This is a genomic window from Acidimicrobiales bacterium (assembly GCA_033344915.1).
In the GTDB taxonomy this organism is placed as follows: domain Bacteria; phylum Actinomycetota; class Acidimicrobiia; order Acidimicrobiales; family Aldehydirespiratoraceae; genus JAJRXC01.
Window position 1 is genome coordinate 2,743,438 of record JAWPML010000001.1, and the last position, 461,373, is coordinate 3,204,810.

Here is a 461,373-nt window from a genome sequence, read left to right on the forward strand (position 1 = left end):
AACGTCGCCGCGAGCTGCTCCATCTGGGACTTGCTCATCACCAACATGTCGCCTGCCATTTCTCGTCCTCCTCATCGCACGCTGTCACGCCTTGTGACTGCATTTCATGATGTTGACTCTGACAGGTGACGCGCGGAAAAGCAAGAGATTCACTGAAAAGCATTCAAAGACGGGCGACTCTTTACTGGCCGCGGAATGCGGCTGGGCGCTTCTCGAGGAAGGCCCGGCCGGCCTCGGCGACGTCGGCCGTGGTGAAGTTCACGTTCTGCGCCAACCCCTCCGCTTCGACGGACTGGGCGAGTGACGAGTGCGCGGCATTGTCGAGCAGCCGCTTGGACATCGACAGGGCGAGCGGCGGACCGGCCACGATCCGCTCGACATAGTCGTCGACGGCCGCATCGAGCTCCCCGGCGGGCACGACCCGGTTCACGAAGCCGATCTCGGCCGCCGCGGCGGCGTCGAACTCGTTGGCCGTGAGCGCCATCTCCTTCGCCCGGTGCAGGCCGACGCGCTGGGGAAGGAGATAGGACGTGCCGAAGTCCAGCGACAGCCCGCGCCGCGCGAAGATCAGCGCGAAGCGGGCCCGATCGGTGCACACCATCAGGTCGGCGGACAGGGCCAGACCGAAGCCGGCGCCCACGCACACCCCGTCGACCGCGGCGATCGTCGGCATGGGCAGGTCGTGGAGGGCGATGACCGCGTCGCCGATCCGGCGCATGTTGTGCAGCCCGTGGTCGACGCCCTCGATGCCGTCCGCGCTCTCGCCGCTCACATCGGCCCCCGAGCAGAAGTGATCGCCGCCGCCCCGGACGACGACGACGCGGGGGGCGGCGTTGCGCATGATGATCGCGGCCCGGTGCAACGCATCGAACATCGCGCCCGTGCATGCGTTCATGCGTTCGGGCCGATCGACGGTGATCGTGCCGACGCCGTCCCGGATGGCGACCGTCACGTTCGGATGCGGGTTCTCGGTCATGGTCACTCCTGCACGGTCTTCTTCATGGCGGCCAGGGGGTCGGCCTTGAACGCCTGCACCGACGCCTGATGGCCGGCCAGCGCCTGGAACTCCTGGCCGGCGCGCATGGCGGCGCGGCCTCCCTCGACGTCGAACTGGCGATGGACCATCCGCTTCACGATCTGCGAGAGGTCGGGGGCGACCCCCGCGATGCGTTCCGCGACCGCCAGCACCTCCGCCTCGAGCTGATCCGGCGGATACGAGCGGTTCGCCCAGCCCCGCCGCATCGCCTCGATGCCGTCCATGCCGTCGCCGGTGAGCATCGTCTCCATGGCGTGGCGCATGCCCATCAGTGGCTCGTGGTACTGCCAATCCGGCGGCGACGCGACCCGCACGACCGGGTACGAGATCTGCGCGTCGTCGGCGACGTAGACGAGATCACAGGCCGACGCGAGCTCGGTCGCTCCGGCCATCGCGTAGCCGTGCACCTGGGCGAGGACGGGCTTGGCGAGGTCCCAGATCCGGAACCATCCGTCGGTCGCCTGCCGGGCCCACTGCCCGTCGCCGGGCGCCGACGGGTACGGCGGATCGTCCATCAGCGGACTGCGGAGGTCGTAGCCGGACGAGAAGCACACGCCGGCCCCGCGGATGATGGACACCCGGACGTCGTCGTCGTTGTCGTGGGCGTGGAGGATGTCGAACAGCTGGGCCCGCATCGGGGTGGAGATCGCGTTGCGCTTCTCCGGGCGGTTGAGGGTGACGTAGCGGACGAAGGGGGCAGCCTCCTCGACGGTCACCAGTTGCTCGGCCATCACTCCCCTCCCGTGTCGCGCGTGCCGGCCAACTCGGCGGCGAGCTCGAGACCCTCGTGGGTCTCCGTTCGCACCGTGAGCCCGGTGACGCCCTCCGGGATCACCTCCGCCCAGCGGCTGCGGATGCGATCCGGCGTGCCGAACAGGGAACCGGCATCGATGTATTCGTCGGGTACGGCGGCGATCGCCTCGTCCTTCTTGCCCGCGAGCCACAGGTCCTGGATCCGCTGGGCCTCCTCGGGGAACCCACGCCGGGCCATCGCCTCCTTGTGGAAGTTCTTGGACTCGCTGCCCATCCCCCCGACGTACATGCCGGTGAGGGGCTTCTTCGCGTCGATCGCGGACTGGACGTCGTCGGTGATCTCGATCGTGATGCCGCCCATGATGTCGAAGTCGTCGGGCCGGCCCCCGCGCCGGGCCCACCCCTTCTCGAGTTGCGGCCCGTGGACCTGCCAGCCGTCCTGGCCGTAGCCCATCGGCAGCCAGCCGTCGCACACCTCGGCCGCCAGCGCGGTGTTGAGTGGCGCACCGGCCGCGATCCAGATCTCGATCGGCCCGGCCGGATGCAGGATCGACTTCAGCGCCTTGCCCTGGCCGAGCGCGCCCGGCCCCTCGTAGGGAAGCGAGATCTCGGCGCCGTCGTGGGTGACCGGCTCCTCCCGCGCGATCACCTTGCGCATGATGGCGACATAGTCACGGAGCCGCTTCACCGGCGAACCCCAGGGCACGCCGTACCAGCCCTCGACGATCTGGGGACCGGACACACCGAGCCCCACGATCACGCGCCCGCCGCCGGCCAGGGCGTCGATGGTCATCGCCTGCATCGCGGTGGCCGCCGGGGTGCGGGCCGCGATCTGCACGATGCCGGTCGCGAGCTTGATCCGGTTCGTGTGCGCGGCGATGTAAGCGAGGGGCGTCATCGCGTCACAGCCGTAGGCCTCGGCCGTCCACACGGAGTGGTAGCCGAGGTCCTCGATGAGCTTGATCGTGTCGATCGGGACGTCCAGCTTCGCCGCGCGATAGAGGTCGAGTCCGTAGCCGAGCTTCATGGGCCGGAGGTTACGAGACGGCCGCCGAAACGTCAGATGTCGGGGGCAGCGGCCGGTAGGTTGCCGACGTGATCCCGCCACCGCGCGCAACCCGCGCCGAGTTCGATCGAGCCGACGAGACCCCGCGCGCGTCCGAACGCGAGTACGGCACCGGCGTCTACCGGCGGCGCATCGTGGTGCGCCTCGACGAGCGGCGGGCGTCGGGCGAGTTGGAGGACGATTTCCATCACTTCCGCGTGGCGATCGAGCACGACGGCCGCGCGGTGACGGCCGTCGACGGATCCGGCGTGCGCTCGCCGTGGACGATGTGTCTGTCGGCCGGCGAACCGTTGCAGGCGGTCGTCGGCCGGCCGCTGGTGGTCGGGCCGCTGGCCCTCGGCGGGCTCGACGCCAAGCAGAACTGCACCCACATGTTCGACCTGGCCGGACTCGTGGTCACCCACGCGGCCCGCGGGGTGGACGGCGACCGCCAGTACGACATGGCGATCGACGACCCCGATCCCGACACAGCCGAACGTCATGCCCGCCTGTGGCGCGACGGCACGCTCGTGCTCGACTGGCACCTCCGCGACCGCGAGGTGCTGGCGCCGGACGAATGGCGGGAGGCACCACTGTGGTCGGGGTTCATCCCGTGGGCGGACACCCACCTCGAAGCCGAGGTGGCCGAGGCGGCCGTCGCCCTGCGCCGAGCGTGCGACATCAGCCGGGGTCGCCTCGGTGACCTGGACGAGATGGAAACGGCCGAGCCGTTGCTCGAGATGATGTCCGGCATCTGTCACGCGTTCCAACCGGCCCATGCGCCGCTCGCGATCCGGCGGAAGGGTTCGGGTCGCGACTTCACGGACCGCCCCGAGCTGCTGCTCGCCGACTTCGACGCCCGCAACGGATGACGCCCCAGCGGTTGCTCGCCGACGGCCGGCGGCCCGTCGTGCTCGCGCTGATGGCGACGATCGGCATCGCGTCGTACAACAACCTCTCGGTGGCCGCGGCCCTGCCCGACATCGGTGACGACCTCGGCGACATCTCGCTGCTGCCCTTCGTCATCACGGTCGAGCTGCTGACCTCCGCCGTCGCCGTCCTCGCGGCGGGGCCGATCGTCGACGGTCTCGGCGCCCGTCGCACGTTCCGCGCCGCCACGGTCGGGTTCGTCGCGACGTCGATCCTCGTGGCCGCGGCGCCGACGATGCCGATGCTCGTCGCCGGCCGCGCCATCCAGGGCGTCTTCGCCGGCGCGATCATGACCGTCGGCGTCGCCACCATCGGTCTGGCGATCCCCGAGGCGTTGCGGCCGCGGGCCTTCGCCCTCACGTCCGCGATCTGGGGCGTCATGGGCGTGGCCGGCCCGGCCATCGCCGCGATCCTCGTCTCCACCGTTGGTTGGCGGGGCATCTTCCTCGTCAACGTGCCCGTGACGGCCGTCGCGGCCATCGCCGGCTGGCACCGGATCCCCGACCGCCACGCGGACGCCACCCGACAGCGATTCGACGGCCGCGGCATCGCCCTCATCGCCGCGATCACGACGGCCGCGCTCGCGCTGGCGTCGTATCAGCCCGTGGTGATCGCCGTCGCCCTCGTCGTGATCGTCGTGACCGTGCCGCTCTATGTCCGCCGGAGCCGCCGCACGGCCCACCCGGTCGTGCGCATCCCCCACCTGCTCGACGCCCGCTACCGCACCGTTCACCTCACGTCGATGGCCGTCCTCGCCGGCGGCGTCGGGGCCAACTCCCTCCTCCCGCTCTACCTCCGCACCGTGCGCGGCCAGAGCAACTCGGCCGCCGCCTTCAGCGTGTTGTTCCTGACGATCGGCTGGTCGACCAGCGCGTGGATCTCCAGCCGGCTGCAGGACCGGTTCGCCGCGGAGTGGGTGTCGCTGCTCGGCGCGGTCATCGCGTCGCCCGCCGCCATCGCCACCGCGCTCATGATCCATCTCGAGGCGCCGCTCGGGCTGATCTACGCCGTCTTCTTCTGGCTCGGCGCCGGGGTCGGCATGGTCACCTCGACCGGCGCGGCACTCCTCCAGTCACGCACCCGCGAGGACGAGATGGGGCGGCTGACCGGCGCCCACCAGTTCCTACGCACCCTCGCCATCACCTTCGGGATCGCGATCGTCGGCGCGGTCACGCTCGCGGTCGTCGACGCTCGGGTCGGCGACGTCGAGGTGGTGCGGGACCTGCTCTCCGATGACGACGTCATCGTCAGCCGGGAGATCCTCGAGTCCATCGGCGACGGCTTCGCCATCGCCATCGCCGCGATGGCCGTGCTGGTCGCCACGTCGCTGCTCAGCGCGGTTCACCTCGTGCGCCATCGGGGCCAGGGGGTAGCCTCCGCCCCGTGAAGGCGCTCCGCTTCAGCCGCAAGGAAGGCCGCTACGCCGCGGCGATGGTCGCGTCGCGATTCCGACCCGGCGCGGGTGCATCCGTCGGGCCGCTCGATCTCGTCGACGACGATCCGCCGGACCTGCCTGACGAGGGCTGGCACCGCGTGTGGCCCCGGCTCACCGGCATCTGCGGGAGTGATCTGTCGACCATCGACGGTCATGCCTCGCGCTACTTCGAGGACTTCGTGTCCTTTCCGTTCGTTCCCGGCCACGAGATCGTCGGCGACATGGCCGGTGGACGCCGGGTCGTCATCGAGCCGGTGCTCGGTCACGCCGCCCGCGGTTTCCCGCTCCCCTTCGAGGGCGCAGCCCCGGCCGACGGCAACGACTACCGCCATCTCACGTGCGGCCATCTCGAGCCGGGCATCCAGACCGGATTCTGCGAGAGCACGGGCGGCGGTTGGTCCACGGAGTTCGTGGCCCACGAGAGCCAGCTCCACGACGTGCCCGAGTGGATGAGCGACGAGCTCGCCGTCACCCTCGAACCCGTCGCCGGCGGCATCCACGCCGCACTGCGCGCCGCGGTGAGCGATGGCGACACCGTGGCCGTCATCGGTGCCGGCCCGATGGGCCTCGTCACGGTGGCGGCGCTGCGCCACTTCACCGACCCCGGCTCGATCATGATCGGCGCCAAGTACCCGGTGCAGCGGTCGCTGGCGGAGGAGTTCGGCGCGGACGTCGTCACCGCGCCCGGCGAGTTGGACCGGGCCGTGCGCCGGGCGACCAACTCGTTCATGATCGGCACCCGCCTGTCCGGCGGGGCCGACATCGTGATCGATGCCGTCGGCTCCGAGGAGTCGATCGCCCAGGCGATCGGCCTGTGTCGGCCCCGGGGCCGCGTCGTCATGCTCGGCATGCCCGGCGTGGTGAACGTCGACCTCACGGCGCTCTGGCACCGCGAGACCGAGCTGGTCGGCACCTACACGTACGGCACGGAGACCACGAAGGACGGCCGCACCGCGACGAGCTTCGAGCTGGCGTTCGAGCTGGCGGGCAAGGTGCCGTTCGACAAGATGCTCTCCGCGACCTATCCGCTGGACCGCTATCGCGAGGCGTTGGAACACGCGGCGAGCGCCGGTCCGCGGGGCGGCGTGAAGATCGCCTTCGACCTGCGGGACGAGAAGCGGCGAGGCCTCCCGGAGGAGTAGTGGCGCGGGGAAGTGGACGTGAGGTCGTGTCCGCGGCCCGCACCCGCCAGAATGGTCCGATGCCCGACACCGACTCCGCACCGAAGCTCGACGACGAGACCACCGCTGCGCTGACCCTGTACAACGAGTACGTCGACGCCGATCGCGAGCGCAACCAGCGCGAGAAGCGGATCAAGAAGGCCGAGCGGGCGAAGGACGAGGCCGCCGCGGTCGTCAAGAAGGTGTCCGAGCGCGGATCGGCCGAGGAGAAGGCCGAAGCCGAGGCGGCCTACCGGGAAGCCGCGGACGCGTGGAAGCGGCTGCGCGACGGCGAGGAACCCGAGAAGGCACCCAAGGGTGAAGAAGCCCCGGCCGAGGAACCCCCCGCCGACGAGCCGGACGAGGTCGACGAGGGCGCCCCGACCGAGGAAGCCGCGGCCGAGGCTCCTGCCAACGAGGACGCTGCCGCCGAGGCACCCGCCGCCGAAGAAGAGTGAGCGCGGCGCCGGTGGTCAGCGACACCGACCGGCACCGCTACGCGACCGATGGCGTCGTCGCCCTGCGGGGCGTGCTGCCGATCGCGCTCGTCGAGTCGATGGCTGCGCCGGTCGAACGGGCGCTCGCCGATCCTGACACGACGACCGACATGACCGAGCTCGGCGCCGCGCTGGGCGGCACGACGCCGACGGCCGGGCAGGGGCGATTCCGCAGCGGGGTGGACCACTGGCGCCACGACGCCGAGATGCTCGCCTTCGCCACCGACTCCGCGCTCCCGGCCGCCATCGCGTCCCTGCTCGAGACGCCGACGCTGCACCTTTACGAGGACTCCGTCCTCGCGAAGGAACCGGGCACGCTCGAGCCGACGGTGTTCCATCAGGACCATCCGTACTTCTCGGTCGACGGTGAGCAGGTGTGCACCACCTGGATCCCGCTCGATGTCGTCACGCGCGACACCGGCGGCATGGGCTACGTGCGGGGCAGCCATCTCGACGAGCGGGACTGGCGACCGAACCTGTTCGTCACCCGTGATGCCATTCCGGGAGCCGCCGGCGAGGACGTGCCGGACTTCCACACCGATCCTGGCGACGCCGACATCGTGTGGATCGACGCCGAGCCCGGCGACGTGATCGTGCACCACGCCCGCACCCTCCACGGCGCGGGGCCGAACCGATCGACGACCCTGCGTCGACGCGCGATCTCGATCCGCTACTGCGGCGCCGGTGTGACGTTTCGGCGGCGGGCGCTCACCCCGAAGCCGCACCACGAGCCCATGAAGGACGGCGACCCGCTGGGCCCACCCGCATTCCCGCGAGCCTGGCCCTAGCGACGTCAGCAGTCGTCCGGCACCAGCGACTGCGCTTCCGCCGCCGCCTGGGCGATGTCGAACCCGTCCGGCATCGGCATCGCACCCCCACTGCCCGCGGCCTCGATGGCCGTCGCGCCGTCGAGGTGCCACGTCCGGCGCGTCCACGCGAGCTCATCGTCGACCAGCCGCACGACCGCCTGCACGAACTCCTCGGTGCCATCACCGTCGACATCACCGCAGCCCGACGCTCCCCAATCACCCTCCAACGGGCCCGTTCCCTCGTAGCCGTCGCGCAACGTCAGCACGCCGCCGTCGGCCGTGTGCACGAAGACCAGGCGATCGTCCTGCCACACCATCGGATCGCTGTAGGCGGCGCCCACCGAAGTACCACCGGTCCACACGACCGGGGTGTCGGCGGGGCCCTCGCCGACGCCGAAGACCTCCCCCATCCCACCGACCAGCACCTCGTCGGTGATGCCGGACGCGAGGCACACCGCCACCGCCGGCCCACCGAACTCGAACCCGCGGAGGACCTCCGCTCCGTTCGCGTCACGCTGGCGGGCGAGATCGTCGATCCCGTCGCGGTCGAGGTCGATCGGGAGGGCCTCCGACGAGAAGCGGGAGCCGGTCTCGCAGATCGCGGCCGGCGGGCGGATGCGGAGGACATCGACGACCGCGTCGCCGCACGAGAAGGTGCCCGGCACGGCGTCGTCGTCCACCCCTGAGATAAGCTCCACGAGTTCGCGGGCACCGTCGCCGTCGAGATCGAGACAGCTCACGCCGGTGCTGGGGCCGAGCCACACACCGCTCAGGCCTTCGGTCTCCGCCGTGAGGCCATCGCCGGCAGTGTCGATCCGATAGAGCTGCGTGCTCACGATCCCGGGTGCGTCCTCGTGGGCCGCCGCACCGAGGAAGACGTCGTCCACCCCGTCGGGCTCCACGTCGACGACGGCCACGTACCAGACCGCGTATTCGAGCTCGAGGGATCGCGCCCGTTCGTTCCCACAGATCCAGAGGGCCTGGCCGCCCTCGCGTTCGGCGAGCAGCAGGTCCTCGTGTTCGCCGTCGCCGTCGACGTCGGCCCGACCGACCGCCGCGACGGCGGGACAGCCGGTCTCCGGCGCCGCTTCGACCGTGGTCGTGGTCACCGCGGTCGTCGACGGGGCCGACGTCACGGTCGAGGTGGTCGTCGAGTCGACCGGATCCCCGGCGGACGGATCGTCGCCGGAGTCGGCGCAGGCCGCCGCCAGGAGGGCGACGGAGAGAAGCAGCACCGCCGGTCGCACGGCCCCGACACTACCGGCGGCCCGCACCCCGGGAATGACACCCGGCCCACCCGTTGCGGGTGGGCCGGATCGATCACTCCGGCGACTGGTCGCTGATCTCCCAGCTGAGGCCGCCGTCGTCGTTGCCCCAGGCCTCCACGATCCAGAGCGAGCCATCACCCTCGAAGTCGATCTTGGCGACCTCGGCGGGGTTGCCCTGGTTGTAGTCCCAGAAGCCGTAGCCCTCGGCGAGCTCCCACTCCTTGACGTAGACGAGGCCGTCGCTCCAGAGCTTGAACTTCACGGCACCCACCTCGGGCACCTCGACCCACTGGTAGACCGGCTCGAAGGGCGGCTCCTCGTCCCAGAAGTGGAGCTCGACCTCACCGAAGTCGTTGATGAGCGCCTTGCCGTACCAGATCCATTCACCGTTGGTGAAGCCGACGTAGACCTTCCAGCCCTCACCCTTGATGATGTCGTAGTCGTAGCCCTCGTTCGGGGAGACGTTGCCGACCCAGAGCGTCTCGCCTTCGCGCTCGACGATGAAGCTGCCCCGGCCGTCGACGACCACCTCGAAGCGGTCGACGACGGGATCCGGCTCCTCGTACTTGACGGTCGTGGTCGTCGTGGTGGTCGTGGTGGTCGTCGTCGGGATCACGAGGTCGTTGACGTCGACCTGGATCTCGTCGCGCACACCCTCGTAGATCTCGATGATCTTGATGACGTCGCCCTTCGTGATCACGATGCGGATGCCGTCGTCGGTCACGTCGATCGAGTGGATCTCCCAGCCGGCCACGAGGTCCGTGTGGAGCAGTTCGAAGCCGCCTTCGTCGACGGCGACCTCGGCCTCTCCGAGAGGACCGAGGCTCAGCACCTTCGTCCGCTCCTCGGCGACGGGCTCGTCGCCGGCATCGCCGTCGTCGTTGCCGTCACCGTCGTCTCCGTCGGCCTCGTCGGCCTCCGGGGCGTCCTGGACGTCGCCGTCGGCATCGCCGATGTCCGGCAGCTCGACGTCCGGCGCGTCGGCCTCGTCGCCGCCGTCGTGGGCGGTCTCGGTCGCGGGCTGGTCCCCCCCGTCGGCGGCCATCGCGACCGCGCCGAGGCCGAGGACCGGCACCATCGCCAGGCAGGCGATCATGCGACGAACGTGACCGACTCGGGCGGCCTTCATGCGGGGCCGGAGGCCCTCGAGGATCTCATCGGTGTGGGGGTTCATCGCGCTGCTTCCTTGCGGCCGGAGACCGCCGGTTCCTGACGGCCGAGCTTTTCGGCCATGCGTGGCTTGAGGGATCGACGGGCTCGGCTCAGATGGAAACGGAACGCGCCGGGCGAGATGCCCATGCGGTTCGCGGCTTCCTCGGTGCTGAACCCGTCGCCGTAGTAGAGATCGACAGCTCTCCGCTGCTGCGGGGGCAGGAGATCGAGGGCGTCGTCGAGTCCGTCGACGCTCGCGATGTCGGCGACGGCCGGGACCGTCATGGGCTCGGACACGAGCTTCGGCAACGCGTTCTCCCGGGTCGTCCGCTGGCGGTGCTGATCGCGCACGACGTTGACCGCCACGCGCCGCACCCATGCGGCCGGTTCCCGGTAGTGCCCGACCCGCCACCACCGCGCATAGGCCCGGACGTACGCCTCCTGGGCGGCGTCGTGGGCATCGTCGGTTCGGGTGCCGTCGAGCTCCAGGCCCCGGACCGTCTGGTCATAGGAGTCCCGGAAGAAGTCGTCGAAGTGTCGGGCCATGCCCTACCTCTCTGCCTGCTGTTGCTGCCGTGCATCGCCGACGCCTCCCACGCATCTCACGTGCGAGCCATCGGTTTTGTTTGGCCACGCACAGAAATTTCCTGAACGCCCGCCTCCATCGGCGCCAGGTCAGGAAAACCAACGAGAAAGTACAGGGGGTCAGACCCCCGTACTTTCTCAGTGGGGGTGCATGCCGCCGTCGGCGACGAGGACCTGGCCGGTCACGTAGGACGCACCGCGGCCGGCGAGGAACAGGGCGGGGCCGACCATCTCGTCGGGCTGGGCCGGACGGCCGAGCAGGGTGCCGGCTCCCATCGCCTCCGGGGCCCCTTCACCGAGGTTCCGGGTCATGTCGGTGTCGACGGGCCCGGGTGCCAGGGCGTTCACCCGAATCCCCTTGCCCGCGAGCTCGCCGGCGAACGAGCGGGTCACCGAGAGCAACGCCGCCTTCATCGCCGCGTACATCGAGACGCCGCGGGCGAACTGGAACGCGCCGACACTGATCACGTTGACCACCGAAGCGTGTTCGGCGGCCTCCAGGTGGGGCACGGCCGCCTGGATCAGCAGGGCCGGTCCCCGCAGGTTCACCTCGAAGGACTTCTGCCAGGTCGCATCGGTCTGCTCGCCGATCGGCGCGGCGAGGGCGTTCGCCGCGTTGTTGATCACGATGTCGACACCACCGAACCGCTCGACCGTTGCCGCCACCAGCCGCTCGGCGCCATCGGCGTCACCCATGTTGAGCGCGATCCCCAGCGCCTGCGCACCCATCGACTCCAGGTGGGCCTGCGTCTCGGCGCAGGCGTCGGCCTTGCGGCTCGCGACGACGACATCGGCGCCGCCGGCGGCCAGCCCCTCCGCGACCGCCCGACCGATGCCACGGGTGCCGCCCGTGACGATGGCGGTCTGCCCGGTGAAGTCGTGAAAAGTCGAGAGCTGATCAGCGTCCATGGGCGGCGACGCTAGCCGGTTGCCCCGGCGAGCTCGACGGCGTGCTCGTAGAGACGTCGGTCGTACTCGGTGTCCGCGTTGATCTGCTCGATCAGCGCGGGCGGGACCGCACTCGCGGGGTCACCGACGTTGGCGTGCGGCACCGCGCGCAACTCGAGGCCCGTCCGTGCGGCGACCCGTTGCACCACCGCAGGCAGATCCGACGTGACACCGACGCAGTCGTAGCGAGCCAGCGTGGCCTTGGCGGCGTCGAGCTCCGCGGGGCCGACCGTCATCGGCCGGGAGATGCCCGTCCGCCAGAACTTCGAGAGGTCAGCGGCGAGCTGGGCGCGCCCGGACTCGTCCATCGCCTCGACGTCGACGGCCCCCGCCGCCGCAAGCTCCCGAGCTTCGGTGTCCGCGAAGAGCTGCGTCTGGTAGTTCGTGAGCCGGCTCCGCCATCCCTCGTCGGCGTAGATCTCCTCGATGTCGTCGGGCGTGTCCGGCGCGTGGCGCACCTGTCGGAGGTGGGAGATCGTGCGAGCCACCGGCTCGCGCAGGACCGTGAGCTTGAACGCATCCGGGGCGACCGCGAATGCGACCCACGCCGGTTGGTGAACGCTGATCAATCGCAGGGCGGCGCGCTCGTCCGCGCCGAGCTCCCGCAGAACGTGGCTGAACGTCTTCGACGCCACCATCGTCTGTTCCCCTTCGTCCCTCGGGAACACCTCCGTCGCCGTGAAACACGACTGCAGCACCCGCCCGATCGACGTTCCGCCGGTCTTCATCACGTGGGTGTAGAAGATCTGGCGGGTCATCCGAGCAGTGTGGCACAGGCCTCAATCGGCCAGAAGTCCGAACAGCAGCTCGAAGAAGTGCTCGCTCGGATAGTGGCTCACGATGTCGATGTTCGGCTCCGCATCCGTGATTCCGAGCTGATCGACGTCCATCACGCCGCGCTGGGGTCCGTCGCCGACCATCACATCGACCCAGAGCCGACGCATCTCGGAGCGGCTGGGATCGATGGCGTGCGCCATCGCGATCGGGTCGGGAAGGTCGTCGCCCTCCAGCCCGTTCGACATGGCGAACTCCCGGACGACGCGGGCGATCTTGACCGCGAAGTCACCCATCGGCGTGCCGAGCGCCTTCATCGCCTCGTGACGCTCGGCGGTGACGACCGCCGACGCGATCGAGATGTCCCACCCGACCAGCTCGAGCGGCAGACCGGAGCGCGCGACGATCTGCGCCGCCTCGGGGTCGGCCCAGAAGTTGTACTCCGCCATCGCCGAGACGTTGCCCGGCCCGTTCACGCCGGTGCCGCCCATGACGACGACGCGGTCGACGGCGTCCACGATCTCGGGTGCACGCATGACCGCGAGGGCGACGTTGGTGAGGGGGCCGAGGGTCACGAGCGTGATCTCACCCGGCGCACCGAGGATGGTGTCGACGAGGACGTCGCATCCCCGCCCCTCCGCCGGCGTGCGACCGGACAACGGCAGGCCACAGTCACCCATCCCGTCGGCGCCGTGCACATACTGCGCGGTCTCCAACGTGCGCATCATCGGCCGCTGGGCGCCTGCGTGGACGGGCACGTCGGCACCGCAGAACTCGACCGTGTAGAGCGCGTTCTGCACGGCCTGGTCCAGCCCGACGTTGCCGCAGGACACGGTGATGGCTTCGACCTGCACATCCGGATGACGCAATGCCATCACCAGCGCGACGGCGTCATCGGAGGCGGTGTCGGTATCGATCAGGAAGCGACGCATCGGGCGAGCCTAGGACGCGAGGCCTGTGGGGGTGAGCCCGAGCCGGAGGGCGAGTTCGTCGAGAAGCTCGTCCATCGTCGGCCAGTCCTCGTCGGGGTGACGCCCGAGAAGGTCGACCATGCCGTGGATCCAGGTGTGGACCTGGGCAGCGACGAAGCGGGCGTCGCGCCGATCGCCGTTGGCGTCGAGCATGGCGGCGACCATCACGACGAGATAGTCGAACGCCGACGTGCCGGCCGTGCGGTCCACCCCGAGATCGATCTTGTTGGAGAAGAGCACCCGGTACTTGCCCGGCTGACGCGACGCGAAGTCGATGTAGGCGGTGCCTGCGGCTCGGAACGCGACGAACGGATCGTCGGAGGACGCACCCGCGTCGACGAGCGCCCGCTCGAATTCGTCCCAGCAGTGGACGACGGCGGCTCTCAGCAGCTCCAGATGGTCGTCGAAGTGGCGGTAGACCGCCGTGGGACTGACGCCGGCGCGGGCTGCGATGGCCCGCAGCGACACCACGTCGCCCTCCTCGGCGAGCAGATCGGCCGCCGCGTCGAGCAGGTCGACCCGCAACCGGGCGCCCTTCCCCTTCGGGTTCCGTGGTCGCGGTCGATCGGTCACGGCGATGAGCGTATCCGGTCCGAGAATCATGGGTTGACATCCGTACATGTACAGTTGTTAACTTACGACATGCCCGCTCTCACCGAAACCCCCGGCACCATCGAACCCGAACGCGACTATGTCGTCGTCGTGACCCGTCTCACGGTGCGCAATCCGATCACCGCGCTCGCCTTTCTCCGCACGGTTCCCGCCGTGCGGCGCCAACTCCGAGCCGCCGACGGCGTGATCCACCACGGGCTGCTCGCCTCACTGCTCCGACTGCAGTTCTCGACCTTCGCCGTGTTCGAGAGTCGGCGTCATCTGACCGCGTTCGTCGGCGCCGGCGCGCACCGCGACGTGATGCGGAGGCTGCGGGGCCGGTTCCGACTCGTCGAAGCCCGGACCGGAGTCCGTCGTGGCGACCGGATCCCGAGGGACTGGCCGGCGATCCACTCGCTGTTGACCGAATCGGATCCTGTGGCCGTGTAACCACTCCCCGTGATAGAACGAGGACGTGTTCACGCGGCTCGGCAACTTCGCGGTGCGTCGTCGCGGCGTCGCTCTGACCCTGACGACGATCGTCCTCGTCATCGCCGCGATGCTCGGTCCGGGGGTGATCGACCGGCTCGCGGGGAGCGGCTTCGACGACCCCGACGCCGACTCCGTCGCCGCGCGCGCCGAACTCGACCGGATCTTCGACACCGGCTTCCCGGATCTCGTCTTCCTGATGGAGACCAACGTCGGCACCCCGAACTCCGGGGTCGTCGACCGGGCGGTCATGCGCGACGCCGGGCTCGCGTTCACCGAGGAGATCGCCGCGATCGACGGTACCGACGACGTCGTGTCCTACTGGTCGACCGGCGACCCGGCGCTGCGGTCGATCGACGAGCGGTCGGCCCTGCTCCTCCTGCGGCTTCCCGGTGACGAGAACGACCCCGCGCGCGAGGAGCTGTCGATCCGGCTGGTGGAGGACTACGCCCGGGTCCAACGGGGACCGCTCGCCATTCGGATCGCCGGCCGAGACGCCGTCTTCGAACACATCGGCTCGATCGCCGAGAGTGACCTCACCCGCGCCGAGCTGATCGCGATTCCACTCACCCTCCTCCTGCTGATGGTCGTCTTCCGCACGGTCGTGGCGGCGCTCGTTCCCGCCCTCGTCGGCATCGCCACCCTCCTGGGCGCCCTGCTCGTGCTCTACCTGATCACCGCGTTCACCGACGTCTCGATCTTCGCGATCAATCTCGTGACGACACTCGGACTCGGGCTCGCGATCGACTACTCGCTGCTCGTCGTGAGCCGCTTCCGGGAGGAACGCGCGGCCGGCTACACGGTCGACACCGCGGTCCGACGCACCGTCCGCACGGCAGGTCGCACCGTCGCCTTCAGTGGCCTGACCGTCGCCGTGTCGCTGAGCGCCCTGCTGATCTTCCCGATCTACTTCCTGCGCTCGTTCGCCTATGCCGGCATCGGCGTCGTGGCATTCGCCCTGCTGATGTCGCTCATCGCCGTGCCCGCCGCGCTCAGCCTGCTCGGCGACCGCATCGAGTCGCTCACCGTGCGTCGACGGCCCCGCAAGCGCCACGTCATCTCGATCTGGCGGGAGCGGGCCGACCTCGTGGTCGACCACCCGTGGCGCTACCTCCTCGGCGGCACCGCGATCCTGGTCGCCCTCGCCGCGCCGTTCGCCCTCGTCGAGTGGGGCGAGGCCGACCATCGCACGCTGCCCGCCGACGACGCCATCCGTCGCACCACCGAGCAGATCCTCAACCAGTTCGACTCCTCCGAGGCCAACGCCATCCCGATGCTCGCCCTCGGCAACGTCGACAACGCCGCCGTCACCGCGCACGCGCTCGCGGTGAGTCAGCTTCCCGGCGTGACCCGCGTCGACAGCGCCACCGGGTCGTTCACCGCCGGCGCGGCCGTGGTCCCGGCCGACGACGGCGCGCGGGATCGGTTCCTGCGCGAGAGCGAGGACGCCACCTGGTTCAACATCGTGCCCTCGGTCGACCCGATCAGTGCGGCAGGCGAGCGGCTCGTCACCGACCTGCGCACTCTCGACACGCCGTTCGCGGAGACGTTGGTCGGCGGTGGTGCCGCGTCGTTCGTCGACACCAAGGCTGCGATCCTCGACAACCTCCCACTCGCCGCTGCGCTGCTCTTCGGCTCCACCTACGTCCTGCTCTTCCTGACGTTCGGAAGCCTGCTCGTTCCGCTCAAGGCCATCGTGTTGAACATCCTCAGCCTCGGCGCGACGTTCGGCATGCTCGTGGTCGTGTTCCAGGAGGGTGTGGGCGCCGGCTTCCTCGGCGTGACGGCGGCGGGCACGACGGACCTGAGCACCGTCGTACTGATCTTCGGCATCGCCTTCGGTCTGAGCATGGACTACGAGGTGTTCCTCCTGTCGCGCATCAAGGAGGAGTACGACGCGTCGGGCCACCCGCAGGACTCGGTCGTCGAAGGCATCGACCGCACCGGCCCGATCATCAGCGCAGCCGCGCTGTTGCTCACGGTGACCTTCCTCGCGACGGCCACCTCGAGCCTCGCCTTCGTGAAGATGTTCGGCCTCGGCCTCGCAGTCGCCGTCGTGACCGACGCGTTCCTCGTGCGCATCACCGTCGTGCCCGCGCTGATGACGCTCGCCGGGAAGTGGAACTGGTGGGCGCCGGGGCCGTTGCGTCGCCTCCACGATCGCTGGGGTATCCCGGACAGCGACACCGGCGTCGTCATCGACCTGCGTGACGACGAGGCGATGATCGACCTGACCCGTCCGTCGCCGTCGCGCGTCGATCTCGACCTTCGGGAAACCGAGCCGGAGACCGAGCCGCTGTTCGCGGCGTTCCCCCGCGACGACGACTGACGTCGACGCGACCGCGGGGCGCGGCGTTCCTCATGAGCCGCGGCTTCGTGTTCTAGCGTCCTCGCCGGTGCCATGAAGGGGGCAGGAATGGAAGAGTTCTTCGAGACGTTGGGCGACGAAGCGCGGGCGCGCCTCGAACCGTCCGTCAAGGGTGCGATCACCGCAGCCGCCGCCGTGCTCGCGTGGATCGGCCTGATGGCCATCGCCGTGGACAATGTCGAGCCCGACAGCACCAATGTCATGGGCATCTTCCTCGGCCTCCTGGCGCTCGGGGCCGGGCACGGCATCATCGCCGGACTCGATCCGTCGGTGCGGCCGGCCGGGGTCGCCCTCATCGCTCTCGGCACGGTGCAGGCCCTCGGGTTCATGTTCGACGACCTCGACTCGCCGACCGCCCTGCTGTTCCTGCTCGTCCTCGCCTACGGGGCCCAGTACGCATTCGGGCCCGCTCGCGGGGCCACGACCCTGCTCACGCTGGGACTGCTCTCGGGTTGGGCGTTCATCATCGACGCGGCGGCCGGCGATCCCGACGCCCGCTCGATCCGGGACGGATCGGTCTTCCTCGACGATTCATTCGTCAACGTGCCCGACTCGAGCTTCACCCGGGGTGACGACACCGTCGCCTATCTGAGCCTGCTCATCGGCGCGGGCTTGCTGCTCGCAGTGCGCGTCCTCGACCGGCGGGGATGGCGCGGCATCGCGACGTCGGCCGTCATCGTCGGCGACATCGCGTTCGTGGTCGGCGTGTTCGGCGTGCTCGGGACGTTCGACAACGACACGGCCGGTTCGATGCTGGTGCTGGCCGCCGGTGTCGTGCTCGCCCTCTGCGCCGCGCCGGGAGGCCGCCGCTTCTCCACCTGGCTCGGCGGGATCGGCGTGTTCGCCGGGCTCGTCGCGCTGATCACCACCACGATGGAACCCGACGATGCGGTCCAGTTCGGTCTGGTGTGTGTGCTGATCGGCGGATCCATCGTGGTCGCCGGTGCCTACCTCGACCTCGACTCGCTGCGCACCAACCAGCCGGTGGGCACCACCACGACGGACTGGTCGGCCCCCGATCCGGCCGCGGAGCCGGTGCCCGACCCGGCCCCGGCCGCGCCCGACCCGGCCCCGGCGGCGGAAGGCTGGCACCCGGATCCGTCGGGCCGCCACGAGCTGCGCTACCACGACGGCGCCGCCTGGACGGCGCATGTGTCCGACGGCGGCGCGACCTCCACCGACGAAGGGCTCTAGCCCGAGCTGGGTTCCTCATCGGCGGCGGACGTCCCCGCGGGGACGTCGGCCATCGCTCGTACTCGCAGGCAGTGTTCGGCGATCACCGACACCGCGAACCGGAAGTCGAGCGGATCGCGGTGCCAGATCGACTCGATGGCTGACGCCGGCACCGCCTCGCCCCCGCTGTCATTGCGCACCGCCCGTGCGTCGCCTTCCAGCGGCTCCACGGTGGCCGGCGTGCCCTCGGGATCGCTCCAGACCACCGCCCCTTGCGTGAGCGCGACGGACCACCCGCCCTCGTGGACCGCCGAGTGGTGATGACCGCAGAGCAGGACGAGGTTGGCGAGCTCGGTCGGCCCGCCGTCGACCCAGTGGACGATGTGGTGAGCATGGAGCCACGAACCGGCCCCGCACCCGGGAAAGCGGCACATGCCCCGATCCCGACGGTGCAGGGCGCGGCGTAGCCGCCGATTGATCACCCGCGTTTCGCGGCCTTCGTCGCAACCGTGACCCTCGTGATCCACGACCACCGATGCCCGGATGTCACACGCCCACCGGCGGGCCACCTCCGGCGCGATCCGCTCGCCACCCAGCGTGCACTCGCCCGGGTCACCGTCCGCACCGTCGGCGATCTCGGCCAGCGTGTCGGTGTCGACGATCAGTTGGAGCCGCCCGACGTCGCCCCGCTCCGCCGCCGCGGGCTCGGCCGCGAGGGCCTGCTCGGCTATCTGGAGCAGCGCATCGGCCCGCACCGCCGCCAGTCCACCCCGTTCGGCGATCACGTCCCGTCGCGTTCGATCCGACCCGGCCACGGCACCGTCGATCATCCGCGACGCCACCACCTCGATCGCCGCCGCGATCGTCGCCACCGCATCCGTGGGCGCATCCACCTTGATGTGGCTCATCCCACCGTTTCCCGAGACCCGTACCACCCGGCGGCGTTCGTGAGCCACCCGCGCGTCGCGGGTCTCGTTCTCGTCGATCGCCTTGCGAACGCCCGACACGATCCGGTCGAGCTCGGATCCCGTGCTGTGGCGGGCCTGGATCAGCCAGTCCTCGTCGTCGGCCGCCGTCGCCACCCGGGTGACGGCCCGCACCTTCGAGTAGGACAGCTCACCCGCCGCGAACGAGGCCCGGATCGCCGGCAGCGACTCGAGGGCCCGGGCCACCCGCACCTTCTCGCGAGCAGTGTGGAGCGACTCCCCGCACTTCCACGACATCCACTCGGCACACGACCGGCAGCTCCAGGTCTTCCATCCCTCACGTCGGTCGTATTCCGCGATCCACGCCAACAGCCGGGCCGTGGCCGCCGCCAGATTGCCCGACCAGGACATGATCTCGACCTCGATCCGCTCCAGCGGGATGTCGTCGTTGCCCGCCATGATCGGGCCTGCGTCGCTGCTCATCGGATCCTCCGGATTTTCGTCGTCGTTGCACCCCAAAGTACCGACGGGGTATGACACCCTCCGGAGCGTTCGCCGCCCGAAAACGTCCCCGCGGGGACGTCCCCCATCCTGCGAAGGAGCACCCGATGCCCATCCCCTCCGCCGACCTCGACGAGATCCAACGGTGGATCGAGACCAAGAACGGTGGGTCCGGCGACCGGTGCGACGACATACGGCTCGAGGCGGACGTAGGTGCACGGGCGGTCACGATCCTCGAGTCCCGTCCCCGCGGGGACGACTCCGCCGATTCCGAGCCGGACCGGCGACGGATCGCCCGGCTCCGTTTCACGGCGTCGCGCAACGAATGGAGGCTCTACCGGACAGATCATCGCGGGCGCTTCACGGTCCACAAGGAAGCGGCCCCGACTCCGCTGATCGGCCCCCTCCTCGTCGAGATCGACGACGACCCGACCGGCGTGTTCTGGGACTGACGCGGACGTCCCCGCGGGGACGTCGAAACCTGACCCGACCGGCCACCGGCCCCCGGTAGCCTCCATCCCCATGAGTGCAGCCGAGAACGCAGGCGCGGACGCGCCCTACCCGCATGTCGAGAGTCCGGATCTTCCGGGCATCGAGCGGCGCATTCTCGAGCGGTGGGAGACCGCGAAGACGTTCGAGGAATCGGTCGAGCAACGTCCCGTCACCATCGACGGCGCGAACAACGAATACGTCTTCTACGACGGTCCGCCGTTCGCCAACGGCCTCCCCCACCACGGCCATCTGCTCACCGGCTACGTGAAGGACGTCGTCCCCCGCTACCAGACGATGCAGGGCAAGCGGGTCGAGCGCCGTTTCGGCTGGGACTGCCACGGCCTGCCCGCCGAGATGGAGGCCGAGAAGGAGCTCCCGGTCAGCGGCCGGGCGTCGATCATCGAGTACGGCATCGAGCGGTTCAACGAGTACTGCCGCACCTCGGTGCTGAAGTACACGCAGGACTGGGAGGAGACCGTCACCCGTCAGGCTCGCTGGGTCGACTTCGAGAACGACTACAAGACGATGGACATCGACTACATGGAGTCGGTGATGTGGGCGTTCAAGCAGCTCTGGGACAAGGGCCTCGTCTACCAGGCCAACCGGGTGCTGCCCTACAGCTGGGGCGCGGAGACGCCCCTGTCGAACCACGAGATCCGTCTCGACGACGCGACGCGGCCCCGTCAGGACCCCGCGATCACCGTCGCGTTCACGCTCGACGATCCGCACGGCATCCCGGGCAGCGCCGATGTCGACGGCGGCCATCTCCCCGCGGGCAGCCCGGTCGCGATCCTCGCGTGGACCACCACGCCGTGGACCCTGCCGTCGAACCTCGCCCTCGCGGTCGGCCCGGACCTCGACTATGCCGTCATGGCGGACGCGGACGGCACCCGCTACATCCTCGGCGAGGCGGTGCTCGAGCAGTACGACAAGCAGCTCGAGAACGCGGAGCAGGTCGGCACCGTGAAGGGCTCCGACCTCGTCGGACGCACCTACCAACCCCTGCTCCCCTACTTCGCCGACATGGCGGAGGTCGATCCGGCGAAGCCCCACCACGGCACGAACCGAGCGTTCGTCGTGCTCGCCGGCGACTTCATCGACACGTCCGAGGGCACCGGTGTCGTCCACATGGCGCCCGGCTTCGGCGAGGACGACCAGCGGGTCGGCGAGGAGGCCGGCATCGGGATGGTCGTGCCCGTCGACGATTCGGGCCGCTTCACCGACGATGTCGTGGAGTGGGCCGGGCAGAACGTGCTCGAGGCGAACAGCGACATCATCCGCCACCTGCGCGAGACCGGACAGCTCGTCCGCCACGACAGCTACACGCACAACTACCCCCACTGCTGGCGCACGGACACGCCGATCATCTACAAGGCGATGCCGTCCTGGTACGTGGAGGTCACGGCCATCCGGGACCGGCTGCTGGAGACCAACCAGGAGATCAACTGGGTCCCGTCGCACATCCGCGACGGCCGCTTCGGCATGTGGTTGGAGGGCGCCCGCGACTGGTCGATCAGCCGCAACCGCTTCTGGGGTTCGCCGATCCCCGTCTGGGTCAGCGACGACCCGGCCTACCCCCGCACGGACGTCTACGGCAGTCTCGACGAACTCGAGGCCGACTTCGGTGTGCGACCGGACAACCTGCACCGCCCGTTCATCGACGAGCTCACCCGCCCCAACCCGGACGACCCGACGGGGAAGTCCACCATGCGCCGCGTGCCGGAGGTGCTCGACTGCTGGTTCGAGTCCGGCTCCATGCCGTTCGCCCAGGTGCACTATCCGTTCGAGAACAAGGAGTGGTTCGACGAGCACTTCCCGGCGGACTTCATCGTCGAGTACATCAACCAGTCGCGCGGCTGGTTCTACACGATGCACGTCCTGTCCACGGCGCTGTTCGACCGTCACGGCTTCGACAACGCGATCTGCCACGGCATCCTGCTCGCCGACGACGGGGCCAAGCTCTCCAAGAAGCTGCGCAACTACACGGAGCCGTCCGAGATCTTCGAGAAGCAGGGCGCCGACGCGCTGCGGTGGTACTTCATGTCCACCAACATCGTGCGGGGCGGCGACACGCGGATCTCCGACCAGGCGATCGACGACGTCGTCCGCCAGGTGATCCTGCCGATCTGGAACGCGTATTCCTTCTTCACGCTCTACGCAAACGTCGAAGGCCATCGGGCCACCTTCCGGACCGACTCGACCGAGCTGCTCGATCGCTACATCCTCGCCAAGACCCGCGACCTCGTCGCGGCCACCGAGTCGCGCATGGACGCCTACGACCTGCCGGGCGCGGCGATGGAGACCCAGTCGTTCATCGACGCGCTGAACAACTGGTACATCCGACGCTCGCGCGATCGCTTCTGGGGCAGCGCGGGTGGCGGGGCCGACACCGATGGTCTCGACACGCTCTACACCGTGCTGCTCACCCTCGTGCAGGTCGCCGCGCCGCTGCTGCCGATGATCACCGAGGAGATCTGGCTGGGGTTGACGGGCGGCGACGCCGACCAACCCGACTCGGTGCATCTGTGTGACTGGCCGGACGCCGACGCCTATCCGGCGAACTCGGCCCTGGTCGCGGCGATGGACCGTCTGCGTGACGTCGCGTCGACCGGCCTGCGTCTGCGCGAGGACCAGGGGCTGCGGGTGCGCCTCCCCCTCGCGTCGGTCACGGTCGCGGGCCGAGACGCGGGCACGCTCGAGCCCTTCGCCGACCTCCTCGCCGACGAGCTCAACGTGAAGTCCGTCCACCTCACCGAGGAGATCGGGTCGCTGGCAACATTCGTGCTCCGGCCCGACGGCAAGGCCCTCGGGCCCCGACTCGGCAAGGACGTGCAGACCGTCTTCGGCGCGGCGAAGTCGGGCGACTGGTCGCCCAACGACGACGGCACGGTCACCGCGGCGGGCCATGTGCTCGCCGAGGACGAGTACGAGCTCGCGCTCGAGTCGCCTGACGACGTCGTGGCGGCCGCCCTGCGATCGAACGACGCCGTGGTCACCCTCGACACCGAGGTCACCGAGGCACTCGCCGCGGAGGGCCTCGCCCGCGACATCGTGCGGGAGGTGCAGAACGCCCGCAAGGCCGAGGACCTCGTCGTCACCGACCGCATCGAGGTCTGGTTCGAGGTCGAGTCCGCCGCGGCAGCCGAGGCGATCACCGCCCACGACGCCTACATCGCCGACCAGGTGCTCGCGACATCGCTCACCATCGGCGCCGGCCCCGACGACCTCCGCATCCACGAGGCCACCATCGACGGCGAACCCTTCCGCTTCACCCTCCACCCCACGGTCTGACCCCCGCTTCACCTGCGCCGCCCGACAGACCGTGGCGTCCACGAGCGGGGGCGAAGCCCTGCGAGCTACCGTCGTTCGATGCGGGCACAACGGGGCGGACGCGGGAGACGACTGAGCATCGGGGGGTGGCTGGTGGCGCTCGCCGCCACCGTCCTCGCCGTCGCTCCCGTCGCCGCACAGGACACCGACGTCGACGACGACATCGACACGGCGGACGACGTCATCTGGGTCACCGCGGTCCCGCGCCAGGAGGTGGAACCGGCTCGACTGGGCGCGGTCGACGACAGCTCGCCGCAGATCCTGTCCACGGCGAGCGCCTACTTCGACATCGCCGAGTCGCTCGACGCCATGCCCGGCCCCACGATCGGCGAGGGGACACCCGGGTTCTTCGTCCATCGTCCGGCGAACTACGACTACTACCCGGAGGCCGGCTCGTTCGCCGTTCACCAGATGGAGGTCCAGCTCGCGGCCGATTGGGCCACGAGCGGCCAGAATCTCGAGTTCGCCGTCTTCTACAAGCGCGACGACGTGCCCGGCGTCGAGGTCCCGCCGCCCGACCCCGGTGCCGGGGCGTACCAGGTGGGGACGGTGGTCTGGGACGGCGAATCCTGGGACTCACTCGTCGGCCTGAACAACGAGGGCACGATGGAGCTGTTCCAGAACGCCTACGAGGCATGGATCGTGCCGATCGGCGGGGACCGGATCGTCGTCAGCCACGTCTTCGCCGACTCGACGTTCAACCCGACGTTCACGGCTTCGTGGTCGGACGGCGTCGACCCCTCGACGTTCGGCTTCGCCACCGTCATCGGCGAGGCGCCGGGGATGGAGAACCCGATCACGACGATCACCGACGAGATCCGGGCCGCGCTCCCGACCGACTGGATCCTCGTGCCCGGCGAACCGATCACCGAGCAGCCGACGAACGAGGTCGTCGGTTCGGAGGGCAGCGGTTCGGACGATGGCGACGACGGCGGCTTCAACGTGATCCTCGTCCTCATCCCGATCGTCATCGCCGGCGTGGTGTTCCTGTTCGTCGTCAGGGTCCGGCGGAAGGGCGGTGGCCCACCGGCACCCGTCGCCGCGCCGCCGGAGCCGGCGCATCCCTGTGACTGTGGCCTGACCGTCGAGATCTCCGGGCCCCGGGCGTTTCGCGTCTGTTGCATGAAGCCCGAGTTGACGCTGCGGGAGGCGTTCCAGAACACCCAGGTCCATCTCGACGCCGACGTGCGGGATCGACACGGCTGGGACCTGTTCGACGCCATGTACACCGCCGTCGCCACCCCGTCCTGCACCGGCGAGGGCGAGGTGCTGCTCGACGAAGCGGTGTACCGGTGGCACCTCACGGGTGAGAGCGACACGGGGTTCACGTTGCACGTGCGGGCCGCGGCACCGGCTCGCTGCGCCCATGGCGAGCTCGACAACGTCGTCGCCCACGCGTCCTACGAGGTGATCTACGAGGACGCGCCGTGCATCATCCGGGTGCTGATCCAGCGCGACACGGGACTGTCGGTGAGCCATGTCGACGTCCACATCATGTGTGGCACCTACAGCGAGGTGTTCGGGTTCTTCGCCATCGAGGAGGACCGCGGGATCGAGGCGATCGCCGGCGTTCCCGGCGAGGTCGGTCGTCATCGCTCCAACCGGGTCGGCGTCACCACCGGACAGCAACGCCTCACGACCGGTGTGGACGACGGCATCGGCGCCGCCTACGAGATCAGCCACGCGGAGAAGGCGCTCGAGGTATGGGAGATCGGTCCCGTCGACTGCACCGTGTGCGAGGCGCTGCGCAACGAATGGGAACTGCTCGCCGCCAGCCCCGGCACCTACTGGCTCACCGAGAACAATTGCGCGACCCAGGCATACCAAACCCTCTTCACCGCCGGTGCCATTCCGCGCGGCGACATGCGCACGATCACCCCGACCGCCATGAGCGAACGACTACGCAAGCTCCACCGTGACTCCAGCGCACCCTGGCCGATCGCGGAGCCCTACCACATCGATCCACCCCCGTCGGCCGGGGACTAACTTCGCCGACATGATTCTCCTCACCACTCGGCGGACGTTGATGAGCCTCCTCACGGTCGCGGTGATGGCCGCGGCCTGCGGCGACGGTGGCGACGAGGTCGGCGAGCCGCCGGAGTCGACCACGACCACCCTCGACGGCACGACCACCACGACGGCGGCACCGGACGATGCGACCACGACGACAACGACGACCACCACGACGGTGCCGGCGCCGACGGGGGCGGAGCCCCTGCCCCTCGAGGACATCGTCGACCTCGTGCTCGCCTGGGGCGAGGGCGACGGCGATCCGCTCCAACTCGCGAAGGACATCACCGGCTTCCCGCTCGACATCCCCGTTCCCAACGGAACACCGCACGGGATCGGCGTCGACCTGTTCGGTGGCGACACCGACGCGACCTGGGAGTGGGACTGGACCTACGAGGTCCTCTCGACCGAGCCCATGCCCGACATCGACATCCGCGCCGACGACCCGAGCCCGGGCTACGTCGCCCTGAGCGACTTCTACGACCCGATCATGGCCGACCTGGGCTACCGCCGAACCGGCACCACGGGGAGCGATCCCGGTGACGAGGGCGGTCCCCACTCCGTCAACCACGTGTACCAGAGCGACGCCGAGACACTGATCGTCAACGGTCTGGAGGCGATTCCCGAACCGATCTTCGCCTGGGCCGACGAGGAGCAGGTGTTCGGCGAGGGCGTCCCCGGCTACCAGGTCGACGCGCCGTTCGAGTTCGAGGCGGGCGTGGTGCCCGTGCCGCTCTTCCTCACGCTGATCGAACACTTCCCCGCGCTCGACGACGCGACGCTCGTCGACGCCGACATCACCAGTTGGTCACGCCCCGAGGACAGCTTCGACGCCGATCTCGGTCTGCGCTACTTCGACGCGGAACTCGTGTGGGCGATCGACGACCCGGAGGGTGCGCAGGCGCAGGTCCTCGACGAGCTCGACGGCGCCGTCTTCGTCGCCGGCAGCGAGAGCTTCTTCGATCCCGGGTTCCTCGAGCCCGAGGAGCCGAGGATCAACGGCACCGAGTGGCGCCAGACCATCGTGTTCCTCAACCACTACGTGGGCGCGGTCACGATCGACTCCGAGGAGTCGACCCTCGAGCTGTCGATCCGGTTCGAGCCGGGCCGCGTCGAACTGCAGGCGCCCGAGGAGTAGGGCGATCAGTCGACCCGGCGGCCGTCCTCGACCAGATTGATCTCCCACAGCACCTTGTCGAGCGCGTCGGCCGCGCTGATCGTCGGGTAGCGCAGCGGCGTGTCGGGGGTGACGCACGTGCCGATCGGCTCGAGCATCGTCCACGGCGTGGGGTGGGCGAACTGGACGACCGAGTACCGATCACCCTGCTGCCCCGGCGCCGACACGACCTGATGGATGCCCGGCGGGATCACCCCGTTCGTGAGCCGCTCGAGCATGAGCCCGGTGTTGATGATCGCGCGCCCGTCGGGCGGGGCCGCGTCGACCCAGCTGCCGTCGACCTTCACCTGGAGCCCGGCCGCGGTCGCGCGGGGCAGCGCCGTGATCAGGTTGATGTCGGCGTGTTCGCCCGCCCAGACGTGCTGCTCGCCGGGCGCGTTCTCCATCGCGGGGTAGTGGATCGCCCGGGTGAGGGTCGCGCCATCGACCAGCATGTCGTCGAAGAACCGCTCGTCCACACCGAGCCCCACGGCGATGATCCGCAGCACGCGCGCCTGGAGATCGGCGATCGTCTCGTGGAAGTGGAGCAGGAGGTCGTTGATGCCGGGAAGATCGGCCTCCGGAAGCGTGGGCGGGCCGTAGCGGTGCGGATACTTTGCCCGGAGCGGATGCCCGGCGCCGAGCGGCGCGCCCCAGTTGAGCATCTCCTTCCAGTCGGGCACATCGGCGATCGCTGCGGTCTCGACCAACAGCCCCGTGTAGCCGCTCTGCCCGTTCGAGCCGGGCACGACATAGGCGTCCTTGTTCTCCTGCGGCAGGGTGAAGAACGCCTCGAGCTGTCCGTAGACCTCGTCGATCATGTCGACGCTGAGGTCGTGTTCCACATAGACGAAGCCGGTGCGCAGGGATTCGGTGACGCCGTCGACGACGGCGGCCCGCTGCGTGGCATCGCCGTTCTCGAACGCCAGCAGGTCGACATCGAGGATCGCGGGTTCTCCCATTCGCCCACGCTACCCCGTCGCCGCTGCCGTGGATCGGGCCACTCCGAGTGCGATGATCGAAGGCGGTGAAACGGGCTCTGGGCGTCTCGGGCGTCGTCGTGGCGTGGGCATTCGTGGTCGCCGCCTGCGCCGACTCGACCACCGGGGCCGATCCCGTTCCGTCCGACCCGACGACCACGTCCGTCCCGATCCCGACGAGTTCGACGACGACCACGACCACCCTCGCCGAGCCGGCCGGTTGTGCCGCGTCGGTCCCCGATGACGCCGCCCACATCTCGGCCAACCGCACGCCGCTCGATGTCGACCGGGACGGCGTCGCGGACGAAATCCTCGTGAGCGAGACCGACGACGGACACCGCATCCACGTCCGCCTCGCCGACGGGTCGTTGTGGGTCGACGTGCCCGGCACCGACTGGCCCCGGCTCCTCGACCGTCCGGGCGGTGGCGCCGCGGCCCGTGATCTCGACGGCGACGGCCTCCTCGAGTTCTTTCTCCCGCCGACCTCGACGAACGGCGCCGAACTGGTCCGGCTCGGCGAGTGCGGCGGCACGGTCCACGAGATCGGCCCGCACGAGGGCGAGTGGTGCCTGCGTGACGGCGAACTCCGCTGCGATCGCCGTATCGCCTGCGTCGGCCCGGATCTCATCAGCGACATGACATCGGGCGGGGATGTGGAAGGGCTGGACGCCGACGAGTGGCGCTGGGGCCGCACCCTGATCCGGCTCGACGGCGACGAACTCGTCGTCGCCCCGATCACCTCCGTCGAGTACGAGTTGGCGAACCCGCCGCCCGGCGTGCCGACGGCAGCCGACGCGGGAACCGTCGACTGTTCACCGGACGAGGACGCCGAGGTCCCCGCGATCGACGCCGGCCCCGAATGCACTGCGACCGGCGATCGGCCGGCCGATGCGACACTCGTCGCGGAGGTGGATCTCGACGGCGACGGCACGCTCGACCGCATCGTCAGTTGGGAGGCGGGCAGCGGTGCCCCGGAGGGATGGCTCCACATCGAGCTCGCCGGCGGGGCCACCGAGTCGATCGCCATCCCCTACAACTGGGGCGGCGGGCCGGAGCTCATGGCGGCCGCCGATGTCGACGGCGACGGCGTGCTCGAGGTGTTCCTGACCGCACCGTCCAACACCGCCCGCAACGCGTTCGCCGTCCAGCTGACCGGCTGCACGGTCGACGTCATCGACTACGCGGACGAACCGGCCTCGGACCCCTGGTCGCAGGGCCTCCTGCTCCACGGCATCGGGGGCGGCAGTTGTGCGCCGACCGGCTGCGTCGCCCGGGTGACGTGCACCACCACGGGTGTCGTCGTCGAGCAGACCGGCCCCAACGACAACCGCAACGAGCAGTTCGATCCCGACGACCCCGAGATGTACTGGTGGCGGACGGTGTACGCGCTCCGCGACGGCGCCTGGCACATCGTCGACGAGACGACGACGATCTACCGGCACGCCGACCCGCCGGCGGACTCCCCGCAGGTCCTGGGCGAGGGCCTGCACTGCTGATACTTGGTGACAGTCCCATCGTTACCAAGTACGCTGCAACCATGGCGTCCGTCGAGCAGTTCCTCATCTCCACGTCCGGTCAGATGTCGCTTCCGGCTCCGGCACGGCGCCGCTGGGGACTCTCACAGGGCGGGCCCGTCGACGTTCTCGACCTCGGCTTCGGCGTCCTCACCGTCCCCGCGGGGACGGGCCGCGCACTCCTGGATGACCTGCTGAGCGCCGAGGACCATCGCGCCTTCGTCGCGTCGCTCGACGATCCCGAGCTCACCACCACGTGAGCCACGTCGTCCTCGACGATCATCTGCTCCGCGACCTCCTCGCCGACTCGCCGTCACCCGGGCTGCAGCGCATCCTGCGTATGCGATCGCCGGCAACGACGAACCTCTACTACGTGCGCCTCTGCCGCAGCGCCGTGGCCGCCACCGGCGGCGCCCTCACCGGCTCCTGGTCCGCGGACCGCCGCCGGGCGCTCGCCGACGCGCTGACCACGCTTCCGGACGACGTCCGCATCGTGTCGATGCGGACGCTCGCGTTCGACATGGCGACGCTCGCGGCGGACCACGGTCTGTCCAGGCTCGGCGCCGAAGCGATCGCTGCGTGCCGCATGCTCGATGCACCGCTGTACGTGGACGAGTTCGACGACGGTCCGCGGATCCGCGCTGCCGCCGCGGCCAGCCGCATCCGCTACCGCGTCCTCGCCCGCTGAACCGCCTGCGGGTGCGCGAACGGGGTGCGGCTGGCAAGCTGGACGCATGGCCATCACCGATCGTCCCGAAGGAACCGACCTCGACCTGACCACCGTCGACGTCGCCGCTGTCGTCGAGGGCGTGCGCGCCGTGTACGACTCCGGGCGCACCAAGCCGATGGCGTGGCGGCTCGAACAGCTGGACGGACTCGTCCGCATGCTGAGGATGGAGGGCTCCCGCTTCGAGGAGGCGCTGGCGCTGGACCTCGGCAAGCCGGCCATCGAAGGCTTCGCGGCCGATGTCGGCTCGACGGCCAGTGAGATCGCCGGGATGCGCAAGAACGCCCCGAAGTACGCCAAGCCCCGCAGGGCCCGGCTGCCGATGGCCTCCCAGCCGGGCAAGGGCTACATCGTCCCTGAGCCGCTCGGCGTCGCGCTGATCGTCGCCCCCTGGAACTATCCGGTGCAGCTGCTGCTGCTCCCGATGGCCGCGGCCATCGCGGCGGGTAACGCCGTGATCGCCAAGCCATCGGAGGTCGCCGGCGCCACGAGCAACCTGCTCGCCGAGCTGATCCCGCGCTACTGCGACCCCGAGGCCATCGCCGTGATCGAGGGCGACGTGGCCGTGGCCACCGATCTGCTCGAGCAGCGCTTCGACCACATCTTCTACACGGGCTCCACCGACGTCGGCCGCATCGTCTACCAGGCCGCCGCCCGTCACCTCACGCCGGTCACGCTGGAGCTCGGCGGCAAGAGCCCGGTGCTCGTCGACGACTCCGCCAACATCGAGGTCACCGGCCGACGCCTGGCCTGGGGCAAATGGCTCAACGCCGGGCAGACCTGTGTCGCTCCGGACTATGTCCTCGTCACGGAGAAGAACCGTGATGCCCTCGTCGACAGCATGAGGACCGCGTTCGACGAGTTCAGCGGGGGCAAGGGCACCAAGGACAACAAGGACTTCGGTTCGATCGTCACGGATCGCCACGCGAGCCGGCTCGAGGGACTCCTCGCCGACCATGGCGGCACCGTCGCCTTCGGGGGCGAGGTGGACGTCGACGCCAAGTACGTCGAACCGACGGTCATCGTCGACCCGGCGAAGGACTCCAGGATCATGCAGGAGGAGATCTTCGGACCCCTTCTGCCGGTCATCACCGTCGAGTCGATGGCCGAAGCCGTCGAGATCGTGAACGGGCGGGAGAAGCCGCTGGCGCTCTACGTCTTCGCCGAGGACGGCGAGAAGGCCGAGGAGCTCATCGGCTCCACCACGTCCGGTGGCGCCTGCGTCAACCATGTCGTGCTCCACATCACCCCGCCGGACCTGCCCTTCGGCGGCGTCGGCGAGTCCGGCACCGGCCGCTACCACGGTCGTTCGGGCTTCGACACGTTCTCCAACCTGAAGTCGGTGATGAAGAAGCCGACCAAGATGGACCCGAAGATGCTCTACCCGCCGTACACGGCGAAGAAGGAAAAGCTGATCCGGCGGTTCATCTGAGCGCCGACCAGCTCCGTCGACACGAGTCGTCGACGTATTCGCAGAACGGCGAGGACGGGATCCTGGCCGCCCTGTTCGCCGCGATCGGCACCACGAACCGGCGATTCGTGGAGTTCGGCGTCGGCGAACTCGGTGAGGAGTGCAACACCCGGCTCCTGCTGGAGCAGGGTTGGACGGGCCTGCGCATGGACGGCGTGGCGCAGCCCGCCCCGAACGACATCCGGCAGGAGTTCATCACCGCGGAGAACATCAACGAGCTGTTCGCCCGCTACGACGTGCCGGACGACTTCGATCTGCTGTCGATCGACATCGACTCCAACGAGTACTGGGTGTTGCGGGCGCTCGACGGGCGCTACCGGCCCCGGGTCCTCACGATGGAGTACAACGCGTCGCTCGGGCCGGTCGCCCGGAAGACGATCGCATATGACCCGACCCACATCTGGGACGTGTCCTCGTACTTCGGGGCGTCGCTCGCCGCCCTCCACGATCTGGCCTCCCGACGGGGCTACGAGCTGGTCGGCTGCGACTCGATGGGCGTCAACGCGTTCTGGGTGCGAGCCGGTGAGTCCCATGGTCTGCGGGCGCTGACGCCGGCCGAGGCGTGGGTCGAACCCGGCTACGGCATCACCGTCTGGGGACGTCGGATCGGGTTCAGCCCGAGCGCCCGGCCCTTCGTGCGGGTGTGACGGCGTTCGGTTTTTCGCCCGTCCGCCTCGACTCGGTCGGGGCGGGTCGGTAGCGTTTCCGCCCGTGACTCCCGGGGGCGGAATCCGACGATGACCTCACACGACGTTGTCGTCGTCGGCGCCGGCCTTGCCGGGCTCGCCGCGTCGATCCGGCTCCGCGACAAGGGGCACGAACCGCTGGTGCTCGAGCGCTCCGACGGCCCCGGCGGTCGGGTCCGCACCGACATGGTCGACGGCTTCCGGCTCGACCGTGGTTTCCAGCTGCTCCTCACCGCCTATCCGGCGGCGCAGGACCTGCTCGACTACGACGCCCTGGATCTCGAACCGTTCGACGCCGGTGCGCTGGTGCGGATCGACGATGCGTTCCACCGCGTCGCCGACCCGTTCCGCTCGCCGGGTGACGCCTTCGGGACCCTGCGGGCCCCCATCGGAACCCTGAAGGACAAGCGAGCGATCCTGCGGTTCCGCAAGCGGGTGCAGGCCGGCGAGGTCGACGACCTTTTCACCCAGAAGGAGACCACGGCGCTCGACCGACTTCGCGAGGTGGGCTTCTCCGATCGGATGATCGACCGGTTCCTCCGCCCCCTCTTCAGCGGCATCGCCCTCGACGACGCGCTCGGGTTCTCGAGCCGCTCGCTCGAGTTCGTGTTCCGGATGCTGTCCGACGGGGATGCCGCCGTTCCCCGAGCCGGCATGGGCGCCATCTCCGACCAGCTCGCGAGCCGGCTCCCCGCCGGGTCGATCCGCTACGACACCACGGTCACGGGCGTCGGCGATCGCCATGTCGAGATCGGTGACCGTCGGCTCGAGGCCGATGCCGTCGTGGTCGCCACCGACGCCGCCGACGCCGCCCGCCTCACCGACGGCGAGGTCGACGATCCCGGCGCCAACGCCCTCACCACCTGGTGGTTCGCCGCGCCGGAGCCGCCGCTGCGGCGCCCCCTCATCGTGCTCGACGGCAACGGCGACAGCGCCGTCAACAACCTCGCCGTTCTCTCGCAGGTCTCACCCGACTACGCGCCGGACGACCGCGCCCTGGTGGCCGTGTCCTCGCCGCGACTCGGCGTGGACGAATCCGCTGTCCGCACGACCCTCACCGACTGGTACGGCGGGGGCGTCGAGGGGTGGGAGACCCTCCGGGTCGACGCGATCGAGCGGGCCCAGCCGAAGCAGCTCGTCGGCGAGGACCCCGACCAGCGGGTCCGCCTGAACTCGGGCCTCTTCGTGGCCGGCGACCATCGCCAGCACGCCTCGATCAACGGAGCCCTCGTCTCCGGCTGCCGAGCCGCCGACGCCGTCGCCGCCAAGCTATGCCGCGCCGACTGACCCATACCTTCTGGGGTCAGACCCCCATACTTTCTCGCGTTTGTGATTCGCATGCGGCGCGCGCGAACGGCCGAGTTTCGCTCGGACACTGGCGTCCACGGGTCCCGGAAAGTTCCTCTTGACGAGCGTGTAGTTACGCGGCTGTAATTACGAGTCCGCAACTCTTGTCCGAGAGAGTGGCGGCGAGGCGTCGATCCGACCGGGAGTCACGCCTTCGATTCGCACTCCCGGCGCGGGGAAGGGGCCTGGAAATGGCGATCACGGAGGACCGGCTGACCGCCGTCGACAACACGGAGACGGCAGCAGCGACCACGACGAGCATGCGGGTGAAGAAGCGCAGCGGTGCGCTCGAACCCGTCGACGTGAACAAGATCGTCAATGCGGTCGCCCGGGCGAGCGAGGGTCTGCTCGGGGTCGATCCGATGGTGGTGTCGACCCGCACCATCGCCGCGCTGGCCGACGGCGCCACCACCCAGGAGCTCGACGAGCTGTCGATCCGCACCGCGGCGGGGCTCATCGTCGAGGAGCCCCACTACTCGAAGCTCGCGGCCCGCCTGCTGTCGATCTACATCGACAAGGAGGTGCGCAACCAGAACGCCCCGTGGTTCTCGGAGTCGGTGTCGCTCGGCCACAAGCTCGGCCTGATCGGCGACGACGTCCTCGCCTTCGTGGAGGAGCACGCCCCCGAGCTCAACGCCGCCATCAACAGCCAGCGGGACAAGAACTTCGAGTTCTTCGGTCTGCGCACCGTCTACGACCGCTACCTGCTGCGCCACCCGGAGACCCGCGACGTCATCGAGACCCCGCAGTACTTCTTCCTGCGCGTCGCCTGCGGCCTGTCGACCAACCCGACCGAGGCGATCAAGTTCTACGACCTCATGTCGTCGCTCGCCTACCTGCCCTCCTCCCCCACCCTGTTCAACTCGGGCACGACCCACCCGCAGATGTCGAGCTGCTACCTCCTCGACTCGCCGGAGGACAGCCTCGAGGGCATCTACAAGCGCTACACCGACATCGCCCGCCTCTCGAAGTTCGCCGGCGGCATCGGCGTCGCGTGGCACCGCATCCGTTCGAAGAACAGCCTGATCGTCGGCACCAACGGGCTCTCCAACGGCATCGTGCCGTGGCTGAAGACCCTCGACGCGTCCGTCGCCGCGGTGAACCAGGGCGGTCGCCGCAAGGGCGCCGCCTGCGTCTATCTCGAAGCGTGGCACGCCGACATCGACCAGTTCCTCGAGCTGCGCGACAACACCGGCGACCACGCCCGACGCACCCACAACATCAACCTGGCCAACTGGATCCCCGACATGTTCATGGAGCGGGTCGAGAAGGACTGGCAGTGGAGCCTCTTCGATCCGAAGAAGGTGCCGGAGCTGATCGACACGTTCGGCGACGAGTTCCGCTCGATCTACGAACAGGCCGAGGCCGACGGCAAGTACGAAAAGCAGGTCCCGGCCCGCCAGCTCTACCAGCGCATGATGAAGACGCTGGCCGAGACGGGCAACGGTTGGATGACCTTCAAGGACTCCTCCAACGAGAAGTGCAACCAGACCGGTCCGGGCACGGCGGGCGCCGGCAGCGCGAACGCCCGTGACCGGGTCGTGCACCTCTCCAACCTCTGCACCGAGATCCTCGAGGTCACGAGCCAGGCCGAGACCGCGGTGTGCAACCTCGGCTCGGTCAACCTCGGCGAGTTCGTCGTCGAGTCCGAGGGCGTCATCGCGATGGACTACACCCGTCTCGGCGAGGTCGTGCGCCAGGTCGTGCCGTTCCTCGACCGGGTGATCGACATCAACTACTACCCCACCGACGAGTCCGGTGCGTCCAACGCCCGTTGGCGCCCGGTCGGCCTCGGCCTCATGGGCCTGCAGGACGTCTTCTTCAAGATGGGCGTGGCCTTCGACAGTCCGGTCGCACGCGACGTGAGCCGACGGATCTCCGAGGAGATCTACTTCAACGCCCTGTGGGCGTCGACCGAGCTCGCGGAGGCCAGCGGCCCCCACGAGGCGTTCGCCGAGACCCGGGCCGCGGCCGGCGACCTCCAGTTCGACCTGTGGGGCGTGGAGCCGTCCGACCCGGAGCGCTGGGCTCCCCTGCGCGACCGCATCGAGCAGCACGGCCTGCGCAACTCGCTGATGATCGCGATCGCGCCGACGGCGACGATCGCCTCCATCGCCGGCTGCTACGAGTGCATCGAGCCCCAGGTGTCCAACCTGTTCAAGCGCGAGACGCTGTCCGGCGAGTTCATGCAGATCAACCGACACCTGGTCAAGGAGCTCCAGCGCCGCGGCCTGTGGGATGCCGAGATGATCGGCGAGGTCAAGAAGGCCGAGGGCTCGATCCAGGACATCGAGCGCATCCCGGACGACCTCAAGGCGATCTACCGCACCGCCTGGGAGATCCCGATGAAGTCCCTGATCGAGATGGCGGCCGACCGCGGCGCCTTCATCGACCAGAGCCAGTCGCTGAACCTCTTCATGGAGGCCCCGACCATCGGCAAGCTCTCGTCGATGTACATGTACGCCTGGAAGGCCGGTCTGAAGACCACCTACTACCTGCGCAGCCGTCCGGCGACCCGCATCAACAAGACGACCACCTCCGGCACGCCGGGCACCACGCCCGACGGTCCCGGCGGTGGCGGCGAACCCACGAAGACCTTCACCGACGAAGAGGCGGTTGCCTGCTCGTTGGAGAACCCCGAGTCGTGTGAGGCGTGCGACTGATGGCGCTCGCAGACGACCTCAACCTTGCTCTGGGTTCGGCCGGCGCTGCGCCGGTCGCGCCGGAGTCCCCCGGTGACCGTCACGGTCACTTCGCCACCCCGGCGAACGCTCAGTCCAACATCCTGGATCCCGGGTTCAACCTGACGCTCCGGCCGATGCGCTACCCCCAGTTCTTCGAGATGTACAAGGACGCGATCAAGAACACCTGGACGGTCGAGGAGATCGACTTCTCCGACGATCTGACGGATCTCGACCGCAAGCTGATGCCGGCGGAGAAGCACATGATCAGCCGTCTCGTGGCGTTCTTCGCCACCGGCGACTCGATCGTGGCCAACAACCTCGTCCTCAACCTCTACGAGCACATCAACTCGCCCGAGGCCCGGATGTACCTGAGCCGCCAGCTCTACGAAGAGGCGCTCCACGTCCAGTTCTACCTGAACCTGCTCGACAACTACATCCCCGATGCCGACGAGCGGGCCGAGGCGTTCGCGGCCATCGAGAACATCCCGGCGATCCGGGCGAAGGCCGAGTTCTGCTTCAAGTGGATGGGCGACGTCCCCGACGGGCAACTGCAGACGCCCGAGGATCGCAAGCGTTTCCTGATGAACCTCATCTGCTTCGCGACCTGCATCGAGGGGCTGTTCTTCTTCGCCGCCTTCGCCTACGTCTACTTCCTGCGTTCGAAGGGTCTGCTCAACGGGCTCGCGGCCGGCACCAACTGGGTGTTCCGCGACGAGTCGATGCACATGAACTTCGCCCTCGAGGTGATCAACACCGTGCGGGCCGAGGAGCCCGAACTGTTCGACGCCGATCTCGGCGAACGGATCACGGCGATGGTCGAGGAAGCCGTCGATGCCGAGTTCCAGTTCGCCGAGGACCTCCTCGGCGAGGGCGTGCCCGGCATGTCCACCGCCGACACCCGGATGTATCTGGAGTTCGTCGCCGACCAGCGGCTCGCTCAGCTCGGCCTGCCGAAGCGGTTCGGCTCGTCCAACCCGTTCAGCTTCATGGAGCTGCAGGACGTGCAGGAGCTCTCGAACTTCTTCGAGCGCACCGTGTCCGCCTACCAGGTCGGCGTCGAAGGCGACGTCGCCTTCGACGAGGACTTCTAGTCCCACCGTCTCGGCGGCTTCGGCCACCGGTCACCACCACCCCCGGCTCGCGAGGACGGGGCAACCCCCCACGACGGCCGTCCGTCTCGCTCCGAGGAGCGAGCGGGCGGCCGTCCCGCGTTCACCAGTCCAACAGGTCCGCGTGGATGCCCTGCGCCCGGATTGCCTCGAGCACCCGCTCGGCGTGCTCGGCATCGAGGGTGTCGATGCGCAGTTCGAGCACCGTGCTGCGGGCCCCGGTCGACCCGAGGCCGTCGTGGTCGACCTCGACGACGTTGGCCGCCTCCCGGGCGATCAGGTCGGCCACGAGGGCCAGGCGCCCGGGCACGTCGTCGAGTTCGACCCGGAGGCGATTGAGCCGGCCCGCGACGGCAAGGCCGCGCAATGTGACGACGGACAGGGTGCGCGGGTCGATGTTGCCGCCGGACAACACGAGCCCGACCCGCTTGCCCGCAAAGCGCTCCGGGTAGGTCATGAGCGCCGCGAGGCAAGCCGCGCCGGCCCCCTCGACCACCGTCTTCTCGATCTCGAGCAGCATCGCGATCGCCTGTTCGATCGCCGCCTCGGGAACCACGAGAACGTCGACCCCGTGCTCGGCCAGGATCGCGGCGGTGAGCCCGCCCGGCTCGGTGACGGCGATGCCGTCGGCCACCGTGGACCCGGCCCGTGCGGTCGACGCCCGCCCGGCCAGCCGATCGGCCATCGAGGGATAGCGCTCGGTCTGCACGCCGACGATCTCGACCGGGCGGTCATGGCCCGACGCGGCGACGGCGAGTCCGGCCGCGAGTCCGCCGCCGCCGACCGACGTGACGATCATGTCGAGCGCCGGCTCCTGTTCGAGCATTTCCAACCCGACGGTCCCCTGCCCGGCGATCACGGCCGGGTCGTCGAACGGGTGGATGAACTCGAGTCCCCGCTCCTCGGCCAGCTCACGGGCGCGCCCGGCGGCCTCCATGACGTCGGCCCCGGCGAGCACGACCTCGGCGCCCAGATCCCGCGTCCGGGCGACCTTCACGAACGGCGTGTTCTCGGGCATGACGATCGTCGTCGGCAGTCCGAGCAGGGCACCATGGTGGGCGACCCCCTGCGCATGGTTCCCGGCGGACATCGCCACGACGCCTCGACCCGGCGCGACCGTCAACAGCCGGTGACGGGCACCGCGCCCCTTGAACGACCCCGTGTACTGGAGGTTCTCGAACTTGAGATGCACCGTCGCCCCGGTGATCTCGCTGAGTGTGCGGGAGTGGGTCAGCGGTGTGCGTTCGAGCGCGCCATCGATCGCGGCCGCGGCCGCACGAATGGCATCGAGATTGACGGCGTCGGCCGCGGGCGGGGACATCCGGAAAGGGTAGGCCGTTCCGTCAACGACCGAAGCCTCACGCCATCGACGCGAGTTGCTCCGGCTTCAGCAGGATCCAGACGGTCTCGGCCAGCGCGAGTATGTCGCCGGTTTCGTCCCAGATCACCGACCCCGCCATCCGGCGCCGCCCCTCGCTCGCCACCCGCCAGCCCCCGACCACCAGCGACTCGCCTGTGGCGGCCCGACGTAGGACACGGGCGGTCATGGTGCCGAGCACCATCCCCGGCGAACCCGGGTCCGCGTCGACCAGGAAGGCCATGCCCGACGGGCAGTCCAGCGCGGCCCAGAGCACGGCCACGTCGACGAGGCCATCCTCATCGCCGACCGACTCATGGGGCGACCAGGGCCAGGCGACGAGTGCGTCGCGGCCGGCGTCTCCGGGAAAGAGGCGAAGTCCGTCTCGATCATCTCGAGCCGGTCCGCACGCGAAACAGGTCGGGAAGATGTGCGCGTTCGTGTACTCGTCGAGATCGAAGTCCGTGCGGAGGGCGGCCGCCTCGCTCGGCGACACCGCGCTCGGTGCGGCGACTGTCGGGACCCCGGCCGTTGCGGAGACGACGATGCCGTCGGGCCCGACGAGCGCAACCTCGTCAGCGCTTCGCTCGACCTCCAGCGCCGTGTTCAACGGTGGGGGCAGGTGGAGGCGCACGGTCGCGGCAGGCTGGCCGAGCGACTTCGCCGCCAGCCCACAGGCGTATCCGCCGTTGGCGGAGCGCGGTGGCCCGTGAAACCGACTCTCGATGACAACCGTTTCCGCCATGCGCTGCTCCTCGGGCATTGAACCTACGTGACCGCGGCGCGGTCCGCGGGATAGCCGGCGGCCAGGTCGCCCTCGATCACCCGGGCCAGCCGCTCGATCGCCGTGTGGGCGTCGAGGTGCGATGTCGTCAACGGCGACAGTCCGAGCCGGATGTTGTCCGGGGCGCGGAAGTCCGGGATGACGCGGCCGACGTCGATGAGGGCCTGGCAGATCTGCCAGGCCTGCTCGTGGGCGAGCGCCGCGTGCGCGCCGCGCCGGGCCGGGTCGCGCGGCGACACCCATTCCACGCCGAGCGGGGCGAGCCGGCGGTCGGCGAGCGCCTCCACCCGGGCGACCAACGCCCGTCCCTTGGCCGCGATCGCGTCGATCCCCGCGTCACCCACCGCGCCGACGCCCGCCTCGGCCCCGATCAACGACAGGATCGGCGCGGTGCCGGTCTGGAAGCGCGCGATCCCCGGCGCCGGGTCGTGGGCGAGTCCGAACTCGAACGGCTCCGCATCGCCCCACCATCCCGCGATCGGGTTGCGGAGCTCGTCCTGGAGATCGCGGCGCACGTAGAGGAACGCCGGCGAGCCCGGGCCACCGTTGAGGAACTTGTAGGTGCATCCAACCGCGAGGTCCGCGTCGGCCGCGGCGAGATCCAGCTCGACGGCGCCGACACTGTGACTGAGATCCCAGAGGACGAGGGCGCCCACCTCGTGGGCGGCCGCGGTGATCGCCGCGAGGTCGTAGGTGTACCCCGACTTGAAGACCGTGGCCGACAGCGACAGCAGCGCGACGTCCTCGTCGAGCGCGTCGACGATCGCCGCGACCGGACCGTGGACGCCGTCCGACGGCACCACCTGGAGCAGGGCGCCGGCGGCATTCGCCACCGATCGGAGGACGTGGACATCCGACGGGAAGTTCAGATCGTCCGTGACGACCCGGGACCGTCCGACCTGTCGGGTCATGGCTGCGGTCGCGAGCTTGTGCAGGTTCACCGTGGTGGAGTCCGCCACGATCACCTCATCCGCCGCGGCGCCGATGAGCGGGGCAATGCGGCCACCCACGTCGGCGGCCAGCGACCACCAACGCTCGTTCCACGAACGAATCAGTCGGCTCCCCCATTCATGACGCACGGCGGTCGCGACGGCGTCGACCGCCGTGTGCGGCAGCCGCCCGAGCGAGTTGCCGTCCAGATAGATCATCGAGGGATCGTCGTCGACGAAGCGATCCCGGTAGGACCGCAGCGGATCGACAGCATCGGCCGCGACGGCCTCGTCGTAGCCCGCGCTGGAAGGGAACGGACCCAGGTCGAACGCCGCCGTCATGGCGACACCGCCGCGTCCAGCAGCTCGAGGAGGCGAGCGAGGTGGGCTCGTGCCGTGCCTTCGACGCCGATGGAAACGCGCACCATCCAGCGATCGTCGAGCACGGACGGACTGAGGAACGCCTCACCCGAGGTGTTGATCGCACGGACCCAGGCGAGCGTGTGGGTGTCGAGCGCGTCACCGTCGAGTGCCTCACCTTCGAGCGCCTCACCAGGGCAGTGGCGGATGCACACGGTCTGGAGGCGGACGGGAGCCACGACCTCCCATCCCGGCCGGGCCGCGATCTGGGCCGCGAACCATGTCGCGTTGTCCAGGTCCCGGCGCAGGCGCTCCCGGATCGCCTCGATGCCGTCGATGCGCAACTGGTACCAGAGCTTGAGCGAGCGGAACCGGCGGCCCAGCGGGATCCCCCAGTCGCGGTACTGGGTGGCCTCGCCGCCGGCGGTGGCGCGCAGATAGCTCGGGTTCGTCGACATCACCCGGATCAGGTGGTCCGGATCACGCACGTACATGAGCGAACAGTCGAGGATCGTCCCGAACCACTTGTGGGGGTTCCACGCAATGGAGTCGGCCCCTTCGATCCCGGCGAACAGGTGCCGCTGCTCGGGGAGAACCATCGCGGCTCCCGCCATCGCCGCGTCGGCGTGTACCCACACCCCGTGGGCCGCGGCGATCCCCACGATCTCGTCGATCGGGTCGAACGCCGTCGTTCCCGTCGAACCGAGCGAGGCCACGACCGCCATCGGCGTGCGGCCGGCGTCGACGTCGGCCTCGATGAGGGCGCGGAGGTGCTGCGGCACCATGTCCCTCGTCTGGGGGTCGATGTCGACGAGACGGATGTGATCCGCCCCGACACCGGCGAGTAGCGCGGCCTTGCGGACCGAGGAGTGCGCCTCGGTCGTGGTGTAGACGCACAGCGGGGCCGACTCGCCGACGAGCCCGGACGACGCCTGGCCGTGGTCCGTCGCCCGCTCCCGGGCGGCCAGCATCGCCACGAGGCAGGTCGTGGAGGCGGTGTCCTGGATGACACCCTTCCACTCGGGCGGCAGTCCGGTCAGTTGGCGCAGCCAGTCGACGACGACCTCCTCCACCTCGGTCAGCGCGGGCGACGACTCCCAGGAGATGCCGAGCGACGACAGACCCGACGACGCGATGTCACCCAGAATCGACGAGAGGGAGGCGTTCGCCGGAAACCAGCCGAAGTGCATCGGGTGCTGCACCTCCAGCACCCCGGGCGCGACGATGGCATCGAGATCGGCCAACACCGCGGCGGCCGAGTCGACCTCGGTCGGCGGTTGGGCGGGAAGGGCGGCGATCAGGTCGCCGGGTTCGACATCGGGCCGGACACGGCGCTGCTCGACCGAGGCGCGCCGGTCGGCGATCCAGTCGATCAGTTCGTGGCCGGCAGCGCGGAACTCCTCGGGCGTCACGCCGTGACGCTACCCCTCGCCGCGTTCGACGGCCCCGCCGTAGCCGTCCGTGCCCGAGGCGCCCGCGGCCGAGCCGAGCCGGTCGAGCGGCGTCGTGTTCGTGGACGGCGTGGGGGTGAACTCGACGGGCATCTCCTTGACGCCCCCGATGAAGTTCGAGCGCAGGTAGGCCAGCTCACCGGCGAGACGGATGTCCGGCAGCCGCTCGGCGATCCCCTTGAACATCAGGGCGATCTCCATCTTCGCGAGGTTCGACCCCAGGCAGAAGTGGGGACCACCGCCGCCGAACCCGACGTGGTCGTTCGGGCTCCGGGTGATGTCGAACGTCCACGGGTCGTCGAAGGCGCGGGGGTCGCGGTTGGCTGCGATGTGCCACATCACGACCTTGTCACCCGCCTTCATCTTCACCCCGTCGATCTCGTAGTCCTGCATGCACTGGCGGCGGAAGTTGAGCACCGGGGTCGCCCAGCGGACGACCTCGTCGACCATCGTGTCCTCGTACTTCGCGGGGTCGCTCTTGTAGAGCTCCCACTGGTCGGGGAACTCGAAGAAGCCGTGCATCCCGCGGGTGATCGAGTTCCGGGTGGTCTCGTTGCCGGCCACGCAGAGCAGCAGGAAGAACATGTCGAACTCTGTCTCGTCGAGTTGCTCGCCGTCGATGTCGGCCGACAGGAGCGTCGTGATGATGTCGTCGGCCGGCGCGTCCCGCCTCTCCTTCTGCAGGGCGTTGGAGTAGGCGAACAGCTGCGAGAACGCCGTCATCACGTCCTCCTCGCTCTGGGCGAAGTCGGGGTCGTCGGCCCCGATCATCGAGTTGGTCCAGTCGAAGATCTTCGAGCGGTCGTCGAGCGGGATGCCGACCATCTCGGCGATCGCCTGGAGCGGCAGTTCGGCGGAGAGCTCCGTGACGAACTCGGCCGTGCCCCGCTCGCACACGCGATCGATGATCATCTGGGTGCGGTTGTGGAGGTAGTCCTCCAGCAGGTTGATCATGCGGGGCGTGAATCCCCGACTCACGATCCGGCGGTAGCGAGTGTGCTTCGGCGGGTCCATGGAGAGCATCAGGGAGTCGTTCTGGAAGTCGTCCAGACCGTCGGCCCGCTGGCGCTCCTGCATCTGGGTGCCGCCCTCGTTGGACGAGAAGATCTCGGCCTGACGGTTGACCTCCTTGAGGTGGGCCTGGCGGGTGATCGCCCAGAACCCCGGGCCCATGTCACCCTCGTCGACCCAGTGGATGCCCGGATCGGTCTCACGCAGCTGTTCGAGCATCGCGTGGTGTTCCTGGCGCTGGAACGCATCCATGTCCCAGAGATCGACATCTTCAAACGTGGTCATTCGGACCTGCTCCTCACCCCGAACCGGGGAAACCTTCCGTGGAAGACAAACCCTAGGACGCGGCGGGAACCGGGGCGAGTCAGCCCGGCACGGCGACCTGCGGTTCCGGACCGATGTAGCGGGCGCTGGGGCGAACGATCTTGCCGACACCGTGCTGCTCGATCACGTGGGCGGACCAGCCGATCGACCGGCTCACGGAGAACGTCGGGGTGAACATGGCCCGGGGCAGCCCCGCGAGCTCGAGCACGACGGCCGCCCAGAACTCGACGTTGGTCACGATTCGCTGGCCCGGCTTCCACTCGGCGAGCACGGCCAGGATCTCCCGCTCGATGCCGGCCGCCCGTTCGACCAGGTCTCCCCCGAGCCGCTCGGCCGCTTCGCGCAGCACCACACCTCGCGGGTCCTCCGCCCGGTACACCGCGTGGCCGAAGCCCATGATCTTCTCGCCGGTGTCGAGTTGACGGCGGACCCAGTCGGCCGCCCGATCCGGTGTCTCGATCTCGTCGATCATCGCGATGCACCGACTCGGCGCCCCACCGTGCAGCGGACCGGTCAGCGCGCCGACGGCCGCGACGAGCGACCCTGCCATGTCGGCCCCCGTGCTCGCGACGACGCGGCCGGTGAACGTCGAGGCGTTGAAGCCGTGGTCCACTGTCGCGACGAGGTACTGCTCGACCGCTCGCGCCGCCGCGGGATCCGGCATCGAGTCCGTCGCCATGCGGAGATAGTCCGCCGCGTGCCCGAGCTCGGGATCGGGCGGGACCGGTGCCTCGCCCTGGCGAACCCGATGGTGCCGGGCGAGGAGCGTGGGCACGACGGCGACCAGGCGAAGGGCGTCGTCGTCGATCTGCTCGTCGGTGCGATCGAGCATGGACCCGCGGGCCTCGTGGTCGCCGAGTGTCAACAACCCGACCCGCAGCGTGACCATGGGGTCGGCCACCCGGGCCGCCGTCTCGTCGACGAGCTCGGCGACCGAGCCCGGCAGGTGGCGGTAGCGGCCGCCGTCGATCGACTCGGCCGCCGGCGGCAGCTCACCGCGCAGCTGGAGGGTCCAGACGTCCTCGAGCGTGTGGGTACGGGCGAGTTCGGCCGCGTCGTAGTGGCGATAGTGGAAGAAGCCCTCCTGGCCGCGAACGTCGCCGAGCACGGTGTCGGCGACCGCCAGACCCTTCAGACCGGGGGGAGCGATGAGTGGATCAGGGGTGTCGTTGTCGGTCATGTCTCCAACCTGCGCCATCGCGGGTACATTGACAACATTGATCGGCTCAACATTGATCGAATCAATGTATGGGCATCGGGCCAGGGGAGGAGAGAGGAGTGATGGTGAGCGTGCCGGACGACGAACGCATCAGTGCCGCCGAGGCCGCCTCCCGGCTCGGGGTGAAGCGGGAGACGATCTACGCCTACGTGAGCCGCGGCCTCCTGCACTCGAAGCGACACCTCGACGGGAAGTCCTCCACGTTCGACCCGGCCGAGATCGACCGATTCCGGCGTCGCAAGGCCGACGATCGACCCGGTCGGCTGGAGGTGCCGGTCGCCTCCGGGATCACCGAGGTCCTCGACGGGTCGGTCCGTCTCCGCGGCCACTCGATCGGCGATCTCGTCGACGCCGGCCACAGCTATGAGTCGGTCGCGGAGCTGCTGTGGACGTCGACACTCACCGAGCCGGTCCCCTGGACCCCGTCGGCCCCCGTCGCCCGAGCGGTGCGCAAGGCCGGGGCAGCGCTGCCCTCGCACGCGACGCCCACCGACCGCATGATGGCGGGCGTCGTCGCCGCCGGTGCCGTCGACCCGTTCCGCGACGACCGGTCCGTCGCCGGCGCGACAGCCACGGCCCGACAGCTGATCCGGGCGATCGTCGACTCACTGCCGACCGATCACGACGTCGCGACGGACCGGATCGCCCAACGGCTGTGGGTCCGCTTGACCGACGCCGACGAGCGGGCCTGGCCCGCCCTGCAGACCGCGATGGTGATCCTCGCCGATCACGGCATGGCCACATCGACGCTCGCCGCCCGCCTCGCGGCATCGACGCGAGCGGCACCCCACGCGATCGTGCTCGCCGGGCTCGGTGCGGTGGCCGGTCCCCTGCACGGTGCGGCAAGCCGAACCGTGCATCTCCTGTTCGCCGACGCCGAGGCGAGCGGGCCCGACGCGGCGATCGCCGAGGTGATGCGGCGCGACGGTCGGGTTCCCGGCATCGGTCACTTCATCCACAGGGAGCGCGACCCGCGCCACGACATCCTGTTCGACGCGCTCGCGGACCTTCCCCTCGACGGGCCGAGAATGGACGTCGTGGCCTCGGTTGTCGCCCGCACGACCGAGCGCATCCCGGCCGCGCCCAACGTCGACCTCGCGCTCGGCGCGCTCACCTACATCAGCGGCATGAGCCCGAACGCCGGCGAGGTGATCTTCGCGATCGCCCGCACGGCCGGCTGGATCGCCCACGCGCTCGAGGAGTACGAGGAGACGCCGATCCGCTTCCGGCCGGTCGGGCGCTACGTCGATCCGGTCAATCGTCGTCCGCGATGATGACCACACCCAGTCCCCAGAACCCGGGCCAGAGATCGGCATTGGGCGACGGCGAACTGTGGACCACCACACCCCATTCCCCCAACCACGCCGGCGGTTCGTCGGCGGTGTCACCGTGGACCGTGATGTCGATCGAGGTCGTCGTCGTGCCCGGTGCGAACGTGGCGGTGCCCGACCCCGCGCCGATGTCGGAACCCACGGACGCCAGCGGTGCGGCGCCGTCGTGGACCGTCCAGTCGACCGTCACGGGCTGTGACACCGGCTCCGAGAGCGTCAGCGGGAGCGACACCACCTGTGATCCCGCGTCGCCCTCCCAGACGGCGACGACTCCGGGCCGGATCTCCGGGCGGGGGTCGATGATCCAGTCGAAGTCGACATCCGCGGTGTCGGTGCCGTCGTCCGTGGTCACGGTCACGGGGAAGGTGCCCGTCGTCGTCACGGTGCCGGTGATCACCCCGGTCGTCGGGTGGATCGAGGTGCCGGTCGGGAGGCCCGTCGCGGCGAACGTGAACGGGTCGCCATCGGGGTCCGTCGCCCCGATGGGGAGGTTCACGGCGTCGCCGATGGTCGACGCCTGATCACCGGGATCGACCATCACCGGTGCGTTGTTGGGCACCGGATCGATCGTGATGGTGACCTCGTCGTGGATCGACGGGTCGTCGTCGAGCGTCGCTCGGACGATGACGTCGTCCCCCGGCGGCGGGGAGGCCGGCGCGACGTAGAGGCCCCCGGTCGTGATCGTGCCCACGGTGCTGTTGCCGCCACCGACGCCGTCGACCGACCAGGACACGCCGTCGGGCGCGTCGGTGACCGTCGCCGTCAGCTGGGCGGAGGTGCCGGCGATGAGCGAGGCCGGCGCGCCGGAGATCTCGACCGCCGGGTCGAGCGCGGCGCCGACATCGAGCGACACCGAGGCGATGGTCGGGTTGAGCGGATAGGCGCTGGAGTTGTCCCGGGCGATGTACTCGAAGCTGTCGGGACCGTTGTAGCCGGGATCCGGCGTGTAGGTGACGTTGGGCGACGAGAACGAGGCGCCGACCGACCGGCTCAGCGAGCCGTGGGCCGGCGCGGTCACGATCTCGAAACGACGGCTGCCGGGCGAACCGAACGACTCGGACTCGAGCGTGACGCCGACCGCGGTGTTCTCCACCGTCGACACGGGTCCGACGGGAAGGGCGTTGTAGCCGGGGATCGTCGACGCGACCTCGGCGAACCCGATCTGGTTGTTGGTCTCGTCCGACTCGACGATCCGGTTGTGCGGGTCCGCCTCGTTGGCGAGGTAGTAGATGCCGGGAGCCGTCTCGGAGACGTCGACCCACTGGAACGTGAGGTAGGCGCCGTAGACGTCGCGCCACCCCTCGCTGGTGCCCATGATCAGGCTCGTCGTGTTCGGGTTGTTGCTGTCACAGAACTGGGTGACCGACCCCGTGTACTCCCGACTCGGGTGCGAACCGGACCAGTCCTCGGATTCCGCGTGTTCGATGTCGTAGAGGCAGAAGCCGACCTTCTGGCCCGGCGCGGCCTCGGCGGTCTTCGATTCGTTCCACAACGAGTAGCGACCGACCTCCATCAGGTGGAAATGGTTGTGACTGTCGGCCGTCTCGTACTGGACGAGCGGCGTCGCGACGATGTGCCAGGTGCCGGTCGAGTCGATGGCGCGCTGGTGCACGGCGCTCGGGTTCGACGAGTCGGTGATCTGCGGATTACCCGACACCTCGAGCGGCCCGTCACCGACATTGGTCACGTAGCCGTCGAACCGCAGGACCAGCCGCGGTGTCCCGGTGTAGGAGTTCACCTCGAGCGAGACCGGGTCCGGCTGATCGGAGATGAGGTCCGGCAACAGGATCGCCTGCGTGGCGGCCTGAGCCGTGGCCAGCGGAACCGAGACCAGGGCCGCGGCGGAGACGATGGCGATCGCTCGCCGGGGCCGCAGCCGGGGCAGACCGGCGCGGGCGAGGAACACCACGGCGAGCGCCACGGTGGCGGCCACGACCACGCCGAGCGGGATGCCACCCCCGCTCGCCGCGTCGACCGGCAGCGCCTCCGCCGCAGCCTCGGCCGCGCGGAGCTGGTCCGGGTCGTGGTGTGCGCCGGCCGGCGAGGCCGACCACAGCACGGCGGCACCGGCGAGAAGGGCGGCGGCCGTGCGGCGAAGAAGAACAGGGGACGTCAGCATTGCGGGTGGATCTCCGTGGAGTCGGACGGAGGGGCCGGTTTCGCTGTGGCTTCTCCTCAGCGCCGCGACCAGGCCAGCTGAGGGATCATCGCCTCCCCGCAGGCCGAGAGTACGAGACGAATCCGCGTCCGTCGATACCCGACACGGGGAAGGGGGAGGATCGACTCAGTCGCCGAGCAGGCGATCGACAGCCGCAGCCGGGGTCGTCTCGCCGGCCAACACTGCGGCTTCGAGCTCACGTTGGCGACGTCGCAGCGCCGGATCCGCCTCGAATCGCTCGACGAGGCGCTCGCGCACCATCGCCCGCATCCAGGCCAACTGCTGCTCGCGACGCCGTTCGTCGCGCTCACCGGTGGCGGTCAGGGTGGACCGGTGGAGCTCGATCTGCGCCCACACGTCGTCGAGCCCGTCACCGGTGAGGGCGGAACACGTGAGCACCGGTGGCGTCCACGAGGGGCTCGGCGGCTGGAGGAGGTGCAACGCCCGCCGGTAGTCCGCTGCGGCGAGGGTCGCCGGCTGCACATTGTCGCCGTCGGCCTTGTTGACCGCGAGGAGATCCGCGAGTTCGAGCACCCCCTTCTTGATGCCCTGGAGTTCGTCGCCCGCGCCGGCCAGCATCAGCACGACGAAGATGTCGACCATGCCGTGCACGACCGTTTCGCTCTGGCCGACGCCGACCGTCTCGACGATGACGACGTCGTGACCGGCCGCTTCGAGCACCAGGATCGATTCGCGGGTCGCTCGGGTGACGCCGCCGAGCGTGCCGGCCGAGGGCGACGGCCGGATGAAGGCGCCGTCGTCGACCGCGAGCCGGGGCATGCGGGTCTTGTCACCGAGGATCGAACCGCCGGTGCGTGAGCTCGACGGGTCGACCGCGATGACGGCAACCCGATGGCCGGCCGCCGTGAGCCGGGTGCCCAGCGACTCGATGAAGGTGGACTTCCCGACGCCGGGCACACCGGTGATCCCGACCCGATGCGCTCCGCCGGTGTGGGGCAACAGCACGTCGAGCACAGCGGCGGCGCGGGCCCGATCGTCCGGGCGCGTGGACTCGACGAGTGTGATCGCCCGGCCGATGGCGGTGCGATCACCGGCGAGGACGCCGTCGACCAGCGTCCGGTCGTCCTCGCTCATTTCCGTCGCCATCGCCGCGACGTTACCGTCTCGCCATGATCCGACACACCGTCCTCATCGCCTGCGACGGCGCCGCCACCGACGCCGTCGATCGAATCGTCGATGAGCTGCGTGCGCTGCCGCCGCTGATCCCCGAGATCAAGGGCTACACGGTGGGGCGCAACCTGGGGCTGGACGGTTCCACCGCAGACGTCGCAGTGATCGCCGATTTCGCGTCGGTCGAGGACTACGCGATCTACAGCGCTCACCCCGAACACGTCCGCGTCGTGACGGACTTCGTGAAGCCCGTCGCGACCGGACTCACCCGGGCACAGTTCGAGCTCGACTGACGCCGGTCAGCCCGTCGAGCGACTCCGGCGCCCGAGCAGAGCACCCGCGGCGATCAGGCCGACACCCAGTGCGGCCAACGCCCCCGTCTCGACGCCGGTGTACGCGAGTTCACCGTCGTTGGTCTCGGTGGTGCCGAGCACCTGGGTGGGCACCGTCGTGACGACCGGCGGCGCGGTGGAGGTGACCGTGGGTGCCGGCGGCGCGACCGACGTCGGCGACGACAGTTCGATCGTGGTGGTCGTGGTCTGCACCGGCGGCAACTGGGCAATGGTGGTGGTGGACACCGGATCGTCGACGGTGACGGGGTCGTCCTGAGCGGCGACGGGCGCGGCGAGCACTGCGAGCGCCATCGTGATCGCGGCGAGGGCGGAGAGCAGGCGTCGGGTCACAGCAACTCCAGGAGTTCGAGGGCGGCATCGGCGATGACCGTGCCCGGCGGGTAGACGGCGACGGCGCCCATGTCGAGCAGCGTGGGCACGTCGTCGGGCGGGATGACGCCGCCGACCGTGATCCGTATGTCCTCACGCCCGAGGCGGGCCAGTTCGTCGCGGAGTTCGGGCACGAGTGTGAGGTGGCCGGCCGCCAGCGACGACGCGCCGACCACGTGCACGTCGGCCTCGACGGCCTGGCGGGCGACTTCGGCCGGCGTCTGGAAGAGCGGCCCGATGTCGACGTCGAATCCGAGATCGGCGAACGCCGTGGCGATCACCTTCTGGCCCCGGTCGTGGCCGTCCTGGCCCATCTTCGCGATGAGGATGCGGGGGCGGCGCCCGTTGGCCGCGGCGAAGTCGTCGACCTTCGCCCGGACTTCGGTGACGGAATCGGAATCGGCACCCACTTCGGCTCGATACACCCCTTCGATCGTGCGGATCTGCGCGACATGACGACCGTAGACCGTCTCGAGCGCGTCGCTGATCTCCCCGACGCTCGCCTTGGCGCGTGCGGCGTCGATGGCGAGGGCGAGCAGATTGCCGGTGCCGTCACGGGCCGCCGCGGTCAGCGCCGCGAGGGCGGTGTCGACCTCGGCCTGGTCCCGCTCGGCCCGCAGCTGCTCGAGCTTCGCGATCTGGGCGGCGCGCACCTCGGCGTTGTCGATCCGGAGGACGTCGATGTCCTCGTTCTCGTCGAGGCGGTACTTGTTGACGCCGATGACCGCCTGACGACCCGAGTCGATGCGGGCCTGGGTGCGAGCCGCCGCCTCCTCGATGCGCATCTTCGGGATCCCGGCCTCGATGGCGGCGGCCATGCCGCCCATCTCCTCGACCTCGGTGATGTGGTCCCACGCCTTCTTGGCGAGCTCGTGGGTGAGCCGTTCGACATGATGGCTGCCGCCCCACGGGTCGACCGTGCGGGTCGTGCCGCTCTCCTGTTGGAGGAAGAGCTGGGTGTTGCGGGCGATCCGGGCGGAGAAGTCCGTGGGCAGCGCCAGCGCCTCGTCGAGCGCGTTGGTGTGCAGCGACTGGGTGTGGCCCTGCGTTGCGGCCATCGCCTCGACGCAGGTGCGGACGACGTTGTTGTAGACGTCCTGCGCGGTCAGCGACCACCCGCTGGTCTGGCTGTGGGTCCGCAGCGACAGCGACTTCGGGTTCTGCGGCTCGAACTCCTTCATCAGCTTCGACCACAGGAGACGCGCCGCTCGGAGCTTCGCCACCTCCATGAAGAAGTCCATCCCGATCGCCCAGAAGAAGCTGAGGCGGGGGGCGAACGCGTCCACGTCGAGCCCGGCCTCGATGCCGGCCCGGACGTACTCGACACCGTCGGCGAGCGTGTACGCGAGCTCGAGATCGGCCGTCGCCCCCGCTTCCTGCATGTGGTAGCCCGAGATCGAGATCGAGTTGAACTTGGGCATCTCCTCGCTCGTGAAGGCGAAGATGTCCGAGATGATCCGCATGCTCGGGGCCGGCGGGTAGATGTAGGTGTTGCGGACCATGAACTCCTTGAGGATGTCGTTCTGGATGGTCCCCGCGAGCTGTTCCGGCTTCACCCCCTGCTCCTCGGCCGCGACGACGTAGAGGGCGAGGATCGGCAAGACCGCCCCGTTCATCGTCATCGAGACGCTCATCTGATCGAGCGGGATGCCGTCGAACAGCTGGCGCATGTCGAGGATCGAGTCGATGGCGACACCCGCCATCCCGACATCGCCGGACACGCGGGGGTTGTCGGAGTCGTAGCCCCGGTGGGTGGCGAGGTCGAACGCGACGGACAGACCCTTCTGGCCGGCCGCGAGGTTGCGTCGGTAGAAGGCGTTGGACTCCTCGGCGGTCGAGAACCCGGCGTACTGGCGGATCGTCCACGGTTGGTTGACGTACATCGTCGGGTACGGACCCCGCAGGAACGGCGGCAGGCCGGGAAGGGTCTCGAGAAAGTCCAGATCGGCGATGTCGTCGGCCGTCGTGACGGCGGGGATCTCGATCCCCTCGGGAGTCTCCGACACATGGTCCGACGCGGCCGTCGGCGCGGTCGCGGCTTCGAGATCGAGGTCGATCGTCGTGAAGTCCGGGATCACGCTCATGGCTCCACGGTACCGAGGCGACGCGGGTTTTCGAAAAGCGCGCCGCCCCGGTAGATCAGATGTCGAGCTCGACCTCGCCGTCGGTGTTGCCCGACAGGTCCGACGTGGTCACGTTGACGGAGCCGGAGCCACCCGCGGCCTCGACGCCCCATTCACCGTTGCCGGTCAGGGTGGACCTCGCGACGGTCACCAGCACGGTGCCGCCGTCGTCCTCGACCGCCTTGACGCCGGAACCGTCCGCCCCGGTCGACGTGACCCGGGTGACCACGACGGTGACCGTGCCGGTGCCGTCGCCGTCCTCGGACTCGACTTCGATCTGGTCGTTGCCGGCGTCCTCGAAGGTCGACCGCTTGATGTTCGCGGTGTTGTCGCCGCCGTCGGCTTCGGAGGCCTTGTAGCCCTCGTCACCATTGCGGGACGCCTCCGTCCGGGTGACCGTGGCGACGATCGAGCCCTCACCCGCCTCGTCCATGTCCATGCCCTCGTCGAAGTTGTCGCTCACCTCGGAGCGGCGGACGAGCACGATGATGTCGCCGCCGTCCGCCTCGTCGATGTCGAAACCGTCGTCGAGATCCTCGATCGGCTCGCCGAGATCGCCTGCCTCGCAGAGTCCGTCGTCGCCACCGTTGGTCGTCGGCACGGTGCAGAGGATCGAGACCGTGTCGCCATTGGCGTTGAACGTCGAGCGTGCGACGTGGGCATCCACCGAGCCCTCGCCCTTCTCGTCGAGCTCCACTCCGTCGGCGAGGTTTCCGTCGAAGTTCGATCGAGTCAGCGTGGCGGTGAGGTCGCCGTCGCCGCCCTGATCCACGCGCAGACCGTCGAAGTCCTGAGGGCAACCGGTGGCCTGCGTGATGTCATAGCCATCGAGCTGACCGGAGCCGGTGACGGACGAGCGCCTCAACGTGATGTCGATGTTGATGTTCGAGTCGACCGGGTGCGGGTCCACACAGTTCGGATGGATGAAGTCGTCAGTGTTGTAGCCGGTCGTGGACTGGCCATCGATGAGCACGCCGTGGAACTGGGCGCCGGTGACGTTGACCTCGGTGAGGACGATCTCCACGCTGCCCTTGTCCGCCGGGAGGAAGACGGCGAGACCGTTGTTGAAGCTGTCGGCGAAGGTGAGATCGCGGATCGTCAGATCGCCCGTGGACTCCGAGACGAACAGGCCCGAGTCCCAGGTGTCGGTGTCGGCCGCCACGGTGGCGCCCGAGATCGTCGCCCCGCGACCCGCGAGGACCAGATCCTGCGATCCGGTGAACCGAACCTCTTCGGTCAGCTCGATGACCGCGCCGCGCTCGAAGATAATCCTGCTGATCCGCGGGTCCTTGTTGGCCAGGGCCACGGCCGCCCGCAGTTCCTTCTCGTCGGACACCCCTGACGGGTTTGTCCCGGCGAGGACGGGTGACGCGGCGAGGCCGACCACGGCCAGTGCGATCGCCACGAACGCAGCAACGAATCGGATCTTCATGCTTCTCCTTCGAGTGGGTGAACCAGCTACCGGAGACATGGATATCGAGCGGTTCTGAACCCCCCGTGAACGGGCGCGAGCGCGAACTGAACACTCGACGGCCGTCACACGTCAGGTCGCGTGAGCCAGAACGTCGGACGCGCGCTAGAGGACGAGGGTGGTGCCGCCGTCGACCTTCATGATCGTGCCGTTCAGGTAGGTGTTGGTCACACACGCCATGATCGCCTGGGCGCAGTCCTCGGGAGTAGCCGACCGCTTCATGGGATTCATCGCCGCCATCCCGGCGTGGAGATCGTCCCAGTCCTCGGTCCAGGGCGTCGCGACGAGGCCGGGCGCGACCGCGTTGGCCCGTACGGGGCCGCAGTACCGCGCGAGGTCCTCGGTGAAGCTGTTGAGCGCGGCCTTGGCCATGCCGTACGCGAGGGAGGATCCGAGCGGGCGGATTCCCGCGATCGAGGTGACGTTCACGATGCATCCCTCGCTCTCCTGGAGGGCGGGCATTGCCGCCCGAGTGAGCCACCAGGTGCCGTAGACGTTGACCTCGAAGGTCTTGAAGAGGATGTCGTTGGTGAGCGCTTCGTGGTCACGGTGGTCGACGCGGGTCGTCCACCCCGCGTTGTTCACGAGGATGTCGAGGCGGCCGAACCGGTCGAGGGTCTGGGCGACGAGCGCGCGGTCCTGGTCTTCGTCGGCGATGTCGGCCTGGATGTAGATCGAGTCCGTCGGCAACGATGCGGCGACCGCGCTACCGGCCTCGACCGAGCTCGACGAGTTGACGACGACCGACGCACCCACGGCCGCGAGCGCTCTCGCGGTGGCTTCGCCGATCCCACTCGACGACCCCGTGACGATCGCGACCTTCCCGTCCATTGCACCCATGGCTGTTCTCCGATCCCTGTCCGGGGAGAACCGTACCCGCGTCGCTCAGAGGCCGAGCGTGGCGTGGAGACGGGTGAGGGCGTCGAGCACGTCCACACCGACATGCCAGTACTCGTCGACACCGGCGGCATCGAGTTCGGCCCGGAGGTCGCCGGGCGCACCCGCCAGGACGACGTGGAGCGCACCTGCTTCCTTGAGCGCGGTGGCCGTCGCCGCGGCGCGTTCGGCGTAGACCCCGTCCGACGAGCAGATCACCGCGACGGTGCACCCGCTGTCGACGAAGCGGGCCTCGGCCTCGATCGGTGAGGTCGCGCCGTCGGTGTCGCCCCCGTCCGCGGCGATGCCACCGACCGCCAGGAGGTTGGCGATCCATGCGCTGCGGGCGGTGTGGGTGGCGAGGTCGTGGAGCGTCGCCAGGTGCACCGTCGGCCGGGCCCCGGTGTCGGCGAGATGCCGGTCGGCGGCGTCGCGCAGCTCCTCGAACGGGGCCGCCAGTCGGCGGACCGGGAAGCCGGCGGTGCTCGTTGCCGGGGCCGGGCGGGTGAGGAGGGTCTCGTCGAGATCGGGGAACTCCGACACGCCGGTGATCGACTGGCGGCGGGTGCCGAGCGCGTCCAGGCGTGCCGCCCAGGATGCATCGAGGCTGTCCTGGATCCGACCGGATTCGAGTGCGGCTTCCATGCCGCCATCGGCCTCGATGCCCTGGAACACCGACCACGCGGCCGTGGCGAGACGTCCGGTGAGGGACTCGACGAACCAGGATCCGGCGGCCGGGTCGACCACCCGGGCCAGATGGGATTCCTCGACCAGCAGCAGCTGGGTGTTCCGGGCGACCCGGCGGGCGAAGTCGTCCGACTGGCCGACGGCGTCGTCGAAGGGGAGAACGGTGACGGCGTCGGCACCGCCGACACCCGCGGCCAGCGCGGCGGTCGTGCCCCGCAGCATGTTCACCCACGGGTCGCGGCGGCTGTACATCGCGGCGCCGGTGACCGCCTGGACGACGGCGGGGGCGGCGTCGGCGGGAACACCACAGACCTCCAGCACCCGCGCCCAGGCGACTCGCAGCGCCCGCAGCACCGCGATCGTCATGAACTGGTCGGCCCCGATCCCGATCCGGAACGCGATCGTGTTGGCCGCCTCCTCGATCGACATGCCGGCGGACTCGAGGGCGCGCAGGACGGCAACCGCCGACGCGATGCTCCAGCCCAGTTCCTCGGCCTCGGTCGCGCCGGCGTCGCCGTAGCGACTCGAATCCACCGTGATCGTGCGCCCCGCGGGCAGCGTCGGTGCGAGCTCGGCGGCGAGGGCCGCGCAGGCCGCCAGGTCGGCGTGCTCCCCACGGCTGGTCGCGCCCATGGGGTCGAGGCCGAGCCAGCTTCCCGTCGTCTCGAGGTCACCACGGGCGGCGATCACCGCGTGCAACGCCCGCGCCGCGTCGAGGTCCGCGTGGGGGGCCAGGCAGATCGGAGCGAGGTCGAGGAGCACGCCGGCAATGGCCGCGTCGAGCCGCTCCGTCGTCCACCCGTCGGCCGGTGACCGGAGCTCGATCGAGGTGACGCCGCGCTCCAGCTCGGCGACGATCCCGAGCGCGCACCCGGCCGAGCCACCCTCGTGGACCTGCCGGACATCCCACCCGTGCGTGAGTCGTGTCGGGGACGCCGCCGCCGGAACCGGCGTCGGCATGGCGTCGTCCGCGGTGTAGAGCGGTTGGATGTCGAGCCCGTCGCGGGTCGAACCGACGAGTACCTTGTCGAACGGCCGGCCCCGGAGCACCTTCTCCACCGCGGCAATCCATTCGGCCCGGTCAGGTGTCGGAAACTCCGCAGCGAGGTCGAGTTCAGTCACCCCGTGACGGTACCGGCGCGCCTGGGCGAGCGTCGATCCGGGCCGGGCTGTGCCGTCTGGCACATCCGCGAACCCAGCAAGTATCGTCCGTCCTCTGCCGAGCGCCGGATCTCGGCAGCGTGTCTGGGGGCACCATGTCCAGAAAGCTCGTCCTGCGGATCTTCGCCGCATTCCTCGCGATGGGACTCATCGCCTCCGCCTGCGGCGGGCGCGACGACAACGCCACCGACACGGCCACGACGACGACCACGACGACCACCGCCGCACCGGACGACTCCCCGGACCCGGACGAGCCGGCGGACCCGGACGATCCCGCGGAGCCCGACGAGCCGGCGGAGCCGGACCCGTGCGCCGACGTCACGCTCGAAGCCACCGAGATCGGGGTGAGCGAGGACACGATCAAGGTCATCGTCATGGCCGACAGCGAGAACGCGCTCGCGGCCGGCCTCTTCGAAGGCGCCCGCGTCGGCGCCTTCGCGTGGGCGGAGGACGTGAACAGCCGCGGCGGCATCGGCTGCCGCACCGTGGAGATCGAGTTCTGGGATTCCATGCTCAACCCGACGGAGACGGAGAACGGATTCCTCCGCGCCTGCAGCGAGGCCTTGGCCCTCGTCGGCACGACCGTGCTGTTCGGCACGAGCACCGACGACCTCGAGACCTGCGACGACGCCAACGGCGACCCGACCGGCGTGCCGGACCTGGCCTACATCACCACCGAGGTGCCCCATCAGTGCTCCTCGGTGAGCTTCCACCTGAGTCGCCCGGGCGCCGAATGCCCCTACGAGTCCGGTGACCGCAACCACACCGCGGTGAACGGACAGGTCTCGTGGCTGGCCGAACATGTCGGCGAGGATCTGCACGGCCTCTTCCTCGTGCCGGGCGACTTGCCGTCGACCACCGCGTCCGCCGTACCGCAGCTCGCGGCGCACGCCGAGGCGGGCATCGTCTACGAGAAGGCCTACGGCATCAGCGGCGCGGCGCCGCAGGCGTCGTTCACCCCGTACGTCCAGGCGATCCGGGAGAACGGCTCGAACTTCGTCTACAACGGCTCGAACGACGCCACCATGGCGAAGCTGATGAACGAGGCCAACGACCAGGGGCTCGACATGAGTTCGGTCAACTGGTTGTGCACCCTCTCCTGCTACACGCCGGCGTTCCTCGAGAACGGTGACGTGGTCGAGGGCACCTACCTCTGGACCTTCTTCCTCCCGTTCGAGGAAGCGGACACCAACGAGGAACTCGCCCGGTTCCTCGATGCCGTCGGCGACGACTTCCCCGAGGCGTGGGCCGCGGGAGCCTGGGCGGCCGGCATCCTCTTCGAGCAGGCGATCAACGGGATCGTCGAGACCGATGGCCCCAACGCCATCACGCGAGCCCGGCTGCTGGAAGAGCTCCGCAGCATCGATTCGTTCGACGTCAACGGGTGGTGGGGCACGGCGGACTTCGCCAGCTCGAACACCATCTCCGAGTGCTTCATGGTGATGCAGATCCAGGACGGCGAGTACGTCCGGGTCCATCCCGAGGAACGAGGCACGCTCGACTGCGACTCGAGCAACGTCACGGCGGTGACCGTCGACGCGGGGACGTTCACCCCCGACAGCTGATCGACCACACCGTCCCGTGAAACGCTTCGAGCTCCGAACGTCGCAAGCCGCCGCGCTCGTCGGCGGGGCGGCGTTCCTGATCGCCCTGGTGTGGTTGAACTGGGCCGGCAACGCCGTCGCGTTCGACAGCTTCCTCGCGGCGACGATCGCCGGACTCTCGATCGGGTCGCTCTACGCGATCTCGGCGACGGGGATGGTGGTGGTCTACACCACGACGGGCACCTTCAACTTCGCGCACGGCGGCATCGGGGTGTTCTCCGCGTTCTTCTACTGGGAGCTCGTCGAGAACGCCGACGGAGCCGGTCTGCCCAACTGGCTCGGACTCATCCTCGTCGTCCTGGTGGTGGCCCCGGCCATCGGTGTCCTGCTCGACATCGTCCTGATGCGGAGTCTGCGCGACGCGCCGATGGTCGTGCAGCTGATGGTGACGGTCGGCCTGATGGTCTTCCTGCTGACCTTGACGGGCCAACTGTGGCAGGGCGACCGGTCGCGCAAGATCGAGAAGTTCTGGCCCGACAACGGCATCGACATCGGCGAGTTCCGCGTGTCGTGGCATCGCTTCCTCGTCATCATCGTCGCCGCCCTGATCGCCGCGCTGCTGCGGGTCCTGCTCTTCCAGACCCGGCTCGGGGTCGCGATGCGCGCCGTGGTGGACAATCGCGATCTCACGGCGCTCAACGGTGCACGACCGGGCACGCTGTCCTCGTTCGCGTGGGCTCTCGGTGCGTCGCTCGCCGCCCTCGGCGGGATCCTGATCGCACCGGAGTTGGATCCGCTGGATCCCGGCAACCTCAACAACCTGATGCTGATCGCGGCGATCACCGCGGCGGCGATCGGCCAACTCCGGAACCTTCCGATGACCGTGCTCGGCGGGCTCCTGATCGGGCTCATCGCCCAGCACCAGGCCCAATGGTTGAGCTTCGGCAGTGACTGGCCCTTCGTCCGCGACGCCGCCGCGCCGGTGCTGCTGTTCATCGTCGTGCTCGCCCTGCCCCAGTCGCGGCTCGCCGTCGGACGGACCGCCAGCAACCTGCGCCCGATCGAGCGCACGACGAACTGGTGGGAGGGGGCCATCGGCGCGGTGGCGCTGGTCCTGGTCGGCGTCGTGTTCGCGAACGGGTCGCTGAACTTCGGCTTCTGGGATCCGGGGGCATGGGATCAGATCGCCCTCAACAACGGCATCGCCGCTCTCGTCCTCGCCATGATCGGCCTCTCGCTCATCCCGCTGACGGGATGGGCCGGGCAGATCAACTTCGCGCCGCTGGCGTTCGCCGGGTTCGGCGCGTTCATCTTCCTCGAGTTCGGCGGCGACAGCGGCAACCTGCTGTGGCTGCCGCTCGTGGGCCTGCTCTGTGCGCCGCTCGGCGCGCTGGTCGCCCTGTTCGCGGCCCGGCTGAGCGGCCTCTACCTCGCCCTACTGTCCCTGGCGTTCGCGCTGGTCATGGGGCGCCTCGTGCTCCCCCATCCGAAGATCTTCCCCACCATCCATCGCTTCGAGGACCCGACCCTGTTCGGCTACGAGATCGACAGCCGCTATCGCTACTTCATCACCTTGTTGTGCTTCCTGGCGTTCGGCATCTTCGCGCTGGTCATGCTGCGGCGGTCCCGGTTCGGTCGGCGGTGGATCGCCATGCAGGACTCCGAGGCGGCGGCCGCGACCATCGGGGTCAACACGATGCTCACGAAGGTGGTCGTCTATGCCTTCTCCGCATCGCTGGCCGGAACCGCCGGGGTGTTCTGGGCGCTCAGCAAGGGAAGCATCGATTCCGGTCGCGACTTCGAGGTGCTGGCCAACTTCGAGATCGTGCTGCTCATGGCGGCCGCCGGACTCGCGTTCCCCGCGGCGGCGTTGTTCCTGTCATTCCGCTTCGTCATCGAGGCACTGGGCGGCCGCCTCGACGAGTCCGGATCCGTCCCCTGGCTCGTCTGGCTGCTCGACGACTTCCTCGCGAAATTCGGGCCCGGACTCCTCGCGATCGGCATGGTGGTGAACCAGCGGGGCGCGATCTTCGAGATGGGTCGGGGGTTCGCCCCGATCCTGCCGTGGCGCCGGGACGCGCGCGCCGAGCTCGCGCAGGAACGTGCATCCAAGAAGGTGCGCGAGGTCGGTGGCCTCGGGCTGACCGAACCGTTCACCAACGAGTCCGTCATCGCGCTCGACAACGAGCTCGGCATCGTCGATGACGTGACCCCCTCCGGCGGCTACACCCATGGCGTCGAGGCGGAGCCGACATGAGCAGCGCCATCCTCGAAGCCGTGGACGTCGACGTCCGCTTCGGCGGGCTCCAGGCGCTCGCCGGGGCCAACATCGAGGCCCACCCCGGCACGATCACGGGGCTCATCGGCCCGAACGGCGCCGGCAAGACGACACTGTTCAACGTGATCACCGGTCACCAGGCACCCACGGCGGGCGACGTCCGGCTCCTCGGGAAGAGCGTGCGGCGCCTCGGTGTCGCCCGGCGGGCGCAGCTCGGCATGTGCCGCACGTTCCAGAAGCTCGAGGCGTTCAACTCGCTGAGTGCGCGCGACAACGTGCTCGTCGCCGCGGAGATGCACCGCTCGATCCGCAATCCGGCCGGGTTGGCGGACCAGATCCTCGACCGGGTCGGGCTCGGCGACGTGGCCGAGATCACCGTCGGCACCCTGCCCACCGGCACCGCCCGGCTCGTGGAGCTGGCCCGGGCCCTGGCCACGCAGCCCAAGGTCCTGCTGCTCGACGAGGCCTCCTCGGGTCTCACCGAGGAGGAGACGAACGCGGTCGGCGACCTGTTGAAGCAACTCGTCACCGAAGACGACCTGGCCGTGCTCCTGGTCGAGCACGACATGAGCTTCGTGATGAACACCTGCAGCCTGATCCACGTGCTCGACTTCGGCCACATCATCGCCGTCGGCACCCCCGACGAGGTGCAGGGCGATGCGGCCGTCCGGGCCGCCTATCTGGGGGTGGACGAGTGAGCGCCCCCCTCCTCGAGTTGCGCGGCATCCGGGCCGGCTACGGCATCATCGACGTCCTGCACGGCGTGGACCTCGTCCTCGAACGGGGCCAGGTCGTCGCCCTGCTCGGCCCCAACGGCGCCGGGAAGAGCACGACCCTCGCCGTGGCGAGCGGCCAGATCCACCCCAGCGCCGGACAACTGATGATCGGCGGTCGAGAGGTCAACGGCGTGCGCCCCGACTCGCTCGCCCGGGCCGGTGTCTGCCTCGTGCCGGAGGGCCGGGGAATCTTCCCCAACCTCACCGTGGCCGAGAACATCCGCATGATGACCTTCAGCGGCAAGCCGCTCGACGAGGTCCAGGACCGCGCCTACGAGCTGTTCCCGCGGCTCGGCGAGCGACGTCGCCAACTCGCCGGCACGCTTTCCGGCGGTGAGCAGCAGATGCTCGCCATGTCGCGGGCGATGGCGACGGACCCGGCCCTGCTGATGCTGGACGAGCTGTCGATGGGGCTTGCGCCGATCATCGTCGAGGAGCTCTACAGTCAGGTCGCCGAACTGGCCCGAGGTGGCCTGTCGATCCTGATCGTCGAGCAGTTCGCCCAGACCGTTTTGGGCGTCGCCGACCAGGCCGCGATCATGCTCCATGGGCGGGTCACCCGCACCGGCCCACCCGCGGAGATCGCCGAAGAACTCACCGCTGCCTATCTGGGCATCGACGATGGAGGAACGTGAATGTGTCGGAGGACAAGCCATGAGTGACGAGACCAGCCCCCGGCTCCGGGAGTTCCAGGAGCACGTCGACGAACTGAAGCTGCACGGCGGAGGTGCCAATCCCGAGCGCACCGCGGTTCGACTGTCGATCGTGCTCTTCGTCGTCGCGGTCGTGATGGAGGTCGTCGCCTACTCGGGCTCGCGCAACACGTCCAGCAGCCTCGAGCAGAACGACTTCCTCATCCTCGCCATCCTCGGCGTCGTCGTCGCACTCGGTGCGGTGGCGCTGTTCGTGCGGGCCTCGATGACGCGCTACCTGCGCTACTGGCTCGTCCGACTCATCTACGAGGATCGGGCGGGCACGGACCGCATCGTCGAAGCGATCGAGGAGAGCAACTGACATGACGCACCCGATGGACGGCATCGGTGCCGTCGACTGCATGATCTCGTTCCCGGCGGCCGACTTCACCCAGTACGACTTCATCCGCGACCAGCTCAAGGACAGCGAGTCGACCGACTTCGAGTTCCCCGTCGAGTACATGTTCAAGGGCGTCCCCAAGGAGCTCTACGGCAGCGACGACCCGATCTCCCTGACGCTCGGCGAGATGGACAAGTACGGCATCGAGTGGGGGCTGATCGGATGCGAGGGCGAGGTGAGCCAGACGGCGCTGCGCGATCATCCGGACCGGTTCGTGGCGCAGAGCAACTGCGACCCCAACGACGTGGTCGGTGCCGTGCGCAAGATCCGTCGCGAGCACGAGGAGTTCGGCACGCGATCGGTCGGCGCGTTCCCCGCCGGCTGCAACCCGCAGGTGCCGATCGACGATCCGAAGTTCTATCCGATCTACGCGACGTGCTGTGAGCTCGACCTCCCCATCTTCGTGTGTGCGGGCGTGCCCGGACCCCGACTCCCGATGTCGCCCCAGCACGTCGAGCGCATCGACCAGGTGATGTACGACTTCCCCGAACTCACCTTCGTGACCCGCCACGGATGCGAACCGTGGGAGGACCTCGCCGTGAAGCTCATGCTGAAGTGGCCCGGCCTGCACTACTCGACCTCCGCGTTCGCGCCCAAGCACTACCCCCAGGCGGTCATCGACTACGCCAACACCCGCGGGGCCGAGAAGGTGCTCTACGCGGGCTACTTCCCGATGGGCCTGTCGATCGAGCGGATCATGACGGAGATGCGCGACGTCCCCTTCCGTGATCACGTGTGGGAGCCGTTCCTGCGGGGCAACGCGGCCCGTCTGCTGAAGCTCGACTGACCGCCGTCAGAAGTCGCCCAGGCGACCGGCGATCGGCGCATCCTCGGGGTTGATGTCCTCCAGCTCGCGCCGCGCGGTCTCGGGGTAGAGGAACGCGACCATGGCGGCGACGACCAAGGCGCCGATCCCGAGCAACGCGATGCCGCGGCCGAGGCCGCCGTAGCGGTCGTCGAGTCGTCCGGCGATCACGAGCCCGAGCGCCGAACCGGTGACGGTCACCGTCGTGATGATCGCGTTGGCCCGGCCTCGCAGCTGGGTCGGGAAGAGCTCGGGTCCGTAGACACCGAGGGCGGGCACGGCCGCCGCGCTGAAGATGATGGTGATCACCGCCAGCCCCCACATGCCGAGGCCGTCCGTTTGGTACGTCGCCACCATCGCCGCGCCGCCGACGAGGATGCTGACGGCGCCGACCCGTCGCCGACCGAACCCTTCGGCAAGACGTCCGCCGATGACGATCCCGAGGATCCCGGGAAGCGACGTCGCCATGCGAAACAGCGAGATCGTGCCGGCCGAGAATCCCCGCTCGTCCTTGAGGAAGTCGTTCAGCAGCTGGTGGGCCGGGGCCTGGAACGAGGCGTGGATGAAGCCTGCGGTGCCGAGGAGCAGCAGTCGGCTGCGGAAGTGGCGGCGGGCATCGGGTTGGCGACGCAGCTCCTCGTCCTCGTCGCTCGACTCCGCGGCCAGGAACCGGCGCGACTCCGGCAGCGTTCGGGCGATCGAGCGACACGCGGGGAGAAACGCCAGCGGCACCAGGAACAGGAGGCGCCAGGTCCAGTCGGCGAGGCCGGCCACCGGCAGGAGCATGATGGCGAAGAAGCCGCCGGCACCGCCGGTCATCACGAGCATGCCGATCGCGTAGGCACGGCTGCGGGCGCCGACCTCCTCGGCGGCGACCACGCCGAGCAGGATGCTGGCCGTGGTCGCGAGGCCCCGGGTGAGGGTCTGGGAACCGGCCAGCAGGTAGATGTTCGGCGCCACGGCGCCGAGCGCGGCCGTGACGCATCCCGCCGCCACCGTCCCGATGAGGATCCCCCGCCGACCCCGACGATCGGCGATGCCGAGCAGCACGAGCGACATCAGCACGCCGATGCGCACAGAAGCGAGTGCGTTCCCCTGCGCCGAGTCGGACACACCGAAATCGTCGACGGCGAACGTCATCGTCTGGGTCGTCACCGCGGTGGCGTAGCCGATCACGAACGCCAGGGCGCAGAGCAGGCCGAGCATGTGCGACACCCGGGCGTTCTGCCGCTCCGGGGGGATCCACCACGGCCAGCGGGTCGCGTCGGTGGAGATCTCCCCGACCTGGCGACGGATGTTGCGGTGGAACACCGCGCCGAAGAACGGCATGGCGACGCGATAGCGGACCGTCTGCACGACCGGCCACGAGCCGTCGCGCTCCTCTCCGATCTCGACCTGTCGCTCGTACGCGTGGAACGGGCCCTCCACGAGCTCGAAACGCCCCGGCTCGGCCTCGGCTTCCAGGACGAAATCGTCGCGTGGCGTCTCCAGTCGTCGGCGGGTGGCGTCGTCGACGAGGAGTTCGGTGACGACGACGGCCTGACGCATCCGGGCAGCCTGTCAGACCGGCCGGTCACGATCGAAACAGCCATCGCCTCCCGAGCCGACCCAAGGCACGAGGGCCGGCTCGAGGGGTGTGGCGCCCGTCAGCCCAGCGGTGCTTCGCCGGGGTCTGCGTCGTCGCGAACGAGGCGTCGACCGGTGGCGATCGTCGCGAGAGCCAGCGCGCCGCTCACGATGAGTGGGGTCGAGCCGGGCGGAAGTATCGCCAGGATCGTTTGCATGTCGGCACCTCCGATCTCTCTCGAACGTCGTTGTCCCCGAATCGTCGGCGCGCCGAGCGCTGGGGTTGACCCGAAACCGTCGAAGCACCCATGCGGTGGTGACGCGATTCCCGGGACGGAGGTCCCGGGCCGTTCAGCCCACGAAAAAGTGACACTCCCGGGGGTGAGCGTCCCCCGGGAGTGTCCAAGACAGAACGCACCTCGCTGGACAGGAAGGGTCGGAGCGTTCCGCTGCTCAATCGGCGCGTGGCGAACCGATCTGAGGTTTTGCGGGACCGCTCGGTCCTCTCAGATCGAACGGCCCGCCTCGGACCAGTACTCGTCCTTGAGCAGCCGCTTGTAGAGCTTCCCCGTCGGGTGGCGGGGCAACTCCTCACGGAAGTCGATGGTCCGGGGGCACTTCACGTCAGCGAGCTTCTCGCGGCAGTAGGCGACCAGCTCACGCGAGAGAGCGGCCGCAGCGGCATCGTCCGCAGGCATCTCGACCGGCTGGACCACGCCCTTGACCTCTTCGCCGAAGTCGTCGTTCGGCACGCCGAACACCGCCACGTCCTCAACCGCCGGGTGCATGGTGAGCACGTCCTCCGCCTCCTGCGGATAGATGTTCACCCCGCCCGAGATGATCATGTACGCCTTGCGGTCGGTGAGATACAGGAAGCCGTCCTCGTCGAGGCGGCCCACATCGCCGAGCGTCGTCCACCCCTCCGGGTGCCGCGAGTCCGCCGTCTTCTCGGGGTCGCCGTGGTATTCGAACTCGGCTTCGCTGTCGAAGTAGATCGTGCCCTCCTCGCCGACGGGCACCTCCTCGCCGTCGTCGCCCACGATGTGGATCACCCCGAGGATCGCCGTGCCGACGGTGCCCGGATGGGCGAGCCACTGCTCGCTGTTGCAGTACACGAAGCCGTTGCCCTCGGTGCCGGCGTAGTACTCGTGGATGACGGGCCCCCACCACTCGATCATCCGGCGCTTGACGTCCACCGGGCACGGTGCGGCCGCGTGGATGCAGGCCCGCAGGCTCGACACGTCGTAGGCCGCGCGCGTCTCCTCGGGCAGCTTCAGCATCCGGACGAACATCGTCGGCACGACCTGCGACATCGTGATCTGGTACTTCTCGATCAGCCGGAGATAGTCCTCCGGGTCGAACCGCTCCATCACGTAGACCGTGCCACCCGTGATGTGCACGCCCATGCAGAACCGCAGGGGGGCCGCGTGGTACAGCGGGGCGGGCGACAGGTAGCGCTGGTCCTCGTCGAAACCGAACAGCAACGAGCCGAGCCCCGACACCCCGGTGCCGGCCTGGTCGAGCGGGGTCGCACTCACGGTCGGCAGGATGCCCTTCGGGCGTCCGGTCGTGCCCGAGCTGTAGAGCATGTCGGTGCCGGCGACGCGGTTCGACAGGGGCGTCGAGGAGGCATGCTCGATCGCGGCCTCGTAGCTGTCGTAACCGTCGATCGTGGCGTCGACCATGAGCCGGAGTTCGACCGCCGGCATCCGGTCGCGCAGCTCGGCAGCCTGATCCGCCTTGTACGGCGACGTGATGAACACCTTCGCGCCACAGTTCTCGATGATGTACGCCATCTCGTCGGTCGTGAGTCGACTGCTCATCGCCGTGTAGATCAGCCCGGCGTAGTGCGCGCCCCAGCAGATCGCGAGGAACCGGGGGTGGTTCTCCATGCAGAACGCCACATGGTCGCCGGGTTCGAGGCCCATGGATCGAAAGACGTTCGACAGCCGGTTGGCCTCTTCGTCGAGCTCCGCGTAGGTGATGACGTCACCCGTGGCGGCCATGACAACGGCGGGATGATCGGGGCGGGCGGCGGCGTGACTTCCGGGGTACAACGATGCTCCTCAGTCGGGACCTCGGGAAGTTAGCGCCGCTCAGCCGTCGCCGTCGACGCCGAGTCGGCGCATGAGGTCGCGCACGCGCCCCTCGATCACGTCGCGGATCGGACGCACGGCGTCGACCCCTTGACCGGCCGGGTCGTCGAGCGGCCAGTCCTCGTACACCGTCCCCGGTACGTAGGGGCACTCGTCGCCACAGCCCATGGTGATGACGACGTCGACGGCCTCGAGGTCACTGTCGGCCCAGCGCCGGGGCCGGGCGGCGGAGATGTCGATGCCCAGCTCCGCCATCGCCTCGACGGCGGCGGGGTTGACGGCGTCACCGGGGGTGGACCCGGCGCTGAGGACCTCGACGCCGTCGCCGCCGAGGTGGCGCAGGAATCCGGCAGCCATCTGTGACCGGCCTGCGTTGTGGACGCAGAGGAAGAGCACCGCGGGAATCTCACCGGCAACCGGGATCATGTCCGTCATGGGCCGTGACCGTAGCCAGCGTGGGGGTTCGGACGGTGACGTCTGCGGGTACGGACGGTGAAGTCTGCGGGTTCAGACGGTGAAGCCACCGTCGACATCGAGGTGCTGGCCGGTGATGAAGCGAGCCCGGTCCGAGGCGAGGAAGCAGACCGCCTCGGCGATGTCGGCGGCCACGCCGAACCGACGCATCGGGATGTTGGCGCGGGCGGCATCGAGGGCCCGTTCGTCCAGGTCGCCGTCCGCCATGAGCCGCTGCGCCATGCCGTCGGTCAGCATCCCCGGGCCGACCGTGTTGGCCCGCACGCCGAACCGCCCCTCCTCGGCCGCGAAACCGCGCACGGCCGCCTCGACCGCGGCCTTCGGGATGGACGACAGGCCGTCGCGCACGGGGAACCGCCGAGTGGCTGCCGTGGTGACCGCGACGAGATTGCCCTCGACCTCACGAAGGAATGGAAGCGCCGACTGGGCGACGGCGAAGAATCCCGCCGCGTCGTTGTCGAGCTGTTCGCGGACGACGCCGGGATCAACGGTGCTGAGATGCTTCTGGGGGACATGCGGCCCCGCGGCGTACACGAGCGTGTGGATGCCGCCCGCCGCTTCGGCGACCGCGTCCACGGATGCCTTCACCTGGGCGTGGTTGGTCAGGTCGAGGCCGACGGCCCACGCTCGCCGGCCCCACTCGCTGATGTCGGCGGCGAGGGCCTGGGCGGCGTCCTCGTTGCCCCGATACGTGAGCGCGACGTCGCTGCCCCGCACGGCGAGCTCCCGGCAGATCACCGCGCCGAGGCCACCGCTCCCGCCCACGACGAAGGCCGCGCCACTGCGGGCGGCGAAATCGGCGGTGAGGTCGGTGCCGTGCTCGGTCATGGCGAAAGCGTGACCCAAACCCCGCACCGATGCCACCTTCTAGGATCACGCCATGCGCATCGGCGTGTCGATCTCATCCACCCAGTTCGTCGAGAACCACGCCGAGGGCGCGCAGCACATCGTCGACCGGGCCCGCGCGGCACGCGACGCGGGCCTCGACTCGCTCAGCCTCGGCGACCACCACTCGATGGCGATCCCCTACTACCAGAACGTGCCGATGGTCGGCCGGCTGACCGCCGAATGGGCGCCGGATCGACCGCTCGGCTGTCTGTTCCTGCTGCCCCTGTGGAACCCGGTGCTCGTCGCCGAACAGATCGGCACGCTGGCGGCCCTTCACGCGGCGCCGTTCATCGTCCAGACCGGCATCGGCGGCGGCGCCGATCAGTTCGCGGCGATGGGGGCGGAGCTGTCCACGCGTGGCACCGTCCTCGACGAGGCGATCCGGGTGGTCGCCGCACTGCTGGCCGGCGAGACCGCATCGAGCGAACGCTTCGGCATCACCGACGCCCGGGTGAACCCCCGACCGCCGGCCGGCGTGGAGTGGTGGATCGGTGCAGGCGCCGACGGTCCGTTGCGCCGGGCCGCCCGGGTCGGCGATGCGTGGTACGGCGGACCGAACGTCACCGCCGCGGACGCGCCGCGGATGCTGGACGTCTACCGCAGCGAGGCGAACCGCCTCGGCCGGCCCCATCGGGCGATCGTGCGCAAGGACGTGATCATCCTCGAGGACGCGGCCCGGGCCGAGGCGCTCGGCGACGACCTGTTCGCGGCCGGCTATCGGGGCATGCCCCGCGAGGCGATCGTGTACGGCGGCGTCGAACGGGTCACGGCGGAACTCGGCGAGTACGCCGCGCTCGGCTTCGACGACGTGATCATCCGCTGTATGACGATCCCGCAGGCCGACGCGCTGGAGACGCTGACGCTCGCCGGGCAGGTCAGGTCCAGGCTTCTCGCCTGACCTCCCAGATCACCTCGACACCGACCTCGCCGACGGCGCTGATCTCCGCCTCACGACGGACAGCCTCGGTGAAGCCGAGCTTCTCGGCGACCCGACCACTCGCCCCGTTCGCCGCGTCGTGGTGGATCACGACCGCGTCGACGTCCCGCAGCCCGAAGGCCGCGTCGGTGAGCAGCCGGGCGGCCGCGGTGGCGATTCCGGCGGCGGCCCGATCGGACCGCACCCAGTAGCCGACCTCCAGTCGCCCCGGCCCCTGTCGGGTCATCAGGCCGCACCCACCGATGACCTCGCCCGTGACGGGATCGGTCATGACGTAGTTGAACTCCCGTCGCTCCCGCCAGAACACCTGCCATGTCGCCAGGACGTCGAGCGTCACCTCCCGCGATTGCGGCGCGTCGTCCTGCGCCCAGTTCATGAACCGGCGGAGCTCGGCATGGCTCGTCTCGACGGCCGCGTGGAGTCCGTCGATGTGGCTCGGCCGGGCCCGGAGCAGGACGACGACGTCGCCCACGAGGCGATCGGGGGGTTCCAGACGATTCATCGCCGTTCAGGCAGGGACGACCTCGACGGGGATGCCGTTGAGGACCGCGTTGCCCGACAGTGGATCGATGGCCTCCGGGTCCGTGAGCACGTTGCTGTTCACACCGGCATGTTCGGCCGCGATGCCCATGCGGATGCCGGGTTTCGAATGCCCCCAGCCGTGCGGGAGGCTCACGACACCCGGCATGACCGAGTCGGTCACCTCGACCGGTGCGGTCACCTCGCCGACCCGGGACCGGACGATCGCCGCGTCGCCATCGGTCAGGCCGAGGTCCGCCGCGTTGTCCGGATGCAGCTGCAGCGTGCAGCGCGGCTTTCCCTTCACGAGCACCTGGACGTTGTGCATCCAGGAGTTGTTGCTGCGCAGGTGGCGCCGGCCGACGAGCCGGAGGCGATCGTCGTCGGCCCACTCGGGCAGCCGATCGGCGAGGCGCTCCAGGTCCTGCGCGAACGGACCGGCGAACAGGTCGAGACGCTGCTCCGGCGTTCGCAGCAGTGCAGGCAGCCGCGGCTCGAGCGCGCCGAAGTCGATGCCGTGCGGGTTGTCCCGGAGCAGCGCGAGCGACAGCCCGCCCTCGACGGCCCCGAACCCGTCGCCGCGCGGACCGGTACGCAGCATCGCGTCGAGCAACCGCTCACTCCCGCTGTCGCCGTCGACCATCGCCAGCAGCTCGTCGAGGTCGCGACCGGCGACGGGCGACTCGGGGGTGTCGATCTCCGCCTGGAGCAGTCCGGCCAGCACCTGTCCGTGGAGAACGTCCGGATCGGCGTCGGGCCCGAACCCCAGGGCGATGAGCGCGAGCTTGGCGAGGATGTCCTCCTCGGTCGGACCGTCGGCCTCGAAGATCGCGGGCGAGAAGTTCGCCACGTTGCGGATGCTGAGGCCGGTGAAACTGAGGTCGTAGTGGCTCTTCTCGAGCGAGCCCGGAGGCGGGAAGACGACGCTCGCGTGGCGCGTCGTCTCGTTCAGGTAGATGTCGACGCTGATCATCGCGTCGAGCGAGCCGAACGCCTCGTCCATCCGTTCGCCGTCCGGACAGCTCAGCACCGGGTTGCCGGCGACGGTGAACAGCATCCGTAGCTGCCCGTCGCCCTCGGTGAGCACCTCGTCCGGCAGGTCGGCGACCGGGAACTCGCCCTGGATCTCGGGCCGGTTGTTGACCCGACTGTGACGACGGCCGACGCGGTACGGGCGACCGGGGCGTTCGGCGCGGACCCGCTCGTGCGACGCATGGGGGAACATCATCCCGCCCGGTTCGTCGAGGTTGCCGGTGAGGATCGAGATCACGTCGAGCAACCAGGTGGTGAGTGTCCCGAACTCGACCGTGCACACGCCGATGCGGCCGTAGACCGCCGCCGACCGCGCGGCTGCGATCTCGTCGGCCAGCGCCTCGATCGTCACGCCGTCGACGCCCGTCGCCGCCGCGGCGAGCTCGGTCGTGAACGGCGCCACCGCGGCGCGCAACTCGTCGACGCCGTCGACGAATGCCATGAACCGATCGTCCGGCGTCGCGCCACCCTCGAGCAGGCGCCGCACGACGGCCGCGAGGAGCACCGCGTCGGTTCCCGGCTTCACGGGAATGTGGAGATCGGCCTGCTCGGCGGTCCGGGAGCGCCGCGGGTCGATCACGATGACGCGACCTCCGCGTTCCTGCACCGCCTCGATCCGGCCCGGGAAGTCCGGCGCCGTGGCGATGCTGCCGTTGGACGCGTAGGGGTTGGCCCCCATGCAGACGAACAGATCCGTGCGGTCGATGTCGGGCACGGGCATGGACCCGCCGCTGCCGTAGAGATAACCCGATGCGACGTGCCGGGGCATCTGGTCGACGGTGCTCGCCGAGAAGACTGCGCCCCCGCCGAGGGCCTTGATGAGGTGACGGGTGTGCGTCGTCGCCCCGAGCACGTGGGCGCCCGGGTTGCCCAGGTACATGCCGACGGCCTCGTTGCCGTGGGCGGCGCGCACCTCGCCGAGCAGCCGGTCGGCCTCGGCGAACGCCTCGTCCCAGGAGACCTCCTCGAAGATCGGCGCACCCGCGTGGTCGAACCCGCGGCGGATCACCGGCTGGCGGAGTCGATCCGGGTCCTCGTGCAACTGCTTCAGCGTGGAGCCCTTCGGGCAGATGAACCCGTGGGAGAACACATCCTCGCGATCGCCCCGGATGCGGCGGACGGCGCCGTCGGTGATCTCGATCTCGAGGCCACACGTCGCCTCGCAGAGGGGGCAGGTGCGAAAGACGGTGCGATCGGCGGTGTCGGTCATGCGGTCATCGTGGCACGACACCCGGTTGCGGTCACGGCCACGGCTCGCCGGCGACCGCTAACGTCGGGCGATGCGGTCCGGGCGATCCACCGGCGTCGAGCGTTCCCGGGCAACCGAGTTCAGCGCCGACGGGGTCACCAAGTACTACGACGACCTCGCCAAGGCGACGGCGGCCGCCGCGAAATACCAGGCCCTCGCCGCCATCGGCGGGACGCGGTTTCGCAGTCCGGTCGTGCGATCCGTGTCCGACGACCCGCCCCGCATCGAGTTCGAGATCCTTCCCGCCGCCCGCACCGCGGATGCCGCAGTCGTCGCCGCGCTCCGCGACCACGACGAGCCAGACGCCCGCGCGATCGTGGCCGCGGTCGGGACGGCCTTGGCGGGCATCCACGACGATCTCGATCTCCCGACCGCGCAGGAACGGTCGCGGGCCCCAGCCCTGCGCGACGCGCTGCCGCCCGGCGGGTTGAGCCGATTCGCCCCGAGCACGCTAGTCACGCTCCACGGCGATTTCGGCTTCTCGAACGTCTGGCTCGCCGACGACGGCGTGCCCGTCATCTTCGATCCGGAGCCGTCGCGCTACACGAGCAACGCCATCGACGCGGTCGATTTCCCGGAGATGGACCTCGCCACGTACGTCACGTGCCTGGCGGGTCGGGCCGCCCGCCTGTCCGATGCCCGGCTGCTCCGGCGGCACGCCTCCGAGCTGATCCCGGCGTTCCTGTCGGCCTATCGCGAGGCGAGAGCCGACTCGGCCGGCGCCTGCGACGGTGAGCGGCTCGCGTGTCTCGTGCGCGCCCAGGTACGCGCCTATCGGCGCATCGCGACCTGGCGCAGCGGACTCGGCGTGGCCCTCGCCGCCCGGCGAGCCGCGGCGATCAGCGGGCGGGGCTGACGCGGCGGAGCAGGGCCAGCGGCCGCGGACCGCAGATGCCGTCCGCGTGGGTCGACGACTCGAGCACCTCTGCGGACCAGCGCTTCTCCATTGCCGCGAAGTTCTCCGCCGTGACCTTTGGATCCTCGTTCTCCTTGCCCTCGAACACGAGGTACTCCCACGGGATCTCGGCAACCCCGGTCGGGAACGACACGTGGTGCCACGCCGCGAGGAAGAGGCAGACCGAGCCATCGACCGGCAGCCACGTCGGCACGGCGGACGCGAAGTCCGTGTCGTCGTCGATCGACACGCCGTGCACGCTGCTCCGCCCCGCGCCCAGCGAGCCGAGGAGTTCGTCCGCCGCGGCTGCGACGCCCGGCAGATCCCAGCCCACGGCCCATCGAGCGCCGCGGGCGAGGGCTTCGCCCATCATCATGCCGCTGTTGCAGCACACGTCGAAGACCGTGCGACCGGCGAACCCGCCACCGTGGCGGGCGAGCATCGCTTCGATGGCCTCGATGCGTGACGTGGTGTCCCGTCGGCCCGGCGCCGCCCGGCCCGGCACGTCCTGGTAGAGGAAACGTTCGCCGCCGTTCACGACGCTGAGGACGTCGCCGAAGTGCAAGGTCTCCTCGTGGCGGTCGATCACCCGATCGGTCAGCGCGGTCCGCGCCACGCCGCGGGCAACGGCTTCGGAGCCGCCCGCGTCGGTCACGACGACGCCCCCCGATGCCGTGGCGACCGCGTCGTAGGGGCGAGGGCCACCATCGAGCCACGCCGCGGTCACCGCGACCGATCGGGCATCGACGCTCGCTCGATCGCCCGTACCGAGCACCAGGTACTCGGCGTCCGGCGGGAACACCGCGGCCGCGGGCCCGAACACGGACGGGGCCGCGGACCCGGGGGCGACGACGAGTCCGTCGTCCACCTCGGCCACGCCGACGCCGGCAGCGGACGCCCGTGAGCGAACCGCCTCGACGCCGAGGTCGGACCATCCCTCGAGCGGCGCCTGCCAGGCCTCGTCGCCACCGCCGTCACCGTCGCGACGCGCCTTGGCCCGTCGATAGCGGGCGAGCTTCAGCGCGACCACGCCTTCCTTGGCGAGGCGATGCGCGACCGGGACGCGCTTGAGCGACCGCCGCGCCACATTGCGCACGGCGGCGCGTACGCCGGTGGTGCTGACCTCAGCCATCGCGCCGAGGGTACCGGTCGGCCCTGCGCCGAGACAGAGGCGACCGGCTCAATAGTCCAGATAGCCCTTGAGGCTCTCGACGGCCTCGATGAACTCCTCGACCATCTCCATGACGACCTGGGTGGACGACTTGCGCTGGTTCATGTTCCCGACGATCTGCCCGACGAAGTAGTTCGACAGCTTCTCCGCGCCCGACCCGGCGTGGTGCGACGCGCGGTTGATCCGTCGCTGCGCCTCCGCGGTGAGGATGGGCTGGAGCGGCATGCCGAGGGGGTCGGGCGTGTCGGGGCTCTCCCATTCGTCCGTCCAGGCCGACTTGAGCATGCGGGCGTGCTTCCCCGTGAGCGACCGGGAGCGGATCGTGTCGGCCGACGTCGCGGCGAGGAACTTGTCCTTCACGACCGGATGGGTCTCGGCCTCGTCGGTGGTCAGCCAGACCGACCCGCACCACACGCCCTGCGCGCCGAGGGCCATCGCCGCGGCCATCTGCCGCCCGCGGCCGATGCCGCCGGCACCGAGCACCGGTCGTGACGTGGCGTCCACGATCTCGGGGATGAGGACCATCGTGCCGATCTCGCCGGTGTGGCCGCCGGCCTCGGACCCCTGGGCGATGATGATGTCGACGCCGGCCCGCTCGTGGGCCTCGGCATGCGACGGTCGTCCGGCGAGGGCACCGACGACCCGGCCCGCACCCTTCACCGCGTCGATCATGTGTTGGGGGGGCGGGCCGAGTGCGTTGGCGACGAACGCGGTCTTCTTCGCCAGGGCGACGTCGATCTGAGGACCCGCCGCGTTCGCGGAGAACGGCGCCGCACCGCTGCGGTCCATGCCGCCCTGACCGCGGCGCTCGTCGTCGTCGCTCTCCGGCAGCGGCGGCACGTCGTAGCGGGCGAGGATGTCGTCGAGGAACTCGCGGTGCTCCGCGGGGATGAGCTGGATCAGATCCGCGGTGGTGTAGCCGCCCTGGTCGTCGCCCGCGTACTTGGCGGGGATGATCAGATCGACGCCGTAGGGCTTGTCGCCGATCTCGTCCTCGATCCAGTCCAGGTCGATCTCGAGCTGCTCGGGCGAGTGGGCGACCGCGCCCAGCACGCCGAGGCCGCCGGCCTTCGAGACCGCGGCGACCACGTCGCGGCAGTGACTGAACGCGAAGATCGGGAACTCCAGATCCAGCATCTCGGTGACATCGTTCTGCATCGCGCTCTCCCCGGCAGGTCGCTTCCGACGCTATCGGAGCAGTTCGCGATCGTTCACATCTGGACGGACCGTCGCGGGGTCGTCGATTCTCGTGAAGGATTCAGTGGCGCATGACGTCCAAACACTCGTGAGAGGAAAGATGTCGTCGACGAACGGCCTCGAGACCGCAGCGCGACGCGGGGACGAACACTCGTTCACCGCGCTGCTCGAACTCCACGACGAAACGATGCGCCGTCTCGCGTTCCGGCTTCTCGGGTCCGCCGCGTCAATGGACGACGCGCTGCAGGACGCCTATCTGAAGGCCTTCCGGAACATCGGCCGGTTCGAGGGACGATCCGCATTCGGCACGTGGTTGTACCGGATCGTGTACCGCACCTGCGTCGACCATCTGCGGGCGCGGCAACGTCACACCCACCTGGCGCTGGGCGAGGCACCCGTCCTGTCCAGCCCCGATCCCACCGACGCCGCACTCGACGTCCACCACGCGATCCATCTGCTGGCGCAGCTCCCGATCGACCTCCGCGCCGTGGTCGTCCTCGTCGACGGTGAGGGAATGAGCTACGCCGACGCCAGCGCAGTCCTCGATGTGCCCGAGGGAACGGTGGCGAGCCGTCTCCATCGCGCGCACCGCGACCTGCGTCGGATCGCCGACACGGAAGGAGGCCTGAGATGAACATCGAAGAGTTGCTCCGGGACACACCGACTCCGAGCCACGGCGACGGCTTCTGGGATGCGGTTCGCGCCGAAGTCCGTGCCCACGCACGCGAGCCGAACTCCGGTCCTGCCGTGACCGACGAGGTCGCAATCATCGAGCCTGCTGAACTCCATGCCGCGGGACCCGATGGGCGGCCCCAGGGCGCCCGGCCCTCCCGCCGGCGATGGCTCGTCCCCGTGGCGGTCGCGGCGGCGATCGCCCTCGTCTTGTTCGGATTGTCGGCCGAGGACGAGGAACAGCCGGCGGTCACGGACGACCGGCCCGTGCCCGGCGACGCGGAGGTCGGCCCCGAGACGCGATCCGTGCTGAGTCCGCTCGTGCAGCTCGGGAGCCTGCTCCTCGAGCAAGCAGAGCTCGAACTCTTCACCGTTCGGGTCGATCCGGATCATCGCGGCTACTGGCGAATGATGGCGCTCACCGAGTTCGAGGACGGGATCTGGCGCCGCTCCTCCAACTTCGACCCCGCAGTCGGCGCAGTCGAATCCGGCGTCGCCGAGGGCGTCTCGCGCACAACGGTTCGCCAGGAGATCACCGTCTCCGGGCTCGACGGCATCTACCTCCCCGCGGCCTTCGAGGTCAGCCGCATCGTGTTCACGGACGGCGTCGAACTCGAGTACGAGGTCGAAACCGGAGCGCTCGTCGTCGAGCACGGCCTCGCCGAGATACCCGATTCGTTCACCTACGTCATCGAGTCCGCGGTCCCCGACTACGACGTCGACAGCCTGCCCGCGGACGCCGGGGCAGGGGTCGACGACGCCTTCATGGAAGAGCACACGCAGCTCCCGCCCGTCTGCTCGCCGGGCTCGACCGCGGCCGGTCGGGAGTGTTGGCCCGAGGAGATCTCGGCGCTCGCTCGCGAGGTCACCGCCGGCCAGCAGACCGACCTCGCTCGCGCCGTCGCGCTGCAGAGCTTCTTTCGGGATCCCGAACGCTTCGTGTACGACCTGGACGTCGCCCTCGACCAGTCAGCGGCCGACATCGAGAGCTTCCTCGCCATCGGGCGCGGATACAGCGAACAGTTCGCCTCGGCCTTCGCCGCGATGGCTCGCAGCATCGGCATCCCGTCGCGCGTCGCCGTCGGATTCACCTGGGGCGAGTACGACTCGGCCCTCGACGAGTACCTCGTGTCGGGGAAGCACGCCCATGCATGGCCGGAGCTGTACTTCGCCGATGCCGGCTGGATCCCGTTCGAGCCGACTCCGGGGCGGAGCTCGACGGGGGAACAGTCGGTTGCCCCGACCGACCACACCGGACTCAACTGGACCCGAGCCGCGGCACCTCCCGGGAGCGCCGCGACGATCTCGTGGGCCGGTTCGACCTTCGCCGCGGGCACGACCGAAGGGCTCTTCCTCAGCGCCGACGGGGCGAGCTGGTCGAAGGTCGAGAGCGTCGCAGGTGTCTCGATCGAGGGCGCGACGGGCGACGGCGAGTCGATGGTCGCCTGGTCGGATTCCGACGCGAGGCTGTGGTCCAGTGTCGACGGCGGGAACTCGTGGACCGAGATCCCGGCCGGCGACCTTCGGCCCCCGGACCTCCGCGATCCGGCGCTCGGCGCCAGCGTCGAGTTGGCGGCCGCAGCGGTCACCGGACGCACCGTGGTGGTGGTGGCCATCCAGGACGTCGGACTCGACGATGCCCTCGCCGCCCTCCGTAACGGAGGCGTGCCGGTCCCCGACGTCGTCGTGGGCCCGTGGCCCGGACCGTTTCGCGTGGTCCCGGCCGCGGACCCCGCCGACGCGCCGACGATCTCGTACTGCCCGGCGTTCGACACGGATACGGGCGAGTGCCCGACGGAGTCGGACTGGGACTCGTACACGCTCGCCGACTTGGGAATCGATGAGTCCGCGGTGGCTCGCTGGGACCCGCACCCGCTCGTCTATCGGTCGGTCGACGGTGAAGCGTTCCAGCGGGTCGACGGCGCGCCCGAAGCCGCGCTCCTGGGAGTCGCCGACGGGAGCTTCGTCGCTGTGGCGGGTGACGCGTTGGCCGTTTCGTCCGACGGTGTCGAATGGCGCGAGCGGCCCTTCGACGGCTCCCTTCGCTCGGTCACGTTCGCCGACCGTGCCATCTACGCAGGGCGGGGCGCGGGGATCATCCGGTCGGACGACCTTGGGCTCACCTGGGAGTCGGTTCGGGTCGAAGGCGGTCACGCGGGGTTCGGGATCTCGGCCGGCCCGGCCGGCATCATCGCCTATGGCCTGCTCGACACCGACGATCTGAGCGACCCCCGGGTCGTCGCCTGGTCGACGGCCGACGAAGACGAGTTGTCGGACTGGACGCTCACGGAGACGATCCTCGCGTCGGACTTGAGCGTGATGTCAGCAGCGGTCGGGACCGATCGGGTCGTCCTCCAACTCACGTCGGGAGTCAGTGGCTCCTCACCGGAGCCGAGCGGGATCGCCGTTGGCGTCGTGGTCTCTCCCTGAGCCCGCAGACGCTCGCATGGCCGCTCGGCCGCCGGATTTCACGCCACCGGAAGGATGCGCGGCTCGAGTCCGTCTCATGAACGAGACAACGGACGGAGCGGGCAGATGGCTCGAAAGGCGGAAGCGGTGGTCGTCGCGGAGAACGCGGCCGAACGAGTCAGGCGCGCAGCGGCGGTGCCGCTGATGCTGGGCGTCATGGCCCTCCTCGCCACGATCTACGGCCACACCGCGAGCCCCCATCGTGCGGCTCCGGACGACCCCGTTCCCGCGCCGGTGTCGTCTCGCGCGATCGATGACGACCCGCCGGAGGAGGAACCCGAGTACATCGAGGTGACCTACTGGGAGGCTGTGCGCGACGACGCGGCGGGGGCCTCCTTCGAGGGGGTCGCGACGCACCTGGGCCGAGCCTCGGGCGTGACGGTGGAGGGCTCCGTCTCGTGTCCGCAGGACGAGTCGCCGCCGACGCGACAGGTCATCGGAGGAACGATCACGTCGCAGTGGGGCGAGGAGATCCACTACACGGTCGGCACCTGCTCCGGCGATCCGGATGTCCGGGTCGTCACCGGAGGTTCGGGGCGCTTCGAGGGGGCGACGGGAGCCATCTCCACCGCCGCGAGCACGCTGCCCGAGTTCTCGAGCTTCGCGACGGGTCGGCTTCGGGTGCGCGCGGACCTCTGGGAGGACTGGCTGCCCTCGGCCCCGCGTTCGGCACCGCCATCCCCGGCCGGCCTCGTCGAACTGGCGTACTTCGAGGGACTCGTCGCGGTGGAGACCTCGGCGCCGGAGAGCGGCTGCGATCACAGCCTCACCCCGCTCGTCGTCTGCGACTTCCACGAAACGGGCGAGCTGCGCGGTCCGACGATCGGCGAGGCGACCTACGCCGCGACCGGCCATCGCGCCATCGGGACGAGCATGTCGTGCGACAACGACGACGGATCCACCAGCCGACCGGAGCTACGCCTGGCGACGGGCACGATCACCGTCGAGGGAGGCGATCAACTCTTCTACTCGTCGTTGGCCCGGCTCGGCGGGTGCGCCGACCACGGATCAGGCCTCGAGACGACGGTCACGTACCGCCTCATCACCGGGGGCACCGGGCGCTTCGAGCGTGCGCACGGGTTGATCTCCGGCGTCGAGGTCCCCGAACTGGGATTCGCCGCCATCGGCCTCGGAAGATTGTTCGTGCACGACGCCGGCGAGGGAAGGAACGCGGGAGCCGCTTCGTCTACTCGGGAAAGCACCCACACAGGAGCGGCGGAATGACTTCATCGGCGGACATCATCATCGAGGAGGAGCCGGCGGGTTCCCACGACCCGGCACGGCGGCGGATCTGGACGGTCCGAGCCGTCGGCGTGATCACGATCGCAGGCCTGGTCGCACTCGGCTGGCCGCTCGCCGCCCGTTCTCCGGCGAGCATCGAGCCCCTGGAGCTCGGCGCCGGCGGCGACTCGGCCTTCGCTCCCCCGGGACCGCAGGCTCCGGCAGCACCCCCGGCGGTCGCGGCGGCCGTCGAGGAGTCGGCGCCTACCGACGAGCCGGTGCCTGCGGCTCCTCCGGAGGAGTCGAGCGTCGACCCGATCATCGTCCCCGATCCCCGCCCTGGCGACCTCCGGGTGGACGCGAACGCGGACGTGTTGCCCACGGCCTACACCCCGGAGCCCCCACGGGCTCCGCAACTCGACGTCCCCTACGGACCCGATCCGGAGCAGCAGCTCGACGTGTACCTCCCTGCTCGCGACCACGCGCCCGCAGTCGTCTACCTGCACGCCGGCGGTTGGGTCGCGGGCGGCAAGGAACACCTGCCGGACATGGTCCTACGGTTCGCGGAACTCGGCTACGCGGTGGTGTCGGTCGGCTACCGGCTCGCCCCGGATCATCCGTTCCCGGCACCCGTCGAAGACGTCAAGCGCGCCCTTCGCTGGGTCAAGGTGATGGGCGAGGAGACCGGCGCCATCGACGGTGACCGCATCGTGCTCTACGGCGCGTCCGCCGGAGGCCACCTGGCAGCGTTCGTCGCGGCGACACCAGGCGACTTCGAACCGACCGGGTTGACGCCGGCGGAAGAACGCGTCGACTCGACGGTGGCAGGGGTCGTGAGCGTTGTCGGACCGACGGACCTCGTGTCCTTCGCCGACCACCCACACGACTGGGCGCTGACGCTGACCCGGGCGCACCTCGGCTGTGAGCTGTGCACCGACGAGACGCTGGCGCACGCCAGCCCGCTGTGGCGGCTCGGGGACGACGTCCCTCCGGCCTACTGGGCCGTCGGAGCCCAGGATCCGCTCGTCGATCCCGACACCCAGGGCGCCCCGGTCGCGGCCGCATGGGCAGCCGCCGGTGGGCCGCTGTCCTCGTGGTACGACGTCGTGGACGACGCGGGCCACAACATCGACGAGAGCATCATCAACCAGCGTTTCGTGGAGCTCTTCGTCGAGTTCGCCACCCAGGCCGGGTGATGCAGAAGCGGGTGGAAGGATTCATCTCCCTCGTGCGTCTCACCCATTGATGGAACACTCGAGGCGGCGGATCTCGCGAGGGAGGAGGGCGGTGGACCCGGTCACGCCAGCGGCAGATCTCGTTCGCGCTGCCCAGACCGGGGACCACCGCGCCTTCTCCCAGCTGATCCGCGACTGCGACGAGCGGATGCGCCGTCTCGCCTTCCGGCTGATGGGCTCGGCCGCCGCCATGGACGACGCGCTGCAGGACGCCTACCTGAAGGCGTACCGGAAGCTCGACACCTACAACGGGAGTGCCGCCTTCTCGACCTGGCTCTACACGATCGTCTACCGCACGTGCCTGGACCACCTCCGGCGCCGCCGCAACCGACGGGAAACCGACATCGATCTCGTGGCGGAGTCGGTGTCCGTCGGTGCCGACATCTCGAAGCAGGCAGTCGATGCCGATGCATTGGCGGCGGCGCTCGCCGACCTGCCGGCGGACCAGTGTGCCGCGGTGCTGCTCGTGGACGGCGACGGCCTTTCCTACGCCGAGGCCGCCAGCGTTCTCGACGTCCGCGAGGGCACCGTCGCCAGCCGCCTGAACCGGGCCCACGCCCGACTCCGAACCGTTCTCGGCGACCCGGGAGGTGATCTCGGATGAGCGCGCTCGGCGACCTCCTGAACGACCTTCCGGTGCCGGAGCACGGTGACGACTTCTGGGCCCGACTCGAGCGCGACCTCGTGGACGACACCCTCGTCGTCGAGCCCTCGCCCACCACGGTGGGCGAGGGCGGCGCGGACACGACCATCGAGCCCGACGGCGACGAACTTCGACGGCGACGAACGAGGCGATTCCTCCTCGTCGCCGCGGCCGCGGCTGCCGCGGTGATCGCCATCATCATCGGCTACGGCAGCCTGATCGAGGACAGCGGCCCCACCCGTGTCGTCGACGACCCGCCGACGCCGACGCCGACACCCACGGTCCTCGATCCCCCCGATGACGCGACCGTCCGGTCGGTCGGGGCTCTCGAATGGACCGAGACGGCCGCCGCGGTCCCGGAGAATGCGGCGACGGGGATGTTGGGGTTGGTGCCCTGGGGGCCGGCGGGCTTCTCGGCGTTCGACTACACCACCGACCCCGGGACGCTCTTCGTGTCTCGCGACGGCCGCTCGTGGAACGAGGAGGATCGACTGCCGGACGCGTTCGGAGCCCAGTGGATCGGGGGCCGGGACGACGACTGGGTGGCGACCGAATCCGGCAACGAATCCGTGCGGGTGATCGCCAGCCGCGACGCGGGCGACTCGTGGACCGAGCTCCCCGTGCTCGAGCCCGACCTCGTGCTGTCCGAGTCCGTGACCGGGTGGATCCAGGACGCATCGGCGTTGGTCAACGACGGCACGATCCTGCTGACCGTGCGGTTGCAGACCATCGTCGACGACATCGCGGTCATGCGTGCAGCCGGACACCGGGCCGAGGAGCTGATCATCCAGTGGGGATCGTGGAACGAGGCCGGCCACTATGTCGTCACCGCCTGCGATCGAAATGCCGTCGAGCCCGAGGCGAACCAGTTCCCCGCATGCCCGGACGCGGCGACCGACGAGTACGACCTCGGCGACCTCGGCGTCGGCGTCCCCTGGGGCAACGCCGTGAAGTGGTTCGTCTCGGACGACGGCGGGCCCTTCACCGAAACCGAGGGGCCCGGTGTCGCCGCTGCGGTCCAGCTCGTCGTCGGAGGCGAGTTCCTCGTACTCGGCCAGGTCCCGGCCGGGGGCACGTCCGCGTTGCACCGCTCTGCCGACGGAAGGGACTGGACCTCGGGGTCCTTCTCGGCCGAAGGAACCAACGACTTCCAGGCCCTCTCGCTCTTCTCGACGGGCGAGATCCTCTTCGCCATGCGCGACGGAGTCCTGATCCGCTCCCTCGACGTCGGCCGCACGTGGGAGGAGTTGGACACGCCGCCGGGCGAGATCGACCGTGTCGCCGTCGGCCCGGGTGGCATCGCGCTCGCCGGCCGGATCGACGTCGATCCGGCGGTCGCGGAGCCACCGGTGATCGAACGCGACGGCTACACCATCGAGTTCGTGCTCGGTGACGGGATCGTGGTGACCGACGGCGACGGCCGGACGATCCTGCGCACCGCTCATGGGCTCGAGTCCGAGACCCACACCGCCGAACAGGTGGACGACGGGCCGGTGGCCTATCGGCTCGTCGACGAGACGGGCGCGGTCGTCCTCGAGATCACCTATGAGGAGACGTTGGCCCTCGCCTTGCCGGGCAACGGCTCGGAAGGACAGCCGCCGACCGCGGTGATCGCCTGGTCGCCGGACGGCGCCGGACTGGTCTGGACCCCCGTCCACGAGGTCTTCGATCTCGACCCGTCCGGCACGCCGAACCTGAGTGTCCTCGGAGTCGGCGAGACCACGCTGCTCGCAGTCGTCAGCACGAGCGGGCCGACCCGAGAGGTCGACGCCCGAGAACTGCTCGACAACTTCACAGAGGTCGACCCGATTCCGGGCAACGCAACGGTGACCATGGCGGGCGAGTCGACCGTGCGCACCTACGTGGCGGATCTGCAGTGAGCACCGACGGGGCGGCGCGTCTCGGTCTGCACGCACTGCGTCTCCACGACGAGCGGATGCGCCGCTACGCGCACCGGATGGTCGGCTCACCCTCGGACATGGACGCGGTGCTCACGGTCGCGTACGCCGCGGCCCACCGCGAACAGGTCGACCGGGCCACGGCGCCGAGTCCACTGATCCGGCTGTACCGAGCCGTCCACCGTAGTTGCCGCGCCCATCTCAGCAAGCCGATCGAGGGGGACGGGGCCCCGGCACCGGAGGCGAACGCCGGGGTTCTCGGCGCGCTCGCCCTCGTACCGATCGACGACCGCGGTCTGGTCCTGCTCGTCGACGGCGAGGAATTGGCAGTGCCGGACGCGGCTCAGGCGGTGGAGATCGACGAAACCGGTGCGCCGGCTCGGCTCGCGCACGCCCGCGCCGTCATCACCGAAACCCTCGAGCACGATCGGGGGCAAGCATGAGCGATCTCTCCGATCTCCTCCGCGAGCTGTCCGTCCCCGAGCACGCACCGGACTTCTGGACGCGTCTCGAATCGCAGATCGACGCGGTGGACGCGACCGAGTCGGCGCGTCAGCGACGGCTCGCTCCCGTCCCGGAAACGGAACTCGTCGTCGTCGAGCCCGACCCCGGGGAGCCCGCGCCCCATCGGCTCCGACGTCGGGCTCTGCTGATCGCGGCCGCAGCGGCCACCGTGCTCGCGGTCCTGTTCGGATTGGGCGAGCTCGCGGACGACGGCGCCCCCGCGCCGACGATCACCGACGAGGATCTGCCGACGACGACCACGCGTGCGTCGACGACGACCACCACCACGACCGAGGGTCCGCCGGACTCGTCGACGGTCCCGGCGCCGGCCGACGACGGGAGTGCCGAGCTGCGTTCACTCGGCCTCCCCCTCGACTTTTCGAGCGCGACGGGTCTGACCGATCTCCAGCCTGTCGAAGTCGCGGGCTCGGGCTTCGATCCCGGAGCCTCGCTCGCCGTGTTGCAGTGCCACGGCCCGATGGACTCGCCGGACGACGGCAACCTCGTCGCAGCAGTGGACGGCTGCGACCTGAGCGGATATCGGACCCTCGTCGCCGACGAGAACGGCGAGTTCGTCACGACCTATCAACCCCGCCGATTCATGTCGAACGAACACGGGTCGTTCGACTGCGCGAACCCCGGACCGCCCAACGTGTGCGGCATCGCGGCGGGCGACACGCTCGACCTCACGAGCTTCGGGATCCGCGAGGTCACGTTCGCGGCAAGCGCCGACGCGTCGGCTGCCCCCCACCTCGTGGTCGATCGCAGCGTCCCCTTCGCCGCCGGCCAGACCGTGACGGTCACCGGCCGCGGTTTCGCGCCCGGCGAGCCGGTCGAGGTCGCGATCTGCTCGCTCGACGCCCCCGCGTGGAGTACGTGCCGGGGATCGACCGCGGCCTACCGGTTCACGGCCGACGGGAACGGCGAGTTCGTCGCCGAGATGCCGATGCACCGGATCGCCGGCGGAGCCGACTGCACGTCCATCCTTTTCGGGTGTCGCCTCGTCGGCTTCGGGGGCCGGGTGACCCATCCTCTGCTCCTCGAGTTCGACACGACGGAGGCCGCGACCGGTCCGGCCTCGTTGCCGGACGCGCGCGTTCCGGCCGATGCCGCTTCGGCGCGGCTGGAGATACCGACTTCCGAAGCGCCCGCCGGCTCGATGATCGAGGCGAGGGTCTGCACCGACGTCAATCGGCTTCCACCCGAACAGATCTGCGGCCCAGCCGTCTCGGCGACGGGGACGGGCGCGACGACGACCGTGGAGATTCCGGTCGGCACGACCATCGGCGACGGAGAGAGCGTCGCCGACTGCATCGACTGGCGATCGACCGCGACCGACTTGTGCCACCTCGTGGTCACGACCGACTCCTACCGCTATCCGCCCGTGAATCTCGTCTTCGAGCTGTGACGCGGCGCTGCGTGCGAAGCGTCCCAACCGATGGTCGCGCTCAGGTCCCGGCCCGCTGCTCGTCGGCGATCTCGCAGGCGTGCTCGTAGAGCTCACGGTCGAGGGTCGTGTCGTCCTCGATCGCTGCGGTGAGCGCGTCGGACACGACCGCCCGATTCGACGACACACGAACCCGCTCGATCCGCTCGAACGAGATGCCGGCCCGCCGGGCGAGCCGGGTGGCCATCCTGTCGAGCCGTTCGGTGACACCGACCACGTCCACCCGACGCAGCCGGGCGAGCGCCGCGGCAAGGTCCGCGGCGACCATGATCGTCGGGTCGCCGACGCCGGTCGCCAGCGCCGACAGCAACATGGTCTGGACCTCGTCCGGCTCCATGTTCGCTGCGGCGACCGCGGCGGCATCCTTCCCGGCCTGATGCGTCGACGCGTCCGCGGCGAACAGTCGCGTCTGGTAGTTGCGCAGACGGTCGCGCCAGGCGGGAATCTCGTAGATCGCTTCGAGGTCGTCCGGCGTTGCCTCGTAGCCGGCGACCTGGCGCAGGTGCGAGATCGTGCGGGCCGTCGGCTCGCGCAGCACCGTCACGTGCAGGTGATGGGGTGCCACCTCCTCCGCCACCCATGCCGGAACATGCGGCGTCAGGAGATCGAACCCCGTATCGCCGCGCACCCGCTCGAGAAGTGCGTCGATCGAACCCTTCTCCTCGAAGAGCGCGTCCGGCGTCGGATAGCAACGCGATGGCGCATAGGAGCCCTGGAGGGCCCGGATCAGTGCGCTACCGCCGGTCTTCATGACGTGGACGAAGAAGATCGGACTCGGTGGAGAACGGACCTGGCTACCCATGGCCATCGACGGTACCGCCCCCGGCCGCGGCGACCCCCAGACGACGATCTCTCGGATGTTTTCGTGATGTCGGGAACGAAACGGCCGACGGACACGTCATAGGACACAACCACCCCCCATCGCGTGTCCCGGCGGAGACATCCCGGGCATCAGAGGCAGGCACCCCCGTGGGCCCTTCGAGAGCACCTTCCCCCGACGCGCCCCGACGCGGGCGCACCAGCGACCAGCGCGGTGTCCTCGTGCTGCTCGGCGCCATCCTCCTCGTCGCCGCGATGGGCGTTGCGCCGAGCATCGTGTCGGGCGAGCCGGTGGTCGTCGACGATCCGGCCGCCGATGATCCGACGACGCCGACATCCGCGCCTGCCGTCGAGCGCATCAGCGACCCGACGACGACGCTCACTCCTGCGGGTCCCACACAGGTGCAACTCGTCGCCGATCCGCGGCCGGGTGATCTGCGCGTCGACCCGAACGGCGACCTCCTGGCGAACGACTACGAGCCCTGGAGCGGGCGCGAGATCCGACGGGATGTCGAGTACGGACCCGACCCGTACCACCGCTACGACCTGTACCTCCCGGCCGACGACGGCGCGCCGCTGATCGTCTACCTCCACTCCGGCGGTTGGATCGGCGGCGACCGTTCGTACGTGCCGCCGATGGTGTTGCGCTTCGTCGAGCTCGGCTACGCCGTGGCCTCCGTCGAGTACCGGATCGCGCCGTACAGCACGTTCCCCGGCCCCGTCGAGGACGTGAAGCGGGCGATCCGTGAGCTCAAGGCGATGGGGGTCGAGACCGGGCTGATCGATCCCGACCGCGTCGTGGCCTACGGGACGTCCGCCGGCGGCCACCTCGCCACCTTCGCCGCGGCATCGGTCGGCGAATTCGAGCCGACCGACGTCTCCCCGACCGCCCAGGCCTTCGATTCGAGCGTCGCCGCCGTCGTGTCCGCCGTCGGCCCGACCGACCTCGTGCAGATGTACGGCCACCCGAACGCGTGGGCGGCCCCGATGACCGGCACGTTCATGGGCTGCTTCCCGACCTGCACGCCGGATCAGCTGCTGCCCGCCAATCCGGCCGAATACCTGCACGCCGACCTCCCGCCGGCGTATTGGGCCTACGGCGCGCTCGACCCGCTCGTCGATGCGGACGCACAGGGCGTCGTGATCGCCGAGGCGTGGGCGGCCGCCGGGGCCGAGAGCTGGCTCGACGTCGTGGAGAACGGCGACCACAATCTCGACGGCACGCTCGTCAACCAGCGTGCCATCGAGGCGTTCCTCGCGCGGGCGATCGCCGCCGACTGAATGGCGCGAGTGCGCCGAATGTGAACGATCGCTAACTTCTGGGTACGCTGCGTGCATGAGCGAACCCCGTACTTCCGAGCGAGATGTCGTCATCGTCGATGCCGTGCGCAGCCCCATCGGCAAGCGCAACGGCGAGCTGTCCACCATGCACAGCATCAACCTGCTGGGCGACGTCCAGAAGGCGATCTTCGATCGCACCGGCATGGATCCGGCCGAGGTCGGTCAGGTCGTCGGTGGCTGTGTCGGTCAGGTCGGCATGCAGACCATGAACGTCGCCCGCAACGCGTGGCTCGCCGCCGGTCTCCCGCTCGGGGTCGCGGCGACCACCGTCGACGCCCAGTGCGGCTCGAGCCAGCAGGCGACCAACCTCGCCTACTCGCTCGTGAAGTCCGGCGTCGTCGACTCCGCCCTCTCCTGCGGCATCGAACTGATGAGCCAGATCAAGATGGGCGCCACCATCCCCGACGCCGACACCACCGGCGTGCCGGTCAACGCCCGCTACTGGGAGAACTACGAGTGGACCTCGCAGTTCGAGGGAGCCGAGCGCATCGCCGACCAGTGGGGCATCACCCGCCAGGACGCCGACGAGTTCGGTCTCCGCAGTCAGGAGCTCGCCGCGAAGGCGTGGGCCGAGGACGCGTTCAGCACCCAGATCGTCCCGGTCGAGGCGCCGGTGCGCGACGAAGAGGGCAACGTCTCCGAACAGACCACGACCGTCACCCGTGACGGCGGCCTGCGCGACACCACGCTCGAAGGACTGGCGAACCTCAAGCCCGTCGCCCGCGAGGACGGCGTGCACACCGCCGGCTCGTCGAGCCAGATCAGCGACGGCGCCGGTGCCGTGCTGATGATGACCCGCGAGAAAGCCGACGAGCTCGGGCTGAAGCCGCTGGCCAGGATCGTCGACACCTGCCTCGTCGGCACCGACCCGGTCCTCATGCTGACCGGTCCGATCGACGCCACGAAGAAGCTGCTCGACGACAACGGGCTCACGATGGACGACATCGGTGTCGTCGAGATCAACGAGGCGTTCGCCTCGGTCGTGCTCGCCTGGGAGAAGGAGTTCTCCCCGAACATGGACACCGTGAACCCCAACGGCGGCGCCATCGGCCTCGGTCATCCGCTCGGCGGCACCGGCTCGATCCTGGTGACCAAGGCGGTCCACGAGATGCAGCGCTCCGACATCGAGTACGGCCTCGTCACCATGTGCTGCGGCGGCGGCCTCGGCACCGGCACCCTCCTCCAGAAGCTCTGACCCGCGCTTCAACTGGGGTCTGACCCCAGTTGAAGCGGACTAGGCGAACGTCGTGGTGTCGGCGCGGGCGAGTTCGATCCAGGTGGTGCCGGGGGTGAGGGCGACGGGGACGCCGTCGGGGGTCGTCCACGTGGCGACCGAATGGATCGAGGGTTTCGTCCACGTCACCTCGATGACGTGACCGTCGGTGAAGACCCAGCCGCGGCCGGAGCCCAGGAACTGCTGTTCGAACACCGTTGACCCGGCCGTGTCCACCGACCCGGTGGCGACGTCGCGCACCTCGGCGACGACGACGTTCGCGGCGACCACCCGCTCCCCCTGCGCGTCGACGTGTTCGGTGCCGCCCTGGGTGCGGGCCCATCCCTCGAGGGTCGGGTCCCAGTCCCACTGGGCCGTCACCGAGGGGAACGAGACGGTGACGGACGTGGCGGGCTCGGCCGTCTCCGGCAGCCCGACCGCGGCAGTGCGGTACTCGAAGTGGGGGGACGGCGCCGAGCCGTCACGGCCGGCCGCGATCTCGTGCAGCGTCTCGGCCTCGATCATCAGGTCGTAGGTGCCGGGCCGGTCGGCGGCGCGGAAGTACTCGCCGCGACTCTGGGCCCCGAGGTCGATCATGTTCTGGCGACGCAGCAGCGCGGCGTGGACCAGGTTCGCCCCTGACCACGCGAAGATCGGCGTGTTGAGCGAGCCGAGGATGGCGATGTCCGTCGTACGGCCGGACCGGATGGGACCGAGCAGGGGCGCGTGCGAGTGATAGACCGCGGCGAGCCGCGTGAAGCCACCCTCGATCATCTCCTCGTAGACGAGATCCGCCTGGGCCAACGCCTCCTGCGGACGACCTTTGCTCGTGTTGTCGATCTTGACGACGATCGCCGGCCGGGCGGCCACCGAAGCGTCGTCCAACGGCAGACCCGTCAACGGCGCGATGCCGTCCGCGACAGGCGCCGGCGGCAAGGCCACCGCGGCGACGATGTTGCGATCCGGGTCGACCTGGCCGAGCACCCCGCGGTACGCCGGTTCCCCGCTCAGCACCGTCAGGGCGCCGACCGCGCCCAGCGGCTCGACCACGAGGTCCGGCGCGGGGCCGCGCGTCGTCGGTGGACCGACGGGAAGCGTCGAGCTCGATGCCGACGTCGTCGAGGTCTCGTCACCGGCGGGGACGGACGAATCGGTCGTCGACGATGTCTCCGGCTCGTCGGACCCGCCCCCACCGCACGCAGCGGCAAGGAGACCCAGAACGGCAACGGTCGCAAGGAGGCGGCGGGGCATGGCGGGTCACGCTAGACCCGGCGCACCGCGATTCGTCGGCGCGGCGCCGGTCAGTCGGTGGCGGACCCGTCCGTCGACCAGAAGGCGTGCCACGACGCCTCGCTGTAGGGCATGGAGCCGAGCCCGACCTGCCGCTCGGGCCAATCGGCCGGCGCTTGGGCCAACGGCGCCGGGTCGTCGTGCTTCCAACCGAGCCAGAGGAGGTGCTTGCGGCGGGTGAAGCGCCACTCCCCGCCGATGCGGACGTAACGGTCGTCGTACTTGATCAGCTGCTGGATGAAGCCCTCGTCGTGGTCGTCGATGAACCCGTGGGCCCAGACCGTTCCGGTCGCGTTGTCCGCGTCCTCGAACTCGATGAGGTGATTCGCGACGAGGACGACGGCGATGCCGATCTCCCGGAGGGACTCGTCGAAGAACGCCCGGGCCGCGTCCGCACCCTCGCCGTGCTCACCGAAGCGGGCATCGGGTCGGTACAACGCCGCCAGGGCGTCGATGTCGCGCCGATCCAGCGCGTCGCTGTACCGGTAGGCGAGCCGGCGGATGTCCTCCGTCGCGACGACCCGGTCGAGCGGACTCATCTCCTCGGTCATGTCCGGACGCTACCGTTCCCGCCGTGACCGACGCGACCGACGACCCGGCGATCCGCTTCGCGGTGATCGGTGTCGATCACCCCCACGCCCTGGAGCTGACCGGCGAGCTCCTGATTGCCGGCGCCGAATGCGTCGGCTGGGTGGAGACCCCGGGCGAGCCGGACGGCCTGTTCCCCGCGATCTTCCCGGACATTGCGAGCGTCGACGTCGACGATGCGCTGGACGCGGGCATCGACCTCGTCGTCGTCGCCGCCGTCCCGAACCTCCGCCCCGACTACGCCATCGCGGCCATGCGGTCCGGCGCGGATGTCCTGGTCGCCAAGCCCGCCGCCACGGACATGGACCAGCTCGCCGAGATCGAGACGACCGCGGCCTCCACCGGCCGCCGTTGGTGGGTCGCCTTCACCGAGCACTTCACGAGTCGGGCCGTGAACCGGGCCCACTCGCTGATCGCGGACGGGCGGATCGGCACGGTGCGCCACGTCATCGGCCTGGGCCCCCACCGCCGCGGCGATACCCGCCCGGCGTGGTTCTCCGACCCCGCTCGGTCAGGGCCGATGCTCGCCGATCTCGCCAGCCATCAACTCCACCACGCGGCGACGCTGCTCGGCTCCACCGATCTGTCCGTGGTCGCCGCCCGCACCACCGCGGCGCCCGGCGGCACGCATCCCGAGATCCTGGCCGAAGTCATGCTCGAGGGCGGCACCGGCAGTGCGTACTGCCGTGTCGATTGGATGACCCCGGCCGGCCTGCCGACGTGGGGCGATGTCCGCTTGATGATCACGGGGGACACCGGCACGATCGAGGTGCGGTCGAACTGCGATCCCGGCGGCGCCGACGACGGCGACCACCTCATCGTGGTGGACGCGGACGGCGTCGAACGTCTCGATTGCCGCGCCGACCTGCTCACGTGGGCGACACAGCTCTGTGCCGATGTGCGCGACGGGACCGAAGCGCTCGTCACCACCGCCCATTCGTTGGCGGTCAGCCGGCTCGCGCTCGACGCGGCCGCCGTCGCCCGGCGCTAGGACGCGTCCGCCTCCGCGGCCTCGACCAGCCGGTCGAGGAACCCGCCGATGACCCCCAGGGCCAGGTCGACGAACGCCCACCCCGCCTCGGTCGGTTCCGGATCGACGACGAGCCCCCACGACACATGGCACTCGTCGCCGTCGTCGCGGAGCACGAAGGTGCCCTCGTAGAGCTCGAGTCCGTGGTCGCCCTCCACCTTGTAGCTGCGACGCCACGGTGGCTCGAACGACAGCACCGTCTCGACGAGCGCAGTCTCCTCGAGCGCAGTGTCTTCGAGCGCAGTGTCCTCGAGCGCAGTGCCGCCCGTGCCCGCCTCGATCAGATCGAGCAGCACCGTCCACGTGTGTTCCCGCGGTGCCCGCACGTGCCGCTCCAACGACCGGGATGTGTGACGCACCTTCTTCGGCTTGTCGGTCATCGACTCCTCGATCCGTCAGCGGCTCCGCCGCGACATGGCCGCGACGATGTCGTCCACCAGGTCGGCCCGACTGATGATCAGGCCGGGCGACCACGGGTCCTCCTTGTTGAACCACAGTGGCGAGCCGTCGAGGCGGCACGCAACCAGTCCCGCCGCCTCGGCGACCGCGGCGGGGGCGCACGAGTCCCACTCGTAGAGCCCGCCGCCGTGCACGTACGCGTCGACCTCTCCCCGCACGACCGCCATCGCCTTCACCCCGGCGGACCCGACGGCCATCACGTCGGCACCGAGCGCCTCCTGGAGCAGGCGTCCGTCCATGTGCCGTCGCGAGCGGGACACGACGATCCGCGGTCGGTCGCCGACGCGCGACATGATCGGCTGCGGAGTGGGTTCCGTCGCCCACGTCGTGCGCCATCCCGGCACGGCGACGGCACCGGCGGTCACCACGCGGTCCTCCACGAGCGCGACATGGACCGACCAGTGGTCGCTCCACCCGAAGTCGCTCGACCCGTCGAGCGGGTCCACGATCCACACCCGGTCGGCGCTCAGCCGAGCCGGATCGTCCCGTCCCTCTTCGGACAGGACATGGTCCTCGGGCCGCTCCCTGGCGAGCTCGCCGACGATGAAGTTGTGCGCCGAACGGTCGCCCGTGTATTCGATCGAGCTCCACCCCTGTCGGTGCGCGTCGGGGTCGTCGAGGAGCGCGACGAGGAGGTCACCGGTGTCGGAGGCGATGCGCGCCGCGAGCGCGTGATCAGAGGCGTCGGCCACCGGCTGCTCAGGGTTCCCAGCTCGTGGGGGGATCGCCGTCGACGAGGCGCCGGCTCCGCTCGAGGATCTGCTCGGCGAACTCGGGATGGGGAAGGATCGTGAACCGACCGCTCTGGAGCGCCTCGAAGATGCGCTCGGCCACCTCTGCCGGGGGGATGCCACTGGCGACGAGCTCGCGCATCGCGGCCCGCATGAGGTCGTTGTCCTCCCCCATGGCCAGCGGCTCCGCCAGGTGTTCGGGCTTGTTGCGATCGCTGTCGGCGATGTTGGTCGCGACGAATCCGGGGCACAGCACGTGGACCTGCATCGCCGACCCCTGCGTCTCGAGCGACAGGGTCTCGCTCATCGCCACCACCGCGTACTTGGACACAGTGTAGGACCCGAGCATCGGGGTGGGCAGCAGGCCGGCCATGGACGCGGTGCTCACGATGGCGCACGGTTCACCGTGCGCGAGCATCCCGGGCCCGAACGCCTTGATCCCGTGGACCACCCCGAAGAGGTTGACGCCCAGCGTCCAGTTCCAGACGTCCAGCTCGGTGTCGAGCATCGGCCCGCCGCCGCCGACGCCGGCGTTGTTGAAGAGCACATGGACGGGACCGAACCGTTCGACCGCAGCTTCGGCCAGCGCGGTGACCGCGTCGAAGTCGGCGACGTCGGTGGTCACCCCGATGACCGCGTGACCGTCACCTCGGAGGCGGTCGACCTGTTCGTCGAGCACGCGCTCCTCGATGTCGCCGAGGACGAGGTTCATCCCGGCACGGCCGAGTCGCTCCGCGGTGGCGAGTCCGATACCGCTCGCCCCACCCGTGATCACCGCGGTCCGCCCCGTGAATTCCTGCATCACCCGATCCTCGCACGTCGGTCGGCGCGGCCACGAACACGGCCGACCGGCCGGGGGTCACCGGGCACGGTGCACGGAGACGGCATAGTCACCGCCGGCGAAGGGCCGGCGATCCCATGTCGACCAGCGGTCGACCACCTCGAGGCCGGCGGCGCGGCAGTGCGCGTCGTACTCGTCGACGGTGAGCCGGCCACCGCCCGTCTGGAAACCGGCGACCACGAGTCCGCCGGGTCGGGTCTGACGAGCCAGGTTGGACAGGACGGCCGACTCCGTGCCGGGCGCCACGAAGATCATGACGTTGCCGGGCATCACGACGAGGTCGAACGAACGACCGAGATCGACGTCCAGCAGATCACCCACGGTCCAGGCGAGTTCCGGCGCCTTCGACCGAGCCTCGGCCAGCATCGCCTCGTCGAGGTCGACACCCACGACGTCGTAGCCACGATGCGCCAACTCGATCGCGACCCGCCCCGTGCCACAACCGGCGTCGAGGAGGACCGGGTCGGCGAACCCCTCCCGGTCGATCAGCCATTCGACGAGGTCGACCTCACCGTGGATCGACTCCCCCGCCGCCGCCATCGCCTTCCACCGCTCGTCGTACGCCGCCCCGCGCGGCACGTCGTCACGCTCGCGCCATCGTGACATCGCTAGCCGACCGCGACCCGTTGCAGGGCCGTCAGATCGGTGATCCCGATCCGACGCCGGCCGGTGATGACACAACCTCTGTCGCGCAGCGTGCGCAGGGAGCGAGCGGTCGCCTCACGGGTCGCGCCGATCCAACCGGCGACGTCCTCCTGGGACAGCGCGAGATCGATGTTGACCCCGCTGCCGTTCACCTCGCCGTAGCGCTGGGACAGGTCACACAGCAGCATCGCCAGCCGCTGGGTGGTGTCCGCGCTCGCTCGCGCCGTCGTGCGGTGGACCGCGCTCCGCAGATCCTGGCTGACCCGTCGGAGGAGGTCGACCGCCAGCCCCGGTTCCTCCTCGAGGGCGCGGAGGAACTCGTCCACGCTCGCCTGGACGAGCTGCACGTCCTCGACGGCCACGGCGGTCGCCGAGCGCGTCGTGCCGTCGAGCGCACCGAGCTCGCCGAGCAGGTCGCCGGGCTCCTTCACACCGAGCACGAGCCGTCCGCCGGTGGGCGTCGTCACCTCGATCCGGATCCGGCCACCGACGACGCCGTACGCCGCCCCGGACGGGTCGCCCTCGCGAAAGACGATGTCGCCCGCCCGCACCCGCATCGCGGTGCCGTACCCCTCGAGCAACCGTGCCAAGTCCACGCCGGGGAAGTTACCCCCGGTCGTCGACCACGTCTTCTTCGTGTTCGTCGTCGTGTTCGCCTCGCAGCGTGGTCTCGGCCCGCCGGGACCCGAGCAGGAAGAGGAGTCCCACGGCCGCGCTGGTCGCCATCAGCCCGGCGGGTTCCGCGAGGAACGACGTGAGCGCGCTCAGGCCGGTTCCGCTGATCGGCGGACTGGAAGATGGGCTCGAGGGCGGCGATGCCGGTGGGCTGATCGGCGGCTCGTCGTCCTCCCATGCGACGACGGTGACCGGCCGGCAGCCGAAGGCGCGTTCGTCGGAACTGTTGGTGCCGGCGACGCAGAGCTCGGTGTCACCGACGTCGATGTCGAGCTCCGAGGAGAGCCCGCCCCAGTTCGCGTCGGGGTACCCGTTGCCGGTCTGATCGACGACCGTGTCGCCACCGCCGGTCATCTCCGCTTCCAGACCGGTCGGCCCGGCCCAGAACTGCGACCCGAAGAACGTGATCCCCGGCAGGAATCCCTCGGAGCCCTCGAGCACCATGCGGAACGAGATGTCCTCGGTCGCGGGGACGCCCGCGGTGACGACGTCGGGTGTCCCGAACCGCCCCTCGCGGACCGAGTACACGAACACCCGTTGGCAGGTGTCGAACGTGTCGCTCGACGCTGCGCCGTCCGCACAGGTGGCCGCGCTCCACACCGCTCGCGGGTAGCGGGCGGTCGTGATGTCACCATCGGTGAAGTCCGAGAGGACGAAGAGACCGTCGTCGAATCGACCGTGCAGGTACACGCCCTGGGCCGAGGAGCCGATGAAGCGCGAGCCCTCGAAGCCACCGTCGAGGAGCGCGAGGTCGAGGGTCGAACTGATGAACGTCACCGCGCCGGAACCGCCGGTGAAGTCGGCCGCCGTCAGGTCGAGGTTGGCGAAGGTGGCGCCGTCGAGGTTCGCATCGGTGGCCACGATGTCGGACCAGTCACCGTTGACGATCGTCGCCCCGGCGAAGTTCGCCCAGCGCAGGTCGGCGCCGGCGAGATCCTCGCCGACCAGGGTGGCCCCGGAGAAATCACACCACGAGAGGTTCGCGCCGGGGCCGAGTCGGTCGAAGCAGTCCGGGAACGGCTCGTCGTTGAGGACACCGAGGAAGGCGAGGCCGAAGAAGCCGCCCGGTCGTGCGTTCTCCACCCGTGTGATGCCGACGAGAACGAGCTCGTCCTGTTCGGGCACGTCGTCCTCGACGATCTCGACCGGGATCTCGGCCGTCAGCTCGCCGGCAGGGATCGTGGCGGTGCCGGAGGCCGCCACATAGTCCTCGCCCGGGTTGGTGGTGGGGCCGTGGCCGCCGACGACCCAGTCGAACGTGACGTCCTTCGCCGAGTAGTTGTCGAGCGTGAAGGGAACCATCACGGTGGCGTCGTCCTCGAGGACTACGACGTCGCCGGGAATCAACCTCGGCGGCTCGTCGTCGTCGACGATCGTCACGATGGAGAGACCGTAGAAGCCGCCGATCGTCGCGCCGCCGTCGGGGAGCTGGAACCGCACGACCGCGCGCTCGTCGACCTCGTCCAGCAGATCGCCGAACACACGCAGGACGATGTGATCGTCGAGGGAGAGGTCCACCGAGTCGACGAGGAGGTTGATGTCGGTCGGGTCGCTCGTGGGATAGCTCCCACCCTGCGTCTTGGCCTCGACGCCGATGATGTCGAGCTCCGCGTACACCGGCCAATCGACCTCGCGCGACAGGCTCAGGTCGATGTCGAGGGACCGGACACCGACGTCGCCTTCGTCGGTCGACACGCTCGCTTCGATGACCGCCACGGGCAGATCCTCGACGGTGCTCACGGCGACGGCTCGGCGCCAGAGCTCGGCGCCGTTGACGTCGAATCCCGTGATCAGGATCCGGCATGCCACCGGCGCATCGGCATAGCAGGTGGCGCCGTTCGTGAAGTTCTGGTCCCACACGTAGGAGAACGTGTAGTCCGCCCCGTCCACGGGGTTCGGCAGGAGTCCCCGACCGGAGAACGAGTCGCCGTCGGCGATGAGCGGCGGATGCGACCCGCTGTGGCAGTAGGCGTCCGTCTCGGCGAAGTACGGCAGACCGTTCTCGGCGTTGCCGCAGCTCGTGATGACCAGCGCGTCGGCCCCGTCGTAGCCGTTGGAACCGTCGATCACGAGGGCGATGACGTCACCGTCCGCGGGTGCGCCGGTGGGCGCAGGCACGATGATGTCGGGCTCGGCCCCGACCGACGGGACGACGAAGAACGCGACGAAGAGCACGATCGCGCCACCGATGACCGATGCCCGTGTTCGCCTCGCCACGCCCGTCTCCCTCACTCTCCGTGGTCACCGTACCGCACGTCGCGGCTGTTGTCAGCTGCGGCGGGAGATCCGGTAGACGCAGCGTTCATCGCCGGCGAGCAGGTGCTGGCTGCGCTCGACCGCGGCACCCTCACCGAGCGCATCGGCGAACAGGGCGAGCTCGTTGCGACACAGGCTCTGACACTCGGTCGCCGCGGCACACACCGGGCAGTGATGCTCCACGAGCAGCAGTTCGTCACCGTCGGGCACGACCTCCGCCATGTAGCCCTGCCGCGACCGCGCCTCGGCCAGCACCTCGACCCGGGCGCCGAGGTCGTCGGCCGCGAGTCCGTCCATCTGGGCCTCCAGCGCGGCGAGATGCTGTTTGTCGCGGGCGGCCAGGACGGCATCGAGGGCCTCGTCCCCCAGCTCGGCCCGCATCGTCTGGAGCAGCTCGACGGTGAGGTCGGCGTGGCGGTCGGGAAACAACTCGATCGCCAGGTCGGTGAGCGCCCAGCCGACCGGCGGGCGGCCCCGGGTACCCGTGACGAGGGTCTCCGAACGCACGAGACCACGCTCCTCCAGCTCGACGAGTTGGGGTCGCACGGCCTGGGTGGTCACGGCGAGTGCGTCCGCGATGCCCGCCGTGGTGGACGCGCCGGCCCGCTTGAGGAAGTCGACGATGCGACGTTGGGCGTCGCCGATACCGGCGCGATCGGACATGTCCACGAGCGTAGCCGATATTTCACAAGAGTCGTCTTGACAATTGTCGAGTCGCGCCACAATATAACAAGCACATACTTTCCTAAAGGAGCCCTCCATGCCCGGCATGCTCGAACACGCCAACGTCACCGTGACCGATCCGACAGCCTCGGCGGCGATGCTCGAGCGGGTGTTCGACTGGCATGTCCGCTGGGAGGGCCCGTCCATGCTCGGCGGCCGGACGGTGCACGTCGGAACCGACACGCACTATGTCGCGCTCTACACGCCGCCCGAACCTCCCGAGCCGATGGCGGACGCCGACCGGCTCGGCGGCCTGCAACACCTCGGCATCCTCGTCGACGACCTCGACCTGATCGAGACGCGGGTGCGCGCGGAGGGCATCGAGCCGTACAGCTTCATGACGTACGACCCCGGACGGCGCTTCTACTTCAACGACCACGACGGAGTCGAGTACGAGGTCGTCAGCTACCGCTGACGGTCGACACCGGAGAGAACGTCGGCACCGCGCTCCCGACGTGGTTCACTCTCTGGGTGCCGAACCCGAGGGCGAGCAGCATTCCGAAGCCGAGCATGGGCGACGTGATCGCCGGCTTCTCGGTCGCCCTGGTGCTGATCCCCCAGTCGCTCGCCTACGCGGAGATCGCCGGCGTACCCGCCCACATCGGATTGTTCGCGGCCGCGCTGCCCCCACTCATCGCCGCGCCGCTGATGTCCTCGCCGTATCTCCAGACGGGTCCGGTCGCGCTCACCTCACTGCTCACCTTCGGCGCCCTGTCCGGGCTCGCCGCCACCGGTTCCGCCGAATACGTCGAACTCGCCGCGCTGTTGGCGCTCATCGTCGGTGTCACCCGGTTCCTGCTCGGGCTGCTGCGCATGGGGACGCTCGCGTACCTGATGTCGCAACCCGTGCTCCAGGGCTTCACCAGCGCCGCCGCGATCCTGATCGTCTCGTCCCAGCTCCCGTCGATGTTCGCGGTGGACCCCGACACCGACGGCGTCTTGCCCCGCGCCTGGTCGACGATCACCTCACCGGGCGACTGGTCGGGCACCGCGCTGACCCTGACGATCCTCACCACCGTCGTCGTCCTCGGCTCCCGCAAGGTGCACAACCTGTTCCCCGGCGTGCTGCTCATGGTGATCGGCGCGACCGTGTGGAGCGCCGTCACCGACTACGCCGGCCCCACGGTCGGCAATCTCCCGGACGGCTTCATCACGCTCAGCCTCGACCTCCCCTACGACCAGTTCGGCGACCTGATCATCCCCGGCGTCGTGATCGCCCTCGTCGGGTTCGCCGAACCCGCATCGATCAGCCGCACGTTCGCGGCGCTCGACCGGATTCCCTGGAGCGCCAATCGGGAGCTCATCTCCTCGGGCGTGGCCAACGTGACGTCGGCGATCTCCGGCGCGTTCCCGGTCGGCGGCTCGTTCTCGCGCAGTTCGCTCAACCGCTTCGCCGGGGCGAAGAGCAACTGGTCCGGCGCCGTCACCGGCGCGACCGTGATCGCGGCGCTCCCGCTGGCCTCGAACCTCGAGACCCTCCCCCGCGCCGTGCTGGGAGCCGTGGTCTTCACCGCCGTCTACCGACTCATCCAGCCGAAGCCGATCATCCGCATGTGGCGCCAGAGCGCACCCCAGGCGGCGATCGCGACGGGCACCTTCGTCGCCACGCTCATGTTCTCCCCCAACGTCGAGCGGGGCGTCCTGCTCGGCGTCGCTCTCGCGATCGGCTTCCATCTCTACCGCGAGATGCGGGTCGATCACGTCTACGAGAGCGACGGCGACAGCCTCACCGTCCGGCCGGCGGGGGTCGTCTGGTTCGCGTCCACCCCGGCGTTGGAGGATGCGTTCCGCAATGCGGTCGCCGAGCATCCGGAGACCACCCACATCGTCGTCGACCTGGGCCAGTGCGGTCGCCTCGACTACTCGGGCGCCAACACGCTCTCGGAACTGATCGCCGATCTCGAGCGGGACGACATGACCATCGAGTTCGTCAACGTCCCCGACCACGCGGCCCGCGCCCTCGCGGTGTTCCTGGGTGGATCACACGGCGTGCCGTCGATCGAGGATCTCCCCGACGCGGCCCGCTTCCAGTGGGTCGCGCCGTGGCGGCGGTAGGGCCCGGTCGCGGCAGCCCTAGCCCTTCACGACCTCGGCGACCCGCTTGATGTCGTCGGGGGTGCGAGCCGAGACGTTCAGCATCGTGACGGGGCTCTCCTCCCAGGCCTGGAGGCGGTCGCGGATCCGCTCGACCGAGCCGACGAGCGAGATCTCGTCGGCGAAATCAGTGGGCACCGTGGCGATCGCCTCGTCGCGCTTCCCCTCGAAGAACAGATCCTGGATCTTGTAGGCCTCTTCCTCGTAACCCATCCGCGCCATCAGCTTGGTGTGGTAGTTCTGCCCCTTCGCACCCATGCCCCCGATGTAGAAGCCGAGCGACGCCTTCGTGCCGTAGAGGGCCGCCTCGATGTCGTCGGTGATGTTCAACGAGACGTTGACGGCGATCTCGAAACCCGGCTTCGCGTCCTTCAGCTGCTCCGCGTACACCTCGGGTCGGAACGGCGAGTAGTAGAGCGGCAGCCAGCCGTCGGCGATCTCGGCGGTCTGGGTCACGTTCTTCGGACCCTCGGCGCCGATCCAGATCGGGATCTGACGCAGCGGGTGGGTCATGATCTTCAGCGGCTTGCCGAGGCCTTCGGCTCCTTCGCCGGTGTAGGGCATCTGGATGTGCTCGCCGTGGAACTCCGCCGGACCCTCCCGGTCCATGATCTGGCGGAGCACCTGGACGTACTCACGCGTGCGGGCGAGCGGCTTGCGCGAGGGCATGCCGTACCACCCCTCGACGACCTGGGGGCCGGACACGCCGAGGCCGAGGATGACCCGGCCGCCCGAGAGATGGTCGAGCGTGACCGCGTGCATCGCGGTGGCCGCCGCGGTGCGGGCCGACAGCTGCACCACACCGGTGCCGAGCTTGATCCGGTCCGTGTGGGCGGCGATGTAGGCGAGCGGCGAGAACGCGTCACTCCCCCACGACTCGGCCGACCACAAGCAGTCGAACCCGGCGTCCTCGGCGGCCTTGCTCAACTCGATCAGGTTGTCGGGCATCGCCCGCGTCCAGTAGCCCCACGTGAATCCCAGCTGCATGGCGCCGACCGTACTGTCTCGCCTCGTGCAAGCTGTAGTCCGTGCGCCCCGGTCTACCGAGGCCTCGTGGGATCCGACGGCGGGCTCGTTCCCTAGGCCAGGATGCCGGAGGGCGCCGAAGCGGCGATACTGGTCACCATGTTCACGCGCATGGACGAGGGTTCGACCGAAGAGTGGCTGGAGATCCGCGAGCTGACGCTCGCCAGCCAGAAGCAGGTCGCCGACCGGATCATCCCGATGCTCGAGTGGTTGCGCAACAGCGTCGACGGCTACGCGGTCGACCAGTTGACGCATTCGCTGCAGACCGCGGCCCGGGCCGAAGCCGACGGCGCCGACGACGAACTCGTCATCACCGCGTTGTGCCACGACATCGGCAAGTTCGTGTCGACCGCGAACCATGCATCGATGTCGGCCGAGGTACTCGCCCCCTATGTCCGGCCCGAGCTCTACCAGCTGATCCAGCACCACCAGGTCTTCCAGGGGGCGGCCTACAACCACCACTTCGGTTGGGATCCCGATGCCCGCGAGGCGTTTCGCGACGAGCCGTGGTTCGACCTGGCGGTCACGTTCGCCGACGACTGGGACCAGATGTCGTTCGATCCCGGCTACCCCACGCCGCCCCTCTCCCACTTCGAGGAGCGCCTCCGGGCGGTCTTCGCCGAGCCCCGCATCACCAAGTAACGCGTCCGCGATTCACCCGCCCGCGACGACCTCGTCGAGCAGGGCGAGGGTCGCCTCGGCGATCGGCTGCCAGTCGAGGGCGGCCTGCCGTTCGGGCATCGCGGCGCGACAGGCCGCGAGCCGGTCCTCGGTCAGCCCGTCGACACAGGCCGTGAGGTCCTCGGCGGCGTCGCCGTAGTAGATCGCCGCGTCGCCCAGGGCCTCGCGGAGGTACCCCCACGAGGAGGCGAGGGTGGGGATCCCGGCGCCGATCGCGTCGGCCATGGTCCCCGTCGTCAGCATCCCCTCGGTGAACGGCATCACGAGTGCGTCGAGGGTGTGGAGCCGGCGGGCATAGACCGCGTGATCGGTCATCTCGTAGGGCTCGGCGATGATCCGGGGGTCATCGGGGACCGTCTCGCCGTCGAGGCTCCACACCCGCAGCTCGATGTCGTCGCGGGTGCTCGCGTGCACGGCGTCGAGCACGAGCTGCACGTCCTTTTGCACACGCGGCGCGCCGACCACGCCGAGCCGCAACGGCACCGCGTCCATCCCACACGCCTGCTCGGCCTCCGCCTTTCCGCCGGCCGGGCGCAGCGGTTCGAGCATGTGTCCCCAGTGACCGTGGGGGATCACGGCGTGGCGGGTGTGTTCGCCGTAGGTGTACTCCCGCTCCATCACCGCCCGGCCGTATTCGCTGTGGTGCACGACGACGTCGGCGTTCGCCGCCCACACCGCATACATGTCGGCGGCGTCCTGGTGGCGGTGGGGAACGCGGTTGTGCTGCGTCCAGAAGATGGTGACGCCGGCCTCGCGGAGCTTGCCGATCGTGCGCTCGGCCGCCTCCGGGGTCGGGCCGCTCGTCCACTCCGGCCAGTGGATGTGGGCCACGTCGAAGGCGCTCATCGCCGCGGGATCCTCGAGGATCCAACCCGACGAGTGGCGCGTGACCCGGTCGCCGAGCGGATCCCAGAGACTCGAGTCGTACCAGTGACCGTGGGCGGTGCTCGCCACCCGCAGCGCGGGGGTGACCCGGCACCGGTAGGACAGCGAGCGAGCGGGTTCGAGGACGAGTTCGTGGCTGCGGCCGTGCTCGTGCCAGAACGACCGGTGCTTCTGCATGCCTGCGGTGTCGACGACCGTGGCGGTGTGGGGCAGGTCCGTCTCGAACTCGACGGCGAGCGGCCGGACCGTGGTCTCCGGGATCGACACCGAGATCGCGTCGATGGTCGCCGGATCGCGATCCAGCTCGAGCTCCTCCTCGATCACGAGCGAACGCCGCTCGACCCGATAGCGGGTGCGTCGGGTGCCGTCGATCGCGATGTTGGCCGGCTCCTTCGCGCCGAGATCGAACGAGCTGAACCGGTCGAACGACACCGTCACCGCGTTCGGCTCGTGGGCGACCGACGCCGGGGGGCCCTGCGTGGAACGAACGGTGCCGTCGGCGTGGATCAGGGGGAGCCAGCCGATGTGGTGATTGCTGTCGACCGGCGTCTCGAAGGTGCCCGGGAGCCGCGGCGACGCCGCGTAGTCACCCCAGAAACCCCCGACGAACGGCAGGACGAAGTCGACGCCGCCGCCCCGATGGGCCCACACCGCGGCTTCGCGCTCGTCCTCGAACCGGACCAGGCGGTCCACCGGGCCGAAGCTCTGCGCCGGAGACGCGGCCTCGACGTCCGCGCCCCGCCGCAACTCGCCGACGGCCTGCACGAGCTTGCCGAGCAGGTCGAGCGTCATCTGGAGCCGGCGCTCCGGACCGCGGTAACCCATCGTCATCTTGTGCTGATGGGCGGTGACCACGCCATCGACGAACCAGTCCCGCAGCGCCCGCGCCGCCAGCGCCGCCTTGCCCAGCCACGCCCCGGGGTCATCGCTCATGTCGCGACCGACCGCGGTCGCACCCAGCTCGACGTTCATGACCACGCCGAGGGCCCCGGTCGAACGCCCCCACGACACGGCGCCACCCGGGGTCGCGACGTCCGCAAGGTCCCCCAGCACGGCCCGTAGCCCCGTCGCCCAGCTCTCGCCCAGCTCGTCGGCGAAGGGCTCGGCGAACAGGTACACGTCCGGCGTGTACATGTCGTAGTTCGCCCCGCCGAAGTCGTCCCACCAGCCGTAGGGCAGGCCACCGAAGAGTCCGCGGAGCGTGTCGAGCAGTTCGTCGAGGCGGTTGTCGTCCGGCAGTCGACCGAGCGCCCGTCGGGCGATCTCGCACCGGGTCAGCACGACCGCGAAGTTGTTGGGGAGCGTGCCGTCGTCGAGCATCGACAACATCGAGGTCGAGTCGATCGCGGACTCGACGTTCGCGATGTCGTCCGCCGTCCAGTGGGCCAGCCGCGGATTGTCGTCGAGTCCGCCGAGCCGAGCGAGCGTCTCGGCGGCGCGGTACGAGTAGAAGCTGTGCGTCGTCGGGCCGTCGAGTCGGCGCACGATCTCGAGCGCCACATCGTCGCCGCGAACACCAGCCACCTTCTCGACGCCCTCGGCGTGGAGCAACCCGAGCGTGAACGCGAGGTCCGCCCGGGCGTCGGCCCCGACGAGATAGCCACCGAACACCGGCGGGAGTTCGAGGGCGGGCGCGTGGTGCGACTCGAGCTCGGTCAGCACGTCGACGGTCATGTCCAGCAGCTCGTCGGCGAGCTCGGCCGCGGTCGTCACCCCAGCACCTCCTCGGTGGCAGAAGTCGTACGGTAGTTCCCGTGCCCTCGCCGTATGGAATGACCGCCGGTCACCGTCTGCAACCACCCACGCCCGTGCACCGCCACCGCCTCGAGAGCCCGAGCGGCCTCTCGATCGAACTTCTCGACCTCGGCGCCACGCTCTGTCGGATCGAGATCCCCGGCCCCCACGGCCCGATCCCGCTCTCACTCGGTCTCGATTCCGTGGCGGCCTACGAAGACCCGGTTCGCAACCCCTACCTCGGGGTCACCGTCGGGCGTTTCGCGAACCGGATCGGTGGCGCGATGTTCACGATCGACGACATCGCCTACGCCCTCGACGCCAACGAGGGCGACAACCAACTCCACGGCGGGTCGCTCGGGTTCTCACGATTCGTGTGGGACGCCGACGCGACCGATGACGCGGTCACCTTCCGACGCACGAGCCCGGACCGCGAGATGGGGTTCCCCGGAACGCTCCACGCCGCGGTGACCTTCCGGCTCGACGACCGCACGATCCACATCCGCCACGAGGCCACCTGCGATCAAGCGACCATCGTGTCGATGACGAACCACACCTACTGGAACCTCGGCGGGCCGACCGAGGCCGACGTGCGCGAGCACGCCGTGCAGATCGACGCGACGACGGTCGTGCCGGTGGACGACGCGACGCTGCCGAGCGGTCCGCCGCACCCGGTCGCCGGCACGACCCACGATCTGCGCGCGGCGACACGACTCGGTGACCGCCTCGGCTTCGGCCTGCCGAACGGCTACGACGACTGCTTCGTCGTCGACGGCGACGGTCTCCGCCGCCACGCCCGGGTCGACCACCCGTCCGGACGAGCGCTCGAGGTGTGGAGCGACCAGCCGGCCGTGCAGTTCTACACCGGGGCGTTCCTCTCGGGTGGTCCCGGTGCCGACGGCCGCGCCCACGACCCGTTCGCTGCGTTCTGCCTCGAACCGCAACACATCCCCGACGCGCCCAACCTCGACTGGGCACCATCGGCGGCGCTGCGACCGGGCGAGCGCTACGTTCACGAACTCGAGTTCCGCCTCGACTGGGCCGACTGATCGCGAGCGTCATGACCAATCCCCGTCTCACCAGCCGCAGCCGTTCCGTCGCCGGGAAGGTGGTGCTGATCACCGGCGCCGCGTCCGGCATGGGGCGGGCCGAAGCGCACCTCTTCGCGGACGAGGGCGCCACGGTCGCCGTGACCGACCTGCGCGAGGCGGACGTGGACGTCGTCGTCGACGAGATCACCGCCGTCGGCGGCACGGGGGCGGGCTATGTCCTGGACGTCACCGACCCGCAGGCGATCACGACGGTCGTCGACCGGATCCGGGCGGACCTCGGCCCGGTCGACATCCTCGTGAACAACGCGGGCGTCTCCCTGGGGGGACCGGTCGACGCCGACGACTTCGAGGACACCTGGGCGCTCGCCCTCGACGTTCTCCTCACGGCGCACCAGCGCATGGTGCGGGCCTGTCTGCCGGATCTTCGCGCGAGCGGCGAGGGCCGCATCATCAACATCTCGTCGACCGAGGGACTCGGCGCCCAGCGGGGCACGCTGCCCTACACCACGGCCAAGCACGGGGTCATCGGGCTCACCCGGGCGCTCGCGGTCGATCTCGCCACCGACGGCATCACGGTGAACGCGGTCTGCCCCGGCCCGATCCTCACCGGTATGACCGAGTTGATCCCGCCGGAGCACCGCGAGAAGTTCGCCCGCCGCCGAACGGCACTGCGCCGTTACGGCGACCCGGAGGAGGTCGCGCACATGGTGCTCAACCTCGCCCTGCCCGCCTCGTCCTACGTCACCGGCACGGTGATCCCCGTCGACGGCGGCCAGACGATGAAGAACGACTGATCCGCTCGGTTTCCACGGGTCCCGTCGTCGGGTACCGTTGCTCCCCGTTCATTACGTTTCTGTGACGACAGAACGTGTGCACCGCCTCGTCATGACCGTCCGCCGTCGCTTCCGTCGCCCTCGTGCCTTCGTCGTCATCGTCCTGGCGGCGTCCGCCTTCACGGCATCGCTCGCCGGCGCGGCCGACAGCCCGGACGAATTGCGCGAACAACGCCGCGAGGTCCAGGAGGACACGGCCGACATCGAGATCCTCGTCAACGCACTCACCGTCGACGCCGAGACGCTGACGGAGGAGCTCGACAAGCTCCGCGAGTCGATCGACGCGCAGCAGGCCGCGCTCGATGCCGCCCAGCGGCGCGTCGACGCGGCGGTCAGGCAGGAGATCGCGGCCCAGCTCCGCATCGACGATCTCGAACGCGACGTCGGGCGGGTGCAACAGCTGCTCCAGGACACCGCGGTCAACGCGTTCGTCGGGTTCCAGGGTCCGAACTCCGACAACGCCGCCCTCGACGAGAACCCGTGGCAGTACGCCCGCACCGAAGCACTGATCGACTTCGGCACCGGCAACACGACGGAGATCATCGACGAGCTGCGCGCCCTCGGCGCCGAGCTCGACCGCCAGCGAGAGGAAGCGGCAGCCACGAGGGCGGAGCAGGAGGACCAGGCGGCCGAGGTCGCCCGCCACAAGGCAGCCCTCGACGAGGCGTACGCCACGGAGGAAGAGGCGTTGCGCGCGGTCGAGGACCGGCTGGACGCCCGACTCGCCGAGGTCGCCGCCCTCGAAGCGCTCGACGCCGAGCTGGCCGCCGAGATCAAGGCCGAGGAGCAACGGATCGCCGACGCCATCGCCCAGCGCAACCGCGAACGCGGACCCGTCACCATTCCGAACGATGCGCCCGTCGAGCTCACCACGGTGCGGGGCATCGTCGTGAACGCGCTCATCGCCGAGCAGGTCGAGGGGTTCCTCGCGGCCATGGAGGCCCGCGGCTACCCACTGTCCGGGGGCGGCTACCGCAGCTCCGATTCCCAGATCCGTCTCCGCCGCTCCCACTGCGGCACGTCGGACTACGCCATCTGGGAGATGCCCGCCTATCAGTGCAGTCCGCCGACCGCCCGGCCCGGCCGGTCCGCCCACGAACGCGGACTCGCGATCGACTTCACCTACAACGGCTCCATCATCCGCAGTCGTAGCTCGTCGGTGTTCCAGGTCATGAGCGAGGTCGCCGGCGACTTCGGCCTCATCAACCTCCCCAGCGAGCCCTGGCACTGGTCGACCACCGGCGGCTGATGATCCTCGACCTCGCGGCGGCGGAGCCGGACACGCTCGCCCTGACCGACGACCTCGGCGGACAACGGACCCGCGCCGAGTTCGTCGATCGGGCCACCCGGCTCGGCCATGCGTTGCGCGACGAGCTGGCGGTGCCCGCCGGCGGTCACATCGCGCTGCTCACCGACAATCGGGTCGAAGTGTTCGAGGTCTATCTCGCCGCCGTGCTCAGCGGCGTGTGGTTCGTGCCCGTCAACGGCCTGCTCGCGCCCCACGAGGTCGACTATGTCCTGCATGATGCAGAGGCCGCGCTCGTGATCGCGGAACCCGACCTGGCCCACCTCGTGCCCGACGAGATCCCGGTCGTCACCCTCGGCCCCGAACTGGACGCGCTCGTCGCCCGGGCCGATGACACGCCCTTCGCCCTCGACGGCCCGCCGGGCTCGCGCTTCAGCTACACCTCAGGGACGACCGGGCACCCGAAAGGCGTCAAGCGCGCCGTCCCCGCGACGGTCGCAGAGATGCTCTCCCTCCAGGAACGCCTCGGACTCCAGGTCGGTTTCGACGGGACCGGCACCCAACTGATCACCGGACCCGCCTACCACGCCGCGGTCGGCGGCTACGGCTTCTTCGATCTGTGCAACGGGGCCCGGCTGCACCTCATGCGTCGCTTCGACGCGGCCCGCACGCTCGACCTCATCGGGGAGCTCCGGGTGCGCCGCACCCACCTCGTGCCGACGATGATGGTCCGCCTCCTCCGGCTGCCCGACGATGTCCGGGAGGCGTTCGATCCCTCGCCGCTCGACATCGTGCTGCACGGTGCGGCACCGATCAGCCCCACGGTGAAGCGGCAGATGATCGACTGGTTCGGCCCGATCCTCACCGAATACTGGGGCACGTCGGAGGCCGGTGTTTTCACCCGCGTCGACGCCGAGGACTGGCTCGCCAACCCGGGCACCGTCGGCCGCCCCGTGCCCGGCTTCGAGGTCTTCGCCGTCGACGACGAGGGGACGCGGCTTCCCGCCGGCGAGGTGGGCACGCTCTACTGCCACACCCCCGGGAGTGACCGTCCGTTCGAATACTGGAACGCGCCGGAGAAGACGGAGGCGTCCTACCTCGCACCCGGCGTGTTCTCCCTCGGCGACATGGGTTCGGTCGACGCGGCGGGCTGGGTCCATCTCGCCGATCGGGCCACGAACATGATCATCTCGGGCGGCGTGAACATCTATCCGACCGAGGTCGAGCAGGCGCTGCTCGACCATCCGTCGGTCGTCGACGTCGCCGTCTTCGGCATTCCCGACGACGAGTGGGGCGAGCAGGTGAAGGCCGCGGTCGAGTTCACCGCCGACGCCGGACCGGGCGCGGTCGACGAACTCCTGGCCTTCGCCCGGGAGCGGTTGGGCCGCCACAAGGTGCCGCGTTCGGTCGATGTCCACGAGCAGCTACCCCGCCAACCCAACGGCAAGCTCTACACCCGCCAACTGCGTGACCCGTACTGGGCGGGGCGGGACCGGTCGATCTAGACCGGTTCGACCGAGACCGGTTCGAGCTCGCGGTGCTCACCGTCGCCGACATGCCCGGCCGTGCCGGCCGAACGTTCGTTGAGGTAGAGACCGAGGAAGATGCCCGGGATCGCGACGAGACCGAGCATGGCGCCGGACGACACCATCACCAGCGCCGGCGCGGGGCAGGTGCCGGCGATGGCCCACCCGAGCCCGAACAACGCGCCCCCCTGCCAGTGGTGCCGCTCGGGCCGCGAACGCGACAGGCGCACGTCGCCCCCGAAGATCGAACGGGCTCGGCGCCGTTCGAGGACGTACAGCATCGGCGCCGACACGGCGATGGCCGACGCCATGATGAGGAAGACGTCCGCCTCGTCGAGCCGGAGCATCGCGTGGATCGTGTCGTACTCGTGGAGCTGGGCACCGGCGAGCAGGCCGCCGAACAGGGCGCCGAAGAGGAGGCCGACCAGGTTGAGTTTCACAGGTCACCTCCGGTCGCGACGCGGAGGACGAAGGTGGTGGCGATGGCGACGGCCATGAACGTCGCCGTCACGGCCAGGCTGGCCGGCGACCGTTGCGCGGTGCCGCAGAGTCCGTGACCGCTGGTGCAACCCCCGGCGCGGCCGGCACCGAAGCCGAGCACCGTCGCGCCGCCGAAGACCATCGGGACGACGATCCAGAGCGGCCACACGTCGCGCAGGGCGTCGTAGCCGCTGCGGACCTCGGTCCCCTCGCGGAGCACCTGCGTCACCACGACGCCACCGGCGAACATGCCGACGAAGTACCAGACCCGCCAGACGGCGACGTCGGTGCGGCGCCGCAGCAGGCCCGAGGTCTGGACATAGGCGCCGCTCGCGCCGAGTGGCTGGTTGGCGATGAAGAAGAGGCCGACGATCAGGAGACCGAGGCCGGGTCCGACCACGTACCACGGCACGCGATCCGGAAGAACATCGAACATGGAGTCCCCTTTCCCTCCTTGATCGTAGAGGTCAACCCTGGGCGGTCACCCACGCGCCATACCCGCCGAGCAGGTCACTCACGTCACGGAACCCCGCGGCGACGAGTCGGCTCGCGGCGATCGACGACCGGTATCCGCCGGCGCAATAGACCACCGTGGGCTTGGCGGCGTCGAGCGAGGCCAGTCGCTCGTTCAACCGGGTGAGCGGGATCTCGATGGCGCCCTCGATGGTGCCGATCGCCGTCTCACCGGGCTGGCGGACGTCGACCAACTGCACCTCGCCCTCGGCGCGGGCCCGAAGGAGGGCGTCGACATCGAGCCGGGAGCTCCCGACCACGTCGTCCGGGTTCGCCATGAAGGCGGCGAGCGGATCCGCGAGATGTCCGATCACATTGTCGAACCCGATCCGGGCCAGGCGGTTCTTGGCCTCCGTCTCCATCCCGGCGTCGGTCACGAGGACGATCGAGGCGCCCGGCTGGATGACACCACCGGCGAACTCCGCGTAGCGACCCTCGAGCCCGACATTGATCGCGCCGAGCAGGTGGCCCACGGCGAACTCGTTCGGGTCCCGCGTGTCGAGCACCACGGCACCCTGCCGTTGGGCGCGCACGATCTCCTCGATGCTCATCGCCGGCGGCGGCAACTCCTCGTCGAGCAGGGGTCGGTTCTCGCGATTCAGGTTGGCATCGAAGGAGAAGTACGCGGGCGGCGCGCTCTGACCGTCGGTCACCACCGCCACGAACTCCTCCCGGCTCATCGGCGCGACCGCGTAGTTGGTGGCCCGCTGGTCACCGATCGTGGACGTGGTCTCGGTCGAGAGGTTCTTGCCGCACGCCGATCCGGCACCGTGGGCGGGGAACACACGGGTGGCGTCCGGCAGGGTCATCAGCTGCTCGTGGAGTGAGTCGTAGAGCATCGATCCGAGGTCGTCGCTGGTGACCCCGCGCGATGCCAGCAGATCGGGGCGTCCGACGTCACCGATGAAGAGGGTGTCGCCGGTGAGCACGCCGTAGGGCACCTCCCCGCCGTCGTGGACGACGATCGAGATCGACTCCGGCGTGTGCCCGGGGGTGTGGCGGATCTCGAGCTCGACCGAGCCGAGATCGATGCGCTCACCGTGTTCGAGTTTGCGGATGTCGAACTCCGCGTCGGCTCGGGACCCGTAGGCGATCTCCGCGCCCGTCGCAGCGGCGAGCTCCAGATGACCGGACAGGAAGTCGGCGTGGAAGTGGGTCTCGATCACCATCTCGATCGTGAGGCCGTGCTCCGCGGCCGACTCGAGATAGGGGGCGACATCCCGGCGCGGGTCCACGACGACGGCGCGGCCGGTGTCCTCGTCGCCGATCAGGTACGAGGCCTGCGACAGGCACTCGAGATAGTGCTGCTCGAAGATCATCGTCGCCGCTCCTCCAAATGTCCGTACATTCCGCATGTTACACCGCGCCCCGACGGGCGACCGGAGGTGTCTCGTCAGTTTTGGTTGACGAATCGGCGCGCGCGTCAAGCAAAACTGACGAGACACCCCACGCGAGGTCAGGCCCCGGGTCGCGGCGCGCGCTCGAGCACCGTGATCGGATCACGAAGATCGTCGATGTAGCCGAGGGCGTAGGCGCCCATCCGGTAGCCCATCAATCGCTGGAGCTCCTCGGGGAAGGTCGCGGCGACGGGCTGGGGCACCGACAGGTACTGGTTCTCCTCCTGGCGCAGGAAGCTCACGTTGTACGTGATGTTGATCGCGCGCCGGTGGGCGTCGGTCGTGTTGGGTCCGCCGCCGTGGTACACGGAGCCGCTGTAGAACAGCACCGAACCCCGCGTCATCTCCGCCGGGACGGTGTCCTCGATGCCGAACCGGAGTCCGTCCTCGCGGCGACTGCTGCCGACGACGATGCGGGTCGCCCCGTTCGCCTCCGTGAAGTCGTCGCCGGCCCAGATGGTGTTGCACTGCACCTCGTATCCGGACGGGAACGGGAAGAAGTCGAACGCCCACTGGTCGCGGTGGATCTGCTGCTCGGCGGCCCCCGGTCCGATGTCGATGATCTGGGTGAGGTGGAGCTGGTAGCTGGTGACGTGGCCGAGGAAGTCATCACAGGTCGCCAGCACCGTGGGATGCATCACGAACTCCCGGCTCGTGACGGATCGGGCGAGGAGGCCACCGGTGCGGCGGGTCGTGACACCGGTAAACGCGTCGGGGCCGACCGGGGTCGCGTCGACGAACGGCTGCATCTCGTCGAAGAACGCGTCGAGCTGCGCCTCGTCGGCCAGGTCGTCGACGATCACGCCCCCGTCCCGCCGGAGCACCTCGGCGATCTCCGCGCCGGTGGCCGTCGGAGGCAGATGGGTGAGCATGACGGAACGGTAGTCGCGGCGCGATCCATGCGACCATGGCCCGATGCGGATCGTCTTCTTCCTCTACGAGGGCCTGACCACGCTCGACGTGATCGGCCCCCACGACGTCCTCGCCCGGCTCCCGGGGGCAGAGGCGATCTCGGTCTCGAAGGACGGCGGCCCGGTCAACGCCGACACGGGCGCGCTCGGGCTCACCCCGACCCACGCGATGGCCGATGTCGAGGCCTGCGACGTCCTCGTAGTGCCCGGAGGCCTGGAGGGCACGTTCGCCGCCGCGGCCGACGAAGAGATCCTGGACTGGATCCGCGCGGTGACCGCCGAGGCCACCTGGATCACGTCGGTCTGCACCGGCTCGCTCATCCTGGGCGCGGCCGGTCTCCTGGCCGGGAAGCGGGCGACCACCCATTGGGCGGCGATCGACCTGCTCGCGAACTCGGGTGCCGAACCGGTACGCGAGCGGGTGGTGTTCGACGGGAACATCGTGACCGGTGCCGGCGTGTCCGCCGGGATCGACATGGCGCTCACCCTTGCCGCCGCGATCGCCGGCGACGACACCGCGAAAGCGCTCCAGCTCGGGATCGAATACGACCCCCACCCGCCGTTCGACTGCGGCTCGCCCGACAAGGCGTCCGACGAGCTGATCGCCCTCGCCGGTGCCGCGCTGAGCTGAGCTGAGCTGAGCTGAGCCCGACTGAGCCGAGCTACTCCATCGACATCATCTGGCGAGTGCGTTCGAGTGAATCGACGCACTCCTCGACCATCTCGAAGATGACGTCCGCGCTGCGCTTGACCTTGTTCATCGTGCCCACGATCTGACCCACCGGATTGAACGCGACCTGCTGGGCCTTGTCCGGATAGCGGCCGCTGCGCACCATCGCCTCGCGGACGGCCATCATCTGCAACGGCATGCCGAGCGTGTCCGGCGTGTCGGCCCGCTCCCACGATTCCGTCCAGTCGTTGCGCAACATGCGGCACGGCTTGCCGGTGTAGCTCCGGCTGCGGACGGTGTCCTTGCTGGTGGCATCGAGGTACGACTGGATCTGGGCCGGGGTGCCGGCCGCCTCCTCGACCGCGAGCCACAGCGAGCCCGTCCACACGCCGGCCGCCCCCATCGACAGCGCAGCAGCCATCTGGCGCCCGTTGCCGATACCCCCGGCCGCGAGGACCGGGATCGGCGAGACCGCGTCGATGACCTGCGGCCACAGCACCACCGAGCCGATGTCGCCGGTGTGCCCTCCGCCCTCGTAGCCCTGGGCGATCACGAAGTCGAGACCGGCCGCCGCGTGGCGGCTGGCCTGCGCCGGCGTGCCGCACAGCGCGCCCACCGCGCGTCCGGACGCCTGGATCTGCTCGACGAGATCAGGCGGCGGCGTGCCGAGGGCGTTGGCGACCATGACGACGTTGTCGTGGCGGAGGATCTCCTCGACCTGCGGAACCGCGGTGGCCGCGTTCCATCCCATGAGGCCGCTGCCCAGCTCCTCGTCCTCGGGCAGCTCGGGCACCCCGTGCTTGTCGAGCATGTCGCGCACGAAGTCCTTGTGCTCCTCCGGGATCATCCCCTGGAGGTCCTTGGTGAGCTTGCCGAGGTCCATCTCGCCGGCATCGCCGTCGTACTTCTGGGGCAGGACGATGTCGACGGCATAGGGCTTGTCGCCGATGTGCTCGTCGATCCAGTCGAGTTCGACCTTCAGCTGCTCGACGCTGAACCCGACCGCGCCGAGCACGCCGAGACCACCCGCCTTGCTGACCGCCACCACGACATCGCGACAATGGGTGAAGGCGTAGATCGGAAACTCGATACCGAAGCGCTCGGTCAGTTCGTTCTGCATACCGCCGACGCTACGCCTCACCCCGCCCCGCGAGAAAGTACGCCGGGGTCAGACCCCCGTACTTTCTCCGTGCGTGTGGCGGGCGGCGGGCATCCAGTTCTTGCCGGCGGTGGCGTCGATGCGGGCGATGAACGCGTCGTGGTGGGGTTCCAGCAGCTCGCAGAACGCGAGCGTGTTGGCCTCGCCGAACGCCTCCCACAGCTGCGCACAGATCTCGTCGGTCCGCTGCTCGATGTCATGGCGGAGGGTGCGGGCTTCGTCGGTGAACACCCGGTCGACGGCGAGGCCCTTTCGTTCGAGGCGGGCCCATCCTCTCGCGATCTCCTCGTCCGTCGCGCCGCGACTGCGGACGATCCACTCGGCCTCCTCATAGTCGACCATCACGTTGTGGATCAGGCCGACCTCGGCCCCGTTCAGGTCCGCCGAGGCGTTCAGCGCCCAGTGGGTGTCGCCTCGCCACTCGCGGATGCAGTTGAAGGCGAGCCATGCCGACAGCGCGGGATCACCCGCGTGACGTTCGGCGCGGTCGCGATGGGCGGCGAACAACACCCGCGCTCCGTTGTGCAGCCCGTCCACCACCTCCCACGCGTCGACGGCGAGGGGCGCGAGTCCCTCCGCGATCGCAGGCGAGATCTCCGCGAGGCCGGGGAGCACCCGCGCGTCGCGGGCGAGCATCACGGACTCGGGGTCGGTGTGCTCGCGCATGAGGTCCATCCCCATGCCGAGAAACGGCTCGCTGATCGAATACGCCGTCGCCCCGAGGACCCCGTTGCTGGCACCGGCGAGGGGTGCGAACCGGGAGCCCACGTAGTAGCCGATGCCGTCGGGCACGCCGAGCTCGCCGTACATCTCGGCGGCCGTCGGATCGAAGTAGATCCACCCGATCAGGTCGTGGCACGCCCGTGACCCCCGTTGCGCGAGCGCGGCCCAGTCGGTCATCTCAGCCCTCCCCGACTGCGGGCAACACCTTGTCGACCACCATCTCCATCGACGACCACGCGGCATCGATCGGCATCCCGCCGCAGAGCGGATGCAACGACAGGGCGCCGGTCTCCCGGATGCGATCGACGGCCTGCTCGGGGGTGAGGAACTGGTAGATGCCTTCGGCGCGTAGCTCCTCGACGGAGCTCGCATGCGTGTGGACGGCCGAGGTCTGTCCGGGCGGTTGCCACGAGTCGTAGGTCGATGCCTCGAACCAGAAGTGTTCGCCCAACTCGGCCCATGCCTTGTCGGGATCCTCCACCACGTTGACCATCGCGACCTGCTCGGGCGCGATGCAGAACCCGGCGGTGCCGTGCTTCTCGCACTCCTCGTAGTACAGCGCCTCGATCTCCGGCAGGGGCGCGGGCAGCTGCAGCGGGAGTCCGAACCGGGCCGCTCGTTTCGCGGCGGCCGGGCTGGACCCGCCGACCATCACCATCGGGTGCGGGCGGGAGTACGGCATCGGACCCACCTGGATCGTCTCGCCGTTGATCTCGAACGGCTCACCGGACCAGACCTTCAGCATCGTCTCGAGACACTCGTCGAGGATCTTGCCCCGCCGCTTCCACTCGAGCCCGAGCGCCGCGTACTCCGCCGGCCGGTAGCCGATGCCCGTCGTGATCGAGAGCCGTCCCTTCGAGACCAGGTCGATGACGCTCATCTGCTGGGCGAGGCGAACGGGGTCGTGGAGGGGGACGAGCAGCGCCGTGATGGCGACCGACAGGTTCTCGGTGCGGTTCAGGATCATCGCCGCGGTGAGCAGCGGCGTCGGGCTCCAGCCCATCGGCGTGGCCGTGTGTTCCTCGGTGCTGACCATCGCGAATCCGTGCCTGTCCGCGTACTCGGCGAGATCGATGCCGGCCCGGTAGCGGTCGCTCATGTGCTGGGGATCCGTGGGGTCCGGGTGCACGAAGTTCAACCGCATCAACATGAACGCCACAGGAGATCTCCTCGTAATTCCGCACGGCCGGACCCGGCCGTGGCGCGAGACTATGGCTCTCTCGAAGGAGAGTCATCATCCATGCCTGCCCCGCTGATCATCCTCACCGGTCCTCCCGGCACCGGGAAGTCGACGGCCGCGGAGCGACTGTCCGCCACATTCGATCGGTCGGCCCTCGTCGGGGGGGACTTCTTCCTGGAGGCGCTGCGGGCCGGGAAGATCGAGCCGTGGTTACCCGCGTCGCACGATCAGAACACCCGGGTCATGGAGATCACCGCACGTACCGCGCGCGACTACGCCACCGCCGGCTGGACGACGGTGCTCGAGGGCATCGTGGGTCCCTGGTTCCTTCCGACCGTCCTCGCCGAAGTCGGCGCACTCGAGGTGCACTATCTGGTACTGACCGCACCGCTCGACGTGTGCCGGACGCGGGTGCGGATCCGCAGCCGCGGTTCGATGTCGGCCATCGTCGAGAAGATGCACGCGGAGTTCGAGACGCACGCGCCCGACGATCGGCATCTCGTGGACGCGGACCGCCCCCGCGAGGAGATCGTCGCCGACCTCGCCGCCCGCGTCGCATCACGCGACGCGCTGGTGTCAGAAGGGTGACGCGACGCCGGATCGACCGGCCGGGGTGAAGATCACCGGCATCGTCACCACGCCCGTCATCAGGAGGTTGCCGGGATAGGGCCGGAAGCCGTCCGGATCGATCTCGTAGTCGGGCATCCGGTCCAACACGTCGGCGATCATCAGCTCGGACTCGATGCGGGCGATGCTCGAGCCGATGCAGCGGTGGCCGCCGAGGCCGAACGCGAGATGCTTGTTCTCGGGCCGGTCGATCACGACCCGATCGGCCTCGGGGAACGCATCGGGGTCGTGGTTCGCCGCGACCCACGAGATGAACACCACATCGCCCCGCTTGATCTGCCGACCACCGAGCTCGACGTCGCGGGTGGCGGTTCGCGTGAGCGATTCACTGGGGCTGTAGAAGCGGAGGAACTCCTCGACGGCGCCCGGGATCAGCGCGGGGTCCTCGATCAGCCGCCGTCGGTCGTCGGGATGGGTCCCGAGGTGGTGCAGACCCCAGCTCACGAGCGATGTGGTGGTGTCCAGGCCGCCGGCCACGAGGTTCCACAGGATCCCGGCGACCTCATCGTCGGTCAGCAGACGCCCGTCGATCTCGCTGGTGACGATGGCCGACGTGAGGTCGTCGCCCGGGTTCTCACGCCGATGCCGGGCGATCTCACCGAGCTCGCCGAACATGTCACCCACCCGCGCGATCGCCTGCTGGAACTCGTCGTCGCTCGGCTTGAACGACGACGTCGCGTGGAAGAAGTCCGCGTAGTACTTCCAGTTGGTGGACGGCATCCCCATCATCTCGAGGGTCATGACGCCCGGCACCGGCGACGCGTAGTCGTTCACGAGATCGCCGGAGCCGGCCTCGATCATCTCGTCGAGGAACCAGGCGGACACGTGGGCCAGCCGCTCACGCTTCGCCATCACGGCCTTGGTCACCATGTGCGGATTGATGACCCTCCGCAGGTCGGCGTGTTCGGGACCGTCGATCTCGGAGACACCCATGCGGGGGGTGCCCGCCTTGCGGGGAACGCCACAGATGCCGTGGTAGTCGATGCCGTCCGCGGCACCGAGCTCGTACTTGTGGGCGAACGTCTCGTTGTCCCGGGCGACCTCGGCGACCGACGCGTAGTCGGTCACCATCCAGAATCCCCCGTGGGCCTCGTTGAACACCACCGGGCAGCCGGCCCGCAGCTCGGCGTAGTGCTCGTGGCGGTTGCGGACCCAGTCCCGGTCGTGGTGGTCGACGTGGATCGTCTCGGTCATGCGTCCTCCTCGGTCTGCAGCGCGGCGAAGAACTCGAAATCGGCGGCGAGCGTCTCGGCCCGGTTCTCGACGAAACGCCAGGCTCGCGGATGGGTCAGGACCGTGCCCCGGTCGGCCTCGATGCCGGCGACGACATAGCGACCGACGTCCTCCTGCGCCATCGCGTGGGGCATCTGCCCCTTGCTCTCGGGGAACTCCTCGGGGCCGCCGAACCGCTCCGGTCGATTGCGCATCGACGTGGCCATCAGGTTCGAGTCGACCGTGCCGGGGCACAGACACGACACGCCGATCCCCTCCGCCGCCAGCTCGCCCCGCAGCGTGTCGGTGTAGCCGACGACAGCGTGCTTCGTCGTCGTGTAGAGCCCGAGCAGCGCGCCCGAGACCTCCTCGGGCCGCGAGGCCCAGAGACCCGCCATCGAGGCCGTGTTGACGACGTGTCCCCCACCCCCGTGCGCCCGGATCCGGGGAACGATCGTTGCGCACGATCGCACGATCGTCATCAGGTTGAACTCGATGACCCAACCCCACTCGGCCTCGGACGCGTCGAGGAGGCCGCCGATCTGCACGACGCCCACATTGTTCGACAGGATGTGGATCCCGCCGAACCGGCGCTCGGCCTCGTCCGCGAGCGCGGCCAGCGACGCCGCGTCCGTCGCGTCGACCGGCGCGGCGACGGCCTCCACGCCGAGCCCGGCCACCTCGTCCGCGACCGCCGACGCCGTGTCGATCTCGATGTCCGCGATGACACAGCGCACGCCGCGTGACGCGAGCCCGAGGGCGGTGCCGCGGCCGACGCCACCTCCTCCGCCGACGATGACGGCGACGTGCTCGGGACCGAGCTTCATGCGTCCGCCGGGGCCGGGCCGGCGGGCGTGACCTGCTCGCCGAGCCGCCGCCGCAGGTCCATCTCGAAGGCGGCGACCGTGTCGTTGGCGTGCTGCTCCCACAGTTCGGCGAGGCGGGGATGGCCGGCGTCGCGTTGCTCGTCCCACTCGTCGGCGAAGCGACCGGAGGTGATGTCCTCGAGGAGCTCCCCCATCCGGGCATGGAGGTCGATGTCGTCGAACGTGCCCCGCCGACTGAGCTGCCCGTACTGGCTCGTCGGCGAGTGGAATCCGAGTTGGCCGACGAACCCGAGCTTGCGCACGAGCGTGTAGCTCCGCTCGACCTCACCGCTCAGCATCAGCTCGGTGATGATCGCCTCGATCGGGATGTCGTTCTCCATCATGAGCCGGACGAACGCGTTGTTGACATGGGTGAGCGCGGGCGACAAGACCTGCTCGACGGCGAGGTCGAGCACGGCCTCCTGGCGGGGCGACATCTCCAGCCCGCCCTGTTTCAGCCCGCCGATGCCGTGGGCGACGGCGAGGGTCCGGGCGAGCGCGGTGCCGGTCCGGTCTTTGTGCACGCCCACCCCCGTGATGAACCCCCAGCCCTCCTCGTAGCAACTCCGCACTTCCGGGCCGAGCATGCGGGGCGCGACCATCGCCTGGTCGCCGGGCGGATCGAACCGGTCGAACGCGAGCGTGTAGCCGGACGCAACGATCGACAGGGCGTCGTCGCTCGGCGTGATCGGGAGTTCCGGGATCGCGTCGTCGGGCACGAGCAGGCAGAGCACGTCGGCGTCACTCGCGTCCTCCAGCTCGGCCGCGTCGAACCCGTCGTCGATCGCCTGCGCCCGCGATTCGTCGTTGCGGACGCAGACGGTCGGGGCGACACCGCTGTCGCGGAGGTTGAGCGCCCAACTGCGGCCCTGGTTGCCGTAGCCGACGACCGCGACGGTCTGATCGGCGAGTACGGCGAGGTCGGCATCGGCCTCGTAGTGGATCGTCGTCATGAACGTTTTCTAACATCCGTGTCATGTCTCCTCCCAACGGTCCGGTGAGTCGCCGGACGTTCCTCGCCGCGTCGGCCGGGATCGTGGTCGCGGCGTGCAGCGGCGACGACGCCGGCGACACGGCCGAGGCGACGACCACGACGACCGGATCGACGTCGACGTCGCCGCCGACAACGGCATCCACGACGACCACGACGGTGCCGGTTCCGGCGATGACCGGAGACCCCTTCACCCTCGGTGTGGCATCGGGTGACCCGCTGGCCGACGCCGTGGTGATCTGGACGCGCGTGGCGCCGGACCCGTTCGCCGACGATGCCGGCGTCGACGGCGACCAAGTGCCGGTCCAGTGGGCCGTGGCGACCGACGAAGCGTTCACCGAGATCATCGCCGACGGCACCTTCGTGACGACGGCGGCGCACGGTCACTCCGTGCATGTCGACGTCACCGATCTCGACCCGGCGACGAGCTATTGGTACCAGTTCGCCGTCGGCGACTGGGCGAGCCCGGTCGGGCGCACCCGGACGGCACCGGCGCCGGGCGCGCCGACCGAGCAACTGTCGTTCGCCGTCGCCAACTGCGCGGCGTATCTGTCCGGCTACTTCACCGCCTATGCGCATCTCGCCGAGGAGGAAGACCTCGACGCGGTCGTCTTCGTGGGCGACTACATCTACGAATTGGAGGGCGGCACCACCCGCAGCCACGGGCTCGACCTGAACCCGACGACCCTGGCGGAGTACCGGGCGTTCTATGTCGTGGCGAGGCTGGAGGAGCCGCTCGCCCTCGCCCACGCCAACCATCCGTGGATCGTGATGTGGGACGACCACGAGGTGGAGGACAACTACGCGGGCTGGAACCCCGGCGGCATCGGCTTGCTCGTCGACCCGAACGCGGCGGACACGTTCCGGGATCGCCGCACCGCTGCGTACCAGGCGTGGTGGGAGTTCATGCCGGTGCGCACCGGGCCGCCGATCGACGGCGTCCTGCAGGTGTACCGGGACTTCACGTTCGGCGACCTGGCGAAGCTGACGATGATCGACGACCGCCAGTACCGCTCCGCCATCGTGCAGGGCGACGGCGACGGCGACCTCCCCCGCCCGTTCGGCGGCGGGCCCCAACTCGAAGGCACGTTCGACGAGAGTCGCACCATGCTCGGCGAGGAGCAGGAGGCGTGGTTCGAGTCGTCGATCGTCCACGGAGCGACGTGGGCGCTCCTCGGACAGCAGACGATCATGGCCGAGGTCGACCGCGCCCCCGACGACCCGACGAGGGGCTTCTCGATGGACGCGTGGGACGGCTACGCCGCGCCTCGTGAACGTCTGCTCGGCTACGTCCACGATCAGGGGGTCGAGAACTTCGTCGTGCTCGGCGGCGACATCCACACGAGCGCCGTCGCCGACCTGCACGTGTCGTACCGGGAGCCCGGTTCGCCGATGGTCGGCACCGAATTCGTCGCACCCTCGATCACGAGCCTGGAGCTGTTGCTCCCGGAGTTCGTGGAGGGGTCACGGTCGAACCCGCACGTCCACCTCTACGAGAAGGAGCATCGCGGCTACCTGCGGGTCGACATGACCCACGAGGAGCTGCTCGCCCACTACCGCTGGGTGGACACCACGGCCGAGCCGACGTCGCCCATCTCGACCGCGTCGACGTGGCGCGTACGATCGGGCGAGGTCGGGGTCGAGGAGGTGACCGCGTGAACAAGGTCGAGGACTGGTTCACCATGCCGCCCTACGACGAGTGGCCGATCGCCCAGCCCTACCCGATGTGGGGGCGGGCCCGGCGGGAGTGCCCCGTGGTCGAGACACCCGGGAACGAGTGGGCGCCACTGCCGACGTACTCGACGACGAACTTCGCCGACGGTGATCGGGTGCTGCGCGACAGCGCCACGTTCTCCGCATCGATCAACGCCGAGTCGATGGCGCCCTACATGGGCGAGTTGATGCTCGGGATGGACGGCGAGGAGCATCGGCGGTACCGCAGCATCGTCGCCCAGGCGTTCAAGCGGTCGTCGATCGAACGCTGGAAGCCCGAGTTGATCGACGGCGTGCTCGCCCGCCTGCTCGACGACATCGCGCCGCGCGGCCGCGGCGACCTCGTCGCGCTCCTGACAGCGCGCTACCCGGTGCAGGTGATCTGCGGCATCGTCGGCGTGCCGATCGAGGACCACGAGCGCTTCGCGATGTGGGGCGAGCAGATCAGCGCGGGACCGCTCGAGCCCGAGACCGGACTCGCGGCGAGCGCGGCGATGATGGCGTACCTCGAGCCGCTCGTCGCGGCCCGGCGGGCCGAGCCGACGGGCGACCTGCTGAGCGAGCTCGTCCACGCCGAGGTGGACGGGGAGCAGCTCACCGACGGCAAGCTCTACGGCTTCCTGCGCCTTCTCCTCCCCGCCGGGGCCGAGACGACCTATCGCCTCTTCGGGTCGTGTCTGCTCGCGTTGCTCACCCACCCCGACGTGCTGAAGAGGGTGCGGGCGGACCGGTCGTTGATCATGCCGCTCATCGAGGAGACACTGCGCTGGGAGACCGCGGTCACGATGGTGAGCCGGCGCGCCACCACCGACACCGAGATCGGCGGATGCCCCGTGCCGGCCGGCTCGCCGGTCACCGTCTACAACGGCTCGGCCAACCACGACGAGCAACGTTGGGACGATCCCACGACGTGGGACATCGACCGGGAGCCGATGTCGCATCTCGCGTTCGGCACCGGCGCCCACCAGTGCCTCGGCATGCACCTCGCCCGCGTCGAGCTGGACGCGGGCATCAACGCCGTCCTCGACCGGCTTCCCGATCTCCGCCTCGACCGCGACGCCGACCCGCCTGTCGTCTCCGGCTACGCCTTCCGCTCGCCGCTCACCCTCCCCACCACCTGGACCACACCTTCTGGTGCCATACCTTCTGGTGTCTGACACCAGAAGGTATGGGGACCTCAGCTGCGAGGGAGGCCGAGGACGCGTTCGGCGATGATGTTGCGCTGGATCTCCGAACTCCCGGCGCTGATCGTCGAGCCGAACGTCGTGAAGTAGGCCTCCAGTGAGCCGACCGATCCGTGGCGGACCGTGGAGGTCAACAGCGAGTCCGGACCGGCCAACTCCGCGGCGACGCGGGCGAGGTCCTGGCGGATCTCGGTCGAGTACACCTTCATGAGCGCCTGCTCGGGGGCGGATCCAGTCTTCACGTAGCGGGCGAACCCGCGGTAGCCCAGGCAGCGCGACGCGACGGTGTCGACATAGAGACCGGCGATGTCGTCGGCGACGATCGCCTGCTCGGCCTCCGGGAGCGCCTCGAGCCGCGCCGGCGCCGTGTCGAGCAGTTCGCGCATCGACGACTCCATCCCCATCACCCCCATCAGCCAGACCATCGACCGCTCGTGGGCGAGTGAGCCGTTCGCCATCGCCCACCCGTTGTTCTCGTCGCCGACGAGATTGCTCGCGGGCAGGATCACGTCGTCGAGGAACACCTCGTTGAGGTCGGGATGCTCCGGCGACACGATCTCCTTGAGGGGCCGGACGGTGACGCCCGGCGTGTCCATCGGCATGAGGATGATCGAGATGCCCTTGTGCTTGGGCGCGTCCGGATCGGTGCGGCAGAAGAGGAAGCAGAAGTCGGCGAAGTTCGCACCGGACGTCCAGACCTTCTGCCCGTTGATCACATAGTTGTCGCCGTCGCGCACCGCTCGGGTCTTGAGGTTGGCGAGATCGCTCCCGGCATCGGGCTCGCTCATGCCGAGACAGGCCGACGTCTCGCCCCGCAGCAGCGGCATCGCGTACTGCTCGATCTGTTCGGGCGTGCCGAAGTCCAGCAGCGACGGCGCGATGATTCCGAGCCCCTGCGGGTTGGTGGTGCGGGGAATGTCGGCCTTGTTGAGTTCCTCGAGATAGACGAGCGTCTCGATCGGGCCGGCGTTGCGTCCACCGCGCTCCGGCGGCCAGCCGGGCACCAGCCAGCCGTCGTCGAACATGCGCTTGGTGAACGAGCGCGACCACTCCGGCACGTAGGCACTCGAGATCGGCGGGTCGGCCGCGATCTCCTCCGGCGTCGGCCGGTTGACGTCGAGCCACGCCAGGAACTCGGCGCGGAACGCCTCCACCTCGTCGTCGAACCGCAGCTTCATGCCGACGCCCCGAGGAGTCCGAGCCGCCCCGCGAGCTGGGCACGGTGATGGGTGCGTCCGCCGCACAGGACCTCGCCGGCCTTCGCCCGTTTGAGGAGGAAGTGCAGATCGTTCTCCCACGTGAAGCCGATGCCGCCGTGGAGTTGGAGGCCGTCCTCGGCGACGAGCTTCTGGCAGTCGCCGGCCGCGGCCTTGGCGACGTTGACCGCCTCCGCCCTCGCCTCGTCGTCCTCCGCGATCGCGAGCGCCGCGTAGTACCCGACAGCGTTGGCTCGCTCGACGGCCAGGAACATGTCCGCAAACCGGTGCTTGAGCGCCTGGAACGAGCCGATCACCTTGTCGTACTGCTCGCGCACCTTGGCGTATTCGAGGGTCACCTCGAATATCCGGCGGCACGCGCCGACCGTGTGGAGCGCCATGGCGACGGTCGCCTGTTCGATCACCCGGGTCAGCGCCTCGGTGGTGGCCGGACCCGGAGCAAGCAGCAACGTCGCGGGCGCGTCCTCGAACGCCACGTCGGCGAGACCGAGGCCCGGGTCGATCACGTCGGTGATCGTGACGGCGCTGTTCGCCGCATCGACGAGCCAGGCGCCGATGCCCGAGTCGGTCCGGGCGACGACGGCGAACCGGTCGGCGTGCGCACCCGCCAGCACGGCGGCCTTGGTCCCGGACACGCGCCAGCCGCCGTTCGCTTCGGTCGCGGTCGCGTCCACGGCATCGAGATCCCAGCGGCCGTTCTCGGCCAACGCCAACGCGCCGACCGACTCGCCGGCGGCCGCGGCGGCAAGCTCATCCTCCGCGCCCGCCTCGGTGAGCACCGGGATGAACTGGCTGACGACGGCCAGCAGCGGCCCGGGCGCGGCGACCCGTCCGAGCTCCTCCGCCAGCAGGCCGAGTTCGACGAAGCCGAGTCCGAGACCGCCCGCGTCCTCGGCGACCCCGAGGGCCGGCCAGTACAGCTCGACCATCTGCGTCCACAGCGCGTCGGCGCTCCCTCCGCCGTCGTAGATCGACCGGACGAGAGCCGGTTGACACGCCCCCTCGAGCACCGATCGGATGTTGTCGCGGAGGTCGAACTGGTCGTCGGAGAGTTCGAGATCCATACTTCCCTGTCCGTTCCGTTGACAGCTTCTAACAGTGGCGTCACCGTAATCAGCGACCGTCACCGAGAGGAAACCCATGACCATCGATCTGTTCCGATACGAGGGAAAGCGGGTTGTCGTCGTCGGCGGCGCGACCGGCATGGGCGCCGCGACCGCACGCATGGCCGCTGATCTCGGCGCCGAGGTGATCGTGCTCGACGTCGCACCGGTCGAGTACGACTGCGCGCAGTCGATCGAGGTCGACCTGCGGAACCAGGCGAGCGTCGACGCGGCTGCCGATGCGATCGACGGCGGTGTCGACGCGATCTTCGCGTGCGCCGGCGTCGCCGACGGCACCGCCGGGATCATGCTGATCAACTTCACGGCGCAGCGACATTTCATCGACCGCATCCGGTCGCAGGGGAAGTTGAACGCCGGTGGCTCGATCGCGTTCATCTCGTCCACGGCCGGGCTGGGCTGGAAGAACAATCGGGAGCGGGTCGCCGACTTCCTGTCGAACGCGGACTGGGCCTCGGCCGCGGCCTGGACCGAGGAGAACCCCGACACCGACAGCTACGGGTTCAGCAAGGAAGCGATCAACCTCTACGTCGTGCAGCAGGCGTTCCCCATGCTCAAGGCCGGTCATCGCATCAACGCGATCTGCCCCGGTCCGACGGTCACGCCCCTCGCCGAGGCCAACGCCGACATGTGGCTCACGTTCGCCGCCGACTATCGCGAGGAGGCCGGGGTCGACACGCTCCAGCCGGAGCAGATGGCGAGCACGCTGATCTTCCTGTGCAGCGCGGCGGCGAGTGGCATCAACGGCGAGATGCTCCAGGTCGATCAGGGCCACACCAACGCGTCGCTGTACGACGCCTACGACGCTCCCATCGTGAAGATGATCGCCGGCGACATCGAATGGGACTTCGCCGCCCTCGGCTTCGAATAGCCATACTTTCTGGGGTCAGACCCCCGCACTTTCTGGGGTCAGACCCCCGTACGTTCTTGGGCGTCACACCCTCTCCGTAGCTTCGGTCGCATGGCACGAATGCGGAGACGGGAAGTCGGCGGCGGGTGGCACCATGTGCTGAACCGGGGAGCGCGAAGACTCCCGGTCTTCGGCGACGAGGCCGACTACCGAGCCTTCCTGCGCATCCTCGGCCAGTCGCTCGCAGCGTCGGACGCCCGAGCGCACGCCTACGCGCTCATGCCGAACCACTTTCATCTCGTGCTCGAGGCCACGGTGGACCAAATGGCGACGACGATGAAATCGCTGGCGGCGTCGTACACCCGGAGGTTCAACGCGCGCTACGGCTACGACGGCGCTCTCTTCCGCGGTCGCTATCGATCCAAGCCGATCGCTTCGGAGCGACAACTGCGCGAGACCGTCCGCTATGTCCATCGCAACCCCGTCGGCGACGGTCCGCTCGACCCGACGCGGCTCCGTTGGACCAGCCACCTGGCATACACGGGAGTCGTCAGCGGGCCGTCCTGGCTGAAGACGGCGACGGTGCTGCATCGGTTCGCGGACGACGTCGCAACCTTCGACGCCTTCGTCTCCTCCGGCACCGCCGAGGGTCACGGACCACGCCTCCTCGACCCGGTCCTCAACGTCTCCGGCATTCGGCGGATCGAGGCTGCCCTCGGTGTGGAGTCCGACGCCGAGCGTGAAGTCCTTCGAGCCGGTGGACGAGGGGTACGCAACGACGTCCGGCTGGCCGCACTCCTCCTCGGCCACCTCCGCGGCGTCGAAGATGTCGGTTCGCTGGCCGAGCGCTACGGGTACCGCAACATTGCGACGGCTCGCAGCGCCATCGCTCGCGCCCGGGCCCGAGTGGATCGCGATCCCGGCTTCCGCGCGTTGGTGTCCGACGCCGCAGCTCGGCTCGACCAATGGCGCAGAGAAAGTACGGGGGTCTGACCCCTACATACCTTCGCGGAGGACGGTCTTCTTGATCTTGCCCATGGGGGTGCGGGCGAAGCCGTCGACGAAGGTGATGGCATCGGGAACCTTGTAGCGGGCGAGGTGTTGGCCGCACAGGGCGATCAGATCGGCATCGCTCACCGCGCTGTCCTCCATCAGCTCGACGAAGGCGACCACACGCTCACCGAGACGGTCGTCCGGCACGCCGATCACCGCGCAGGCCGCGACGGCCGGACTCTCGTGGAGTACCCGTTCGACCTCGGCCGGGTACACGTTGGCGCCGCCTCGGATGATGAGGTCGTTCTTGCGATCGTGGATGCGCAGGTTGCCGTCGGCATCGAGCGAACCGATGTCACCGGTGTGCAGCAACCCGCCCCGCAGTGCCTCGGCGGTCGCATCCGCCCGGTTCCAGTAGCCGAGCATCGGCCGCCAGACGTCGACGAACTCGCCGTCGGTCGCGGTGCCCACGCACACCTCACCCGGCTCACCCGGCGCGCAGTCGCCACCGTTCTCGTCGAGGATTCGCACCGAGCACTGGGGCAGCGCCTTGCCACACGAGCCCTCGACCGGCGGCTCCGTGACGTCCTCCACCGTCACCGCCGTCGGTGCCTCCGTGAGCCCGTACCCGGTGCCCACCCGCACGCCGAACCGCTCCTCGTACAGCCGACGAAATGCGTCGGGCATGTCCGCGCCGCCCACGCCGATTGCCTGGATCGACGCGAGCATGTCGTCGGTCACTGCCGGATTCGTGAGCAGGTCGTGGACCATCGCGGGGACCGCGGAGAACGTCGTGATCCGCTCCGCCGCGATCCACTCGGCCATGCCGACCCCGTCCACGCGATCCATGCAGACGAGACTGAGCCCGCACTGGTATGACACACAGGGGCCGAGCACGACCAGGTTGAGAATCGTCAGCGGCAGGGCGACACCCATGACACCGCCGTCCGGATGGGTCCCCCGCACCGCACTCACGCGGCCCGGGACGAGCATGTTGTGCTGCGAGTGGACCGCACCCTTCGGGAACCCGGTCGTGCCGGACGTGTACGCGATCGCGGCCGGCGCGAGCGGGTCGATCGTCGCCCGCGTCGCGGCGTCCGCGCTCGCGACGCGCTCGCGCCACTCCCCCACCTCGACGATCTCCCGAAGCTCGGGGACCTCGCCATGTTGTCGCTGCGCGGCGGCCACGTCCGCGTCAGCGAGCAGCACCCCGGCCTGCGCGTCGCGCAGCATGTACGCCTTCTCCGGCGGCGCCAGCGGACGATTGATCCCGAGCCAGATCGCACCGAGTCGCATCGCGGCGAAGAACGCGATGACGATGTCGACGTCGTTCGGCAGCGACATCGCGACCCGGTCACCGGACCCCACACCGAGCGCCACCAACGCGCCCGCCGCACGGTCCACCTCCGCGTCGAGTTCCGCCAGCGTGAAGCGGCCACCCCGCCCGACGAGGGCGAGGGCGTCGGGCGAAGCCACGACCGCATCGTCCAGCAGCGCGGCGACCGTCCCCGGCCCTCCGACATCGCGGGGAGCCGTCGCTGGCGCGATGAGGCCGTGAGCCGCGAGGCCGATCACGCGGGCGCGGCGGCCAGCGAGGCGAGCGTCTCGCCCATGATCAGCGCCTGTTCGTCGTCCGTCAGCCCGGTCAGTCCGTCGCGGAACGTCAGCGGTTCGGCGAGCCCCTCGGCATGCGGGTAATCCGACCCGAACAGCACCTGCGACGCCCCGATGACGTCACACAGCGCCGGGATGTCCTCCTCGTGATACGGCGAGACGAACACCTTGTCCTTCACCACCTCGCTCGGGCGGCCGGACACATACCCGCCGGGCCACGGCCCGTTGCGCCCCATGCCCTTCATCTTGTCCATCGCCGCCAGGAGATAGGGCACCCACAGCGAGCCGTTCTCCACCGACATGATCCGGATGTTCGGGAACCGGCCGAAGAAGTTCATGAACGTCAGGCCCGAGATCGTCTGCATGATCGGCAGGTCGCCGTAGAAGCTCGTCCACTGGAAGGCCGACTGCTGATGCGACGACGGGTTCGCCTCCTCGCCCCACGCCACCGAGAACAGCTCGTTGTAGCCGGACTCGGAGATGTGGAACGTGACGGTCACGCCGGCCTCGTCGACGCGCGACCAGAACGGGTCGAACACGGGGTCGGCGGGATTGCGCCCGCCCTGTGGTCCGGGGCGGAGGTGGATGAAGCGGGCGCCCCGTTCGAGCACGGACTCGAGCTCGGCCACGGCGGCGTCCACGTCGATGAGCGACATCAGCGGCACGCCGTAGATCCGGCCGTCGGCGCCGAAGCCCCAGTCCTCCTCGAGCCAGCGGTTGAACGAGTGCACGTTGAGGTACGTCCGCTCCGGATCGTCCTTCATGAAGTGTTCGACACAGACGGCAACCGTCGGGAAGAGCACCATCGCATCGACTCCCTGCTCGTCCATCCGCGCCAGGCGAGCCTCACGATTCTGGTACTCGGGCTGGACCGGCTCGATCGCGTCGTTCTCCTCGATCGGTAGGCCCGACTTCATGTTGCGCAGCATCTCGCGCAGCGAGCCCGGCTTCGTGTGGACCTCGGAGAACGGCTCGCTCAGGAACGTGAACGGACGGTCGCCGATCAGCACCTCCGAGCGATCGCCCGACTCCACCACCCGAACCGCCTCCTCCATCCGGGACGCCGGCATGAACCGGGTGAAACAGTCCTGCGGCTCGTAGTAGTGGTTGTCGGCGTCGAAGATCACGAACGCTCCGGATCTGCGTTGAGTTGTGGTCGTCCTGCAACCACAACTTGGTTAAGAAGCATCCTGGTCTGGATCGCGGACCTGACGCTGGTGTTAGATTTCCGTCAACGAGACCCGTAGGTCAAGGGGGACCCCCGTGGACAAGAACGACATGATCCTCGTCAGCGTCGATGATCACCTGTGTGAGCCACCCGACATGTTCGATCAGCACCTTCCCGCGAAGTGGAAGGACGAGGCGCCGAAGCTGATCCGCACCGAGACCGGCGACGACGTCTGGACCTTCAACGGCGCGGTGATCCCCAACGTCGGGCTCAACGCGGTCGCCGGTCGCCCCAAGGAGGAGTACGGCCTCGAGCCGACCTGCTTCGAGGAGATGCGGCCCGGTTGCTACAGCGTCGACGACCGCATCAAGGACATGGACGCGGGCGGCGTGCTCGGGTCGATGTGCTTCCCGTCGTTCCCCGGCTTCGCGGGGCGGCTCTTCGCCGACCACCCCGACAAGGAGTTCGCGGCCGACCTGATCCGGGCCTACAACGACTGGCACATCGACGAGTGGTGTGGGGCCCATCCCGGCCGCTTCATCCCGATGATCCTGCCGATGATCTGGTCCGCGGAGGAGACCGCCGCCGAGATCCGCCGGGTCGCCGACAAGGGCTGCCACTCGATCACCTTCACCGAGAACCCCGTGCCCCTCGGGCAGCCGAGCTGGCACGACGAGGACTACTGGGACCCGATGTTCCACGCGCTCGTCGACTGCGACACCGTGCTGTCGATCCACCTCGGGTCGTCGGGCCAGATGGTCGTCACCGCACCGGACGCCCCGATGGACGTCATGATCCAGATGCAGCCGATGAACATCTCCACAGCCGCGGCCGACCTGATCTGGTCGACCATCCCCCGCCGTCATTCCGACATCAAGATCGCGCTCTCCGAGGGTGGCACCGGCTGGGTCCCCTACTTCATGGACCGGGCCGACAAGACCTACGACATGCACCACCTCTGGACCGGTCAGGACTTCGGCGACCTCAAGCCGAGCGACGTGTTCCGCCGCAACTTCCTGACGTGCTTCATCACCGATCCGGTCGGCATCAAGATGCGCCACGAGATCGGCATCGACAACATCACCTGGGAGATGGACTACCCCCACTCCGACTCGAACTGGCCGTGGGCTCCGGAGGAACTCGAGGAGCACCTCGCCGATGTTCCCGACGACGAGATCCACAAGATCACCCATCGCAACGCGATGGAGTGGTTCTCCTACGACCCCTTCTCGGTGATCCCCCGCGAGGAGTGCACGGTGGGTGCGCTCCGGGCCCGAGCCGGCGACCACGACGTGTCGGAGAAGTCGATGCTCACCGGGCGCCACGACCGAGACGACAAGATCTCGCTGGCGGAGTTCGCGGGTCGCACCTCGGCCCGCTGAGGATGTACGACCTCGGCGGGCGCACCGCGCTCGTCACCGGCGCGGCCGGCGGCGGCATCGGCAAGGCCACCGCTCGCCGCCTTCTCCTCGAAGGAGCCAACGTGGTCGTCACCGATCCGCACGAGCGCCGCACCGACGAGACGGTCGCCGCGTTCGCCGACGAGTTCGGGGCCGACCGGGTGATGGGCGCGTACCTCGACGCCGGTGACCGCGACCAGATCGACGAGGTCCTCGCCGCCGCCCGCGACCGGTTCGGCATCGTCGACGTGCTCGTCAACAACGCCGCTGTCAATGCCCTCAATCCGGTGGGCGACATGACGCCCGAGGAGTGGGACTGGGCGATCGGGGTCAACCTCTCCGGCCCCTGGTACCTGTGCCGCGCCGTTCTCCCGGCGATGGCCGAACAGGGCTGGGGTTCGATCGTCAACATCACGTCCGTCGCCGGCTGGATCCACGGCACCAACGAGGGCCCCTACGCCGGGGCCAAGGCCGCGCTGCATCAGCTCACGCGGACGATAGCGACCGAGTACGGACCTCAGGGCATCCGCTGCAACGGCGTCGCCCCGGGAATCATCCACACGTGGTTCGTCGACGCCAAGGCGCCGCAGTTGCTGGACGAAGCGCCGAAGACGCCGGTGCGGCGCCTCGGCACGCCGGAGGACATCGCCAACGTCGTCGCCTGGCTGGTGAGCGACGAGTCGAGCTTCGTCACCGGCGAGACGATCAACGCCAGCGGGGGCTGGTACATGCGGCCCTAGCGGACGGCATCCACGAGCGCTTGGTCGAGACAGGTCGTCGCGGTCTCGTCGGCAGCCCGGACCGTCGTGGCCAGGGTGACGGTGAAGCTGTCCGCCCCCGCGAAGGTCGACAGGGCCGGGAACTCGATCTCGATCGCGCCGTCGACCCACCGCGCCGTCGCGGTTCCTTCGGGGGGCCGCTCGCCCGTGCCGAAGGGGAGGGCGGTGACCGGCGCGCCGTCCCGACGAATGGTCGGGAACGACCACTGCCACTCCGCACCGCCCAGGAACGCCCCGTCGTCGGTCTCGATGAACTCGCCGAACAGAACGGTGAGGCCGAACTCGAGGTCCCAGCCACCCGGGAGCGCGGCCGCGGTCGGGTCGTCGAACTCGATGTCCATGATGCCTCCGGGCGCGAACCCGTCGACCACCGAGTCGAGGTCGGGGCGGAAGTACACCTCCTCGATGTTGACCATGCGGATGGCGTCGACATCGGGCGTCGCGACGTCGCGATCGGTCGCCGTGCACGCGTTCTCCTGGAACTCGTTGCGCACGTCGCTCGCGTCGGACGGCTCCTGCGACGACGCCGCGATGGGTGACGGAGCGGCCTCGACCTCGGGCTCCGTGTGCGAGAAGCCGATCCGCGACCCGTCGGGCCGGTTGCCGAGCGCGTCGACCTGTCGACCCGTGAAGATGACATCGACCTCCTCACCCTCGTCGAGCCGCTCGCAGCGCGTGAAGCCGAAGTCCGGCACCCGTTCGAAGAAGAACCATCGCCCGCTCCCGAACGCATCGAGGTCGTACACGATGTCGCCGACGAAGCTCTCCGCCGTGCGCGAGTTCGCGCCGCCCTGCGGGTCGCCGGTGCACAGCGAGAGTTGACCCCAGAGATCGATTCCCGTGTTGCGCGACGGCGTCACCACCCGCCCGATGATGCGGTCCCCCTCGTAGGCGAACTCGAGCACGCCGTCGCCGATGAGGGTGAACTGCCCGAGCAGATCCGGCGAGATGCCTCCATCGACGGGCGAGGGGGTCATCGTCGGACCGTCGTTGCCGAGCGGGTCGTCGGGCGGCTCACCCGGGATGCCGTCGATCGGTTCGCCGGGCCCGCCGCCATCGTCGGCGCCGGGCACCACATCGTCTCCGGGCAGGTCGCCCACGTCATCGATGACCGCGGGCGGATCGCTGGAGACGCCGTCGTCGCCGCCGATCACGCCCGTGCCGACCAGGACCGCGCCGCCGAGGCCGATGCCGACCCCGATGACCGCGGCCGGGACCCAGCGAGGGAGTCCGTTGCCCGACGAGATGAGGGGCGGCTCGGGCGGGCCGATGTTCTTGCCGAATCGCGGCGTCTCGGCCACGACCGGAGCGGGGGACGCGTGATCGGCGCCACCGGACACGCGGGGCGGTGCCGCGTCGATCGCCACCATCTCACCCAGCGTGTCGCCGACCGCGAGCACGCGTTCCGGCCCGACCTCCGCCCGCGGCCAGTCGAGCGCGGGATCCGCCGGCTGGCGCTGGGGAACGCCACAGACGTCCCGTTCGGGCGGCGCGAGATGTTCCACCGGTCCGATCGTGTCGAACCAGCCCCCGCGCGCCGCATCGGCGTGATCCCGAAGGACTCTCGAGCCGGGGGTGCGGAGCCGAGCGGCGATCAGGCGGTCGAGCCGCCCGGCGTCGAGGTCCGCCACGAACCGGGCGAGACCCGACCGGGGCACGGCCGCGAAGATCCGGTCGTTCCGATCCGCGATCTCCAGAACCGACGCGTCCCAGGTGAGCGCGTACGGCCGGATCCGGAGGTCGGCGCGAACGCGGGTGGCGACGACCGCGCCCTCCGCCACGACCCCGTTCGGACGCGCGGCCGGTGCCGGTGCGCGATCCACGCCGCGCTCGCAGGGCAGCGGGCGCGCCCCGGCGACGATCTCGTCCGCGGCCGCGAGGTCGGGCGCCCCGACCACTCCGTCCAGGCGTTCCCGCGCCGCCGCCCAGGCGCGCTCGAGCAGGTCCTGCGCTCGGAGCCGACCCCGCCGTTCGCCCCGGAGCTTCGCGCGCCGGCCACCTTCGAGGAGATCGATGCCGAAGGCGCCTCGATCCAAATACCAGCCCCATCGATCGACAGCCGGCTCGATCTGCATCCGCGCGGCCCGCGGGAGGTCGGCGAGGAGACGCTCGCCCGACACGATGTCGCGACACAGGAGAACACCGCCGAGCGCGAGTGCCGTGGCCGCCTCGAGGTCGTGCTCACGCACGTACTCCGCTCCGAGCTCGACGCGGCCGGCGCGGGGGCGAACCAGGAGGCCCGGCGAGTCGACGTCGTCCATCAACAGCATCAGGGCCGGCCCGAAGGCGCGGGCGAAGAGGCCACCGACCTCCTCACAGGCGTCGTCGGACACCGAGACGGAGAGATGGGTGGACTCACCGACGAACGAACACTCCGGGTAGAGACCGGCGAGGGTGCCGGCCCCCAACCCCGTCCAGGCGACCACGGTCTCGACGACGCCCCGGAGCACTTCGAGGGGCGGCGTCGCGATCTCGGCCTCCGCCCCGTCGCAGGTGAGCTTCAGGCCGCTGTGCAGGCGATAGGCATGGATGTCGCCCGGATCGAGACGCCGGCCGGGCACCGCCCGGCGGTGAATGAGCCGACGAAAATCGACGCGGGCGCCGTCCCGCCACACCTGGTACTCGTGCTCGACACCGATCTGATCCGCCATGGACTCAGAGGGCCGGTGGCCCGTCGTCGAGCCCCTCGAGCGCAGGAGGCTCCGGAGCATTCGACTGCCCGCCAATGGAGTCCATGGACAGGCTCGTCGGGTCGACCTTCGGCATGGCGCCTTCCTTCCTCTCGCGCCGGCGGTCGCGGTCTTCCTCGCGGCGCTCGCGTGCCTTCTCCTCACGCTCTCGGGCCTTGCGCTTCGCCTCTCGCTCGCCCGCGGCCTTGGCATCCGCGTCGCGTTGTTCCTGTTCGAGACGGTCGGTCTCGCGCTTCAGCTCCTCCCACGACGGCTCGGGCTCCTTCGCCGCGGGATCCCCGGAGGTCGGCGGCGCTTCTTCGGTCGTCTCCGCGGGGCTCGCCGATTCATCCCCGGCGCCCGCGCCGGAGGGCGGCGGCGACATGGTGCGTCGTGCCGTCTCGTTCCCGTCCGCATCGCGTTCGGTCACCTGCGTTCCGTCCGCGGTCGTCTCGTAGTCGGTGGTCGAACCGTCCGGGTTCTCCTTCGTCATCGTCGCCCGACCGCTTCCCTGGGGACGCGCCGCCTCCGGCTGCACCTCGGTCGCGGTCGGCGCGGAAGCACCACCGACGGTCTCGGCCGATCCCGTGCCGGCGGGGACGTTGAACTTCTCGGACATGGTTGGCCCTCTCTCCGTGGTGTGGTCGTCGCTCGCGACCATGCAGGGCGCCCGTCAGCGGCGCGTCAGTCACGGCGCTGGCGGGCCATCGCGAAGCGGGCGATCATGGCCCATGGCCAAGTGGGGCACGGGTGGCGCAACGCCGAGGCGGCCGCGGGTCGAGGAGCTGCTCGTCCAGCGTTGGAACGTCCGCGCGATGCAGCTCGCCGCCGGCGCCGGCTGCGGCAAGACGACCGCGCTCCGCCGCACGATCGAGGCGAATCGCACCGACCCGATGGGCGTCGACCTCTTCGCCTCGGTCGGCGATCACGGCAGCCTGGCGGAGGCGATCGAGCGGCTCGGTAACCAGCTCGCCCAGTCGAGAAGCGACGCGTCGTCCTTGATTCGGGCGATCACGGCCCTCGCACCGCGGCACGTGTGCCTGATCGTGGATGACGCCCACAAGCTCGACGATCCGGCGGCGCTCGCCGCCTTCGGTGCGCAGCTGCCGAGCAACGCCCACCTGCTGGTCGGCACCCGGAGTCGCCTCGACATCGACGGCGCGGTCCTGGTGCTCGAGGACGACCTCGCGTTCGACGACTCGGAGATCGCCGCCCTGGCCGCCGCGACCGGCCGACCCGCGGACGAGCTGGCCCGCGTCGGTCGCTGGCCGGCAGGGGTCGATCTCGCGGCGACCTCCGGTCGCGCGGCTGCGGACCGGGCTGTGGCGGAGACACTCGTCGGCGAGCTCGGCGCCGACACCCGAGCCGCGGTGGAAGCCGTCGCGGTGCTCGGCCGGGCGAGCGATGCCGTGCTGCACTCGCTCGGCGTGCGGATCAGCGCTTCCGCGCTGGCCGAGGCCGTCCCCCTGCTGCGCCGCGAGGACGACGACGTGGTCGCCCACGACCTGCTCCGCGGCGCGCTCACCGATCAGGTGGAGCACGCCACATCGACCCGCCGGACGGCCGCCGCGGCACTCCTCGCGAGCGGGGACATCGAGCCGGCGGCGTCCCATCTCGCCGACGCCGGCGACTGGGACGCGGCGCTCGATGCCCTCGCCACCCGCACCATCGGTGGTCTCAGCGCCAGCGGTCACGCGACGGCCCGGCGCTGGCTCGACCGGGTTCCCCCGACGCACCTCGACCACCCGACCTGCGGGTTGTTCCGCGCCGCGATCGCCCGACGCCAGGATCCGGCGCTCCCCGAGGTCCGTGAGCAGCTCGAGCGCGTCACCCGGGCGTTCGAGGAACGCGGTCACCAGGAGGGCGAACTCGCGGGGCTCACCATGCTCGGCTACATCCACTCTCGGGTGACCGGCGACCTGCTCGGTCTCGCAGGCGTGCATGCCCGGGTGGTCGAGCTCCACGCCGCCGGTTGTGATGCCGCGACCGGACTGGCGATGCTCGGCGATGCCGTCATCGCCCACATCAGTGGCGACGTCGCCGACGCGGCACGGCGCCTGGATGCACTGCCGCGGAGCACGCTCACCGATGAATGGCAGGGGATCGCGGACTGGTACCACGGGATGGCGCTGCTCGACCTCGGCCGCCCGGCCGACGCCCTCGCCGTCCGGGACGCGCCCCGCGAGGAAGCCAAGATCCCGATGGAGGAGTCGCTGCACGGCGCGACATGGGCGCGATGGGCGTCCGGCGACGTGCGGCCCATCACCGCGGCGTTGCGCGCTGCGCTCGACAGCCCGGTGCCCGCCCTTCCGCGCGAGCGGGTGGACACGGGGCTGTACTCCCTCGGCTTCCTGAGCGCCACCGGCGATCTCGAGAGCGCCCGACGCGCCGAGCGGATGGTGCTCGACAACATCGGGCCGGACGACCACACGATTCGCGACAACCTCCTCGTCGCCCAGTCGATGTTCGCGGTTGCGGACGACGACGAAGCGCTCGCGGCGGACCTCCTCCACCGCCGGTTCCCGACCGGCCTCACCACGGCCGCAGAGCGCCGCGCGACCATACGCCTGCTCCCGATCCCCTATGTGGTCGACGCCGAACTCCGCGCCGACATCGATGCGCAGGACTGGCCGGGGGTGTGGGCGGCCGGGCTCACGCTCGCTCGGAGCCTGGTCGCGGCGCGCGACGGCGCGCCGGTCGAGTGGACGACGCTGCCGTGGCACGAGCCGGACATGCTGGTCTCGCATCTCGGGTTGCGATGGGCGATCGAGCTCTGTGCCCGCGCCCATCAGCTCGGCGTCGGTCCGGCGCGCGAGTCCTGTTCCGCGCTGCTCGAGCACTTCCCGACCGCGTCGATCCGGCTTCTCGACGCGATGCGCGAGGGCGGCGATCCCGGTCTCGCGAAGGGGGCTGCGTCGCTGCTCACGGAGCTGCCGGCCCCGCCGCCGGTCGCCGTGCGGGTGGCGATGCTCGGCCCGACGACGATGCATCGCGGGGACACCGAGGTCGCGGACAAGGACTGGCGGCGGGAACGGGTCCGGGCCCTCCTCACCCTGCTGGTGGTCGAACGCCGGGTCACGCGTGAGGTCGCGGCGACTCAGCTGTGGCCCGACCTCGAAGCCGACCGGGCGGCGGCGAATCTGCGGACGACGCTGAACTATCTCCAGCGGGTTCTCGAACCGGATCGACCGCGCAACGCGGCATCGTGGCTACTGCGGACCGACGGCACCCTGTTGCGTATCGTCGACGACGACTGTCTCGCGATCGACGTGTGGGACTTCGAGGCGGCGACGGAACGCGCCGAGGACCTCGAACGAGCCGGCGACGCCGAGGGAGCGGTCACCCACCGGCTGGCCGCCATCGAGCTGTGGCAGGGCGATCCGTTCACCGAATGCCGCTACGAGGACTGGGCGATGCCGGAGATCGAGCGGCTCCGCCTTCTGCTGTTCCGCCAACTCGTGCGAGCGGCGGAGGTGCTCGCGGCGACCGGTCGGGTCGACGAGGCGATCACGCTCGCCGGTCGGGCGCTCACGCTCGAGCCGACGGCCGAGAACGCGGCGCGGGCGCTGGTGACCGCCCACCTCCAGCGCGACGACATCGGGTCGGCGCGGGCCGCGTACCGCCAGGCGCTCACCGGTATCGAGACGATGGGTTTCGCGCCCGAACCGGCCACCCTCGAACTCGGACGCCGTCTCGGCCTGAGCTGATCAGCCCCGCCGAGAAAGTATGACGGTGTCAGACACCAGAACGCGCGGGGTCAGCGCAGGCCGCCGTCCATGCGCAGGATCGCGCCGGTGGTGAATGATGACGCGTCGGTGGCGAAGTAAAGGGCGGCACCGACGACCTCGCCGGGCTCGCCGGCCCGGCCCAGGGAAAGGGCCGAACCGATGCCGGCCAACGCCTGTTCGTCCCACGCCTTCGCGATGTCGGTGAGGAACGGACCGGGCTGGATGCAGTTGACCCGCACCTCCGGGCCGTACGCCTTCGAGAGCATCTCCGTCATGTTGTGGAGACCGGCCTTCGCCATCGCGTAGACCGCCTCCCCCGGCGTGGGCTTCACCGCCGCCGTCGAGCTGACGGAGATGATCGACCCCTTGCCGTTGGCCTTCATGTGGTCGCCCATCAGGATGGACAGGCGGAACGTTCCCTTCAGGTTGACGTCCATCGTCTTGTCGTAGAGCGCCTCGGTGATCTCGGCGAGCGACGGGTAGAGCGGCGACATCCCCGCGTTGTTGACGAGGACGTCGATCGTCCCGAACTCGGCGATGGCCGCCTCGGCGAGCGCGTCCGCCTGCTCCCAGTAGCCGATGTGGCATTCGACCGGGAGCGCCCGCACGCCATGGGCGGCCTCGACCTCGGCGGCCAGCGTCTCGCAGTTGTCGAGCTTGCGGCTCGCGATGACGACGTTGGCTCCCTGGGCCGCGAATGCACGAACCGTCTCGGCGCCGAGGCCGCGGCTTCCCCCCGTGACGATCGCCGTCCGCCCGGAGAGATCGAACAGGTCGGTGGGCGCGGTCATGCGCGGGATCGTAGCCATGTGGACATGGGACCACCCGACGAGAAATACTGACACGACTGTTAGATCCGCTCCGGAGGCCACCATGGCGCGCACGATCGACTACCCCGTCTTCGATGCCGACAACCACATGTACGAAACGGAGGAGGCCTTCACCCGCTACCTCCCCGACGCGCACAAGGGCGCGATCAAGTACGTCCAGGTGAACGGACGCACGAAGATCGCGATCAACAACACCATCTCGGACTACATCCCGAATCCGACCTTCGAGGTCGTCGCCCAACCGGGCGCCCAGGAGGAGTACTTCCGCACCGGCAACCCCGACGGCAAGAGCCTTCGCGAGATCTTCGGCGAACCGATGAAATGCCCGGATTGGGCCCGCAACGCCGCGGCCCGCCTCCCCCACCTCGACGAACTGGGGCTCGACGGCTCGCTCATGTTCCCCACCCTCGCCAGCCTCCTCGAGGAGCGCATGCGCGACGACCCGGACCTCTGCCACGCCGCGATCCACTCGCTCAACCAGTGGATCTACGACGAGTGGACGTTCAACCACGAGGACCGCATCTTCGCCACACCGGTGATCGCTCTGCCGATCGTGGAGAAGGCGATCGAGGAGCTCGAGTGGGTCCTCGATCGAGGCGCCCGCTGCATCCTCATCCGCCCGGCTCCCGCCTGGGGCCTGCGAGGCCCGCGCTCGCCGGGGCTCGAGGAGTTCGACCCGTTCTGGGCCCGCGTACAGGAGGCCGGTGTCTTCGTCGGCATGCATTCGTCCGACTCGGGCTACGCCGATCTGGCGAGCGTCTGGGAAGGCCGGGGCGAGTTCCTCCCGTTCCAGCCGAACCCGTTCCGGAGCCTCGTCATGAGCAATCGGCCGATCACCGACATGATGAACGCGATGATCTGCCATGGCGCGTTCACCCGGTTCCCCGACATGCGGTTCGGCACGATCGAGAACGGCGGCACCTGGGTGAAGCCCCTCGTCGAGGGCCTCGAGGCGATCTACAAGAAGATGCCCCACGAGTTCGACGAGCACCCGGTGAACACCTTCCGGCGCAACGTCTACGTCAACCCGTTCTGGGAGGACGCCATCGAGGGGCTGATCGAGATCATGACGCCGGACCGACTCCTCTTCGGCTCCGACTATCCGCACCCGGAGGGGCTCGCGAACCCGATCTCGTTCGCGGACGATCTCCCCGACAGCCTGTCCGATGCCGACGTGGCGAAGATCATGGGCGGCAACCTCAAGGAACTGCTGAAGGTCTGACGGTGAAGGTCCAACTCGACCGCGACCGCTGCCAGGGGCACGGTCGCTGCTATGTGCTCGCCTCATCCGTCTTCGAATCGGACGACGACGGCTACGGCCTCGTCGTCTCGGACTCGGTGCCGGTGGAGCTCCACGAACCGGCGCGCAAGGGCGCCGGCAACTGTCCGGAAGACGCCATCACCATCATCGAGGATTGACTGTGCCCGACGAGAACACTGTGCCAGACGAGAACGAGATCCCCGAGGCCGGTGCGGCCGGCGACGACAGCATCCAAGCCGTCTACAGGATCCTGCGCGACACGATGCCCGTGATGGCGATCGAGCACGAGATGATGACCGGCACCACCGTCGCGCTCCAGGACGACGTCATGACCGTCCTGCAGAATCCCGACGTCTTCTCGTCGCTCGGCGCCGCGGAGATCGGTCAGATCCGTCCGCTGATCCCGCTCGAGATCGACCCCCCGGAACATTCGAAGTACCGCAAGCTGCTCGACCCCCTCTTCGCGCCCCGCCGGGTCGCGGAGCTCGAGGGTTCGACGCGGTCGCTGGTGAACACCCTCATCGACCGGGTGATCGACGCCGGTGAGGCCAACTTCCATCACGCGATCGCCGAGCCGCTCCCGAGCCAGGTCTTCCTCACGATGTTCGGCCTCGATGTCGGACGCACGCCCGAGTTCATCGAGTTGAAGGACGGCATCATCCGCCCGCCGGTCGAGTCACCGGCCGAGGCGACCGCGTATCGCAACGAGACGGGGCGACGGATCTACGCCGTTCTCGCCGAGGCGATCGAGGAGAAGAAGCAGGCGCGCACCGACGACTTCATCTCACAGTTCCTCGACGCGGAGGTGGACGGCCATCGGCTCACCGAGGAGGACGTGCAGGACATCGGCTACCTCTTCTTCCTCGCCGGGCTCGACACCGTCACCGCCTCGCTCGACTGCATGCTCGCGTACCTCGCCCAGCACCCGAACCAGCGGCAGCGCCTCGTGGACCGTCCCGACGACATCCCGGCCGCGGTCGAGGAGCTCTTGCGGTGGGAGTCGCCGGTCGCCGGGGTTGTCCGCGTCGCGACGCAGGACACCGAGCTGTCCGGCTGCCCGATCAAGGCGGGCGAGACGGTGTCGGTCAACATCGGCTCAGCGAACACCGACGAGCGCTTCTGGGCCGACGCCGACTCGGTCGACTTCGACCGCGAGATCAACAAGCACATCGCCTTCGGCGGCGGCGTGCACCGCTGTCTCGGGTCGCACCTCGCCCGCATGGAGCTGCGGGTGTGTCTCGAGGAATGGCACAAGCGGGTGCCCTCGTATGAACTCAAGCCGGGCACGGTGCCCGAGTACACGATGGGGTTGCGCAGCGTCGACAACCTCGAACTGATCTGGGAGACGTGATGGACCAGAAGCTGCTGATCGACGGCGAACTCGTCGATGCCGAGAACGGCGCGTTGTTCGACAACATCAACCCGGCGACGGAGGAAGTGATCGGCCAGGTCGCCGACGGCAGCAAGGCCGACATGGAGCGGGCCGTCGCCGCGGCTCGTCGCGCCTTCGACACCACCGACTGGTCGACGAACCACGCGTTCCGCAAGGCGTGCCTACTGCAGCTCCAGGAGGCGATCGAGAGCGAGCAGGAGGAGTTCCGCCAGGACCTCGTCGCCGAGGTCGGGTGCCCGCTCCTCATCACCTACGGCCCCCAACTCGACGCACCGCTGCGCGAAGCCCTGCGCTGGCCGGCCGAGATGATCGACACGTTCGAGTGGAAGCGCTCGATCGGCGGGGCGGACGCGATGGGCGTCGGCTACCAGACCGAGCGCGAGGTCTGGAAGGAGCCGATCGGTGTGGTGGGCGTGATCGTGCCGTGGAACTTCCCGATGGAGATCACCCTCAACAAGCTGGGTCCGGTCCTCGCGATGGGAAACACCTGCGTGATCAAGCCCGCGCCCGACACGTCCGCCACGTCCGCACGGCTCGGACGCCTGATCGCCGAGAAGACCGACATTCCCGCGGGCGTCGTCAACATCGTGTCGAGTGAGGACCACCTCACCGGCGAGGTGCTCACGACGTCGCCGGACGTCGACCTAGTCGCGTTCACCGGGTCGAGCGCGACCGGCAAGCGGATCATGGAGGCGGCGGCGGCCACGCTGAAGCCGGTGTTCCTCGAGCTCGGCGGCAAGTCCGCCAACATCTATCTCGACGACGTCGACCTCTCCCAGGCGCTCGCGAGCGCGGTCACCTCGTGCATGCACGGCGGCCAGGGCTGCGCCATCCCGACCCGACTGCTCGTGCCCCGCGATCGCTACGACGAGGCGGTCGCGGCGGCAACGGAGAGCTTCGCCAACTGGAACTACGGCGACCCGACCGATGCCAACAACCTGCAGGGCCCCCAGGTGTCGAAGAAGCAGCACGACCGGGTGCTCGGCTACATCCAGAAGGGCATCGACGAGGGCGCCCGCGTCGCCATCGGTGGCGGTGTCCCGGCCCATCTCGAGAAGGGGTACTACGTCGAGCCGACGCTCTTCGTGGACGTCGACAACTCGATGACGATCGCCCAGGAGGAGATCTTCGGGCCCGTGATCTGTCTCATCGCCTATGACGACGAAGAGGACGCGATCCGGATCGCCAACGACTCGCCGTTCGGGCTGTCCGGCAACATCTTCAGCGCGGACCTCGAGCGGGCCAAGCGCGTCGCGGCGCGCATCCGCACCGGCACGCTCGGCATCAACGGCGGCGTCTGGTACGGCGCGGACGCCCCGTTCGGCGGCTACAAGGGATCCGGCATCGGCCGCCAGTGCGGCATCGAGGGCCTCGAGATCTTCACCGAGACCAAAACCGTCGGCTGGCCCGCCTAGCCGAGCAATCTGCCCAACACGAGGAACCTGCCCAACACGAGCAACCTGCCCAACACGAGGAACCTGCCCAACACGAGGAACCTGCCCAACACGAGGAATCTATGGTCACGAAAGGGTCGCAAATCCCGGCGTTTTCGTGACCCTTTCATGACCAGAGATTCCTCCCTCGGAGGGGGGTCTCGGAGGGAGACGTGCGATGACGAAGCCACTCGAGGGGATTCGGGTCGTCGAACTGGCGAGCTGGATGTTCGTACCGTCGGCGGGGTCGGTCCTGGCGGACTGGGGTGCGGACGTGTTGAAGGTCGAGCCGCCGAACGGAGGTGACCCCCAGCGGGGGCTGATCACCAGCGGACTCGTTCCCGGTGGTCCCGGCGGGGTGAACTTCATGATCGAGCAGCCGAACCGCTCGAAGCGGAGCCTCGCCATCAACCTGACGAACGACGACGGGCGCGAGGTCTTCCTGAAGCTGATCGAGACCGCCGACGTGTTCCTGACGAACTATCTGCCCGACGTCCGCGAGAAGCTCGGCGTCGACACCGACGACATCCGGGCACGGAACGCGAACATCATCATCGCCCGGGGTTCGGGGCAGGGTCCCCTGGGGCCGGACGCGCCGAAGGGCGGCTACGACGGCGCCTCGTTCTGGGCCCGCGGTGGCATGGGGGCCGTCTTCCCGCCCGGCGAGGACGGCTGGCCGGCCAACCAGTCGTCGCCCGCGTTCGGCGACGTGATCGGCGGCCTGTCGGTGGCCGGCGCGATCGCGGCGGCACTCGTGAAGCGCGAACGCACCGGCGAGGGAAGCGTCGTCGACGTCTCCCTGCTCGCCACGGCGATGTGGCAGATCTCGCCACTCGTCGTCGCGTCGAAGCTGTTCGGCATGAGTTCGCTGCCCCGGGGCGACCGCCGCATGTCGCCCAACCCGGGCGTCGGTGTGTACCGCACCAAGGACGACCGCTTCATCAGCCTCATCCTGTTGCAGAGCGACAAGCACTGGGACGATTTCGCGGCCCGGCTCGAGCGTCCTGTCCTCGTGGACGACGAGCGGTTCAACCACTCCTCGGCGCGAGCCCAGAACGGCCCCGAGTGCATCGACATCCTCGACGAGGCCTTCGCCGAGCGGACGCTGGACGAGTGGAAGGAACGGCTCGAGACCTTCGACGGTGTCTGGACTCCGTTCCAGACGCTCGACGAGCTGTACTCCGACCCCCAGGTGATCGCCAACGGATACCTCCCGTCGATGACCCACGGCTCGGGCGACGAGGTCCAGCTCGTCGCGAGCCCGGCCCAGTTCGACGAGCAACCGATCGAGGTGGAGCGGGCGCCGGAACTCGGCGAACACACCGAGTTGGTACTCAACGAACTGGGCATCGATTGGGACGAGATCGGCGCGCTGAAGGAGTCAGGGGCCATCCTGTAACGGATGGAGGAGATCAACTCGTCGCGACGGGCGCCCTTCGGCGCCAATCCTGTGGTCGGCGACGCGGGCCGGGCGACGCAGCAGCGCATCCTGACCGCAGCCGCCGAGGTGTTCGCGTCCGAGGGCTACGCCCGCACGAGTGTCGAAGCGATCACCGACAAGGCCGGCTGTAGTCGGCCGACCTTCTACCAGTACTTCTCGGGCAAGGAGGACCTTCATCGCCGTCTCGCCGCCCGTCTGGGCACCGAACTCGCCGCCCTCGTCGACGACCTCGGGCCCGTCGATGCGGGGCGGGAGGGTCGCGACGCACTCGTCGTCTGGCTGACCGGCCTCGCGGCCACGTACGACCGCTATCGCGCGGTGACCGACAGCTTCTCGGCCTCCGTTCGCACCGACGACCGCATGGTCCGCGGGGCCGCGACCCTCAGCGATCGCTATCGCTCGACACTGGCCGACGCGATCGTGGGGACGCCCGCGGCGGGGGTCGACGTGCCCGCGGTCGCGGCCGTGGTGAACTCGGTCGCGTTCGGCGCGTGCACGTTCCGTCAGCGGATGGGCGGCGTCTCCCCCGAGCGGCTGACCGACGCCCTCGCCGACGCCGTGCACCGCTCGTTCTTCGGCCCGCTCGAGGGCATCAACGTGGGCGCACGGAAGCGATCCCGCATCCCGAAGCGACCGCCGCCGCTCACCACGCAGACCCCGGAACTCCCACCCCGCCGGGGCCTCCAGACGCGGGCCCGACTCCTGACGGCCGCCACCATCGCGTTCGCCACCCTCGGCTACGACGCCGTGCGCGTCGACGACATCGCCCGCGAAGCCGGCGTGTCGCACGGGAGCTTCTACCGCTACTTCGCGGACAAGGAGGCGATCTACGCGGAGCACCTCCTTGCGGCCATCGCCGAGGTCGTCGACCTCGTGGACGAACTCCCGACCGCGCATCCCCACCAGTGGATGGACCGCTACTTCGAGATGTACAGCCGAGCCGGCGGGATCCTCTCCAATCTCCCGGAGGCCTACGCCGCCGGGGTACGCGGCGCGATCGAGGCCCGGGGCGCCGGTGCTGCGGCCCTGGCCCGGGCTCTCGGACGACGCTCCTTCGGCGACACGGACGCGGACATCTACATCGCGTTCGCGCTCCTCGATGTCGTTCCGGCGACCGCGTTTCGTCGCGGCGCGGCCGCATCGGAGAGCACGCTCCACGCCGCCGCCCGCGTCCTCGATCGTGGCCTGTTCGGCCGGACCGGTTGATCCGCCGAGGCGGCGATCAGGCGACCGAGGCGGCAACCGACACGGCGAGCGACTGCAGGCGCTTGCGGAATCGGGTGGTCGTCGGATCGTCGTACTTGAAGCCGATCGGCGCGAGCAGCAACAGGTCGACGGCGGCGCCGGGGTCGTCGGCGCCGGCGGACGACAGATGCTTGTGGAGCGCCTTGCGGATGCGTCCGTTGACCGCGTCCGACACCGGTTTCGCGTACCCGGCCTTGGCCTCCACCAGGTCGCCGCCGTGTTCGGTGGCTCGCAACTGCTCGGTCAGGTCACCGGTCCAGCGCTGGAGGAACCCGTCCAACTGCGCCTCCAAGTCGCTCTCCGACTGCAGTGCGGCGATCGCTTTGTCCGCCGCGGACTCGAGGATCCGGCCGAGCATCGCCCGGAAGATGTCCTCCTTGTTGGCGAAGTGCTGATACAGCGCCGGCCGGGACATCTCGGCCGCTTCGGCGATGTCCGCCATGGACGTGCGAGCGAACCCGTAGGCGGCGAACTTCCCGAGCGCAGCGTCGAGGATCAGGTTGCGCTTCTCGTCGTCCTGTGGCCCGGCCATGACACCGAGTGTACCGATGTCGCCACGGTAGACAAGCTGACACTTTCTGCTTAGAGTGTCACAACGTCAGCGAACGGAGCACCATGACCCGCCTCGGCTACCAGATTCCGAACTTCGACTACCCGGGCGTCGCGCCGTCGGGCATCTTCGACACCGTCGTCGCCCAGGCGAAGGCCGCGGAGGCCTCCGGCTTCGACCGCGTCTTCGTGATGGATCACTTTTACCAATTGCCCGGGATCGGCAATCCGGACGACACCATGTTCGAGTGCTACACGCTGCTCGCGGCGCTGGCCCAGCACACCGAACGGGTGCGGCTCTCGGCCCTCGTCACCGGCAACACCTACCGCAACCCGGCGGTGCTCGCGAAGACGATCACCGCGCTCGACCACGTCTCGCACGGCAGAGCCACGCTCGGGATCGGCTCGGGCTGGTTCGAGCTCGAACACGACTCGTTCGGCATCCCGTTCAACACCTTCTCCGAACGCTTCGAGAAGCTCGAGGAGGCGTTGAACATCATCCTTCCCATGCTGCGGGGCGAGCGGCCGTCACTCGACGGGAAGCACTACACGGTGAGCGACGCGATCAACGAGCCCCAGCCGCTGTCGAAGATTCCGGTCATGATCGGTGGCAGTGGTGAGAAGAAGACGCTGCGGATGGTCGCCCAGTACGCCGACGAGTCGAACCTCACGTGCTCGACCGAGGAGATCCCCCGCAAGCTCGAGGCGCTCGACGCCCATTGCGAACGTCTCGGGCGCGACCGGTCCGAGATCAAGGTCACCAAGCTCGTGATGATGGCGATCGGCGAGACGCACGACCAGTGCGTGGCCGACCTCAAGGCCTTCGCCGAGTTCAAGGGCTGGCCGGAGAGCGTCGTGGACATGATGCTCGGCATGCTCACCTACGGCGGCCCCGACGAGGTCGCCGAGCAGGTCCGCGAGATGATCGACGCGGGCATCGACGGCGTCACGGTGAACCTCGTGAGCAACGGCCACAACCCGGAGATGGTCGAGCTCGCGGGCCGCACGCTCGACGCGGCGATCGGCTGATCAGCCGGCGGCGAACCGCTCGATGGCGTCGACCGTGTCGAGGTCGTCCACCGCCTGCTCCGCCCGATCGACGAACGCCGCCGAGAACGCACGCCGGCCCGGGCTGTCGGTCGGCCTCGCGACGATCGACTGACACGAGGCGACCACCGTGTAGGCGGCCTGGAGCCGGTGCCAGAACCACGCGTCGTCCGGATCGATCGGCGCGGCACCGAGCGCAGTCCGCGCGTCCAGGTACTCGTCGATGAGCGCCCGCTCCGTCGACCGTCGATCCGCCGGCGACAGCGTCATGGCGATCAGGTAGGACACGTCCCGCATCGGGGAGCCGATCGTCATCAACCCGAAGTCGTAGAACCCGAGCCGCGCCGGGTCGACCCGCTCGTCCACGAAGACGTTGCCGATGTGGGCGTCACCGTGCAGGACGGTCGCGGGCCCGAGCTCCCACGCGTCCTGGAGCAGGTCCCGGTCGGCGATGTAGCGCTCGGCCACGGCGACGAACGCCGCACCGAGCCGAGCGCCACTGTCGATGCCCTCGCGCAGGAGGCGCGCCCCGTAGTCGCTCGTCCGGCCGGACGGGGCCAGCCAGGCCGCGGATCGAGCCCGTGCGGACGGGTCCTCGAACCGCGCGTGGAGCTCGGCGAGGTCTCGCACCGCGTCGGCGAGCAGCGCCGGGTCGAGTCCACCGACGAGATCCGGAAGGCGGGTGCCGGCCTCGCCGAGGTGTTCGAGGACGAGCACGAACTCGCCCGACGCGTCGTCGACCTCGGCCACGAACGCGGCCGGCGCCTGCAGGCCGATGTCCGTCGCCATCTCGCGATAGAAGCGCACCTCGCGGGCGCCCATCGACGCCCAGTCCAGTCGCTGCCGTCGCTGCGGATCGAGCGGTGGCAGCTTGACGAACAGGCGGTTCGGGAGTCGGTCCGGGGCGTCGTGGCGGACGGCGATCGTGGCGTTGACGTTCGTTGCGTCCACGACCCGCTCGACCGCCACGTCGTCGACCGCGACGCCGGGGGCCGCCGCCTGGAGTGCCTCGGTCAGCCACGATGCCGAGATGTCGTCGGGGTGACGGGGAATCACACCTTGGGCTCCCGGGGCAAACCGAGCACCCGCTCCCCCACGATGTTCTTGTTCACCTCGGTGGTGCCCCCGGCGATCGTCAACGACCGACTGCCCGCGAGGCGCTCTCCCCACGCACCGGACAAGGCGTCGAGCCCGAGCACGTCCATGGCGCTCTCCGCGACCCGCTGTTCCATCTGCGACCACGCCAGCTTCACCACGCTCGCCTCGGCGCCCGGCGTGCGGCCGTTCATGACGGCCGAGATCGTGCGCTGGGACAGGAGCCGGAGCAGCACCGCATCGGTGTGGCGGGCGGCGAGGAGTTGGCGCACGATCGGGTCCTCGCGCCGGTCGGCACCGGCGTCGGCCAGGAGTCGGTCCACGTTCTCCTGGAGCATCAGCGCGAGCTTCGCGACACCTGCCCGTTCGAAGCCGAGCGTGCGCGTGGCGACATGCCAGCCCGAGCCGACCTCGCCGAGCACGGCCTCCACCGGCACCTCGACATCGGTGAAGAACACGTCCGCGAAGTCGAGTGACCCGCCCATGGTTCGGATCGGCCGCGCGTCCACACCGGCCGAGCGCATGTCGACGAGCAGGCACGTCATCCCCTCGTGCTTCGGCGCGGCCGGGTCGGTGCGCACGTAGAGCTGGCACCAGTCGGCGCGATGACCGAGCGAGTTCCACGTCTTCTGCCCGTTGACGATGAAGCGGTCACCGTCGCGCACGGCACGACACGACAGGGCGGCGAGGTCCGAGCCGGCGTCGGGCTCCGACATGCCCTGGCTCCAGATCTCCTCGCCCCGCAGCATCGGCTTGAGGAAGCGCTCCTTCTGCTCCTGCGTGCCGATGGTCATGATCGCCGGTGCGATGTTGGCAACGCCGATCGCGTTCACCGGACCCGGGGCGCCGGCGCGGGCCATCTCTTCGATGTAGATGAGCTGCTCGAGCACCGAGGCACCGCGACCGCCGTATTCCGTGGGCCAGTCGATCGCGGCCCAGCCGGACTCGAACAGGGTCGCGTTCCAGTCCCGGCGCCGCTCGAACAGGGCGTCGGCGTCGCCGTCGTCCTCGTTCAGGTCGGCCGGGAGGTTGTCCGCGAGCCAGCCGCGGATGACGGATCGAAACGCATCACCCTCCGGTCCGATGGACAGATCCACACAACCTCCGTTCGGCGTCTGGAGCAGTCTCGCGCCCCGCGCTAACGTCGCTTTCTAACACCGGCGTCAGGTGTGCCACCGCATCCGACGCCAACGTCATCCTTGGGGGAACGATGCACCGACGTACGCAGGGCTTCATGGCCGTCCTACTCGCTTTCGGCCTGCTCGCCGCAGCCTGTGGCAACAGCGGTGATTCCGAAACGAGCGACACGACCACGACCACCACGACCGCGGCCCCCGATGACGGCGGCGACGACGGCGACGACCCCGGCACCGACGACGGCGGCGATGACGGAACCGACGACGGCACCGACGGCTCGAGCGATGCCGACGGCACGGACGACACCCCGTCGGAGCCCGACCGCGACACGTTCGTCCCCCTCGACGGCGTGCCCGGCGTGAGCGACGAGGAGATCGCGGTGGCGATCCTCAGTCTCAAGGAGGGCAACATCCTGGGCACCTGCATCCTCGACTGCTACCAGACCGGCATCCAGGCGTACTTCGACTACCAGAACTCGCTGGGAGGCGTGTTCGGTCGCCAGCTGGTGATCGGCGACGTCTTCGACGACGAACTCGTGCAGAACCAGGCGAAGGCGCTCGAGATCATCGCCGACGAGGACACCTTCGTGACGTTCGCCGCGACGCTCAACCCGACGGGGTTCGGCGATCTCGACGACGCCGGCGTGCCGACGTTCAACTGGGGGATCCAGGCACCGAAGAACAACGAGCGCTTCAATCTCTTCCCCCACCTCGGGGTGCTGTGCGGCGACTGCACGGGGCGGGCCGTGCCGTACCAGATGAGCTTGAAGGGAGCGACGACCGCCGTCGCGCTGGGCTACAAGATCTCGCCGGAGTCCCAGACGTGCTCGCGCACCGTCGGTGCCGCGATCGACTTCTACGGTGACGACCTCGGGATCGGTACCGCCCGGGTCTACGACGACCTCGACTTCGGCCTGCCGAACGGCATCGCGCCACAGGTCACGGAGTGGATCGAGCTCGGCGTCGACTTCGTGGCCTCGTGCCTCGACCTCAACGCGATGAAGAAGATCGCGGAGGAGTTGGTGCGCCAAGGGGCGCGGGACCAGATCACCCTGCAGCACCCGAACACCTACGACGCGGCGTTCGTCGCCGAAGCAGGCGACCTGTTCGACGGCGACTTCGTCTCCGCCCAGTTCACGCCCTTCGAGTTCACCGACCACCCGCAGATCCAGCTCTACAACGAGTGGGTCGATGCCCACGGCGGCCAGACCGCGGAGCAGACGATGATCGGCTGGATGAACGCCATGCTCTTCGTCGACGGCCTCATCGCGACCGGCCCGGAGTTCGACCGGGCCTCGCTGGTCGACACCATCAACACCGAGTTCACGGCGCACACCTACGGCGGACTCACGCTGCCGCTCGACTGGAGCCGGCAGCACGTCGCACCGACGAACGACGACCGCCTCACGAACGGTGCCGTGCAGGAGTGCACGACGCTCGTCCAGATGCAGGACGGAGCGTTCGTCACCGTGTCCGACCAACCGTGGTTGTGCTGGCCCCAGGACGACCTCAGCTGGCAGGAGCCGGTCGAGACGACGTTCGACTGACTGACCGACCGGAGCCGCAGGGACATCTGACGTGACGTTCGCGTTCATCGGCGAAGACTTCATCCGCGCCCTGTTGCAGGGAACGCCACCCGGCACGGTCTACGCGTTGATCGGGTTGGGCTTCGTCCTGACGTACAAGACATCGGGCGTCTTCAACCTCGCATTCGGTGCGCAGGCCTACATCTCGGCCGCGATGTTCTTCAAGGCTCGCCAGGACTGGAACTGGAGCATCGTCCCCGCGCTCATCCTGTCGGTGTTCGTGCTGGCACCGGCGATCGGGCTCGTGCTGGAGCGGCTGATCTTCCGCAACCTGCGGACGGCGTCCGCCGTGTCGAAGCTCGTTATCGCGATCGGGCTGAGCGTCGCGCTGCCGGCACTCTTCGAGCTGCTGGCGAGCTACAAGCCGGTGGCCGGACGGTCCCCGACCGGCATCGTGCCGGACGGATCGTCGGTGTTCTACGACCCGATCGGTGTTTACCCCTTCAGCCGCGACGAGCTCGCCCAGATGGCGGTCGCGCTCGTCGGCATGCTGGCGTTGGGTGCGCTCTTCCGGTTCACCGCGATCGGTCTCGCGATGCGAGGCGTCGTGGAGAGTCCCCGCCTCACCGAGCTCGCCGGCATCCCGGCGGACCGCGTCTCGGCGTTCGCCTGGGCCGTCTCCAGCACGTTCGCCGGGATGGCCGGTGTCCTGATCGCTCCTCGACTCCCGACTCTCGTCAACACGGACTTCCTGACCCTGGTCATCGTCGCGATGGCCGCCGCGGCCATCGGGCGCCTCGTGAGTCTCCCCCGCGCGCTCGCCGGCGGTCTCGGACTCGGATGGCTCATCGCCGTCAGCAACACGTACCTCCCTCGGTGGGCCGACGACTACACGTGGCTCGAGCCGTTCAAGGACAACCTGACGCCGGCTCTCCCGTTCCTGGTCCTGTTCGGAATCCTCGTCTTCTGGCCGGCGATCCGGCGATCGATCGATGCCACCGACCCGCTCTCCGGGGTCGATCCGCCGCCGCCGGCGCTCGCCTCCAGCACTCGACATCCGCTCCTGACGCTGCAGACCCGCCTCTTCGGCGTGTTCTTCTTCGCGCTCGTCGGCTTCCTCGCGTTCACGCAAGCCGACATCCGCTGGCTGTTCCTGATCACCCAGGCGGTGATCCTCGCGACGATCTACCTCTCCATCACCGTGATCACCGGTCTCGCCGGCCAGATCTCGCTGTGTCAGGGCGCCTTCGCGGCGATCGGCGGCTTCACCGTCTTCCAGATGGCCGACCGCTACGAGATGTCGGTGCTGCTCGCCGCGGTCATCGGCGCCTTCGTCGCCGCCCTCGTCGGGGCGCTGCTCTCCCTCCCCGTTCTGCGCCTCGGTGGCGTCTGGCTCGCGATCGCGACGTTGGCGTTCGCCTTCTTCTTCGACGCGGTGATGGTGCAGTTCTCCTGGGTCGGCGGTGGCGGCACGGCACTGCTCAGCGGCACGGAGGTGCCCCGACCGGTGCTGGGCCCCTTGGACTTCGGGGCGTCCGAGCGATCGTTCCTCGCGCTCGCGCTGGTCGTCTTCGCCATCGTCTCGGTCGCCGTGATCCAGCTTCGCGAAGGCACCATCGGTCGCTCGCTCCGGGCGCTCCGGGGAAGCGAGGTGGCGGCGGAATCGATCGGCATCTCGCCGGCCCGGGCGCGGATCATCGCCTTTGCCGTGTCCGCCTTCATCGCCGGCCTCGGCGGCGCGATGCTGTCGATTCACCAGGAGAACGTCAACTACGCAACGAACTTCACCCCGTTCGCGGCGATGTTCTGGCTGGTGCTCGTCGTGTCGCTCAGCGCTCGCACGGTCGAGGGTGCGGGCCAAGCCGGCGCGGCGTTCGCCCTGTTCGGACCACTGGTCCTGGAGGGTTCGTTCCTCGCATGGATCCTGCGGTCCGAGGAACGGGTTCCCGGCATCTTCCCCATCTCGGCGAAGTGGCGGTTCGTCCTCTTCGGACTCACCGCCATCCAGTTCGCCCGCCACCCCGAGGGCATGGTCGAGTTCGGCAAGCGACGGGCGACCCGCAAACGCAACGAGCGCTACTTCGCCCGCGACGCGCTCGACGCGGCGTCACCGGACGCGGAGGCGACGACATGAGCACCGTCTTGGAGGCCAGGAACATCACCAAGTCCTTCTCCGGCATCCAGGCACTCAGCGGCGTGAACCTCGATGTCCACGAGGGCGAGCGCGTGGGGCTCATCGGGCCGAACGGCGCGGGCAAGACGACCTTCTTCAACTGCCTGCTCGGCATCCTCACCCCGGATGACGGGGACGTGCGGTTCCTCGGTCGGGACATCTCCACCTTCCCGGTGCACAAGCGGGCACGAGCCGGCATCGGCCGGACATTCCAACGAATCGAGCTCTTCACGGACACGACCGTTCGCGAACACCTGCTCATCGCCGAACGAATCCACAACGGGACCGGTTCGTTCTGGAAGGACCTGATCGGTCGCGGTCGGCCCACCGCAATCGAGATCGACCGCTGCGACAGCGTGCTCGACATGCTCGGACTGCTCGATCTCGCCACCGAACCGATCGAAGCCCTCAGCCTCGGGCAGGGACGCCTCGTCGAGGTCGGACGGGCGTTGATGACCGAGCCGAGCCTCCTGCTGCTCGACGAGCCGTCGTCGGGACTCGATCCCGACGAGACGGAAACCCTCGCGGCGACTCTGCGCAGCATCCAGGCGGAGAAGGAGTTCGCCATCCTCCTCGTCGAGCACGACGTCGAGCTGGTGTCGACGTTCACCGAGCGGTTGTACGTCCTCGACTTCGGTTCCCTGATCGCGCAGGGAGAGACACGCGAGACGCTCGCGCATCCGGCCGTTCGCCACGCCTATCTCGGCACCATGGAGGTGTCCGATGGCTGACACTCCGCTCCTCGAGCTGCGCGACGTGAGTGCCGAGTACGGACCGTTCCGGGCCCTCTTCGGGGTCTCGCTCACGATCATGCCCGGCGGCGCGGTCGCACTGCTCGGCGCGAACGGTGCGGGGAAAACGACGGTTGCCCGTGTCGCGAGCGGGCTCGTCCCGGCGGCGAGCGGCGCCGTCCTCGTCGACGGCGAGGACATGACCTCACGCCGCACGTACGAGTTCGCACGCACCGGCATCGCCCACGCACCGGAGGGCCGCTCCGTGTTCGCGACGTTCACCGTCGAGGAGAACCTCGTCCTCTCGTTTCGCCAGGCCCTCGGCAAGTCACGGGTGTCCGACGCGTTGACGGAGGCGTACGGCCTGTTCCCGCGGTTGGGTGAGCGACGCCGCCAGATCGCCGGCACCCTCTCCGGCGGCGAGCAGCGGATGCTGTCACTCGCTCGGGTTCTCGTCGAGAAGCCACGTCTCCTGATCGCCGATGAGCTCTCACTCGGCCTCGCGCCGATCGTCGTCGACGAGGTGTACGAGACCCTTGCGTCCATCCGCTCCAGCGGCACGGCGCTGCTGATCGTCGAGCAGCATGTGCAGCACGCGCTCGCGCTGTGTGATCGCGTCGCGATCCTCGATCATGGCCGGGTTGCGTGGGAGGGCGACGCCGCCGACGCCGCCGACGTGGTCGTCAACCATCTCTTCGAGACAGGATCGTCGTCGTGAACGAGCCGATCGAGCGTCAGGCGATCATCAGCGGCGCCGCGCAGTCGCAGATCGGACGGCGCCTGTACCGCTCCGGCCTCGATCTCACCATCGAGGCGTCACTGCGGGCGATCGAGGACGCCGGGCTCACCGTCGACGACATCGACGGGATCTCGACCTACCCGGGCTCGGGCGGCCCGTTCGGCGGCATCTCCGGTGCCGAGCTGCACGACGCGCTGCGCTTCTCGCTCAACTGGCGCGACGGCGCGCTCGAGACCAGCGGTCAGCTCGGCGCCGTCCACAAGGCGGTGCTCGCGGTAGCCGCGGGCCTGGCCCGTCATGTGCTCGTCTTCCGCACCGTCGTCGAGGGCAGCGGCGGGCCGGTGCGAGCCGGCGGCGGCGGGGGCATGGGTGGCGGCATGCCGCCGACGTTCCAGTACCTCATCCCCTACGGCGTCACCTCGGCCGCGAACTGGATCGCCTGCTACGCCCAACGCCACATGCACGAGTACGGCACGACCCGCGAGCAGCTCGGGGCGATCGCGATCAACGCCCGCACCAACGCGGCGAGCAACCCCCAGGCGATCTACACCGACCCGATGACGATGGACGACTATCTCGGCATCCGCATGATCAGCGAGCCGTTCGGGCTCTACGACTGCGACGTGCCGTGCGACGGTTCCACGGTCGTCATCGTCTCGCACCGCGACTACGCGCCGGACGCGCCCAACGGCGCCGTGCACGTCAACGCGATGGGCACCGCATTGCGGGGCCGCCCGTCCTGGGACCAGTTCGACGATCTGACGACGATGGCGATGCGCGACTCCGCCGCGTCCATGTGGGAACGCACGGAGCTCAAAGCGGCGGACGTCGACACGGCGCAGCTCTACGACGGGTTCTCGTGGCTCGCGATGGCATGGATCGAAGCGCTCGGGTTCTGCGGCAAGGGCGAAGGCGGCCCGTTCGTCGAGGGCGGCGCCCGCATCGCGCCCGACGGCGAGCTGCCGCTCAACACCTGGGGCGGCCAGCTCTCCGGGGGCAGGCTCCACGGCTTCGGGTTCCTCCACGAAGGCGTGATGCAGCTGCGGGGCACGGCGAACGTCCAGATCGCCGACTGCGAGGTCGCCGCGGTCGGAGCCGGCGGCGGCCCCGAATCGGGATGCCTGCTGCTGACGAAGGAGATCCGATGAGCGACGGCCCACCGCCCCGCTTCATCAGCTCCCACGCCGAGGGGGAGTTCTACTGGACGGCCGGCGCCGACGGCCGGCTCCGGATCCAGCGCTGCGGTGATTGTCGCCGCTGGATCCACCCACCGGGGCCCGTGTGCCCCTACTGCCACTCGCGCGAGCTCGCACCGGAGGCGGTCGCCGGGACCGGCACGATCGCGACCTTCACGATCAACCACAAGGAATGGATCCCCGGGTTCGAGCCGCCCTACGCGTTCGCCCTCGTCGAGCTGGACGAGGATCCGACGATCCGGATCGGCACGAACATCGTCGGCTGCGCGGTGGACGCGGTGCGGATCGGCATGCGGGTCGAGGTCGAGTTCGAGGAGAACGGCGAGTTCTTCGTGCCCCTGTTCCACCCGATCGAGAGCGGCTGACCGTGGCGAAGCGCGGACTCGCCGAGTTCATCCCCCAACGCCCCGAGCACCTCACGAACGAGTGGCTCACCGACACCCTCGGCGACGGGGAGGCTCGCGTCACCGGCTTCACGACCGGCGCGCCGGGCTCGGGCGTCGGCTTCTCCGGCATCACCACCAAGGTGACGCTCGAGTGGGACCGCGACGACCCGGCGCTGCCCCGCCAGATCGTCGCCAAGTTCCCCACCGACTCGGTCCACCGGGGGGTCACCGAGGGGGAAGGCGCCTACGAACGGGAGATCTGGTTCTACCAGGGGCTCGGGACGGACATGCCGCTGCGCATTCCCCGCTGCCACTACGCCGAGATGGACCCGGGGCCGGCTCTGGCGAAGCGCCGCAAGTCGGCCCAGCGGGTCAATCGCACGCCGGCCCCGATCGCCCGGTTCATCGCGAAACGGGCCAACAAGCTCATCCGGCCGACGAAGCGGCGCTACGTCGTGCTGATGGAATACATCCCCGACGCTCGGGTCACCCCGCTCGATCAGGAAGTCCCCCGCGACGACATCGAGGCGATCCTGCGGGCGCTGGCCCGCATGCACGCCAGGTTCTGGCGTGACCCGCGCCTCGCGACCGATCCCGCCACGAGCTACGACACGGCGTCGCAGAACTTCACCTTCCTGCGCGCCGGCTACGACCTGTGGGTCGACGAGACCTTCGCCCGCACACCGGCGTTGCAGGACTCGCATCGCCGGATCATGGACTGGACCCAGGAGCACCTCCCCGCCGTGCTCGACCGCCTCAACGAGCCGTACACACTGCTCCACGGCGACGCCCGCACGGACAACATGCTGTTTCTCGAGGACGGCGAACTCGTCGTGATCGACTTCGGCACGACGAGCAGCGGGCCGCCGGCGTGGGACGTGGGCTACGCGCTGTCCGCTGCGCTCGAACCCGGCCCCGATGCCCGCTCGGTTCTCGCGGACCTCGCCGACGTGTACCACGCCGCGCTCGTCGCCGAGGGGGTCACCGAGTACTCCCGGGAGACGCTCGGCAACGACATCGACGTCGTCCTCGGCTTCCTCGGCCACCGCCAGGTCCTGACCGCGATGGTGATGGAGGGTGGCTACGACACTGAGGGAGCCGGCGCGGAAACGAACATCGGTGACGTGTGGATGCGCAAGATCATCGACCTCCTCCCGCCCGACCCGCCGACCCTGGAGGCCACCGATGGCGCTCGTTGAACTCGACGCCGTCCTCGGCTGCCTCGCCGTCGAACAGACCGGCCCCGCCACCTGGACCGCGCCCAACATCGAGATGGACTATCGCCGCATCTTCGGCGGCCAGCTCCTCGCCCAGGCGATCGCGCTCGGCGCGGCGACAAGCGACGGGAAGACGGTGCGCTCGGTCACCTGCCTGTTCCCCCGCGAGGGTTCGCTCGACGAGGCGCTCGAGTTCGAGGTCGAGGAGACGCAGACCGGCCGGGCGTTCGCGACCCGTCGGATCAGCGCCGCGCAGAACGGCAAGACGTTCTTCGTCGCCCAGCTGTCGATGCACGACAGCTCCGAGGCGAGTCCGCACGACCATCACGACGCGATGCCCGACGTCGGCTCGCCCGACGACGCCGCCCCGGACGAGTCGACGATGATCCCCTGGGACAACCGGGTGGTCGGCGGCGTCGACCTCGCCGACCGGGGCACAGCTGACGCGGACTTCGCCTTCTGGTCACGCATCTCGGACCGCGACCTGCCCGACGACCTCACGACCCATCAGGCGCTCGCCGCCTACGCCACGGACCTCAACGTGATCGCCACGTTGCTCCGACCGATCGACGGGGTGAGCGTCGCCGATGCCCACGTGACGCTGCACACCGCAGTCACGAGCCACTCGCTGTCGTTTCACCGTCCGTTCCGCATGGACGATTGGTGCCTGATCGGTCAGCACGGCGTCAGCCTCTCCGGCGCCCGCGGCTACGGCACCGGCACCGTCCACACGATCGACGGCACCCTCGCCGCCAGCTTCACCCAGGAATCCATGATCCGCCCCCTCCCCCCCGCTCCACCCAACGCTTCTTAACCAAGTTGTGGTCGTCAGACGACCACAACCCAACGCAGATCCGAGGAGGGCATCACGATGACCGTCGAGTTCGATCCGTTCAGCCGTGAGTATTTCGACGACCCGACGGAGATGTACGCCGGGCTCCGGGAGCACGCGCCGTGCTTTCACAGCGAGACTTACGACTTCTACGCGTTCAGCCGGTTCGACGACTGCGTCGCCGTGCACCGCGACACGGAGAACTTCACGTCGACGCACGGGCTGACGTACGAGCAGCTCAGCGACCCGGATTTCGACATGAGCATGGCCAACTCCATGATCATGATGGATCCGCCCGAGCACACGCGGTACCGCAAGCTCGTCTCCCGTTCGTTCACCCCGCGGGCCATGGCTCGCTACGGCGATCTCATCCGCGCCGGCATCACCAAGTATCTGGACCCACTGATGGATCGCCGGGAATTCGACCTCGTCGGCGACTTCTCCGGTCCGTTCCCGGTGGAGATCATCTGCGCGATCCTCGGCGTTCCCGAGGCCGACTGGCAGATGATCCGCCATCAGACCGACGCGATGTTGCACCGCGAGGAAGGGCAGGCGCTCGGCAGCCCCGCGCAGGCCGAGGCGGCGATCAACCAGGCCGTCTACTTCATCGAGTTCGTCCAGGACAAGCGACGCCATCCCGGCGACGACCTGACGTCGACCCTCGTCGAGGCGCAGGTCGAGACCGACGACGGCGAGCTGGCGAACCTCACCGACAACGACATCGCCGGGTTCGCCTCGTTGCTCGCCGCGGCCGGCAGCGAGACGGTGACCAAAGCCGTGGCCAATGGCGCGGTGCTGTTCCATCGCTGGCCTGACGAATGGGCGAAGCTCCAGGCAGATCCGACCAAAACGACGGCAGCCGTCGAGGAGGTGCTGCGTTACTGGGCGCCGTCGCAGTACCAGGGCCGGCTCTCGGTCAACGAGACCGAGTGGCACGGCGTGACCGTCGAGGCCGGCAAGCCCGTCTTCATCGTGACCGGAGCGGCGAATCACGACGAGCGCGAGTTCGGGCCGACCGCCACGAGGTTCGACATCGACCGTGAGCAACGCCTCGCCCTGTCGCTCGGCCATGGCATCCACACCTGCCTCGGCGCCGCCCTCGCCCGCATGGAGTGCGCCGTGGCGTTCGACGAGATCCGTCGCCGCTGGCCCTCCTACGAAATCGACGAATCCCGCTGCGAGCGCGTTCAGATGTCCAACGTCGCGGGCTACGCCAGCGTCCCCTTCTCGGCTTCTTAGTTGAGTTGTGGTCGTCTCACGACCACAACTCGGTTAAGAAGCCCGAAGTCGGGGTCAGCTGTTTTGTTCTTTCATCTGGGAGAGGTTCACGAGGACGGGGTAGCCGTTGATGGTCATGGCGTTGCCGTGGCCGACCGTGTGCATGTCGAAACCGGACTGGAGGGCGTTGTAGAAGCCCTGGATGTCCTGGGTCTGGTTGACGATGCGCTTCGCCTGGGTGAGGGCGAACGGATGCATCTCCGCGATCTCGCGGGCGAGGGTCATCGTCTCGTCGAGGAGGTCGTCGAGCGGGACGACCCGGTTGACCATGCCGAGCTTCTCCGCCTCCTCGGCGGGGAAGCGCCGCGCCGTGAACAGCATCTCCTTGGCCTTGCGCGGGCCGACCTCCCAGGTGTGACCGTGGTACTCGACCCCGCCGATCCCCATCCGCAGCACCGGGTCGGAGAAGTGGGCGTTGTCCGCCGCGATGATCAGGTCCATCGGCCAGCACAGCATCAGCCCACCGGCGATGCACGCGCCCTGAACGGCGGCGATGGTCGGCTTCGGGATGTCCCGCCAGCGGCGGCTGTAGCCGAGATAGTGGATGCGCTCCCACTCGAAGATCGCCTGGAGACCGCGCTCCTCCCAGTCGAGCTGTGACGACTGGCGAGCCTTCTCGGGGTCGGCGTTGTCGCCGATCGCGTCGTCCGAGCCGGACATGTCGTGGCCCGACGAGAAGTGCTTCCCCTCCGCCCGCAGGACGATGACCTTCACGTCAATGTCTTCCTCGGCGGCGCGGAAGCACGCGTCCATCTCGTCGAGGGTCTGCTGGTTGACGGCGTTCGCCTTGTCGGCGCGATCGATGGTGACGATCCCGATGGGACCGTCGACCTCGTAGGTCGTGTGGCCGAGGTCGTTCATGTCGACGGGGTTGGGCATGGTTCTCTCCGGTTTGCGGGGTCAGGACGCTGCGGCGAGATGCGGTGGCTGCCAGGCGCCACGGATCATGCCGTAGATGTTGGTGAAGTTCTCGATGATCTCGTCGGGCAACGGGACGACGCCGCCCAACGCCTCGGCGCCGGCGACGATCTTCGCCGTGTGTTCGACGACGGCCGCCGTGTGCAGGGCGTCCTCGGGGGACTTCCCGACGCAGAGCAGGCCGTGGTTCGCCATCAGCACCGCGCCCCGCGCGCCGAGATGACGCACGACCTCGTCGGCCAGTTCGTCACTGCCGGTCGTGCGGTACTCGGCAACCGGGATGTCGCCGCCGATGTAGACGATGACCTCCTCGATGCACGCCGGGATCGCCCGGCGGGCGATCGCGAACATCGACGCGTGGGCCGGATGGCAGTGCACGACCCCGCCCACCTCGGGGAAGGAGCGGTAGCAGTTCAGATGCATCGCCTTCTCGCTCGACGGCCGGGCGGATCCCTCGACGATCTCGCCGTCGAGGTCCACGATTGCGAGACCGGGCACGGTGATCTCCGGGTACGGCACAGACGACGGGGTCATGGCCACGGACCCGTCGGCGAGTCGGCCCGACACGTTGCCGGCCGTGCCGACGACGAGGCCGGTCGTGAACATCTCCAGGGCGGTGTCGACCACCGCCTGGCGGACGTCGGGGTTCGTGCTCACGCGAGGACCTCCGGGTTCTTGCAGTGGGTCGGCGTCTCGCCGTTCAGGATCGCCTTCACGTCCGCGACGATCATCTCGGTCTGGCGGATCTCGACGTCGTACGTCGCCCCGCCGATGTGGGGTGTGAGGACGACGTTCGGACGCCCGAGCAGCGGGTGCCCCTCGGGGAGCGTCTCGCCGTCCACATGGTCCAGCGCGGCGCCGGCGAGGCGGCCGGATTCGAGCGCGTCGACCAGCGCCTCCACGTCGTGGAGGCCGGCCCGGGCCGAGTTGACGTAGACCGCGCCGCGCTTCATGAGCGCGAACTTCGGCGCGTTCATCATGCCGAACGTGTCCGGCGTGACGGCCGCGTGCATGGACACGACATCCGCCTCGGCCAACAGGTCGTCCAGCTCGTGGGTCGCGTCATCGGCGAACGGATCGGCTGCGATCACCTGCATGCCGAGTCCTTCGAGACGCCACTTCGTGGCCCGGCCGACCGCTCCGAGCCCGACGAGGCCGGCCGTCTGCCCGGCCACCTGCCACGCCCGATAGCGCTGATACGGCAGCGACTCGCCGTGCACGGTGCCCTCGCTCATGTCGCGATGCCCCGCAATGATGTGGCGGGTCAGGGCCATCAGCAGCGCGACGGTCATCTCCGCGACGGCGTCGGCGTTGCGACCCGGCGTGTGGACGACGGGAATGCCGGCGGCCGTCGCTGCGTCGACGTCGACGTTCGTCGGATCGCCGCGGGTCGAGCCGATGACGGTCAGCGGCAGGTCGAGCACCGGCCCCATGCAGAAGTCCGCCTCGCAGATCACGATCGACGCGCCGAGCTCCTCGATCCGCGCCGCGAGGTCGTCCGGGCCGTGCAGCTTGATCGGCCGGTACTCGATCCACGGGTCGAACACGACGTCCGCGATCGTGCGCAGTTCCTCCAGCGCCGGCCCCCGAAGGGGAGCCGTCACGAGGGCTACCGGTCGCGCCATGACACAGACGTTAGTTTTGCGCCCGAGCAAGGGAGGAATCCGTGGGCCACGACGCCGACACCGCCATCTCCGTCGGCATCGACATCGGCACGACCTCGGTGAAGGCCGTGGCCGCCACGCCCGACGGGACGATCGTCGCCCGCACCCGGATCCCCCACGAACTGCGGGCGCCGGATGCCGACACGTTCGAACACGACGCCACGGCGGCATGGGTGGACGGCGTGCTCGCCGCGTGGGAGGCCGTCGCGGCCGACCGCCGCGTGGACGCCGCCATGGTGTCCGCCATGGTGCCGTCGCTGTGCGGGGTGGACGACCACGGCCGCCCGGTCACCCCCGGTCTGCTCTACGGCGATGCCCGGGGCCGAACCGACCACGCCGGCACGGCCGGCATGGGTGAGAGCGTCGGGTTCGCCGCCGCGCTCGCCGACCAGCCCGGGGTCGCTGCCCTCTGGCCCGCCCAGGCGGTGGCGAACCACGCCCTGTGCGGGGCCGGCACCATCGACACGTCCACCGCGATGACCATGACCCCGCTCTTCACAGGCACCGGATGGGACACCGATCACCTCGACCGGATCGGCCTGACCGACGACCAGCTCCCCGACTTCGTCGTCGGTGGCACCACGATCGGCACGAGAGACGGCGCCGCGATCGGCTGCGGCACGATCGACGCGCTCGCCGAGCAGGACGTCGGCGCGGCCACCGCACCCGGCGACGTGATGGTCATCTGTGGGACGACACTCATCCCCTGGGCGCTCACGACCGAGTGGATCGAGATCGACGGACTCTGGACGATCCCCTACTCGGTACCCGGCGTGATCGCGATCGGCGGGGCGAGCAATGCCGGCGGGTTGTTCATCGACAGCGTCCGCCGCCTCACCGGCGACCCCGACCCGAACACCGTGCTCGCCGTCGACCCCGAGAAGCGGCCGGTGTGGCTGCCCTACATCCGCGGCGAACGGACCCCGTTCCACGATCCGACCCGACGGGCCCACCTGCGCGACGTCGACAACAGCCACGGACCTGCCGCGGTCATGGCTGCGGCCTACGACGCGGCCGCGATGGTCGTGCGCCATCACCTCGATCTCGCCGGTGCCGAGTTGGCAGCGGCGGGCACGCCGCCGGCCCGGATCGTCGCTGCGGGCGGCGGCACCCGATCGGCCCCGTGGATGCAGTCGCTCGCCGATGTCATCGGTCTGCCCGTGGACGTCAGTGCCCAGCCCGAGGGCGCCGCCCTCGGCGCAGCCCGCGGCGCCCGCATCGCCGCCGGGCTCGACGTCGAGGGAGACTGGCGCGCGATCAGTCACCGGGTGGAGCCCCGTCCCGATCATGTCGCCGGTGCCGAACGCCGCTACGTCCGATTCCGCGAAGAGGTCGACCGATGAAGTTCAGCGTGACGTACCCACTCGTCACCCATCCGTACAACCCCGAGTTCCTCACGAAGGACGCGGTCGTCCGCTTCGCGCGGGCCGCGGAGGACGCCGGCTTCTCCGGCATCGGGTTCACCGACCACCCGGCCCCCACCCACCGCTGGCTGGAGGCCGGCGGTCACGACGCGCTCGACCCCTTCGCCGCGCTCGCCTTCGTGGCCGCGGTCACGGAGCGGATCCGGCTGATCCCGAACGTCGTCGTCCTCCCCTACCGGAACCCGTTCCTCGTCGCGAAGAGCGTCGCGACCATCGCCGCGCTCTCGGGCGACCGCTTCACGCTGGCCGTCGGCACCGGCTACCTCAAGGGCGAGTACAAGGCGTTGGGGGTGGACTTCGACGAGCGCAACGCGATCTTCGACGACGCGCTCGAGGTGCTGCGCGGCGTGTGGACGACCGACGACTTCGCCTACGAGGGCACCGGTTTCCTCGCCCACGGCCAGACCGCCAACCCGAAACCCGGCCATGTCCCGATCTGGATCGGCGGCAACAGCCGGCTCTCCCGGCGACGCGTCGCCCGGAAGGCGGACGGCTGGGTGCCGTTCCCCGCGCCCCGGAGCCTCGCCACGACTGCGAAGACGCCGCCGCTCGAGACAGTGGACGATCTCGCCGCGATGCTCGATGAACTCTGGCAACACGTCGACGAGGCCGGCCGTGACCGCTCCGACATCGATGTCAGCTTCGGCACACCGGCCGGCGGGTCGCCCGCCGACCACGACTTCGACGCCGTCGCCCATCTCGACGCGCTCGACGAACTCGCCCGCCTCGGCGTCACCTGGAGCGGCGTGAACGCGCCGGGGGACTCGCTCGACCACGCGATCGAAACGCTCGAGCGCTTTGGCGCGGACGTCATCGCCGCGCAGCCCTGAGCGAGCCGCTCAAACGATGCCGCAGACCGTCTCGTCGTAGTTCTCGAGCACCTCGGTCGCCGCGTTCATCGGCTCGTTGAACTCCGGATCCGAGGTGAGCTCGGCGAGATCTTCGTCCGCCGCGTCCAGGTCGAATCCGTACTGTTCGAGCAGCACGTAGATGGTCGAGATCCCTTCACCGATCGTGTCGATGTGCGCCTTGAGCTCGTCGGGCGCGAGCTCCCACAGGCCGACGAGCGCATCGAGCACATCGTCGTAGAAGGCCTGGATCGCGTCCGGACCTTCACCGATCGGGATGCTGCGCGAGTCCTCCGAGAACGCGAACGCGAGCTGGCAGTACGGCGAATCGCTGAACCCGGCCTGCTCGTCGTCGCCGTTCGGGGCACCGTCGTCGCCGCCATCGCCGCCATCGTCCGACTCGATTCCGCAGATGTCCGCATCGAAGGCATCGAGTCGTTCGATCGCCGCCGCGAGGCCCGCGGACTCGAAGAGCGCGTCCACCTCGTCGATGACCGCGAAGTAGTTCCAGCCGTTGGCCTCGAGCAGGTCGACGAGCTCGCCGATCGCGCGGCCGAGCAGCGCGAAGTCGTCGCGGATCTGCGCGGGAACCACGTCGCGGGCCTGCTCGATCAGTGCGAGCTGTGTGCGCCAGTGATCCTCGACCTCGGCGACCGACATGGTGGCCGGGTTGAACCCGTCGCCCGCCTCGTCGGCCTGGACCGCGAGCGCGCAGTACGCCTCCGCGTCCGCGGTGCCGTCACCCATGTCACCGTCGTCGCCGTCGCTGCCCATGTCGTCGTCATCGGCGCTGCCCATGTCGTCATCGGCGCTGCCGTCGACCACATCGCTGCCGTCGGTCTCGCGGCCCCCGTCGCCACCACCGTCATCGGCGCTGCCGTCGTCATCGTTCCCGTCGTCACCGCTGTCGTCGCTGACCGCGTCGTCGCCGGTGGCGGTGGAAGCGGGCGAGGCGTCATCGCCGCAGCCGGACGCGACGAGGGCGAACACGGCGAGGATCGCGAGGAGCACACGGGACAAGGGGGAGCGCATGCGGCGAGAGTAGCGGGCACCCGCGGCCGCAGGGCTCAGGGGTCGCGGGGCAGACCGAGCAGGCGTTCACCGATGACGTTGCGCTGCACCTCACTCGTTCCGCCGGCGATGGTGAGGCTTCGATTCCACAGGAAGCTGCTCACCCAGCCCGCGGCGATGCCCGATGCTGCCGCCGCGCTCGCGCCGAGGAGTTCGACGCCGGTCTCCTGCACGTCCTGGTCGTGGATGACGCCGAGCAACTTCACGATGCTGGCCTCCGGGCCGGCGTCCGCACCGGCGAGTGAGCGGATCGTCATGCGCGCCCGCAGCGCGCCGAGTGCGGCGTCTCGCGCCAGCAACCCACCCACCAGCTCGACATCGTGCGCCGAACTCCCGTCGTCGAGCAGATCCACCAGCGCCGACACGCCGGCCCCGATCGACGCGCCCGAGCCCATCGACACGCGCTCGTTCGCCAGCGTCGTTCGCCCCGCCCGCCAGCCGTCGTCCACGGCGCCGATGATGCAGTCGTCCGGCACGAAGACGTCGTCGAAGAAGACCTCGTTGAACCAGGCATCGCCGTTGATCTCGCGCAGCGGCCGCACGTCGATGCCGTCGCTGGCCATGTCGACGAAGAAGCACGTGATGCCGTCGTGGTTCGGCTTGTCAGGCGACGTCCGGGCGAGGCAGATCCCCCAGTCGGCGGTGTGCGCCATCGACGTCCAGACCTTCTGGCCCGTCAGGCGCCAGCCGTCGCCGTCACGGACCGCCCGCATCCGCAGCGACGCGAGATCCGATCCCGCTTCGGGCTCGGAGAACAGCTGGCACCACATGATCTCCTGGCGCAGCGACGGGCCAACCCAGCGTTCCTGCTGCTCGGCGGAACCGTGGGCGATCAGCGTCGGCAATGCCCACGCCGCGACCTGGAGGTGCGGGCGCCGAATTCGCAGGCGCGCGAATTCCTGGTCGATCACGACCTGCTCGACGGCCGACGCGCCCCGCCCCCAGGGCTCGGGCCAGTGGGGCACGAGATAGCCGTCGTCGGCGATGCGCCGGTTCCAGGTCTCCTTCGGTTCGGACGCGAGTGCGTCGAGCCACGCAGCCACGCCGGCCCGGATCTCGTCGGCCTCCGGCGGGAGTTCGAGCGGCAGGGACCGCACGACGCCGGACCGCACGAGCGTCACGACCTCCGCCTTGCGAACGGAGGCCGAGGGCAGCAGCGACCGGGTGGCGAGGGCTCGCCGCAGGGCGAGGTGGGCGTCGTGCTCCCACGTGAACCCGATACCGCCGAGCACCTGGATGCAGTCCTTCGCCACGCCGACGACGGCGTCGGGCACGACTGCGCCGACGCTCGCGATCGCGAGCCGCTGTTCGTCGGGCGGGCCGCCCCGAGCGGCGTCCCAGGTGACCGCCCGCGCGAGTTCGAGCGCGGCGAGCATGTCCGCACAGCGATGCTTCACTCCCTGGAACTGGCCGATCGGGCGGCCGAACTGCACGCGGTCGGCGGCGTAGGTGGCGGCCGTCTCCACGCACCAGGCCGCGAGTCCGACCGCCTCGCTGCACAGCAGCAACGTGGCGAGGTCGGCCACGCGGTGCGCGGCGATCGGCACCGCGACACCGGGTCCGGCGGGGCGCACCACGGACACGCCCCGCACGAGATCCACCCCGGTCGGCTCGTCGCACGCGAACTCGTCGGCCGTCCACAGCGCCCAGCCGGCGCCCGAGGGTCCGATCAACAGGTCGGCGTCCGCCGCGCCGAGCACCGTGGCGAACGCGTCCGCGCCGGTCCCCGCGAAGGCGACCGCCGCCGTCGCCCCTGCCGCGATCCGACCGATCCATTCCCCGGCGAGGGCGCGGTCGTCGGCCTCGGCCAGCACGGCGACGGCCAACGCGGTCGGCAGCAACGGACCGGGAACGCCGCCCCGCCCCGTCTCCTCCAGCACGACCGCCAGGTCCGCGAGATCGAAACCCTCGCCGCCGAATTCCTCCGGAGCATGGAGCGTCGGCCATCCCATCGCGACGATCTCGTCCCAGTGGGCGAACGCCGGAGCGTCGTCCAGACCGGCGCGTCGCCCGGCCTCGCCGACGACGTCGTCGATCCACCGGCGAACGGTTTCGCCGAGCGCCTCGTGGTCGGCGCCCACCCCGAGGCTCGATCCGATGCCACTCATGCCTGCACCGCCTCGAGCGCGGCGCGCTTCGCCCATCCGTAGTCGCCCTTGCCGGTCACCTTGCGCACGACCTCCTCGACCACGATCAGCTCCCGCGGCACCTTGTAGCCCGCGATCACGGTGCGGCAATGGTCGCCCAACTCCTGCACCGTGGGTGCCACCGCGCCTTCCTGCAGCGACACGACCGCGGCCACGCGGGACCCGAACCGATCGTCCGGCACACCGACCACGAGCGAGTCGAAGATCGCCGGATGGCCCTTCACCGCAGCCTCGACCTCCTCGGGGAAGACCTTCTCGCCGCCGGTGTTGATCACCATCGACCCCCGTCCGAACACGGAGATCGTGCCGTCCGCCTCGATCGTCGCGAGGTCGCCCGGCACGGAGTAGCGCACGCCGTCGATCGTCGGGAACGTCGCCGCCGCCTTCTCCTCGTCCTTCCAGTAGCCGAGCGGGATCCACCCCGAACGGGCCAGCCGACCCCGTTCACCGGACCCGGGCGTCAAGGGGCGCCCGTCGTCGCCGATCACCGTCGTCTGCTCGTCGGCCAGCAGCTGGAGTGGGCCGGTGCCGTCGGCCGACCGTTTGATCCGACCCTGGCCCCCGGTCTCCGAGGCGCCGAACCGATCGATCACCTTCGTGGCCGGCAGGTACTCCTCGAGCGCCGCCTTCACGGCAGGCGACAGGATGGCTCCGGAAGACGACACGAGCCGCAGCGCGGACAGGTCGTAGAGCTCGTGGTTGCGGCGCAGCTCGTCGGCCAACGGACGGGCCACGGCATCGCCGATGATCATCAGGAACTCGGCCCGCTCGTCCGTCGCGAGCCGCAACGCCGATCCGGCGTCGAGCGAGGCGTCGACGGTCAACAGGCAGGTGCCGCCCGTGAGCAGCGCGGTGAGCGCGATCCATTGGGCGCCGCCGTGGATCAACGGACAGAGGGGTAGGCGACGGGTGATGCCGGTCCCCTGGGTGACGAACGCGCCGATGTCGTCCGGCGACGCGAGCTTCGGTAGACCCTGGCGGGGCGCGCCCGTTCCCCCGAGGGCGCCGAAGAACACGTCTTCGTGACGCCAGACGACACCCTTCGGCATCCCCGTCGTCCCTCCCGTGTAGAGGAGGTAGCGATCGTCCGAGGAGCGGGGGCCGACATCAACGGGGGTGGCCGGCGCGCCGGCGAGGGTGTCCTCGTAGTCCTCGCCGATCGTGATGAGCGGTCGGTCACCGGCGGCCGCCGCGGCTTCGCCCCGGATCGCCGATTGGGTGAAGACGGCCGAGACCTCCGCGTCGTCGAACACGTACCGCAGCTCGTCGGTGGTGTAGCGGAAGTTCCCGTTGACGGGCACGGCCCGCAGCTTGAACACGCCGAGCGTGATCTCCATGAACTCCAGACAGTTCATGGCGTGGACGGCGACATGGTCGTGCGGGCCGACGCCGAGGTCCGCCAGCACGTGGGCGACCTGGTTCGCTCGGGCATCGAGCTCGGCGTAGGTGCACCGGCGGGTGGGCTCGTCCGCGCCGGCGGTGACCACGGCATCCTGATCGGGAAGCGCCTCGGCGGCGCCCTCGAACAGGTCGGCGAGGTTGAACGAGCGGCTCGGAACGCTGACCATGGCGTCATCCTCCCGCGCCGCACGGCGCCGGTGCGAAACCACCGGCCGCCCACCGGCTTTCCACCTCAGCGACTCTTTCCTACGCTCGCGGACATGTCCGAGCTCCCGTACCTCGCGTTCGACGCCGACAACCACTACTACGAGGCCGAGGACGCGTTCATCCGCCACATCGACCCGAAGATGAAGAAGCGGTGCATGCAGTGGGCCGAGATCGACGGCAAGAAGCGCTTCCTCGTCGGCGGTCGGGTCAACAAGTTCATCCCGAACCCCACATTCGATCCGATCGCGCGGCCGGGCAGCCTCGAGGACTACTTCCGCGGCAAGAACGTCGACGGCGGCATGGATCTCGGGAAGATGTTCGGCGAGCTCGACCCGATCGCCGAGCACCCCGGCTACCGCGATCGTGACGCCCGCCTCGAACTCATGGACAGCCAGGGGTTGGAGACGGTGCTGCTCTTCCCCACCAAGGGCGTCGGCATGCAGGAGGCGCTGAAGAAGGACATCCCCGCGCTGCACGCCGCGTTCACCGCGTTCAACTCCTGGCTCGACGAGGACTGGGGCTTCGACCGCGGTGACGGCCGTATCTACGCCGTGCCGTTCCTCACGCTCGCTGATCCGGAGCTCGCCGTCGCGGAGCTCGATCGCGTCCTCGCCATGGGGGCCCGCATGGTGTGCACGGTGCCCGGCCCGGTCCCGACGGAGCACGGCTATCAGTCGCCGGGCATGCCCGCGTACGACCCGATCTGGGCCCGCCTCGAGGAGGCCGGCGTGCCCTATGCGATCCACGCCGGGCTCTCGGGCACCGCGCAGTACGGGAAGATCTGGGAACCGCCCTCCGGCCAGTTCGAGGGTTTCCGCCACTCCCCGTTCCCGGTCGTCGCCTTCGCCGACCGGACGATCGCCGACACGTTCGCGGCGATGATCTGTCATGGCGTGCTCGACCGCTTCCCGAAGCTGCGGCTCGCCACGATCGAGAACGGCGCGATGTGGGTGCCGGACCTGCTCCGCAACCTCCAGGCGGGCTACGGCAAGATGCCCTTCGCCTTCGAACGTCACCCGGTCGAGGCGTTCACGGAGAACATCTGGGTCTCGCCGTTCTTCGAGGACGACATGGATCTCCTGAAGGAGGCGATCGGCATCGATCGGCTCCTGTTCGGCAGCGACTTCCCCCACGCCGAGGGTCTTCCCACGCCCACGGACTATGTGAAGGACATCGCCAACTTCACCGACGCGGAGACCCGCCAGGTGATGCGCGACAACGCCTACGACCTCATCGCCTCCTCGGCCCGCTGAGCCGTGTACCCCGGCGCCCACGATCCCGATCGCGCCGCGGTCGTGATGGCGGGCACCGGCGACACGGTCAGCTACGGCGACCTCGAGGCGCGTTCGATCCGGTTGGCCCGCGTCTGGCACGAAGCCGGGCTTCGACCCGGCGACCATGTCGCGATTCTGTTGGAGAACCATCCCCGCTACTTCGAAGTCGTGTGGGCGGCGCTGCGGTCCGGCCTCTACTACACCCCGGTGAACTGCCACCTCACCGCCGAGGAGGTCGCCTTCATCGTCGACGACTGCGGCGCCCGATCGCTGGTGACCTCCGCGGCGCTCGCCGACCGGGCGGCCCCGAGCGTCGAGGTCCCGCTCATGATGGACGGCGCGGCCGACGGCTGGCTCGCCTACGAGGCTGAACTCGACCGCCATCCCGCTCGGCCTCTCGACGACCAGCCCAACGGCCAGGGCATGTTCTACTCGTCGGGCACCACGGGACGACCGAAGGGCATCCTCTTCCCGCTGCCCGACCGCTCGGTGACGGACGACGATCCGATGGTGCTCAACGGTGGCCCGCTCGGCCTCGCCGACGGGTGTGTCTACCTCCTGCCCGCGCCGCTGTACCACGCGTCGCCCGTCGTCACGGGCGCCCTGTGTCATCGCTACGGCGGCACCGTGGTCGTCATGGAGCGGTTCGACGCGGAGGCGTGCCTCGACGCGATCGAGCGCTACCAGGTCGATGTCGCCCAGTTCGTGCCGACGATGTTCGTGCGCATGTTGAAGCTCCCCGACGACGTGCGGACGCGGGCGGACCTGTCGAGCCTCCGCCACGTGAGCCACGCCGCCGCGCCGTGCCCGGTGGAGGTGAAGCGGCAGATGATCGACTGGTGGGGGCCGATCATCGTCGAGTTCTACGCCGGGTCGGAGAACGTCGGGTCGACGATGATCACCTCGGAGGAATGGCTCGACCATCCCGGTTCGGTCGGGCTCCCCCGCTTCTGCACCACCCACATCTGCGACGACGACTTCGACGATCTGCCGACCGGCGAGATCGGCACCGTTTGGTTCGACACGCCCGGTGCGGCCATGGAGTACCACGGCGACCCCGAGAAGACCGCCGAGAGTCGGAGTCCGCAGGGTTGGTACACGATGGGCGACGTCGGCTACGTCGACGACGACGGCTACCTGTACCTGACGGATCGTGCGTCGTTCATGATCGTGTCGGGCGGGGTGAACATCTATCCGCAGGAAGCCGAGACCGTCCTGATCGCCCACGACGCGGTGCTCGATGTCGCCGTCATCGGGGTGCCCGACGACGACCTCGGCGAGGCGGCCAAGGCGGTCGTGCAACTCGTCGACCCGGCTGCCGCGAGCGACACGCTCGCTGCCGACCTGCTCGCCCACTGCGGCGACCATCTCGCCCGCTACAAGTGCCCGCGCTCGGTCGACTTCACCGACGAACTCCCCCGCCTCGACACCGGCAAGCTCTACAAACGTCTGCTCCGCGATCGGTACTGGGGCGACCGCACCTCGAGGATCGTCTGATGCAACGCCACCAGTTCTCGTTCGACATCGACGCCACCCCGGACGAGGTGTGGCAGGTGTTCCACGGCCCGAAGCCGAAGGTGATGGAGCACGGCGACGTGCGCATCGAGATCCTCCATCCGGGCACCGAGGGCGGCAACGGGCTGGTGCGTCACTGCCACTTCCGGGTGCCCCGCTACCTGCTCTCGGGCGGACGGGCGAAGAGCTGGGAATGGCTGACCGAGCTCGACCCGCCGCGTCGCTGGCGCTACGACGCCATCGGCAAGCCGCTCTGGTCCGAGGCGACCGGGGTGACCGAGTTGGAGGACATCGGCGACGGCCGCACCCGGGTGCACTTCACCGAGACGTACCACGTCTTCAACCCCGTCATGCGGGCGCTGCTCGAACGCCGCGTCCACCGCTTCATCTCCAGGGACAACGACCGGCTGATGAAGGCCGGGGTGGAGGCCGGGCTCCGCGCCCTGCGGCGCGGGCGTCAGTCCGGGTAGGCAGTGACTTCCAGGTGCCGACCATCGGGATCCTCGAAGCGCACGGTCAGCGCAACACCCGCCGTGTCGCTGATCTCGCCGAACAACGAGATGTGATCGATCGGGGCGCCGTCGCGGATGAGGTTGCCCGGCAGCGACCGCAATGGCGCCTCGACCACCGGCCCCGAACCGGCACTCACGACCTGCACGAAGGACCCGTTCGGCATGAACAGCAGGACGCTTCGCTCGTCGCCGACAAGAGGCTCTCGGCCACGACGACTCCCGACCGGCACCGGCGGCACCCGTCCGCACGCTAGTCCCGCGTCGGCGACCAGTCCTCTCTCCCCGCGGGGTCGGAAGCGCCCGGACATTCGTCTCACGTACTGCGACATGCGACATGCGACAAGCGACAACCGACAAGCGACAAACGGTTTTGTCGCATGTCGCAGTACGTGAGACGAAAGCGCGAACGGATCTCCGCCGAGGACTGCTCGTGGCGCGTCGGTCCGCGTCGGTTCGGTTCGGTCAGCCGGCGAGCGCCGGCTGCACCCGGTCGATCAGGAGGCCGGCCTGCTCCTCCACCATGTCCTCGGGCATGCCGCCGATCGACGCCCAGAGGTAGAGATGCTCGACCGGCGCATCGGCCGCGATCGAACGGATGCGTTCGACGGCGGCCTCCGGCGTCAACACGGACAGCGCGCCGATCACACCCGACCCCCGACCCTCGCGCACTTCGTCCTCGGTGAGCATCCGGGGCGAGCGGCCGGATCCCTTCGCGGCGTTCTGGCGGTAGCTGTTGAGCTGATGGGTGCGGTGGGGCACGAGCCGCTCGAAGAAGCGTTCCGGATCCTCGGCCACCAGGAAGTCGACAACGCCGCCCATCCGACCCACCGACGGGTCGTGCCCGGCGGCCACGAGCGCATCGCGATAGATCGGCCAGCTGGCCGGGTTCCACGTGAGCAACCCGACCCCGAGTCGACCGGCTCGGCGTGCCCCGACCGGACCGAGATAGCCGGCCCAGATCGGAAGCGGGTCCTGGACCGGCCCGGGGGTGCAACCACCGTCGGCGTGGATACGACCCACTTCGGCCAGCGCGTGATCGGTGTCGTGGTAGCGCTGCGCGAGGTCGGCCCCGAACGCCTCGAACTCCGGGGCGACATAGCCGGCGCCGAGGCCGAGCTCGACCCGACCGCCGCTGATCACGTCGGCCAGCGCGGCCTGCTCGGCGATCACCATCGGGTGCATCAGCGGAGCGACGACCACCCCGGTGCCGAGCCGGCATCGTGACGTGCGTGCCGCGATCGCCGAGAGCATCGGGAGGGGCTGGGGGAGATAGCCGTCCTCCACGAAGTGGTGCTCGGTGACCCAGATCGATCCGATGCCGCGACGGTCGACGTCCTCCATCAGGTCGAGATGCCAGCCGTAGTACGCGGCGGGATCGCGATGCCACGGTTCCGGATTGCGGAAGTCGAAGTAGAGGCCGATGGTTGGGCTCATGGGAGTAGCCACTCCTGATAGTCGGCGGCGATTCGGGCGAGCTCGTCGTCATCGAGCGCGAACGTGGCGTAGGCGACGAAGGGCGACCGCCACCGCATCTCGAGGAAGTTCGCCGTACCGGCGATCGGGAGCAGGAACGACTCGACCGAATGACCGTTCCAGCCGGCGGTCCCGAACTCCGACGCCGGGGCGCCGGTGGTCACCGCGCAGGCGAGCGTCTTCCCCCTGAGGGCGAGCCCGGTCCCGTCGGCGCCCATCGGGTCATAGGCCCAGCCGAGCGTGAGAACGTCGTCCTGCCAGGCCTTCAGGAGCGGCGGCGTGCTGTACCAGTGGAGCGGGAACTGGAAGACGATCGAGTCGTGCGCCTCGACGGCCTGCTGCTCGGCCTCGACATCGATCCGACCCTCCGGGTATGCGGCATGGAGATCGTGGACCGTGACCTCGGCGAGATCGTGGGCCGCCGCCGCGAGCATCGCGTTGGCGCGCGAGTTGGGCAGATCAGGATGCGCGAGCAGCACCAGGGTGGACACGGCCTAGCCCTGATCGAGCAGCGACGGGTCGGCCCGCAGCTCGACGCGCACGGCGGCCTCCCAGAAGCCGATGAAGCCGTCGCCCTCGCTCTTCGCGAACGCGGCTGCCGGCGCGGCCCCGAGCCGTGACCGGAGCGGGCCCTCGCTGATCGCCCGGGCGTGCCAGGCTCGCTCGGCGCGCTGTTCGAGGGCGACACAGCGTTGGTGCGCGGCGCGGACGCTGACGCCGGTGACGAAAACCCCGTGGGCGGCGAGCAGCGCCATGTCGGCGTCACCCATCAGCCGCACCGCGGCCGCCGCCGCGCTGGAGTCGTTGGCCGCTCCGTCGTACTCGTCGACCGCGACGAGCGAGCCACCGCCGAGCGCCGACGACTGATCGAGCACCGGCGGCACCTCGGCGAGGTCGGCCCACACCGTGGCGTAGAGGGGGTGGCTGTGGACCGCCACCTGCACCTCGGGCCGGACCCGGTGCATCTCCAGGTGCAGCGGGATGCCCAGCGGCACCGGCCAGTCCTGGCCGTCGAGGCTCGGCTCGACGACAGTGCCGTCGAGGTCGATGGCGATCACGTGCTCCGGCCGGAGCTCCTCCCACGTGAGCAGCCAGGGGTTGCACCAGAGCGTTCCGTCACCCCGGTTGACCGTGATGTGGCCGGCCAGATGATCGTTGTACCCCTCACGCCACAGGGCCCGCGCCAGCAGCGCGAGCTCCTGGCGCGGCGTGAGTGTCGGGACCAGACGATCCGGTGTGGGCGTGAACGGCATGCGCCTGATCATGGCCCACTCGCTCCGCCGGGGCCACGTTTCGCACGGAGAGGAACGAACGCACGATCAGCACCGCTCCCACCAGCGTCTGCACCGCGATCACGCCGTACATCGCGCCGTAGCGCACCAGGCCCTCCGCCGGCTCGAGCTGCCAGGCCAGGGCGTAGACGGCGCCGGCGGCGACGGGCATGGCGACGAGCGGAACCAGCGCGACCGGCGCGACCCGTCCGGTGAGTTCCGCCAGGATGCTGCGGTCGCCGCCGACCGCATGGCGCCGCAGGCCCCAGCGCTGCAGGGCGACGCCGCCCACGAACATCGGCGCCGCCCAGGGGATCGCCACGGTCCAGCCGATCACCGCGGCGCCGACGACGGCCATCCAGAGCAGGACCATCGGCCGACCGGGACGGAACTGGGGGAGCCAGATCCGGCCGAGGAGCCAGTGCGCCGCGGCCAGGATCGCGGTGAACGTCAGGGCGTAGATCGCGAAGTCGAGCGGTCCGAGGATCTCGAGCGGTCCGCCGGCGTCGGCGATCAGGCCCGGATCCTCCACGTTCTCCGGAAGCCACATCGTCGTCGACCAGACGCCCCAGAACGCGCCGAGCCCGACCGCGACAGCCCACAGCGCGCCGGTCCGCCGGGCGAGCAGCAGGCGACGGATGCCGAAGACCATCACCGCGAGTCCGAGCACGCCGTGCCAGAACGCGAACCAGACCGGGAAGAACGGAATCGGACCGCCGGCGTAGACGACGGGCGTGACGACCCCCTCCACGAAGTAGCCCAGGAGCGGCGCGACGAGGACGAGACCCCACAGCCCACGGACGTGGTAGCGGTCGATGAACCACAGGCAGCCGGCGACGGCCGGCGCGTACACCATCGCGACGACCAGATGATCCAGCGGGTTCGTCGCCCAGTACCAGAACATCCGCTCCGAGCTGACCCCGACCACCGCCGCCATCACGAGAACGAACAGGAGGCGATGAAGACCCGCACGCAGCTGCATGCCTTCTCTATCGAGCGCTACCCCGCAACCGGTTCACGGGCCGTGAACGTGATCGGCAGCGAGCGCCATCCGGTCACGTTGCTGGAGTGGAACCGGACCTTGGCGTCGTGGTCCACCGCGAAGTCCGGGATCCGTCGGAGGATCTCCTCCACGGCGACCTTCCCCTCCATGCGGGCCAGCGCCGCGCCGAGACAGAAGTGGGCGCCGTAGCCGAAGGCGAGATGGCGCTCGGCCTTGCGGTGGATGTCGAACTCCTCGGCCGTGGGTCCGAACTCACGCTCGTCGTGGTTCGCCGCGCCGATCAGGAGCAGGACCGAGTCGCCGGCCCGCATCTGCCGGCCGTGCATCTCGTGGTCCCGGGTGAGGGTCCGGTGCATGTACTGGGTGGAGTTGTGGAACCGCAGCACCTCCTCGATCACGTCCGGCACGAGGGCGGGATCGGCCGTCACCTCCGCTCGCTGCTCGGGGTGTCGCGACAGGATCTCGAGCACGTTGGCGACCATCTTCGTGGTCGTCTCGTGACCGGCGATGATGAAGAGGACGCAGAAGCCGAGCAGTTCCTCGTCGGTCAGGCTCCGCCCGTCGACCTCGAACCCGACCAGGTCGTTGAGCAGGCCGCTCCCCTCCCCCGCCTTGCGCCTGGGGAGATCCTCCATGAAGTAGCCGACGAGGCCGAGCATCCCCTCCGCCGCGGCGGGCGGGATCTCGAGCACCCCGTCGTTGCGGATCATGATCTTGTCGCTGTCGCGGCGAAGCCCCTCGCGGAACTCCTCGGGCACGCCGAGGACCGCCGAGATCACATCCATCGGGTACGGGCTCGTGAGGTCCTCGACCACCTCTGCCCGGCCGGTCTCGACGACCCGGTCGAGATAGCGGGTGAAGATCGTGCGGATCTCGTCCTCCATCCGGGCGACGGTGCGGATGGTGAAGACGCGGCTCACCAGCTTGCGCAGCACGGTGTGATCCGGTGGATCGAGTTCGATGAACTGGTCGAACCCGGTCGACTGGCCGATCGGCCGCCGGTTCTCCAGCGCGATACCGCCCGCCGACGAGTAGAGCTCGGTGTCCCGAAAGGCCTCCTGCACATCGGCGAACCGGCTCAGCGCCCAGAAGCGGAGCTCGTCGTTGCGATAGCACGGCGCCTCGTCGCGCAGCCGCCGGTAGGTCACGTAGGGATCGTCGTGGTGGGAGAACCCGAACGGGTTGAAGACGAGATCGCTCACGGCGTGACCGTAGCGAAGCGGGGTTGCCGGTTCGATTCCGGACGGCTCAGCGAGACGCCTCCGCGATCGACGCGATCGTGTCGGCGACCCGCTCGATGTCGCGCTCGGCGAGAGTGCCGACGCTCAGCCGCACGTGGCCGGCGGTCGACGCGCCTACCCGGAACGGCGCTCCCGGCGAGACGCCGATGCTGTGGGCGGCCAACGCCACGACCGCACGATGTTCGTCCTCGACCGGGATCCACATGTTGAGACCGACGCCCGGATCGACCTCGATCCCGTGCTCCGCCAGGCACGCCCGCAAACGGTCACGGCGCCGCTGGTAGGTCCGCGCCGCGTCGGCGACCAACCGGTCGGTCGCCGGGTCGACCAGCATCGTGAGCAGGATCTGCTGGATGAGGCGGCTGGTCCACGACGGACCCAGTTGGCGCCGTCGCACGATGTTGCCGACCAACTCACCGGCACCACCGAGGGCGGCGATGCGCAGGTCGGGCCCGTGCGACTTCGAGAAGCTGTGGATGTGGACGGTCTGGGCGGGGATGACGGTGCCCACGCTCTCCACCGCCACGCCGGCTGCACCGCCGGAATGGTCGTCCTCGACCACGACACAGCGCGTGCCCCGCACGAGCCCGGCAATGGCCCGGGCTCGATCGCGTGAGGTGTGGATGCCCGTGGGGTTGTGGGTCCGCGGCTGCGTGAACAGGGCGACGGGGTCGGCCCGCAGGGCGTCCTCGAGCACGGACACCATCGGCCCCTCGTGGTCGAGCGGTACGCCGATGACCTCGGCGCCCACCGCGTCGAGCATGTCGAGCAGGGGCGGAAACGTCGGATCCTCCACCACGACGACATCGCCGAGCCGCACGAGTTCGACGACCACCCGGTCGAGGGCATCGAGCGCTCCGTCGACGACCGTGAGCGATTCGGGGACGAAGGGCCAGCGCCGCCGCAACTCGATCTCGAGATCCTCGAGCAGGGGTGGATCGACGTAGGAGGTCACCGCGACGTCGGCGTGGAGGCGTTGCAGGACCGGGCCGAGCGGCGGCAGCAGCGCTTGGTCGGGGGTACCCGCGCTCAGGTCGAGCTCGATCGTGCCCGGCTCGACCGGGACCTGCCAGTGCCGGCCGATGCCGGAGCGGCGCCCCCGCACGGTGGTGCCCCGCCGCCGGTCGGTCCGGATCGCGCCATGGTTCCGCAGGATCCGCCACGCTTCGGAGACGGTGTTCGGACTGACGTCCAGGCGGGCGGCGAGGGCCCGCACCGTGGGGAGCCGGTCCCCCTCGACGAGGACGTCGTCGTTGATCAGCGACCCGATCGCGCGGGCCAGCCCGTCGGCGGAGGTCTCCTCCACCCGGGCGGCGATCCGATCAAGCATGGACGTTTTGTATAGGACAAAGATGCCCTTGTACACCCTCCATCCAGTCAAATAGGTTTGGGGAATCATCGGGACGGGGGTCCCGTCGCTCAGCCGCGCAGGAGGCTCACGTGGAGGTAGCAAGATGTCCGAGGTAGTGAAGGCCGCGATACTCCAGACCGCGTGGACCGGTGACAAGGAGTCGATGATCGAGCTCCACGAGAAGTACCTCGCCGAGGCCGCCGAAGCCGGCACCCAGGTGATGTGTTTCCAGGAGCTGTTCTACGGCCCCTACTTCTGTCAGGTGCAGGACGCGAAGTTCTACAGCTACGCCGAGGCGATCCCGGACGGACCGACCACCAAGCGGTTCCAGGAGCTCGCCGCCAAGTACGGCATCGTCCTCGTCCTTCCCATGTACGAAGAGGAACAGCCGGGCATCCTCTACAACACCGCGGCGGTGATCGACGCCGACGGCAGCTATCTGGGCAAGTACCGCAAGGTCCACATCCCGCAGGTCAACGGCTTCTGGGAGAAGTTCTACTTCCGGCCCGGAAACCTCGGCTACCCCGTGTTCGACACCGCGGTCGGCAAGGTCGCCGTCAACATCTGCTACGACCGCCACTTCCCCGAGGGCTGGCGGGCGCTCGGTCTCAACGGCGCCCAGATGGTGTTCAACCCGTCGGCCACCAGCCGAGGCCTGTCGGCGTATCTGTGGCAGCTCGAACAGACCGCCTCGGCCGCGGCCAACATGTACTTCGTCGGCGCCATCAACCGGGTCGGCGTGGAGGACCTGGGCGACAACGACTTCTACGGAACCTCCTACTTCGCCAACCCCCGCGGCCAGTTCGTGGGTGACGTCGCCTCCGACACCGCGGAGGAGTTGGTGATCCGCGACCTGGACCTCGGCCTCGTCAACGAGGTCCGCGATCAGTGGGCCTTCTACCGGGACCGCCGTCCCGACATGTACGGCAACCTCACCGAGGCATGACAACCAACGCCGAGCTGCACGAGCGCTACAAGGCGGTCCTTCCGTCCTACGTCAAGCCGCTCTACGCCGAGCCGATCTCCATCGACCGGGGCGAAGGCGGCTACGTGTGGGATCTCGAGGGCAACCGTTACCTCGACTTCTTCGGCGGCGTGCTCACCACGATGATCGGCCACAGCAACCCTGATGTGGTCGCCGCGGTACAGGCGCAGGCGGCGAAGGTGATGCACACCTCCACGCTGTATCTCAGCGAACCGATGATCGAGCTCGCCGAGGAGATCGCGGCGGTGTCGGGCATCCCCAACGCCCGGGTGTTCTTCACCACCTCGGGCAGCGAGGCGAACGACACCGCGATCCTGCTCGCCACCAGCCACCGCAAGTCCAACCAGGTGCTGGCGATGCGCAACAGCTACCACGGTCGGTCGTTCACGGCCCAGGCCATCACCTCCCACTCGTCGTGGTCGTCCACGAGCCTCTCGGGCCTGTCCGTCAACTTCGTCCAGGGCGGCTACCGGCTGCGCAGCCCGTTCCGTCACCTCGACGACGACGAATTCACCGAGGCGTGTGTCGACGACCTCCAGCAGGTGATCGACATGATGACGGCGGGCGACGTCGCCTGCCTGATCGCCGAGCCGATCCAGGGTGTCGGCGGGTTCGCCACGCCCCCCGACGGCTTCTTCGGCGCGTTGGGGAAGGTCCTCGCCAACCACGGCATCCTCTTCGTGGCCGACGAGGTCCAGACCGGGTGGGGGCGCACCGGCGAACACTTCTGGGGGTACGAAGCCCACGACATCGTCCCCGACATGCTCACGTTCGCGAAGGGCGTCGGCAACGGCATCACCCTCGCCGGCATCGTCGCCCGGGCCGAGATCATGGACTCGATCACCGCCCTCTCGTTCAGCACGTTCGGCGGGAACCCGCTGTCCGCGTCGGCCGGCCTGGCCACCCTGCGCCACGTGCGCGAGCACGACCTCCAGGGCAACGCCCTGCGGATGGGCGAGCGGCTGACCGCGGGCCTCGCCCCGGTCGTCGAGCGCACCCCCTGGATCGCCGAGCTACGGGGCAAGGGACTGATGCAGGCGATCGAGATCGTGCAGCCCGACACCATCGAGCCCGATTCCACCCGGGCGGGCGAGGTTCTCGAGGCGTGCAAGCGCCGGGGGCTGCTCGTGGGCAAAGGTGGGCTCTACAACAACGCAATCCGCATCACGCCGATGCTCGACGTGAGCGAAACGGAGATCGACGAAGGCATCGACGCGATCGTCGGCGCAATCGAGGAGGCATCATGAAGAAGCTCATCAAGAACGGCACCGTGATCACATCGACCGGCGCCGATCCCGCCGAGGTGCTGATCGACGGCGAGACCATCGTGGCCGTGCTCCAGCCCGGCTCCGAGGTCGCCGCGTCCGCCGAAGCGGGCGCCGACGAGATCATCGACGCGTCCGGGCTCTACGTGATCCCGGGCGGGGTCGACGGCCACACCCACATGGAGTTGCCCTTCGGCGGCACGGTCGCGTCCGACGACTTCGAGAACGGCACCCGCGCCGCGGCGTGGGGTGGCACCACCACCATCGTCGACTTCGCCGTGCAACGCGCCGGCGAGAGCGTGCGTGACTGTCTCGACCAGTGGTTCGCCAAGGCCGAGGGCAAGTGTGCGATCGACTACGGGTTCCACCAGATCATCGGCGGCGTCGACGACCAGTCGCTGAAGGACATGGACGCGCTCGTGGACGAGGGCATCACCAGCTTCAAGCTCTTCATGGCGTACCCGGGCGTGTTCCTGTCCGACGACGGCCAGATCCTGCGGGCGATGCAGCAGGCGGCCGGCAACGGGGCGCTGATCATGATGCACGCCGAGAACGGGCTCGCGATCGACGTGCTGGCCGAGCAGGCGGTCGAACGAGGCGAGACCGACCCGGTCAACCACGGGCTCGTGCGCCGGGCCGAGTTCGAGAGCGAGGCCACGCATCGGGCGATCCAGCTCGCCAAGGTCGGGGCCGCGCCCCTCTACATCGTCCACCTCTCCGCATCGCAGGCCCTCGAGCAGGTCGCGATCGCGCGCGACCGGGGCGCCAACGTGTTCGCCGAGACCTGCCCGCAGTACCTCTACCTCAACGTCGAGGACCACATGGACCGCGGCTTCGACGGCGCCGCCTACGTGTGTTCGACCCCCCTGCGCACCAAACACGAACATCACCACGAGGACCTCTGGAAGGGTCTGCGCACCAATGACCTCAGCGTCGTGGCCACCGATCACTGCCCGTTCTGCATGAAGGACCAGAAGGAACTGGGCCGTGACGACTTCCGGGCCATTCCGAACGGCATCGGCGGCGTCGAGCACCGCATGGACCTCATCTACCAGGGTGTGGTCAACGGCGAGATCACCCTGCCCCGCTGGGTCGAACTCTGCGCGACGACCCCGGCTCGCATGTTCGGCCTCTACCCGAAGAAGGGCACGATCCAGCCGGGCGCCGACGCCGACATCGTCCTCTACGACCCCAACCGCACCTGGACCATCAGCGAAGAGAACCACCACATGAACATGGACCACTCGGCCTGGGAGGGCTTCGAGATCAACGGCCACGTCCACACCGTGATGTCTCGCGGTCGCGTGATCATCGAGAACGACTCCTACACCGGTTCGACCGGCCACGGGCAGTACCTGCGCCGCGGTCTCTCCGACTACCTCATCTAAGGCACGCATGCAGCAGATCCAGCACCTCATCGACGGCGTTTCCGTCGCGGCCACCTCCGATCGAACCTCGCCGGTCTTCAACCCGGCGACGGGCGAACAGACCGGCGAGCTCGCCCTCGCATCGGTCGCCGACGTGGACGCGGCGGTCGCGAGCGCGAAGGCCGCATTCGCCACCTGGCAGAGCGTGAGCGTCGCCCGCCGGGCGAAGCTGATGTTCGCCTACCGCAACCTCGTGGTCGAGAACGCCGACGAGATCGCGGCCCGCCTCACCGCCGAGCACGGCAAGGTGCTGAGCGACGCCGGCGGGGAGGTCGCCCGGGCGATCGAGAACATCGAGTTCGCGTGTGGGCTGGCCGACCAGTTGAAGGGCAGCCACAGCGAACAGGCGTCGACCGGGGTCGACGTCTTCTCGGTCCGGCGCCCCCTGGGAGTCGTGGCCGGCATCACGCCGTTCAACTTCCCGGCCATGGTGCCGTTGTGGATGATCCCCAACGCGGTCGCCTGCGGCAACACCTTCGTCCTCAAGCCGTCGGAGAAGGATCCGTCGGCCCCACTGCTCATCGCCGAGCTGTTCCAGGAGGCCGGGTTCCCGCCGGGCGTGCTCAACGTCGTGCAGGGCGACAAGGTGGCCGTCGATCGACTCCTCGAACACCCCGACGTGAAGGCGGTGAGCTTCGTCGGCTCCACCCCGATCGCCCACTACGTCTACGAGACCGGCACCCATCACGGCAAGCGGGTGCAGGCGCTCGGCGGGGCCAAGAACCACATGGTCGTCCTCCCCGACGCCGACATCGACCTGGCCGCCGACTCGGCCGTGTCCGCCGCCTACGGATCGGCGGGCGAGCGCTGCATGGCGATCTCGGTCGCCGTCGCCGTGGGCGACGTCGCCGACCCGCTGGTCGATGCCATCAAGGTGCGCATGGAGAAGCTCGTGATCGGCCCCGGCACGGACCAGGGCTCGGAGATGGGTCCGCTCATCACCGAGGCGCACCGCGACAAGGTCGCGGGCTACATCGACGCCGGCGCCGACGCCGGGGCGACCGTGGTCGTCGACGGGCGCGAGGCCGAGTTCGACGGCGACGGTTACTTCCTCGGGGTCACGCTGCTCGACCATGTCACGCCGGACATGACCGTCTACACCGACGAGATCTTCGGCCCGGTCCTGTGTGTCGTGCGCGTCGACACCTACCAGGAGGGGGTCGACCTCATCTCCACGAACCCGTGGGGCAACGGTGCCGCGATCTTCACCCGCGACGGTGGCGCGGCCCGCCAGTTCCAGGAGGACGCCGACGCGGGCATGGTCGGCATCAACGTCCCGATCCCGGTGCCCGTGGGCTACCACTCCTTCGGCGGATGGAAGGACTCCGCCTTCGGGGACACCACCATCTACGGCCCCGAAGGCATCCACTTCTACACGCGGCCGAAGGTCGTCACGAGCCGGTGGCCCGACCCGGCCGGCAGTGCCGTCAACCTCGGCTTCCCCACCAACCAGTAGCCCGATACCCAGTAGCCCGATACGCAAGAGGAGCATCCATGGACTTCGGCGTCGTTCTCCAGACCGACCCTCCGGCGTGGCGGGTCGTCGATCTCGCCCGCAAGGCCGAGACACTCGGCTTCAGCCACGGCTGGACCTTCGACAGCCATGTGCTGTGGCAGGAGCCGTACGTCATCTACAGCCAGATGTTGTCCGCCACGAACCGGATGATCGTCGGCCCGATGGTCACCAACCCGGGCACCCGCAACTGGACGGTCACCGCCTCGCTCTACGCCACGCTCAACGACATGTTCGGCAATCGCACGATCTGCGGCATCGGCCGGGGCGACTCGGCCATGCGGGTGCTCGGCCACAGCCCCACCAAGCTCTCGACGCTGAGTGAATCGATGCATGTCATCAAGGAGCTCGCCGAGGGGCGCGAGGTCACCTACAACGGCACCCAGCAGCACTTCCCGTGGGCCGAGGAGTCGAAGCTCGACATCCTCATGGCCGGCTACGGACCGAAGGCGCTCGACCTGTGTGGCCGCGAGTCCGACGGGTTCATCCTCCAGCTGGCCGACCTGTCGCTGGCCGAATGGACCATCGGTGCCGTTCGCGCGGCCGCGGCCGATGCCGGCCGCGACCCCGACGATCTCTACATCTGTGTCGCCGCGCCGGCCTACGTCGGCACCGACATCGAACACCAGCGCGACCAGTGCCGCTGGTTCGGGGGGATGGTCGGGAATCATGTCGCCGACCTCGTCGAGCGCTATGGCGACAGTGGTGCCGTGCCCCAGGAGCTCACCGACTACATCAAGGGGCGCGAAGGCTACGACTACGCCGGCCACGGCAAGGCCGGGCACGACCACACGGACTTCGTCCCCGACGACATCGTCGACCGTTTCTGCATCCTCGGCGACGAGGACGCCCACATCGAGCGCCTCAAGGCCCTCGAGGCGCTCGGGGTCGACCAGTTCGCGATCTATCTGATGCACGACCAGAAGGACGAGACCCTGAACGCCTACGGCCAGCGCATCATCCCGGCGATCAGCACGCCGGGTTGAGGGAGTCTCAGACGCCGGTGCTCTGGCGCCGCCAGGGCATGGCCACCCATTCCAGCGCTGCCACCGCCGCGAACATCGCGATGCCCACTGCGCTGGCCCCGAGCACCGCGGCCCAGGCGATGTCGTAGCGGGACAGGCCCGCGCTCTGGGTGATCAGCTGGCCGAGCGACCCCTGGGTACCGCCGAAGTACTCCGCCACGATCGCCGAGATGATCGCCAGCGAGCTCGCCAGCCGCAGCGAGGACATGAGGAACGGAATCGCGTTCGGAATCCGGACGCGACGGATCACCGACCACTCGGAGGCCGCCTGACTCCGCATCAACTCGACGTGGATCGAGTCCACCTGCGTGAGACCCTTGGTCACGTTCACGAACACAGGGAAGAACACCACCACGATCACGACGAGTCGTCGCGAGAACGAGTTGGTCGAGCCGAACCAGATGTTGAAGACCGGTGCCAGCGAGACGATCGGGACCGCCGCCATGCCCGAAGCGATCGGGGTGACCACATCGCTGAACCAGTCCCATCGCGAAGACAGGAGGGCCGCGAGGATCGCGATGATCGAGCCGACGATGAGGCCATAGACGGCGTTGCCGCCGGTGATCTCCACGCCGTCCCAGATGCGTTGTGCGTTCTCGCCGACTGCGGTGTAGATCGAGGAGGGACTCGGGAGCAGGAACTGTTTGATGTCGAACGCCCGCACCATCCATTCCCAGAGCGAGAAGAACACCGCTCCGAAAACCACCGGGACCACGATCGTGGAGGTTCGGTCCGAGAATCGCGCGACGACGCTCACAACGGGACGTCCGATCGCTCGCGAGACCCGGGCACGAGCCGTTCGAGACCACCAACGGCCGAGGTGAACACGAGGCCGAGCACACCGGCGCCGATGATGGCGCAGTACATCTTGGGAGGGTCGGTCTGAGCCTGCTGGGCGTAGGCCAGGATCAAACGACCGACCCCACCGGGCAGGCCGATGGAGATCTCGCCCACGATCGAGCCGATGATGGAGGCGGCGGCGGCGAGCTTGAGTGCCGGGATGAGATAGGGCACGGCGCCCGGCAGGCGGACCTTGAGAAGGGTCTGGCGTCTGGTCGACGCGTACGACTCCATCAACTCGATGGAGTGGGCGGGGGGTGATTGCAGACCGCGCAGTCCGTTCACCGCCACCGGGAAGAACGTGAGATACGTCGCGATCAGTGACACCGACATCCACGGCTGCCAGTCGACCACTTCGATCCGGTTGCCCCACGTCACGATGACCGGGGCGAGGGCGAGAAGCGGGATGGTCTGCGAGACGATGATCCAGGGCAGGATCCCCCGCTCGAGCAGCTTCGAACGCAGCATGAGGATGGCCAACGCCATACCGATGACGGCACCCATGAGGAAGCCCGCGGCCGAGATCCGCATGGTGTACCACGAGCCCTGGATCACGGCCTCGAGCACGGTGGTGCTGCTTCGCCGCTGCTGTGGCTCGAAGAAGCGGCTGATGATGTCCGCCAACTCGGGCATCGTCACCTGGTTGGTCTTGACGGGAAGGTCACCGCCGAAGATCGGCCACTGATCGTCCGTCGCGAGACCCATCCGGCGGTAGCCCTCGTAGAGCGCACAGAGCGCCACGATGGCCACCGCCGGAGGAAGGACTCGCTTCAGTCCGTTCTTTGCCTTCTGCTTCACGAGTGTTCGAGCTCAGTCGGCATCGACGGACTCAGGCCTCGCTCACTCGCCGCCGGGTGTGGGTTCGACGTCGATACGGGTGTAGCTGTCGCCGGTCACGTCGAGACCGTCCGCCTTCAGCTCGTCGAGCGCCTCGTTGATCAGGTCGGACCGGGTGGCTTCCTCGTCCGGCTGACCGCTGAGGATCTCGAACTCGACGGCGACATCCACGGTCTGCTGGTAGAGGTCGGGATCGAGGACACCGACGCCGTCGGGGGACGGCCAGATGAGGCTGTTGACCTCGTTGATCATCCAGCGCTGATGGCCCTCACCCAGGATCGGGGCGTTGTCGAGCACGATCTCGACGCCGTCCTCGAGGTTGTCCCGGCAGTAGATCCAACCCTCCATCGACGCGGCGAGGAAGTCGACGGTCTGGGCCCGGAACTCCTCGTCGTCGAGCCGGTTCGTCTCGGCCCAGAGGGCGTCCTGCAGCATCGCCACACCGAGGTCGTTGTAGTCGATGACGTGGAGCTCCTCGGGCTGGATCAGCTCACCCGTGTCGGGGTTGACCGTTTCCAGCATCTGGGCGTACTCGTTGTAGATCGTCGCCTCGGCGGCGTCGATCTCGCGGTTGACGAGTGCGACCATGTCGAACTGCTGTTGCACGAGCTCGACATCGGTCGCAGGATCAAGGCCGGCCTGTCGGATCGCGGCCAGTACCTCGAACTCGTTGCCGAAGCCCCAGTTGCCGATCTTCTTGCCTTCCCAGTCGGCCACCGTCGTGATCCCCGAATCGGCCCAGGAGACCTGGCGGGTACCCGAACGCTGGAAGACCTGCGCGATCTGTGTGATCTCCGCGCCGGCCTCCCGGGAGGCGAGACCACGAACAGTGAACGAGACCGCATAGTCGGCGTCGCCATTGGCCACGACCGTCTGCGGGACGATGTCGACGCCACCTTCGATGATCGTCAGGTCGAGACCGCGATCGGCGTAGTAGCCCTGCTCGATACCGGCGTAGTAGCCGCAGAACTGGCCCTGGGTGAACCATTGCAGCTGCAGGGAGATCGGCGTGAGCTCGTCAGTGCTCCCCCCGTCGTCGCCCGTGCTGTCGTCGGAGTCGTCGTCGCCGCACGCAGCGGCGAAGAGGGCGAATCCGACGAAGAGCGCCAGAAGCAGGCGCCATCGTGGTCTACGTGACATTCTCATGTTTCCTCCAGGTGATGGGGTTCTCTCATGTCGAGGACTCCTCGACGAGACCTTGGTAGAGCGGCGGCCTGCGGTCACGAAGAAACGGAAGCCGCTGGCGACGCTCGGCGATGGCCGCAAGATCCACCCGTGCGAACACTACCTCCGCATCGTCCGTGCCTGCCTGAGATGAAATGTTTCCGTCAGGCTCATAGATCGCGCTCAGCCCGTAGTAGTCCTTGCTCGTTTCGCCCGCGCCCTCGAGCCCGACTCGATTCGCGCAGACGACGAACAGCGAGTTGAACACCGCGTGGGCGCGGAGCTCGAGCTGGAACACCTCCTTGGTCGGCGCGCTCGCGCACGCGACCGGAACGCACATCACGGATGCGCCACCGAGGGCAACCAGTCGTCCGAGTTCGGGGAAGTGGCGCTCGTAGCAGATGATGACCCCGGCCTTCGTCGGGCCGACGTCGACGACCGGTGGCGGGTCCTCACCGGGCCGGAAGTAGTACTTCTCGGGGAAGCCGTTGGAGAAGGGCAGGTGTGACTTGCGGTAGTGCACCGCCGCTTCGCCGTTCACGAAGATGCTTGCGGTGTTGTGGTGAACGCCGGGCGTCGGGCTGGCCTCGAAGACCGACGACACGATCGTGATCCCGTGGGCGGCCGACCGCTCGGCCACGAGGGTGTTCGACGGGCCGTCCAGGGCCTCGGCCCACTCGAAGTAGGTCGGATCGACCTCGGCGGCCACGAACGGCGCGGAGAATATCTCCGGGAGGACCACCAGCTCGGCGCCGAGTCCCGCGGCCTCGTCGATGAGCTCGGCGGTCTCACGGAGGTTCCGATCTCGATCGGCCGTCGGCCGGACCTGGATTGCGGCGACGCCGTACGGGGAGTCCATGCGCGCTCAGCCTCTCCCGGCCGCGGCGGCCAGAGCAAGAAGGGTCTGTTCCTTGTCGCCGTGCGTGGAGATGATGGGCAACTCGACGCCGGCCTCGTGGAACTCGCAGAGCTTGTCGTAGGCCTGGCCGGCCCGGCCGCACGCAGCGACCTCGTGGACCAGTGACGTCGGCACGAGGCGCATCGCCCGGCGGACGTCGTCGGGGGTCGCCGGCCAACCCGCAACCTCCTTGATGCGCTCGACCAGATCCGGGTCGACACCGCAGTGCTCCGCGATGTGGGGCTGTTGCATCAGGTACTGCGTGAGGAACGCCCGACAGGCATCGACCGCCTCGTCGGGATCGTCATCGTCGACGCTGCAAGCGATGATCTGCGTGACGTGAATCTGCTCGCGGCCGTCGATGCGCTTCGCGATGCCCTTGCCGATGGCGGCGAGAGCGCCCTCGAGATAGGAGACCGGCAGCAGGAAGTCGAGGTTCACGCCATCGCTGATCTCACCGGCCAGCTGGAGCATCTTCGGTCCGACCGAGCCGAAGTAGATCGGCACGTCGATCGCCTTGTTCTCGTGGTACATGCTGTCGAACCGCACGCCGTCCATGTGCACGAAGTCGCCGGAGAACTCGACGAGCTCGTTGCGGAAGAAGGCCTGGAGCACGCCGACGTACTCCCGCATCGCCGTGACCGGCCGTTCGACCGGGGTTCCCACCTTCGACGCGATCGGTTCCCACCAGGCGCCGATCCCGAGGATCGCCCGACCCGGCGCGATCTCATCGAGCGTCTTGAATGTGACCGCCATCAACGCGGCGTTGCGGCTCTTGTTGTTGACCACTCCGGTGGCCACACCGACCCGTTGTGTCCGCGCTGCGATGACCGCCGCCGGGACGATGCCATCGCGGGCCAATCGGCCCTCGGCGACCCAGACCGACTCGAAGCCGTGGGTGTCGGCGAACTCTGCCTGCCACCAGGTCTGGTCGAGCGTCAGCCGTTCGCCGAGGTGCACGCCGAGCGGGATCTCGGTCATGAAGATCTCCGTGTCGGTTCGATCGGCCGTCGGCGCGCCAAATAGCGACCGCGACCGCGTGCTGCGCTGATCTCGCCGTGGTCCACGACCACCTCGCCACGCGACAGCACGTGGGTCGGGCCGCCGACGATCTCGGTCCCCTCGTAGAGGTTGTAGTCCGTGCGCATGTGTTGCTCGGCGGCACGAACGGTTCGCCGCACCTCCGGGTCCCACACCACGAGATCAGCGTCGGACCCCGGGGCGATCGTGCCCTTCTGTGGATAGAGCCCGAAGAGTTTTGCCGGCCTGGTGGAGACCAGATCGACGAAGCGACTCACATCGAAGCGGCCCTGGCGAACGCCGGCCTGCCAGATCAACGACAGGCGATCCTCGATCCCGGGGACGCCGTTGGGCACGTCGGGGAAATACCCGAGACCCCGCCCCTTCTGGGGCGGCAGATCGTCCGGCTGCCCCATGCAGAACGCTGCGTGGTCGGTGCCGATCGTCGACAATGCGTCGCTCACGAGCGCATCCCACAGGCTCTCCTGATTGGCGCGTTCGCGGATCGGCGGCGAGCAGAGGTACTTCGCCGCCTCGTGACCGAGACCCTCGTAGTCCTCGTAGGCCGCCAGCAGGTACTGAGGACAGGTCTCACCATGGACCGGGACCGCTCGGGCCCTCGCCAGCTGGATCTCGGCGGCGGCGTAGCGGCTCGACACGTGGACGACGAAGAGCGCGCTGCCCACCGACTCGGCAATGGCGATCGCTCGATGCACGGCCTCGTGCTCGGAGGTGTGGGTGTGCGCCGCGAGATGATGGTGTTCCTCGACCATGCCGGCCTCGATGAGCCGGTCGGTCGCGTCCTGCACCAGGTGGCCGTTCTCGGCATGCACCATGGGCAGGACACCCTCCTCGGCCGCGGCGCGGAAACCGGCGATCAGGGTGGCATCGTCGACCATCATCCCGTGGTAGGCCATGAAGAACTTCCAGCTGGTGGCGCCCTCGGCCGCGAGCTGGCGGAGCTCGGAGATCGAGTCGACCTCCAGCGCGTTGCTCGGGACCATCGGGTGCAGCCCGTAGTCGACGACGACCTTCGCGTCCGCAACGGCTCGACGGGCCTGGAAGGCGTCGTAGATCGACTCCTCCGGACGGGACTTGACGAAATCCACGATCGTCGTGGTCCCCCCGGCGGCTGCTGCGATCGTGCCGGTGTGGAAGTCATCCGAGCTCACGGTGCTGAACGCGAGAGCCGGATTCTCGAGATGGGTGTGGGTGTCGATGCCTCCAGGCAGCACGTAGCACCCACGTGCGTCGATCTCGCGGTCGGCCGTAGCGGTCCCGGGATCGACGAGGCCGACGATCTTCTCGCCGTCGATCACGACGTCGGCCGCGAAAACGCCGCTCACGGACACGACGTCGCCGCCCCGGACGATGAGGGCGGCCATCAGTCGAGCTCCTCGTCGACGAGGCCGAGCAATTCATCGAGGATGTCCAGACCGAGTTCGAGATCCTCGTGACTCGTCACGAGGGGCGGTGCCAGCCGGATGATGTTGTTGTAGCTCGCGAGGAACAGCCCGCGGTCCTTGGCACCGCGCATGATCCTGGCCATTGGGGCTGCCGCGTCCCCAGTGGCCTTGAAGGGCACGAGCGGCTCTCTCGTGTCTCGATCCCGCACCAACTCGACGCCGTGGAAGAGACCCATGCCGCGCACGTCGCCGATGCAACGGCGCCGTGCGGCCATCTCCTCGAGCCGGGCGGACACGAGTGCGCCCGCCGCAACGGTACGGGCGAGGATGTCCTCGTCCTGGAAGACCTTGATCGACTCGACCCCGACCGCACAGGCGAGCGGATGCCCCGCGTAGGTCTGTCCGATCGAGAAGCGATTGTCCTCCAACCACTCCCGTATCGGCGCGCTGACGATCATCGCGCCGAGGGGCACGTAGCCCGAGTTGATGCCCTTCGCCACGACGAGGATGTCGGGCACCACGTCGTAGTTGTCGCACGCGAACCAGGTGCCAGTGCGCCCGAAGCCGACCATGACCTCATCGAGGATCAACATGATCCCGTGACGGTCGCAGACCTCGCGGATCGCGGCGAGATATCCGTCGGGCGGATAGATGATGCCGTTGGTCCCGGTGACGGTCTCGAGCACGATTGCCGCGACCGACGCAGGGTTCTCGTACATCAGGATCTCTTCGAGGTGCGGGGCGCCGGTGCAGACGGGACACGGATCGGGGTGCCCGGCCGGGCACCGGTAGGTGTAGGGATCGAGGATACGGACCACACCCGGGACGCCGGGTTCGGCGTCCCACCGGCGGGGATCGCCGCCGACGGTGATGGTGCCCATCGTCGCACCGTGGTACGAGCGGTTGCGGGCGATGACCTTCGTCCGTCCCGTCACATGCCGGGCCAGCTTGATCGCGCTTTCGACGGCGGCCGCACCGCCCGTGGTGAAGTAGGAGGCGGTGAGGTCGCCCGGGGTGATCTCCGCCAACTGGCTCGCCAGCTCGCTGCGGGCATCGTTGGCCATGTTGGGGGCGACGTAGCAGAGCGTGTCGGCCTGCCGCTTGATCGCCTCGACGAGCCGTGGATGCTGATGCCCGAGGTTCATGTTGACGAGCTGCGACTGGAAGTCGAGGAACCGACGACCGTCGTGGGTCCAGAACCAGGCACCCTCCCCGCCCGACACGAGAAGTGGATCGACGGCGGACTGGGTCGACCACGAGGTCAGGACGAGATCGCGATCCCGCTGCAGGGCCACGAGGGCGTCGCCCGGCTCGGGAGTCCCGTCGGATGGGTCCATGGGTTGCGCTGTCCCTTCACCGGCGACCGACCGGCTACACTGGTTCACTGTATGAACCGATGGTCCACAAAAACCGTAGCACAGCGCGACCGGCGACTCGCATGACGCAGGCAGTTCTCGCGTCTCGGACGGCGGCCCTCCTCCGCCTCGTCGCGTCGAACCCCGCGCCGCTCGGCCTGAGTGAGATCGCGCGGGACTCCACGATCCCGAAAGCGACCTGCATCCGCATCCTCCGAGCGCTGGTCGAGGAGGAACTGCTCGAGATCGATCCCGAAACCCGGCGCTATCGCGTCTCCTTCGCCCTCACCGCGCTCATGGCCGATCGCGTGCAAGCCGACGGCTCCATCGAGTTGCTGCGCCACGAGCTCGACCGACTCCGCGCCTCGACCCACGAGACCGCCGGTATCGATCTCCTGATCGGCGATGACGTCGTCGTCGTGTTGCAGGTGGAAGGTCCACAGCTGATCAGCCAGACGGGCAAGCCCGTGCCTCGGCGACTCCCACTCCTTCGCTCATCCACCGGGAAGGCGTTCCTGACCTGGCACCACGACCCGTCAATCGCCGAGGCCGCCCTCGCCCCACTCAGCCCGACCGAACGGGCCCGCGTGGCCGAGGAACAGGACACGAACCGGCAGCGGGGTTACGCGGTCGCGTTCGAGGAACTCGACCCGGCAGCCGCGGCCATTGCCGCGCCGGTGATCGTCCACGACACCATGGTCTGCACCGTGTGGATCGGTGGACCCAGCTTCCGGATGACGCCGGAGGAGCTTCCCGACCTCGCCACCCATGTGGTGGAATCGGCGAACCGTCTCGCTGTCCTACTCCGCACGGGGCAGGTCTCTCTCGACGATCTTCCGTCCGCACCCATGAAGGAAGTCTCATGACGACGACTCGTATCGCATGCCTCCAGACCGAGCCCGTGCTCGGAGAGGTGACCCAGAACCTCGCCGACCAGGCGATCGCGTGTGCGGACGCCGTGGCCAATGGGGCCGACCTCCTCGTCCTGCCGGAATGTTCGACCACCGGCTGGGCGTTCGAGAGTCCCGCACAGGCGCACGAGGTCGCCGAGCCGGTTCCCGACGGGGCAGCGTTCCGGCAGTGGTCGGCGTTGTGTCGTGACGAGGGCATCCACCTCGTCGCCGGCGTGGCCGAGAGCGACGGCGACGCGCTCTTCAACACGGCGGTGTTGATCGGCCCTGATGGGTTGATCGGGAAGTACCGCAAGGCCCACACCTGGGCCCTCGAGAAGACCTTCTACGAGCCCGGGGATCTCGGCGTGCCGGTCTTCGACACCCCGCTCGGTCGAATCGGTATGCACATCTGTTACGACTGCTGGTTCCCCGAGTCCTTCCGTCTGATGGCTGCCCAGGGCGCCGACCTCGTGTGTGCACCGTCGAACTGGGTCCCCGTCCCGACACAACGCGACGACCTGCCGGTGATGGCCAACATGCTCTGCATGACCAATGCCCACGCGAACCTGGTCTACGTCGCGGCCGCCGATCGTGTCGGGGCGGATGGCGATCAGCCCTTCATCGGGCGGAGCATCATCGTCGATCACACGGGTTGGCCGATCGCCGGTCCGGCCAGCCCCGACCGTCCCGAGATCATCTACGCGGATGTCGACCTCATCGGCTCACGCGCCGAGCGTCGCGGCAATCCGTTCAACCAGCCCCTGCGCGACCGCCGGCTGGATGTCTACGACGAGATGCTCGGCTCCGGCCAGGCGGCCGGCGAGTACTGACGAGGGTCAGGACAGAACCTGCTCGACGGATCGCAACGCGTTGCGCACTTCGTTCGTTTTCTCGAAGAAGGACGGGTCGTTGCGAATGGCATCGGTGCGCTCACCCAGGTCGATGTCGACCGTGGAGTGGATCTGACCGGGGCGAGGCGACATGACGACCACGCGTGAGGACAGGTAAACCGCCTCGGCGATCGAGTGCGTGACGAAGATGATCGTGGTGTCGAGCTCGTTGTAGATACGCAGGAGTTCCGCCTGCATGTGCTCGCGGGTCATCTCGTCGAGCGCACCGAACGGTTCGTCCATCAACAGGAGCTTCGGCTCGAAGGTGAGGCAGCGGGCGATCGCCACCCGCTGCTGCATGCCGCCGGAGAGATGGAACGGATAGTGCGACCCGAACTCGTCGAGCTTCACGAGTTCGAGCATCTCCTCGCTGCGCTTGCGACGGTCCACCTTGGACCAGCCCTTGAGCTCGAGGGGCAGCTCGATGTTGGCCCGCACGGTGCGCCAGTCGAAGAGACCTGCCTTCTGGAAGGCCATTGCGTGGTCCTGGTCGAGCCGCGCCTGTGGCGCCGACTTACCGAAGACCGTGACGGTGCCGCGGTTCGACGGCAGGAGGTCGGCGACAACTCGCAGCAGGGTGGACTTGCCGCAACCGGAGGGACCGATCAACGAGACGAACTCGCCCTGCTCCACGGTCAGGTCGATGCCGCGGAGCGCCTCCACGGCGTTGGCCGCGCCCTCGTTGAAGACCTTGTCGACGCCAACGAGTTCGACGGCCGGGGCGGACGGATCGACGGTGGTCACGCAGACTCCTGGTTCATCCGCTCGTCGGGCACGATTCCGAGCTCGTCGAGCACTTCGCGAGCGAGGCGGAAGGCCTCGACCCCGGCAGGGACGCCGGCGTAGACCGACACCTGCAGGAGGGTGTCGCGGATCTCCTCGAGTGTGCAGCCGTTGCCGATCGCGGCACGGAAGTGGGTCTTGAACTCGTGCGACCGGTTGAGCGCCGACAGGATGCAAAGATTGTTGAGGCTGCGCTGCCGGTCGTCGAGTACCGAGCGCCCCCACACGCCACCCCAGCAGTATTCGGTGACCGTCTCCTGGAACTCGCGGTTGAAGGTGTCCACCCCGGCGAACGCCCGGTCAACGTACTCATCGCCGAGTACCCGGCGACGGGCGGCCATGCCTTCGTCGAACTTGGAATTGCTCACGTCGTGTCTGCTTTCATCCGCGTCGGCGTCACCATACTCCACACCCATTTCCACGAATGCGGGCAACCGCTCCTCATGGGGACTCGTCGCCTCGCGGGGCCATCACCGCGTCGGTGTCGAGGGTCGCCGGGAGACTGCTCGCCCGGATGCGCGCTGCGAAGGCGTAGTCGAGTGGCGCGATTCCGTCGAAGGGCGCGTCCAGCACGATCTCGGCGCCGGCCCCGTAGGGCGCTGCCGCTCGCGTCGCCAGGGTGACGTCCGCGGTCACGCCGGACAGCAGATGAATGTCGGCTTCGAGGCCGGGGAAGAACCGGCTCGCGAACGACATCACGCCGTGCACGCCGTCCACCGCGACCGCCCGTTCGGCCACGGCGCGGGCGTCGCCGTCGCCTCGACGGAGCACGACCCGGATGCCGGTGTGGCCGACATGGGGCACGTCGCGGTCGTCGAGCCGCAGCACCGGGTCACCCACGACCCACGAGAGATCCATCGCGTCGCCGGTACGCACGGTGCGACGACCGGCGCCCTCCATGCGCCCCGCGGCCTCGAGCACCTCGCGGAAGCCGGTCATGGCCTGGATGGCCTCACCGGGATCGACCGCGGTCAGATAGATCGTGACGTTCACACCCTTGCCGTCCTCGAAACCGCCGTGGACGCCGGTGGTCGGCAAACGGATCTCGTGGAGCTCCGGCGGTGCCACGTAGCGGCAACCGCCGGCGATCTCGGGCATGGCGAGGTTCGGTGGCAGGTGTTCGAGGTCGTACCAACGATTCCAGCTCTCGATGTTGTCGTGGTCGGTGTCGAGCGCCGTGAAGATGATGCCGGTGGCTTCCATGCCGGAACCTCGCCTATTTCTCGAAGAGGGGAATGTGGCTGTCGCCCAGGAAGTGGGTCTCGTTGAAGCTTCGCACGGTGACGGAGTCGTTCGACGCAGACGCGAGGACACGCGTGACGCCCGCGTAGTCCGGTACGAACCGGAGCGTGTCGTCGATGCCGAGCATCTGGGCGAACCAGACCGAGGTGACCATCCCGTGGCAGAACACGGCCACGCGGCGGCCGGGGTTCTCCGCGACGATCGAGGCGAACGCGTCGTGCACGCCGGTCATCCACCGACGCTTCTCGTCCTCGCCCAGCACGCTCAACGGATCCTCCCAGGTCTCGTCGGTCGCGCCGTCCCTGATCAGCTGCCTCGTCACCTCGGCCGGCACGTAGGACGAGTCGTGCCGGTCGTACTCGGCCACGCCGTCGACCACGATCGGTTCGAGGCCGAGCATCCGGGCAAGCGGCGCGGCCGTCTGACGGGCCCGGGCGAGCGGACTCGTCACGACGACGTCGACGCCCATCGGCGCCAGGTACTCACCGACCCGCTCCGCCTGCCGGTGACCGACATCGGCGAGATCGGGATCGGCTGCGCCGGCCACGTCCTCGACGTGTTCGGGTCGTCCGTGGCGAACGATGATCAGCTCCATCTCGCGTCCCCTTCCGCACGCCGCTCCGCATTCTCCTGACAGCGTCGTGCTGCGCGACACTAACGAGATGCAGGGACTCATCCTCGAAGGAACCACCGAAGACAGCGTGCGACTGTCGGACGACATCACGCTGGCCGCCGCCGATCTGGCCCCCCGTCAGGTGCGGGTGGAGATCAAGGCCGCCGGCGTCTGCGGCTCCGACCTGAGCTGTGTGCACGGCAAGTACTACATGCCCACGCCGCTCGTGCCGGGCCACGAGGCCGCCGGCGTCGTGACCGAGATCGGTGCCGCAGTGACCTACTGCGAGGTCGGCGACCACGTCATCCTCTCGACCTTCTCCAACTGTGGGCACTGCCCCGACTGCGAGGGCGGCGATCCGGGCAACTGCGCGGTGTCGATGGGCAACCTCACCCAGCCCTATGTCGAGGGCGACCAGCCGCTCTACAACTTCGCGGGCATCGGGGCGTTCGTGCAGGAGACCATCGTCGGCGAGAACCAGTGCATCCCGATCCCGAAAGAGATGCCGCTCACCGCGGCGGCGCTCATCGGCTGCGGTGTGATCACCGGCACCGGCGCGGTGTTCAACCGGGCCAACGTGCAGTTGGGCGACACGTGTGTCGTCATCGGTGCCGGCGGCGTCGGACTCAATGTGATCCAGGCGGCCAAGCTCTGCGGCGCCTCGCAGATCATCGCCGTGGATCGGGCTCCCGAGAAGGAGGCCTTCGCCACCGACTTCGGCGCGACCGACTTCATCCTCGCCGAGGAGGGCGTCGACGTCGTCAAGGAGGTCACCCAGATGACCGGCCGGGGCGTCAACCACGCGTTCGAGGTCGTCGGCAGCACCCAGCTGCTCGCGGACTGCATCCAGATGACCCGGCCGGGCGGCAACATCTGCGCGGTCGGCGTGCCCGACCTCACCGCGACGGTCACCTACGGCTTCCAGTCCCTGCACCAGAACAAGAACCTGATGGGCATCCGGGCCGGCGGCGCCCGGCCCCGCAAGGACTTCCCGATGCTCGCCGATCTCTACATGAAGGGGAAGCTCAAACTCGACGAGCTCATCTCCAACACCGCCGGCCTCGACGGCATCCAAGGCGCCTTCGACGCCATCAAGACCGGCACCGAGGCCCGCACCATCCTGCTCCCCAACGGCTGAGAAAGTATGGGGGTCAGACCCCAGTACTTTCTCGGGGCAACACGACGGCGGGAAGCGGGTGGCGGTAGAGCTTGGCCGCGTTCTCGGAGCAGATCATCCGGAGTTCGTGCGCCGGAAGGTCACCCCAGGCGTCGGCGATCACTTGCTGCGTGTGCGGCCACGTCGAGTCGCCGTGCGGATAGTCCGTCTCGACACAGATGTTCTCGACGCCGATGACGTCCCTCGTTCGGATCGTGGACGGGTCATCGATCGTGCAGAACCAGAAGTTGCGCCGCAGCACGTCGGCGGGGCGGACGTCCCATCCCAGCCCGTAGCCGGACCGATCCACGATGTTGTCGAGCCGGTCGATCAGCATCGCGACCCAGCCGATCCCGCCCTCACTCATGGCGATCTTCAGGCCTGGGTGCTTCAGCGGATACTCGGACCACAGCCACTCGGCGCACGCCCCGAGCGACAGCTGACCGAACATCGTGGCGCCGAGTTGGAGCCCGGGCGCGCCGGCCGGGATCTCGTGGAGTCCCGACGAGCCGACATGGAGGGAGATGACCGTGTCGGTGTCGACGCACGCCTGGATGATCGGATCCCAGAAGCTGCGGTCCCACAGATTCGGCAGGCCGATCGCGTGGGGACGCTCGGGCATCGTCACCGAGGTGAACCCCCGCTGGGCGTTGCGATGGATCTCCGCGGCTGCCGCCTGCGGGTCACCCAGATAGGTGATGCCGCCGGGAATCACCCGTTCGGGATGCGGCTCGTACCACTCGGTGAAGAGCCAGTCGTTCCACGCCCGGACCGCGTCGAGCCCGATCTCGGGATCGGAGGCCCGGGCGAACACCGCGCCGCAGAAGCCGGTGACCTGGCTCGGGAAGTTGAGCATCGCCCAGATGCCACCGAGGTCCATGTCGCGGATGCGGGCCTCGACGTCGTAGCAACCGGGGCGCATGTGCTCGAAGCGGAACGGCTCGACGTTCACCGATTCGGGCCGTCGCCCGGCCACGGCGTTCATCCCCATCTGGACATAGCGCTTGCCGTCGAACTCCCACAGCTGATGGCCGTGCTCGTTCTCGACGAGTTGGGGGCCGCGGTCGCGCAACGCCGGCTGCATGTAGGTCTCGAAGAGGTGGGGCGGCTCCACGACATGGTCGTCCACCGAGATCACGGTGTACCGCACGTCGGCGGGTTCGGGATCGGGGAGGAAGAGCTCCGGGTCGAGGGTTGTCATCAGTCGATCTCCAGGTCGGGTTCCAGTCGGTAGCGCAGGTGCGGGGCCGGCCAGGCCCCGAGCTCTTCGTCCTTGCGAGCGCCGTCGGCGCGCCAGCCGTGCCGCTCGTAGAAGGTGATGGCGCGATCATTGCCCTCGAGCACCCACAGCACGAGCGGCCGGGTGCGATCGGCGCGCAGCTCGGCCGACGCCGCGCGCAGGAGCGCCGACCCGGCGCCGGTGCCCCAGGCATCCGGGTCGACATAGATCGAGAAGATCTCCCCACAGCCCTCCGTGGGGGACTCGGTCGTGCCCACGACGAAGCCGACGATCTCGTCGTCCACCTCGGCGGCGAGACGCGCGCCCTGACTCGGTTGCGCGAGCCAGACATCGCGCCATTCGACGGTGCGCTGGGCGACCGTCAGACCGGCGAGGAACTCGGGATCGACCAACCCCGCGTAGCCGTGCTGCCAGGCGCGGACGTGCACCCGGGCGATGCCGGGCGCGTCCGCCGCCGTGATCTCCCGGATCTCCATGGCCAGACCGTAGCGAGGGCGACGGGCTAGCGTCCCGCCCATGAAGGTGCTCGTCATGGGGGGAACCAACTTCAACGGCCTGGCGCTCGTGCACGAACTCGTGCATCAGGGCCACGACGTCAGCGTGCTCAATCGCGGCCGGAGCGAGGCATCCATCCCCGACTCGGTCACTCGCCTCGTCGGCGACCGCAGCGAGCCCGACACGATCCGCGCCGCCCTCGCGGGCACCGAGTGGGACGTGATCCAGGACGTGACCGCCTACCACCCGGAGGACGTCGAGCTCATGATCGAGCTCTTCCGCGACCGGGTCGGCCACTACATCTTCGCCAGCTCGACGGTGACCTACGCGGCGAGCGGGCTGCTGCCCATCACCGAGGAGCACCCCGACGACCGCACCAGCGCGCAGAACGAGTACGGCCTCCACAAGCTCCTCTGCGAGGACGTGCTCTGGCGGGCCCACGCCGAGCACGGCTTCCCCGCGACGAGCGTGCCGTTCTCGATGGTCTTCGGACCCCACAACATGATCTCGGCCCGCGAGCAGGCCATGTTCCGGCGGGTCGTCGACGGGCGTCCGGTCATCGTGCCGGGCGACGGCGAGACGCTGCTCCAGGTCGGCCACGTCGACGACCAGGCCAAGGCGCTCACGCAGATGATGGGCAACTCGGCCACCCTCGGCCGGCGTTACAACCTCACCGGAGCCGAGTTCGTCACCCGCAACCACTATGTCGCCACGATCGCCGCGGCGGCCGGCGGCGACGACCCCGACGTGCGCCACGTCCCCCACGAGACGATGGAAGCGCTGTGGACCGGCGAGATCCTCGTCGACCTCGGGGAGACCGGCGGCATGCTGCAGACCCGCTCGACATCCGAGGGCCGGGCGAACCCACGCCAGTCCGCCGGCGCCCAGCGGTTCCAGCTCGCCCAGCTCGTCCAGCATCTCGCGCCCAACATCCACCACTGGAACGCGTCGACCGTCTTCTCGATCGATCGGCTCCGCGCCGACGTCGGCTGGGAGCCGGAGCACACGTTCGCGTCGATGGTCGAGGACACGTTCGGGTGGTGGCGCGGCACCGACCTCCCGGCGCAGCCGAAGGACTGGACGTTCGAGGACAACCTCCTCGGCCTGCTCTGACCGCCGAGGTCAGCGGAGCAGCGAACGGGCGTCCGCGAGGACGCGCGACCTAGGGTTTCGCCCATGGCTGTCGACGGACTCGATCTCATCTCACCGGAGTACTACGGAGCGGCCGGGCCCCCGTGGGCCCAGTGGCGCGAGCTGCGGGCGCAGCCCCTCACCCGCTTCGAACCCGAGGGGTACCAACCCTTCTGGGCGGTGACCCGTCACGCCGACATCGTGGAGATCTCCGGACGCCCGGACGACTTCTGCAACGGGGAGGGCATCGTCCTGCTCACCAACGAGCAGGCCCGCAACGCCGAGGAGAGCGAGTTCGCCGGCCTCATGAAGACGATCATCGAGATGGATCCGCCGGACCATCGGATGTTCCGCAAGGTGGCCAGCGGCTACTTCACCCCGCGTGGCATCGAGCGTCTCGACGAGATCGTTTCCACGAGCGCAAAGGCTGTCATCGACGCGCTCGGCCCCGAAGGCGAAGCGGATTTCGTCGAGCGGATCACCCAGCAGCATCCGCTCCGGGTCCTGTCCACCATCCTCGGCATCGAGCCGGACCAGGAACAGAAGCTCCTCGAGCTGACGACCCAGCTCTTCGGTGGCGACGACCCCGAGCTCCAGCGCGAGGGCGAGGACCGCGACGAGGCCATGAAGGCGTTGTTCATGGACTTCTACCTGATGTTCAACGAGATCATCCAGGACCGGCGGGCCAATCCGCGCGACGACCTCGCGACGATGCTCGCCACCGCCACCCTCGACAACGGTGAGCCGCTCGGCGACATCGAGACGCTCGGCTACTACCTCATCGTCTTCAACGCCGGCCACGACACGACCCGTCACTCCCTCACCGGCGCATTCCAGGCGTTTCTCGACAATCCCGGCGAGCTCCAGCGCCTGCGCGACGACCCGAGCCTGATGAAGACGGCGGTCGAGGAGATCGTCCGCTACGTCGCGCCGGTCAACTACATGAAGCGCACCGCCACGCGTGACCTCGTCTACGACGGGCACCAGATCACGAAGGGTGACCGGTTCGGACTGTTCTACGCGTCGGCGAACCGTGACGCCGAGGTGTTCGACGACCCCGACCGGTTCGACATCGGCCGGTCACCCAACCGGCACCTCGGATTCGGCTGGGCTGAGCACTACTGCCTCGGCGCCCACCTCGCCCGCGCTTCCATCGCCGCCCTGCTCGAACAACTCGCGGCCCGCATGGAGTCCATGGAGCCGGCCGGCGATCCGGCGTATGTCGCCTCCTCGTTCGTGGTCGGGCCGAAGCACCTTCCCATCCGCTACAAGATCTCGTCCTGACGGGCGGATGACCGACGACCGCAGGTTCCAGGAACCCGACTACCGGGCGACGGCCGGCGAGTTCATCCGTCATGTGGCGGACGCGTGGGGCGACCGGGAGCTCGCGGTTCTCGATGGTCATCGCCTCACCTTCGCGGAGGCGGAACGGGAATCGGCTCGGCTGGCAAAAGCACTGCTTGCCACCGGCGTGAAAGCGGGCACCCATGTCGCCCTGCTCGCTCCCAACGGACCGGACTGGATCGTCGGCTTCCTCGCGGCAACCCGCATCGGCGCGCTCGTGCCGCTGCTCAACACCTACTACAAGCCGCGCGAGCTCGGTTGGGTGCTCGAACACTGCGACGCCGAGGTCCTCCTGACCGTCGATCGCCACCTCGGCCACGACTACGCCGAGCGGCTCGAGGAGGTCGCCCCGGGCCTCGCCGACCAGTCCCACGGTCAGATCCATGTGGACACACATCCGACCCTGCGCACCGTGTGGATGTGGGCCGACGACACGCCGTCGTGGGCCGCGCCGGTGAGTGACCTCCTGGCTCGTGCCGGTGACGTGGCCGACGCCGATCTCCTCGAAGCCGAGGCAAGCCTGCGTCCCAACGACGCCATGCTCGTCATCTACACGTCCGGCAGCACGGCCGAGCCGAAGGGTGTCATCCACTCCCACGGCGGCACGATCCGTCACCCGTACAACCTGCTCCCGTTCCGGGATCTCGAGCCGGGCGACGTCTGCTACACGCCCATGCCGCTGTTCTGGGTCGGCGGACTCACCTACACGCTGATCAGCTGCATGCACGCGGGCGCGACCGTCGTCTTCGAGCAGCAGTTCGAACCGGGCGCCACGCTGGACCTGATCGAGCGCGAGCGAGTCACCCACGTGATCGGCTGGCCCCACATGGCCAAGGCGCTGACCGAGCACCCGTCGTTCGCCGACCGCGACCTCTCGTCGGTACGTGGCGGCTCGCTCGACGCCCTGCTGCCCGCGCACCTGCGGGTGGGCGACCCGGAGCTGCGGGCCAACTCGCTCGGCATGACCGAGTCGCTCGGCCCCCACTCGATCGAGTTGATCGGGAGTCAGCTCCCACCGGACAAGCGCGGGTCCTTCGGTCGCTCGGTGCCGGGCATCGAGCATCGCATCGTCGACCCGATCACGGGCAAGAACCAACCGCCCGGCGAGATGGGCGAGATCTGGATCAAGGGCTACTCCCTGATGCTCGGCCATCTCCGGAAGAGCCGACGGGACGTGTTCACGAAGGACGGCTGGCTACCGACGGGCGACGCGGGCTATCTCGACGCGGACGGGCACCTGTACTTCAAGGGCCGGCTCGGGGATCAGATCAAGTCGTCCGGCATGAACATCACGCCCCGCGAAGTCGAGCTCGTGCTCGAGGAGCAGCCCGAGGTCATGCACGCGTTCGTGATGGGCGTGCCCCACACCGAGCGGGGGGAGGACGTCGCCGCCGCGGTGGTGTTCCGCCCCGAGCAATCGGCAGGCAGTGACGACCTCCGGGCCCGCCTCAAGGCGGAGATGGCGAGCTACAAGGTGCCCCGCCACATCGCGACGTATGCGTCACCCCAGGAACTGCCCTGGCTCGACAGCGGCAAGATCGACCGCCGGGCGTTGCAGCAGTCGTTGATCGACCGCTTCGGCGACGGGTCCTGACCGGCGGCCGCACAACTAGCTGCCCGCGCCCGCCCGAATCGACGCGGCGAGGTCGTTCGCCTCGGCCTCCGTGAAGTTGCCGGTGATGGAGATCTGGTCGCGGTCGAAGGACGCAGCGTTGACGGACGGTGCCGAGACGACGCCGCCGTCGACCACGATCGCGATCTGGCCGGCCGGGCAACGCCGGCTACGGGAAACGCAGGCTGCGGCGAGCGAGTTGAAGTCGTCGATCCCCGGTGACCCGGCATGAAGGGTGAGCGAGACGTTCCACTGCCCCGCGAACGTGGCATAGGCCGACTCGATTCCGCCGGCCGGGAGCGCATCGCCGAGCACCGGATCCACGCCGAGACCCTCGGACCACGGTTCGAGCAACGCACGGAACTCGACCGTGGCGGGCTCGACCTCGAGTACTTCGTCGATCGTGTCATCGCCACACCCGACGAGCAGCGCACCCGCGGCCACCAGGCCGACCAGAACTCGCATGCTCCGAGACTCACTCATGTCGCTACCCCCGTGGCATCCCGAGCATCCGCTCGGCGATGATCGTCCGCTGGACTTCGCTCGTGCCGCCTGCAATGGAGGCGGACTTGGACCACAGCCATTGACGCTGCCACGTCCCCGCGGCCGAAGCACCAGTGGGCGTCGGCCACAGCGGGGCCTCGTCGCCCAGGATCCGGAGGGCGAGGGCCGACACGTGCTGGGTCATGTCGGACCACGTGAGCTTCACCACGGAGGACTCCGGACCGGGTTCTCCGCCGCGCCCGAGGGCCGACAGCGTGCGCCAGTTCTGCAGGCGCAACAGCCGCAACTGCACGAACGCGTCGGCGAGGTCGTCGGCGATCAGCGGGTCCTGCAACGCACCTCGCTCGGCGGCGAGCCGGGCGAGCTCGTCGAGGTACACCTCGTGGACGACCTGCTCCTTGAACGGGAAGTTCGTGCCCCGTTCGTGGGCGAGCGTGGTGTTGGCGACCATCCAGCCCTGGTGGAGGCCGCCGACGATCTGGTCGTCCGGGACGAAGACCTCGTCGAGGAAGACCTCGTTGAACTCCGCCTCGTCGGTGATCTGGTGCAGTGGTCGAATCTCGATCCCGGGCGCAGTCATGTCGATCACCATGTAGGAGATCCCGGCGTGCTTCTTCGCCTCGGGATCCGTGCGCACGAGGGCGATGCCCCACCGGGCGAACTGGGCGTAGGACGTCCACACCTTCTGACCGGACACGAGCCATCCGCCGTCTGCCCGCTCGGCTCGGCTGCGGAGCGCGGCGAGGTCGGACCCGGCGTCCGGCTCGGAGAACAACTGGCACCAGATCTCGCTCGCATCGAGGATCGACGGCAACCAGCGTTGCTGCTGTTCCTCGGTGCCGCACGCGAGGAGCGTCGGCCCGGCGAGGTTGATGCCCGCGCGGTTGACCGGCTGCGGCGCGCCGGCTCGGGCGTACTCCATGTTGTAGAGCGCCACCTCGACGGGCGAGGCGTCACGACCGCCGACCGCCGTGGGCCACGAGATCGCCACCATGCGGTCGGCCGCCATCCGTGCCTGCCACTGCCGACCCCACGCGACCTCTTCGTCCATCGAGGCGAACCGGGTGGGCTTGTCGGCGAGATGGTCGGCCAGCCACACCCGCACCTCGGCGGCGAAGGCGGCCTCGGCCGGCGCCAGCGAGAGGTCCATCAGCGGGACCAATCGGCGAGATAGTCGCCGTGGGCCATGTTGCCGAAGTCGAGCCCGCACAGCGCCTGGAGCCGCGGCGACAGCTGCTCCTGCACGTCGGTGGGGATCGAGCGCCACCAGTTGGTCTGCGGACGCAGGAAGCCTCGCGTGTAGAACGCGAACAGGAGGGCCCGGTCCCGATCCGCCGACCGGTTCTCGCCGGACGTGTGCCAGAGCCGACCGTGCATGAGGATCACGGAACCGGCACTCGCCGCGAACGACTGCATGCCGTCACGCGGATCGTCGGGCACCTCGGCGAACGACGTGAACTCGTGGGAACCGGGGAGATAGCGGGTGGCGCCGTTCTCCTCGTCGGTGTCGTGGAGACACCAGATGGCGTTCATCGCGAACGTCTCCGGCCACGGCTCGGGCATGATCGTCGACTGGTCGCAGTGCGGGTTCATCGAGCCGGAGCCGGGCAGCGCCGTGTTGGCGGTGAAGTTCGAGAGGATGATGTCGGGGCCGAGCAGCGTCTCCACGGCCGCGAGCACCGTGGGGTGGGCGGCGAGTTCGGCGAACACCCTGGCGTGGGCGACGAGGTCGTAGACCCGGATGTTGCGGCCGCCGGGATCGAGGGCCTCCAGCCGCACCGGCATGCCCTTCGCCTCCGACGCGGCGGTCGCATCCACCAGAGCGCGGCGCGCCTCGTCGACCTGCGTCGTCGACAGCACATCCGGGATGACCGACCAGCCTTCGGCCCAGAAGCGGTCGATCACCGCGCGGTCCGGCCCGGGGGCGTGAGGTGTGGGTGAGTCGGTCATGAGCGGCAAACGAGCGCGGTCCCTTGGGTGAGCCAGTATCGACTGTCCTAACGTCGCTGTCATGTCCGCCGACCCCACCGAGCTCGCCGCCGTCCAGGCCGTCCTCCGCCGCCAGCGCGCCCACCGATCGTTCACCGACGAGCCGGTCGACGAGCCCACCATCACCGACATCCTCGATCTCGCGACGCGGGCGCCGAGCGCGCAGAACACCCAGCCGTGGGAGTTCGTCGTCGTCCAGGACGCGGAGCGACGAGCGGCGATCTGGGAGCTGGCCGCCCGTCTGTGGGAGATGGGGGCCAGGGACGCGACGGACGGCAAGGTCGACGACCACATGAAGACCGACGTCGAGCAGGGCGTGCTCGGCGGGTTCGCGCAGGCGCCCGTGTCGATCGTCGTGTGCGCCGACACCGCGAAGTGGCCGGCGAACCTGATGGACTCGTCGATCTGGCCCGCGATCCAGAACATCATGACGGCGGCCACCGCCCACGGCCTCGGCAGCGCCCTCACCACGATCGGCACGATCCTCGTCGACGACCTGCGCGAGATCCTGGCGTTGCCCGACACGCTGGAACCCAAGGCCGTCGTCCCGATCGGCCACCCCGCCCGCACGCTCGGCTCGTCGCGGCGCGAGCCCGTGAGCGAACATGCCCACCGAGAGGAGTTCGGGCGTGCCTGGTGACGATCTGAAGCACGAGAGCGGGATCCGTCGGCTGCTGGCGATGTATTGCCAGCTCCTCGACGACGGGCGCTTCGACGAGTGGATCGCGCTGTTCACCGACGACATCGAGTTCGTCGTCATGGGCATGCACAAGCACGGACACGCCGAGCTCCGCGGCTTCATCGAGCCGAGCCAGCAGGCCGACGCGCGTGGCAAGCACATGATCAGCGAGCCGTGGGTGGAGCTGACGTCCGACGTCACCGCCGCCGCGACGACCGACTTCGCCTGGATCTCGAAGACCGGCGAGGTCGGGCAGACCGGCCGCTACCACGACCAGATCGTCCACACCGGCGAGCGTTGGCAGTTCCGACGCCGCGAGATCGTCTTCACAGGAGACCAACCCGAATGAGTGCCCCGTCCACCAACCCCGTCACACCCAAGGACGTCGCCGATCAGATGATCGAGACGATCGCCCAGTGGGTCGACAAGGAAGTCATCCCGAACGCGAGCGAGCTCGAGCACGCCGACGAGTTCCCCGAGACGATGTTCCGGCAGATGTGCGAGTTCGGCCTCTTCGGCGCCACGATCCCCGAGGAGTACGGCGGACTCGGGCTCGACGTCACCACTTACGCCCGCATCGTCGAGGAACTGTCGCGGGGGTGGATGTCGCTCTCCGGCATCCTCAACACGCACAAGATCGCGGCGACGATGATCGGCCGCTACGGCACCGAGGAACAGCGCCGGACCTATCTCCCCCGGATGGTCGACGGCAGCTACCGGGCCGCGTTCTCGCTGAGCGAGCCGGACTCCGGATCCGACGCCGGCGCCCTTCGCTGCAAGGCGACCCAGGACGGCGATGAGTGGATCATCAACGGCACGAAGATGTGGGTGACCAACGGCGAGCGGGCCCACCTCGTCATGCTGCTGGCCCGCACGCCGGACGATCGAGTGACCTGCTTCATCGTGGAGAAGGAGCCGGGCGACCGGTTCGAGGGAATCGCCACCAGCAAGAAGATCCACAAGCTCGGCTACAAGGGGCTCGAGACCGTGGAGATGAGCTATGTCGATCATCGGGTCCCCCACTCGCAGCTGCTCGGCGGTGACGAGGGCATGGGCAACGGGCTGCGCTACGCGCTGTCGGCGCTCGAGCTCGGCCGGATCAACATCGCGTCGCGCGCGGTCGGCGTGGGCCAGGCGGCGTTCGACTCGGCGATGAAGTACGCCCAGGAGCGCGAGACGTTCGGCAAGCCGATCTTCCAGCACCAGGCCATCCAATTCAAGCTCGCCGAGATGGCCACGAAGCTCCAGGCGGCCCGGCTGATGACCTATGACGCCGCGGCCCGCTACGACCGCGGCGAGCGCATCGATCTCGAAGCGGGCATGGCAAAGCTCTTCGCCTCCGAGGCGTGCTTCGAGATCTGCACTGACGCGCTGCGCATCCACGGCGGCAACGGCTACACCCAGGAGTACGACGTCGAGCGCTACTTCCGGGATTCGCCGCTGATGATCATCGGGGAAGGCACCAGCGAGGTCCAGAAGATGGTGATCGCCCGCAAGCTCCTCGAACGCCATGCGATCGAGTAAGTACCGGGGTCTGACCCCAGAAAGTATGCGATGACGATTCGGCAGCCGGCGGAGCGGTTTCGGGCGCTGTTCGAGCCGCGGGGGATCGTCGTGGCGGGGGCGGCCACGCATCCGGGCAAGTTCGGGTTCGTGGCGTACCACAACCTCCGGGCCGCCGGCTTCGAGGGCGCGCTCGTGGGGACGAACCTCGCCGGGGAGGACGTGCTCGGCGAGCGGACCTACGCCTCGATCGACGAGATCCCCGACGGGGACTACGACCTCGTCTTCCTCGGTGTCCCGGCGAAGGCAACGGCCGACATGCTCCGCCAGGCGGCTGACCGGGGCATCACCGCGGCGTTCTGTGCGTCAGCCGGCTACGGCGAGATCGACGAGGACGGTCGCGCTCACCAGCACGAGCTGGCGGAGCTCGCCGACTCGCTGGGCATCCTGTTCGCCGGCCCCAATGGACAGGGCGTGATCTCCACGCCGGTGAACATGTGCGCCCAGATCGTCGCGCCGATGCCACCGCGGGGAACGATCGCCATCGCGAGCCAATCCGGGGGCATGGTGTCGACATTCGGCAACTACGCCCGCCAGTGCGGTGTGGGGATCAGCCGGGCGATCTCGGTCGGCAACGGTGCCCAGATCAACGTCGCCGACTACATGGAATGGTTCGCCACGGATCCGGAGACCACGGTCGGTCTCGCCTACCTGGAACACGTCGGCGACGACACGGTCGAACGGCTCGGCGCCGTCGCGGAGGCGATGCCGGTGGTCGTGATGCGGGGCGGGCGTACGGGGTCCGGCGTGGCCGCGGTGGCCGCCCACACCGGATCGACCGCCGGGCTCGACGGCACGGACGAAGCCCTCGCCGCCGTCGGTGTCACCGTGGTCGGGTCGATCGACGAGGCCTGGCGCACCGCCGCCACCTTTGCGACCCAGCCCCTCCCCGCGGGTCCGCGCACCGTCGTCTTCGGCACCGCTGGCGGCTGGTGCGTGATCACCGGCGATGCGGTCGAGCGCAGCGAGCTCGAACTCATCGAGCTGCCCGCCGACCTCCGGGCCGAGGTGGACGCCCGGGTGCCGCCCCGCTGGAGCCGTCGCAATCCGATCGACCTGGCCGGGGGCGAGACCCGCGACACGATCCCCGAGCTGTTGCCGATCATCGCTGCGCATCCCGATGTCGACGCCGTCGTGTACCTCGGCCTCGGGATCCAATCGAACACCGGAGCCATGGAGAAGGCCGGTCCCTACTATCCCGACCACGGCCTCGACCGCATCGTCGAGTACCACGAGCGTCAGGACACCCGCTTCGCCGAGGCGGCGGCCGCGGCGTCGGTCCAGTCCGGCAAGCCGGTGATCACCTTCACCGAGCTCGCAACGACCAATCCCGACAACGCCGGGCCGGCCACCGTGCGCGCCACCGGTCGCTTCTGCCATGCCGCCGGCGACGAGGCCGTCCAGGCCCTCGAACATCTCTGGCGCTACGCCCGATTTCAGCTCGTGGTGCAGGGGCCGGCGGCGAACTCGTAGAAGGCGCCGATCGGGTTCCAGCCGGATTCGTTGCCGGCGGCGTCGCCCACCGTCACGGCCATCTGTACGACCTCGCCCGAGGGAACAGGCCAGGCGACGGCCCACCAGCGGTCGGTGTCGGTGCGGACCTGGCCGGAGTCGATCGTGTACTTGTGCAGGCGGGTGAACCCCGCCCCCTCGTCGATGTAGATGCGCACGTCGGCGATGTCGGCCGGATCCGCCGGTGCGTCCCATTCGAGCGTGATCTCGCCGCTGCCTGCGCCGACCCCGCACGTCACGTTGGTCGGCGCCGGCGGTGCCTCGGTGTCGGCAGGTTCGGACGTCGGGGTGACCGCGACGGTCGTGGTGGTCGTCGTGGTCGTCCCCTCCGCCACCGTCGTCGTGGGCGCGGTCGTCGTGGTCGTGGCGGCCGCGGTCGTGGTGGGCGCCGCGGTCGTCGTTGTGGTGGTCGTCGTGGTGGTCGGTGCCGTGTCGTCGCTGTCGTCGGAACATCCGGCCATGACGACCAGAGCGACGACCAGTGCCGACCCGCCGAGGGCCCGTCGCAGGTGCTGCATGCGCCAACGGTAGTTCGGCACGGGGTACCCACAGCGGTACCGTCCAGCAGGTGACGACCCTGGACGATCTGCTGCGCGCCGCCCCGCCGAGGGTCGACGCCGTCGTCGACGGCGACATTCGCCTGTCTTCCGATGACCTGACCGAGCGGGCCAGCGCGATCGCCGGCGCGCTCAACGGCCGCGGCGTGGGCCACGGTGACCGGGTCGCGTTCCAGCTCCCGATCGGCTGGCCCACGGTCGCGCTCTACCGGGCCTGCTGGCAGATCGGTGTGGTGCCCGTCGCCCTCCACCCGATGGCGGGCGCCGCCCAACTTCGCGATGCCCTGAACCAGTCGGAGCCGAGCGTGATCCTCGCCGCGCCCGGCATGACCCTGGCCGAGAACCCACAGGCCACCACCGTGGATTCACTGACCGGCGGCGCCGCTCCACTCGTGGCGGTCGATCCCGACGACGACGCGCTCGTGATGTTCACGTCCGGCAGCGGCGGTCCGCCGAAGGGCGTCGTCCATCGCCACCGCGGCCTCGTCTACAAGGCTCGTCAGTCGATCGACGTCCACGGCTTCACTGCCGATGACGTCGTGCTGATGCCCGCCCCCCTCGCCCACGTGTCGGGGCTGCTCCACGGCGTCCTCGTTCCCGGCACGGCCGGCGCCAAGGCGGTCCTCATGACGAAGTGGGAACCCGGTGCTGCGCTGGACCTGATCGAACGCGAGGGGGTCACCTGGATGATCGGGCCGCCCACCTTCTTCATCGGGCTCATGGACCATCCGGGCTTCGCGTCGAGCCGCGTGGAGTCGCTGCGGCTCCTGTCGTGCGGCGGCGCCGGCGTCAGCCCGGCGTTCGCCGAACGGGCCCGCCGCGAATTGGGCGCCGTGGTCAAGCGCGCCTACGGGTCGACCGAGGCGCCGACCATCACGACGAGCCACCACGACGACCCACCCGAGCGCATGATCGGCACGGATGGGAGGGCGTTCGGCGACGCCGAACTGCGCGTCGACGAGCACGGCGAACTCTGGGTGCGGGGACCGGAGCTCGCCCGCGGCTATCTCGACCCCGCGCGCACCGCGGACGCGTTCGTGGACGGCTGGTTCCGCACCGGCGACCTCGCGACGTTGGACGACGGCTGGCTGACGATCACCGGTCGGCTCGGCGATCGCATCATCCGCGGCGGCGAGAACATCTCGGCCTCCGAGGTCGAACAGCATCTCGAGGCGCATCCGGCCGTGCACCACGCGACTGCGGTTGCCGAACCGGACGAACGTCTCGGGGAACGCGTCGCCGCGTTCGTCATCGCGCCGGAGGGATTCGATCTCGACACCTGTCGCGCCTGGTTCGCCGATCGAGGCGCGGCCCGCTACACGACCCCCGAACGGATCGAAATCGTCGACGAGTTCCCCGTCCTCGCGAGCGGGAAGGTCGACCGCGCGGCCCTCGTCGCCCGCCTGTGAATTCGCACAACCCGGCTGCAATCGCGAAGCTGGTTCATGGCCGAGACGATGCGAGCGGCGCAGTACCGCCGCCCCGGGGAGGTCGAGATCGTGCATCTCGATGAACCGTCGGGCGACGACGCCACGATCGTGGAGATCGACTACTGCGGCATCTGCGGCACGGACCTGCACATGATGATCGACGGGTGGGGCACCCCCGACACCGTGTTCGGGCACGAGTGGTCCGGCCGGATCCTGGAGTCCGGGGCCAGTGATCTCGCCCCCGGCACACTGGTGGTCGGCCTGCCCGACACCCCGTGCGGGCGATGCGACCGATGTGCGGCGGGGCGCACGAGTCTGTGCCGCAACCGGCCCGAGGCGGGCGCGGCGCGCAGCCACGGGGCGTTCGCCCAGCGGATGACGACACCACCGGAGTCCCTGGTCGCCGTACCGCCCGGCATCGACGCGCGCGAGGCGGCCTACACCGAGCCGCTCGCCGTCGCCCTCCACGCCGTCACGCTGTCGGCGATCGGCGACGATCAGGCCGCGCTCGTCATCGGCGCGGGGCCGATCGGCGCCGCGATCATCGCCATCCTGGTGGACCGGGGCATCCGCGTCCGCGCCACCGAGCTGAGCGCGTCTCGCGCCGCCCTCGCCGCGGAGCTGGGCGCCACCGTCATCGCCCCCACCGAGCTCGACGTTCCCGCCCACCCCGGCCAGGACGCCGCCGACGCGGCCGACGTCGTCTTCGAGACGTCCGGGGCCCGCGCCGCGGCCGAACAGGGCCTCACCCAGGTCACCGCCGGCGGCCTCCTCATGCTCGTCGGCACCGGTCTCGACGCTCCTCGGATCGACACCAACCGCGTGATCCTCAACGAGATCCGTATCACCGGCGCGTTCAACTACGACGCAGCCGGTTTCACCGATGCACTCGCGTTGATCGGCAGCGGCCGTCTCCCGCTGGACCTGCTCATCGAGCCGCAGGCGGTCGGACTCGATGCGATGATGGATGCGATGCTCGCGCTCCGCGCGGGCACGATCGCCGGAAAGGTATTGGTGACACCATGAGCGAATTCCGAGGCCCCACGCGGTTCAACCATGTCGCGATGAGCATGGCGCCCGACGCGCTCGACGAGAAGAACCGAGCGGACATCACCGCGTTCTACGGCGAGGTCTTCGGCTGGCAGGAACACCCGACCATGACCGAGGATCGCAAGCGACTCGTGATGGGTGTTCACAGCTACGACCAGTTCGTGTTCCTCATCGCGGAGGACGAACCGATGAAGGCCCCCCGCCTCGACCATTTCGGTCTCGCCGTCGACACCCTCGACGAGCTCCAGGCGGTGCTCGCCAAGGCCAAGGCGTATGCCGAGAAGGACGACCGGGTCGACGTGATCGATTACGACGTCGAGGACCACGGCGTCCTGAAGCTGCACAACTTCTACGTCGGCTTCCTGCTCCCGATGATGGTCGAGGTGCAGTGCTTCGAGTTCACCGAGTGACGGGCCGGACCGCGCGGGTCAGTCGTCGTTCGGACCGTCCGTCTCGGTGCCGACGAGGTTGAACTCCTCGTCGAGCTGGACGTCGACCTGCCGGCCGTCGTCGAGGGTTACCTCGACCTCGTAGTAGCTCTCCTCGTCCTCGATCTCGGTCGCCGTCACGCGGCCCTCGCCGGTGTGCTCGAGGGCCACGGCCGACGCCCAGTCGAGCGCATCGCCGGTGATCGGCGTGTCGCCGGTGTCGTCGTCCACGTTTCCCGAGGCCAGCGCGGCGCCGGTGCCGCCGGCGGCAACCGCCGCAGCGATCGCGCCGGCGGCGAGAATCTTCGTCTTCGTCTGCATGGGTGCTCCTTGCATCTGCGGTGGGTTGACGAGGGCACCGTGCCAGACCGTCGCTGACGGGCTCCTGACCGGCTCAGCGAGCTTCGGCGGGGAGGCGGATCTCGACGACCGTGCCACCGTTCGTCCCCGAGTCGATGCGAATGCTTCCTCCGTGGCGCTCGACGATCTCCCGGGTGATCGCCAAGCCGAGTCCCGAGCCGACGCCGGCGGTGCGGGCCGCGTCGAGCCGCGTGAAACGCTCGAACACGCGGTGACGATCCGCGACGGGGATCCCCGGCCCGTCGTCGCTCACCCGGACCACGGCGCGGTCGCCGTCCCGGCGGAGCTCGACCTCGATCGCCGCGCCCGCATGGCGAGCGGCGTTGTCGAGCAGATTCCTGATCGCTCGTCGGAGGTGACCTTCGTCGCCACGAACGGGCACCGGTTCGACGCGCGTCGTGATCTGGTGCGCATCGTCACGCCACGGGCGGACCTCGTGCAGAACGAGATCGTCCAGATCCAGCAGGGTCCACCGGTCCGGCGTGACGTGCTCGGTCCGGGCGAGGAGCAGGAGGTCGTCGATCATGCGTTGGAGCGTGTCGACCTCCTCCAGCACGCTTCGGTGCGTCGCCTCCAGATCGGCGCCGCCGGGATGGGTGATGTCGACCTCGAGTTCGGACCGCATCCGCGCCAGTGGGGTCCGCAGTTCGTGCGATGCATCGGCGGTGAACTCCCGCTGTCGTGCGTGGGCGTTCTCGACGCGAGCGAGCATCGCGTTCATCGTCGTGGCGAGTCGCGAGATCTCGTCGTTGCCGTCGGGGACCGGCACCCGACGATCGAGCCGGTCGGCGCCGATCGCTTCGACTTCGCCCCGGATCGCCTCGACCGGCCGGAGCGTTCGCCCGACCAGCACCCACACGGCGGCCACGAGAAGCAGCGTGACGGCCGGGCCGACGACGCTCAGGGTTGCGACGAGGATCGTCTGTGACTCGTTGATGTCGTCGACGCTCTGGGCGACGTGGAGCACGAGCCCGTCGTCGATGCTCCTGCTGAGGATCCGGAAGCGATCATCGTCGACGGCGACCGTCGACGATTCGCTGATCCGTTCGCCGTCCGTCGCGAGGGCGATCGGGTCGAGCGTGATGGCCGTGTGGCTCGCCGCGACGACGACCCCGTCGGCGTCGACGATCTGGGCGACGGTGTCGTTCACCGCCGCGAGCAGCGGATCGCCGAGCGGCTCCCGCTCTTCCACGAGCGACTCGATGTCGTCGGCGCGGAGCCGGAGGTTGTCGTCGACACCGGCGAGCCGGAGCTGGCGAAGCGTCACGACGAGGGCCACCGACGCCAAGAGGAGAATGAGCGCGAACAGGACGCCGGCGAGCGACGCGACCTGGGCGCGAACCGACCGACCGGCGAGGAACCGGATCCGACGGTCAGACATCGGGGTTGAGCCGATACCCGGCGCCGCGCACGGTCTCGATCGACCGCCGCCCGAAGGGGTCGTCGATCTTGCGGCGCAGTCGACCCATGTAGACCTCCACGATGTTCGGGTCACCGTCGAAGTCGTCGGCCCAGACGCCGTCCAACACGTCCTTCTTCGACAGAACGGTGTTGACCCGACGCACGAAGAATTCGAACACGTCGAACTCGCGGGTCGTGAGCCCGACCTCGACGTCTCCCCGCCAGGCTCGGCGGGCTCGGGTGTCGATCCGGAGATCGCCGACGCGCCCCGGCGACCCCTCGCTGCTCGACGCGCGGCGCAGCAGGGCGCGAATCCGCGAGACGAGGACCGGGAACCGGACCGGCTTCACGAGATAGTCGTCCGCTCCCGTGTCCAGCGCCTCCGCCTCGTCGAGGTCGCCGTCCTTCGCGGTCAACATCAGGATCGGGGTCCAGTCCCCCTGCGCGCGCAGGTCGCGGCAGATCTGATAGCCGTTGCGTCCGGGCAGCATGATGTCGAGGACGATGAGGTCGTAGCGGCCCTCGGTCGCGAGCCAGAGTCCGTCCGTGCCGGTCTCGGCGACCTCGACGTGGAATCCCTCCGCCTTGAGTCCACGGCGAACGGACGCGGCGATCTTCTCGTCGTCCTCGACCAGCAGCAGCTTCACGACGAGCAGTCTTCCAGGCCAACCTGACTCGCCGCTGAACGTCGGGGCCCCGCAGTCAGCATCCGGTCAGGCCCTCCGGCGCAGGATCGGCGTCGATGATCACCTGCGACCAGATCAGCGTCTCGTACGGCCGGACCATCGCCGCGGAACGCGTGACCTTCGACGTGGCCGCCGGCGAGATCCTCGGCCTGCTCGGGCCGAACGGTGCCGGCAAGACGAGCGTGATCCGCGCCCTCACCACGATCCTGGAGCCGACCGGCGGATCCGCAGTCATCGACGGGTGCCCGCTGACGGACGCGCCCGCCGTGCGATCGCGGATCGGCGTGCTTCCCGAGAGCAGCGGCTACCCGACCGCCCGCTCCGCCCACGAAGTGCTCTTGTTCCACGGACGCCTCTTCGGACTGGACCGCGCCGAAGCGTCGGCGCGAGCTGATGAACTCCTCCAGCGCGTGGGCCTTCGCGACCAACGCGACGCCCGGGTGTCGACCTTCAGTCGCGGGATGCGGCAACGGCTCGGGATCGCCCGCGCTCTCGTGAATCGCCCGCGAGCCCTCTTCCTCGACGAACCGACCCTCGGACTCGACCCCGCCGGCCAGCAGGAGATCCTCACCTTCCTGCGCGAGGACGCGATCGCCGGCGGCGGAGCGGTCGTGCTGTGCAGCCACCTGCTCGACGAGGTCGAACGCGTGTGCGACCGGGTGGCGATCATGCACGACGCCCGGGTCGTCGCGGCCGGCTCCGTCGCCGACGTGGTCGCGTCCGCCCGGGTCCTCGGTGGGGCACGGCTCGACGTCCGCCCGACGGCGGTCGCGACGACGGTCGCCGCCCTCAACGAAGTCGCCGGCATGCACGCGACCTGCGGGACGGGCTCCGCCGGACGTGTCGACGTGGACTTCAGGCCGAACGGACCCACGATGTCGGACCTCGCCCGCGAGCTCGGCGAACGGCGGCTCGACTTCACAGCCCTCGAGGCTCGCGGCGCCCGCCTCAGCGACGCGTTCCTCGAGCTCACGGGGGCGACCGGAGAGGTGCTGGCGTGGTGACCGGCCGGAGGGCGCCCGGCTGGCAGGTCGTCGCGGCCCAGGAGTTGCGCGACCTGTGGCGCTCCGCCAAGGGGCTCAGCGTGCTGTTCGGCTTCACCGTCCTGCTGAGTGCGATGGCCTACGCCGCCGCGAGCGACGCCGACCTGAACCTTCTCGACTCCCGCGAATCCGTCGGGCTGGTCGGCCAGGCAGCGATCGCCCTCGGCGCGCTGGCGGCGCTCGTGGTCAGCGCCGACGCCATCTCCGGCGAGCGCGAGCGGGGCACGCTCGAATCGATCCTGGTGACGCCGCTGGCCCGGCGCGATCTGGTGATCGGCAAGCTCGTCGCGGCCAGCACGATGTGGCTCGCGGCGGTGGCGGTCGCCATCCCCTACCTCGCGACGATGGGCCGGGGGCCGGGTATCTCGTTCGACGCGGTCCTGACGGTCGGTCTGGCCGGCTCGCTGGCCGCGGCCGCGCTCACGGCCCTCGGACTCGCGATCAGCGCGGTCAGCTACTCGAATCGAGCGAGTCTCGCCGCATCCGTGGCGCTGCTTCTTCTCCTCGCCGCGCCGAGTCAGCTCCCCGCCATCACGACGAAGAGCACCCTCGGCTCGATCCTCATCAGGGCGAACCCGGTCGCCGCGGGGATGCGGCTGACCGATCGGGTGCTCGTCAAGCAGCACAGCTGGAGTTCCCAGTGGACGCTCCTGCTCGCGCCGGCGATCGCTGCGGTCCTGTTCACGGTGCTCGCCGTGCGAATGTCACGGCGTCTCGAGCTCGGAGACTCGCGATGAGGGTCGCCCTCACCCGATCAGCCGGCGCCATGGCGATCCTCCTCACGACGCTGCTGTCGGTGGCCGCACCGGCCACCGCTGCCGAGCGGGTCGCCGTCGGGATCGATCCGCCCGCCTCCGATCTCCGCCTCGGCGACGCGACGACCCTCACCATCACCGTCACCAACAACGGCGACGCCCCGACCGGCCGCCTCGCGGTGCACATCGACGTGACCAGCCCGACCGGTTCCGGCTCGGTCGATCCGGAGGACTGGAGTGCGACGCTCACCCGCCGCATCGACAGCATCGAACCCGGCGCGAGTCGTCGACTCGACTGGCGCCTGCAACCGATCAGCGGTGGCCGGTTCGTCGCCTACGCGGTGGCGATCCCGGTGGACGACGGCACCGATGTCTTCGTGTCCAACGGCGTGACCATCACCGTCGAGGAACGGCGCTCGCTCAATCCGGAAGGTGTCCTGCCCGTCGCCATCGGAGCACCGGCGGTCGTGGGTGTTCTCCTGCTGAGCCGGGTGCGGCGCGGGAGGCAGCGATGAAGCCGAGGCTCGCGCGGGGACTCGTGTGCGGATGGGCCGTGTTCGCCGTGTTCGTCGCGCTGCTGCTCGGCGGCGTGATCGACTACGGCAGCGGGATCTAGCGGCCGCGCCCCGGCGCGTAGCGGTGGTCGGCCTCGGGGTTGTCCGCGGCCTGGATCCGGTCCTGCACGTCGGTCAGTTCCGCTCGTGCCTCACGGGAGTAGCGCGGGTCGGGCTTGACCTCGTCGCCGGGCAGCGGCGGAAGTCCGAAGCCCGAATACACGACCTTGCGGGGCCGTTCGACCGGCGGATGGGCCCGGTGCAGCGTGTCGCTGCAGTGCACCGTGACGTCGCCGGTCGCCGTCTCGAGCATCCGGGGCCGCAGGTCCAGGTCGCGGTCGCGCATGGTCGCGATGGTGTTGGCACGGTGCGATCCGGGGATCACGCCGAGCGCGCCGCTCACCCGGTCGGCCCCCGTCACCGAGATCCCGCACGTCATGCCACTGCACACGTAGGAGTGGCGGCCCTGCCCGCAGTCCTTGTGCCACGGGAGATCACTGAGGCCCTTGACGATGCCGAGCGGCTTCACCAGTCCTTCCGCGCCGCCCTTGTGTTCGTGTCCGTCACCGGTCAGGTCCTTGAGCCACTGGTAGCGCTCGGACTCGACGAGGTCACGCAGCGCCTCCGACTTCTCGTAGAAGAAGAGCACGCGTACCGCCTGGTCGACGCCGTCCTCGTCTGTTGCCCACCAGGACTCGCCGTCATCGGGCGTGGCCCGTTCGATCCAGGTGTCGATGTCGTCGGCCACCGCCGCCATCTCCGCCTCGTCGAACACCCCCCGGATGTGGAGGAACCCGGCTTCGGCGAGGAAGTGGCCGATCTCCTCCTTGTCGTCCTCCGGCGTGAACGAGCGGTCGAGGTCGAGCGGTTCGCCGTCGAGACCGACGAAGTCGACATCGCCGGATTCGTGGACCTTGCGGCCGTCGAGCAGGGCCCGCAGGATCGGCTCCCAGAGAATCCACGCGTTGATGTCGCCGGCGGTCAGCTGCACCCGCGAGGTCATCGCGAGACCCATCGTCGACTGGCTGTCCTGCACCAGGTCGGAGAGGGCGTCCGCGCCCATCTCCGCGACCACGCCGGCGTCGTCGAGACCGGCCACCATCGTCATCGTGGAGCCTTCGGTCCGCAAGGTGATCGACCGATCGTCGACGCAGAGGCCGAGCGCCGGCGCGTTCTTGTAGGTCGCCCCCCGCCCGGCGAGATCGGCGTGGGTCGCGAGCGCCGTCGGGATCAGGTCGTCGAAGACCTCGTCGCGGGCGAGCTCACGGACGTCCTTCTGGAGCCGAGTGCGCTGATCGATCGACATGGATGGCCTCCTCGAGTGCCTCCATGGTCGCTCACCCGAGGACGGACCCGCCACTCTCGAGGCGAGCGGTCAGCAGCGCAGCGAGCTCGGCCCGGTGATGGCGCGCGTCGCCGAACGAGACCTGATCGAGCTGGGCCCGCTTGAGGTACCGGTGGACGTCGGCCTCCCAGGTGAACCCGATGCCGCCGTGCACCTGGAGCGCCGACTCCGCGACCCGTACCCCGGCGTCGCTGCACCAGACCTTCGCCGTGGCGGCGGCCACCGCCGCATCCGGATCATCCGCGCCGATTGCCCATGCTGCGTGGAACACCGCCGAGCGCATTCCCTCGACGTCCACCAGCATGTCCGCGCACCGGTGCTTGACCGCCTGGAAACTGCCGATCGGCCGCCCGAACTGCTCTCGCTCCTTCGCGTACTCGACGGCCAGCGTCATCACCGCCTCGGCGCTGCCGAGCATCTCCGCGGCGTGGAACACCGCGCCACGACGCCGGTGGGCCGCCACGGCGTCGGCCCCGCCGATCACGGTGGCGGGCGCATGATCGAGATCGATCCAGGCGAGCTGTCGCGTCCGGTCCATAGCCGGCTCGGCCACCCGATCCACACCGGCCAGATCGACGACCACGAGTTCGTCCCCCGCCGGCACCACCAGGAGGTCCGCGACCGCGCCGTAGACCACGGGCTCCGGACGCCCGGATGCCGTGCCGTCGTCGTTGCGGGCGATCGAGCGATGGGCGACGGCGGCGACGGTGTCGCCGGCGAGCAGCGAGGGCAACGACACCGATTCGGGCAGCGCCGCGATCGCGGTGAGCTGTTGGAGCAGGGGCACGGGCGCGAGGTGGGCACCCGCCTGCTCGAGCAGGACGGCGATCTCGACGACGCCGAGACCGAGCCCGCCGAGCCGCTCGGGTACGGCGATGGCCGTCCATCCCTGTTCGACCATGGACGCCCACAGCTCGCGATCGAAGCCGTCCGCCGCGGCGCGCACGCGTTCGATCGAACACTCGGCATCGAGCAGATTCGCAGCGGCATCACGCAGGGCCACCTGGTCAGGCGACAGATCGAAGTCCATCGAGGCCGCATCGTAGGACCCCGCTGCGTTTCCTGACAGTTCTCGCAGTTCTTGGTAGACCCGCGGCGTGGATCTCACGCCGACCGCGGATCAGGACGCGTTCCGGGCGGAGTGCCGCGCCTGGCTCGAGGACAACCTGCCCTGGGCGTACGGGGTCGGCCTGCCGCCCCTGTTCGACGACCTCGCCGAGGAGGTCGCCTTCCTGCGTGATTGGCAGGCGAAGCTCGCCGAGGCGGGGCTCGTCGGCGTGACCTGGCCGAGCGAGTACGGCGGTCGGGACGCAACGCCCCTCGACCACTACATCGTGCAGGAGGAACTCGCCCGGGCCCGCGCCCCCGAGCTGGTCGGCCGCATCGGCGTCAACCTCGTCGGCCCGACCCTGCTCGCCCACGGCACCGCGGAGCAGAAGGCCCGCTGGCTCCCGAGCATCCTCGGTGCCGACCAGCTCTTCTGCCAGCTCTTCAGCGAGCCGGATGCCGGCAGCGATCTCGCCGCGGTCAAGACACGGGCGACGCGGGTGGACGGCGGCTGGCTCCTCGACGGGCAGAAGGTGTGGACCTCCTACGCCCAGTTCGCCGACTGGGGCCTCTGCCTCGCCCGGACCGATCCGGAAGCCCGCAAGAACAAGGGGATCTCGGCGTTCATGGTGGACATGGCGGCGCCCGGTATCGACATCCGCCCGTTGCGGCAGATCACCGACGAGGCGGACTTCAACGAGGTGTTCTTCGACGAGGTGTTCGTCGCCGACGATCAGCTCATCGGCCCCGAGAACGGCGGGTGGGGTGTCTCCGGGTCGACCCTCACGCACGAGCGGGGCACGAACCCGCGCCAGTTGGTGATCCACTCGCAGCTGCTCGACGAGCTGTACCGCCTGGCGACGGACCGCGGCCTCACCGCCGACGTCCGCACCGAGCAGGACCTGGCACAGGCATTCGTCGAGCTGCGGCTGTTCCAACTCCAGAACTGGCGCTCGCTCAGTCGGCTCCAGCACGGTCGCGAGCTCGGGCCGGAGGCGGCAACGGCGAAGCTCTACTGGAGCGAGATGAGTCAGCGGTTGCACGCGACCGCGATGCGGGTCCTCGGCGACGAGGCGCCGCTGTGGCGAGGGGCCGCCGACAACCCGGCCGACGGGCGGTGGCAGCGGTCGTGGCTCTACTACCGGGCAGCGTCGATCTTCGCGGGCACGAACGAGATCCAGCGCAACATCATCGGTGAACGCACGCTGGGGCTTCCCCGCGAACCCCGCTGAAGGGGCTCAGGACTCGAGCGCGGCCTTCACTCGGCCCAGGGTCTTCCCCATGCCGGCCACCATCGCCTTGCGGCGGCTCCCGAACGCGTTGTACATGACTCGCTTGATTCCCGTGGTCGGCGGGTGGGAGAACGACTGGACCACGCGGGTGCCGTCGTCGACGGCGGAGAAGTCGAAGCGCCACGTCGTCGTGTCCTCCGTGACGAACTCGAAGACGACTCCTTCCTTGAAGGCGGTCACCTCCGAGACGGTGGTCCACTTCTTGAGTGTGATCGGCCCGAGCGCCGCGAGATTGTCTCCCTCGAACGTGGCGCCGACGCCTCGGCCGTCGCCGAGCCAACGGCACGCCACGGTCTCCGGGCTCCACTCCCCCATCCGGGTGATGTCGGCGATCGCGGCGAACACCTCAGCGGGTGGGCGCCCGATCGTGATCTCGCTGCGGCCGGTCGTCGTGTCGGTCATGGCACGAAGTCTCGCGCCGATCCGGCGCTACCGTTCGATCGCGCTGACGTCGACGACGCGGTCCGCGGGCCAGAGAAGGTTCGTGATCGCACCGGCGGGTGCGGGGCGGGCGTAAAGGTAGCCCTGGGCGTAGGTGCCGCCGACGGAGAGGAGTTGTTCGTGCTGCTCGGCGGTCTCGACGCCCTCGGCGATCACGGTCAGGCCCATCGTGCGGCCGAGACCGAGCACCATCGCGGCGATGGAGGACTCGGCGTTGCCGTTGGCGAGCTCCTCGATGAAGCGCCGATCGATCTTCACGATGTCGACGGGCATGTCCCGCAGGTAGGTGAGCGACGAGTAGCCGGTCCCGAAGTCATCCAGCGCGATCTGCACGCCCGTTCGACGCAGTCGAGTCAGGTTGTCGATCGCCGCCTGGGCATCGGTGACCAGCACGCTCTCCGTCACCTCCAGGGTGAGCGAGGACGGTGATGCTCCTGCGGCAGCAAGCGTGTCCAACACGGTGTCGACGATCGTGGGATCCATGACTTCACGGGCGGAGAGGTTCACGGCGATCCGCGGCGACCCGCCGCTGCGAGTACTCCAGTCGACGATCTGGCGGGCGACCTCCCGCAGGACGACGCGACCGATGTTGGTGACGAGACCGGTTTCCTCTGCCGTCGGGATGAACTCGGCGGGAGGGATGAAGCCGCGGGTCGGATGCTCCCACCGCACCAGCGCCTCGGCCCCCTCGAACTCACCGGAGACCACGTTCACGATGGGCTGGTAGTGGACCTCCAGCTCGTCGTTGTCCAGCGCGTGGCGGAGTTCCGTGTGGAGACGGTGACGGGAGCGCACCTTGTCGCGCATGGCGCCGTCGAACACGGCGACGCGACCGCGCCCACCGGTCTTGGCCGCGTACATGGCGACGTCCGCTTGACTCACGAGGTCGTTGGCGCTCACCCCGGGCTCGTCGCCGAGGGCGAGACCGACGCTCGCACCGACATAGGTGACGTGGTCGCCGAGTCGGAACGGGCTCTCCAGCTCGCGGATGATCCGGCGACCGAGCGCGACCAGCTCGTGGGGATCGTCCGTCGTCATCGCCATCACGACGAACTCGTCGCCACCGAAGCGGGCGAGAAGATCGCCGTCGCGGATCGCGTTCTTCAGCCGAGCCGTGACCAGCTTGAGGAGTTCGTCACCGGCCGCGTGGCCCCACGCGTCGTTGACCACCTTGAATCGATCCAGATCGATGAAGAGGACGGCCGGGATCTCGTCGTCCACCCGTTCGGTCGCCGACGCGAGGACCTGGTCCAGCTCCGACAGGAAGAGCTCCCGGTTCGGAAGACCGGTCAGACCGTCGTAGTGGGCGGACTCCCAGAGCCGACGCTCGAAGTCCACCGCCTCGGAGACGTCGCGCACGAGCACATGGAACCGCACGTTGTCGTCGATCTCGACCCGACTGAGCGAGATTCGCAGCGGCACCCGCTCGCCGGTGTCGCGGCGGGCGTACAGACCGAGGACCTCCTCCTCGCGGTTCCAGATCCACTCGACGAGGTTCGCACGCTCGGGGTCCACGTCGTCGCCGAGTGAGCTCACGCCGAAGTGATGGCTGAAGGGTTGTCCCTCGATCGCCGACGCCGGGCACCCCAGCAACGCCGCGGTCGCGGGATTGACCGACTCGATGATCCCTGCCCTTGAACAGGTCATGATGCCTTCGGCCGCGTGGTCGACGATCGACCGCACATTCGCATCGCTCGCCTCGAGCTGCGCGTTGACCTGCTCGAGTTCGCGGATGCGGAGGGCCTCGACCTCGTTGGCGTGCACGAGTGTGTCGGTCATCGTGGTGACCGCCGACGCGAGCGCGCCGATCTCGTCCCGGGTGGTGATGTCCGCCCGCGCCGCGAGGTCGCCCTCGGCAACGCCGACGGCGGCCTCGGTGAGGCGCTGGATCGGCTTCGAGATACGGCGCCCGAACAGGACGGCCAAGCCGATCACGAGGAGTGCGCCGATGAGGGTGGCGCCCACCAGCGTCGTCCGGAACGACGCCATGCCGGCGAGCGCTTCCGCCCGGTCCATCTTCACGACCACCGCCCAACCCGGCCCGTCGACCGTGCGGGTGACGGCGAGAACCGACTGGGCGCGATAGTCGGGCACACCGTCGAAGCGCTGCTCGTGGCCGGCGAGGGCGAGCGTGATCGGCGCCTCCGTGGCGGACGCCGGAATCACCAGGTCGAGAACCGCGCCGTCCGTGAAGCGGAGCGGGGCGATGAACTCGGCGCCGCCGGACTCGTGCCGTTGCGCGACCGACGTCTCGCCGGTCTCGCTCAAACCGTCGTAGTTGGTGGCGAGCGCCGTGATCGCATCGATCGACGTCTCGATGATGATGCAGCCGACCTCCACGCCGTCGACGACGACGGGAGTGGCACTCATCACGACCGGATCACCGTCGGCCCCCTCGACGACGACACCCTCGAACCCACCCTCCATGGACAGGAGGTCGCGGACGTCGTTGACGCGATCGACGGCGGAGGCGTCGCTGCCGGCGATCACGTTGTTGCCGGTGTCGAGGACGGCGACCGACTCGAGCCGTTCGATCTCCTCGACGGCCTCGACGAGCGCGGACTCGATGTCCGCGGACACCATCGTGAGTCCGTTGCGAACCGCCGTCTGGGTCACGAGGATCTCGGCGATCTCGCGATCGGCGTTGATGATGGCGTCGAGCTGACCGACTTGGGCGGCGGCGATTCCCTCCAGCCGCTCGAACGCACTCTCGAGGGCCAGGGACTCCTGTTTGGCGTCCGAGACGAGGCCCACGATCGCCAGCGGGGCGAGCGCGGCGACCAGCACCGCGGCGGTCATCTTCGTGCGAATGGAACGTCCACCCGCTGTCATTGCCGGACCGGCGCGCCGCGTTCCCATGTGTTCATATCGGCGGAAACTCGCAAAATCGAGATAGGCCGTATCGCCCAACCTCGCCGGGCCTGCCAGCATGGAGCGATGAGCGACCTACGGACCATCACCTACGAGGTCGACGGAATGATCTGCACGATCACTCTCGATCGACCCGACGTGGCGAACGCGCAGGACACGCAGATGATCGACGAGATCGACGAGGCGTTCGATCGGGCCGATGCCGATGACACCGTGCGCGTGGTGATCCTCGCCGCCAACGGCAAACACTGGTCGGCCGGCCACGATCTGAAGGCCCTCGTCGGCGATACCGAACCGGACCAGTGGCGCCAGATGCGCGACACGCCCGAGGGGAAATGGCAGCACGAGAAGGTCATGTACTTCGACCGCTGCCTGCGCATTCGTGACTTCCGCAAGCCGACGATCGCCGCCGTGCAGGGCAAGTGCATCGCGGCGGGGGTCATGCTCGCCTGCATGTGCGACATCATCGTCGCGAGCGACGACGCCTCGTTTCAGAACCCCGTGCTGCGGATGACCGGTGCGGGGGTCGAGTTGCTCGTCGAGCCGTGGGAGATGCCGGCCCGCAAGGCGAAGGAGTTCCTGCTCGCGGCGGAGACCTTCACCGCCCAGGAGGCCGAGCGGCTCGGCATGGTCAACCGCGTCGTCCCCCGCGACGAGCTCACAACGGCAACGCGGGAGCTGGCCGACCGGATCGCGCTCGTCCCCCCGGCCACGGCGCAGGTCGTGAAGCGGTCGATCAACAAGACGCTCGACCTCCAGGGTCAGCGCGACGCGTACGACTACCACTTCCAGGCGCATCACTGGATGCACAACACGTCGACCGCGCTGGAGGCGCTGGAGGCCCGGCAGGCCAAGGGGTCGATGAAAGAGGTGTTCGCGGAGCACCGGGACGAAGAGACGTCCCGGTGACCGACCGCGATCTCAACCCTCGGTGATTCCCGCCCGGATCGCGGCAACGACCTCGTCGGGCACCTCGCTCATGCCGTGGACGGTCGCGGCGTGCTCGGCGGCGGCCGCCAACACCTCGTCGTCGGTGGCGCCGGTTACGACGCCGTCACATCCCTCCACCACGGTTCCACACGCGAACTGCTTCATCTGACACTCCTGTCTGTTTGCGGCTCGACGGAGTGCGATCAGGCCGGCCGTGCCATCGCCCGCGCCTCGTGGGCGCCGAGATCCATGTCGTGGACCTCTTTCGCGTGCGTTCGTGCTTCCTCGACCGCTCGGTCGAGATCGCCGCCACGCAGCACCGTGCCGCAAGGACACTCGATGACGTGTTCGGACATGCTCGCTACCTCCGTGTGCGACGCTACGAGCACCCTATTGGCGACGGATTGGCGAATCCTTGGTACGAGTCTTCCTCACCGGCCGGCTCACGGTCGTGGGCGCCGACGGGTCCTTCGACGAAGCCGATCTGCCCGGCACCCAGGGGCGGGTGGCATTCGCCGCGCTCGCGCTACACCACGATCCGCTTGCCCGTGATGACCTCGCGGATCTCGTCTGGGACAACGACACGCTGCCGGGCGCATGGAGCCAGGCGCTGAACTCGATCGTAAGCAAGGTGCGTCGCCTGTTGACGTCGATCGGCGTCGACGGGCGGGCCGCCCTTCGCCAGGTGGGCGGCTCGTATCAACTCGTCGTTCCGAGCGACTGGTGGATCGATGCCGAGGACGCCGTGCGGCGCCTCGACCGGGCTGAAGGCGCGGCCCGGCACGGCGACTGGAAGGCTGCGGCAACCGACGCCACCGTCGCCGCGTCGATCTTCCGGCGCCCCTTTCTCACGGGAAGCGAGGGTCTGTGGGTCGAGCGGGAGCGGGCGCGGCTGCGCAATGCGCAGTACCGAAGCCACGAGGTCCTCGCCGAGAGCTGGATCGAGCAGCACGACCCGGGACTCGCGGCGACGATCGCCCGCCAGGCGATCGAGCTGGACCCTCTGCGCGAGAGCGCGTACCGGCTCGCGATCCGCGCCGAGCTCGCACGGGGTGATCGCGCCGCCGCCGCGCTCGTGTTCCGGCGCTGCGAGCAAACGCTGCGCGACGAACTCGGCATCACGCCGTCGGCGGACACCCGTCACCTCCGGGATCAGCTCGGGCCGTGACAGACTCCGGATCGTGAGCGCACGACGACCACTCGAAGGCCTCCGGGTCCTCGATCTGGGGACCCGGATCGCGGCGCCGTTCTGTGCCGGGTTGCTCGGCGAGCAGGGCGCCGAGGTGATCAAGATCGAGCAGCCCCAGGGTGGCGACCCGCTCCGGGACCTGGGTCCGTTCGTGGAGACCGATGAGGGTCCGTACTCGCTGTACTGGGCGGTCGAGGGCCGCGGCCGCCAGTCGGTCACCCTCGACCTCCGCACCGAGGAGGGCCAGGCGATCTTCCGCGATCTCGCCGCCGCGTCCGACGTCGTGTGCGAGAACTTCCGCCCCGGCACGCTCGAACGTTGGAACATCGATCCTTCCCGACTCGACCCGCGGCTCGTCACCGTGCGCATCAGCGTGTTCGGCCAGGACGGCCCCAAGTCGCTGCGCCCCGGTCTCGATCGCAACGGTGTCGCCTACGGCGGCCTGCTCCACCTCACCGGCGAACCGGATCGACCCCCGGTCCGGCCCGGCGTGACGGTCACCGACTACCTCACGGGCGTGTTCGCCGCTCAGGCCGCGCTGGCGCTCCTCTACGAGCGCGACGCCAAAGGGTCCGGCGTGGGCGGCGTCATCGACGCGTACCTCTACGGCTCGGCGCTGCGCATCCTCGAATGGTCGATCGCCGCCTACGACAAGCTCGGGATCGTCCGCACCCGCACGGGCAACCGGCTCGAGCACTCGGCGCCACTCGACAACTACCCGAGCAAGGACGGTCGCTACGTCTGCATCGTCGCCGCCGCCCAGAACAACTTCGAGCGGCTGTGCGCGGCGATGCAACGACCGGATCTCCTCACGGACGATCGCTACGCCACCCCGCAGGCCCGCGCCGCGAACAACGCGGCGATCAACCAGGTCGTGACCGACTGGGCCGCCGAGCTGACCGCCGCGGAGATCGAGGCGCGCTGTGTGGCCGAGGACGTGCCGGTCGGCACGGCCTACGACGCGGCGGACCTGAGCAGCGACGAGCACGTGCTCGCCCGCGGCGACATCCTCACGGTCGACGACCCGGTGATCGGCTCGGTCCGCCAGCAGGCCCCGTTTCCACGCCTCGCCGGCGAACCCCACCCGCAACCGACTGGCGCGCCCCGGCTCGGCGCCGACACCGATCGGGTGCTGCGCGAGGTCCTCGGATACGACGCCGATCGGCTCGCCGATCTCCGCGAGCGTGCGGTGATCTGACCCCGGCAACAACGACCTTGGTCGAGAATCGGTTGGAGGGGGTCTCCTCAACCGCCGCCAGGACGTTTCCGATGGGTGAGATGATGCCGTCGATGGCCGACCCCCACGAGCCTCCGCACCCGCTCGATCGGGCAGTCGTCGCCGCGCGCTCGGGCGAGTCGACCGGGTTCGACACGCTGTACCGCCGGTTGGCCGGCCCCATCACCGCGTTCGCCCGAACCCGAGGCGCGGCTGACCCCGAGGGCGTGTGCAACGAGACATTCCTGCGCGCGTTCCGGTCGATCCGCGAGTTCGAAGGTGACGGCGCCGCTTTTCGTCGCTGGTCGTTCTCGATCTGTCGCAACCAGCTGATCGACGATCATCGCCGGCGTCAGCGCCGCCCCGACGAGGTCCTCGCCGAGCCGCCGGTCATCACACAACCTTCGGCGGAGGACGCGGCGCTCGAGCAGCTGGCCGGCACCGACGTCGGCCGCATCCTGCGCGAGCTCACGGACGAGCAACGCGAAGTGATCGTCCTTCGCCTCGTGGCCGATCTCTCGCTCGCTGACACCGCCGAGATCGTGGGCCGACCCGTCACCGCCGTGAAACGACTCCAGGCTCGCGCCCTCAAGCGCCTGCAGTCGGAAATTCTTCGCCAGGAGGTCTCCTGATGTCGTTCGACGACGTTGACGGGGATGACATGACCCCCGACGACCTCTCCGCCGAGCAACTCGCTGCGCTTCTCGACGTCGACCCCGATGCGTTCCCCGGTCACCCGGTGGCCGACGCGCTTCGGGCGGCCCGAGTCGAGCTCGCGAGTCAGCCGGCGCCGACACCGAACGCGGCGTTGGCGGAGTTCCTCGACGTGGGTCCGGTCGCCCAACCCTTCCCCCCGTCTGCACGAGTCGACGAGGTCCTCGACCTCGACGCGGTCGCCGACACACACGCCAGGAGACCAGCCTTGATCAGTACCATCACCACCTTCGTGGGCACCTTCGCCGGAAAGGTGATCGTCGGCACGACGGTTGCCGCCGCATCCGTCGGCGGAGTTCACGCCACCGGTGTCGTCGACGTCCCGGGTCTGCCCGAGATCGACGATCCGGTCATCGTCGAGATCGAAGACGAGGACGACATGGACGATCTGGTCGAAGAGGTCGAAGACCAACTCGAGGCCCTCGAGGACGACGCAGACGATCAGGACGACGGGTCCGACCACGACGAGTCCGACGACGACGAGTCCGACGAGTCCGACGACAGCGACCACGACGACGACTCCGACAACAACGACTCCGACGACGACGAGTCCGACGACGACAACGACGAGTCCGACGACGACGACGAGTCCGACGACGACTCCGACGACGAGTCCGACGAGGACGACAGCGATCACGACGACTCCGACTCCGACGACGACGACGACTCCTCCGACGACGACTCCGACGACGACTCCGACGACGACGACTCCGACGACTCCGACGACGACTCCGACGACGACGACTCCGACGACGAAGAGGAGTGATCCTCAGCCGTCGGCGGTCTCATCCTCCGGCGGCTTCCTCTTCCCGATCCGCACATACACCTCATCCGGAATGTCGGTGGGCCGGCGGTACACATGGTGTACGCACGGCTCACCGGCGCGTTCGGGCGGAAACTCCACCGACGTCAGCCGGCCCGTCGTCTCGACGGCCTGCATCTCGTTGTTGACCGAGCAGTGGGCGCAGTACACCCACATCGAGTCGCGCCCGAAGGTGCGGGGGCCGGCCTCCTGCAGCACGAGCAGCGCGTCGTCACCCTCGTAGGCACCCGAGTCCACCAGCCAGCCGCCGGAGCCGCAGCGAAACGACATGACGATCTTCTCGTCGTCCTCGGTGATGTCAACGTCCGCACCGTTGGCGAGCATCGCCCGGGCCACGACCTTCGCCCGCACCTCCGCCGGTACGGACCACCAGTCATTCTCGGGTAGCGCACGCGCCGCGAGGTTCCGCTCACCGAACCGGCGCAGGGCATCCTCGACGGCCGCCTCACCCTGCGTCTCGCCGATCCTGGACAGCAACTCTGCGATCCAGCGGATCGAGTACTGCTTGAGCTCACGAGCCTGACGCTCCGCCCGCTCGACCTGGTCGGCGGCACGACCGACATCCCCGGCGTCGAGCGCGGCCCGGGCCTGGGCGAAGTGAGAGCTGCGGTCGATGCCATCGGAGGGCGTTGTCATCTCGTGATCGTCGCACCCGCACCGGAACCGCGCCACGGCTCCGACCGATCAACGAAGGAACTCGGACAACTCCACGACGCGACCTTCGTCGATCGAGCGGTGCGCCGCGGCGCCGATCGCGACGGAGAGCAGTCCGTCCTCGAGCGTGACCTCCGGATCCGTCCCCTCGAGGATCGCGTCACGGAACCGGAGGTGCTCGAGGTACGACGAGCCGTCGTGGTGCCCCTCGTAGGCGACACGGTCGTCGTGCACCTCGTGGGTCTCGACGCTCCCCATCCAGTGCTCGCCCCGGCGACCGATGCGCACGAGCGGGTGGGGCACGTAGGTCTCCACCTTGCCCTTCTCACCGACGACGCTCAGCTGCTCCTGGTCGTGGGTCGCCTCGGCGAACATGCAGAGGTCGAGCATGCCCCGTCCCCCGTCGTCGAACTCCACGATCACGAAGGCGTTGTCGAGGATGTCGGGCACCTCGCCGTCGTAGCTCTCGTCGAGATGGTTCACGTCCTGGGCGCCGCTGGCCATGACCCGCACGGGCGAGCCGGGCATGATCCGGCACATGAGGTCGAAGAAGTGGCACGTCTTCTCGACGAGCGTGCCCCCCGTGTTGCGGGAGAAGCGGTTCCAGTCGCCGACCTTGCGCAGGAACGGGAACCGGTGCTCGCGGATCGCGACCATGCGGGGAACGCCGACGGTCCCGGCGTCGACCTCGGCGATCAGCCTGGAGATCTGCGGGATGTAGCGGTACTCGAGGCCGACCCAGGTGAGCGCGTCGCGTCCCTCGGCCAGGTCGAGCACCGTGTAGCAGTCCTCGACCGTGGTGCACAGCGGCTTCTCGACGAGGAGGTGGAGATCCGTCGCGAGGAGATCGCGGAGCACGTCGATGTGGGTCATGTTGGGCGACGCCACGACGACCGCATCACAGACGTCGTCCTCGATCAGTTGCGTGTGGTCGGCATAGACCGCGGCGGCGGGAGCGAGCGTCGCGGCGGCGTCGCGACTGCCGTCGTCGGGATCGGCGACGGCCGTGATCTCGGTGCCGTCCACATGGAGGAGATTGTTGATGTGCTCGATGCCCATCATCCCGGTGCCGACGATTCCGTATCGCAGGGTGGTCATGACATCTCCTGATCGAGCCGGAAGGCACTTCCGAAGTCCGGATACCTTACGGGCGATGACGGACTCGCTGATCAACCCCGGCCCCCGATCCCTCGGCCCCTTCGAAGTGGGTCCGCTCGCGTTCGGGTGCTGGCGCCTCACCACCGACTCGGTGGACGACGCCCGCGCTCTCGTCGAGTCCGCCCTCGACCTCGGCATGAACCTCGTCGACAACGCGGACGTCTACGGGTTCGACTGGGGCGGTTCCGGGTTCGGGGCGAACGAGGACCTCCTGGGCCGGGTGCTCGCGTCCGCCCCCGGCCTGCGGGACCGGATGGTCCTCGCCACGAAGGGCGGGATCACGCCGCCGGTCCCCTACGACTCCAGCGCCGCCTACCTCGAGGCCGCGTGCGACGCGAGTCTCGCCCGGCTCCGGACCGACGTGATCGACGTGTACCAGATCCACCGACCGGACCTGCTCACGCATCCGGCGGAGGTCGCCGCCGCGCTCGCGGGCCTTCGGGAGAAGGGCAAGATCCGCGAGGTCGGGATCTCCAACCACACCCCCGCGCAGCACGAGGCGCTCGCTGCCCATCTGCCGTTCCCGCTGGTCTCGACCCAGCCGGAGTACTCGCCGGCGGTGCTCGATCCGCTGCGGGACGGCACGTTCGATCTCTGCATGCGCGACGGCGTGGTCCCACTCGCCTGGAGTCCGCTCGGCGGCGGCCGCCTGCTGTCCGGCGAGGGCGTCCGCCTCGAGCTGATCGCGACCCTCGACGAGCTCGCGGAACGCGAGGGCGTCGACCGCGCCGCGATCTGCATCGCCTTCGTGCTCGCCCATCCGTCCTCACCGGTCGCGATCCTCGGGACACAGACGCCGGCCCGTCTGGAGGCAGCGACGGCGGCGCTCGGAGTCACCCTCAGCCGCGCCGACGTGTACCGCGTGATCCAGGACAGTGAAGGCGCGCCCCTCCCGTGAGCGGCGCGCGTGATCCGGTCGAGATCAGCTGGTTCGGCGCCCTGTGTGACGACGACTACGAGTTCCTGGGTGTACCCGAGCCGGCGCTCGCCAGCTCGTGGGACCACTGCCGCGACATCGTCCAGACGGCGGACCGCAACGGGTTCGACAACGTGCTGCTGCCGTCCGGGTACCAGCTCGGTATCGACTCGACGGCGTTCGCCGCGGCCATTGCGACCCACACCGAGCAGATCCACCTCCTGCTCGCGGTCCGGATCGGCGAGATGTGGCTGCCCCAGCTCGCGCGTCAACTGGCCACGATCGACCAGATGGCCGGCGGGCGGCTGACGATCAACATCATCAGCTCGGACATGCCCGGTCAGTCGCTCGACTCCGAGCCCCGCTACCGCCGCACGGTCGAGTACATGCACGGCCTGCGGACGCTGCTCGACGGCGGCCGCCTGGAGCAGCACGGGGACTTCGTGGACGTCGATCTCGATCCGCCCCGGATCGCGACGGTGAACCCGGGCTGCCCGCCGATGTACTTCGGTGGCTTCTCCGAGGCTGCCAAGGAGTGCGCCGCGGAGGCGGCCGACGTGTTCCTGACCTGGCCCGACACCGTCGCAGCGGTGGCGGAGACGATCACCGACATGCGCGCCCGCGCCGCTCGGTTCGACCGCGAGCTGCGCTACGGCCTGCGGGCCCACATGATCGTGCGCGAGACCGAGGCCGAAGCGAGAGCCGCCGCCGATCGACTCGTCTCGCGGCTCGACGCCGAGACGGGCGAGGCGATCCGTCAGAAGTCACTCGACACGGCATCCGTCGGGGTGTCGCGCCAGTCCGCCCTACGGGAGGAGGCCGACGACGACGGCTACGCCGAGGCGAACCTCTGGACCGGCGTGGGTCGGGCCCGGAGCGGGGCCGGCGCGGCGATCGTGGGCGACCCCGACCAGGTCGTCGCCAAGCTCCGGGCGTACCAGGACGTCGGCGTCGACGCCTTCATCCTCTCCGGCTACACCCACATCGCCGAATGCGACCTCGTCGCCCGCCACGTCCTCCCCGCCATCGACCACGCCCCCCTCCGGTAGTTGAGACGCCGGGGTCAGAGTCCCGTCCCACCTTTGCGGATCGGAGATGAGACGGGACTCAGAGGCCGGCGTCTCACCTGTCCGATCTCAGAGGCGTTCGATGAGGGTGCCGGTGCCGAGGCCGCCGCCGCAGCACATCGAGATGAGGCCCCAGGTGCCGTCGGTGCGCTCGAGTTCGTGGAGTGTCTTGGTGGTGAGGATGCAGCCGGTGCCACCCAGCGGGTGACCGAGGGCGATCGCACCGCCGTTCGGGTTCGTCTTCTCGAGGTCGGCGCCGGTGGTCTTGGCCCAGGCGAGGACCACCGCGGCGAACGCCTCGTTCACCTCGAACACGTCCACGTCGTCAATCGAGATCCCCTCGCGGCTCAGCACCCGCTCGGTCGCCGGAATCGGCCCCTCCAGCATGAGGACCGGGTCGCAGCCGACCAGCGCGGTCTGAGCGATCCGCGCCTTGGGCTTCAACCCGAGTTCCGCCGCCTTCTCGGCCGACATCAGCAACACCGCGGCGGCGCCGTCGGAGATCTGTGACGACGAGCCGGCGGTGTGGATGCCGTCCTCCCGGGCGACCGGCTTCAGATTCGCGAGCGCCTCGAGGCTGGTGTCGCGAGGGACCTCGTCACGGGCGAACTCGACGGTCTCGCCGGTCTTGGTGCCCTCGTCGTCGACCACGACCGCGTCGATCGGCACGATCTGCGTCTCGAACCGGCCTTCGGCCCACGCCTTCGCCGCCCGCTCCTGGGACTCGAGGCCGAAGCGGTCGGTGTCGTCGCGGGTGATGCCGTACTTCGTCGCCATTCGCTCGGCCCCCTCGAACTGCGACGTGAACTCGTAGTGCTCGAAGTAGGACCGGCTGACCGGGCGCCCCGGCCCGTTGGCGGTGTTGGACCCGACCGGCAGCATCGTCATCACCTCGACGCCGCAGGCGAGCACCACGTCCTCCACCCCCGACGCGATCAGGGAGTAGCCGAGATTGACGGCGTGCTGGCTCGACCCGCACTGGGAGTCGACGGTCGAACACGCCGTGTTCTCGTCGCCCCCGTGGCTGAGCCAGGCCGTGCGGGTGATGTTCATCCCCTGGGCGCCGATCTGGTTGATACACCCGCCGACGACCTGGTCGACGTCGCTGCTGTCGATGCCGGCCCGCTCGAGCGCCGCCATCTGCACGGGCCCCAACAGGTCGGCCGGGTGGGTGTGACCGAGCGTGCCGTTCTTCTTGCCCACGGCGGATCGGACGGCTTCGACGATGACGACGTCGGTCATGAAAGTGCTCCTCTTCGGCGAACGGGACCCAGCGTGATCCGCAGTGAACGTGAACGCAAGGCGAGCGGGTTCTACGCTGGTATGCCATGACTGCCGTCGACACGCCCGATCTCCCCGACCAGCAGGAGATGGACGAGTCCATCAAGCTCATCACGGACAACGCCGACCGGGTGTTCTCCTGGAAGTACGACCGCGAGCGCGATCAACTCGTGACGCTCTACAACCGGGCGATGGCGTCGCAGTGGGACTCCGTCAACGATCTCGACTGGGCCACCGAGGTGGACCCCGAGTACCTCGTCCAGACGACCCAGAAGGACAATGCGACCGTCGCCATGGCCCGCGCGGCCAAGAACCTTCCCGGTTCACCCTTCGCCAACTGGTCCGAGCAGCAATTCACCGAGCTGTCGATCGAGTCGCTCAAGGCCACGCTCAGCCAGTTCATGCACGGCGAGCAGGGCGCCATGATGGTCGCTGCGAAGATCTGCGAGACCGTGCCGTGGATCGACGCGAAGTACTACGCCGCGACCCAGACGATGGACGAGGCCCGCCACACCGAGGTGTTCGCCAAGTACCTCCAGACGAAGCTCGGTGACCCGTACCCGATGAGCCCGTTCCTGGAGGAACAGATCCAGGTGCTCGTGGAGGACAGCCGCTGGGACATCGCGTATCTCGGCATGCAGATCATCATCGAGTCGCTCGCCCTCGCCGCCTTCGGCCAGATGCTGCGGGTGACCGAGGAACCGCTCCTGCGCAAGCTCCTGCGCTACGTGCTGTCCGACGAAGCCCGCCACGTCGCCTTCGGCATCCTGTCGCTCGGGGAGTTCTACGAGGGCCTGACCGAGGCGGAGCTCAAGGATCGCCAGGAGTTCATGGCGGAGAACACCATCCGCAACCGCACCCGCTCCACCACGCCCGAGATCTGGGAGCGGATGAACATGAACGTCGACGAGGTGCGTCCCTTCCTCATGGAAGCCGCAGCGACGCTCGACCGCTCGTACTTCACGACCTTCCAGGCCGGCTTCTTCGCGAAGCTCGTGCCGAACACCCGCCGCCTCGGCCTGCTCGACGCCAACGACGGTCTGCTGCGCCGCCAGTGGGGCGAGGCCGGGCTGATGGAGTACGAGTTCGCCGACTCGACGGCGGAGGACTACGACACCTACGACGCAGTCGCGCAGGATCGCGCCGCGGCCGGGTGACTGCAGCCCTTTCCCCGGAGATCATCGACGCGTTTCGCCGCGATGGTGCGGCCGTCGTGCGCGGCGCGCTGTCCGACGAATGGCTCCGGCTCCTCGCCGCCGGGGTGGAACACAACCGCACGAATCCGAGCGACTGGTCGCACTGGTACACGCGCGGTGACGAGGCCGTCGGCTTCTGGACCGACTACGTCACCTGGCCGGAGGTGGAGCCCTACCGCCGCGTCGCGTTCGAGAGCGGCCTCGCGGAGATGGCCGGCCGGTTGATGGGTTCCGAGACCGTTCGCTTCTTCCACGAGCACGTGCTGGTGAAGGAGCCGGGTGCCGCCGAGCGCACTCCCTGGCACCACGACCAGCCGTACTACTGCATCGACGGCGACCAGAACGTCAGCATGTGGATCGCATTGGACCCCGTACCGGACGAGACCGCGATGCGGTTCATCGCCGGGTCCCATCGCTGGGATCGCTGGTTCGTGCCCCGCATGTTCGTGGACTCGACGCCCTACGTCACCGACCCCGGCGATCGCTACGAGCTCGTCCCCGATCTCGATGCCGAGCTCGACGATCACGACGTCGTCGGCTTCGCCGTCGAACCGGGCGACGTCGTCTGCTTCCACTACCGCACGCTGCACGACGCGCCCGGCAACACGCTCGCGTCACGACGCCGGGCCGTCTCGCTGCGTTGGCTCGGTGACGACGCGGTGTTCGCCGAACGGCCGTGGCCGGTGTCGCCGCCCTACGAGGCCGACGGTCTCGTGGTGGGCGGACCGTTGGACGACGACCCCCGGTTCCCGGTCGTCGTCGGCTGAGTCAGACCATCTCGGGGGGCGGGGCCGGATCCACGAGCGCGCGCCGCCAACGGGTCCGATCGTCCAGTGTCTGGATGAGATCGAAGCCGAGCCGACGGAGCACGGCCTCGCTGGCGGTGTTGCCGAGCGTGACGCCGGCGTAGATCTCGTCGATGCCGAGGGCGCGGGCGTGGTCGAGCACGGCGCGGCCGGCGGTGGTCACGTAGCCCCTCCCGGTCGCGTCTGCGGCGAGCCAGTAGCCGAACACCGCCTGGCGGGTGCCGAGGTCCACGAGATCCATGCGGCCGACAATCTCGTCGTCCACGACCAGGACGAACCAGTGGTCGAAGCGGTTCTTCGCCGCGAGCTTCTCCGCCAGCTCCTCGACGCTCAGGTCCTGATCGAACACGTCGCCCTGGACGGACAGGTGGTCGTGGTTCGCGGCGAGCACGGCATGGAGGGCCTCGGCATCGCCGGCCCCGAGAGGCCGCAGCGTCAGTCGGGGATCCGACGTCGTGAGCAGTGTCATCGCCTCATCCGGTCGGCGGCGGGCTGAACCCGATCAGGCCGCCGGCGCGGTGGCGATCAGCTCCACGCTCGGGCCGTGCTCGGCCGCGAGCGGGGCGAGCGCGTCGAGGTCGAAGCCATAGACGTCGGCCGCGTTCTCCGACAGGATCCGGCGCACGTCGGCCGGATCCTTGTCGTGGAAAGCCCGTTGCAGCGCCGCCTGGGTGTTCGGGTAGCACCCCTCGTCGTGGGGGTAGTCGCTCCCCCACATGATCTTGCCGACGCCGATCGCGGCCAGCTCCTCATCGGTCATCGGCGGGATCTGTGACGCGACATAGCAGTTCTCCGCCCAGTACTCGCTCGGCTGGCGGGGAATGGCCTGATCGGGATCGAAACCCAGCTCGCCCATCTTCCCGGAGCGGACTCCCATCGCCATCATGTCGAGCATGCGGATCGCATCGGGCACCCAACCCGCACCCTGCTCGGTGAGCACCAGCTTCAGGTCGGGGTGGCGTTCGAACACGCCGCCGATGATCAGGTGGGTCAACGCGCGATGGGCGAACCAGCCCTGCTCGATGATCCAGATCACGCTGCCGGCCGGTTCGTCGCCGTAGTCCGGGCTGGCCGATCCGGTGTGGTGGTTCATCACGACGTCGAGGTCGGCGCAGAGCTGCCAGATCGGTTCGTACGTGCTGTGGTGGAGGCCGGGAAGTCCGGAGTCCTCCGGGGCGCCGGGGATGAGGACGCCGCCACGCAGACCGTTCTCGGCGATGAACCGGATGTCGTCGAGCGCGTCGTCGACGTCGTTGAGGAAGATCTGTCCGATGCCGGCCCGCCGCTCGGGATGCTCGGCACACCACTCGGCCAGCCATCGATTGTGGGCTCGGATTCCGGCGAGCCGCTGCTCGTAGTCGTCGGCCGTCGGCGGTCTCGAAACGAGGGAGCTCGTCGGGAAGAACGGCGGCACGGTGTTGGGGAACACGACCTCGGCGACGACACCCTGCCCGTTCTGCTCGGAGATGCGCTGCTCGTTGTCCCAGTTGCGGGTGCGCTTGGTGTTGGTCTTCTGCAGATCCCGGAAGGGGTTGCTGTACGCGCCGCGCCACGCATCGAAGTCCTCGTGCCACTTGGCTTCGAGATAGTCCTTGTAGGTGTCGATCGCGGCCCCGGCGTGGCAGTCGCTCGAGATGACGGTGTAGCGCTCGCTCATGGGTTCGACGCTACGTCCCGAGGCCGCCCCGGTCGACCCGCCCCGCCGCGGGGCCGCTACCGTCGGCAGCCGTGCCGCCCGCCGCCCGCCCGTTCGATGCGAACATCGCCGAGGTCTTCGAACGCGTGGCCGCGCGCATCCCCGACCGGGAGGCGGTCATCACCCCGACGAGACGGTTGACGTTCGCCGAGATCAGCGAGCGGTCGAACCGCTTGGCGAACGTCCTCGTCGCCGGAGGCATCGGCTGCCATACGGAGCGGGACCAGCTGGAACCCTGGGAGTCGGGACAGGATCACGTCGCGCTCTGTCTCGTCAACGGTTCGGAGTACATGGAGGGGATGCTCGCGGCCTGGAAGGCGCGGGGCGTCTCGTTCAACGTCAACTACCGCTACGTGGCCGCCGAACTCGTGGCGCTGCTGACCGACGCCGCGGCGAAGGCGATCGTCTTCCACGCCCGCTTCGCGCCGGTGATCGACGAGATCCGCGGTGACCTCCCGATGCTCACCACGCTGATCCAGGTCGCGGACGACAGCGGCGAAGCGCTCCTCGACGGCGCGCTCGACTACGAATCCGCCCTCGCCGCGGCATCCCCCGCCCAACCGGACCTCCCCTTGTCGCCCGACGATCTCTACATGGTCTACACAGGCGGCACGACCGGCCTGCCGAAGGGTGTGCTGTGGCGCCAGGCGGACATCTGGGTGGGCGCGATGGGTGGCGCCGATCCGCGCAACGGCGAGGAGTTCGCCGGCTACGACGCCGTCGTCGAGGCCGCGACCGAGGAACGCATCTACCCGTACATGATCGCCGCGCCCCTGATGCACGGCGGCGGGCAATGGCTCGCCTCGCTCGCCTGGATGGGCGGCGACCCGGTGGTGTTCGGCTCCGTGGTCGACCGACTCGATCCGGCGGACCTGCTGCGCACCGTCGAACGCGAGCGCTGCTCGTTCATGATCGTCATCGGCAACGCCTTCGGCCGACCGATCCTCGACGAGCTCGACCGCGCCGCCGCGGCCGGCGAGCCCTACGACTTCTCGTCGCTGCGGGTCCTCTCGACGGGCGCGGCAGCGATGACCACCGGCGTGAAGGAGGAGTTCCTCCGGCACAACCCGAAGCTGCGGGTGATCGATTCGGTCGGCGCATCCGAGAGCGGCACGCAGGGACGCAACGTCTCCACCGAGGACACGGCGCTCGAGGCCGGCATCTTCGAGCCGGGGCCGGGCACGGGGATCATCGACGACGCCATGACCGCGCCGATCCCGCCGACACCGGGGGCGACCGGCTGGCTCTCACGCACCGGGCGGATCCCGCTCGGCTACCTCGGCGATCCAGAGAAGACGCGACGCACGTTCCCCACGATCGACGGGTTGCGCTACGCCGTGCCCGGCGATCGCGCCGAGTGGCTCCCCGACGGCCGACTCAAGCTGCTGGGCCGCGACTCGGTCTGCATCAACACGGGCGGCGAGAAGGTCTTCGTCGAGGAGGTCGAAGCCGTCCTCCACGCGCACCCCGCGGTGCGCGACGCGGTGGTCGTCGGCCGGCCGAGCGAACGATGGGGCAACGAGGTGTGCGCGGTCGTGTCGACCAGCGCGCCCGTCACCACGGCCGAGCTGATCGATCACTGTGACGGGCATTTGGCCCGCTACAAGCTTCCCCGTACCGTGATCGCCGTCCCGGAGGTCGTGCGCGGCCCCAACGGCAAGGCCGACTATCGATGGGCCGCGGACGTCGCGGCGAACGAGAAAGAACAGGGAGACCGACCATGAGTGAGCTTCGATTCGACGAGCGGGCCGCGATCATCACCGGTGCCGGTAACGGTCTCGGCAAGGCCCACGCCCTCGAGCTCGCCCGCCGAGGCGCGATGGTGGTCGTCAACGACCTCGGCGGCGCGGTCGACGGCTCCGGCAACGACACCTCGGCCGCCCAGCTGGTCGTCGACGAGATCCGGGCGGCCGGCGATATCGCGGTCGCCAACACCGGATCGGTCACCGACCCGGCCGCCGCAAAGGGGCTCACCGAACAGGCGCTCGACGAGTTCGGTCGCCTGGACATCGTCGTCAACAACGCCGGCATCCTGCGGGACAAGGCGTTCCACAACTCCGACCTGGAGAACTGGCAGGCCGTGATCGACGTCCACCTCACGGGTGCCTACAACGTGACCCTCCCGGCGTTCCAGCACATGCGGGAGCAGGGGTCCGGACGCATCGTGATGACGTCGTCGCCCGCCGGCCTCTACGGCAACTTCGGCCAGACCAACTACAGCTCCGCGAAGATGGGGCTCGTCGGGTTCGCCCGGGCGATCATGCAGGAAGGCGGCCGCAAGGGCATCCACGCCAACGTGATCGCGCCCACCGCCGACACCCGGATGACCGAGGGGCTGCTCGGCACCCTCGCCGACGACACACCGCCCGAACTGATCACGGCCGTGGTCGGCTACCTCTGCCACGACAGCTGCGAGCTCAACGGCGAGGTGCTCGCCTGCGCCGGGGGTCGTGTCGCTCGCGTGTTCGTCGGCGTCACGCCCGGCATCTTCGACCGCAACCTGTCGATCGACATGGTCGCCGACCGCATCGACGAGATCTGCGCCGAGGACGGCTACACCGTGCCCGGCGGCGTGGGCGACGAGATGGCGCTCATCCTCGAGGGTCTGAAGGCGAACCCCAAGGACTGACGCGCAGGGCCAGCACGCAGACCGCGAGCAGCCCGCACAGCGCCACGTTGAGCAGGCCCCACGCGAACATCCAGTCGTCGAACGCGACATCGAAACGGTCGCCATAGTTGCCGTCCCACGGGTCCATGAGGCCATTGCCGTCTTCGTCGCGCCACCCGGCCCGGCGAAGACCGAGAGATCGGGAAGCGAAGAACGTCCAGACGAACGCCGCCGCAAAGGCCAGCTTGATGAGCCCACTCGCCCGTACCGGGATGCGACGGGACAGTGGCACGAACTGGTCCCGGCCAGTGAGCAACTCGAAGAGCCCGCTCACGCCGAGCATCGGGAGAGCGAAGACCGTGGTCCCGAGACCGACGAGACCCAAGGCGATCTCGACGCCGTGCTCTCCCACGGATCAACGCCCCGTCCAGCGAGGTTCGCGCTTCTCGAGGAACGCGGCGATGCCTTCCTTGATGTCATCGGACGCCATCACCTCGGCCTGGCCGCGGGCGGTTGCGGCCCAACCCTCGTCGTCGGTCCCCGACAGCACTGCGTCGACGGCCTGCAGCGTCTGCTGAACCGACACCGGTGCGTTGGCCGCGACGGTCTCGGCGAGGGTGACCGCCGCATCGAGCGCCGTACCCTTCGGGACGACCCGGTTGACGAAGCCGAGTTCGTGGGCGCGGGCGGCCGACATCTCGGCACCGGTGAGGAGAAGTTCCTTCGCGACGTTCGGCGGCAGGAGGCGGGCGGTCCGGAAGAGGGCACCGCTGTTCGCGATCACCCCGCGCTTCACCTCGGGGAGGGCGAATCGAGCGTCGTCGGCGGCGACGACCATGTCGCTCGCCATGCAGATCTCGAAGCCGCCTCCGAACGCCAGCCCTTCGACGGCGGCGATCAACGGTTTCGTGCGCCGCCGCCGGATGATGCCGTACTCGCCACCCCGTTCGGTGCCGCGGCCGGGGCCGTCCTTCAGGTCGGTGCCCGCACAGAAGACGTTCGGGCCGCCGGTGATGATCGCCACCCACTGATCCGAGTCGTCCTCGAAGTCGTTGAAGGCGGCATCGATCCCCGCGGCCACGTCGGCGTTGATGGCGTTGCGCTTGTCCTCACGGGTGATGGTCACGACCGTCACCCGGCCGCGATGCTCGACCCGGACGACGTCGTCGGCTGCTTCGCTCATGGACGGGAGCTTCGCATGCCCGGCACGCGTCTGACACCCCCGTCAGGTTTGGGGCATGCTGACCGGCGTGACGGCCACGACCGACCTCACGCTCCCTTCGCCCGACCTCGCGCGCATGCGCGCCGATCGGCTCGCCCGGCTGCAAGCCGAGCTCGTGAGCCAGGAGCTGGACGGCGCCGTCCTGCTCCACGGCCCGCACGTCACCTACGCCACGGGCCACATCCCGGACGCCGTCGACGCGAGCCACGCGAGCTTCCGGCGCGCCGTCGCGATCGTCCCGGCCGAGGGACCGCCCCGACTGCACGTGCACGGCGAACCCGGCGCCGTCGTCGGCGACGTCGGCCCCGCGATCTGGCCCGACCTCGACGAGGACGCCGCGGTGATGCGACAGACCATTCTCGACGTGATCGGCGATACCGCCGGGAGGCGGCTGGCCGTCGACTCGATCACCGGGGCCATGGTGCGGGCTGACGTGCTCGCGGGGGCAGATCTCACCGACGCCAGCCGCGTGCTCGGCCCGGCCCGGCTGGCGAAGACCGACGACGAGATCGCGTGCATCGAGGCCTCACAGTGGCAAGCCGAGCGGGCGATGGAAGCCGCTCGTGACGCCTGCGTGCCGGGCGCGAGCCGAGCCGAAGTGGCCGGCGCCTTTCTCGCCGCCCTCTGGGCACAGGGCGCCGAGCACAACGAGATCGATCCGATCTTCCAGGTGATGCCCCGCCATCGCGCCGCCGGACCGCGGACGTTCAACGACGACGTCGCCTTCCCGACCGGCATCGCCGACGCGACCTTCGAGACGGGCGACCTCGTCTGGGTCGACGCCGGCCACGGCTACGAGGGATACGCCTCGGACTACGGCCGGACCTGGATCGTCGGTCGGGAGCCGAACGACGCCGAGCTCTCCTGTTTCGACCGTTGGCTCACGATCATGGACGCCACCTACGCCGCGATCCGACCCGGCGCGACGTTGGGCGATGTCAGCCAGGCCGCGATCGCGGCAAACGGCGGCCTCCGCCCCTGGCTCCCCCACTTCTACGTGGGCCACGGGGTCGGGCTCGAGAGCGCCGAGATGCCCATGGCCGGTTCGGACCTCGGCGAAGAGTTCGACGACTCGTTCGTCCTCGCGCCGGGAATGATCATCGTGGTCGAACCGATCGTCTGGGACGACGGCATCGCCAGCTACCGGGCCGAGGAGATCGTCACGGTGACCGACGACGGGCATCGCGTCCTCACCAGCGGGCCGGGCTACGCGCCCTTCACGACATGACCGCAGACGCAGCCCTGATCGCCGCCCGCCGCGACCGCGTGCTGGCCGCGATGGCGGAGCGCGACATCGACGTGCTCGTGCTCGGGCGCCAGGACGACGCGAACTACGCAAGCGGCATGCACCGGCTCTGGACCGCCGGTACCCGTCCCTTCGGCGCGGGCTGCCTCGTCGTGCGAGAGACCGGGCGGACCCATGTCCTCTCCGGCTGGGACGCCGGGCTGCCCCCGACGATGACCTGGGACGACCTCTACCCGTCCACCTGGAACCCGCGGGTCATGGCCGCCAACCTCGCGGCGATCCCCGGACTCGCCGATGCGAAGCGGATCGGGACCGACGAGGTGTCGCCGTCGTTCCGCCGGGCCGCCGGCCGTCTCGCCCCCGACGCCGAGGTCGTCCCCGCCGATGACCTGATGGCCGCGGTGCGGCGGCACAAGCTCCCGGCCGAGATCGACCGGATCCGGGCCGCGTGCGGTGTCGTGTGGGAGGGCGTCCTCGCGATCGCCCGTCACGGCGCCGGCACCGACGAACAACTGATCGGCGCCGCAGTGCTCGCCATGGGACGGCTCGGCGCCACCATCCCCTCGTCCGCGCCGATCGTGCGTCGCAGCGGGGCCGACACCGTCGTCGACCTCGGCATGATCGTGGACGGCTACGAGGGCGGCCTCGGTGCCGTCATCAGCACCCACCTCGCGACCGGCGACGAGGCGCGCCCGCAACCCTTGCATCTGGCGAACGTCTGTCAGCCGGGGGCGACCGGCGCCGCCCTGGCGGCCGCGGCCGAGCATCCGGGCTGGCTCGTCCGCGGCGTCGGCATGGGGTTCGAGCTCCCGGTGATCGACGAGACGCACGGCCACGCCGAGATCCTGGAGCCGGACATGGTCCTCAGCGTGAGCGACGGCGACAGGCGCGAGATCGTCCACATCACCGACCGCGGACCGGCGCTGCTCTCCGGTCCACCCGAGGAGGCATCATGAGCGACTTCATCCGCAGCACCGACGGCGACGACGAGGAACGGACGAAGGGGCTCATCGACCCGGAGAAGCTCGGCGCCTGGATGGACGAGCAGGGTCTCCCCGGCGCGGGCGAGCCGATCTCGTCACGCTTCATCTCCGGTGGCGCGTCGAACGAGATCTTCGAGGTCAGCCGGGGCGACCAGCGCTGGGCGTTGCGGCGGCCTCCACGTGAGGTCCCGAAAGGTCGCAACGAGACGATGCTGCGGGAGTACCGGATCATCGACGCGCTCACCGACACCGAGGTCCCCCACTGCCGGGCCTGGGGCGCGTGCGAGGACACGTCCGTGCTCGGGTCCACCTTCTACCTGATGGAGTTCATCGACGGGTGGTCGCCCATCAGCGAGCCGGAATGGCCCGAGCCGTTCTTCTCGGATCTCGACACCCGCCCGGGGCTCGCCTACGAGCTGGTCGACGCGATCGCGAAGCTGTCCAACGTCGACTGGCGGGCCCGCGGGCTCGAGGGACTGGGCCGCCCCGACGGGTTCCACGAACGCCAGGTCGAACGCTGGCAGGCCCACCTGGCCGCCTTCTCGTTCCGCGAGATCCCCGGCCTCGACGAGGCCGCCACGTGGCTGCGCGACCGCCGGCCCAGGAGCTATGTGCCCGGGATCATGCACGGCGACTACCAGTTCGCCAACGTGATGTTCCACCACGGCGGCCCGGCCCGCATGGCCGCGATCGTCGACTGGGAGATGGGGACGATCGGCGATCCGCTGCTCGACCTCGCCTGGGTCGTCATGGGGTGGCCCGACGCCGACGAGGACCGCAGCGGCAAGGGCTATGTGGACTACACGGGTATGCCCGACCGGGCCGATCTCCTCGAACGGTACGCGACGGTCTCGGGCCGCGACGTGGACGAGATCGACTACTACGTCATCCTCGCCCGCTTCAAGATGGCGATCGTGCTCGAGGGTGGCTACGCCCGCTTCGTCCGCGGCGGCGCCGACAATCCGAAGATGGCGGCGTTCGGCGACGTGGTCCTCGACATGGCGGCGCGGGCGGCGGAGCTCGTGCAGAGCACCGACCTCCCCTGAGACACTGCACCATGCTCCTCGAGGGGAAGGTCGCCCTGATCACCGGGGCCGGCGCGGGTATCGGCGCCGCGGTCGCCCGCCGCTTCGCGGCCGAGGGCGCCCTGCTCTGGCTCAACGACCGTGACGCCGAGGCGCTCACAACGGTCATCGAGGAGACCGGCGGCTCCGGTATGGCGGGGGACGCGTCGGACTCCGGGTTCGTCGACGCCTGGGTGACCGAGGCCGTGCGCAGCCACGGCCGCGTCGACGTGCTCTACAACAACGTGGGCGTGTCCCGGACCGGGCTGCTCGCCGACACGTCCGACGAGGACTGGCGCTTCCAGCAACGCCTCACCCTCGACACGTGCTTCTTCGCGACACGGGCGGTGATCCCCCACATGATCGCCGGCGGAGGCGGCAGCATCGTCAGCATGTCGTCCGGGGCCGGTATCGGCGGCCAATACCAACTGGGGCCGTACGCGGCGGCGAAGGCCGGTGTGATCTCGCTGATGGAGACGGTGTCGACGGAGTACGGCGACCGCGGCATCCGCGCCAACGCCGTGACCCCGGGCCCGACCGCGACCGAGCCCCTCCTCGCCTATCTCGAGACGCGTCCGGGCGGGGCCGACGCCCACGCCGCCGACCTCGACCTGGGCCGACTCACGCAGCCCGACGAGGTGGCTGCGATGGTCACGTGGCTCGCGTCGGACGAGTCGTCGAGCATCACCGGGGCCTGTCTCCAGGCGAACATCCGCTCGCGCAGCTCGCGGCCGCGCTGATCATGCCCGCATGATGCCGCCACCGTCGACACCGATCGTCTGGCCCGTGACGTAGCGGCTGGCGTCCGACAGCAGGAAGGCGACGACCGGCGCGATGTCGTCGTCCGGATCGCCGTCGCGCCCGATCGGGTGATCGTCGTACATCGCGGCGAACGCGGCGGCCCGCTGCGGGCTCGCGTCGGGGTCGAGGCGGTGAGCGGCGGACGCGGGCAGCACACAGTTGACGGTGATCCCGTCGCGCCCCCACTCGCTCGCGGCGGTCCGGGTGAGGGAGCGGATCGCCTCGTTCGACGCGGCGTAGGGCCCGTAGCCGGCTGCGCCGGTCAGACCCATCGACGTTCCCATCGTGACGATCCGGCCCCAGCCGGCGTCGCGCATCGGTGCATGCACCGCCTGCATGGCCCACAGGGTTCCCTTGGGGCCGGTGTCGAAGAGGAGGTCCATGTCGCGGGCGGTCACGTCCGTGAGATCGGTCACCGGCCGGAAGGACTGGGCGTTGGCCACCAGTCCGTCGACCCGCCCCCAGCGGGCGAGCGCGTCGACGACCAGGCCTCGCGACGCGTCGGCGTCGGCCGCGTCGGCGACCCGCGCGAGATGATCGATGCCGAGGTCGGTCAGCTCCGCCGCCGCGGCCTCGACACCGTCGGCCTTGCGGCCGGTGACGACGACGCGAGCCCCCAGCCCACCGACGTGGCGGGCGATGCCGATACCGATTCCCCTGGTACCGCCGGTGACGATGACGACGCGCCCGTCGAGATCCACGAGTTTCGATCTAGCTCACGAACCGCGGGAGCTCGATGTTCTCCTGGCTCTCACCGTGGAGCAGTCCGTCGAAGTAGGCCGCGAGCCAGACGATCTGCGCGGCCTCGGCGATGAGCCCGGTGCGGGCGGCGGCGACGTCACCCTCGGCGACGGCCTTCGTGTTGACGAGCGCCGTGGCCTGCACCGTCTCCAGGAAGGAGGAACTGACGTCGAGCAACTGGTCGTAGCTCGCCTGGCTGAACCCCTGCACCGACAGCCCACCGCTCCACACGGCCCGGCCACGGGGGATCGCCGCTTCCTGCACCGGGATCAGCTCGGCGACCAGCTCCGGATCGGGCGGATCGTCGCTGTTGATCGCGGTCTGGAAATCGCCGAGCGACGGAAGCACCGCGAGCTTCGGTGTGGCGTAGACACAGTCGAACAGACCGCCACAGTTGATCTGGAACTGCGGCGACGCCTCGATGCCCTCCGGCGGAGCCTCCAGGATCTGGAGCATGTAGCCGCGGTTGTAGCCGAAGCTGTCGGTCAGCCCCCGGATCGGCTCGCCGCCTTCTTCGGTCGGCGGCGTGTCGAAGAGCGCGGCACGCGCGGCAGCGAGGATCGCGTCGTCCGTCCCGTCGATCGCGGCGAGGCGGGCCTCGGCCCGGGCGATGGTGTCGCGGAAGCCGGATTCGGACGGGGTCACGTCGACACTCAGAACCGGTGCGGCGTCCTGTTCCGCGGCGAAGATCTCACCCCGCAGCCAGCGCCCGCCGAAGTACCCCGAGAGGTGGAGCATCCACATGAGCTCCTGCTGACGCTGCGGTGTGGTGCCTTCGAAGATCTCGTCGAAGACGGTGACGGCCAGCGAACCGAACAGGAAGCGCTCCATCTCCGGTTCGGCCCCGGCCGGCAGCGATGCGGCGTAGGCCGCCGCCAGTTCGTCGAGCGCCTCCGGCGCCTCGACCGCGACGTCGTTGGGCCAGAACGGATGGTCGACGAGTGCGACGGTGAGCGTCAGGGGTGCCCCTTCGGTCGTGGTCGGAGCAGCCGTGGTCGTGGTGGTCGTCGGTGCAGCCGTGGACGTGGTGCTCGTGGTCGTGGTGCTCGTGGACGTGGTGGTCGTGGTCGCGTCCGCCGCCGCATCACCGTCGTCTCCGCAGCCTGCCGCAGCAAGCGCGATGACGACGAGAACGGCGGGGACGCGACCCGCACTCATCCGTTGCAGCCGGCGAGCACCCACTGCTGGAGGCTGAGGGAGGCAGTCGCCATGGCCAGCACCTCGGCGTTGGCCATCGCCGCGGCGAACTGCAGGGCGTCCTCCGGCGAGGTCAACGTGCTCGCGTCATAGCCGATTGCGGCGAACGCTTCCTCCATGGCCGCCAGGCCCGCGGCGATCACGTCTGCGTCGCCCTTCAGGTCATCGGGCAGTTGGCTGCGGAGCGCAGCCAGCGACGCCTGCGCCTGGGCGAAGTCGGCTCGGACGTCGTCCGGCGAGTTGCCGGCGGTCGGGTCGCCCGCATCGGCCAACGAATCGAGACCGTCGATGGCTGCGGCGAACTCGTCGCAGTTACCGAGCATGGGCACATCGTCCGAACCGCTGTCATCCGCGCTGCTGTCATCCGCGCTGCTGTCATCCGCGCTGCTGTCATCCGCGCCGCTGTCATCCGCGCTGCTGTCGTCCGCACTGCTGTCGTCGGCACTGCCGTCGTCGCCACCGGGATCGGCGTCCGATCCGCCGTCGTCGCCGCAGGCGGCCGCGAGCAGCATCACGGCGGCGAGGATCGCAAGCCATCGTTTCAGGGACTGGGTCATGTTCATTGGTGCCTCCAAGGGGTTCCGCCAACTCCCGAGACCATAAACGCTGGCCACCGGCCGCGTCGGGCACACCCGCTCCCAGCATGACGCCGCGGCGGCGCGGCTTTCGACCGCCACCCCGCGCGACCGTATGATCCGGCGGAGACGGTGTGCGTGGGCACACCGGATTGAGAGGTACCCGTGGCCATCGACTTCGCCATCGAGCCGGACTTCCAGGAGAAGCTCGACTGGATCGAGACCTTCGTCAAGACCGAAGTCGAGCCGCTCGACCTCTACTTCCGCGGCGAGGTCTCACCGTTCGACAAGACCCACGAGGTCGCCCAGGGACTCGTGCGCCCGCTCCAGGAGAAGGTCCGCGAGCAGGGCCTGTGGGCCTGTCACATCGGCCCGGAACTGGGCGGCGGCGGCTACGGCCAGGTGCGACTCGCCCTCATGAACGAGATCCTCGGCCGGTCCTCGTGGGCGCCCTCCGTCTTCGGGTGCCAGGCGCCCGACAGCGGCAACGCCGAAGTGCTCGCCCACTACGGCACCGACGAACAAAAGGAGCGCTATCTCGCCCCCCTGTTGCGGGGCGAGATCTCCACGACCTACGCGATGACCGAACCACAGGCGGGCTCGGACCCCGGCCAGTTCCGGTGCCGCGCCGTGCGCGACGGCGACGAGTGGGTGATCAGCGGCGAGAAGTGGTTCGCGTCGAACTTCGTCTACGCCGAGTTCATGATCGTCATGGTGGTGACGAACCCCGACGTGCCGATCTACAAGGGCTCGTCGATGATGCTCGTGCCGAAGGACGCGCCCGGCCTGGAGCTCGTGCGCAACGTGCATCTCGGCAGCGGCTCGTCCGGCGACGACGCGGGCCACGCCTACCTCCGGTTCAACGACGTCCGCGTACCGGCCGACCATCTCCTCGGCGACGAAGGCACCGGGTTCAAGATCGCCCAGACCCGACTCGGCGGCGGTCGCGTGCACCACGGGATGCGCTCGGTCGGCATGGCCCAGCGGGCGCTCGACATGATGTGTGAACGGGTCCTGTCCCGCGAGACCAAGGGATCGCTGATCGCCGAGAAGCAGTCGATCCAGCACTGGGTCGCCGACTCGTGGGTGCAGATCCAGCAGTTCCGCCTCCAGGTCCTCCACACCGCCTGGCTCATCGACAAGGAGGGCGGTGACTACGCCAAGATCCGCCAGCACGTCGCCGGGGTGAAGGTGGCCACGCCGAAGGTGCTCCTCGACGTCGTCTACCGGGCGCTGCACGCCCACGGCTCGCTCGGCGTGACGAACGAGATGCCGCTGATCGGCATGTGGATGGCCGCCCCGGTGATGGGCATCGCCGACGGGCCCACCGAGGTCCACAAGGACACCATCGCCAAGACCGTCCTGAAGCAGTACACGCCCTACGAGGGGCTGTTCCCCTCCCAACACATCCCGAGCCGCCTGCCGGCCGCGCGTGCCCACATCGAGGCCCGTATCGAGAACGAGATCGCCAACCTGTGATCCCCCTCGACGGTCCGTTCTACGACCGGTTGACGGTCGGGCAGCAGTTGCCCGTGCAGCCCTCGATCACGATCGACGAGGGCATGGCTGCGCTGTACCAGAGCTGGGTGGGCGAACGGCTCCCGATGGCGCTGGATGCCGGCGTGACCGAGGCGGTCACCGGCCGTCCGGGGCGACTCGCGAGCGCGGGCCTCGTGATGCAGCTGTCGATCGGCCAGTCGACGACCATCAGCCGCCGGGCGATCGCGAACCTCTTCTATCGAGACGTCCGTCTGGTGCGGCCGGTGTTCATCGGCGAGTCGGTGCGCACGGTCGTGACCGTCGCCGGGCTGGCCGACGGATCACACAAGGAGGGTCGGGATCGGCGCGGCAAGGTGCTGGTGGACATCGTGACCACGGCGGACGGCGACGACGCGGTCGTCTACCAACGGTGCCCGATGCTCCCCCAGGCCGAGCACGACGCCGCTCCCGGGCACGCCGACGACCTGGGCACCGGCGGGGACCTCGACCTCGCGGCCTACGCGTCGCTCGTGCCCCCGAGCTGGAACTTCGGACCGCTCGGCCCGGCGACCGACTGGGCAGTCGGCGAGACCATCGTCGACCCGACCCGTGACGTGATCGACGGCGCAACCGGCATGGTCCGCCTCACCCACAACCTGGCCATGATCCATCGGGACGCCGAACGGTCGCCGTATCCGGAGCGACTCGTCTACGGCGGCCACGTCGTCGGACTCGCCCAGGCGTCGCTCTCCCGCGTCCTCCACGGCATGGCGACGGTCGTGGGCTGGCACGGCTGCGACCACACCGGTCCGGCGTTCGAGGGCGACCTGCTGTCGTTCGAACACACGCTCATCGACACGGCACCCGCCGGCAACGGTCGGGCGTTCGCGGTGCGGATCGAAGGCTTCGCCCACCGGGGCGAGGATCCGGTCAAGCTCCTCGATTGGACGCTCGTGGCGGTCGCACCGTGATCGGTCCGGGTGCCATCGACCTGTGGGTCAACGTGAACATGGGGGACAACGTCCCCGCCGAGTTCCTCCAGCGGGTGAAGGAGGACTACTTCAAGGGCGGCGACGACTTCTTCCGGTCGCTCGACGTCGACGAGTGCATCGCCGAGATGGACGAGGCGGGTGTGGCCCATGCCGTCATCTCGACCGGCGTCCGGAATCCGGAACCGCGCGTGCTCGACTTCGTGGAGAAGCGACCGGACCGGTTCTCGCTCGCCGCCTACGTCCGGCCCCAGAAGCTGATGCGTGAGCTGTGGCGGCTGGAGGACCTCGTCGCATCCCATGCCGTCACGATGGCGCGGGTGGTGCCGTTCGACATCGACGTCGCGCCGAGCGACGCCGTCTACTACCCCCTCTACGCGAAGTGCGTCGAGCTCGACCTGCCGTTGTCGATCAACACGGGCCTGCCCGGGCCGCCGGTACCCGGCGAGTGCCAGGACCCCATCCACCTCGACCGCGTCTGCTACCGCTTCCCCGAGCTGCGGCTGGTCATGGCCCACGGCGCCGACCCCTGGTGGGCCACCGCGATCCGGCTGATGATCAAGTACGGCAATCTGCGGATGATGACGTCCGCCTACTCGCCGAAACACTTCCCACCGGAGCTGATCCACTTCATGAACACCCGTGGTCAGGATCGCATCATGATGGCGAGCGACCACCCGGTTCTCCCGATGAAACGCGTGATGGCGGAGGCGGCCCAGCTCGATCTGCGGGACGGTGTGCTCGAGAAGTTCCTCCGCACCAACGCGGAGGACTTCCTCTTCCGCGAACGCCGGCCCCCGCGGGGCTAGCCCCGCCGTTCAGCGGCCGGGCGCCGTCGCCACCTCGAGGACGGGGACGTCCTCGTCCGGACCGCGACTCGCGAGGGAATCATGGAGGTCCGCGACGTACGCGTCGTGGCTCGTGTCGACCTGGTTGAGGACGACGACGAACGACGCGTTCGGAGGGCGGCCCTTCTGCGATCCGTCGGCGCTGCTCAGCACCGCGGCGAGCCGATCGGCAGTCAGGCGATCGTCCGGCGAGCAGCCCGCGATCACTGCGACCTCCTCCGGCCGGTGGCACACGTCCCCGATGACGCCGTCGAACGCCGCCGCGCCGACACACGCCACGAGCAGGGTGGTGGCCGCCGGGACGACGGGCTCGTGGAGCGCCGGCGCCTTGAACGGTCGTCGCCTCGAGCCGTCCGCCTCCACGACCACATGGTCCGCGAGCCCGAGCGTCGACGACCAACGGTCGCAGGCCTCGGGCGTCACGCCGAGCGCTCGGTGCCCGTCCACGCCACCCCAGACGAGTGCGACCCGATCGCGGTCGAGGACAGTGGCCAGCTCGACGTCCGTCGGCGCGAGGATCGGATGGTGGCCGTCGACGCGATCGGAGCCCATCTTGGTGGTCGTCGTCAGCACCACCCGCCCCGCCAACTGCTCGCCGAGCGCGAACAGCGCCGTCGTCTTTCCGCCCCCGCCGACGAGCGAGATGAGGCTGCGCGAACCAGGGGCCAGTGCAGCCGCCAGACCCTCGATGTCGATCGTGTTTCGCACCCGTTTCGCCCCCGCGAAATATGTGGCCCGACGAGTTGACAGACCGCCCCCATCCCCTAAGTTTCGGTCGCAATTCACCTCGGAGGGAACCATCTCATGAAACGACGACTACTGCTCGTCCTGACCATCCTGCTCAGCTTCTCGCTGATCGCCGCGGCCTGCGGTGACGACGACGACACCGGGTCGGGCGACGACAGCTCCGGCGACGACAGCTCCGGCGACGACAGCTCCGGCGACGACGGCACCGGCGACGACGGCACCGGCGACGACGGCACGGCCGGCGGCGCGTCCGACGTCACCGCCGCCTTCGTCTACATCGGTGAGCCCGGCGACGCAGGGTGGACCTGGGCCCACGATCAGGGTCGTCAGTTCGCCGAGGATCAGACCGGTGCCACCACGGTCACCGTCGAGAACATCGGCGAAGGCTCGCCGGAATTCGATCAGGCCGTGCGGGACTTCATCGCCGACGGTGCCGATGTCATCTTCGCCACCTCGTTCGGCTACATGGACGCCATGGAGACGCTCGCCGCGGAGTTCCCCGACGTGGTCTTCGATCACGCGACCGGCTTCAAGAGCAATGGTGAGAACTTCGGCAACTACTTCGGCCGGATCTACCAGGCCCGCTACCTCACCGGCCTCACCGCCGGTGCGGCCAGCGAGAGCGGCAATGTCGGCTATGTCGCCGCCTTCCCGATTCCCGAGGTGATCCGCGGCATCAACGCCTTCACGCTGGGCGTCCGCGAGGCCAACCCCGACGCGACCGTCACGGTGAACTGGACCTTCACCTGGTTCGATCCTGCCGTCGAGGGCGATGCCGCGAACGCGCTCCTCGAGGGCGGCGCCGACGTCATCGCGATGCACCAGGACTCCACCGCCGCCGGCGAGGCCGCGGAGGCCGCCGGTGCCCGCTGGGTCTCCTACAACAGCGACATGAGTGCCTTCGCTCCCGACGCCTACCTCTCGTCCGCCGTCTGGGACTGGGGTCCCTACTACGCCAGCGTGATCGAGCAGGTCGCCGCCGGCACCTACGAGGGCGGCGCCTACTGGGGTGGCATGGACGACGGCATCGTCCAGCTCGGCAGCCTGGCCGACGACGTGTCCGACGAGACCAAGGCCCAGATCGACGATCTGTCCCAGCAGATGATCGACGGCACGTGGGATCCCTTCACCGGACCGATCAACGACCAGGACGGCAACGAGGTCATCGCCGACGGTGTCGTGCCGGACGACGGCGCTCTCCTCGGCATGGACTACTTCGTCGAGGGCGTCATCGGGTCCGCCAACCCCTGATGCCAAACGCCGTCGAACTCGATGGCATCTGGAAGCGGTTTCCCGGTGTGATCGCGAATTCCGGGGCGAGCCTCACGGTTCGCCCCGGAACGGTCCACGCCGTTCTCGGGGAGAACGGCGCCGGGAAGACCACGCTCATGAACTGTCTCGCCGGGGTCTACCGCCCCGACGAGGGCACGGTGCGCGTCGACGGGCACGAGATGCGTTTCGCGTCGCCCGCCGACGCGATCGCCGCGGGCGTCGGCATGGTCCACCAGGAGTTCCGGCTGGTGCCGACGTTCACCGTTGCGGAGAACGTCGTCCTCGGCGCCGCACCGACCATCGTCAATCGCGGCCAGATCAACGAGGCCGTGCGCGACCTCGCCGAACGGTTCGGCTTCCACGCCGACCCCGCCCGTCCCGTCTGGCAACTCTCGATGGGCGAACGCCAACGCGTGGAGATCCTCAAGGCACTCTGGCGTGACGCGAAGGTGCTGATCCTCGACGAGCCGACGGCGGTCCTCACCCCCCAGGAGGCCGAGGAGTTGGGCGCAGTCCTGCGCCGGATGGTCGCCGACGGCCGGTCGGTGATCTTCATCTCGCACAAGCTCGACGAGGTCACGTCCTTCTGTGACGAGGCCACGGTCCTGCGCGGTGGGGCGACGGTCGCCGCCTCGGTGGACGTCTCCTCGGTCGACGCGGCCGAGCTCGCGGCCCTCATGGTCGGAGCGGTCGACGACGCTCCGGCCAACGAACGGGTCACGATGGCGGGCGATGTCGCGCTGTCGGTCAAGGGCCTCACCGTCGTCGACACCCGCGGGATCACCGCAGTCGATGACGTCTCGCTCGAAGTCCGGGGTGGCGAGATCGTCGGGATCGCGGGCGTCGCCGGCAACGGCCAGCGGTCGCTCACGGACGCGATCGCCGGACTCGAACGACCTGTTGCCGGCACGGTGACGGTCATGGGGAAGGACGTCACCGGTTCGACGCCCCGCCAACGCCACGCGACGGGGCTCGCCTACGTGCCGGAGGACCGGCTCGGCGTGGGGCTCGCGCCGAAGCTCCCGATCACCGAGAACTCCGTGATGCGCTCGTACCGTCGCCTGCGCCGGGGGCCGATGCTCTCGTGGACGGCGGCCCGCGACTTCTGCGACGGCCTCATCGAGCGCTTCGAGGTGAAGGTCGGCAAGGTCGAATCGCCGATGGCATCGCTCTCCGGCGGCAACCTCCAGCGCCTTCTTCTCGGCCGCGAGCTGTCGGACGACCCTGACGTGATCGTGGCCTCCCAGCCGACGCGCGGACTCGACGTCGCCGGCGTGCGGGCGATCCAACAGCTCCTCGTCGAACAGCGCGACACCGGGACGGGCGTGCTGATGGTGTCCGAGGACCTCGACGAGCTGCTCGCCCTCTCGGATCGGATCCTGGTCATGGTCGAGGGACGGATCGTGGGCGCCTTCGATGCCCGCACCACGAGCCGAGCCGAGATCGGCGAAGCGATGATCGGCGCGGGAGCCCACGCATGAGGGTGGGCACGTCGTGAAGAAGCTCGTCCTCGTCCGTCGTGACACCCCCACCCGGGGTGGACAGCCGGCTGCGTTCCTCGCCGGGCTCGTCTTCGCCCTGCTCGTCGGTGCCCTGCTGCTGCTCGTGACCGGCGACCCGGTGTTCGACGTGTACCAGCGCATGTGGGAGCGCAGCCTCGGTTCCACCGACACCTGGAGCTCCACGTTCAACCGGGCGGTCCCGCTCGCGCTCGCCGGGCTCGCGGTGTCGATCGCGGCGACGATGGGTCTCTGGAACATCGGCGCCGAGGGTCAGATCCTCTTCGGCGCGACCGCCGCGACGCTCGTCGGCCGACTCTTCCCGGACGCCCCGGGCCCCGTCCTAATCATTCTCATGCTCCTCGCCGCCGCGATCGGCGGTGCCCTGTGGGCCCTCGGCCCGGGACTGGCGCGGGCCGAGATCGGCGTCAGCGAGATCATCACGACGCTGATGCTCACCGAGGTCGCCATCCGTCTCATCACCTATCTCGAGCAGGGGCCGTGGAAGGACCCGGACGGCTTCGGTTTCCCGAATGTCACCGCCCGCCCGGAGCAGGCCGAACTCGGTGATCTCTGGGACCGCACCCACATCGGTGTCCTGATCGCGCTCGCGGTCATCGGTGGCTTCGGCTGGTTCCTCAATCGCAGCGTCTGGGGCTACGAGCTGCGCATCGCCGGCTCGTCGGCGAAGACGGCCACCTACGCCGGCATCTCGATGCGGCGCAAGGTGCTCGGCGTGATGCTGCTCTCCGGCGCCGTCGCCGGCTTCGCCGGAGGAATCGAGCTCACCGGCACCGCCGTGCGCCTGAACACCCAGATCTCCAACGGCTACGGATTCGCCGGCATCATCGTCGCCGCGCTCGCCCTCATGCGCCCCAGCGGGGTGCCGTTCGTCGCGCTCGCCTTCGGCGCGGTGCAGGTCGGCGGTCAGAGCATCCAGACGTCACTCGGCGTCTCCCCCGCGGTCGCCACGATCCTCCAGGCACTCATCCTCTTCGGCGCGATCGGCGCCGCGGTGTTCTCGAACTATCGGGTGCAGGCCGTCGAACGCCAGGTGGTGACCGCATGATCCTCGGCGTCGCGTTCACCGAAGAGGCCGTCATCGGTCTGCTCGTCGCGGCCGTCCAGTTCGCCACGCTCCTCTATCTCGCCGCCCTCGGCGAGACGATCTCGGAGAAGGCGGGCGTGCTGAACCTCGGGGTCGAGGGGATGATGGCCACGGGCGCGGCGGTCGGCTTCATCGCCGGGGTCGAGACCGGAAGCCCGTGGCTCGGCCTCATCGCCGGCTCCGCGGCGGGCATGGTCCTGTCGATGCTGCACGCGTTCACCTCGGTCGGCCTCGGCGCCGACCAGGTGGTGAGCGGACTCGCGCTGACCTTCCTCGGACTCGGCTTCGCCGACTTCATCGGCGACGGCTACACCGACGACGAGCGACGGGCCCGTTTCGCCGACGTCGAGATCCCCGGGCTCGACGACATCCCCTACGTCGGCGAGATCCTGTTCCGTCACTCGCCGGTCACCTATCTCGCGGTGATCTCCGGCATCGCCGCCTGGTTCATCCTCAATCGAACCGCCGCCGGGTTGGGGCTGCGAGCCGTCGGCGAGACGGCGTCCACCGCGGACGCCGCGGGTCATTCCGTGCTGCGGCTGCGCTTCGTCGCGGTCGGCGTCGGCGGCGCCTTCGCCGGCGCGAGCGGCGCCTACCTCACCACCTACCTGGTCGGGTCCTGGAGCCAGAACCTGACGGCCGGCCGGGGCTGGATCGCCGTCGCCCTCGTGATCTTCGGCGCGTGGCGTCCGGGGCGGGTCGCGATCGGCGCCCTGCTCTTCGGCTTCACGCTGGCCCTCAAGAGCCGCCTCGTCATCTTCGAGATCGACTTCTCGCCGCGACTCCTCGACATGGCGCCCTATCTGCTCACCATCGTCGTGCTCGTGCTGATCTCCTACCGCGCCCGCAACCGGCCGTCACCGGCCCCGGCGGCGATCGGCATCCCCTACCGACGAGAAGAGCGCTGACCGACCACACCATCGAAACGTCGGCCGACCTCCTCGCCGGGCTCGACCTCGAGCCCGCGGGGGAAGCCGCCTTTCTCGGCGCCGGGCTCGTCATGCCCCGGGCGGTCTGGGTCTTCGGGGGACTCGTGGCGGCTCAGGCCATGGTCGCGGCGGCGACCACCGCCGAGACGATGGTGCCGCGTTCGGTGCGGGTCCGCTTCCTGCGCCAGGCCCCGCCGCACGAGCCGATCCGCCACGACGTGACGGTGGTGGCGGACTCCACCACCTTCGCCGACCGCCGGGTCGAGACCCGCTCGGATGGCGCGTTGGTGGCGACGACGACGGTCGTGTTCCACACGCCGGACGTGACCGAACTCGGCCACCAGCACGCGATGCCGGACGTCGCCGCCCCCGACGACGCCGAGGCGTTCGCCGGTGCCGGCTTTAAGACGATCGACCTGAACGACCCGCCTGCCCACAGTCGCCGTCCGGCGGACGCCCGGCAACGGCACTGGATGCGCGCGCCCGGAACCCCGACCGACGACGTCGTCCGCAACGCGGCGATGCTCACGATGGCGAGCGACCTGTTCCTGGTCGCGTCCGCGTGGCGGCCGGTCGACGGTCATTCGATCGTGCAGGTCGACCAGGTGATGTCGTTCGGCCTCGATTTCACGGTGTGGTTCCACCACCCCGTCGAGATCGCGTCCTGGCATCTCCTCGACGTCGACACGCCCTCGGCCGCGCACGGCCGATCGCTGAGCCTGGCGAACTGGTTCCGGCCGGACGGGCTGCTCGTGGCATCCGTCGCGCTCGACGCCGTGATGCGCGTCCGCCGCTAGGCGAGACGGCTGTTGACGGCGGACACGATGGCCCGCAGCGAGGCCGAGACGATCGATTCGTGGAGGCCGACGCCCCACACGACATCGCGAGCGCCGGTGTCGACCGCGACATAGGCGGCCGCGGTGGCATCGGAGCCGGCACCCATCGTGTGCTCGGTGTAGTCGGCGATCTTGCCGTCGAAGAGCCCCGCCTCGGTCAGACCGTGGACGAACGCGTCGATCGGGCCGTTGCCCTCACCGGTGATCATCTGCTCCTCACCGTCGACGATGAGCTTCGCCTCGAGGGTGGTGAGGCCGGAGTCGATGGTGTCACTCGTCGCCCGATGACCGACGATCTCGACCCGCGGGCGCTCCCGCTCGACGTACTCGGCCATGAAGTGGCGATGGATCTCGTAGGACGTGATCTCCGTGCCGGAGTCCTCGGTCACCTTCTGGATCTTCTTCGAGAAGTCGACCTGGAGTCCGCGCGGGAGGTCGAGCCCGTACTCGTGGAGGAGAACGTAGGAGACGCCGCCCTTGCCGGACTGGCTGTTGACACGGATGACGGCCTCGTAGGACCGCCCCAGGTGGCGGGGGTCGATCGGCAGGTACGGCACGTCCCACGCGTCATAGTTGCCGACCAACTGCTCACCGGGCTGCACGTCGTAGATGTCGGCCATGCCCTTCTTGATGGCGTCCTGGTGACTGCCCGAGAAGGCGGTGTAGACGAGGTCACCCACGTAGGGATGCCGGGGGTCGATCGACATGCGGTTGGAGAACTCGTACACGCGCCGCATCTCGTCGATGTCGCTCATGTCCAGGACCGGGTCCACGCCCTGGGTGAAGAGGTTCAGCGCGATGGTGACGACGTCGACGTTGCCGGTGCGCTCGCCGTTGCCGAAGAGCGTGCCCTCGACGCGGTCCGCGCCGGCCATCAGCCCCATCTCGGCCGCGGCGACCGCGGTGCCGCGGTCGTTGTGGGGGTGCAGCGAGAGCAGCACGGTGTCGCGATCCCTGATGTCGCGATCGAACCGCTCGATCATGTCGGCGTAGATGTTGGGCGTGGACATCTCCACGGTCGCCGGCAGGTTCAGGATCAGCGGCTTGTCGGGGGTCGGCTGGAACACGTCCATGACCGCTTCGCACACCTCGATCGCGAAGTCCGGCTCGGTGCCCGTGTAGCTCTCCGGTGAGTACTCCCACCGGATGGAGTCGGGGTCGCTCGACCGCTCGAGCCCTTCCAGGCAGATCCGGGCGCCGTTGACCGCGATGTCGATGATGCCCTGGCGGTCCGTGCCGAACACGACGCGGCGCTGGGTGGTCGACGTGGAGTTGTAGAGGTGGACGATCGCGCTCGGTGCGCCCTCGATCGCCTCGAAGGTGCGGTCGATCAGATCCTTGCGGGCCTGCGTGAGTACCTGGATCGTGACGTCGTTCGGGATCAACCCGCCCTCGATCAGCTCCCGCACGAAGTCGAAGTCCGTCTGGGAGGCAGCCGGGAAGCCGACTTCGATCTCCGTGAACCCCATGCTCACCAGGAGGTCCCACATGCGCCGCTTGCGCGTGGCGTCCATCGGGTCGACGAGCGCCTGGTTGCCGTCACGGAGGTCGACGGAGCACCACACCGGAGCCGTCTCGATACGTCGATTCGGCCAGGTGCGGTCGGGAAGCTCGACCGCCGGATACGGGCGGTACTTCTCGAACGGCATTCCCGAGGAGATTGCGGGGCTGGTCATGGCAGGTTCCTTGCGGATTCGGCTGTGGGAAAGGGTATTGGTGGATGGGACGGGTGTCGCGAACGTGCCGGAAAAGCACGAAACCCCTCGGGCCCGTGGGCACGAGGGGTTCGGCGAGCGCCGGTATGTGGCGCTCGCCTACACGAGAAGAAGCAGGGTCGTCTGTGGTTGCTTCACGGGGTTCACCCTACGGGAATCGGCAGGAGAGTCAACATCGTTACGAATTCGCCGTCTCGGTTAGCGTGTCGCGATGAGCCTCGATCGGGCCGAAGCGGTCCTCACCGACCCCACCCTCACCAACGAGGTCGACACCGTGCTGCGGCGTACCGACCACGGCTATCGGGCCGCGTCGGCGCGCGGTTCGCTCGACTTCACCCGCCGGGCCGACGACTCGATGGAGGTGCTCGCGACGTCGGGGATCAATCCGCTCGGCAACGAACGCGCCGACCAGCGGTTGCGCGTCGCCGACGAGACCGACGACGCCTGGGCCCTGCTGGGTGACCACGCGACGCCGATGGCGATGGCGAGCACGGCCCAGTACTTCGATTCGCCCCACGCGCCGGACCTGGTCGTGCTGCACGCGCCGACCCACCGGTTCCACGGCAACGTCGGCGAACACGGCTCGCTGGCGACCACCCAGGCCCGCGCGCCGTTCATCGCCGCCGGGCCCGGGGTCGTGGCCCGGGGCATCGTCGACGAGCACCTCCGCACGGTCGACGTCGCCCCGACCGTCGCTGCGCTCCTCGGCTGCGCGCCGGTCGACGGGCACGACGGACTCGGCCGTCCGCGCTCGGGCGTGCGGCTGCGCGTCCAGGACGGCGACGAACGAACCGAGCTGCTCGACCCCGACGCCCGTCCCGACCATGTCGTGTTGTTCAACTGGGACGGCTGCAACCCCCAGGCGCTGCACCACGCGGCCGCGACCGGGGGCGCACCGAACATCGCGGCGCTGATCGAGCGGGGAACGTCGTACCGCCACGGCGCCATCGCCGCACTGCCCACCGCGACGTTGGCCAACCACACGACCGAGACCACCGGGGTCCTGCCGGGTCGGTCCGGGATCCTGCACAACACCTGGTACGACCGCGACCGCGACCAGCTCGTCGACCTGCTCGATTTCGCTCAGATGATCACCGCCCGGGACCACATCCGCCCCGACATCGAGACGATCCACGAGGCGCTGCACCGCAACGACCCCGACGCCGTGTCCGTCGCCACCTACGAGTACGGCGACCGGGGTGCGGACTGGTCGACCTACATCCAGATGGCGACCGGCGGCCGGCAGGGTCCGCTCACCGACGAGGAACGGCGCCGCCATCGCACCACCGACTTCATGGGCGTACCGGACTATCGCAACTACTCGGTCTACGACGCCCACAGCCTCGGCGACGCGAAGCACTGCTGGTCCGGCGACCTCGGCACGCTGCCCCGGTTCTCGTGGTTCACCCTCAACCTCACGGACTCGGCCGGGCACTACGGCGGGCCCCACAGCGAGATGGGACGTGCGGCGATCCGCGACTCCGACGCCCGGATGGGCGAGATCATCGCGGAGATCGAGGCCCGGGGGGCGCTCGATCGCACCGCGATCGTCATGTGCGCCGACCACGGCATGCAGGCGACGGCGGACGGTGAGCCGGCCGACCTGTCGGCCCCGCTGCGCGAGGCCGGCGTCGATCACCGCATGGTCGACGCGCAATACGTCTACCTGCGTTGATGGACGCCGACGCGGCCACAGACGACTGGGACGTCGGCATCATCTGGCTGACGCGCCACCTCCAACGTCCGGACCGCATGCTGCGCCGCCGGATCGGGGCCACCCGCGGCCGCGACACCGAGGACCGTCCGGGGGTCCGCCGGAGGCGCTCGGCGGCGGGCGACGTGTTGGACGGCGCGAGCGGATGCGCCGACCTCGGGGACATCCCGGCGTTGCTGGTCGTCGTTGCGATCGTCGCCGTCGTCGGCGTGCTCGTCGCGTTGGGCCCCGGCCTCCTCGCCATCACCATCGGCCTCTTGGAGATCGCCCTCGTCCTGATCGGCGCGGCGATCGCGCTGGTGGGTCGCGTCGTGTTCCGCCAGCCGTGGGAGGTCGTCGCCCGGCGCGGCGACGAACAGCACGAGTGGCGGGTGCGGGGCATCCGTCGGGCGCGCGACGTGCTGGCCGAGATCGAGACCGGGGTGCGTCTCGGACATCACCCGGCGACACTCGCGCCGGAGCACGCGGACCCGGCGCCCCCGGATCTCAGCGGCGTGCCCGGCGTGTACCACCGCCCCGAGTTCCGCTTCCTCGGCCGCGTCTACGGCGCGATCCTCGCCCTCGCCATCCTCGTGGGCGCGGCCATCCTGGCCGCCGTGCTCAGCTGAGGCCGTCGAGAAAGGTCGTCACGGAATCGGTGAACGCGTCGTTGCGATCGCCGGCCACCATGTGGCCCGCCTCGCTGACGTCCACGAACGTCGCGTTGGGAATCTCGGCGACGAACCGCTCGGCCCCCTCGGGCGACACGACGTCGCTCATCCTTCCCCGCACGAGCATGATCGGCTCGGCGATGGCGGCGGCGCAGGCCATCAACAGCGTCGGGTCGTTGATCTCGTTCGGACCCCGCTCGGTGACCCCGGAGATGAAACGGGGGTCCCAGTGCCAGTACCAGCGGCCGCCGCGCTCGCGCAGGTTCTTCCGAAGCCCGTCGACCGAGGGCGGGCGTTCACGATGGTGGTTGTACGCGGCGACGGCGTCCGCCGCCTCCTCGAGACTCGCGAAACCGGTCTCGGCGTTCGCCATCATGAACTCGGCGATCCGGTCGGCGCCCCGCTGCTCCATGTTCGGCACGATGTCCACGAGGACGAGCCCGCGGCTCGCACCGGGCGCGGCGCGGCCGAGCAGGAGCAGGGAGGTGAGCCCGCCGAGCGACGCGCCGATCAGAGCCGGGCGACCCCCGATCTCCTCGATGACGCCGGCCATGTCGGCGGCGAAGGCCGAGAGCCGATAGTCGCCGTCGGTCGCCCAGTCACTCTCGCCGTGGCCCCGGGCGTCGATCGTCCACGAGCACCAGCCCCGCTCGGCGACCGCCGCCGCGGTGCCGCCCCACGAATGTCGGGTCTGCCCGCCCCCGTGCAGGAAGACGACGGCCGGGTCGCTCGGGCTGCCCCGCCGGTCGGCCACGAGGGTCACCCCGTCGGCGCCCTCGAAGGTGATCCGCGTCGCGTCGGTCGGCCCCATGGACGCGGGAACGTATCCGGTCGTGCCGGCGAGGAACAATCAGCCGTCGATCACAACCGCGAGCCAGGCGCGGATGTGGTCGTGGACCTCGTCGCGGTTCGTCTCGTTGAGCATCTCGTGGCGACCACCCGCGTAGTGGTGCGGAGTGACCGGTCCCTTGCCCGCCGACTCGAGGGCCGCCGCGAGCGCCGGAAGCGCGGCACCATTGCCTCCCACCGGGTCGTCGTCCCCGGCGATCAACAGGATGGGCCGACCGCTCGGGATCTCGGCGACCGCGGCGTCCGCGGCGAGCTCGCCGGCCCCGCCGAGCATGTCAGTGACGAATCCGTTCGAGAGGTCGATGCCGCACCACGGGTCGTCGGCGTAGGTCTGCACCTCGTCCTGGTCCCGCGACAGCCATTCGTAGCCGGTCGGGGCGGCGACATCGTCGGCGAAGGCGTCGTTGAACCCGTCGAACATCCCCGAGAAGATCGCCGACGGCGCGTCCGCTCCCTCGGCCTCCTCGACGGCGCGGAGCATGGCGAGCATCTCCGGATCCGCCGGAACCGTCTCGGTCATGCCGGAGAGGGCGAAGCCGGCGAAGCGGGCTCCGGCGCGGTGCATCACGTGGCGGGCGAGCATCGAACCCATGCTGTGACCGAGGAGTACGAGCGGGGTGTCCGGGTGGCGCGACGCGAGGTCGTCCGCGAGGGCGACGAGGTCGCCGATCATCGCCTCCCAGCCGCCGGGCCGGGCGACACCGAGCGCTCCGTGGCGGTCCGCGGTGCGGCCGTGGGCCCGCTGATCGGGCGCGTAGACGGCCGCTCCGTCCTCGAGCAGCAGCCGCGCGAGCCGGTCGTAGCGTTCGACGTGCTCTGCCGCGCCGTGGGCGATCATCACCACGACGCGCACCTCCCCCTCCGGCAACCACCGACGAACCTCGATGGCGGCACCGTCGGCGGCCGTGTGGGTGAACCAGTCCGCGTGCGTCGTCATGGGTGGCGACGCTACTGCCCCTGGGCCGTTCGGGTTCGACTCGGATAGGTTCACGGTCCCGACCCCGAGGAGCCACCATGGCCAGCCGAGCTGCTGCGATCTTCGATCTCGACCGGACGCTCATCCCCACCTCGTCCGCGCCGGTGTACCAGCGCCACCTGAGCGAAGCGGGGCTCGGCAACATCCCCGATCTGCCGATCGCGGACGCCTACATGCGGTTCTACGAGCGGTTCGGTGAGAGCTGGGTGATGATGCAACCGGCTCGCCTCGGCTCCCGGTCGGCCAAGGGCTGGCCGGTCGCCACCGTCGCCGCGGCAGCCGAGGCCGCCGTCGGCGAATTGGAGCCGATGGTCCCGCCCTACGCGCGTCAGCTCATCGACGAACATCGCGCCGCCGGCCGCCTCCTCGTGCTCGCCACCACCTCGCCCGAGCGATGGGTCGAGCCGCTCGCCGCACGACTCGGCTTCGACGCCGTCGTCGCGACGAAGTGGACGGCGAAGGACGGTGTCTACACCGGCGAGACCGATGGCGCCTTCGTGTGGGGGCGGGCGAAGGCCCAAGCCGTCGCTGCCTGGGCGGACGCGAACGGGGTCAACCTGCGCAAGAGCTACGCGTACAGCGACAGCTACTTCGATTCCCCGCTGCTCGATTCGGTCGGCCACGCCGTCGCCGTGAACCCCGACCTGCGCCTCCAGGGGCTGGCGCTGCTGAAGGGATGGCCCGTCCGCCACTTCGACTCGATGGACGGCATCCTCAAGATCGCCGGCATGGAGCTCCAGGAATTCGGTCGCCCGTTCCTGCGCGAGGAGTTCCAGCTCTCGGCCCGCTTCGAGTTCGACGGACTCGAGAACATCCCCGCCGACGGACCGGCGATCGTGGTGTTCAACCATCGGTCCTACTTCGACTCCGCCGCCATCGGCCTCCTCGTCGGCAAGGCGGGCCGCAACGTCCGCAGCCTCGGGAAGAAGGAAGTCTTCGCGATGCCCCTCATCGGTGGCCTCATGCGGGCGATCGGCGGCATCCCGGTCGACCGCGGTACCGGATCCGACGAGCCGCTCCAGAAGGCGGCCGACGCGCTCGGTTCGGGCGAGCTGCTGATGATGGCGCCCCAGGGCACGATCCCGCGCGGTCCCGCCTTCTTCGAGCCGGAGCTGAAGGGGCGATGGGGCGCGGCCCGCCTCGCGGCCATGACGAAGGCGCCGGTCATCCCCGTCGGTCTGTGGGGCACCGAACACGTGTGGCCCCGCAGTTCCCGGCTGCCGAAGGTCTTCCTCAACCCCGCCGACCGACCGCTCGTCAGTGTGCGGGTCGGCCCGCCCGTCGAGCTCGGCCACCACGACCCCGACACCGACACGAAGGCCATCATGAGCGCCCTGGTCGACCTGCTGCCCCGGGAGGCCCGGGAGCGGAAGGTGCCGACCGCCGAGGAGCTCGCCCGCACGTACCCACCGGGCTACCAGGGCGACCCCGACGCGGAATCCGATCGGCGGCCCGGCACCGACACGAGGAAGAACTGATGTCCGACACCACCCGCGAGTTCGACGTCGACGAGGACGATCGGATGTCGGAGCAAGAGGCGTTGATGTGGAACGTCGAGAAGGATCCGTGGCTCAACCCCAACGGCGGGGCCATGACGATCTACGACAAGCCGATCGACGTCGAACAGTTCCGCCGCAAGATGCGCCACGCCATCACCCAGGTCCCCCGCTTCTACCAGCGGGTCGTGCCCGGACTCGGCCGCCTCGCGACCCCGGCCTGGGTGCCGGACCCCGAGTTCGACCTCGACTACCACGTCCGGGTCCTCCATCTCCCGGCTCCCGGCACCGAACGCCAGCTGCTCGATCTGGCCGCGCAGCTCTATGTCGAACCACTCGATCGCACCCGTCCGCTGTGGCGCATGATCCTGATCGAGGGGCTCGAGGGCGGCGGCGGCGCGATGTACACGCTCATGCACCACGCCATCTCGGACGGGATCGGTCAGCTGCGCATCGCCGAGATGTTCCAGGAACTGGTCCCCGACGCCGAGTGGGCGCCGGAGGTCGACCTGGAAGGGGTCATCCAGGCCGCGGTCGAGGCGCACCAGGCGAAGCAGTCGGGAGGCGACCTGGCCCGCGGGCTCGGCCAGACCGCGCTCGACTCACTGAGCCATCTCGCCCGCCGCCAGGCGGGGATCGCCCGACGGGTCGCGGCCGAGGTCGCGATGTGGCCGGCGGACCCCAAGCGCATCACCGACGGCATCGAATCCGCCGGCACCACCGTGAAGGGCATCGCCGACATGCTCGGCAGCGGCGACGCCGAGGAGGGTGCGGTCGTCGGTGCCCCGCTCTGGCAGAACCGGTCGCGGCATCGTCATCTGGAGTCCGTACGCGTCGGCCTCGACGACCTCAAGGCGGCAGCCAAGGCCGAGGGCGCGACGATCAACGAGGCGTTCCTCGCCGTCATGGCGAACGCCGCGGTCACCTACCACGCGGACCGCGGTTCGACCTTCGACGTGTTGAACGCGTCCTTCGTCGTGAGCACCCGAGAGGACAACAAGGCCGGCGGCAACGCCTTCACCCCCGTGCCCGTCCGCCTGCCGGCCGCGCCGATGTCCGTGCGCGAGCGGATCGCCGCGATCAGAGACGTGATGGTGACGGCTCGCGAGGCGGCGCGCTCGACCGGTGGCATCACGGCGTTCGCGGGCGTCGTCAACCTCCTGCCCACCAGCGTCGTCACCCAGACGGTGCGCTCGCAGGCGAAACACATCGACATCGCCACCTCGAACCTGCGGGGCGCACCGATCCCGCTCTACGTCTCGGGGGCGAAGGCCGAGCGCCTCGTCACAATGGGCCCACTCGCCGGCACGCCGTGCAACGCGACCGCCGTGTCGTACATGGGGTTCTTCGACGTCGGCATCTTCATCGATCCCGTCGCCATCGAGGAGCCGGAGGCCTTTCGCGACTGTGTGATCGACGCGTTCGCCGAACTGACCGGCTGACCGGGGCGAACAGTAGGGTCCGCCCATGGCCTTTCCCGAGCTTCCCTTCGCCGGCGGCGGTGTCATCGACACGATGATGGGCACCACCGCGGGCACCACGGGCAAGAACCGCTACGCGTTCCTGGACCGCGCCCTCAAGGACGCCGAGTCGGCGAACATGAACTTCCCGGCCCAGTACATGTTCAAGGACGTCCCGTTCTCCGATCAGGCGCGGGGCGCGGACGGCACGCTCGAGGAGCCACCCCAAGGCGCCGATCTCCTGCTTCCGTTCATGGACCGGGCCGGGGTGGAGATCGCCATGGTCGGCTGCAAGCCCGATGGTGAGGGCTACGGCAACCAGTGTGTGCGGGATCATCCGGACCGGTTCGTCGCCGCGTTCGAGCCGGACCCGAACGACGGCGTCGATGCCCTGCGCCAGATCCGCTCGATGCACGCCGACCTCGGTCTGCGGGCCGTCACCGCCTTCCCGTCGGGGCGCACGCCCCAGGTGCCGATCGATGCCCCGCTGATGTACCCGATCTACGCCCTCTGCGTGGAGCTCGACATCCCCATCTTCTGCTGCGCCGGCATCCCGGGCCCGCGGGTCCCGGCCGATGCGCAACACGTGCGGCGAATCGACAACGTCATGTACGACTTCCCGGACCTGACGTTCGTCACCCGCCACGGGTGCGAACCGTGGGAGGACCTCGCGGTCAAGCTGATGCTGAAGTGGCCCGGGCTCCACTACTCGACGTCTGCGTTCGCGCCGAAGCACTACCCCCGGGCGATCATCGACTACGCCAACACCCGCGGGGTCGACAAGGTCATCTACGCGGGCTACTTCCCGATGGGGCTGTCACTCGACAAGATCTTCGAGCAGATGCGGGATGTGCCGTTCCGCGACCATGTGTGGGAGCCGTTCCTGCGGGGCAACGCGGCCCGGGTGCTGGGGCTGGACGGCTAGACCGGCGCCAGGCGTCGATCGTCCAGCCACTGCATCAGGTCGCGGGCCGGCATCGGGCGGGCGATCCCGAACCCCTGAAGGCGGTCGACGGGAAGCTCCCGGCGCAGCAGGTAGTCCCGTACCGCCATGTCCTCGACGCCCTCGGCGACGACGACGAGGTCGAGCGCCCGACCGAGATGGCTCACTGCCGCGACGATGGCCTCGTCGTCGATGGACGTGAGCACGTTGGCCATGAAACTGCGATCGATCTTCACCGAGGTCACGGGGAGCTGCCGAAGTCGGGACAGCGACGAGTGGCCGGTCCCGAAGTCGTCGATCGCGATGCCGACACCGAGCTCGCCGAGGGCGCTCAGCACGGCCCGGGCGGTGGACTGGTCGTCGACCAACTCGTCCTCGATCACCTCGACGGTGATGCGCTGGGGCACGACGTCGTGGCGGCGCAGGACATCGTCGAGGACCAGCGGGACCGACGACCGCAGGAGGCTGCCGGCGGAGACGTTGACGGAGACGCCGATGTCGAACGGCTGGAGTCGGCTGGCGAGCACCGCGGCCTGCTCGAAGACGAGACGGTCCATGGTCGAGCGTCGACCGATCCCCTCGACGAGGGCGAGGAAGTCGGCCGGACCGAGGACGCCGTGTTGTGGGTGTCGCCAACGCAGCAGTCCCTCGACGTCCACGACGGCCTCCGTCGTCATGTCGATGATCGGCTGGAAGAAGAGCTCGAACTCACCGTCGTCGAAGCCCCGTTCGACGTCACCCGACAGCGAGATGCGCTGACGAGACGCCGAGCGGGTCTGTCCCGACCAGCGCCGCACGCCGACCTGGGCTCGCTTCGCGTCGTACATCGCGAGGTCGGCGCGACGAATGAGTTCCGTCGGCTCGACCGCTGTTTCGGCGAACGCCACACCGATCGAGGCACCGACGGAGACGTCGACGTCGCCCAGCGGTATGCGATGACGGCAGACCTTCAGGAGCTCGCCGGCGAGGAAGTTGGGATCGGCATTGCGGACCAGCACGGCGAACTCGTCGCCGCCGACACGGGCCAACACGCCGCGTCCGCCGATCGCCTCCTCCATCCGCTCGGCGAGCGCGACGAGCAGTTCGTCGCCGGCCTTGTGGCCGAGCGTGTCGTTGATGTCCTTGAAGCCGTCGAGGTCGATGGCGATCACGGCATCGACCGGAGCCGCCTCCATGGCAGCCGCGAGCCCGGCCCGGTTGTACAGGCCCGTCAGCGAATCGTGCTCGGCGCGATGGTGGAGGCGGAGCTTGTACCGGAGTTCACGCTCGCGCTGGGTCGACGACATGAAGAACAGCAGCGGCAACAGCACGACATAGACCGTGACGAGCACGACCCACTGGTCGACGTTCTCGGCCAGGCCGACGGCTGTGAAGCCGGCCGTCCCGATGGCGGCGCTGTAGAACAACGCTCGCGAGTCCTCGCCGGCGACGAAGGCGAGCATGGCGACCGCCACGAGCATCGCGGCCGGGTAGGTCGTCGGGAGCAGATAGGCCACCACGACGCACCAGACCATGTCGACGACCGTCGCCACCGCGAGCACGCGATCGGCGTCCACGAGGCGGCGGACGACGAGATTGCCGGCCGGTACCGGCCCGACCAGCAGGCCCGCGATCAGCATCCGGTTCGGGCCCAGCTGGGGCAGCAGGACGACGGCCCCTGCCAGGGACAGAGCGGAGAGCATGCGGATCCACACCACGCGCAGGACGAGCGCGGGGTCCCAGCGGGTGTCGAGATCGAGCGCGGTCGGGCCGTTCACGTCGCTCCAATCGGCACTTCGGGCGCAGCATTGACCTTCGGCCGCGGGCATGCTGGAACCGTGGAGCACCTGATCTGGGAGCAGGAACCGAGTCGCCCCCTTCGCCAGCCGATCCTCGTGACGGCCTGGGACGGTCTCTTCGACGTCGGTGGCGCCGCCACGGGAGCCGTCGAGGCGCTCCGGCGCGAGGTCGCCACCCGGGTCGGCCACATCGACCCGGACGAGTTCTTCGACTTCAACGAGCGGCGCCCCCACGTCCGCCTCGACGAGCAGGGTCATCGTCGTATCGACTGGCCCCGCAACGACATCTACGCCCTTCCCCTCGACGAGCGCGACCGCGATCTCGTCCTCATGGAGGGGGTCGAGCCGCACCTGCGCTGGCGCACGTTCGTCGACGCGGTCGCCGCCGTGGTCGAGCGGTTCGACGTGAAGATGGTCGTCACCCTCGGCGCGATGATCGCCGAGACGCCGCACACCCGCCCACCGACCATCACCGGGTCGACCACGGACGCCGCGTTGGCCGAACTCATGCGACTCGATCGACCGTCGTACCAGGGCCCCACGGGCGTGGTCGGCGCGCTCCACGAGCATCTCGACCGACTCGGCGTGCCGGCGGTGTCGCTGCGGGCGAGCGTGCCCCACTATGTGTCGGGCACGCCGAACCCCAAGGCGTCGAGGGCCCTGCTCGAGCGCTTCGAGCGGGTCACCGGTCTTCCCACCGGATGGGCCGAACTCGACGAGGAAGCCCGAGAGTGGGAACTCCGCGTCAACGAGGCCATGGAGGGCGACGACGACATCATCCACTATGTCGCCCGGCTGGAGGAGCGCTACGACGCCCGCACGGCGTCATCGCTCCCGAACGCCGATGATCTCGCCGCCGAGTTCGAGCGCTTCCTTCGCCAGAACGACGACGACTGACCTACGCTCCCGGCCATGACCGACGTTTCCCAGACCGAAGCCGTCCACCTCGGCGAGGACGAGATCCCGTGGGTCGACACCGGCACGGGGGTCGAGATCAAGCTCGTCCAGGCCGACATCGAGCTGGGCCTCTGGATCGTGCGCAATCGCTTCGCTCCGGGCACCCGGGTACAGAAGCACAAGCACACCGGGCAGGTCTTCGGCTACACCTTGACCGGCGCGTGGAAGTACGACGAGTACCCCTACATGAACCGCGCCGGGTCGTTCCTGTTCGAACCGGCCGGCTCCGAGCACACCCTGGTCGTGCCGGACGACAACACCGAGCTGACCGACGTGTGGTTCCAGATCTACGGCGCGAACCTCAACCTCGACGCCGACGGCAATGTCGAGTCGATCACCGACGCGGCCGGGATCTACGCGGCCTACATGGCGATGTGCGAGGCCGCCGGGCTCGGACGCCCGAACGTGCTGACCTCGGGGCGCCCCTGACCCATCACCTCGTCACCGTCCCGCTCGACGGGCGCGACGGCGATGTCCTGAGCGGTGAGCTCTGGTCCCTCGGCGCGGTCGGCGTCGAGGAGCTCGCCGGCGGGTTGCGGGCCGCGTTCACCGACGCCGCGGCGGCAACCGCAGCGCGCGATCGACTTGCGCCGGGAGCCGCGGTCGAGGCCGTCGCCGACGACTTCGGTCTCGACGAACACCGCGATCGACTCACCGTCGAGCGGGCGGGCCGGTTCGCGATCCACCCCCCGTGGCTCGCCCCGCCCGACGGGTACATCGGCATCGAGATCGACCCGGGGCACGCGTTCGGCAGCGGCTCCCATCCGTCGACCCGCCTCGCCTTGATGCTGCTCGCCACCGTGGTCGAGTCGGGCATGCTCGTGGCCGACATCGGCTGCGGCACCGGCGTCCTCGCGATCGCCGCCGCACGGCTGGAGGCCACCGTCATCGCCGTCGACACCGATCCGGCGGCCGTCGCCGCGACGAGGGCCAACGTCGCCGCCAACCGGGTGGCGCCCGACGTCGACGTGCGCCACGGCTCCACCGAGAGGATCTCCGAGATGGTGGACGTCGCCGTCGTCAACGTCACGATCGACGGGCACGAGGCCCTCGGACCGACCGTGCCGCCGGCCCCGATCGTCGTGGTGTCCGGAATCCTGGCGACCCAGATCGATCGAGCCGCGACCGCCCACCGAAGGGTGGTCGCCGAGCGGGTCGACGAGGGCGACTGGGTTGCCGCCGTTCTGCGTCGACCATCGGGATACGGCGGCGCGGGCGCTCCGGCCTAGGCTCGCGGGATGGCACGGCTCGACGTCCCCGATGGCAACGGTCTCGAACGGGAGCGGTTGCTGATGATGCAGCCCGACGTCGCGATCGGCATGGGCGCGTTCGCGCAGGCGGTCTACGAGAAGACCTCCCTTCCCGCCCGTGAGCGCGAGATCGCCCGGCTCCGGGTCGCCGTCGCGAACGGTTGCCCCGTGTGCCTCAACACCCGTTCGCCGAAGGCAGAGGCCGCCGGACTCGACGAATCCGGCGTGCAGGACGTGATCGCGTGCTCGATCGGCAGCGCACCCGCGATCGAGGGTCTGACCGAACGCGAGCGACTCGCGGGCGAGTTCGCCGACCGCTTCGCGACCGACCACCACTCGATCGGCGACGAGTTCATGGCGAAGATGCGGGAGCACTTCTCGGACGTCGAGCTGATCGAACTCGCCGCGTTGTGTGCCATGACGGTCGGGAACGGCCGGTTCATGACGGTGCTCGACATCGCCGCGGACGACGACGGCCACTACCTGCTCCCCGAGGGCGACTGAGCGCACCCGTGCCGACGATGATCGAGTCCACCGACGGCGTCCGGGTCGCGCTCCATGACCTCGGTGGACGCGGCCGCCCGTTGCTGTTCCTGCACGCCACCGGCTTCCACGGGCGGTGCTACCAGCAGATCGCGAACCATCTCCACGACGACTACCACGTGTTCGCCCCGGATCTGCGCGGCCACGGCGACAGCGAGACGCCCGACATGGCGCTTCCCTGGCGGGGGATGGCCGACGACGTCGAGGCCGTGCTCGATCATCTCGCCCTCGACGGGCCGATCCCGGCGTGCGGTCACTCGATGGGCGGGGCGACTGTCGTGGCGACGGCCCTGCGTCGCCCGCAGGCCTTCCGGGCCGCCTGGATCTTCGAACCGATCCTGTTTCCGTCCGTGCACGAGACCAGAACCCGGGAGAACCCACTGGCCGAGGGCGCCCGCCGCCGCCGACACCACTTCGACTCCATCGACGAGATCATCGAGCGCTACGCGAGCAAGCCGCCGTTCGACGCCGTCGACCCCGCAGCCCTGCGGGACTATGTGGTGCACGGCTTCCGGGCGAGGGACGACGGCGTCACGCTGAAGACCACCGGGGAGAACGAGGCCCGCACGTTCGAGGGAGTCGACACCTCGGTGTTCGAACGCCTGTCCGAGATCACCATGCCCGTGACCGTCGTCGGCTCGGGCGACGGCATGCCCCCGGCCGTCGTCGCGCCCCAGGTGGCCGACGCCCTCCCCCACGGTGTGCTGACCCCCTGGCCGGACCGCACCCACTTCGGTCCCTTCGAGGACCCCGCCCGGGCTGCCGCCGACATCCGCCGGGCGCTGGGAGAGCAGACCTGATGGACGCCCGCGAATGGCTCGGCCTCGAGGCGACCCACAACCCGATGCGGTGGATCCTGCCGATCACGCCGAAGATCAGCGTCCACTCGCGGTTCCTCTTCGGCGGCGCCGCGCTCGGCGCGGCGATCGCCGCCCTGGAGGGCACCACCGAACGTCCCTGTGTGTGGGCGACCTGCCAGTACCTGTCGTTCGCGCCGGTCGGGTCGGTGATGGATCTCGACGTCCACGTCTCCGTCAGCAGCCGGTTCACGTCGCAGGCCCGCGTCATCGGCCACGTCGGCGAGAACGAGGTCATCGCGGTCACCGCCGCCCTCGGGCGACGGGAGCTGCCGATCGAGCGGGAGTGGCCCACGATGCCGTCGGTCCTCCCGCCGGCCGAGTGTCGCCCGCGGGACCGCCACTACGAAGAGGAGAGCCTCGGGCAGTACATGGATCAGCTCCTGGCGGTCGCGCCCGCCGACGAGGAGTCCGGCGGACCGACCGGCCACGGTGAGGGCCACGTCTGCATGTGGGCCAAACCGCCGCTCGCGTTCGAGCCGTCGGCCATCACGCTCGCCGTGCTGGGCGACTGGGTGCCGATGGGCATCGGCATGGCGTCGGGCCATCCCCTGGCGAGCAACAGTCTCGACAACACGATCCGGGTCCTCGACGTGCACCCGACGGACCACTATCTGCTCGAGATCGAGGCGGCCGGCATCCACCACGGGTTCGGCCACGGCCAGGTCCGTATCTGGGGCGACGACGGTCGCCTCCAGGCGATCGGGAGCCAGTCGGTGGTCGCCCGCGAGCGTCGACCCCGCGCCTGATCAGAGTCCGAACGACCCGTCCTCGCGGACCTTCCAACTGGCGGCGGCGATCGTCCCCCCGTCGACCGGGATGCTCGACCCGGTGACGAAACTCGCCATGTCCGACGCCAGGAACACGATCACGCTCGCGCACTCCTGCGCCGACCCCATCCGGCGCAGCGATGTCGGGAAGAGTCCGGGCATCAGGGCGCTGGAGTCCTCCTGGAGGTCCTCGTCGCCCGGCGTCGGCATCATGTCGGGCGCCACACAGTTCACCCGGATGCCCCGATGGCCGAGCTCCATCGACATGGTCTTGGTGAACTGCTCGACCGCGGCCTTCATGGCCGAGTAGATCCCGAAGCCCGGCGCCGCGTGGTACGCCTCGACGGAGGTGACGTTGATGATGGATCCGCCGTCGTTCATGTGCGCCACGCCATGCCGGATGCAGTTGCTGACGGTGCCGAAGTTCTCGGCGATGAGCACCCCCTCGCCCTTCGGTGACACGTTCTCGTAGAGGGCGTGGAAACCGCCGCCGGCGTTGTTGACGATGACGTCGATCGGTCCGAGATCGGCCCGCACGGCCGCCAGCCACGCCTCGACGCCGGTCGCGTCACGCACGTCGAGTTCGGTCACATGGGCGCGCCGTCCGAGTCGCTCGATCTCGGCTGCGACCGCCGGCAGCTTGTCGGCCTGGAAGTCGCAGATCGCGACGTCGGCACCGAAGGCCGCGAGCGCGGTGGCGGTCGCGGCGCCGATGCCCTGCGCCGCGCCGGTGACCACCGCGATCCGGTCCGTGAGCAGGGCTCGATCGGGGGTGATGTCCATGCGCCGTACCCTATGCGGGGTGACGATCGACCCTCGAACCCCTGTCATCATCGGTGCCGCCCAGGTCTCCCAGCGAGCCGTCGACGACCCCGAGCACGCCCCCGACGCCATCGACCTCATGACCGAGGCGGTGCGCGCCGCCGGCGCAGACTCGGGGGCGAACGTGCTGGACGCGATCGACCTCATCGCGGTGGTCGGGGGGCTGTGGCGCTACCGGAACCCGGGCGTCCTCATCGCCGACGAACTGGGGATCGAGGCCGACGGCCTGCTGACGACGTTCGGTGGCAACCTGCCGATCCACGCGACTGCCGTGCTCGGCGAGCGGATCGCCTCCGGCGAGCTCGACATGGTCGTGGTGAGCGGCGGCGAATGCAACGAGACCCGGCGTCGTCTGGCCGCGCAGGACAAGAAGCCCCGGGTGCGGGAGGAGACGCGCGCCGACGAGGCCGAGTCATTCGGACCGCCGCTCGACATGGGCGATCGCGTGGCGATCGAACGCGGCGGCGAGATCCCGTTCAACAGCTATGCCGTCCTCGACAGCGCCATCCGCGCCAGCCGGCACGAATCGCTCGACGAGGCCCGCGATCGGGCCGCCGCGCTGTGGGCGGGCTATGCCGCGGTCGCCGCCGACAACCCCCATGCCGCCGATCGACGGGGCATGTCGAGCGCGAAGATCCGCGAGCCGTCCCCGACCAATCGGATGGTCGCGTGGCCGTACACGAAGGCGATGTGCGCCAACAATCATGTCGACCAGGCGGCGGCGCTGATCCTGTGTGCGTCCGAGACCGCCGACCGACTCGGCGTGCCGGAGGAACGACGCGTGTATCCCCATCTCTGCGTCACGGCACACGACACCCTGACCCTCGTCGACCGTGAGAACGTCGCCGAGGTCCCGGGGCTCGAGGCCGCCGCCGCGGAGCTGCGATCGCGGCTCGGCGACATCGACACCATCGATCACATCGACCTGTACTCGTGCTTCCCGTCGATCGTCACGCTGACGAGCGGCGCGCTCGGCCTGACGCCGGGCCGTCGACTCACGGTGAACGGCGGACTCGCCTTCGCCGGCGCGCCCTTGAACTTCGCGGCCGGGCAGGCGCTCGTCGCGATGGTGCACACGCTGCGCGCCGATCCCGGCAGCCGCGGTCTCGTGCAGGGCAACGGCGGCCACGCCACGAAGCACGCCCTGGGCGTGTATTCCACAACGGCGCCGGAACGGCCGAGCGAGCTCGTCGACCTCGGGCCCAAAGGGACACCGCGGCCGATCGTGGGGCCAGACCATGTCGGGACCGGCACGATGCTCGGCGCGACCGTGGAGTACGACGCCCACGGACCGACCCGGGCCATCGCCATCGTCGAATACGACGACGGTGGCCGCTCATGGGCCAACAGCAGCGATCCGGAGATCATGCAACTCATCACCCAAGAGGAGACGGTGGGCCTCGCCGTCCACGTCGAGGCCGGCGAGATGACGCTGCACGCGAGGTGACGGTGCGCTAGAGATGCAGTCCGAGCCGCTCGCGCAACGCTGCGGACGGGCCCGGCTTGGCGAAGTAGAAGCCCTGGGCCCGGGTGCATCCGAGCTCCCGCAGCAACTCGGCCTGGTCCGCGGTCTCGACGCCCTCGGCGACCACGTCGAGGCTGAGCGCGCCGGCGAGCGACACGATCGATCGCACGAACGCGACGTCCTCCGAGTCGACAGCGAGGTCGCGGACGAACGCCCGGTCGATCTTGAGCGCATCGACGGGGAACCGCTTCAGGTACGCGAGCGAGCTGAAGCCGGTGCCGAAGTCGTCGACCGCGAGGTGCACGCCGAGGCCCTTCAGCCGGTGGAGGATCTCCTCGGAACGGTGGGGGTCGGTCATGACGGCGGACTCGGTGATCTCGAGGCACAGCCGTTCGGCGGCGAGGCCGGTCTCGGCGAGAACGGACCGGACGAGGGTCACCGTTTCCTCTCGCTGGAGTTGCGCGGCCGCGAGATTGACGCGGATCAGCGGACCATCGTCGCCACCCCAGCGCGCCGCCTCGCGACATGCCTCGGCGAGCACGAACTCGCCCATCTCGACGACCAGACCCGTTTCCTCGGCGACCTCGATGAACTCAGCGGCGGACAGGATCCCCTTCTCGGGATGATCCCAACGGATGAGGGCTTCAGCGCCGAGGACGGACCCGTCGACGAGCGAGACCTCGGGCTGGTAGTACACGAGCAGCTCGTTGTTGCGCAGGGCGCCGCGTAGCCCGGCCTCCGTGGCCATCCGTGTGTGGACCGCATCCCGGAGTTCCTCGTCGAAGGATTCCGCCCGGGCGCGCCCCTCGGCCTTGGCGCGGTACATCGCCGTGTCGGCGCGACGGATCAGATCGGCGACTGCCGTTCGATCGTCCGCCACCGCGATACCGATGCTCGCCGTCGGGTAGATCTTCTGCCGGCCGAGCGTGACCGGCTCGCCGATGAGGCGCATGAGCCGTTCGGCCACGAACTCGGCTTCGGCGGCGACGACCGGGCCCGGCAGGACGATGGCGAACTCGTCGCCGCCGAGACGGGCAACGAGATCGCCCGGACGCACGGCGAGTCGCAACCGGTCGGCGATGACGACCAGGAGCTCGTCGCCGCGATCGTGTCCGAGCGAGTCGTTGATGTTCTTGAAGCGGTCGAGGTCGAGCAGGAGCACGGCGACGGAGCCGGACCCGTTCTCGAGCCGGTGGATCTCGTTGAGGAGACGACGACGGTTGGCCAGCCCCGTCAGCTCGTCGTGCGAAGCCTGGAAGCGCAGGAGCTGCTCCGCCCGCCGCCGCTCCGTCACGTCCTCGATGTGGATGAGCCAGAAGTGCTCACCACCGTCCATTTCGATGACCGAGCCGCGCATCTGACCCCACACCCGTGAGCCGCCCGGCCCCCGGAACGCAGCCTCGCCCGTGAGTTGACCGGTCGCCTCCTCGGTCCATTCGAGCTCGTCGAAGCTCTGGTCGTAGACGAAGTTGGGCGCCGTGCCCACGAGTTCCTCCACGGATGCCGCACCGACGAAGTCGACGAACGCCTGGTTGCAGGTGATCAGGTTGAGCTTCTCGTCCCGCAGGACGACGCCGATCGGCGCGTCGGCGAACGCGGCCTTGGCGTAACGCTCGGCGCCGATTCGGGCATCCACCTCCTGCAGCAGCTGGCTGACCGACTCGATGAGCTCGACATCGGTGTCGCGCCACTGGCCGGTGTCGACGCGCGACGCCACGAGGATGCGCTCGACGCCGGTCGCCCCGCGCGGGATCGCGACGCGTGACGGCGCGCTGTCGCCATCGTCCGCGCCGTGAATGCGCACGGTGAGTTCCTGCTCGGTCCGCGCGCCGTCGAGCGCCGGCGCGTCACCCCAGGCGAGTGACTCCGGCAGGCCCGGGACCGGTTCGTCGTCGGTTAGCCAGATCGTCGAGCGCACATAGCGGTCGTTGGTGCTGTCGACCCGCCAGTCCACCAGCGAGGAGAGGCCACAGGCCTCACCGATCCGACGGAAGACCATGTCCAGCACCGTCGCGTAGTCCTCCGGCGTGGATTCGGCCAGGGTCGCGGCACACGCGGACAAGAGCCGTTGTGCGGCCAGACGCTCGCGCCCGCGGCGCTCCTCGGAGAGTCGGGAGCGGAACTGGCCGAGTGTTGCCGCGAGCGAGCGCGCCGCTTCGACCTCGTGATCGACGAGCTGGCGAGGCCCGACGATGGTCAGCGTCGCACCGACAGTGCCGGCCTCGACGATCGGGAGTACCAGGACCTCGATGCCCGGCCCCCATTCGGCCTCGAAGAAGCTCGTCCATCGCTCGTCACCTTGCGGGCTGAACTCCATGACGCTGGAGACGGACAGCTCCTGCTCGAACTCGACGACGGCGCCGGGCTCGGGGCGCATCCTCCCGGGCGGTGCCCAGGCCGTCTCCACGACGCTGGACGTGGCTCTCACGCGCCGCAGGGCCAGCCCGCCCAGCCCGAGGGCATCGCCGAAACGCGCGAACGTCGCGTCGATCACGGCATCGGACGTGTCGAGATGGGCGCCGAGCAGCTCGTCGGCGAGCTCGGCGAGCACCTCGTCCAACGCGAGCCGCCGGAGGACCTCCGACTCCGCGCGGACGCGCACGTTCAGCTGGCCGATCAGATCGGCCGCCGCGTTGACCAGGTCACGGGTCGCCGACGGATGGTCGATCTCCCCCGTGGACCAGACGAACGTGAGGGCGGCGGACGGGAGACCCGTGCCTCGAATCGGGGCGACGACCGTCGTCCAGCGACCGTCCTCGCTGTCGCGAAGACTCGGCGCGAGGTCGTCGGTTGCGGCGTGGGTTCTCACCGCCGTCTCGCCGGTGATCATCTCGTCGATCAACGGCGTGGCATTGCGGTTCAGGATGGTCCCGGCGTCGACGGTCAGCTCGTCCGAGGCCGACCAGCTCTCGGTGATCGTGACGGTCTCGTGGTCTACTCCGATGGTCGCGATCACGCCGAGGTCGGCACCGATCTCCGCGCCGATGCGACCCATCGCCTCGCTGATGACCGCCGGGGCGGTCTCGGCCGTGGCGTCGAGGAACGCGGCGCCGGTCTGCGAGAGAACCCGCTGCGCGGCCAGGACGTTGGCCGCCTCCCGCTGGGCGGACACGCGTCCGCGGGACTGACCGATCACCGAGGCGAGCATCGACAGCGACGCGACATCCTGCGGGGACCAGGTCTCTGCGCCGAGTCGGGTGACGGCGAGGATCGCGTCCAGGTGACCGAGCGACGCCGGTACGAGCACCACATTCCGGGCCGGATGCCGCACGCCGAACGCGTCCGTGATCTCCCGGCCCATCAGGGCGTCCGTGATCTCCGCGACGTCCACGAGCCGCGGTTCGGCGGCGTACTCGCGCAGGGTGAGGCCCTCTGCGCCGGGCAGGCCTGAGACATCCGGCACCGGGAGCGTGCGCCACTCGTCGGGCAGGGACCCCTGGCCGATGACGAACGGCAGGTGGACGGCGTCGTCACCCAGTAGGTCGACGAGAACGACGGACTCGGCACCGGCGATGAGGAGAAGCTCCTCGAGCGAGTCGGTGATGGCGTCGTCGAATGCGTCGGCGGACACCGACTGCAGCCGCGTCGCGAGGGACACCGTCAACTCATCGAGGCGGCGACGGCGCCGCAGACGATCCTCGGCGCGGATCCGGCGGTAGAACTGGCGCAGGAGCAGCACGGTGCCGCGGACGAGTTCCTCGGCGTGTCCCTCCCAGTTGTCGGTGGTCGAGCCGAGCACGAGCACGTTGGTCTCGTCGTCGGTCTGCTCGATGATGGCCACGACGGCGACGGCGCCGCGCCAGCCCCGCCGTTTCACCGTGTCGACACCGACGGTGAGCTCGAGCGGCACGATGGCGAAACCGCCGCCCGCGAGAACCGCGTCAGCAACGGCCGGATCCGGCGTGACCGACTCGTCACCCACGTCAGCGGACTCGTCGACGGACCATCGCTGGACGCTCGTGGCCTGCATGGTGTGCGGGTCGATCCGCCACACGCCCGCGGACGACGCGTCGAGCAGGAGCGCCACTCGCTCGATCGCAGCCTCGACCACGGCCGGGGCCGTGTCTGCGGTCGCGTCGATGAGCGACGCGCCCAACTCCCACAGGATGTCCTGCGGCGTCCACGATCGACCGGTTGCACTCATCGGGGACCAATCGGCCGCCTGACGGCGAAGCTGAGGATCTCGGGGTCAGCCCCGGGGCACGCCGTGGTAGGGGCTACCGGCCTCGCGCCAGGCCCCGAAGAGCTCGAAGAAGGCCTCCCCGAAGGGATCGACGTCCTGCAGCGGCATGGCGGCCCGGCGAACCGTGAAGTCGAACGGGGCGAGGCCGGCCGCCCGCTCGAACCAGCGGGCGGCGCGGTCCGTGTCGCCCGAGCGGCGGTGATGCTTGGCGATGCGGAACGCCAACCGGGCCTCGATCTCGTCGGCCGAGAGGTCCTCGACGGCGTAATCGGCGTCGTCGGGAAGCGTGCCGTCTCGCACCCACCGACGCACCTGTTCCATGTGTTCGTCCGGGGTCACGCCGGTGAAGTCGACGAACATGTCCGTGCCCACCTCGGCGGAGTTGGGCCGGGCGATCGTGCCGTCCTCGTCGATCCACACGACGGTCGGCACGTTGCTGACGGCGTAGAGCTCCGCGAGCAGGTGGTCCCGATCGAGGAGGACCGGGAACGAGATCCCGTCGGCCCACTCGCGCACGTCGTCGACCGATTCATCGAGCGCAACGGCGATCACCGAGAATCCGGTGTCGGCCAGCTCGTCGTGCAGTGTCTGCCACCCGGGCAGCTCGTAGCGGCAACCTCACCAACTGGCGAACGCGATGAGAAGTCGCTTGCGCCCTGCGAACTCATCCAGCGAATGGGCTCGACCGTCGAGGTCCGGCAGCGTGAAGTCCGGTGCCTGCCGACCCGCGAGCGCGGCCCGCCGATCCGTGGCCGCCACGCTGATCGCGACGGTGCCGGTCTCGTCGTCGACCAGCAGGGAGGACCCGAGCGCTGCGACCACCGCGCCGAGATCGACCTCCTCGCCGTCGATGCCCCGAACGGGCACGCACGCGTCACCGCGGCACAGCCCCTCGGGCTTCAACTCCCACCCGATGGCTGCGGGAAGGTCGGCGGCGGCGAGCGTGGCTCGCCCGTCGGCCGCGACGCCCGACACGGTTGCGGCACCCTCGGGGGTCAGGACAGTCAGGGTCGGCATCGGTCCTCCTGGTGGGGAGCGGTCAGTCTGCCAGCCCGTTGGGGGGCACCGCCACCGCGCCGATAGCGTGCGTCGCCATGGGAGAACACGTTCAGCTCGAGCGCGACACCGCCCCCGGCGTCGCGACGATCCGCCTCGACCGGCCGAAGGTCAACGCCATCACGGTGGCGATGACCGAGGACCTGCACGCCATCTGCACCGAGTTGGCGGCGGACGAGGGGGTTCGCTCGGTGGTGTTCACCGGCGGCGAGCGTCACTTCGCGGCCGGCATGGACATCGGCGACTTCGAACGGCTGGACCGGGCCGGCGCCCACGACCTGGCGACGAAGCTCAACGCCGCCGCGCTCGCGCTGGAGAACCTCCCCCAGATCACCATCTCGGCGATCAACGGCTTCGCCCTCGGCGGCGGGCTCGAATTGGCGATGGCCACGGACTTCCGCATCGCCGCCGGCGATGCACGGATGGGCCAACCCGAGATGCTCCTCGGGGTGATGCCCGGCGGCGGCGGCTCCCAGCGTCTGCCCCGTCTCACCGGCATCACCCTCGCCAAGGAGCTGATCTACACCGGCCGGAACCTCACGGCCGAGGAAGCGCTGGCGGCCGGTGTGATCTCGTCGATCCACGAGCCGGACGAGGTCCAGGCCGCGGCCGTCGAGCTGGCGACCCGCTACGCGGCCGGTCCGGCATCGCTCCGACTCGCCAAGACCGTCATGGTCGCGGGAATGCACCTCTCCGTCGAGGACGCGGTGCAGCTCGAGATCGAGGCCTTCGCCGACGCGTTCGAAACCGACGACCGCACGATCGGCGTCGCGAGCTTCCTGGAGAACGGCCCCGGCAAGGCCGAGTTCACCGGGCGCTGATCACGCCACCTCGAGATTGTCGAGCCGCACCGCCGAGAGGGCGAGCGCGACGACCACGATGACGAGCGGGACGCCGATGGCAACGGTCTGGGAGAGCGTGCCGATGTCGATGTCCACGCCGGTCCGGGCGCTGAGGATCGAGCTCGTGTAGCCCCGCATGGCGACCTTCGCGGCGGCACTGCCGAAGGCGGCGACGAGGCCCTCCCAGATCAGGATGTACGCCAGACCCCAGACGATCGCGTTCTTCACCAGGAGCCCGAGGAACACGAACAGGGCGCTGTAGACGAGCACGCCCACGATCGAACCGATCGCGGCACCGACCACGAGATCGGAACCCACGTCGTGCAGCATCGCGCTCACCACCATCGGGATGACGGTGATGGGCAGGCTCACCGTGATCGCCGCGAGCCATCCCCCGGCCGCCATCGTCCAACGCTTGGTCGGGCGCAGCCACAGGTAGACGAGCGTGCCGTCCTCTCGCGTGTCACCGAGCGACGCGGCCGCGAAGACCAGCGCGACGATGGGGACGAGGATGGTGAAGCCGAGGTTCGCGACCGTGTTCACGGCGTCGTCCAGGCGCAGTCGCTCGACCTCCTCCGGGCTGAGCCAGGGTTCGGTGTAGTCGGCCCGGCCGACCGCCCAGCCCACGAGCGCGACCACGGCACCGATCAGCGACAGCGCGACGAGCCGGCCCTTGCTGACCAGTTGTCGTAGCACCACCCGGTACGTGATCGCGATGGCCCGCGGTGAGGAGACGGTGCCGGTCATCGTCCACCCACCAGGTAGCGGAACACGGATTCGAGATCGTCATCCGTCGGTGCGACCTCACGGAGACGGACGCCGAGTTCGCGGGCGACGGGGGCGACGTTGCGGCCGAAGCCGTCCACATCGACCGTGTCGACGAGCAGTGCATCCGGCGCGATGGACACGCCGTCGACGAGGCCCCGCTCGACCAGGGCCGCGGCGAAGGAGCGGGGTTCGTCGACCCGGACGCGGATGCGATGGGGTCGGTCGTCCATGAGATCGCGGAGCGCGTGGTAGTCACCGGCCGCGGCCAGACGCCCCTGGGCGATGACGAGCACCCGCGACCCGAGACGGGCGACCTCGTCGAGGACATGGCTCGACACGAGGAGGCACTTGCCCGATTCGCCGAGCTCGACGAACAGTTCGATCATGCGCCGACGCTGGACCGGGTCGAGGCCGGTGAGCGGCTCGTCGAGGATCAGCACGGACGGGTCGTTGACGAGCGCGGTGGCGAGCTTGACCCGCTGCCGCATGCCCTTGCTGAACGATCCGACGGGCTTCGGATCGTCGGCCGGCAGCTGGACGAACTCCAGGACGCGGCGCGCCTCCGATTCGGGTTCGGCGACGCCATGGAGTTCGGCGGCGATCGAAACGAACGCCAGAGCATCCAGTCGATCGAAGAGGGCGTCCTGCTGCGGGGCGAGGCCGATCCGGCCCCGCACCTCGGCGTCGCGACGGGCGTCGCGGCCGAGCACCCGGACCTGACCGCTGGTGGGCGCGGCGAGCCCGCACAGCATCCGGAAGAGGGTGGACTTCCCGGCGCCGTTGGGGCCGAGGAGGGCGGTGATGCCGGGGCCGACGGTGAAGGACACGTCCGACACCGCGATCACGTCGCCGAAGGCCTTGGTGACGTTCGAGACGCTCACCATCGGGGGCGGCGGAGGCGGCGCATCCGACACCGGAGCCGTGAAGGTGGCACCGGCGCCGGGCGGGGGCGGAAGCGACGAGTCCGGCATCACGCACCTGCCTTGCGGTAGCGCCACCAGAGCAGGCCGAGCGACGCGCCGGCCCATCCGCCGTTGGCGGCGTAGATCCGTTCGCTGCCGATCTCGGGATACTCCCCCGAGTCGCCGAAGATCCGGGCGATCATCTCCATCGGCATGTTCACCGGGTCGAGCAGGCGCCAGTTGCGCGACAGGTCGGCCCCCTCGACGAGGATCTGGATGACGATCAGCGCCCCCATCATCGTGAGGATCACGGCGAGGCTCGCGAACGCCCGTCGGTCCGTGACGCTCGCGGCCGCCATCGAGATCAGCGCGTAGACGAGCGAGGCCAGCACCCCCGACACGAGGATGCGGATCAGCACGGTCATCCAGTCGCCGAAGCCCTCCGGCCCGAGCGAGGCGAACGTCATGCCGAGCAGGTAGAAGATCGTCGGCACGAGCACGACGAGCGACATCAGGCCGCCGACGGCGATGACCTTCGCCAGGATGTAGGTGCGGCGGGTGAGCGGCGTCGACAGGTAGAGCGACAGCATGCCGTCGCGGCGGTCGCGGACGAGCGCCTCCGGGGCGACGAGACCGGTGAAGAGCACGATGGCGGCCAACGACCCCCGCGGGAGCTCACTGAACCTCGGCACGACGCCTTCCAGGAAGTCGTTGACGAACTCGTCACCGCCGAGCAGCGCCGCGAAACCGACATAGGTGATGGCGGGCAGCATCGCGACGATGATCACGAGCACCGGGGCGATCTTGTGGCGGGCCTTGCGTCCGAGGCCCAGCACGCTGCGGGCGCTGTGCCAGGCGGTCGACCGCACCGCGCCGACGAGACCGGAGCGCTTCCCGTCGTACTTGCGATAGCCGCGATCGAGGATCTGGGCGTGTCCGTCGGCGGTCATGCCTGCACCGCCTCGAACAGGTCTTCGAGCTTGCGCCGGCGCTGCTCGATCCGGCGAACCCGGGCGCGGCTGTCGGCGATCGCATCGCGCACCGCGTCGGCGACCTCGTCGGCCGACGCGCCGAGCACGTCCATGCGGCCGAGACCCGCCTCGTGGTGCACCTCGAGCCCGGCGGCCCGCAGCCGGGCGGAGACGTCGTCGAACGAGCCGGGGACGTCGTCGATCTCCGCGAGTTCGACGGTCACGCCCTCGACATCACCGATCAGGTCGTCGAGCCGACCCTGGGCGACGAGGCGTCCGGCATCGAGCGCGACGACGTTGTCACAGATCCGTTCGACCTCTTCGAGCAGGTGCGAGGACAACATGACGTCGATCTGGTAGTCCTCGCTGATCTGGCGGATGAGGGCGAGCATCTCGTCACGCTGCACGGGATCGAGTCCGTCGGTCGGCTCGTCGAGCAGAACGAGGCTCGGGTCGGCGGCGATGGCCTGGGCGAGCTTCACCCGTTGACGTTGGCCCGTCGACATCGTGCCGAGGGCCCGGAAGCGCTCCTCACCGAGTCCGACGAGCCACAGGGCGTCGCTGGCCCGGCTCCGCGCCTCGCCGCGGGGCATGCCCCGTACCTCGGCGAGATGCTTGACGAAGTCGGACGCCGGCATGTCGTCGGGGAAGACGTTGCGCTCGGGGCCGTAGCCGACGTTGGCCCGCAGCTCCGCGCCCTGGCGCAGCGGGTCCAGGCCGAGCACCGAGACGGTGCCGGAGGTCGGGGTTCGCAATCCGAGCACGATCGACATGAAGGTGGTCTTGCCGGCGCCGTTCGCCCCGACGAGCCCGGTGACACCGGGCGGGACCGCGACATCGAGGGCGTCGAGTGCCGGATGGCTGCCGAACACCATCGACAAGCCGGTCGCCGCGATCACACTCACTGCTCCATCTTGGCGCACTTCCGGCGACGTTTGCGTCCGCCCCGGGGATGATCGTGCCCTCCTCTCTCAGGAGGAGGCGCCGACCGCCTCCCGCAGGGCCGCCAGGAGGCGTTTCGTCCGCGGGATCTGCCATCGGTCGCCCGGACGGTTGAGCACGTAGCCGACCGCGATGTCCGCCCCCACGTCGGCGAAGCCGAGGGAACCGCCGAAGCCGAAGTGGCCGAACGACTCCTCGGTGACGCCGATCGGGCGCTCCGGTTGATGGAGTTGAAACCCAAGGCCGAAACGGGATCGTTTCTCGAGGATCAGGTCCGGGCCGTCGACCTGTGTGGTGCACGCCTCCGCGAGGACGGCGCGATCGACGGGTCCGGACGGATCGAGCAGTGACCGGTACACCGTCGCGACCGCCGCGGCAGTGGCATGGAGGTTCGTGGACGGCACCTCGGCCTGGCGCCATTCGCGGGTCTCGACGACACCCATGCCCGAGACGGTCGAGGGGTTGAAGTAGGCGTGGTGGCGCATGCGCGCCAGCTCGTCGGAGAACTCGACCGCGGTCTTCGGCGCCGGGGGTGCCGAGCCGAACGCCAAGCCCAGCTCCGAGCATCGGGCGAGGTCACGAGCGGGCACGCCGTACACGAGGTCGGCGGCGAGCGGAGCGGCGAACCATTCGGCCAGCAGATCCCCGAACCGGGCAGCGCCGGCCGCGCGCCGCAGCGGCTCCCCGACGAGAAAGCCGGCCGTGTTGGTGTGGTAGCCGTGGGCGGTTCCTGGTTCCCACCAGGGCTCTGTCGCCGCGAGCGCCGCGCACATGGCGGGCCAGTCCATCGGCACCGAGGGGTCGACGTCGCCCCGCAGTGCCGGCAGCCCGGCCTGGTGGCTGAGGTGCTCGCGCAGCGTCGACCGCTGCGGCAGCTCGGTCCAGTGCCGGTTCGCCGGCGCGTCCAGATCGATGAGACCGCGCGAGACGGCGGTCAGCGCGACTGCGGCGGTGATCCCCTTCCCGACCGAGTAGCTGTTGACGAGCGTGTCGGGCGTGAACGGACGCGTCTGCGCCCGGTCGCGCCATCCACCCACGAGGTCGACGACCGTCCGTCCGCCCGCGATGACGCACAGGCCCGCGCCGAGGTCACCGGCATCGTCCTCGGACGGCGCGAAGTTGGCGATGAACACGTCCCGGATCGATTCCCATCCCGGGGCGACGGTCCCGACGATCGGTGGATCAGTCGGCATCGAGACGGCGCTCGAGCATGGTGACCCGCTTGACGCCGTCGGGCGAGTCCTGCTCGCCGACCGAGACGAACCCATGCGCGTCGTGGAAGGCCAGCGACGCGTCGTTGCGGGGCCGGATGTTGACCTCGGCGAGCATCACCGGAGTCTGGTCCGCCCGGCCGCGGCGAGCGAACTCGTCGTAGAGCAGGGAGCCGACGCCCCCGCCCCGTCCGGCTTCGGCGACGACGATGCGGTCCACATAGACGAAGTCGTCGTAGCGGGCGCTGAACCAGGCGTAGTTGTGTGAGTCGTAGCCGGCGCCGGGACCGAGCCCGATGAGGAACCCGGCGATGCCGTCGTCGGCAACGGCGACGACGAAGGTGTGGGCGACGGCGGCGAACCACTCCAGATCGGACCGCTCCAGATGGTTGACCGCGGGGACCGCCGCATTGTTGTGGACGAGGATCTCGTCGAGGTCGTCGTCGCGGACCGTCCGCAGCACGGTCAGGTCTGCCCGACGGCGACGCGGGCCTCGGCCCCGAGGAACTCGGCGCGGATCGCGTCGACGACCCGTTGCGACGCTCCGCCCGGCGGATACGTGTGGAAGCGGTGACGCAGCTCGTCGTAGCGGGCGCGGTGGGCGCCGATGCCGTCGCGCCGTGCCGCGAGCAATGCGTCCGCGAGCTGGTCCGCGGTCTCGCACAGGGGACCGACCGCCACGTCCTCGAGGTCGTACATGAGCGGCCGGTGGTCCGTGAAGCTCTCGAGATCGGGGATGTAGTAGATGATCGGTCGCTCGAGGAGCATGAAGTCGAAGGGCGCACTCGAGAAGTCCGAGATCATGCCGTCCGCGTGGGGGTAGGCATCGCTCGGGTCCATGTAGGGGTCGATCATCCGCAGGTGCGTCGAATCGTCGAGTTGGTCGACCCCGAGCACCCCGCGGTCGGCGTCGACATAGTGGAGCTTGACGGCAATGGTGACGTCGGCGGCTTCGGCCGCCGCGGCCAGCACCTCCCAGTCGAACGACTGGCGCGCCATACCCTCGCGGAAGGTGGGGAGGTAGACGAAGACCGGCCGGTCGGCCGGTATCTCCGGCCCGACGGTGGGGATCGAGGTGCGATCCTGCGGCGCGCCGTCGAGCAGGGCGTCGTGACGGGCGAACCCCGTGATGCGGATCTTGTCGGTGTCGGTGCCGTAGAACCAGTGGCCCTGGGTCGCGTGGGTCGGCGAGCACGCCATCAGCAGATCCGGTACGGGGAGGTGCCAGGGCAGGACGATGCGCCAGAACAGACGCTGCAGGGCCGATCCGTGGAACAGCTGGTAGAGCCGATGATCGGTGGCGTCGATCGCCCGCTCGATCTTCTTGATCCCGATGCCGTGGCGCAGGAGCACGAGGTTGGCGCCGCGCGACGTCCAGAAGTTGATGTCCTTCGGCAGCGAGTCGTAGACGAACACGCCCGACCGCAGCGTCCACCAGATACCCGCCGGCGACCACGCCGTGTAGGCCCGATGTCCCTCGGCACGCAGCTGGGCCCGGATCACCGGCTCGTTGGTGATCCACGCGATGGACACGCCGTCGACCGGGTGCTCGCTCAGATGCTCGAACACCGCGCCGGCATTGTCACCGAAGCGATGGCCACTCCAGCAACCGAACGACCACTGCCCGGCCCGGCGCGGCACCAACCCCGCGAGCGCGTAGAGCAGGAACTGTGCCGGCCGCAGCACGACGGAGACGACGCTCCACACGCGTGCGCTCAACGCCCGCTGCCTCGCTGCATCCTGTCGGTCGTCCCTTCGTGATCGTGCCGACGATTCGCCGGACGGTCCAACGTAGTATGGGAGTGACCACGCTCTGCGGCAAGACCGGGCCCGGGGTGACGGGCGTCGATTCCCGTCTCGCATAGGCTCCCGGCGTGTCGAACGTCCAGGCCGCGGGCCGAGCATCGCTGACGGTGCTCGCCCAGGGACTCTCGAGCGTCACCAACTTCGCCGCCGGCGCGTTCGCCCTCGACGCCGCCGACGGTGACATCGGCGCGTTCGGCCGGTTCGCGATCGCGTTCCAGCTGTGTCAGGTGGTCATCGCCATCGGGCACGCGTCGAGCGGCACGACCGTCCTCATCCACGGCGCGAAGAACGACGCGGACGGCAGCGTCGACCAGCTCCGCGCCGGCGCGGCCACGGCGGCCATCGTGATCGGCGGCGGGCTCGCTGCCGTCATCACGGTCGGTGGCCTCGTCGCCGGCTCCGACCTCGGGACGACGCTCCTGCTCGCCGCCGGCGCGCCCGCGCTCACCTCGCAGTACACGCTGCGCGCCTCGTACTTCGCCCAGAACAACGCGGCCGGTGTCGTCCGGGCCGACGCGATCTGGCTCGCCGTGCTGCTCGCCGCGGCCGCAGGCGACGCCATGGGCGGTTGGCACCCCTCGCCGGACGACTATCTCGCCGTGTGGCTGATCGGGGCCGCCGTGAGCGCGCTCCCCTCCCTGCTCGTGGGACTGGGCCGGGGCCGCCGTCACCTCGGCCTGTTCTGGGCCACCACCGGTCCACAGGCGATCCGCACCGGGGCCGACTCGCTGCTCGCCCGCAGCGTCTTCGTCTTCACGCTCTTCGCAGCCGAACGGATCGTCGGCGTGGAGGCCAGTGGCGTGATCGCGGCCGCCGTCCTGGTCTTCTCGCCCCTGACCGTCGTCCACACGTCGTCGGCCGCGGTCGTGATCCCGGCCAACATCCGCCGCCGGGGCATCCACATCCCGTCACCGAGGCTCCCGCTCCAGGCCGCGGCGGCCATCGCGGCGATCACGCTCGGCTGGGCGGCCTTCCTGCTCGTGTTCAACGAGACCCGCTACGCCTTCGGTCCCTTCGACCTCGACTCGGCCGGGGTCACCGGTGCCCTGTTCGCCGCGACACTCGTCCGCTTCCTCGCCATGGCGTTCTGGCGAGGACCCGAACTCGCCCTCCGGATCGCGGATGCGGCCACCGCGAGCCTGCAGGCGCGCATGGTCGGCACCTGCGTGCAATGGATCGTGCCGGTCATCGGCTTCGCGGTCGCCGACGTGAACGGCGGTGCCTTCGGCCTCGGCATCGCCACCTGGGTCGGTGCCCTCGTGGCGTGGGAGCGCTACCGCCAGCTCGGCCCGCCCTCCCCCGCCTGACGATCGCTCACATCCGGGGTCGTCGCGGTCGATGGCATCGGCATGTGGCGTGTCGCGGTCAGGAGTCTCGTCGGCCTGTCGGGCCTCGCACTGCTCGCCGCGGGATGCGCCGACGCACCCGATGAGGTCGCCACGACCGGTGTCGAGCGCATCGCCGGCGTCGCGCCCACCACCGAGCCGCCCCTGATCGATGCCGGCGCGACCGCGTCCCCCGCGCTCACGCCGACGCTTCCTCCGACGACGACGATCGCCGCGACCACCACGACGATCCCGGCACCGGCCCCGACCCCGACGACCACCCCGACCGCCACCTCGACCGCCACCTCGACCGCACCCCCAACGCCCACCACCACTACGACCACCTCCACCACCGCCACCGTGCCCGACGCCGGCTGTTGCGGGGAGGGTCGGCTGGAGATCTTCGTCACCGCGAAGTCCGCCTTCGACGTGTGGACCAGCGGCGGGCACTGGGACTGGATGAACGAGCACTACGACTCGATGGTGGTCTGGGAGCCGTACTGGGATTCCCGACTGGACTCCTACGACGACGTGACGGTCTACCGCGACGCCTACGCGATCAAGACGAACACCGACAAGGACCGCCGTTCGGTCGACCATCCCGACTGGCTTCTGCGCGACGCGGCCGGCGACCCCGTCTACATCCCGTTCGCCTGCAACGGCGGGTGTCCCCAGTTCGCGGCCGACGTCGGCAACCCGGCCTTCCGCGACGACTGGATCGCCCGGGTGCAGGCCTCCGTCGACCGGGGCTACCGCGGCCTGTTGATCGACGACGTGAACATGCTCTGGCGGTTCAGCGACGTGAACGGCGGCGACATCGAGCCGATCGACCCCCGCACGGGTGCGGTGCTGACCCTCGCCGACTGGCAGCGCTACATGACCGAGTTCATGGAGCAGGTGCGCGCCGCGTTCCCCCAGCTCGAGATCTGGCACAACTCGATCTGGTACGCCGACTCCCCCACGTTCGACAACGCCCTCGTCGACCGTCAGATACGGGCCGCCGACGTGATCCAGCTCGAGCGCGGGATGAACGATCTCGGCCTCAAGAGCGGAACGTCGAAGTACGGCATGCAGACGTTCATGACCTTCATCGACCGGGTGCACGCCAACGGCGCCGGCGTCGCCCTACTCGACGAGAACGCCGTCGACATCCAGGGCCAGTGGTACAACATCGCCGGCGGTCTGCTTGTCAACAACGGACGCGACCTGGTGACCACCGAGGACTGGGATCTGATCGCGCCGGGCGGGCTGTTCGACGGGTATCTCACCGATCTCGGCCACGCCCTCGGTCCCCGCGCTGTGGTCGACGGCACGATCCAGCGGGAGTTCACGGGCGGACTCGTCGTCATGAACGAGCCCCGGTCGGATCCGGTGACCGTCGATCTCGGCGGCTCCTGGCTGACGCCCGAGGGCGACGCGGTCACCTCGGTCACCCTCGACACCCGCGAGGCCATCGTCCTCACGCGCCCCTGATCGCACCAACGGTTGTCGAGGTGAAGCGGGGGTCAGACCCCAGTTGAAGCGCGGGGTCAGACGAGGAGGGCGTCGGTGATGACCTCGACGAGCGCGGGACCGTTGTGGGCGAGGGCGTCGGCGAGCGCGGCGTCGAGCTCGTCGAGTGACGTCACCCGGAAGCCCTTGGCCCCGCACAGCTCGGCGAAGGCCGCGAACGACGGATTGTGCAAGGAGGTCTGCCACACGTCGAGGTCGGCGGCCCGCTGTTCCTTCGAGATCTTGCCGAGCTCGCTGTTGTTCATCACCACATGGATGATGTCCATGCCGTACTTCACCGCGGTCGTCATCTCCATGGCGTACTGGCCGAGGCCACCGTCGCCGGACACGGACACGACCGGCCGCCCGGCGAACGCCGGCTGGCTCTGCGTGGCGGCCCACGATCCCATCGCCGCCGGCAGCGCGAACCCGATCGAGCCGAGATAGCCGGACATCAGCACCGACTGCTCCCGCACCTCGAAGTACCGACCGAACGAGTACGTGTTGTTGCCCACGTCGACCGGCATGATCGCGTCTGCGGGCACGAGACGACCGAGCGCGTCGAACAACGCCGCGGCATTGATGCCCGCGCCATGGTCGTCGGCCCGGCGGCTCGCCTTCTCCTCTCGCCAGATCGCCCAGCGCTCCGCGACCTCCGCCTCGGTGGACCGGCCCGCGTCCGCACACGCGTCGCGCAGCGCCCGGGCCGTCACCCCCACATGGCCCTGCACCGGGTGGGTGACAGCGTGGAAACGGCCGAGCGCCATCGGATCGAAGTCGACCTGCACGATCGGCTTGTAGTCGCTGATGCCCGTGTGGTTCGAGAACGACACGCCGAAGGTGACGAGCAGGTCGCTCTCGTTCATGAACCAGCTCGCGACGGGCGTGCCCGAACGGCCGAGCACACCACCGGCGAGCGGGTGGTGATCGGAGATGAGCCCCTTCGCCTTGAAGGTGGTCGCGACCGGCGCGTCGAGCTTCTCCGCGAGCGCCACGATGTCGGCCATCCCTTCGCGGGCGCCGTTCCCCACGATGATCACGGGCCGCTCCGCAGCGTCGATCGCGGCGATCGCGTCGGCCAGTGGGCCGGCGGGCGGGGCGATCTCGCGGCTGCCGGTGCGGCCCTCGGGTGACCCCACGCGGGCGCGGTCGGCGGCCGGTAGTTCCTGCACCTCGTCGGGGAACACGAGCTGGGCGACGTCTCGCTCGACCAGCGCCGTCTTGCACGCGAGCGACATGATCTCGCCGTGGTCGGATCCGGCTTGCACCGTGGCCGAGTACCGGGCCACATCCGCGAACGCGGCGGCGAGATCCGTGTCCTGGAACGCCCCGCGGCCGCGCACCTTGCTCGGCACCTGGCCGCAGAGGGCGAGCACCGGCGCCCGATCCGTCTTCGCGTCGTAGAGGCCGGTGAGCAGGTTCGTCGAGCCCGGCCCGGCGATCGCGAAGCAGCCGGCGAGCTTGCCGGTGAGCTTGCCGTAGGCCGTGGCGGCGAACGACGCCGCGCCCTCGTGCCGGATCCCGATGTAGGTGAGATCACCGCGCTCCTCGGCGACGCGCATCGCGTCCGCGATCCCGAGATTCGAGTGCCCGACCATGCCGAACACATGGGTCACCCCCCAGGCGATCATCGTCTCGACCATCACGTCCGACACGGTGCGCACCCGGGCGGACTCGGTGGGCAACGCGACATAGACACCGTCCTCGCGCACCTCCGTGCGGTACGCATCGGGACCGTCGTTGAACGCGCCGGGCGGCTCACCGTTCTTCGGCGAGAAGTCGTAGCCGTGCCACGGGCACCGCAACCACCCCTTCTCGATCGAACCCTCCCCCAGCGGTCCGCCCTGATGCGGACAGGCGTTGTCGATGCAGCCGAAGCCGCCCTCGGCGGTGTTCGACACGCACAGTGACTCGTGGCCGATGGTGACGGTCGTGACCCGACCCTCGGGCAGCTCGTCGACCTCGATCAGCTTGTGCCACGCGAACGCCCCCTCGGGGAGCGCCGGCTCGGTCGTGGACGGGATCTCGTCGGAACTCACAGCGTCACGCCTCCGTAGGCAATACCCGTGAGATGGGCCATCTCGCGGTCGAACGTGGTCAGGTCGTCGCGGCAGAACTCGTCGAGGTGGGTGTGACCGCAGGCCCGGGCCAGCACGCCCATCAGTTCTACGCTCGCCGCGAAGAAGCGGTGGAGCCGGTCGGCGGCCTCGTCGACCGGCAGCCGCGCCCGCAGCTCCGGCTTCTGGGTCGCGATCCCGACCGGACAGTTGTTGGTCGAACACGCCCGCATGCCGATGCAACCGATGGCCTGCATCGCCGCGTTCGACACCGCCACCGCGTCGGCGCCGAGGGCCAGCGCCTTGGCGAAATCGGTGTGGGTCCGCAGCCCGCCGGTGATCACGAGCGTGATGTCCTGGCGACCGCGGGCATCGAGATGGCGCCGGGCCCGGGCGAGCGCGGGGATCGTCGGCACGGAGATGTGGTCGCGGAAGACGACCGGGGCGGCGCCCGTGCCGCCACCACGCCCGTCGAGGATCACGTAGTCGACGCCGACGCGGAGCGCAGCGTCGATGTCGTCCTCGATGTGCTGGGCCGAGAGCTTCACCCCGATCGGGACGCCGCCGGACGCCTCGCGCACCTCGTCGGCGAGACGGCGGTAGTCGTCCTCACAGTCGAGATCCTCGAACGTCGACGGCGAGATCGCGTCCTCCCCCGGCTCGAGCCCGCGGACCTCGGCGATCTTCCCCTGGACCTTGATCCCCGGCAGGTGGCCACCGGTGCCGGTCTTCGCTCCCTGTCCGAGCTTGAAGTGGAAGGCCTGCACCCCGCCACCGTTCTCGGGCCGCACCTTGTCGAGCGACCAGCCGAACTTCCCGCTCGCGAGCTCGTAGAAGTAGCGGGAGTTGGCGTCGCGCTCCTCCGGGAGCATCCCACCCTCACCCGAGCAGATGCCGGTGCCGGCGAGCTCCGCCCCCCTGGCCAGCGCCACCTTCGCCTCCTCGCTGAGCGCGCCGAAGGACATGTCGCTGACGAACAGCGGGATGTCGAGGCGCAGCGGCGAGTCGGCGTTCGGGCCGATCACGACGTCCGTCGCCACCGGCACCTCGTCGAGCTGGGGCTTGCGGGCGAGCTGGGCGGTGACGAACTGGATGTCGTCCCACCGCGGCAGCTCCTCGCGGGACACCCCCATCGACGTGACCGGGCCGTGGTGTCCGAGATAGTCGAGCCCCTCGTTCGCGAGCTGGCGGATCAACCCGACGTGGGGCTCCGCCGGGTCGCCGTGCGGGTCCTGGTAGGCGCCCTGGTACGCGTCGCGGTCGTACGGCTGGGGGTGTTCCTTCGTCCAGAGGCGGATCTCCTCGGCGTCGACGAGGAGATCGTCGTCCTCGATCCACGAGGAGAACTTCGCGAGCCGTTCGCTGTTGTCGTAGCTCGACACCCCGGTGTGGAACACATAGTCCCAACCGTGCAGTCCGCAGATGAGATCGTCGCCGTCGACATGACCGTCCGCCATCAAGGCACCGCGGTGCAGACACCGGCCGTAGAGGACCGAGTGGTTGTCGTCGAAGCGCACGATGACGAGATCCACACCGTCCACGAACGCGCCGACGGGCTCCCGATCCGGTACCTCGCTCCAGTTCGCGATCTTCACTGCCTGCATCGACGCCTCCTCGGCCCGGTCGGGTGCCATACCCTGCCTCACGGGGCTCCCCGGCGCAGAAGGAACTACCGCAGCGCCGGATTCGTTCCCGAACGCCAGGAGGGGTGGACACGGTGAGCACGTCGGACATCGCGATCATCGCCGGCTTCGTGATCGCCTACGGGCTCGTGTCGCGCCGCGTCGAACACTCGTTGCTGACCGGCCCGATGCTGTTCGTCGGATTCGGGTTGCTCGTCGGCAGCGCGGGGTTCGACGTGCTCGACTTCGGGCTCGACTCGACCGGCGTCGAGGTGCTCGCCGAGGCGACCCTCGGGCTGCTCCTGTTCACCGACGCGACCCGCATCGACACGGCCCGACTGCGCTCGGACGTCGTCCTGCCGGCGCGGATGCTCCTGCTCGGTCTGCCCCTGGCGATCGCGCTCGGCACGGGCCTCGCCGCCGTCCTGTTCGACATCCCGATCGCGGTCGCCGCGCTCCTCGCCGCGATCCTCGCGCCGACGGATGCCGCCCTCGGCGAGGCGGTCGTCAGCAGTCCGTCCGTGCCGGTGCGCGTGCGGCAGTCCCTCAACGTCGAGAGCGGACTCAACGACGGCATCGCCCTCCCCGCCGTGACGGTCTTCGTCGCCCTCGCCGCCGAGGACGAGGCGTTCTCGACCGCCAGCAGCTGGGCTCGTTTCGCGGCGGAGCAGGTCGGCTACGGCGTGGCGCTCGGCGTCGTCGTCGGCTGCGTCGGCGCCGTCCTCGTCCGTGACGCGAGCCGGCGCGGGTGGATGGAGGGCATCTATCGCCAGCTCGGGGTGCTCGCCCTCGCGACGCTGACCTTCGCGCTCGCGACCCAGGTCGGGGGCAACGGTTTCATCGCCACGTTCGTCGGCGGTCTCGCCTTCGGCGCGATCGCCCGGGTCGAGTGCAACACCGTGGCGGAGTTCACCGATGATGTCGCCCACCTGCTCGCGATGCTCAGCTTCATCGTGTTCGGCGCCCTGATCGTCGGACCCTCGCTCGACGAGATCGACTGGCGGGTGGCGGTCTACGCGGTCGGCAGCCTCGTGCTCGTCCGACCGGTGGCGATCGGGCTCTCGTTGCTCGGCGCCGGACTTCAGCCGCCGACCGTCGCCTTCTTCGGTTGGTTCGGGCCGCGGGGCCTCGCATCCATCCTCTTCGGGATCGTGGCGCTCGAGGAGGCCCACGGCACGGACCTCTCCATCGTGTTCGTCGTGATGTCGTGGACGGTGCTGCTCTCGATCGTCGTCCACGGCATGACCGCGGGAATCGGCGCCGAGGCTTATGGACGCTGGTGGTCGGACCGACGGGATGACGCGATGCCCGAGTCCCTGCCCATGCCCGAACAACGCCGCCGCGGCGAGGCTCCGTGAGCACGTCCGCGGACGTCGCGATCGTCGGCGCCGGCATCCTCGGGCTCACCACGGCGAGAGCACTGCTCGCCCGCGATCCACGGCGCCGCATCGTCGTCCTCGACAAGGAGGACACGCCGGCGCACCACCAGACCGGTCGCAACAGCGGCGTCATCCACTCCGGGATCTACTACCGGCCCGATTCCGGGAAGGCGGCGATGGTCGCGGCGGGACGTGACGACCTGTTGGCGTTCCTCGAACAGCACGGCATCACCTACGACATGTGCGGCAAGGTCGTCGTGGCCGTCTCCCCCGACGAGGTCGGCCGCCTCGACGCACTCGAGGTCCGCGCCGCGGAGAACCATGTCGCCACGGAGCGGCTCGACCGGGCGGCCCTGCGCGAGCGCGAACCCCACATCGAAGGCGTGGCGGCGCTGCTCGTGCCGAGCGCGGGCATCGTCGACTACGCCGCCGTGTGTGACGCCCTCGTCGCCGAACTGGCCGCGGCCGGCGTGGAGATCCGACTCGGCACCGCGGTGCGCGGCGCGGTCGCCGACTCGAACGGGGTGACCGTCACCACCGACGGCGGCAGCCTCACCGTCGGGTCGATCGTGAACTGCGGCGGGCTGCACTGTGATCGGGTCGCCGTTGCGGCCGGGGCGGACACCGAGGGCGTGCGGGTCATGCCGTTCCGGGGCGAGTACTACGAGCTCGCCCCCCATGCCCGTGGCCTCGTCAACCATCTCGTCTACCCGCTCCCCGACCCCGACTTCCCGTTCCTCGGCGTGCACCTGACCCGCATGATCGACGGCTCGATCCATGCCGGCCCCAACGCGGTGCCCGCGCTGGCGCGGGAGGGCTACCGCTGGCGTGACATCTCGCCGCGCGACACCGCGGAGATCGCGTTCGCTCGGCGCACCTGGGTCCTGGCCCGCCGCTACTGGCGCAAGGAGGTCGGCGAGATCCACCGGTCACTGAGTCGCCGGGCGTTCCTGAAGGCGCTGCGGCGGCTGTGCCCGGACCTCTCGGCGGGCGACCTCGAGCCGTCGGCGTCCGGCGTGCGGGCCCAGGCCATCGCGCCGGACGGCACGCTGCTCGACGACTTCGCGTTCGCCGAGAGCCCCCGGGCCGTCCATGTGATGAACGCGCCATCCCCGGCGGCCACGGCCAGCTTCGCCATCGCGGAGACCGTGGCCGACCGGCACGAACGCGTGCTCTCGCCGGGCTGACAATTCCGAGAAAAACCCTGTTCAGGGGTTGCTAGGCGAACATATGTTCGCTATGGTGATCGTATGTTCACGGCGACGATCACGGCGATGCGAGAGGACCGACTCGACGGTCTTTCGCGTGCCGAGCTCGTCGGCCGGGTCGAGGAGCTGCGGCGGTTCCGCGGCGCGGTCGCGGACTACGAAGCGCGGCTGGTGCGGGCGATCGACGCGTTGGACGACAACGGGCTCGACGGACGCGGTGTGCTGCGCTCACACGGGCGGGTGTCAGGCAAGACGGCTCATCGGGCGGCGCGGACCGCGCACGGGTTGGCCGACATGCCGCGTGCGGAAGCCGCGCTGGCGGCCGGGCGGATCACCGCGGAACATGCCCATTCGCTCACCAAGGCCGGTCGTGAGATTCACCCCGAGTCGGCTGACGCGGAGTTGGTCGAGATCGCGGAGACGTCGCCGGCGGACCTGTTCGCCAAGCGCACCACCGAATGGATCAGCAAGCGGAAGAAGTCCGACCCGAAGCCTGATCACGACGCCCAACGACGAGCCCGCACCCTGAAGCGCTGGGACGACAAGGCGACCGGGCTGCGCATGTTCCTCCTCGGCGTCGACCAAACCACCGGGGCACTCCTCGACGCCGACATCAACCGACTCGAACAAACCCTCTGGAACGACGACGGCGGCCGCAACGCCGACCCCACAACCGCCCGCACCCACGACCAACGCCTCGCCGACGCCGTCACCCAACTCATCACCGGCGCCCGGCGCGACACCGACCGGCCACCCCATCCCAAGTCCAACGTCACCGTCCTCATCGACATCGCCGCCATGACTTCCGAGGACGGGAACCCGCTCGCCACATGCGTCCAGGACGGACAGCCGCTGCCGGCATCCGTGCTCGACCGGCTCACCTGCGTCTCCAGCATCACCCCGATCCTGTTCAACGGACCAGCCAACCCGATCTGGGTCGGCCGCGACCACCGCCACGCCACCCTCACCCAATGGCGCGCCCTCATCGCCCGCGACCGCGGCTGCATCGGCTGCGGCGCCACCCCCGACCGCTGCGAAGCCCACCACATCGACCACTGGGAACACCACGGCGACACCGACATCGACAACCTCGTCCTCGTCTGCACCCGCTGCCACCACAACATCCACGACCGAAACCACACCCTCCACCGGACCAACGGCCGCTGGACCATCCGACCACCCGGCGCACCACCACCCGACACCACCGCCGACGCACCCATTCGCGACTTCCCCACCGACACCGAGCCCGAGTACCTCACGCTCACCGCCTGAGCACTGCTTGCCTCCGTCGCGGTCGCTTGCACCTTGACAACTGAAGACCAGGCGTCTGCACGACATCTTCACATCGGGCGCGGGACTCCTGCACAGGGAGGTCTCTACGGTGTGGTCGTGGGGAACATTCTCGTCGTCGAAGACGAACCAGCCATCGCGACCGCGGTCGCCGCCCGGCTCGAAGCCGATGGGCACGCGGTGGAGATGTGTCACGACGGTGCGGAGGCGGTGGAGCGATGCGCCGAACTCGAGCCGGATCTCGTCGTGCTCGATCTCCTGCTGCCGAGCCTCGACGGTCTCGAGGTCTGCCGTCGGATCCAGGCCGGCCGACGGGTCCCGGTCGTGATGCTCACGGCCCGCGACGACGAGACCGACATGCTCGTCGGGCTCGCGGTCGGCGCGGACGACTACATCACCAAGCCGTTCTCGCCTCGTGAACTGGTCGCCCGGGTCAACGCGGTGCTGCGTCGGGTCTCCGAGGAAGGCAGCGGCCCGAGCGGCCCGGATCACCAGCTCGGCGCGGTGGAGATCTTCCGGGCGAGCCGGCGCATCCGGGTCGACGATCGCGAGGTGCACCTCACGCCGACCGAGTTCGACCTCCTCGCCCAGCTGGCGGCCGCCGCGCCGGCGGTGCTCACCCGCCAGCAGCTGCTCGTGGCCGTGTGGGGCTATCGAGACGGGTCCGGGGCGCGCACGGTCGACAGTCATGTGCGGGCCGTTCGCCGCAAGCTCGGCGACGAGGTGATCCGCACGGTCCACGGTGTCGGCTACTCGATCGGCGATCTCTGATGGCGAAGATCCGTCCGCTCGACGTCCTTCCGTCGATCAAGCTCAAGCTGTCCGCCGTCATCATCGGGGCGATCGCGATCGCCGCGTTGGTGAGCACGATCGGCTTCCGGCTCGACTGGCCGGTCTGGATCCGCCCGGTCATCTCCGGGGCGATCGGCGTGGCGATCATGTGGTTCTTCGCCGGCGGCATCGTGTCGCCACTGCGGGAGATGGCCGCCGCCGCGACCCGCATGGCGAGAGGCGACTATCGGGCACGGGTCACGGCCACGTCGGCCGACGAGGTCGGCGAGCTCGCCCGGGCGTTCAACGCGATGGCGCTCCAACTCGAGGAGGTGGATCGGGACCGGCGGGATCTGATCGCGATGGTGAGCCACGAGCTGCGCACGCCGATCACCGCCCTCCAGGCGAACCTGGAGAACATCGTCGACGGTGTGACCGCGGCGGACGACGAGGTGCTCGCCACCATGCTCACCCAGACCGAGCGGCTCGGCCGGCTGGTGTCCCAACTCCTCGACCTGAGTCGGCTCGAGTCGGGTGCGATCCCGCTGACCCTCGAACCGGTGGAACTCGGCAGCCTCGCCCGGGAGGCTGCGCAGGAGGTGCGGCTCCACCGACCGGATCAGGCGATCCACGTCGAGATGGAGCCGGCCGATCTGACGGTCGTCGCCGATCGCGAGCGACTGCACCAGGTGATGGCGAACCTGCTCGACAACGCGTCCCGGTTCAGTCCGGACGACGAATCGGTGATCGTGCGGGGCCGGGTGCGCGGCGACGACGCCCGCATCGAGGTGATCGACTGCGGCCCCGGCATCCCCGAAGGCGACGCCGTGCGGATCTTCGAGCGCTACCAGCGCGGCAGCCATGCCCGGTCCACCGAGTCCGGCGGCACCGGACTCGGTCTGGCCATCGCCCAGTGGGTCGTGGAGCTCCACCACGGCACGATCACCGCCCAGCCGGGATCGCCCTCGGGCTGTCGGATCGAACTCGACCTGCCGTTGACGGGAGCGACCGACCGATGACCTCGACGCTGCCACCGCCCCCGAGCACGCCGCCCCCACCCCGCGCCGAGGAACGGCTCTTCGCCCCGCCGCACGATCTCTGGCGCATCACGCCGGGGCCGCGGCTCCTCGGCGGGCTCGTGCTCGGCGGTGTGGCGGTCGATCTCGGCGTGCGTCATCCCGTCGGGGCGTTGTCGCTCGTCGCCGTCGCGCTGCTCGTCGCCGCCGGCCGCGCCGGCGGGTGGGTGCAGGGCGACCTCGCCCGTCGACTGCACCTCCTCGCGCTCGTTCCGGCCGCCCTGCTGTGCCTGCGGGCGACGCCGTGGCTGGTTCCCCTGAACGTCATCGCGACGCTCGGCCTGCTCGCCCTCGCGGCCGCGGTGCGCGACGAACCAGGGGCGCTGGGCCGCGCCGTGCTCCGCCTCGTCCGCCCGACGACCGCCCTCGAGCCGGCCGTCCTCTCCCACCAACTGGCGACCCGTTCCGTGGCGGCCACGGTGCGAGGGCGGGACACGCTCGCCCGGCGGATCGTGCGGGCCCTGACCGGGCTCGCGATCGTGGCACCCGTCGCCGCGGTGCTGATCGCCCTGCTCGCCGCGTCGGACGCCCTGTTCCGATCCTGGATCAGCGTGCCGTTCGATCTGCCGACGGTCACCGGCCATCTGGTCGTCGTGGGCCTCGGGGCGATGATGACCGCCGCGCTCGCCGGGCACGGCGGGTGGGCGATCGTCGATCGCGTGCGCGAACCCCGCCGGATCCTCGGCTCGACGGAGGCCACGATGGTGCTCGGTGTGGTCGTCGCGATCTACGCCGTGTTCGTGGCGGCCCAGGTCGTCGCGATCAGCGCAGGTGAGCGCTACGTCGAGCGCAACACGAGCCTTGACTACTCGGAATACGCCCGCAGCGGCTTCTTCCAACTGCTGGCCGCGTCCGTGCTGACCCTCGCGGTCCTGCTCGCGGTCGATCGGTGGCGCCGCCGCGGCACGGAGCCGGCGACCCGTCGGATCCGCCGCCTCGAACTGGCCACGATCGGACTCACCCTCGTCGTCGTCGGCGTGGCCATCCGCCGGCTGTTCCTCTACGAAGCGGAGTTCGGGCTCACCATGCTGCGGCTCTACACGATCGTGTTCGCCGCGTTCATCGGCGTCGTGTTCCTCGTGGTCGCCGCGCATCTGCAGGGCCGGCTCCGCCACCACCCGGTCGGCGTGGTGGCAGGCGTCGCCCTCACGCTCCTGCTGGCGATGAATCTGGTGAACCCGGAAGCACTCGTGGCCCGACGGAACCTCGACCGATTCGCCGAGACGGACCAACTCGACGTTGCCTATCTCGTCGATCACCTGGGTGTCGACGCCATCCCGACCATCCTGGACGACCCGACGGCACGAGCCGAGGTGTGCGCCCGCGCCGTCACGATCGACGATCGAGTGATGGTGTTCAACTGGGGGCGCGTCGACGCGGCCCGAGCCATCGACGACGCCTGCTGACCCGGGTCAGACGGTGACGGTCAACGGCTCGCCACAGGCCGCGGCGAACGCCGTGCGCCACCCGAGCGTGTCCAGACCGAGCGCACTCGCGGTCTTGATCGCCCGCACCTCGGCGGCCGCTGCGTCCTCCGCATCGAGGGTCGCCAGACACTGCGCTTCCGCGAGCGCCACCACCGTGGGGTGCACGCGATCGCCACCGGCGGGGATGGCGTCGTAGGCCCGGCCGAGTGCCACCCGGCACCCTTGTTCGTTGCCGGAACGGGCCGCCACGCAAGCAAGCGCGAGACGGGCCAGCACGCGGTCAGCGTAGGTGGTCCGCGTCGACGACTCGACCACATCGGCGAGGGACTCCACGTCCTTCTCGACGACGGCGGCGACGAGGGCGAGCACGGCCCACCCCCAGGTCGATCCTTCACCGGGTGTGTCCGGCATGACATCGAACAGGCGCACGGCGACGTCCACGTCCCCCCGCTGAAGGCTGATCAGCGCCATGGCCACGGTCTGGTCGGACTCCCCGAGCCGGTCGTCGTCGAAGCCGACGACCTCGCGGAACGTGCGGCGACCGATCATCACGTCGCCCACGGTGGCGGCGGCCGCGGCCAACGCGGTCTCGAGGATCTGGGCGCCGGGGTGACCGGGCTCCTTGGCGAGCTCACCGGTGAGGATCCGGAACCCCTCGGCGATGCGCCCCGCACGGATGAGGGCGCGGGCCTCGACGGCGATCGCCTGCACGAGGCCCATCGGATCCGAGTCGAGGGGCATGATCTGCTGCGCCCGCTGCGCTCGACGGACGGCTTCGTCGACCCGCCCCGTCCACAGCGCCGAGATCGCCAGGGCGACGTGCATCATCCCCTGGGCCCAGCGGTCACCACGGTCGCGCGCCTCCGCCAGCGTGCGGGTGGCGAGCTCGTCCGCCTCCGCGAATCGACCGGCATGGATCCGCACATAGGCGAGCAGGCCCCGCGACCAGGCCATGCCGGCGAGGTCACCGAGCTCCTCGAACGCGTCGACCGCCTGTTCGAGCCGCACCTCCGCGTCGCCCATCTCGCCGGACACGTACGAGATCCAGGCAAGGTTCTGACGGGCCCAGGCCATCCCCCGAGGATCGCCGGCCTCCCCGTAGGCGTCGTACGCGAGGTTGATCGACGACTCGGCCATGTCGTGTTCGCCCCGGAAGAGCCGCACCATGCCGACGCGCCGCAGGCCATCGGCCTCGAGCACGGGATCCTGCAGCGAGTGCGCCAGCTCGAGCGCGTTCTCCCCGATACGCAGCGCCCCGTCCTGGTCGCCGAGCCATTGGGCCACCTCGCTGCGCAGGAGCTGGATGCGCACATCGAGTCGCGGGTCGTCCACCCGTTCGAGGAGCGGCCCCGCCGCGTCGAGATCGCGGGCGGCGATGGCGACGTCCAACCGGCTGAGGGCGGACTCGGCTCGTTCCAGCAGCACCTCCGCCTTGCGAACGTCGTCGTCGTCCATCAGTCCGAGCGCTTCGCCGAACAGTTGCTCGGCCCGCTCGACGGCACTCGCACCCGAGGTCGCCCGGCCGGCGGCGAGTGTCCATTCGATCGCCTTCTCGGTCAGGTCGTCGCCGATCCCGTCGATGCCACCGAGCTCGCGGTTGTGCAGCGCCGCCCGGCGGTAGTGGTACGAGATGATCTCCGCCCCGCCGGCGTGCTTGTTCGCCTCGATCCAGCTCGCGATGCCGGCGTGGCGCCAGGCCCGATCCGTCTTCGTGAGGCGGCTGTAGACCACGTCGCGCACGAGGTTCGCCCGAAACGCCCAGGTCCGCCCGGTGTGCTCGAGCAGATCGAGCCGCTCGAGCGTGCGCAAGGCGCTCACGATGTCGGCCTCACCGCGTTGGATCTCGGCCATCCGTTCGAGCGCCACGACCTCCCCGCGCAGACCGAGCACGGCGGCGTCTTCGATCACGTGGCGGGCCACGTCGTCGAGAGCATCGAGTCGACTGCTGATCACGCTGCGGACGTTCGCCGGGAGATTGCCGATCTCGTCGAGGTCGGCCTCCTCGACCATGCGGGCCATCTCCTCGAGGAACAGGGGGTTGCCGCCCGCCCGTTCGACGATCTGGGCCCGCACCTCGTCCGAGGCGTCCGGGAGCAGGACGCGGGCGAGCCGGTCACCGGCGTCGGCGTCGAGCGGTTCGACATTGAGGCTCATGACGTTGAAGCGACCGGGCTTCGGGTTCCAGCGATCGAACATCTCGGCCCGACCGGTGACCAGCAGCACGACCCGGCGCCGGCTCAGCCGGTCCAGGAAGTCGTCCAGGAGGCGCAGCACGGGATCGTCGGCCCAGTCGATGTCGCTCAACCAGACGAACACGGGCCCGTTGCGCGACAAGGCGTTGAGCAGCGCGATCGCGGCCCGGGTGCCCTCCTCCGCGGCCCGCTCGTGGTCGAGTCGGGCGAGCCCGGTCTCGTAGCCGAGGAGATGGCGCAGCCCCTCGGCGGTACGGGCGACGTTGACCGGATCCGCGTCCGGTCCGAACGCCGAAGCCACGCCATCGGCGACGAGGTCGGGAACGTCCTCCGGGGCCGTCGACGCGTCGATGTCGAGTGCGCCCCGCGCCGCTTCGGCCACCGGCCACCACACGTTCGCCTCGCCGTAGGGCAGGCACCGACCGTGTAGCACGAGGGCGCCGAAGTCGGTGCGGGCGACCGTGGCGACCTCCTCGGCCAGCTTGGTCTTGCCCAGACCCGATTCGCCCGTGAGCACGATCAGCTGGGCGCGGCCCCGGCGATACGCCGCGGCGACGGCGCGACGCAGCACCGCGAGCTCGGGATCGCGCCCGATCAGCGGCACGTCGGGTCGGTCGCGACGTTCGCCGGGTCGACCGACCGGTTCGACGGCGCGGAACGCGTTGACCGGTTCTTCGCGACCGCGGGCGTGGAGCTGCCCCATCGAACGGAAGTGGATGACCTCGGCGGTGGCGGCGTGGGTGGCCGCGCCGACCAGCACGGTGCCGGGTTCGGCGGCGGTCTGGAGCCGGGACGCCGTGTTCACCACGTCGCCCATGGCGGTGTAGTCGTCGCCGGCGGAAATGGCACCGACCACCACTTCGCCGGTGTTGATACCGATACGCACCCGGATGCCCACCCCGGTCTCGTTGTCGAAGCGGGTGACGGTCTCCTGCATGCGCAGACCGGCCCGCACCGCGCGTTCGGCGTCGTCCTGGTGAGCCACGGGGGCGCCGAAGAGGGCGACGATGGCGTCGCCGATCACCTTGTCGACGCGCCCGCCGAAGGCGGTGATGTCGTCCGCCAGCAGGGCGAAGCAGCGGTCGACGAGGTTCTTGACCTGTTCCGGGTCGCGGGTCTCCGACAGGCCCGTGAAACCGACGATGTCGGCGAACAACACCGTGACGAGGCGCCGTTCGTCGTGCCGACGCGCCATCTCGTGCCCGCAACTGCTGCAGAAGCGCGCCGCGTCGGCCTCATCGCTGCGACAGTTGGGGCACTCCATTTCTCCAGCGTATGCGGGATCCTCCCTGCGAATGACCCCTGGTCATCGCATCGGATGATGTTCGCGACCCCATCGAATCCGTACGGTGGGGGCATGAACCCGGCGCGCGCGGCCATGCAATGGATCCAGGCGCACCCGCGGGTCGCCGACTGGTTGCTCGTCGCCCTGTTGACCGCGATCACGATTCCCGTCGCGGTCTGGGCGGTGCCGGACGGCAACCAGCGCTCCCTCGGCCCGCTCGGCTGGGTTCTCGTGCTCGCCATGAACGTGCCGGTCGCCTGGCGTCGCACCGCACCCATCGCGGCGCTGTGGGCCACGGCCGCGCTCACGGCGCCCTACTGGGTCCTCGACTACCCCGACGACGCGACCGGCCCCGCCCTGATCATCCTCGTCTACAGCATCGCGGCGCACGGACGCCGGCCCCAGGCGGTCCGCCACTTCTGGGCCGCCTTCCTCCTGCTCACCTCGGTGATGATCGCCGGCGTGATCTCCGACCAGGACGACGTGCCGTGGGTCGCGGTGCCGGCGAACGTGATCATCTTCGGCACCGCGTGGATTCTCGGCGACAACCTGCGCACGCGGCGCCAGTACCTCGCCGAACTCGAGGAGAAGGCCGCGCGCTCCGAGGAGCAACAGGCCGCGGAGGCCGAGCGGGCCGTCGCCGAGGAACGCACCCGCATCGCCCGTGAACTCCATGACGTCGTCGCCCACTCGATGAGCGTGATGGTGGTGCAGGCGGGCGCGGCGCGGCGGGTCATCGACCAGAACCCGGTGCAGGCCGGCACCGCGCTCGCGGCGATCGAGGAGACCGGCCGCGAGTCGCTCACCGAGATGCGGCGGGTCCTCGGTGTCCTGCGCGGCGAGGGCGATACCGCCGAGCTCGCCCCGGCGCCCGGCCTCGCCGACTTCGATCGGCTGCTGCACCACTGCGAGGAGGCGGGCATGCCCGTCGAACTGATCGTCACCGGCGACGTCCGCCGTCTCTCCCCCGGCTTGGAGATGAACGCCTACCGGGTCGTACAGGAGTCGCTCACCAATGCCCTCAAGCATGCGGGACGAGCCTCCGCGACGGTCACGCTCCACTACGCATCGGACACCCTGCACGTGTCCGTGCACGACGACGGACGAGGTGCCGCCGCGATCACGGCGGGCGCCGGCCAGGGCATCGTCGGCATGCGGGAGCGGGTCGAGGCCTACGACGGCACCCTCGCCGCGGCGCCGCGTCCGGGCGGCGGGTTCGCGGTCGAGGCGACGTTCATGATCGGGGACGAGCGATGAGTGACACCCTGCGGGTCGTCGTGGTGGACGACCAGGCGCTCATGCGGACCGGTTTCCGGATGATCCTCGAGTCCGCCGACATCGCGGTGGTCGGCGAGGCCGAGAACGGCCTCGAGGCCATCGACGTGGTCGGGCGGGAGCGGCCCGACGTCGTCCTCATGGACATCCGCATGCCCGAACTCGACGGCGTGGAGGCCACCCGGCGCATCATCGCCACCCAGCCCGCCACCCGCGTCCTCATCCTCACCACGTTCGATCTCGACGAATACGTCTACGACGCGTTGCGCGCCGGCGCCGCCGGATTCCTGCTGAAGGACACGCCGCCCGAGCGGCTCATCGATGCCGTCCACGTCGTGGCGACCGGCGAAGCGCTGCTCGCGCCGAGCGTCACGAGGCGACTGGTCGAGCAGTTCACCGCGGCGGCGCCGGCCACGCCGGTCCCGGCCCCCGGCCTCGACCAGCTCACGGAGCGCGAGACGGAGGTGCTCCAGGCGATGGCCCGCGGGCTGTCGAACGCGGAGATCGCCGAGGCCCTCTTCGTGGGCGAGACCACGGTCAAGACCCATGTCGGCCGGGTGCTCATGAAACTCGGCGTACGCGACCGCGTGCAGGCCGTCGTCGTGGCGTACGAGTCCGGCATCGTGCGTCCCGGCCAGGGTTGACCCCGAGTCGATCCCTGAGTCGACCCTGAGGCCGAATCCTCCTTGCGGACGACCCGCAATCCACTTGCAGCCGGACGACGCAGGACGCTCTCATCCGTACGGTCGAAGACATGACAGTCCTCGATCTCCCAATCGACACATCCATCCACCCCCACACGAACATCGCGGCCAGCGCGGTCGGTGTCTCGAAGACCTACGGGTCCGGCGACACGACGGTGCGAGCACTCGACGATGTCGACGTCGACTTCGTGACGGGCCACTTCACCGCGATCATGGGGCCATCGGGCTCCGGCAAGTCGACGCTCATGCACTGCCTCGCCGGGCTCGACACGGTCAGCGCCGGCCAGGTCTTCATCGGCGACACGGACCTCTCGTCGCTGTCCGAGCGCGAGCTCACGCTCCTGCGCCGTGACCGAATCGGGTTCATCTTCCAGGCGTTCAACCTCGTGCCGACGCTGTCGGCCATGGAGAACATCACCCTGCCGATGGACCTCGCCGGGACGGAGCCGGACGCCGACTGGCTCGCCCAGGTCATCGAGACCGTCGGGCTCGCCGACCGGACCAGCCATCGTCCGAACGAACTCTCCGGTGGTCAGCAGCAGCGCGTCGCCGTCAGCCGGGCGCTGGCGAGCCGGCCGCAGATCATCTTCGCCGACGAACCGACCGGCAACCTCGACTCCACGACCGGCGCCGAGATCCTCGACTTCATGCGTCGGGCCGTGCGCGAGCTCGGCCAGACGATCGTGATGGTCACCCACGACCCGGTCGCCGCGTCCTACGCCGACCGCGTCGTGTTCCTGGCCGACGGCAAGATCGTCGACGAGATCCACGCCCCCACCCCGGAGACCGTGCTCGACAGCATGAAGGCGCTGGGGAACTGACCGATGCTGCGACTCACCCTCCGCAACCTCGCGGCCCACAAGGCCCGGTTCGCCATGACCACCTTCGCGGTGGTCCTCGGCGTCGGCTTCGTCGTCTCCAGCTTCGTCATGAGCGACGGCCTCCGGTCGACGTTCGACGACCTGTCCGAGGACATCACGAGCGGCACCGACCTGCTCGTCCGCCCCACGAGCGAGTTCGGCGATCCGATGCCACTCGACGAATCGCTGGTCGAACAGGTCATCGCGATCGACGGTGTCGAGAACGCCGTCGCCTACATCGAGAGCGACCAGAACGAGATCCAGCCGATCAAGGCGGACGGCTCGACCATCACCACCTCGGGTCCTCCGCAGATCACGTTCGCGTGGATGGATGACGCCTCGATCGGCACGTTCACGATCGTCGAGGGCCGTGCCCCGCTCGGTCCGGACGAGTTCTCGATGGATCTCGACGCCGCAGCGCGCCACGACTTCGTCGTCGGTGAGACCTACGACATCATCACGCCGTCCGGCGTGTGGGAGGACGTGGAGCTCACGGCCACCACCCGCTTCGGCGAGGACAACACCACGGTCGGCGCCACGTTGATGCACGTTTCGATCGACGAGGCCCAACGGCTCTTCGGCGAGCCCGGCGCCATCGACGAGGTGCCTCTCAGCCTCGAGCCCGGCGCCGATGCCGACGCCGTCATGGCCGACATCCAGGCGCTGCTCGGCGCCACGTCGGCCGAAATCGTCGACCAGGCCACCGTCACCGCCGAGCAGCAGGCCGAGTTCGACGAGGGCGTCACGATCATCGGCAACGTGCTGCTCGGGTTCGCGATCATCTCCCTGTTCGTCTCGATCTTCATCATCTACAACACGTTCGCGATCGTGCTGGGCCAACGGGTCCGGGAGATGGGCCTGCTCCGGGCGATCGGCGCCGACGCGGCCCAGCTGCGCCGGTCCGTCCTCGGCGAAGCGATCATCGTCGGCCTCGTCGCGAGCCTCATCGGCCTCGTGGCCGGCGTCGGCATCGCCGCCCTGCTCAACGCGCTCTTCGAAGTCCTCGGCGCCCAGCTCCCGGCCTACCCCACGATCCTCGCCACCCGCACGATCGTGTTCGCACTCGTCCTCGGCGTCGGCGTCACCCTCGTCTCGTCGATCGCCCCCGCGCGCGCCGCGGCCTCGGTCTCCCCCATCGAGGCGCTGCGCGACGGTGGAACGGTCACGCCCGAGGACGGGCGCAGGCGCCTGACGCTCGGCGGCACCACCCTCGCCGCCGGGCTCGCCCTCGGCGCCTTCGGCCTCTTCGGTCCGAGCCTGTCGACGATCGGGTTGATCCTCACCCTCGGCCTCGCCGCGGTGATGGTCTTCCTCGGGCTGACCCTCGCCAGCCCGGTCGTCGCCCGTCCGCTCACGGGCGTACTCGGCTGGCCGCTCTCGAAGGTCATGGGCTCGGCGGGTGCGCTGGCCCGGGGCAACGCGAGTCGCAACCCGCGCCGCACGGCCACCACCGCCGCCGCGCTCATGATCGGGTTGTCGCTCGTCACCATGGGTTATGTGGTGGGCGAGTCCGTGAAGACGAGTCTCGGCAACCTGATCGCCCGGTCGGTCACCGCCGACTATGTGATCGCCGGCAACGAGGACAACTCGGGGATCTCCCCCGCACTGGCCGACGAGCTCGCCGCCACCGGCCGGTTCTCCGCCGTCACCGGCATGCGCTACGACGAGGCTCGACTCGGACCCGACGTGCGGGAGGTGACGGCGCTCGACCTCGGCACGATCGACGAGCTGTTCGACATCGATCTGCAGGCCGGGACGATCCCCGACAGCGACGCGACGGACGTGATCCTGCTCCACGACGAGCTCGCGGCCGATCTCGGCGTCGGCGTGGGCGACACGGTGCCGATCGAGTTCGCCGCCGGGACGACGACGGATCTCGAGGTCCGCGGCATCTACGCCGACAAGACGATCTTCGAGGACCCGCTCGTGCCGGACCAAGTGTTCGACGACGGCCTCGCCGCCACGACGGACGAATGGATCGCGGCGTCGCTGCCAGACGGCGTGTCGACGGCCGACGTCGCCCCCCTCCTCGCGCAGCTGCAGGCGACCTACCCGCAGGTCGACATCTCGACGACCTCGGAGTTCCAGCAGTCGTTCGAGGACACGATCGACTCGTCCCTGCTCGTGGTGAACGCCCTGTTGGCGCTGGCGATCGTGATCGCCCTCATCGGCATCGCCAACACCCTGGCGCTGTCGGTCCACGAGCGCACCCGGGAGATCGGTCTCCTGCGGGCGGTCGGCATGACCCGGCGCCAGACGAGGCGGATGATCCGCTGGGAGGCCGTGCTGGTCGCCCTCTTCGGCGCCGTCCTCGGCGTCGGCGCCGGGACGGTCTTCGGGTGGGGCGTCGTGCAGGCGCTGCCCCAGGACAGCTTCGGCGGATCGCTCACCATCCCGGTCGCGCCGATCATCCAGGTCGTCGTGCTCGCCGCCCTCGCCACGCTGGTCGCCGCATGGCTACCGGCCCGACGCGCCGGCAAGCTCGACGTCCTCGATGCCATCAGCCACTGAGACGAAGCAGGTGAAGCGGGGGTCAGACCCCGCTTCACCTGGGGTCTGACCCCCGCTTCACCTCAGGCGTCGTAGAAGCCCGGCGGGTGGAGGCCGACGAGGCGACGTTCCCGGTCGGTCTTCGCTCGCCGGACCGCGGCATAGCGGAGATGGTTGACGTGTTCGGTGAGCTCGATCCGCTGGGCGAGGTCCCGCCGGCCGTAGTGGACCTGCAGGAAGAACCGGCCGGTGTCACCGCTCGGGATCGGGGGCAGGCGGCGGTGCCACGTGTCCGACACGAACATCGCCACGTCGCCCGCCTCGCCGGTGAGCGGCACCGGACCCCGGTTCTCGTAGAGCACCCCGAGGCGGCTCACGGGCCGCAACGGCGGCGCCTGCCCGGATCGATGGCTCCCCGCCAGCACGCCGGTCGGCCCGCACGCGAGCGGACAGTCCTGCAGCAGGATGTGGACGCCGATCGCGAACACCGGATACGGAATGCGGTCGTCCCACGGCACGCCGGGCGCCCGGGGCACGTGGGGCCCGGCGTCGCAGTGCCACGCACCCCCGTCGACGGCCCGCGGATCGTGGGGCTGGTTGCGCCAGCTGGTGTTCGCGATGACATGGCAGTCCTCGCCGAGCAGTGGCTCGATCACGTCGAGGATGCCCCGATGCCCAGCCGCCTCCTGCGCGGCGGCGCTCTTGTTCAGCATGCCGTGGCGGAAGTCCGCGTAGTCCGCGGCCGTTCGTCCCCGGACCCGGACCGGCGGCCGTTCGGTGGCGAAGACCGCTTCGATCTCACGACGCAGCCGGGCGATCTCGGCACCGGTGAACACCGCCCGCAGCACGGCGTACCCCTCGCGTTCGAGCTGGTGCGACGCCTCCGGCCCGTCGTCGCGGAGGAACAGGTATCCCGCTCGCGTCAGCACAGGGCGATGCTAGGTGACGACGTGACCACAGACCATCGCCGAAGTCGCCACGCTGTCGCACCCGCTGCGTAAGGTTTGACGGTCCATCCCCCACTGGAGTTCGCATGACGCAAGCCACTGTCACCGCCGGCACGGCGGCCCGCGCCGTCGGCGCCACCAAGATCTACGGCGAGGGCGACACCGAGGTGCGCGCCCTCGACGGTGTCGACGTCGAGTTCGAGCGGGCGAAGTTCACCGCGATCATGGGGCCGTCCGGCTCGGGCAAGTCCACCCTGATGCACTGTCAGGCGGGGCTCGACACGCTCACCGCCGGCCAGGTCTTCATCGGCGACACCGACCTGTCGTCGCTCGCCGAGCGCGACCTCACCCTCCTGCGGCGGGACAACGTCGGCTTCGTCTTCCAGGCGTTCAACCTCGTGCCCACCCTCTCCGCGCTCGAGAACATCACCCTCCCGATGGACCTCGCCGGCACCACCCCCGACCCGGCGTGGCTCGAGGAGGTCATCCGCACCGTCGGGCTCGCGGATCGCGTCGATCACCGGCCCAACGAGCTGTCGGGCGGCCAGCAGCAGCGCGTCGCCGTCAGCCGCGCGCTGGCGAGCCGGCCGCAGATCATCTTCGCGGACGAGCCGACCGGCAACCTCGACTCGACCACCGGCAACGAGATCCTCGACTTCATGAGGAAGGCGGTCGACCAGCTCGACCAGACCATCGTCATGGTCACCCACGATCCGGTCGCCGCGGCCTACGCCGACCGGGTCGTCTTCCTGGCCGACGGCAAGATCGTCGACGAGATGATCGACCCCGACGCCGAGCAGGTCATCGACCAGATGAAGCGACTGCGCTGATGATCTGGAAGCTCATCCGGCGCAACGTGGCGGGGAAGCCCTTCCGCTTCCTCCTCACCTGCTCCGCGGTCACCGTCGGCGTGATGTTCACCGTCGGTGTCTTCGTCTTCACCGATGCGCAGCGTTCCCAGTTCGCGGCCCTCGCCGAGGACATCGAGGGAGGGACGGACTACGCCGTCCGTACGTCGATCGAGTTCGGCGACGACACGTTGCGACCGCCCTTCGATCTCGCCGTGAGCGATCAGATCGCCGCCGTACCGGGCGTGACCAACGTCCAGCCCTACGTCCTCAAGTTCGACGTGATCCCCCGGATCGACGACGAACGGTTGATCGCCTCCTTCGGCGTGAACATCGGACTCAACTGGCCGACGGACTCGGCGACACCTCGCCTGTTCATCAGCGACGGCGAGCCCCCCGCCACCGGAACCGAGTTCGCGATCGACAGCCGCGCCGCGGAGGACTTCGGCTTCGAACTCGGCGGGACCTACACCATCGACACGCCGACCGGGCCGGGCGACTTCGTCCTCGTCGGGATCTTCCATTTCGCGGATCCCGAAGTGAGCCAGCTGTTCGGCGACACGATCCAGGTCGCCTTCGACACCGAGACGGCCGTCGAGGTCCTCAACGGCGGGGTCGGGATCGATCGCGTCGAGTTCTCGACCACGGCCGACCTGACCGATGACGAATTGTTCGCCGCCCTCGAGCCGATTCTCCCACCGACGCTCGAGATCGTCACCGGCGAGCAGCTCGTCGAGGAGCAGGAGTCGGACTTCGGCGAGTTCGTCGACATCTTCCGGACGGTCCTGCTCGCGTTCGCGATCATCATCCTCGCGGTGTCGGCGTTCGTCATCTTCAACGTCTTCACCATTCTCATCGGTCAACGGGTCCGCGAGCTCGGTCTGCTGCGGGCCATCGGCGCCTCGGGCAACCAGGTCACGAAGGCACTGCTCGGCGAGGCGCTGCTGGTCGGGGTGGCGTCCACGGCCATGGGCATCGTCCTCGGGATCGGGTTCGGGTGGTTCATGGGGTGGCTGCTCGGCACCCTGCAGTTCGGTCCGTCGACCAGCGAGTTGATCATCACCCGCACCGCGCTGATCTGGGGCGTGGCGGTCGGCGTGATCGTGACGATGGCGAGTGCGATCGTCCCCGCCCTGCGGGCCCGGCACCTGACACCGATGATGGCGCTGCGCGAGGACGGCCGCCTGCGCCAGATCGTCCCCGTGCGCAATCTCGCGATCGGCGTGCCCCTGGTGATCGGGGCCTGGGCGCTCTACGTCATCGGCATCGCGATCGGCGGCGACTCCGACTGGCCGGTCTGGATCGTGATCCCGTTGTTCGGCTTCGGCGCCGCGTTCGCGAACGCCTACGGCCTCCGTCGCATCGACGCCGCCGCGGGTCGATTCGCCATGCTCGGGTTCGGCGCCATCTCCATCGTGCTCACCGTGGTGCTGGATCTCGACGTCGGCGAACTCCTGCTCCTGCTGGCCGTCGCCGCGGTCACGCTCTTCCTCGGGGTCAACGCCATCAGTCCGCGGCTGGCGCGGCCCGTGAGCCACTTCCTCGGACGGTGGCCGCTCGCGATCCTGCTGCTCCTCGGCGGCATCGCGCTCACCCTCGCCGGGGTCGGCGCCCTGGTCGGCGCGGCCGTGCTCCTGGTCCAGCTCCTCGCCGATGTCTTCGGAAGCGGCGACGCCACCGCGATGGGCGCCCTGGCCGTCGTGCTCCTCGGCCTGTTCGGCGCTCTGATCGCGCGGGTGGGTTACCGCACGGTGGACGCCAGCCTCATCATGGGCTGGTCGTGGCCGGCCGGGCTCGGCGGCGTCATCGTCTTCGGCATCGGCGCGATCGGTGTGATCAGTCTGGTGACCGGGGTCATCGGTGTCCTCACGTTCGACTTCGGCGCCGCCACGATCACCTCGCTCCTCGTCGGCGCGGTCGCCACGGTGCTCGCGGCGGTGGCCCGCAGGAAGCTGCCCACGACCATGAAGGCCAACGCCCGCATGGCCCGTGAGAACGCGGGCCGGAGCCCGCAGCGGACCGCGTCCGCGGCCGCGGCGCTGATGATCGGCCTCGCTCTCGTCACCACCGCCGCCGTCGTCACCGACTCGTTCAAGGCGACCTTCGCCGACGTGCTCGAAGAGCGCGTGATCTCGGACTTCTTCATCTCCCACGAGAACTTCGCCCCCAACACCTCGTTCAGTCGCGAGCTCGCCGGCGACCTGAACGACGTCGCCGAGGTGGAGTCCGCGATCAGTTTCCGATTCGCCTTCGAAGCCTTCCGATTCAGCGTCGACGGGTCGACGCGCGACGCCTCGGCGGTCGAGCTCGAGACCTCCCTCGACCACTTCGACCCCGGATTCCTCGACCTCGATCCCTCGCTCGTCGGGCCCGGCTCGATCTGGATCCACGAGGACGTCGCCGCCGACACCGAACTGAGCGTCGGTGACGCCCTCGGGATCACCTTCAACGACGGGTCGATCGAGCAGGTGCGAGTGGCGGCGATCTACGAGGATCTGAGCATCTACGGCTCGGCGGTCGTGGACCTCAGCCTCTGGGAATCCCACTTCCCGACGGCCAACGACCAGTTCGTGAGCCTGCTCGTGGCCGACGGGGTCGACACCGAGGACGCCCGCGCCGCGATCGAGGCCGTGGCGGTCGACTACCCGGTCAACGTCGACACCCGCGACGAGTTCCAGGAGCGCCAGGAAGGGATCATCGACCAGTTCCTCCAGACCTTCACCGTGCTGCTCCTCGCCGCGATCCTCGTCGCCGTGCTCGGTATCTCGATCACCCTCGCGCTGTCCGTCTTCGAACGGACCCGCGAACTCGGCCTGGTCCGCGCCGTCGGCATGACCCGTCGCCAGATGATGCGCATGGTGCTCTTCGAGGGCGCGATCATCGCCGCGTTCGGCGGCTTTCTCGGCGTCGTCCTCGGCACGGTGTTCGGCGCCGCGGCGGTGACCGTCATCCCCGACACGTTCATCAGCTCCGTCTCGATCCCGGTCGGCACGCTCGCCGCCTACCTCGCCCTGGCATCGATCGCCGGCATCGCCGCGGCGATCATCCCGGCTCGCCGCGCCGCCCGGCTCAACGTCCTCGAGGCGATCTCGCAGGGCTGACCGGACGTGCTGGTGGGCCGTACGGCCCAGAAATCCCCTCAGTTCGGGTCCAGAAACGCCGACAGAACCACCGATGGAGCGGTTCGGACCCGAGACGGGCATGCCATGACAACTCACCCTGTGACCGTGGTGGTCGCCGGCGACCGTGGTCTCGGCGATGCGCTCCAGGCCCCCCGTGGAGACGGCATCGACGTCATCGACCACGTGACCACCGGCAACGACGCCGTCGCCCGCGTCCTCGCCGAGCTCCCCGACGTCCTCCTACTCGACGCCCGGATCGAGGAGGTCGACGCCCGCGCCGTCTGTCGTCGACTCCGCGAATGGGCGCCGGCCACGCGCGTGCTCGCCGCCACCCACCTCGACGACGAACGGGCCTACACCACGATGGTCGCCGGCGCGACGGGCGCCGTGCTCCTCAGCGACGACGAAGCCACCGTCGCCCGGGCCGTCCACGACATCGCTCGCGGCGAGGCGTTGCTGCTCTCGCGGATGGCCGTGCGCCTGCTCCACGACCTGGACGCGTGGGCCGAGCGCTCGGCCGACCCGCTGTACCCCCCGCCGACCCTCACGGCCACCGAGCGCGAGGTGCTCACCTCCATCGGCGCCGGCGACGACAGCCGCACCATCGCGGCGACGCACGCCGTGACCCCCCACCTCGTGAACCTCCACGCCGGCTTCGCCGTCACCAAGCTGCACCGCTACGTGCACGGCGCCGAACGCCTCGCCGCCCAACAGCAGTAGCTCAGCCGCCCCGCTGGCAGCGTTCAGCCGCCCCGCTGGCAGCGTTCAGCCGCCCCGCTGGCAGCGGGGGCACCACCACGTCGTGCGGCCCTGCGTCCCACCATCCGCGGTTCTGATCCCGGTCCCGCACACCCGACACCCCTGCCCGTGTCGGCCGTAGACCGCCAGGCCGCCGCGGAACGTCTCGCGCCGCCAGCGTCCGAGGTTCGCCTGGAGTTGGGTGGCGGCGGTCTCGTACAACGTTCGCACGGTCGCCGCGTCGACGTCGCCGAGTCGGACGTGGGGATCGACACCACAGGCGAACAGGGCCTCGCACTTGTAGACGTTGCCGATTCCCGCCGCGAGCCGCTGATCGAGCAGCACATCGCCGATCTGGGCATCCGGGTCGGCCCACGCGTCGACCCGTCGGACGACCTCGTCGATGTCGACCGGAGGACGACACAGGTCCGGCCCGAGATGATCGAGCGCGCCGTCGCCGCGACGCCCGATCTCGACCACCGGGGCCGCGAAACACACCGCCGTCGCGTCCGCGGTCTCGAGCACGGCCCGGGCGAGATGGCGCGGTCGACGCCAGCGGGCACCGCGCTCGTAGAGGTGCCAGGCCCCGGTCATCCGCAGGTGGGTGCGCAGGATCAGACCCCGCTCCACCTCGATCTCCAGATACTTGCCGCGGGCTCGGACCTCGGTGACCACGTCGCCGGGCTTCAGCCGGTCCATGCCCCGCAGCCGCGGGAACGACACGTCGGTGAGCGTGCGACCGTCGAACGCGGGGCCGAGTCGGAGCGCCAGGTTGTGGAGCGTGTCGCCCTCGGGCACCGTCAGTCGACGCCGAGTACCGCGGCCACGTCCTCGGCCACCCGGTCCACCGCGCGACGCGCTTCCCGGCTGATCCCACCGAACACGGTGAAGGAGTGGGTGAGCGAAGTCTCGCACCGGTGCGTGACCGGCACCCCGGCCGCCGCGAGCGCCTCCGCGTAGGCGTTGCCCTCGTCGCGAATCGGATCGAAGCCCGCCGTGACCACCACGGCCGGTGCCAACCCCCACAGCTCGGTGGCGAGACCGGGGCTCGCCCGGACATCGGTGCCCGCGCTCGGGTCCGGGAGGGCGTGGTGATCGAAGAACGCCAGCGCGTCGGCAGAGAGCGGGAACACCTCGGCGCAGGAGTCCCGACTGCCGCCCGTGTAGGTGTGGTCGATGCCGGGGTAGAGCAGGATCTGGGCGACGGGCTGGCGCACACCTCGGCCCCGGGCCTGCTGGCACACGACGGCGGAGAGCATGCCCCCCGCGGAGGTGCCGGCGACGGCGACCCGGGCCGGGTCGACCCCGAGGCCCTCCGCATGTTCGACGACCCACTCGTGCGCAGCCACCCCGTCGTCGACGAAGGCCGGGAACGGGTACTCCGGGGCGAGGCGGTAGTCGACCGACACGATCACCGCGCCGCAGCGCTCGGCCAGCGTGGTGCACAGGGCGTGATCCGAATCGAGATCGCCGATCACGAACCCGCCCTGGTGGTACCAGACGATCGCCGGCGCGGCCCCCGTGGTCGCGGTCGGATGGTAGATCCGCACGGGAAGGTCCCCGCCGGGCCCGGGGATGGTGCGGTCATGGGTGGAGACCGACTCGACGGGCTCGTGCTGGGTGATCTTCACCATCTCCGCGAACCCCTCCCGCATCGACTCCGGCGTCGGTTCATCGCCGGCCATCTGCTTGAGCGCGGCGGCCGCGAACACCTGCATCTGGAGGTCGAGGGTGTTGCCGTCGATCACCAGCGGTTCGCCGGCCATGCGGCGCAGGACGCGTTTCGGGAGCCGGCTCGTGGTGCGGGCGGCGGCGCGAGCGATTCGGGTGCGGGCGGACACGGCTACTCGTCTCGGAGGACGGCCACGTCGTGCGGGTGGCTCTCCCGCAGGCCGGCGCCCGTGATGCGCACCAGTCGGGTGCGGTGGCGCAGATCGTCGAGATCGGCGGCCCCCGCGTAGCCCATGCCCGAGCGGAGCCCACCCATGGTCTGGGCGATCAGCTCGGCCATCGGTCCCGCGTAGCGCACGCGGGCCTCGACCCCCTCGGCGACATGCTTTCCCGGTGCCTGGCCGGTGCCGTAGCGGTCCGTGGCCCGACCCCGCATCGCGCCGGCCGAACCCATGCCCCGGTAGGTCTTCCACATCGCGCCGTCGACGAGCTCGAGGTCTCCCGGTGCCTCGTCGACGCCGGCCAGCAGGTTGCCGAGCATCACACAGTCGGCGCCGGCGACGAAGGCCTTCACGATGTCGCCGGAAGTGACCACGCCGCCGTCGGCGATCACGGGCACGCCGAGGTCACGAGCCGCCGCCGCGCACTCGTGGATCGCCGTCATCTGGGGCATGCCCGCCCCGGCGACGACGCGTGTCGTGCAGATGCTGCCCGCCCCGACGCCGATCTTGATGACGTCGGCACCAGCCTCGGCGAGGGTCTCGACCCCCTGGCGGGTGACGACGTTGCCGCCCACGACGGGGAGGTCGGGCCAGCCCTTCTTGATCGTGCGGACGGCATCCACGACACCCTGCGTGTGGCCGTGGGCGGTGTCGATGACGAGCATGTCGACCCCCATCGCCTCCAGGGCCTCGGTGCGTTCGGCGGTGTCGGTGACACCCACGGCGGCCGCGACCCGGAGCCGGCCGTCGCCGTCGAGCGTCGAGTCCGGGTTCTCGATGCGCTTCGTGATGTCCTTCACCGTGATGAGACCGGCCAGGCGGCCATCGTCGTCGACCAGGGGGAGCTTCTCGATCCGATGCTTGTGCAGGATCGCCACCGCATCCTCGATCGCGGTGCCCACCGGCGCGGTGACCAGCGGCGCGGGGGTCATGAACTCGGTGACCGGCTTCGCGTACTCGTCGGCCGTGCAGAACCGGATGTCGCGGTTGGTGAGGATGCCGGCGAGGCGCCCGTCGGGCTCACAGATCGGGACGCCGCTGATGCGGTGGCGGTGCATGAGCGCCTCGGCATCGTCGAGGGTGGCCGTGGGCGGGAGGCTGATCGGCGCGGAGATCATGCCGGCCTGGGCCCGCTTGACCCGGTCGACCTCGTCGGCCTGCTCCTCGATCGAGAAGTTTCGGTGGAGCACACCGATCCCACCGGCGCGCGCGATCGCGATCGCGAGTGGGGATTCGGTGACCGTGTCCATCGCCGCGGACATGAGCGGAACCCGCAGTTCGATCCCGGCGAGAGAGGTGGAGGTGTCGACCTCGGAGGGCAGGACCTCGCTCCAGCCGGGAACCACGAGCACATCGTCGAAGGTGAGCGCTTCCGCGCCAGCGAAGATCTCGTCGTTCATCTGGTCACGATAGACGCTCGGATGACTTGAGACGGGATCGTGCCCGCCGATGATGAGACATGACGTGGAAGCTGTGGATCGCGGGCCTGGTCGTTGCCGCGTCCTGTGCCGCACCGCAACCCCCCGATGCCTGGTCGGTCGACCGCGTCGCCACGGACGAGGAGGTCCTCACCGACGCGTTGTGCGGCGACGTCGCCGAACTCGCGCTCGGGTCCCTCGCCGACCAAGCCGATCTGCAGGTCGTCCTCGACGAACTCGCCCGGCTCGGCGCGCTCGCCGGGGCGACCGGTGCGCTACCGACGATCGTCGCGATCGAGACCACCCTCGCCGACGAGTCGTTGAGCGAACACCGGGCCTCCGTGCAGCTGCACGACCTTCTCGTCGAGGCGGCGGCCGAGCTCGACGAGGCCACGAGCGCGGCCTGCGACATTCCCGCGTTCAGCGCGATGTACGCCGCGACGGGCTTCGGCGATTGCCATCTCGAGCTCGAGATTCCGATCGCCGCCTACACCCTCGCCGGCGAACCCGGCACCTGCAGCACCGACGATCTGCCGCGGCACCTGCCGTGCTGGAGCAATGACGGGAACCACCTCGCGGTCGACTGTGTGACCTCCCTGATCGTGCAGGTCGTGGACGGGGAATGGCGACCGGCCGGTGAACCGCGGGAGATCTCGATCGACCGGGTGGATCCCGACGCCCCACCACCGCCGGACACATTCGTCCTCACGGACACGCCCGAATGCGTTGCCGTGGCATCGCTCTTCCTCGACGGGCCGACCCCGAACGGGGCGATCCCCGACTACGACCGGCTCCGGCTCGCGGTGGCCGGGCTCGACGCCGTCACCCGAGCGCTGGTCGACGACTTCATCGCCGCCGCGTCGGACCCGCCGAGCCTCGACGAGTTCCAGGCGTTGGTCTCGTCGCTCGACGAAGCGACGGTGGACGCCTGCGGGCTCCCGCTCGTCAGCGCCTGGGCGACGGTGACCTCGACGGTGTCCGAGCTGCCCTGCTGGGTGGCCACGGACCGGGCCTACCCGGCCTATCGCGCGGCGGCGTGCCCCGAGGGCACCTGATCAGACGCCGAGCCGGTCCGCGTCGTCCGGCGTGATCGGCAGACCCGCGACTCCTTCGTCCTCGAGCTCGCGGTAGAGATCCCGATAGCGGGCGTCGAACGCGGCCGCGCGGGCGGACGACATCTCCGCCCGCCACCGGCCGGTGTGTGCCTTCTCGGGATCGACGGCGCGGGCGAAGTAGCGCTCGATCGCCTTCGTCCGTTCGAACCCCGCGCACGCAAGTACCTCGTCGAGGCGTTGCTCGCGGTGAGTGAGGGCGAACTCCTCGAAGCGCACCCGCATGACCCGGTCCGCATCGGCTCGCGCCATCGCGGCGTGGCCGGCCCGCACCCGGGCGGCCCACCAGTCGAGGGCGTCGTCGGGCGAGTCCGGGCCCCAGGCCATGGTCACCACGCTCGCGGCGACGTCGCGCCCGTCACGGACGATGTCGAACACCCGGGCGCGGGGGAACACCTGCAGAAGGACGTCCGTGGCCGCGGTGTTGTCCGGGGTCGTCTCCACCCAGGTGCGGGCCCCGCGACCGTGGGCGTACGGGTCGACCAACCGGTGCGCGAAGGCGCGCAGCGCACTGGCGGGATCGCCGCCGTCGGCGCGGAGTCGTTTGGTCGCCTCGCTGAGCTCGCCCGACGTGGCGAGGAGGAGCAGCCCTTTCGGGCTGCCGCTCGCGCCGGCGATGCCGTACCAACGCGACCGGACCCGGTCAGTGAACTCGTCGATGCTCTCCTCGCCGCGCAACACTCGGCCGAACCCACCCTCCGAGGAGTGGAACCGCAGCTCGGTGCGGATGACGGCGACGTCGGGGTGCTGGCCCAGCAGACGACCGAGCATCCAGGTGCCGCTGCGACCCGTGCCCCCGACGAAGAACGGTCCGGGCGCGGCGTCGTCGATCTCGTCGGCATCCGCCTCGGCTCGGCGGAGCCGGGCGCGGAGGTAGTTCACCTCCTGCTCGAGGTCGGCAACGGTCCGGCGGAGGGAACGCTCGTCGTCGGCCATCAGTCCTCCCGGTCCTCCTGCTCGGCCGCGCGCTTCTCGGCCTGAGCGGCGCGCCGGGCGCGGCGCTCGACCATGTCCTCGCGGTAAGCCGTGACCACCTCGCCGGCGTCGCCCCACATCACCTGGCGGCCCGCGTCGATCCAGAGTGCGACATCGCACCGGCGCTTGATCGTCGACAGCGAGTGGCTCACCAGGAACACCGTGGACGCGCCGTCGACGAGCTGCGACACCCGCTCGTTGCTGCGGTCCTTGAACTCCTCGTCGCCGACGGCGAGCGCCTCGTCCACGAGGAGGATGCGAGGTTGGACCGCCGTGGACACCGCGAACTGCAACCGGGCCTTCATCCCCGACGAGTACGTCTTGAAGGGGCGGTCGATCGCGTGGTCGATACCGGCGAACTCGATGATCTCGTCGAGCTGATCGAGCATGGACTTGCGGCTCGCGCCGAGTGCCGTTCCTCCCAGCACGATGTTCTCCCGGCCGGTGAGATCACCCTTCAATGCGGCGCCGACCCCGAGCAGGACCGGGAAGTCGGTCACCTGGATCGATCCGGCCCGCACCGGCATGAGTCCGGCGACGGCGCGCAGCAGGGAGCTCTTTCCCGAACCGTTCCGGCCGATGACGCCGACCGTCTGGCCCTCGTAGGCGGTGAACGACACGTCGTCGACCGCGATCACGAACCGACCGCGGTCGGTGGAGGTCGCCGCCGCCCGTTTCGCCTTGCGCGACTGGCGGCCGGCGACGCGGTAGGCCACCTGGACGTTCTCCACGACCACGGCCGGAGTGGGCTCAGACACCGCCGTACTCCAGCTCGTGACGACGGAAGAACCAGAGCGCGACGATCACGATGCCGACCGCCCACACGATCCCGACCAACCACCGCCACCCGGAGGTGGTCCCCTCGAGCAGGGCGTCGCGCCCGATGGTGAGGTACACGTTGGCCGGATTGGCCTCGAAGAGGACGCGCCACTCGTCACCGAGCTTGTCCTCCACCCGGCTGATCGGATACAGCACGCCAGACATGTAGAACCACAGCCGCAGCAGAAAGGGCAGCAGTTCGTCGAGGTCGCGGAAACGAACCGTCGCCCGTGACGCCGCCAGAGCCAGCCCCGCGTTGAACACGAGCTGCACCAGCACCAGCGGCACGAGCAGGAACCACGTCAGGGCGAACGGTTCACCGGTCGCGATGACGACGGCGACGATGACGATGATCGAGGGGAGGAAGATGAGCAGCTCGGCGAGCACCGTGGCGATCGGCAGCACCACCCGGGGGAACCGGATGCTCTGCAGCAGCGACCGGTTGTTCAGGATCGCCCGGGCGCCCGACGACATCGACTTGCGGGTGAACGTGAACATGAACACGCCGATGACGAGGAACCCCAGATAGTTGTCGAGTCCCCGGGTCACGTCGAAGAGCACGCCGAAGATGAGGTAGTAGACCCCGACGAGCAATGTCGGATTGAGGATCTGCCACAGGCTTCCCAGCGCGGTGTCGACATGATGCGCCCGGGCGTCGGCGCGCGCCAACGAGGTCGTGAAGTCGCGATATCGCCAACTCTCCCGCAGGTAGGCCGCGGTGGAAGGCACCTCCCCGACGTCACGCAGCGCAGTCATGTGGTCCTCGCCATGCGCCGAGAGGCTAGCGGCTGCCCGCAGGGGCCCCGATCCGCGACGGTAACGTGAGGTCGCTTTGGACGGAGGGAGACCGCGTGGACCGCCCATGTGTGATGTTGTGCACGGCGAATGGCGTCGGCCTCGGTCACCTGTCGCGCATGATGGCGATCGCGCGCGAACTGGAATCGCGCGCCGACGTCATCATCTTCACGCTCTCTCAAGCGGTTGCGATCCCGGTCGAACACGGGTTCCACACCGAGTTCGTCCGTTCGCCGGAGTACGGCCACGTGAGTGGCAGCGAGTGGAATGCCTTCTACGCGCGACGGCTCGCGGGAATGATCGAGCTCTACCAACCGTCGGTGATCGTCTTCGACGGGTCCCACCCCTACAGCGGTCTGTGCAAGGCCGCCCGGGACCATCCCGACCGGCACTGGGTGTGGTGCCGGCGCGGCATGTGGCGCGACGGCGCGGGCCACGCGGCGATCGACCGCACCGACAGCTTCTCGCTGATCCTCGAGCCCGGCGAGTACGCCCGCGACTACGACATCGGCCTCACGGCCCGTCGCCGCGACGAGTCGCTCGAGGTCGGCCCGATCACGTTCGGCACCCCGGACGCGGTCATCCCCCGTACCGCGGCCCGCGCCGAACTCGGACTGGACCCGGACCGCCCCGCCGCCCTCCTCCAACTCGGCGCCGGCCAGATCAACGACGTCGCGTCGCTGAGCGGGAAGGTCATGTCGGCGCTGCGCCGGCGCGACGACATCCAGATCGCCGTCGCCGAGAGCATTCTCGTGCGCGACCCGGTCGAACTGCCGCCCGACGTCGTGCGGGTCCAGCGCTACCCGCTGGCCTGGTACGTCGATGCGTTCGACCTCTCCTTCATGGCCTCGGGCTACAACTCCTTCCACGAGGCGCTGTCGCTGCGCCTGCCGACGCTGTTCATCCCGAACCTCAACACGAAGATGGACGACCAGGGCGCGCGGGCCCGCTTCGCCCACGACGCCGGCGTCGGACTGCGGTGGAGCGAGACGGAGGAGGTCGCGATCGAAGGGGTGGTCGAGCAGCTGGCCGACCCGGCCGAACAGGCCCGGATGCGCGACACGATGGCTGCGCTCCCGCCGGCGGACGGCGGGTCCGGCGCCGCCGACGCGATCATGATGTGGGCCGGTCTGTGACCGTCCGCCGCACCGCCATCGGATGGGCCCGCCGCGTCTACCGCCGCGGGCTGAAGCTGCTCCCGAAGCGCGCGTCGACCGCCATCGCCACGGTCGTGTCGAGGGTGCGGCTGCAACAGGACCTGCGGCGCCCGCCGGATCCGCTGATCCTGCCCGGGACGGGACCGGTCACGCTGGTCGATGCCCGGGGCGTGGATCTCGAGACGCTCGATCGGATGGCGGAGCGGATCGCGGCCGGCCCCGATCCGGCGCGACGCATCCTGTTGATCGACCGACCCGACTTCCTCGGGCTGCGGTCGCTGGGTATCTCGTTCGAGTACGTGCCCCCGCCGACCGCTGTCACGCCGTGGTACGCCGGCGACGAACGCTACGAGGCGTTCATCGACCGTCGCCTCGCCGAGATCCGCGCGGCCTACGGGATCGAGGGCCCGCTCGACCGATCATTGCGCGACCAGTCATTGCGCGACCAGTCATTGCGCAACGACGTCTGACTCCCCGAACAGCCGGGCCAACGCCCGCACCAGGCGAGTCGGTCGCCGCCGCGGCGGCGGTCCCGCCGTGACGATCGGCAACCACGCCGGATGCTCCGGTGGTGCCGGCCCGGCGACCGCGGTGACGGCGGCATGCAGTCGGTCCACAGCCGCGAGGTCGACCGGTTCGTCACGGCGCCGCCGACGGACCCGCTCGAGATCCTGCACCATCGGCGCCCGGGCGGCGTCGACGGTCACGTCGCCGCCGGTCGAGCGCAGGGTCAGCGCCTCGGCATCGGCCCGCACCGCGTCCGTGCGCCGCCGAACGAGGGCCTGCAGGGCCTCCCAGACCCGTTCGCGGCGCACCGAGAGCGTTTCGCCACCGGGGCCGACCAGCGCGACGATCCACACATCCGTGCCGTGGTCGTCGGGCAGGATCTCGGTGTGGGCCACACCGGCATCGACCGACGCCGGGCTGACGAGCCAGGCCACCAGCTCGGGCTGATCCGTGATCGACATCGCGAGGGCGGTCGGCCCCGCCGGGTCGGCGACCGCGGCGGGTTCGGTGAGCACCGGGGCGGCGTCCACCGGCACGTCCATCAGGCGGGCGGCCACCAGTCGGACCTCGGACGGGACGGCGAGCGTCACGACTCCACGATCCGATCCAGGTTCTCGAAGGCTTCGGCGTACGCCCGCTCGTTCGTGTCGTCGATGGGCCCCAGCTCGGTGGCGATCTCGGGCAGGACCGTCGAGTACACGACGAGCCCGGCCCGAACAGAGGCGGCGAAGGCACGGGCGATCACGTCGGGCCCGGGCCGCAGTCGCAGCCGGCGGGCGACGTCGGTCGGCAACAGCAGCGTGGTCGGGCCCGATCGCTGGAGGAACGCGTCATCGGCCCGCCCGTCCAGCTCGAGATCGACGCCGAGTTCGGTGACGTGCACGAGGGCGGGACCGGCCGCGACCACATCGGCACCGACCCGGACCCGCACGGCTTCGATCGCGTCGGCGGCCCCGTCGGCGCAGTAGAGCTCGGCGGGCCGCAGCAGCACCCAGCCGGCCGACGCGGTGGTCATCGCGTCGGCGAACCGTTCGGCGTCGTCGGGGAGACCCCCGTCGCCGATCGCGATCACCGCCGTCGTCGCCGTTGCGGCACCGACGACCTCGGCCACCGCCGCGGTCCGCGCCGGGCCGGCTGCCGCGAACTCGTCGACGGCGTCGATCGAGGAGCCCAGGGCACGGGGCGTCGTCCCCATCGCGGCGGCCACCGCATGGATCCGGGCCCGGTTGACGCTGCCGCCGCACAGCGAGCTGGAGAGCACCGGTGTCGAGCCGTCGAAGACGGAGGTGAGCGGTTCCGCGATGACACCGAGCGCGGCGGCGACCTCCGGCCGCGCCGCGATCACGGCACCGGACTCGACCGCCTCGGTGAAGTCGGCCCACCAGGCGTCGTCGGTGTCCACGGCGACGATCGGCACGACGAGTCGATCGACCGCCGGCGGCTGCCAGAACGCGTAGGCGTCGTCCGGTGTGATCGTCGGCGTGTGGCGCACGGCCACCCCGGCATGCGCCCAGCGATCGGCGGCGACCGGGTCGTCGGTCACCGCGAGGTCCACGAGATCCGCGGCGAGGTCCGTCGCCTCCGGCGCCGCGACGACCCGCGTCCCGGCCGCCCGCAGCGAACGCAGCACCCGAACGACGGCGGGCGCGTCGTCGGCCCGGGTGGCACCGACCACCACGACGACGGGGGCCACCGCCGGATCCTCGTGCGGCGTGAGCCGGCCGACGTCGGGCCCGGATGCGAGGGCGGTGGCGCCGATGACGGCGAGCGGCACCGAGGGGACCGCCGGCGGGGCGAGATGGTCGCGGCGGCGCCGGAGCAGACCGCCGACGAACGGACGGACGGCGCCGATGATCGCCAACGGCCGGCGACGGGTCGCATACAACGCGCGGGCGACACGCACGGCGTGCGACGGGTACCGCTTGCGCATCGCGTCCTGCGGCACCGCGAGGCGTGCGTCGCGGGCGGCGGTCGACACGCCGGCGGCCGCGAACGCCGCCTCCCAGAGGTCAACGAGATCCGCGGCCTCGCGGGGACCCGAGTCGTCCGCCCGCCGCGCCTCGACCGCGGCGAGGCGCTCACCGAGTTGGTAGGGCCGGCGGGCGACGCGCGCCGGCGGCTCGCCGGCGGGCAAGGCCGCCTCCACGACGGCGAGTCGGGCCTCGATCTCGTCCAGTTCCGTCGCCTCGTCGGCGCGGGTCCGGTCCACCGCGCGGCGATGGGCCGTGATCTCGGCGTCCGCGGCGGCCAACTCGTGCAGGCGGGTCGCCGCCGCGGCGACGAGCCGATCCCAGCGACGGTCGATCTCGTCGGCGGACGGCGACGGACCGTCGAGTCGAGCGACGAGCGCGGGGAGCGCGTCGGCGACCGGGACGAACACGACCTGCGAGGCCCGCCCGAGCACCGCCGCGATCTCGGCCCCCTCCGCCGCCGGATGGCCGAGCGAGATGTCCGCATCGTTCCCCGGGGTGCTGCGCAACCGGACGAAGCCGGGACCGGGCCCGAGGGTCAGGGCGACGACCTCCGGCTCGCTCCCGCCGTCGTCGACCTGAGCGAGGCGGTCGATCTCCCGATCGATGGCGGTGTTCACCCGATCGCGCACCGGGCCGGACACCCGTCGGGCGTACGCGGCGTGGAGCTCCGCGTCCCACCGCAGGGCACCGTCGGTCGACGGGGTCACTCGTACCCCAGACGAGCCATCAGCTCGCCGCACACCCGCTCGAACACCTCCGTCTCGTCGTCAACCCACGGGGCGGGCGACGAGCCGGCGTTGACCCGGGCCGGCAGATCGAGATCCTCCAGGCGCAAGCAGGTGGCGGCGTGGTTCGCGATCTCCTCGTTCCAGTACCGCCAGTACCAACAGATGCGCTCGAACCGCCCCATCTCCGGCGTGTGGACGGGAAGCACCTGATTGCGATAGCCGAGATCGCCGGGCACATCGGCGTAGAGCGAGCGGGCCTGGAAGGACTTCACGACCGAGCGCCCGTCGCGCACGAGGTGGACGATCTGCGCGGCCGGATAGGCGCGGCGCAACTCGGGCAGCAGGCCCTTCCAGAAGTGGCTCGTCTCGCCGTAGAGGGCCTGGCCCGCGGCGCGACGGGCGACGTTCTCGATCGCCGGCGTCGCCCCGTCGGGTTCGTGGAGCAAGCCGTGGGCATCGGCCACGGCCTTCGATCCGGAGCGGCCGACGGACACGTGGAACACCATGGGCGGGTGGGGGTCGGCGGGTTGGGCGACGAGCCGGTCGGCCGGAACGCGGTCCCACAGATCGAGGCGGGGCGAGCCGGCTCCGGCGGCCAGCACGAGGGCGAGGTGACGGGTCGCCCTCCGGGGGCCGACGAACACCGCGTGGTCGACGATGTCGGCGGCACCGTCCAGGAACGCGAGACGGGCGCCGAGCGTCGGCTGCTCGTCGAGATCGACGTCGATGACGACCCGCTCACCGTCGCGCAGGCTCGCCGTGATGCGCTCGGCCGCGGGGTCCGACCACGAGGTGACCTCGGGCAGGACCGCACCGAGATCGGAGATCACGAGTCCGGCGGCTCGCGCCGAGACCCAGGCGACGCGATCGCGCAAGGTGTCGACGAGGGCGCCCGACGCCAGTCGGCCGGCGTGGAGCTCGCCGAGGAGCTCGGGCGTCACGCGGCCCCCGGCCCGGTGGCCGGCAGCTGGGAGACGGGAGGGAGAACGCGTTCGTACATGCGGAGGGAGGGCCGGGAACGGCCACTGTACCCCTTGGCGAAGGCGCCCGAACGAGAGGGTGATGGCCTAGAGTGACCGCCCGAACCCCCACGGAAAGCGACTCCATGTCCGAATTGGATCTCGTCATCGTCGGCCTTGGCTATGTGGGCCTTCCCCTCGCCCAGGAGGCGGTCGCCTCCGGGCTCCAGGTGACCGGCTTCGACGTCTCCACCCGTGCGGTCGACGGCCTCAACAACGGCTCGTCCCACGTGGACGACCTCAGCGACGACGACATCGCCACGATGCTCGCCGGCGGCTTCTCGGCGACCACCGACCCGGCCTGCATCGCGGGCGCCGACGTGGTCGTCATCTGCGTGCCCACCCCGCTGCGCGACGACACGACGCCGGACCTCGGCGCCGTCGAGTCATCCGCGGCGGCGATCGCCGCCAACCTCACCGCCGGCACGCTGGTGGTCCTCGAGTCGACGACCTACCCGGGCACGACCGACGACGTGGTTCGGCCGATCCTGGAGTCCGGAAGCGGTCTGACGGCCGGCACCGACTTCGCCCTCGCCTACTCGCCCGAGCGCATCGATCCGGGCAACCCGCAGTACGGCCTGCGCAACACGCCGAAGGTCGTGGGTGGCTACACCGACGCTTGCACCGAGCGCGCCGTGGCGTTCTACGGCCAGGTCGTCGACACCGTGGTACCGACCGTCGGCACCCGCGAGGCCGAGATGGCGAAGCTGTTGGAGAACACCTACCGCCACGTGAACATCGCCCTCGTCAACGAGATGGCGATCTTCAGCCACGACCTCGACATCGACCTGTGGGCGGCGATCGACGCGGCCAAGACCAAGCCGTTCGGCTTCCAGGCCTTCTACCCCGGCCCGGGGGTCGGCGGTCACTGCATTCCCATCGACCCGAACTACCTCTCCTACGCCGTGCGCTCGCTCGGCTACCAGTTCCGGTTCGTCGAGCTCGCCCAGGAGGTCTCCGGCCGGATGCCCGCCTATGTCGCGGCCCGGATCCAGACGCTGCTCAACGACCACAAGAAGCCGGTGAACGGCTCCAAGGTCCTCCTCCTCGGGGTCACCTACAAGGCCGACATCTCCGATGAGCGCGAGACCCCGGCTCGACCGCTCGTCACCCGGCTCCAGGCGATGGGCGCGGACGTGTCCTTCTTCGACCCCCACGTCGAGCGCTTCGAGGTCAACGGGCAGGAGCTGCCCCAGGCCGCTGACCTCAACGCCGCGATCGCGGATGCCGACGTCGTCGTGCTCGTCCAGACCCATTCGCAGATCCTCGAGGAGGCCGACTTCTCGGCTGCTGCGGCAGTCCTCGACACCCGCGGCGCCCTCGAGGGACCCAACATCGTCAGGCTCTGAGTGCTGTGCGGGTGCTCGTCGCGACGATCGTGCATCGTCCCGAAGATGCCCGCATCCGCCATCGGCAGATCCCGGCGCTGCTCGAGGCCGGCATCGACGTCACGTATGTCGCGCCCGACGGCGACACCAGCCCCGGCCACGACCGGCTCGAACGCATCGTCGTGCCCGGAGCCCGCGGCCGCGATCGGCTCCGCGCCCTGCGGGCCGTCCGCCCCGTCCTCCGCGAAGCCTCGGCCCGTGCCGACTTGACGGTCCTGCACGATCCCGAGCTGCTGCTCGTCGCCGGTGCGATCACCGGGCCCGTGCTCTGGGACGTCCACGAGGACCTGGCCGCCCAGATCGGGGACAAGTCCTGGATCCCGGGACCGCTGCGGGGGATCGGCTCGATCGGGGCCCGGATGCTCGAGCGACGGGGCCGCTCGCTGCCCCGCACCATCGCCGAAGCCGGCTACCGCGACCGCCACCCCGACGCCGTGCTCGTCCCGAACTCCGTACGGGTCCCCGACGAGGTGCGCCCGCCCGGCACGACCCGGCTCGTCTACCTCGGCCGGGTGTCGAGCGGACGGGGGGCCGACGTGCTCGTGGAGGTCGCCCGGCGGATGCCCGACGATCTCGTGCTCGACGTGATCGGCCACGCCGACCCCGGGGTCGAGCTCGATGCCCCCCGGCTGTCGAGCTGGGGGTTCGTCGCCAACGACGTCGCCCTCGACGCGGTCGAAGGCGCGCTGGCCGGCCTCTCACTCCTGCAGGACCTCCCGAACTACCGGCACTCCCTTCCCACCAAGATCCTCGAATACATGGCCCGGGGGGTGCCCGTGATCACGACGCCCCTGCCGAGCGCGGTCGAGGTGGTCGAGACCCACGACTGCGGCATCGTCGTCGGGTTCGACGACGCCCGGGCCGTGGCCGACGCGGCCGGGCGCCTCCGCGACGACCCCGAGCTGCGGGCCCGCCTCGCCGCCAACGGCCGCGCCGCGGTGGCCGCTCACCACAACTGGGCGATCGACGGCGCCCGGATGGTCGACTACTACCGCGAGCTCGCCGGCGGGTGACTCAACCCCGGAAGGTCATACCCCGGTAGCCCGGCGAGAAGCCGGCGGACTCGAGCCGGGCGGCCCACTCGGTCTCCCGGATGGACACGCCGTCGACCTTGGCGATCTCGAGCTTCTTCAGCCGGCCGTTCTTGACGAGCTCCTGGAGGGCGCCGATCCACGCCGGGCCGTCGGCCGCGCCGGGGAAGGTGATCAGCGACTTGCCGCCCCGTTCGAGCTCGACGAGCGGACGGCCGTCCTGGAGCACGACGAGCGCCCCGGCGGCCCGCACCGGACGACCGGCGGACTCCGGCCAGGCCACCGCAGCCCCGTAGGGCTGGGCGGGATCGGTCGCGGCGAGGACGAGCGGCTCGGTGTCGACGTCGACCTCGCGCACCGCCCGCAGCCGGTCCACCGCGCCCGGGAGGGCGAACTGGGCGGCGCCGAGCCCCGCCACGAAATAGCCACGGCGCACCTCACCGCGCTCCTCCAACGCCTTCAACAGTGGATAGACACCGGCGAACCCGCCCTCGTGCCCCTCGCCCAACGCCGCCTCCCGGGTGAGGACGCCATAGCGGTCGAGGAGTTGGTGCGCCCGGGCGTGGGCCGTCTCGGTGGGGGTCGGCACGGGCGACCGCAGCGGGGCCACGAGCGACCAGCGACCGGCGGCGGCCGGCGGGCCGAGCCGATTCAGGCCGCCGGGACGGGCCCGGCGGCGCCGCCCGCCCGCAGCCGCCCGCCCGCCCGACTTCGTGGTGGTACCCGCCACCATCGCCCGCAGCGGCGCCAGCGTGTCGTTGGTGACCTCGCCGGCCCAGACGAGATCCCACAGGGCCGCGAGCACGGTGACCTCGTCGTAGGGCAACTCGGCCGCGGCGACTGCAGCGACGAGCTCCGGCCAGAAGGACGCGCCGCGCGAACCGAGATGGGACCGCAGGGTGTCGTGGATCGGCTCGGCCGGGGCATCGTCGGCGGGCGGGGCGAGCAGGCCGACCTGGTCGCGATACAGCAACCGCACCCGACCATCGGTGGCGCCGACCGCGCCGGCACCGACCCACACCACCTCGCCGGTCGTGCACAGCGTGTCGAGATCGCTGGGCTGATAGCCGCCGACCCGGGCGGGCAGGACGTCGACCTCGAGAACCGACGCGGCGATCGGCGCGCCCTGGAGCTGCGTGACCACTTCGGCGAGGCCGTCGACGCCGCGCCGGCGGCTCCCCACGCCCTGCCAGGCCGGGAGGAACCGGGCCAGCGCCTCCGCCTCGACCGGCTCGATCTCGTGGCGCAACACCGCGAGCGAGCGCCGGCGCAGCTGCCGGAGCACGTCGTCGTCGCAGTACTCGCGCTCGATCCCGCCCGGCCGGAACTCGCCGCGCACGACCCGCCCGTCCGCGAGCAGGCGCTCGAGGGCGACGGTGACCCGGTCGACGGTGATGCCGAGCCACCGGGCGATGTCGCGGGCGAGGAAGGGGCCGTGGGTGCGCGCGTAGCGCGAGCAGAGATCACCGAGGGGGTCGTCCACCGGATCGGTGAACACGGCGGGCAGGCCCACCGGCAGCGCGGCCCCGACGGCGTCACGGAGGCGGGCGGCGTCGTCGGAGGCGGCGATCCGGTCCGCGCCGCCGCCGGCCGCGTCGCCGATGCGGACCTCGAAGGCCCGCCGCTCCTCGAGCAGCTGGCGCACCCACCCACTCACGTCCGCCCCATCCACCGCGCGGGCGTCGAGGTCCGGGAGCGAGAGCGGCCCGAGGCGCCGCAGCAGGTCGTGGAGTTCGTCGCGGTCGCGGGCCTTACGGCCGTCGACCAGACACTGGAGTTCGAGCTCCACGTCGGCGAGCACCTCGGCCGACAGGAGCTCGCGCAACTCCTCGGCGCCGAGCAGGTCACGGAGGAGGTCGCGGTCGAGGGCGAGGGCCGCGGCCCGGCGCTCCGCGATGGGGGCATCGCCCTCGTACATGTAGACGGCGATCCACGAGAACAGCAGGGACTGGGCGAACGGAGACGCCTTCGGCGTGTCGACCGGCACGACCCGGATCCTGCGGCTCCGCAGGTCCCGCATCACCTCGCGCACGGCCGGGAGGTCGAAGACGTCGTTGACACACTCCCGGGTGGCCTCCAGCAACATCGGAAACGACGGGTACTTGGCGGCGACCGACAGGAGGTCCGCCGCCCGTTGACGCTGCTGCCACAGCGGGGTGCGCTGGTCCGGCCGGCGACGGGGCAGCAAGAGCGCCCGCGCCGAACACTCGCGGAACCGCGACGCGAACATCGCGGTGTCGGGCAGGCGGCTGATGATCAACTCGTCGATCTCGTCCGGGTCGAAGAGCAGCTCGTCGACCGGGAGCTGGTCCATCGCCTCCGGGAGGCGCATCACGATGCCGTCGTCGCTCCACATCAGCTCGACGTCGGTGCCCCATTCCTCACCGAGCCGCGCCTGCAGCGCCATGCCCCAGGGCGCGTGGACCTGGGCGCCGAAGGGCGTCAGGATGCAGACCCGCCAGTCGCCGATCTCGTCGCGGAACCGCTCGACCACGACCGTCTGGTCGTCGGGGATCGCCCCACTCACCTCGAACTGCTCGTCGAGGTACCCCATCAGGTTCTGCGCCGAGAGCTCGTCGAGGCCGTGGCGCTCACGCAGACGCGACAGCGGGTCCTTCTCCGTGCGGATCTCGCGGACGAAAGCGCCGATGGCGCGGCCCAGCTCGAGCGGCCGACCCGGCCCGTCGCCGTGCCAGAACGGCATCTTGCCGGGTTGACCGGGCGCGGGGGTGACGACGACGCGCTCGAAGGTGATGTCCTCGATGCGCCAGGTGGACGCGCCGAGCAGGAAGGTCTCCCCCACCCGGCTCTCGTAGACCATCTCCTCGTCCAGCTCGCCGACCCGGGTGCCGTCGGGCAGGAACACGCCGAAGAGTCCGCGGTCCGGGATGGTGCCGGCGTTGGTGACCGCGAGCCGCTGGCTCCCCTTGCGCCCCCGCAGGGTGCCCGTGACGCGGTCGTAGACGATGCGGGGACGCAGCTCCGAGAACTCCTCGGACGGGTAGGTGCCCGACAGCAGGTCGAGCACGTTGCCGAGAACCTCGTCGGAGAGATCGGCGAAGTTGGCGCTGCGGCGGACGACCCGGCTGAGCTCGTCGACGTCCCAGTCGTCCATCGCGCACATCGCGACGATCTGCTGGGCGAGGACGTCGAGCGGATTGCGCGGGTAGCGCGTCTCCTCGATCAGGCCCTGGTGCATCCGGTCGACAACGACCGCCGCCTCGAGCAGGTCCGCCCGGTGTTTCGGGAAGATCTTGCCCCGGCTCGGCTCGCCGACCTGGTGGCCGGCCCGACCGATCCGCTGCATGCCGGAGGCGACACTGCCCGGCGACGCGACCTGCACCACGAGGTCGACGGCGCCCATGTCGATGCCGAGCTCGAGCGACGAGGTGGCGACGAGCCCCTTCAGGTCCCCGCGCTTCAGCTCGTCCTCGATCTGCAGGCGCCGTTCCCGCGAGAGTGAGCCGTGGTGGGCTTTCACCAGCTCCTCGCCCTCGGCGGCGCCGCGGCCGGTCTGCTCGTCGGCCGCGCCGACGATGACGGGCGGAGCGGCGAGCGGGGTGCCGTCCTCGCGGTGCCTGGCCTCGATCGCGAGCTCGTTGAGCCGGGTGGCGAGCCGTTCGCTGAGGCGACGGGCGTTGGAGAAGATCAGGGTCGACCGATGGGTCTCCACCAGCTCGAGCAGGCGGGGGTGCATGGACGGCCAGATGCTGCGCCGCCCCGGCGATGCCGCGGCCGGCCCGTCGATGGGCGCCTCGACCCGCTCGCCGAGGGCGCCCATGTCCTCGATGGGCACGACGACCTCGATGTCGAGCTCCTTGCGGGCGCCCGCGTCCACCACGGTGACCGGCCGGGGCGTGAGCGTGCCGTCCGCGGCCACGTCGGCGCCGCCGAGGAAACGGGCGATCTCGTCGAGGGGACGCTGGGTGGCCGAGAGCGCGATGCGTTGGGGGGACACCGCGGTGCGCTCCTCCAGCCGTTCGAGCGACAGCATGAGGTGGGCGCCGCGCTTGGTGCCCGCCATCGCGTGGATCTCGTCGATGATCACGTGCTGCACGTTGCCGAGGGTCTCGCGCGCCTGCGACGTGAGCATGAGGTACAGCGATTCGGGCGTCGTGATCAGGATGTCGGGCGGATGGCGGACCAGCTGGCGCCGCTCCCGGGTGGGCGTGTCGCCCGTGCGGATGCCGACCGTGGGGATGTGGACGTCGGCGCCGAGCCGCTCGGCCGCGAAGCCGATCCCCTGGAGCGGGGCCCGCAGGTTCTTCTCGACGTCGACCGCGAGGGCCCGCAGCGGCGACAGGTAGACCACCCGGGTGCGGGCCTGTTCGTCCTCCGGGACCGGGTCCACCGAGAGCCGGTCGAGCGCCCAGAGGAAGGCCGACAGGGTCTTGCCCGTGCCGGTCGGCGCCAGGATCAGCGTGTGGTCGCCGTCGGCGATCGCCGGCCAGCCCTCGACCTGTGGCGGTGTGGGCGCGCGGAAGGTCGTGGTGAACCACTGGCGGACCGGTTCGGAGAACCGTCCGAGCGCATCCATTGCATCGACCACACCCGCAACCTACCGACCCCCGGTGACACCGTGCCCTCGGCGTTTGCGGAGCGGTGTTTTAGACTGACCCGTATGGCCGAGTACGAGTCACCCGAGTGGCACCCGGCGTTCGAGGAATACTGCGAGACGATCTTCGAGCTCGCGGAGGACGACTTCGACGTCATCCAGGCCCGCATCGCGGAGCGCCTCGACGTCAGCCGCCCCGCGGTCTCCGAGATGGTGAAGCGGATGGAGGCTGAGGGCCTCGTCGAAGCCGGACGCCAGATCACGCTGACCGACAAGGGTCGCCACCTCGCCGAGACCGTCGTGCGTCGTCATCGGCTCGCCGAGCGCTTCCTCACCGACATCCTCGGTCTGTCGTGGGCCGATGCCCATCAGGAAGCGGGCAAGTGGGAGCACGTGATCTCCCCCATGGTCGAGGCCGCGATGATGGCCCGGTTGGACGACCCCACCACCTGCCCCCACGGCAACCCGATTCCGGGATCGGGCTACGAAGCCCCCGACCTGGTCACCCTCGACACCATCGCGGTGGGTGCCGACTTCACGGTTCGGCGGATCCCCGAGGAGCTCGAATTCACCCACGGGATGCTCGACTTTCTCGAACAGTCGTCCATCACCCCCGGCTCCACGGGCCGGATGACGGCGATGTCACCCGATGGCACGGCGACGGTCGAGATCGACGGGTCCGCGGTCGGGGTCGGCGAGTTCGCCTCCGCCCGCATCCTCGTCACCTCCGCTCAGTAGACATCACTGCGGCGAAGGACGACGGCCCAGGTCAGCACCGCGCTCAGCGCGATCAACACGAGGGCGGCCAACGACTCCTGGGCGAGGTTGAGCCGCTCGCCCGCGCTCCAGATCTCCGTGGCCAGCGTCTCGAATCCCGGCGGCGACAGCAGACGCGTCGCCGGCAGCTCCTTCATCGTCGAGAGCATGACGAGACCGGCACCGGCGAGGAGTCCCGGCGTCATCAACGGCAACTCGACGGTGAGGAACCGGCGCACGCGGCCGGCGCCGAGCGTGGCGGCGGCATCGCCGAGCCGGTCGGGCACCGCGCCGACCGCGACGTGTGCGGCGCGGGTGGCCTGCGCACCGAAGTGCAGGACATAGGCGACGATCATGAGCGGGAGGGTCTGGTACCAGCTGCCGAGGATCGGCGACTGGAGGACCCAGAACACGAGCGACAACGCGATGACGACGCCCGGGAGGGCGAAACCGGCGACGACCATGCCGTTGGCGGCACCGCCCACGCGGGAGCGGTAGCGGGCGGTGAGCCAGGCGACCGGGAGGACGACCGCGATGGCGACGGCGGCCGTGATCAGGCCCGTCTGGGCCGTGTTCAACGCCGGTGACACCAGGTCGCCGACGTCGGTGCGCAGGCCCGGTGAGGGATTGTCGGCCGACAGCCCCCGCCACGACCAGAAGCCGAACACCGCCATCGGACCGAGCAGGGCGTTGGCGAGGACCGCGCCCCCCGCGAGCATCGCCGGCCACTTCCAGCGGCCGAGCGGCACGATCATCGGGTCACGCGTGCGGACGGCCTCGACGCGTTGGCGGCGCCGGTCGAGCGACCGTTCGGCCATCACGACGGTGAGCGCGACCACCCCGAGCACGAGCGAGAGCCCCATCGAGCGGGCCTGGTCGAAGACCCGGTCCGAGTAGATGTCTCGGGTGAGCGTGCTGTAGCCCATGCGCTCGACCGCGCCCCAGTCGCTGATCGTGTAGAGGAACACGAGCAGGGCGCCGGCCCAGATCGCGCCGGCGGACTGGGGCAGGACGACGGTGCGGAAGACGGTCCACGGTGACCGGCCGAGCAGGCGGGCCGACTCCTCCAGCGAGGGCGACAGCGACGACATCCGCGCCGCCACCGGGAGGTACACGTAGGGATAGGTGAAGAGGGTGAGCACGAGCCACGCCCCGCGGAAGCCCCGCATGTCGGGCAGGTCGGTGATGCCGATCGGCGAGAGGATCTCCTCGGCGAGTCCTCCGGTCGCGAACGCGGCGATCAGCGCCGACGCGCCGACGAAGCTCGGGATCACGAGCGGGAGTGGGGCGAGGATCCGCCAGACCCGGCGGCCCGGGATGTCGGTGCGAAACGTCAACCAGGCGAGCCCGGTCCCGACGACCGCGGCACTGAAGGCCACGGTGGTGCCGAGCCACAGCGACCGGCGGAGAGGATCCCACGTGTCGCGGGACCAGATGATCGAGCCGAAGTCGGTGCCCAGATCGACGTTGCGGGAGACGACGTACGCGAAGGGACCCAGAAAGACGAGGCCGGTCGCCAGACCGACGAGCAGTAAGGCGACCGGCGGCCGCCTACTCCTGGATGCCACTCTCGCGGATCAGCTCGATCGTGCCCTGGAGGCCGTCGCCGAGCGCATCGAGTTCGATCGTGTCCGTCGTGTAGCCGTCGAGGGCGGGAAGGCCCTCGGGAGCGGCGACGCCCGGAAGCAGCGGGTACTCCTGGGTCTCCGCCGCGAACGTCGCCTGGGCATCCGCGCTGAGGAGGAACTCGATCAGCTGCTGCGCCTCGTCCTGGTGGTCCGAGGACTCGAGGACGGCGCCGCCGGTGACGATCACGAGCGAGCCGAGGTCGTCCGGCGCGAGGAAGTGGTTCAGGCTCGGCAGGGACGGATCGGCTTCGAGCGCCCGCAGGTTGTAGTAGTGGTTCACGAGCCCCATGGGGATCTCGCCGCGGCCCACGGCCTCGACGATCGCGGAGTTCTTCGGATAGTTCGGTGAGCCGTTGGCGGCCATGCCCTCGAGCCAGGCGCGGGTGGCCTCGTCACCGAGCTCGCTGCGCATCGCGGTCACGAAATCCTGGAACGAACCGTTGCCAGGGGCGACGCCGACCTGGCCGGCGTACTGCTCGTCGACGAGATCGAGCACCGAATCGGGCAGGTCCGCCGCGTCGACCAGCTCGTCGTTGTAGACGAGCACCCGCACGCGGCCCGTGATGCCGACCCAGGTGCCGTCGCTGGCGGAGAAGCCGGGATCCACGAGATCCGTCAGCGTGTCGTCGAGCGTGACGAGCCGATCCTCGCCGGCGAGCAGACCGAGCGCCCCGGGGCTCTGGGAGATGAAGACGTCGGCCGGCGAGTTGTCGCCCTCGGTCTGGATCAGCAGGGCGAGATCGGCGGAGCCTTCGTACTTCGCCTCGACGTCGATTCCCGTCGCCTCGGTGAAGGCCTCGAGCAACGGCTCGATGAGCTCCTGGTCGCGACCGGAGTAGACGGTGAGGGTGATGTCGCCGTCACCGCTGCTGTCGTCGCTGCACGCGGTGGCGAGCAGGGCAACGGTGAGGACGATGGAAAGGATGCGTGTGAGTTTCTTCATGGGCGGGACGGTAACGCGTTCTCGTTCGATGTTAGGCATCCTTAACGTGTGGCGTTCGTCACATACGATTCGGCGCTGAACGATACGGCGGGGTCGCCGCGATGCGTGACCGCTACCGTGTCGCCCGGCTGGAACGCCGACGCCCCCGTCATCCGGCTGCGCACGATCGTGCCGTCGGGGAGGGCGACGGTGCTGAGCGCGTCGTGGCCGTAGTACTCGACCTCCGTCACGACGGCCCCGACCCCCGGCGTGATCACGATCTCCTCGGGCCGCAGGAGCACCCGGACCGGCCCGGTGGTCGGCTCGACCAGCGGCACGACGCCGAGTGCGGTCGTGGCTCGGTCACCGGTCGCGTCACCGTGGAGCAGTTCGGCTTCGCCGACGAACTCGGCGAGCCACGGATCGGCCGGGCGGGTGTAGAGCTCGGCCGGTGGTGCCTGCTGGACGACGACGCCGTCGCGCATCACCGCCACCTCGTCACCGAGGACGAATGCCTCGTCCTGGTCGTGGGTCACGAAGATCGCGGTGATGGCGAGGTCGCGCAGGAGGGTCTGCACCTCGGCGCGCACGTCGGCACGCAGATGGGTGTCGAGACTCGAGAACGGCTCGTCGAGGAGCAGCACGGTCGGACGCGGTGCCAGCGCCCGGGCCAGCGCGACCCGCTGCTGCTGACCGCCACTGAGCGAGCCGGGCAGCCGCAGGGCGAGATCGGTCACGCCGACCATCTCGAGCAGAGCCAGCACCCGTTCACGGGCCTTGGGGTTCCGCCGGAACCGTCGGCTGCGGATCCCCTTCGGGAGTCCGTAGGCGATGTTGGCCGCGACGGTGAGGTGGGGGAACAACGCCCAGTCCTGGAACACGAGTCCGACGGAGCGCTCCTCGGGCGCGACCTGCCGACCGTCGCCGGCGACCCGGTTCTCGCCGAGCCAGATCTCCCCGTGGTCGATCGGCTGGAGTCCGGCGATCGCGCGCAGGAGCGTCGTCTTGCCGCAGCCGCTCGGACCGAGGATCGCCAGCTGGGACCCGGCGGTGATGTCGAGCGACACGCCCCGCAGCACGGGCGCGTCCGACAACTCGACGCGCACGTCGCGCACCGAGACACCAGGGGCACCCTCCGTGATGTGAGGCATGCCTTACACGCTACCGGTCGCGAGGGAGCGGCCAAAACCGGAACCGAGCCGGTTCTCGGCGTGTAGGGCAGCTACAACGTACGAATCGCAGGAGGTGCTCTGGACGACGAGGCCTGGGTCCGCCGGGCCCAGCAGGGTGACGATCGGGCTTTCGAGGAGCTCGTCCGTCGGCACCAACGCGCCGCGATTCGCCTCGCCGCGACCATCGCCGGCTCGGCGTCGGCGGTCGACGCGGCCCAGGAGGGTTTCCTGCGAGCCCACCGGGCGCTCTCCCGGTTCGACCCTTCCCGTCCCTTCCGCCCATGGCTGCTCCGCATCGTCGCCAACGCCGCGAAGAACGAGGTCCGCTCCTCGGTACGCCATCTCCGGCTCGTCGGCCGCGCTCGGTCCGTCCGGATCGACCTCGCGCCGGACGAGGATCCGGTCGTTCGCGACGAGGCGCGTACGGCGTTGATCGACGCCCTCAGCCGGCTCTCCATCGACGATCGCACCATCATCGCTCTGCGCTGGTTCGAGGAGATGAGCGAGGCCGACATGGCCGAGGTGCTCGACGTCCGACCCGGCACCGTCAAGAGCCGGCTGCATCGGGCCATGGCGCGCCTTCGCGCCGAATTGGAAGGCGCCGAATTGGAGGAGAAGGAGGGGGACGGGCATGACTGACGCCGAACTCGGTGAACGCCTCGGCGCTCTGCGCGACGCGATCGAACCCGTCGATGTCCAACTCCGCATCGATCTGGCGCGTGATCGTCCGAATCGGGGGCGACCGATCGTGCAGGTCGCTGCCGCGGTGTTGCTCCTCGTCGTCGCCTCCGTGATCGTCATCGCCCCGGCCCGCACCGCCGTCGCCGACTGGCTCGGCATCGGCTCCACCTCGATCGACATCGAGGACGAGCTCCCCCCCGCCACGACCATCGACCCGCCGGCCACACCGAGCGACGACGCCGCCCCCACGATCGAGGAAGCCGCCGCCGACGAGCTCGAATTGACCGTCCGGCTGCCGCGGCACCCCGATCTCGGCGATCCCGTCGGCTGGGAGATCCGAAGCATCGAGGGTGGGGTCCGTGAGCTCGTGGTCGACTGGTCCGGCCCGGCCGGCGACGTTCGGCTCACGGCGTGGTCGGCGACCGCCGATGTCGCCTTCCGCAAGATCGTCACCAGCGAACCGGTCTTCGACGAACGACTCGACACCGACGGCGACCCTGCTGTCTGGCTGAGCGGGCCCCACGTCCGGGACCTCGGCGACGATGCCGTGCTGGTCGACTCCACCCTGCTCTGGATCCGGGATGGGGTCGAGTACCGGCTCTCCGGCCCCGAGCTCACGCTCGAACGTGCGGTCGAGCTCGCGGCCACCCAGCCCTAGATCACCCAGGCTTCGGGCTCAGGTGTCCGACGCCGCCCGCGAGATTTCGTCTCACGTAATGCGACATGCGACAAGCGGCGGGCCGGTGTGGTTGTCGCATGTCGCACTACGTGGGACTGATGTACTCCGGCACCCGCAACTGCCCTGTCACACGGCCGTTCTACGGTCGGACCATGAACTGGCGAACGAGGATGCCCTACCGACCCGAGGTCACCGGAATCCTGCTGCGCTACGCGCTGCTGGACGTGATGCACGGGGTGACCCAGCCCACGTCGGTGGACGAGATCGTGCACGCGATCGAGCGACTCGGCGTGACGATTCCCGAACGCAAGGGCAAGTGGGTGTCGGACGCGCTGCGCACCGAACACAAGAAGGGCCGGATCATCCGGGTCGGGCGCAACCGATACGTGGGCACCGAGATCCCGCGGTCCACCCGCTATCGGGCCAAGCGGGCGATTCGCGACCACCGAGCCCGGGTGGAGGGAACCTTCTGGGAGAACGTCGGGTAGGAGGCCCGGAGGTTCTCACATGTCCACGACCGCACCGACTCGTCGCCGATTCCTGACCGCCGCCGTCGCCCTGCCCGTGGTGGGCGCGGCGGGCGCGGCACCGTTCGTCCTCGATCGGCTCAGGGAACCGGGCATCGAGACGAATCGCACCCAGGAGCTGCGGATCACCTCGAACAACGGCCGCTACGAGGCCTGGGCCGATCCCCTCCCGGAGGGCGCGACGATCTACGCACCCGGGCCCCGCAGCCAGTCGACCATCACGGTGCGGGACAGACTGACCGGAGCGGACCGCACCCTGACGCTCCAGCGGAATCTCGAGCCGGAGGCGTTCTCTCCCGACGGCTCGACCCTTTTCGCGATCGACCATCGTCCGGCACTGGCACCGGAGATCTACCAGGTGAGCACCATCGACGTCGCGGCGGGTGCCGTCACCGACACACTGGGCCCGCGCAAGCTCGAACTGATCGAGGAGATGCGGGGCGAGGGCCGTCAACAGGTGTGGTCACCCGCGGGCGACCAGCTCTACACGCTCTACATCCGCCAATGGCACGATCACGCCCGTCACTCCGATGACACGCACGACGAGATCCACTTCACGGACGCGTTCGTGCATGTCCTGGACGTCGCGAACGACTGGGCCCTGTGCGTCGAACTGCCCGACGGAATCGGCCTCGGGCCGGCCGGGTCGACGGCGATCATCATCGACGAGACCGGCACGACGATCACGGTGGTCGATGATGCGCTCGGTGCCCGGGTCGACGTCACCCGCCTCGAGGACGAGGGTGCCTTCGCGGTGGGCGGTCTCACCCGGTTCGGCTGATCGACCGCACGAGCCACTCGGCGCCCGGCTTGGCCGGGAGCCCACCCGGCGCGCCGCAGGCGATGGTCGGCACGGCCCGGCCCGGCTCGACCTCGACACCCCATGACCCGGACGGGGCCGCGACCACCGCGGACCCGTCGACGACCGCAACCGTGCGGCGCTGCTCGTCGAAACCCCAGTCGTCCGCCTCGGCGAAGGCCGCCCGCTCGGCCATCTGGGCGACGCCCGGCGCCGCCCCGATCCACCCGCGACAGCGATGGGCGAGCGAACTCGGTGGGGCCGAGTGATGGAGGATCGCCATCATCTCGTCGGCGCTGACCATGCCCCACATCCGACCGTCGGGCAGGGTCAGGCCGGTGGGGGCCATCCGGTGGCCGCCGGTGTGGGAGACCCGCCGAACCGACGTCCAGCCCCGATCGGCGAGCTGGGCGCACAGCGCGGCCCCCCGGGAACCGCAGCACACGTCGTGGCTTCCCTGGGTGCACAGGAGGAGCTCCCGCTGCGGGGTGCGGTCGACGACGGACGCGGGCTCGGCATCGGGACCGTCGACCAGCAGCGCCGTGAGGAGGTCGCCGACCCGATCGGGCGCCACGTGATGCTCGGCGCGGGCCAACGACGCGCCGTCGACCAGTCGGTGGACGACGACCCGCCCGATACCGTCGGCGAGCGGCACGGCGGCCAGCACCCGTACCCGCCGTCCGGCGGTCTCCGCATCGAGAACCAGCTCGGGCACGGCGGTGAAGCCGTCCTTCGCCCAGACCGGCTTCGGCCAGGGCAGCGGCACGTCGACGACGATCAGCTCGTCGACCCAGAGCGCCGAACCGCCCGGATCGAGCTCGAGCCGCTCGGCATGGGCCGCGCAGCGTTCCGAGACGTCGGCGGGCGGGAGGAGGGAAGCGTCATAGGTCATGGGAGTCATGCGTCAGCCAGAATCGCAGGCAACGGCTCTCGATGCACCACCGCGATCCGTTTCGTCGCCCGCGTCAACGCGACATACAGCGAACGGATGCCCTGACGCTCCTCGGCAACGATGCGGGCCGGCTCCACGATCACTGCAGCATCGACCTCGAGTCCCTTGACCAGACGAACGGGGACCACGGTGACCTGCTGATCGAGCCCGTGGCGGGTCGGCCCGCCCACGGGCATCTCGTGGGCCTCGAATGCGGCGTGGACCTCGTCGACCAACGAGTCCGGCACCACCACCGCCACGTTGCCCTCCGACACCGCACCCAGCTCGGCCCGAACGACCTCGACCAGATCGTCGCGTAGGTCGCGCGCGGCAACGATCCGCGGCGGGTCGCCGTCCTCGCGCACCGGTTGGGGTGGACGCAGGCCGGGGGCGGCGACCGGCAACACCCGGTTGGCGAGCTGCATCGCCGGGCCCGGGATGCGATAGCCGATCGTGAGCTCGCGGGTGCGGGGCGGGCGCTTCTCGGGCAGGGCCGCCACGATCGCGTCCCAACCCTCGTTGGCCCACGCGCCGGTCGCCTGGGCGATGTCGCCGACGACGGTCATCGAGCCGTTGAGTGATCGACGGGCGACCATGCGCAGGTCCATCGGCGAAAGGTCCTGGGCCTCGTCGATGCAGATGTGGCCATAGGTGCGCACCGCGTCCTGGTCGCGCTTGCCGGGCCGGTAGCCGAGCAGGGCCCGCGCCTCGTCGAGCAGCGGCACGTCCGGGAACCGCCAGATGACGTCGTCGGCGTGGCCCGATCGGGGACGGTGCAGACGCTGGATCTCCTCATCGGTGAACCGGCCCCGGTTGGCGGAGCGCAGCAACGCCCGGGAACCGTACAGATCGTGCAGCAGGTGGGCGGGCGACAGCACGGGCCACATCGCGTCGAGCGCCTCCCGCACGGGGATCTCGTGGCGGATTCGCTCGCGCACCGTGGCGGCGTCCACATGGCGCCGGGCGCTCGCGGCCAGCCGCTCGAAGAACAGCTCCTCGACGACCTTGCGCCCGGAGTTGTGTCCCCGGCTGCGCCGCCGGGCCTCCTTGATGATGCCGACCGTCTGCTCGGCGGAGATCCGGAGGTTCTGGACGCCGAAGCCGATCTGGAAGTCGTCCCGCAAGGGCCGTTCGCGATCGTGGACCGCCTGGCTGAGCACCTTGACCATGCGGGCATCGCCCTTGACCCGAGCCGTCGGCTCGCCGTCGAGCTTGTCGACGCGGACCTTCGGCCGCAGCAGGTCCGCGAGCACGGCGATGTCGACCCCGGCCTCGCCGAGCGAGGGCAGCACCTGCTCGATGTAGGCGACGAAGAGGCGGTTGGGGCCGACGACGAGCACGCCCTGGCCCTCCAACGGGAACCGATGGGTGTAGAGGAGGTAGGCCGCCCGGTGCAGCGCCACCACCGTCTTGCCCGTTCCCGGACCGCCCTGCACGACGAGGACCCCGGGCATGTCGGCGCGGATAATCTCGTCCTGCTCTGCCTGGATCGTGGCGACGATGTCACCCAACCGGCCGGTGCGGGACGCCTCGATGGCCGCGATCAGCGCGCCCTGGCCCCGGGTGCTGAGTTCCTCCGCGTCGACGTCACGCAGATCGCCGAACAGTTCGTCGTCGAGTCCGAGCAGGGTCCGCCCCCGGGTGGCGAAGTGGCGTCGACGCTCGAGGCCCATGGGCTCACGGCCCGTGGCCCGGTAGAACGGCTCGGCGACCGGCGCCCGCCAATCGACGACGACCGGATCCTGGGCCCGGTCCCACACGCCGAGGCGCCCGATGTAGAACCGCTCGTCGGTCTCCTCGGCGTGCTCCGGGTCGAAATCGATGCGGCCGAAGACGAGCGACCGATCACCGAGGTTCAGCTGTGCCAGGCGGTTGACCGCGCCCTCGATCATCGACTCCCGCTCGAAGCGGTGCTGGGTCGTACCGCCCTGCTGGGGATCGTGTGTTTCCGTGGCGCTGGTCGCGCGCTCGCGAGCGACCTCGAGGCACGCGTACGCGAAGTCGAGATACGCCTGCTCGGCGTCGAGTTCGGGATGACGGTCGGACACGATGGGCGGTGTTCTCCCGGGGGGTGGGGAAACCGTCCAGTGTAGCGGTGCCCGAATGGCGCCCGGCGGCCGTACCATCTCGACCAGATGTTCTCGATCGGACTCGTTCTCAGTGCCGGCGGGCCGCTCGGCGATCCCTGGCATTCCGGCGTCGTCGGCCGCCTCCAGGAGGTCACCGGGTGGGATGCACGCGACGCCGATCTCGTGGTCGGCACCTCCGCCGGATCGATCACCGCCACCGCCCTGCGGGCCGGCGTCGCGCCGGTCGACCGGAAGCTCCACTTCAGCGGCGGCCCCATCTCGGCGGACGCGCAGGCGATCTACGACCGGATCACGACGCCCTACACCGAGCCGGTCGTCGACCGGGTCTGGCGCCCGAGCTCCCCGAAGATGGTGCTCACGGCAGCATGGCCACCGTGGAAGATCGATCCGTTGCGCGTCGCGGTGGCGAAGCTCCCCCGCGGCACGAAGTCGGGTGAGCCACTCGAGCAACGGATGAACCAGCTGCTTCCCGCCCCGTGGCCGGACCGGCCCACATGGATCGTCGCCGTGCGGCTCTCCGACGGTCGCCGGATCGTGTTCGGCCGCGATGACGTGCGGGGCACCATCGGCCAGGCCGTCCGCTCGTCCGCCGCGGTTCCCGGCGTCTACACGCCCGGTCGGGTCGGCGAACGCGAGTACGTCGACGGCGGCGTGCACTCGTCCACGAACGCCGACCTGGCTGCCACGCTCGGCTTCGACCTCGTGATCGTCAGCTCCGCGATGACGGCGAGTGAGGGCAGCCGCAGCTGGATCACGGACCCGACGCGCGCCTATTTCTCGGGCAAGCTCGACGACGAGGTCGCCGAGATCCGCCGTCGGGGCACCCCCGTAGCCCTCGTCCAGCCCGACGCCGACCTGCTCCCCGCGCTCGACAAGACCGCGGACGACGCACGGGTGCACGCCACGAACGCGGGCGCGGCGGCCGTCGACGCCTTGCTCGCCGGGCCCGACGGGTCCGGCCTCCACGAGCTGATCGCCCGCGGCGCGGCCTAGCAGCCACTGCCCGAGCCGCTCGGAATGTCCGGGATGCTCGGGTCCACGACCTCGATGTGGACGTGCGGGTTCGAGGGCTCGGCCGTGAACCGGTCCACCTGTGAGACGAACGGCAGGCGCCGCGAGTTGGGGGAGATCGGCGTGACGCCTGCCTCCACACGGTCACCGACCTCCACGTAGATCGTCTCCATGTGGAAGACCTTGACCTCCCAGCCGGGGGCGTCGTCAGGTTCGATCACGACGAAATGATCTTCGTGGTCGCAGTACAGGACGTAGCCGCCGGCCCGGATCACCGTGCCGGTCACGGGAGAACGGATCTCCGCCGTCGGGTCGACGACCACATCGGCGGCTCCGGTGAGCGCCGTGTTGCGGCCGCGGTCGTCGAGCACGGTCGACGGCGCGGCATGGTCCACGATGTCCTGGCCCTGCGACCCGTCGTGGCCGGACTGGTGGAAACCGATGTGTTCGACCCTCGCCGCCGGGTGGGTGAGGGTGATCGCGCCGACGGTCGTCATCGGGGTGTAGTCCTGCACGTGGTACACGGCGGGCGGCGTGGTCGCGTCCGGGGCGGCCACGGTCGTCGGGGTGGGCACGGTCGTCGTGACGGTCGTGGTCGGTGTCGTCGCGATCGTGGTCGTCGTCGTCGTCGGAGCCAGGGTCGTCGTCGGAGCCAGGGTCGTCGTGGACGGGGCGAGCGGTTCGACGACGACGTCACCGTTGCCGCAGGCCGCCGCGCCGAGGGCGGCGACCAGGAGCATCGCCAGGGGGCGGGCGGGCGTCGACATCGGCACGACGATAGTGGTGGGCCCACTGCCGCTCGGCGCGCCCGCCATCGGTAGCCTCGGCTCCATGAGCGGCCGCTTCGACGATCATCCCTTCATCCGCGCGTGCCGCGGCCTGCCCCACGACCGGGTTCCGGTGTGGTTCATGCGCCAGGCGGGCCGATCGCTGCCCGAGTACCGGGCGATCCGGGGCGAGGGCACGATCCTCGATGCGATCGCCGATCCGGACCTGTCGACCGAGATCACCCTGCAACCCGTGCGCCGCTACGGCGTCGACGCGGCCATCCTCTACTCGGACATCGTGGTGCCGGCCCATGCCGTGGGGTTCGGCGTGACGGTCACACCGGGTGTCGGCCCGGAGGTCGAGCACCCGTTCCGCCGAGCCGATGATCTCGACCGGCTCCGACCGCTCGACCCCGAGGCGGACACGCCCTACGTGCTGGAGACCGTCCGCCAGCTGGTCGCCGAGCTCGACGTGCCCCTGATCGGCTTCGCCGGGGCGCCGTTCACCGTGGGTTCGTACCTGATCGAGGGTCGGCCGTCGCGGGACTATGTCAACACCAAGGGCCTGATGTTCACCGACGAACCGCTCTGGCACGCGTTCATGGACCGCCTCGCGGACATGGCCATCGCCTCGCTGCGGTCCCAGATCGACGCGGGTGCGTCGGCGATCCAGCTGTTCGACTCCTGGGCGGGCGCCCTGAGTCCGCCCCAGTACGAGCGCTACGTGCTCCCCCACTCGTCGAAGGTGCTCGCCGGCGTCGCCGACACGGGCGTTCCCCGCATCCACTTCGGGGTGACCACCGGCGAGCTGCTCGAGCTGATCCGCGATGCCGGCGCCGATGTGGTCGGCGTCGACTGGCGTGTGCCCCTCGACCGGGCGCGGGCCCGTCTCGGCGACATCCCCCTCCAGGGCAACCTCGACCCCACCATGGTCCTCGCCGGGCTCGGCCCCGCGGTGGAGGGCACGCGTGACGTGCTCGTCCGCAACGACGGCCACCCCGGACATGTCTTCAACCTGGGCCACGGCGTCACCCCGGACTGTGATCCCGAGGTGCTCGAAGAGGTCGTCCGCGTCGTCCACGCCGAGGGTCGCGTCGACTCGTGAGCGGCCGCACGGTCATCGTCGGTGGTGGGATCACCGGCCTCGCCGCGGCACACGAACTCCACACCCAGGGCCGCGAGTTCGTGGTCCTCGAGGCCGACACCCGCGTGGGCGGGAAGGTCGCGGCCGGCCCGATGGACGGTGTGGCGTTCGATGTCGACACGGCGGCCGACGGGTTCCTCGCCCGCGAGCCCGAGATGACCGACCTCTGCATCGAGCTCGGGCTCGAATCCTCGCTCACGTCACCCCGGCCCGGCGGGGCCTACCTCTGGGTCGACGGCGCCCTCCGGCGCATCCCACCGGGGGTGTTGGGCGCACCGCTCGACCCGGACGCGGTCGCGGCAGCCGGCATCGTGAGCGACGACGGCGTCGCCGCGTTGCGGACGGCGCTCGCGGCGGACCTGCCGCCGCTGGAGGGCGACGCCTCGGTGGGCGAGGTGCTCCGGCCCCGCGTCGGCGACGAGGTCTTCGAACGCATGGTCGACCCGTTGCTCGGCGGGATCAACGCCGGCAACGCGGACGACATGTCGATCCGCTCGGGGGCGGCCGCACTCGCGAACGCGGCGGCGAGGGGCGGGCCGTTCATCGAGGCGCTCCGGGCCCACGTCGCGGCGGCCACACCCGGCCCCGTGTTCCACGCGATCGAGGGGGGAAGTCAGCGGATCATCGACGCCCTCGGCGAGGAGCTCGGCGACCGGGTCCACCCCGGCGAAGCCGTGTTCGACCTCGAGCGCACCGGCGACGGATGGGTCGTCCGCACCGACGCCGCCGCCCACGACGCGGACCGCGTGATACTCACGACCCCCGGCTGGGTGTCCGCCGGCCTCCTCGCCCCCCATGCGCCCGAAGCGGCGGCGGTGCTGGCCGGGCTGACGTACGGCGACGCGGTGCTCGTCACCTTCGTCGCCCGGCGCGACCAGATCGCCCATGAGCTCGACGGGGCCGGTTTCCTCGTGCCGCGCGACCAGGGACTGCTCATGACGGCCACATCCGTCGCGTCGCACAAGTGGGCGCACTACGACGACGGCGAGCATGTCGTGCTGCGGGTGTCCGCCGGCCGGACCGACGATCGACGCTGGACCGCCATGGCGATCGACGACGTGGTCGCGCAGCTCCGATCCGAACTGGAGACGACGATCGGCCTCACGGGCGACGTGACCCATCGCGTGAGCGAGTGGCGCCGCTGCCTTCCCCAGTACCGGCCGGGGCACCTCGACCGATGCGACGGGATCGACGAGTGGCTCGCCCGCGACGCCCCGGGCGTCACCGTCGCCGGCGCGAGCATGCGCGGTCTCGGCCTGCCCGCCTGTGTCCGCCAGGGGCGCGCCGCGGCGGGCTGATCCGGCAACTAGCGAGTAGCCCTCGCAAGCTTTCCACGACTGTCCTACGGTGGGCCGATGACCGAGGAGAGGCCCCGTCCGAAAAAGCGGCGACCCCGCGCCGAACTCAAGGAGCTCATGCTCCAGGGCGGCGTGGAGGTGCTCGCGGCGCACGGCATCGAGATGCAGATCTCCTCGGTCAGCTACGCCAGGGTGTTCGAACACCTCGAGGACACCAGAGGGGTGCGGATCACCTACGGCTCCGTCCACGAACGCATCTGGGACAGCCTCCAGGAGTATCAACTCGCGGTGATCGAACGCGCCGGCCTCTGGGACTCGTCGACCAGTCGTGCACGGCCGCGCGCCGCAGTGCAGGAGGCGATCGACGCCGCCGAGACGGCAGCCCCCGCCGACCGGCCCCACGCCGCCCGGGAGGTCTGGCGCCGGTTCGCCAACGACGCCGTCGACGCCGGCCGCCAGAACGACGACTGGGGCCGGTATCTCAAGACCGTCGTCACGATGAGCACCCAGCCCCGGGGCACCCTGGCGCGCGACGCCGCGGTCGAAGGCGCCCGGAAGTCCTACGCCGACCTCGAGGCGCGGGCACGCGAGCGTCTCTCTGCCGGGCTCGCGCTCGGCTCGGGCACCGGCGGCGCTGCGTTTCCGGCCGACGCCGACCTTGCGGCGATCCTCGCCCGCGTGTCGATCGCGGTCGCCGAGGGGCTCGATCTGCGCAGGACGTTGACCGAGGACGACGAGCCCACCCTCCTCCTGCGCACGGGTCCGAACGGTGAACTCCAGGAGTGGAACCACTATGGCGTCGCCATGTGGGCGATCGTGCACGCCTGCACCGAGGCCCGATCCGGCGACGGTCGGCCGTCGTGAGGCCATTGTGACTTCGTTCACAATGTTGCAATTGTGTGACGAACACCCTCTACCTTGTCCGTCGCTGAGGCGTCGGTGGTCGCCGCGCACCCCTGCCCACGACCAACGAGTCGTGTGACCGACCACCCGAGATCACGCCACGACACGGGCCATCGCCCGAGGAGGCAGCACCCCCCATGCGTCGACGAATCCGCGTACTCGCGTTCGCCCTGACCGCCCTGTTCTTCACCACCGCCTGCTCCCCCCAGGAGCTGGCGCTCTACCTCTCGTCCACCGAAGAGGTCCGCGACGTCCTGTCGAACGAAGAGCTCCACCGACTCCGCATGTGCGAGTCGACCGACAACTACGAGGCGATCTCGTCGAGTGGCACCTACCGCGGTGCCTACCAGTTCGACCAGACCACCTGGGACGGCGTCGCCGAACGCCACTTCCCGTGGCTCGAGGGCCTCGACCCGATCACCGTCGAGCCCTGGTGGCAGGACGCGATGACGCGGGCGCTGTGGTCGGAGCGGGGCAAGCAGCCCTGGCCGATCTGTGGCTACAAGGTCTGACGCCGATGTGGGAGTCTGAGGCCGTGACGGCGTCAGACTCCCCCGGGCAACAGCGGACCGCGCCCGACGGCGCGGTCTCGATCAACACCGATCCCACCGGCGAGCTGCTCGCCCCCCTCCTCGCGGCCGACACCGGCCCGGCCCGTGAATGGGCCGACGCGGCGGAGCACGACCAGGTCGCCCGGCCCGATCAGCTCGCCGAGGGCGACACCCATCTCAACGTCACCCGCACGTTCTGCTTCGCGGATCTGAGCGGCTTCACCGCGTTCACCCGCGAGCAGGGGCCGCACGCAGCCGTGCGTCACCTCGGCGAGTTCCGGCGGATCACCCGCAACGTCGCGGCGAAACGCGGCGTGCGGGTCGCGAAGTGGCTCGGCGACGGCGTCATGCTCGTGGGCACGGCCCCGACCCCGACCATCGCGCTCGGCATGCACCTCGTGCACCACTTCTCGGACAGCGCCATCCGCGTCCGCGTCGGACTGGCCACCGGCATCGCGCTCCTCTTCGAGGGCGACGACTACATCGGCGAGCCGGTGAACATGGCGGCGAAGCTGTGCAACGCGGCGGCGCCCGGCGAGGTCCTCGCCGTCACGGCCGCCCGCGATCTGCCGGCCTGGGTCGTGTCGGACGGTGAGATCAGCGTGCGGATCAAGGGCGTCGGCGCGGTCGGCGGTGTGCATCGCCTCCGGCTCGACCTACCGTCTGGCGAGTGATCCACCCCCGCCTGACCGCCGTCGCCGCCGGCCTGCTCATCGCCGCCGGGCTCCCGCCGTGGGGCTGGTGGCCGCTCACCCTGATCGGGATCGCGCTCTGGTTCCGGCTGCTCGAGGACGTCAGCAGGCGACGACGCGTCCGACGGTCGCTCGTCGTCGGTCTCCTGTGGTTCACCCCGGGGACGCTGTGGATGTTCGATCTCACGGCCGCCGGGTGGCCGGTGGCGATCATCGTGTTCTCCCTGCTCGCCGCGCTCGCCGGTGCGCTCACCCCGGCGAGGGGGGCAAGCCGACCGGTGGCCTTCGCCGGGGCCGTGGTGGTCATGGAACTGATCCGCTGGCACGTCCCCTTCGGGGGCGTGCCGATTGCAACCATCGCCATGGCGACCGTCGGTACGCCATGGGCGATCAGCGCCCAGTTCCTCGGCTCGCTGTTCCTCGTCGCCCTCACGATTCTCATCGCGGTCGCCGCCCTGCACGCCACCCGCGATCCGCGGGCGCTGGCCGTGGTGGCCGCACTCGTGGCCGGCGGCATGCTGCTCGGGCACCTCGGCGGGGTCGGCGTCGAGGTCGTGGACGAGATCGACGTCGCCGTCGTGCAGGGCGGCGGCCCCCAGAACACGCGCGCCGACGTCTGCGAGAACCGTCGGGTCTTCGAACGCCACGTCGCGGCCACGGAGTCGATCGCCGCGGATGCCGACGTCGATCTCATCCTGTGGCCCGAGGACGTCGTGCACCCGAGCACCAACACCGCTCCCACCCCCTCGCGCTGCGCCCAGGACCTGCTCCGCCGCGACGAGGCCCTCGGCGAGGTCCAACGGCTCGCGAGGAAGTACGACGCGACCCTCATCGTCGGCTGGTTCGAGCGCTCGGCCGACGGCACGGCGAACGAGAACTACTCGATCATCATCGAGCCCGACGGCACCATCGGCGACCGCTACGACAAGGTCCGGCTCGTCCCCTTCGGGGAGTTCGTGCCGCTGCGGTCGTTCATCGAGAACTTCAGCGACGAGGTGCCGGGGCGCGACGTGCGGTCCGGGACCGGCCCGGCCGTCCTCGACAGCCGCTTCGGCCCGCTCGGGGTGTCGATCTCGTGGGAGGTGTTCTTCGACTATCGCGCCCGCGACGCGATGAACAACGGCGGGCTCGTCCTGCTCAACCCCACCAACGGATCGTCGTACTGGCTGACGATCGTGCAGACCCAGCAGGTCGCATCCAGTCGTCTCCGGGCGATCGAGACGGACCGCTGGGTGCTGCAGGCCGCGCCGACCGGGTTCTCCGCCGTCGTCGCGCCCGACGGCGACGTGGTCCAGCGCACCGCGGTGAGCGAACAAGCCGTGCTCTTCGACACGATCGAGCTGCGCGAAGGTCGCACGCTCGCGACCGTCGTCGGTCCCTGGCCGATGCTCGCGTTCGCCCTCGCCGCCCTCGGCACCGGCCGGATCAGACCTCGATCGACAGGGTGACCGGGCCGTCGTTCACCGACGCCACCGCCATCTCGGCGCGGAAACGGCCCGTCTCCACGATCGCCCCGGCGTCTCGCAGCGAGGCCACGACGTGTTCGACCAGCGGTTCGGCCACCTCCGGGCGCGCCGCGTCGGCGTAGCCCGGCCGCCGACCCTTGCGGGTGTCGGCGTACAGCGTGAACTGGCTCACGACCAGGATCGGGAGGCCCTCGTCCGCCGCGGATCGGTTCATGGCGCCCTCGACGTCGTCGAAGATCCGCAGGTTCCAGATCTTGTCGGCGAGCTTCTCGGCCTGGGCGGGGGTGTCGTCGTGGGTCACGCCGACGAACGCCAGGACGCCCGGTCCGATCGAACCGACGACGTCGCCGTCGACCGTCACGGAGGCCCGCCGCACCCGTTGCACCAACGCTCGCATGGTCCCCTTCCTACCCGCCGTCGCCCGCCGACCGGCAACGAGAACGTGCCGAACGTCACCGCGAGTGTGGAAAACCCGCGGTTCCGGGCATCATTTGACGTCCCCGATTACCCCGCGGAAACCTTGGTGCCCTATGTCCGGACCTGATGCCCAGCTCGACCCGGAGCATCTCCGCATCGCACTGCTGACGTATCGGGGCAAACCCCACGTGGGCGGCCAGGGTGTCTACGTCCGCCATCTCAGCAAGGCGTTGGTCGATCTCGGCCACACCGTCGAGGTCCTCGGCGGCCCGCCCTATCCCATCCTCGACGAGCGGGTGCCGCTGGTCGAGCTGCCGTCGCTCGACATCTGGAGCGACCCCCACCCCATGCGCAAGCCCCGCATCTGGGAGTGGAAGGACTGGACCGACGTCGCCGAACACGCCTCGTTCAGCACCGGCAACTTCTCCGAGCCGATGGCGTTCAGCCTCCGGGCCTGGCGTCACCTCCGCAACCGGCGCAGTGACTTCGACCTGATCCACGACAACCAGACCCTCGGGTGGGGCATCCTCAAGCTCCAGCAGGAGGGGTGGCCGATCCTCGAGACGATCCACCACCCGATCACCGTCGACCGCAAGCTCGAGCTCGAACACGCCCGCACGCCGTGGGAGAAGTTCGGCAAGCGTCGCTGGTACTCCTTCACGAAGATGCAGAGTCAGGTCGCCCAGCGGATGACCCGCATCATGTCGGTGAGCGAATCGTCCAAGGGCGACATCGCGGCCGACCACGGCGTCGACGCCGACCGGATCCACGTGGTGCCCGTGGGCGTCGATCCGGAGCTGTTCCTTCCCGTCGCGGGCGTCGAACGCCGCCCCGGCCATCTCGTCACCACGGCGTCGGCGGACGTGGCGATGAAGGGGCTCAAGTTCCTGCTCGAGGCCGTGGCCAAACTGCGCACCGAGCGCCACATCGAGCTCACCATCATCGGCACGCGTCGGCCCGACTCCCACGCCTCCACCGTCATGACCAAGCTCGGGCTCGACGACTGTGTCGAGTTCGTGTCGGGCGTGCCCGACCAGCGCATCGTCGAGCTCTACAGCGAAGCGGAGCTTGCGGTCGTGCCATCGCTCTACGAGGGCTTCTCCCTGCCTGCGATCGAGGCGATGTCGTGCGGCGTGCCGCTCGTCGCCACCACCGGGGGGGCACTGCCCGAGGTCACCGGCACCCACAACGAGACGTGCTTCCAGACCGAGCCCGGTGACAGCGAGGCGCTCGCCGCCACCATCCGCACCGCGCTCGACGATCCCGCCCTGCGCGCAAAGGTCGGCGCCCAGGGTCGTCAGCGCGTCATCGACCAGTGGTCGTGGCGCCACACGGCCCTGCGCACGGTCGAGCAGTACCGCGCCGTGTTGGACGAACACGCCGGCCGGCGGAGCTGACCGATGCTCACCGTCGACTACGACCGCTTCGACCTGCACGCGGGCGACCTGCTCCTCGATCTCGGCTGCGGGTTCGGCCGCCACACCTACGAGGCCCTCGCGCGCGGCGCCCATGTCGTCAGCTGCGACATGGCCCTTCCCGAGCTGGAGGCGATCCGCAACACCGCCCCGATGCTCATCGACGACGGCCTGTTCGACGGCACGCTGCTGCACCAACAGGTCCAGGGCGACGGCACCCGCCTCCCCTACCCGGACGAGACGTTCGACAAGATCATCGCCTCCGAGGTGCTCGAGCACGTCCCCGACGACATCGCCGCCTACGACGAGTTCATGCGGATCCTGAAGCCGGGCGGCACCATCGCGGTGACCGTCCCCGCCACGCTCCCCGAGAAGATCTGCTGGAAGATCAGCGACGAGTACCACGCACCCAAGGCCCAGGGCGGCCACGTGCGGATCTACACCGAAGACGAGGTGCGCAACAAGCTGCGCGGCGCCGGGCTCGACCCGATCGACTCGCACCGGGCCCACGCCCTGCACTCCCCGTACTGGTGGATTCGCTGCGCCGTCGGGGTGAACAACGAGGTCGAGGACAACTGGTCCGTGAAGACGTACCACAAGCTCCTGGAATGGGACATCGTGAAGCAGCCGTGGTTGACTCGCACGGCCGAGAAGGTGCTCAACCCGGTCCTCGGCAAGAGCCTCGTGGTCTACGCCACGAAGTCACCACTTCGTTCGAAGCGCACGCTGGAGGATGCACATGCCGCCTGAGATCCCCGGCGTCCTCTCCGCTGCCCAGGTCCGCCAGACCGCCGACCACATCGCAGAGTGGCAGCTGCCGTCCGGCATGATCCCCTGGTTCCCGGGCGGCCACGCCGACCCGTGGAACCACATCGAGGCGGCCATGGCGCTCGTGATCGGTGACCGCCGCACGGAAGCCGAGGCCGCCTACCAGTGGCTCGTCGACATCCAGCGCGCCGACGGCTCGTGGCACCAGTACTACCTGGAGCACGAGGTCGAGCAGGACAAGCTCGACGCCAACGTGATCGCCTACATCGCCGCCGGCGTCTGGCATCACTACCTCCACTTCCGCGACCTCGGGTATCTCGAGGAGATGTGGAAGGTCGTCGAGCCGGCGATCGACTTCGTGCTCGACCTCCAGCAGCCCCGCGGCGAGATCCTGTGGGCCCGCCATCCCGACGGCACCCCGTGGTCGTTCGCCCTCCTCACCGGGTCGTCCTCCATCGCCCACTCGCTGCGCTGCGCCGTGGCGATCGCCGAGGAGCTGCACCACGAACGGCCCGACTGGGAGCTCTCCGCCGGTCAGCTCGCCCACGCCATCCGCCACGAGCGGGACGAGGCGTTCTCGCCGAAGCACCGCTGGGCCATGGACTGGTACTACCCGGTCCTCGCCGGCGTGCTCACCGGTGAGCACGGACGGGCCCATCTGGCCGACCGGTTCAACACGTTCATGCTGGACGACAAGGGCATCCGCTGTGTCTCGGACCGACCGTGGGTCACCACCGCCGAGACGTGCGAGTGCGCGATGGCGCATCTCGGCGTCGGTGAACGTGACATCGCCCTCCAGCTCTTCACCGCGGCCCAGGCCACCCGCGAGGACGACGGTCGCTACATCACCGGCATCGTCCATCCCGACGGCACCCTGTTCCCGCCCGACGAGCGGTCGACCTACTCGTCGGCCGCCGTCCTGCTCGCCGCCGAAGCGATCGCGGGGACGAGCCCGGCCTGGCGCCTCTTCGCGGACCACGACTTCCTGCCCGGATTCATCGACGTCGACGCCAGCGACCTCGCCGACCGCCCCGCCGAGTAGCGCCCCGGCAGTTCACCCCAGTCGTTCTGGTGGGAACTGATCGGGTCAGGCCCGATCAGTTCCCACCAGTTCGACGTTCGTGGGGGTCACCGCGGCCGGGGACCACTTCGCCGGGAGGAGCTGGACGACGACCCACCGGCCGTCCTCGGCCTGGCGCACCGAACTCGGGCGTGGGAGGGCGCGAGCGAGTTCCCGTGCTTCGTGTCTGCTCGCCGCCGTGGCCAACACGTTCTCGCTACAACTCAACGTCCGCTCCCGTCCCGCCTGGACAAGTGAATGTGGCTTCCAAAGTCACCATCGACCAGGGGAGAGAGCCTGTTGACGCAATGGAGGCGACATGCCCAGAAGTCCCGACGGGGGTCCCTGGCGGGGCTGGGTCGAATGGCCCAGGCGGAGGCCGATTCTGTCGACTGGATGACGTTCAGGCCGCCATGATCGAGCGCTGCGCCGCTGTCAGCTCCCGCACTGCTCCGTTGCGATCACGGCCTCGGCGGAGGCAAGCATCTCGTCGACCGATCCGTTGAACGGCGGTTGCATGATCCACCCGTAGCCGGCGCACGCCCACCCCAACTCGGCCCCGAGGGTGAAGCCGAGGTTGTCCTCGGGAAGCGGTTCGGTCACCCGCACCGCCACCCCACCGATCGTCTCGATCCGCGAGTCCCCCGTGTAGTAGCGGGCCTGCATCGGGTCGAACCAGTCGGTCGGCGCGACGTCGACCACCGAGATCTGACCGGTCACCGAGATGAACTGGACATACCCCTCGAGACTCTCGAACGGGGGCGTCTGGGCGATCTCGACATTGCGCATGCCGGCAGCCTCGAGCGCGGCGATGGCATGCTCCTCGGCCGGGATCGCCACCTCGCGGAACAGCGGCGGCGCCTCTGCGACGCCGAACAACTTCGCCGCCGCGCCGAGGTTGTAGTCGGCGTGCCCGATCACGACGCTTTCACCCGCCGATCCTGTCCCTGCCCACAACGACTGGTCGTCGCGGACGAACTCGCCCCGCAGGTCCTCGACCGCGGTCACCACGACGGCCGTGGGCGCATATGAGATCGAGGGTGCGGCGGCGTCCTGAACGACGAAGGTCGCTCGCGGCCCCGTCCAGGCCACGATCGCCAGGCGCTGCTCGGCGGCGTCCGCGAGCCGCGCACCACAGTCCAGGCCCATCCGCCGGGCGTATTCGTCGCCATTCGTGGTTCGCTCGGCGAACGGCGCCGCGAGCGGGTCTCCGGACCAGTCCCCGGACTCGAGTCGGGCATCGGCGACGGCGGCATCGAGCAGGTCGACGACGTCGTCGACCTCGCAGACGACCGCCGGTTGGGTCGTCGTGGTTGTCGTCGTGCTCGAGGGACTCGTGGTCGTGGTCGTCGTGCTCGTGCTCACGGTCGTGGTGGAGGACGTCGTGGTCGTTGTCGTCGTCGTGGACGTGGTCGGACTCGACGACGACCCGTCCCCGCATGCTGCGGCGAACACCAGGAGCACGGCAACGCACGCGACCGGCAGGCGGATCATGGCTCCACTGTGCGCCCCCGGCGCCGACTGCGACAAGGGCGAAGGTCCCGACCCGCGATCGAGAGCTCCCCGGCGGCTCAGATACCGGCGCCGGTGCGTTCGAGCACCCGCAGCGACCCGACCGCGGCGAGTTCGCGGAAGGCCCCCGACTCCATCGCCCGGCGGTAGATCTCGTAGGGCGGACGCCCACCGTCGGCCGGGTCCGGGAACACGTCGTGGATCAGGAGCCGGCCGCCGACGACGACATGGGGCACCCAGATCTCGTAGTCGCGGTGAGCGGGATCGTGGCCATGGCCGCCGTCGATGAACAGCAGAGCGAGCGGCGTCGCCCACACGGAGCCCACCGTCGGTGAGTCGCCGACGAGCGCCACCACGCTTCCCTCGAGCCCGGCATCGTGGATCGTCCGCCGGAAGATCGGCAGCGTGTCCATCTTGCCGACGGCCGGATCGACGAGATCCGGCTCGTGCCACTCCCAGCCCGCCTGGTTCTCCTCGGACCCTCGATGGTGATCGAGGGCGAAGAGCACGCGTCCGCGAGCCTGGGCCGCGGCGCCGATGTAGACACCGGACTTGCCGCAATAGCTGCCGACCTCGAGGAACGGACCGTCGACGTCGACGGCCAGCGCCGCCTCGTGGAGGGCAACGCCCTCATCCGGCGGCATGAAGCCGCGGGCGGCCTCGGCGAGTTCTCGGAATCGGGGGTCCACTCAGGCGACCTCGACCTCGATCTCGCTCGGCGCGACCACGCCCCACATCAGCCGGTCGAGCACCAGGTACTTGACGACCCAGACCACGCCGTACGCGCAGAAGTTCACGCCGATGAGCACGAAGGAGTTCTCCGTCGCGAAGCCGGCGATCCAGATGCAGAACGTGGAGAACGACAGCCCGATGAGGGCGAGGATCCAGAATGGCGCGATCTCCGAGCGCACCGAGTTGGCGCCGGACTGCTGCCAGACCCAGTAGCGGCTGAGCAGGTACGCCGGAACGGTGCTGACGACCCAGGCCGTGACGTTCGCCGCGACGCGCTGCATCTCGATGATCTCGAGGCAGATGAACAGGGTGCCGACGCCGGTGATCACGTTGACCACGGACACGCCGCAGTAGCGGATGAGCTTCGCTCCGTGCTCTTCCGCGATCGCGCGGAGTTGGGCGACGCGCGAGGACGACATGATGGTGGAGGCTAGCGGCATACCCCTTCCTGTCGGTCGAGACGCCGCCCGTGTTGACCTCCCGAGGGCGTGCGGCTGCGGCAGTATGGGCCGATGCAGAAAGACGTCGACGACCTCGTCGACCTCCTCGACCTCGAGGCGATCGAGGTCAACATCTTCCGGGGTGTCTCGCCCGACGAGAACCGTCAGCGCATCTTCGGCGGCCAAGTCGCCGGTCAGGCGCTCGTCGCCGCGGCGCGCACCGTGGACGACGACCGGCCCGTCCACTCGCTCCACGCCTACTTCCTGCGACCGGGTGACCCGACCGTGCCGGTGCTCTACGAGGTGGACCGCATCCGCGACGGCCGCTCGTTCACCACCCGTCGCGTCGTCGGCATCCAGCACGGCCGGGCGATCTTCAACCTCGCCGCGTCGTTCCACATCGACGAGTCCGGCCTCGAGCACCTCGAGCCGATGCCGGACGTCCCCGCCGCGGATGACCTGCCGACCCGAGCCGACCGGTTCGCCGCGGCGGGCATCGACGACCCGTTCCCCGATCAGCCCCACCCCCTCGACATCCGCTACATCACCAAGAGTCCGCTCCAGCGGCGTGAACCCCTGCCGCCGGTGCAGCAGGTGTGGTTCCGCGCCGACGGGCGGCTGCCGGACAATCAGGTCCTCCACACCTGCCTGCTCACCTATGCGTCGGACATGACCCTGCTCGACACGAGCCTCCTCCCCCACGGCACCGGCTCCATCGAGGGTGGGATCCAGATGGCGAGTCTCGATCACGCCATGTGGTTCCACGGCACCTTTCGGGCCGACGAGTGGTTGCTCTACGACCAGCACACCCCAGCCGCGACGGGCGCCCGCGGGCTCGCCACGGGTCGGGTCTTCACCCACGACGGCCGGCTCATCGCCAACGTCGTGCAGGAAGGCCTCATCCGGCGGACCGTGGCCTCGTCGTGACGCATCGCCGCCGTCTCGCCCTCATCGCCGCGTTCGCCCTCGCCGCAGCCGCGTGCAGCGACGACGCACCGGGTCCGGCCGAGCCGTCGAACACCACCATTCCGGTGGTCACGACGACGGGGGGCGCCGCCCCGGCCGACGAGAGCACGTCCACGACATCGACGCCCGCGACCACCACGACCGCCGATCCGCGGTCGGTGAACGGTGATCTCACCACTGCTGCGGTCGCCGTCGAGAACGTCGGCACCTACCGCGCCCCGATCGACACGACCGTGGCGCCCAACGGCGAGGTCTGGCTCGCCCTGCGGGCCGGCCAGATCGTCGTGCTCGATCCGGACACGGGCGAGATCGGCGAACCGATCGTCGACATCAGCGCGGAGACGACGGTCGCGTCCGAGCGCGGCCTGCTCGGGCTCGCGGTCGACGACGAGGCGCTCTACGTCAACTTCACGGACCGCGACGGCAACACCAACATCGACGCCTTCCTGCTGGCCGACGGTCGCCCGGGCGACCGTCACCACCTGCTCACGATCGACCAGCCGTTCTCCAACCACAACGGGGGCGCACTCGCCATCGGCCCGGACGGGCACCTCTACATCGGGGTCGGTGACGGTGGCAGCGCCAACGACCCGCTCGAGGCCGGGCAGGACCCGAACCAGATCCTCGGGTCGATCCTGCGCATCGACCCGACGCCGGGCGGCGACCGGCCCTACGAGATCCCCGCCGACAATCCGTTCGCCTCCGGCGAGGACGGCGCCCCCGAGATCTTCATGACCGGGCTTCGCAATCCCTGGCGGATCTCGTTCGACCCGGTCACCGACGACTTCTGGATTGCCGATGTCGGCCAGAACGAGTGGGAGGAGATCAACCTCCTGCTCGGGGCCAACGGGTGGGGCGTCGGCGCCAACCTCGGGTGGGACAACCGGGAGGGCACCCACCGGTTCGAGGGCGAACGACCGGAGGGCAACGTCGACCCGGTCTACGAGTACCCCCACGACGGCGGCCCGCCGAGCGGCTGCTCGATCAGTGGGGGCGTCGTCTACCGGGGCCTCGCCATTCCGGAACTCGTCGGCGCCTATGTGTTCGGCGACTACTGCCGGTCCACGGTGTGGGCGATCGCGATCCAGGACGGTGCGGTCGTCTTCCGGGACCTCGGCGGCGACATCGAACGGCTCGTCGGCATCACGACCGACGCGCAGGGCGAACTGCTGGCCATCACGCTGTCGGGTGCCATCGAACGCATCGTGCCGGCGTGACCCGACAGGCGGCGGCCGCCACGCTCGTGGGCTTGGCGCTGGTCGCCGGCGGGTGCTCGGGCACCGACCGGCCCGAGCTGACCGACACGACCTTGCCGCCGACCACGAGCGCGGCATCCACGACATCGACCACCACGGCGACCTCGACGACTGAGCCGCCGTCCGCTCACCCGGCGGCCCCGAACGGCCGCGTCTACCCGTCGGTTCCGGGGGATGCCGAGGAGGCCGCCGGCCGGCTCTACGAGCTCGAGGATCTGCTCGACACCACCGATCCGAACGGGCCGGAGTGGCCGGATCTCGCCCACGAACAGCAGATGCTCTATCGCGTGATCGGCCGCGATCTGGAGTGGATCGCCATCACGTTGGACGGGGCGCCGGAGGAGCATCGCTGGGTGATCGAACGCCACCTCGCCGCTCGCCGCGCCATCGCGGACATCGGCGGCGGGTCCGGCGAACCTCCGCAGAACGCGCCGGCATGGGAGATCATCGAGCCGCTGTCGGCGGAGGAACTCCGCGCCCTCTACGAAGAGGCCGAGGCCGACACGGGCGTCCACTGGAGCTTCCTGGCGGCGATCAACCTGCTGGAGACGGGCTTCGGTCGCATCGACGGCCTGTCGACGGCCGGCGCCCAGGGGCCGATGCAGTTCCTGCCGACGACGTGGGAAGAGGTGAGCGACGGCGACATCGACGATCCCGCCGACGCCATCCCCGCGGCGGCGCGATATCTCGTGCGCCGGGGCGGGCCCGACGACATGCACCGGGCGCTGTGGGGCTACAACAATTCGGACGCCTACGTCGCCGCCGTCACCCACTACGCGACGCTGTTCGCCGCCGACGATCGCTCGTTCCTCGCCGCGCACGACTGGGAGATCCACTACTCGGCCGCGATCGGCGATCTGTGGTTCCCCGTCGGGTACCGCCTCGAGGAGCCACAGCCGACGTCGGACTATCTCGAGGACGCGCCCTGGTCGGCGCCACCGCCGCGCTCCTGACCTCTACGCTCGGCCCATGGTCGACACCTACATCGCCACGGAAGTCACGGACGAACTGCGCGAGGCGATGGACCGCCTGGTCCCCCAGCTCTCGAAGTCGAACCCGCCGCCGACGAACGAGGCACTCCAGGAGATGATCGACTCCGACGCGTCGATCCTGTTCATGTGCCGCGACGAGACCGGGATCCTCGGCACGCTCACGCTCATCCTGTTCCGGATCCCCACCGGCATCCGGGCGTGGATCGAGGACGTCATCGTCGACGAAGCCGCCCGCGGCAAGGGCGTGGGCCGCATCCTGAACGAGGCGGCGATCGAGCACGCCTTCGCCAACGGCGCCATCACCGTGGACCTCACCTCGCGCCCGTCACGCGAAGCCGCCAACCGCCTCTACCAGCGCATCGGCTTCGTCCAGCGCGACACCAACGTCTACCGCTACGCCCCACCCGACCAACTCCAGAGTTGAGACACCCGGGGTCAGAGTCCCGTCCCATCTCGCCGAAGAAAGTGGGACGGGGCTCTGACCCCGGCGTCTCAACTAGGCGGGGAGGAGGACGGACTGGATCTCGGTGAAGGGGCCGAAGCCCTCGGGGCCGAGCTCGCGGCCGATGCCGGACTTCTTGAAGCCGCCGAACGGGCTGGCCATGTCGAGGATCGCGGCGCTGTTGACGGCGACCACGCCGGTGCGGATCTGGCCGGCGATCGTGGCCGCCCGGTCGAGATCCTGGGTCCACACCGAACCGCTGAGGCCGTAGTCCGAATCGTTCGCGATCACGATCGCCTCGTCCACGGTGTCGTAGCCGATGCACGACAGCACCGGCCCGAAGATCTCCTCGCGAGCGATGGTCATGTCGTTCGTGACATCGCGGAACACGGTCGGCTCGACGTAGAAGCCGGTCTCGAACTGGGACGCGAGGTTGCCGCCCGTGACCGCGACCGCGCCGGCATCCTTGCCGGCCTGGAGGTAGCCGGCGACCTTGTCGTGCTGACGCTTCGCGACGAGCGGGCCGAGCACGATCTCGGGATCCGTCGGGTCACCGTAGGGCAGCGCCGCGACCGCCGCGCCGAGCGCCTCGGTGATCTCGTCGTAGCGCGTGTTGGGCACGAGGATGCGGGTCTGCGCGCCGCAGGCCTGGCCCGTGTTGAGCATGCCGGACATCACGAGGTCGCCCATGACCGCGTCGAGGTCGACGTCGTCCAACACGATCGCGGCGGACTTCCCGCCGAGCTCGAGCGTGCACCGCTTGATCTGCTCGCCGCAGATCGACGCGACGATCGACCCGGTCAGCGCCGACCCGGTGAAGCTCACCTTGTCGATGTCCGGGTGACGCACGAGGTACTCGCTGCCGACCCGGTCGGCGGACACGACGTTGACGACTCCCGGCGGTAGCCCCGCCTCCGCCGCGCACTCCCCGATCAGGTGGCCGTGCAGGGGCGTCTCCGGTGCGGTCTTGAGCACCATCGTCGAACCGGTCGCGATGACCGGGCCGAGCTTCATGGCGGCGATGAACAGCGGCACGTTCCACGGCACGACGCCCGCACACACGCCGACCGGCTGCTTGTTGACCAGCACCCGCTGACCGAGCGAACCCTGACGCTGTTCCTGCCAGGCATAGTTCTTGCCGACGTTGACGTACTGGTCGAGCACCATCGTCGATGCGAAGACCTGCATCATCATCGACTGGGTGGTCGGCGTGCCGACCTCGGCGGTGATCACGTCGGCGAACTCCTGGGCCCGGCCCTGGATCGCCTGGGAGAACCGGCTGAGTGCCTCGACCCGCTCGTCGGGCGTCCACTGTCGCCACTCGCCGTTGAACGCCGCCACGGAGCTGGCGACCGCCCGGTCGATGTCCGCCGGGCCGCAATCCGGCACGCTGCCGATCGTCCGCTCCGTCGCCGGATTGATCACCTCGATGCGGTCGCCGGTCGTGGCCGCGACATGGTCGTTGTCGATGAAGATCGTGGTCTGCTCGTCCATGCCGCGACAGTAGTGACACGTTCCCGTCGTGCCCATTTGGGGGCGCCCGGGAAAGATTTTCGAAAGATGTCAGTTGGATGACGGAACAGGCGGCCGGAGACCGGCTATCGTGTCTTCGGCGGGATGGGCGCTCTCCCCCCAACGGGCGACCCAACAGGAGTTTTCACCGTGAATCTCAAGGATCAGAGCAGTGGCTACGTCCTCGCCAACGGCGTCGACCGGGCGACCGCCGATGAGTTACGAAAAAGCAACGAGGGCGTCGTCGTGAGCCGCAATGTCGATGGCACGTACCGCGTCACGAGAGGACGCTGACCAGCCCTCGGCGCCGATAGCGTTGCCGTCGTGTCGACGCACGCCGAATCCCCTGCGCATGTCCGCTGGCTCGCCAACGTCCCCGAGCTGCGATCTCCCATCCTGATCACGGCCTTCGAAGGCTGGAACGATGCGGGCGACGCCGCCAGCATCGCGGCCGGTCATCTGGCCGATCGCTGGGACAGCTCGGCGCTCGCCGAGATCGACGCCGAGTTCTTCTACGACTTCAGCACCACGCGTCCGCTCGTCCAGCTCGACGACGAACGCCGGCGCTCGCTCACCTGGCCGACGAACATGTTCCGCGCCTGCCGGGTCGCCGGCGCGAAACGCGACGCCATCGTGCTGATCGGCCTCGAGCCGCAGCTGCGCTGGCGCACGTTCTGTGAGCAGGTGCTCGCCACGGCCCGGGCCCTCGACGTCAGCCAGATCATCACCCTCGGCGCACTGCTGGCCGATGTCCCCCACTCCCGCCCGGTCGAGGTCTACGGATCGTCCGAGCACGAGGGCCTGAGGCGCGAGCTCGACCTCGAACCCTCCACCTACGAGGGGCCGACCGGCATCGTCGGCGTGCTGTCCTCGATGTGTCGCGAGGCGGAGATCCCGACCGCATCGGTGTGGGCCGCCGTGCCCTCCTACGTGCCGGGTGCCCCGTCACCCAAGGCCGCCCTCGCGCTGGTCGAGCGGGTGTGCGACGTGATGAGCACCTCCGTGTACTCCACCGATCTCGAGATCGCCGCCGCAACCTACGAACGCCAGGTCGATGAGCTCGTCGCCGAGGACGAGGACACCGCGGGCTATGTCGCCGACCTCGAAGAGGCCTGGGACGAAGCCGAGGAGAGCGACGAGGAGATCATCGAGGAAGAGGAACTCGACGACGACCCCGAGACCCTCCTCGCCGAGGTCGAACAGTTCCTCCGCGACAACGAGTGACGCGTCAGCGGCACGAGTCGACCAACAACGAGTGACGCGTCAGCACCTCACCCCCTTGCGTTCTGGGTGAACATACGGTCGAAATCCGCGCCCCCGTTCACCCAGAACGGGGGAGGTGGGTGTCGACCCAGGTGATCATCTCGTCGATGATCGTCATGCGAGAGGGCTCGTTGTAGATCTCGTGGCGCAGGCCCGGGTAGACGATCCGGGTGACGTTGTCGAGGGTCTCGAAGATCTCGGAGGCCTCGACGGGGACGAGTCGGTCATCGGCGCCGTGCTGGACGAGCGTGGGCATGGTGACGTTGGCGATGCCCTCGCGGGCCTCCTGGATCGCCTTCATCAGCTCCCACCCGAGACGGGCCGTGGGGAACGGCACGCGGTACGGATCCGCATAGAAGACCTCGCCGACCGTCTCGTCGGTCGACAACAGCGCCGGGTCGCCGGGCTCCTTGATCTCGATCGTCGGCATGATCCGACCGATGAGCGGCGCCGCGACCCGCAGATGGGTCGGGATCTCGGCGCCGAGCGCGGGACCGGACAGCACGAGCAGATCGGGCTGCGTCCGCTGGTCGACCACATAGCGGGTCGCCATGAGACCGCCCATCGAGTGGCCGAGAAGCACCGTGGGGATCCCGAGAGCGCTCAGCTCGGTCATGTGGTCCTCGACGTCGTCGGTGAACTGGGACCAGCGGTCACAGTGACCGCGCCGACCACCGCTGCGGCCGTAGCCGCGATGGTCGATGGCGACGACGTCGTAGCCGGCGTCGGCCATGCGCCGTCCGACGTGTTCGTAGCGGCCGCTGTGCTCCGCAATGCCGTGCAGCAACAGGACCGCGGCCTTCGCCTCGCCGCTCGGCTGCCAGCGACGACGCAACTGCACGAGGCCATCGCGGGTGGTGCCGTGGTCGACGGTCGATGTGACGGGTTCGTACGCAGTGGGCGTGGTCACTCGTGATCTCCAGGTTCACCCCGCCACGGGGGCGTGCGGGGACGGTCGAACTGTACGGCCAGATCGTCGCCGCGGATCGCGGCGAATGCCTGATCCGCCCACAGGTCCGCGTTGGCGACGGGTTCGGGCAAGGCGTCGCGGCGGAACCATCCGACATCGCGACACTCGAGCGGGTGGGGGGTGAGTTCCCCGCCGGTCATCCGGCAGTGGAACACGAGGGAGACGAGGGGAATGCGGGTGAAGCCGCGACGCTGGCCGTCGAGGATGGCGATCGGACGGACGACCTCGCACTCGATCCCGGTCTCCTCCCAGACCTCCTTCACGACGACCTCCGCCGGCGAGTAGCCCACGTCGGCCCAGCCGGTCGGGTAGAGCCACACACCCGAGTCGGCCCGCTGGATCATCAGGAGCTCGCCGTCGTCGTTACCGACCACGGCGCCGACCGTGATCTTCGGCGTGACGTAACCCGCCACGCCGGAGCCGACCCGGTCGAGCCACTCCTGGACCTGTTCCTCGGGATGGAACCCGCCCTCGACATGGGACCGGATGTCGGCCGCAACCGCGAGTACTTCCTCGAAGCGCTCGCGCTCGTAGAGATTGTCGGTGAAGCCAAGCCCGGTGCGAGCCGTGGCCGACAGGGTCTCGGCCCAGCGCAACAGCTCGCGCTCCGTGGCGCGGCGAGGCGCAGGGGAATCGGTCACAGCTCGAACCCTACGCTCAGTCCGGAGACCCGACGACCGATGGGAGGGGATGTCCGCAAGCTACGAGGCCGCGCATCGGGCCCGCATGATCCAACGGGCCCGCATCCCGTTGCGGTTGGCGATCCCCGTGACCTCGGTGATGGCGGTCGGCGTGCCCCTGACGATGGGGCTCTGGCTGATCGCCTTCGGCGGCGCCGCTGCGGTCGTCATCCTCGCGTTCGCTGTCGTCGCGATGGAGCGCGGCGGCGAAGGTTTCGAGCAGTGCCTCCACATCCTGAACGCCATCGTGCTCTCCCTCGTCGCGCTCGCCGTGTTCCAGATGGACATCACCCCGGTGATCGCCGTCTACTTCCCGCTCCTGCTGCTGCTCACGACCGCGTACACGCTCGGTGCCCGCCAGGCGGTCCTGTGGGGGGTGCCCAGCATCGTCCTCGTGATCATGACCACGCTCGGGCCGGCACCGGAGCCCCGTGAGATCTCGAACATCGCGACGCTGGTCGTGCGCATCGGCGTGTTGGGCTCGGTGCTCGTCTTCGGTGTGTTCACCCGTCGGTCCCACGACCATCAGGCCCGCGAGCTCGACCGGCTCGCCAACACGGACACGCTCACCGGTCTCGCGAACCGCATGGCCTTCGATCGAGAGCTCGGGGCGGCGCTGGCCCGCGCCGATCGATCCGGGGCCACCGGCGCGGTCGTCTTCGTGGACATCGACGGCATGAAGATGGTGAACGACACCTACGGGCACGGCGTCGGCGACCGCTTCCTGTGCGAGATCGCCGAACGGATCAACGCCGTCACCCGCTCGATCGACACTCCCGCCCGGATCGGCGGCGACGAGTTCGTCATCCTGCTCCCCGAGGTCAATCCGGCGACGGGCAGCGGGGCGTTCACCGCGAAGCTGATGGCCAACCTGACGCATCCGTGGCGCTGGGCGTCATTCGAGCTCTGCCCCGCCGCAAGCATCGGCGTGACCACCTTCAGCAGCGGCGACTCGGCCGACAAGGTGCTGCGCCGGGCCGATCACGCCATGTACGAGGCGAAGCACGCCGGGGGCGGGCACGTGGTCGAACACGCCGCGGAACTCGAGCGATAACCGCGGCGTCCGGCTCCGGGGCGCCGCATTCCGGGGAACGCTGTAGCGCGGATCGGCGTCGAATCGGTTAGACGGGTGACGATGGACGCAGCCGGCGACAGCAAGGGATTCGAGCAGTTCGTGCTCGAGGTCGAACCACAGCTGCGCCGCGCCCTCGCGGGTCATCTCGCGGACGGCACGGTGGCCGATGCCGTCGCCGCCGCGCTCGCATACGCCTGGGAGAACCGGGATCGGGTGCTCGCGATGGAACGTCCCGCCGGCTACCTCTACCGGGTGGCGCAGTCCAGCGCCCGTCGTCGCAAGCAGGGTTGGCTGCCGTGGTCAGGGGAGAACGATCTTCCCGACGTCGAGCCGGGCCTCCCCGACGCGCTCGCCGCACTCCCGGCCGGTCAGGCCCGGGCGGTGTGGTTGGTGACGGCCTGCGGGTGGACACACACCGAAGCCGCCGACGCCCTCGGCGTCTCCGCGTCGACCATCTCGACCCAGGTCAACCGAGCCCTGCACAAACTGCGAACGAGCTTGGGAGTGATGACCGATGGGTGACCTCGACGACCAACTGCGCCACCTCGCCGAGCGGCGCGCCGACCGGACACCGGTGACGAGAGCTGCCGACGCGATGTCGGCCCCCGCGCGGCGCGCGCCGCGCTGGGGTTACGCGGCCGTTGCTGCAGCGCTCGTGGCGATCGCCGGCATCGGGTTCGCGGCATTCGGCGATGATGGGCCGGACGTGCGCGCCGACGACCGCAACGACGAGGTCGCGATGCTGCAGCATCTGACGATCTCCTCGTTGGGTGTGGAGCTGGACGTGCCCGCCTCGTGGGTGCCATCCGTCGGGGAAGATACGTTCCAGGCAGAGGGCGACGACGGCTACGTCGAACTCGAACTCCGGCCACCGTCCGGGGACGCCACCTTCGACGCGGTGACCGTCGACGGCGAAACGGGACGGCGGCGTGTCGATGCAGCCGGCAATGTCACGATCGAGGTCGACCGCCCGAATCTCACGACTCGCGACGTGCTCCACTTCCCGCTCTGGATCACGGGCACGCCGGCGCACATCGACGCGATCGTGGAGTCGATCCGGTGGCTGCCACCGGAGGAGCCGGCCCAGGCCGAGACGACGACCGTCGACGCGGTCGACTTCGGGGTGCGCATCGAGATCCCCGCCCACTGGGAGCCGATCGAGGACGGCCGCACGTGGGGCGGAGACGACGGCTGGGTGGCGGTCGACGTCCTCCCCAGCACGGACGTCGGCCCGTTCCTCGACAGTCTCGGCGTCACCGAGGACGAGGTCGACATCGGCGACACGACCGTCCTGGGGAGCACCGCCACCCTCGTCACCACCCGCGATGCGATCGAGCTCGAATTCGGAACGTTCGCGGTGAGCGGCGCGATCGTCCCCACCCCCGCGCCGGTTCTCCAGCACGACGAGGCGTGGGACCAGATCGTGATCGGGGGCGATGCCGACCATCTCGCCGACATCCTGGCCAGCGCGGAATGGATCGGCTCGACCGGACCGACGCCACCGCCCACCGATGGCGAGCGCCTCGACGTCGAGGCGCCCGACCCGGCGGCGACCTACGACCTCGTGGCCGGCACCAGCGAGGGCGTGGAGTTCCGCGACCTGCACAGCAACCGAGTCGACCGGATGCTCGTGGGGCCGACGCAACTCGCGTTCTACGTCGGCGGCTACGTCGTGCACGAGGCGGACGACGAAAGCCACAGCGCGCCGCCGATCACCGTGTGGCACGAGGCCGGCAGCTACGTCATCGATCTCGGCGACGGGTTCCGCCAGACCCAGCTGCGCGACGTTGCGCTGGTCGACGGCGTGGCGAAGGCGCTCGTGACGAAGCAGACCGGCGCGACCATCGAGGACTGGGTGGACGACCTGCTGATCGTCGATCTCGCGACCGGAGACGTCGAGCGCCTCACCGCAGCCGGAAGTTGGGAGGTCGGGGCGAGCGCCGTGCGTTTCGCCGACGGCGCCATCGCCATGGCGATGGGACTCGGCGGTGAGACCTGGATCGAGGTGATCGACCACGATGGCGACCCGCTCTGGCGTACGGAGCCGTCGATCGAGGAACCAGGCCTGCTGTGGACGCGGGGCGACATCGCCACGGCCTACGACGCGAGGGTCACGCCGACGGGTGAACGGTCGATCGAGCTCGTCTCGTACGACCTCCAGACCGGCGACGAGGTCGTCCGGACCCTCCGGCAACTGTCCGTCGAACCGGGCACCGACCTCGCCGACGGCTGGTGTCGTCGGGCCGTTGCCTACCAGGACATCGCGTGTCAACAGTCCGGCGGTCCACCGATCTACGTCGCGCTCGACCTCGGCCTGATCCATCCCGGGCCCGAGCCCGGCCTCACCGAAGGCGCGCCAACCACCGTCGATCGTGAGGTCAGCGCGACGTTCCCGGACCGCCACCCGTGCGGCCTCGGCGGCGGCAGCGGCCCGGGGGACGTGCTGTCGTCCACGGAGATCGCACTCGACAACGGTCTCACCATGACGGTCTGGGTCTGGACCGATTGGCGAGCAGCCGATGACGTCCGGGTGATGATGCAGGGCAACCTTCCCGACTGGCGTTCCCCGGCCATCGAGATCGGCCGATTCACCGACGTGACGCAGCCGGTCACGGTCACTCCGCTGGAGGCCGATTCGCCCTTCGCCGATCGAGGGGTCCTCTCCATCTTCGTGCCCGACGAGATCTCCACGGCGCAGACGCCGACCGGCTTCTCCGCGATCGTCGACTTCGATGGCTGTGAGCTCGTTGTCACGAGCTCCGGCATCGTCAACTGACCGGTCGGAACGCCCTCAGGCGTCGGCGGCGATCGCAGTCAGGATCGCGAGCTCGATCTCGCGCTGATAGCTGTCCTCGACGATCTTCTCGCCGTTCGGGTCGAGGACGTAGAACGAGTCGACCACGTCGTCGCCGAGGGTCTGCACCTTGGCCGTGTAGATGTCGAGGTCGAGATCCGCGATCGCCCGGGTGATCCGGTAGAGCAGGCCGATGGAGTCCGGGCCGCGCACCTCGAGCACCGTGTAGGTCGACGACAGTTCGTTGTCGAGGATCACCTGCGGGTCGCTGAGCCGGGCGGTGGTCACCTTCTGATACCGATAGTTGCGGGCCCGCTGGATCAGGCGGGCTCGGACGGCGAGGCGACCGCGCAGGGCACGGCGCACGTCCTCCTCCACCTGCTTGGGACGTTCGTCGAGCCCGATGCCACCGCCGACCCGCAGCACCTCGAGGGCGCGGCCGCCTTCGGTGTGGAGCTGCGCCTCGAGGATGTCGACGCCGTGGAGGGCGAGCGCCCCGGCGACGCGGGAGAAGGTGCCACGGCGGTCCTCGGTCATCACGGTGAGCTCGTGACCGCGCAGCTCGACGTTCTCCTCCCCCGCGAGCAGCCGGTCGAGCAGGTCCGGCGACGGGAAGGCGGACGGCACGACGTTGCCGCCGCTCTGCAGATAGTGACTCGTGCGGGTGACGAGGTCCCTGACCAGCTCGGCCTTCCAGCCGTTCCAGGCGGACTGGCTCGTGGCGATCGAGTCCGCTTCGGTGAGTGCGCCGAGCAGCTCGAGGGTGGTGACCGACTCGATCTCCTCGGCGACGAAGCGGATCGTGTCCTCGTCCTCCAGGTCGCGCCGCGAGGCGACATCGGGCAGGAGCAGGTGATGACGGACGAGCGCGGCGAGCACCTCGACGTCGGCCGGCGGATAGCCCATGCGTTGGGCGATGCGACGCACGAGGTCGACGCCCACCTCGGAGTGGTCGCCCGGATACCCCTTGCCGATGTCGTGGAAGAGCCCACCGAGGACCAGCAGGTCCGGGCGTTCGACGCGATCGGCGATGCTGGCGGCCTCCGCGGCAGCCTCCATGAGGTGCCGGTCCACGGTGTAGCGGTGGTAGGCGTTGCGCTGGGGACGGCTGCGGTTCGGCGCCCACTCCGGCAACAGGCGCGAGAGCAGGTCGACCTGGTCGAGCGCTTCGAGCGTGCGGATCGATTCGAAGCCGAGCAGCAACAGGTCGACGAGCACCTCACGGGCCTCGTCCGGCCAGGGATCCGGCAGGTGCGGGGAGTTGTCGGCGAGGCGGTCGAGCACGGACCGCTCGATGAACACGTCCTCGCGCGCGGCGATGTGGGCGACCCGCAACGGCAGGACCGGGTCGGTCGCGACCGGAGCGTCCTCCACGAGGTGGAGTGTCTCGTCGACGATGCGGATGCCGTGGCCCATCTCCCGCACCTTCGAGCGCCAGCGGCGGCGGTTGCTGCGCAGATGCATCCGGTGGAGGACGGCGTCGGTGATCCACGCGACCGTGCGGGCCGCTTGGGAGACGTCGGCCATGAGATCGTCGGCATCGCCGTAGCCGAGAGCGGCCGCGACGTCGTCCTGGTCCTGCAGGAGCAGCACGTTCGAGTGGCGCCCGGTCGAACGGTGGAGCTCGACGCGGGCCGAGAGAATCGTGTCGTGGGGACCGACGAGGCCCTGGCGTTCGGACTCCTCCATGAGCCCGTCGTCGGCCAGGTCGATCCAGTGCAGGGCGTGGACGTCGCGCAGACCACCGCGCGAGAGCTTGAGATCGGGCTCGAGGAGGAACGCGACCTCGCCCGCCTCCGCGTGGCGCTGCTTCGTCCCCTCGGCGATCAGGGTGAGCATCCGGTCGGCGTTGTCGTGCCACTGGGCACGGGACTTCGTGGCGAGCTCCTCGACGAGCCGGGGATCGCCGCCGATCAGTCGGATGTCGAGCAGGGAAGTGGCCGTGTCGAGATCGGACGACGCGAGATCGAGGGCCTCGTCCACGGTGCGCACGGCGTGGCCGAGCTTCATGCCGGTGTCCCAGATCGGGTACCAGATGCGCTCCGCCACCTCGGCGACGTGGCCCGAGTCGTTGTGGATGAGCAGCAGATCGAGGTCCGACCCCATGCTGAGATCGCCGCGCCCGTAGCCACCGACCGCCGCCAGGGCAACGCCCTCCATCTCGCCGACGCCGCCGACGACATCCTGCAGCCACGCGTCGATCTCGGCGGTGTAGGCGCGCGACAGCCCGGTGCCGACGAGGGACGAGTCGGCGAGAACCGCCGACGTGGCAGGGATGGCGTTCATGGCAGTTCCATTACATCAGCCCGACAACGAGAAAGTACGGGGGTCAGACCCCCGTACTTTCTCAGAGCCCCGTGCATTCTCGAGAAGGTACGGGGGTCTGACCCCGGCGTACTTTCTCAGTCGAGGTAGGCGGTTTCGGCGTGTTGGGTCTGGTCGAGGCCGGTGATCTCGTCCTCGTCCGACGCCCGGAGGCCCATGACCGAGTCGAGCACCTTCGCGATGGCGTAGGTGACGGCGAACGAGAACGCCATCACCGACACGATCGCGATCACCTGACTGAGGACCAGGGCGCTGTCCCCGAAGAACACCCCGTCGACACCGTTGATCCGCGAGTCGGCGAAGAAGCCGAGCAGCACGCCACCGACGATGCCGCCGACCATGTGGATGCCGACGACGTCGAGCGAGTCGTCGTAGCCGTATGCGGTCTTGAGCTGGATGGCGAAGTAGCAGCACACGGAGGCGACGGCACCGAAGATGATCGGCGAGAGCCCGCCGACATAGCCGGCCGCCGGCGTGATGGCCACGAGGCCGGCAACGACACCCGAGGCACCGCCCAGCGTCGTCGCGTGGCCGTCGCGCACCTTCTCGATGAGCAGCCAGGCGATCATGCCGGCCGAAGCCGCCACGAACGTGTTGAGCAGTGCCTGCACCGCGACACCGTCGGCCGCACCGGCCGAGCCGGCGTTGAAACCGAACCAGCCGAACCAGAGGATGCCCGCACCGAGCATGACGAACGTGAGGTTGTGGGGCGGCATCGCGGTGTCGGGCCAGCCCTTGCGCTTGCCGAGGACCAGCACGAGGGCCAGCGATGCGACACCGGCGTTGATGTGGATGGCGGTGCCGCCGGCGAAGTCGATGGCGGCCGGGTCGAGCTTGCTGTGGTGCCAGCCGGTGTACACCCAGTAGGTCACCGGCGTGTAGACGAGGATCGACCAGAGGGGGACGAAGATCGCCCAGGCCGAGAACTTCATGCGGTCGGCCACCGCGCCGGAGATGAGCGCCGGGGTGATGGCCGCGAACGTCATGAAGAACGCCACGCCGATGAGCGCTTCGGGATTGCCGGTCAGGTCCTTCAGGCCGGCGGCGTCGAAGTTGCCGATGATGGCCTCGAGGCCCTCACCGTCGCCGCTGTTGCCCAGCGAGAAGGTGAACAGCACCCACAGCAGCGGCACGATGCCGAGGCAGTAGGTGTTCATGTTGAGCATGTTGAGCACGTTCTTCGAGCGGACCATGCCGCCGTAGAACAACGCGAGTCCCGGCACCATGAACAGCACGAGCGCCGTGCTCATCAACATCCAGGCGGTGTTGCCTTCCATTCGTGTTCCCTCCCCGTGATCGCGGTGTATCCGCGAACGAACGGGGGTCAACGTACGGATCGACTGTTTCCGGATTGTTTCGGGAACCTGATGCGTCTGTTTCTTCGGCCGGGCTCAGTACGGCCAGTCGCGGGTGGTGTGGCCCAAGATCCGCGTCAGCGGATACAGCTTTGCCGTCAGCAGGACCTTGATGATCACGTTGCGGACGAACCAGGGCAGCTGGACGATCTGGCGGAGCAGATTCGTGATCCGTTCGCCACCACCGAGGCGCTCGCGGCGGTACTCCGCCATCGACTGTGACCGGCCGACGTAGCGCCACTCGCCGGACAGGAACCGCGTGGACAGCAGGGCGAGGGTGACCCCGATCGAGCTGAACGAATCGTGGATGAGCAGCACCCCGCCGCCCGAGACCCGGTCGCCCCAGTCCACGATGTCGGCCCGCGCCGGCCCGAAGCGGTGGGCCCCGTCGATGTAGAGCAGGTCGATCTCACCGTCCACGTCGGCGAGGGCTTCGTCACTCATCTTGCGGACATGGTCGACCCGGTCGCGCACGCCGGCCCGCGTGAGGTTCGCGTTGTAGACGCTGTGGTCGTCGTCGCCGCGTTCCTGATCCGCTTCGATCTCCTGGGGACCGCGATCGCTGCCGGCGTGGGGGTCGATCGACACGATCTCGACCCCGTCCTCTGCGGCCGAGGCGAGCACGATCAGGGACCGGGCCCGAAAGCTGCCGATCTCCACGATGCGGGTGCCGGCGCCGAGATCCGCGGCCCGCTCATAGAGACGCGCGGCCTGGTCGTCGGTCATCCACCCTTCGACGTCGGCGACCGAGGCCAACACGTCGGGAAAGGGAGGTCGGTCGGACACGAGGCAGCAGCCTAGCGACGGGTCAGTCGAGCAGTTCTCCGGCGCGCCGGAAGATCCGCGACCGGGGCACGGCGTCGACACAGCCGGCGGCGAGCGCGCCGTCGAGCGCGTCGGTGTCGACATGGGCGCCGTAGGCGACGACGGGCGGACCGAGCGCGACCAGGGCGCCGAGATCGGCGCCGAGGGCGAGGTCGACGACGATGAGGTCCGCGGCGCCGAGCGCGACGTCGCCCTCGTCGCGCACCACCGTGACCTCCGGCGCGGCGGAGCGGAAGCGCCCGCCGTCCATGAGGTCGCGGGTGAGCACGACGAGCCCGCTCACGTGGCGGCCTCGCGCCGGCGCCGGAGGTGCACATGGGCCCGCGCCGCGCCCCACAGCAGGCCCGGCTCGTGCAACGACTCGTCGATGTCGGCGAACGCGGCCGGGCCGAAGTCGTAGACGTCGTCGCGGAAGTTCTCCTGCGCGAACGCGTCGCGGATCACGGGGGGCACGCCGACCGCGCGCAGGTGTTCGGTCAGTGGTCGGGTCGATGCCCGGATGGCGGCGAGCGGGCTCCCGGCCCCGGCGTCCGGGTCGGCCAGCAGGATGCGCTCCAGCTCGGGGTCGAGCAACGCCAGCACATCGGACACGGCAGCGTCGACCCCATCGGCGGCGACGCCGGCCGCGGCGCAGAGGGCGACCGCACGAGCACGCAACCAGCGCGGCGCCGCGGCCCGCACGCGGGCGAGCAGGTCGGTGGAGATCTCGACGAGGCGCGCCTCGTCGTCAGCCAGCGTCGGCTCCGTGGTCACGGTGGCGAATACTACGGTGACGCCGATGCGACTCACCCTGACGGACGCCGATCAGGCGATGCTCGCCGGTGAGCGCGGCGACGCCACGGCAATGGCCATGCGGGTGGTGACCCGCGTCGCGGACACGATGGAGGCGGCCGAACTGCTCTCGATCGAGGGTGCCCACATCGACAGTTGTCTGTACCTCGGCCAGGCCGGTCTCGACTTCGCGCGGGCACTGGCGGCCGGGGGCGCGCAGGTGTGTGTGCCCACCACCCTCAACGTGTCGTCGCTCGACCTCCTCCATCCGGACCTCTACCGGGGCGACGCCGACGCGGCCGACGACAGCCGGGCACTGATGACCCTCTACGAGGACATGGGCTGCCGGCCGACGTGGACGTGCGCGCCCTACCAGCTCGAGGACCGCCCGGCGTTCGGCCAGCACGTCGCCTGGGCCGAGTCGAACGCCATCGTGTTCGCCAACTCCGTGCTCGGCGCCCGCACCCATCGCTACGGCGACTTCATCGACATCTGCTCGGCGATCACGGGGCGCGCCCCGGCCGCCGGCCTGCACCTGGACGCCAACCGACGGGGCGAGATCGTGTTCCGGCTCGTCGGCGTCCGCGACGAACTGCTGCACCACGACGCGCTCGCGCCGGTGCTCGGCTCCCTCGTCGGGCACCGGGCCGGTGCGCGCGTCCCGGTGATCGTCGGTCTGCCGCCGGAGGTGCCCGAGCACCGGCTGAAGGCGCTCGGCGCGGCGGCCGCGTCGACCGGCGCCGTCGGGCTCTTCCACGCCGTCGGCATCACGCCGGAGGCACCCACCCTCGAGGCCGCGCTCGGCGGACGTCCGCCGACGGCGACCGTCGACATCACGCCCGCCGACCTGCGCGCCGCGCGCGACGCGCTGAGCACCACGGTGGACACGTCCGGCCCGCTCGGCGCGGTCTCGCTCGGCACACCGCACTACTCCGTGACCGAGTTCGGTCGCCTGCGCGATGCCCTCGCCGGGCGGGTCGTGTCACCCGACGTCGAGTGCTTCGTCAACACCGGCCGCGATGTCCTCCACGAGATCTCGCTGCGGGGCTGGCAGGCCGAGCTGGAGCAGGCCGGCGTGCAGATCGTCACCGACACGTGCACCTACATCACGCCGATCATGGCGGACGTCCGCACCTACGCCATGACCGACTCGGCGAAGTGGGCGCACTACGCGCCCGGGAACCTGGGCATCGATGTGGTGTTCGGCAGCGTCGACGACTGCGCCGACTCCGCCGTCACCGGCCGGCTCGTGTTCCGCGACGAGATGTGGGCCGACGCGTGACCGTTCGCCCCCACCGGGTCGTGGTCGCCGGCGAGGCATCCGGCGCCGTGCTCGCCCTCGACGAGCCGGTGAGCTTCTGGGGCGGACTCTGCGCCGAGGACGGTCGCGTGATCGACGAGCACCACCCGCAAATCGGCGCCTGCGTGACGGACACGATCCTGGTGATGCGCAGCGGACGGGGATCGAGCTCGGCGAGCACCGTGCTCGCCGAGATGGCGCGGCTCGGCACCGCCCCCGCCGCGATCGTCATGATCGACGCCGACGAGATCCTCGCCACCGGATCGATCGTCGCCGACGAGCTCTACGGCCGCCCCGTCCCGATCGTCCTCGTCACCGAGGCCGACTACCCCACCATCGCCGCCGCAACCACCGCGACCCTGTCCCCCGACGGCACCCTCACCCCCGCTTCACCTGGGGTCTGACCCCCGCTTCACCTCGCCGCTACCGCTCGCCGAACGCGAGCTTGGCGGCGGCGACGTCCTCCAGGGCGAGGCCGACGGACTTGAACACGGTGATCTCGTCGTCCGACCGTCGTCCGGGATGGGTACCGCGCACGAGGTCGGCGAGATCGGCCTGGATCGCATCCGTGGTGATCACCCCGGATGCAAGGGGCTGCGCCAGGTCGCCGGCCAGGATGGCGTCGTCGCGGGTGTCCACGAACAGCGAGCCCCGCACGACGACGGCATCGTCCGACTCGCGCATCTCGGCGTTGAACGCCCCGACGAGGTCGACATGGGCGCCCGGCTGCAGCAGGTCACCACGGATCAGCGGCTCGCGGGATCCCGTGACGGCGCTGATGACATCGGCGGTCGCGACCGCGGCATCGAGCTCGCCGGCCACGACGGCCGGGTAGCCCGCGGCGACGAGCTCCTCGACCACCGCGGCCGCGGCGTCGGCCCGGCGGCCCCATATCTCGATCCGTTCGTAGTCCCGGACGGCGGCGTGGGCCTGGGCGGCCATCGGGGCGAGCGCGCCCGATCCCACGACGAGCAGGCGGCGCGCATCGGGCCGAGCCAGCCGTTTCGCCGCTGCCGCGCTGGCGGCGGCCGTGCGCCGCGTCGTGAGCTCGTTGCCCGCGCACGCGCCGAGCAGCGATCCGGTCGCCGCGTCGAACAGCAGCACGCCCGCCTGCACCGTCGGCAGGCCCTGCGCGCCGTTGTCGGGATAGACGGTGACCGCCTTCAAGGCGATGACGTCACCGATGATCCACGCCGGCTTCAGCAGGAACGCCCCATCGGCGGCGCCCGGCACCGGGACCGTGTGGACCGTCCGCGTCGGCGACGCACCGTCCGGGTGGGTGACGGCGTCCTCGACCGCGCCGATGAGCGCGTCCCACGGCAGCGCCGCGGCGACGGCGCCATCGTCGAGGAACACCGGCGCGGTCATTCGGGGATCCAGGCTTCGGTCGGCACGCCGAGACCGTCCGCGATGCGGTTCGCGTACGCGTAGTAGGCCGTGACCTCCACGATGTCGAGGATGTCGCGATCCGAGAAGCCGACGTCACGCAACGCAACCACATCCGCCTCGACCATCGCCCCCGGCGTCACGGTGAGCTTCACCGCGTACGCGAGCATCGCCCGGCGGGCCTCCGAGAGGTCCGCGGTTCGCCAGTCCGCCTCGACCGCGGCGAGCAGCTCGTCGTCCTTGAGCAGCCGGCGCAGACCGCGCCGATGGTGGACGATTCAATAGTGACATTCGTTCTCCAGGCTGACGACGAGCGCGATCAACTCGCGCTCGACCTTGCGGAGCGACCCCGTCCCCGCCATCGCCGATGTGTAGAGCCCGCTGTGCGCCGCAAGACCACGCGGGTTGAGGGAATGAATCGCCATGATGTGATCGACGCGGTCGTGGTCGCGATCGACGACCTGTTCGCGGAGCGGGGCGAGGTCGCCGTCCCACCGGTCGTCCGGCACGGTCTCGATCCACGGGCCATCGTTCGCGGGCATCGCCGCATCACAGCACATCCTCGGGGGGAAGCGGGAGGTTGACGCGCGGGACATAACATATTAGTTATATGGCTATGCCCGCGCTGGCCGACACCGACCGCGACCTCGAAGCGACGCTGAAGGCGCTCGCGAGCGCCCGCCGCCTCCAGATCCTCGAATGGTTGAAGGATCCGGTCGCCCACTTTCCGCCCCAGGAACACGGCGATCCGATCGTCGACGGCGCCTGCAACCAGTTCATCGCCGACAAACTCGGCGTCAGCCAGCCCGCGGCGAGTCGCCACCTGAAGGTGCTCACCGACGCCGGACTCATCATCGCGACCCCCCGCCAGGGCTGGGTCTACTACCGCCGCGACGACGACGCGCTCGACACGGTCAAGCGAGACCTGCACGATCTCTGAGAGGACGCTCATGACAACCGGATACGAATCACTCGACGGCAAGGCGGTGCTGGTCACCGGCGCGGGCAAGGGCATCGGCCGCGCCCTCGCCCAGCGCTTCGCCGGCGTCGGTTGTCGGGTCGGCGTGAACGATGTCGACGCAGCCGACGCCGACGCGACCGCCGCGGCGATCAACGACGGTGGCGGCACCGCCCTCGCCCTCGCCGCCGATGTGTCCGACGGCGCCGCGGTCGAGACGATGTTCGACGCGTTCATCGCCGAGTTCGGCACCATCGACGTCCTCGTCAACAACGCCGGCCTCGTCAGCCCGATGCTGCACTTCTTCGAGGCCGACGAAGCCTGGTGGCGCCGCATCGTCGACGTGAACCTCACCGGTCACTTCCTCACGTCGCACCGCGCTGCTCGGGTGATGGCGAAGAACGGCGGTGGCGTCATCCTCAACATGTCCTCCGGCGGCGCCACCCGCGCCCATCGCAGCTTCACCGCCTACGACGCGACCAAGGGCGGCATCGAGGCGCTCACCCGGGCGATGGCGCTCGACCTCGGCCCGTACAACATCCGGGTCAACGCGCTCATGCCGGGATCGATCGACACCAGCGGTCTCTCGGTCGAGGACCGCGTCCACCGGGGCGAGAACGTGCCGCTCGGGCGGATCGGCGAGCCGTCCGACATGACCGGCGCCGCCCTGTTCCTCGCCTCGGACGACGCCTCCTACATCACCGGTGACGTCATCAAGATCGACGGCGGCATGCTCGCCCAGCAGCGGTCGGCGACCGTCGACATCAAGCCGCCGTCCGAGTTTCCCGCGATCGAGGACCTGTAGACCATGGGCGCACGCATCGGCGCCGACGTCGGAGGGACATTCACCGACATCGTGATCGAACGCGCCGACGGGAGCCTCCACTCCACCAAGGTGCTGACGACGCACGACGCGCCGGAGCGAGGCATCCTCGACGGCATCGGCCAGGTCGCGGCGGAGGTCGGCGTCGACCTCGCCGAGGTCGATCAGATCATCCACGGCACGACGCTCGCGACCAATGCGCTCATCGAGCGGCGGGGCGCCCGCACCGCGCTCGTCACGACCGCCGGCTTCCGCGACGTGATCGAGACCCGCACCGAGAGCCGGTTCGAGCAGTACGACCTCGACATCGTGCTTCCCGCGCCGCTCATCGAACGCAAGGATCGGCTCACGGTCACCGAACGGCTCAACGCCCGCGGCGAGATCCTGCTGCCCTTCGACGAGAACGAGGCCCGTGCGGTGATCGCGACCATCGGCGCCGGCGGCTACGAGTCCGTCGCCGTCGGGTTCATCCACGCCTACCGCAACGCCGCCCACGAGGAGCGCTTCCGGGATCTCCTCCTCACCGAGCTGGCGGACATCGCCGTGTCGATCTCCAGCGAGGTGTCTCCCCAGATGCGGGAGTACGAGCGCTTCAACACCGTCTGCGCGAACGCCTACGTCCAGCCCCTCATGGCCTCGTATCTCGTCCGGTTGCGCGACGAGCTGGCAGCCCGCGGCGCGACGGCGCCGCTCTACCTGATCCACTCCGGCGGCGGCCTGATGTCGGTCGAGTCGGCCGCGGCCTTCCCGGTGCGCCTCGTGGAGTCCGGTCCGGCGGGCGGCGCGATCTTCGCGGCCGACCTCGCCCATCGCTGCGGCCGCGACCGCGTGCTCTCCTACGACATGGGCGGCACCACGGCGAAGATCAGCCTGATCGAGGACTACACGCCGCAGACGGCGAAGACCTTCGAGGTCGACCGGTCGGCCCGGTTCAAGAAGGGATCGGGCATGCCCATCTCGATCCCCGTGATCGAGATGATCGAGATCGGCGCGGGCGGGGGATCCATCGCCAGCGTCGACGCCCTCGGGCAGATCCGCATCGGCCCCCACAGCGCCGGCAGCGAGCCGGGGCCGGCGGCGTACGACCTCGGTGGCACGGACGCGACCGTGACGGATGCGAACGTCGAACTCGGCCGGCTCCATCCGGACACCTTCGGGGCGACCGACATCACCCTCTCGCCGACCAACGCGGCGCGGGCGATCGACGACGGCGTCGGGCAGGCCCTCGGGCTCGACACCCACACCGCGGCGATCGGCATCGCGGAGGTCGTGGACGAGAACATGACCAACGCCGCGCGCGTCCACGCGGTCGAGAACGGCCGCGATCTCGTCGGCTACACCATGATCGCGTTCGGGGGCGGTGCGCCGCTCCACGCCGCCCGCCTCATGGACAAGCTCGGCCTCGACGAGTTGATCGTCCCGTCCGGGGCCGGGGTGGGGTCCGCCATCGGCTTCCTGCGGGCGCCCTTCAGCTACGAGGCGGTCCGCAGCTTCTACACGACCACCTCGGACTTCGACGCGGCCGGCGCCAACGAGATGCTCGCCGAGCTCGCCGCCGAGGCGACCGACTTCGTGCGGGCCGGCACCGACGCCCCGGTCACGATCACCCGCCAGGTCGCCATGCGCTACAAGGGCCAGGGCTGGGAGATCCCGGTGGCGATCGGCGACGGCGAGTTCGACGAGTTCGCGGCCGAGGCGCTCGCCACCGCCTTCACGAAGGCGTACATCGAGTTCTTCGGCCGGGCGATCGACGACCTGGCCATCGAGGCGGTGAGCTGGGCCGTGCGCGTGTCGTCCGTGGAGGACGCTCCCGACCCGGTCGCCCTGTCGAGCGATGCCGACGCCGCGGTCGCGGTGTCCGCCACCCGACCGATTTACGACCCGGCCGAACGGGTCGACAGCGAGGCTGCGGTCGTGCACCGCGACGCGGTGCCCGTCGGCGCCCGCGTCGAGGGCCCCGCGGTCATCGTCGAGCAGCAGACGACCACGGTGCTCGCCGGCCATCATGTCGCCGTGGTGCAACCGGACGGTTCGCTGCTCGTCACGAGGAGAGCTTCGTGAGCGATCAACGGGAGCTCCACAACCAGGTGATGTGGAACCGCCTCGTCTCGGTCGTCGAGGAGCAGGCGCTCACCCTGGTGCGCACCGCCTTCTCCACCTCCGTGCGCGAGGCGGGCGATCTCTCGGCCGGCGTCTTCGATCGCCGCGGTCGGATGGTCGCCCAAGCCGTCACGGGCACCCCCGGCCACGTGAACACGATGGCCGCCGCGGTCCCCCACTTCATCAACGACATCGGCCCCGAGCGCATCCACCCCGGCGACGTCTACGTCACGAACGACCCGTGGAAGGGCACGGGCCACCTCCACGACATCACGGTCGCCACCCCGGTCTTCGTCGGCGACACGCTGATCGGCTTCTTCGCGTCGACGGCGCACGTCGTCGACATCGGCGGCCGGGGCTACGGGCCCGACGCACGCGAGGTCTACGAGGAAGGGCTGCGGATCCCGATCCTCAAGTGGGTCGACCGGGGCGAACTGAATCAGGACCTCGTGACGATCGTCCGCCAGAACGTGCGCGAAGCGGACCAGGTCGTCGGCGACATCCACGGCCTCGCCGCATCGAACGAGACCGGACGCCGCCGGCTGCTCGCCATGCTCGAGGAGTTCGGTCTCAGCGATCTCGACGACCTGGCGACCTTCGTGTTCGCGCGAACCGAACGGGCGACGCTGGAGGCGTTGCGCAACGTCCCGAACGGGACCTATCGCAATGAGATGCAGGTGGACGGCTACGACGCGACCCTCACCCTCGCCGTCACGATCACGGTCACCGACGGCGGGATGCATGCCGACTTCACCGGCACCTCCCCCACCAGCGCGTTCGGCGTGAACGTTCCCCTCACCTACGCCCAGGCGTACTTCACCTACGGGATGCTCGTCGCGCTGGCTCCCGAGCTGCCCAACAACTTCGCGTCGCTCGCACCGTTCACCGTCTCGGCACCGCCTGGCGTGATCCTCAACGCCGAACACCCGGACCCGGTGGCCGTGCGTCACGTGATCGGGCATTTCGTCACCGACCTCTGTCTCGGTGCGATCGCCGAGGCGCGACCCGACCGCATCCCGGCCGAAGGTGCCGGCGCTCTCTGGAACTTCCAGGCCTCGGCCCGCAGCGCCTCGGCCGATGACCCCAAGCCGCCCGTCGAGATCCTCATGTTCAACAGCGGCGGCACGGGCGCCCGGCCCGGTCTCGACGGCCTGACGGCCACGGCGTTCCCGTCCGGCGTCCGCACGATGTCGGCCGAGGCCACCGAGCAGGTCGGCCCGATCGTGATCTGGCGCAAGGAGATCCGACCGGACTCCGGCGGCGCCGGCCGCCAACGCGGCGGCCTCGGTCAGGTCATCGAGGTCGGGCCGGCCGACGGCTACCTGTTCGAGTTCTCCGCGATGTTCGATCGGGTGGAGAACCCGGCCCGCGGCCGAGCCGGCGGCGAGGACGGCGCACCCGGCGCCGTCTACCTGGACGACGGCACGCCGTTCGCGACGAAGGGCAAGCAGACGGTGCCGGCCGATCGGCGGCTCGTCATGGAGCTGCCCGGTGGCGGCGGCTTCGGCGACCCGGCGGAGCGCGACCCGGCGGCCGACGAGAACGACCGGAAGCAGGGATACCGCACATGAACCACCGTCCGCCGGGCCGCGACGGGTACGACGTCGTCATCATCGGGGGCGCGGTGATGGGCTCGTCCGCGGCGTGGTTCCTCTCCGCGAATCCCGACTTCGACGGCTCGGTCCTGGTCGTCGAACGCGACCCGTCCTACGAGTTCACGTCCACGGCGCACACGAACAGCTGCATGCGCCAGCAGTTCTCCAACGAGGTCAACATCCGGATCTCGCAGTTCGCCGCCGACTTCGTGAGGAACTTCCGCAGCCATCTCGGCGACGACCCCGAGGTGCCGAACATCCCGGTCGATCACTTCGGCTACCTGTACCTGGCCGACACCGAGTCGTTCGCGGCCACACTGCGGCACAACCAGGAGCTCCAGGCGAGCTGGGGCGCGGGGACGAAGATCCTGTCGCCCGCCGAGATCGCCGCGGCCTACCCCTTCTACGACCTCGACGGGATCGTGTGCGGGAGTCACAACCTCGTCGACGAGGGCTACTTCGATTCGGGGACGATGTTCGACTGGTGGCGGCGCAAGGCGCGCCAGAACGGGGTCGAGTACGTCGCCAACGAGGTGGTCGGGATCTCGCACGACGCCCGCCGAGTGCAGTCGGTCGAGTTGGCGTCCGGCGAGTCCGTCGCCTGCGGCACCGTGGTGAACGCGGCCGGCCCGCGAGCGATCGAGGTCGCCCGGATGATCGACGCCGAGCTGCCGGTCGAGCCCCGCAAGCGGTTCTCGTTCGTCTTCGACGCCGCCGAGCCGCTCGACCGGCGCCTCCCGCTCACGATCGACCCGTCGGGGGTCCACGTGCGCAGCGACGGCGACGCCTACATGGCCGGCTGCCCGCCCGATGTCGACCCGCCGGTCGACTACGACGACTTTGCGATGGACCACGACATCTGGGAGGACAAGGTGTGGCCGGCGATCGCCAACCGCATCCCGGCATTCGAGCGAGTGAAGGTCACCAGCCGGTGGGCCGGCCACTACGCGTACAACACGCTCGACCAGAACGTGATCATCGGCCCGCACCACGAGATCGAGAACTTCGTGTTCATGAACGGCTTCTCGGGTCATGGGATGCAGCAATCGCCGGCGGTCGGCCGGGGCGTGAGCGAGTGGATCACCTACGGCGAGTTCCGGTCGCTCGACCTGTCGCCGCTCGGGTACCACCGCATCGCGGCGAACGAGCCGTTCGTCGAAACCGCCGTCATCTAGGGTCGGCCGATGGCGCGCACCGGGGGGCAGATCGTGGTCGACAGTCTCGTCGCCCACGGCGTGACGACGACGTTCGGCGTGCCGGGCGAGAGCTATCTCGCGGTGCTCGACGCGCTGCACGACACCGACATCCAGGTGATCACGTGCCGCCAGGAAGGCGGCGCCGCGTACATGGCCGAGGCCTGGGCGAAGCTCACCGGACGGGTCGGCGTGTGTCTCGTGACGCGCGGCCCCGGTGCGACCAACGCGTCGATCGGCATCCACGCGGCGATGCAGGCATCCACGCCCATGGTGATGCTCGTCGGTCAGGTGTCCACCCACGAACAGGGCCGGGAGGCGTTCCAGGAGATCGACTACCGGGCCATGTTCGGTGGCGTCGCGAAGTGGGCGACGGAGATGGGTTCGGCGGACGAGGCATCGGCCGTGATGGCGGAGGCGTTCCACGCCGCGGCCGCCGGTCGCCCCGGCCCCGTCGTGGTCGCGCTTCCCGAGGACGTGCTCGGCGCCGTGAGCGGAGCCGATCCGGTGGCGCCGCTCCCCGTCGACCCGCAGGCGCCGGCCGAGGATGAGGTCGACGCCGTACTCGACGCGCTGGCCGGCGCCGAGCGGCCAGTGCTGCTCGCGGGCGGCGGCGGCTGGACCGACGACGCCCGGGCGGACCTCCGCGCCGTGGCCGAGGCGCATGAGGTCCCGGTGGTCGTGACGTTCCGCCGCCACGACCTGATGGACAACACGAGCGCGAGCTACGTCGGCGAGGCGGGCGTCGCCATGCCGCCACCGGTGCGGGCGACGCTCGAGGAGGCGGACTGCGTCATCGCCCTCGGCGCCCGGTTCGGCGAGATGACCACGGCCGCCTGGTCGATCTGGCCCGTCGGTGACCCGGGCGTCACCCTCGTGCACGTCCACCCGGACCCGGGCCAGCACGGCAAGATCCACACGCCGACCGTGGCGATCGCCGCTCGGCCGGCCGCGATGCTCGCCGCCCTGCGGGCCCGCACCGCGGCCCCGCCCGTCCACGGCGCGTGGCGCGAGGCCCGCCGCGACGCCTACGTCGCGTCGCTCGACGCGCCGGCGCAACCCGGCCCGCTCGACATGGGCGAGGTGATGGCCTGGCTGCGGGCCAACCTGCCGTCCGACGCGGTGCTGACCAACGGCGCCGGCAACTTCTCGGTCTGGCCCAACAAGTTCTTCGTCTACGGGCCCGAGGCACGGCTCCTCGCGCCCCAGGCGGGCTCGATGGGCTACGGCCTCCCGGCGGCCGTCGCCGCGAAGGTGGCCGACCCGGCCCGCACGGTCGTGTGCTTCGCCGGGGACGGCGACGTCCAGATGAACATCCAGGAGCTCGGCACCGGGCTCCAGCACGATGCCCAACCGATCGTCCTCGTGGTCGACAACGGCATGTACGGCACGATTCGCATGCACCAGGAGCGTCACTTCCCCGAGCGGGTCGTCGGCACCGACATCGTCAACCCGGACTTCGTCGCCCTGGGCCGGGCCTACGGCATGCACGCCGAACGGGTCGACGCCACCGCGGACTTCCCCGCCGCGTTCGGACGCGCCCAGGCGTCAACGACCGGCGCGCTGTTGCACCTTCGAGTCGACCCCGATCAGCTGACCCCGACGCAGTCGATCGCCCAGGCCCGCGGTGAGCGATGACAACCAAGGTGAAGCAGGGGTCAGACCCCAGTTGAAGCGGGGTCTGACCCCTGCTTCACCTCAGCCTTCGCCGAGGTAGCTGGCGCGTAGGTCGGGGTTGGCGAGGAGCTTGTCGGCGGTGTCGTCGAGGACGACGCGGCCCGTCTGGAGCACCCAGCCCCGGTCGGCGATCGAGAGCGCCATGTTGGCGTTCTGCTCCACCATGAAGATGGCGACGCCTTCCTCGTGGATCTGCTGGATCAGCTCGAAGTTCGTCTGCACGAGCGCCGGCGCGAGACCCATCGACGGCTCGTCCATCAGCAGCACCCGGGGGCGGGCCATGAGGGCACGACCCATCGCCACCATCTGTTGTTCGCCACCGGAGAGCGTGCCCGACTTCTGGTTCAGCCGCTCCTTCACCCGGGGGAACATCTCGTAGACGCGCTCGAGGTCGGCCTCGATCCCGTCGCGGTCGTTGCGCAGGTAGGCACCGAGCTCGAGGTTCTCCTTGACCGACAGGCGCTTGAAGAGCCGTCGGTTCTCCGGGACCATCGTGACGCCCCGCTCCACGAGATACGAGGTGGGCTTGCCGTTGACGACCTCGCCGTCGAGCACCACCTCACCGTCGGTGGGCGTCACCATGCCGAGCAGCGTCTTGAGCGTCGTCGACTTGCCGGACGCGTTGCCGCCGAGAAGACAGACGAGTTCGCCCGGATAGATAGCGAGCTCCACGTCCTTGAGGATGTGGACGGCGCCATAGTGGGTGTTGATGCCCCGCATCTCGAGCAGCGGCGTCGCGCCGTTCTGGTCGCTCACGACGCGGTCCCCTCGATCGGTCGCCCGAGGTAGGCCTCGATCACGCCGGGATCGTTCGAGACCTCGTCGTAGGAGCCCTGGGCGATGGTCTCACCGTGGTCGAGCACGACGACACGGTCGGAGACGTCGCGTACCACCTTCATGTCGTGCTCGATCATGACGATCGTGAAGCCCCACTCGCTGCGGAGCTTGCCGATGAGCGTGGTGAGCTCCTCCGACTCCTTGGGGTTCATGCCGGCGACCGGCTCGTCCAGCAGGATGATCTCGGGGCGGGTGGCCATCGCGCGGGCGATCTCGAGCCGGCGGCGGTTGGCGTACGACAGCACCGACGCCGTCTGCTCCAGCCGGTAGCCCACGAGGCGACTCCCGAAGAACCCCAGCACCTTCTCGCCGTACTCGCGAATCTCCTGCTCCTCCCGCCGGAACGAGGACGTGTTGAAGAGCGATCCGAAGACACCGACCTTGGTGCGGCAGTGCTGCGCCACCATGACGTTCTCGAGGATCGTCATGTTGGCGAAGAGGCGGACGTTCTGGAACGTGCGAGCGATCCCGCGCGCCGTCACCTGGTTGGGGTCCAGACCGAGGAGCGAGTCACCGCGGTAGACGATGTTGCCCGAGGTCGGCCGCACCATGCCGGAGATCATGTTGAAGAACGTGGTCTTGCCCGCGCCGTTGGGCCCGATGACCGAGACGATCTCGCCCTTGTCGACATGGAAGTCGAGGTCGCTGAGCGCGTTGAGACCACCGAAGGTCACGCTCAGATTCTTGATCTCGAGGAGTCGTTCGCCACTCATGCCGGTGCCAATCCGTCGTTGCCCTCGGGCGGGGCCCAGGCTTCGGGGTCGACCTCGGCCTCGGCCTCGGCTTCGTCGCGGTCGACCTCACCGCGCAGCCAGGCGTCCTGCAGGAACTCGTCCAGGTGGAGCTCGCGGCTTCGGCGGACGTTGGGGATCAGCCCCTCCGGCCGTTTCAGCATCATCCAGACCAGCAGGGCGCCGTAGATGAGCAGCTTGTACTCGGAGAACTCCGCCATGAGGCCCGGCTGGTTCGGGCCACCGAGGATCCCGACGAGCACGAACGCGCCGGCGATCACGCCGGCGATCCGACCCATGCCGCCGACGATCACGATCACGAGGATGACGATCGACACGAGGATCTTGAAGCTCGACTCGAAGACCGAGCCGACCTTCGCCGCGAAGACGGCGCCCGCGAACGAGGCGAGGATGGCGCCGGTGACGAAGGCCTGGAGCTTGGCGTTCACGGTGTTGATGCCCATCGCCTCGGCGACCGACTCGTCCTCGCGCACCGCCATCCAGGCCCGGCCGATCCGCGAGTTCTCGAGACGCCAGCTGACATAGATCGCGATCGCGACGAAGAACATCACGACATAGAGGATGTGTTGGGGATTCGTCCCCATCAGGTCCACTTCGAGCTTCGGGAACGTCCAGCCGACGAGGGGCAGCGTCCACCCGCCGATGTGGAGATCGGGCCCCGGAACGCTGAGCACTCCCTGGGCCCCGCCCGTCAACCCCGACGCCCAGTCGGAGCGCACGGTCAGCCGGATGATCTCACCGAATCCGAGCGTGACGATGGCCAGATAGTCGCCCCGCATCCGGATGACCGGCGCGCCGATGAACAGGCCCGCCAGGGTGGCCATGCCGACGACGATGAAGATCGCGAGCCAGAACGGATAGGCGGGCGTCAGGCCCGGTGAGGTGGGCGAGGTCAGGATGGCGATCGTGTAGCCGCCGACCGCGTAGAACGCGACATAGCCGAGATCGAGGATGCCCGCGAGTCCGACCACGATGTTGAGCCCGAGGGCGAGCAGCACGAACAGACCGACGTTGACCAACAGGTCGTTGGTGAGCCGTCCGAGGAACATCGGGAGGACGATCGCGGCGAACGCGACCGCAACCACCGACACGGAGTTGACGGCGATCGGCCGGGCCTCACGGGCCGTGTTGAAGACCGCCGTGCCCTTCTTCACCTGGCCGCCGAGCCACAACACGAACACCGCGGCGACGATGGCGAGCGCGATCGCACCCTTCGGCTCCAGCCCACCGAGCGGGTGATAGAGCCACTTCACGACGCCCTCGAGCTTGAACTCCTCGCTCAGGTCGTCGATCAACGACTCGACCGCGGCCGCGCCGATCACGGTGACGAGAACAGCGCGGACGACCCGCAGCACGATCGGCGGGAGCAGGCGCATCAGGCCACCGAGGAATCCGAGCGCCGTCGCGGCCACTGTCCAGAGCACCACGCCGTCGGCGACGCTTCCGTTCCGGGTGAGCAGGTCCAGCAGCGCCTGGTTCCAGTTGACCAGCGGGTCGCTCAGGTCGCGGCTGTCGAGGAGGTAGACGAGCAGCGACAGACACAGGCCGCCGATCAGACCGACGGCGGCGCCCGCGACGAGTTCGCGCCCACCGGGTTTGGCCTGCACCATGCCCTCGAGAACCGGCTCGTAGGTGACGGCGAACCCGACCGCCAGCGGCACCCACAGAAGCGAGAGGTAGCCCATCGACAACCACGGTTCGACGATGACACGACCGTTCAGCCCGTCCGGCATGCCGGTCAGGGAGATGAAGACGAGGGTGAACCCAAGGACGAGCCCGTAGCGGACGACCTTGCGCCAGTCCTGGTCGAACGCCGAGCGAGCCGGACCGAAGTGCGGTGCGTCGTTCATGCCCGATCCTCCGACGAGAGGCGCTCACCGAACAGGCCGGTGGGCTTGACGAGAAGGACGTAGATCAGCACGAGGAACGCGACGGCGTCCTTCAGCTGGGTGTGGCCCGAGACGCCGAGCGGCTCGAGGATGAGCTGCGGCGCGAGCGACTCGGAACCACCGAGGGTCAACCCGCCGGCCATGGCGCCACCGAGGTTTCCGATGCCGCCGACCACGGCGGCGCTGAACGCCTTGATGCCGGGCAGGAAACCGGTGAACTCGGTGACCGAACCGAACAGAATCCCCCAGAGAATGCCGGCGACGCCGGCCATGGCACCGCCGATCGCGAACGTGGTCACGATCGTGCGGTCCACGTCGATGCCCATCAGGGAGGCGATCTCCTTGTCCTCTGCGACCGCGCGCATCGCCTTGCCGGTCTTGGTCTGCTCGACGAGATACCACAGCCCCGCCATCGCCGCGGCGGCGACGAGGACCACGAGGATCTTCTGTCCCTCGATCTGGAGCCACGAGGGCCCGTACCGGTCCGTCATCCACGACGGGAGTTGCGGATAGCGCTTGGCGCCGGGGCCGAGCAGCAGGGCGGAGGTGTTCTGGATGAAGAAGGAGACGCCGATCGAGGTGATCAGCGGAATGAGACGGGGGGCGCCGCGCAGCGGGCGATACGCGATGCGCTCCATCACCACGGCGGTCAGGGTGGCGCAGATGATCGACACGAGGACCGCCACGAGGATCGCCACGATGAAGGCGTCTTCCCAGACGCCCGCCTCGAACAACTTGTTGGACGTGATCAGCCCGGTCATGGCGCCCACCATGAAGACCTCGCCGTGGGCGAAATTGATGAACCCGAGGACGCCGTAGACCATCGAGTAGCCGAGCGCGATGAGCCCGTACATCGAGCCCTGGCTCAGGCCGGAGACCACCAGCCCCCGGAAGGCATCCCAGTCGAGGCGGTTCGCGTCCTCGTTGAGGAAGCGGGTGAGGGGATTGTCCGGACCCACGAACTGCTGCACCAGAAAGGCGAAGAGTCCAAAGACGACCAACGACGTGAGCAGCACGCGAAGGAAGGTCAGGAACCAGTCGACTTTGGTTCGCGGCACCATTCGTGGCCGCGTTGTTGTGGTCAAGCTTCCCCCTGTCGCATCCCGGGACGCCGGAGCGTACACGCGGAGAACCCCCGGCCACCAGAGTGGCCGGGGGTTCTCCCTACGGGTTGCCTACTGCTGGCTTACGCCGGCGCGAACTCGAAAGCGACGTTGGCCTTGCCGGCCTCGATGTCGCTCGAGTCTTCGTGATGGACGATGGTGATCTTCTGCGAGCCGCAGTCACCGAAGTCGTCACAGTTGATGGTGCCGATGAGACCGCTGTAGCCCGTGAGCCCGTTGAGGTACTCGCGGATGCCGGCTCGATCGATGATCAGGTTGCCGTCGGCGTCCACGTAGGAAGCCGCGGAGACCGCATCGAGGAGCATTGCGGTGGCGTCATAGCTGTGACCCCAGAAGGCGGCCGACGGGGGCTCGCCCACCACCGAGTTGTACTCGGCCAGGACGTCGGCGGCGTTCTCGCCGGTCGACTCGTTCACGTTCTCACCGAAGCGGACGTCCGGACCGGACATGTACATGCCCTCGGACGCCGGGTCCTCCATGAAGTTGTCGACGAGGAGCCCGTCAGCGGCGAGCAGCTGGGTGTTCTCGAGGCCCGACACGCCCGGAGCCTGGGCAGCGATGAAGTTGCCCTCCGGCGGGAAGATCGGGAAGAACAGGGCCTGCGGCGAGTTGCCGGCGACCTCGGTGAGGACCGGGACCATGTCGGTGTCGCCCTTGGCGACCGACGTGAACCCGGCGTTCTCGCCGCCCAGCGCCACGAAGGCGTCCATGAACGCCTGCGAGAGACCCTGGGTGTACGGGTCGCCGTCGTGGATGGCGGCGGCCGTGGTCAGTTCGAGCACGTTGTACACGAAGTCGGCCATCGCGGCGCCCTGGAACAGGTCGTTGTGGGCCGTGCGGTAATAGCCGGGGCGATAGCTCTCGTTCGCGTTGCCCTGGAGATCGGACGTCAGCGACGGCGAGGTGTTCGAGCCGGAGATCATCACGAGACCAGCGTCGCTGATCAGCGGGGCCGCGGAGGCCGCCGCACCCGAGCACGAGGTGCCGATGACACCGACGACCTGCTCGTCAGCCACGATCTGCTGCGCAGCCGCCTGACCACCCTCAGCCGAGCAGAGGTCGTCGAGACCCTCGCCCGAGGTGACACCGAAGCCGTGGATGTCGCCATAGTGCGACACGGCCAGCTCGATGCCGGCCTGGTTCGGGATACCGAGGAACGCCACGTCGCCCGTGATCGCGTTCAACGAACGGATCTGGACTTCGGAGCCGGGCTCGACCGTGACCGTGCCGAGCGAACCGTCGCCGAGGTGGTCCATGTCGCCACCGTCGTCTTCGGCCATGTCGTCGCCACCGTCTGCGGTGCCGTCGTCTTCGGCCATGTCGTCACCGGCATCGTCACCGGCGTCGTCACCACCGTCGTCGCCGCCGTCGTCACCGGCATCGTCGCCGGCGTCGTCGCCCGCACTGGTGTCGTCGTCATCACCGCACGCGGCGGCAATGAGCGAGAAGGACAGCAGCACGGCAAGCAGCATGAGGAGCTTGCGTGAAAGCTTCATAGGTGATTCCCCTCCATTGGGAGTCATGTGTGGATTCACGATCGGCTCCACACGGCCACTGAGTTGATCGCAGAGCATAGAACAGCTCCGCCGGCAAATGTGTGCGCCGGCCGGAATCTCGTCACCGAGCGTGATCGGGTTCTCGGGGCGGCGTTCAGCGGGCGCGGGAGACGATCTCGTCGACCGGGCCGATCATGCCGGTGTAGAACGGGCCGAACTCGGCGTACTTCGCCGACGCCGTGTCGTAGCGCATCGTGTAGACGGTGTCCTTGAGGTCGTCGACCCGCACGCCGAAGAGGGTGACGCCCCATTCCCAGTCGTCGAGGCCCGTCGACGCGGTGATCAACTGGACGATGCGGCCGGCGAACTGCCGGCCCGACGTGCCGTGCTCCATCATGAGCGCCTTGCGCTCGTCGTAGTCGAGCTCGTACCAGTTCTGATCGACGTTGCGCCGCTTCGTCATGGGGTAGAAGCACCAGGCGTTCTTGCCCTCGGGCGGCAGCTCCGGGTACAGGCGCATGTTCGCCATCTCCTCGGGCAGACCCTTCGCGTACTCGGAGAGTTCGGTGATCGACACGAAGCTGTCGACGACCACGAGACCGGCGTCGACCAGGCCGCTCTGGAGGTCACGCAGCTTCCAGGCATCGGCGTGCAACGCCATGAAGCACAGCGACGCCTTGTGCCCGAGTACCGCGACGGTCACGACCTGCACCTCGGCGGCCTGGGCGGCCTGGACGGCGGCGATCACCGCCGCGTCGTCGGTCTGCGGGCCGCGCTCGCAGAACAGATGGACGACGGCAACACCCTCGGACGTGGTGACGGGATCGAGCATGGTGCGAGTCTACGAAGGTGGGACGGGGCTCTGACCCCGGCAACGCTGCGCGTTGCGTGAAGTTCGGCTGCGCCGAACTTCCGGCGCCCTCCTCCCGGCTAGCGTCCGGCGCATGAGCCGCAGCACCCATCAGGCGTTGGCCGACGAGCGCAACGCAACGGTCGAGATCTTCATCAACGGGGAGTTCTTCCCCCGCGACGAGGCGAAGATCTCGGTGTTCGACAGCGGGTTCCTCGTGGGCGACGGGATCTGGGAGGGGATCCGTCTCCACCACGGCCGTTTCGCCCACCTCGACCGGCACCTCGATCGGCTGTTCGCCAGCGCCGCGGCCATCGATCTCGACATCGGGCTCGACCGTGACGGCGTGACTGCCGCCCTCCAGGCGACGATCGACCGCAACGACATGCACGACTCGGTCCACGTGCGGCTCATGATCACCCGCGGCGACAAGAAGACCCCGAGTCAGCACCCGTCGAACAACGTCGGTGGGCCGAACATCGTGATCATCGCCGAGCACAAGGCGGCCGATCCCGACGTGCGCGACAAGGGCATCTCACTCTTCACGGCCACGGTGCGGCGACCGCCGCCCGACACCCTCGACCAGAAGCTCAACTGCCACTCGAAGCTCCACGAGGTCATCGCCCTGATCCAGGCGACGAAGGCCGGGGCCGACGAGGCGCTGATGCTCGACCCCACGGGCGCCGTGGCCACCTGCAACGCGACCAACTTCTTCATCATCGCCAAGGGCGAACTCTGGACGGCGACCGGTCAGTACAACCTGAACGGCATCACCTCGGCGCTGATCTGCGAGGTCGCCGAGGCGGCCGGGATCCCGGTCCACAAGGCGCCGTTCTCGCTGACGGACGTCTACGCGGCGGACGAGGCGTTCGTGACCGGCACGTTCGGCGGGCTCACGCCCGTCCACACGATCGACGGCCGCACCATCGGCGACGGCGCCCAGGGACCGATGACGATCCGTCTGCGCGAGCTCTACGAGGCAGCCATCGCGGTGGACATCGAGACAGACGTGGAGGGTGGCTCGTGAGCGATCCGAGCGGTCCGGGGGTCTGCGCATGCAGGATGTGAAACGCATCCAGTGCTGGTCGGGTCCCCGCAACATCTCGACGGCGCTCATGTACTCGTGGCGGGAGCGGCCGGACACCACGGTGATCGACGAGCCCTTCTACGCCCACTACCTGACCCTCGACGACCGCGGCCATCCCGGCGTCGAGGACACGCTGGCGAGCCAGTCGACGGATGCGGACGAGGTGATCCGCGATGTCGTCCTCGGGCCGTGCCCCACGCCGGTGCTCTACATCAAGAACATGGCGCACCACCTGAAGGGCGTCGACCGCAGCCATCTCGCCCACACGGAGAACATCCTCCTCTGCCGCGACCCGCGCGAGATGCTCGCCTCGTTGTCGATCCAGCTCCCCGACTGCGATCTCTACGACACCGGTCTGGTCGAGTCGGTGGAGCTGCTCGATGCCGTGCTCGACGCGGGGAGACGGCCCTTCGTGATCGATTCGCAGGTGCTGCTGCGCGATCCGGCCGGCGTGCTCGAGCAGGTCTGCGACCATGTCGGACTGGCGTTCGATCCGACCGTGCTGTCGTGGGAGGCCGGGCCCGTACCCGAGGACGGGGTGTGGGCGACGTACTGGTACGACAACGTCCACGCGTCGACGGGATTCGCCCCGTACCGACCGAAAAGCCGCCGGGTTCCGGACCATCTGGCGTCCGTCGTGGCCGAGGCCATGCCTCTCTACGAGCGCCTGCTGGAGTTCGCCGTCGGGGCCTGAGGTGGCCCCGCAAAACCAAAGGCCACGGTTGAGAGCTACGCTTTTCGAATCACTTCGTGGCGGGACACTCCCGTCGCCTCCTGGAGGAGAGACATGATGAAGAGCACGAACCGCCTCTGGCGGATTCTGGCCCTGCTGCTTGCGTTCACGCTCGTGGCTGCCGCTTGCGGCGATGACGACGACACCAACACCGGCAGCGGCGACGATGCCGGAGACGACGCCGGTGATGACGGTGGCGATGACGGCGACGACATGGCCGAGGATGACGCCGGCGACGACATGGCCGACGACGACATGGCCGACGACGGTGGCGACGACATGGCCGCCGACGACGACATGGCCGACGACGGTGGCGACGACATGGCCGCCGACGACGACATGGCCGATGACGGTGGCGAGATGGCCTTCGACCTCGAGGGTCGCACCGTGAGCGTCGGCGTGGAGAACGCCTATCTCCCCTTCAACTACGTGCCGGTCGGTGGCAGCGAAGGTGAAGGATGGGACTACGACGCCTGGCGCGAGATCTGCCGCCTGATCAACTGTGTGGCCGAGTTCGTCGTGGCCGGTTGGCCCGACGTCATCGACCAGGTCGCCCAGGGCGAGCTCGACACCGCCGCGGACGGCATCTCGATCACCCCGGAGCGGGCCGAGATCGTCGCCTACTCCCAGGCCTACATGACGGTGGACCAGAAGTTCATCAAGAAGCTCGGCGACGACCGCTTCAACTCCGCTGACGACGTCGTGAACAGCGACGCCCTCGTGGGCACCCAGGTGGGCACCACCAACTACGAGCTCGCGGAGAGCCTCGTGGGCGCCGACCGCATCTCGGCGTACGACCAGTTCGGTGTCGCCGTGCAGGCGCTGATCGCCGGGGACGTCGACGTCGTCATCATCGATGACGCCGCCGGCCAGGGCTATGTCGGCGAGAACGCCGACCAGGTCGAGCTCGTCGACGACGCGCTGCAGGCCGATCCGCTGGGCTTCATCTTCCCGCAGGACACCGACCTGATCCCCGCCGTCGACTACGCGATCGATCAGATGCGTGAGAGCGGCTTCCTGCAGGAACTCGGCGAGAAGTACTTCACCGACGCCTTCTCCGTCACCTACGACGACATCGAGGGCTGATCGAGCGCTCGCTCGTCTGAACTGACAGAGTGCGTCGGGCGGAAACGCCCGGCGCACTCTGCGTTTTGGGGAGGGACATGAAGGAGAGCAAGCTGCCGGAAGGGGTCGTCGTCACCGCCAGCCGCGTCCCGCTCGCCGGGTTCCGTCTGTCCAGCCAGGCGATCCAGTGGTGGCTCGTCGGCATGCTGGCGATCATCGGCTGGATGGTGATCCAGGTTCTCACCTCGGACAACTACCGCGAAGCGTGGGACAACATCTCGCCCGGGCTCGAGACCACGCTGTACCTGACCCTGATCTCGTTCCTGATCGCGATGCCGCTGGGCCTGTTCATCGGCATGGCGCGCCTCTCGAAGAACCGCTTCGTCAACACCGTCGCCCAGATCTACATCGAGTTCATGCGGGGCATCCCGATGATCGTGTGGATCTTCATCGTGGCCTTCGTCGTCACCCCGGAACTCGCCGATTTCCTGGGCCGGCGAACCCGCGACTTCCCACCCCTCTATCGCGGTGTCGCGGCGCTCTGCCTCTTCTACGCCGCCTTCATCGCCGAGGTGTTCCGGGCCGGGATCCAGTCGGTCGATTCCGGGCAGGTCGAAGCGGCCCGCGCCATCGGGTTGAGTCGCTACCGCACCCAGCGCCACATCGTGCTCCCCCAGGCACTGCGCAATGCGCTCCCGGCGCTCGGCAACGACTTCATCGCGCTGATGAAGGACACCTCGCTCGTCTCGGTGATCGCCGTCGCCGAGGTCACCCAACGGGCCCGGATCTATGTCGGTTCGAGCTTCCGGACCCGCGAGGCGTACTTCATCCTCGCCGTCATCTACGTCACGATGACCCTCGCGCTGAGCCTGCTGCTCCAGTGGTGGGAGCGACGGCTGGAGATCCCCGGCCGCATCGAGGACGAGTGACTCAGTCGACGTAGACGGTCAACGAGCCGTCGCGGGCGAAGCCGGCGAGTTGGAGGCCGGCTCGCTCCGCCGTGGCCACCGCGAGCGCGGTCGGCGCACTCACGGCCACGAGGGCCCGGAACCCGGCCGCCCACGCCTTGTGCACCAGCTCGAAACTGGCCCGGCCACTCACGACGACGGCCCGGCCCGTCAAGGGCACGTTGCCATCGAGCAGACTCCGACCGACCAGCTTGTCGACGGCATTGTGACGGCCCACGTCCTCCCGCACGAGCGAGATCGAACCGGCCGGCTCCACGATGCCCGCCGCGTGCACCGCGCCCGTCGACTCGAAGAGATCCTGGGCCGGACGCAGGAGATCCGGCGCCGCGGCGAGCACCGGCCAGTCCACCGGATCGCCGCTCACCGGGGCGAGGCGGGCCGCGAGCTCATCGATGTCGTCGGTGCCGCAGAACCCGCAGGAGGACGTGACCGCCGCGAGACGGGGCACCGGCTCGGGCGCCACGCCGCCGGTCGACACCGTGACGATGTTGAACGCCGTCGCCGCCGCCGATCCGTTGGCGCAGTACTTCACCTCGACCACCGGATGACCGTCGAGCAGCCCTTCGTTGTGACAGAACCCGACGGCGAGCTCGAAGTCGTTGCCCGGGGTCCGCATCGTCGTGGCGACGCGGACGCCGTCGAGCTCGATCGCGAGCGGCTCCTCGGTGGCGAGCATCGCCGGCGATCGGCCCGCGTCGGGGTCGGTCGGCGACCACTTGCGCACCAGGCGCCGCTCACTGCGTGACCTCGGACTCACGCGCGTCAGCGTACGACGACCGTGCCGCCCATGACCCGCATCGACGGAACCGGCGCTCAGCCGAGCGGCGGCGGGCTGAACCCGTCGGGCACGATCACATCGTCGGGGGTGAGGTCGGCGATGGAGTCGACGCCGATGCCCCGCAGGGTGGCATCGATGCCGCCGCGCAGGATGTCGAGCACGTTCTCGACGCCGGCCTGGCCGTTGGCGGCGAGTCCCCAGAGATACGCACGACCGATGAGCACCGCGTCGGCGCCGAGCGCGCAGGCCTTCACGACGTCGGAGCCGCGGCGCACGCCACCGTCGAGCACGACCTCGACGTCGCTGCCGACGGCCGCCACGATCTCGGGCAGCATGCGAATCGACGCGGGTGCGCCGTCGACGTTGTTGCCGCCGTGGTTCGAGACGGACAGGCACGTGGCCCCGGCGTCGACCGCCCGGCGGGCCTCGTCGGCCCGCACCACGCCCTTGACCATGAACGGCCCGTCCCACTGGTCGCGCAACCAGGCGACGTCGTCCCAGGTGGGCGGCGGCGTGCCCATCCAGGTGCCGTAGGCCTCGAAGAACACCGGGGGCTTCTCGTCGCCGGTGACGAAGTTGGGCACGGTCAGGCGCGGGATCTGGCCCGACTTCGCCCAGGTCCAGGCCCACCTCGGATTGCGAACCACGTCGAACGCGTGGGGCAGGAGTTCCTTGATGGTGAACGACTGCGGGATGGCCGGGCTGCCCCAGTCGCGACCGTGGGAGAACGACCAGTCGAGGGTGAGGATGAGGCCCACTGCGCCGGCCGCCTTGGCCCGCTCGATGCGGGCGAGCATGGAGTCCTTGTCGCCGGCCCAGTAGATCTGGAAGAAGAGCTGCGAATTGACCGCGGCGACCTCTTCGATCGGCTTCGACGCGAACGACGAGAGTCCGGCGGGGATCCCACGATTCGCGGCGCCTGCGGCAACGGCGACCTCGCCGTCGGGATGCACCGCCTGCACGCCGGTGGGAGAGATGATCACCGGCATCGACGCGGACTGCCCCATAACGGTGACGTCCATCGACCGCTCGGCGGCCTGTCCTGCGGTGACGGGACGGAAGCCGATCTCGTCGAAGGCCGCCACGTTGTCGCGCATCGACACGCCGGCTTCGGCGCCCGCGATCAGCGCGCCGTAGACCGACGTGGGGAGTCGCTTCTCGGCCCGTTCCTGTGCGACGGCGACCGTTTCGAACCAGGGATTTGCCACACGAGAACGGTACCGGCGACCGGCCGGATCGCGCCCCTCGCGCAAAACGGCGAACGCCGCGCTCCGAGGAGCGCGGCGCCGGAACCGGAATTCGGGCGGACTATTCCTCTTCGTCGAGCCCGTCCACGACGTCCTTGGCCTTGTCGACGGCCATGTCGACCTTGTCGTCGTGCTCGTCGGGCACCTTGTCCTTGATGACCTCGGCGGCCTTGTCGATGCCGTCTTCGACCTTGTCGGCGTTGCCGCCGATGAGGCCCTTCAGCTTGTCGAGAATTCCCATGGTGGGGCTCCTGTGTCGATGGTGTCTCCCTGACGATGGTCAGGAAGGGCGCTGGCAGGCTACACGGCTAACGTCGCCGACGCCGGGGAACACCCGACGTGCGAGAGGGGAACGCCGATGCCAGGACCATTGGAAGGAATCCGGGTCGTCGACATGACGCAGGTCATCGCCGGTCCACTGGCGTGCATGTTGCTGAGCGATCTCGGCGCCGACGTGGTCAAGGTCGAGCCGCCGGCGTTCGGCGATCTGACCCGACTGGCCCAGTTCGCGAAGGGCGGGCTCAACAGCTCGGTCGTCAACAACAACCGCGGCAAGCAGTCGATCCAGGTCGACATCCAGCAGCCGGCCGGCCGTGACCTCGTGCTCGACCTCATCCGCGACGCCGACGTCGTCGTCCAGAACATGCGGCCCGGGGTGATGGAGCGACTCGGTGTCGGGTGGGAAGGCGCATCGGCCGTCAACCCCGACATCATCTACTGCTCGATGTCGGGCTACGGGGCCAGCGGGCCGTACGCCGATCGCGCCGTCTACGACCCGATCGTCCAGGCGATGGCCGGGTACGTCGCCCTCCAGGTGAACCCGCAGGTGCCGATCCCCGACCTCGTGCGCAACGGGGTGGTCGACAAGGCGGCGGCGTGGATGGCGGCGCTGTCCATCACGTCGGCGCTGCACGCACGAGGCGAGGGAAAGGGGGGCCAGCACATCGAGCTGTCGATGCTCGACATCGCCGTGCAGTTCCTCTGGCCCGACGGCGGCATGGCCGACACCATGCTCGACCCCGACATCCCCCGGGGCATGCGGCTCAGCGAGATCTACACGCTCAGCCAATGCGCCGACGGCCATGTCGTCTACTTCGTGATCACCGATGCCCAGTTCCAGGGGCTCTTTCGGGCGCTGGGCCACGAGGAATGGATCGAGACCTACGGCACCACGGCCGACCGCGAGGGCAAGCAGGAAGAACTCGGCGGGCTGATCGGCAACGCCTTCCTCGAGTGGAAAGTGGGTGACCTCCTGCCCCGCATGCACGAGCACTCGGTGCCGTGCGGTCACGTCAACCAGATGGAGGACCTGCCCACGGATCCGCAGATCGTGCACTCGGGCACGTTCGTGGAGTGGGACCACGAGACGGCCGGGCGCATCCGAAGCCCCCGGATGTCCGCCGTCTTCGGGGGCACACCGGTCGAGTTCAAGGCCGCCGCGCCCCTGCTCAACGAGCACGTCGACGACGTGCTGGACCGTATCGGCATCACCGCCGATCAGAAGCAGGCGCTCCTCGCGGCGGGGGTGATCAAGGCCCCACCGGCTGACGCGTGACGCAATACGGGAGCCCGGCCGGGTCCTCCAACACGATCCAGTGTTCGAACGTGGCGAGTCGCGTCGACCCGAGCTCGACGTGCAGCGCCGCGACGTCCTCGCGACCGTCACCGGCCGACACGTCGAGGTGGGCGCGGGCGGTGGTCTCGGGCGCGTCGTCGGCCAACCGCTGGAACAGGAGCCGGTAGGGCAGACCGTCGGGTTGCTCGAGGCGCCGGAACTCCGTCGATGACGGCCGCAGCGTCCATCCGAGCAGCGCCGACCAGAACCCGACCTCGGCCGCGAACGAGGCGGCGGGCACGTCGATCGCGATCTGGTCGAGCCGGCTCGGCGGCGAACCGACCGGCGCGGGGACGCGGCGTTCGCCTCCGTCGGCGACGACACAGAACCCGAGACCGGCCGGCGAACGGAGGACGACATGGCCCGGGTCGGCGACGACGACCGCGCCGAGCGCCGTCGCCTCGTCGGCCGCCGCCCGCACGTCGTCGACGTGGAGGTCGAGGTGGATGCCCGACGTGTCGTCCCCGGTCCGCTGCACCCGCACCACCGGATCGCCGGTGTCGGGGACGAGCGTCGCGAACTCGCCGTCGGGTCCTCGCCGGGCCGACATCGTGGTCCCGGTGGCGTCCATCCAGAACCGGCTTGCGGCATCGAACCGGTCGGCGGCCAGGTCGACGAAGGCGGTGATCCAGCGAAGCTCCACCGCCTCAGCGTAGACAGGCGAAGCACCGGGATCGCCGGGTTTCGGTACCCTGGTGGGCATGTCCTACCCCGAACTCGACCTCCGACCCGTTGCCGAACTGGACGACACGACCCGCGGCGACTTCGTCGTGCGTGTCTACCAGCACCTCGTGGCCGCGATCGTCGTGTTCGCCGGCATCGAGGCGCTGTTCCTGAACACCCCCATCGCCGAAGGCATCTTCGACTTCGCCACGAGCGGCGGGATGAGCTGGTTGCTCATCCTCGGTCTGTTCATGGTCGGCCAGTGGATCGTCGCCAACTCCGCGGCGGACCTGCTCAACCCGCAGAAGCAGTACGCCGCGCTCTTCGGCAGCGCTGCCCTCTATGCCGTCCTGTTCGCGCCGATGCTGCACTACATCTTCCGCTACCGCAGCGACGGCGGCACCACGGTTGCGGCCGCGGGCCTGATCACCGCCATCGCGTTCGCCGGTCTCACCGTGGTCGGCTTCGTCACCCGCAAGGATCTCTCGTTCCTGCGGCCGATCACGATGTACGGCTTCGTGTGCGCGGGCGTGCTGATCGTCGGGGCGATCCTGTTCGGCTTCAACCTCGGCGTGTGGTTCTCCGTCGCGATGATCGCCCTGTCGGGCGTCGCGATCCTGTGGCAGACCCAGACCATCATCCGGAAGTTCCCGAGCCAGGCCCATGTGGCCGCCGCGCTCGGGCTCTTCTCGTCCGTGATGACGATGTTCTGGTACGTGCTGCGCCTGTTCGTCGGCCGCGACTGAGCCTCAGGCCGCGAGCGCGACCGCCAGCGCTTCGCTGACGGTCGAAACGAGATGGATCGTCACCTCGTCGCGCACGGTCTCGGGGATGTCGTCGACATCGCGGCCGTTGGCGATCGGCAGGATCACGTCGGTGACACCGGCCCGGTGGGCGGCGAGCACCTTCTCCTTCACGCCGCCGATCGGCAGGACGCGGCCCTGCAGCGTGACCTCGCCGGTCATCGCCACGTCGCCCCGCACCCGCCGCCCGGTCAGCAGGCTGACGAGGGCAACCGTCATCGTGACACCGGCGGACGGGCCGTCCTTCGGCGTGGCGCCGGCCGGGAAGTGCACATGGATCCGTCGATCCTCGGGAAGGTCGATGCCGATCCGCTCGGCGTTGGCCCGGAGGTAGCTCAGGGCGATCTGACCCGACTCCTGCATCACGTCGCCCAGCTGGCCGGTGAGGGTCAACCCCTCCCCCGGCAGGACCGCGGTCTCGACGAACAACACGTCGCCCCCGGCGCCGGTGACCGCGAGGCCTGTGGCCACGCCGGGATCAGCCGTGCGCTCGGCCGGGTCTTCGCGCAACGCCGGGCGTCCGAGCGCGTCCTCGAGCTCGGCCTCGTCGATCACGATCGGTGTGGCCTCGCCGGTGGCGACGCGGGTCGCGGCGCGGCGCACGAGACGGTCGAGCCGGCGCTCGAGCGAGCGCACGCCGGCCTCACGGGTGTAGTCGCCCACGATGGTGCGGACGAGATCGTCGTCCACGACAACCTCCTCGGGCCGCACCGCGTTCTGTTCGAACACCCGGGGAAGCAGGTGGTCGCGGGCGATCTCGATCTTCTCGTCCTCGCTGTAACCACGGAGGGGGATCACCTCCATGCGGTCGAGCAACGGGGCCGGCAGCCGCTCGATCTCGTTGGCCGTGGCGATGAACACCACGTCGCTCAGGTCGAGGTCGACCTCCAGATAGTGATCGCGGAACGTGTCGTTCTGCTCCGGGTCGAGCACCTCGAGCAGCGCAGCCGACGGGTCCCCGCGATAGTCCTGGCCGACCTTGTCGATCTCGTCGAGTAGCACGACCGGGTTCATCGCCCCGGCCTCGGTGAGGGCCCGCACGATACGGCCGGGCCGGGCGCCGACATAGGTGCGGCGGTGGCCCCGGATCTCGGCCTCGTCGTGGATTCCGCCGAGCGACATGCGGACGAACTCCCGCCCGAGGGTGCGGGCGACCGAACGACCGAGTGACGTCTTGCCGACGCCGGGTGGTCCGGCGAGGGCGAGGATGGTGCCGCCCCGGGCCGGGGTGCCGTCGACCTCGCGCTCCTCGCGGAGGCGGCGCACGGCGAGGAACTCGACAATGCGTTCCTTGACGTCGTCGAGCCCGGTGTGGTCGTCGTCGAGCACGCCGCGGGCCCGAGCGAGATCGAGATCGTCCTCGGAGCGGTTCGTCCACGGGATCTCGAACATGGTGTCGAGCCAGGTGCGGATCCAGGACGACTCCTGGCTCTGCGGACCCTGCTGTTCCAGCCGTTCGATCTCCTTGCCGATGGCGTCGGTGACCGCCTCGGCCACACCCCCGTCGATGAGGGCAACGAGCTGTTCGCGGTACGCACCCACGGCATCGCCGTCGCCCTCGCCCAGCTCGTTCTGGATCGCCGCGAGCTGGCGGCGGAGGACGGCCTCGCGCTGCGACGAGTCGATCTCGTCGCTCACCGAGCGATTGATGTCGCCGTTCACCTCGGCCTCGACCGCAGCGGCCTCCGCCCAGTCGATCGCCAGGCGGAGTCGGGCATCGGTGTTGGTGGCCTCGAGCAGCTCGATGCGCTGCTCGGTGGACAGCTCCGGCCACCAGGCGATCGTGTCGGCGAGCGCGCCCGGGTCCTCGACATCGTGGAGCAGGCGCGCCATGGGCGCGCCGCCGATGGCCCGGAGCAGTCGGGTCGCTGCGGCGCGATAGCGGTCGGCGAGCGCGACCGTGTCGGCCGTCGCCGGCCCGGGGTCGACGACGGTGGTCTCGACGACGAGGGAGCCGCCGTCGTCCAGCGAACCGCGACCGACGCGCACGCGGGCGACGCCCCGGATCACGAGGCCGTCGCCGCCGCCGGGAAGCTGTCCCCGCTGCTCGATGTGGGCCAGCGTGCCGATCGCCTGGGAGGCCTCGGCGTCACGGGGAACCAGCACGACGTGGTCGTCGTGTCCGGGCGCAGCCGCCACCGCGGCCACCGCCTCGGGCGACTCGACCTTGATGGTCACGACCATCTCCGGCAGCACCACGCCGGACGTGGGAACGACGGGGACGGTGCGGATCGCACCCGGTCCCGGGGCGGTGGTGGAGGCATCAGTGGACATTCGTAATCCGATCGCTCATACTGTTGATTACACGCTTACAACCTCTGAGGATACGACGTATTCCATGTCTCCACCCCGCGGTTCCCGGTCCCGCCGAAGTCAACCGGCCACTCCCCCGCCCGTCACCACCGACGCGCTCGGCGCCTGGTTCGCCGCGGCGCTTCCGGAGGGCTGGTTCGCCGCAGCACCCCGGGTCCGCCACGACAGCGACGAGATCCTCGTCACCGGCGATCTCGGCCCCCCGGGCGCCGGGCTCTCGCACGACCAGCAGATCGTCGCCTTTCGCGAGGCGACGCGCGAGCAACGCATGGCGATCGCCGATGCCGCGCAGGCGGAGTTCGGCCGCACCGTCAGTTGGGGCGTGGAGTGCGGAGACACGGAGGTGCGCTTCACCACGGTCAACGCGCCGGCGATGACCCGCCTGCGGCTCGAGGAACGGCAGGTGCTCGACACGCTGATCGACGGCGGGATCGCCCGCAGCCGCAGCGAAGCACTCGCCTGGTGCGTCCGGCTCGTGGGCGAGCACGAGGACGACTGGATCGCCGAACTCCGTGAAGCCGTCGAGCGGGTCAAGGAGGTGCGCGACCAGCGGGCCTGACCCCGGTCAGCCGGCGAAGTAGTCGGCCCAGTCGTCGAGCGGGCCGTCCGGCGTGCCCGCCTCGATCGTCACGAGGTCGCCGCCGATCGTCAGCGCGTCGGCGACCGCACCGGCCGGATCGTGGTCCAGCTCGTGGGCGAAAAATCCGGCGGTGATCCCCCGCACGATGGGCCCGTAGTCCGTGTCGTCATCGAGGATCCCGAGAAGGTGATTGCCGCCGACCAGGGTGACGAACATGCGGCGGTTCGCCTGGGTGAACGCCCACGACCCGATACCGCTGGCGATCGGCACGATCCGGTCCTCGTCACCGTGCAGCACCATCACGGCGACGTCGTCGCGGACCTCGCCGAACCCGGCGCTCATGACGACGGCGGCGTCGACGCGAAGATCGCCGTCCGGACTGAGCGCAGCGCCCGCGGTGGTGAGCCCGCCGAGCGAGTGCCCGATGACGCCGATGCGCTCCGGGTCGATGAGCGGTCCGAACTCCGGGTCGTCGAGCATCGAGTCGATCACGAACGTGACATCACCGACCTGACCGGCGATGTCGCCGGCGTTGGCGAACCCGCTGTCCTGGTTCGTGAGCGGGAAGGCGGGCGACGCGACGACGAAGCCGGCGGCCGCGAGGTGCTCGCGCAGCATGACATGACTGCGGGGATGGCCGGTGAGACCGTGGTTGAAGATGATCAGGGGCCGCACGTCGTCCGTGTCGAGGGCGTCGACCCAGACGTCGAGCGTGCGCTCCGGCAACTCCGGCTGGTCGCCGGTGGCCGGCGTGACGCGCGTGTCGTCGACGAACACCCGGGTGGCGTTGACGACGACCGGCGGCACCGTCGTCGTGGTGGTCGTCGTGGTCGTCGTCGTCGTGCTGGTCGTCGTGGACGGGTCCGCGACGGTCGTGGTGGTGGTCGACGTCGGGGCGGCGTCGTCCGCCGTGTCGTCGCTGCAGGCGGCGGCGACCAGACCGAGCGCGAGCGCGACCGCGAGGAACCGACGCGTCATTTACGGCCGAGGAAGGCGACCGGGGTCGGCCGAGAGTGGTCCGCCCCGACCGGGCGGAGCGCCTGATCGGCCGCCTCGACGAGCGGCTCGCCGTGCCCGAGCACACACTCGGGGTCGGGGCCGTCGAGCGGGATGCCGGTGAAGAACTTGGCGGCCATGCAGCCACCCTGGCACGCGTCGAAGTGGCCGCAGGACGCACACGCGCCGGCGGACTGGGGCTCGCGGAGCTCCAGGAAGAGGTCGCTCTCCTGCCACACCTTGCGGAACCCGCCCTCGTCACGGACGGAGCCGGCGAGGAACTCGTCGTGCAGGACGAAGGGGCAGGCGTAGACGTCGCCGAGCGGGTCGATCAGGCACACCACCCGGCCGGCACCGCAGAGGTTGAGCCCGGGCAGCGCCTCGCCGAGGGCCGAGAGGTGGAAGAACGAGTCGCCGGTCAACACGTCGGGACGCTCGAGCAGCCAGTGGTACAGGTCGCGCTGCTGCTGGTCCGTGGGGTGCAGCTCGTGCCAGCTGTCCGCACCACGACCGGACGGCCGGAAGCGGGTCAGGCGGAGCTGGGCGCCGTAGCGGTCGGCCATCGCCTTGAACTCGTCGACCTGGGGGATGTTGTGGCGGGTCATCACGACGGAGATCTTGAACTCGCCGAACCCGGCATCGTGGAGATGCTCCATCGCCTGCACCGCGGTGGCGAACGAGCCCTCGCCTCGCACGTGGTCGTTGGTGGCGGCATCGGCGCCGTCGATCGAGATCTGGACGTCCACATAGTCCATGCCGGCGAGCTTCCGGGCGACGTCGGCGTCGATGCGCGAACCGTTGGTCGAGAACTTCACGCCGACGCCGTGATCGACCGCGTACTCCACGAGATGCCAGAAGTCCGGCCGGATCGTGGGCTCGCCGCCACCGATGTTGATGTAGAAGACCTGCATCCGCTCCAGCTCGTCGATGACGGCCTCGGCCTCCGCGGTGGTCAGCTCACGCGGGTCACGGCGGCCGCTCGACGAGAGGCAATGCACGCACTGGAGGTTGCACGCATACGTGAGTTCCCAGGTGAGACAGATCGGGGCGTCGAGGCCCCGCTTCATCTGGTCGCCGAGACCGCTCTGCTTGACCGGCGACAGCACGAGGTTGTCCGGACGAGGCTCGGTGATGTCGGGCGAGGACAGGTCGGACAGGGTCATGCGGCCACCAGGAAGTCGGATGCGGCGAGCGACGCGAGCGCCTTCTCGAAGGAGGGCCAGCGCCGGGGGTCGATGCCGACGGCGTCGAAGGCCTCCCGCGCCGTCGCGTGCTGGTCGAGCGACTCCACGAGGGTGACGAGCTCGGGCGCGCGCAGGAAGTTCAGACGCCGGTTGCCGTAGTGGTAGGCCAGCGCACCGAAGGGTTCGGGACGCAGGGCGACACGCTCGTGCAACCGGTACGACGACGAGGCGTCGAAGGTCACGGCTCTAGTAGACGCCGCACATTCCGTCGATGGAGATCTCCTCGACGAGCAGCTCTTCCTCGACGAGTTCGTCCTCGTTCGAGTCGTCCGCGGTCTGATCCTGAACGTCGGTGGGTTCCATGACGGCCTCCTGGGTCGATGCGGGCATCGATGAACGTGCCTGAAACTACAGCGTAGGCCGGTCAGACACGAGCGAGGCGAGGCACGTCCTCGGCCGGAACCGCCTTCGACCACAGCCAACCCTGGGCCCGACGGCAACCGAGCTCGAGGAGCATCTCGGCCTGCGCCGTCTCCTCGACGCCTTCGGCGACGACATCGAGGCCGAGGCCCCGGCTCAGCCAGATGATCGTGCGCACGATCTCCCGGTCGGTCGAACTGGTCACGATGCCGCTGACGAAGGACCGGTCGATCTTGAGTGTGTCGACCGGCAGATGCTTGAGGCGGGCGAGCGAACTGAACCCGGTGCCGAAGTCGTCCACCGCCACCTCGACGCCGAGGTCGCGCACGGCCTGGAGAGCGTCGATCGCACTGTCGGCGTCGAGCATCAGGGAACGCTCGGTGATCTCCACACACAACAGGCTCGCGGGCACCTCGTGCGCGTCGAGCGCCCGTGAGATCTGCTCGGCGAGCTCACCGGACTGGAGTTGGGCGGCCGCCACATTCACCCGGATGCGGGTCTCGAAGCCGTCGGCGACCCAGCGCTGGAGCGTCTCGAAGCTGCGGCCGAGCACGAGCCGGCTCAACTCGGGGGCGAGGCCGATCTCCTCGGCGGTGTCGATGAACCGCGCGGCCTCGATCACGCCCTCGGTCGGGTGGTCCCAGCGGACGAGCGCCTCGACGCCCACGATCTCGTTCGTGATGAGGTCGTACTCGGGCTGGAACCACGGCAGGAACTCTCCGGCGGCAACGCCCCGACGGAGGTCCGTCTCGAGGTGGAGCCGATCGCGCAGCGTGGCTCGATGGGCCTCGTCGAAGAACTCGTAGCGGTCACGCCCCTTCGTCTTGGCGTCGTACAGGGCGGCGTCGGCGTGGCGCAGCACGGCCTCCACGTCGTCGCCACCGGATGATCTGGCGATGCCCACGCTGCAGGTCGGGATCACCGTCGTGCCGTGGACGATGATGGGCTCGCGGATGACCTCGATCAGCCGTTGTGCCGTCACCGCGAGCTCCATGTCCGAGTCGCCGTGCACGAGCACGGCGAACTCGTCGCCGCCGAATCGGGCCACCACGTCCGAGCCGCGAAGGGAGCGCCGGATCCGTTCGGCGATCGCCACCAGCACGGCGTCCCCGGCGCTGTGACCGAGCGAGTCGTTGACCACCTTGAACCGGTCGACGTCGATCATGAGCAGTGCGCCGCGGCCGCCGGTGGCGAGCTGGCCCGTGAACTCGTCGGCGAGCTTGCGGCGGTTGGCGAGGCCGGTCAACGCGTCATGGGTGGCGTCGTACTCGAGCTGCGCCCGGCTGCTGACCACGTCGATGAACTGACGAATCTGGCCGATGACCTGTTGCAACAGTGCCCGCTCGACGGGCGTCCATTCGCGGTCGCGCAACGAGCACACGCCGAGGAGGAGGGCGATGCCCGGCGAGCGGAAGGGCACGACCAGCATGGAGAACTCGGATCCCGCCACAGCTTCGGCGGGCAGGCGGATCCCGTCGGGCAGCTGGCGCGACCGGGTCTCGGTGGGCCGACCGGAGTCGAGAACGCGCTGACAGTGCGCCTGAAAGACGGACTTGTCGAGCCCCGGGCCCGTGGGCTCCAGGCTCTCGCCGTCGCGACTCCAGGAGTGCACGGTGCCGTCGGAGCTCCCGAGGTACTCCGCGAACGAGATGACATCGGTGTCGAGCGCCTCCCCCAGCTCGCCGAGGGCCCACGTGATCACGTCGGCGGAGTCGACGACGGACCGATCGAGGAAGCGGGCACCGAGCCGGAGCTGGAGGTCGTCGAGGACCTGCCGGTACTCCTGCTGACGCTCCTCGGCCGCCCGCGCCCGGGCCTGGAGGATCACCCCGGCGAGATCCGTCAGGGTCCGCAGCTCGTCGGCCGGGAGCTCCGCTCCCACGCGGTCACCGGTGAGGGTCAACACCGCTCGGACATCGTCACCGACCGCGGTCGGGACGATCATCGTGGCCGCGGTGGTGACCCGCCCCCAGGCGGCGAGTACGTCCTCCGGCTGCAGGACGAAGGGCTCGTGCCACGTCTGAACGTCCCCAGGCAGGTCGAACTCGGTCGGGAGCTGCGGCCGAGTGCCGTCGGACCACTCCATGACCACGGACACCTGTCCGACCGCCGGCTCGATCTCGGCGAAACGAACCCGGCGCGCCCCGAACACGCCGCCGATCCGTTCGAGGGCGGCCTGCGCCGTCTCGTCCACCGTCGCCGCGGTCGCGTTGAGGAAGGACTCCGCGATCTCGGTCCGTGCCTGCTCGACCACACCGCGGCGAACGAGGTCGAGTTCCGCACCCATGCGCATGCGGAACTGTCCCAACATCGCGACGGCGTTCGTCACGAGTTCGAGCGCCGTGTCGGCGAGCGGCCGATTGTCGATCCGGCCGACGACGAACACGCCGACGAGCTCACCCTCGACGATGCCCGGAACGACCACCCCGCTGTTGAACCCGGCGACGAGATCTTCGACGTCCGGAACCGTGTTGAACTCGTCGAAGCGATAGATGCCGCCCTGACCGAGGTGCTCGACCGCCGCAGCCGACAGATCCCGATGGCCGGGATCGGCCTCACCGGACTCCGCCCACTCGAGCAGGAAGTGCAGGCGACCCTCGGCCCACTCGTACGTGCGCATCGCCGTCGCCCCGACGTAGCGGCCGACCGTCTCGAGCACCTCGTCCAGCAGCTCGCGCGCTTCGCCGATCCCTCCCTCGTGGAGCCGCCCGCCGACGCGGGCCAGGATCTCGGCCACGTCGGCCCGCTGACGAAGCTCTTCGCGGGCGTCGTGATGACGCATGTGGCGCCACAGGATCTCGCCACACAGCTGGACGGCCATGCGGTCGCTGTCGTCGAGGTCATCCAGGTCGGGTGCCAGCACGGCCACCGCACCGGACACGATGTCCTCGTCGAAGATCGGCGTCACGAGCATCGACGCGCCATCCCCGATCTGGCGCATCAACGTGCCGAAGTCGTTGTCGAAGTCGTCGGGGGTGAGAAGCATGGACTCGCCTCTCGATCGCAGCGGAGCGCCGGGCGGGAGCAGGTCCTCACCGACGCGCAGCTGGGGGTCGCGCACCAGACCCGTGGGTCCCCACAGTGCCGACACGTGGGCCCCGTCGTCCTCGAATCGCATGATGGCGGTGACATACGCGTCGAAGCCCTCCGCCAGGATCCGAAGGGCGCGGCCGTAGCCCTCGAGCGCGTCGTCGAGTCCCGCGCCCGCCAACGCCCGACCGACGGCGTCGGCGACGGCCAGGCCATCGCGTCCGTGGCCCGGAGCGGGGGCGGGCGATGGAATGTCGTGGTCGGCCGAGGTCACGGGTGCTCCGAAGGAGGGTCAGTAGGAGAATCGGCCTGCTGAGCGCCGTCATTAGGTTCACCGACAGGCGCCAACTACCTTCGTCGGCGCACCTCGCACGCAAGGAAGCACGCATGGAACTCGACATCATGGCGACCGCGACGGGCCTGCGGGACATGCAACGGCACGCGAAGGCCGTCGAGGACGCCGGATTCGCGACCATGTGGCTCACCGAGGGCGGTCGCACGGCGTATCTCTCGGCGGCCGCCGCCGGGCTCGCCACCGAACGACTCGGGATCGGCACGGCCGTGGCCGTGGCGTTCCCCCGCAGCCCGATGATCACCGCGTCGATCGCGTGGGAGCTCGCGGACAACACCGGCGGGCGGTTCACCCTCGGCCTCGGGACGCAGATCAAGGCCCACATCGAGCGGCGCTACTCGGCCGAGTACGCGCCTCCCGGCCCCCGCATGAAGGAGTACGTCGAGTCCCTCCACGCCATCTTCCGCGCCTTCCGCGGTGAGGAGAAGCTGCACTTCGACGGCGACTTCTACTCGTTCAGCCTGCTGCCGGCGCAATGGTCACCCGGTCCGATCGACGCGCCGGACCCCCCGATCTTCGTCAGCGCCGTCCTGCCCTGGATGAGCCGGATGGCCGGCGAGATCTGCGACGGCATCCACATCCACCCGTTCAACTCGGCGCAGTACCTCACCGACGTGCAACGTCCCCACGTCGAGGAGGGCGTGGCGCGCGCCGGCCGCGACCTGGCCGATGTGACGTTCGAGATCCCGGTCATGACGCCGGTGGGCGACACGGACGAGGAGCTGGCGGAGACCCGCGAGGCGGCCCGCCAGATGATCGCCTTCTACGGCTCCACCCGCACCTACTCGCCCGTCTTCGAGACGCACGGATTCGACGGCCTGTCCGATCAGCTCCACGCCAAACAACGCGAGGGCGATCTCGCCGGCCTGGTGGGCCTGATCACCGACGACGTGCTCGACCACTACACCGTGTCGGGCAGCTGGTCGACGCTCGGGGCCAATCTCGTGGAGCGCTACCGCGACGTCGCGCCGACGGCTCGGCTCATGACCTACACGGCGTCCAGCCAGCTGCGGAAGCACCCGGATGTCCTGGACCGCTGGGCCCAGGTCGCCCGCGACGTCGCGAACGCCTGAGCCGAGCGGTCCGGCGGTCACTCACGCCGTGGACGGGGCCTCGGCCTCCATCGTCGAACGCGTGTGCCACAGGAAGGCGGCACCCATCACGGTGCAGACCACGCCGAGACCGGCGAGCAGTCCGGCGATGCCGAGGGCGAGTTGCAGGGCGCTGTGGGTCACCGCTCCGACGCCGAGCTCGCCGACCAACGCGTGCACGGTGCCGCTCCACGCCAGTTCGCGAGCCGGCCCGTCGAGGATGTCGGTCCGGTTGAAATCGGTCCAGTAGCGGCCGTCGACGGCAACCGTGTAGGCGCCGGGCTCGAGCACCTCGCCCTGATACGCCTCGACCACACCGTTGTAGGTGCCGTCGGGGTCCAGCGCGCCGGACTCGATGCCGGCGTCGATCGTCGCCTGGTCCAGGACGACCGTCTGCTCACCATGGAGCGTGTGGTAGACGATCGTGCCCATCTGGACCATGTACTCCGTGGCCGAATTGACCAGCGGATCGCCCGGGTCGAGGTCGCCGTCGACGATCGGGAACGCCCAGTCGTCCTCGACCAGGCTGAGGATCGCCTCGCCCCCCTCGACCTGACCGCGGTCGATCAGCTGACCGTCGTCGTTGTAGGTGAGCGTGACGCCCTGGGCCGAGCTGAATGCGCTCAGGGAGTCGTAGCCGGCCTGCGCCTTGCTGTACGCGACGCCGGCACCGACGAAGTAGCCGACACCGACGACGATGAGGAAAACGCCGAGGACGCCGAGTGGTTTCTTGAGCATGGGGGTGTGCCTTTCGTTGCGCTCGTGAAAGGAGTCACGAACTCACGAAAGAGGACTCTGCCGGTGTCCCGGCGGGCTCGGCAGGGCCGAAGGTCCCGGCTCGGCGATCCGTGGCGCTCTAGTTCTCGGCGTCGACGGCGTGGGCCCGCAGCATCTGGAGCGGGACGACCTCGAGCGCCCGCTCGTGGGTGGCGGTCAGCCGGACCGGCGCGGCGGCCCCGGCCAGCGCCGCCTCCAGCCAGCGGGCCGCGCAGACGCACCAGCCGTCGCCGGGTTGCAGGCCGGCGAATCCCCACTCGGGGCGGGGTGTCGACAGGTCGTTGCCCGCCTCCTTCGAGAACTCCAGGAAGCGCGTGGTCACCGTCGTGCAGACCGTGTGGGAACCGACGTCCTCCTCCGACGTGTTGCAGCACCCGTCACGGAAGAACCCCGTGACGGGATCGGTCCCACAGTCCGCGAGCTCCCCGCCGAGCACGTTCTTGGCCATGGCCCATCAAACCACGGCAGTAGATTCCCAACCATGACCCACCCCCCTACCCCCTCGTTCTGGGTGAACGGAGGCGCGGATTCCAGCGCTCTGTTCACCCAGAACGAGGGGGTAGGGGTGGGGGTGGGGTGATGGAGCTTCGCTTGGCGACGGTTGCCGATGCGGCGGCGATCCGGGACATCTACAACCGCGAGGTCACCGAGACGACGAACACCTTCGATCTCGAACCCCGCACGCTCGAGCAGCAGCGGGACTGGCTCGCCGAACGGCTCGGCGCCCTCGGCGTGGTCGTGGCGGATATCGACGGTCGGGTGGCCGGCTTCGCGTCACTGTCCGAGTACCGCCCGCGGGCCGCGTACCGCACGACGGTCGAAAGCAGTGTCTACGTTGCCGAGTGGGCCCGCGGCGAAGGCGTCGGCCGGGCGATGATGGTCGAGCTGGTCGATGTCGCGACGCAACGCGGCTTCCACACGATCATCGCCAACATCGTCGGCGGCCACGAGGCGAGCATCGCCCTGCACCACGCGGCGGGGTTCGAGATCGTCGGCACCCAGCGCGAGGTCGGCCGGAAGTTCGGCAAGTGGCTCGACCTCACCGTCATGCAGCGCATGCTCCGGTGACGCGAAGAACCCGGTGCCGAAGCACCGGGTTCTCACGAGTTGTCTTGTGGGCCGAGAAGGATTTGAACCTTCGTAGGCGTAAGCCGACGGGTTTACAGCCCGTTCCCTTTGGCCGCTCGGGCACCGACCCAGGACCCTCAGAGAATACCGGGAGCGGACGCCGGTGCGACCTCGATTCGGTCGGGAACCGTCGCCGTCAGGACGTGGGCGACGCGGCGCGCGTCTCGACCCACGCGCCGTACCCGCCCAGGATGTCGGAGACATCGGCGAACCCGGCTCGCCGCAGCACGCTCGCGCCGACCGACGACCGGTAGCCGCCGGCGCAGAACACGACGGTGGGCGTGTCGGGGTCGAGTTCGTCGAGCCGCTTGGGCAGCTCCCCGACCGGGATCCCGACTGCGCCGGGGATGGACCCGAGGGCGAACTCACCCGGATTGCGGATGTCGACCAGCTGGAGGCCGGCGACCTCGTCGGCGCGTACGTCGTACTCGGCCGCCGTCAGCCGCGAGGCGCGCTGGACACGGTCCGGGTGGGCGGCCATCACCGCTTGGGGATGGCGCAGATGACCGACGACCCGATCGAAACCGATACGGGCGAGCCGGTTCTTCGCCTCGAGCTCGAACCCGTCGTCGACGACGAGCACGATGTCGACGTCGGACGGCACGACCGAACCCGCGAACTCCGCGTAGCGGCCGTTGAGCCCGACATTGACCGATCCGGTCAGATGACCGTGGCCGAACTCCTCGGGGCCCCGACCGTCGAGGATCAGCGCACCGGCCGCGACCTTTGCGTCGAACTCGTCGAGGTCGAGCGGCGTCGGCGGCTCGGTCTCGTCGAGCAGCTCACGGTTCTTGCGGTTGAGCACGGCGTCGTAGACGAAGTAGTCGGGCGCCGGGGGCTGCCCCTCGGTGACGAGCTCGACGAAGGTCTCGCGGTCCGGGGCGAGCAGGGCGTAGTTGCTCTCCCGCTGGTCGCCGATCGTCGACCAGGTGTCGGTCGACAGGTTCTTGCCGCAGGCCGAACCGGCTCCGTGGGCGGGGTACACGCGGGTGGTGTCGGGCAACGGCATCAGCTTCTGGTGGAGGCTGTCGTAGAGCTGATCGGCCAGCTCGTCACGGGTGTAGCCGATCGACGCCAGCAGATCGGGGCGGCCGACGTCGCCGATGAACAACGTGTCGCCGGTGAGGACCGCATAGGGCTCCTCGCCGGGTTGCTCGCGCACGACGATGCTGATCGATTCCGGGGTGTGCCCCGGCGTGTGGAGGATCTCCAGCTCGACTTCGCCGAGAGAGATGCGCTCCCCGTCGGTGAGCTTGCGCGACGGGAACTCGGTCTCGGCCACCGACGAGAACGCGATCTCGGCGCCGGTGGCGGCCGCGAGCTCGAGATGGCCGGACAGGAAGTCGGCGTGGAAGTGGGTCTCGATCACGAGCTCGATGCGAAGGCCCGCGGCCTCGGCGTCGGCGACGTACTCGTCGATGTCACGGCGGGGGTCGACGACCACGGCACGGCCGCTCGTCTCGTCGCCGATCAGGTAGGACGCCTGCGACAGGCAGTCGAGGTAGTACTGGGTGAACTTCATGGGTTCGTTCCTTCCTTCCAGGCGAGCATGCCGCCCGCGAGATTGACGACGTCGGCGAATCCCGCGGCGGTGAGCGCCTCGCATGCCGCGGTGCTGCGTGCCCCGCTGCGGCAAAGGACGACGACGCGCTGTGCCGGGTTCAGCTCGCCGGCGCGAACCGGGAGGTCGCCGAGCGGGATGTTGCGAGCGCCGGGGAGGGTGCCCGTCTCCTCGAGTTCGTGAGGCTCGCGGACGTCGATGAGTTGGGTGCTGTCGTCGACGACGGTCGGATAGTCGACGACGGGATGGTCGCGATGCATGTCAGGCCGCCTCCGCGTGCAGGTCACGCAGGACCGACTCGATGTCACAGCTCGTGCGGTTGTAGGGCAGTCGGCCGAGCATGTTGGCCATCGCGCACGTGTTGGAAACGGCCGAGTAGAGGAGGCCGCCACCGACGCCCGCGGCGAGCCACTTGGCCTTCGGCACGGCGATGCTCGTCAGCACCCCGGCGACCACGAGCGAGCCGGCGACGAGTCGGACCTGACGATCCATTGCCCACCGCTCGACGTCGCCCTGGGCGACCTCACCGTCCGCGGCCTGCCAGGCGGCGATACCGCCTTCGAGGATGTGGAGCCGCTCCTTGCCGGCGCCGCGGAGGGCACCGTGGGCCTGGCTGGCTCGGCCCCCCGATTGGCAGACGAGGACGACCGGGTGGGCGACGTCGGCGAGATCGGCCACGTGCTCCCCCAGCGTGTCGAGCGGAACGTTGAACGAGCCCGGGATGTGGACCGTCTCGAACTCGCCGCCGGTGCGCACATCGAGCACCCGGGTGGTCGGGTCGTCGACGCGGAGCCGCTGGAGCTCGGCGGTCGAGATGGTGTCGGTTGCGGGAATGGTCATGTTGTCTCCAGTGAGGGATGGATCGGTGGAAGAGAAGGGTCGGTGACGTCGTCGAGACAGCCGGTCGCGAGGTCGTGGACCGCGCCGACGAGAGCGAGCCGACCGGCGCGGGTCGCCCGGCCGGTCGGACCGTCGTGGGCGGCGAGGGCACGGAGCGTCGCGGTGACGTTGTGGCGGACGATCGCCGGCTCCTCGGCGTGCGGATGCTGGTCGATGACCGCGCAGATCGGCGCGGTGACCGCGGCGAGCTCGCCGTCACAGTCCCCCGCGAACGCGGCGGCCACCGCGCCACAGTGCGTGTGGCCGAGCACGATCAGCAGTTCGACGCCGAGTTGCTCGACGGCGTAGTCGAGGCTGGCGAGTGCCCGCGGTCCGGCGGTGTTGCCCGCGACGCGAACGACGAACAGGCTCCCGGCCGGCTGGTCGAAGACGACCGACGGCGGCACCCGGGCGTCGGAGCATGCCAGCACCGCGACCGAGGGTCGATGTTCGGGCACGCGGCCATCGGCCGGCGCGCCGGCTTGCTCGTGGGCGGCGAGGAGGTCGGACCAGAGCTCAGACACGATGCACCTCCGACCCGCTGGTGGACGCCGGGCGTTCGTCGATGCCGTGGCGGCGTTGGTCGGACGGCGCCGTCCGGGCGGCGCGGATCGCCACGACCGCATCGTGGGTGGAGGTGTGGATCCGCTCGTCGAGCGCGTCCCACAAGCCGGCGCGGCGGAGCACGTCACGGACCGGGCCCTTGGCGTCGGCGAGGTGCAGCGTGACTCCGCGATCGTCGAGATCGGGCAGGAGTTCATGGAGCATCTCCACGCCCGTGGCGTCGATGTCGTTGATGCCCGACGCGTCGAGCAGGAGGGCACGGGGCTCGGCGGTCAGTGCCGCGCCCCGCTCGGCGAGCAGTCGCTTCACGGCGGCGGCGTTGGCGAACGAGAGGGCGGCGTCGACCCGGACGATGTCGATTCCCGGGTCGGTGGCGACTTCGGGGAACCGCTCGACGTTGCGGTAGCTCGTCGTCCCGTCGACATGGCCCAACACCGCGCTGTGGGGCATCGACATGCGGGCGAACACCACGAGCATCGAGGCGACGACGGCGACCCCGATGCCCAGCTCGATCCCCAGCACGAGGGTGGCGACGAATGCCACGGCCAGGCCGATCAGGTCGCTGCGCTTCACCCGCGCGATGTGGCGCATCTCGGCGACGTCGACGAGCCCGACCACTGCGGCGATGATGATCGCGCCGAGGGCGGCGTTGGGCAGCGAGGACAGCAGGGGCGTGAAGAACGCGATGGTGGCGAGGACGATGGCGGCGGTGACGACCGAGGCGAGCGGGGTCCGGGCGCCCGCCGAGTCGTTCACGGCCGTGCGGGAGAAGCCGCCGGTCACGGGGTAGCCGCCGAAGAGGCCGGCGGCCACGTTGGCGGCGCCGAGTCCGATCAGCTCCTGGTTGGCGTCGACGTCGTAGCGGTGCCGTCGGGCGTACACCTTGGCGACGGCGATCGACTCCATGAAGCCGACGAGCGTGATGACCATCGCCGCCACGGCGAGGTCACCGATCAGCGAACCGCCCACGTCGGGCAGCCCGAAGGCGGGCAGCGAATCGGGGATGTCGCCCACGACCGCGACGTCGTGGGACTCGAGGTCGAACGCCTCCACGGCGAGGATCGAGCCGACGACAACGGCGAGGGCGGCCGGCACCTGCGGGACGAAGCGCTTCATGGCGAAGAGGGCGACCAGGGCGACGAGCCCGAGCGCGAGCGTGGGTCCGTTGGTGTCGCCAACGCCCCGGCCGACCTCGCGCACCGTCTCGTAGAAGTGGTCCTGACGCTCGACCGAGATTCCGAGCAGGTGCTTCGCCTGCGAGAAGCCGATGATGATCGCCGCGGCCGCGGTGAAACCGACCAGGACCGAGTGGCTCAGCAGGTTGACGAGAAATCCGAGTCGCGCGATGCCGAGGACCAGATGGACCACGCCGACCATCAGCGCGAGCAGCGCCGCGGCGGCGAGATAGCCGGCGGTCCCCTCCTCGACGTGTGGCGCCAGCGCGGAGGCGGTGAGGAGCGAGACGATCGCGACCGGGCCGACCGCGAGCTGGCGGGAGGACCCGAAGAACGCGTAGACGAGCACCGGCACGGTGGCGGCGTAGAGACCGACCTCGGGCGGCAGGCCGGCGAGGAGGGCGTAGGCCATCGCCTGGGGCACCAGCATGGCGCCGATGGTGAGACCGGCGGTGACGTCGGGGCGCAGGTCGCTGCGGTCGTAGCTCGACCCCCAGTCGAGTATCGGGAACACACGGCGCGGCTGCATATGTCCAAATGTACGTACATTTGGACATAATGTCAACCCCTGCCGCCCGATGACCGCGCCGGGTCAGGCCGCGGAGGGGCGCAGCTGGGCGACCGCGCCGGTCGACCAGTCGGTGACGAAGCGGAACCGGTCGCCGCGGATCAGGGTGGTCCGCCATTCGATCGGCGTGCCGTCGCGGCTCCCGAGGCGCTCGAGGAAGAACACGGCGTCACCCGCCGCGAGCCCGAGCGGCCCCCGGTCCGTGGCCGTCGGGACGGTCGGCGTCAACCGCTCCCAGCCCTGATTCGGCACCGGCGCGCCGATGGCGGCCAGCTCCGCGTAGAGCGCCGTGTGGCTCCAGTCCACATGCAGAAGGGGTTCGGCGATCGAGGCGGGCAACCACGCCCGGTCGAGGGCGAGCGGATCGTCGCCGGCGAGCCGCAGCCGCTCGAGGAAGACCAAGGGGGCATCCTCCGCGAGGCCGAGATGCCCGGCGGCCGCCGCGTCGGTGACGGCCTCGAGCGCGAGGACCTCGCTGGTCTGGCTGACGCCCGTCGACTCGACGGACTGGAACAGGCTGTAGAGGGTGCCGAGCGACTGCTCGAACTCCGAGCGGTTGACCACGGTCCCCTTGCCCCGCTCGCGCCGCAGCACCCCCATCTTGTTGAGGTGCCGGATCGCCTCGCGCACGGTGTGGCGGCTGACGCCGTAGACCTCGGTCAGTTCGAGATCGGTGGGAAACGGGCCATCGTCGAACTCGCCGGTGTCGAGCCGGCGGCGGAGCTCGGCTTCGAGCTGGGCCCAGAGCGGCAGCGGGCTCTCGCGGTCGAGCGGTTGCGGCGTCATGGCGGGCTCCCGAGTCGTGGGTGCCTTCCACAGTACATCCGAATCAACGCATCACCTGATGTCCGGACAATTCGCCCGAGGCCGGCCGCTCTCGTGGGAGCTCCCCGGGACTCAGCCCGCCGCCCGGGGCTGTACCACGACCTCGGCCAGCGGCATCGGTGTGGGCTGGTCGCCGGGCTTCACGTCGCGCAGCTCGTGGACCCCGGCGACAACCGAGCAGTACTCGGTGATCTGGTCGACCTCGGCATCGCTCAGGTGGGCGAACCGGAGGTAGGCGACATGGTGGTTCCCGTCGCGTGACGAGCGACGCACGGCCGTCGGACAGTCGAACCGGATGACGGATCCGTCGACCTGCGGCAGCGCGAACGCGATTCGGACGTTGTCGCCGACCCTCAGCGGCTTGGCGGACACGACGTCGATGCCGAACGGGGACACACCGATCACGCCCATGCGTCCGTCGCTGGCCAACACCGTGAGCTCGTCGAACGTGCGGAAGTTCTGACGGAGCTGACGAAGCTTCAGCGCTGATCGGGCCTGGAGCGCCATCACCCACAGCCAGGTCCCGAGGCCGAGTGCCGCGAGCGTGGCGAAGTCGCCGTGCGAGGGACGCAGGATGCCCATTCCGAACACCAACAGCGTCACCGCGAGCGAGACCTGCAGGGTGCCGAGGAAGGCCTGCCGGGCGCGAGCACCCGGCGCGCGGTCCACGAGCTCGGAGCCGAGTGGCTTGTCGGGGAGAGCCCGGCGCGCCACGGCGAGATCGGTGGTCAGCAGGCGCAGGTCGTTGCTCATCCACGCCTGGAAGCCGATGGATTCCTGTGCGGCGCGGCGGTACAGCAACGACGACACCTGCCAGGCACCCCACAGCAGCACGAGCGGCGCGGGGTCGGCCACGAGCGGCAACGAGGACGTGTACAACACCGCGAAGAGCAGGCCGATCAGTACCAGCCGCTGGATGCTCCGTCCGACGTGGAGGTCGGCGGCCCGCAGAACCCGGCGGCTGAGCCGCGTGGCGTGCTCGTTGCGCCGCGGCGCATCCCGGTCCACGAGCACGGTGAGCCGTTCGTGCAGATCGCGCGCCCAGCGGTGGAGGTGTCGGTCGTCGTTCCAGGGGGCGAGTCGCCGGGCGACCTGCACCGGCACGTCGACGATGCGCCAGCCGGCCGCCTGGAGGCGGACGCCGGTCGACATGGTCACGCCCTCGCGGCCGCGGCTCATGCCGCCGATCTCGCGGATGGCGCTTCGCCGCACGACGGCCATGCCCGGCCACCAGGGCAGGGCTCCCTCGTCGGAGAGCTTCGCGACCATGAGCTCGTCGCGGCGACGGTGCTCGCCGTAGCCGCCGTAGTCGATCGCCGTTGCCGCATTCGTGTTCTGGACGCGGCTGACCACGACCCCGACCTCGGGATCGTCGAAGGCCACGGCGGAGACCTCGAGGATGTCGGGCATCACGACGAGATCCGCGGGCATCACGAGCGAGTAGAGCGACGTGCACTCCTCCATCGCCCGATCGATCAGCTCACCCAGATCGGCGCCGAACCCGCCGACGATGCGGGTGAGACCGAGGCGGGTGGCGAGGGCGGCGACGTCGGGACGATCGTCACGGTCGACGATGCGCAGATTGGTGTAGCCCTGGATGAGTCGGGCGGAGAGCACCGCGGCGCGCACCTCGCTCGCGGGTTCGTCGGTGACGATCACGATCACGTCGGCGTCCGGCGCCATCGACTTCTCGGGCGAGCGGTCGTCGGGGCGGGGCTCGCCGAGCAGCGACATCTCCATGTGGAGACGGACGAAACCGAACGCCTCCGCCGCCAGCAGCAGGAAGAACATGACGGGATTCGCGCCATCGGACGTGAACAGGAGCCGCCACGCGAGATAGACGACCCCGGTCACGATCGCGGAGATCCGAAGGAGAGTCATGGCTTCCGCGTCGGCACCGGGCGGTGCGTCTTGAGCCTCGCCCGCGCCGCTTTGGTACGTTCCGCTCATGCCGACGTTCGATGTTGTCTCCGAAGTCGACGAGCAGGAAGTGCGCAACGCCGTCGACCAAGCCGCCCGTGAAGTCAGTCAGCGATTCGACTTCAAGAACACCAACTCGTCCGTGGCGATGGGCGACGGCGTGATCGACATGGCGTCGCTCTCCGAGGACCGGCTGGCCGCTCTTCGCCAGGTCCTCGAGGAGAAGCTCGTCCGCCGCAAGGTCAGCCTCAAGGTGCTGGACTACGGCACGGTCGAGAACGCGTCCGGCGGCACCGTCCGCCAGACGGCCACACTCCAGGCGGGCATCAACCAGGAGAAGGCGAAGGAGCTGAACAAGTTCATCAAGGCGCTCGGACTCAAGGGCGTGCAGTCCTCGACCCAGGGCGACCAGCTACGCGTGTCCGGCAAGAAGCGCGATCATCTGCAGGATGTCATCGCCGCGCTGAAGGAGGAGGACTTCGGTCTCCCCCTCCAGTTCACCAACTTCCGCGACTGAGGTTCACAACGCCCGCAGGCGGGCGATGCGCTGTTCGGTCGGCGGGTGGGTGCTGAACCACTTGGACACGCCGCCTCGGCCGCGGGCCTGGGCGCTCAGCGGGTTGATGATGTAGTGGCTCGCCTGGTTCGGGTCGATGTTGACCGGGATCTGGTGGGCGTAGGCGTCGAGCTTCTCGAGGGCCCGCGCCAGTGGCTCGCCGGTGCCGATCAACTTGGCCGCCGACTCGTCGGCCTGGAACTCGCGACTGCGGCTCACCGCGGCCTGGATGAGCATCGCCGCGATCGGCGCGAGGATCGCGAACGCCAGCTCGCCGATCGGGTTGCGATCGCGCCCGCCCCGTCCGCTGAACATCGCCCCCCACATCGCGATGCGGGCCGCGAACGTGATCGCCATGCCGATGGCGGCGGCGACCGAGCCGATGAGGATGTCCCGGTTGCGGATGTGGGCCAGCTCGTGGGCGAGCACCCCGCGCACCTCGTCCCAGCTCATGGCGTCGAGCAGACCGACGGTGACGGCCACGGCTGCGTTGTTCGGGTTGCGGCCCGTGGCGAACGCGTTGGGCTGGGGGTTGGGCGACACGTAGAGCTTCGGCATCGGCATGCCGGCCTGCGTGGTCAGCTCCTCCATGATCTGGTGGTACTGCGGCATCTGCTCGCGGGTGACCGGCTGGGCCTTCGCCGACTTGATGGCGAGCTTGTCCGAGAACCAGTACGAGCCACCGACCATCACGAGCGCGATGACCAGCCCGATCACGAGTCCACCGCTGCCGCCGAGCGCGCCACCACCGACGATGATCAGGCCACCGAGGGCGGCGAGCAGGGTGAATGTCTTGGCTGTGTTGACCATCTGGGTCGAATACCTCCTGGGTGGTTCAACGGTAGAGGGGGGCACCGAAATTCCCCGTCAAGACACGGTTTCGCGAACGTCACACCTCGCCGACGTCGTAGTACCCCGAGTGGACGTAGCGCACGGGCACGCCGGCTCGTTCGTACATCTCGACGATGCCGGGATGGTCCTCGACCGCGAGCCGGATGTCAGCCCCCGCCGCGAGGAGGGCGGCGAGCACGTCCGCCTTGACCGCCGGCGAATGGCGCTCGTCGCCGTCGGCGCGCAGGACGAGCAGTTCGACCGGGAGATCCCGTTCCGCGAGCCACTGTTCGGTCATGTCGATGGTCACGGCGGGTCGGGCGGTCACGACGACGACCTGATGGTCGACCGCGGTAGCGCGCAGGTCCGCCAGGCCGTCGGCGAGCGCGGCATCCTTCCCGGCCCGGGAGTTGAACATCGCCCAGTTCGGCGGATCCTCCCGCAGGTACTGCTGGCGGTGGGATGCGTCGGAGAGCACACCGTCCATGTCGAAGATCGCGACCGGGCGATCGAACCCCGGTTCGACGCGCCACCGCCAGTGGGCGGGCCAGTCGGTCACTCCTCGTCGCTGGCCGCGGCACCTTCGGCGATGGCGGCCACGACCCCCGGGTCGGCCAGCGTGGTCGTGTCGCCGAGATCGCGTCCGTCGGCGACATCACGCAACAGGCGGCGCATGATCTTCCCCGACCGGGTCTTCGGGAGATCCGGAACGATGAACACGGCCTTCGGTCGCGCCGTCGGCCCGAGCTTCTTGGCGACGTGCTGGCGCACCTCCTCCCCCAGTTCGTCGCTGGCGTCGGCCGTGCCGACGAGGATGACGTAGCCGACGATCGCCTGGCCGGTGACATCGTCCGTCGCGCCGACGACGGCGGCTTCCGCGACCGCCTCGTGGTCGACCAGCGCCGACTCGACTTCCGCGGTGGAGATGCGATGGCCGGAGACGTTCATCACGTCGTCCACCCGCCCGAGCAACCACAGATAGCCGTCGGCATCGAGTCGGGCGCCGTCGCCCGCGAAGTAGCGGCCCTCGTAGGTCGACCAGTACGTCTCGCGGTAGCGGTCCGGGTCGCCCCAGATGCCCCGCAACATCCCCGGCCACGGTCGGGTGATGGTGAGATAGCCGCCGCCTTCGGTCACCGGCTCACCGGCATCGTCGACGACCTCGGCGAAGACCCCGGGGATCGGCTGGGTGGCGGACCCCGGCTTGGTCGTGGTCACGCCCGGCAGCGGGGAGATCATGTGTCCACCCGTCTCCGTCTGCCACCACGTGTCGACGATCGGACACGTTCCGCCCCCGATGTGCTCGTGGTACCACATCCACGCCTCGGGGTTGATCGGCTCGCCGACGGTGCCGAGCACCCGCAGGCTCGAGAGGTCGTGACCCTCCGCCCACTGGGGCCCCCACTTCATGAACGTGCGGATGGCCGTCGGAGCCGTGTAGAGCTGGGTCACGCCGTAGCGCTCGATGATGTCCCAGAGTCGGTCCTTCCTCCATCCGGCTCGGTCACCCTCGCGCTCCTCGGGACGCGGCGTGTCGGGCGTGCCCTCGTACATCACGGACGTGCAGCCGTTCGCGAGCGGGCCGTAGACGATGTAGCTGTGGCCGGTGACCCAGCCGATGTCGGCCGCGCACCAGTAGACATCGGTCTCCGGCTTCAGATCGAAGACGTACTTGTGAGTGAACGCCACCTGGGTGAGATAGCCACCCGTCGTGTGCATGATCCCCTTCGGCTTCGCCGTGGTGCCCGACGTGTAGAGGATGTAGAGGAGCTGCTCGGCGTCCATCGGCTCGGCCGGGCAGTCCGCCGGGGCGTCGGCCATGAGGTCGTGCCACCAGTGATCCCGGCCGGCGACCATCACCGGCGCGGTGTCGCAACGGTTGACGACGACCACGTTCTCGACCGACGGCGCGCCGGCGGCGAGCGCGGCGTCGACGTTCGGCTTCAACGCGGATGGTTCGCCCCGCCGGTAGCCGGCGTCCGCCGTGATCACGAGCTTGGCCTCGGCGTCCTCGCAGCGGTCGGTGATCGCGTCCGGCGAGAACCCGCCGAAGATCACCGAGTGGGCCACGCCGATGCGGGTGCAGGCAAGCATGGCGATCGGCAGCTCGATCACCATGGGCATGTAGATCGCGACACGATCGCCCCGCTCCAGACCGAAGCCCTTGAGGACGTTGGCGAACTTCTGCACCTCGGTGAGCAGGTCGGCATAGGTGAGCGTCAGCGTGTCGCCCGGCTCACCCTCCCAGTGGAACGCGACCTTGTCGCCGAGCCCGGCCGCCACATGCCGGTCGAGACAGTTCTCCGAGAGGTTGAGCTCGCCGCCCACGAACCACGTGGCGAACGGCAGGTCCCATTCGAGCACGGTGTCGAAGTCCTTGGACCAGGTCAGCAGCTCGCGGGCCTGGCGGGCCCAGAACGCCTCGAAGTCGGCGTCCGCCTCGTCGTACAGCGACCCGTCGCCGGCGTTGGCCCCGGCGACGAACTCCGGTGACGGCGGGAACCGCCGATCCTCGCTCTCGTAGATCTCGATCGAACCGTCAGCCATCGTCGCTGCTCCCCTGCTGGTCGCTGGACTGGTGACATTACCCAGCGCGGTCGCGTGCGGCCTTCTGAGCGCCGTTCATCACACGAGCACTACGATCGGCGCGACTTTCGGCGAGGTTGGGACGTCGGGAGTCGTTGGCGGGTCACGACTCTGTGGCCCTCGAGAGGGAGAACCACGTGATTCAAGAATTCAAGGAATTCATCAACAAGGGCAACATCGTCGAACTGGCCGTGGCATTGGTCATGGGCCTGGCGTTCAAGCCGATCGTCGACGCCTTCGTCGACGGCGTGCTCATGCAGATCGTCGCCGCGATCGTGGGCGAGCCGAACTTCGACAGCCTCACGTTCGACATCAGCGACACGCCGATCTTCTACGGCAGCGTCATCACCGCGATCGTGAGCTTCCTGTTCGTGGCCGCCGCCGTCTTCATGGTGCTCAAGGCGTACAACGCCACCAAGGCCGCCGAGGAAGAGGCCGACAGCGGCCCCAGCGAAGTGGACCTCCTCACCGAGATCCGCGACTCCCTCGCCAACCGCTAGTTGAGACGGCGGGGTCAGAGTCCCGTCCCATCTTCGTGACGCGGCGGCCCTTCGGGGCCGTCGCTGTCGCGCTCAGCCGACGAAGATCGTCTCGGTGGTGAAGGTCACGCCGTGATCGATCGTCTTGTGGACGGGGCACCGCTGGGCGATGCCGGCGAGTCGTTCCCGTTGCTCGTCGTCGAAGGACCCCTCGATGAAGATCTCGCTGCGGACCCGGTCGATGTAGCCGGTCTCGTCGTCGTCGCAGTCCCCGCAGTCATCCGCGTGGACCTTGTCGATCTCGTACCGGGCCGACACCGAGTCGAGCTCCCAGCCCTTTCGCCGGCAGTACATCGAGATGGTGATCGCCGTGCACGCCGCCACCGCCGAGATCAGCAGCTCGTAGGGGTTGGGTCCCGTGTCGGACCCCCCGAGGTCGGTGGGCTCGTCGGCGTGCCAGACGTGGTCGCCGGCGCGTAGTTCGACGGCGAAGCCCGAGGTGAGATCAGCGGTGATTGTGGCCATGCGGCGCAGCGTAGGGAAAGCTGCAGGCCCATGGGCACCAACGCGAATGGCGAACCGGCAGCGACGTACGAACGGGTCGGTCACGTCGCGACGATCACCTACAACCGTCCGGAGGCCATGAACGCGGTGAACGGCGCCATGCGCGAAGCCCTCGACGAAGCGTGGACGCGGTTTCGCGAGGACGAGGACGCATGGGTCGGGATCGTCACCGGCACCGGCCGCACGTTCTGTGCGGGCGCGGATCTGCGCGACGGGAAAGGCTCGACCGGCACCTGGCCGGGCTCGTTCTGGGAGTGGCCGACCATCACGACGTTCGAGAGCGGCATGGAGGTGTGGAAGCCCACCATCGCCGCGGTCAACGGCCCGTGCATCGGCTACGGGTTGACCGCGGTGCTGGCCTGTGACTTCGTGCTCGCGAGCGACCGGGCGACGTTCGCCTACCCGGAGGTGACGATCGGCGTCGCCACGATCGTCGGGGCCCTCCGACTGCCGAAGCACGTGGCGATGCCCGACGCGCTCGAGTTGCTCCTGACCGGCGATCCGATCGACGCGGACCACGCCCAGCGGATCGGACTCGCGTGGCGGGTCCACGAGCACGAGGCCCTCATGGACGAGGCCCGCCGGCTGGCCGACCGTCTCTGCCAGGGAGCGCCGCTCGCGGTCCGCGCGACCAACGAGATGGCCCACCGGGGAACGGAGCTGCCCTGGACCGATGCCGTGCGGATGGGTGAGGCGATGCGCCGCGTGGTGAGCCAGAGCGAGGACTCCGCCGAGGGCGGCCGCGCCTGGGCGGAGAAGCGTGATCCCGACTGGAAGGGCCGCTGAGCGGGCCGGACGGTGCCGCCTACATCACCGGCAGCAGCACGGTGAACGTCGTGCCCCGGCCCTCTTCGGTCGTGAATCGGAGATCCCCACCCCAGGCCCGTACATTGCGTCGACTCGCGGCGAGACCGATCCCGTTGCCGTCCTCCTTCGTCGTGAAGTGCGGCTCGAACACACGGTCGAGGAACGGGGCGGGAATGCCGCAGCCGTTGTCGATCACGTTGATCGCGATGTGATCGCCGGCCGAACCGTTCTCGGTCGCGTCGTCCTCGTCGAGGACGACAGTGGTCACCTCGATGCGGATCTTGCCGCGGGGCTCCACGGCATCGCGGGCGTTGACCACGAGGTTGGTGACGATGCGTTCGATGCCGGAGCGGTCCGCGGCGGCCATGAGACCGTCGGTGCGATCCTCGAACGACAGGTCGGCCTGATGGTCGACGAGCACCCGAAGCATGTTGGTGAGCTCGGCGACGAGCGGCCCGACCTCGAGCGGCTGGACACGGCCCCGACTGGGACGGCTCATCGCCATCAGATCCTCGGCGATGTTGCAGGCGCGATCAACGGCCTCCTCCGCCGCCCGTACGCGGTCCGCCTCCTCCGTCTCCTGATCCATGAGGCCGAGCTGCATCCCGATCGAGGAGAGCAGATTGTGGAGATCGTGCGCGGCGCTGCCGACGACCCCGGCGACCGAGCCGAGCGCGGCGCCCTCGACCAACATGCCATCGACCGCGCGACGGTCGGTCACGTCCTCGAGGGTGCCGACGATGCCGTAGGCGTTCGCGGCGGTACCGGAACGGCTCATCGTGAGCCGCAGCTCGCGGGCATCGGGGCTGGTGCGGGTGCGCAACTCGGTCACGAGCGGAGCCGAACCGTCCCACATCGCGAGCTCGCTGCGAACCCGGACGACGTCGGCGGCGTCGAAGCGGTCCATCCATCCGGTGTCGAGCAGCTCGGACGGATCGACGCCCAGCTCGTTGGCGATGCGGGCGTTGACGTAGCGCCAGCGATTCTCCGCATCGGCGAGGAAGATACCGATGGGCGCCATCTCCACCAGCGTGTTGAAGATGGACTGGTTCGCCGCCTTCTCGGCTTCCACCGCGCGACGGGCGGTCACATCGCGGGCGTTGAGCACGATCCCGCGCACGATCGGGTCCGAGCGATAATCGGTGAACAGGGCTTCGACGACGACCCACTCGCCGTCGGCGCGGAGCAGGCGGAGATCGACGGGTCCCATGGTGACGCCCGGGTCCTCCAACGCCGCGACGAACAGCGCTCGCATCGTGTCCAGATCGTCGGTGTGGATGAAGGAGATCCAGTTCTCCTGCATCACCGTGGTCGACCGTTCGAGCAGCGTCGCGACCGTCGGCGTGATGTAGTCGATCGAACCACCCTCGTCGAGGATCGCGATGATGTCGCCGGCACTCGAGACGATCGACCGCAGGCGCCGTTCCGACTGACCGAGGCGCCGCTTCGCCATCACCCGGCTGGTGACGTCGCGCATCGTCGACAGCACACCGCCGACGCCGGGCTCGTCGAGCAGGTTCGTCGACATCCGCTCGACCCAACGCCACGTGCCGTCCGCGTGGCGCGCCCGGAACTGGATCCGGCGGCTGCCGCCCGGCTCCATCCGCAGCTCGGCGCCGATCTGCTGACAACGCTCGACGTCCTCGGGGTGGATGAGCGACCAGCCCGCCGCATTCAGGTACTCGGAGGGCGCGTAGCCGAGAACGGAGCGGACGGACTCCGAGACCCAGATCAGGTTGTCGTCCACGTCGACCAGGGTCTGGAACTCGGTCGCCTGGGCGAGGGTCGCGGCGGCGAGCGCGGCCGGAACCGTCGATGACGGTCCTGCCCCAGTTCGTCCTGTCGCGATGACCTCGGTCACTCCAACTCCCACCGATGAGACGGCGCGCGCCGTTCCTGTGACCCAATCGGCCCATACCGCCGCGATCTCAGTGTTTCGGCGCAGATCCGCCGAATTCCCGAGCGATTCGCCGGCGCCACCAGGTCTTTCGGCCCATACGACCGATGACCGGTGTCCCCAATTCGCGCCCGCCACCTCACGGAGCGTGGTGGACGCTTGAGAGCCCGGCGCGAAGGCCGACAGGGTCCCCAACGTGAAGCTGTGGATCCTCCTCGGAGGTGACACCGGTGAGAGGGACGAACCAGCGATGACCATCACGATCTTTCTGCTCGACGACCATGAGATGGTGCGTCGGGGCCTCCGGGACATCCTGGCGGCGGAGCCGGACTTCGACGTGGTCGGCGAAGCCGGCACCGTGACGGAGGGCGTGAAGGGCATCGTCGAGCTGAAGCCGGATGTGGCGCTCGTGGACGTCGTGCTCCCCGACGGGAACGGCGTCGAGGTCTGCGAGGCGCTCGGCCAGCACGCACCGAACGTCAGCATTCTCGTGCTCACGTCGTTCTCGGACGACGACACGCTGTTCGCGGCGATCAACGCCGGCGCCTCCGGCTATGTCCTCAAGCGGGTCGGCTCGGACGAACTCATCAAGTCCGTGCGCGGCGTCCATGCCGGTCAGTCGCTGGTCGACCCCCGGCTCACCGACCGCATGTTCGACCGCTTGCGTGCCGGCCAGTCCGACGACGAGGAACGCCTGGCCGAACTCAACGACCGCGAGCGAAGCCTGCTCGAGCTCGTCGCCGAGGGTCTGACCAATCGCCAGATCGGCGACCGGCTGCACCTCTCCGAGAAGACGGTGAAGAACTACGTGTCGACCATGCTCAAGAAGCTCGGCATGGACACCCGCACCGAAGCGGCCGTCTTCGCCACCCAGCTCGCGGCCAAGCGCTCGACCGAAGCCCTCGCCGACCGCGGCGGCTGACCCCCGTACCCCTCCACCCCCCTCCAGGAAAAACCACCCGGAACTGGCGTGTGCATCGCCGGGAACGTGGGTGCGGGCTACGCCACTTCGGCTAGGAGGAGGGGGAGCCGAAGATGTGGGGATACATGGCGGTGGTCGCCTGGCTCATCATGTCGACCCGCTCGGCACGGGGTACCTGCGCGGCGAACTCGAGTCCCTCGTCGGCGAGGTGACGGCCGCCCTTCGGCAGGACGTCGAGCGCGCCGCGCACGACATCGCGGGGATCCACCATCGGCGCGAACATCGCGTCGAGATCCGGGTTGTGCCCGACGAACGCGGGTGTCTCCATGCTCGGCGCGACCACGGCCTGCGTGTGCACGCCGGAGTCACGGATCTCCCAGCCGATCGCCTCGACGAGGTTCACGGTGAACGCTTTCGTCGCGCTGTAGAGCCCGACGCCACCGACGCCGGCGAGGGCGGAGCCACTACTCGTCACCATGAACCCGCCGCGTCCGCGCGCCACCATCGGGGGGAGGGACCAGGCGGCGAGTTCGGTGACCGCACCGGCGTTCACGCCAAGGGTGAGGCGCCGTTCCTCGGCGGTCATGTCGAGGAAGTGCTTGACGAAGCTCACGCCCGCGTTCGCCACCGCGAGCCCGATCTCCAGGTCGCCGACGACCGCTGACAACGCCTCGATCCAGCCGGGATCCGTGACGTCGACGACGAGCGTTCGGGTGTCGCCGTCGAGCCCGGCGGCCACGTCGACGACGGCGTCGTTGCGGTCGACCATCACGACGCCCAGGCCCCGTTCGTGGAGTTCCTCGACGAAGGCGAGCCCCACACCCTGGGCGGCGCCGGTGACAACGGCCCACGGCCCGTACTGGTCGGGAAAGTCGATCATGGGCGCCGACCCTAGCCCTGTCGCGCCCGGGCGAACCACGGGGTCGTCGCTGCCTTCGGGCACACTACGCTCGACCACCCGGCCCCCGTAGCTCAGTGGATAGAGCATCGGTTTCCTAAACCGTGAGCGGAAGTTCGATTCTTCCCGGGGGCGCGAGGAAGGACCACGCCGTGCAGGTACGTCTCCGACAACTCACCGATCAGGTTCTCAACCGGTTCTTCGCCATTCCGATGTTGTTCGTCGGGCTCGGCGCGATCCTGTCCCTGCTCGTCCGGGCGATCGACACATCCGACCTGGCGCAGTCGCTCCCCACGGCGATGCAGACCACCGTGCAGAGCGGCCGCGTGCTCCTCGCGACCATCGCCGGCGGACTTCTCACATCGGTCACCCTCCTCCTGTCGCTGATGCTCGTCGCGGTGCAACTCGCGAGCACCCAGTACTCGCCGCGGACCCTGCGCAACTGGATCGGGGACAAGACGCTGCAGATCACGGTCGGCGTGGTCCTCGGCACCTCGGTCTTCTGCCTGCTCGTCCTGCGCGACACCCGGCGTCTGTCGGAGGGCACCGCCGACACACCGCCCACCGAGCTCGTCCCCCACGTCGGTGTGCTCGTGGCCGTCGCACTCGGGATCGTGTCGTTGATCCTCGTCGTGAAATCCGTCGACCACCTCGCCGACAGCCTGCGGGTCGGGCGGGTGGGCCAGCGCATCATGGCGGCCACACTGTCGACCATCCAACAGCGAAGCAGCGTCGCCGGCGGCGAGGGCGACGCTCGCAGTCCCGTCGTCCCAGCCGACACCGCGTTCCCGGATCACGCCGAACCCGTCACCACCCCGCAGGCGGGGTGGGTGCAGCAGGTCGACATCGACGCCCTGCTCGAGGCCATGCCGAGCGGTGCGACGTCGTGGATCGCGGCGCCCCTCGGCGACTATGTGCTCCCCGACGCCCCGCTCGTGTGGACTACCGCCGACACCGCGGAGTGCGAGCACGGCATCCGGGACGCGTTCGCCATCGGGGACACCCGCACGATGCAGCAGGACGCGGCCTACGGCATCCTGCGGCTGACCGACATCGCCGTGCGCGCCCTCTCCCCCGGCGTCAACGACCCCAACACGGCGGCGGACATGGTGGCGCACCTCAACGTCATCCTCCTGCGCCTGTGGGAGCTCCCGCCCGAGCCGAGCCACCATCGCGCGGAGGACCGCACCGTGATCGTGACGCCGGTGACGCACGCGGAGTACCTCCACCTCGCCTTCGACCCCATCCGGCGCTACGGCGCGGCGGACCCGGTGGTCATCGAGACGCTCGTCCGCGCCCTCACCCAACTCGTCGCGGAGGTCGAGCGCCGCGATCTCCCCGGGCCGACCGAGCCGTTGGTCGAGATGGTCGAGCTCGTCAGGTCCACGGCAGACCGGACGCAGTTCTCCCCCCAGGACCGCGAACGTCTCGACGCCATCGCGGATCCGCAGTCATGACCGTTCGTGTCGGCTTCGTCGGCTGCGGGCTCATCGCCGGGTTTCACGCGGCCGGACTGGCGCCTGTCCCCGATGCCGAGATCACGGCGGTGTTCGACGTCGACGACGCCCGGCGCCGCCGGTTCGCCGACGCGCAGGCGGCGCGCGCCGTGGCGTCGGTCGACGAACTCATCGACGCGGTCGACGCGGTCTACGTCACCACCTGGACCGCCGCCCACCCCGAAGTCGTGGACGCCGTCGTGGACGCCGGGCTCCCCGTGTTCTGCGAGAAGCCCCTCGGCGTCGATCTCGCGGCCGCGCAGGCCATGGCGGCGAGGGTCCGCGCCGCGGGCGTCGTCAACCAGGTCGGGCTCGTGTTGCGCTCGTCCCCGGCGTTTCGATGGCTGCGGGAGCAGGTGCATTCGGGCCGGCACGGCGCACCGATGAGCATGGTGTTCCGCGACGACCAGTACCTGCCCACGCGGGGCATGTACGCGTCGACCTGGCGTGGCGACCCCGCGCTCGCGGGCTCGGGCGCGCTGCTGGAGCACTCCATCCACGACCTCGATCTGATCGAGTGGATCCTCGGCGACGTCGTGTCCGTCAACGCCGTCACCGCGTTCGCCCACGACATCGACGGCATCGAGGACCAGGCGAGCGTGATCCTGCGCACCGCCGAGGGCGCACAGGCGGTGCTCAGTTCGACCTGGCACGACATCGACAGCCGCCCCAGCCAACGATCGGTGGAGGTGTTCTGTCGCACCGGCCACTTCGCCGTCGACGGCGACTGGTTCGGGCCCGTCCGCCGCCAGACGAGCGACGACGAGGACCTCGTGCTCGACGGCCACGACCTCGTCGACGCGATCCGGCCGATCGACGGCGTCGACGGCAATCCCGACGCCGACTTCGTGCACGCCGTGCAGACCGGACAGGCCGCCCACCCCGACTTCGCGGTGGCCGTGCGGGCCCACGTGCTCGCCGACGCGGCCTACCGGAGCGCGGCGGCCGGTGGCGCACCGGTCGACGTGCGCGTCACCAGATCCGACGAGCGGCCGCCCACCGGCTGAGTTCGTTGCGGTTGGACAACTGGAGCTTGCGCAGGACAGCCGACGCGTGGGTCTCGACCGTCTTCACCGAGATCGTGAGCTGCGCAGCGATCTCCTTGTAGGTGTAGCCCCGCGCCAGATGGCGCAGCACTTCCTTCTCGCGCTTCGTGAGCTGGTCGAGATCGTCGTCGGCCGCCTCCACCGCGGGCGCGGGCGCCGCGCCGGCGAAGGCATCGAGCACGAAGCCCGCCAGCCGGGGCGAGAAGACGGCGTCACCCTCGCTCACCCGGATGATCGCGTCGACGAGATCGTCGGCGGAGATCGACTTCGTCACGTATCCCCGCGCGCCGGCCCGGACGACGTCGATCACGTCCTCGGCGGCGTCGGACACGGAGAGGGCGAGGAAGGACGTGTCGACGCCCGCAGCGTCGACGGCCTCGATCACCTCCCGACCGGTGCCGGACGGCAGGTGCACGTCGAGCAGCACCACGTCGGGCGACCACTGCTCGATCACGGCGACGGCGTCCGCGACGTCGTCGGCCTCGGCCACGACGGTCACCCGCTCGCCCAACTCGGACCGGACGCCGCTGCGAAACATCTGATGGTCGTCGACGAGCACGACACGGGGCGGGGCGACGGGCATGGTCAGACCGTATCCCTGCGGGGCGCGCCGACGGCCGGAGCGAACAGCTCGACCTCCGTGCCCGCACCCGGTGAGGAGCTGATCGCGGCGGTACCGCCGACGCGCTCCATCCGTCCGACGATCGACTCCCGCACGCCGAGCCGGTCCTCGGCCACCGCGTCCGGATCGAACCCGGCGCCGGTGTCCCGGACGAAGACGCGCACGCCGTCGTCATCGACCTCGGCGTAGACCGACACGCGGTCCTGTCCGCTCCACTTCGCCGCGTTGGTGGCCGCCTCGCCCATGGCCCCGACGAGCGCCTCGAGCGCCGTGTCCATCGGAATGTCACCGACGACGACCGTCTCGACGGCGATGTCGAAGCGGTCCTCGACCACACCCGTCATCCGTTCGACCGAGTTGCGGAAGGTCGTGGCGGCGGGATCGTCGGAATCGGCGTAGAGCCAGCGGCGGAGCTCCCGCTCCTGTTGGCGCGCCAGTTGGGCGATCACCTTGGGGTCGTCGGTGCGCTGGATGAGCGCGAAGGTCTGGAGCACCGAGTCGTGGAGGTGTGCGGCCATGTCGGCGCGGGCATCGGCGTGCAGGCGACGGCGCCGCTCGTCGGTGCGTTCTCTCATCAGGCCGGTGATCCACGGGCCGACGATCAGGGCCGCGCCGGACAGTACGAGCACGGTCGCGAGCAGGCTTGAGCGCACGACATCGAACGAGAGGTCGCCGGCGATCAATGCCGTGATCCCGAGCCCGACGACGATGATCCCAGCCGCGACCCGCAAGGCTTCGGAGCGGGTCGAGTCGAAGTTCGGACGGACGTACCAGACCACGCCACCGACCGCGAGGCCGACGTTGAGCACGGGCCACGCGACGACCGGCGGCAGGCCGAGACCGAGCGCGTCCTGGACGAGCACCACCCCGACCACGATCAGGGCGAGCCCCACGCCGCGGCGGACCTCCGGTGCCTCCTCCGCGGCGACCGCGGTGGCGCCCTCTGGCATGACGAGCATCGCCAGCAGGTAGAGCGGCGCGCCGACCCCGGTGACGCCCAGGACCACGGCCGCGATGCGCATGACCTGCGGGTCGACGTGGACCGCGCGCGCCAACCCGGCGCACACGCCGCCGACGACCCGGTCGTTCGTCGAACGGGCCGGGATCTGGCTGACGCGCGTCGCGTCGGCGGGCGTCGCCGGATCGGGAGTGGCCGTGTCGTTCACGCCCTCCATGCTCGCACGAAGCGACGGGAAATGGCTCGGGGCCGCACCCGGAGCCGCCCCCGAGTCCTCAGGGTCGAATCAGGGTTGACCCCGATGGGCGGACGGCGGGCGGGACGCCATGGTGGAGCCATGAACGACCCGACCGACCAGGATCCGCCTCCCCCGGATCCGACCGAGGAGATCCCCCTTCCTCCTCCGTCCGCGGGTCCCACCGGGCCGCCCCGACGGCTGCGCCGCAGCCGCGACGATCGCATGATCTCGGGCGTGTCCGGCGGGATCGCGGAGTACTTCGCGATCGACCCCATCATCGTGCGGCTGGGCTTCTTCGCCCTCGCCCTGCTCGGGGGCAGCGGGATCGGCATCTACCTCATCGCGTGGCTGGTGATGCCCGACGCCACCGAGGACGAGAGTGCCGCCCTCAACGCCCTGCGCGGGGGTGACCGGCCCGGCGGACGGTCGATCGTCGCCCTGGTTTTGGTCGTCCTCGGGATCCTCATCTTCTCCGGGTCACTCTTCTGGTCGCCGTTCGACGGCGGCCTGTTCCTGCCCCTCTTGGTCCTCGCCGCGGGCATCGCCCTGCTCGTGTGGCCGGCCGACGGCCCCCGGTTCCACGACTCCTGGGCCCATCCCGACGCCGACTGGCGCCGCGAACGCGAGGCCATGCGCGGCGAGTGGCGGCGCGAGCGTCAGGCCTGGCGGGACAGCCGTCGCCAGTGGCGACACGGCTATCGACGTGGCGTGCAGCCCGACGACGCGTCACCGACCGACACCGCCGGTCCCCCACCACCGCGCCCACGCCGCCCCCGGCCCCCGCGACCGCGTCCGTTCCTCGGCCCGCTCGCGATCGCCACGCTCCTCGCGTTCGCGGGGCTGACGGTGCTCGCCGACGAGGTCGGCTGGTGGGACACGGAACCCGCCTCGTTCCTCGCCATCTGCCTGATGATCATCGGCACGGTGCTCGTCGTGTCGGCGGTGCTGGGCCGGGCCCGCGGCCTCATCTGGTTGGGCGTCTTCATCCTGCCCGCCGCATGGGCCGTCGCCGCCATCGATCTGACCTGGTGGGACGGCGTCGGCGAGGAGTTGGTCACCGTCGATGCGGTCGAGGAGCTCCAGGACGAGTACCGCTTCGGCATCGGCCAGTTCCACGTCGATCTCTCGGACCTCGACCTGGAGGGCGGGACCCACGACCTCGCCGTCGGCCTCACCATCGGCGAGCTGAAGGTCTTCGTGCCCGAGACCATGGAGGTCGAGATCGACCTCGACGGTCGCATGGGATCCGTCATCGTCCGCGACGGCGATCTCCGCCTGAACGACGACGGCATCGACACCGAACTGGACCGGGTCGTCGGTGATCCCACGGGCGGCACGCTCGTCCTCGACGTGGACATCGGCATCGGCGAAGCCGAGGTCGTCGTCTGCGGATCAGGAGACGTGCCGTGCCCCTGATCGCCCTCCCCCTCCTACCCTTCTGCCTTGTCGGACTCGTGCTCGCCATCGTGTTCGACGTCACCTCCCGGGAGCTCTGATGGAACGCCATCCCCTCGACCCTGTCGCCCTCGTCACCGGACTGCTGTTCGGGCTCGCCGGCCTGGCGATCTTCGCCGACCAGCAGTGGGACGACGTCGACGTCACCGCCTTCGCCGGCGCCGGCGTCATGGTCATCGCCCTGCTGCTCGCCGGCCTCGTGGTCGCCCGCTACGTCCAGGACTCCCAACCCCCACCTCCGGGATGACCAACCCCTTCGTTCTGGGTGAACGGGGGCGCGGATTCCAGCGCTCCGTTCACCCAGAACGGGGATGGGTGGGAGGGTGGCGCTACCGTGACGCCGTGCGCCTGTACGACACGGCCCGGGGCGAGGTCGTTCCCTTCGAGCCCGGCAACGAGGTCTCGATCTACGTCTGCGGGATCACCCCCTACGACTCGACCCACCTCGGCCACGCCAACACCTACGTCACCTACGACCTGCTGATCCGACGGTTGGAGGACCTCGGCCACACGGTCCGCCTGGTGCGCAACATCACGGACGTCGACGACTCGATCCTGCCGAAAGCCCGCGAGCTCGGCGTCGACTTCCTCGAGCTCGCGGCCGCCGAGACCGCCCGCTTCCACGGCGACATGGAGGCGCTCGACACCCGGCCCGTCCACGCCGAGCCGCACGCGACCAAGTGGATCACCGAGATGGTCGAGCTGATCGCGACGCTCGACGCGAACGGCCACGTCTACGTCGTGGACGGAACGGTGTTCTTCGACGTCTCGACGTTTCCGGGTTTCGGCGCGGTCAGCGGCTACGACGAAGCCACCATGATCGAGTACTCGGCCGAACGTGGCGGCCGCCCGGACGATCCCCGCCAGCGCAACCCGCTCGACTTCGTGCTCTGGCAGCCGTCGCTCGACGACGAGCCGAGCTGGGACTCCCCGTGGGGACCCGGGCGACCGGGCTGGCACATCGAGTGCAGCGCCATGTCGATGGGGATCCTCGGCACCACGATCGACCTGCACGGCGGCGGCAGCGACCTGATCTTCCCGCATCACGAGTGCGAGCGGGCCCAGAGCGAGGCCGCCACCGGCGAACCGTTCGTGCGCCACTGGATGCACTGCGGCATGGTCGCCTACGAGGGCACGAAGATGTCCAAGTCGCTCGGCAACCTCGTGTTCGTCAGCGAGCTCTCGAAGACCGCGGACCCCCGCGCGATCCGGCTCGCGCTGATGGGGCACCACTATCGCGACAACTGGGAGTGGTTCGACCACGACATCGACGAGGCGTCCGCCCTACTCGACCGGCTGGTCGCCGCGGCCGAGGCGACGGCCGGGCCCGACCCCGCGCCGTACGCGGCCCGCGTTCGTGCCGCCCTGGACGACGACCTCGACGCCCCGACGGCGAGGTCGGCGCTCGCCGATCTCGCCGACGCGATATCCGCCGGAGGCGACGACGCGTCGGCGCCTATCGTGTTGGCCGAACTGGGCGCGCTCGTCGGCGTCGCCCTCGACCGTCCCGCCCCGTCCCGGTCCTGATCTCCCCCACCCGAGCTCCCATGCGCCTCTACGACACCGAATCCGGCGAGATCCGCCCCCTCGATCTCCGCGACCCCGGCAAGGTCTCGCTCTACGCCTGCGGGCCGACCGTGTACGACCATCCCCACCTGGGCCATGCCCGTCAGGCGATGACCTACGACATCGTGCGCCGCTATCTGGAGTGGACCGGGCTCGAGGTGCACCACGCGGCCAACGTCACCGACATCGACGACAACATCATCAATCGGGCCAACCAGGAGGGCTCGACCGAGCCGGAGATCGCGGCCACCTGGAAGGACGTCTACGACGCCGCCATCTTCGACGGGCTCGACATCCTCCGCCCCCACACCCGCCCCCACGCGACGGAGTACGTGGACGAGATGGTCGCCTTCATCCAGACGTTGGTGGACAACGGCAGCGCCTACGCCACCGACTCCGGCGTCTATCTCCGGGTCGCGTCCGTGGAGGACTACGGCGGGCTCGTGCACCGCTCGCTCGACGACCTGCGCGAGGGCGCCGGCGCCCGCGTGGAGGTCGACGAGAACAAGGAGGACCCGCTCGACTTCGCGCTCTGGAAGGCCGCCAAGCCGGGCGAGCCGACCTGGCCGTCGCCGTGGGGCGAGGGCCGACCCGGCTGGCACATCGAGTGCGTCGCCATGAGCCTGGACGTGCTCGGCGACGGGTTCGACCTCCACGGCGGCGGCACCGATCTCGTGTTCCCCCACCACACGAACGAGCGGGCCGAGGCGATCGCCGCGGGGCGCGAGTTCGCCCGCCACTGGATGCACAACGCGATGCTCAACATCGAGGGCGAGAAGATGTCGAAGTCGCTCAACAACTTCCGCACGATCCAGGATCTGCTCGACGAGCATCCACTCAACGGGCGGGCGCTGCGCCTCCTGCTCCTGCAGACGCACTATCGCAAGACGATGGAGATCAACGCCGAGGTCATGGACCAGGCCCGCGGCGGCATCGAACGCATCGACGCGATGGCCCGCAAGGCCGCGGCCGCCGGCGTCTCGACCGACGGTGCCACCCTCGACGCCGGTGCCGTCGCGGCGTTCCGCGCCGCGATGGACGACGACATGGGTACGCCCGAAGCGGTGGCGACGATCTTCGAGACCGTGCGCCGGGCCAACGCCGCGCTCGACGCCGGTGAGGACGCGTCCGGCCTCGTGGCCACCGTGATCGACCTGGCCGACGCGCTCGGCATCCGCGTCGGCGACGCCAGTGGCGGTGGCGACGACGACGCCGAGATCGACGCACTGGTCGCGGCCCGCACCGACGCCCGCTCGGCGAAGGACTTCGCCGAAGCGGACCGACTGCGCGACGAGCTCACCGCCCGCGGCATCGTCGTCGAGGACACGCCGTCCGGGCCGATCTGGCATCGCGGGTGACCTGACCTAACGTCGCCGGCATGGATCGCGGCGGCGACATACCCGAGGGTCTGGAGATCCTCGACGCCGAGGGTGCCGTCATCGCGTCGGGGCTCGAGGCTGCCGAGACGTCCGCCGAGGAGCCGGATGACGCCCCACGATCGCGCCGCTGGCCGCTCGTCGTCGGTGCCGCTGCGATCGTCGCGGCCGTCGGCGTCGTGCTCGTCCTCCTCTTCACCGACGACGAACCGGCCACCGAGCCACCAGCGCCGCTCGGCATGCTCGCCGGCGCCGGACTCACCGTCGCCCCGGAGGGTGCCGCGACCTACCCGCTTTTCGGCCGCGAGTGGCAGCACGAGCTGATGGTCGGCACCCCGTCCGGGTGGACGTTCATCGATCTGAACACCGGCGCCCAGCGCACCGTTCCCGTCCCGGACGAGAGCACGACGGACGCGACCGTCCGCGACGGCACGGTCTTCGTCCTCGTCGACGACACGGTCCACCGACTCGAGGGAGACCGGCTGACCGAAGTCTGGACCGCCGACGTTTCGGCCTTGTTCAGCTCTGTCGCCCTCGCGAACGGCATCGCCGTGCTCGAGAACCGCGAGAGCGGGCCCCGGATGTTCGACGTCGCGACCGGAACGGAACTCCAGCCGGGCCCGAGTCGGAGGATCGTGCTCGCCGCCGGCCTTGCCTACGCCCAGCACGGGCAGCACATCCTCGCCTTCGACGGCTCGGGCACGCCGTCGACGTGGGCCACCGGGGAGCTGCTGGCCGCGGGCGCCTCGGCCGTCATCTGGCGGTCCTGCGACGGCACGGACTGCACCTTCTGGGCGGGGACACCCGAGGACCCGCACGCCGCACAACTCGACACGACGACCGCTCGCCATGTCTTCCTCGAACGCCCCGACTACTACGCCGAGTTTCTCACGCTCGAGATTGAGCTGATGAGCCCGACCGGACGGCTTGCCTGGTCGATCAGCTCGGATCCGAGCACGTTCGAGTTCGAGTTCGAACTCGTCGATCTCATCACGGGCGACTTCACCCTCATCGAGCTCGCGGAGTCGGCCGGCGGCCTCGGAGTGTTCGACCCCAGCGAGTCTGTATTTGTCATCCACGCGGACGGCGAGGTGCTGGTCGTCGACACGGCCACGGGATCGGTCGTCGCCATACCGGGAGTGGAGGCGAGCTCCGGCACGCTCCTCTTCGTACCGTCCGGCTGAGCGCCTAACGTCGCCGGCATGCCGATCCTCGATCCGCCGGCCACGCTCCACCCCCTTCCACCCCAGCCCGCGGGCGTCCCCTGGCCCACCGACGAGTGGCCGACCGGACCGCTCCCCGACCATGTGGACAGCGCCGCGCTCGACCGGCTGCTCGACCGGGCCTTCGGCCCCGAGCCCGAGCCCGAGTTCGGCGAGTCGGCGGCCACGCTCGTCGTCCACGAGGGGCGGCTCGTCGTCGAGCGCTACGGGCCGAACGCCGATGCCTCCACGCCGCTCCTCTCATGGTCGATGGCGAAGTCGGTCACCCATGCGCTCGTCGGCCTGCTCGTGGACCGCGGCGAACTGGATCCCCACGCGCCGGCGGCCGTGCCCGAGTGGACGGCGGACGATCCCCGCGCCGCGATCACCCTGCACCAGATGCTGCGCATGGTCGACGGCCTCGAGTTCAACGAGGCCTACGCGATCCCCGAGCACGGCGAGGAGGCGGCCTGGTCACACTGCATCGACATGCTCTTCGGCGCCGGCACCGACAACCCGGCGGCCTACACCGCGGCGCGCCCGGCCGCTCACGAGCCGGACACGGTCTTCAACTACTCCAGCGGCACGACCAACCTCCTCGCCCGGATCGTGGGCGACCACATCGGTCGTGGCAACGAGGCCCGGGCCTGGATGCACGAACACCTCTTCGGTCCGATCGGCATGCACAGCGCCGACCCGACGTTCGACACCGCCGGCAACTTCATCGGGAGCTCCTACCTCCACGCGACCGCCCGCGACTGGGCTCGGTTCGGGTTGCTGTACCTGCGGGGCGGTGAGTGGGACGGTCGACAGCTCATCAACCGCGAGTGGGTCGACGACGCCCGCACCACACGGGCCCGCGACGAGGACGGCGGCGAGTACGGCGCCCACTGGTGGACGTATCCCGACGGACGCGGCCGCTTCTTCTGCAGCGGCTTCGAGTGGCAGCGGGTCGCCTGCGTGCCGTCGTCGGATCTGGTCGTCGTGCGCCTCGGCACCACGCCGGAGGACGACTACCCGACCCTCGTGACCTGGTTCGACGAGCTGATCGCCCACTTCGACCACTGACCTCATCGTCGGGGCACGTGCCGCCGATGGAACCGATGTGGGAGAGGTTTCCGAGACTCGTCGATGGCGGGGCCGACCGTGGCTCAGCCGGACCATTCGCCTCACCGCGCACGCGATTCCGTTCGTCGTGGTCACCGCCGCGATCTGGAAGGTCCACAGTTCGCTACCCACGCCCGACAACCGCACGGAAGCGATCCTTCGCTGGGTCGGCTTCTCGATCCTCTCGACCGCGGCCCTGATCTGGCTGGACAAGCTCGCCCGCCGCCTCCTCCCGCTCGCCACCCTCTTCAAGCTGTCGCTGATCTTCCCCGACGAAGCGCCGTCGCGATTCTCGATCGCCCTGCGCCAGAACACCACGCGCAGCCTCCAACGGGAGCTCGAAGCGGGCGAGCTCGACCCGGGCACTCCCCAGGAGGCGGCGGAGCTGCTACTCACCCTCGTGGCGGAGCTGAGTCGGCACGACCGGCTCACCCGTGGCCATGCGGAGCGGGTCCGGGCGTACGCGGAGATGGTCGGCGCGGAGATCGGGTTGACCGACGAGGAACGATCGAAGCTCCAGTGGGCCGCCCTGCTCCACGACATCGGCAAGCTGAAGGTGCCCGCGTCGATCCTGAACAAGACCGGCCGCCCGACGCCGCGCGAGTGGGAGCGGCTCAAGACCCATCCCGACGAGGGGTGGGCGCTGATCGCACCCTTGCGGCCGTGGCTCGGCGAGTGGGCGCGAGCCGTCCGCGATCACCACGAACGGTGGGATGGAGGCGGCTACCCCCGAGGGCTCGCGGGGACGCAGATCTCGCGGGCGGGTCGCATCGTCGCGGTGGTCGACGCGTTCGACGTCATGACCTCGACGCGCTCGTACAAGGAGCCGATGTCGGTCGCAGACGCACGGGCCGAGCTGGCATCGTGCGCGGGATCCCACTTCGACGCCGAGATCGTCCGCGCCTTCCTCGCGGTCGGCATCGGACGTCTGCGCCTCGTCATGGGGCCGCTCAGCTGGTTGGCACAACTTCCCGCGGTCGCCCGCCTCCCGGTCGGACAGATCCCGACCGCCGCAGTCTCGACGGCAGCCGCCGCGACCGTCGCCGTCGCGTCCGCGGTCGTGCCGCCCGCCGCGGTGGAGGAGGCGCCGCCCGCTGCGTCACGCGAGGTCGCAACCGTCGAGCCCGCCGAGGACGTCACCCCGCCGGACACCGGTCGCGTCGAACCGGTGGTCATCGTGACCAGTACGACCACGACCACCGAACCACCCACGACGACCGCAGCACCGACGACGACCGAGCCGCCGACGACCACCGCCTCCACCACGACGCGACCCCCCACCACCACGACAACGACCACGACGACCACGACCACGACGACCACGACCACCACCGCGCCGCCGACCACGACCACGGTGGCGTTGGATCCACTGGCGCAGGCCTACCTGGGCAGCAACGGTGAGGGGCCGACAGCCTCGGTCCTGCCGTTGAGCGGACCGCCGACCGCGGCGACCCTGCCCAACTACGACACCGAGCTGAACGAGGATCCGGGACGCACCATCGCGCGCTCGAACGAGATCGGCACGGAAGTCAGCTCCCCCGAAGCACAGGTGTGGGCCCTGCACTTCGCGTCGGCCTGGCCGGCAACCGGCACCCCGAGCGTCGAGATCTGGGTGGCCGCCGCAGGCTTCGCCGAGGGCAGCCGGAGCGCGTTCACCGTGCATCTCGCGGAGTGTGACGCGGTCGACTCCTGTGTATCGCTCGGCAAGAAGACGACCGCGTTCGACCAGGACGACTTCGGCGACGATTTCGGCCGGGTGTCCGTCGTTCTCCCGCCGATCGACGAGGTCATCGACGCCGACCACTGGGTTGCGATCGGGATCACGGTTCCGATGTCGTCGGATGACGACGTGTGGCTCGCGTTCGACACGACGAGCTACCCCGCCCGCGGCTACCTGAACTGACGATCAGCCCTCGGGATCACCGAGCGCGTAGATGAAGCCGGCCCGCGTGCCGACGACGATCCGGCCGTCCCAGACCGCCGGCGTCGACTCGATACAGCCGCCGAGTTCGACCTCCCACAGCGGTGTCGGTTCGACCATCGTGTCGCTCACGTCGAAGCCGCGGAGCACGCCGGCACAATCGCCCTGGATCCAGACATCGTCGACGATGACCGGCGAAGCCCACGTCGGCCCCGGAAGTTCGAGGCTCCACCGCTCCTCGCCGGTGTCGCGATCGAGTCCCAGCACCTTGCCGGTGTCGGTCGGCACGATGAGGAGGTCGCGGTGCAGACCCGGCGTCGCCCACACACCCGAGTCGAGACGGGGTCGCTCGTCCACCCCCCAGACGAGGGGATCGTCCGGGTTCGACGGGTCGAGTTTGATGATCTGGCCGACCTCCTGGCTGCGGGCGTTGCCCCGCTCGTACTCGATGCCGGCATAGATCATCCCGAACTCGTCGATCACCAGCGACGCATCGATGTCGTCGCCGGCCCAGTAGCGCAGCACCCGGGTCGGCTCGACGCCGGCGTCGAGGTCGGTGATGTCCCACCCCTGGATCAGTCCGCCGGAGTTCGCGAAGTAGACGACGTTGCCGCTGATCGCGACGGAGTTCTCGATCGAGACATTGCCGCCGACGAGGCGGAGGAGTTCGTCGTCCCAGCCGGGGGTGTTGAAGACCAGCTCCGGCGCCACCGTGACGAAGCCGTCCGCGTCGTAGCCGCGATTCAGCTTCACGATGTGGAACTGGGAGTTCTCGCCACCGATGAAGAGATAGTCGTCGATGACGAGGCCGGCACCGTCCCAGTCGTTGTTCCACCGGGTCGGGGACACGTCCGTCGCGCTCAGCGCCCACAGCTCCTCCGGCTCGGCCCGGTCGAACGCGACGACCCGGTAGAAGTTGTCGCGACTCCCCGTGTAGAGCAGCGGGTAGCCATCGGGGTCGATCGTGACGGATCCCTTGATGATGTCGCCGGTCGGGAAATCGGGCAGGAGGCGCCGGCCGTCGTCGGCGGCGAGGAAGTGCACGTTGCGGCTGTAGGCCCCGAGCGCCACCCAGGTCTCGCCCTCGTACTCGAAGATCGAGGGCTGCCCGGTCCACCCGGACCCGCACCAGTTGATCACCTGCGAGCCGACGGACGAGTTCGAACACATCGCCCCGTCCTCCGGGAACCGCCACACCACCTCGGGCGCGGCCGGCACCGGGCCCGCGCCGTAGAACGTGCGGGTCGGGTTGCCGCGGAACGTGAGGAGACCCTCGACGGTGTCGCCCCACGGCTGACTCGACGATGCGGGGTCGACCCATCCGTCGTACGGCGGAAGCGTCGTCGTGGTCGTCGTGGTCGTGGTCGTGGTCGATGTCGTCGGGACGGTGGTGGTGGCTGACGTCGCGTCGACGGACCCACCCGTCTCGTCATCGGTCGACGCCGGCCAGATCAGGGTGAGAACCAGCAGGATCGCGACGCCCGCCAGCCCGATGTTGAGCCGCCGAACGATGGCGCTCAAACCACCAGTCGGAGCTGATGAACCGTAGGCTCCGAGTCATGACCGTCCGTGCCACGCCGCCCACCCGCGTTCTGTTGTGGCGTGGCGCGACGCGGGCGTGCGCGGTGTGCGGACGGCGCGGCCTGACCCGCCGATGGGTGGCGCTGGCGGACACGTGTCCGCGATGCGGGTTCGAGTTCGAGCGCAAGCCGGGGCACTTCGTCGGCGCCGTCGGCATCAACACGATCGTCGTCTTCGGGCTGATCCTGATCTCGATCGTCACCGGCGTGATCCTGATGTGGCCGCGCCCCGAGGCCGCGCCGCTCCTCGCCGTCGCCCTTCCCATCGCGATCATCATGCCGTGGCTCTTCCACGCCACCGCCAAGACCATCTGGGTCGCGATCGACCTCGGCATGAAGCCGCTCGAGGCCGGCGAGGCCCTCGGCGGACCCGAGGAACGCGCGACGCAGAAGGGGTGACCGAGCCGTCCGAACGGCATCGGGAAGATCGTCCAGCTCACGGCGGGGCGCCCAGGGCGCGCGGCCCACGTCGACCTGGTCGTCGCGACGATCGACCAGCGTCCACCCGGACGGCGGCTTGGAACGGGCGAGGTGCTCGGCGCACAACGCGGCGCCGTAGCGCGCCCCGGTCGGATCATCGAGCGAGACCAGTTCGGCACGACGCTCCGACCGGTGCAGCAACAACACCCCGGCCCGAGGACGAGAACATCCAGGGCGAGCGCACGTTGCCATGGGCTGAAGGTACAAGCGGCTCGAGCTCAACCGGTGGACAGGCGCGCTGACTACGATCGCCGCGATGATCGTTGCGTTCGATGCCGACGACACGCTGTGGCACAACGAGGACAAGTTCCAGGAGACCCACCGTGAGTTCGAGGCCCTCCTCGCGCCCTGGGCGGACGCCGAGACGGTGGAGGCCCATCTCACGGAGGTCCAGCGGGCCAACCTCCCCCGCTACGGGTTCGGTGCGAAGGCGTACATGCTCTCCATGATGGAGGCCGCGCTCGACATCTCGGATCACGAGGCGCCGCCCGAGACGATCCGCGAGATCATCCGTCTCGGCCAGGCGATCCTCGATCGGCCGACCGAGCTGCTCGAGGGTGTGCACGACGTGCTGGAATCGCTCGCCCATCTTCCGTTGATGTTGATCACCAAGGGTGACCTCTACGCACAGCACGCGAGCATCGAGAAGAGCGGACTGTCCGAGTACTTCTGGCGGATCGACGTCGTCGCCCACAAGGACCCCGGCACCTACGCCGAGGTCCTCGAACGCCACGCCGTCCCCGTGGAGAAGTTCGTCATGGTGGGTAATTCGGTGAAGTCGGACGTCCTCCCCGTGATCGAACTCGGCGGACGGGCGGTCCACGTCCCGTACCACGTCACCTGGTCCCTCGAACAGGTCGACCACGACCCGGACCACGAGTTTCCGACCCTCGACCGTCTGACCGACCTACCCGACCTCCTGGAGACCTGGACATGACCGGATGGCATCTCGCCCAACTCAACGTGGCCACGCTGCGACAGCCGATCGACCATCCGGACACCGCGGAGTTCACCGACAATCTCGACCCGGTGAACGCGGCCGCCGAGGCGAGCCCCGGCTATGTCTGGCGACTCCAGGACGAGAGCGGCAACGCCACGTCGTTCCAACGCGACGGCGACCCCCTGCGCATCCCCAACCTGACGGTCTGGGAGTCGATCGACGCGCTGAAGGACTATCTGTACGGGGACGCGCACGTGCCGTTCCTGCGCAAGCGTCGTCAGTGGTTCGAGGCGCACGCCGAGGCGCATTTCGTCATGTGGTGGATCCCGGCGGGCCACATCCCGACGCTCGAGGAAGCCGAAGCGCGCCTGGCGACGCTGCAGGCCGAGGGTCCGACGCCCGACGCGTTCACCTTCGCGACGTCGTTCGACCCGCCGTCCGGATGAGGCGGCTCGAGGGGCCCGAGCTCGTCGCCTACGACCTCGTCCCCCGAGCCGTGCTGGAGCGGGTACGGGTGCAACAGGTCCCCGTGCTCCCCCCGGGGGCGTCGGGCATGACGGTCGGCCGGTTCGTCTTCCTCCGCCGAGACGACGATCGCACGGGCACTCGCGAGCTCCTCGCTCACGAGCTGGTCCACGCCCACCAGTACGCCGAACAGGGATTGGTCGGCTTCCTCGCCGACTACCTGCGGGACTATGCGACCGGGCTCCGGCGCCACCGATCCCACCGGGCCGCCTATCTCTCGATCCCGGCCGAGGCCGAGGCACGATCGCACGCGGCCGCCTGGCGCACGCGGTGACGCTCGTCATAGGGCGCCGCGGCTGACCCGCGCCCTCCTACCCTCGATCCGATGCGATTCCTGGACCCACCGGCACGGCAGTACTCGCCGCGGGTCGTCCAGGTCGTCGCCCTCATCGGCGTCGCCGCGAGCTCGTTCACCATCACCGTCCTGTCGGCCGCCCTCCCGACCATCGCCGACGACCTCGACTCCTCGACGGGCACCGTCACCTGGGTGATCGCCGGGCCCCTGCTCGCGTTCGCGGTGTTCACCCCGATGGCGGGCAAGCTCGGCGACCTCTACGGGCACCGACGCATGTACCTGCTCGGGTTCACCGGGGCGGCCGTCATGTCGCTCGTCACCGCCGCGTCACCGAATGCCGCGTTCCTGATCGGCGCCCGGATCCTCGCGCAGGCGTTCTCCTCCTCGACGGGCCCGTCGGCGCTCGCGTTGATGATGCAGGCGTTTCCCGACGACCGGCGAACCTCGGTGGCCGGCGTGTGGTCGGCCGTGCTGGCGGCATCACCCGCCCTCGGTGTGGTCGTCGGCGGCCCCCTCATCGACGCGACGAGCTGGCGCACGCTCTTCGTGATCCAGAGCGTCGGCATGGCCGTCGCGGTGATCGCCGCATCACGGGTCCTCCCCGACAGCGAGCGCCGCGACGACCTGACGTTCGACCTCTGGGGCGGACTCTTCCTCGCCGCCGGCATCGCCACGATCCTCATCCCGCTGAACCGGGCGAGCTCGCTCGGTTGGGATCACCCGGTGGTGGCCGGCGGCCTGGCGCTGTCGCCGGTCTTCCTGATCGGTTTCGTCGTCTGGGAGCGGCGCACCGCCCACCCACTGATCGAGCTCGCCGTACTGCGCGAACGAAATGTCGCGCTCCCGCTCGTCAGCCAACTCTTCCTGAACGGCCCCTACATGGCGGGGCTCGTCATCACCTCGCTGATGCTCGGCGCGACGTCGACGTTCGCCTACAGCACGACCGCGATCTCCCTGCTGATCCTGCCCCGTCCGATCATGTTCGCCATCGGCGCGTGGGTGGCGGGCTGGCTGACCGAACGATTCGGCGGACGGCCCGTGGTGATGCTCGGGTGCACCGGGATCTCCGCCGGCCTGCTCGCCATCGGCATCGGTGCGGTGACCGGCGAGATCGGCTTCGTCGTGGCCGGGGTGGCCACCGCGGGGGCGGGCAGCGGCATCGCGCGGCCGCCGATCATCGCCGCACTCACCGATGCGGTCGGCGACCGAGACCTCGGCGTCGGCACCGGCATGCTCAACATGGCCGGTCAGATCGGGGCCGCGGCTGGTATCAGCCTGCTCTCCGCGCTCGTCACCGACACCAGCACCCCCGAACGCTTCCGTTTCGTGTTCGTGATCGGCGCGGCCGTGTCGACGCTCGCCATCGGCATCGCCGGCGCGATCCGGTTCTCCGAGACACTTCCGGCAGCCCGCACGACCCCGTCGCCGACTGCGCCCTACTCGGCGACGGTGGACGTCCGGAAGTAGCGACTCAGTAGGTGTAGAAGCCCTGGCCGGTCTTGCGGCCGAGCTGGCCCGCCGTCACCATCCGGCGCAGCAGCGGGGGCGGCGCGAGGAAGCGCTCGGCGAACTCCTCGTGGAGCGACTCGGCGGCGAGCAGCAACACGTCCAGACCGACGAGGTCCGACAACGTCAGCGGACCCATCGGATGTCCCGCGCCGAGCTGCATCGCCTCGTCGATGTCCTCGGCCGACGCATGGCCGGCCTCGTACATCGCGATCGCCTGACAGAGATACGGGATCAACAGCGCGTTCACGATGAAGCCGGAGCGGTCCTTGCAGACCACCACCCGCTTGCCCAGCCGGTCGGTGGCGAACATCGACACGGCCGCGAGCACCGCTGCGTCGGTCCGCTGCGTCTCGATCACCTCGACCAGCTTCATCACGGGCGCGGGATTGAAGAAGTGCATCCCGCACACCTGCGCGGGCCGGCCGGTGGCCATCGCGATGTCGATGATCGGGATGGACGAGGTGTTGGTCGCGAGGATGGCGTCGTCGCGGGCGATGTCGTCGAGCTCGGTGAAGATCGAGAGCTTCAGCTCGCGGATCTCCGGGGCCGCCTCGATGATCAGATCACACGGGGCGAGATCGGCGAGTTGCATCGTCCAGGTGATGGCACCGGCGGCCTCGTCGCGAGCGGCGGCGTCGAGCTTTCCCCGCTCCACCGCCTTGTCGAGCGAACCCTGGACGCGGGCCTGGCCGGCCTCCACGGCTGCGGCGTCGATGTCGCGGGCCACGACCGACACGCCCGACTTCGCGAGCACCTCGATGATGCCGGAGCCCATCGCGCCGGTACCCACGACCCCGACCGTGTCGATCGAGCCCGTCACGTCAGTCCGCTTCCTCGATCGTGACCGAGTTGATGACCACGTCGGTGGTCGGTCGATCGCTGCGGTCGGTCTCGACACGCTGCATCTCGTCCACGACCTCGAGTCCCTTCACGACCTTGCCGAACAGGGAGTACTGCGGGGGCAGGCCGACGCCGCTGGCGCCCGAGACGATGAAGAACTGGCTGCCGTTGGTGTTCGGGCCGGCGTTCGCCATCGCGAGGGAGCCGATCTCGTAGCGTCCCGGGGCCGGAAGCTCGTCGTCGAACTTGTAGCCGGGGCCACCACGGCCCGTGCCGGTCGGGTCGCCGCCCTGGCACATGAACCCGTTGATGATGCGATGGAAGACGATGCCGTCGTAGTACTTGTAACGAGCGAGCGTCACGAAGTTGTTGACCGTCTTCGGCGCGGCGGCGGCATCGAGCGCGATCACCATGTCGCCCAATGTGGTGCTCATCGTGGCGGTGTAGCGCTTCGCCGGATCGATGCACATCTCCGGCGCGGAATCGAACTCACGCTGCTGCGGGCTCGAGCCGTCGGCGTTGGGGCACGGGGTAGCCATGGAACATCCTCTCGAAAGCTCACCGACACTCGCGACGAGCCCCGTCGAGACTACGGCCCCGACGGGACGGAGCATCACCCAGCCGCACGGCACGGCGTGCATAGGGTGATCCCCGTGCAGGAGATGACCGCACCGGACAGCGCAGGCGTCGTCGCCGACCATCCGCTGTGCTGCGGACGCTGCGATGTCGCCTGGCGGGGCGCGAAGGGCGACCTCTGCTGGGTCTGCGGCGACCCCGGCGTGCCCCGCGGGGAAGTGCGCATCGTCGAGGACGAACCCGCCGCCTGACCCCGTCCCGGTCGATCGCGGTGGCTCAACCCGCGAACAGGTGGGCGGTCCAGATCACGTCGTCGACCACCACGATGCCGATCCCGATCGCCCGGTAGCGGGGACTCACGATGTTCGCTTCGTGCGAGGGGCTGGCCACGAACGCGTCGATCAACACGGCGACGCTCGGTCCGTAGCCGACGTTCTCCCCGGCCGCGGTCCACGCGTCATCCTCGACCACGTCGTAGATCAACGAGGAGTGGTGGAGCCGGGCGTCGACCGCGATCCGGGCGGCCCACGCCTGCGCCAGGGCGTCCAGTTCGTCGTCGGCCACCAGCGGGTCGAGTCCTGCCGCGTGACGGAGGTCGTTCAGCGCGTGGCGGGTCTCCTCGGCGAGCGTCGGGGCGACCGTCGTGGTCGTGACGCGGACCGGCCCGTCCGTCGCGACGTCCGCTCGCGCGGCCGTCGCAATCGGCGGGGACGACGTCACCGTCGATTCGACGCCACTCGGCGTACTCGTCGGGGCAGCGGCCGCGCCGGGGAACACGAGCCAGCTCGCGACGGTCAACGTCACGGCGAGCCCGAATCCCGCCGTCGTGCCGTAACGCATGCATCCCCCCGGTCGCCGACTCCCGACCACGGGCGAGTATGTCAGCGCGCCCGGGTGCGGTCGGCGACCCTCGCGGCCTATGTTTGGGCCGTGACGCTGCACTGGGATGACAGCCGGGTCGAGGTCCATCGGGTGGTCGTCGGACCCGTCGACAACAACGTCTTCGTGATCCGGTGCCGGGAAACCGGCGAAGGGGTCCTCCTCGACGCCGCCAACGAGCACGACCGGCTGCTCGAGCTGTGCCAGAAGCTCGACGTGCGCACCGTGCTCGAGACCCACGGCCACTGGGACCACATCCAGGCGATACCGGCCATCCGCGATGCGGGCTATCGCGTCGGTGTCACCGCCGAGGACGCCGCCATGCTCCCCAGCTACGACTATCTGCTCGAGGACGAGTCGGTGATCGAAGTGGGCCGCCTCCGGATCCACACCCACCACACCCCCGGGCACACCCCCGGGTCGATGTCCTTCAGCGTCGAGGACACCCCGCTGCTCTTCACCGGCGACACCCTCTTTCCGGGCGGGCCGGGCGCGACCGGGTTCGAGGGCGGAGACTTCCCCACCATCCTGCGCAGCATCGAGGACCGCATGTTCCGCGTGTTCGATGCCGACACCATCGTGCTCCCCGGCCACGGCGCCGACACCACGATCGGGGCCGAGTCGCCCTCGCTCGACGAATGGGCCGCCCGCGGTTGGTGATCCCGACGCCGGATCCTCAAGACCCGAGCCCGGAGGCCGACGGGACCGGAGATGATGACTCCGCCCGTCATCGAGAACGAACCCGCTCGCCTGGCCTCGGTCGAGTCACTGCGCGTTCTCGACACGCCTGCCGACGCCGCCTTCGACGAGCTGGTCGAACTCGCGGCGTGGACGTGTCATGTCCCGATCGCGGCGTTGTCCCTCATCGACCATGACCGGCAGTGGTTCAAAGCGCAGGTCGGTCTCCCCTTCGCGGAGACCGCTCGCGACATCACCTTCTGTGCCCACACGATCACCGAGGAACAGACGCTGATCGTCCCGGATGCGACGCTCGATCCCCGCTTCCGCACCAGCCCGTTCGTGACCGGCGATGCCGAGATCCGCTTCTACGCCGGTGCCTCGATCACGGTCGACGACGATCTCCCCGTCGGCGCGCTGTGCGTCATGGACACCCGCCCGCGTTCGCTGTTCGCGGACGAACGCCGCGCCCTCGAGATCCTCGCCCGTCAGGCCGGGGATCGGCTCCACGCCATCCGTCTCGAGTGGCGGGCCCTCGATGCGCTCACCGGCGCGGCCGCGCCCGTCGCCGCCGAGCGCTGGCTGCAGGACCAGCCCACGGACCGGGACCGCGCGGTCGTGCACGTCGACATCGACGGCCTCGCCGAGATCAACACCGGGGCGGGAGACGACGCCGGGGACCACGCCCTCGCCGACACCGCCGCCCGCCTTCGCGAGGCCGCGCCCGCTCATTCGATGGTCGCGCGGATCGGCGACGACGAGTTCGCCGTGATCCTCGAGGGCGAGCCGCTCGAGGACCTCACCGCCACCGTCCAGACGCTCCGGGCGGCGTTCGAGCCGACCGACGCGCCCGCCTTCGACGTCTCGATGGGCCTCGCGACCGCCGGCCCCGGCGACAGCGGTCAGGATCTCGTCGAGGCCGCGGCCGCGGCCACCGCGATGGAGAAGCAGCTCCGACGAGCCGAGTGATCGGGGTCAGCCGTCGACCCCGATGGCGACGTCGGTGTCCTTTCGCTCCTTCACCGTCACCCGGGGGTAGTCACGCAGCTGGAGTTCGCGGACGCCACTCCATCCCTCGGCACACAGCACACCGTCGGCGGTGATGCGCACGCCGGTGTCGTAGGTCCGCGAGAGCATCCAGGTGCCCGCGCCGATCACGCCGGGCAGGATGACGAGCCAGAACACGATCAGGTCGGCGGAGGACGGCGCGACCACGGCCGCGACGGCACCGACCAGGACGAGGACCGGGGTGATGCCGACCACGACACGCGCAGCCGTTCGTGCACCGGGGCCGTACCCACGGGGGAGCTCGTACAACAGGGCATCGCTCGTGTCGTCGCCGGCGCGGGCCGCCCGGATCGCCGCCCGCAGCTCGGTGGCCTCGCGCGCCGGCCGCCGTCGACACCGGACCCGATCCCGCGGCGCGTTCTTCGTGCCGACCGAGTGCCAGCAGTTGATGTCCATGCCCCTCATCGTGACAGCTTCCTGGGAGCCTGCTGAGGACGGCGAACACCACCGGGAACCAACGAGGGTCGCCGACCGTCAGAACGGCCGAGAACAACCATCCCCCGAGGAGTACCCCCGTGAAGAAGTTCCTGATCGTGATGACAGTCGTGATGGCCGTCGTGGCCGCCGCCTGCAGCGACGACGCCGACACGTCGGTCGGTTCCGACGAGCCGACGGACGACGGCACCGTGGTCGACGGGCCGACGAGCGACGACGACGATGGCACGAGCGACGATGGCACCGTCGACCCGAGCGACGGCGAGCCGACGGACGGACCCGGCGACGACGTTCCGCTCGGTGCCGGTCCCTACCCGATCGCCGACCTGACGATCACCTACCAACTCGCCGAGGACGACGACCCGGTGGCCTACCAGCTCGCCTGTCTGGGCGACACCGCGACGGTCATGGGCGAGGGCGCGCCGACGACGGCCGACCGGATGTGCCTCGCCCTCCACGACGACGCCGTGCGCGACCGGGTGGTGCACGGTCCACCGACCGACGTCGCGTGCACCGAGCAGTACGGCGGTCCGCAGATCGCCACGATCGTCGGCACGCTCGACGGTGAGGAGATCGACACCAGCTTCGACCGGGCGAACGGATGCGGAATCGGCGACTGGGACCTCTTCGGCGACTTCCTGCCGTCCGCCGGCTGAGCGGCCGCGATGGGCCGAGCGATTCACTCCGGTGGATCGTTCGGCCCGTTCACGCGAAGACAACCGGCCCTGACGCCGAGAGTACGTCTACCGGGGTCCAGTGGGGACCAGGGACACGACCGAGGAGACGATGATGAGCAGCGCCGAGCAGATCCAGGAAGCACTCCGCAAGACGTTGGAGCCGGGTGAACGCGTCGAGGCGTTCCGGCCCGTCGTCGCCGGCAAGGTCGAGGATCGGGCCTACGAGACCACCCTCGCCCTGCTCGGGCCGTCGGTGTTCAGCCGAGCCGCCGCCGGCTCGATGACCGGGGACGGCGCGATGCCGAACCGCACCAACCTCGTCGTCGTCACCGACCGGCGGGTGCTGTGGTGTCACAAGCCCCGCATCGGCAACGAGATCCACGTCGGCGGCTTCGACTCGCTGGGCGCGGTGCACTCGGTCGAGGTCGTGCCCGCCCGCATCGCCCTGGCGAAGCTGCGCTTCACCATGGCCGACTGGTCCGTCGCCCAGTTCGACCTGCCATCGGATCATCGGGCCGCCGACTTCGCCAACGACATCATGAAGCTCCTGCTCCGGGTGCCGGCCGCCGCCTGAGGGATACCCCACACCATCACCCCATCCCTCGTGAAGAGGCCCACCCTCCGGGGTGGGCCTCCTCGGTTTTCGGAGGCGAGCGGTACCATCGAGCCCACCCCGACAGCCAGGAGTCCCCGTGTCCGACACCGTCATCCTCACCGGCGCTCGCACCCCGATCGGCCGGTTCAACGGCGGCCTCGCCGGATTCAGCGGAACGGCCCTCGGCGGGCTCGCGATCGCCGAGGCACTGGCCCGTGCCGGCATCACCGGCGAACAGGTGGACTACGCCTACATGGGCCAGGTCGTGATGGCCGGCGCCGGCCAGGTCCCCGCCCGCCAGGCGGCGTTCGCCGGAGGGATCCCGATGACGGTGCCGTCGACCGGGCTCAACAAGGCCTGCCCATCGGGCCTCAACGCCATCCAGCAGGCCCATCGCCTCATCGCGCTCGGCGAAGCCGAGATCGTGGTGGCCGGCGGGATGGAATCGATGACCCAGGCGCCGTACCTGCTCCTCGATGGTCGCACGGGCTACGGCTACGGCAACGCGACGCTGCCCGACGCGCTCACCCACGACGGACTCTGGTGCTCGTTCGAGTCCGAGCTGATGGGCGCGGGCACCGAGCGCCACGCCGCCGCGGCCGACATCAGCCGCGAGGAGATGGACCGGATCTCGGCGCTGTCCCACGACCGTGCGGCGCGGGCCCAGAAGGACGGCCTGTTCGAGGACGAGATCGTCCCGGTCGAGATCCCGCAGCGCAAGGGTGATCCGATCGTCCTCGCCGAGGACGAGGGCATCCGCGTCGGCACCACCGTCGAATCGCTCGGCGGGCTGCGTGGCGCGTTCGCGGACGGTGGCAACGTCACCGCCGGCAACGCCTCCCAACTCTCGGACGGCGGCGCCGCCGTCGTCGTGACCACGAAGGCCATGGCCGAGAAGCTCGGCGTGGAGCCTCTCGCCGAGATCGTCGACTACGCCGAGGTCGCCGGACCCGACACCTCGCTGCTCACCCAGCCGAGTCGATCGACGCGCAAGGCGCTCGACCGGGCCGGGATGCAGCTCAGCGACGTCGACCTGTTCGAGTTCAACGAGGCGTTCGCCGCCGTGTCGATCGCGTCCATGGCCGAACTCGGCCTCCCCGAGGATGTGGTCAACGTGAACGGCGGCGCGATCGCCCTCGGCCATCCGATCGGCATGAGCGGCACCCGCCTCGCCATCACGCTGGCCTACGAACTCCAGCGCCGGGGCGGCGGCATCGGGGCGGCCGCCCTGTGCGGCGGGGGCGGCCAGGGCGACGCCATGCTCCTCAAGGTCACGTGAGCCCCGGTCGGTGCACAGACTCCATGCGCTCGACGCCCTGACCATCGTCGCCACCAAGCCCGTCGGTGTTGCGCCGGCCGACTGGGAGTCGGCCACGGCAACCGCGCTCGACGCCGTCGACGCCGGCATCTTCCGCGTCGACCCACCAGCGCCGGTCGGGCGGCCCGGCGCGGGTCACAGTCATGTGATGCTCGGCGCGGAGCCCCCGCCGCGCGCCGCCGGTTTCGAGACGGCCCAGGCGGACGTGCGCACCGACCGCTGGCTCCGCCACGGTGCCACGCTCACGCCGGACCCCGAGTCCGACGTCACCGCGCTGATCGTCGCCGAGGTCCTCACGACCGATGCGTCGCGCCTCGCCGAGTGGGACGAGTGGTACGACCGCGTCCACCTCCCCGACATGATGTCGTGCGGCGCGTTCGTCGGCGGCACGCGCTGGCGCCGAGCAGACCCGCGCCCCGGTACCGCCAACCATCTGACCGTCTACGAGATCGCAGGGATGGACGTGAGTGAGGCGGTCGAGGCCTCCGCGGCGATCATGCCTGGTCTCATCGATGCCGGCCGCAAACACGAGTGCCACGCCGGTGGGCTCACCCTGGCCCTCACCCGCGTGTGAGGCACCTGCTGATCGCCGTGGTCCTCGTCGCCGCGGCATGCACCGGGGCCGACGAAGCCGCCACCGAAACGACGACGACCACATCCCCGTCGACGACGAGCACCACGACGACTCCCACGACGACGACGCCGAGCCCGACCGTCACGACGACGAGCACGAGCAGCACGACGACCAGCACGACGACCACGACGCTCGCGCCACCGGCGCTGCTCCACGAGGGCACCCCGATGCTGCGCTTCGCCGTCGAGGTCGGTGACGGCGTCACCGACCTGACCCGCGACGATCTGGCGCGCTTCGTCGTCGACACCCTCGGCGACGGGCGCAGTTGGATCGGCCGCGGCGCCGGGTTCGAGCTGGTGGACGACGACGGCGAGTTCACGATCATCGTCGCCCTCCCGGCCGACGTCGATCGGATGTGCGCGCCGCTCGAGACGAACGGGCGGTTCTCCTGTGCCCGCAACGGCTGGATCGCCATCAACTCGCTGCGCTGGTTCGGCGCGACGGACGAGTGGCCCGGCGATCTCGAGACGTACCGGCGCTATCTCGTCAACCACGAGGTCGGGCACTACATCGTCGGTGCCGGTCACGACTCCTGTCCGGGTGCGGGCGAGCCCGCGCCGATCATGATGCAGCAGACGAAGGGACTCGACGGCTGCGAACCCAACGGCTGGGTGCTCACCGACGGCTGACGGTTCACGCTCCGTCCGTCCCGCCCGAGTAGCCGTTTGCCGTCGCCCGTGGCACGCTAACGATCGTTCACTTGTCACGTTCCGGCGAGCGCCGGACAGCGATCACGCCCCAGGAGGGGTTCCACATGAGCAAGCTTCTCGAGGGCAAGGTCGCCCTGATCACCG

General features: G+C 69.6%; 427 protein-coding genes, 2 tRNA genes and 1 pseudogene (2 of these 430 cut by a window edge). 224 read left to right on the top strand and 206 right to left on the bottom strand.

Annotated features, from left to right (window positions below):
- The 4 genes from R8F63_13210 to R8F63_13225 all read right to left on the bottom strand — a co-directional run.
- A protein-coding gene (locus R8F63_13210) for a WXG100 family type VII secretion target (protein MDW3219564.1) crosses the window boundary here: on the bottom strand, positions 1–59 show its 5' portion. 217 nt of this gene lie to the left of the window's left edge; the window shows 59 of its 276 coding nt (coding positions 1–59); it begins with the start codon at positions 57–59; its stop codon lies off the left edge, out of view.
- A gap of 122 nt (positions 60–181) precedes the next feature.
- The gene (locus tag R8F63_13215) at positions 182–976 is read right to left on the bottom strand and encodes an enoyl-CoA hydratase-related protein (GenBank protein ID MDW3219565.1); all 795 of its coding nucleotides are present in this window, start codon (positions 974–976) and stop codon (positions 182–184) included.
- A 2-nt stretch (positions 977–978) separates the two neighbouring features.
- The gene (locus R8F63_13220; protein MDW3219566.1) at positions 979–1,767 is read right to left on the bottom strand and encodes an enoyl-CoA hydratase/isomerase family protein; all 789 of its coding nucleotides are present in this window, start codon (positions 1,765–1,767) and stop codon (positions 979–981) included.
- On the bottom strand, positions 1,767–2,816 hold the full coding sequence (locus R8F63_13225) for an LLM class F420-dependent oxidoreductase (protein MDW3219567.1): 1,050 nt from the start codon (positions 2,814–2,816) through the stop codon (positions 1,767–1,769). The genes R8F63_13220 and R8F63_13225 overlap by 1 nt, the downstream gene beginning before the upstream one ends.
- A 68-nt stretch (positions 2,817–2,884) precedes the next feature.
- Here R8F63_13225 and R8F63_13230 point away from each other — a divergent pair, with 68 nt between their 5' ends.
- From R8F63_13230 to R8F63_13250, 5 genes are read left to right on the top strand one after another with little or no spacing between them, the layout of a single operon-like run.
- Entirely contained in the window at positions 2,885–3,706 is an 822-nt protein-coding gene (locus tag R8F63_13230; protein MDW3219568.1) for a hypothetical protein, read from the top strand.
- The gene (locus R8F63_13235; GenBank protein MDW3219569.1) at positions 3,703–5,151 is read left to right on the top strand and encodes an MFS transporter; all 1,449 of its coding nucleotides are present in this window, start codon (positions 3,703–3,705) and stop codon (positions 5,149–5,151) included. Before R8F63_13230 ends, R8F63_13235 begins: the two co-directional genes overlap by 4 nt.
- Positions 5,148–6,341 (top strand): zinc-binding dehydrogenase, encoded by a 1,194-nt coding sequence (locus R8F63_13240; protein MDW3219570.1) that lies wholly within the window; start codon positions 5,148–5,150, stop codon positions 6,339–6,341. The genes R8F63_13235 and R8F63_13240 overlap by 4 nt, the downstream gene beginning before the upstream one ends.
- Positions 6,342–6,400: 59 nt before the next feature.
- Entirely contained in the window at positions 6,401–6,817 is a 417-nt protein-coding gene (locus R8F63_13245; GenBank protein MDW3219571.1) for a hypothetical protein, read from the top strand.
- The gene (locus R8F63_13250) at positions 6,814–7,644 is read left to right on the top strand and encodes a phytanoyl-CoA dioxygenase family protein (GenBank protein MDW3219572.1); all 831 of its coding nucleotides are present in this window, start codon (positions 6,814–6,816) and stop codon (positions 7,642–7,644) included. Before R8F63_13245 ends, R8F63_13250 begins: the two co-directional genes overlap by 4 nt.
- Positions 7,645–7,649: 5 nt before the next feature.
- On the opposite strand, the gene R8F63_13255 is transcribed toward R8F63_13250, so the two are convergent.
- The 7 genes from R8F63_13255 to R8F63_13285 form a co-directional block, all read right to left on the bottom strand.
- Complete coding sequence (locus R8F63_13255) at positions 7,650–8,912, bottom strand: hypothetical protein (GenBank protein ID MDW3219573.1); 1,263 nt, start codon at positions 8,910–8,912, stop codon at positions 7,650–7,652.
- Positions 8,913–8,985: 73 nt separating this feature from the next.
- Positions 8,986–10,107, bottom strand: coding sequence for a hypothetical protein (locus R8F63_13260; protein ID MDW3219574.1), 1,122 nt, complete (start codon positions 10,105–10,107; stop codon positions 8,986–8,988).
- A complete protein-coding gene (locus tag R8F63_13265; protein MDW3219575.1) occupies positions 10,104–10,631 on the bottom strand; it encodes a sigma-70 family RNA polymerase sigma factor in 528 nt (175 codons plus the stop codon). Before R8F63_13265 ends, R8F63_13260 begins: the two co-directional genes overlap by 4 nt.
- 177 nt (positions 10,632–10,808) lie before the next feature.
- Complete coding sequence (locus R8F63_13270; protein MDW3219576.1) at positions 10,809–11,579, bottom strand: SDR family NAD(P)-dependent oxidoreductase; 771 nt, start codon at positions 11,577–11,579, stop codon at positions 10,809–10,811.
- An 11-nt stretch (positions 11,580–11,590) separates the two neighbouring features.
- Entirely contained in the window at positions 11,591–12,376 is a 786-nt protein-coding gene (locus R8F63_13275) for a sulfotransferase family 2 domain-containing protein (GenBank protein ID MDW3219577.1), read from the bottom strand.
- 21 nt (positions 12,377–12,397) lie between these two features.
- Positions 12,398–13,324, bottom strand: coding sequence for a nucleoside hydrolase (locus R8F63_13280; protein ID MDW3219578.1), 927 nt, complete (start codon positions 13,322–13,324; stop codon positions 12,398–12,400).
- Positions 13,325–13,333: 9 nt separating this feature from the next.
- Positions 13,334–13,936 (bottom strand): TetR/AcrR family transcriptional regulator, encoded by a 603-nt coding sequence (locus R8F63_13285; GenBank protein MDW3219579.1) that lies wholly within the window; start codon positions 13,934–13,936, stop codon positions 13,334–13,336.
- A 69-nt stretch (positions 13,937–14,005) separates the two neighbouring features.
- Between R8F63_13285 and R8F63_13290 the strand changes: the two genes are divergently transcribed.
- The 3 genes from R8F63_13290 (at position 14,006) to R8F63_13300 (ending at position 18,005) form a co-directional block, all read left to right on the top strand.
- On the top strand, positions 14,006–14,404 hold the full coding sequence (locus R8F63_13290) for a hypothetical protein (GenBank protein MDW3219580.1): 399 nt from the start codon (positions 14,006–14,008) through the stop codon (positions 14,402–14,404).
- 25 nt (positions 14,405–14,429) lie between these two features.
- Positions 14,430–16,772, top strand: coding sequence for an MMPL family transporter (locus R8F63_13295; GenBank protein ID MDW3219581.1), 2,343 nt, complete (start codon positions 14,430–14,432; stop codon positions 16,770–16,772).
- Positions 16,773–16,859: 87 nt separating this feature from the next.
- Complete coding sequence (locus R8F63_13300; GenBank protein MDW3219582.1) at positions 16,860–18,005, top strand: DUF2510 domain-containing protein; 1,146 nt, start codon at positions 16,860–16,862, stop codon at positions 18,003–18,005.
- On the opposite strand, the gene R8F63_13305 is transcribed toward R8F63_13300, so the two are convergent.
- Complete coding sequence (locus R8F63_13305; GenBank protein MDW3219583.1) at positions 18,002–19,393, bottom strand: DUF222 domain-containing protein; 1,392 nt, start codon at positions 19,391–19,393, stop codon at positions 18,002–18,004. The genes R8F63_13300 and R8F63_13305 overlap by 4 nt on opposite strands.
- Before the next feature lie 125 nt (positions 19,394–19,518).
- Between R8F63_13305 and R8F63_13310 the strand changes: the two genes are divergently transcribed.
- The 4 genes from R8F63_13310 to R8F63_13325 all read left to right on the top strand — a co-directional run bounded on the left by R8F63_13310 (position 19,519) and on the right by R8F63_13325 (position 26,381).
- Positions 19,519–19,863, top strand: a complete 345-nt coding sequence (locus R8F63_13310) for a DUF3024 domain-containing protein (protein MDW3219584.1) — start codon at positions 19,519–19,521, stop codon at positions 19,861–19,863.
- Positions 19,864–19,933: 70 nt separating this feature from the next.
- Complete coding sequence (gene ileS / locus R8F63_13315) at positions 19,934–23,194, top strand: isoleucine--tRNA ligase (GenBank protein ID MDW3219585.1); 3,261 nt, start codon at positions 19,934–19,936, stop codon at positions 23,192–23,194.
- 78 nt (positions 23,195–23,272) lie between these two features.
- Positions 23,273–25,219, top strand: coding sequence for a hypothetical protein (locus R8F63_13320; GenBank protein ID MDW3219586.1), 1,947 nt, complete (start codon positions 23,273–23,275; stop codon positions 25,217–25,219).
- Between the two features lie 10 nt (positions 25,220–25,229).
- Entirely contained in the window at positions 25,230–26,381 is a 1,152-nt protein-coding gene (locus R8F63_13325) for a hypothetical protein (protein MDW3219587.1), read from the top strand.
- Between the two features lie 5 nt (positions 26,382–26,386).
- On the opposite strand, the gene R8F63_13330 is transcribed toward R8F63_13325, so the two are convergent.
- A complete protein-coding gene (locus R8F63_13330; protein ID MDW3219588.1) occupies positions 26,387–27,361 on the bottom strand; it encodes a 2-oxoglutarate and iron-dependent oxygenase domain-containing protein in 975 nt (324 codons plus the stop codon).
- A gap of 65 nt (positions 27,362–27,426) precedes the next feature.
- Between R8F63_13330 and R8F63_13335 the strand changes: the two genes are divergently transcribed.
- The 8 genes from R8F63_13335 to R8F63_13370 all read left to right on the top strand — a co-directional run bounded on the left by R8F63_13335 (position 27,427) and on the right by R8F63_13370 (position 36,899).
- Positions 27,427–28,875 (top strand): VCBS repeat-containing protein, encoded by a 1,449-nt coding sequence (locus R8F63_13335; GenBank protein ID MDW3219589.1) that lies wholly within the window; start codon positions 27,427–27,429, stop codon positions 28,873–28,875.
- 41 nt (positions 28,876–28,916) lie between these two features.
- Positions 28,917–29,153, top strand: a complete 237-nt coding sequence (locus R8F63_13340) for an AbrB/MazE/SpoVT family DNA-binding domain-containing protein (GenBank protein MDW3219590.1) — start codon at positions 28,917–28,919, stop codon at positions 29,151–29,153.
- Positions 29,150–29,581: a hypothetical protein gene (locus R8F63_13345; protein MDW3219591.1), complete on the top strand. Its 432-nt coding sequence runs from the start codon at positions 29,150–29,152 to the stop codon at positions 29,579–29,581. Before R8F63_13340 ends, R8F63_13345 begins: the two co-directional genes overlap by 4 nt.
- Before the next feature lie 46 nt (positions 29,582–29,627).
- Positions 29,628–31,052 (top strand): aldehyde dehydrogenase family protein, encoded by a 1,425-nt coding sequence (locus R8F63_13350; GenBank protein MDW3219592.1) that lies wholly within the window; start codon positions 29,628–29,630, stop codon positions 31,050–31,052.
- A gap of 107 nt (positions 31,053–31,159) precedes the next feature.
- Positions 31,160–31,738 carry a hypothetical protein gene (locus R8F63_13355; protein ID MDW3219593.1) on the top strand — a complete coding sequence of 193 codons (579 nt, stop codon included), beginning with the start codon at positions 31,160–31,162 and terminating at the stop codon, positions 31,736–31,738.
- Between the two features lie 90 nt (positions 31,739–31,828).
- Complete coding sequence (locus R8F63_13360; GenBank protein MDW3219594.1) at positions 31,829–33,064, top strand: FAD-dependent oxidoreductase; 1,236 nt, start codon at positions 31,829–31,831, stop codon at positions 33,062–33,064.
- Between the two features lie 251 nt (positions 33,065–33,315).
- The gene (locus R8F63_13365; GenBank protein ID MDW3219595.1) at positions 33,316–35,787 is read left to right on the top strand and encodes a ribonucleoside-diphosphate reductase subunit alpha; all 2,472 of its coding nucleotides are present in this window, start codon (positions 33,316–33,318) and stop codon (positions 35,785–35,787) included.
- Positions 35,787–36,899, top strand: a complete 1,113-nt coding sequence (locus R8F63_13370) for a ribonucleotide-diphosphate reductase subunit beta (protein ID MDW3219596.1) — start codon at positions 35,787–35,789, stop codon at positions 36,897–36,899. Before R8F63_13365 ends, R8F63_13370 begins: the two co-directional genes overlap by 1 nt.
- Before the next feature lie 121 nt (positions 36,900–37,020).
- Here the strand turns inward: R8F63_13370 and R8F63_13375 are convergent, their stop codons facing one another.
- The 6 genes from R8F63_13375 to R8F63_13400 form a co-directional block, all read right to left on the bottom strand.
- Entirely contained in the window at positions 37,021–38,238 is a 1,218-nt protein-coding gene (locus R8F63_13375; protein ID MDW3219597.1) for a threonine ammonia-lyase, read from the bottom strand.
- Between the two features lie 37 nt (positions 38,239–38,275).
- The gene (locus tag R8F63_13380) at positions 38,276–39,019 is read right to left on the bottom strand and encodes a hypothetical protein (protein ID MDW3219598.1); all 744 of its coding nucleotides are present in this window, start codon (positions 39,017–39,019) and stop codon (positions 38,276–38,278) included.
- A gap of 23 nt (positions 39,020–39,042) precedes the next feature.
- Positions 39,043–40,329 carry an aminotransferase class V-fold PLP-dependent enzyme gene (locus R8F63_13385; GenBank protein ID MDW3219599.1) on the bottom strand — a complete coding sequence of 429 codons (1,287 nt, stop codon included), beginning with the start codon at positions 40,327–40,329 and terminating at the stop codon, positions 39,043–39,045.
- The gene (locus R8F63_13390) at positions 40,326–41,759 is read right to left on the bottom strand and encodes a pyridoxal-dependent decarboxylase (GenBank protein ID MDW3219600.1); all 1,434 of its coding nucleotides are present in this window, start codon (positions 41,757–41,759) and stop codon (positions 40,326–40,328) included. Before R8F63_13390 ends, R8F63_13385 begins: the two co-directional genes overlap by 4 nt.
- Before the next feature lie 9 nt (positions 41,760–41,768).
- The gene (locus tag R8F63_13395) at positions 41,769–43,094 is read right to left on the bottom strand and encodes a cytochrome P450 (GenBank protein ID MDW3219601.1); all 1,326 of its coding nucleotides are present in this window, start codon (positions 43,092–43,094) and stop codon (positions 41,769–41,771) included.
- A 79-nt stretch (positions 43,095–43,173) separates the two neighbouring features.
- On the bottom strand, positions 43,174–44,313 hold the full coding sequence (locus R8F63_13400; protein MDW3219602.1) for a citrate synthase: 1,140 nt from the start codon (positions 44,311–44,313) through the stop codon (positions 43,174–43,176).
- A 104-nt stretch (positions 44,314–44,417) separates the two neighbouring features.
- Between R8F63_13400 and R8F63_13405 the strand changes: the two genes are divergently transcribed.
- A complete protein-coding gene (locus R8F63_13405; protein MDW3219603.1) occupies positions 44,418–45,626 on the top strand; it encodes a citrate/2-methylcitrate synthase in 1,209 nt (402 codons plus the stop codon).
- Here the strand turns inward: R8F63_13405 and R8F63_13410 are convergent.
- A complete protein-coding gene (locus R8F63_13410; protein ID MDW3219604.1) occupies positions 45,607–47,802 on the bottom strand; it encodes a lysyl oxidase family protein in 2,196 nt (731 codons plus the stop codon). The genes R8F63_13405 and R8F63_13410 overlap by 20 nt on opposite strands.
- A 165-nt stretch (positions 47,803–47,967) precedes the next feature.
- Positions 47,968–48,948 carry a methylmalonyl Co-A mutase-associated GTPase MeaB gene (meaB, locus tag R8F63_13415; protein ID MDW3219605.1) on the bottom strand — a complete coding sequence of 327 codons (981 nt, stop codon included), beginning with the start codon at positions 48,946–48,948 and terminating at the stop codon, positions 47,968–47,970.
- 23 nt (positions 48,949–48,971) lie between these two features.
- Between meaB and R8F63_13420 the strand changes: the two genes are divergently transcribed.
- The gene (locus R8F63_13420) at positions 48,972–49,265 is read left to right on the top strand and encodes a Dabb family protein (GenBank protein MDW3219606.1); all 294 of its coding nucleotides are present in this window, start codon (positions 48,972–48,974) and stop codon (positions 49,263–49,265) included.
- A 6-nt stretch (positions 49,266–49,271) separates the two neighbouring features.
- Here R8F63_13420 and R8F63_13425 read toward each other — a convergent pair whose 3' ends face one another.
- The 5 genes from R8F63_13425 to R8F63_13445 form a co-directional block, all read right to left on the bottom strand.
- Entirely contained in the window at positions 49,272–49,655 is a 384-nt protein-coding gene (locus tag R8F63_13425) for an LPXTG cell wall anchor domain-containing protein (protein ID MDW3219607.1), read from the bottom strand.
- Positions 49,652–51,778 carry a methylmalonyl-CoA mutase gene (gene scpA, locus R8F63_13430; protein MDW3219608.1) on the bottom strand — a complete coding sequence of 709 codons (2,127 nt, stop codon included), beginning with the start codon at positions 51,776–51,778 and terminating at the stop codon, positions 49,652–49,654. The genes R8F63_13425 and scpA overlap by 4 nt, the downstream gene beginning before the upstream one ends.
- 55 nt (positions 51,779–51,833) lie before the next feature.
- Positions 51,834–53,249, bottom strand: coding sequence for a hypothetical protein (locus R8F63_13435; protein MDW3219609.1), 1,416 nt, complete (start codon positions 53,247–53,249; stop codon positions 51,834–51,836).
- 144 nt (positions 53,250–53,393) lie between these two features.
- Positions 53,394–54,128, bottom strand: a complete 735-nt coding sequence (locus tag R8F63_13440) for an SDR family oxidoreductase (protein MDW3219610.1) — start codon at positions 54,126–54,128, stop codon at positions 53,394–53,396.
- A 45-nt stretch (positions 54,129–54,173) separates the two neighbouring features.
- Positions 54,174–55,973: a methylmalonyl-CoA mutase family protein gene (locus tag R8F63_13445; protein ID MDW3219611.1), complete on the bottom strand. Its 1,800-nt coding sequence runs from the start codon at positions 55,971–55,973 to the stop codon at positions 54,174–54,176.
- Positions 55,974–56,107: 134 nt separating this feature from the next.
- Between R8F63_13445 and R8F63_13450 the strand changes: the two genes are divergently transcribed.
- Genes R8F63_13450 through R8F63_13475 form a run of 6 tightly spaced genes read left to right on the top strand, consistent with a single transcriptional unit; the run spans position 56,108 to position 62,489 of the window.
- The gene (locus R8F63_13450) at positions 56,108–57,577 is read left to right on the top strand and encodes an ABC transporter substrate-binding protein (GenBank protein MDW3219612.1); all 1,470 of its coding nucleotides are present in this window, start codon (positions 56,108–56,110) and stop codon (positions 57,575–57,577) included.
- Between the two features lie 16 nt (positions 57,578–57,593).
- A complete protein-coding gene (locus R8F63_13455) occupies positions 57,594–59,813 on the top strand; it encodes an ABC transporter permease (GenBank protein MDW3219613.1) in 2,220 nt (739 codons plus the stop codon).
- Positions 59,810–60,532, top strand: coding sequence for an ABC transporter ATP-binding protein (locus tag R8F63_13460; GenBank protein MDW3219614.1), 723 nt, complete (start codon positions 59,810–59,812; stop codon positions 60,530–60,532). Before R8F63_13455 ends, R8F63_13460 begins: the two co-directional genes overlap by 4 nt.
- Positions 60,529–61,245: an ABC transporter ATP-binding protein gene (locus R8F63_13465; protein ID MDW3219615.1), complete on the top strand. Its 717-nt coding sequence runs from the start codon at positions 60,529–60,531 to the stop codon at positions 61,243–61,245. The genes R8F63_13460 and R8F63_13465 overlap by 4 nt, the downstream gene beginning before the upstream one ends.
- Positions 61,246–61,264: 19 nt before the next feature.
- Entirely contained in the window at positions 61,265–61,624 is a 360-nt protein-coding gene (locus tag R8F63_13470; protein MDW3219616.1) for a hypothetical protein, read from the top strand.
- A gap of 1 nt (position 61,625) precedes the next feature.
- On the top strand, positions 61,626–62,489 hold the full coding sequence (locus R8F63_13475; protein MDW3219617.1) for an amidohydrolase family protein: 864 nt from the start codon (positions 61,626–61,628) through the stop codon (positions 62,487–62,489).
- A 6-nt stretch (positions 62,490–62,495) separates the two neighbouring features.
- Here R8F63_13475 and R8F63_13480 read toward each other — a convergent pair whose 3' ends face one another.
- The 5 genes from R8F63_13480 to R8F63_13500 all read right to left on the bottom strand — a co-directional run bounded on the left by R8F63_13480 (position 62,496) and on the right by R8F63_13500 (position 67,471).
- Entirely contained in the window at positions 62,496–64,055 is a 1,560-nt protein-coding gene (locus tag R8F63_13480) for an MFS transporter (GenBank protein MDW3219618.1), read from the bottom strand.
- Positions 64,056–64,153: 98 nt separating this feature from the next.
- Complete coding sequence (locus R8F63_13485; GenBank protein MDW3219619.1) at positions 64,154–64,291, bottom strand: hypothetical protein; 138 nt, start codon at positions 64,289–64,291, stop codon at positions 64,154–64,156.
- A 288-nt stretch (positions 64,292–64,579) separates the two neighbouring features.
- Positions 64,580–66,130, bottom strand: coding sequence for an AMP-binding protein (locus R8F63_13490; protein MDW3219620.1), 1,551 nt, complete (start codon positions 66,128–66,130; stop codon positions 64,580–64,582).
- Positions 66,131–66,169: 39 nt separating this feature from the next.
- Positions 66,170–66,604, bottom strand: coding sequence for an arsenate reductase ArsC (locus R8F63_13495; protein ID MDW3219621.1), 435 nt, complete (start codon positions 66,602–66,604; stop codon positions 66,170–66,172).
- 72 nt (positions 66,605–66,676) lie between these two features.
- Positions 66,677–67,471 (bottom strand): SDR family oxidoreductase, encoded by a 795-nt coding sequence (locus tag R8F63_13500; GenBank protein ID MDW3219622.1) that lies wholly within the window; start codon positions 67,469–67,471, stop codon positions 66,677–66,679.
- A gap of 52 nt (positions 67,472–67,523) precedes the next feature.
- Between R8F63_13500 and R8F63_13505 the strand changes: the two genes are divergently transcribed.
- Positions 67,524–68,429 carry an LLM class flavin-dependent oxidoreductase gene (locus tag R8F63_13505; GenBank protein ID MDW3219623.1) on the top strand — a complete coding sequence of 302 codons (906 nt, stop codon included), beginning with the start codon at positions 67,524–67,526 and terminating at the stop codon, positions 68,427–68,429.
- Here R8F63_13505 and R8F63_13510 read toward each other — a convergent pair.
- Positions 68,407–68,970 carry a GNAT family N-acetyltransferase gene (locus R8F63_13510; protein ID MDW3219624.1) on the bottom strand — a complete coding sequence of 188 codons (564 nt, stop codon included), beginning with the start codon at positions 68,968–68,970 and terminating at the stop codon, positions 68,407–68,409. The two genes, R8F63_13505 and R8F63_13510, sit on opposite strands and share 23 nt — an antisense overlap.
- 6 nt (positions 68,971–68,976) lie before the next feature.
- Positions 68,977–71,229 (bottom strand): molybdopterin oxidoreductase family protein, encoded by a 2,253-nt coding sequence (locus tag R8F63_13515; GenBank protein ID MDW3219625.1) that lies wholly within the window; start codon positions 71,227–71,229, stop codon positions 68,977–68,979.
- A gap of 70 nt (positions 71,230–71,299) precedes the next feature.
- Between R8F63_13515 and R8F63_13520 the strand changes: the two genes are divergently transcribed.
- On the top strand, positions 71,300–72,124 hold the full coding sequence (locus tag R8F63_13520; protein ID MDW3219626.1) for a hypothetical protein: 825 nt from the start codon (positions 71,300–71,302) through the stop codon (positions 72,122–72,124).
- Here the strand turns inward: R8F63_13520 and R8F63_13525 are convergent.
- Together R8F63_13525 and R8F63_13530 are read right to left on the bottom strand one after the other, a co-directional pair.
- Positions 72,108–73,295: a hypothetical protein gene (locus tag R8F63_13525; GenBank protein MDW3219627.1), complete on the bottom strand. Its 1,188-nt coding sequence runs from the start codon at positions 73,293–73,295 to the stop codon at positions 72,108–72,110. The two genes, R8F63_13520 and R8F63_13525, sit on opposite strands and share 17 nt — an antisense overlap.
- Before the next feature lie 48 nt (positions 73,296–73,343).
- On the bottom strand, positions 73,344–74,492 hold the full coding sequence (locus tag R8F63_13530; GenBank protein ID MDW3219628.1) for a nitronate monooxygenase: 1,149 nt from the start codon (positions 74,490–74,492) through the stop codon (positions 73,344–73,346).
- A gap of 139 nt (positions 74,493–74,631) precedes the next feature.
- On the opposite strand from R8F63_13530, the gene R8F63_13535 reads away from it, so the two are divergent.
- From R8F63_13535 to R8F63_13570, 8 genes are all read left to right on the top strand, one after another.
- Positions 74,632–75,165, top strand: a complete 534-nt coding sequence (locus R8F63_13535) for an RNA polymerase sigma factor (GenBank protein MDW3219629.1) — start codon at positions 74,632–74,634, stop codon at positions 75,163–75,165.
- Positions 75,162–77,633, top strand: coding sequence for a transglutaminaseTgpA domain-containing protein (locus tag R8F63_13540; protein MDW3219630.1), 2,472 nt, complete (start codon positions 75,162–75,164; stop codon positions 77,631–77,633). The genes R8F63_13535 and R8F63_13540 overlap by 4 nt, the downstream gene beginning before the upstream one ends.
- 105 nt (positions 77,634–77,738) lie before the next feature.
- A complete protein-coding gene (locus R8F63_13545; GenBank protein ID MDW3219631.1) occupies positions 77,739–78,896 on the top strand; it encodes a hypothetical protein in 1,158 nt (385 codons plus the stop codon).
- Positions 78,893–80,089: an alpha/beta hydrolase gene (locus R8F63_13550; protein ID MDW3219632.1), complete on the top strand. Its 1,197-nt coding sequence runs from the start codon at positions 78,893–78,895 to the stop codon at positions 80,087–80,089. Before R8F63_13545 ends, R8F63_13550 begins: the two co-directional genes overlap by 4 nt.
- Before the next feature lie 91 nt (positions 80,090–80,180).
- Complete coding sequence (locus tag R8F63_13555; GenBank protein ID MDW3219633.1) at positions 80,181–80,732, top strand: RNA polymerase sigma factor; 552 nt, start codon at positions 80,181–80,183, stop codon at positions 80,730–80,732.
- Positions 80,729–82,651 carry a hypothetical protein gene (locus R8F63_13560; GenBank protein ID MDW3219634.1) on the top strand — a complete coding sequence of 641 codons (1,923 nt, stop codon included), beginning with the start codon at positions 80,729–80,731 and terminating at the stop codon, positions 82,649–82,651. The genes R8F63_13555 and R8F63_13560 overlap by 4 nt, the downstream gene beginning before the upstream one ends.
- Positions 82,648–83,112, top strand: a complete 465-nt coding sequence (locus R8F63_13565) for a hypothetical protein (protein MDW3219635.1) — start codon at positions 82,648–82,650, stop codon at positions 83,110–83,112. The genes R8F63_13560 and R8F63_13565 overlap by 4 nt, the downstream gene beginning before the upstream one ends.
- Positions 83,109–84,581 carry a hypothetical protein gene (locus R8F63_13570; protein MDW3219636.1) on the top strand — a complete coding sequence of 491 codons (1,473 nt, stop codon included), beginning with the start codon at positions 83,109–83,111 and terminating at the stop codon, positions 84,579–84,581. The genes R8F63_13565 and R8F63_13570 overlap by 4 nt, the downstream gene beginning before the upstream one ends.
- A 40-nt stretch (positions 84,582–84,621) precedes the next feature.
- Here the strand turns inward: R8F63_13570 and R8F63_13575 are convergent, their stop codons facing one another.
- Positions 84,622–85,422 (bottom strand): hypothetical protein, encoded by an 801-nt coding sequence (locus R8F63_13575; protein ID MDW3219637.1) that lies wholly within the window; start codon positions 85,420–85,422, stop codon positions 84,622–84,624.
- A gap of 167 nt (positions 85,423–85,589) precedes the next feature.
- Here R8F63_13575 and R8F63_13580 point away from each other — a divergent pair, with 167 nt between their 5' ends.
- Positions 85,590–86,720, top strand: a complete 1,131-nt coding sequence (locus tag R8F63_13580; GenBank protein MDW3219638.1) for an alpha/beta hydrolase — start codon at positions 85,590–85,592, stop codon at positions 86,718–86,720.
- Between the two features lie 55 nt (positions 86,721–86,775).
- Entirely contained in the window at positions 86,776–87,975 is a 1,200-nt protein-coding gene (locus R8F63_13585; GenBank protein MDW3219639.1) for a steroid 3-ketoacyl-CoA thiolase, read from the top strand.
- A gap of 39 nt (positions 87,976–88,014) precedes the next feature.
- Here R8F63_13585 and R8F63_13590 read toward each other — a convergent pair whose 3' ends face one another.
- Together R8F63_13590 and R8F63_13595 are read right to left on the bottom strand one after the other, a co-directional pair.
- Positions 88,015–89,244, bottom strand: coding sequence for a DUF3048 domain-containing protein (locus R8F63_13590; GenBank protein MDW3219640.1), 1,230 nt, complete (start codon positions 89,242–89,244; stop codon positions 88,015–88,017).
- 50 nt (positions 89,245–89,294) lie between these two features.
- Positions 89,295–89,834, bottom strand: a complete 540-nt coding sequence (locus R8F63_13595; protein ID MDW3219641.1) for a nuclear transport factor 2 family protein — start codon at positions 89,832–89,834, stop codon at positions 89,295–89,297.
- Between the two features lie 23 nt (positions 89,835–89,857).
- Here R8F63_13595 and R8F63_13600 point away from each other — a divergent pair, with 23 nt between their 5' ends.
- Positions 89,858–90,862 (top strand): Gfo/Idh/MocA family oxidoreductase, encoded by a 1,005-nt coding sequence (locus tag R8F63_13600; GenBank protein MDW3219642.1) that lies wholly within the window; start codon positions 89,858–89,860, stop codon positions 90,860–90,862.
- On the opposite strand, the gene R8F63_13605 is transcribed toward R8F63_13600, so the two are convergent.
- Genes R8F63_13605 through R8F63_13635 form a run of 7 tightly spaced genes read right to left on the bottom strand, consistent with a single transcriptional unit; the run spans position 90,859 to position 97,171 of the window.
- Positions 90,859–91,281, bottom strand: coding sequence for an SRPBCC family protein (locus R8F63_13605; GenBank protein MDW3219643.1), 423 nt, complete (start codon positions 91,279–91,281; stop codon positions 90,859–90,861). The genes R8F63_13600 and R8F63_13605 overlap by 4 nt on opposite strands.
- Positions 91,282–91,296: 15 nt before the next feature.
- Entirely contained in the window at positions 91,297–92,052 is a 756-nt protein-coding gene (locus R8F63_13610) for an inositol monophosphatase family protein (protein ID MDW3219644.1), read from the bottom strand.
- A 7-nt stretch (positions 92,053–92,059) separates the two neighbouring features.
- The gene (locus R8F63_13615; GenBank protein MDW3219645.1) at positions 92,060–92,893 is read right to left on the bottom strand and encodes an SDR family NAD(P)-dependent oxidoreductase; all 834 of its coding nucleotides are present in this window, start codon (positions 92,891–92,893) and stop codon (positions 92,060–92,062) included.
- A 57-nt stretch (positions 92,894–92,950) separates the two neighbouring features.
- Complete coding sequence (locus R8F63_13620; protein MDW3219646.1) at positions 92,951–93,511, bottom strand: class I SAM-dependent methyltransferase; 561 nt, start codon at positions 93,509–93,511, stop codon at positions 92,951–92,953.
- A 29-nt stretch (positions 93,512–93,540) separates the two neighbouring features.
- Positions 93,541–94,173, bottom strand: coding sequence for a Crp/Fnr family transcriptional regulator (locus tag R8F63_13625; GenBank protein MDW3219647.1), 633 nt, complete (start codon positions 94,171–94,173; stop codon positions 93,541–93,543).
- 10 nt (positions 94,174–94,183) lie between these two features.
- On the bottom strand, positions 94,184–96,469 hold the full coding sequence (locus tag R8F63_13630; protein ID MDW3219648.1) for a pentapeptide repeat-containing protein: 2,286 nt from the start codon (positions 96,467–96,469) through the stop codon (positions 94,184–94,186).
- Between the two features lie 51 nt (positions 96,470–96,520).
- Complete coding sequence (locus R8F63_13635) at positions 96,521–97,171, bottom strand: FaeA/PapI family transcriptional regulator (GenBank protein MDW3219649.1); 651 nt, start codon at positions 97,169–97,171, stop codon at positions 96,521–96,523.
- Between the two features lie 97 nt (positions 97,172–97,268).
- Here R8F63_13635 and R8F63_13640 point away from each other — a divergent pair, with 97 nt between their 5' ends.
- On the top strand, positions 97,269–97,646 hold the full coding sequence (locus R8F63_13640; GenBank protein MDW3219650.1) for a VOC family protein: 378 nt from the start codon (positions 97,269–97,271) through the stop codon (positions 97,644–97,646).
- Between the two features lie 56 nt (positions 97,647–97,702).
- Positions 97,703–99,286, top strand: coding sequence for a SulP family inorganic anion transporter (locus tag R8F63_13645; protein MDW3219651.1), 1,584 nt, complete (start codon positions 97,703–97,705; stop codon positions 99,284–99,286).
- An 18-nt stretch (positions 99,287–99,304) separates the two neighbouring features.
- Here the strand turns inward: R8F63_13645 and R8F63_13650 are convergent, their stop codons facing one another.
- Positions 99,305–100,312, bottom strand: coding sequence for an LLM class F420-dependent oxidoreductase (locus R8F63_13650; protein MDW3219652.1), 1,008 nt, complete (start codon positions 100,310–100,312; stop codon positions 99,305–99,307).
- Between the two features lie 138 nt (positions 100,313–100,450).
- Here R8F63_13650 and R8F63_13655 point away from each other — a divergent pair, with 138 nt between their 5' ends.
- Positions 100,451–100,993 carry an HD domain-containing protein gene (locus R8F63_13655; protein ID MDW3219653.1) on the top strand — a complete coding sequence of 181 codons (543 nt, stop codon included), beginning with the start codon at positions 100,451–100,453 and terminating at the stop codon, positions 100,991–100,993.
- Positions 100,994–101,005: 12 nt separating this feature from the next.
- Here the strand turns inward: R8F63_13655 and R8F63_13660 are convergent, their stop codons facing one another.
- Positions 101,006–103,630 carry a glycosyltransferase gene (locus R8F63_13660; protein MDW3219654.1) on the bottom strand — a complete coding sequence of 875 codons (2,625 nt, stop codon included), beginning with the start codon at positions 103,628–103,630 and terminating at the stop codon, positions 101,006–101,008.
- Between the two features lie 41 nt (positions 103,631–103,671).
- Here R8F63_13660 and R8F63_13665 point away from each other — a divergent pair, with 41 nt between their 5' ends.
- The 4 genes from R8F63_13665 (at position 103,672) to R8F63_13680 (ending at position 108,287) form a co-directional block, all read left to right on the top strand.
- Positions 103,672–104,700 (top strand): aldose epimerase family protein, encoded by a 1,029-nt coding sequence (locus tag R8F63_13665; protein ID MDW3219655.1) that lies wholly within the window; start codon positions 103,672–103,674, stop codon positions 104,698–104,700.
- An 11-nt stretch (positions 104,701–104,711) separates the two neighbouring features.
- Complete coding sequence (locus R8F63_13670; protein MDW3219656.1) at positions 104,712–105,497, top strand: SDR family NAD(P)-dependent oxidoreductase; 786 nt, start codon at positions 104,712–104,714, stop codon at positions 105,495–105,497.
- Between the two features lie 61 nt (positions 105,498–105,558).
- Positions 105,559–106,785, top strand: a complete 1,227-nt coding sequence (locus tag R8F63_13675; protein ID MDW3219657.1) for a D-alanyl-D-alanine carboxypeptidase family protein — start codon at positions 105,559–105,561, stop codon at positions 106,783–106,785.
- Positions 106,785–108,287, top strand: coding sequence for an AMP-binding protein (locus tag R8F63_13680; GenBank protein MDW3219658.1), 1,503 nt, complete (start codon positions 106,785–106,787; stop codon positions 108,285–108,287). The genes R8F63_13675 and R8F63_13680 overlap by 1 nt, the downstream gene beginning before the upstream one ends.
- On the opposite strand, the gene R8F63_13685 is transcribed toward R8F63_13680, so the two are convergent.
- From R8F63_13685 to R8F63_13700, 4 genes are all read right to left on the bottom strand, one after another.
- Positions 108,284–108,748 (bottom strand): DUF6691 family protein, encoded by a 465-nt coding sequence (locus tag R8F63_13685; protein ID MDW3219659.1) that lies wholly within the window; start codon positions 108,746–108,748, stop codon positions 108,284–108,286. The genes R8F63_13680 and R8F63_13685 overlap by 4 nt on opposite strands.
- Complete coding sequence (locus tag R8F63_13690) at positions 108,745–109,224, bottom strand: hypothetical protein (GenBank protein ID MDW3219660.1); 480 nt, start codon at positions 109,222–109,224, stop codon at positions 108,745–108,747. Before R8F63_13690 ends, R8F63_13685 begins: the two co-directional genes overlap by 4 nt.
- Positions 109,225–109,255: 31 nt before the next feature.
- The gene (locus R8F63_13695) at positions 109,256–110,620 is read right to left on the bottom strand and encodes a rhodanese-like domain-containing protein (protein MDW3219661.1); all 1,365 of its coding nucleotides are present in this window, start codon (positions 110,618–110,620) and stop codon (positions 109,256–109,258) included.
- A gap of 137 nt (positions 110,621–110,757) precedes the next feature.
- Positions 110,758–111,570, bottom strand: coding sequence for a phytanoyl-CoA dioxygenase family protein (locus R8F63_13700; GenBank protein ID MDW3219662.1), 813 nt, complete (start codon positions 111,568–111,570; stop codon positions 110,758–110,760).
- 43 nt (positions 111,571–111,613) lie between these two features.
- Here R8F63_13700 and R8F63_13705 point away from each other — a divergent pair, with 43 nt between their 5' ends.
- On the top strand, positions 111,614–112,240 hold the full coding sequence (locus tag R8F63_13705) for a DJ-1/PfpI family protein (GenBank protein ID MDW3219663.1): 627 nt from the start codon (positions 111,614–111,616) through the stop codon (positions 112,238–112,240).
- 31 nt (positions 112,241–112,271) lie between these two features.
- Here the strand turns inward: R8F63_13705 and R8F63_13710 are convergent, their stop codons facing one another.
- The 3 genes from R8F63_13710 to R8F63_13720 are packed head-to-tail and all read right to left on the bottom strand — an operon-like array spanning position 112,272 to position 115,311.
- The gene (locus R8F63_13710; GenBank protein MDW3219664.1) at positions 112,272–113,399 is read right to left on the bottom strand and encodes a nitronate monooxygenase family protein; all 1,128 of its coding nucleotides are present in this window, start codon (positions 113,397–113,399) and stop codon (positions 112,272–112,274) included.
- Between the two features lie 48 nt (positions 113,400–113,447).
- Positions 113,448–114,338: a hypothetical protein gene (locus R8F63_13715; GenBank protein ID MDW3219665.1), complete on the bottom strand. Its 891-nt coding sequence runs from the start codon at positions 114,336–114,338 to the stop codon at positions 113,448–113,450.
- A 1-nt stretch (position 114,339) separates the two neighbouring features.
- Positions 114,340–115,311 carry an LLM class flavin-dependent oxidoreductase gene (locus R8F63_13720; GenBank protein ID MDW3219666.1) on the bottom strand — a complete coding sequence of 324 codons (972 nt, stop codon included), beginning with the start codon at positions 115,309–115,311 and terminating at the stop codon, positions 114,340–114,342.
- Positions 115,312–115,401: 90 nt separating this feature from the next.
- On the opposite strand from R8F63_13720, the gene R8F63_13725 reads away from it, so the two are divergent.
- A complete protein-coding gene (locus R8F63_13725) occupies positions 115,402–115,929 on the top strand; it encodes an AAA family ATPase (protein MDW3219667.1) in 528 nt (175 codons plus the stop codon).
- Here the strand turns inward: R8F63_13725 and R8F63_13730 are convergent.
- Genes R8F63_13730 through R8F63_13740 form a run of 3 tightly spaced genes read right to left on the bottom strand, consistent with a single transcriptional unit; the run spans position 115,918 to position 118,999 of the window.
- Positions 115,918–117,162, bottom strand: coding sequence for a cytochrome P450 (locus R8F63_13730; GenBank protein MDW3219668.1), 1,245 nt, complete (start codon positions 117,160–117,162; stop codon positions 115,918–115,920). The genes R8F63_13725 and R8F63_13730 overlap by 12 nt on opposite strands.
- Positions 117,159–118,007 (bottom strand): SDR family NAD(P)-dependent oxidoreductase, encoded by an 849-nt coding sequence (locus R8F63_13735; GenBank protein MDW3219669.1) that lies wholly within the window; start codon positions 118,005–118,007, stop codon positions 117,159–117,161. Before R8F63_13735 ends, R8F63_13730 begins: the two co-directional genes overlap by 4 nt.
- A complete protein-coding gene (locus R8F63_13740; GenBank protein ID MDW3219670.1) occupies positions 118,004–118,999 on the bottom strand; it encodes a hypothetical protein in 996 nt (331 codons plus the stop codon). Before R8F63_13740 ends, R8F63_13735 begins: the two co-directional genes overlap by 4 nt.
- Before the next feature lie 23 nt (positions 119,000–119,022).
- Between R8F63_13740 and R8F63_13745 the strand changes: the two genes are divergently transcribed.
- Both R8F63_13745 and R8F63_13750 read left to right on the top strand, forming a co-directional pair.
- The gene (locus R8F63_13745; GenBank protein MDW3219671.1) at positions 119,023–120,696 is read left to right on the top strand and encodes an alkaline phosphatase D family protein; all 1,674 of its coding nucleotides are present in this window, start codon (positions 119,023–119,025) and stop codon (positions 120,694–120,696) included.
- The gene (locus R8F63_13750) at positions 120,693–121,907 is read left to right on the top strand and encodes a cytochrome P450 (protein MDW3219672.1); all 1,215 of its coding nucleotides are present in this window, start codon (positions 120,693–120,695) and stop codon (positions 121,905–121,907) included. The genes R8F63_13745 and R8F63_13750 overlap by 4 nt, the downstream gene beginning before the upstream one ends.
- Positions 121,908–121,927: 20 nt before the next feature.
- Here R8F63_13750 and R8F63_13755 read toward each other — a convergent pair whose 3' ends face one another.
- Positions 121,928–123,112: an acyl-CoA dehydrogenase family protein gene (locus R8F63_13755; protein ID MDW3219673.1), complete on the bottom strand. Its 1,185-nt coding sequence runs from the start codon at positions 123,110–123,112 to the stop codon at positions 121,928–121,930.
- Entirely contained in the window at positions 123,109–124,215 is a 1,107-nt protein-coding gene (locus tag R8F63_13760; protein MDW3219674.1) for an acyl-CoA dehydrogenase family protein, read from the bottom strand. The genes R8F63_13755 and R8F63_13760 overlap by 4 nt, the downstream gene beginning before the upstream one ends.
- A 76-nt stretch (positions 124,216–124,291) precedes the next feature.
- Here R8F63_13760 and R8F63_13765 point away from each other — a divergent pair, with 76 nt between their 5' ends.
- Positions 124,292–125,143, top strand: a complete 852-nt coding sequence (locus tag R8F63_13765) for an SDR family oxidoreductase (protein ID MDW3219675.1) — start codon at positions 124,292–124,294, stop codon at positions 125,141–125,143.
- Positions 125,144–125,242: 99 nt separating this feature from the next.
- Positions 125,243–126,115 (top strand): transposase, encoded by an 873-nt coding sequence (locus tag R8F63_13770; GenBank protein ID MDW3219676.1) that lies wholly within the window; start codon positions 125,243–125,245, stop codon positions 126,113–126,115.
- A gap of 3 nt (positions 126,116–126,118) precedes the next feature.
- Here the strand turns inward: R8F63_13770 and R8F63_13775 are convergent, their stop codons facing one another.
- A complete protein-coding gene (locus R8F63_13775) occupies positions 126,119–127,591 on the bottom strand; it encodes an AMP-binding protein (protein MDW3219677.1) in 1,473 nt (490 codons plus the stop codon).
- Positions 127,592–127,686: 95 nt separating this feature from the next.
- Entirely contained in the window at positions 127,687–128,856 is a 1,170-nt protein-coding gene (locus R8F63_13780) for an amidohydrolase family protein (protein ID MDW3219678.1), read from the bottom strand.
- Between the two features lie 136 nt (positions 128,857–128,992).
- On the opposite strand from R8F63_13780, the gene R8F63_13785 reads away from it, so the two are divergent.
- The gene (locus R8F63_13785; protein ID MDW3219679.1) at positions 128,993–130,279 is read left to right on the top strand and encodes an amidohydrolase family protein; all 1,287 of its coding nucleotides are present in this window, start codon (positions 128,993–128,995) and stop codon (positions 130,277–130,279) included.
- A gap of 2 nt (positions 130,280–130,281) precedes the next feature.
- Positions 130,282–131,037: an SDR family oxidoreductase gene (locus tag R8F63_13790; protein ID MDW3219680.1), complete on the top strand. Its 756-nt coding sequence runs from the start codon at positions 130,282–130,284 to the stop codon at positions 131,035–131,037.
- Here the strand turns inward: R8F63_13790 and R8F63_13795 are convergent.
- Positions 131,034–133,727, bottom strand: a complete 2,694-nt coding sequence (locus R8F63_13795; GenBank protein ID MDW3219681.1) for a hypothetical protein — start codon at positions 133,725–133,727, stop codon at positions 131,034–131,036. The genes R8F63_13790 and R8F63_13795 overlap by 4 nt on opposite strands.
- Before the next feature lie 4 nt (positions 133,728–133,731).
- Positions 133,732–134,364, bottom strand: coding sequence for a hypothetical protein (locus R8F63_13800; GenBank protein MDW3219682.1), 633 nt, complete (start codon positions 134,362–134,364; stop codon positions 133,732–133,734).
- 112 nt (positions 134,365–134,476) lie between these two features.
- Here R8F63_13800 and R8F63_13805 point away from each other — a divergent pair, with 112 nt between their 5' ends.
- Positions 134,477–137,452, top strand: a complete 2,976-nt coding sequence (locus R8F63_13805; GenBank protein MDW3219683.1) for a BTAD domain-containing putative transcriptional regulator — start codon at positions 134,477–134,479, stop codon at positions 137,450–137,452.
- Between the two features lie 50 nt (positions 137,453–137,502).
- Here the strand turns inward: R8F63_13805 and R8F63_13810 are convergent, their stop codons facing one another.
- Positions 137,503–138,264 carry a glucose 1-dehydrogenase gene (locus tag R8F63_13810; protein ID MDW3219684.1) on the bottom strand — a complete coding sequence of 254 codons (762 nt, stop codon included), beginning with the start codon at positions 138,262–138,264 and terminating at the stop codon, positions 137,503–137,505.
- An 82-nt stretch (positions 138,265–138,346) separates the two neighbouring features.
- Here R8F63_13810 and R8F63_13815 point away from each other — a divergent pair, with 82 nt between their 5' ends.
- The 6 genes from R8F63_13815 (at position 138,347) to R8F63_13840 (ending at position 145,037) form a co-directional block, all read left to right on the top strand.
- Positions 138,347–139,525: an amidohydrolase family protein gene (locus tag R8F63_13815; protein ID MDW3219685.1), complete on the top strand. Its 1,179-nt coding sequence runs from the start codon at positions 138,347–138,349 to the stop codon at positions 139,523–139,525.
- A gap of 2 nt (positions 139,526–139,527) precedes the next feature.
- Entirely contained in the window at positions 139,528–139,722 is a 195-nt protein-coding gene (locus tag R8F63_13820) for a ferredoxin (protein MDW3219686.1), read from the top strand.
- A 20-nt stretch (positions 139,723–139,742) separates the two neighbouring features.
- Positions 139,743–140,915 carry a cytochrome P450 gene (locus R8F63_13825; GenBank protein MDW3219687.1) on the top strand — a complete coding sequence of 391 codons (1,173 nt, stop codon included), beginning with the start codon at positions 139,743–139,745 and terminating at the stop codon, positions 140,913–140,915.
- A complete protein-coding gene (locus R8F63_13830; GenBank protein MDW3219688.1) occupies positions 140,915–142,372 on the top strand; it encodes an aldehyde dehydrogenase family protein in 1,458 nt (485 codons plus the stop codon). The genes R8F63_13825 and R8F63_13830 overlap by 1 nt, the downstream gene beginning before the upstream one ends.
- Positions 142,373–142,568: 196 nt before the next feature.
- Positions 142,569–143,789 (top strand): CoA transferase, encoded by a 1,221-nt coding sequence (locus tag R8F63_13835; GenBank protein MDW3219689.1) that lies wholly within the window; start codon positions 142,569–142,571, stop codon positions 143,787–143,789.
- Between the two features lie 3 nt (positions 143,790–143,792).
- Entirely contained in the window at positions 143,793–145,037 is a 1,245-nt protein-coding gene (locus R8F63_13840; GenBank protein ID MDW3219690.1) for a TetR/AcrR family transcriptional regulator, read from the top strand.
- 16 nt (positions 145,038–145,053) lie between these two features.
- Here the strand turns inward: R8F63_13840 and R8F63_13845 are convergent, their stop codons facing one another.
- Positions 145,054–145,608 (bottom strand): TetR family transcriptional regulator, encoded by a 555-nt coding sequence (locus R8F63_13845; GenBank protein MDW3219691.1) that lies wholly within the window; start codon positions 145,606–145,608, stop codon positions 145,054–145,056.
- Positions 145,609–145,691: 83 nt separating this feature from the next.
- Between R8F63_13845 and R8F63_13850 the strand changes: the two genes are divergently transcribed.
- Positions 145,692–146,654, top strand: coding sequence for an LLM class F420-dependent oxidoreductase (locus R8F63_13850; GenBank protein ID MDW3219692.1), 963 nt, complete (start codon positions 145,692–145,694; stop codon positions 146,652–146,654).
- Here the strand turns inward: R8F63_13850 and R8F63_13855 are convergent, their stop codons facing one another.
- A complete protein-coding gene (locus R8F63_13855; GenBank protein MDW3219693.1) occupies positions 146,655–147,728 on the bottom strand; it encodes a phosphotransferase in 1,074 nt (357 codons plus the stop codon).
- Positions 147,725–148,864, bottom strand: a complete 1,140-nt coding sequence (locus tag R8F63_13860) for an acyl-CoA dehydrogenase family protein (GenBank protein MDW3219694.1) — start codon at positions 148,862–148,864, stop codon at positions 147,725–147,727. Before R8F63_13860 ends, R8F63_13855 begins: the two co-directional genes overlap by 4 nt.
- A gap of 137 nt (positions 148,865–149,001) precedes the next feature.
- On the opposite strand from R8F63_13860, the gene R8F63_13865 reads away from it, so the two are divergent.
- From R8F63_13865 to R8F63_13905, 9 genes are read left to right on the top strand one after another with little or no spacing between them, the layout of a single operon-like run.
- Positions 149,002–150,450 carry an ABC transporter substrate-binding protein gene (locus R8F63_13865; GenBank protein MDW3219695.1) on the top strand — a complete coding sequence of 483 codons (1,449 nt, stop codon included), beginning with the start codon at positions 149,002–149,004 and terminating at the stop codon, positions 150,448–150,450.
- Between the two features lie 31 nt (positions 150,451–150,481).
- A complete protein-coding gene (locus R8F63_13870) occupies positions 150,482–152,563 on the top strand; it encodes an ABC transporter permease (GenBank protein MDW3219696.1) in 2,082 nt (693 codons plus the stop codon).
- The gene (locus tag R8F63_13875; protein MDW3219697.1) at positions 152,560–153,333 is read left to right on the top strand and encodes an ABC transporter ATP-binding protein; all 774 of its coding nucleotides are present in this window, start codon (positions 152,560–152,562) and stop codon (positions 153,331–153,333) included. Before R8F63_13870 ends, R8F63_13875 begins: the two co-directional genes overlap by 4 nt.
- Positions 153,326–154,051, top strand: coding sequence for an ABC transporter ATP-binding protein (locus tag R8F63_13880; GenBank protein ID MDW3219698.1), 726 nt, complete (start codon positions 153,326–153,328; stop codon positions 154,049–154,051). Before R8F63_13875 ends, R8F63_13880 begins: the two co-directional genes overlap by 8 nt.
- Entirely contained in the window at positions 154,048–155,220 is a 1,173-nt protein-coding gene (locus R8F63_13885; protein MDW3219699.1) for a thiolase family protein, read from the top strand. Before R8F63_13880 ends, R8F63_13885 begins: the two co-directional genes overlap by 4 nt.
- Positions 155,217–155,633, top strand: a complete 417-nt coding sequence (locus tag R8F63_13890) for an OB-fold domain-containing protein (GenBank protein MDW3219700.1) — start codon at positions 155,217–155,219, stop codon at positions 155,631–155,633. Before R8F63_13885 ends, R8F63_13890 begins: the two co-directional genes overlap by 4 nt.
- Positions 155,634–155,635: 2 nt before the next feature.
- Positions 155,636–156,853 carry an aminoglycoside phosphotransferase family protein gene (locus tag R8F63_13895; GenBank protein ID MDW3219701.1) on the top strand — a complete coding sequence of 406 codons (1,218 nt, stop codon included), beginning with the start codon at positions 155,636–155,638 and terminating at the stop codon, positions 156,851–156,853.
- Complete coding sequence (locus R8F63_13900; protein MDW3219702.1) at positions 156,840–157,685, top strand: thioesterase family protein; 846 nt, start codon at positions 156,840–156,842, stop codon at positions 157,683–157,685. The genes R8F63_13895 and R8F63_13900 overlap by 14 nt, the downstream gene beginning before the upstream one ends.
- A 57-nt stretch (positions 157,686–157,742) precedes the next feature.
- Positions 157,743–158,942 (top strand): cytochrome P450, encoded by a 1,200-nt coding sequence (locus tag R8F63_13905; protein ID MDW3219703.1) that lies wholly within the window; start codon positions 157,743–157,745, stop codon positions 158,940–158,942.
- Between the two features lie 54 nt (positions 158,943–158,996).
- Here the strand turns inward: R8F63_13905 and R8F63_13910 are convergent, their stop codons facing one another.
- The 3 genes from R8F63_13910 to R8F63_13920 are packed head-to-tail and all read right to left on the bottom strand — an operon-like array spanning position 158,997 to position 161,524.
- Positions 158,997–159,860 carry an enoyl-CoA hydratase gene (locus R8F63_13910; protein MDW3219704.1) on the bottom strand — a complete coding sequence of 288 codons (864 nt, stop codon included), beginning with the start codon at positions 159,858–159,860 and terminating at the stop codon, positions 158,997–158,999.
- A 21-nt stretch (positions 159,861–159,881) separates the two neighbouring features.
- Entirely contained in the window at positions 159,882–160,556 is a 675-nt protein-coding gene (locus R8F63_13915) for a class II aldolase/adducin family protein (protein MDW3219705.1), read from the bottom strand.
- Positions 160,553–161,524, bottom strand: a complete 972-nt coding sequence (locus R8F63_13920) for an NAD(P)-dependent oxidoreductase (GenBank protein MDW3219706.1) — start codon at positions 161,522–161,524, stop codon at positions 160,553–160,555. Before R8F63_13920 ends, R8F63_13915 begins: the two co-directional genes overlap by 4 nt.
- A 41-nt stretch (positions 161,525–161,565) precedes the next feature.
- Between R8F63_13920 and R8F63_13925 the strand changes: the two genes are divergently transcribed.
- Positions 161,566–162,906, top strand: coding sequence for an FGGY-family carbohydrate kinase (locus R8F63_13925; protein ID MDW3219707.1), 1,341 nt, complete (start codon positions 161,566–161,568; stop codon positions 162,904–162,906).
- Between the two features lie 8 nt (positions 162,907–162,914).
- A complete protein-coding gene (locus R8F63_13930) occupies positions 162,915–163,817 on the top strand; it encodes an LLM class F420-dependent oxidoreductase (protein MDW3219708.1) in 903 nt (300 codons plus the stop codon).
- Positions 163,818–163,826: 9 nt separating this feature from the next.
- On the opposite strand, the gene R8F63_13935 is transcribed toward R8F63_13930, so the two are convergent.
- Genes R8F63_13935 through R8F63_13945 form a run of 3 tightly spaced genes read right to left on the bottom strand, consistent with a single transcriptional unit; the run spans position 163,827 to position 168,621 of the window.
- A complete protein-coding gene (locus tag R8F63_13935; protein ID MDW3219709.1) occupies positions 163,827–164,867 on the bottom strand; it encodes a hypothetical protein in 1,041 nt (346 codons plus the stop codon).
- Positions 164,868–164,902: 35 nt separating this feature from the next.
- Entirely contained in the window at positions 164,903–167,014 is a 2,112-nt protein-coding gene (locus R8F63_13940; protein MDW3219710.1) for an acyl-CoA dehydrogenase, read from the bottom strand.
- Positions 167,011–168,621 (bottom strand): AMP-binding protein, encoded by a 1,611-nt coding sequence (locus R8F63_13945; protein MDW3219711.1) that lies wholly within the window; start codon positions 168,619–168,621, stop codon positions 167,011–167,013. The genes R8F63_13940 and R8F63_13945 overlap by 4 nt, the downstream gene beginning before the upstream one ends.
- Before the next feature lie 93 nt (positions 168,622–168,714).
- Here R8F63_13945 and R8F63_13950 point away from each other — a divergent pair, with 93 nt between their 5' ends.
- The 3 genes from R8F63_13950 to R8F63_13960 are packed head-to-tail and all read left to right on the top strand — an operon-like array spanning position 168,715 to position 171,920.
- Positions 168,715–169,914 (top strand): amidohydrolase family protein, encoded by a 1,200-nt coding sequence (locus R8F63_13950; GenBank protein ID MDW3219712.1) that lies wholly within the window; start codon positions 168,715–168,717, stop codon positions 169,912–169,914.
- A 3-nt stretch (positions 169,915–169,917) separates the two neighbouring features.
- The gene (locus R8F63_13955; GenBank protein MDW3219713.1) at positions 169,918–171,432 is read left to right on the top strand and encodes an acyl-CoA synthetase; all 1,515 of its coding nucleotides are present in this window, start codon (positions 169,918–169,920) and stop codon (positions 171,430–171,432) included.
- A complete protein-coding gene (locus tag R8F63_13960; protein ID MDW3219714.1) occupies positions 171,432–171,920 on the top strand; it encodes an SRPBCC family protein in 489 nt (162 codons plus the stop codon). Before R8F63_13955 ends, R8F63_13960 begins: the two co-directional genes overlap by 1 nt.
- On the opposite strand, the gene R8F63_13965 is transcribed toward R8F63_13960, so the two are convergent.
- From R8F63_13965 to R8F63_13995, 7 genes are all read right to left on the bottom strand, one after another.
- The gene (locus R8F63_13965; GenBank protein ID MDW3219715.1) at positions 171,908–172,201 is read right to left on the bottom strand and encodes a hypothetical protein; all 294 of its coding nucleotides are present in this window, start codon (positions 172,199–172,201) and stop codon (positions 171,908–171,910) included. The two genes, R8F63_13960 and R8F63_13965, sit on opposite strands and share 13 nt — an antisense overlap.
- 223 nt (positions 172,202–172,424) lie before the next feature.
- Positions 172,425–173,396: an LLM class flavin-dependent oxidoreductase gene (locus R8F63_13970; GenBank protein MDW3219716.1), complete on the bottom strand. Its 972-nt coding sequence runs from the start codon at positions 173,394–173,396 to the stop codon at positions 172,425–172,427.
- On the bottom strand, positions 173,393–173,926 hold the full coding sequence (locus R8F63_13975; protein MDW3219717.1) for an NAD(P)H-dependent oxidoreductase: 534 nt from the start codon (positions 173,924–173,926) through the stop codon (positions 173,393–173,395). Before R8F63_13975 ends, R8F63_13970 begins: the two co-directional genes overlap by 4 nt.
- Before the next feature lie 3 nt (positions 173,927–173,929).
- The gene (locus tag R8F63_13980; GenBank protein ID MDW3219718.1) at positions 173,930–174,688 is read right to left on the bottom strand and encodes a class II aldolase/adducin family protein; all 759 of its coding nucleotides are present in this window, start codon (positions 174,686–174,688) and stop codon (positions 173,930–173,932) included.
- Complete coding sequence (locus R8F63_13985; GenBank protein MDW3219719.1) at positions 174,600–175,688, bottom strand: hypothetical protein; 1,089 nt, start codon at positions 175,686–175,688, stop codon at positions 174,600–174,602. Before R8F63_13985 ends, R8F63_13980 begins: the two co-directional genes overlap by 89 nt.
- A gap of 17 nt (positions 175,689–175,705) precedes the next feature.
- Entirely contained in the window at positions 175,706–176,911 is a 1,206-nt protein-coding gene (locus tag R8F63_13990) for a cytochrome P450 (GenBank protein MDW3219720.1), read from the bottom strand.
- 46 nt (positions 176,912–176,957) lie between these two features.
- Positions 176,958–178,280: a PLP-dependent aminotransferase family protein gene (locus R8F63_13995; protein ID MDW3219721.1), complete on the bottom strand. Its 1,323-nt coding sequence runs from the start codon at positions 178,278–178,280 to the stop codon at positions 176,958–176,960.
- Between the two features lie 124 nt (positions 178,281–178,404).
- Here R8F63_13995 and R8F63_14000 point away from each other — a divergent pair, with 124 nt between their 5' ends.
- The 5 genes from R8F63_14000 to R8F63_14020 are packed head-to-tail and all read left to right on the top strand — an operon-like array spanning position 178,405 to position 184,477.
- Complete coding sequence (locus R8F63_14000; GenBank protein ID MDW3219722.1) at positions 178,405–179,247, top strand: nitrilase-related carbon-nitrogen hydrolase; 843 nt, start codon at positions 178,405–178,407, stop codon at positions 179,245–179,247.
- The gene (locus tag R8F63_14005; GenBank protein ID MDW3219723.1) at positions 179,244–180,533 is read left to right on the top strand and encodes an aspartate aminotransferase family protein; all 1,290 of its coding nucleotides are present in this window, start codon (positions 179,244–179,246) and stop codon (positions 180,531–180,533) included. Before R8F63_14000 ends, R8F63_14005 begins: the two co-directional genes overlap by 4 nt.
- Positions 180,530–181,939, top strand: a complete 1,410-nt coding sequence (gene hydA, locus R8F63_14010; protein ID MDW3219724.1) for a dihydropyrimidinase — start codon at positions 180,530–180,532, stop codon at positions 181,937–181,939. Before R8F63_14005 ends, hydA (R8F63_14010) begins: the two co-directional genes overlap by 4 nt.
- 7 nt (positions 181,940–181,946) lie before the next feature.
- On the top strand, positions 181,947–183,434 hold the full coding sequence (locus R8F63_14015) for a CoA-acylating methylmalonate-semialdehyde dehydrogenase (protein MDW3219725.1): 1,488 nt from the start codon (positions 181,947–181,949) through the stop codon (positions 183,432–183,434).
- A gap of 38 nt (positions 183,435–183,472) precedes the next feature.
- Positions 183,473–184,477 (top strand): TIGR03842 family LLM class F420-dependent oxidoreductase, encoded by a 1,005-nt coding sequence (locus R8F63_14020; GenBank protein ID MDW3219726.1) that lies wholly within the window; start codon positions 183,473–183,475, stop codon positions 184,475–184,477.
- 7 nt (positions 184,478–184,484) lie between these two features.
- Here R8F63_14020 and R8F63_14025 read toward each other — a convergent pair whose 3' ends face one another.
- Genes R8F63_14025 through R8F63_14055 form a run of 7 tightly spaced genes read right to left on the bottom strand, consistent with a single transcriptional unit; the run spans position 184,485 to position 192,018 of the window.
- Positions 184,485–185,222, bottom strand: a complete 738-nt coding sequence (locus R8F63_14025) for an ABC transporter permease subunit (GenBank protein MDW3219727.1) — start codon at positions 185,220–185,222, stop codon at positions 184,485–184,487.
- Positions 185,223–185,269: 47 nt separating this feature from the next.
- Positions 185,270–186,154, bottom strand: a complete 885-nt coding sequence (locus R8F63_14030) for an ABC transporter permease subunit (protein MDW3219728.1) — start codon at positions 186,152–186,154, stop codon at positions 185,270–185,272.
- Between the two features lie 42 nt (positions 186,155–186,196).
- A complete protein-coding gene (locus tag R8F63_14035; protein ID MDW3219729.1) occupies positions 186,197–187,333 on the bottom strand; it encodes an ABC transporter substrate-binding protein in 1,137 nt (378 codons plus the stop codon).
- A 31-nt stretch (positions 187,334–187,364) separates the two neighbouring features.
- A complete protein-coding gene (locus tag R8F63_14040; protein MDW3219730.1) occupies positions 187,365–188,216 on the bottom strand; it encodes a nitrilase-related carbon-nitrogen hydrolase in 852 nt (283 codons plus the stop codon).
- Between the two features lie 6 nt (positions 188,217–188,222).
- A complete protein-coding gene (locus R8F63_14045) occupies positions 188,223–189,236 on the bottom strand; it encodes an LLM class flavin-dependent oxidoreductase (protein ID MDW3219731.1) in 1,014 nt (337 codons plus the stop codon).
- Positions 189,233–190,660 carry a dihydropyrimidinase gene (gene hydA / locus R8F63_14050; protein ID MDW3219732.1) on the bottom strand — a complete coding sequence of 476 codons (1,428 nt, stop codon included), beginning with the start codon at positions 190,658–190,660 and terminating at the stop codon, positions 189,233–189,235. The genes R8F63_14045 and hydA (R8F63_14050) overlap by 4 nt, the downstream gene beginning before the upstream one ends.
- Complete coding sequence (locus R8F63_14055) at positions 190,660–192,018, bottom strand: aminotransferase class III-fold pyridoxal phosphate-dependent enzyme (GenBank protein ID MDW3219733.1); 1,359 nt, start codon at positions 192,016–192,018, stop codon at positions 190,660–190,662. Before R8F63_14055 ends, hydA (R8F63_14050) begins: the two co-directional genes overlap by 1 nt.
- Positions 192,019–192,119: 101 nt before the next feature.
- On the opposite strand from R8F63_14055, the gene R8F63_14060 reads away from it, so the two are divergent.
- Entirely contained in the window at positions 192,120–192,902 is a 783-nt protein-coding gene (locus tag R8F63_14060) for an IclR family transcriptional regulator C-terminal domain-containing protein (protein MDW3219734.1), read from the top strand.
- Positions 192,899–193,759, top strand: coding sequence for a nitrilase family protein (locus R8F63_14065; protein ID MDW3219735.1), 861 nt, complete (start codon positions 192,899–192,901; stop codon positions 193,757–193,759). The genes R8F63_14060 and R8F63_14065 overlap by 4 nt, the downstream gene beginning before the upstream one ends.
- A 6-nt stretch (positions 193,760–193,765) precedes the next feature.
- On the opposite strand, the gene R8F63_14070 is transcribed toward R8F63_14065, so the two are convergent.
- From R8F63_14070 to R8F63_14085, 4 genes are all read right to left on the bottom strand, one after another.
- The gene (locus tag R8F63_14070; GenBank protein ID MDW3219736.1) at positions 193,766–194,563 is read right to left on the bottom strand and encodes an ABC transporter ATP-binding protein; all 798 of its coding nucleotides are present in this window, start codon (positions 194,561–194,563) and stop codon (positions 193,766–193,768) included.
- Entirely contained in the window at positions 194,560–194,970 is a 411-nt protein-coding gene (locus R8F63_14075) for a carboxymuconolactone decarboxylase family protein (protein ID MDW3219737.1), read from the bottom strand. The genes R8F63_14070 and R8F63_14075 overlap by 4 nt, the downstream gene beginning before the upstream one ends.
- A 73-nt stretch (positions 194,971–195,043) precedes the next feature.
- Entirely contained in the window at positions 195,044–195,805 is a 762-nt protein-coding gene (locus R8F63_14080; GenBank protein MDW3219738.1) for a hypothetical protein, read from the bottom strand.
- Positions 195,806–195,818: 13 nt separating this feature from the next.
- Positions 195,819–196,439: a histidine phosphatase family protein gene (locus R8F63_14085; protein ID MDW3219739.1), complete on the bottom strand. Its 621-nt coding sequence runs from the start codon at positions 196,437–196,439 to the stop codon at positions 195,819–195,821.
- A 67-nt stretch (positions 196,440–196,506) separates the two neighbouring features.
- Here R8F63_14085 and R8F63_14090 point away from each other — a divergent pair, with 67 nt between their 5' ends.
- Positions 196,507–197,595, top strand: coding sequence for a zinc-binding dehydrogenase (locus R8F63_14090; protein ID MDW3219740.1), 1,089 nt, complete (start codon positions 196,507–196,509; stop codon positions 197,593–197,595).
- A 13-nt stretch (positions 197,596–197,608) separates the two neighbouring features.
- Here the strand turns inward: R8F63_14090 and R8F63_14095 are convergent, their stop codons facing one another.
- Both R8F63_14095 and R8F63_14100 read right to left on the bottom strand, forming a co-directional pair.
- Positions 197,609–198,814 carry an amidohydrolase family protein gene (locus tag R8F63_14095; GenBank protein MDW3219741.1) on the bottom strand — a complete coding sequence of 402 codons (1,206 nt, stop codon included), beginning with the start codon at positions 198,812–198,814 and terminating at the stop codon, positions 197,609–197,611.
- Positions 198,814–199,329 carry a GNAT family N-acetyltransferase gene (locus R8F63_14100; GenBank protein ID MDW3219742.1) on the bottom strand — a complete coding sequence of 172 codons (516 nt, stop codon included), beginning with the start codon at positions 199,327–199,329 and terminating at the stop codon, positions 198,814–198,816. Before R8F63_14100 ends, R8F63_14095 begins: the two co-directional genes overlap by 1 nt.
- A 40-nt stretch (positions 199,330–199,369) precedes the next feature.
- On the opposite strand from R8F63_14100, the gene R8F63_14105 reads away from it, so the two are divergent.
- The 3 genes from R8F63_14105 (at position 199,370) to R8F63_14115 (ending at position 203,417) form a co-directional block, all read left to right on the top strand.
- A complete protein-coding gene (locus R8F63_14105) occupies positions 199,370–200,461 on the top strand; it encodes an NAD-dependent epimerase/dehydratase family protein (protein MDW3219743.1) in 1,092 nt (363 codons plus the stop codon).
- A gap of 63 nt (positions 200,462–200,524) precedes the next feature.
- Positions 200,525–201,763: a cytochrome P450 gene (locus R8F63_14110; GenBank protein ID MDW3219744.1), complete on the top strand. Its 1,239-nt coding sequence runs from the start codon at positions 200,525–200,527 to the stop codon at positions 201,761–201,763.
- A gap of 7 nt (positions 201,764–201,770) precedes the next feature.
- Positions 201,771–203,417 carry a class I adenylate-forming enzyme family protein gene (locus tag R8F63_14115; GenBank protein ID MDW3219745.1) on the top strand — a complete coding sequence of 549 codons (1,647 nt, stop codon included), beginning with the start codon at positions 201,771–201,773 and terminating at the stop codon, positions 203,415–203,417.
- A 15-nt stretch (positions 203,418–203,432) separates the two neighbouring features.
- Here the strand turns inward: R8F63_14115 and R8F63_14120 are convergent, their stop codons facing one another.
- Genes R8F63_14120 through R8F63_14130 form a run of 3 tightly spaced genes read right to left on the bottom strand, consistent with a single transcriptional unit; the run spans position 203,433 to position 205,889 of the window.
- On the bottom strand, positions 203,433–203,900 hold the full coding sequence (locus R8F63_14120; protein ID MDW3219746.1) for a hypothetical protein: 468 nt from the start codon (positions 203,898–203,900) through the stop codon (positions 203,433–203,435).
- Between the two features lie 22 nt (positions 203,901–203,922).
- A complete protein-coding gene (locus tag R8F63_14125; protein ID MDW3219747.1) occupies positions 203,923–205,089 on the bottom strand; it encodes an acyl-CoA dehydrogenase family protein in 1,167 nt (388 codons plus the stop codon).
- Positions 205,089–205,889 carry a phytanoyl-CoA dioxygenase family protein gene (locus tag R8F63_14130; GenBank protein MDW3219748.1) on the bottom strand — a complete coding sequence of 267 codons (801 nt, stop codon included), beginning with the start codon at positions 205,887–205,889 and terminating at the stop codon, positions 205,089–205,091. The genes R8F63_14125 and R8F63_14130 overlap by 1 nt, the downstream gene beginning before the upstream one ends.
- Before the next feature lie 61 nt (positions 205,890–205,950).
- On the opposite strand from R8F63_14130, the gene R8F63_14135 reads away from it, so the two are divergent.
- Genes R8F63_14135 through R8F63_14150 form a run of 4 tightly spaced genes read left to right on the top strand, consistent with a single transcriptional unit; the run spans position 205,951 to position 209,643 of the window.
- Entirely contained in the window at positions 205,951–206,568 is a 618-nt protein-coding gene (locus tag R8F63_14135; GenBank protein ID MDW3219749.1) for a nitroreductase family protein, read from the top strand.
- Positions 206,558–206,956 carry a nuclear transport factor 2 family protein gene (locus R8F63_14140; GenBank protein ID MDW3219750.1) on the top strand — a complete coding sequence of 133 codons (399 nt, stop codon included), beginning with the start codon at positions 206,558–206,560 and terminating at the stop codon, positions 206,954–206,956. The genes R8F63_14135 and R8F63_14140 overlap by 11 nt, the downstream gene beginning before the upstream one ends.
- Positions 206,953–208,131, top strand: a complete 1,179-nt coding sequence (locus R8F63_14145) for an acyl-CoA dehydrogenase family protein (GenBank protein ID MDW3219751.1) — start codon at positions 206,953–206,955, stop codon at positions 208,129–208,131. The genes R8F63_14140 and R8F63_14145 overlap by 4 nt, the downstream gene beginning before the upstream one ends.
- Before the next feature lie 30 nt (positions 208,132–208,161).
- Positions 208,162–209,643, top strand: coding sequence for a CoA-binding protein (locus tag R8F63_14150; protein ID MDW3219752.1), 1,482 nt, complete (start codon positions 208,162–208,164; stop codon positions 209,641–209,643).
- On the opposite strand, the gene R8F63_14155 is transcribed toward R8F63_14150, so the two are convergent.
- Positions 209,607–210,200, bottom strand: coding sequence for a hypothetical protein (locus tag R8F63_14155; GenBank protein MDW3219753.1), 594 nt, complete (start codon positions 210,198–210,200; stop codon positions 209,607–209,609). The genes R8F63_14150 and R8F63_14155 overlap by 37 nt on opposite strands.
- Before the next feature lie 50 nt (positions 210,201–210,250).
- Between R8F63_14155 and R8F63_14160 the strand changes: the two genes are divergently transcribed.
- From R8F63_14160 to R8F63_14170, 3 genes are read left to right on the top strand one after another with little or no spacing between them, the layout of a single operon-like run.
- On the top strand, positions 210,251–211,648 hold the full coding sequence (locus R8F63_14160) for an AMP-binding protein (GenBank protein ID MDW3219754.1): 1,398 nt from the start codon (positions 210,251–210,253) through the stop codon (positions 211,646–211,648).
- 36 nt (positions 211,649–211,684) lie between these two features.
- A complete protein-coding gene (locus R8F63_14165) occupies positions 211,685–212,695 on the top strand; it encodes an alcohol dehydrogenase catalytic domain-containing protein (GenBank protein ID MDW3219755.1) in 1,011 nt (336 codons plus the stop codon).
- Positions 212,692–213,129: a VOC family protein gene (locus R8F63_14170; GenBank protein ID MDW3219756.1), complete on the top strand. Its 438-nt coding sequence runs from the start codon at positions 212,692–212,694 to the stop codon at positions 213,127–213,129. The genes R8F63_14165 and R8F63_14170 overlap by 4 nt, the downstream gene beginning before the upstream one ends.
- An 18-nt stretch (positions 213,130–213,147) precedes the next feature.
- Here the strand turns inward: R8F63_14170 and R8F63_14175 are convergent, their stop codons facing one another.
- The 3 genes from R8F63_14175 to R8F63_14185 all read right to left on the bottom strand — a co-directional run bounded on the left by R8F63_14175 (position 213,148) and on the right by R8F63_14185 (position 215,555).
- A complete protein-coding gene (locus R8F63_14175) occupies positions 213,148–213,468 on the bottom strand; it encodes a PepSY domain-containing protein (protein ID MDW3219757.1) in 321 nt (106 codons plus the stop codon).
- Positions 213,469–213,541: 73 nt separating this feature from the next.
- Positions 213,542–214,888 (bottom strand): ATP-binding protein, encoded by a 1,347-nt coding sequence (locus tag R8F63_14180; GenBank protein ID MDW3219758.1) that lies wholly within the window; start codon positions 214,886–214,888, stop codon positions 213,542–213,544.
- Positions 214,881–215,555, bottom strand: coding sequence for a response regulator transcription factor (locus R8F63_14185; GenBank protein ID MDW3219759.1), 675 nt, complete (start codon positions 215,553–215,555; stop codon positions 214,881–214,883). Before R8F63_14185 ends, R8F63_14180 begins: the two co-directional genes overlap by 8 nt.
- Positions 215,556–215,650: 95 nt before the next feature.
- Between R8F63_14185 and R8F63_14190 the strand changes: the two genes are divergently transcribed.
- The 3 genes from R8F63_14190 to R8F63_14200 are packed head-to-tail and all read left to right on the top strand — an operon-like array spanning position 215,651 to position 217,907.
- Positions 215,651–216,598, top strand: coding sequence for an ABC transporter ATP-binding protein (locus R8F63_14190; GenBank protein MDW3219760.1), 948 nt, complete (start codon positions 215,651–215,653; stop codon positions 216,596–216,598).
- Positions 216,595–217,374 (top strand): ABC transporter permease subunit, encoded by a 780-nt coding sequence (locus R8F63_14195; protein MDW3219761.1) that lies wholly within the window; start codon positions 216,595–216,597, stop codon positions 217,372–217,374. Before R8F63_14190 ends, R8F63_14195 begins: the two co-directional genes overlap by 4 nt.
- Entirely contained in the window at positions 217,371–217,907 is a 537-nt protein-coding gene (locus R8F63_14200; protein ID MDW3219762.1) for a hypothetical protein, read from the top strand. The genes R8F63_14195 and R8F63_14200 overlap by 4 nt, the downstream gene beginning before the upstream one ends.
- Before the next feature lie 97 nt (positions 217,908–218,004).
- Here R8F63_14200 and R8F63_14205 read toward each other — a convergent pair whose 3' ends face one another.
- Both R8F63_14205 and R8F63_14210 read right to left on the bottom strand, forming a co-directional pair.
- On the bottom strand, positions 218,005–219,252 hold the full coding sequence (locus R8F63_14205; protein MDW3219763.1) for a phytanoyl-CoA dioxygenase family protein: 1,248 nt from the start codon (positions 219,250–219,252) through the stop codon (positions 218,005–218,007).
- 31 nt (positions 219,253–219,283) lie between these two features.
- Positions 219,284–220,321: an acyl-CoA dehydrogenase family protein gene (locus tag R8F63_14210; protein MDW3219764.1), complete on the bottom strand. Its 1,038-nt coding sequence runs from the start codon at positions 220,319–220,321 to the stop codon at positions 219,284–219,286.
- A 67-nt stretch (positions 220,322–220,388) separates the two neighbouring features.
- Between R8F63_14210 and R8F63_14215 the strand changes: the two genes are divergently transcribed.
- Positions 220,389–221,570: an acyl-CoA dehydrogenase family protein gene (locus tag R8F63_14215; GenBank protein ID MDW3219765.1), complete on the top strand. Its 1,182-nt coding sequence runs from the start codon at positions 220,389–220,391 to the stop codon at positions 221,568–221,570.
- 6 nt (positions 221,571–221,576) lie between these two features.
- Here R8F63_14215 and R8F63_14220 read toward each other — a convergent pair whose 3' ends face one another.
- Both R8F63_14220 and R8F63_14225 read right to left on the bottom strand, forming a co-directional pair.
- Positions 221,577–222,032 (bottom strand): SRPBCC family protein, encoded by a 456-nt coding sequence (locus R8F63_14220; protein ID MDW3219766.1) that lies wholly within the window; start codon positions 222,030–222,032, stop codon positions 221,577–221,579.
- Positions 222,033–222,059: 27 nt separating this feature from the next.
- Positions 222,060–224,870: an EAL domain-containing protein gene (locus tag R8F63_14225; GenBank protein MDW3219767.1), complete on the bottom strand. Its 2,811-nt coding sequence runs from the start codon at positions 224,868–224,870 to the stop codon at positions 222,060–222,062.
- Between the two features lie 138 nt (positions 224,871–225,008).
- Between R8F63_14225 and R8F63_14230 the strand changes: the two genes are divergently transcribed.
- Positions 225,009–225,851: an enoyl-CoA hydratase gene (locus R8F63_14230; GenBank protein ID MDW3219768.1), complete on the top strand. Its 843-nt coding sequence runs from the start codon at positions 225,009–225,011 to the stop codon at positions 225,849–225,851.
- Positions 225,852–225,863: 12 nt separating this feature from the next.
- On the opposite strand, the gene R8F63_14235 is transcribed toward R8F63_14230, so the two are convergent.
- The gene (locus R8F63_14235; protein MDW3219769.1) at positions 225,864–226,037 is read right to left on the bottom strand and encodes a DUF1059 domain-containing protein; all 174 of its coding nucleotides are present in this window, start codon (positions 226,035–226,037) and stop codon (positions 225,864–225,866) included.
- Between the two features lie 38 nt (positions 226,038–226,075).
- Positions 226,076–226,228, bottom strand: coding sequence for a hypothetical protein (locus tag R8F63_14240; protein MDW3219770.1), 153 nt, complete (start codon positions 226,226–226,228; stop codon positions 226,076–226,078).
- 59 nt (positions 226,229–226,287) lie between these two features.
- On the opposite strand from R8F63_14240, the gene R8F63_14245 reads away from it, so the two are divergent.
- The 4 genes from R8F63_14245 to R8F63_14260 all read left to right on the top strand — a co-directional run bounded on the left by R8F63_14245 (position 226,288) and on the right by R8F63_14260 (position 229,757).
- Complete coding sequence (locus R8F63_14245) at positions 226,288–227,040, top strand: bacterial transcriptional activator domain-containing protein (protein MDW3219771.1); 753 nt, start codon at positions 226,288–226,290, stop codon at positions 227,038–227,040.
- A gap of 13 nt (positions 227,041–227,053) precedes the next feature.
- Entirely contained in the window at positions 227,054–228,259 is a 1,206-nt protein-coding gene (locus R8F63_14250) for a CaiB/BaiF CoA-transferase family protein (GenBank protein MDW3219772.1), read from the top strand.
- 92 nt (positions 228,260–228,351) lie between these two features.
- Positions 228,352–228,909 carry a sigma-70 family RNA polymerase sigma factor gene (locus R8F63_14255; protein ID MDW3219773.1) on the top strand — a complete coding sequence of 186 codons (558 nt, stop codon included), beginning with the start codon at positions 228,352–228,354 and terminating at the stop codon, positions 228,907–228,909.
- Between the two features lie 29 nt (positions 228,910–228,938).
- Positions 228,939–229,757, top strand: coding sequence for a hypothetical protein (locus R8F63_14260; protein MDW3219774.1), 819 nt, complete (start codon positions 228,939–228,941; stop codon positions 229,755–229,757).
- 3 nt (positions 229,758–229,760) lie between these two features.
- On the opposite strand, the gene R8F63_14265 is transcribed toward R8F63_14260, so the two are convergent.
- Both R8F63_14265 and R8F63_14270 read right to left on the bottom strand, forming a co-directional pair.
- Positions 229,761–230,450, bottom strand: coding sequence for a hypothetical protein (locus R8F63_14265; protein MDW3219775.1), 690 nt, complete (start codon positions 230,448–230,450; stop codon positions 229,761–229,763).
- Positions 230,451–230,498: 48 nt separating this feature from the next.
- Complete coding sequence (locus R8F63_14270; GenBank protein ID MDW3219776.1) at positions 230,499–231,566, bottom strand: Gfo/Idh/MocA family oxidoreductase; 1,068 nt, start codon at positions 231,564–231,566, stop codon at positions 230,499–230,501.
- 55 nt (positions 231,567–231,621) lie between these two features.
- On the opposite strand from R8F63_14270, the gene R8F63_14275 reads away from it, so the two are divergent.
- Positions 231,622–232,524 (top strand): aldo/keto reductase, encoded by a 903-nt coding sequence (locus R8F63_14275; GenBank protein ID MDW3219777.1) that lies wholly within the window; start codon positions 231,622–231,624, stop codon positions 232,522–232,524.
- Positions 232,521–233,591, top strand: coding sequence for an LLM class flavin-dependent oxidoreductase (locus R8F63_14280; protein ID MDW3219778.1), 1,071 nt, complete (start codon positions 232,521–232,523; stop codon positions 233,589–233,591). Before R8F63_14275 ends, R8F63_14280 begins: the two co-directional genes overlap by 4 nt.
- Positions 233,592–233,678: 87 nt before the next feature.
- Here the strand turns inward: R8F63_14280 and R8F63_14285 are convergent, their stop codons facing one another.
- Positions 233,679–234,851, bottom strand: a complete 1,173-nt coding sequence (locus R8F63_14285) for a steroid 3-ketoacyl-CoA thiolase (GenBank protein MDW3219779.1) — start codon at positions 234,849–234,851, stop codon at positions 233,679–233,681.
- Between the two features lie 86 nt (positions 234,852–234,937).
- Here R8F63_14285 and R8F63_14290 point away from each other — a divergent pair, with 86 nt between their 5' ends.
- Positions 234,938–236,047: a ferritin-like domain-containing protein gene (locus R8F63_14290; GenBank protein ID MDW3219780.1), complete on the top strand. Its 1,110-nt coding sequence runs from the start codon at positions 234,938–234,940 to the stop codon at positions 236,045–236,047.
- A complete protein-coding gene (locus tag R8F63_14295) occupies positions 236,044–236,853 on the top strand; it encodes a phytanoyl-CoA dioxygenase family protein (GenBank protein MDW3219781.1) in 810 nt (269 codons plus the stop codon). Before R8F63_14290 ends, R8F63_14295 begins: the two co-directional genes overlap by 4 nt.
- Before the next feature lies 1 nt (position 236,854).
- Here the strand turns inward: R8F63_14295 and R8F63_14300 are convergent, their stop codons facing one another.
- Positions 236,855–237,361 (bottom strand): GNAT family N-acetyltransferase, encoded by a 507-nt coding sequence (locus tag R8F63_14300; GenBank protein ID MDW3219782.1) that lies wholly within the window; start codon positions 237,359–237,361, stop codon positions 236,855–236,857.
- A gap of 33 nt (positions 237,362–237,394) precedes the next feature.
- Positions 237,395–238,549: an amidohydrolase family protein gene (locus R8F63_14305; GenBank protein MDW3219783.1), complete on the bottom strand. Its 1,155-nt coding sequence runs from the start codon at positions 238,547–238,549 to the stop codon at positions 237,395–237,397.
- Between the two features lie 71 nt (positions 238,550–238,620).
- On the opposite strand from R8F63_14305, the gene R8F63_14310 reads away from it, so the two are divergent.
- Together R8F63_14310 and R8F63_14315 are read left to right on the top strand one after the other, a co-directional pair.
- Entirely contained in the window at positions 238,621–240,312 is a 1,692-nt protein-coding gene (locus tag R8F63_14310; protein ID MDW3219784.1) for an acyl-CoA synthetase, read from the top strand.
- On the top strand, positions 240,309–241,217 hold the full coding sequence (locus tag R8F63_14315; protein MDW3219785.1) for an SDR family NAD(P)-dependent oxidoreductase: 909 nt from the start codon (positions 240,309–240,311) through the stop codon (positions 241,215–241,217). The genes R8F63_14310 and R8F63_14315 overlap by 4 nt, the downstream gene beginning before the upstream one ends.
- Here R8F63_14315 and R8F63_14320 read toward each other — a convergent pair.
- Both R8F63_14320 and R8F63_14325 read right to left on the bottom strand, forming a co-directional pair.
- Positions 241,180–241,539, bottom strand: a complete 360-nt coding sequence (locus R8F63_14320) for a hypothetical protein (GenBank protein MDW3219786.1) — start codon at positions 241,537–241,539, stop codon at positions 241,180–241,182. The genes R8F63_14315 and R8F63_14320 overlap by 38 nt on opposite strands.
- Positions 241,540–241,611: 72 nt before the next feature.
- Complete coding sequence (locus R8F63_14325; GenBank protein MDW3219787.1) at positions 241,612–242,379, bottom strand: enoyl-CoA hydratase-related protein; 768 nt, start codon at positions 242,377–242,379, stop codon at positions 241,612–241,614.
- Positions 242,380–242,434: 55 nt separating this feature from the next.
- On the opposite strand from R8F63_14325, the gene R8F63_14330 reads away from it, so the two are divergent.
- The 4 genes from R8F63_14330 to R8F63_14345 are packed head-to-tail and all read left to right on the top strand — an operon-like array spanning position 242,435 to position 246,451.
- Complete coding sequence (locus tag R8F63_14330; GenBank protein ID MDW3219788.1) at positions 242,435–243,646, top strand: Xaa-Pro peptidase family protein; 1,212 nt, start codon at positions 242,435–242,437, stop codon at positions 243,644–243,646.
- The gene (locus R8F63_14335; protein MDW3219789.1) at positions 243,643–244,620 is read left to right on the top strand and encodes an aminopeptidase P family N-terminal domain-containing protein; all 978 of its coding nucleotides are present in this window, start codon (positions 243,643–243,645) and stop codon (positions 244,618–244,620) included. The genes R8F63_14330 and R8F63_14335 overlap by 4 nt, the downstream gene beginning before the upstream one ends.
- On the top strand, positions 244,617–245,693 hold the full coding sequence (locus R8F63_14340) for a phosphotransferase family protein (protein ID MDW3219790.1): 1,077 nt from the start codon (positions 244,617–244,619) through the stop codon (positions 245,691–245,693). The genes R8F63_14335 and R8F63_14340 overlap by 4 nt, the downstream gene beginning before the upstream one ends.
- Positions 245,694–245,704: 11 nt before the next feature.
- On the top strand, positions 245,705–246,451 hold the full coding sequence (locus tag R8F63_14345; protein MDW3219791.1) for an SDR family oxidoreductase: 747 nt from the start codon (positions 245,705–245,707) through the stop codon (positions 246,449–246,451).
- On the opposite strand, the gene R8F63_14350 is transcribed toward R8F63_14345, so the two are convergent.
- Genes R8F63_14350 through R8F63_14360 form a run of 3 tightly spaced genes read right to left on the bottom strand, consistent with a single transcriptional unit; the run spans position 246,452 to position 249,007 of the window.
- Entirely contained in the window at positions 246,452–247,213 is a 762-nt protein-coding gene (locus tag R8F63_14350) for an SDR family oxidoreductase (protein ID MDW3219792.1), read from the bottom strand.
- A 10-nt stretch (positions 247,214–247,223) separates the two neighbouring features.
- Positions 247,224–248,411, bottom strand: coding sequence for a hypothetical protein (locus tag R8F63_14355; protein MDW3219793.1), 1,188 nt, complete (start codon positions 248,409–248,411; stop codon positions 247,224–247,226).
- The gene (locus R8F63_14360; protein ID MDW3219794.1) at positions 248,408–249,007 is read right to left on the bottom strand and encodes a hypothetical protein; all 600 of its coding nucleotides are present in this window, start codon (positions 249,005–249,007) and stop codon (positions 248,408–248,410) included. Before R8F63_14360 ends, R8F63_14355 begins: the two co-directional genes overlap by 4 nt.
- A gap of 183 nt (positions 249,008–249,190) precedes the next feature.
- On the opposite strand from R8F63_14360, the gene R8F63_14365 reads away from it, so the two are divergent.
- From R8F63_14365 to R8F63_14375, 3 genes are read left to right on the top strand one after another with little or no spacing between them, the layout of a single operon-like run.
- Complete coding sequence (locus R8F63_14365; GenBank protein ID MDW3219795.1) at positions 249,191–250,504, top strand: acyl-CoA dehydrogenase family protein; 1,314 nt, start codon at positions 249,191–249,193, stop codon at positions 250,502–250,504.
- Positions 250,501–251,475: a hypothetical protein gene (locus tag R8F63_14370; GenBank protein ID MDW3219796.1), complete on the top strand. Its 975-nt coding sequence runs from the start codon at positions 250,501–250,503 to the stop codon at positions 251,473–251,475. The genes R8F63_14365 and R8F63_14370 overlap by 4 nt, the downstream gene beginning before the upstream one ends.
- Positions 251,472–252,302 (top strand): amidohydrolase family protein, encoded by an 831-nt coding sequence (locus tag R8F63_14375; GenBank protein ID MDW3219797.1) that lies wholly within the window; start codon positions 251,472–251,474, stop codon positions 252,300–252,302. The genes R8F63_14370 and R8F63_14375 overlap by 4 nt, the downstream gene beginning before the upstream one ends.
- A 9-nt stretch (positions 252,303–252,311) precedes the next feature.
- Here the strand turns inward: R8F63_14375 and yqeC are convergent, their stop codons facing one another.
- Positions 252,312–253,049 carry a selenium cofactor biosynthesis protein YqeC gene (yqeC, locus tag R8F63_14380; protein ID MDW3219798.1) on the bottom strand — a complete coding sequence of 246 codons (738 nt, stop codon included), beginning with the start codon at positions 253,047–253,049 and terminating at the stop codon, positions 252,312–252,314.
- Between the two features lie 96 nt (positions 253,050–253,145).
- Between yqeC and R8F63_14385 the strand changes: the two genes are divergently transcribed.
- The 5 genes from R8F63_14385 to R8F63_14405 all read left to right on the top strand — a co-directional run bounded on the left by R8F63_14385 (position 253,146) and on the right by R8F63_14405 (position 258,693).
- Positions 253,146–254,339, top strand: coding sequence for a BMP family ABC transporter substrate-binding protein (locus tag R8F63_14385; GenBank protein ID MDW3219799.1), 1,194 nt, complete (start codon positions 253,146–253,148; stop codon positions 254,337–254,339).
- Positions 254,339–255,841, top strand: a complete 1,503-nt coding sequence (locus R8F63_14390) for an ABC transporter ATP-binding protein (GenBank protein ID MDW3219800.1) — start codon at positions 254,339–254,341, stop codon at positions 255,839–255,841. Before R8F63_14385 ends, R8F63_14390 begins: the two co-directional genes overlap by 1 nt.
- 13 nt (positions 255,842–255,854) lie before the next feature.
- The gene (locus tag R8F63_14395; GenBank protein ID MDW3219801.1) at positions 255,855–256,928 is read left to right on the top strand and encodes an ABC transporter permease; all 1,074 of its coding nucleotides are present in this window, start codon (positions 255,855–255,857) and stop codon (positions 256,926–256,928) included.
- Positions 256,925–257,875 carry an ABC transporter permease gene (locus tag R8F63_14400; protein MDW3219802.1) on the top strand — a complete coding sequence of 317 codons (951 nt, stop codon included), beginning with the start codon at positions 256,925–256,927 and terminating at the stop codon, positions 257,873–257,875. The genes R8F63_14395 and R8F63_14400 overlap by 4 nt, the downstream gene beginning before the upstream one ends.
- Before the next feature lie 92 nt (positions 257,876–257,967).
- A complete protein-coding gene (locus R8F63_14405) occupies positions 257,968–258,693 on the top strand; it encodes a thioesterase family protein (GenBank protein MDW3219803.1) in 726 nt (241 codons plus the stop codon).
- On the opposite strand, the gene leuA is transcribed toward R8F63_14405, so the two are convergent.
- On the bottom strand, positions 258,690–260,408 hold the full coding sequence (leuA, locus tag R8F63_14410) for a 2-isopropylmalate synthase (protein MDW3219804.1): 1,719 nt from the start codon (positions 260,406–260,408) through the stop codon (positions 258,690–258,692). The two genes, R8F63_14405 and leuA, sit on opposite strands and share 4 nt — an antisense overlap.
- Positions 260,409–260,658: 250 nt before the next feature.
- On the opposite strand from leuA, the gene R8F63_14415 reads away from it, so the two are divergent.
- Together R8F63_14415 and R8F63_14420 are read left to right on the top strand one after the other, a co-directional pair.
- Entirely contained in the window at positions 260,659–262,122 is a 1,464-nt protein-coding gene (locus R8F63_14415) for an alkaline phosphatase family protein (GenBank protein MDW3219805.1), read from the top strand.
- Positions 262,122–262,769: a hypothetical protein gene (locus tag R8F63_14420; GenBank protein MDW3219806.1), complete on the top strand. Its 648-nt coding sequence runs from the start codon at positions 262,122–262,124 to the stop codon at positions 262,767–262,769. Before R8F63_14415 ends, R8F63_14420 begins: the two co-directional genes overlap by 1 nt.
- Here R8F63_14420 and R8F63_14425 read toward each other — a convergent pair.
- Both R8F63_14425 and R8F63_14430 read right to left on the bottom strand, forming a co-directional pair.
- On the bottom strand, positions 262,762–263,622 hold the full coding sequence (locus tag R8F63_14425; GenBank protein ID MDW3219807.1) for an alpha/beta hydrolase: 861 nt from the start codon (positions 263,620–263,622) through the stop codon (positions 262,762–262,764). The genes R8F63_14420 and R8F63_14425 overlap by 8 nt on opposite strands.
- Before the next feature lie 39 nt (positions 263,623–263,661).
- On the bottom strand, positions 263,662–264,597 hold the full coding sequence (locus R8F63_14430; protein MDW3219808.1) for an alpha/beta fold hydrolase: 936 nt from the start codon (positions 264,595–264,597) through the stop codon (positions 263,662–263,664).
- Positions 264,598–264,674: 77 nt separating this feature from the next.
- On the opposite strand from R8F63_14430, the gene R8F63_14435 reads away from it, so the two are divergent.
- The 3 genes from R8F63_14435 to R8F63_14445 are packed head-to-tail and all read left to right on the top strand — an operon-like array spanning position 264,675 to position 268,517.
- Positions 264,675–266,114, top strand: a complete 1,440-nt coding sequence (locus R8F63_14435) for an HAD-IB family hydrolase (GenBank protein MDW3219809.1) — start codon at positions 264,675–264,677, stop codon at positions 266,112–266,114.
- Positions 266,114–267,574, top strand: coding sequence for a wax ester/triacylglycerol synthase family O-acyltransferase (locus R8F63_14440; GenBank protein MDW3219810.1), 1,461 nt, complete (start codon positions 266,114–266,116; stop codon positions 267,572–267,574). The genes R8F63_14435 and R8F63_14440 overlap by 1 nt, the downstream gene beginning before the upstream one ends.
- A 25-nt stretch (positions 267,575–267,599) precedes the next feature.
- A complete protein-coding gene (locus tag R8F63_14445; protein MDW3219811.1) occupies positions 267,600–268,517 on the top strand; it encodes an amidohydrolase family protein in 918 nt (305 codons plus the stop codon).
- Here the strand turns inward: R8F63_14445 and R8F63_14450 are convergent.
- Positions 268,514–270,292, bottom strand: a complete 1,779-nt coding sequence (locus R8F63_14450; GenBank protein ID MDW3219812.1) for a bifunctional diguanylate cyclase/phosphodiesterase — start codon at positions 270,290–270,292, stop codon at positions 268,514–268,516. The genes R8F63_14445 and R8F63_14450 overlap by 4 nt on opposite strands.
- A gap of 60 nt (positions 270,293–270,352) precedes the next feature.
- Between R8F63_14450 and R8F63_14455 the strand changes: the two genes are divergently transcribed.
- From R8F63_14455 to R8F63_14480, 6 genes are read left to right on the top strand one after another with little or no spacing between them, the layout of a single operon-like run.
- Positions 270,353–271,210, top strand: coding sequence for a PAC2 family protein (locus R8F63_14455; GenBank protein ID MDW3219813.1), 858 nt, complete (start codon positions 270,353–270,355; stop codon positions 271,208–271,210).
- Between the two features lie 15 nt (positions 271,211–271,225).
- On the top strand, positions 271,226–271,699 hold the full coding sequence (locus R8F63_14460) for a 2,4'-dihydroxyacetophenone dioxygenase family protein (protein ID MDW3219814.1): 474 nt from the start codon (positions 271,226–271,228) through the stop codon (positions 271,697–271,699).
- The gene (locus tag R8F63_14465; GenBank protein ID MDW3219815.1) at positions 271,645–272,499 is read left to right on the top strand and encodes a 50S ribosomal protein L11 methyltransferase; all 855 of its coding nucleotides are present in this window, start codon (positions 271,645–271,647) and stop codon (positions 272,497–272,499) included. The genes R8F63_14460 and R8F63_14465 overlap by 55 nt, the downstream gene beginning before the upstream one ends.
- 9 nt (positions 272,500–272,508) lie before the next feature.
- Positions 272,509–273,024 carry a carboxymuconolactone decarboxylase family protein gene (locus R8F63_14470; GenBank protein ID MDW3219816.1) on the top strand — a complete coding sequence of 172 codons (516 nt, stop codon included), beginning with the start codon at positions 272,509–272,511 and terminating at the stop codon, positions 273,022–273,024.
- A 17-nt stretch (positions 273,025–273,041) separates the two neighbouring features.
- The gene (locus R8F63_14475; protein ID MDW3219817.1) at positions 273,042–273,863 is read left to right on the top strand and encodes an alpha/beta hydrolase; all 822 of its coding nucleotides are present in this window, start codon (positions 273,042–273,044) and stop codon (positions 273,861–273,863) included.
- Entirely contained in the window at positions 273,863–274,669 is an 807-nt protein-coding gene (locus R8F63_14480) for a thioesterase family protein (protein ID MDW3219818.1), read from the top strand. The genes R8F63_14475 and R8F63_14480 overlap by 1 nt, the downstream gene beginning before the upstream one ends.
- Here the strand turns inward: R8F63_14480 and R8F63_14485 are convergent, their stop codons facing one another.
- Entirely contained in the window at positions 274,670–275,473 is an 804-nt protein-coding gene (locus tag R8F63_14485) for an SDR family oxidoreductase (GenBank protein MDW3219819.1), read from the bottom strand.
- 19 nt (positions 275,474–275,492) lie between these two features.
- On the opposite strand from R8F63_14485, the gene R8F63_14490 reads away from it, so the two are divergent.
- A complete protein-coding gene (locus tag R8F63_14490) occupies positions 275,493–276,959 on the top strand; it encodes a hypothetical protein (protein MDW3219820.1) in 1,467 nt (488 codons plus the stop codon).
- A 7-nt stretch (positions 276,960–276,966) separates the two neighbouring features.
- Here the strand turns inward: R8F63_14490 and R8F63_14495 are convergent, their stop codons facing one another.
- The 3 genes and pseudogenes from R8F63_14495 to R8F63_14505 all read right to left on the bottom strand — a co-directional run bounded on the left by R8F63_14495 (position 276,967) and on the right by R8F63_14505 (position 282,177).
- Positions 276,967–281,121 (bottom strand): EAL domain-containing protein, encoded by a 4,155-nt coding sequence (locus R8F63_14495; GenBank protein MDW3219821.1) that lies wholly within the window; start codon positions 281,119–281,121, stop codon positions 276,967–276,969.
- A 45-nt stretch (positions 281,122–281,166) separates the two neighbouring features.
- Positions 281,167–281,766 (bottom strand): annotated as a pseudogene (locus tag R8F63_14500) (TlpA disulfide reductase family protein).
- Positions 281,767–281,778: 12 nt separating this feature from the next.
- The gene (locus tag R8F63_14505) at positions 281,779–282,177 is read right to left on the bottom strand and encodes a hypothetical protein (GenBank protein ID MDW3219822.1); all 399 of its coding nucleotides are present in this window, start codon (positions 282,175–282,177) and stop codon (positions 281,779–281,781) included.
- A 77-nt stretch (positions 282,178–282,254) separates the two neighbouring features.
- On the opposite strand from R8F63_14505, the gene R8F63_14510 reads away from it, so the two are divergent.
- Complete coding sequence (locus R8F63_14510; protein ID MDW3219823.1) at positions 282,255–283,037, top strand: enoyl-CoA hydratase/isomerase family protein; 783 nt, start codon at positions 282,255–282,257, stop codon at positions 283,035–283,037.
- On the opposite strand, the gene R8F63_14515 is transcribed toward R8F63_14510, so the two are convergent.
- From R8F63_14515 to R8F63_14545, 7 genes are all read right to left on the bottom strand, one after another.
- Positions 283,038–283,805, bottom strand: coding sequence for a hypothetical protein (locus R8F63_14515; protein ID MDW3219824.1), 768 nt, complete (start codon positions 283,803–283,805; stop codon positions 283,038–283,040).
- The gene (locus R8F63_14520; GenBank protein MDW3219825.1) at positions 283,802–284,797 is read right to left on the bottom strand and encodes an ABC transporter ATP-binding protein; all 996 of its coding nucleotides are present in this window, start codon (positions 284,795–284,797) and stop codon (positions 283,802–283,804) included. The genes R8F63_14515 and R8F63_14520 overlap by 4 nt, the downstream gene beginning before the upstream one ends.
- On the bottom strand, positions 284,797–285,678 hold the full coding sequence (locus tag R8F63_14525) for an ABC transporter permease (protein MDW3219826.1): 882 nt from the start codon (positions 285,676–285,678) through the stop codon (positions 284,797–284,799). The genes R8F63_14520 and R8F63_14525 overlap by 1 nt, the downstream gene beginning before the upstream one ends.
- Positions 285,675–286,604, bottom strand: coding sequence for an ABC transporter ATP-binding protein (locus tag R8F63_14530; protein ID MDW3219827.1), 930 nt, complete (start codon positions 286,602–286,604; stop codon positions 285,675–285,677). Before R8F63_14530 ends, R8F63_14525 begins: the two co-directional genes overlap by 4 nt.
- A gap of 66 nt (positions 286,605–286,670) precedes the next feature.
- Positions 286,671–287,834, bottom strand: coding sequence for a serine hydrolase domain-containing protein (locus R8F63_14535; protein MDW3219828.1), 1,164 nt, complete (start codon positions 287,832–287,834; stop codon positions 286,671–286,673).
- Positions 287,824–288,315, bottom strand: coding sequence for a GNAT family N-acetyltransferase (locus R8F63_14540; GenBank protein ID MDW3219829.1), 492 nt, complete (start codon positions 288,313–288,315; stop codon positions 287,824–287,826). The genes R8F63_14535 and R8F63_14540 overlap by 11 nt, the downstream gene beginning before the upstream one ends.
- A gap of 2 nt (positions 288,316–288,317) precedes the next feature.
- On the bottom strand, positions 288,318–289,571 hold the full coding sequence (locus R8F63_14545; protein ID MDW3219830.1) for a CDP-glycerol glycerophosphotransferase family protein: 1,254 nt from the start codon (positions 289,569–289,571) through the stop codon (positions 288,318–288,320).
- A gap of 155 nt (positions 289,572–289,726) precedes the next feature.
- Between R8F63_14545 and R8F63_14550 the strand changes: the two genes are divergently transcribed.
- Together R8F63_14550 and R8F63_14555 are read left to right on the top strand one after the other, a co-directional pair.
- Positions 289,727–290,965: a hypothetical protein gene (locus R8F63_14550; protein ID MDW3219831.1), complete on the top strand. Its 1,239-nt coding sequence runs from the start codon at positions 289,727–289,729 to the stop codon at positions 290,963–290,965.
- A 42-nt stretch (positions 290,966–291,007) separates the two neighbouring features.
- Complete coding sequence (locus tag R8F63_14555) at positions 291,008–292,456, top strand: putative glycoside hydrolase (GenBank protein ID MDW3219832.1); 1,449 nt, start codon at positions 291,008–291,010, stop codon at positions 292,454–292,456.
- 56 nt (positions 292,457–292,512) lie between these two features.
- On the opposite strand, the gene R8F63_14560 is transcribed toward R8F63_14555, so the two are convergent.
- Positions 292,513–294,513, bottom strand: coding sequence for a thiamine pyrophosphate-binding protein (locus R8F63_14560; protein ID MDW3219833.1), 2,001 nt, complete (start codon positions 294,511–294,513; stop codon positions 292,513–292,515).
- Positions 294,510–296,135 carry a glutamate synthase-related protein gene (locus R8F63_14565; GenBank protein ID MDW3219834.1) on the bottom strand — a complete coding sequence of 542 codons (1,626 nt, stop codon included), beginning with the start codon at positions 296,133–296,135 and terminating at the stop codon, positions 294,510–294,512. Before R8F63_14565 ends, R8F63_14560 begins: the two co-directional genes overlap by 4 nt.
- 113 nt (positions 296,136–296,248) lie before the next feature.
- On the opposite strand from R8F63_14565, the gene R8F63_14570 reads away from it, so the two are divergent.
- The 6 genes from R8F63_14570 (at position 296,249) to R8F63_14595 (ending at position 303,283) form a co-directional block, all read left to right on the top strand.
- Positions 296,249–297,511, top strand: coding sequence for a cation:proton antiporter (locus R8F63_14570; protein MDW3219835.1), 1,263 nt, complete (start codon positions 296,249–296,251; stop codon positions 297,509–297,511).
- Complete coding sequence (gene lhgO, locus R8F63_14575) at positions 297,508–298,719, top strand: L-2-hydroxyglutarate oxidase (protein MDW3219836.1); 1,212 nt, start codon at positions 297,508–297,510, stop codon at positions 298,717–298,719. The genes R8F63_14570 and lhgO overlap by 4 nt, the downstream gene beginning before the upstream one ends.
- Before the next feature lie 63 nt (positions 298,720–298,782).
- Positions 298,783–300,012 carry a DUF222 domain-containing protein gene (locus tag R8F63_14580; protein ID MDW3219837.1) on the top strand — a complete coding sequence of 410 codons (1,230 nt, stop codon included), beginning with the start codon at positions 298,783–298,785 and terminating at the stop codon, positions 300,010–300,012.
- A 117-nt stretch (positions 300,013–300,129) separates the two neighbouring features.
- The gene (locus R8F63_14585; GenBank protein MDW3219838.1) at positions 300,130–300,801 is read left to right on the top strand and encodes a response regulator transcription factor; all 672 of its coding nucleotides are present in this window, start codon (positions 300,130–300,132) and stop codon (positions 300,799–300,801) included.
- The gene (locus R8F63_14590; GenBank protein MDW3219839.1) at positions 300,801–301,820 is read left to right on the top strand and encodes an ATP-binding protein; all 1,020 of its coding nucleotides are present in this window, start codon (positions 300,801–300,803) and stop codon (positions 301,818–301,820) included. Before R8F63_14585 ends, R8F63_14590 begins: the two co-directional genes overlap by 1 nt.
- Positions 301,817–303,283, top strand: a complete 1,467-nt coding sequence (locus R8F63_14595) for a DUF4173 domain-containing protein (protein MDW3219840.1) — start codon at positions 301,817–301,819, stop codon at positions 303,281–303,283. Before R8F63_14590 ends, R8F63_14595 begins: the two co-directional genes overlap by 4 nt.
- A gap of 6 nt (positions 303,284–303,289) precedes the next feature.
- On the opposite strand, the gene R8F63_14600 is transcribed toward R8F63_14595, so the two are convergent.
- On the bottom strand, positions 303,290–306,760 hold the full coding sequence (locus tag R8F63_14600; GenBank protein MDW3219841.1) for an adenylate/guanylate cyclase domain-containing protein: 3,471 nt from the start codon (positions 306,758–306,760) through the stop codon (positions 303,290–303,292).
- 93 nt (positions 306,761–306,853) lie between these two features.
- Between R8F63_14600 and R8F63_14605 the strand changes: the two genes are divergently transcribed.
- The 4 genes from R8F63_14605 to R8F63_14620 all read left to right on the top strand — a co-directional run bounded on the left by R8F63_14605 (position 306,854) and on the right by R8F63_14620 (position 312,131).
- Entirely contained in the window at positions 306,854–308,038 is a 1,185-nt protein-coding gene (locus R8F63_14605) for a histidine kinase (protein MDW3219842.1), read from the top strand.
- A complete protein-coding gene (locus tag R8F63_14610; protein MDW3219843.1) occupies positions 308,035–308,700 on the top strand; it encodes a response regulator transcription factor in 666 nt (221 codons plus the stop codon). The genes R8F63_14605 and R8F63_14610 overlap by 4 nt, the downstream gene beginning before the upstream one ends.
- A gap of 110 nt (positions 308,701–308,810) precedes the next feature.
- Positions 308,811–309,581, top strand: a complete 771-nt coding sequence (locus R8F63_14615) for an ABC transporter ATP-binding protein (protein ID MDW3219844.1) — start codon at positions 308,811–308,813, stop codon at positions 309,579–309,581.
- 3 nt (positions 309,582–309,584) lie between these two features.
- A complete protein-coding gene (locus tag R8F63_14620) occupies positions 309,585–312,131 on the top strand; it encodes an FtsX-like permease family protein (GenBank protein MDW3219845.1) in 2,547 nt (848 codons plus the stop codon).
- Between the two features lie 62 nt (positions 312,132–312,193).
- Here the strand turns inward: R8F63_14620 and R8F63_14625 are convergent, their stop codons facing one another.
- Positions 312,194–313,039, bottom strand: coding sequence for a phytanoyl-CoA dioxygenase family protein (locus tag R8F63_14625; protein ID MDW3219846.1), 846 nt, complete (start codon positions 313,037–313,039; stop codon positions 312,194–312,196).
- Positions 313,040–313,143: 104 nt separating this feature from the next.
- On the opposite strand from R8F63_14625, the gene R8F63_14630 reads away from it, so the two are divergent.
- From R8F63_14630 to R8F63_14640, 3 genes are all read left to right on the top strand, one after another.
- Positions 313,144–313,887: an ABC transporter ATP-binding protein gene (locus tag R8F63_14630; GenBank protein MDW3219847.1), complete on the top strand. Its 744-nt coding sequence runs from the start codon at positions 313,144–313,146 to the stop codon at positions 313,885–313,887.
- Complete coding sequence (locus tag R8F63_14635; GenBank protein MDW3219848.1) at positions 313,887–317,006, top strand: FtsX-like permease family protein; 3,120 nt, start codon at positions 313,887–313,889, stop codon at positions 317,004–317,006. Before R8F63_14630 ends, R8F63_14635 begins: the two co-directional genes overlap by 1 nt.
- 105 nt (positions 317,007–317,111) lie before the next feature.
- Entirely contained in the window at positions 317,112–317,747 is a 636-nt protein-coding gene (locus tag R8F63_14640) for a hypothetical protein (GenBank protein MDW3219849.1), read from the top strand.
- 45 nt (positions 317,748–317,792) lie between these two features.
- On the opposite strand, the gene R8F63_14645 is transcribed toward R8F63_14640, so the two are convergent.
- From R8F63_14645 to guaB, 3 genes are read right to left on the bottom strand one after another with little or no spacing between them, the layout of a single operon-like run.
- Entirely contained in the window at positions 317,793–318,563 is a 771-nt protein-coding gene (locus R8F63_14645; GenBank protein ID MDW3219850.1) for a DNA-formamidopyrimidine glycosylase family protein, read from the bottom strand.
- Between the two features lie 2 nt (positions 318,564–318,565).
- Positions 318,566–319,606 carry an alpha/beta hydrolase gene (locus tag R8F63_14650; GenBank protein ID MDW3219851.1) on the bottom strand — a complete coding sequence of 347 codons (1,041 nt, stop codon included), beginning with the start codon at positions 319,604–319,606 and terminating at the stop codon, positions 318,566–318,568.
- Positions 319,607–319,608: 2 nt separating this feature from the next.
- Positions 319,609–321,057, bottom strand: coding sequence for an IMP dehydrogenase (gene guaB, locus R8F63_14655; protein ID MDW3219852.1), 1,449 nt, complete (start codon positions 321,055–321,057; stop codon positions 319,609–319,611).
- A gap of 59 nt (positions 321,058–321,116) precedes the next feature.
- On the opposite strand from guaB, the gene R8F63_14660 reads away from it, so the two are divergent.
- Positions 321,117–322,130: a hypothetical protein gene (locus R8F63_14660; GenBank protein ID MDW3219853.1), complete on the top strand. Its 1,014-nt coding sequence runs from the start codon at positions 321,117–321,119 to the stop codon at positions 322,128–322,130.
- Here the strand turns inward: R8F63_14660 and R8F63_14665 are convergent, their stop codons facing one another.
- The 3 genes from R8F63_14665 to R8F63_14675 are packed head-to-tail and all read right to left on the bottom strand — an operon-like array spanning position 322,131 to position 324,737.
- A complete protein-coding gene (locus R8F63_14665) occupies positions 322,131–323,123 on the bottom strand; it encodes a sulfotransferase (protein MDW3219854.1) in 993 nt (330 codons plus the stop codon). It abuts the gene before it with no gap.
- Positions 323,123–323,920 (bottom strand): ATP-binding cassette domain-containing protein, encoded by a 798-nt coding sequence (locus R8F63_14670; GenBank protein MDW3219855.1) that lies wholly within the window; start codon positions 323,918–323,920, stop codon positions 323,123–323,125. Before R8F63_14670 ends, R8F63_14665 begins: the two co-directional genes overlap by 1 nt.
- Entirely contained in the window at positions 323,913–324,737 is an 825-nt protein-coding gene (locus R8F63_14675) for an ABC transporter permease (protein ID MDW3219856.1), read from the bottom strand. Before R8F63_14675 ends, R8F63_14670 begins: the two co-directional genes overlap by 8 nt.
- Positions 324,738–324,832: 95 nt before the next feature.
- On the opposite strand from R8F63_14675, the gene R8F63_14680 reads away from it, so the two are divergent.
- Positions 324,833–325,912, top strand: a complete 1,080-nt coding sequence (locus R8F63_14680) for a hypothetical protein (GenBank protein ID MDW3219857.1) — start codon at positions 324,833–324,835, stop codon at positions 325,910–325,912.
- The gene (locus tag R8F63_14685; protein ID MDW3219858.1) at positions 325,909–326,403 is read left to right on the top strand and encodes a hypothetical protein; all 495 of its coding nucleotides are present in this window, start codon (positions 325,909–325,911) and stop codon (positions 326,401–326,403) included. Before R8F63_14680 ends, R8F63_14685 begins: the two co-directional genes overlap by 4 nt.
- Here the strand turns inward: R8F63_14685 and R8F63_14690 are convergent.
- The 3 genes from R8F63_14690 to R8F63_14700 are packed head-to-tail and all read right to left on the bottom strand — an operon-like array spanning position 326,383 to position 330,082.
- Positions 326,383–327,030, bottom strand: a complete 648-nt coding sequence (locus tag R8F63_14690) for a hypothetical protein (GenBank protein ID MDW3219859.1) — start codon at positions 327,028–327,030, stop codon at positions 326,383–326,385. The two genes, R8F63_14685 and R8F63_14690, sit on opposite strands and share 21 nt — an antisense overlap.
- Positions 327,027–329,120: a hypothetical protein gene (locus R8F63_14695; protein MDW3219860.1), complete on the bottom strand. Its 2,094-nt coding sequence runs from the start codon at positions 329,118–329,120 to the stop codon at positions 327,027–327,029. Before R8F63_14695 ends, R8F63_14690 begins: the two co-directional genes overlap by 4 nt.
- Positions 329,117–330,082, bottom strand: coding sequence for a hypothetical protein (locus R8F63_14700; GenBank protein ID MDW3219861.1), 966 nt, complete (start codon positions 330,080–330,082; stop codon positions 329,117–329,119). Before R8F63_14700 ends, R8F63_14695 begins: the two co-directional genes overlap by 4 nt.
- Before the next feature lie 164 nt (positions 330,083–330,246).
- Between R8F63_14700 and R8F63_14705 the strand changes: the two genes are divergently transcribed.
- Both R8F63_14705 and R8F63_14710 read left to right on the top strand, forming a co-directional pair.
- Entirely contained in the window at positions 330,247–331,509 is a 1,263-nt protein-coding gene (locus R8F63_14705) for a nucleotide sugar dehydrogenase (GenBank protein MDW3219862.1), read from the top strand.
- A 5-nt stretch (positions 331,510–331,514) separates the two neighbouring features.
- The gene (locus R8F63_14710; GenBank protein MDW3219863.1) at positions 331,515–332,561 is read left to right on the top strand and encodes a glycosyltransferase; all 1,047 of its coding nucleotides are present in this window, start codon (positions 331,515–331,517) and stop codon (positions 332,559–332,561) included.
- Position 332,562: 1 nt separating this feature from the next.
- On the opposite strand, the gene R8F63_14715 is transcribed toward R8F63_14710, so the two are convergent.
- Positions 332,563–337,128 carry a DEAD/DEAH box helicase gene (locus R8F63_14715; GenBank protein MDW3219864.1) on the bottom strand — a complete coding sequence of 1,522 codons (4,566 nt, stop codon included), beginning with the start codon at positions 337,126–337,128 and terminating at the stop codon, positions 332,563–332,565.
- 72 nt (positions 337,129–337,200) lie between these two features.
- Between R8F63_14715 and R8F63_14720 the strand changes: the two genes are divergently transcribed.
- Positions 337,201–337,872, top strand: coding sequence for a metal-dependent transcriptional regulator (locus tag R8F63_14720; GenBank protein MDW3219865.1), 672 nt, complete (start codon positions 337,201–337,203; stop codon positions 337,870–337,872).
- Here the strand turns inward: R8F63_14720 and R8F63_14725 are convergent.
- From R8F63_14725 to R8F63_14740, 4 genes are read right to left on the bottom strand one after another with little or no spacing between them, the layout of a single operon-like run.
- On the bottom strand, positions 337,866–339,458 hold the full coding sequence (locus R8F63_14725) for an iron ABC transporter permease (GenBank protein MDW3219866.1): 1,593 nt from the start codon (positions 339,456–339,458) through the stop codon (positions 337,866–337,868). The two genes, R8F63_14720 and R8F63_14725, sit on opposite strands and share 7 nt — an antisense overlap.
- Positions 339,442–340,461, bottom strand: coding sequence for an iron ABC transporter substrate-binding protein (locus tag R8F63_14730; GenBank protein MDW3219867.1), 1,020 nt, complete (start codon positions 340,459–340,461; stop codon positions 339,442–339,444). The genes R8F63_14725 and R8F63_14730 overlap by 17 nt, the downstream gene beginning before the upstream one ends.
- Positions 340,462–340,502: 41 nt before the next feature.
- Complete coding sequence (locus tag R8F63_14735; GenBank protein MDW3219868.1) at positions 340,503–341,591, bottom strand: ABC transporter ATP-binding protein; 1,089 nt, start codon at positions 341,589–341,591, stop codon at positions 340,503–340,505.
- Between the two features lie 3 nt (positions 341,592–341,594).
- Positions 341,595–342,245, bottom strand: coding sequence for a hypothetical protein (locus tag R8F63_14740; protein MDW3219869.1), 651 nt, complete (start codon positions 342,243–342,245; stop codon positions 341,595–341,597).
- Between R8F63_14740 and R8F63_14745 the strand changes: the two genes are divergently transcribed.
- From R8F63_14745 to R8F63_14755, 3 genes are all read left to right on the top strand, one after another.
- Positions 342,244–342,951 carry a hypothetical protein gene (locus R8F63_14745; protein MDW3219870.1) on the top strand — a complete coding sequence of 236 codons (708 nt, stop codon included), beginning with the start codon at positions 342,244–342,246 and terminating at the stop codon, positions 342,949–342,951. The genes R8F63_14740 and R8F63_14745 overlap by 2 nt on opposite strands.
- A 173-nt stretch (positions 342,952–343,124) precedes the next feature.
- Positions 343,125–343,460, top strand: a complete 336-nt coding sequence (locus tag R8F63_14750) for a hypothetical protein (GenBank protein MDW3219871.1) — start codon at positions 343,125–343,127, stop codon at positions 343,458–343,460.
- Positions 343,461–343,479: 19 nt separating this feature from the next.
- Entirely contained in the window at positions 343,480–344,280 is an 801-nt protein-coding gene (locus tag R8F63_14755) for a hypothetical protein (GenBank protein ID MDW3219872.1), read from the top strand.
- On the opposite strand, the gene R8F63_14760 is transcribed toward R8F63_14755, so the two are convergent.
- Positions 344,264–345,190 (bottom strand): sucrase ferredoxin, encoded by a 927-nt coding sequence (locus tag R8F63_14760; GenBank protein ID MDW3219873.1) that lies wholly within the window; start codon positions 345,188–345,190, stop codon positions 344,264–344,266. The genes R8F63_14755 and R8F63_14760 overlap by 17 nt on opposite strands.
- Before the next feature lie 5 nt (positions 345,191–345,195).
- Positions 345,196–347,277: an AAA family ATPase gene (locus R8F63_14765; protein MDW3219874.1), complete on the bottom strand. Its 2,082-nt coding sequence runs from the start codon at positions 347,275–347,277 to the stop codon at positions 345,196–345,198.
- A gap of 87 nt (positions 347,278–347,364) precedes the next feature.
- Between R8F63_14765 and R8F63_14770 the strand changes: the two genes are divergently transcribed.
- Positions 347,365–348,312, top strand: coding sequence for a patatin-like phospholipase family protein (locus tag R8F63_14770; GenBank protein ID MDW3219875.1), 948 nt, complete (start codon positions 347,365–347,367; stop codon positions 348,310–348,312).
- Here the strand turns inward: R8F63_14770 and R8F63_14775 are convergent.
- Complete coding sequence (locus R8F63_14775; protein MDW3219876.1) at positions 348,309–349,097, bottom strand: hypothetical protein; 789 nt, start codon at positions 349,095–349,097, stop codon at positions 348,309–348,311. The two genes, R8F63_14770 and R8F63_14775, sit on opposite strands and share 4 nt — an antisense overlap.
- A gap of 64 nt (positions 349,098–349,161) precedes the next feature.
- Here R8F63_14775 and hemE point away from each other — a divergent pair, with 64 nt between their 5' ends.
- The 6 genes from hemE to lnt all read left to right on the top strand — a co-directional run bounded on the left by hemE (position 349,162) and on the right by lnt (position 355,133).
- Positions 349,162–350,202 carry a uroporphyrinogen decarboxylase gene (gene hemE, locus R8F63_14780; GenBank protein ID MDW3219877.1) on the top strand — a complete coding sequence of 347 codons (1,041 nt, stop codon included), beginning with the start codon at positions 349,162–349,164 and terminating at the stop codon, positions 350,200–350,202.
- A complete protein-coding gene (gene hemG, locus R8F63_14785; protein MDW3219878.1) occupies positions 350,199–351,539 on the top strand; it encodes a protoporphyrinogen oxidase in 1,341 nt (446 codons plus the stop codon). Before hemE ends, hemG begins: the two co-directional genes overlap by 4 nt.
- 57 nt (positions 351,540–351,596) lie before the next feature.
- Positions 351,597–352,403, top strand: a complete 807-nt coding sequence (locus tag R8F63_14790) for a hypothetical protein (protein ID MDW3219879.1) — start codon at positions 351,597–351,599, stop codon at positions 352,401–352,403.
- A gap of 176 nt (positions 352,404–352,579) precedes the next feature.
- Positions 352,580–352,954: a transglycosylase family protein gene (locus tag R8F63_14795; GenBank protein ID MDW3219880.1), complete on the top strand. Its 375-nt coding sequence runs from the start codon at positions 352,580–352,582 to the stop codon at positions 352,952–352,954.
- A gap of 23 nt (positions 352,955–352,977) precedes the next feature.
- Positions 352,978–353,667 carry an adenylate/guanylate cyclase domain-containing protein gene (locus R8F63_14800; GenBank protein MDW3219881.1) on the top strand — a complete coding sequence of 230 codons (690 nt, stop codon included), beginning with the start codon at positions 352,978–352,980 and terminating at the stop codon, positions 353,665–353,667.
- Entirely contained in the window at positions 353,664–355,133 is a 1,470-nt protein-coding gene (gene lnt / locus R8F63_14805; GenBank protein MDW3219882.1) for an apolipoprotein N-acyltransferase, read from the top strand. The genes R8F63_14800 and lnt overlap by 4 nt, the downstream gene beginning before the upstream one ends.
- Here the strand turns inward: lnt and dtd are convergent.
- Entirely contained in the window at positions 355,111–355,548 is a 438-nt protein-coding gene (gene dtd, locus R8F63_14810) for a D-aminoacyl-tRNA deacylase (GenBank protein MDW3219883.1), read from the bottom strand. The two genes, lnt and dtd, sit on opposite strands and share 23 nt — an antisense overlap.
- A 133-nt stretch (positions 355,549–355,681) precedes the next feature.
- Here dtd and R8F63_14815 point away from each other — a divergent pair, with 133 nt between their 5' ends.
- The 3 genes from R8F63_14815 to R8F63_14825 are packed head-to-tail and all read left to right on the top strand — an operon-like array spanning position 355,682 to position 358,793.
- Positions 355,682–356,965 carry a glycosyltransferase family 4 protein gene (locus R8F63_14815; GenBank protein MDW3219884.1) on the top strand — a complete coding sequence of 428 codons (1,284 nt, stop codon included), beginning with the start codon at positions 355,682–355,684 and terminating at the stop codon, positions 356,963–356,965.
- Positions 356,966–356,968: 3 nt separating this feature from the next.
- A complete protein-coding gene (locus R8F63_14820) occupies positions 356,969–357,733 on the top strand; it encodes a class I SAM-dependent methyltransferase (protein ID MDW3219885.1) in 765 nt (254 codons plus the stop codon).
- The gene (locus R8F63_14825; GenBank protein MDW3219886.1) at positions 357,723–358,793 is read left to right on the top strand and encodes a hypothetical protein; all 1,071 of its coding nucleotides are present in this window, start codon (positions 357,723–357,725) and stop codon (positions 358,791–358,793) included. Before R8F63_14820 ends, R8F63_14825 begins: the two co-directional genes overlap by 11 nt.
- A 453-nt stretch (positions 358,794–359,246) precedes the next feature.
- Here R8F63_14825 and R8F63_14830 read toward each other — a convergent pair whose 3' ends face one another.
- From R8F63_14830 to R8F63_14840, 3 genes are all read right to left on the bottom strand, one after another.
- A complete protein-coding gene (locus tag R8F63_14830) occupies positions 359,247–360,305 on the bottom strand; it encodes a hypothetical protein (protein ID MDW3219887.1) in 1,059 nt (352 codons plus the stop codon).
- 77 nt (positions 360,306–360,382) lie between these two features.
- Positions 360,383–361,012: a class I SAM-dependent methyltransferase gene (locus tag R8F63_14835; protein MDW3219888.1), complete on the bottom strand. Its 630-nt coding sequence runs from the start codon at positions 361,010–361,012 to the stop codon at positions 360,383–360,385.
- Positions 361,013–361,474, bottom strand: coding sequence for a GtrA family protein (locus R8F63_14840; GenBank protein MDW3219889.1), 462 nt, complete (start codon positions 361,472–361,474; stop codon positions 361,013–361,015). It lies immediately after the preceding gene.
- A 93-nt stretch (positions 361,475–361,567) separates the two neighbouring features.
- Between R8F63_14840 and R8F63_14845 the strand changes: the two genes are divergently transcribed.
- The 4 genes from R8F63_14845 to R8F63_14860 are packed head-to-tail and all read left to right on the top strand — an operon-like array spanning position 361,568 to position 365,133.
- Positions 361,568–362,422 (top strand): acyl-CoA thioesterase II, encoded by an 855-nt coding sequence (locus tag R8F63_14845; GenBank protein MDW3219890.1) that lies wholly within the window; start codon positions 361,568–361,570, stop codon positions 362,420–362,422.
- The gene (locus R8F63_14850) at positions 362,419–363,678 is read left to right on the top strand and encodes a PQQ-dependent sugar dehydrogenase (protein ID MDW3219891.1); all 1,260 of its coding nucleotides are present in this window, start codon (positions 362,419–362,421) and stop codon (positions 363,676–363,678) included. Before R8F63_14845 ends, R8F63_14850 begins: the two co-directional genes overlap by 4 nt.
- A complete protein-coding gene (locus R8F63_14855) occupies positions 363,675–364,670 on the top strand; it encodes a transglycosylase SLT domain-containing protein (GenBank protein ID MDW3219892.1) in 996 nt (331 codons plus the stop codon). Before R8F63_14850 ends, R8F63_14855 begins: the two co-directional genes overlap by 4 nt.
- 16 nt (positions 364,671–364,686) lie before the next feature.
- Positions 364,687–365,133, top strand: a complete 447-nt coding sequence (locus R8F63_14860) for a GNAT family N-acetyltransferase (protein MDW3219893.1) — start codon at positions 364,687–364,689, stop codon at positions 365,131–365,133.
- Between the two features lie 72 nt (positions 365,134–365,205).
- Here the strand turns inward: R8F63_14860 and R8F63_14865 are convergent, their stop codons facing one another.
- Complete coding sequence (locus R8F63_14865) at positions 365,206–366,645, bottom strand: aldehyde dehydrogenase (protein MDW3219894.1); 1,440 nt, start codon at positions 366,643–366,645, stop codon at positions 365,206–365,208.
- Between the two features lie 168 nt (positions 366,646–366,813).
- Between R8F63_14865 and R8F63_14870 the strand changes: the two genes are divergently transcribed.
- Both R8F63_14870 and R8F63_14875 read left to right on the top strand, forming a co-directional pair.
- A complete protein-coding gene (locus R8F63_14870; protein MDW3219895.1) occupies positions 366,814–366,957 on the top strand; it encodes a hypothetical protein in 144 nt (47 codons plus the stop codon).
- A gap of 30 nt (positions 366,958–366,987) precedes the next feature.
- Positions 366,988–367,887 (top strand): PAC2 family protein, encoded by a 900-nt coding sequence (locus R8F63_14875; protein ID MDW3219896.1) that lies wholly within the window; start codon positions 366,988–366,990, stop codon positions 367,885–367,887.
- A 97-nt stretch (positions 367,888–367,984) separates the two neighbouring features.
- Here the strand turns inward: R8F63_14875 and R8F63_14880 are convergent, their stop codons facing one another.
- Positions 367,985–368,836 carry an alpha/beta hydrolase gene (locus tag R8F63_14880; protein ID MDW3219897.1) on the bottom strand — a complete coding sequence of 284 codons (852 nt, stop codon included), beginning with the start codon at positions 368,834–368,836 and terminating at the stop codon, positions 367,985–367,987.
- Complete coding sequence (locus R8F63_14885; GenBank protein MDW3219898.1) at positions 368,833–369,537, bottom strand: NUDIX hydrolase N-terminal domain-containing protein; 705 nt, start codon at positions 369,535–369,537, stop codon at positions 368,833–368,835. The genes R8F63_14880 and R8F63_14885 overlap by 4 nt, the downstream gene beginning before the upstream one ends.
- A gap of 49 nt (positions 369,538–369,586) precedes the next feature.
- Here R8F63_14885 and R8F63_14890 point away from each other — a divergent pair, with 49 nt between their 5' ends.
- The 3 genes from R8F63_14890 to R8F63_14900 all read left to right on the top strand — a co-directional run bounded on the left by R8F63_14890 (position 369,587) and on the right by R8F63_14900 (position 373,427).
- Positions 369,587–370,630 carry a GGDEF domain-containing protein gene (locus tag R8F63_14890; GenBank protein MDW3219899.1) on the top strand — a complete coding sequence of 348 codons (1,044 nt, stop codon included), beginning with the start codon at positions 369,587–369,589 and terminating at the stop codon, positions 370,628–370,630.
- Between the two features lie 81 nt (positions 370,631–370,711).
- Positions 370,712–371,173 (top strand): sigma-70 family RNA polymerase sigma factor, encoded by a 462-nt coding sequence (locus R8F63_14895; GenBank protein MDW3219900.1) that lies wholly within the window; start codon positions 370,712–370,714, stop codon positions 371,171–371,173.
- Positions 371,166–373,427 carry a hypothetical protein gene (locus R8F63_14900; protein MDW3219901.1) on the top strand — a complete coding sequence of 754 codons (2,262 nt, stop codon included), beginning with the start codon at positions 371,166–371,168 and terminating at the stop codon, positions 373,425–373,427. Before R8F63_14895 ends, R8F63_14900 begins: the two co-directional genes overlap by 8 nt.
- 15 nt (positions 373,428–373,442) lie before the next feature.
- On the opposite strand, the gene R8F63_14905 is transcribed toward R8F63_14900, so the two are convergent.
- The 5 genes from R8F63_14905 to R8F63_14925 all read right to left on the bottom strand — a co-directional run bounded on the left by R8F63_14905 (position 373,443) and on the right by R8F63_14925 (position 378,703).
- On the bottom strand, positions 373,443–375,731 hold the full coding sequence (locus R8F63_14905) for a [protein-PII] uridylyltransferase (protein MDW3219902.1): 2,289 nt from the start codon (positions 375,729–375,731) through the stop codon (positions 373,443–373,445).
- A 116-nt stretch (positions 375,732–375,847) separates the two neighbouring features.
- Positions 375,848–377,047, bottom strand: a complete 1,200-nt coding sequence (locus tag R8F63_14910) for an ammonium transporter (protein MDW3219903.1) — start codon at positions 377,045–377,047, stop codon at positions 375,848–375,850.
- Between the two features lie 114 nt (positions 377,048–377,161).
- Entirely contained in the window at positions 377,162–377,911 is a 750-nt protein-coding gene (locus R8F63_14915) for a class I SAM-dependent methyltransferase (protein MDW3219904.1), read from the bottom strand.
- Between the two features lie 22 nt (positions 377,912–377,933).
- Positions 377,934–378,233 carry a hypothetical protein gene (locus R8F63_14920; protein MDW3219905.1) on the bottom strand — a complete coding sequence of 100 codons (300 nt, stop codon included), beginning with the start codon at positions 378,231–378,233 and terminating at the stop codon, positions 377,934–377,936.
- A complete protein-coding gene (locus R8F63_14925; protein ID MDW3219906.1) occupies positions 378,230–378,703 on the bottom strand; it encodes a hypothetical protein in 474 nt (157 codons plus the stop codon). The genes R8F63_14920 and R8F63_14925 overlap by 4 nt, the downstream gene beginning before the upstream one ends.
- 25 nt (positions 378,704–378,728) lie before the next feature.
- Here R8F63_14925 and R8F63_14930 point away from each other — a divergent pair, with 25 nt between their 5' ends.
- Both R8F63_14930 and R8F63_14935 read left to right on the top strand, forming a co-directional pair.
- Positions 378,729–380,003, top strand: a complete 1,275-nt coding sequence (locus R8F63_14930; GenBank protein MDW3219907.1) for an aconitase X catalytic domain-containing protein — start codon at positions 378,729–378,731, stop codon at positions 380,001–380,003.
- Complete coding sequence (locus R8F63_14935) at positions 380,000–380,425, top strand: DUF126 domain-containing protein (protein ID MDW3219908.1); 426 nt, start codon at positions 380,000–380,002, stop codon at positions 380,423–380,425. Before R8F63_14930 ends, R8F63_14935 begins: the two co-directional genes overlap by 4 nt.
- A 19-nt stretch (positions 380,426–380,444) precedes the next feature.
- Here the strand turns inward: R8F63_14935 and R8F63_14940 are convergent, their stop codons facing one another.
- Together R8F63_14940 and R8F63_14945 are read right to left on the bottom strand one after the other, a co-directional pair.
- Complete coding sequence (locus tag R8F63_14940; GenBank protein MDW3219909.1) at positions 380,445–381,389, bottom strand: ornithine cyclodeaminase family protein; 945 nt, start codon at positions 381,387–381,389, stop codon at positions 380,445–380,447.
- Positions 381,386–381,949: a peroxidase-related enzyme gene (locus R8F63_14945; GenBank protein MDW3219910.1), complete on the bottom strand. Its 564-nt coding sequence runs from the start codon at positions 381,947–381,949 to the stop codon at positions 381,386–381,388. Before R8F63_14945 ends, R8F63_14940 begins: the two co-directional genes overlap by 4 nt.
- 68 nt (positions 381,950–382,017) lie before the next feature.
- Here R8F63_14945 and R8F63_14950 point away from each other — a divergent pair, with 68 nt between their 5' ends.
- From R8F63_14950 to R8F63_14975, 6 genes are read left to right on the top strand one after another with little or no spacing between them, the layout of a single operon-like run.
- A complete protein-coding gene (locus R8F63_14950; protein MDW3219911.1) occupies positions 382,018–382,347 on the top strand; it encodes a metalloregulator ArsR/SmtB family transcription factor in 330 nt (109 codons plus the stop codon).
- A gap of 10 nt (positions 382,348–382,357) precedes the next feature.
- The gene (locus R8F63_14955; GenBank protein ID MDW3219912.1) at positions 382,358–383,170 is read left to right on the top strand and encodes an SDR family NAD(P)-dependent oxidoreductase; all 813 of its coding nucleotides are present in this window, start codon (positions 382,358–382,360) and stop codon (positions 383,168–383,170) included.
- A gap of 3 nt (positions 383,171–383,173) precedes the next feature.
- A complete protein-coding gene (locus tag R8F63_14960) occupies positions 383,174–385,249 on the top strand; it encodes a hydantoinase/oxoprolinase family protein (protein MDW3219913.1) in 2,076 nt (691 codons plus the stop codon).
- Entirely contained in the window at positions 385,246–386,859 is a 1,614-nt protein-coding gene (locus R8F63_14965; GenBank protein MDW3219914.1) for a hydantoinase B/oxoprolinase family protein, read from the top strand. The genes R8F63_14960 and R8F63_14965 overlap by 4 nt, the downstream gene beginning before the upstream one ends.
- On the top strand, positions 386,856–388,058 hold the full coding sequence (locus R8F63_14970; protein MDW3219915.1) for an FAD-binding oxidoreductase: 1,203 nt from the start codon (positions 386,856–386,858) through the stop codon (positions 388,056–388,058). Before R8F63_14965 ends, R8F63_14970 begins: the two co-directional genes overlap by 4 nt.
- Before the next feature lie 9 nt (positions 388,059–388,067).
- Positions 388,068–389,714, top strand: a complete 1,647-nt coding sequence (locus tag R8F63_14975) for a thiamine pyrophosphate-binding protein (protein MDW3219916.1) — start codon at positions 388,068–388,070, stop codon at positions 389,712–389,714.
- Positions 389,715–389,774: 60 nt separating this feature from the next.
- On the opposite strand, the gene R8F63_14980 is transcribed toward R8F63_14975, so the two are convergent.
- The 6 genes from R8F63_14980 to R8F63_15005 form a co-directional block, all read right to left on the bottom strand.
- Positions 389,775–390,509 carry an ABC transporter ATP-binding protein gene (locus R8F63_14980; GenBank protein MDW3219917.1) on the bottom strand — a complete coding sequence of 245 codons (735 nt, stop codon included), beginning with the start codon at positions 390,507–390,509 and terminating at the stop codon, positions 389,775–389,777.
- On the bottom strand, positions 390,506–391,303 hold the full coding sequence (locus R8F63_14985) for an ABC transporter ATP-binding protein (protein MDW3219918.1): 798 nt from the start codon (positions 391,301–391,303) through the stop codon (positions 390,506–390,508). Before R8F63_14985 ends, R8F63_14980 begins: the two co-directional genes overlap by 4 nt.
- Positions 391,300–393,192 carry a hypothetical protein gene (locus R8F63_14990; GenBank protein MDW3219919.1) on the bottom strand — a complete coding sequence of 631 codons (1,893 nt, stop codon included), beginning with the start codon at positions 393,190–393,192 and terminating at the stop codon, positions 391,300–391,302. The genes R8F63_14985 and R8F63_14990 overlap by 4 nt, the downstream gene beginning before the upstream one ends.
- Complete coding sequence (locus tag R8F63_14995; protein ID MDW3219920.1) at positions 393,189–394,247, bottom strand: branched-chain amino acid ABC transporter permease; 1,059 nt, start codon at positions 394,245–394,247, stop codon at positions 393,189–393,191. Before R8F63_14995 ends, R8F63_14990 begins: the two co-directional genes overlap by 4 nt.
- Before the next feature lie 170 nt (positions 394,248–394,417).
- A complete protein-coding gene (locus R8F63_15000; GenBank protein MDW3219921.1) occupies positions 394,418–395,851 on the bottom strand; it encodes a branched-chain amino acid ABC transporter substrate-binding protein in 1,434 nt (477 codons plus the stop codon).
- A gap of 154 nt (positions 395,852–396,005) precedes the next feature.
- On the bottom strand, positions 396,006–396,683 hold the full coding sequence (locus R8F63_15005; protein ID MDW3219922.1) for a chlorite dismutase family protein: 678 nt from the start codon (positions 396,681–396,683) through the stop codon (positions 396,006–396,008).
- A gap of 112 nt (positions 396,684–396,795) precedes the next feature.
- Here R8F63_15005 and R8F63_15010 point away from each other — a divergent pair, with 112 nt between their 5' ends.
- The 4 genes from R8F63_15010 to R8F63_15025 all read left to right on the top strand — a co-directional run bounded on the left by R8F63_15010 (position 396,796) and on the right by R8F63_15025 (position 400,515).
- Positions 396,796–397,728 (top strand): aminotransferase class IV, encoded by a 933-nt coding sequence (locus R8F63_15010; GenBank protein MDW3219923.1) that lies wholly within the window; start codon positions 396,796–396,798, stop codon positions 397,726–397,728.
- 28 nt (positions 397,729–397,756) lie between these two features.
- Positions 397,757–398,482: a hypothetical protein gene (locus tag R8F63_15015; GenBank protein ID MDW3219924.1), complete on the top strand. Its 726-nt coding sequence runs from the start codon at positions 397,757–397,759 to the stop codon at positions 398,480–398,482.
- 96 nt (positions 398,483–398,578) lie between these two features.
- On the top strand, positions 398,579–399,607 hold the full coding sequence (locus tag R8F63_15020) for an ABC transporter substrate-binding protein (GenBank protein ID MDW3219925.1): 1,029 nt from the start codon (positions 398,579–398,581) through the stop codon (positions 399,605–399,607).
- Between the two features lie 77 nt (positions 399,608–399,684).
- On the top strand, positions 399,685–400,515 hold the full coding sequence (locus R8F63_15025) for an amino acid ABC transporter permease (GenBank protein MDW3219926.1): 831 nt from the start codon (positions 399,685–399,687) through the stop codon (positions 400,513–400,515).
- 1 nt (position 400,516) lies between these two features.
- Here the strand turns inward: R8F63_15025 and R8F63_15030 are convergent, their stop codons facing one another.
- The 3 genes from R8F63_15030 to R8F63_15040 all read right to left on the bottom strand — a co-directional run bounded on the left by R8F63_15030 (position 400,517) and on the right by R8F63_15040 (position 402,820).
- Positions 400,517–401,311, bottom strand: a complete 795-nt coding sequence (locus R8F63_15030; protein MDW3219927.1) for a formate dehydrogenase accessory sulfurtransferase FdhD — start codon at positions 401,309–401,311, stop codon at positions 400,517–400,519.
- 56 nt (positions 401,312–401,367) lie between these two features.
- On the bottom strand, positions 401,368–402,540 hold the full coding sequence (gene mftD, locus R8F63_15035; GenBank protein ID MDW3219928.1) for a pre-mycofactocin synthase MftD: 1,173 nt from the start codon (positions 402,538–402,540) through the stop codon (positions 401,368–401,370).
- Between the two features lie 100 nt (positions 402,541–402,640).
- Positions 402,641–402,820 (bottom strand): antitoxin, encoded by a 180-nt coding sequence (locus R8F63_15040; GenBank protein ID MDW3219929.1) that lies wholly within the window; start codon positions 402,818–402,820, stop codon positions 402,641–402,643.
- Between the two features lie 117 nt (positions 402,821–402,937).
- Between R8F63_15040 and R8F63_15045 the strand changes: the two genes are divergently transcribed.
- On the top strand, positions 402,938–404,134 hold the full coding sequence (locus R8F63_15045; protein MDW3219930.1) for a CoA transferase: 1,197 nt from the start codon (positions 402,938–402,940) through the stop codon (positions 404,132–404,134).
- Here the strand turns inward: R8F63_15045 and R8F63_15050 are convergent.
- Complete coding sequence (locus R8F63_15050; protein ID MDW3219931.1) at positions 404,109–404,837, bottom strand: VOC family protein; 729 nt, start codon at positions 404,835–404,837, stop codon at positions 404,109–404,111. The two genes, R8F63_15045 and R8F63_15050, sit on opposite strands and share 26 nt — an antisense overlap.
- 58 nt (positions 404,838–404,895) lie before the next feature.
- Between R8F63_15050 and R8F63_15055 the strand changes: the two genes are divergently transcribed.
- Positions 404,896–405,603: a Bax inhibitor-1 family protein gene (locus R8F63_15055; GenBank protein ID MDW3219932.1), complete on the top strand. Its 708-nt coding sequence runs from the start codon at positions 404,896–404,898 to the stop codon at positions 405,601–405,603.
- Positions 405,604–405,606: 3 nt separating this feature from the next.
- Here R8F63_15055 and lon read toward each other — a convergent pair whose 3' ends face one another.
- Positions 405,607–407,934, bottom strand: a complete 2,328-nt coding sequence (lon, locus tag R8F63_15060) for an endopeptidase La (GenBank protein MDW3219933.1) — start codon at positions 407,932–407,934, stop codon at positions 405,607–405,609.
- Between the two features lie 64 nt (positions 407,935–407,998).
- On the opposite strand from lon, the gene R8F63_15065 reads away from it, so the two are divergent.
- A complete protein-coding gene (locus R8F63_15065) occupies positions 407,999–408,532 on the top strand; it encodes a hypothetical protein (GenBank protein MDW3219934.1) in 534 nt (177 codons plus the stop codon).
- A 6-nt stretch (positions 408,533–408,538) separates the two neighbouring features.
- On the opposite strand, the gene R8F63_15070 is transcribed toward R8F63_15065, so the two are convergent.
- The 5 genes from R8F63_15070 to R8F63_15090 all read right to left on the bottom strand — a co-directional run bounded on the left by R8F63_15070 (position 408,539) and on the right by R8F63_15090 (position 414,457).
- Positions 408,539–409,531, bottom strand: a complete 993-nt coding sequence (locus R8F63_15070) for a hypothetical protein (GenBank protein MDW3219935.1) — start codon at positions 409,529–409,531, stop codon at positions 408,539–408,541.
- Complete coding sequence (mftC, locus tag R8F63_15075) at positions 409,528–410,712, bottom strand: mycofactocin radical SAM maturase (protein ID MDW3219936.1); 1,185 nt, start codon at positions 410,710–410,712, stop codon at positions 409,528–409,530. The genes R8F63_15070 and mftC overlap by 4 nt, the downstream gene beginning before the upstream one ends.
- Positions 410,709–410,975 (bottom strand): mycofactocin biosynthesis chaperone MftB, encoded by a 267-nt coding sequence (mftB, locus tag R8F63_15080; GenBank protein MDW3219937.1) that lies wholly within the window; start codon positions 410,973–410,975, stop codon positions 410,709–410,711. The genes mftC and mftB overlap by 4 nt, the downstream gene beginning before the upstream one ends.
- 4 nt (positions 410,976–410,979) lie before the next feature.
- Positions 410,980–411,096, bottom strand: coding sequence for a mycofactocin precursor MftA (mftA, locus tag R8F63_15085; protein ID MDW3219938.1), 117 nt, complete (start codon positions 411,094–411,096; stop codon positions 410,980–410,982).
- 61 nt (positions 411,097–411,157) lie between these two features.
- Positions 411,158–414,457: an EAL domain-containing protein gene (locus R8F63_15090; GenBank protein MDW3219939.1), complete on the bottom strand. Its 3,300-nt coding sequence runs from the start codon at positions 414,455–414,457 to the stop codon at positions 411,158–411,160.
- Positions 414,458–414,570: 113 nt separating this feature from the next.
- Between R8F63_15090 and R8F63_15095 the strand changes: the two genes are divergently transcribed.
- Positions 414,571–415,608, top strand: coding sequence for a TIGR03617 family F420-dependent LLM class oxidoreductase (locus tag R8F63_15095; protein MDW3219940.1), 1,038 nt, complete (start codon positions 414,571–414,573; stop codon positions 415,606–415,608).
- A gap of 21 nt (positions 415,609–415,629) precedes the next feature.
- Here R8F63_15095 and R8F63_15100 read toward each other — a convergent pair whose 3' ends face one another.
- Positions 415,630–416,364, bottom strand: a complete 735-nt coding sequence (locus R8F63_15100) for a hypothetical protein (protein ID MDW3219941.1) — start codon at positions 416,362–416,364, stop codon at positions 415,630–415,632.
- Positions 416,365–416,482: 118 nt separating this feature from the next.
- On the bottom strand, positions 416,483–416,851 hold the full coding sequence (locus tag R8F63_15105; protein ID MDW3219942.1) for a DUF2237 domain-containing protein: 369 nt from the start codon (positions 416,849–416,851) through the stop codon (positions 416,483–416,485).
- 131 nt (positions 416,852–416,982) lie between these two features.
- On the opposite strand from R8F63_15105, the gene R8F63_15110 reads away from it, so the two are divergent.
- On the top strand, positions 416,983–417,471 hold the full coding sequence (locus tag R8F63_15110; GenBank protein ID MDW3219943.1) for an N-acetyltransferase family protein: 489 nt from the start codon (positions 416,983–416,985) through the stop codon (positions 417,469–417,471).
- Positions 417,472–417,518: 47 nt separating this feature from the next.
- On the opposite strand, the gene R8F63_15115 is transcribed toward R8F63_15110, so the two are convergent.
- The 8 genes from R8F63_15115 to R8F63_15150 all read right to left on the bottom strand — a co-directional run bounded on the left by R8F63_15115 (position 417,519) and on the right by R8F63_15150 (position 424,984).
- Positions 417,519–417,601 (bottom strand) — tRNA-Tyr (locus R8F63_15115).
- 66 nt (positions 417,602–417,667) lie between these two features.
- The gene (locus R8F63_15120) at positions 417,668–419,053 is read right to left on the bottom strand and encodes an MBL fold metallo-hydrolase (protein ID MDW3219944.1); all 1,386 of its coding nucleotides are present in this window, start codon (positions 419,051–419,053) and stop codon (positions 417,668–417,670) included.
- Positions 419,050–419,352, bottom strand: a complete 303-nt coding sequence (locus R8F63_15125; protein ID MDW3219945.1) for a rhodanese-like domain-containing protein — start codon at positions 419,350–419,352, stop codon at positions 419,050–419,052. Before R8F63_15125 ends, R8F63_15120 begins: the two co-directional genes overlap by 4 nt.
- A 1-nt stretch (position 419,353) precedes the next feature.
- Complete coding sequence (locus R8F63_15130) at positions 419,354–419,932, bottom strand: rhodanese-like domain-containing protein (GenBank protein ID MDW3219946.1); 579 nt, start codon at positions 419,930–419,932, stop codon at positions 419,354–419,356.
- A complete protein-coding gene (locus R8F63_15135; GenBank protein ID MDW3219947.1) occupies positions 419,929–420,495 on the bottom strand; it encodes a carbonic anhydrase in 567 nt (188 codons plus the stop codon). The genes R8F63_15130 and R8F63_15135 overlap by 4 nt, the downstream gene beginning before the upstream one ends.
- Positions 420,488–422,239, bottom strand: coding sequence for a solute carrier family 26 protein (locus R8F63_15140; protein MDW3219948.1), 1,752 nt, complete (start codon positions 422,237–422,239; stop codon positions 420,488–420,490). The genes R8F63_15135 and R8F63_15140 overlap by 8 nt, the downstream gene beginning before the upstream one ends.
- A 63-nt stretch (positions 422,240–422,302) precedes the next feature.
- A complete protein-coding gene (locus R8F63_15145; GenBank protein MDW3219949.1) occupies positions 422,303–423,064 on the bottom strand; it encodes a GntR family transcriptional regulator in 762 nt (253 codons plus the stop codon).
- A 111-nt stretch (positions 423,065–423,175) separates the two neighbouring features.
- Positions 423,176–424,984: a glycosyltransferase family 2 protein gene (locus R8F63_15150; protein ID MDW3219950.1), complete on the bottom strand. Its 1,809-nt coding sequence runs from the start codon at positions 424,982–424,984 to the stop codon at positions 423,176–423,178.
- Positions 424,985–425,051: 67 nt separating this feature from the next.
- Here R8F63_15150 and R8F63_15155 point away from each other — a divergent pair, with 67 nt between their 5' ends.
- Positions 425,052–425,540, top strand: coding sequence for a YajQ family cyclic di-GMP-binding protein (locus R8F63_15155; protein MDW3219951.1), 489 nt, complete (start codon positions 425,052–425,054; stop codon positions 425,538–425,540).
- A 3-nt stretch (positions 425,541–425,543) separates the two neighbouring features.
- Here the strand turns inward: R8F63_15155 and R8F63_15160 are convergent, their stop codons facing one another.
- The 3 genes from R8F63_15160 to acs form a co-directional block, all read right to left on the bottom strand.
- Positions 425,544–426,389 (bottom strand): zinc metalloprotease HtpX, encoded by an 846-nt coding sequence (locus R8F63_15160; GenBank protein MDW3219952.1) that lies wholly within the window; start codon positions 426,387–426,389, stop codon positions 425,544–425,546.
- Positions 426,390–426,468: 79 nt separating this feature from the next.
- A complete protein-coding gene (locus R8F63_15165; protein ID MDW3219953.1) occupies positions 426,469–426,969 on the bottom strand; it encodes a hypothetical protein in 501 nt (166 codons plus the stop codon).
- On the bottom strand, positions 426,966–428,957 hold the full coding sequence (gene acs, locus R8F63_15170) for an acetate--CoA ligase (protein ID MDW3219954.1): 1,992 nt from the start codon (positions 428,955–428,957) through the stop codon (positions 426,966–426,968). The genes R8F63_15165 and acs overlap by 4 nt, the downstream gene beginning before the upstream one ends.
- 176 nt (positions 428,958–429,133) lie before the next feature.
- On the opposite strand from acs, the gene mscL reads away from it, so the two are divergent.
- Complete coding sequence (gene mscL, locus R8F63_15175) at positions 429,134–429,496, top strand: large conductance mechanosensitive channel protein MscL (protein ID MDW3219955.1); 363 nt, start codon at positions 429,134–429,136, stop codon at positions 429,494–429,496.
- Between the two features lie 72 nt (positions 429,497–429,568).
- On the opposite strand, the gene R8F63_15180 is transcribed toward mscL, so the two are convergent.
- Positions 429,569–430,000 (bottom strand): OsmC family protein, encoded by a 432-nt coding sequence (locus tag R8F63_15180; GenBank protein ID MDW3219956.1) that lies wholly within the window; start codon positions 429,998–430,000, stop codon positions 429,569–429,571.
- A 30-nt stretch (positions 430,001–430,030) separates the two neighbouring features.
- On the opposite strand from R8F63_15180, the gene R8F63_15185 reads away from it, so the two are divergent.
- Complete coding sequence (locus R8F63_15185; GenBank protein ID MDW3219957.1) at positions 430,031–430,825, top strand: enoyl-CoA hydratase-related protein; 795 nt, start codon at positions 430,031–430,033, stop codon at positions 430,823–430,825.
- 19 nt (positions 430,826–430,844) lie between these two features.
- Here the strand turns inward: R8F63_15185 and R8F63_15190 are convergent, their stop codons facing one another.
- Positions 430,845–432,707 (bottom strand): PAS domain S-box protein, encoded by a 1,863-nt coding sequence (locus R8F63_15190; protein ID MDW3219958.1) that lies wholly within the window; start codon positions 432,705–432,707, stop codon positions 430,845–430,847.
- Between the two features lie 286 nt (positions 432,708–432,993).
- Here R8F63_15190 and R8F63_15195 point away from each other — a divergent pair, with 286 nt between their 5' ends.
- Positions 432,994–433,665, top strand: coding sequence for a response regulator transcription factor (locus R8F63_15195; protein ID MDW3219959.1), 672 nt, complete (start codon positions 432,994–432,996; stop codon positions 433,663–433,665).
- Between the two features lie 91 nt (positions 433,666–433,756).
- Here the strand turns inward: R8F63_15195 and R8F63_15200 are convergent, their stop codons facing one another.
- On the bottom strand, positions 433,757–434,545 hold the full coding sequence (locus R8F63_15200; protein ID MDW3219960.1) for an SDR family NAD(P)-dependent oxidoreductase: 789 nt from the start codon (positions 434,543–434,545) through the stop codon (positions 433,757–433,759).
- Between the two features lie 81 nt (positions 434,546–434,626).
- Here R8F63_15200 and R8F63_15205 point away from each other — a divergent pair.
- The 3 genes from R8F63_15205 to R8F63_15215 all read left to right on the top strand — a co-directional run bounded on the left by R8F63_15205 (position 434,627) and on the right by R8F63_15215 (position 437,066).
- Positions 434,627–434,698 (top strand) — tRNA-Arg (locus R8F63_15205).
- 17 nt (positions 434,699–434,715) lie between these two features.
- Complete coding sequence (locus R8F63_15210) at positions 434,716–436,020, top strand: DUF2254 domain-containing protein (protein ID MDW3219961.1); 1,305 nt, start codon at positions 434,716–434,718, stop codon at positions 436,018–436,020.
- The gene (locus R8F63_15215) at positions 436,017–437,066 is read left to right on the top strand and encodes a Gfo/Idh/MocA family oxidoreductase (GenBank protein ID MDW3219962.1); all 1,050 of its coding nucleotides are present in this window, start codon (positions 436,017–436,019) and stop codon (positions 437,064–437,066) included. The genes R8F63_15210 and R8F63_15215 overlap by 4 nt, the downstream gene beginning before the upstream one ends.
- Here R8F63_15215 and R8F63_15220 read toward each other — a convergent pair.
- Together R8F63_15220 and R8F63_15225 are read right to left on the bottom strand one after the other, a co-directional pair.
- Positions 437,032–437,688, bottom strand: coding sequence for a response regulator transcription factor (locus tag R8F63_15220; protein MDW3219963.1), 657 nt, complete (start codon positions 437,686–437,688; stop codon positions 437,032–437,034). The genes R8F63_15215 and R8F63_15220 overlap by 35 nt on opposite strands.
- Positions 437,689–437,690: 2 nt before the next feature.
- A complete protein-coding gene (locus tag R8F63_15225; GenBank protein MDW3219964.1) occupies positions 437,691–438,893 on the bottom strand; it encodes a PspC domain-containing protein in 1,203 nt (400 codons plus the stop codon).
- A 129-nt stretch (positions 438,894–439,022) separates the two neighbouring features.
- Here R8F63_15225 and R8F63_15230 point away from each other — a divergent pair, with 129 nt between their 5' ends.
- From R8F63_15230 to R8F63_15260, 7 genes are all read left to right on the top strand, one after another.
- Positions 439,023–440,339: a PspC domain-containing protein gene (locus R8F63_15230; GenBank protein MDW3219965.1), complete on the top strand. Its 1,317-nt coding sequence runs from the start codon at positions 439,023–439,025 to the stop codon at positions 440,337–440,339.
- Positions 440,340–440,418: 79 nt separating this feature from the next.
- Positions 440,419–440,625, top strand: a complete 207-nt coding sequence (locus R8F63_15235) for a hypothetical protein (protein ID MDW3219966.1) — start codon at positions 440,419–440,421, stop codon at positions 440,623–440,625.
- Positions 440,626–440,720: 95 nt separating this feature from the next.
- Positions 440,721–441,905, top strand: coding sequence for a cysteine--tRNA ligase (gene cysS, locus R8F63_15240; GenBank protein MDW3219967.1), 1,185 nt, complete (start codon positions 440,721–440,723; stop codon positions 441,903–441,905).
- Between the two features lie 20 nt (positions 441,906–441,925).
- Complete coding sequence (gene cysS, locus R8F63_15245) at positions 441,926–443,302, top strand: cysteine--tRNA ligase (GenBank protein ID MDW3219968.1); 1,377 nt, start codon at positions 441,926–441,928, stop codon at positions 443,300–443,302.
- Between the two features lie 20 nt (positions 443,303–443,322).
- A complete protein-coding gene (locus tag R8F63_15250) occupies positions 443,323–444,504 on the top strand; it encodes a hypothetical protein (protein MDW3219969.1) in 1,182 nt (393 codons plus the stop codon).
- An 18-nt stretch (positions 444,505–444,522) separates the two neighbouring features.
- Entirely contained in the window at positions 444,523–445,590 is a 1,068-nt protein-coding gene (locus R8F63_15255; GenBank protein MDW3219970.1) for a serine hydrolase, read from the top strand.
- Between the two features lie 37 nt (positions 445,591–445,627).
- A complete protein-coding gene (locus tag R8F63_15260) occupies positions 445,628–447,532 on the top strand; it encodes an HD-GYP domain-containing protein (protein MDW3219971.1) in 1,905 nt (634 codons plus the stop codon).
- Positions 447,533–447,535: 3 nt separating this feature from the next.
- On the opposite strand, the gene R8F63_15265 is transcribed toward R8F63_15260, so the two are convergent.
- Positions 447,536–449,071 carry a PQQ-binding-like beta-propeller repeat protein gene (locus R8F63_15265; GenBank protein MDW3219972.1) on the bottom strand — a complete coding sequence of 512 codons (1,536 nt, stop codon included), beginning with the start codon at positions 449,069–449,071 and terminating at the stop codon, positions 447,536–447,538.
- A 38-nt stretch (positions 449,072–449,109) separates the two neighbouring features.
- On the opposite strand from R8F63_15265, the gene R8F63_15270 reads away from it, so the two are divergent.
- The 5 genes from R8F63_15270 (at position 449,110) to R8F63_15290 (ending at position 452,837) form a co-directional block, all read left to right on the top strand.
- The gene (locus tag R8F63_15270; protein ID MDW3219973.1) at positions 449,110–449,529 is read left to right on the top strand and encodes a DUF983 domain-containing protein; all 420 of its coding nucleotides are present in this window, start codon (positions 449,110–449,112) and stop codon (positions 449,527–449,529) included.
- Positions 449,530–449,866: 337 nt separating this feature from the next.
- Positions 449,867–450,547, top strand: coding sequence for an HAD family hydrolase (locus R8F63_15275; GenBank protein ID MDW3219974.1), 681 nt, complete (start codon positions 449,867–449,869; stop codon positions 450,545–450,547).
- Positions 450,544–450,996 carry a DUF3291 domain-containing protein gene (locus R8F63_15280; protein ID MDW3219975.1) on the top strand — a complete coding sequence of 151 codons (453 nt, stop codon included), beginning with the start codon at positions 450,544–450,546 and terminating at the stop codon, positions 450,994–450,996. The genes R8F63_15275 and R8F63_15280 overlap by 4 nt, the downstream gene beginning before the upstream one ends.
- Positions 450,993–451,349: a DUF4157 domain-containing protein gene (locus R8F63_15285; GenBank protein MDW3219976.1), complete on the top strand. Its 357-nt coding sequence runs from the start codon at positions 450,993–450,995 to the stop codon at positions 451,347–451,349. Before R8F63_15280 ends, R8F63_15285 begins: the two co-directional genes overlap by 4 nt.
- A gap of 51 nt (positions 451,350–451,400) precedes the next feature.
- Positions 451,401–452,837, top strand: a complete 1,437-nt coding sequence (locus R8F63_15290) for an MFS transporter (GenBank protein MDW3219977.1) — start codon at positions 451,401–451,403, stop codon at positions 452,835–452,837.
- 4 nt (positions 452,838–452,841) lie between these two features.
- Here R8F63_15290 and R8F63_15295 read toward each other — a convergent pair whose 3' ends face one another.
- Positions 452,842–453,699, bottom strand: coding sequence for a 3-hydroxybutyryl-CoA dehydrogenase (locus tag R8F63_15295; GenBank protein MDW3219978.1), 858 nt, complete (start codon positions 453,697–453,699; stop codon positions 452,842–452,844).
- A 1-nt stretch (position 453,700) separates the two neighbouring features.
- Positions 453,701–454,258: a peptidylprolyl isomerase gene (locus R8F63_15300; GenBank protein MDW3219979.1), complete on the bottom strand. Its 558-nt coding sequence runs from the start codon at positions 454,256–454,258 to the stop codon at positions 453,701–453,703.
- A gap of 114 nt (positions 454,259–454,372) precedes the next feature.
- Between R8F63_15300 and R8F63_15305 the strand changes: the two genes are divergently transcribed.
- Positions 454,373–454,546: a hypothetical protein gene (locus R8F63_15305; GenBank protein ID MDW3219980.1), complete on the top strand. Its 174-nt coding sequence runs from the start codon at positions 454,373–454,375 to the stop codon at positions 454,544–454,546.
- 25 nt (positions 454,547–454,571) lie between these two features.
- On the opposite strand, the gene R8F63_15310 is transcribed toward R8F63_15305, so the two are convergent.
- Positions 454,572–455,135 (bottom strand): CAP domain-containing protein, encoded by a 564-nt coding sequence (locus tag R8F63_15310; GenBank protein MDW3219981.1) that lies wholly within the window; start codon positions 455,133–455,135, stop codon positions 454,572–454,574.
- 90 nt (positions 455,136–455,225) lie between these two features.
- On the opposite strand from R8F63_15310, the gene R8F63_15315 reads away from it, so the two are divergent.
- Both R8F63_15315 and R8F63_15320 read left to right on the top strand, forming a co-directional pair.
- A complete protein-coding gene (locus R8F63_15315) occupies positions 455,226–455,834 on the top strand; it encodes an MBL fold metallo-hydrolase (GenBank protein MDW3219982.1) in 609 nt (202 codons plus the stop codon).
- 51 nt (positions 455,835–455,885) lie between these two features.
- Positions 455,886–456,821, top strand: a complete 936-nt coding sequence (locus R8F63_15320) for a diguanylate cyclase (GenBank protein MDW3219983.1) — start codon at positions 455,886–455,888, stop codon at positions 456,819–456,821.
- Between the two features lie 6 nt (positions 456,822–456,827).
- Here R8F63_15320 and R8F63_15325 read toward each other — a convergent pair whose 3' ends face one another.
- Positions 456,828–457,316 (bottom strand): hypothetical protein, encoded by a 489-nt coding sequence (locus R8F63_15325; protein MDW3219984.1) that lies wholly within the window; start codon positions 457,314–457,316, stop codon positions 456,828–456,830.
- Positions 457,317–457,435: 119 nt separating this feature from the next.
- Between R8F63_15325 and R8F63_15330 the strand changes: the two genes are divergently transcribed.
- The 6 genes from R8F63_15330 to R8F63_15355 all read left to right on the top strand — a co-directional run.
- Positions 457,436–458,011 carry a hypothetical protein gene (locus R8F63_15330; protein MDW3219985.1) on the top strand — a complete coding sequence of 192 codons (576 nt, stop codon included), beginning with the start codon at positions 457,436–457,438 and terminating at the stop codon, positions 458,009–458,011.
- 133 nt (positions 458,012–458,144) lie between these two features.
- Positions 458,145–458,606 carry a hypothetical protein gene (locus tag R8F63_15335; protein MDW3219986.1) on the top strand — a complete coding sequence of 154 codons (462 nt, stop codon included), beginning with the start codon at positions 458,145–458,147 and terminating at the stop codon, positions 458,604–458,606.
- A 118-nt stretch (positions 458,607–458,724) separates the two neighbouring features.
- Positions 458,725–459,906 (top strand): acetyl-CoA C-acetyltransferase, encoded by a 1,182-nt coding sequence (locus R8F63_15340; GenBank protein MDW3219987.1) that lies wholly within the window; start codon positions 458,725–458,727, stop codon positions 459,904–459,906.
- A gap of 10 nt (positions 459,907–459,916) precedes the next feature.
- Complete coding sequence (locus tag R8F63_15345) at positions 459,917–460,519, top strand: hypothetical protein (GenBank protein MDW3219988.1); 603 nt, start codon at positions 459,917–459,919, stop codon at positions 460,517–460,519.
- Complete coding sequence (locus tag R8F63_15350) at positions 460,516–461,208, top strand: DUF3152 domain-containing protein (GenBank protein ID MDW3219989.1); 693 nt, start codon at positions 460,516–460,518, stop codon at positions 461,206–461,208. Before R8F63_15345 ends, R8F63_15350 begins: the two co-directional genes overlap by 4 nt.
- Positions 461,209–461,333: 125 nt before the next feature.
- On the top strand, positions 461,334–461,373 hold the 5' end (the start) of the coding sequence (locus tag R8F63_15355; protein MDW3219990.1) for an SDR family NAD(P)-dependent oxidoreductase. The gene runs 896 nt beyond the window's last position; the window shows 40 of its 936 coding nt (coding positions 1–40); the start codon lies at positions 461,334–461,336; the stop codon falls past the right edge of the window.

Excerpts from the sequence above, each read along its gene's own strand:
- R8F63_13215 (MDW3219565.1), bottom strand. The coding sequence starts at position 976 with ATGACCGAGAACCCGCATCCGAACGTGACGGTCGCCATCCGGGACGGC.
- R8F63_13220 (MDW3219566.1), bottom strand. The coding sequence starts at position 1,767 with ATGGCCGAGCAACTGGTGACCGTCGAGGAGGCTGCCCCCTTCGTCCGC.
- R8F63_13225 (MDW3219567.1), bottom strand. The coding sequence starts at position 2,816 with ATGAAGCTCGGCTACGGACTCGACCTCTATCGCGCGGCGAAGCTGGAC.
- R8F63_13235 (MDW3219569.1), top strand. The coding sequence starts at position 3,703 with ATGACGCCCCAGCGGTTGCTCGCCGACGGCCGGCGGCCCGTCGTGCTC.
- R8F63_13245 (MDW3219571.1), top strand. The coding sequence starts at position 6,401 with ATGCCCGACACCGACTCCGCACCGAAGCTCGACGACGAGACCACCGCT.
- R8F63_13260 (MDW3219574.1), bottom strand. The coding sequence starts at position 10,107 with ATGAACCCCCACACCGATGAGATCCTCGAGGGCCTCCGGCCCCGCATG.
- R8F63_13265 (MDW3219575.1), bottom strand. The coding sequence starts at position 10,631 with ATGGCCCGACACTTCGACGACTTCTTCCGGGACTCCTATGACCAGACG.
- R8F63_13270 (MDW3219576.1), bottom strand. The coding sequence starts at position 11,579 with ATGGACGCTGATCAGCTCTCGACTTTTCACGACTTCACCGGGCAGACC.
- R8F63_13275 (MDW3219577.1), bottom strand. The coding sequence starts at position 12,376 with ATGACCCGCCAGATCTTCTACACCCACGTGATGAAGACCGGCGGAACG.
- R8F63_13280 (MDW3219578.1), bottom strand. The coding sequence starts at position 13,324 with ATGCGTCGCTTCCTGATCGATACCGACACCGCCTCCGATGACGCCGTC.
- R8F63_13290 (MDW3219580.1), top strand. The coding sequence starts at position 14,006 with ATGCCCGCTCTCACCGAAACCCCCGGCACCATCGAACCCGAACGCGAC.
- R8F63_13300 (MDW3219582.1), top strand. The coding sequence starts at position 16,860 with ATGGAAGAGTTCTTCGAGACGTTGGGCGACGAAGCGCGGGCGCGCCTC.
- R8F63_13305 (MDW3219583.1), bottom strand. The coding sequence starts at position 19,393 with ATGAGCAGCGACGCAGGCCCGATCATGGCGGGCAACGACGACATCCCG.
- R8F63_13310 (MDW3219584.1), top strand. The coding sequence starts at position 19,519 with ATGCCCATCCCCTCCGCCGACCTCGACGAGATCCAACGGTGGATCGAG.
- ileS (MDW3219585.1), top strand. The coding sequence starts at position 19,934 with ATGAGTGCAGCCGAGAACGCAGGCGCGGACGCGCCCTACCCGCATGTC.
- R8F63_13320 (MDW3219586.1), top strand. The coding sequence starts at position 23,273 with ATGCGGGCACAACGGGGCGGACGCGGGAGACGACTGAGCATCGGGGGG.
- R8F63_13325 (MDW3219587.1), top strand. The coding sequence starts at position 25,230 with ATGATTCTCCTCACCACTCGGCGGACGTTGATGAGCCTCCTCACGGTC.
- R8F63_13330 (MDW3219588.1), bottom strand. The coding sequence starts at position 27,361 with ATGGGAGAACCCGCGATCCTCGATGTCGACCTGCTGGCGTTCGAGAAC.
- R8F63_13340 (MDW3219590.1), top strand. The coding sequence starts at position 28,917 with ATGGCGTCCGTCGAGCAGTTCCTCATCTCCACGTCCGGTCAGATGTCG.
- R8F63_13350 (MDW3219592.1), top strand. The coding sequence starts at position 29,628 with ATGGCCATCACCGATCGTCCCGAAGGAACCGACCTCGACCTGACCACC.
- R8F63_13360 (MDW3219594.1), top strand. The coding sequence starts at position 31,829 with ATGACCTCACACGACGTTGTCGTCGTCGGCGCCGGCCTTGCCGGGCTC.
- R8F63_13365 (MDW3219595.1), top strand. The coding sequence starts at position 33,316 with ATGGCGATCACGGAGGACCGGCTGACCGCCGTCGACAACACGGAGACG.
- R8F63_13370 (MDW3219596.1), top strand. The coding sequence starts at position 35,787 with ATGGCGCTCGCAGACGACCTCAACCTTGCTCTGGGTTCGGCCGGCGCT.
- R8F63_13375 (MDW3219597.1), bottom strand. The coding sequence starts at position 38,238 with ATGTCCCCGCCCGCGGCCGACGCCGTCAATCTCGATGCCATTCGTGCG.
- R8F63_13380 (MDW3219598.1), bottom strand. The coding sequence starts at position 39,019 with ATGGCGGAAACGGTTGTCATCGAGAGTCGGTTTCACGGGCCACCGCGC.
- R8F63_13385 (MDW3219599.1), bottom strand. The coding sequence starts at position 40,329 with ATGACGGCGGCGTTCGACCTGGGTCCGTTCCCTTCCAGCGCGGGCTAC.
- R8F63_13395 (MDW3219601.1), bottom strand. The coding sequence starts at position 43,094 with ATGACCACGTTTGAAGATGTCGATCTCTGGGACATGGATGCGTTCCAG.
- R8F63_13400 (MDW3219602.1), bottom strand. The coding sequence starts at position 44,313 with ATGACCGACAACGACACCCCTGATCCACTCATCGCTCCCCCCGGTCTG.
- R8F63_13410 (MDW3219604.1), bottom strand. The coding sequence starts at position 47,802 with ATGCTGACGTCCCCTGTTCTTCTTCGCCGCACGGCCGCCGCCCTTCTC.
- meaB (MDW3219605.1), bottom strand. The coding sequence starts at position 48,948 with ATGGCGACGGAAATGAGCGAGGACGACCGGACGCTGGTCGACGGCGTC.
- R8F63_13420 (MDW3219606.1), top strand. The coding sequence starts at position 48,972 with ATGATCCGACACACCGTCCTCATCGCCTGCGACGGCGCCGCCACCGAC.
- scpA (MDW3219608.1), bottom strand. The coding sequence starts at position 51,778 with ATGAGCGTGATCCCGGACTTCACGACGATCGACCTCGATCTCGAAGCC.
- R8F63_13435 (MDW3219609.1), bottom strand. The coding sequence starts at position 53,249 with ATGAAGATCCGATTCGTTGCTGCGTTCGTGGCGATCGCACTGGCCGTG.
- R8F63_13440 (MDW3219610.1), bottom strand. The coding sequence starts at position 54,128 with ATGGGTGCAATGGACGGGAAGGTCGCGATCGTCACGGGGTCGTCGAGT.
- R8F63_13450 (MDW3219612.1), top strand. The coding sequence starts at position 56,108 with ATGTCCAGAAAGCTCGTCCTGCGGATCTTCGCCGCATTCCTCGCGATG.
- R8F63_13460 (MDW3219614.1), top strand. The coding sequence starts at position 59,810 with ATGAGCAGCGCCATCCTCGAAGCCGTGGACGTCGACGTCCGCTTCGGC.
- R8F63_13470 (MDW3219616.1), top strand. The coding sequence starts at position 61,265 with ATGAGTGACGAGACCAGCCCCCGGCTCCGGGAGTTCCAGGAGCACGTC.
- R8F63_13475 (MDW3219617.1), top strand. The coding sequence starts at position 61,626 with ATGACGCACCCGATGGACGGCATCGGTGCCGTCGACTGCATGATCTCG.
- R8F63_13480 (MDW3219618.1), bottom strand. The coding sequence starts at position 64,055 with ATGCGTCAGGCCGTCGTCGTCACCGAACTCCTCGTCGACGACGCCACC.
- R8F63_13485 (MDW3219619.1), bottom strand. The coding sequence starts at position 64,291 with ATGCAAACGATCCTGGCGATACTTCCGCCCGGCTCGACCCCACTCATC.
- R8F63_13495 (MDW3219621.1), bottom strand. The coding sequence starts at position 66,604 with ATGACGGACATGATCCCGGTTGCCGGTGAGATTCCCGCGGTGCTCTTC.
- R8F63_13500 (MDW3219622.1), bottom strand. The coding sequence starts at position 67,471 with ATGACCGAGCACGGCACCGACCTCACCGCCGATTTCGCCGCCCGCAGT.
- R8F63_13505 (MDW3219623.1), top strand. The coding sequence starts at position 67,524 with ATGCGCATCGGCGTGTCGATCTCATCCACCCAGTTCGTCGAGAACCAC.
- R8F63_13510 (MDW3219624.1), bottom strand. The coding sequence starts at position 68,970 with ATGAATCGTCTGGAACCCCCCGATCGCCTCGTGGGCGACGTCGTCGTC.
- R8F63_13515 (MDW3219625.1), bottom strand. The coding sequence starts at position 71,229 with ATGACCGACACCGCCGATCGCACCGTCTTTCGCACCTGCCCCCTCTGC.
- R8F63_13520 (MDW3219626.1), top strand. The coding sequence starts at position 71,300 with ATGCGGTCCGGGCGATCCACCGGCGTCGAGCGTTCCCGGGCAACCGAG.
- R8F63_13525 (MDW3219627.1), bottom strand. The coding sequence starts at position 73,295 with ATGGCTGAGGTCAGCACCACCGGCGTACGCGCCGCCGTGCGCAATGTG.
- R8F63_13530 (MDW3219628.1), bottom strand. The coding sequence starts at position 74,492 with ATGCAGAACGATGTCACCGAGATGCTGGATCTGGAGTTCCCGATCTTC.
- R8F63_13535 (MDW3219629.1), top strand. The coding sequence starts at position 74,632 with ATGTCGTCGACGAACGGCCTCGAGACCGCAGCGCGACGCGGGGACGAA.
- R8F63_13540 (MDW3219630.1), top strand. The coding sequence starts at position 75,162 with ATGAACATCGAAGAGTTGCTCCGGGACACACCGACTCCGAGCCACGGC.
- R8F63_13545 (MDW3219631.1), top strand. The coding sequence starts at position 77,739 with ATGGCTCGAAAGGCGGAAGCGGTGGTCGTCGCGGAGAACGCGGCCGAA.
- R8F63_13550 (MDW3219632.1), top strand. The coding sequence starts at position 78,893 with ATGACTTCATCGGCGGACATCATCATCGAGGAGGAGCCGGCGGGTTCC.
- R8F63_13560 (MDW3219634.1), top strand. The coding sequence starts at position 80,729 with ATGAGCGCGCTCGGCGACCTCCTGAACGACCTTCCGGTGCCGGAGCAC.
- R8F63_13570 (MDW3219636.1), top strand. The coding sequence starts at position 83,109 with ATGAGCGATCTCTCCGATCTCCTCCGCGAGCTGTCCGTCCCCGAGCAC.
- R8F63_13575 (MDW3219637.1), bottom strand. The coding sequence starts at position 85,422 with ATGGGTAGCCAGGTCCGTTCTCCACCGAGTCCGATCTTCTTCGTCCAC.
- R8F63_13585 (MDW3219639.1), top strand. The coding sequence starts at position 86,776 with ATGAGCGAACCCCGTACTTCCGAGCGAGATGTCGTCATCGTCGATGCC.
- R8F63_13590 (MDW3219640.1), bottom strand. The coding sequence starts at position 89,244 with ATGCCCCGCCGCCTCCTTGCGACCGTTGCCGTTCTGGGTCTCCTTGCC.
- R8F63_13595 (MDW3219641.1), bottom strand. The coding sequence starts at position 89,834 with ATGACCGAGGAGATGAGTCCGCTCGACCGGGTCGTCGCGACGGAGGAC.
- R8F63_13605 (MDW3219643.1), bottom strand. The coding sequence starts at position 91,281 with ATGACCGACAAGCCGAAGAAGGTGCGTCACACATCCCGGTCGTTGGAG.
- R8F63_13615 (MDW3219645.1), bottom strand. The coding sequence starts at position 92,893 with ATGCAGGAATTCACGGGGCGGACCGCGGTGATCACGGGTGGGGCGAGC.
- R8F63_13635 (MDW3219649.1), bottom strand. The coding sequence starts at position 97,171 with ATGTCCGATCGCGCCGGTATCGGCGACGCCCAACGTCGCATCGTCGAC.
- R8F63_13640 (MDW3219650.1), top strand. The coding sequence starts at position 97,269 with ATGCCCGGCATGCTCGAACACGCCAACGTCACCGTGACCGATCCGACA.
- R8F63_13650 (MDW3219652.1), bottom strand. The coding sequence starts at position 100,312 with ATGCAGCTGGGATTCACGTGGGGCTACTGGACGCGGGCGATGCCCGAC.
- R8F63_13655 (MDW3219653.1), top strand. The coding sequence starts at position 100,451 with ATGTTCACGCGCATGGACGAGGGTTCGACCGAAGAGTGGCTGGAGATC.
- R8F63_13670 (MDW3219656.1), top strand. The coding sequence starts at position 104,712 with ATGACCAATCCCCGTCTCACCAGCCGCAGCCGTTCCGTCGCCGGGAAG.
- R8F63_13680 (MDW3219658.1), top strand. The coding sequence starts at position 106,785 with ATGATCCTCGACCTCGCGGCGGCGGAGCCGGACACGCTCGCCCTGACC.
- R8F63_13690 (MDW3219660.1), bottom strand. The coding sequence starts at position 109,224 with ATGTTCGATGTTCTTCCGGATCGCGTGCCGTGGTACGTGGTCGGACCC.
- R8F63_13695 (MDW3219661.1), bottom strand. The coding sequence starts at position 110,620 with ATGATCTTCGAGCAGCACTATCTCGAGTGCCTGTCGCAGGCCTCGTAC.
- R8F63_13700 (MDW3219662.1), bottom strand. The coding sequence starts at position 111,570 with ATGCTCACCCATCTGCCTCCGACGGCCACCGGCGCGGAGATCGCCGAG.
- R8F63_13705 (MDW3219663.1), top strand. The coding sequence starts at position 111,614 with ATGCGGATCGTCTTCTTCCTCTACGAGGGCCTGACCACGCTCGACGTG.
- R8F63_13710 (MDW3219664.1), bottom strand. The coding sequence starts at position 113,399 with ATGCAGAACGAACTGACCGAGCGCTTCGGTATCGAGTTTCCGATCTAC.
- R8F63_13715 (MDW3219665.1), bottom strand. The coding sequence starts at position 114,338 with ATGACCGACTGGGCCGCGCTCGCGCAACGGGGGTCACGGGCGTGCCAC.
- R8F63_13720 (MDW3219666.1), bottom strand. The coding sequence starts at position 115,311 with ATGTTGATGCGGTTGAACTTCGTGCACCCGGACCCCACGGATCCCCAG.
- R8F63_13725 (MDW3219667.1), top strand. The coding sequence starts at position 115,402 with ATGCCTGCCCCGCTGATCATCCTCACCGGTCCTCCCGGCACCGGGAAG.
- R8F63_13730 (MDW3219668.1), bottom strand. The coding sequence starts at position 117,162 with ATGACCGAGACGATCCACGTCGACCACCACGACCGGGACTGGGTCCGC.
- R8F63_13735 (MDW3219669.1), bottom strand. The coding sequence starts at position 118,007 with ATGAAGCTCGGTCCCGAGCACGTCGCCGTCATCGTCGGCGGAGGAGGT.
- R8F63_13740 (MDW3219670.1), bottom strand. The coding sequence starts at position 118,999 with ATGACGACGATCCACTACGAGGCCGATGCCGACCTCGCCGTACTCGCC.
- R8F63_13745 (MDW3219671.1), top strand. The coding sequence starts at position 119,023 with ATGTCTCCTCCCAACGGTCCGGTGAGTCGCCGGACGTTCCTCGCCGCG.
- R8F63_13755 (MDW3219673.1), bottom strand. The coding sequence starts at position 123,112 with ATGAAGCTGCGGTTCGACGACGAGGTGGAGGCGTTCCGCGCCGAGTTC.
- R8F63_13760 (MDW3219674.1), bottom strand. The coding sequence starts at position 124,215 with ATGGATCTCGAACTCTCCGACGACCAGTTCGACCTCCGCGACAACATC.
- R8F63_13765 (MDW3219675.1), top strand. The coding sequence starts at position 124,292 with ATGACCATCGATCTGTTCCGATACGAGGGAAAGCGGGTTGTCGTCGTC.
- R8F63_13770 (MDW3219676.1), top strand. The coding sequence starts at position 125,243 with ATGCGGAGACGGGAAGTCGGCGGCGGGTGGCACCATGTGCTGAACCGG.
- R8F63_13790 (MDW3219680.1), top strand. The coding sequence starts at position 130,282 with ATGTACGACCTCGGCGGGCGCACCGCGCTCGTCACCGGCGCGGCCGGC.
- R8F63_13795 (MDW3219681.1), bottom strand. The coding sequence starts at position 133,727 with ATGGCGGATCAGATCGGTGTCGAGCACGAGTACCAGGTGTGGCGGGAC.
- R8F63_13800 (MDW3219682.1), bottom strand. The coding sequence starts at position 134,364 with ATGTCCGAGAAGTTCAACGTCCCCGCCGGCACGGGATCGGCCGAGACC.
- R8F63_13805 (MDW3219683.1), top strand. The coding sequence starts at position 134,477 with ATGGCCAAGTGGGGCACGGGTGGCGCAACGCCGAGGCGGCCGCGGGTC.
- R8F63_13810 (MDW3219684.1), bottom strand. The coding sequence starts at position 138,264 with ATGACCGCGCCCACCGACCTGTTCGATCTCTCCGGGCGGACGGCGATC.
- R8F63_13815 (MDW3219685.1), top strand. The coding sequence starts at position 138,347 with ATGGCGCGCACGATCGACTACCCCGTCTTCGATGCCGACAACCACATG.
- R8F63_13830 (MDW3219688.1), top strand. The coding sequence starts at position 140,915 with ATGGACCAGAAGCTGCTGATCGACGGCGAACTCGTCGATGCCGAGAAC.
- R8F63_13835 (MDW3219689.1), top strand. The coding sequence starts at position 142,569 with ATGACGAAGCCACTCGAGGGGATTCGGGTCGTCGAACTGGCGAGCTGG.
- R8F63_13840 (MDW3219690.1), top strand. The coding sequence starts at position 143,793 with ATGGAGGAGATCAACTCGTCGCGACGGGCGCCCTTCGGCGCCAATCCT.
- R8F63_13845 (MDW3219691.1), bottom strand. The coding sequence starts at position 145,608 with ATGGCCGGGCCACAGGACGACGAGAAGCGCAACCTGATCCTCGACGCT.
- R8F63_13850 (MDW3219692.1), top strand. The coding sequence starts at position 145,692 with ATGACCCGCCTCGGCTACCAGATTCCGAACTTCGACTACCCGGGCGTC.
- R8F63_13865 (MDW3219695.1), top strand. The coding sequence starts at position 149,002 with ATGGCCGTCCTACTCGCTTTCGGCCTGCTCGCCGCAGCCTGTGGCAAC.
- R8F63_13875 (MDW3219697.1), top strand. The coding sequence starts at position 152,560 with ATGAGCACCGTCTTGGAGGCCAGGAACATCACCAAGTCCTTCTCCGGC.
- R8F63_13880 (MDW3219698.1), top strand. The coding sequence starts at position 153,326 with ATGGCTGACACTCCGCTCCTCGAGCTGCGCGACGTGAGTGCCGAGTAC.
- R8F63_13890 (MDW3219700.1), top strand. The coding sequence starts at position 155,217 with ATGAGCGACGGCCCACCGCCCCGCTTCATCAGCTCCCACGCCGAGGGG.
- R8F63_13900 (MDW3219702.1), top strand. The coding sequence starts at position 156,840 with ATGGCGCTCGTTGAACTCGACGCCGTCCTCGGCTGCCTCGCCGTCGAA.
- R8F63_13905 (MDW3219703.1), top strand. The coding sequence starts at position 157,743 with ATGACCGTCGAGTTCGATCCGTTCAGCCGTGAGTATTTCGACGACCCG.
- R8F63_13910 (MDW3219704.1), bottom strand. The coding sequence starts at position 159,860 with ATGCCCAACCCCGTCGACATGAACGACCTCGGCCACACGACCTACGAG.
- R8F63_13920 (MDW3219706.1), bottom strand. The coding sequence starts at position 161,524 with ATGGCGCGACCGGTAGCCCTCGTGACGGCTCCCCTTCGGGGGCCGGCG.
- R8F63_13935 (MDW3219709.1), bottom strand. The coding sequence starts at position 164,867 with ATGCGCTCCCCCTTGTCCCGTGTGCTCCTCGCGATCCTCGCCGTGTTC.
- R8F63_13940 (MDW3219710.1), bottom strand. The coding sequence starts at position 167,014 with ATGAGTGGCATCGGATCGAGCCTCGGGGTGGGCGCCGACCACGAGGCG.
- R8F63_13945 (MDW3219711.1), bottom strand. The coding sequence starts at position 168,621 with ATGGTCAGCGTTCCGAGCCGCTCGTTCAACCTCGCCGACCTGTTCGAG.
- R8F63_13950 (MDW3219712.1), top strand. The coding sequence starts at position 168,715 with ATGTCCGAGCTCCCGTACCTCGCGTTCGACGCCGACAACCACTACTAC.
- R8F63_13960 (MDW3219714.1), top strand. The coding sequence starts at position 171,432 with ATGCAACGCCACCAGTTCTCGTTCGACATCGACGCCACCCCGGACGAG.
- R8F63_13970 (MDW3219716.1), bottom strand. The coding sequence starts at position 173,396 with ATGAGCCCAACCATCGGCCTCTACTTCGACTTCCGCAATCCGGAACCG.
- R8F63_13980 (MDW3219718.1), bottom strand. The coding sequence starts at position 174,688 with ATGCCGTTCACGCCCACACCGGATCGTCTGGTCCCGACACTCACGCCG.
- R8F63_13985 (MDW3219719.1), bottom strand. The coding sequence starts at position 175,688 with ATGCAGCTGCGTGCGGGTCTTCATCGCCTCCTGTTCGTTCTCGTGATG.
- R8F63_13995 (MDW3219721.1), bottom strand. The coding sequence starts at position 178,280 with ATGCTTGATCGGATCGCCGCCCGGGTGGAGGAGACCTCCGCCGACGGG.
- R8F63_14000 (MDW3219722.1), top strand. The coding sequence starts at position 178,405 with ATGTCCGAGGTAGTGAAGGCCGCGATACTCCAGACCGCGTGGACCGGT.
- R8F63_14005 (MDW3219723.1), top strand. The coding sequence starts at position 179,244 with ATGACAACCAACGCCGAGCTGCACGAGCGCTACAAGGCGGTCCTTCCG.
- hydA (MDW3219724.1), top strand. The coding sequence starts at position 180,530 with ATGAAGAAGCTCATCAAGAACGGCACCGTGATCACATCGACCGGCGCC.
- R8F63_14015 (MDW3219725.1), top strand. The coding sequence starts at position 181,947 with ATGCAGCAGATCCAGCACCTCATCGACGGCGTTTCCGTCGCGGCCACC.
- R8F63_14020 (MDW3219726.1), top strand. The coding sequence starts at position 183,473 with ATGGACTTCGGCGTCGTTCTCCAGACCGACCCTCCGGCGTGGCGGGTC.
- R8F63_14035 (MDW3219729.1), bottom strand. The coding sequence starts at position 187,333 with ATGTCACGTAGACCACGATGGCGCCTGCTTCTGGCGCTCTTCGTCGGA.
- R8F63_14040 (MDW3219730.1), bottom strand. The coding sequence starts at position 188,216 with ATGGACTCCCCGTACGGCGTCGCCGCAATCCAGGTCCGGCCGACGGCC.
- R8F63_14045 (MDW3219731.1), bottom strand. The coding sequence starts at position 189,236 with ATGACCGAGATCCCGCTCGGCGTGCACCTCGGCGAACGGCTGACGCTC.
- hydA (MDW3219732.1), bottom strand. The coding sequence starts at position 190,660 with ATGGCCGCCCTCATCGTCCGGGGCGGCGACGTCGTGTCCGTGAGCGGC.
- R8F63_14055 (MDW3219733.1), bottom strand. The coding sequence starts at position 192,018 with ATGGACCCATCCGACGGGACTCCCGAGCCGGGCGACGCCCTCGTGGCC.
- R8F63_14060 (MDW3219734.1), top strand. The coding sequence starts at position 192,120 with ATGACGCAGGCAGTTCTCGCGTCTCGGACGGCGGCCCTCCTCCGCCTC.
- R8F63_14065 (MDW3219735.1), top strand. The coding sequence starts at position 192,899 with ATGACGACGACTCGTATCGCATGCCTCCAGACCGAGCCCGTGCTCGGA.
- R8F63_14080 (MDW3219738.1), bottom strand. The coding sequence starts at position 195,805 with ATGGAAGCCACCGGCATCATCTTCACGGCGCTCGACACCGACCACGAC.
- R8F63_14085 (MDW3219739.1), bottom strand. The coding sequence starts at position 196,439 with ATGGAGCTGATCATCGTTCGCCACGGACGACCCGAACACGTCGAGGAC.
- R8F63_14090 (MDW3219740.1), top strand. The coding sequence starts at position 196,507 with ATGCAGGGACTCATCCTCGAAGGAACCACCGAAGACAGCGTGCGACTG.
- R8F63_14095 (MDW3219741.1), bottom strand. The coding sequence starts at position 198,814 with ATGACAACCCTCGACCCGGAGCTCTTCCTCCCCGATCCCGAACCCGCC.
- R8F63_14100 (MDW3219742.1), bottom strand. The coding sequence starts at position 199,329 with ATGGAGATCCGGGAGATCACGGCGGCGGACGCGCCCGGCATCGCCCGG.
- R8F63_14105 (MDW3219743.1), top strand. The coding sequence starts at position 199,370 with ATGAAGGTGCTCGTCATGGGGGGAACCAACTTCAACGGCCTGGCGCTC.
- R8F63_14110 (MDW3219744.1), top strand. The coding sequence starts at position 200,525 with ATGGCTGTCGACGGACTCGATCTCATCTCACCGGAGTACTACGGAGCG.
- R8F63_14115 (MDW3219745.1), top strand. The coding sequence starts at position 201,771 with ATGACCGACGACCGCAGGTTCCAGGAACCCGACTACCGGGCGACGGCC.
- R8F63_14120 (MDW3219746.1), bottom strand. The coding sequence starts at position 203,900 with ATGCGAGTTCTGGTCGGCCTGGTGGCCGCGGGTGCGCTGCTCGTCGGG.
- R8F63_14125 (MDW3219747.1), bottom strand. The coding sequence starts at position 205,089 with ATGGACCTCTCGCTGGCGCCGGCCGAGGCCGCCTTCGCCGCCGAGGTG.
- R8F63_14130 (MDW3219748.1), bottom strand. The coding sequence starts at position 205,889 with ATGACCGACTCACCCACACCTCACGCCCCCGGGCCGGACCGCGCGGTG.
- R8F63_14135 (MDW3219749.1), top strand. The coding sequence starts at position 205,951 with ATGTCCGCCGACCCCACCGAGCTCGCCGCCGTCCAGGCCGTCCTCCGC.
- R8F63_14145 (MDW3219751.1), top strand. The coding sequence starts at position 206,953 with ATGAGTGCCCCGTCCACCAACCCCGTCACACCCAAGGACGTCGCCGAT.
- R8F63_14150 (MDW3219752.1), top strand. The coding sequence starts at position 208,162 with ATGACGATTCGGCAGCCGGCGGAGCGGTTTCGGGCGCTGTTCGAGCCG.
- R8F63_14155 (MDW3219753.1), bottom strand. The coding sequence starts at position 210,200 with ATGCAGCACCTGCGACGGGCCCTCGGCGGGTCGGCACTGGTCGTCGCT.
- R8F63_14165 (MDW3219755.1), top strand. The coding sequence starts at position 211,685 with ATGGCCGAGACGATGCGAGCGGCGCAGTACCGCCGCCCCGGGGAGGTC.
- R8F63_14170 (MDW3219756.1), top strand. The coding sequence starts at position 212,692 with ATGAGCGAATTCCGAGGCCCCACGCGGTTCAACCATGTCGCGATGAGC.
- R8F63_14175 (MDW3219757.1), bottom strand. The coding sequence starts at position 213,468 with ATGCAGACGAAGACGAAGATTCTCGCCGCCGGCGCGATCGCTGCGGCG.
- R8F63_14180 (MDW3219758.1), bottom strand. The coding sequence starts at position 214,888 with ATGTCTGACCGTCGGATCCGGTTCCTCGCCGGTCGGTCGGTTCGCGCC.
- R8F63_14190 (MDW3219760.1), top strand. The coding sequence starts at position 215,651 with ATGATCACCTGCGACCAGATCAGCGTCTCGTACGGCCGGACCATCGCC.
- R8F63_14200 (MDW3219762.1), top strand. The coding sequence starts at position 217,371 with ATGAGGGTCGCCCTCACCCGATCAGCCGGCGCCATGGCGATCCTCCTC.
- R8F63_14205 (MDW3219763.1), bottom strand. The coding sequence starts at position 219,252 with ATGTCGATCGATCAGCGCACTCGGCTCCAGAAGGACGTCCGTGAGCTC.
- R8F63_14210 (MDW3219764.1), bottom strand. The coding sequence starts at position 220,321 with ATGGACTTCGATCTGTCGCCTGACCAGGTGGCCCTGCGTGATGCCGCT.
- R8F63_14220 (MDW3219766.1), bottom strand. The coding sequence starts at position 222,032 with ATGACCGACACGACGACCGGCCGCAGCGAGATCACGATCGGGCGCCCA.
- R8F63_14225 (MDW3219767.1), bottom strand. The coding sequence starts at position 224,870 with ATGACCGCCGCGGTGCTGGTCGCCGCGCTCGCCCCGCTGGCGATCGTG.
- R8F63_14230 (MDW3219768.1), top strand. The coding sequence starts at position 225,009 with ATGAGCGACCTACGGACCATCACCTACGAGGTCGACGGAATGATCTGC.
- R8F63_14235 (MDW3219769.1), bottom strand. The coding sequence starts at position 226,037 with ATGAAGCAGTTCGCGTGTGGAACCGTGGTGGAGGGATGTGACGGCGTC.
- R8F63_14240 (MDW3219770.1), bottom strand. The coding sequence starts at position 226,228 with ATGTCCGAACACGTCATCGAGTGTCCTTGCGGCACGGTGCTGCGTGGC.
- R8F63_14255 (MDW3219773.1), top strand. The coding sequence starts at position 228,352 with ATGGCCGACCCCCACGAGCCTCCGCACCCGCTCGATCGGGCAGTCGTC.
- R8F63_14260 (MDW3219774.1), top strand. The coding sequence starts at position 228,939 with ATGACCCCCGACGACCTCTCCGCCGAGCAACTCGCTGCGCTTCTCGAC.
- R8F63_14265 (MDW3219775.1), bottom strand. The coding sequence starts at position 230,450 with ATGACAACGCCCTCCGATGGCATCGACCGCAGCTCTCACTTCGCCCAG.
- R8F63_14270 (MDW3219776.1), bottom strand. The coding sequence starts at position 231,566 with ATGACCACCCTGCGATACGGAATCGTCGGCACCGGGATGATGGGCATC.
- R8F63_14275 (MDW3219777.1), top strand. The coding sequence starts at position 231,622 with ATGACGGACTCGCTGATCAACCCCGGCCCCCGATCCCTCGGCCCCTTC.
- R8F63_14285 (MDW3219779.1), bottom strand. The coding sequence starts at position 234,851 with ATGACCGACGTCGTCATCGTCGAAGCCGTCCGATCCGCCGTGGGCAAG.
- R8F63_14290 (MDW3219780.1), top strand. The coding sequence starts at position 234,938 with ATGACTGCCGTCGACACGCCCGATCTCCCCGACCAGCAGGAGATGGAC.
- R8F63_14300 (MDW3219782.1), bottom strand. The coding sequence starts at position 237,361 with ATGACACTGCTCACGACGTCGGATCCCCGACTGACGCTGCGGCCTCTC.
- R8F63_14305 (MDW3219783.1), bottom strand. The coding sequence starts at position 238,549 with ATGAGCGAGCGCTACACCGTCATCTCGAGCGACTGCCACGCCGGGGCC.
- R8F63_14315 (MDW3219785.1), top strand. The coding sequence starts at position 240,309 with ATGAGTGAGCTTCGATTCGACGAGCGGGCCGCGATCATCACCGGTGCC.
- R8F63_14320 (MDW3219786.1), bottom strand. The coding sequence starts at position 241,539 with ATGCTCGGCGTGAGCGGGCTCTTCGAGTTGCTCACTGGCCGGGACCAG.
- R8F63_14325 (MDW3219787.1), bottom strand. The coding sequence starts at position 242,379 with ATGAGCGAAGCAGCCGACGACGTCGTCCGGGTCGAGCATCGCGGCCGG.
- R8F63_14330 (MDW3219788.1), top strand. The coding sequence starts at position 242,435 with ATGCTGACCGGCGTGACGGCCACGACCGACCTCACGCTCCCTTCGCCC.
- R8F63_14335 (MDW3219789.1), top strand. The coding sequence starts at position 243,643 with ATGACCGCAGACGCAGCCCTGATCGCCGCCCGCCGCGACCGCGTGCTG.
- R8F63_14340 (MDW3219790.1), top strand. The coding sequence starts at position 244,617 with ATGAGCGACTTCATCCGCAGCACCGACGGCGACGACGAGGAACGGACG.
- R8F63_14345 (MDW3219791.1), top strand. The coding sequence starts at position 245,705 with ATGCTCCTCGAGGGGAAGGTCGCCCTGATCACCGGGGCCGGCGCGGGT.
- R8F63_14355 (MDW3219793.1), bottom strand. The coding sequence starts at position 248,411 with ATGAGTGCGGGTCGCGTCCCCGCCGTTCTCGTCGTCATCGCGCTTGCT.
- R8F63_14360 (MDW3219794.1), bottom strand. The coding sequence starts at position 249,007 with ATGACCCAGTCCCTGAAACGATGGCTTGCGATCCTCGCCGCCGTGATG.
- R8F63_14385 (MDW3219799.1), top strand. The coding sequence starts at position 253,146 with ATGAAACGACGACTACTGCTCGTCCTGACCATCCTGCTCAGCTTCTCG.
- R8F63_14390 (MDW3219800.1), top strand. The coding sequence starts at position 254,339 with ATGCCAAACGCCGTCGAACTCGATGGCATCTGGAAGCGGTTTCCCGGT.
- R8F63_14400 (MDW3219802.1), top strand. The coding sequence starts at position 256,925 with ATGATCCTCGGCGTCGCGTTCACCGAAGAGGCCGTCATCGGTCTGCTC.
- R8F63_14405 (MDW3219803.1), top strand. The coding sequence starts at position 257,968 with ATGCCCCGGGCGGTCTGGGTCTTCGGGGGACTCGTGGCGGCTCAGGCC.
- leuA (MDW3219804.1), bottom strand. The coding sequence starts at position 260,408 with ATGACCAGCCCCGCAATCTCCTCGGGAATGCCGTTCGAGAAGTACCGC.
- R8F63_14415 (MDW3219805.1), top strand. The coding sequence starts at position 260,659 with ATGAGCCTCGATCGGGCCGAAGCGGTCCTCACCGACCCCACCCTCACC.
- R8F63_14420 (MDW3219806.1), top strand. The coding sequence starts at position 262,122 with ATGGACGCCGACGCGGCCACAGACGACTGGGACGTCGGCATCATCTGG.
- R8F63_14425 (MDW3219807.1), bottom strand. The coding sequence starts at position 263,622 with ATGGGGCCGACCGACGCGACGCGGATCACCTTCGAGGGCGCCGACGGG.
- R8F63_14430 (MDW3219808.1), bottom strand. The coding sequence starts at position 264,597 with ATGACGACGCACGCGGACTGGTTCACCCACACGGCCGCCGACGGTGCC.
- R8F63_14435 (MDW3219809.1), top strand. The coding sequence starts at position 264,675 with ATGGCCAGCCGAGCTGCTGCGATCTTCGATCTCGACCGGACGCTCATC.
- R8F63_14440 (MDW3219810.1), top strand. The coding sequence starts at position 266,114 with ATGTCCGACACCACCCGCGAGTTCGACGTCGACGAGGACGATCGGATG.
- R8F63_14445 (MDW3219811.1), top strand. The coding sequence starts at position 267,600 with ATGGCCTTTCCCGAGCTTCCCTTCGCCGGCGGCGGTGTCATCGACACG.
- R8F63_14460 (MDW3219814.1), top strand. The coding sequence starts at position 271,226 with ATGACCGACGTTTCCCAGACCGAAGCCGTCCACCTCGGCGAGGACGAG.
- R8F63_14470 (MDW3219816.1), top strand. The coding sequence starts at position 272,509 with ATGGCACGGCTCGACGTCCCCGATGGCAACGGTCTCGAACGGGAGCGG.
- R8F63_14475 (MDW3219817.1), top strand. The coding sequence starts at position 273,042 with ATGATCGAGTCCACCGACGGCGTCCGGGTCGCGCTCCATGACCTCGGT.
- R8F63_14480 (MDW3219818.1), top strand. The coding sequence starts at position 273,863 with ATGGACGCCCGCGAATGGCTCGGCCTCGAGGCGACCCACAACCCGATG.
- R8F63_14485 (MDW3219819.1), bottom strand. The coding sequence starts at position 275,473 with ATGGACATCACCCCCGATCGAGCCCTGCTCACGGACCGGATCGCGGTG.
- R8F63_14495 (MDW3219821.1), bottom strand. The coding sequence starts at position 281,121 with ATGAGTGCAACCGGTCGATCGTGGACGCCGCAGGACATCCTGTGGGAG.
- R8F63_14505 (MDW3219822.1), bottom strand. The coding sequence starts at position 282,177 with ATGCCGACCCTGACTGTCCTGACCCCCGAGGGTGCCGCAACCGTGTCG.
- R8F63_14510 (MDW3219823.1), top strand. The coding sequence starts at position 282,255 with ATGGGAGAACACGTTCAGCTCGAGCGCGACACCGCCCCCGGCGTCGCG.
- R8F63_14515 (MDW3219824.1), bottom strand. The coding sequence starts at position 283,805 with ATGACCGGCACCGTCTCCTCACCGCGGGCCATCGCGATCACGTACCGG.
- R8F63_14520 (MDW3219825.1), bottom strand. The coding sequence starts at position 284,797 with ATGCCGGACTCGTCGCTTCCGCCCCCGCCCGGCGCCGGTGCCACCTTC.
- R8F63_14525 (MDW3219826.1), bottom strand. The coding sequence starts at position 285,678 with ATGACCGCCGACGGACACGCCCAGATCCTCGATCGCGGCTATCGCAAG.
- R8F63_14535 (MDW3219828.1), bottom strand. The coding sequence starts at position 287,834 with ATGCCGACTGATCCACCGATCGTCGGGACCGTCGCCCCGGGATGGGAA.
- R8F63_14555 (MDW3219832.1), top strand. The coding sequence starts at position 291,008 with ATGTGGCGTGTCGCGGTCAGGAGTCTCGTCGGCCTGTCGGGCCTCGCA.
- R8F63_14565 (MDW3219834.1), bottom strand. The coding sequence starts at position 296,135 with ATGCAGGCAGTGAAGATCGCGAACTGGAGCGAGGTACCGGATCGGGAG.
- R8F63_14580 (MDW3219837.1), top strand. The coding sequence starts at position 298,783 with ATGTTCACGGCGACGATCACGGCGATGCGAGAGGACCGACTCGACGGT.
- R8F63_14590 (MDW3219839.1), top strand. The coding sequence starts at position 300,801 with ATGGCGAAGATCCGTCCGCTCGACGTCCTTCCGTCGATCAAGCTCAAG.
- R8F63_14595 (MDW3219840.1), top strand. The coding sequence starts at position 301,817 with ATGACCTCGACGCTGCCACCGCCCCCGAGCACGCCGCCCCCACCCCGC.
- R8F63_14600 (MDW3219841.1), bottom strand. The coding sequence starts at position 306,760 with ATGGAGTGCCCCAACTGTCGCAGCGATGAGGCCGACGCGGCGCGCTTC.
- R8F63_14605 (MDW3219842.1), top strand. The coding sequence starts at position 306,854 with ATGAACCCGGCGCGCGCGGCCATGCAATGGATCCAGGCGCACCCGCGG.
- R8F63_14610 (MDW3219843.1), top strand. The coding sequence starts at position 308,035 with ATGAGTGACACCCTGCGGGTCGTCGTGGTGGACGACCAGGCGCTCATG.
- R8F63_14615 (MDW3219844.1), top strand. The coding sequence starts at position 308,811 with ATGACAGTCCTCGATCTCCCAATCGACACATCCATCCACCCCCACACG.
- R8F63_14620 (MDW3219845.1), top strand. The coding sequence starts at position 309,585 with ATGCTGCGACTCACCCTCCGCAACCTCGCGGCCCACAAGGCCCGGTTC.
- R8F63_14630 (MDW3219847.1), top strand. The coding sequence starts at position 313,144 with ATGACGCAAGCCACTGTCACCGCCGGCACGGCGGCCCGCGCCGTCGGC.
- R8F63_14635 (MDW3219848.1), top strand. The coding sequence starts at position 313,887 with ATGATCTGGAAGCTCATCCGGCGCAACGTGGCGGGGAAGCCCTTCCGC.
- R8F63_14640 (MDW3219849.1), top strand. The coding sequence starts at position 317,112 with ATGACAACTCACCCTGTGACCGTGGTGGTCGCCGGCGACCGTGGTCTC.
- guaB (MDW3219852.1), bottom strand. The coding sequence starts at position 321,057 with ATGAACGACGAGATCTTCGCTGGCGCGGAAGCGCTCACCTTCGACGAT.
- R8F63_14660 (MDW3219853.1), top strand. The coding sequence starts at position 321,117 with ATGACGTGGAAGCTGTGGATCGCGGGCCTGGTCGTTGCCGCGTCCTGT.
- R8F63_14665 (MDW3219854.1), bottom strand. The coding sequence starts at position 323,123 with ATGGCCGACGACGAGCGTTCCCTCCGCCGGACCGTTGCCGACCTCGAG.
- R8F63_14675 (MDW3219856.1), bottom strand. The coding sequence starts at position 324,737 with ATGACTGCGCTGCGTGACGTCGGGGAGGTGCCTTCCACCGCGGCCTAC.
- R8F63_14705 (MDW3219862.1), top strand. The coding sequence starts at position 330,247 with ATGTCCGAATTGGATCTCGTCATCGTCGGCCTTGGCTATGTGGGCCTT.
- R8F63_14720 (MDW3219865.1), top strand. The coding sequence starts at position 337,201 with ATGGCCGAGTACGAGTCACCCGAGTGGCACCCGGCGTTCGAGGAATAC.
- R8F63_14730 (MDW3219867.1), bottom strand. The coding sequence starts at position 340,461 with ATGAAGAAACTCACACGCATCCTTTCCATCGTCCTCACCGTTGCCCTG.
- R8F63_14735 (MDW3219868.1), bottom strand. The coding sequence starts at position 341,591 with ATGCCTCACATCACGGAGGGTGCCCCTGGTGTCTCGGTGCGCGACGTG.
- R8F63_14745 (MDW3219870.1), top strand. The coding sequence starts at position 342,244 with ATGACTGACGCCGAACTCGGTGAACGCCTCGGCGCTCTGCGCGACGCG.
- R8F63_14740 (MDW3219869.1), bottom strand. The coding sequence starts at position 342,245 with ATGCCCGTCCCCCTCCTTCTCCTCCAATTCGGCGCCTTCCAATTCGGC.
- R8F63_14750 (MDW3219871.1), top strand. The coding sequence starts at position 343,125 with ATGAACTGGCGAACGAGGATGCCCTACCGACCCGAGGTCACCGGAATC.
- R8F63_14755 (MDW3219872.1), top strand. The coding sequence starts at position 343,480 with ATGTCCACGACCGCACCGACTCGTCGCCGATTCCTGACCGCCGCCGTC.
- R8F63_14760 (MDW3219873.1), bottom strand. The coding sequence starts at position 345,190 with ATGACCTATGACGCTTCCCTCCTCCCGCCCGCCGACGTCTCGGAACGC.
- R8F63_14770 (MDW3219875.1), top strand. The coding sequence starts at position 347,365 with ATGTTCTCGATCGGACTCGTTCTCAGTGCCGGCGGGCCGCTCGGCGAT.
- R8F63_14775 (MDW3219876.1), bottom strand. The coding sequence starts at position 349,097 with ATGTCGACGCCCGCCCGCCCCCTGGCGATGCTCCTGGTCGCCGCCCTC.
- hemE (MDW3219877.1), top strand. The coding sequence starts at position 349,162 with ATGAGCGGCCGCTTCGACGATCATCCCTTCATCCGCGCGTGCCGCGGC.
- R8F63_14790 (MDW3219879.1), top strand. The coding sequence starts at position 351,597 with ATGACCGAGGAGAGGCCCCGTCCGAAAAAGCGGCGACCCCGCGCCGAA.
- R8F63_14795 (MDW3219880.1), top strand. The coding sequence starts at position 352,580 with ATGCGTCGACGAATCCGCGTACTCGCGTTCGCCCTGACCGCCCTGTTC.
- dtd (MDW3219883.1), bottom strand. The coding sequence starts at position 355,548 with ATGCGAGCGTTGGTGCAACGGGTGCGGCGGGCCTCCGTGACGGTCGAC.
- R8F63_14815 (MDW3219884.1), top strand. The coding sequence starts at position 355,682 with ATGTCCGGACCTGATGCCCAGCTCGACCCGGAGCATCTCCGCATCGCA.
- R8F63_14820 (MDW3219885.1), top strand. The coding sequence starts at position 356,969 with ATGCTCACCGTCGACTACGACCGCTTCGACCTGCACGCGGGCGACCTG.
- R8F63_14825 (MDW3219886.1), top strand. The coding sequence starts at position 357,723 with ATGCCGCCTGAGATCCCCGGCGTCCTCTCCGCTGCCCAGGTCCGCCAG.
- R8F63_14830 (MDW3219887.1), bottom strand. The coding sequence starts at position 360,305 with ATGATCCGCCTGCCGGTCGCGTGCGTTGCCGTGCTCCTGGTGTTCGCC.
- R8F63_14840 (MDW3219889.1), bottom strand. The coding sequence starts at position 361,474 with ATGTCGTCCTCGCGCGTCGCCCAACTCCGCGCGATCGCGGAAGAGCAC.
- R8F63_14845 (MDW3219890.1), top strand. The coding sequence starts at position 361,568 with ATGCAGAAAGACGTCGACGACCTCGTCGACCTCCTCGACCTCGAGGCG.
- R8F63_14860 (MDW3219893.1), top strand. The coding sequence starts at position 364,687 with ATGGTCGACACCTACATCGCCACGGAAGTCACGGACGAACTGCGCGAG.
- R8F63_14865 (MDW3219894.1), bottom strand. The coding sequence starts at position 366,645 with ATGGACGAGCAGACCACGATCTTCATCGACAACGACCATGTCGCGGCC.
- R8F63_14890 (MDW3219899.1), top strand. The coding sequence starts at position 369,587 with ATGTCCGCAAGCTACGAGGCCGCGCATCGGGCCCGCATGATCCAACGG.
- R8F63_14895 (MDW3219900.1), top strand. The coding sequence starts at position 370,712 with ATGGACGCAGCCGGCGACAGCAAGGGATTCGAGCAGTTCGTGCTCGAG.
- R8F63_14900 (MDW3219901.1), top strand. The coding sequence starts at position 371,166 with ATGGGTGACCTCGACGACCAACTGCGCCACCTCGCCGAGCGGCGCGCC.
- R8F63_14905 (MDW3219902.1), bottom strand. The coding sequence starts at position 375,731 with ATGAACGCCATCCCTGCCACGTCGGCGGTTCTCGCCGACTCGTCCCTC.
- R8F63_14910 (MDW3219903.1), bottom strand. The coding sequence starts at position 377,047 with ATGGAAGGCAACACCGCCTGGATGTTGATGAGCACGGCGCTCGTGCTG.
- R8F63_14930 (MDW3219907.1), top strand. The coding sequence starts at position 378,729 with ATGCGACTCACCCTGACGGACGCCGATCAGGCGATGCTCGCCGGTGAG.
- R8F63_14940 (MDW3219909.1), bottom strand. The coding sequence starts at position 381,389 with ATGACCGCGCCGGTGTTCCTCGACGATGGCGCCGTCGCCGCGGCGCTG.
- R8F63_14950 (MDW3219911.1), top strand. The coding sequence starts at position 382,018 with ATGGCTATGCCCGCGCTGGCCGACACCGACCGCGACCTCGAAGCGACG.
- R8F63_14955 (MDW3219912.1), top strand. The coding sequence starts at position 382,358 with ATGACAACCGGATACGAATCACTCGACGGCAAGGCGGTGCTGGTCACC.
- R8F63_14960 (MDW3219913.1), top strand. The coding sequence starts at position 383,174 with ATGGGCGCACGCATCGGCGCCGACGTCGGAGGGACATTCACCGACATC.
- R8F63_14970 (MDW3219915.1), top strand. The coding sequence starts at position 386,856 with ATGAACCACCGTCCGCCGGGCCGCGACGGGTACGACGTCGTCATCATC.
- R8F63_14975 (MDW3219916.1), top strand. The coding sequence starts at position 388,068 with ATGGCGCGCACCGGGGGGCAGATCGTGGTCGACAGTCTCGTCGCCCAC.
- R8F63_14985 (MDW3219918.1), bottom strand. The coding sequence starts at position 391,303 with ATGAGTGGCGAACGACTCCTCGAGATCAAGAATCTGAGCGTGACCTTC.
- R8F63_14990 (MDW3219919.1), bottom strand. The coding sequence starts at position 393,192 with ATGAACGACGCACCGCACTTCGGTCCGGCTCGCTCGGCGTTCGACCAG.
- R8F63_15000 (MDW3219921.1), bottom strand. The coding sequence starts at position 395,851 with ATGAAGCTTTCACGCAAGCTCCTCATGCTGCTTGCCGTGCTGCTGTCC.
- R8F63_15005 (MDW3219922.1), bottom strand. The coding sequence starts at position 396,683 with ATGCTCGATCCCGTCACCACGTCCGAGGGTGTTGCCGTCGTCCATCTG.
- R8F63_15010 (MDW3219923.1), top strand. The coding sequence starts at position 396,796 with ATGAGCCGCAGCACCCATCAGGCGTTGGCCGACGAGCGCAACGCAACG.
- R8F63_15015 (MDW3219924.1), top strand. The coding sequence starts at position 397,757 with ATGCAGGATGTGAAACGCATCCAGTGCTGGTCGGGTCCCCGCAACATC.
- R8F63_15020 (MDW3219925.1), top strand. The coding sequence starts at position 398,579 with ATGAAGAGCACGAACCGCCTCTGGCGGATTCTGGCCCTGCTGCTTGCG.
- R8F63_15025 (MDW3219926.1), top strand. The coding sequence starts at position 399,685 with ATGAAGGAGAGCAAGCTGCCGGAAGGGGTCGTCGTCACCGCCAGCCGC.
- R8F63_15040 (MDW3219929.1), bottom strand. The coding sequence starts at position 402,820 with ATGGGAATTCTCGACAAGCTGAAGGGCCTCATCGGCGGCAACGCCGAC.
- R8F63_15045 (MDW3219930.1), top strand. The coding sequence starts at position 402,938 with ATGCCAGGACCATTGGAAGGAATCCGGGTCGTCGACATGACGCAGGTC.
- R8F63_15055 (MDW3219932.1), top strand. The coding sequence starts at position 404,896 with ATGTCCTACCCCGAACTCGACCTCCGACCCGTTGCCGAACTGGACGAC.
- lon (MDW3219933.1), bottom strand. The coding sequence starts at position 407,934 with ATGTCCACTGATGCCTCCACCACCGCCCCGGGACCGGGTGCGATCCGC.
- R8F63_15065 (MDW3219934.1), top strand. The coding sequence starts at position 407,999 with ATGTCTCCACCCCGCGGTTCCCGGTCCCGCCGAAGTCAACCGGCCACT.
- R8F63_15070 (MDW3219935.1), bottom strand. The coding sequence starts at position 409,531 with ATGACGCGTCGGTTCCTCGCGGTCGCGCTCGCGCTCGGTCTGGTCGCC.
- mftC (MDW3219936.1), bottom strand. The coding sequence starts at position 410,712 with ATGACCCTGTCCGACCTGTCCTCGCCCGACATCACCGAGCCTCGTCCG.
- mftA (MDW3219938.1), bottom strand. The coding sequence starts at position 411,096 with ATGGAACCCACCGACGTTCAGGATCAGACCGCGGACGACTCGAACGAG.
- R8F63_15095 (MDW3219940.1), top strand. The coding sequence starts at position 414,571 with ATGGAACTCGACATCATGGCGACCGCGACGGGCCTGCGGGACATGCAA.
- R8F63_15100 (MDW3219941.1), bottom strand. The coding sequence starts at position 416,364 with ATGCTCAAGAAACCACTCGGCGTCCTCGGCGTTTTCCTCATCGTCGTC.
- R8F63_15105 (MDW3219942.1), bottom strand. The coding sequence starts at position 416,851 with ATGGCCAAGAACGTGCTCGGCGGGGAGCTCGCGGACTGTGGGACCGAT.
- R8F63_15110 (MDW3219943.1), top strand. The coding sequence starts at position 416,983 with ATGGAGCTTCGCTTGGCGACGGTTGCCGATGCGGCGGCGATCCGGGAC.
- R8F63_15120 (MDW3219944.1), bottom strand. The coding sequence starts at position 419,053 with ATGAAGTTCACCCAGTACTACCTCGACTGCCTGTCGCAGGCGTCCTAC.
- R8F63_15125 (MDW3219945.1), bottom strand. The coding sequence starts at position 419,352 with ATGCATCGCGACCATCCCGTCGTCGACTATCCGACCGTCGTCGACGAC.
- R8F63_15130 (MDW3219946.1), bottom strand. The coding sequence starts at position 419,932 with ATGACCATTCCCGCAACCGACACCATCTCGACCGCCGAGCTCCAGCGG.
- R8F63_15140 (MDW3219948.1), bottom strand. The coding sequence starts at position 422,239 with ATGCAGCCGCGCCGTGTGTTCCCGATACTCGACTGGGGGTCGAGCTAC.
- R8F63_15145 (MDW3219949.1), bottom strand. The coding sequence starts at position 423,064 with ATGACGCCGCAACCGCTCGACCGCGAGAGCCCGCTGCCGCTCTGGGCC.
- R8F63_15150 (MDW3219950.1), bottom strand. The coding sequence starts at position 424,984 with ATGACTCTCCTTCGGATCTCCGCGATCGTGACCGGGGTCGTCTATCTC.
- R8F63_15155 (MDW3219951.1), top strand. The coding sequence starts at position 425,052 with ATGCCGACGTTCGATGTTGTCTCCGAAGTCGACGAGCAGGAAGTGCGC.
- R8F63_15160 (MDW3219952.1), bottom strand. The coding sequence starts at position 426,389 with ATGGTCAACACAGCCAAGACATTCACCCTGCTCGCCGCCCTCGGTGGC.
- acs (MDW3219954.1), bottom strand. The coding sequence starts at position 428,957 with ATGGCTGACGGTTCGATCGAGATCTACGAGAGCGAGGATCGGCGGTTC.
- R8F63_15180 (MDW3219956.1), bottom strand. The coding sequence starts at position 430,000 with ATGGCCACAATCACCGCTGATCTCACCTCGGGCTTCGCCGTCGAACTA.
- R8F63_15185 (MDW3219957.1), top strand. The coding sequence starts at position 430,031 with ATGGGCACCAACGCGAATGGCGAACCGGCAGCGACGTACGAACGGGTC.
- R8F63_15195 (MDW3219959.1), top strand. The coding sequence starts at position 432,994 with ATGACCATCACGATCTTTCTGCTCGACGACCATGAGATGGTGCGTCGG.
- R8F63_15200 (MDW3219960.1), bottom strand. The coding sequence starts at position 434,545 with ATGATCGACTTTCCCGACCAGTACGGGCCGTGGGCCGTTGTCACCGGC.
- R8F63_15215 (MDW3219962.1), top strand. The coding sequence starts at position 436,017 with ATGACCGTTCGTGTCGGCTTCGTCGGCTGCGGGCTCATCGCCGGGTTT.
- R8F63_15220 (MDW3219963.1), bottom strand. The coding sequence starts at position 437,688 with ATGCCCGTCGCCCCGCCCCGTGTCGTGCTCGTCGACGACCATCAGATG.
- R8F63_15230 (MDW3219965.1), top strand. The coding sequence starts at position 439,023 with ATGAACGACCCGACCGACCAGGATCCGCCTCCCCCGGATCCGACCGAG.
- R8F63_15235 (MDW3219966.1), top strand. The coding sequence starts at position 440,419 with ATGGAACGCCATCCCCTCGACCCTGTCGCCCTCGTCACCGGACTGCTG.
- cysS (MDW3219968.1), top strand. The coding sequence starts at position 441,926 with ATGCGCCTCTACGACACCGAATCCGGCGAGATCCGCCCCCTCGATCTC.
- R8F63_15250 (MDW3219969.1), top strand. The coding sequence starts at position 443,323 with ATGGATCGCGGCGGCGACATACCCGAGGGTCTGGAGATCCTCGACGCC.
- R8F63_15255 (MDW3219970.1), top strand. The coding sequence starts at position 444,523 with ATGCCGATCCTCGATCCGCCGGCCACGCTCCACCCCCTTCCACCCCAG.
- R8F63_15270 (MDW3219973.1), top strand. The coding sequence starts at position 449,110 with ATGACCGTCCGTGCCACGCCGCCCACCCGCGTTCTGTTGTGGCGTGGC.
- R8F63_15275 (MDW3219974.1), top strand. The coding sequence starts at position 449,867 with ATGATCGTTGCGTTCGATGCCGACGACACGCTGTGGCACAACGAGGAC.
- R8F63_15280 (MDW3219975.1), top strand. The coding sequence starts at position 450,544 with ATGACCGGATGGCATCTCGCCCAACTCAACGTGGCCACGCTGCGACAG.
- R8F63_15285 (MDW3219976.1), top strand. The coding sequence starts at position 450,993 with ATGAGGCGGCTCGAGGGGCCCGAGCTCGTCGCCTACGACCTCGTCCCC.
- R8F63_15290 (MDW3219977.1), top strand. The coding sequence starts at position 451,401 with ATGCGATTCCTGGACCCACCGGCACGGCAGTACTCGCCGCGGGTCGTC.
- R8F63_15300 (MDW3219979.1), bottom strand. The coding sequence starts at position 454,258 with ATGGCTACCCCGTGCCCCAACGCCGACGGCTCGAGCCCGCAGCAGCGT.
- R8F63_15310 (MDW3219981.1), bottom strand. The coding sequence starts at position 455,135 with ATGCGTTACGGCACGACGGCGGGATTCGGGCTCGCCGTGACGTTGACC.
- R8F63_15320 (MDW3219983.1), top strand. The coding sequence starts at position 455,886 with ATGATGACTCCGCCCGTCATCGAGAACGAACCCGCTCGCCTGGCCTCG.
- R8F63_15325 (MDW3219984.1), bottom strand. The coding sequence starts at position 457,316 with ATGGACATCAACTGCTGGCACTCGGTCGGCACGAAGAACGCGCCGCGG.
- R8F63_15335 (MDW3219986.1), top strand. The coding sequence starts at position 458,145 with ATGAGCAGCGCCGAGCAGATCCAGGAAGCACTCCGCAAGACGTTGGAG.